This is a genomic window from Pseudarthrobacter defluvii, from assembly GCF_030816725.1.
In the GTDB taxonomy this organism is placed as follows: Bacteria; Actinomycetota; Actinomycetes; order Actinomycetales; family Micrococcaceae; genus Arthrobacter; species Arthrobacter defluvii_A.
The window spans coordinates 1599198-2057177 of the sequence record NZ_JAUSYG010000001.1 but is presented as its reverse complement, the minus strand read 5'-3'; the positions used below and the strand labels follow the sequence as shown (position 1 = coordinate 2057177).

Genomic DNA, 457980 nt, shown 5'->3' with positions numbered 1-457980 from the left:
TGACCTCGGGGGCCAGGGAGGATCCGCCCATGCCGCAAAGCACGATCCTGCTGACGCCCTCGGCGCGCAGGGCGTCGCGGAGTTCCAGGATGTCCTTGACCAGGGGCTGCGAAACGGTGGCGGCTTCCACCCAGCCCAGGCGGACGACCGACTCGGATTCGGCGTCAGGGCCCCACAGGGTGTGGTCCTTGGCGAAAATCCGGGTGGCGATCCGGTCCTCGATGAGGGCGGGAAGGTGCTGCTCAAGGGCCTGCTGGGCAGCGCCGGTGGCGTCGAAGCTGAGTGTGCTCATGGGTGCTAGGAAGCCTTCCGTGCAGAGGCGAGGGCGCCTTCGACGTCGGCCAGCAGGTCCTTCCAGCTGGCCACGAACTTATCAAGGCCTTCGGTTTCAAGGAGTGCGACGACTTCGTTGTAGGACACGCCCAGCTTTTCCAGGGCGTCGAGGGTGGCGTTGGCATCCTCGTAGGTGCCGGTGACAGTGTCACCAGTGACCACGCCGTGGTCGAACGTGGCGTCCAGCGTCTTTTCCGGCATGGTGTTCACGACGCCGGGGGCGACGAGTTCCGTGACGTACAGCGTGTCCGGGTAGGCAGGGTCCTTCACACCGGTGGAGGCCCAGAGGGGGCGCTGGGGGAGCGCGCCGGCGTCTGCCAGCAGGGCCCAGCGTTCGGTGGCGAAGAGTTCCTCGTAGACCTGGTATGCCAGGCGGGCGTTGGCCAGGCCTGCCTTGCCCTTCAGTGCCTTGGCTTCGTCGGTGCCGATCTTGTCGAGGCGCTTGTCGATTTCGGTGTCCACGCGGGAAACGAAGAAGGACGCCACGGAGTGGATCCTGGAGAGGTCGTGGCCGTTTTCCTTGGCCTGTTCCAGGCCGGACTGGAAGGCGTTGATGACTGCACGGTAGCGCTCCAGGGAGAAGATCAGCGTCACGTTGACGCTGATGCCCTCGGCCAGGGTTGCCGTGATGGCTTCGAGGCCCTCGATCGTTGCCGGGATCTTGATGTGGACGTTGTCCTTGTTCACGCGCTGCGAGAGGTGCTTGGCCTCGGCGATGGTTCCTGCGGTGTCCCAGGCAAGACGCGGGTCGACTTCAATGGAAACGCGCCCGTCCACGCCCTTGGTGGCGGCGGCAACAGGGGCGAACAGGTCGCAGGCGTCGGCGACATCGGTGGTGGTGATCTCGAAGATCGTGTCCTCCACGCTGGCGCCTTCGGCTGCCTTGCCGGCAATGATCTGGTCATAGTCGGTGCCGGTGGTGATGGCGGCGTGGAAGATCGACGGGTTGGTGGTCACACCAACCACGTTCTTCTCCTCGATGAGTTTGCGGAGAGTGCCGGTCTTCAGGCGTCCGCGGGAAAGGTCGTCGAGCCAGATGGAAACTCCGGCGTCGGAGAGCTGCTGGGTGGGAGTAGTCATTGCTGTATCTCCTGGAATTTTGAGGGTTTTAGGCCTGGAGGGCGGCGAGGGAGTCCTTGGCGGCAGCGGCCACTGCTTCCGCCGTGATGCCGAACTCCTGGAAGAGCCGCTTGTAGTCGGCAGAAGCGCCGTAGTGCTCGAGGCTGACGGAACGGCCGGCGTCGCCGACGAATTCGCGCCAGCCCAGGGCCAGTCCTGCTTCGACCGAGACGCGTGCCTTGACGGCGGCAGGCAGGACGGATTCGCGGTAGGAGGCGTCCTGCTTCTTGAACCATTCAACACACGGCATGGACACGACACGCGCAGCGATGCCTTCGGATTGCAGTGCTTCGCGGGCCTGGACAGCCAGCTGGACCTCGGAACCGGTGGCGATGAGAATGACGTCGGCCGGAACCGTGGCGCCGTCCTTGGAAGCCTCAGCCAGGACGTAGCCGCCCTTTGCCACACCCGCCGTGGACGCGAAGGTGTCACCGTCGGCGTCGCCCGCGCCGCGTTCCCAGGTGGGAATGTTCTGGCGGGTCAGGACGATGCCTGCCGGGTTGGCGTGGTTTTCCAGCATGGTCTTCCAGGCCGCCGCCACTTCGTTGGCATCGCCGGGGCGGACAACGTCCAGGCCGACGATGGCGCGCAGGGAGGCGAGCTGCTCCACCGGCTGGTGGGTGGGGCCGTCCTCGCCCAGGCCGATGGAGTCGTGCGTCCAGACGTACAGGGACGGCACACCCATCAGGGCACCGAGGCGGATGGCGGGCCGCTGGTAATCGGAGAAGATCAGGAAGGTCCCGGAGAACGCGCGGGTGTTGCCGGCCAGGGTGATGCCGTTCACGATCGAGGCGGCGGCGTGCTCACGGATGCCGAAGTGCAGCACCCGGCCGTACGGGTTGCCGGACCACGCATCGGTCTGCTTGGAGGCGGGGACGAAGGACGGCGAGTCCTCGATGGTGGTGTTGTTGGACTCCGCGAGGTCGGCCGAACCGCCCCACAGTTCGGGCAGGACCGGTCCGAGCGCGTTCAGGACCTTGCCCGATGCGGCGCGGGTGGAGACGTCCTTTCCGGCCGGGAAGACCGGGAGGGCCGCGTCGACGCCGTTGGGCAGTTCCTGGGCCTCGAGGCGCTGCAGGAGTGCGGCGCCTTCGGGATTGGCTTCCTGCCATGCGGTGAAGGACTCTTCCCATTCCTTGCGCTCCGCGGCGCCGCGTTCCACCACCTGGCGGGCGTGGTCCAGGACTTCCTGGTCCACCTCGAAGGACTTGGCCGGGTCGAAGCCGAGGACTTCCTTCAGCGCCGCGACCTCGTCGCCGCCGAGGGCGGAGCCGTGGATCTTGCCCGTGTTCTGCTTCTTGGGGGCCGGGTAGCCGATGATGGTGCGCAGCGAGATGATGGACGGCTTGGAGGTCTCGGCCTTGGCCGCCAGCAGCGCGCCGTAAAGCTCCTGGACGTCTTCCTTGTATTCGCCGGTGCGGGTCCAGTCCACCCGCTGGGTGTGCCAGCCGTAGGCTTCGTAGCGCTTCAGGACATCCTCGGTGAAGGCGATGTCGGTGTTGTCCTCGATGGAAATGTGGTTCTCGTCGTATATGACCACGAGGTTGCCGAGCTCCTGGTGCCCGGCCAGCGACGAGGCTTCGGCCGTGACGCCTTCCTGGAGGTCGCCGTCGGAGGCAATGACCCAGATGGTGTGGTCGAAAGGCGACTCGCCGGCAGGAGCATCGGCGTCGAACAGGCCACGCTGGCGGCGCTGGGAGTACGCAAAGCCAACCGATGATGCCAGGCCCTGGCCGAGCGGCCCGGTAGTGATCTCCACGCCCGCGGTGTGCTTGTACTCGGGGTGGCCGGGGGTCAGCGAGCCCCAGGTGCGCAGCGCTTCGAGGTCCTTAAGTTCCAGCCCGTAGCCGGAGAGGAACAGCTGGATGTAAAGGGTCAGCGACGTGTGGCCGGGGGACAGGACGAAACGGTCACGGCCCAGCCACTGCGGATCACGCGGGTCATGGCGCATCAGCTTCTGGAAGAGAAGGTAAGCGGCCGGGGCCAGGCTCATGGCGGTTCCGGGGTGCCCGTTGCCCACCTTCTCCACGGCGTCTGCGGCGAGGACACGGATGGTATCCACGGCCTTCTGGTCCAAGCTGGTCCATGACAGTTCTTGCTCTTCCAAATGTGGCACGAAACCGGGCCCCTCTCTGTGCTGGCGGCGGTGGTACACGGGATCCGGCTGACGGCGCACAGGTGGCGTCCGCTGCGGTGTGTACCAGCCGTTCACCATCGAAACGTTGATCCTTGCATTCAGTCACGGACAGCAGCGGGAATGCGTTTTCCACCGCTTTCTTGCTGTGTGCTGATCTGGTGACAGCTTAGCTCTTATCCATACTCCGGGCGGGCCAAATCTCACGTTGTGGACGTAATTTCCCCTTTTGTGAATCAGCATCCCGGCGCGCTGACTTAATCTGCTCGAATGGGCCTGCGAGCGATCAAAAGCGCATATGGCGGGGCGGGGACAGGGCTGCCGGCGCGGTATGATATTCGGAGGCCAACGCCGGGTGCGCATCGTTACCGCCGCCCGGGGTTTCCCGGCTGTTGCACGCACCCGATGCATTTCCTTCCCTTGTGCCGTGCCCGGGCCCGGGCCGTACGACCGGAGCTGCACTGCCAGACTCAACTGCCACACAGAACGGGTGACTGCCACCGTGAGCACAACAGATACGCCGCTGAACGCATCCCGGGCCGCCGGCACCGGGTTTGCCCGTAAGGCCAAGGCGTATCTCGCCCTCACCAAGCCGCGGGTGATCGAGCTGCTCCTGGTCAGCACCCTGCCCACCATGATCTACGCCGAGCGGGGCTTCCCGTCCATTGGATTGATCCTGGCGACCCTCGTGGGCGGCGCCTTCGCCGCCGGCAGTGCGGGCGCCTTTAATTGCTACATCGACCGCGACATCGACAAGTTGATGCACCGCACCGAAAACAGGCCGCTGGTCACCGGCGAAGTCACCCCGCGCGAAGCCCTGGTTTTCTCGTGGCTGCTGGGCGCTGCCGCCATCGCCATCCTCTGGTTCGGGGCCAACCCGCTCTCCGCCTGGCTGGGGCTCGGTGCCATTTTCTTCTACGTTGTCATCTACACCATGATCCTCAAGCGCCGCACGGCTCAGAACATCGTGTGGGGCGGTGCCGCCGGCTGTTTCCCGGTGCTGATCGCCTGGGCTGCCGTGACCAACTCCGTCGAGTGGCCCGCCATCATCCTCTTCATGGTGATCTTCCTCTGGACTCCGCCGCACTACTGGCCCCTGTCCATGCGCTACGGCGAGGACTACCGGAACGCCAACGTGCCCATGCTTGGCGCCATCGCCGGCGCCAAAGTGGTGTCAGTCCAGGTGGTCCTGTACGCCTGGGCCATGGTGGCCTGCTCGCTGCTGATGGTCCCGGCGGGCGGCGCCGGATGGGTGTACACCCTTACCGCAGTCCTCGCCGGCGGCTGGTTCCTCTATGAGTCCCACGCCCTTTACGGCCGTGCGCAGCGCGAGGACATCCAGGACAAGCGGGCCATGAAAGTGTTCCACGGCTCCATCAGCTACCTCACGCTGCTGTTCATCGCCCTCGCAGTGGATCCCTTCGTTGGGCAAGCCATCATTCGCTAGCCCCCGAGACCGGGCTTGAGCGGAACCCGACAGCGGCTCCCACCTAGCGTGGGGCCGCTGTTTCCTTTTCCGTCACCTGCCGCTTTCGAGCACGCTACGCGCCATCACTTCCCGCCCTCCAATCGGCAACGCGGCATCATGTCAGAGGCATCAGGACCCGGACGTCGCGTTCGACGGCGGGCGGCAGGACAGGGCCCCGCTGGCCGGCCCGATTAACGGCCAGGCGCCCCGGTCCCAGATGGGGCCGGGGCGCCTGCGGCGTTTTGCGGAGAGCCGCTTACTTCACAGCGGTGCCGGGTTCGACCGCGCTGGAGTGGGCGACGTCCCAGGCGTTGGTCGATGCGGCCATTAGCAGCGCCGCGCCCAGCATGTGGGCGGCGACCAGCAAGGCCGGGATGCCGTTGTAGTACTGCGTGAAACCGATAATGGCCTGGAGGATGGTGACGCCCAGGAGCATCAGGACGGCGGTGCGGAACGGTCCGGTGATGCGGCGCCTGATGACCAGGACCAGGGCCACGACGGTTCCGGCCGTGACCAGGTAGGCAGGCACCGCGTGGATGTGCGAGAACAGGTCCCAGTCAAGGTCGTTGCGGGGAGCGTCGGCGTCACCGGCATGCGGGCCGGCCCCCGTGACCACCACGCCGAGCATTACGGCGACGGCGGAGAAAAGGGCGACGGCGGCAGTCACCGGGCGCAGCACGGCAGGCAGCGCGGCGGGCCGGGTGGCCACGAAGCGGCCGGTGCGGCCGAAGGCGCGGTTCACCAGCAGGGTGGCGAACACCACCAGGGCCATGGACACCAGGAAGTGCAGGCCCACCACCCACGGGTTGAGGTTGGTGAGGACCGTGATGCCGCCGATCACTGCCTGCGCGGGAATGCTGGCGAGCAGCCCGAGGGCCAGCAGGAACAGGTCCTTGCGTTCCTTCCGCAGGTTCCACAGGTACACCAGCATGAGGGCGGCCACGGCCGCCAGCGCGAACGTCAGGAGCCTGTTCCCGAACTCGATGAAGCCGTGGATGCCCATTGCGGGAGTGTTCACCAGCGAGTCCGACGTGCAGCGGGGCCAGGTGGGGCAGCCAAGGCCTGACGCCGTCAGCCGGACTGCACCGCCGGTGACCACCAGGAGCGTCTGCCCGATCAGGGAAGCGACGGCGAGCCGGCGAACGCGGGCGTCCACGGTGCGTGGGAGCCGGGAGGCCAGGCGGCCGGCGAACTGGGGAAGGCGTGAAGCCGTGGTCACGATTATCTCAATTCCACTTGAACCAACGGATGGCTGCGGCCCCGGCGAGAACCGTCCAAAGCAGCAGGATGAGGGCGGCGCCGCCGTTCACGGCCCCGCCCAGGAACGCGGCGCGCATCGATTCGCCCAGGGCACCGGACGGCAGGAAGTGCACCACCGCCTGCGCCGCGGCAGGCAGCCGTTCGGCCGGGATCACGATGCCGCCCATGGCCCCCAGGAGGATCCAGAGCAGGTTGGTGATGGCCAGCGTCGCTTCCGGCCGGACTGTCCCCGCCACCAGCAGCCCCAGGGCGGTGAACGCCGCTGCGCCCAGCGCAAGGAGTGCCAGCCCCGGAAGCCAGCCCGCCGCCGTCGGCTGCCATCCCAGTGCAAGGGCAACCAGGCCCACCACCACTACCTGGATGCACAGGACAGCCAGGACGGAGAGGACTTTGCCGGCGATCAGCCCGCCGCGGCCCAGAGGCGTGGTGGACAGGAACCGGAGCACTCCGTAGCGGCGGTCGAAGCCCGTGGCGATGCCCTGGCCGGTGAAGGCCGTGGACATGGCGCACAGGGCCAGGATTCCCGGGACAGCCACGTTGATGCGGCTGGAGCCCATGTTGTCCAGGAAGGGGGTCACGGTCAGGCCGACGAGAGCCAGCAGCGGCAGCACGATTGCCAGGATCAGCTGTTCGCCGTTCCGCAGCATGGTCACTGCCTCGTATTTGCCCTGCAGCAGGACGCGGCGTGCCAGGGACGCCGGCTGCTGCGTGTCCTGCAATCCTGCCCCGCTCATCGGATGTCCTTTCCTGAAATGTCCAAAAAGACGTCTTCAAGGCTACGCGCCTCGAGGCTCAACGCTGCCGGCATGATGCCCTTCGCTTCCCACCATTGGGCCAGCGCGGAGAGGTGGCGCGGCGTGAGGGCGCCGGTGAGGCTGTAGCTGCCGGCGCGGGCTTCGGAAACCTCGACGTCGTCCGGCAGGACCGCGGCCAGGTCCAGTCCGGCCGGGGCTTCGAAGACAAGCGTCCGGACGTGCTCTCCCGCGTGGTCCGTAACGGGGCTGCGCTGCAGCAGTTCCTGGACGGTTCCTTCGGCAACGTTGCGGCCGCCGTCGATGATGTACACGTAGTCAGCCAGGCGCTGGGCGTCATCCATGAGGTGGGTGGTCAGGATGATTCCCATCCCGCTGTCACGCAGCCCGGCAATCAGATCAAACACCAGTTGGCGGGACTGCGGGTCAAGGCCGGCGCTGGGCTCGTCAAGGAAGAGCACTTCCGGCCTGCCGACCAGGGCGGCGGCAAGGGCCAGCCGCTGCTTCTGGCCGCCGGACAGCCTGCGGACGCTGGTACGGCTGAAGGTATCTACGCCGAGCCGGCGCACCAGGTCTTCCAGCGGCCACGGGTTGGCGTACAGGCCTGCGATGTGCCGCAGCAGCGGCAAGGGCCTGGCCGACGGCGGGAGGCCGCCGTCCTGGAGCATGACACCTACGCGGGAACGCAGCTCAGCCCCGGCCGTCGCGGGGTCCTGCCCGAGGAGCGAAATGGTTCCGCCGGTACGTTTCTGCAGGCCCTGCGCGCATTCGAGGGTTGTTGTCTTCCCGGCACCGTTGGCGCCGAGCAGGGCGGTTACCTGCCCGCGCTCCGCAACCAGGGAAACACCGCTGACAACCCTGAGCATCTTGCCGTCCATACTGGACAACGGGCCTACGTCCTTGATGAGCCCATTGATGGACAGGACGGGGGACTGGGGGGATCGCACCACAGTATTCTACGGGACGTAGTATATGGAGCCGGCTTTCAGGAAACACCCCTAACATTGGAGTTTTCGCCGACTGTCAGGGCCTCCGGCATGGCGCACTCTTACATCCCGATAAGAACTCCGCGGAAGTGGCGGCGCGGTCAGGTCAGCCTGCCCTTACTGGAGCCCGGGACTAAATTACGACATGATTGTGTTGTGTATTCCATGACCAACACCACCGCTGTGCCCATGGCCGGGCCCGGTCGTGCCGCATACAGTCCTGTGGCTGATGCCGACGAGCGCACCCGGGACCGGGTCCTTGCCGCTGTGCTGGAACACGGACCTGTCAGCGCGGCCGAACTCGGAGACCTGCTGGGGTTCACCCCGGCGGCAGTCCGGCGCCACCTTGACCACCTCTCCCGTGCGGGCGTCATCGAGGTCAAGCGGGTTGCCAAGCCCGGTGCAGGCGCGGGCCGCCCGGCCCGCCGCTACGTCCTGAGTTCCCAGGGCCAGTCAAGCCTGGGCAATGACTACCTGGACATCGCCGCCCTCGCACTTCAGGAGCTGCAGAAGGTCGCCGGCCCGGACGCCGTGCGGGCCTTCGCCGAGGAGCGGTTCGCGGACATGGAGCGCCGGTACGCACCTGAGATCGAACAGGCCGGGCCGGAAATCCGTGACCGCGCCACCGCACTTGCCGCCGCACTGAGCCGCGACAACTTCGTCGCCTCCGCCGCGTCCATCGAAGCGAAGGCCCCGCTGCCCGCAGCCCTGTCCAGCGTGCAGCTTTGCCAGGGCCACTGCCCCATCCAGCAGCTCGCGGCCCGATTCCCGGTTTTCTGCGACGTTGAAACCGAAGTCTTCTCAAAACTCCTCGGAGTGGACGTACGCCGGCTCTCCACCCTGGCCCGCGGCGGCCACGTCTGCACCACCCACATTCCTACAGGCAGGCTGTCTGCCAAACCGGCCACCGTGCCGGCGGCAGCCCCCGCCGGCCTGGACAAAGTAATCAACCATCAGCAAGAAAGGCCGTGATGACGGACCAACTATCAGAGAAAGCAGTAGCCGAAAACACTGTGATCTCGGAGATTCTGGAAAAGAATCCCGAGCTCCACGGCATCGGCAACTACGAGTACGGCTGGGCTGACAAGAACGACGTCGGCGCCAATGCACGGCGTGGTCTCGATGAAGAGGTAGTCCGGGACATTTCGGCCAAGAAGAGCGAACCCGAATGGATGCTTGACCTCCGCCTCAAGGGCCTGAAGTACTTCGACCGCAAGCCCATGCCCACCTGGGGTGCAGACCTCTCCGGCATCGACTTCGATAACATCAAGTACTTCGTCCGCTCCACCGAGAAGCAGGCAGCCACCTGGGAAGACCTGCCCGAGGACATCCGCAACACCTACGAAAAGCTGGGCATCCCGGAAGCGGAGCGCAGCCGCCTGGTCTCGGGCGTTGCCGCCCAGTACGAGTCCGAGGTGGTCTACCACCAGATCCGCGAGGACCTCGAAGCCCAGGGCGTCATCTTCCTGGACACCGACACCGCACTGAAGGAACACCCGGAGATCTTCCAGGAGTACTTCGGCACCGTGATCCCGGTGGGCGACAACAAGTTCGCTTCACTGAACACCTCAGTGTGGTCCGGCGGATCGTTTGTATACGTGCCCAAGGGCGTCCACGTGGACATCCCGCTGCAGGCCTACTTCCGCATCAACACGGAAAACATGGGCCAGTTCGAGCGGACCCTGATCATCGCGGACGAGGACTCCTACGTCCACTACATCGAAGGCTGCACCGCGCCGATCTACACCTCGGACTCGCTGCACTCCGCCGTGGTGGAGATCGTGGTGAAGAAGGGCGCCCGCGTCCGGTACACCACCATCCAGAACTGGTCCAACAACGTGTACAACCTGGTGACCAAGCGCGCGGTCTGTGAAGCCGGCGCCACCATGGAATGGGTGGATGGCAACATCGGCTCCAAGGTCACCATGAAGTACCCGGCCGTCTACCTGGTGGGCGAGCACGCCAAGGGCGAGACCCTGTCCATCGCCTTCGCCGGCGAAGGCCAGCACCAGGACACCGGTTCCAAGATGGTGCACATCGCGCCGAACACCAAGAGCTCCATCATCTCCAAGTCCGTGGCCCGCGGCGGCGGCCGTGCTGCCTACCGCGGCCTGGTCCAAGTCCGCGAAGGCGCCAAGCACTCAGCCAACACCGTGCGCTGCGACGCCCTGCTCGTGGACACGATCTCCCGCTCGGACACCTACCCGTACATCGACATCCGCGAGGACGATGTCCAGCTGGGACACGAGGCCACCGTTTCCCGCGTCAGCGAGGAACAGCTTTTCTACCTCATGTCCCGCGGCATGCCCGAGGACGAGGCCATGGCCATGATCGTGCGCGGCTTCATCGAGCCGATCGCCCGCGAGCTGCCCATGGAATACGCCCTTGAGCTGAACCGCCTCATCGAACTCCAGATGGAAGGATCCGTCGGTTAATGACTGCCGAAGCAACTACCGAAAAGGCGCGCATCGGCGCACCGTCGATCGCCGGTTTCACCGAGGAAGGCGAGCATCTGGTCGCCTCCAAGGTGGACCGCCACCACAGCCATGGCACGCAGGTCATGGCCTCCCGCGCCGAGCGCCTCACCAGCCATGACGTGGCCGACTTCGCCCTGCCCAACGGCCGGGAAGAGGAATGGCGCTTCACGCCGGTGCGCGAACTGGCCAACCTCCTGTCCGATGCCCCGTCGGACGCCGGAGCCCTGGCCGTTTCGCTCGAGGCGCCCGCAGCCGTGGTGCAGCGGACGCTTCGCGCAGGCGAAGCCCCCCGCGGTGCCACCCTTGTCCCCGCCGACCGTGCCGCCGTCGTGGCTTCCGCCAATGTGGAGGAAGCCCAGCTCATCTCCATCCCGGCGAACGCCGAACTGGACGCTCCCGTGCGCGTTGTCCTGACCGGCAACGGCCCGGACCTCCGCAGCAACTCGCACGTGGTTATCGAGGCCGGATCCAACAGCCGCGGCGTGGTGATCCTCGAGCATGGCGGCAGCGCCGACCACAACGGCAACGTAGAGGTCCTGGTCCGCGAGGGCGCCCAGCTGACGGTTGTTTCCGTGCAGCTGTGGGAAGACGACGCCAAGCACCTGGCCCAGCATGACGCCGAGGTTGCCAAGGACGCCGTCTACAAACACATCGCCGTGACACTGGGAGGCAAGATCGTCCGCCTCAACTCGAATGTCCGGTTTGCCGGTGAAGGCGCCGAAGCCGAGCTCCTGGGCCTTTACTTCGCCGACGCCGGCCAGCACCTGGAGCACCGTTCCTTCGTGGACCACAACGTGGGCAACTGCAAGTCCAACGTCCTGTACAAGGGCGCGCTGCAGGGCAAGGGCGCACACACGGTCTGGGTTGGTGACGTGTTGATCCAGAAGCAGGCCGAGGGTACCGACTCCTACGAGAAGAACCAGAACCTGGTCCTCACCGACGGTTGCCGTGCGGACTCCGTGCCCAACCTTGAAATCGAAACAGGCCTGATCGAGGGTGCCGGCCACGCCAGTTCCACGGGCCGCTTTGATGACGAGCACCTGTTCTACCTGATGGCCCGCGGTATTCCCGAGGACGTCGCCCGCCGACTGGTGGTCCGTGGCTTCCTCAACGAGATCATTCAGCAGATCAAGGTCCCGGCCCTCGAAGAGCGCCTGACCGAGGCTGTGGAACGCGAACTCGCGGCATCCGAGAACTGAGCAGGCAGGAACGTATGAGCGGCACACCCAAAGGCGAGCTGGTTTGCAGCGCCAATGACATCCAGGTCAAGCAGGCGCTGCGGATCCTGATCGACGGCTACCCCGTGGCCGTAGTGCGGGATTCGATGGGGGAGATCCACGCCATCGGCGACACCTGCTCGCACGCGGACATTTCCCTGTCCGAGGGCGATGTGGAAGGCTGCGCCATCGAGTGCTGGGGCCACGGCTCCCAGTTCGACCTGCGCAGCGGCCAGCCGCTGCAGCTCCCCGCCTACGATCCTGTTCCGGTATTCGCCGTCGAACTCGACGGAGACGACGTCTACGTGGACGTCACCAACGTTTTGAACGGCGCAGCAGTAAACAACTAACTGGGCGCCCGCAGCATCAGACTTACGAGCGAAAAGAAAGAAGAGCATGTCAACTCTTGAGATCAAGGACCTGCACGTCAGCATTGACACCGAGCAGGGCAGCAAGGAGATCCTGAAGGGCGTCAGCCTGACCATCAGGACCGGCGAGACGCACGCCATCATGGGACCCAACGGCTCCGGCAAGTCCACCCTGGCGTCCACCATCGCGGGGCACCCCCGCTACACCGTCACCAGCGGCACCATCACCCTGGACGGCGAAGATGTCCTGGCGATGAGCGTTGACCAGCGCGCCCGGGCAGGCCTCTTCCTCGCCATGCAGTACCCGGTGGAGGTCCCCGGTGTCACCATGACCAACTTCCTGCGCACCGCCAAGACGGCCATCGACGGCGAGGCACCCAAGCTCCGCACCTGGACCAAGGACGTCAAGGCAGCCATGCAGCAGCTGCGCATCGACGCCGACTTCGCCGAGCGCAACGTCAACGAAGGCTTCTCCGGTGGCGAAAAGAAGCGCGTGGAAATCCTGCAGCTGGAGCTCTTCAAGCCCAAGTTCGCCATCCTGGACGAGACCGACTCCGGCCTGGACGTGGACGCACTGAAGATCGTGTCCGAGGGCGTTAACCGCGCACACTCCGAGGGCAACATGGGCACCTTGCTCATCACCCACTACACTCGCATCCTCCGCTACATCAAGCCTGAATTCGTCCACGTGTTCGTGGACGGCCAGGTTGTTGAGGAGGGCGGCCCCGAACTGGCCGACCGCCTTGAGGAAGAAGGCTACGACCGTTACGCCAAGGGCGCCGGCGCAGCCACCGTCGCGCCTCCGGCCGCAGTACAGGCCTAGTTAGGACTTGTCATGACCGAAATAAAGGCGGGCCGCACGGCCCTGGAGGACGTCGAAGAGGCGCTCAAGGACGTCATCGATCCTGAGCTCGGCGTGAACGTTGTGGACCTGGGCCTGCTCTACGGCCTTAAGTACTCCGACGACGACGGCGCGCTCCTGATCGACATGACGCTGACCACCGCCGCCTGCCCGCTCACCGACGTGCTCGAGGAGCAGGTGGGCCAGGCCCTGGACGGCGTCGTGGACGACTGGCGCCTGAACTGGGTATGGATGCCGCCTTGGGGTCCCGAGCGGATCACCGATGACGGCAAGGACCAGATGCGGGCCCTCGGCTTCAACATCTAAGTCCCCACTGCTATAAGTACGACGACGGGCGGTTACCTTCCAAGGGGAAGGTAACCGCCCGTCGTCGTTGGCTCATCGATTGCTGCGTAAATGCCGTTATGACCTCTCAAAACGGCAGTTACTCAGCAACCGATGGAGTTGCACGATGGGGTTAGAGGGTTGCCGCGGAGAACGTGTCGCACTGGTTGATGTCGCCGGTCTGGTAGCCGCGGGAGAACCAGCGCTGGCGTTCTGCACTGGAGCCGTGGGTCCAGCCCTCGGGGGAGACGCGCCCGGTCGCGGCCTTTTGGATCCGGTCGTCACCCACCGATGCGGCGGCGGACAACGCGTCGTTCACGTCCTGCTGGGTCAGGGGTTCCAGATAGGGCTGACCGGTAGCAGGGTCCGGAGTGGTGGAGGCGTACTTGGCCCAGAGGCCGGCGTAGCAGTCAGCCTGCAGTTCGGTGCGGACGGAGCCGGACTCCGGTCCCTGGGGATCCTGCTGCGCCCGCTTCAGGTCGCCGAGCAGGTTCTGGACGTGATGGCCAAACTCGTGGGCTACCACGTACTCCTGGGCCAGGGGACCGCCGGAGGATCCAAAGCGGTCCACGAGTTCCTGGAAGAAGCCGGGATCGAAGTAGGCGGTGGTGTCCGTGGGGCAGTAGAACGGGCCCACCTCGGAGGTGGCGGCCCCGCAGCCGGTGTTGGTGCCGCCGCTGAAGATCACTGCCTCAGGCTGCGGGTACTGCACCTTGTACTGTTTGAGGTAGCCGGGCCAGAACGCGTTGAGGCTGTTGACGGTGCCGGTGATCCGGCAGTCCAGCCGGGCGTCGGCGTCCGCCCCGGTTTTGCAGGCCGGGGCCGTGCCTTGGGACTGCCCCGCTGTGCCGCCGTCGGTCAGGCCGCCAAGCATGTTGGGGTTGATGCCGAGCAGGAGGGCAACGAGCAGCACCAGGCCGCCGCCAATTCCGCCGCCCACCTTCACTCCGGTGCCCATGCCCCGTCGGTCCTGGACCTGGGAGGGGTCAAGCTGCACATTGTCATTGAAACTCATAACGTCACATTACCCGCGGGCCCGGCGCTCAATCTGGCCGGCCGGTAAAGTTGGTCTGTGCCTTTCCTCGACAAGCTCCAGCGCTGGGCCGGGCAGCGGCCGCACGACACCGCCGTCGTAATCGCCGGGAAGCGCCTGGACTGGGCGGAACTGCGGGACGCCGCCGCTGAGCTGGTGGCCGGGACCAAGTCGGTCACCGCGCTGTGTGAGGCCAATTCGGTGGGTTTTGCGGTGAAATTTGCAGCCGCCGTGGCGGGTGGCCGGCAATGCGCAGTCCTGGATCCGGGCTGGCCCGCAGCGTTGCAGGAAGACATCGTCCGGCGGGTGGAAGCACGCGCCGATCCCGCCCCGGTGTCCCCGGATGACCAGCTGGCCGACGGGACTCCGGACTCCAGCTTCCTGATCGGCCTCACCTCCGGAACCACGGCGGTGCCCAAGGCGTTCACCCGCTCCCGGCGGTCCTGGCAGCAGTCCTTCGAGGCTTCCATCGAGTTCTTCGGGCTCCGGCGGGACGACGTCACCCTTGCCCCCGGCCCGCTGGTGGCAAGCCTTAACCTCTACGCCCTGGCCGAGTGCCTCTACGCGGGTTCGGAGTTCCAGACACTGGAGACGTTCGACGTCGGCGACGTCCACGCTGCCATCACGCACGACCGCGTCACCCGGCTGGTCCTGGTACCCACCATGCTGCGGATGCTCAGCGAACGCGGCATGACCGGATGCGTGGACGCTTCCGGGATCCGCAGCATCATCTGCGCCGGCTCCAAGCTCGACGCCCGGACCCTGGAAGCGGCCCGCCGCTGGGCCCCGAACGCCACCATCTACGAGTACTACGGCGCCTCCGAACTGAGCTTCGTGTCCGGCCTGGGCCTGGCCCCTGGACAGCCTGCCACCGCCGGCGGAACCGGAATCGGCAGGCCTTTTCCCGGGGTCGACGTGCGGATCCTGGATGACAACGGCGCCCCGGTCCCCGACGGCGGTTACGGCAACATCTGCGTCCGGAGTGGAATGGTGAGCAACGGTTACCTGTGGGGTGACGACGGCGAAGCGCTGCGGTCCTTTGGCGACTGGTACACCGTGGGGGACCAGGGCTATCTCGCGGACGGTGAGGTGCACATTCTGGGCCGCCGTGGCGACATGATCCTCACCGCGGGCCGGAACGTCTACCCGCACGAGGTGGAGCTGGCATTGGCGGCCGTCCCCGGGGTTGCGGCAGCCGTCGCCGCCGGGATGCCCGATGACTTGCGCGGCCAGCGCGTGGTAGCCGGCGTGCTGCCATCCCATGGCGGAATAACTGCCACACAGCTCCGGGCCGGCCTGGAGGACATCCTGTCCCGGCACAAGCGGCCCTTGCAGTACTACCTCCTCCAGGAGCTTCCCGTCACGGACCGCGGTAAGGTCAGCCGGAACGTGTTCCTGGACTGGATCAACGCCCGGGATCCCAGGGTGCGTGCACTTGGCGCCTGACTTCCTGCCACCCGACCGCCAGCCCGTCATCATTGCCGCCCGCCGGACTCCTGTGTGCCCCGTGAACGGTGCATTGCGGAACCTGCGCGCCCACGAACTCCTGGCGCCGGTCCTGCGGTCGCTCGTCGCTGGGCTTACCCTTGATCCCGCCTCTGTCACAGACGTGGTGATCGGCAACGCCGTGGGTGGCGGAGGCAACGTCGCACGCCTCGCGCTGCTGGAAGCCGGACTTCCGGTTGGCGTGCCCGGGATCACCGTGGACCGGCAGTGCGGCTCGGGCCTGGACGCAATCGTCCTGGCCGCCCGCCTGGTCGCGGCCGGAGGCAGCCCGCTGTACCTGGCAGGGGGAGTGGAGAGCACCAGCACCGCGCCCCTGCGCGCCCACCGGACGGACGACGGCGGCGCGGACTTTTATCGGCGCGCCCAGTTTGTGCCTCACGCTTTCGGCGACCCGGACATGGGCGTGGCCGCGGAAACGGTCGCCAAGGAATACGGTGTAGCCCGGGAGCGGCAGGACGCCTTCGCGCTGGCCAGCCACCGAAAAGCCCTCGCGGCCATCCGGGACGGACGCTTCACGGACGAACTCGTGCCGCTGGATACCCCTGCGGGGACGGTCTCTTCTGATGGTGGCCCGCGTCCTGGCCTTACCCCGGCCATCATGGGCCGGTTCCCGGCCGCCTTCGTGCCCGGGGGAACTGTCACCGCCGGAAACTCGTGCTTTGACGCGGACGCTGCCTCCGCCGTCGTCATCACTTCTCTGGAGCGTGCGCGCGAACTGGGGGCACGCGACGGGCTGCTGGTGCGCAGTACGGCAACCGCCGGCGTCGACCCACAGCTGCTGGGAATGGGTGCAGTCCCGGCGGCCACTGGTGTGCTGGCTGCCGCGCGCGTGAAAGCCGGCGAGCTGGACCTGGTGGAGTTCAACGAGGCGTTCGCTTCGCAAACACTCGCGTGTTTGGACCAGCTGGGCATCGATCCCGGCCGGGCAAACCTCGACGGCGGGGCGCTGGCGCTGGGGCACGCCTACGGTGCGTCGGGTGCCGTGCTGGTCACCCGGCTGCTGGCCCAGTCGCGGCGGGCGGACACCGAGTGTGCCCTGGGACTGGCCATGATCAGCATGGCCGGTGGAATGGGCACGGCGGCGCTCCTGGAGTACCGGCGGCTCTAACGCCGGCCAGCGTCCGGGCCGGTCAGTCTTCCGCTTCGCCCAGGCCGCGGGCGGCGAGCGCCTCGCCCGTTTGGCGCGCATAGGCCACGGAGGTGATGAACACCGGCAGGACCAGCGCGCGGGGGTTCCGTTCGAGGCCGCGGGCCCTGGCGGAATCGCGGACGTCCGCGAAGGTGCCGGCAATGAACGGGATGCTGCGCAGCATGATGCCGATGGTCAGGGCAAAACGCTCGGGGTCGGCGCCGAACCTTCGGAAGGGACGCGCCAGCCGCACCACGCCGTCCAGGAGCCGCTGGATCGGGGTGGTGGCGGTGAGCAGTGATGCTGCCACCACACAGAGCAGGATGTTCAGTACGATCCGCGCCGCCGTGGGACCGCCGAGCTGCCACCATTGGAACAGGCCGACGACCACGAGTACCGGCGCGAGGGGCCGGACGGCGTGCCACAGCCTTTTCACCCCGGCGCCCGTGGCCAGGAACAGGCCGCACAGCAAGGCCAGGACCGCAGCGGAGATGCGCCAGTCCGCGATGGCGAAGGAAGCCAGGCCGCAGGCGATGACCAGGAGGAACTTCAGTGCCAGCGGTGCCCTGTGGAGGATTGAGTTTCCCGGCACATAGTTGGCCAGGAGGAAGCCGTGGCCCCTCACGGCGCATCCCGTTCGGCTTCGAGCCCGCGCAGGCACCATGAGCGGTAGGCTGCCACGGCTTCCGCGGGGGCGCCGTCGAACGCCACCCGGCCTGCTTCGATCACCAGGACCCGGTCCATTTCCAGGGCCAGGTCGAGGTCGTGGGTGGACATGATGATCTGCTGGTCCAGGTCCGCCAGGGTCCTGCGGAGCAGTTCGCGGTTGCGCAAATCCAGGAGGGTGGAGGGCTCGTCCAGCACCAGCACCCTCGGGTTCACTGCCAGCACGGCTGCCAGGGCCATGAGCTGCCGTTCGCCCCCGGACAGCTCATAGATGCTTTGATCGGCCAGGCGCAGGAGGCCCAGGCGTTTGAGGGCTGCCCCGGCCTGGCGGCGCCGCTCCGACCCGTTCTTTACCGACCGGCGCAGGGACAGCTCCACATCTTCCCGGCCGGTCGGCATCACCAGCTGGGACAGGGGATCGGTGAAGACGAACCCGACGTTGCGCCGGACCTTCCGGACGGCACCTACTGTGCTGTCGCCGTCGACCGTTACCGTGCCGCTGGTGGGCTGGACGAGCCCGTTGACCAAGCGCAGCAGCGTGGATTTGCCGGAGCCGTTGGCGCCGATGATGCCGACGCGGGCTTCCTCCAGCCGGAGATTGACCCCGTCAAGGAGGACTTTGGGCTGAGGGGAGACCTCTGTTTCGACGGCGACGGTCACCTGGTGGAAGGCCACTGCGGGCATGGCGCGGTCCTAGGCGCTTGCGGCGGACAGGGCGCGGCGACGTACGCGCCGCACCAGGACGTCCGGGAAAGCCCGGTGGAGGGCGACGGCGATGGCGGCTGCGAGGACGTTCTTGACGATGTCCCCCGGGTAGAAGACCAGGTCGCTCACGAAGGCCTGCTCCAGGGTGGCCTTGGAGTTCACGGCGATGCCCACGACGCCCAGCGTGTGCACGAACACGATGCTCGTGACCGTGGCGGCCAGGAAGAACCACAGTGCGCGGGCCCTGGTGGTGCGGCGGATCACCAGGGTGGCCAGCCAGCCCACTACCGCGGCGGCTATGGGGAAGGCGATGATGTAGCCGGCCGAGGGCCCGGCGAGGATGCCCAGGCCGCTGCGGCCCTGGCTGAAGATGGGCAGGCCGGCGAGGCCCAGGAGGGTGTAAAGTCCGACGGCGGCGAACCCGCGGGCGGGGCCCAGCACCAGGCCGGTGAGCATCACGGCAAGGGTCTGGAAGGTGATGGGGACGCCGAATCCGTTCAGGGCCAGCCCCGGCACCAGGGCTGCGCCGGCCACGAGGGCGGCGAAGACGGCGATCAGTCCCAGGTCGGTGCCGTTCCAGCGGCGGCGCTCCGTCCGTTTGCTGGTTTTTGTGGTGGTGTCGGTGCTGTTCATGGCGGTCCTGTCGGGGTTGTACAAGCGGAATCCAATGTACAGCCGACGCTACCGGGGCGGAACGGGGGCCATTTTGTAGGGGTCCTACTAACCCGGGTGGAGGCTGCCTTGGGGAGGACACAATGATCCCTAACGTAGTTGAGGGGAAGCGGCTTACGGCCATCTCGTGCCGTAGCGCGCGCCAAAACCTGTGGGGCTGGTCCGGGCTAAACTGGGCCCGGTAAGGACGGATTGGGGGATCCAGAGTGGCGCGCCGCTGTTCCGCTGGTCGGTCGCAACCTGCTAACTGAAGGGAACCACCCGATGACCTTCTTTCAGGACTACCCCATCCCGACGCCGCCTCCCCGACCGCGGACGGCTCAGTTCACACCCCCTCCCTGGGTGGCGCCACCCCGTTACGAACTTCCCGCCGTCGTCCCTGGTGGTCAAATCATTCACAAGTCCCCGGCCTTTGTACTGGCCATCGAAGCCGTTAAGGTTCACTCCACCGGATGCATCTTTGATGTGCTCTGGACGTTGCGCCGGACTGACCAAGAGGACCGGGAGTGGGCTGAAATCAACGCTGTCTTTCACCACCCGGCGCCGCAACTCCACAACAGAGGGACACCAGCCGAATCTGTCCTCCTATTCGGAGTCGAGTTCCCGGACGGCACCAAGGCCATCAGCTCATCCCTTGCGATGTACGCCCCGCACAAGTCGATGGACCAGGAACCTGATGGGCCGGTCTTCGAATACCGACCCAGGGGCGGCAGCGCCGGCGAAGATGACATGTCCGCAAACGGGTCGCTGTGGCTTTGGCCACTGCCGCCGGCCGGGAACCTCCGCCTGGTTGCACAGTGGACCGAGATGGGTATGGGCGAATGTTCCATCACCCTGGACGGCACCGAGCTCCGCGATGCCGCTGCCGGAGCCCAGAAGTATTGGCCGGAACAGGGCGCGCAGGAATGAGCCTTTGATGGGGGAATCCCTATCAGGCAGGCACGGTGACAGTTTCAGGCTCACGGGCTGTCTTTCAGGATGACAAGGGCCACACCGTCTTCTTCCAGGCCCGCCCCGGTGCCACAGGCTTCCTCAAAACAGTCTGGTCCGCAGCGCCAGTTTGTCGAGGATGTCCCGCAAGTCTGCAATTTTCGCTGTGGCATCGGAAATGAACAGCGCTTCGGCTGTGTCCCTGTTGCTGAGTCCCTTGGCGGCCAGGAGAAACACAGAGCCTAGACGATAGCGCCGTCACTCAGCCGCCCCGGAGGGGAAACGCGGCGGGGGAGTCGCCAGGCCCAATACGTGATCATCAGTCCTGCGGTTGCGGCCCCGCCTGCGTAGGACCAGGGCGAGGTCCATGACCCTTCAGGTGTCGGGATCACCAAGGCCAGAACGACTGCAGTAATGGCCAGAAGAATCTCCGCGGCCGCCTGCAATGGCCTTGCCCGGTACTCGGGGTAGGCCAGCCGGACCAGAGGAATGATTGGCAGCAGGAACAGCCCGGGGGTGAAGACCACCCAGATGACGTTGAATGTGAACATCGCCAGGCCCAGTACCAGCAGTCCCAGGAACTTCAGCAGCTGGACAGGTTTGAGCGGGTTATCAAGCGTCCAACGGCTCAGCAGCAGTCCCCATGCCGGGAGCCCAAGCAGCCAGCCACCGGCCCAAAAGCCCAGGTTCAGCAGCGCCAGGAAAACGAGCAGCGCGCCGGGCAGCAGGAACGCCACGGCCTGCCGAGGCGACGGCCACTTCCCAACCGGCCCAAAGATGCACACCCCGATCAGCAGGTACGCCAAAACATAGCCCGGCAGCAGCTGAATCAGTGATTCCGGATGCGAGCCGAAGATGAGGAGGGTCAGCGCGGCTACCATTACGCACACCCCGGCGAATGTCCATGGTCCGCGGGCGGGTCGCAGTGTCATGCGGGCAGAGACGTCAGGATGTCCTGGCCCGCGCATGGGCGCCTCCTGCCAAGAACCATGTATCCCCCCAACGGATCTCTTTCCCGCCGAGTCTACGTGGCCAACTGCGCCGGCCCTGTGCTGTTCTGCATGATCCCCAGCTTGGTAACCTGTGCCACATGCCCATCAAACTCGAGAACGTAGGCATCGCCGTCCGCGACCTGGAAGCGGCAATCGCTTTCTTCACCGACCTGGGGCTCACCGTCCTGGGCCGCCAGACCGTCAGCGGCGAGTGGGCCGACACCGCCGTCGGCCTTGACGCCAACCACGCCAAAATAGCCATGCTCCAGACGCCGGATGGACGCGGCCGCCTCGAACTCTTCGAATACATCCACCCCGATGCGATCGAGACCGAGCCCACGCTGCCCAATGAGATCGGCATGCACCGTGTTGCCTTCTCAGTGGACAACATCGAGGAGGCGCTTGAGATCGCCGCACGGCACGGCTGCCACCCGCTGCGGGGAGTGGCAACATACGAAGACGTCTACAAGCTCACCTACGTACGGGGCCCCAGCGGCATCATAGTTATGCTCGCCGAGGAACTGAAGAAGGGCTGAGCCTGCAGGCGCCCTGCAATATACTCCGAACATGCCCATCACGCACCCAGCCCTCAATGCTCAGCGCTCTCATCACAAGACCCGCGGGGGCCAGCGGTGAGCGGCGGCCTCGTAGCCCTGCTGGATGACGTCGCAGCCCTGGCCCGCATCGCGGCCGCATCCGTGGACGACGTCGCAGCCGGTGCCGCCAAGGCGGGAACCAAGGCGGCAGGTGTCGTGATCGACGACGCCGCCGTCACCCCGCAATACGTGTCCGGCGCGGACCCATCACGCGAACTGCCGATGATCAAGAAGATCTTCTGGGGCTCCATCCGGAACAAGCTCCTGATTATACTTCCGGCCCTGCTGCTCATCAGCGCCTTCATCCCGTGGATCATCCCGTTCATCCTCATGCTGGGCGGCACCTACCTCTGCTACGAGGGCGCCGAGAAGGTCTGGCACAAGCTCCGCGGCGGCCACCACGAGGAGGAAGAAGCGCCGGCGGTGGAACGCGGGCACGAGGCAGAGGCCAAAGTAGTCAAAGGCGCCATCACCACCGACTTCATCCTTTCCTGCGAGATCATGGTCATCTCCATGAACGAGGTAGCCACAGAGTCCATCTGGGTCCGCGCGTTCATCCTGGTGATGGTGGCGTTCGCCATTACAGTGCTCGTCTACGGTGCGGTGGCACTCATCGTCAAAATGGACGACATCGGTGTGCACCTGGCCGCCAAGGACTCGCCCCGGGCCAAGCGCTTTGGGAGGCTGTTGGTATCGGCGATGCCGGCCGTACTGTCCACCATCACCTTTGTCGGCACCATCGCAATGCTTTGGGTGGGCGGGCACATCATGGTGCAGGGGACCCACGACCTGGGCTGGCACGCGCCCTATGACTTGATCCACGCCATCGAGCATCCGGTGGCAGGCGTTGCGGTTGTCGGCGGCTTCCTGGCCTGGCTCGTTGACACCCTGCTCTCAGCAGTTGTCGGCCTCGCCTGGGGCCTTGTCGTTATGGCCGTTGTGGGTCCGCTGCTGAAGGTGCTCCCATTCGGCAAGGCCAAAGGCGGACACAAAGAAGGTGCCGCTGCGGCGGGCAACGCCGGACACGGGCCGGAAGAGTCCCACAGCTGACAGCACCGGGCCGCATCCGCTGCCTCTTTCAGAAGGCGTAGCGGATGCGGCAGTACGGCGCTATGTCCTCAATGAGCCGGGTCAGCTGGCGCACGTAACCGGCCTTGGCCCGTGACCGGTAGCGGACGTTGTTGAAGCCGTTGGACGAGGTTTTCGATTCCTGAAGGTCGGGACGCCACAGGACATTCTCCGCCTGCGGATGCCAGCCCAGGTTGACCTCGTGCAGCTGCTCGTTGTGGGTTAGGAAGATGACCTCCGCCGCGAGTTGGGCCTTGGCTGTCGGCGTCAGTGTTGCGTCGAGCTGGCGGAGCAGTCCCTCCCAGTCGGCGAGCCACGTGTCGGTGATGATGACGGGGGAGAAGTTCACGTGAACCTCGTAGCCGGCATCAACGAAATCGTTGATGGCCGCCATCCTCTCCGCCACAGGCGACGTCCTGACGTCGATGGACTTGGCCAGGTCCGCCGGCATCAGGGAGAAGCGGATCCGGGTGTGGCCGCCGTGGTCCCACGCCAGCATCGCCGGATTGACGAACTTGGTGGCAAAGGAGAGCTTGGCATTTGGCAGCTCGCGGAAGAGCGCAACGAGCTCCTCGACGTTGTCACTGATCATGGCGTCGACGGAGCAGTCGCTGTTCTCGCCGATGTCATAAACCCACAGCTCGGGATCGCACTGGTTGGGCTCCAGCTTCAGCCCCTGGCGCGTTGCGTGCCGCTCGAGCGTCGCCGCGATCTGGTCGATATTGGCGAACACCGTAACAGGATTGCTGTAGCCCTTGTGCCGCGGCACGTAGCAGTAGGCGCACGCCATGGCGCAGCCGTTGGCCGTTGAGGGCGCAATGAAGTCCGCCGAACGACCGTTCGGCTTGACGGCCAGTGACTTTTTGACCCCGAGGACCAGAGCCTCCGTTTTGATCCGCGACCAGCGCGGCACATTGGTTTCGTCACCGTGCACGTCCGGGATGTTCCAGTGGTTGTCCACAGGCACGACGTCGGCATCCGGCCAGCGCGCAACGATCTCCTGGCCACGGGGCAGCTCCAAGGCGGCTGGCTGTGCGTAAATACGCCTGATCTGGAGCAGCCGATCAAATTCCATGACCCCATTGTGCTTGAACCCCCGGGCCGGTGCCCGCGGTTAAGCCCACGGCGCCATCACCGGATTGCCGGAAGTTTCTGCTGCTGAAACTGGCTTGGTCCGCCGGACGGTAGACTGGATTGTGCCGTTCTCCGGCCACTCTGCCCCGGCGTCCCTTCGCACACAGTGCGCGGACCGTGGCGTTCCCTGTTGTGAAAGGCCTTACCTGCTGTGATTACTGTCCAGGATCTTGAACTGCGCGCCGGTGCCCGGCTCCTCATGGACCAGGTGAGCTTCCGCATCGACAAAGGGGACAAGATCGGCCTGGTGGGCCGGAACGGCGCGGGCAAGACCACGCTGACCCGTGTCCTCGCGGGCGAAGGCCTGCCCGCCGCTGGGAAGGTGACCCGCAGCGGCGAAATCGGCTACCTGCCCCAGGACCCGCGGACCCCCGACATGGAGCAGTTGGCGCGGGACCGTATCCTTTCCGCCCGCGGCCTGGACGTCGTCGTCGGAAAGCTTCGCAAGGCGCACGACGAAATGGCCAGCGAGGACGCGGACGTTCAGCGCAAGGCCATGAACCGGTACGACCGGCTTGAATCCGAGTTCCTCGCCGCGGGCGGTTACGCGGCCGAAGCCGAAGCGGCGTCGATCTGTTCCAACCTTGCCCTTCCGGACCGGCTGCTGAACCAGCCGCTGAAGACGCTCTCCGGCGGACAGCGGCGCCGTGTGGAGCTTGCGCGCATCCTCTATTCGGATGCCGAGACCATGCTCCTGGACGAACCCACCAACCACCTCGACGCCGACTCCATCGCGTGGCTGCGTGACTTCCTGAAGAACCACCAGGGTGGCCTCATCGTCATCAGCCACGACACCGATCTGCTCGAAGCCACCGTCAACAAAGTGTTCCTGCTGGACGCCAACCGCGCCCAGATCGATTTCTACAACATGGACTGGAAGCGTTACCTCCTGCAGCGGGAGACTGACGAGCGCGCCCGGAAGCGCGAACGCGCCAACGCCGAAAAGAAGGCGCAGGTCCTCATGGACCAGGCCAACAAGATGCGGGCTAAGGCCACCAAGGCCGTCGCCGCTCAGAACATGGCCAAGCGCGCAGAACGGCTGCTCAGCGGACTGGAAGCCGTCCGCGAGCAGGACCGTGTGGCAGCCCTGCGGTTCCCGGACCCGTCACCCTGCGGCAAGACCCCGCTCACCGCGGACGGGCTCAGCAAGTCCTACGGCTCGCTGGAAATCTTCACAGACGTGGACCTGGCCATCGACCGTGGCTCCAAGGTGGTCATCCTGGGGCTCAACGGCGCCGGCAAGACCACGCTGCTCCGGATGCTCGCCGGGGTGGACGCTCCCGACACCGGTGAGGTCATCCCCGGCCACGGGCTGAAGGTTGGCTATTACGCCCAGGAGCACGAAACCCTTGACCACGACCGCACCGTGCTCGAGAACATGCGCTCCTCCGCCCCGGACATGAAGGACGCCGAGGTCCGCGGCATCCTCGGATCCTTCCTGTTCTCCGGCGACGACGTCGACAAGCCCGCCGGCGTGCTCTCCGGCGGTGAGAAGACCCGCCTGGCCCTGGCCACCATCGTGGCCTCCAGCGCCAACGTCCTGCTCCTCGACGAACCCACCAACAACCTGGACCCAGCCAGCCGCGCCGAAATCCTGGGCGCGCTGCGCAACTACACCGGCGCCGTCGTCCTGGTCAGCCACGACGAAGGTGCGGTGGAAGCACTGAACCCTGAACGCGTCGTCATGCTTCCCGACGGCGTGGAGGACCTTTGGAACGAGGACTACCTGGACCTGATTACGCTGGCTTAGCGTCCCCCCACCTCCGCTACGCGACGCAGGTGATTTCCCGCGTGCTGGCTCCTTCGTCGCCTTTGACGCACGCTACATAAATCACCTGCATCCCTTCGCTGGTGCCTTTATCGCCTGGCCGCCTAGCGCACCTTCAGTTCCAGTGCCCCCGTGATTTCCTGGAGTTGGGCGTAGGTGATGCTGAACATCGAATTGTGGTCTCCCGCTCCGGCCCAAAGGAGTTGATGCTCCCGGAGGCTGGAGTCCAGCAGGGTCCTGATCTTTTTCGGGTGGCCTACCGGGGCTACGCCGCCTACCTCCTGGCCGGTGTGTTCCAGAACGAAGGCGGGGGACGCGCGGCGGATCTTCCCCGCGCCGAGCTGCGCCGCGACCAGGGCTGTATCAACCCTGGCGGCTCCGCTGGCCAGGATCAGCAGGGGCTGGCCGCTGAGGTCGAAGACCAAACTGTTGGTGATCGCCGCAAGATCGCACGCCAGCGCCTCCGCCGCCGCGGCGGCTGTCGGAACACCGGCCCCGAAGGTCCGCACGGTGTCGCCGACCCCGGCGCCAAGCAATGCTGCGCGCACCCGGGCGACCGGGCCGCCGTCGTACTCCATGGCTCAGTACCCCTGCGCGTCCAAAAGGGCGTCTTCCTCTTCCTCGGCGGTCGCCTTCTTGCGTTTGCGCGGGACAGGCCGACGGCGGGCGGCCGGGACGGCGGCATGGATGGTGCCGTCCTCGAGCGTCTCTTCCTCGTCCTCGGCGTCGATCGCTGCGTTCCGTGCCTGCTGCCGCGCCGCGTAGCCGAACCCCACGAACATCAGCACACCGAAGGCAAACCACTGCAGCGAGTAGGACAGGTGGGTCCCCTCATCAGTGGACGGCTTGGGGAACGCAACGGGCATGGCGGCTGACGGAGGGGTCTCCGATGCAAGCTGGCCGTAGGCCCCGGTAAGCAGCGGGTAGCCCAGCTGCGCGGCGTACGTGGGGAGGTCGATGGAGGCCAGTTGCCCCTCAGGCGCCCCGCGCTGCAGCTCCGGCTCACCATGCTTCAGGCGTACGACGGCGGTCACCTCACCGGAGGGAGGCGGCGGCACGGAATCGGGGCTGCCCGGATTCTTGTTCCCGATGGGCAGCCAGCCGCGGTCGATGACGACCGTTTCGCCCGTGCTGAGGCGGAAAGGGACTACTACCTCGTACCCTGGCTGCCCGTTGAGCGGCCGGTTGCGCACAATCCGCTGCCCTGCGGCATCGTAGGTTCCCTTGAGCTCAACCTGGGTCCACTCCTTGGCCGGATCCAGCTGGTTGAACTGGTCCCGTGCCTGGGAGAAGGGGATGGGTGTGGCGGAGTAGTTGCTGACCACCCGGTTGATCTCGGCCAGGGTCTCGGCACGGCGGTCCATCTGCCAGCGGCCCAGGAAGACACATGCCGCGGCAAAGATGGCGGCCAGCAGGAGATAGCCCAGCCACTTGCTGGAAAAGAGGAAGCGGTACATTCAGAAGTCCCGCTCCAGCGAGCCGCTGTCCCCAGCCGCAAGGGGAAGGGTTTCCTTCCAGAGCCCGCGGGTCTGCAGGTAGTCCTCCAGCCATTCCCGGTGGTCCGCGCACGCCAGCCAGGTCTTGCGCCGCTCGGGGGTGTGGATCTTGGGGTTGTTCCAGAGGAGTTGCCAGGACGCCTGGGTCCTGCACGCCTTCCGCGAGCACATTGCGGTCTCCGAGGCGACGTCGGATCCTGCCGCGAAATCAAAAATGCTCATTTGGTTTCCCCTCCTCTCCGGGCCCTGCCTCGTCGTCGTCCACCAGCTCACCCTGCAGCAAGGCGTTTCCTGCCTCCTCGTCTGTGCCCGGAGGCAGCGGGCTTTCAATCTCGGCCAGCGGGGCCGAGTCGAGGAGCAGATCGCTGGGAGTCTCCGCCATGTCGCTGCCATTGGCAATGATCACGGCAAACCACGGCAGGAAGACCGCGCCAACCACCGGAATAATCTTGAACCAGCCGTCCACCACGAAAATCAGGATCAGGCACACCATGCGGATGCCCATGGCCAGGGCGTACTTGATCATCCGCTGGCGCATATCCTCCGAATGCGCGCCCGCGGCGTCAGTAATGCTGTGGACCTCCGTGTCGCCGGAGAACCGGCCCGGATCTCCGGGCGCGGAACGTCCCGCATGGTTTTCAAGGGTCACGGTGAATGATCACGCTCCAAAGGCTTCCCTTAATTCTCGCACCATCGGCAGTGCTGCCCAAACCCGCCGTGGGCCTGCCGCTAAGATCGGAGGCAGCCAAACCACACCCCGCTACCGCGGCGCAGCCTGCCGCAGAATTCCGGAGCACCTCCATGACTGAAACAGCGTCCGCACCCCGCAGCGTCCTGGTGACCGGCGGCAACCGGGGCATCGGCCTGGCCATTGCGCAGGCGTTCCTCGCCAACGGGGACAAGGTGGCCGTGACCTACCGCAGCGAGACGCAACTGCCGGAGGGAATCCTCGGCGTTAAGGCGGACGTCACCGATGAGGCTTCGGTGGACGCTGCCTTCAAGGAAGTGGAGGCGGCCCACGGCCCCGTGGAAATACTGGTTGCCAACGCCGGCATCACCAAGGACACCCTGCTCCTGCGGATGAGCGAGGACGACTTCACCTCCGTCATCGACACCAACCTCACCGGAGCCTTCCGGGTCATCAAGCGGGCGTCCAAGGGAATGATCCGGCTGCGCAAGGGCCGCGTGGTCCTCATCTCCTCGGTCTCCGGCCTCTACGGCGCCCCCGGCCAGATCAACTACTCCGCCTCCAAGGCCGGCCTGGTGGGCATCGCCCGGTCCCTCACCCGCGAACTCGGTTCCCGCGGCATCACGGCCAATGTGGTGGCGCCCGGCTTCATCAACACCGACATGACCGCCGAACTCCCCGAAGCCACCCAGAAGGACTACCTGGCCAGCATCCCCGCCGGACGCTTTGCCGAAGCCTCCGAGGTGGCCAACGTGGTCCGCTGGATCGCCAGCGACGAGGCCGCCTACATCTCCGGCGCCGTGATTCCGGTGGACGGCGGCCTGGGCATGGGCCACTGACCCTCCCGGTTCCGCCGCTGCAGGAAACTAGCCCCGCGCTCCTTCTTTGTCGAAGTCGGACAAGGGATACCCGCAACGTCCGCTGGCATGATTGACTGCAGGCCACAACGATTTAGATGTTTCGAACAAAGGAAGCTCGTATGGGACTGCTGGACAACAAGACGGCGATCGTCACCGGATCATCGCGGGGCATTGGCGCTGACGTAGCCAAGATACTCGCCTCGGAGGGCGCCGCCGTCGTGGTCAACTACCGCCAGAAGGCGCCCCGCGCCAACAAGGTGGTGCAGGGGATCGAAGCCGCCGGCGGCCGCGCCGTCGCCGTGGGTGCCGACCTCACCACCCAGGAAGGCGTGCAGGCCCTCGCCAGCGCGGCGATGGAAAACTTCGGGTCCCTGGACATCCTGGTCCTGAACGCCTCCGGCGGCATGGAGACCGGCATGGGCGAGGACTACGCGCTCAAGCTCAACCGCGACGCCCAGGTAAACATGCTCAACGCCGCCGTGCCCCTGATGAGGGAAGGCTCACGGGTGGTTTTCGTCACCAGCCACCAGGCCCACTTCATCAACACCGTGCCCACCATGGAGGCCTACGAGCCGGTGGCCCGCAGCAAGCGGGCCGGGGAAGACGCCCTGCGGGAACTGATCCCCAACCTCGCCGAAAAGGGCATCTCCCTGGTGGTGGTATCCGGCGACATGATCGAAGGCACCGTCACCGCCACGCTCCTGGACCGCTCCACCCCGGGCGCCATCGAGGCCCGCCGTGCGGAAGCTGGGAAGCTTTACTCCGTGGAGGAGTTCGCCCAGGTTGTCGCTGGGATGGCAACGGCCGACGTCGAGTCCGGCCACACCGAGTACGCCGGCGGAGCGGATTACTTCGGCAAGGGCGCTGAGGCTTCCAACTAAGCCTGGCCGCCACCGCGAATTGGCAGTTCGCGGCAATGTTCATTACGAACACTGCCGCGAACTGCCATCTCGCGTTAAGGGAGGGTCAGACGCCGGCCACGTGGCGGACGGCGTCCAGGTACGGCATGTTCAGGGCGGCGTCGGCCACGGCGCGGACGGCCGGCTTGGCGTTGAAGGCCACCCCGATGCCGGCCGCGCCCAGCATGTCCAGGTCGTTGGCGCCGTCGCCCACAGCGATAGTGTGTTCCAGTGCGATGCCTTCGGCAGCAGCCCACTCCCGCAGGTACTTTTCCTTGGCCGCCCTGTCCACCACACCGCCGAGCACCTTGCCGGTCAGCGCGCCGTCCACGATTTCCAGTTCGTTGGCCTGCCAGTAGTCCAGGCCCAGGTCCGCGGCGATCGGCGCAAGGATCTGGTTGAAGCCGCCGGAGACCACTGCCACGGCGTGGCCGGCGGCCTTGAAGGCGGCCACCAGCTGATCGGCGCCTTCGCTGAGCTTCACTTCCCTGCGGACGGAATGGACGACGTCGGCAGGCAGCCCCGCGAGCACCGCCACCCGGGCGTGGAGGGACTGGGCGAAGTCCAGTTCACCGCGCATGGCGGCTTCCGTTACGGCGGCCACTTCCTCCCGCTTACCGGCGTAGGCGGCCAGGAGTTCAATGACTTCCTGCTGGATCAGGGTGGAGTCCACGTCCATGATCAGCAGCTTGCGGGCCGCGGAGCGAAGTCCGGCGGGCACAATGGCAGTGTCGAAACCCTCGATTGCTGCATCCGCAACAGACCTCCGCAGGGCGGCAAGACCCGCCGCAGTCGCGTCGGAAAGGGCCAGTTCAAGGACCTGCACCCGGTACCGGTCGTCTCCCGAATCCGACCCGGAAAGCACCTCGGCGCCGTGGGATGCCAGGACGGAACGCAACTGCTCCAGCCCGGCGGGGGTTACATTCAGGCCATAGCTGACCGCAGTCACGTTCGAAGTCATGCCTGCAATCTTAGCCAGCGGCCATCCCGTGGCTTGAATTGGTTGCGGGACCCCCGCTGCAGGACCTTTAGGCAGCCTTACCACCGGTTATCAGTCATCTTCCGTTTTGTCCTAGTGTCTACTCCTATGAGTGATGTTCTGGAACTGGACTCCGTCAGCGTTGTCCGAGGTAAAAAGACCCTGCTGGACAAAATTGACTGGCAGGTCAACGAGGGCGAACGATGGGTCATCCTCGGGCCCAACGGCGCAGGCAAGACCACGCTTCTCCAGATCGCAGCCGCCCGGCTCCACCCCAGCAGCGGCACTGCCGGCATCCTCGACGAAGTCCTCGGCCGCGTTGACGTCTTCGAACTCCGGCCGCGCATCGGACTTTCCTCCGCAGCCCTGGCTACCCAGATCCCCGAACACGAAAACGTCCTGAACGTCGTGGTCACCGCGGCCTACGGCGTGACCGGCCGCTGGCGCGAAGGCTACGAACGCGACGACGAACGGCGCGCCTTCCGGCTCCTGAACGACTGGGGCATGGGGCCGCTGCTGAACAGGACCTTCGCCACGCTCTCCGAGGGCGAACGCAAGCGCGTCCAGATTGCCCGCGCGCTCATGACCGATCCCGAACTGCTCCTCCTGGATGAACCCGGCGCCGGACTGGACCTCGGCGGCCGCGAAGAGCTGGTGCACAAGCTTGCCGAGCTCGCCCGCGACGAGGCAGCACCGGCCATGGTCCTGGTCACCCACCACCTTGAGGAAGTTCCGCCCGGCTTCACCCATGCCATGCTGCTGCGTGACGGCGGAGTGGTGGCCGCCGGACCCATCACCGAGGTGCTGACCGAAGAGCACCTCAGCACCACCTTCGGGCTGCCGCTCGCGGTGACCGAGAACGCGGGACGCTACACCGCCACAGCACGCCGCTAGAAGAGGCCTCCACTACTACCTTGGAACTCTTCAGCAGCATCATTGTGTTCATCGCCGGGCTGTGGGCCGGCACCATCAACGCGGTGGTGGGCTCCGGCACCCTGGTCACCTTCCCGGTGCTGATCGCCCTGGGCGTGGCACCCGTGACCGCATCCATGAGCAATGCCATGGGGCTGGTCTTCGGTACGGGCGCCGGGGCCTTCGGGTACCGCCGTGAGCTGGCCGGCCGGGGGCGGCAGGTCCTGCGCCTGCTGCCGGCGTCCGTCCTGGGCGGTATCACGGGTGCCTGGCTGCTGCTGCACCTGCCCGAAAAGGTCTTCCACTATGTAGCCCCGGTCCTGCTGGTCCTGGCCTTGATGATGGTCGTGTTCCAGCCGCGGCTGCAGGACTGGGTGCGCAACCGCGAGGCCAATCCGGAGCATGCCGTCCGGGATAAACGCCACGGGGTCCTCCTGGTGGTGCTGGTCTACCTGGCCGGCGTATACGGCGGTTACTTCGTCGCGGCGCAGGGGATCCTGTTGGTGGGCATCCTGGGCGTGTTCCTCACCGGCACCATCCAGAACGCCAACGCCATGAAGAACATCCTGGTCCTCGGCGTCAACATGGTGGCCGCCATCTCCTACCTTTTGTTCGCCTTCGACCGGGTCAACTGGCTGGTGGTGCTGCTGATCGCTGTCAGTTCCACCATCGGCGGCCTGATGGGCTCCAGGGTGGGCCGCAAACTGTCGCCGCGCGTGCTCCGCGCTGTGATCTTCAGCCTGGGCATTGTGGCCCTCGGCGTCATGATCGCCAACCTGCTGCAATAATCTCCCGGTGAGCTTCCACTACCTCGAATCCGCCGATGACCCGCGCGTCAGCGACTACACCACCCTGACCGACGTGCACCTGCGTAAGCTCCGCGAACCGGCCGAGGGCATGTACATCGCCGAATCATCCCGGGTCCTGCGGCGGGCCCTCGCGGCGGGACACCAGCCGCGCTCGTTTTTCCTCGCCGAGAAGTGGATGGCAGACCTCGATGACGTCTTCCGGGCGTACCCCGACGTGCCGGCCTTCATCGGCTCGGCTGCCCTGCTGGAGAAAATCACCGGTTTCCACCTGCACCGCGGCGCCATGGCGGCCATGCAGCGGCCCGCCCCGGTGCCGCTGCCGGACCTCCTTGCCGGGGCCCGGCGCGTGGCCGTGCTCGAAGACATCGTGGACCACACCAATGTCGGTGCCATCTTCCGCTCCGCCGCAGCCCTGGACATCGACGCCGTCCTGGTGTCGCCCCGGTGCGGTGATCCGCTCTACCGCCGCAGCGTCAGGGTCAGCATGGGGACGGTGTTTCAGGTTCCCTGGGCACGCCTGCATGACTGGCCCGGCGATCTTCAGGTTCTCAAGGACCACGGCTTCACCGTCGCGGCTCTGGAGCTGACGCCTGAGGCGGAGGACGTCGACGCCGTCGCGTCCCGCAACCTGGACAAGCTCGCCCTGGTGCTTGGCACGGAAGGTGCGGGCATGAGTCCGGAGACGCTCGCCGCCGTCGACCTCGCGGTGAAAATCCCCATGCGCAACGGCGTGGACTCCCTCAACGTGGCCGCGGCCTCGGCCGTGGCCTTCTGGGAACTTCGCGCCCGGGACTGACCTGCGCGTCACCTGTGCCGCCAGGGGAGCCGGTTCGTCAGTCCCACCGGCATCGGCTATGATTGATAGCTGGTTGTCCTGCTTTTTCAGCTCCAGCTGATGCGACAGTTCCCAGCCATCCCATTCATACCTGGCAGCTGGCAAAATCCAGCTGCGCGAACAAAGGTCCCATTATGAAGTCTGATACCCACCCGAAGTACGAAGCTGTTGTCTTCAACGACCTGGCCTCCGGCACCAAGTTCCTGACCCGCTCCACCGTGTCTTCCAAGAAGACCATCGAGTGGGAAGACGGGAACACCTACCCGGTCATCGACGTCGAAATCTCTTCCGAGTCCCACCCGTTCTACACGGGCAAGCAGCGCATCATGGACTCTGCAGGCCGCGTCGAGCGCTTCAACGCTCGCTTCAAGGGCTTCGGCGGCAAGAAGTAATTCCTTCGCCCAAGCTCGCATCGGAAAGCCCGCACCGGAAACGGTGCGGGCTTTCCGCGTTAACCGCGCACTTGCTTTCTGGGGCAGGATGGGAAGCATGACCGAGTCACCTTTCCGTGCCCCTGACGCCGCCAGCAACCAGCGCCTCCACGGCGAGTACAAGGTGCCGGGCGGCAAGCTGGTGGTGGTGGACCTGGCCGTGGTGGCCGGCGCCCTTGCAGACGTTTCCGTCAGTGGCGACTTCTTCCTGGAACCTGACGAAGCACTGGAGGACATCAACCGGGCGCTGACCGGCCTTCCGGACACGACGCCGGCCAAAGACCTCGCCGGCGCCGTCACCGCAGCCCTGCCCGCCGGCGCTGTGCTGTTCGGCTTCTCTGCGGACGCCGTGGCCGTGACCGTCCGCCGCGCCCTGGCCAAGGCCACTTCCTGGGCAGACCATGAGTGGAACATCATCGCCCCCACTGTGCTTCCCACCGAAATCAACGTCGCCCTGGACGAGGTGCTGACAGAGGCTGTTGGCGCGGGGGAGCGCACCCCCACCCTGCGGTTCTGGGACTGGCGCGAACCGTCAGTGGTGATTGGCAGCTTCCAGTCCGTGCAGAACGAGGTGGATCCCGAGGGCGTTGCCAAGCACGGTATCAACGTGGTCCGCCGGATCAGCGGTGGGGGCGCGATGTTCATGGAGGCCGGCAACTGCATCACCTACTCGCTCTACCTGCCCCAGACACTGGTGGACGGGCTGAGCTTCGCCGACTCCTACCCCTTCCTTGACGCGTGGGTCATGGCGGCACTGGAAAAGCTGGGCATCAACGCGTTCTACATTCCGCTGAATGACATCGCCACTGACCAGGGGAAGATCGGCGGCGCGGCGCAGAAACGCCTTGCCAATGGCGGCATGCTGCACCACGTCACCATGAGCTACGACATCGACGCCGACAAGATGGTGGAGGTCCTCCGGATCGGCAAGGAGAAACTCTCCGACAAGGGCACCCGGAGTGCCAAGAAGCGCGTGGACCCCCTGCGCCGGCAGACGGGCATGGCCCGGATGGCCATCATCGACGCCATGATCGGGGTGTTCAGCGAGCGCTACGGGGCCACGCCGTCACAGCTGGCCGGACATGAGCTGGCCGCAGCCGAGGAGCGGGTGGCCGCCAAGTTCGGGACCGAGGAGTGGCTCCACCGCGTCCCATAGCCCATCCGTACAGCCCCATCGACTGCTGGGTACCTGCCGTTTTGCGGCCGGCGGATTCATATGGTCATTGCAACAGGGCCATTTGAAGGGGTGTTGCGGTGCCAGCGGGATATGTTTTTGGGAATGAGATCCGGGACGGTTTCTTTGCTTTGCTGCGGCAAGGAGCCTCAATCCAAGAGGCGTGCCGCGTGTCGGGGTTGTGGTCCTCAACGGTGCGGCATTGGGTCCGGAAGATGGGCCCTGTGGAGATGTCCAAGGGCAATCGTGGAGGGCCGGCAGGGGCGCCGTTTCCGGATGGCGCCCCTGGCTCGGGCAGGTTAAGTCTGTCGGAACGGGCGGTGATCATGGTGCGCCTGCGAGATGGCTGGTCCTACGCGGCGATCGGCAGGGAACTGGGCCGGGACCGGTCAGTGATCTGGCGCGAGGCCAGGCGGAACTGCTGCGATGACGGAACCTACCAGTCCGACGTCGCACAGCTAAAGGCAGGTCAGAACGCCCGCCGGCCCAGGGAACACAAACTCGCCCATAAACCGCTGGCCCGCTTCGTGGAGTCCGCCATGGACGAGGGCTGGTCCCCGCAGCTGTGCTCGCTGGTCCTGGCCGGTGCTTTCCCGGACGATAAGAGGATGCAGATCAGCCACGAGACGATCTATCAGGCCATCTACGTCCAGGGCCGCGGTCATGTCCGCCAGGACCTGTACCGGCAGCTGAGCACCGGCCGGGCCAAACGGGTCACTGACGGAAAGGGCCGGGGCCGGAACAACAGCCCGTTCAAGGACGCCCTGAAGATCTCCGAACGCCCTGCTGAAACCGCGGACCGGGCCGTTCCCGGACACTGGGAATGCGACCTGATCCTCGGCTCAGTGGCCAGCAACTCAGCGATCGGGACCTGCGTTGAACGCTCCACCCGGTACACCATGCTGCTGCACCTGCCCAACGGCCACAGCGCAGACGAGGTCGCCAAGGCCATGATCACCGCGTTCGCCGCACTGCCTGCGGACCTGCGCAAAACCCTTACCTATGACCGCGGCGTTGAGATGGCCCGCTACGCCCAAATCCAGATCGCGATCGACACGGACATCTACTTCTGCGACCCGCACTCACCCTGGCAACGCGGAACCAACGAGAACACCAACCGGCTCCTGCGGCACTGGTTCGCCAAAAGCACCGACCTGTCCATCCACACCGCCCAGGACATCAAACGAGTTCAGGACAGCCTCAACAACCGGCCACGCCCCACCCTCGGCCTCGCAACACCCAAGCAGAAATTCAACGAACTCCTCCTCGCCGCAGCAGCCTAACCGTTGCAACGACCACTTGACTTTCCAGCCTGAAAACGGCAGCTACTCAGCAACCGATGAGTGGTGGGGAACGACGGCGGCCTGTGCGGTGAGTGCGCGCAGCAGGTGGCTGCGCTGCTCGGTGATGATCCGGCGCAGGGCGTGCGGCGCGTCCGGGTTGGCGGCCAGCCAGTCATCGGTCCGCCGGACAACGGGGTGCTCTTCGGGCCGGGTGCCTGCTGCCATGTCCTGCGCACCAGGGTAGAAGCCGCGGACGATCCGGCTGGCGATTTCAATGCTGCGCGATTCCCAGACCGTCCGGAGGCACTCAAAGTAGGGTTCCACGTAGGGTTCCAGAAGCGCCGGCGGAGCGGTGGTGAAGCCGCTGATGGTGGCCGTGAGGAGCTGGTTGGAGAGCTCGGTCCCGTCGACGGCGGCCTTCCACGCTGCTGCCTTGAGGTCCGGGTCCGGCCGGGACGCCATGGCAGTGGCGTGCCCCGCACGGCCGGAGGCGGTAGTGTCGCGGGCCAATTCGGCGTCCAGCTCGGACGCGGAAGCCTGTCCGTTTGCCGCCAGGGCATGCCACAGGTGCCAACGGAGTTCGGCGTCCACCACCAGGCCCTTAACGGGCGAGCTGCCGTCCAGCAGGCCGCGCAACCGGGGGAGCAGGGCACCGTCATGCCTGCTCAGTGTCGCGACGGTGCGGGCCCAGGCAAGCTGCTGGTCCGAGCCGCCCGTGGCGTGCTCCAGTTGGGCCGCGGCAGCAGCCAGGAAGGCTGAACGCAGACCGTCCCTCCCGGCCGCCGGGGTGTAGCGCTCGACGGCGGTGGTTGCGTTGTCCAGGATGTTCAGCAGGACGCCGATGCCCGTCTCAGCCGGGGCGAAGGCGGTCACGGCGTCAACGTACAGCGACGCGGGCGTTTCGCCGTCCCGGGCGGAGTTCCACAGCGCAGTCCAGCACAGGGCCCGGGCCATGGGGTCTGCAATCCTGTCCAGGGAGGAACGGACAGTCGCCTCGGAGGCCGGGTCCAGCCGCACCTTGGCGTACGTCAGGTCGTCATCGTTGACCAGCAGGAGCGCCGGCCGCGGCTGCCCGGCGAGCTGGGGGAGTTCCGTCCGGGCACCTGCCACGTCGGTTTCGAAGGTTCCGGTCCGCACCAGGGCACCAGCTGCGTCGAAGTTGTAGGAACCGACCCGGAGGCGGTGCGGGCGCAGCTCCTCCCGTCCCGTCACCGGGTCCGTGGCCTCCTGGACGATCACCACGCCGCCGAGCACGCCGTCGTCGTCCGCTGCCGCGCCCTCCTGGGCAGCGTCCGGGGCGTTGAATTCCAAAGACAGCGTGGAAATTCCCGAGGTCTGCAGCCACTGCCGCGCCCAGCCGGACAGCTCGCGCCCCGAGGCCGCATCCAGGGCCGCCAGGAGATCGGCCAGCGAGGTGTTCCCGTAGGCGTGCTTCCGGAAGTACTCCCGGGAGCCGGCGATGAAGGCGTCAAAGCCCACATAGGCCACCAGCTGCTTGAGGACCGAGGCGCCCTTGGCGTAGGTGATGCCGTCGAAGTTCTGCTTGGCCGCCTCAAGGTCCGGAACATCCGCAACGATGGGGTGGGTGGTGGGAAGCTGGTCCTGGACGTAGGCCCAGGCCTTGCGCTTGTTGGCGAAGTTCACCCAGGCGGTGTCCCAGTCCGTGGCGCTGTCAACGCCAAGCGTTCCCATGTAGTCGGCGAACGATTCCTTGAGCCACAGGTCGTCCCACCACTGCATGGTCACCAGGTCGCCGAACCACATGTGCGCCATCTCGTGCAGCAGGGTATTGGCCCGGCCCTGGTACTGGGCGTCCGTGGCGCGGGAGGTGAAGACGTAGCTCTCGGTGAAGGTGACCAGCCCCGGGTTCTCCATGGCGCCCAGGTTGTACTCGGGGACGAAGGCCTGATCGTACTTGCCCCAGGGGTAGGGGAAGTCGAAGAGCCGGTTGAAGAAGTCCAGGCCCTTCTTGGTCAGGCCGAAGAGATGGTCCGTGTCAAAGGATTCCGCCATGGAAGCACGGCAGTAGAGGGCCAGCGGGACGTCAAGGCCGGTGCCGTCCTCCAGTGTTGCCTGCCAGCGGTCCTCGGCTTTGAAGTAGGGCCCTGCCAGGACGGTGGTGATGTAGGTGGACATGGGCAGGGTGGTGGCGAAGTCCCAGCATGCGGTGGCCGGATCGCTGGTGAGCAGGGTGCGGTTCACCTCGGCGCCGTTGGAGGCCACCTGCCAGTCCGCCGGAGCCGTGACATGGAAGGTGTAGGTTGCCTTGAGGTCGGGCTGTTCAAAGTTGGCGAAAACCCGGCGCGCATCGGCGGGTTCGTACTGGGTGTACAGGTAGCACTGGCCGTCGGCCGGGTCCACGAACCGGTGCATGCCCTCACCCGAGCGGCTGTACAGAGCTGTGCCAATGACGGTCACCTGGTTCTCGGCGCGCAGGTTGTCCAGCCTGATCCGTGGGCCGTCCACCACGTCCTCCACCCGCAGGCCCTTGCCGTTGAGGATGACGCTGTGCACACTGCTGCCGATGAAGTCCAGGAACGTCCCGGCGCCGGGTTCGGCCGTGAAGGTGATGATGCTGCGGCTCGTGTAGCCCCGGACCGCCGGGTCCGCTGCCTGCCGCACGTCCAGGGAGACGTCGTAGCTGGTGGTGCTGATCAGGGCTGAACGTTCGGCAGCTTCGCGGCGCTGCAGATTCTCATGTGACACCCCGCTATCTAATCACGGCCTTCCCGGGCCGGCTCAGCCCGGTGGCTCAGCCGGCAATGAGGAACGCAGCGCCCAGGCCCAGCGCGGCGATCAGGAACCAGGACACCAGGGCTGCCAGGAGCGCCCGGCCGCCTGTGTGGAGGAGGCTGCGGATCCGCACCGCCGAGCCCAGCCCGAACAGTGCGGCGCCCAGCAGGATGTCCTGCAGGACAGCGCCCGCCTCAAGCAAGCCTTCAGCGAGCCATCCTGTAGAGCGCAGCGCCACCATGGCCACGAAGCCCACCACGAACAGCGGCACCACCGGCGGCATTTTCGATGTGGTGCCGTTGGCAGCACCAATGGACCGCGCAACCTTTCGGTGGTGTGCGCCCGCCACTGCCGCCACAGGCGCCAGGAGCAGCACACGGGTGAGCTTGACGACGACGGCGATCGCCAGGGCGGCGGTCCCGGCGGTCTGCGCCGTGGCCACCACCTGCCCCACGTCGTGCACGGACGCGCCGGTCCAGGCGCCGAACACGGCGGCCGTCAGCCCCAGGGAATGGGCGAGGAGGGGCAGGACGCCGATGGCGAGCGTTCCGCAGAGGGTCACCAAGGCCACCGGCAGGACGGTTTCAGCGTGCCGGATGCGGCGGACGGCGGCCATGGCGCCGATGGCGGAGGCACCGCAGATGGAGAACCCGGTGGCCACCAGGAGCGACGTAACCGGCGGGAGGCGGAAGAGTCGCGATATGGCGTAGGTCCCGGCGAAACTGGCCGCCACCACCGCCAGGATCAGCAGCAATGCCCGCCAGCCCAGGCCCAGGACGTCCATGACGCTTACCTTCAGGCCCAGGAGGACGATCCCGCCGCGCATCAGGTGCTTGCCGGCAAAGTCCAGCCCGGGGCGGGCCCGGCCTTCACTCCACCCGGCAGCGCCGGGAAGATTGGCGGCGAGCACGCCCAGCACCACAGCCAGGGTCATCGCGGGCAGTGCGGGCAACAGTCCATGCACCAGGAACGCCGCGGCGACGGCGGCTGCGGCGGTCAGCAGGCCCGGAACCAGCCGCGCCAGGAGGGGCTTGAAATTGCCTTGGCCCGGCGTCGGGAAGCTTCTGCTGACTGGCACTCACCTACTGTGCCCGAAGAGGCCAGTAAAGTACGAACCGGGCCGAGCGCGCCAACACGCCACAATGGATGGCAGTAAATGAATTCGAAACAAAAAGATGGTTGGCTATTGGACATGTCAGACCTATTCCAGGATTACTCCGAGGCCGCGGGCCGCACCGGAGCGTACGACGAGATGTTCGCCCCCGGGCAACAGGCCAGGGACTCGTACGGGCAGGTGGCGGAGGCACTCCGGAAGCTCTCCCTGGCGGACGTCAGCGCACGCGCGGACTCCATGGCCCGCACCTTCCTGGACCGCGGCGTCACGTTCGACTACGCGGGCGAGGAACGCCCCTTTCCGCTCGACATCGTGCCCCGGGTCATCCCCGCGGCCGAATGGGATGTCCTTGAACGCGGCGTCGCCCAGCGCGTGCGGGCCCTGGAAGCCTTCCTGAACGACGTCTACGACAAGATGACCGTGGTCTCCGACGGCGTCATCCCCCGCCAGCTGGTGACCACAAGCGCGCACTTCCACCGGCAGGTCCACGGGTTCGAGCCGGCGGGCGGTGTCCGGGTGCACATCTCCGGCATCGACGTGGTGCGCGACGCCGCCGGCACGTTCCGCGTCCTGGAGGACAACGTCCGGGTGCCCTCCGGCGTCAGCTACGTGCTGGAAAACAGGCGTGCCATGGCCAAGGGCCTGCCCGAAGCCTTCGGCCAGCAACTCATCCGGCCCGTGGAGGAATACCCGCGGCGGCTGCTCTCTGCACTGCGCAAAACCGCACCGGCCGGCGTCGACGATCCGACCGTCGTCGTCCTCACCCCGGGCGTGTTCAACAGTGCCTACTTTGAGCACACCCTCCTGGCCGGCCTGATGGGCGTGGAACTCGTGGAGGGCCGCGACCTGATTTGCCGTGGCAACCGCGTGTACATGCGCACCACGGCCGGCGAGCAGCGGGTGGACGTCATCTACAAGCGCATTGACGACGACTTCCTGGACCCGCTGCAGTTCCGCTCCGACTCCATGCTCGGCTGCCCGGGCCTGGTCAACGCGGCCCGCGCCGGCGGCGTAACGATCGCCAACGCAGTGGGCAATGGCGTAGCCGACGACAAACTGGTTTACAGTTACGTCCCTGACCTGATCCGCTACTACCTCAGCGAGGAGCCCATCATCGCCAACGTGGACACCTACCGTCTCGAGGAGAAGGAAGCCCGGGAGTACACCCTGGACAACCTCGCGGAACTGGTGGTCAAACCCGTGGACGGCTCCGGCGGCAAGGGCCTGGTCATCGGCCCCGACGCCTCCAGGGACGAACTGGACGCCCTCCGCCAACGGATCATCGCCGACCCCCGCGGCTGGATCGCCCAGCCGGTCCTGCAGCTCTCCACCGTTCCCACCCTGGGCGGCGACAAGTTCGGCCCCCGGCACGTGGACCTGCGTCCCTTCGCGGTGAACGACGGCGACAACGTCTGGGTGCTCCCGGGCGGCCTGACCCGCGTGGCCCTCAAGGAGGGGTCCCTGATCGTCAACTCCAGCCAGGGCGGTGGATCCAAGGACACCTGGGTCCTTGCCGACTCACCCCAGATGCCCGTGGAAACCATTCCACGCCAGTCCGTCACGGTCCGTGAACGCGTCTCGGTGTGGCCCGTGGAAAGCAACTGGCGCGACCGCCAGTCGGAGCAGCAGCAGTGAGCCGGGCACTCGGACACGTGGCCGCCGTCGGGCGTTTCTTTTTGACCATTCCGGGCGTGCAGGAGGTAGCCGCGAATGCTTAGCCGTATTGCCGAGTCTCTTTTTTGGATCGGCCGCTACGTGGAGCGGGCGGACGGAACCGCCCGCATCCTGGACGTCCACCTGGAGCGCCTGAACCACCTCCCCATGGAGGAGCGGAAGAGCGTGGCCCAGGAGCTCCTGGCTGTCATGGGCGCCAAGCCGCAAAGCGAGGATTTCGGCCTGCCGGAACTGCTCCATGCGCTGGCGTATGACAAGACCAGTGCCACGTCCATTGCCGGTTCGTTGGGTGCTGCCCGCGAGAACGCCCGCCGCGCACGCGAGACCGTGTCCTCGGGGCTGTGGGAGAGCCTGAACACCACCTACTACGGGCTGAGCCAGCACCGCAAGGACGTGGTGGGCACCTACCGGTTCTGCAACTGGACCCTCGAGCGCACGGCCATGGTCAGCGGCCTGGCCGACACCACGGTGAGCCACGACGAAAGCTGGCTGTTCCTGGTCCTGGGCCGTTCGCTGGAACGCGCAGACATGACGGCCCGGATGCTCTCCACCCGCGACGTGCTGTCCGCCGGCATGTCCTGGGTCAACATGCTGCGCTGCGCCGGCGCGTACGAATCCTTCCTCCGTACCCGCCGCGCGGCATTCGGTGACCAGCATGCCGCCGAGTTCCTGCTCCTGGACCGCCTCTTCCCGCGGTCCATCGTGTATGCGCTCCGCGACGCCGACGAGTGCCTGGCCAAGCTGGACCCGTCGGCGCAGCGGGTGGGCTTCATCAACGACGCCCGCCGCATCGTGGGGCAGGCCCGGACCTTCCTGGAGTTCCACCGGACGGATGACCTCATGTCCGAACTGCCCGAGCATATGGAGCGGGTGCAGAAGGCAGTGTCCCAAGCCTCGGACGCCATTTCCCGTAAGTACTTCAATCAGGCGGACGAACTTGCCTGGGTGGGAGAAGTGTCATGACCCGGTTGAGCATCGTCCACAGGACGGCCTACAAGTACAACAAGCGGGTGACCCTGTCCTACAACGAGGCCCGGATGACCCCGCTGACGGACTCGCAGCAGGTTGTCCTGGAGTCCGTGGTGAAGGTGGCGCCGTCGCAGGCGGCGGTGAGCACGTACCGCGACTACTGGGGGACCCGGGTCACGGCCTTCGACATGCAGATGCCGCATGAGAGCCTGGAGGTGGTCTCCAATATCACGGTGGAGGTACACCGGGCGGAAAAGATCCCCGCTGAAGCGGACATTGCCGGCTGGGAGGACCTAAGGGCCCCGGAAACGCTCGACGCCTTCAGCGACTGGCTGCCGCAGTCCCGGCTGAGCGGCCCGGGTGACGAAGTGCTGGGCATCATCCCGGACGTCGTGGCCGGGAAGAACCCGCACGAGGCAGCGATGGCGGTCTTTGCCTGGATGCGCGGGGAGATGACCTACATGTCCGGCTCAACCGCCGTCACCACCAACGCGGAAGAGGCCTGGGGCCAGCGCCAGGGGGTGTGCCAGGACCTGGCCCACCTGGCCATCGGCGCCCTGCGGAGCTGTGGTATCCCGGCGCGCTACGTCTCCGGCTACCTGCACCCGCGCTCCAGCGCCGGCATCGGCGAGACCGTCGCCGGGCAGTCGCACGCCTGGCTGGAATGGTGGGATGGCGACTGGCGCAGCTGGGACCCCACCAACCACAAGCCTGCAGGCGACTTCCACGTCACCGTGGCCAGGGGCCGCGATTACCGGGACGTGCCGCCGCTGAAGGGCATCCTGTCCGGCGGCGGCGGGTCCGCGCTCAAGGTGAGCGTGGAAATCACCCAGCTCGCCTGAAACAGCCCGTTCCCCGGCCTCCGTGGCCGGGGAACGCGCCGTCGGCCTGTTCTTTGATGCCGGCGGCCTATTCCGGCGCTGTCCTGGCCGAACTGCTGATCTGGGTCCACCACGTCATCGGGTCGGTGACCTTGAAGCGGCGGCCCGTGATCGAGTCCGGGGTGATGCGGACAAACGCGTCTTTCCGCCCTGCCTGCCACGGGAAGAGGTACAGGCGGGAGGTTTCCAGCACGTCCTCCGTGCTCTTGACCAGGGCGGCGGTGCCCTTGATCACCACGCTCCACGCCAAGCCCGTGTCGGGGTCGACTCCGTCAGCCTCCACAGCCACCGCGGCCTCGCCGCCGGTGGCTGCGGACAGCTTGGTTCCCTGGGCTGTCCGGAAGACCAGCGTGCCGCCGTCCACCGTGTAGTTGACCGGGAAGATATCCGGACGCCCATCCGCCAGCACCGCCAGCCTGCCCACGGAGACTGTCCGCAGCAGTGCCCAGCATTCGTGGTGTTCGAGTTTCTGCACTTGGGGGGATGGCTCGTTGCTCATGCCGTGAGCATACAACTTTCACCAGGGGCTGGGCTTGTAATCCTTCAGGAAGACGCCGTACTGGTCCTCGCCCTTCTCGCCCATGACGATCGGATCGTAGACCCGGGCCGCGCCGTCCACCAGGTCCAGGGGCGCGTGGAAGCCTTCCTCCATCAGCCGGACCTTGGTGAAGTGCGGACGTTCGTCGGTGATCCAGCCCGTGTCCACGGCCGTCATCAGGATGCCGTCCGTGTCCAGCATCTCCTGGGCGCTGGTGCGCGTCATCATGTTCAGCGCGGCCTTGGCCATGTTGGTGTGCGGGTGCCCAGGGCCCTTGTAGGCGCGGGAGAACTGCCCCTCCATGGCGGAGACGTTCACAATGTACTTCCGCCGTGCCGTGGAGCGCCTCATGGCGTCCCGGAGGCGGCTGACCAGCAGGAACGGCGCCGTGACGTTGCAGAGCTGCACCTCGAGCATTTCGAGGGGGTCCACCTCGTCCACCACCTGCGTCCAGCTGTTGATGCCGGCCAGGTCGGGAACCAGCCCGCCGGCGTCGATCGCTGTTCCGGAGGCGATCCGTTCCAGCGAAGCGGAACCGGTGGACAGCGCCAGGGAGGTGATGGCATCCCCGGCGAGGACCGGATGCTCCGTGACGCTGCCGGCCAGCGCCAGCGGGTGCTTGTCATGGGCATGGCCGAAGGTCAGCAGCTCCGGACCGCCGTTGGCCGGCTCCAGCGCCGCCGGAAGCGGCTCGTCCTCGGCGTCCACCAGCGGCTTGTAGGCGTTGCCTGATCGGCGCACGGTCTGGGCGGCGTTGTTGATGATGATGTCCAGCGGGCCGGCCTGGTCGAGTGAATCGGTCAGGGCCATCACTTGGGCAGGATCGCGCAGGTCGATGCCCACGATGCGCAGCCGGTGCAGCCACTCGCCGCTGTCTTCCATGGCCGCGAAACGGCGGGCCGCATCCTTGGGGAACCGGGTGGTGATGGTGGTGTGCGCCCCATCCCGCAGCAACCGCAGGGCGATGTACATCCCGATCTTCGCCCGGCCGCCGGTCAGCAGCGCCCGACGCCCGGTCAGGTCGGTCCGGGCGTCGCGCTTGCCGTGGCTGAACGCAGCGCATTCCGGGCACAGCTGGTGGTAGAAAGCGTCCACCTGCGTGTAGTGCTGCTTACAGATGTAGCAGGGGCGGGACCGGAGAAGGTGGCCCGCGACCTTGCCGGTGACGGAAGGTGCCAGCTTGTTCCCGCGGGTCTCGTCATCGATCCGGTCCGGCGCAGCGGTGGCGGTCTGGGCGATGACGGCGCGGTCGGCTTCGGCGATCGAGTCGCGCTTGGTGACCCTGCGGTGGCGCTTGACGGCCTTGAACATCTTTCCGGTGGCGCGGCGCACCGAGATGTAGTCCGGATGCTCCTCGTCGTACGCGTGGATGGTGTTCAGGACCTTGAGGCAGGCCTGGATGTCCTCAGGGGTCAGATCGGGGGAGCTCATTGGGACAATTTTACCGCGTACGCCGCAGGCCGGGGCACCACCAGTGGTGCCCCGGCCTGCGGGTACTTGATCTGCTGTTGACCTTGGTCAGGAGACCCTGGCGCTGGGAGCGGCCTCCGCTGCTGCGGCGGCGTGCGTGCCCGCCACCTTGTCCACGGTCTCGCGGACATCGGGGTACTGCTCCGCGGCCGCCTTCACGGCACTGGGCAGCTCTCCCAGGTGCCGTGCGGCGAGCTGGCGTTCTTCGTCCGTGGGCTCCGGGACTTCCTGGCCTTTGGAGAGGACAGTGATGCCGGATTCGGTGACTTTGAAGCCGCGTGCACGGTCAAGGTCGGGGTCCAGCCCGATGGCGGCACCGGCGGGGACCTTGACGTTCTTGTCAAGGATGGCGCGTTTGATCACGGCCCCTTCGCCCACCTGCACCTTGTCCATCAGGACCGAGTCGATGACCCGGCTGCTGGTGGCCACGTAGACGTCGTTGGACAGCACCGAGCCTTCCACCACGCCGCCGGAGATCACTACTCCGTTGGCAACGATGGAGTCGAGGGCCGTTCCCACGGTGTTGTTCTTGCCCCGGACGAACTTGGCCGGCGGCGAGATGCTCTGCCGCGTGTAGATGGGCCACTCGGAGTTGTAGAGGTTGAAGACCGGCAGCGGGGAGATGAGGTCCATGTGGGCGTCATAGAAAGAGTCGATGGTGCCTACGTCGCGCCAGTAGGTGCGGTCGCGCTCCGTGGAGCCGGGGATGTCGTTGAGCGTGAAGTCGTAGACGCCCGCCTCCCCGCGGTTGACGAAGTAGGGAATAATGTCCCCGCCCATGTCGTGCTTGGTGTCCAGGCGCTCGGCGTCCACGTGCAGCGCTGCCACCAGGGCGTCGGCGTTGAAGACGTAGTTGCCCATGGAGGCAAGGAACTGTGAGGGGTCGGCTGCAAGCCCGGGGGTGCTCGAGGGCTTCTCCACGAAGGCTGCGATCTTCTGCGGATCGTTCTGGTCGACTTCGATGACACCGAACTGGTCGGCCATGTGCAGCGGCTGGCGGACGGCCGCCACGGTGGCTTTGGCCCCGCTGAGCACGTGCTGTTCCACCATCTGGGCGAAGTCCATCCGGTACACGTGGTCCGCGCCAACAACGACGACGATGTCGGGGTTGGCGTCGTGGATCAGGTTCAGGGACTGGTAAATGGCATTGGCGCTGCCCAGGAACCAGCTCTTGCCCACGCGCTGCTGTGCGGGAACAGAGGCGACATAGTTCCCCAGTTGGGTGGACATCCGCCACGCTTCGGATATATGCCGGTCGAGGCTGTGGGACTTGTATTGCGTGAGGACCACGATTTGCAGGTAGCGCGAATTCACCAGGTTGGAAATGGCGAAATCGATGAGGCGGTAACTGCCGGCAAACGGCACGGCGGGCTTGGCCCGGTCTGCCGTCAATGGCATCAATCTGTTTCCCTCGCCGCCTGCGAGGACAATGGCCAGGACTTTTTTGGTCAACGGCATAATGGTCGCTCCTGTACGCCTTCGTAACTCCCCAAGACAGTCCGGTAGGCCCGGACTCCTTCACACTAGAACAGTTATCCGTGAACGACTACCTTGGGTCTTGTGCGAATAGACATTGTGACTAAAGAGTTCCCGCCGGAGATCTACGGTGGCGCCGGGGTGCATGTAGCCGAATTGAGCAGGGTGCTTAGTAAGCACGTTGACCTGCAGGTTCGTGCGTTCGGGGCTCCCCGTGATGCCGACTACCACGGCGCCACGGTAACGTCCTACCAGGTCCCCGAGGACCTCGGCGGGGCCAACGCGGCAGTCCAGACCCTCGGCGTGGACCTGCGCATTGTGCCAGATGTGCAAGGCGCGGACGTGGTCCACTCGCATACCTGGTACGCCAACATGGCCGGACACCTGGCCTCCCTGCTGCACGGAATCCCGCACGTACTCAGCGCCCACAGCCTTGAACCGCTGCGGCCCTGGAAGGCCGAGCAGCTGGGCGGTGGCTACGCCCTTTCCTCCTGGGTGGAGAAGACGGCTTACGAAGCCGCTGCCGCGATCATCGCCGTGTCCGAGGGCATGCGCCAGGACATCCTGCGCAGCTACCCCGACGTGGACCCTGCAAAGGTCCGGGTGGTGCACAACGGCATCGACGTGGAGCTTTGGCAGCGTGACGAGAACGACGACGCCGTCCGCGCCCTGGGCATCGACCCCGCCAAGCCGAGCGTGGTCTTTGTGGGAAGAAACACACGCCAGAAGGGCGTCCCCTACCTTCTGCGGGCGGCAGCGAAACTGCCTGCCGACGTCCAGCTGGTCCTGTGCCTGGGCGCGGCGGACACACCGGAACTCGCGGCGGAAACCGCCGCACTGATTGAGGACCTCCAGAAGCAGCGCACGGGGGTGGTGCTCATCGAGCGGATGCTGCCGCGCCACGAGCTCATCCAGGTGCTCAGCCATGCCACCGCCTTCGCGTGCCCCTCCATTTACGAGCCGCTGGGCATCGTCAACCTTGAAGCCATGGCCTGCGGGGCGGCGGTGGTGGCGAGCGCCACCGGCGGTATCCCCGAGGTGGTTGAGCACGGCCGCACCGGCCTGCTGGTGGACCTGGAGCAGGTCACGGACGGCACCGGCACCCCCCTGGACCCGGAAAAGTTCGTCAAGGAGTTCGCGGCGGCCCTCACCGAAGTGGTCTCCGATCCGGACCGTGCCCGCACGATGGGCCGGGCCGGCCGGGAGCGGGCTGAACAGCATTTCTCCTGGGAGTCCATCACGGAGACAACCCTCGAGGTGTACCGCTCGGTGCTGCCCGCCAGCTGAGCGCACCGCCGGTACCTCCAGCGACAGTACAACCAACGACGGCGCCGCTTCCCTTGGCAGGGGAGCGGCGCCGTCGTTATTCCCGGGCTGTGTGACTCCCAGGCGTGGTGGTCGGGACGTGGCAGTCCTGCTGGTCAGCCCTTTTGGGCCGCCGCCGTCCTGGCGATCAGGACTTTTTCATCCACCGGCGCCTGCCCGCTGGCCCGTTGACTCCGGAAATGGGCACGGGCCTCGTCCTGCCTCTCCTTTTCCGCGCCGGTGGCGATCGCGGCCCGGACGTGGTCCTCGCCGTATCCGAAGGCTTCCACCAGGTCCAGGGCGTGCGGGCGGATCTTCTCCAGCAGCCGGTTGATGTACCCGCCCACGGTGCGTGCCCGCTGCATGGAGAGACGCCCGTTCATGAGGTACCAGGACAGGTTCTTCTCGATCAGCGAGAGGCCGAACAGGTCGCGCAGCCAGGTCAGCACCGTCCGGGTGCCCGGGTCCGCTACCTGCCGCAGGGCGTCGGTGAAGGCCTCCCACTGCAGCAGCTCGGCATGGGCCTGGGCGGCGTCGATGAGCTCGTTCTGGTGCCGGTTGAACAGGGCGGCGCCCTTGTCCTGCGGAAGGCGCTTGCTGCCCTTCAGTGCGGCGCCTGCCTCGGCCACCATGGTCTGCACCCGGTCCGTGAGGAGGGCACGCTGGCCTTCCTCGTCCCGCAGCGCCAACGCGGCCTTCTGGACCGATCCGGTGTCCGCCACGAACTGGGCCATCTGGCGCAGGCCCGTGCGGTGGACGGCAGCACCCGCTGCCTGGTTCACCACGTAGCGGGCCAGGACCCCGAAATCAACGTTTCGGAACTCCCTGGCGTAATCAGCCAGCAGCCGCTTGGCCACCAGCTGGAGCAGCACGGTGTTGTCGCCCTCGAACGTGGCATACACATCCAGGTCGGCGCGAAGTGAGGCGAACCGGTTTTCGATCAGGAAGCCGGCGCCGCCGCAGGCTTCCCGGCATTCCTGGAGCGTGTCCAGTGCGTGCCAGGTGCTCAGCGGCTTCAGAGCCGCAGCCAGGGTTTCCAGGTCCTGGCGGTCTGCGTCGGTGTCGTGGGCGCCGGAGAAGACGTCGTCGAACTTCTCCAGGAGCTGCTCATGCGCAAACGCGGCGGCGTAGGTGGTGGCCAGCCGGGTGAAGAGCCGCCGCTGGTGGCGCTGGTAGTCGAGCAGGACTTCCTCGTCGGTGTGGGAGGAGGCATTGAACTGGCGGCGCTCGGTGGCGTACTGGATGGCTGCCTTCAGGGCAACCTTCGAGGCGGCAACGGCGGCGCCGTCCAGGGACACCCGGCCCTGGACGAGGGTTCCCAGCATGGTGAAGAAGCGCCGCCCGGGGCTGGCGATGGGGGAGGTGTACGTTCCGTCGGCGTCAACGTTGCCGTAGCGGTTCAGGAGGTTGGTCCTGGGAATGCGGACGTTGCTGAAGTGCAGGCGGCCGTTGTCGATGCCGTTCAGGCCGCCCTTGATGCCGTCGTCCTCGCCGCCGATGCCGCGCAGGAACTCCTTGGTCTGAGGGTCCCGCAGGTCCACGTAGAAGGCATGGACTCCATGGTTGACGCCGCGGGTGACCAGCTGTGCAAACACGACGGCGCCCAGGCCGTCATTGGCGGCGTTGCCGATGTAGTCCTTCCAGGCAGCCCGGAAGGGGGTGTGGATGACGAACTCTTCGGTGTCGGGATCGTACGTGGCGGTGGTGGCGATGCTGGCCACGTCCGAGCCGTGGCCGGTTTCAGTCATGGCGAAGCAGCCGGGGATGTCAAGGTTCATGATTCCCGGCAGCCACTTGGCGTGGTGCTCAGCCGTTCCCAGGTGCATCACCGCGGAACCGAAGAGCCCCCACTGGACTCCGGCCTTGATCTGGAGCGACGGGTCGGCCACGACCAGTTCCTCGAATCCGGCAATGTTTCCGCCGTGGTCATCCGAGCCGCCTACGTCCGACGGGAAGGCGCGGTGCACGGCTTCGTTGTCCACCAGGTATTTGAGCTGGCCGAACACCCGCTCACGGTGGTCCGTGTGGGTCAGGCCCTCCACCTTGTGCAGTTCCGGCCTGGCAGCGAGTTCCCTCGCCTGGAGCCGGACATCGGCCCACTTGCCCAGGAGTTGCCGGCCCAGCGCCTCGACGTCGACGGCGGGTGCGGGGCTTTTGCCCGGGGTGGCAGGGGAGGAAGCGGCTGCAGGGCGAAGGCCCTTGCCGGCGGGGCGGTCCACTACATCAGTCATGTCACAGTCCTTCTTTGGCGGATAACTTGGTGGTCGGTGAAGCGGGGATGAGCTCAGGGGCTATGCCCACGCACAGCCACGCTGTGATGTGGCGGGCCATGGCCTCCTGGGTCGGCTTGGTGGGGGAGTCGGGAGTGCTGAGCCATTGTTCGCCGGCATTCCGGACAAGGCCGATGGCGGCTTTGGGCCAGTACCCGATGACGGCTTCCCCAACGCCGCCGAGGTGCGAGCGCATCGGTTTGGCGATCATGTCCGCGATGGCGTCGAAGAAGTGCCCCAGCGGTCCGCCGGAGGCCGCAGGATGGGCAGGGCCGGCCTGGTCGGCGGGGGCGTAACTGGTGACGAACGCGTAGACGTTGGGGCTGGTGTCCGCCATTTGCAGATAGGCCGACACCATCGCAAGCAACCCTTCACGGGGTGTGACAGCGCTTTGTGCAGCTTCCTGGATCCGGTGCTGCATCTGGCTCAGGACCACTTCGCCCACAGCCTGCTGCAGCCCGGCCTTGTCCCCGAAGTAACGGTAAAAGACCGACTTGGAGGTCCCGGCCGCACTGGCGATGTCCTCCATGGATGCGTCGCTGCCAAGCGCATGCACTGCCCGGCGGGCCTGCTTAATGAGCTCCCTGCGCCGTTCCTCACGGTGGGTCTGCCAGCGCGAGGAACGCCCATCGGAGCTTGCGCTTTGCTGAAGCTCAATGGAAGGAGGGAGGGTTGTGTCCTGAAAGTTCACGATACCCAGCGTATCAGGTACGCTGGGTATCGGTAACCGCATGTGACCCGAGGAGCCTTCAATGTCCATAGACGGACAGTCCACCCCCGCGCCTGATGGATCAGTTTCAGCCACCGTCCCGGCAACCCGCAGGGCGGTGATCGTCGGCGGCAACAGGATTCCCTTCGCCCGTGCCGGCGGCGCCTATGCAAAGTCGTCCAACCAGGACATGCTGACCGCTGCCCTGGACGGCCTGATTGCACGCTTCGGACTTCAGGACGAGCGGATCGGCCAGGTGGCCGCTGGCGCGGTGCTCAAGCATTCCAAAGACTTCAACCTCACCAGGGAAGCCGTACTGGGTTCGGCACTCTCTGCCGAGACCCCCGTGTACGACCTCCAGCAGGCCTGTGCCACAGGCCTTGAAACGGTGGTGGGACTGGCGAACAAGATCAAGCTGGGGCAGATCGATTCCGGCATCGCCGGCGGCGTTGATTCGGCCTCCGATGCCCCCGTGGTTGTGAGCGAAGGGCTTCGCGAGGTGATCCTGGACCTCCACCGGGCCAAGACACTTCCCCAGCGGCTGCAGATCCTGAGCCGGCTGCGGCCGAAGGACCTGGCGCCGCTGGCCCCAGGCACGGCAGAGCCGCGCACGGGCCTGACCATGGGGGAGCACCAGGCCCTTACCACTGCACAGTGGAAGATCTCCCGGGAGGCCCAGGACGAACTGGCACTGAACAGCCACCACAACCTTGCCGCCGCCTACGAGGCGGGGTTTTTCGATGACCTGATGACCCCCTACCGCGGCCTGACGCGCGACGCGAACCTTCGCGCGGACACCTCCAAGGAGAAGCTGGCTGCCCTGAAGCCGGTCTTTGGGCGCAACCTCGGTGCAGATGCCACCATGACCGCCGGCAACTCAACCCCGCTGACGGACGGTGCCTCCACGGTGCTGCTGGCGTCCGACGCATGGGCAGATGCACGCGACCTGCCCAAGCTGGCGGCCGTGGTTGACGCGGAGGCCGCTGCCGTGGACTTCGTGCACGGCAAGGACGGCCTGCTGATGGCCCCCGTGTTCGCTGTGCCGCGGCTCCTGGCCCGGCAAAACCTGACGCTGGCAGACTTTGACTACTTCGAAATCCACGAGGCCTTTGCCGCCACCGTCCTCAGCACGCTGGCTGCCTGGGAAGACGAGGAGTTCGGCCGCAGCCGGCTGGGCCTGGACGGTGCGTTCGGCAGCATTGACCGGTCCCGACTCAACGTCAACGGCTCGTCGCTGGCGGCAGGCCACCCCTTCGCCGCAACCGGCGGCCGCATCGTTGGCGCGCTCGCCAAGATGCTCCACGCCAAGGCGGCGTCCACGGGTCGTCCCGCCCGGGGCCTGGTGTCCGTTTGCGCAGCCGGCGGCCAGGGCGTCGTCGCTATTCTGGAATCCCTGTAGGAGGCGGCATGGCAGATACATACACGCAACTGGTCAACAGCGGCCTGGGCCGCAACCTTGCAAAGAAGCTCGGCCTGCCGCAGCCCGCTGTCCTGCGCCGCTATCAGCCCGGCCAGCCGCTGGTGGCGGGTCCCGTCGTCGTGGTGGGGGATACTGCGGGGGCGGACAAACTTGCCGCCGAACTGCTGTCCTGGGACCTTGACGTCAGGCGGCACGCCGTCCCGGCCGAGAAGCTGGGCGCCATCATCCTGGTCCTTGACGAGCTGGAGCACCCGGCGGACCTGGAAAAGCCCGTACTGGCGGCGGCAGGTTCACTCCGCGACCTTCGGGCCGGCGGCCGGATCATCACGCTGTCACGTCCTGCCGCGGAAGCGACATCACCCGAAGCCGCAGCAGCACGGCAGGGTGTGGATGGCTTCCTGCGGTCCCTTGCGAAGGAGCTGCGGGCCGGGGCAACGGGAAACGGGGTACTCCTTGCAGATGGAACCACGCCCACCAGCGCCAGCGCCCTCGGTGCCATCACGTTCTTCCTCTCCGCGCGCTCGGCATTCGTGGACGGCCAATTCCTGGCGGTCTCAACTGAGGACGGCAGCCTGCCCGCCGATCCGGAACGGCCTTTGGCAGGCAAGGTGGCCGTCGTCACCGGCGCTGCCCGCGGCATCGGAGCCGAAATCGCCCGTACCATGCACCGCGACGGAGCCTCCCTGGTCCTGGTTGACATTCCTGCCGCAGGGGACCAGCTGGCCTCGGTGGCCAACGAGGTTCGGGGCACCGCCCTGCAGCTGGACATCACCGGCGCCGACGCGGGGCGGCGGATCCTGGACCACGCGGTGCAGCGGCACGGACGGCTGGACATCGTGGTGCACAACGCCGGCGTCACGCGGGACAAGCTGCTGGCCAACATGGACCAGGCGCGGTGGAACTCCGTCATCAACATCAACATCGCTGCGCAACTCCGGATCAACGAGGCACTGCTGGAGTCCGGGCACCTGGGGCCAACACCGCGCATCGTTTCAGTTGCCTCCACCAGCGGAATCGCCGGAAACAGGGGGCAGACCAACTACGCCGCGTCCAAGGCCGGGGTGATGGGGATGGTCCGGGCTTCCGCTCCGCTGTTCGCCTCCCGCGGCGGCACCATCAACGCCGTGGCCCCCGGGTTCATCGAAACCGAGATGACGGCCCGGATTCCCCTTGCCGTGCGCGAAGTGGCACGGCGGCTGAACTCGCTCCAGCAGGGCGGCCTTCCCTCCGACGTTGCTGAGACCATCGCGTTCCTGGCCAGCGACGCCGCGGGCGGCATCAATGGGGAGGTGCTGCGGGTGTGTGGGCAGAACCTGGTGGGGGCATGACTCTGCAACAAGCGGTGGTCCTGGCTGAGATGCCGTCCCTGTCCAAGCTCTATGTCAATGCCGCCGCGCAAGCAGCGCGGCGCAGGCTCCTTGGTGCCCACGACTCCGCAGTCCTTCCGGCTGAAACCCACGAAGTCAAGGGCGTCACCGTGGAGGTGGAGAACCTCACTGCCTACCAGCACCTGATCGGTGAAACGGCCAGTGACGTCCTGCCTGCCGGTTTCATCCACGCCATCGCGTTCCCGCTGGCCATGAGCGTCATGAACCGCGATGACTTCCCGCTTCCCCTGCTGGGCATGATCCATTTGCGCAACAGCGTGGAGCAAAGGGCGCCGTTGGTCTTCACCGACGTCCTGGACATGAGTGCCAGGGTGGAAAACCTCCGCGGCCACCGTGCAGGAACCCAAGTGGACGTTGTAGCGGAGGTGCGGTGCGCCGGCTCGGCCGATGTGCACTGGCGCGGGGTGTCCACGTACCTGGCCAAGGGCGTGTTCCTACCGGGCATCGACAAGCCCACTGCCGTCCCGCCAAAAGCGGATTTCACGGCTCCCGACCCGACCGCCCTGTGGCACCTGGGCGTGGATACGGGGCGTGCGTATGCAGCGGTCTCGGGGGACTTCAACCCCATCCACCTCAGCGTGCTCTCGGCCAAGGCCCTGGGGATGCGGCGATCGATAGCGCATGGCATGTACCTCGCGTCCCGTGCGCTCGCAGATGTGGGCCCGGCCCGGGGCGAGTCCTTTACCTGGGACGTGGACTTCGAGGCACCCGTCTTCCTGCCGTCCCGGGTCGCCTTGGAGATCGGGACCGAACAGAGCGGTTCCGGGGCGTGGAAGCACTCCAGTTTTGTCGCATGGAGTCCGCGCTCGGGGCGGCGCCATTTCACCGGGAGTGTCTCAGCGCTTTAGCTCCTGCCACGGTCTCCGGCCCTAGTCTTTTGGCCGGACCGCGCGCAGGATCCGGTGGAGGCTGAGCAGGACCGATTCCGAGGCAGGGACTGTCCCCTGTTCTGCCGGCGTCTGGGCGGTGGCGGCCATGCAGGCTTCCACCGCCGCCCGGGCAGCATCGTAGCGGTCCTTCCACTCCTGGGCGTCACCGTCGGTGTCCGTGGACACCAGTTCTCCTGTGGCGGTAACGGCGTCTGCCAGCGGTTCACTGTCGTGCAGGGGAATCTCGTAGGGCACGTCGTCCTCCCAGATCACATCGGACAGCACATCCGTCATGTCCTGGATATGGAAGGTGACCCGTTCCAGGTCCCGCAGGTCCCGGTAGTCCCGGTCCATGTCGCGCGGGTGCAGCTTCCGCCGGGGGTTGGCGCGCCGGCTGGCGTCCGCTTCCTTGACCAAATGACGCACTGAACGGGCCGCTTCCGCCAGTTCGTCCGATCTGCGCGACCAGTCCTCGTGCTCGGGGGGCCATTTTTCCTTCAGCGCGGCTCCCATGTCCGTCAGCTGCCGGCCAAGGGCGAGCCGCAGGTCAGCAAGGCTGGATGCGGCGGCGTTGAGGTGCAGCGGAGGAAAGATCAGGAAATTCACCGCGATCCCGACCGCCACGCCCGCCGCCATCTGCACCAGGTAGCCATAGGAGAAATCTTCGGCGTTGCTGCCGCCCACCAGCAGTACCAGGAGCGCCGCGGTGGGGATCCAGTCACTGCCTGAGCCGATGCCCGGCAAGCCGCCCAGCAGGACGCCCACCCCCATGAACAGGGCGACCGTCAGTGGCGAGGGTTCGCTGATGCTTACCAGGACGAAGGCAAGGCCGATCCCCATCGCCAGCCCCGCCAGCGCCTGCGCCCCCTGCTTCACGGACCCGGCAACATTGTGATACATGGCCACCAGGGCGCCCAGCGGAGCGTAGTACGCGTAGTGCGAGGCGGCGCCAGGCATGAGGGGTGCGATGGCGAACGCCAGCCCCGCGGCTATCGCCGCTTTCCCTGCCAGTTGCAGCCGCTGTGCCGCGAAGGCAGCAGAAAGCCCCGCCACTGATTGTCTAAGAAGTTGGGTCCCCCGAGCCCACCGTGCATCCGGCCGTGCCTGAGTATTGCCCATCCGGACAACAGTAGGGCCGGGGGTGCGTCAGGACAAACCTGCTGCTGAGAGCCTTACCTCAGCGGCCAGCCTGTGGGCGCGGCCCGCGGTGCGGCCCTCTTCCGCACGCCGGGGGATGTAGCCGAAGCCCAGGCCGTACGAGGGATCGGCGAAACCCAGGGCGGCGTTGGCTCCCTCGTGGCCGAAGGCCCGGTGGCTCCCGAAGTTCCGCGACAGGTGGGGTTTCATGAAAACGACGGCGAAGGCATTGTCCAGGCCGGAGGACCGGTCCAGGCCCCACACCTGCTCGCGCGCCATGGCCGCGATGGTCCCGCCGGAGAGGAACGGCTCATTGCCGTCTACCCCGGTGGTCGCTGCCGCGTACAGCCGGGCCAGGCCGTCGGCAGATCCCACGCCGCCCGCGGCAGACATGCCGGCAGCACGCACGGACCGGATGTTCGGAAGTTCCATGATGGTGCTGACGGGGGCGTTGCTGTTCAGGCCCTCAAGGCTGAGCGGGTCTACCCACGGCTGGTCCGGGTCTTGCTCGTAGAGGACGTCCCGGTACCGCGGTTCCAGGTCCTCCGGAAGGCCCAGGAAAAAATCCACTTCCTGCGGTTTACGGATCCTCCGGTCATAAATATGCTGAAGTGCTTCGCCCGTGGTCCGGCGGCACAACTCCTCCATTAGGATTCCGATGGTGAGGGCGTGGTAGCCGAACTGCCGGCCGGGTTCCCATGCGGGGGCGGCAGCGGCCAGCCGGGCGGCGGCCCGGGCTGTTGTGAACTCGTCCAGCCCGAAACCGCCTTCAACTCCGAGCAGCCCCGCCTGGTGCGACAGCGCCTCCCTGACCAACAGCCGGTCTTTTCCATGCGCTGCGAATTCGGGCCAGTAGTGGGCCACTGTCCTTTCCAGGTCCAGGACGCCGTCCTGGACCAGGAGGGCGATGACCATCGCGGCAACGCCTTTGGAACAGGAATAGGCGCCGGTCAGCGTTTCGGCCGCCATGTCCGGCCCGCCCGACAGTTGCACCACCGGCACCCCCTGCCGATATACAGCGAGCTGCGCACTATAGCTGGGGTCCGCGGCGAGAAGGGAATCGAACAGGGCCAGGACGTTGTCGTACCCGGGCGCCACAAAACCGAGAGAAGTCTGCATGTCTCCACTGTAGAAGGAAAGCGATTTCCTTCGGTGGTTAAGCCGTACTTCGGGCGCCGTGTCCGGGCGCCACTTCCTCGCCCGGCCGGACCGGCCCCGGCGGAGTGCCGTCACCGAACGGCCGCCCGCCGAGGGACTCGCGGCCGTGCTCTTCCAGCCATCCGCCCAGGTCCGGACCCGCCGGGACGATGCCGGTGGGATTGATGTCCTCATGCACGATGTAGTAGTGCCGCTTGATCTGTACGAAGTCGATGGTGTCGCCGAATCCCGGTGTCTGGAACAGGTCCCGGGCGTAGCCCCACAGGTTGGGCATCTCGCTGAGTTTCTGCCGGTTGCACTTGAAGTGTCCGTGGTACACGGGGTCGAACCTGGCCAGTGTTGTGAACAGCCGGACGTCTGCTTCGGTAATGGTGTCACCCACCAGGTAGCGCTGCCGCGAGAGACGCTCCTCCAGCCAGTCCATCGCAGTCCACAGTCGCTCGTACGCCGCGTCATACGCCTCCTGCGAGCCTGCGAAGCCGCAGCGGTACACGCCGTTGTTGACCTCGGTGAAAACCCGCTTGTTCACCTGGTCGATCTCCTCGCGGAGGTGCTCCGGGTAGAGTTGCGGTGCGCCAGGCCGGTGGAACTCGGTCCACTCCGTTGAAAAGTCCAGGGTCATCTGGGGGAAGTTATTGGTCACCACTTCTCCGGTGCGCACGTCCACGAGGGCAGGCACGGTGATGCCGCGGGGATAGCCCGGAAAACGCTTGAAATAGGCCACCTGCAGGCGCTCGATGCCGAGGACCGGATCCACGCCGCCGGGATCGAGGTCGAAAGTCCAGGAGCGCGCATCGTGGGTGGGGCCGGGCTGGCCCAGCGAGATTGCCTCTTCCAGCCCCAGCAGCCTGCGGACAATGACCGTGCGGTTGGCCCATGGGCAGGCCCTGGCGGCAATGAGGCGGTAACGCCCTGCCTCCACCGGCCAGCCGGGTTCGCCGTTGCTGCCGGGAGAAGCGTTCCTGGTGATGCGGTCCTCGATGTAGTTGGTATCGCGGGTGAATTCCGCACCGCCTGTCACATATGCTCCGCGGGTACTGTTCCCGTTCGTGCTGTCGGCTGCTGTGCGGGTGCTTTCCGTTTCCTGGCTCATGCCACCAGCCTATGCGTGGGCCCTTGGGATGCAGACGCCTTACAGCAGGATTACCGAGATTGCCTGCCACGCCGCCAACCAGGCCCCGGCCACGAGGAGTGTGAACAGGGCGATCCAGATGCCGGACGGGACCGAGGTGGCGCGGTACAGGAGGTAGGCGTCGGAGCTGGTAAGGCGGTCCCGACGGCGGAGGTGCACATTGGTGAGTTTGAGCAGGTCCCGGACGCCGGCCACCAGCAGTGCCAGGCCGAGGATGACGGACACGTGGCCCACCACGGAACCGGGAGCAAGGAAGGCCAATGCGGCCGCGCCGGCGATGGCGGCGGTGGTGATGGCGAACCCGGCCAGGTTGCGAAGGAAAATCAGGGATGCTGCCAGGACCAGCGCACTGGCGGCCATGGCGGCGGGACCCCAGCCGCTGAGCCCGCACCAGACGAAGGCGGCACCAACCATTGCAGGCACCGGGTAGCCCCAAAAACACGACCATGCTGCAGCCAGCCTGCTCCGGCTGTAGGTGGTGGTGGTTCCGGAATGGTCAAGCCGGAGCCGGATACCTGACAGCCGCTGTCCTGAGGTGACGGCGGCAAACGCGTGGCCCAGTTCGTGCGTTGCGGTGGCGAGGAGCCCGAAGTAACGCCAGCTGCCGCGCGGGATGGAGAGGACGACGGCGGCCGCCAGGGACAGGAGCATCTCAACCCACGTGACGGGAGGTACGTTCGTTTGGGTGAAGGCGGCGTTGAACGCGCTCCAAAAGCTGGCGGGGCTGTCCACCGTTGCCTCCTGGCTGCCGGCCGCCGGGGTGACTGCCCGGCGTCGTACGTTATCTGCCCAACGCTACGGACGTGGGCCGGACGGATGGTTAAAGCCGAAAGGCACGCCTGGTGCGGCGTGCCTTTCGGGTAAGGGCGCTGGTGCTGCCACTCCGGAAGCTTGTCGGCTAGCCTTCGCACTCGGTGCAGTAGCTGTGGCCGTCTTTTTGCCGGGCAATCTGGGACCGGTGGCGGACCAGGAAGCAGGAGTAGCAGGTGAACTCGTCCTCAGCCTGCGGGATGACCTGGACTACGAGCTCCTCAGCGACGAATTCGCCGCCAGGGACGCCGGCGCCGTCCAGCCCGTCAGCCTCGTCCAACTCCTGCACAACACTGCGGGCGTCGGGAGCATTGGCTGACTGGAGCTGCTCGAGTGAGTTGTCCTGCGATTCCTTGACGTCGGAACGCAGTTCATCGTAATCGGTTGCCACTTTGGGTGCTTCTCTTTTCTTTGATTGGCTGTCGGGTATGAAACGTACAGCATCGGGCCGGTATTCCCCAACAGGGAGCGTAGATCCGCTGCCGGTTGGGTAAAGGTTCAAGGGAACGGCCGCAGGCCTGCAAAGCGCAGTGCGGCTGCAAGGGCATGGAGGGACGGGCGGTTGCCGGTCCCCCTGCACGACGGAAGGGGCAGATTTTGGAACAACTCACCGCAGAGTTCGGCGGTGCCGGACAGGTGGGCGTGGGTGTCGGTCCCGTGCTGGAGAAGTTCGAGGCCGTCTCCAGGATCGTCGTCCTGCGCGGCGGCGGACTGGGGGACCTGATCTTCGCCATCCCGGCAATGGCTGCGCTGAAGGCGGCCTACCCTGCGGCCACCATCACCCTGCTCGGCACGCCGATCCACAAGGCGCTGATGGAGGCCCTGAAGAGCCCCGTCGACGAAGTGGTGGTCCTGCCCTTCGCAGAGGGAGTCCGGCCCGGGGAAGAGGATCCGGAGGAACTGGAACGGTTCTTTGCGCAGATGCGCAGCCGGAAATTCGACCTCGCCGTCCAGGTTCACGGCGGCGGGCGGTATTCGAATCCCTTCCTGCTCCGGCTGGGGGCCCGTCACACGGTGGGCACCAGGACACCGGACGCTGCCAGCCTGGAACGCACTGTTCCCTACCTCTACTACCAGCACGAACCGTTAAGGGCGCTGGAGGTGGCGGGGTTCGCCGGCGCCTTCCCCGTCGACCTCGAGGCGCGGCTGGCACCTGCCGGAGGCGGATCCGCCCCGGAAGCTGCCGACGGCGACGCCGGCCAGCCCCTGGTGGTGATCCACCCCGGCGCCACCGATCCCCGCCGTCGTTGGCCCGTCGACAAGTTCGCCGAACTCGCTGCCGCGTGCGCTGCCGACGGGTCCCGGGTGGTCATCGTTGGGGACAGCAGCGAGCAGGACCTGGCGGAGGGAATAGCCCGGCAGGCGGGTTCAGCGGCCGTCCAATCCGTGGCCGGCGCCCTTGACATGGCAGGGCTGGTGGCCTTGTTGGCGAAAGCTGATGTTGTTGTGGCCAATGACAGCGGCCCCCGCCACCTTGCGCAGGCGCTCGGCGTGCCCACGGTCGGGATCTTCTGGGCGGGCAACGTGATCAACGCCGGCGCGCTGGGCAGAAGCCTTCACCGCGTGCACGCCTCCTGGGTGACAAGCTGCCCCACATGCGGCATCGATGTGACCCAGGTGGGCTGGACGGCACCGCGCTGCTCCCATGACGACTCGGTGGTGGCAGGGATTGGGGTTGCCGAGGTGTACGAGGACGTCCGCAGCCTCACCGCCACGCAATTCGAGAGGCAGGACGCATGACCGGCGCCGAAACTGCGCAGCAGCTTGCCGATACGATCCCTGCCGACGGGAAGCCGGAGCTCCTGGTCCTGCGCGCCCTGAAGCTGGGTGATCTGCTGGTGGCCGTGCCGGCCCTGAAAGGCATCCGGCGGGCCTTTCCCGAGCACCGGCTGCGCTACGCGGCACAAGGCTGGCTGTCCGAAGCCTTGGGGCTCGTCGGCGGCTACGAACTGCTGCCCACGCACGGCCTGGACGAGCCGCTGGCGCTGGAACCGGGCGTGGTGGACGTGGCCATCAACCTGCACGGCAGCGGTCCCGAAAGCCAGGGGCGGATTGACGCACTCAAGGCCCGGCACACCGTGGGCCACCGAGGCGCCCACCGGAATGGCCCGCCGTGGCGCCCCGAACTGCACGAGCGTGAACGCTGGGTAAGGCTTGTGGAATGGCACGGCATCGAGGCGGACCCGCTGGACGTGCAGCTGAACACGCCGCATGTGCCAAGCCCTGTCCCCGGCGCCACGGTCCTTCATGTGGGGGCGGCATACGGCAGCAGGCTGTGGCCGGCGGAGCGCTTTGCTGCGGTGGCAGCAGCGCTCGCAGACGCCGGACACCAGGTGGTCTTCACCGGGGGCACCTCCGAACGGGAACGGGCTGAGGAAGTGTGCCGCCTCGCAGGGCTTCCGGGCACCGCCGTCCTTGCCGGCGTACTGGGCCTTGGCGAGTTCGCTGCCACTATCGCCGCCGCACGCCTGGTGGTCTCGGCCGATACGGGGGCGGCGCATTTGGCGTCCGCGTACGGCACCCCCTCCGTGGTGCTTTTCGGCCCGGCCCCGCCGGAGATCTGGGGTCCGCCGCCGGGGCCACACGTGGTCCTTACCCGCGCGGAACTCCGGCGTGGGGACACGTTCGCGGCGCAGCCCGATCCTGCCCTGCTCGCCGTCCAGGTGTCCGACGTCATGGCTGCCGTCAGGGGGCTGGGGCTCTTCTAGATGCTGCGGATTTGCGCGTCGATATGTGGGTCCGCAGGGGTTGGAGTGCGGCCCCTGCGGCCTAAAATTGGTGCATGGGCACTGAGCTGGAAATCGCCTTGGTGTTGGGGACGGCGTTCTTGTGGATTACCGTGACGCTGACCATTCTGTCCGCCATTGACCGTCCCGAAAGGAAGGCTCGGCGGCAGGAACGGCGCGACATCCGAACGGAGAAGCGGCGAATCGAGTTCCGTCCGGTCGCTGCCGGTTCGCACCCCCAGGGGCGGAACCGGCATTCCCGGAGCCGCAGGCTGCACCCGCACTGACGACGGCGGCACTGCCGCGGGTGCATCGGCGTGGACCGCCCGCGGCAGCCGCGCGCGTTCGTACCGGTCCTGGTTGAACACGCGGCCAGGGACCGCCTCTCGCGCTGAGATCCGGCGCCGGGATCAGGATGCCGGCGCGACGTCGATGAGTACCTTTCCGATCGTTCCCTGCTCCACGGCGTCGTGTGCTGCGGACGTCTCTTCAAGCGGGAAGCGCGCCAGCGGCAGCCCTTGGTCTTCGCCGACCCGCAGCGCGCCGGCGGCAAGGGCGTCGGCGACGGCAGCGACAGCTTGGTGTTTCTGCTCGTCCGTCACCGTGTAGGTAAGGATGAACTGATAGCGGACGTTCTTGGTCATGCTTTCGCGGATGGGAACGTTTAGCGCTTCCCCTGGGTTCGCTGCGTAAATGGAGATGGTGCCGCCTGGTTTAAGGACCTGCAGGTCTGCCTCGATGTTCGCAGGCGCGTTGACGTCGACGATGATGTCCACTCCGTCCGGGGCAGCTTCCTGGACGGCGTGAACTACGTCCTCAGCCCGGTAGTTGATGACCACGCCGGCTCCGGCGCGTCGCGCAAGTTCAGCCTTCCGCTCTCCGCTGACGGTAGTGATAACAGCAGCCCCGGCCCACCGCGCGAGTTGGATGCCCGCGTGGCCTACCGCACCTGCACCGCCGGTGACCAGCACGGTACGGCCCGCCAGGGCACCGGGGGAGAGCCTGGCGGGTCCGTCTTCGCTCGCTGTCAGGGCCCGGTGCGCCGTCAGTGCAGGAATCCCCAGCGAGGCGCCGGTGTCGAAAGACTCGGCGTCAGGTAAGGCGACGACCTTGTGGGCAGGCACCACGACGTACTCCTGGGCCGTTCCCTCGTCACTGCCCCAGGCGACATCCCAGAGCCACACACGGTCGCCCACCTTGAAGCCGGCCACTCCCGACCCCAGCTGGTCCACGACCCCGGCTCCATCCTGGTTGGGAACCTTGGGGGCGGGCAGTTTGTTGCTTCCACTGCCGGACCGTGACTTCCAGTCGGTGGGGTTCACGCCGGACACGATGACGCGCACACGGACCTCGCCTGCCCCCGGGGCCGGCAGCGGTTTGTCCTGAAGCTCCAGCACAGATGAAGGACCCGTTGCTCCGTACACGATTGCTTTCACGTCTTCTCCTACGTCCGGTTGCATAAATTCCTTCCGGCTTCCAACCTACCGAAAGCGTTGCTGCTCCCGGCCGATGCTGCTGTGTTTACCCGGGCATCGGCTTCTGGTGGCCCTGATCAGCGGTTCCGGGCGGCATCCGGGTCCGATGGCGCCTCCGTGCGCCGCTTGTCGATTAGTTCCTTTGTCCGCAGCAGGCGCAACAGGGTTACCAGGACGATGCCGCCAAACACGTTGAACAGCAGGGTGTAGCCGAACCAGCCCAGCCACTGCGCGTAGCTGATATCCGCGCCCGAATGGATTGCGGCGAAGATCAGCAGGGAGTCCAGGATCGAGTGGAAGAGCGGCAGCGCGGCCAGCAGGAACCCGCCGATAACCGTGGCCACGATGCGCGCCACATCGTTGTCGGTACCCTGCTGCATCCTGCTCATCAGGGTGATGGTGCTTCCGCCCAGCACCGCCAAGGCGATGGACTGCAGCGAGAACGGGGCATCGGTGAAATGGTGGGCGCTCTCGCTGACCACTGGTGACCACTCAGGGAACGCCACCATGACGATCCAGACGAAGACCCACCCGCCCAGCAGGTTGGCAAGGAGGGTTCCTCCCCAAAGTTTTGCCAGCTGCGTATAGCTTGCTTCCTTCGCAGCGACGGCGGCCACCGGTAACAGGAAGTTCTCCGTGAACAACTCGCTGTGTGCCAGCAGCAGGGCGATCAGCCCTACGCTGAACGCCAAACCCGCGAGCAGATGGTCGCCCGTTGCGTGAAGCACCGCCAGGTAAGCCATGATGCCGAGACCCACCTCAAAACCACCGAACACACCGGTCACCAGGATGTTCCTCATCGTCCGGTGCAGCCGCTCAGCTCCTTGGCCCACCGTCCTATCGAACGACTCCTTGAGGTCATGTTCCACTGGGGCGTCGGACTCCCCGAGTTCCCGCCGTCGTTCTTCGCTCATGTGTCTCTCCACTGCTGGCTCGCCCGGAATGTTGTCTGGTACGTACCCGCAGGAGCGGTGCCCACCCAGTGGGGAGCACCGAATCACCAGGCGGCGCCGGAAGCGGTCAAGATGCAGGCAAGCGGACACCCAGGCGCTGCAGCCCCGCGCGCCGGTCCTAGCGTCCCAAAATCCAGGAGCCGTCCGTGTCCGGTTCAGGCTTCGAGCGTCGTAGTTTGCGGACCAGGATGGCGACCGGCAGCAGCAGCAATTGAAGGAAACCGGCCGCGACCAAGAGGGCCACGACGAGCGCAAGGACCGGGAGGTAGAGGAGAAATACGCCTGCGAGGGTGGCAACGTACCCTGCGATGAACCCGAGTACCGTCCCGGCATCCATGTCTGCTCCCTGGCGAACCGTCCCGAACCGGGGGACGCAATAGGTGGAGGAAGCCCGCTGCACGACTTAGTGATGATCAAAGATCCCTGGAGGTCCGGTGTCAAGAGCGGGGAAACCACTGTGGGCGAACATGGGGGAATCCACCCGCGGCATCGGGAAACACCATGTCCGTTGGGGGAGACGGCCGGCTTGCATGGGTAGCGCCCGGGTAGGGGAAGGCATCGCCAGTGGCGTTACCAGCCGCTCCTACGCCAGGCTAGAACCGGTCAGTGCCGCGGAGCCCCCGGGGGCGGCCGTCGGGGTCAACGATGTACTTGTAGACCGGATCGGCCCAAAGACGGTGGAGGGGCGGGACGGGGTCGGGGACGTGGGGGCGAACCTGCCCTGCGGGCCGCGGTGTACGGCGGCCTGTCAGGTGCCACCGGTCCAGGGCACCGGACATGCTGTTCCACAGCTTAAGTCCTGGCCCGTCAGCCTGGAGCCGGGGGTCGTCTTCGTCCAAACCAAGGTGTTCCGCCCAGAGCTGGAGCCGCAGTTCTGTGGCAAGCGAACGGTGCCCCGACGCGCGTGGCTCCCCGCCCTGGGCACCTGAGGTGGAGGTGTCGACGACAGCGCACGTGAGTTCGCTGTCAGTGGTCCAGGACCGTCGGTTGAAGTTGTCGGAGCCGCAGGTGAACCAGGTGTCGTCGATGATGCAGATCTTGGCATGGACATAGACCGGAGTCCCCTCGCTGTTCTCCAGGTTGAACACCCCAACCCTGTCCGGTGCGGCCTTGCGGATCATGCTGAGGGCGCGCAGTTGCCCCAAGCGCCGGGGCGGTCCGCCCAGGAAGCCGTCGGAGTCCGGGTACCTGGGCACCACTATGATCACGTTCAACTCCTGGTTTCGCTCCAGCGCGGCTGCTATTCCCTGGGCCACCTCCGTGGACCACAGATACTGGTCCTCGATGTAGATGAGCGAACGGGCCTGGGCGAATGCTTTTGCGTAGCCCCGCGGGATGCTGCGCTCGCCGTCCGGCGCGAAGGGGAAAGGCGGGTGCTTCAGGCCGTAGGTGCGCAGCAGTTGTACGGCGTGCGGGCCGGCCGGCGGTGGCGGGGGAGCAGTCTCCGGCAGCGGTTTGGGATGCCGCGGCATGCGGGCCAGGCGCTGCAGCAGCATCCGGTACGGGGTGTGCCGGTCAAGCGGGTGGGGGTCGTTCCACCGCTCAGCGAACACGGCCAGCACATCCGCGACGACCGGCCCGCGCAGTTCGAGGGCGGCATCATGCCAAGGGGGCCTTGGCCCGTAGCGCGAATCCATCGTCACCGCCTGCGGGTCCCCTTCATGGCGGGCGTCGTCCCGGCGGCTGTGCGAAAGGTCAATTCCGCCCACGAAAGCGACGTCCCGGGAGGGGTCGTCACGACGGCGGATGACCACCAGTTTCTGGTGGTGGGAACCGAACAGACGGACCCGCTGATCCAGCAGCGCCTCCCCGCCGGCGTCGTTGATTTGGCGGCTGAGAAGCTCATTGGAGCGGCCGCTGATGGGCGCTGAGATGCGCTCGCCGTGGGATCTCCAGACGAGCCCCCGCACTTCCACTCCGGACTTTGCCAACCGCGCAAGCGTCCCGCCGATGGTGGGCCCGTCTGCTGCAATTTGCTCGTCGCCGTCGCCGCGCCAGTCGGTGAACCAAACCCTGTCCCCCGACTGCAGGCCCCGCAGCTCTGCCTGCAGCCTGGAAAAGTATGGCGCGCCGTGGACCAGGGGGCGCACCAGGTTGCCCTCTGACCATGCCGGAGTTCCTGCACCACCCGTTTGGATATCAGTTGCGGGGTTGCCGCGCTCAACCCAATTCAGAAACCACTTGCCAACCGTGCTGTCCACTCGATGCTCCTTTCGGGGCCCGGAGGACCGGGCAACTGGGTACCCAAACCAGCCTACGGGCCCGTGCGCCGGGTCACTGCGGCAAATCCGGGAGCAACCACGCGCTGAAGCTGCGGCGGGAATAGGCTTGTCCATGGCCGTTTCCCCGCCGAACGAAAGAATGAGGCATAACAGCATGTCACTGAAGGAAAAGCTGAAGGACGACGTCGTCGTCCATATGAAGGCCGGCAACAAGGTGGCCCTGACCACCGTGCGCAACGTCCTGGGCGAGATCGAAGCGCGGGAGAAGTCCGGCAAGACCCCCGTTGAGCTCGACGACCTCCAAGTCACCGCGCTGCTGCAAAAGGAGGCTGCCAAGCGACGGGACACGGCCGCCACCTATTCCGCGGCGGGCCACGAAGACCGTGCGGCGGCTGAGATCTCCGAGGCCGAGGTTATTGAGGCGTATCTGCCCAAGGGCCTGACCAGGGAGGAAGCCGAAGCCATCGTGGACGAGGTCGTTGCCGGCCTGCAGGCGGACGGCACCGAGCTGACGATGCGCTCCATGGGGGCCGTCATGAAATCCGTAACCCCGAAGATCGCCGGGCGTTTCGACGGCAAGGCCGTCAGTGAGATCGTCAGGGCGCGGCTGGCCTGAGCGATACCCCCGGCTGCTTTGGGGGATGACGAGGCCTCCCGCAGGCGTCATGATCTTAGTAGGCTCGCTGGTGGAACCGGGAGGCCCAGAGGAGTGGATATGCGCACTAAGACTGGTATGACAAAAGCCGGCATCGGTAACAGGGCCATCGGCCTGATGGTGGCCACCGTCGTTTTTGCTTCCGCAACGGCAGGAACTGTCAACGCCGACAACAAACCAGCGCTGCCTCCTGGTCCTTCAGGCCCGGCAAGCTCCGCAGGCGCGTCCCTGCCCACGGATCAGTTCATCGTGACGTTCAAGCCCGCCGCGGGTGGCAGCTCCGCTGAGCGGGGCAAGACCTACGCGAGGGCTGCCGCCGACACTTCCATCGCCGTCAGGGAGATCAAGTCCACGGCCGGTGACGCCAAGGTGGTGAAGGCAAACCGCAGGCTTAGTGCTGCAGAGTCCCAGCGTGTGCTGGAGAGCATAGCCGCGGGCGCGAACGTCGCTTCGGTGGAGCCCGACATCCGCATGTACCCGTCGGCCACACCCGACGACACCTACTATTCCCAGCAGTGGGCTTTGTCTGACCCCAACGCCGGCATCCGGGTCCCCTCAGTCTGGGACAAGACCACGGGTACGGGACAAATCGTCGCCGTAATCGACACCGGCATCACGGCACACAGCGACCTCAATTCCAACATCATCGCTGGCTACGACATGATCGCCGATCCGGCCTCTTCAGGTGACGGCAACGGAAGGGACGCCGATCCCTCCGACCCGGGCGATTACCAGACCGCTGGTGCGTGTGGGTCGGGCTCATCTGTCAATTCTTCCTGGCACGGAACCCATGTGGCCGGGATTATCGCAGCCGTCGCCAATAACGCCGAGGGAGTCAGCGGCGCGGCTCCCAGCGTGAAGATCGAACCCGTCCGCGCACTCGGTGGCTGCGGCGGTTATCTGTCCGACGTCTCCGACAGCATCATCTGGGCCTCCGGGGGAAACGTCAGTGGCGTACCCTCCAACGCCAAGCCGGCGAAGACCATCAATCTCAGCGTAGGCGGAACTGCGCCCTGCCCTTCCACCATGCAGGCGGCCATTGATGGCGCCGTGAACCGCGGTGCCACCGTTTTTGTGGCTGCGGGCAATGAGAACCAGCCTGCGTCAAACAACGCGCCGGCAAATTGCAACAACGTGGTCACCGTTGGGGCCACCAACCGGTCCGGGGCCAAGGCGTCGTACTCAAATTTCGGTCCCGCAGTCGACGTTATGGCCCCGGGAGGCGACTTAGATGCGGGGATCCTCTCGACGTTGAATGCCGGAACAACCAGCCCGGGCGCGGAAACGTATGGATCGCTGATGGGAACGTCGATGGCTACGCCCATGGCGGCGTCTGTTGGCGCCCTGATGAAGGCTGCCAATTCCTCCCTGACACCGTCCCAGATCGAAGCCAAGCTCAAGGCAAGCGCCCGTCCGCTTCCAGGTACCTGCTCCGGAGGATGCGGCGCCGGCCTGGTCGACGCCTCGGCCGCCGTCGTATTTCCGGCCGCGCAGACGCCGATAGCCGCCAAGGCAGCGTCCCTGAACGGCGCTCTGGGAGCCGCGACTACGGGGGAGGTTTACGGGCTCAAGGACAACGGGGGATACCAGTGTTTTGAGCACGGCTGCATCGTTTACTCGCCTGCAACCGGAGCGCATGTCTCCACCGGCGCGATCCGCGGGCTGTGGGCGGCGACCGGCTTCGAGAACGGCCGCTTGGGGTATCCGGTCACGGATGAGGTGTCTGGGCTGCGCGACGGCGGCGTGTACCAGAACTACCAGGGCGGCGCGATCGTATGGTCCCCGGCAACCGGAGCACACATATCCGTGGGCGCGATCCGCGGGCTGTGGGCGGCGACCGGCTTCGAGAACGGCCGCTTGGGGTATCCGGTCACGGATGAGGTGGCTGGACTGCGCGACGGCGGCGTGTACCAGAACTACCAGGGCGGCGCCATCGTATGGTCCCCGGCAACCGGAGCGCACATATCCGTGGGAGCGATCCGCGGGGAGTGGGCGGCGACCGGCTTTGAAAACGGCGTGCTGGGGTATCCGGTGACAGATGAAGTAACCGGCCTCCGCGATGGCGGTACCTACCAGAACTACCAGCGTGGGGCCATCGTGTGGTCCCCGGCCACCGGAGCGCACTCGTCGTTGGGCGCCACCCGTTCCATCTGGGCCTCATTAGGGTATGAGTCGGGGCGCCTCGGCTACCCGACAAGCGATGAGTATCCGACCGGCAATGATGGCAGTGTCGCCCAGAACTACCAAGGCGGTGTGATCCATTGGACTCCGCGCGGCTCCTACATCTCCTGGCAGTAAATCCAGCGATTCGCCGCATGCGCAGGTGAACAGTTGGCGGCGGTGCGACGTGAACGAGCAGCACCCTCCCTGTGCGGCAGGGAGGGTGCTGAAGGCTTGTTCTCCTAGTAGGTAATGCCCGTCCCGGCGGGTCCCCAATGGATGGTGCCGTGCTGGAAGTTCTGCGCGACGTTGCCCCCGGGACCTGTCGTATACTCACCGCTGGTCGGGAATCCGAGCCGCCCCGTCGGGCCGCCGGCGCTGCGGTAGAGGCCGCCGATGCCGCCGAAGGTAAACTGGCCGCCGGAGTCGGGAAGCCAGGTGATGAAGCCACCCTGGTAATTCTGGTAGACGCCGCCGTTGGCAGGCATTTCCCCTGACGCCGGGTAGCCCAGGACACCGTTCTCGAAGCCGGTCGCGGCCCAGACGCTGCGGAGGCCGCCAATGGACAGCTGCGTTCCGGTGGCCGGAGAGTACAGCAGGGCTCCGAGCTGGAAGTTCTGATAGAAGCCGCCGTCCCTGATGGCGGTTTTAGCGCTGGTTGCAACGCCCAGGAGGGCCCTGTTTTCCCGGTATCTTGCCAGCATCTCACCGGAGATGATCCGGGTGCCGGAGGCGCTGCTGGTGATGACGCCGTTCTGGTAGTCCTGGGCGGTGCCGCCTTCAACCTGGTAGATCTCCGAGGTCGGATAGCCGAGCGGGCCGGATTCGAATCCTGTCGCGGCCCAGGCGTTCCGGATGGCGCCGGTAGAAATGTGGGCGCCGGAGGCAGGCGACCACAGGAGGGCTCCGCCCTGATAGTTCTGGTAGACGCCGCCGTCCTTGAGGCCGGAGACCTCGTCGGTGACCGGATAACCCAGCATGCCGTTTTCGAACCCGTAGCCGGCCCAGAGGTTGCGGATCGCGCCCGTGGAGACGTGGGCGCCGGTGGCGGGGGAGTAGATCAGGGCCCCGTACTGGTAGTTGCGGTATGAGCCGCCGTTTTTTAGTCCATAGATCTCGGGGGACACCGGGAGGCCCAGGGCGCCGTTGATGGCAGCGGCCTTCTGTGCCAGTGGCGTCTGGGACGTCGGCCCTGGTGAGGGCGCCGGGGCCGGCGTGGTTGAGTACGCCGCCATGTTGGAGACCATCAGGTGCCAGCCGGCGTACGGTCCGCTGGTTGGTACGACGTAACCGATGCCCGCGTCGGTGCCCCGGGGGTCGAGCATCGCCGCCTTGTGGCCCGGGGAGTTCATCCACCAGTCAACCAGCTGTGCGGGACTGAAGTTGAATCCGATGTTTTCGCGGTACCAGGTAGCGCCGGCAGGGATTTCGTTGCCGCCTGCGTCGGCCCGGTGGATCGTGGCGAAGTCAAAGGCGGAATCCATCGTTGCGACGCCGAGCTGTTTCGCCCAGTCCTGGGAGACGTCAGCGATCTTCTGGTTCCAGACGAACGGCCTTGATCCGGCCTTGACGCGCTCAGCGTTCATCAGGTCGAAGGTCTGCTTGGTAAAGGTGTCGCCGATGGTCGTTGCGGGGACGATGGCCGGGGCTGGTGAAGTGACGGCAGCGGTGGCGGCGGTGAGGCCGCAGGGCAAAGTGAGCAGCAGGCCGAGGGTTACCGCGGACATGCGTGAAGAACGTATTTTCATAGATCCCTAGAGTGAGTGCCGGTGGGAACGCCGGGAGACGGTACAAGTCTGCCCGCGCTCAATCACGCAAACCGGGGATTTGTGGCGATGCTGGGGAAAGCCTTGGCAGATGCTGAGGATGCCTACTTCGACAGAATCACGTCAAGCAGCGCCGGCAGCCTTGTGACGCCGTCTTCTGCCATGAAGTGTTTTGCACCTGGGTGGACTTGCAGCCGCGCGTCCAGGCGCCTGGCAAGGTCATCAGATGCCTCCGGCGGCACGAAAGGATCCGTGTCGGAGCGGAGCACTGTCCGTTTCCGAATGCTTGTTGCTACGCGTTCAACGTCCACGTCAGCTGCCAAAAAGCCGTCGAGTTCCGGCAGTGCCGCGAGTGGTTCGGTGAACCCGGCCACCAAAACGAGACCGCCCAGCTCCCAAGGCACCGCCAGCGCCGCAAGCACCCGCAGGGCTGTGACCACGCCGAGGGAGTGGGCCACAATCACCGTCGCAGCATCGGGCATTCCGAGTGCTGCTCTGACTGCAATCTCCCACGCCGCCTTGTCAGGATCATCAGGGTCGGGGAGCGGTACCGCTGTGACCGCTATGCCTTTAGCTTCGAGGGCGCCTTGAAGCCAGGGAAACCAGTTTGCGTCCGGCGACGATTCATACCCGTGGACAATGACGACGCGCTGGACGGATCGACCCGGGACGCTGCCGGCTGTTGTGTTCATAGGTAAAGACTCTAAAGTCTCAGCTGGTCCCCGACCCCTCTTGGACGGTCATTGGCCCGCATTGACGGGACCCAGGTGGATCGACATGCCTGCTGCCTCGCAGGCATCGAAGAGGCCATCCCGGGAGTTGTCGGCCATGGTGCGGACAGCCTCGGAGGTGTACGGCGAGTTCTGCGATGAGACGGCGGAGGAGTACATCTCCCCTTCGTCCACGAGGTCTTGAAGGTTCTTCTTAACCTCCCCGGAGGCCTTCGCAATGCCGACCCTGGCGGCGTCGGCAAGCTTTTTCAGCGCCTTGCCGTAGTCCGTGGCACCGCCACTGCCCGCAGTGCCTTGGTTGTACCGCAGGCCGGAGGCGTTGTAGGCGGATTCGAAGTCCTTGCAGGCGCCTTCATTCCCCTGCGCGGAGCAGGCGCAGAGGGCCAAGGCCAACGCGCTGGCGCTAAGGAGGACGACTTCTCTCATCCGCTCATCCTAGGACCCGGAGCATGCAGACCTTGCCCCAGGACGGCCAGAAGGCAATCAGGGATCTCACGCGGGCGCTGTGGCCATCGGGGGCCTGCTGGCGGTCATATCGACCTTCACCAAGATGGAGTTCTACGCGGTCACGATAGGGTCCGGGAAGTTCAAGCCACACATCAAGTGGCTATATGATCTCGGACCGCTTGGTGACTTCACCTTTAAGAGGGCGCAGTCTTCAGGGCAGCGTGAAAACGCTTCTCGCGCGCCCTGAGACAAAAAGAAGCCCCGGAAAATCGATGATTTTCCGGGGCTTCCGATGTGCGCGGAGGGGGACTTGAACCCCCACCCCCTTTCGAGGACTAGCACCTCAAGCTAGCGCGTCTGCCATTCCGCCACCCGCGCAGGTGGTATTTCGGGAAGTCGTCCCGCCTTTCAGCGTTTCGCGCCTCTCCGAAGCAGCGAGAAAAACTCTAACATGACTTTCCGGGAACAACGAATCGGACCAAGTGGGTAGGCTGAGGGCAGCGTTTCAAGCCCGTTCCACCCACTCATCCCCTACCAAGGAGACACCAATGCCTGACGTCCTGCCCGAGGATGAAGTTGTCCGGATCTGCCAGGAACTCATCCGGATCGACACCTCCAACTATGGGGACGGATCAGGGCCGGGGGAACGCGTGGCGGCGGAGTACGCTGCGGGGTTGATTGAGGAAGTCGGCATGAGCGCGGAGATCTTCGAATCCGCACCGGGCCGTGCCAACGTGGTAACCAGGCTGGCCGGGGAGGACCCGTCCGCCAGCGCCCTGGTGGTCCACGGCCACCTGGATGTCGTCCCCGCACTCCGAGACCAGTGGTCGGTGGACCCGTTTGGCGCCGAACTGAAGGACGGCCTGATCTGGGGCCGCGGCGCCGTCGACATGAAGGACATGGACGCCATGATCCTTTCAGTCCTGCGCGGCTTCGCCAGGGAAGGCCGGAAACCCAAGCGGGAGATCATCTTCGCCTTCTTCGCAGACGAGGAAGCCGGCGGGACGTACGGCGCCCGCTATGCGGTGGACAACCGTCCGGAACTGTTCGAGGGGGCCACCGAGGCGATCTCCGAAGTAGGCGGCTTTTCCGCCACGATCGGCGGCCAACGGACGTACCTGCTGCAGACGGCGGAGAAGGGCATCTCGTGGCTCCGCCTCGTGGCGCACGGAAGGGCAGGCCACGGCTCCCAGATCAACACGGACAATGCGGTCACCAGGCTGGCCGCTGCGGTAACGCGCATCGGCGAGTACAAGTGGCCCATCGAACTCACCCCCACCACCAGGCAGTTCCTTGACGGGGTGACCGAACTCACCGCAGTGGAGTTCGACGCCGACAATCCGGATCTCCTGCTCAACCAGCTTGGCACCGTGGCCCGGTTCGTCGGCGCCACCCTGCAGAACACCACCAACCCCACCCTCCTCAAGGGCGGCTACAAGCACAACGTCATCCCCGAGTCCGCCGAAGCCCTGGTCGACTGCCGCACCCTTCCAGGCCAGGAACAGCAGGTCCTCGAAATTGTCCGCGAACTCGCCGGGAACGGCGTGGACGTCAGTTACGTGCACAATGACGTCTCACTCGAGGTTCCGTTCGCCGGCAACCTGGTGGACTCCATGATCGACGCCCTCCACAAGGAGGACCCCGGCGCCAAGGTACTGCCGTACACGCTCTCCGGCGGCACGGACAACAAGTCGCTGAGCCGCCTCGGGATCACCGGGTACGGGTTTGCGCCCCTCATGCTCCCGGACGAGCTGGACTTCACCGGCATGTTCCACGGCGTTGATGAGAGGGTCCCGGCGGACTCCCTCAAATTCGGCGCCCGGGTGCTCAACACCCTGCTCACCAACTACTGAGAGGAGCGGGCAATGACGCCAGAGGAACTGTTGCCCGATGAGCTCCTGGAGCGCATCCGCAGCCGGGCAGCCGGATATGACCGTGACAACGCGTTCTTCCACGAGGACCTGCAGGAGTTGGCAGCGGCCGGGTACCTGAAGCTTTTCGTGCCAACGTCCGACGGCGGTGCGGGGCTTGGGCTCGAAGCGGCGGCGCAGTGCCAGCGCAGGCTGGCAACGGCTGCCCCCGCCACCGCACTGGCCGTCAACATGCACCTGGTCTGGACCGGCGTCGCACACGTCCTGGCTGCCCGGGGCGACCACTCGCTGGCCTTCGTCCTCAAGGAAGCCGCCCAGGGAGAGGTCTTCGCGTTCGGCAACTCGGAAGCCGGCAACGACTCCGTCCTCTTCGACTCCCGGACCACCGCCACGCCGGAACAGGACGGGGGATACACGTTCACCGGAACCAAAATCTTCACCAGCCTCTCGCCGGCCTGGACCCGTTTGGGCATCTTCGGGAAGGACCCGGACGCCCGGAACGGCGACGGTGAGCTCATCCACGGGTTCATCAGCCGCGAAACGCCCGGCTACCGGATCCTGGACGACTGGGACACGCTGGGAATGCGGGCAAGCCAGTCAGCCACCACAGTCCTTGACGGTGTGGCCGTTCCAGCGGACCGGATCTTCCGGAAACTCCCCGTAGGCCCTAATGCAGATCCCCTGATCTTCGCCATCTTCGCGTGCTTTGAGAGCCTCCTGGCGGCTGTTTACACAGGGCTGGGCGAACGGGCCCTGGCCGTGGGCGTGCAGACAGTGAAGCGGCGGACGTCCTTCAAGAACGGCGGACGCAGCTACGCCCAGGACCCCGATATCCGATGGAAGGTGGCGGACGCCGCCATGGCCATGGACAACCTATATCCCCAGCTCAAGTCCGTTACGGCCGATGTTGATGCACTTGCCGACCATGGCACCCAGTGGTTTCCCAAGCTGGTGGGCCTGAAGGTGAATGCGACCGAAACGGCGCGGCGGGTGGTGGACCTGGCCATCCGTGTCAGCGGGGGATCAAGCTATTTCCGGGGTTCGGAGCTGGAACGGCTTTACCGGGATGTGCTGGCCGGGATGTTCCACCCCTCCGACGACGAGTCGGCCCACAACACGGTGGCGAACGCCTGGCTGGGCCCGCTGGAAGATTAGACGGTCCGCTGGACCGTCATCCCTACACGGTCCGCTGGACCTGCATCACCCGGCGCCGCAGCCAAAAGCGCCTGCCGCCGCCCACGTAAAGCTTGCTGCGTTCCAGTTCCCACTTGCCGTATTCGGAGTGTTCAACAAGGCGGCGCCGCGCCTCGGGCAAGGAATCCTCAGGGCTGACGGTCAGTACCAGGTACTCGTACTGGCGCAAATAATCCCGTTCCCGCTGGACCGAGCTGGTGAGAAATTGTTCCTTCATTTGCTCTCCATTTTCGTCCTTTTCCGGCTAACGTGAAGTCATGAGCATCGATCCGCGTGTCGCGCTTTCCTCCCTGACCACCGCTTTGGAAGAACACCTTATAGCAGCATCCAACCGCCGCGGAGACGGTGACCCCTCTGTTGAGGCAGCTTTTTTCGCCGTTGCCGATGCCTTCGAAGTTTACGAGGACGCCCTTTACGAGGCCTACAGCGAAGTGACCCCGCTTCAGGTCTTTGACGACGAGGATGACGAGGACGAAGAAGCCGACGTGGACGACGACGAAGACCTGGAGATCGTCGAGGAATAGCGCCCGGAAGGCCCGCGGGAAGCGGCAGACCTAGGAGCCGGCGGAGACATCCTCCAAAGCCCTGGCAATCTGTGGGGGCAGCGGCGAAAGCTGGGCATCGAGAATTTCTTTCAATTGCACCGGTGTACGGGCCCCAACGATGGCCGTGGCAACTCCCTGCTGCGACAGCAGCCAGGACAACGCCACGTCCTGGGGCGTCCGGCCCAGCCCGTTGGCGGCCATGCACACCGCATCCACGATGCGTGATGGCTTCTCCTCCAGGTACGGCTCCACGTAGGCGGCCTCGCTGACCGAGGCGCCACGGGAACCAGTGGGGATGCTGCCCCGGTACTTCCCGGTGAGGACTCCACGGCCCAGCGGCCCCCACGCCATCAAGCCAAGCCCAGCATCCTCAACGGCCGGTATCAGCTCCGCCTCAGCCTGCCGGGCAAGGAACGAGTACTCGGCCTGGACAGCCACCAGCGGGACGCCGCTGGTGGCTGCGGCCTTGGCGGCCTGCCAGCCCTTGAAGTTCGAGATCCCGGCGTACCGCGCCCGCCCGGAACGCACCGCGAATTCAAGCGCCCCCAGCGTTTCGTCCAGGGGTACGTTGCCGTCCCATGCCTCGGCAAACCACAGGTCCACATAGTCGCTGCCCAGCCTGGCCAGGCTGGCGTCAAGTCCGGTGAGCATCGCATTGCGGGACGTGTCCACGGCGCGGCGCCCATCCGGCGTCGTCATTCCTGCTTTGGTGGAGATGGAAATCTCGGTGCGGGACACGACGTCGCCCAGCAGGGAACCAAGGACGGCCTCCGAGGCGCCGCCGGCGTACGAAGCTGAGGTATCCACGTGCCGGCCGCCGGATTCAAGGAAGGTGCGCAGCAACTCTGATGCGTCCTGTTCGTCAGTTTCCCCGCCCCATGACCGGGTGCCCAGGGAGAGGGCTGAAACTCGCAATCCACTGTTGCCGACGTAACGCTGCTGCATAGCAGCAAGCTTACGGGCAGAAGCACCGGTGCCATGCCGTAGGGTCTTAGCGTGAACTGGTTTGAGGCGGCCCTGCTGGGCCTTGTGCAGGGACTGACCGAATTTCTACCGATTTCCTCGAGCGCGCACCTGCGGATCGTGGGGGAGTTCCTCCCAAACGCGGAGGACCCGGGAGCCGCCTTCACGGCCATTACCCAGCTCGGTACCGAGACCGCCGTGCTGATCTTTTTCTGGCGCGACATTGTCCGCATCGTCAAGGCGTGGGCGGGGTCGCTCACCGGCAAGGTGCCGCGGCAGGATCCGGATGCCCGGATGGGGTGGCTGGTGATTCTCGGCAGCCTGCCCATCATCGTGCTGGGGCTGCTCTTCCAGGACCAGATCGAGTCTGTGCTCCGCAGCATGTGGATCGTTGCCACCATGCTGATCGTCTTCGGACTGATCCTTGCTGTGGCCGATGCCACCGGCGCCCAGAAACGGGACCTCACCCACCTGACCTACAAGCACGGCATTTTTTACGGCCTGGCGCAGGCCCTCGCGCTGATTCCCGGTGTATCCCGCTCTGGCGGCACCATCACCGTGGGCCTGCTCATGGGCTACACGCGTGAAGCGGCGGCACGCTATTCCTTCCTGCTGGCCATTCCCGCAGTGTTCGGCAGCGGGCTTTACCAGCTTTACAAAGTGGTCTCCAAGGACGGCATCTCCGGGCCGTTCGGCCTTCCGGAGACCGCACTTGCCACGGTTATCGCCCTGGTGGTGGGTTATGTCATCATCGGCTGGTTCCTGAAATTCGTCTCGACACGCAGCTACCGCCTTTTCGTCTGGTACCGGATCTTCCTGGGCCTGGCCCTGTACCTCCTCCTCGGTTTCGGCGTCATCAGCGCCTAGGACTAGGCTTGGGCTTGTGAAATCCTGGACTTCCCGCCCCGTTCCTGCCCTGCCCGGAAACATGCCCGCCATCCGGCTGTTCGACACCGCGGCAGGCCGCGAAGTTGCGCTGGAGCAGGAGGCCAGGCCCTCCATGTACGTCTGCGGCATCACCCCTTACGACGCGACCCACATGGGCCATGCGGCCAGCTACGTCGCCTTCGACCTGTTGAACCGCGCCTGGCGCGATGCAGGCAGTGAGGTCTCCTATGTGCAGAACGTCACGGACGTGGATGATCCCTTGCTGGAGCGCGCCACCGCCACCGGCGTCGACTGGCGCGACCTCGCGGCGGAGCAGGTGGAGCTCTTCCAAACCGACATGGAGGCGCTGAACGTCCTGGCGCCCGACCACTACGTCGGCGCGGTGGAATCCATCGGCCTGATCGTTCCCGAGGTGGAGCGTCTGGTCAGCATGGGGCTGGCATACCAGGTGGCCGGCACCAATGGCGAACCTGACGGGGATGTCTATTACGACGTCGAAGCTGCCGGCAAGCAGTCAACGGCACCTGGCGCCTGGGCACTGGGATGTATTTCCCATTTGGGCGAAAGCGCCATGCTGGAGCTTTTCGCCGAGCGCGGCGGCGACCCCGGCCGGGCCGGGAAGAGGCAGGCACTGGACCCGCTGCTCTGGCGGGTGGAACGGACGGGCGAGCCCAGCTGGCCGGGTGGAAGCCTGGGTGCAGGCAGGCCCGGCTGGCATATCGAGTGCACCGTCATCGCCCAGAAGTACCTGCCCTCACCCTTTACTGTGCAGGGCGGTGGTTCAGATTTGATCTTCCCGCACCACGAGATGGGCGCCGGGCACGCATACTCCTTGGCCGGCGTCCCCCTAGCCAAGCACTACGCCCACGCAGGCATGGTGGGGCTCGACGGCGAGAAGATGAGCAAGTCAAAGGGCAACCTGGTGCTCGTCTCCAAACTCCGCGCTGCGGGCGAGGACCCGGCTGCAATCCGCCTGGCCATCCTGGCGCACCATTACCGCTCCGACTGGTCCTGGACGGATGAGGGCTTCGCAGCTGCCAAGGCTGACTTGGCGGCGTGGCGGACGGCCCTGGACCACGCTCCAGCAGGATCAGCCCAGCCGCTCCTGACCGAGATGCGGGAAGCGCTGGCAGCAGACCTCAACGCCCCGGCAGCGGTCGCCGCAATCTCGCGCTGGGCACGGGCCGCTAACGACGGCGGTGCTTCCGCCAGCCCTGCTGACCGTGCCCTGGTGGAAGACGCCGTGGACGCCCTTCTGGGCATCCGGCTCTAAGGCGTCCACACCTTTACCGCAGACAGGAAGGGCCTGGCCAGGATTCCTCCCGGCCAGGCCCTTCAATTTAAGGACAGGTCACTACGTCAACGTCAGGGCCGGTCCTGGCCCCGACGCTTCAGGTAGCGCTCAAATTCCCGGGCAATCGATTCGCCGCTGGCCTCGGGAAGGTCTGCGGTGTCCTTTGCCTCCTCCAACTGCCGCACGTAGGCAGCGATCTCAGGGTCCTCGGTAGCCAGCTCGTCCACGCCGCGCTCCCAGGCGTCAGCCTCCTCGGCCAGCTCATGGGTGTCGAGGGGCACCTGCAGCAACTCCTCGATACGGTGCAGGAGGGCGAGCTGCGCTTTGGGGGAGGGAGCCTGGGCCACATAGTGCGGCACGGCAGCCCACAGGGACACGGCAGGAATCCCCGCCAGGAGCGCCACCTCGGAGAGGACACCGACAATGCCCACTGGGCCTTCGTACTGCGAGGCCTCCAGGTTCATCCGCTCCCTGAGCGGGGCGTCGTCGGAAGACGTGCTTACCGGGATCGGTCGGCTGTGCGGGACGTCTGCCAGCAGGGCGCCCACCAGCACCACGTAGTCCACATTCAGCGCCTCCGCATGGGCCAGCAGTTCTGCAGTGTAGGCGCGCCATTTATAGGACGGTTCTGTCCCCTGCACAAAGATGACGTCCACGTTGGAGTTGGGCGCGGTGGCTTTGTAGATCCGGGTCGAAGGCCACTTGATCTTGCGTTCGCCAGCCGAGTTCCGGCGGACGGTGGGACGGGTGAACTGGAAGTCGTAGTACTCATCGGCATCGATGGACGCTACCTTCTTGCCACCCCACAACTTGTTCAGGTAGCGCAGCGAATCGCTGGCCGCTTCTCCGGCGTCGTTCCACCCTTCAAAGGCGGCAAGCATCACCGTTACGCGCTGTCCGTCAGCCACTGGCTGCAGGAACCGTTCCCGCTCGGGTCCGGCACCCTGTTCGGCGGTGTCTCCCTCGAAGCTATTCATTTCTTCACCCTACGTCCAAGGGGCAGGGTCGCGCATGGAATGAAGCGCCGCCAATCCCCGGGAAGCGGTACAAACAGCACCCGCGGGAGGTCATATTCGCCAAGGGCGTAGCCACAGCCGCCGTCCAGCCATGCCCCGTAGACTGGCTTCATGCGATTTCCTGCCGCCAGTTCACAGCTCAAAGCCGTCCTCTGGGACATGGACGGCACCATCGTGGACACCGAGCCGTACTGGATCGCCGCGGAGCACGCGCTGGTGGAGGCCCACGGCGGCAGCTGGAGCCACGACCAGGCGATGCAGTTGGTTGGCCAGTCGCTGACGTTTTCCGCGGGCCTGCTCCAGGAAGCCGGCGTTGAACTCGAGATCCGCGAAATCATTGACACCCTCACCGCCCAGGTGGTCAGGAGCGTCCAGCAGCAGGTGCCATGGCGGCCCGGCGCCCGTGAACTGCTGGAGGAACTGCACCAGGCCGGTGTCCGCTGCGCCCTGGTCACCATGTCCGAGGGCCCGCTGGCCCGCGAGGTGGTCGCCAGCCTTCCGCGGCCCTACTTCGAGGTGCTGGTAACGGGCGATACCGTCAGCCGGGGCAAGCCGCATCCGGAGGCCTACCTGACCGCCGTGGAACTGCTGCAGGACAACGACCCCCATCTGGAAATCCATCACTGCGTGGCCCTCGAGGACTCAGTGCCGGGCGTGGCCGCGGCCGTGGCCTCCGGCGTCGCCACCGTGGCCGTTCCCCACATCGTGCCGCTGCCGGATAACGGTGACTACGCCCTGTGGGACACGCTCTCCGGCCGCAGCTTGGCTGAGCTCGAAGCCGTCCTTCTGCGGCTTGACACAACCGGAACCGCCGCTTCCGCAGGTGATCCACATGGCTGATCCCGGCGACGCCCAGCGCGCAAAACCGGACAACCCGGCGCGCCGTGAAGGGATCCCGCTGGGGCGCATCGCGGGCGTCCCGGTCGTCCTCGCCTATTCGTGGTTCGTCATTGCGGCTTTCACCGTGATTGTCTACGGTCCTGTGCTGGCACGGAACAACCCGATGCTGGGCATGAGCGCCTACCTCGTGGCCTTCGCGTACGCCGTCCTGCTCCTGATCTCAGTCCTTGTCCACGAACTCGCGCATGCCCTGACGGCGAAAATCTACGGGTGGCCTACGCAAAAGATCGTCCTTAACCTTTGGGGCGGGCATACCCAGTTTGAAAGCTTCACGTCGTCCCCGGGCCGGTCCGTGCTGGTGGCGTTGGCCGGGCCGGCCGCCAACTTCGTCCTGGCGGGCGGAGCCTGGCTGCTGCTTGGCACCGACAGCCTGGGAAGCGTTGCGGAAATCCTGACGAACATCTTCATGTGGGCGAACTTCCTGATCGGCGTCTTCAACGTCCTGCCGGGTCTGCCCCTGGACGGCGGCCGGCTGGTCGAATCCATTGTCTGGAAGGCCACCGGAAGCCAGGCGAAGGGAACCGTGGCGGCCGGCTGGGGCGGCCGGATCATCGTCCTGGCCATCGCCTACTGGTTCCTCCTTCGCCCGTTCCTTGCCGGTGACCAGCCCGACTTCAGCCTCCTCATGATCACCATCCTGGTGGGCGGGTTCCTCTGGATGGGGGCTTCGGCATCCATCCAGCAAGGCACGCTGCGCGGCCGGCTCCCGCTGGTCAGCGCCGCGGCGTTGTCGACGCCGGCCGCGGGGATCCCTGCCACGGGCACGGTCCGGGACGCCCTCCGCCTGGGGGCAGCAGGAACAAAATCCGTGGTGGTCTGCGGAACGGATGGCCGGCCGCAGGCCGTGGTGGACCCGGACGCGCTGGCCTCAGTGCCGGCTGTGGCGGCCGATACCACCCCCATCACCGCCGTATCATTCCCCCTGGCGGCGGGTGCCTACGTACCCGAGTGGTCCAAAGGACAGGAGCTGATCCAGTTCCTGTCGCAGCTTGAGGGACGCCATTATGCAGTGGTGGACCACAACGGCGCAGTCACCGGACTGCTGACCCAGGACGCCGTCCTCGCTGCCATCACCGGAAAGCGCCAGCGCAACGATAGGCACCCCCAAGGCCAGACCCGGTAGAGTTACCTGCCGGTCGTGCATTGCCGCCGAAAAGCCACACTGTCCCAGGGGATTGTCCGGCCGCGGCACAACAGGTTTACAGGAGCGAGGGAAAAATCATGAGCAGCGAAACTGCCGTCAACGACGCCAACGGAGCAGCGCAAGCCGGTGCTGCCGCCGGCGGCTCGCAGCCGGTGGGAGCTGCCCGTCGACGCGGGCCCTTCCGCGAAGGCGAACGCGTCCAGCTCACTGACGAGCGTGGCCGCATGAACACCATCACGCTTGAACGCGGCGGCGCATTCCACACCCACCGCGGCTTCCTGAACCACGACGAGATCATCGGCAAGGTCGACGGCTCCGTTGTGGTGAACAACGTGGGCCAGCAGTACCAGACCCTCCGTCCCCTGCTCTCCGACTTCGTGCTCTCCATGCCGCGCGGCGCCGCCGTCGTCTATCCCAAGGATGCAGGCCAGATCGTCACCATGGCCGACATCTTCCCCGGCGCACGCGTGGTGGAGGCCGGCGTCGGCTCCGGCGCCCTCTCCATCTCCCTGCTCCGCGCCGTGGGGGACAGCGGCTACCTGCACTCCTTCGAGCGGCGGGAGGAATTCGCGGACATTGCCCGCGGAAACGTGGAGACCATCTTCGGCGGCCCGCACCCCGCCTGGCAGATCTCCCTCGGTGACTTCCAGGAGGAAGTGGTCAAAGCCGAAGAACCCGGTTCCGTGGACCGAGTTGTCCTGGACATGCTGGCGCCGTGGGAATGCCTCGACGCCGTCGCCACTGTCCTGGCCCCCGGCGGTGTCTGGATCAACTACGTTGCCACGGTCACCCAGCTTTCCCGCACGGCGGAAGCCATCCGTGCGGACGGGCGCTTCACCGAACCTGACGCCTGGGAGTCGATGGTCCGCGGCTGGCACCTTGAAGGCCTCGCCGTTCGCCCCGACCACCGCATGGTGGCCCACACCGGGTTCCTGCTGGTCACCCGGCGGCTCGCCGATGGCGTTACCGGCATTTCGGTCAAGCGCCGCCCGTCCAAGACGGAGTTTAACGAAGAGGATGTCAACGCCTGGACCCCCGGTGCGGTAGGGGAGCGGGCCGTGTCAGACAAGAAACTCCGGCGGGCCGCCCGAGACGCCATCGCGGGCACCAACGTAGTGGACACGCCCGAGGTTACGAACTAGTCCACATTTCGGGAGTCTCCATCCCTACCCGCCATCTTGGGGCTAATGTCTTAAGAGAAGCGCAGGAAGGGGCTGATACATCATGGAGACACCAAACCAGGACTCCGGACGTACACCGGCAGAGCAGTCTGCCGCCAACGACCTCTCGGTTGCTGACCGCCAGGTCAACATACTTCGGGACAAGCTCAGGCATATCGACCGCCAGCTGGCAGCGGCAACGCAAAACAACGCCAAGCTGGTCAGCATGCTTGAGACTGCGAAGGCAGAGATCCTCCGGCTGAAAAACGCCCTGGACCAGGAAGGGCAGCCGCCCTACAGCTTCGGCACCATCCTCCAGATCAATCCCAGGCGGCAGCCCGCTCCGGGCAGCAGCGGCCAGGCCGCCACCGAGGAATCGGTGGACATCTTCAACGCCGGGCGGAAGATGCGCGTTGGCATCAGCCCCCTGGTGAACATCAACCAGCTCGCGGTGGGGCAGGAGGTCCTGCTGAACGAAGCACTCCTGATCGTGGCCGGACTCGGCTACGAACGCGCGGGCGAGCTTGCCACCCTGAAGGAAATGCTGGGCCGCGACCGCGCCCTTGTAGTGGGCCGCGCCGACGAGGAACGGGTTGTCCGGCTGTCGGGTGCCCTCCTGTCCGAGAAACTCCGGGTTGGCGACGCCCTCTCCGTGGATTCACGGACCGGATATGCACTGGAGAAGGTGCCCCGCTCGGAGGTGGAAAACCTCGTCCTCGAGGAAGTACCGGACATCACCTACGAGGACATTGGCGGCCTTGGCCCGCAAATCGAGCAGATCCGGGACGCCGTCGAACTGCCCTTCCTGCACCCGGACCTCTACCGGGAGCATGGCCTCAAAGCGCCCAAAGGTATCCTCCTGTACGGTCCTCCGGGCTGCGGCAAGACCTTGATCGCCAAGGCCGTTGCCAACTCCCTCGCCGCCCGTGCAGCGGAGCGCTCGGGGAACATCGACTTGAAGAGCTACTTCCTCAACATCAAAGGTCCGGAGCTCCTTGACAAGTACGTGGGTGAAACGGAGCGTCACATCCGACTGATTTTCTCCCGCGCCCGGGAAAAGGCTTCGGACGGCAGCCCCGTGGTGGTGTTCTTTGACGAGATGGACTCGCTGTTCCGCACCCGCGGCACCGGCATCTCGTCCGACGTCGAGACCACCATCGTGCCGCAGCTCCTCAGCGAGATTGACGGCGTAGAGCGCCTCGACAACGTCATCGTCATCGGGGCGTCCAACCGCGAGGACATGATCGACCCCGCGATCCTCCGGCCCGGCCGGCTTGACGTCAAGGTCAAGATCCAGAGGCCCGACGCGGAAGCTGCGGCGGACATCTTCAACAAATACATCACGCCGGATCTCCCGTTCCACGAATCGGACCTGGCCGAGCACAGCGGGGACGTCCAGGCCACAGTGGACGCCATGGTCCAGCGCACAGTGGAAGCCATGTACTCCACCGATAAGTCCAACGAGTTCCTGGAGGTCACCTATGCCAACGGTGACACCGAAATGCTGTACTTCAAGGACTTCAACTCCGGGGCTGTGGTCCAGAACGTGGTGGACCGGGCCAAGAAGTACGCCATCAAGGACCTGCTGACCACACACCAAAAGGGCCTCCGGATTGAGCACCTGCTGCGCGCGGTGGTGGACGAGTTCCGCGAACACGAGGATATGCCCAACACCACCAACCCGGATGACTGGGCACGGATCTCCGGAAAGAAGGGCGAACGGATCACCTACATCCGTACCATCGTCCAGGGCAAGGCCGGCCAGGAGCCGGGCAAGTCCATCGAGACCATGCCAACCACAGGACAGTATCTGTGACGGGTGCACAGGGAGCCGCCGGCGGGGAAGCGCTTCCCGTCGGCGGGGCCATGCGGGTCATGGGAGCGGAAACGGAATACGGCATCCACGCTCCTTCCGCACCTTCCGCCAACGCCACGATGATGAGTGCCCGGGTGGTGCAGGCCTACGCGCAGGTCACCCGGCAGCGCGCGGCAGGGGGAGCCGAAACCCGCTGGGACTACACCGATGAAGAGCCGCTGCATGACGCCCGCGGCTGGACAGTTGACAGGGGCGCGGCACACCCCAGCCAGCTGACCGACCAGCCGCCGGTGCTCGACGCGGAAGCAGTGGCCCTGGCCTACGGCCGTGAGGAACTCGAGCTCGACGGCCAGGACGAATCCGGGACGCTGCTGATGAACATGGTCCTGGGCAACGGGGCCAGGCTGTACGTTGACCACGCCCACCCTGAGTACTCCAGCCCCGAGGTCACCAACCCGCGGGACGCCGTCGCGTGGGACGCCGCCGGTGACCTGGTGGGGCTCGCCGCGGTGCGGCGCCTGGCGTTGGACCCGGCCCTGCCACCGGTCAACCTGTACAAGAACAACACGGACAACAAATCAGTCTCCTACGGTTCGCACGAGAACTACCTCATGCCCAGGTCGGTGCCGTTCGGGGACATCGTGCGCGGGCTGACCCCGTTTTTCGTGAGCCGCCAGGTGGTCTGCGGGGCCGGCCGCCTGGGACTCGGACAGGACAGCTCAATCCCCGGCTTCCAAATCAGCCAGCGGGCAGACTTCTTCGAGGCTGAAGTTGGCCTTGAAACCACCATCCGCAGGCCCATCATCAACACCAGGGACGAACCGCACTCCACCGCCGACAAATACCGGCGCCTGCACGTGATCATCGGTGACGCGAACCTCAGCCAGGTGTCCAATTACCTCAAGTTCGGCACCGCGGCGATGGTCCTCAGCCTCATCGAAGCGGGGCTTGCTCCCAGAATCGAAGTCTATGAACCCGTCGCGGCCCTCAAAACGGTCAGCCACGACACCTCCCTGACCGCAACGGTGCGCCTGCTCGACGGGAGGCGCGTCACCGCCCTGGACCTTCAGTGGATGTACCACGAGGCTGCGGCGAAACTTGCCCAGGACACCGGCGTGGGTGACGCGGTGGACGGTGACGGCCATACCCACGAGGTCCTGGAACGGTGGGCCTCCGTCCTCACCCAACTCGACGGTGACAGGGCCGCTGCTGCCACGTCCGTCGAGTGGGTGGCCAAACTTTCCCTCCTGGAGGGCTACCGCCAGCGTGACGGACTGGAATGGGACGATGCGCGGCTGGGACTGGTGGATCTGCAATGGGCCGATATCAGGCCGGAAAAGGGCCTCTACTACCGCCTGCTCTCCAGGAACCGGATGCAGCGTGTCGTGGACGATGCCGCCGTCGCCGCTGCCGTGGCAGAGCCCCCGGCCGACACCCGGGCCTTCTTCCGGGGAAAGTGCATCAGCAGCTTTGGCAAGGACGTGGTGGGGGCAAGCTGGGACTCTGTCATCTTTGATGTTCCTGGCTACGGCCGGCTTCAGCGCGTGCCCACCCGGGAGCCCCTGAGGGGAACCAAAGCCCTGACCGGAGCGTTGTTTGAACGCTATCGGGAAGCGGGGCCGTTCCTCGGGGAACTGCTGGGACACAACAGCACTCCGCCTGCGGCGTAAACCGCGCCGGAACGCCCGTCCCGTGGCAGGATGGGCATATCGGAGGATCCGCCGGATCCACCGAAGGAAGAAGGAGGGAAACCAATGGCAGGCCAGGAGCAGCAACAGCCCCAGTCACGCGACAGCCAGGTCGACGAAGACATCCCCGAGGCACCCCCGGCACCTCCCGAGGCGCAGGCTTCGGCATCGACCGAAGGCGTGGATGACCTGCTCGACGAGATCGACGGCGTCCTGGAATCCAACGCCGAGGAATTCGTCCGGGCATTCGTCCAAAAGGGCGGCCAGTAACCCGGACCCGGAAGGTGGCGGAAGCCGCGGGAGGCCGGGATCTGTACCGACGTTGAAGTACCACGTTCAAGGAGTGATGAGTGCAGGAATCAACCGCCAACCAGGTAGCCGCCAATGCCACCTCGTCCTTTACCGAGCACCTTCTACGGGACCGGCCGGAGCTGCTGCCCTTCAACCGGTCCCTTCAAGGTGGCGCGTCTGCGGCTGCGCCGGTGCAGGTCCCACATGCCACCACCATCGTTGCCATGAGCTACGGCGGCGGTGTCCTGATGGCGGGGGACCGGCGGGCCACCATGGGAAACGTCATCGCCAGCAGGCACATCGAGAAAGTCTTTCCTGCAGACCACTTCTCGGTCCTCGGCATCGCGGGAACAGCAGGCATCGCGATTGACCTGACCCGGCTCTTCCAGGTTGAACTCGAACACTACGAGAAGATCGAAGGCACCCAGCTGAGCCTTGAGGGCAAGGCCAACCGGCTCGGAGCCATGATCAGGGGCAACCTTCCACTGGCCCTGCAGGGTTTGGCGGTTGTTCCTCTCTTCGCCGGTTTCGACACCACAGCCGGTGTTGGCCGGCTGTTTTCCTATGACGTCACCGGGGGCCGGTACGAGGAACACGAACACCACACGGTGGGTTCCGGTTCCGTCTTCGCCCGCGGCGCCCTGAAGAAGCTGTGGCGGCCCAACCTCACTGCGGCAGAGGCACTGTCCGTTGCGGTGGAGTCCCTGTATGACGCCGCGGACGACGATTCCGCCACGGGCGGCCCGGACACGGTCCGGCAGCTGTGGCCTGTCGTTTACACAGTGGACAGGACGGGAGCCCGCCGGGTTCCGGAGCCTGAACTTGCGGCTGCGTCCCGCAGCGTGATCGAAGCACGCACCATCGCCGGACGGGAGGCCTGAGATGACCCAGCAGTTCTATGTGTCGCCCGAACAACTGATGAAGGACCGCGCGGACTTTGCCCGGAAAGGCATCGCCCGGGGCCGGTCCGTGGTTGTTATCAGCTGCGCCGACGGCATTGCACTCGTCGCCGAGAACCCTTCGCCGTCCCTCCACAAGATCGGCGAAATCTATGACAAGATCGCGTTCGCCGCTGTGGGCAAGTACAACGAATTCGAGAGCCTTCGCCAGGCCGGCGTCCGCTACGCCGATGTCCGCGGTTACTCCTACGACCGGGAAGATGTGACCGCCCGCGGCCTGGCCAGCGTGTACGCGCAGAGCCTGGGCGCCGTCTTCACCGCCGAGCAGAAGCCGTTCGAGGTGGAACTTGCCGTCGCCGAGGTAGGCCCCAGCCAGGCCGAAGACCACCTGTACCGGCTGACGTTTGATGGGTCCATCGCCGACGAGCACAGCTTCGTGGTGATGGGCGGACAGGCAGAAAAGGTGTCATCGGCCATCGGGGCCGGCTGGGAGGCCACCCTTGGCTTCGCCGACGCCGTGCGGCTGGCATTGAAGGGCCTGACGCCTGCCCAGGAGGGGGACCAGCCGGTGGCGCCGCTGCCGCCGAGTGCACTCGAGGTGGCCATGCTGGACAGGCTTTCGGAAAGCGCACGCGGCACCCGGCGCGCCTTCCGCAGGTTGAACGACGCGGACATCTCAGCACTGCTGGCCTAGGAGGACCACATGGACAAGAGAATCTTCGGTATCGAAACCGAGTTCGGGATCTCTTACTCGAGCCCGGACTCCAGGCCTCTTGCTCCCGAGGAGGTGGCCCGTTACCTCTTCCGCAAGGTGGTCAGCTGGGGCCGCTCGTCCAACGTGTTCCTTACCAACGGCTCACGGCTGTACCTCGATGTGGGGTCCCACCCCGAGTACGCGACGGCGGAATGCGACGACCTTGCCCAGCTGATCGCCCACGACCGTGCCGGTGAGCTCATCCTTGACGACCTGGTGGACGAGGCACAGGCGCGGCTGGCCGCTGAAGGTTTCAACGGCACCGTCTACCTGTTCAAGAACAACACGGACTCCGCCGGCAATTCGTATGGCAGCCACGAGAACTACCTGATTCCCCGGCGCGGCGAGTTTTCCCGGCTTGCCGAGATCCTGATTCCGTTCCTCGTCACCCGCCAGCTCATCGCCGGAGCCGGAAAGATCCTGAAGACTCCGCACGGGGCGACGTACGCATTTTCCCAGCGCGCAGACCACATTTGGGAGGGCGTCTCCTCCGCCACCACCCGGTCGCGGCCCATCATCAACACCAGGGACGAGCCGCACGCCGATGCTGAGTTCTACCGGCGCCTGCACGTCATCGTCGGCGACTCCAACATGTCCGAGGCAACGGCACTCATGAAGGTTGGCACGGTGGACCTGGTCCTTCGGATGATCGAGGCGGGCGTGATTATGCGCGACATGAGGATGGAGAACCCCATCCGCAGCATCCGGGAAATCTCACACGACCTCAGCGGCCGCGCCCTGGTCCGCCTTGCCAATGGCCGCCAACTCACCGCCCTCGAAATCCAGCAGGAGTACCTGACCAAGGTCACGGCCTTCGTCAAAGAGCACGGCGCCCACAACCAGCACGTTCCGGCCATCCTTGATCTCTGGGAACGCACGCTCCACGCCATCGAATCGGGTGACACCCGGGGCATCGATACCGAAATCGACTGGGCCATCAAGAAGAAGCTGATGGACAATTACCGCGAACGGCACGGCCTGGGCATGGAGGCCCCCCGGATCGCCCAGCTCGACCTTACGTACCACGACATCTCCCGCAGCCGCGGACTCTTCTACCTGCTGCAGTCCCGCGGGGCGGTGCGACGGATAGTCGACGACACCGTCATCAAGGGAGCCGTGGACGCGCCGCCGCAAACCACGCGCGCCAAGCTCCGGGGGGACTTTGTCCGCCGGGCGCAGGAACTGGGGCGTGACTACACGGTGGACTGGGTGCACCTGAAGTTAAACGACCGCGCCCACCAGACAATTCTGTGCAAGGATCCGTTCCGCAGCGCTGATGAGCGGGTGGATGCGCTGCTGGACTCTATGGGCTGACGTCCAGCTTCAGGGTCTATTCTGGATAAGGTCCTTTTAACGGGACTCCTCCACGGCCATGTCCGCCCACGCGGACCACCGTATCCACCCTGCCCCGACGAAAGTTTTCCTACGTGCGCCGACTACTAGCAATCCTCCTTCCCGGCCTGCTGCTCCTGACCGCCTGCGGAGGCACACCCTCCCAGCCCGAACCCAGCAGCCAGTCCGCCGGGGAGACTGCAAAGTTCGACTCCCTCAAGCTGACCGACAATGGGGACAAGAAGGCCCCGGGTGTGGACTTCGACAAGCCGTTGGCCGTTACCCAGCCCACCATCAAGGTGGTTTCCGAAGGAAGCGGTGACACCGTCAAGGCCAACCAGGTGGCCAAGATCTCCATCCTGGCCCTGAACGGAACGGATGGATCGCAGCTGGAGGATACGTTCCCCAACGAGCCTGAAAGCCTGGAGCTGAACGATGAGCTCAAGACCAGCAGCGCCGTGATCTACAACGCCTTCGTCGGCGCCAAGGTTGGATCCAGCCTCGCCCTTGCCGTCCCCGGCCAGCAGAGTGCACCGCCGGCAAGCCCCAGCCCATCTGACGGCGCCAGCCCCAGCCCGAGTGCTGCTGCCGATCCCACCCAGCTGCTCATCATCAAGGTGCTCTCCGCTTCCGACCCCACCCCCGTTCTGGACAAGCCGCAAGGCGAAACCGTGACGCCGCCGGCCGGACTGCCCACGGTTACGGAAAAGGACGGCATTCCGGAAATCAGCGTTGCGGGCGCAACCCCGCCCACGTCGCTCGTATCGCAGGACCTGATCAAGGGCGCCGGCGCCACCGTCAAGGAAACCGACACGCTGACTGTAAATTATGTCGGCGTCAACCTCAGCGACGGCACGAAGTTCGACTCCAGCTTCGACCGCGGCCAGCCCGCCACCTTCCCGCTGTCGGGCGTTATCAAGGGCTGGACCCAGGGCCTCACCGGCAAGACGGTCGGTTCCCGTGTGCTGCTGGTCATCCCCAAGGATCTTGCCTATGGTGATGCCGGCCAGGGGCAGGCCAAGGGTGACCTGGTGTTCGTAGTGGACATCCTCGGGGTCAAGTAGCAAGACTTACAGGGATGCCGCGTCCTTCGCGGCAACCATCAGCATTCACGGATAGGAGTAAGCATGTCGTTTGGACAGCGGGAATTCGACCGCCAGAAGCCTGAGATTGATTTCCCGGAAGGCGACGTTCCCACGGAACTTGTCATCACTGACCTCATCGAAGGTGACGGCAGGGAAGCCAAGGCAGGGGACACCGTCTCCACCCACTACGTCGGCGTTGCCTGGTCCACCGGGGAAGAGTTCGACGCCTCCTGGGGCCGCGGTGCACCGCTGGACTTCCGCGTGGGCGTCGGCCAGGTCATCCAGGGCTGGGACCAGGGTCTACTGGGCATGAAGGTGGGCGGCCGCCGCCGGCTGGAGATCCCGTCAGAGCTGGCCTACGGCTCACGTGGCGCAGGCGGAGCCATTGCGCCGAACGAAGCCCTGATCTTCGTCGTCGACCTCGTCGGGGTCCGCTGACCCCATCGGGGCCCTGGGCGCGGCTGGACGGAGGACATCCCTCCGTCCAGCCGCGCTTTCTGCTTTACGGGGGCTAGTTTAGTAACGTAACCAAGGTGTCCGTATCCCGTACTGAACGACTCCTCAACCTGCTGATCGCGCTGCTCAACACCCGCTACGGGCTGCACCGCAGCGAACTGCGCGACAAGGTCTACCACGACACCTCCGGCAATGACGTCGCGTTCGGGCGCATGTTTGAGCGGGACAAGAATGACCTGAGGGCAATGGGCTTCGAGGTCGAAACACTGACGGACCTGGGCTGGAGCGAGGATGATCCGGCCACAACACGGTACCGGATCGGCAAGGAGTCCAACCGGCTCCCTGACGTCCAACTGGCCCCCGAAGAGTGGACCGTCCTCCTGCTGGCCTCGCAGCTGTGGGAACGTGCAGCACTGGGAACAGCAGCCCAAAGCGCGCTGCGGAAGCTGCAGGCATCCGGGCAGCTGGCAGAGGTGGAACTGCCCGCCGGGGTCCAGCCGCGGATCAAACCGGCGGGCCAGGCCTTCGACGACATCGTCGCAGCCATGCATGCGCGGCATCCCGTGACCTTCACCTACCGGGCAGGCAGCACAGGCCAAGAGGAAGAACGGATTGTTGAACCCTGGGGCCTGGGCAGCCGTTTCGGCCAGTGGTACCTCATGGGCCACGACCGCAACCGAAAGGCAATGCGGCAATTCCGGCTCTCCCGCCTCACCAGTGCGGTGACCACCCTCTCGAAAGAGCAGTACGCGCCGCCGGCGGGCTTCAACATCCGGGCGGAGCTGGACCGGTTGCCTGAATTGCCGCTGCGCACCGCCGTCGTGGACGTCCGGCAGGGGCACCTGCTGGCCCTCCGCCGCCGGGCGGTCCAGGATAACCGGCAGCAGCCCTCCAGCGGGCCAGGGAGCGGCTACGACAGACTTGTCCTGGAGTACCGCGACCCCGAGGTCCTTGCGGAAGAACTGGCGTCTTACGGGCCGGACGCCCTCGCAGTGGAACCGGCCGAGCTCGCCGGGGCCGTTCGGCGAAGACTGCAGGCCGCGGCCGACTTCAGCGCTGCAGCCGTCCCCGCCTACTCATTCACCGACACCCGGACGCGGACGGGCCGGAAAGGTACCTCCGAGGACCAGCTCAAGCGCATGCTGCAGCTGGTGCCCTTCCTGGTCCACAACCAGGGCCTCCACATCCAGGATGTCGCACGCCACTTCGGCGTCACACGCGAAGAGCTCGAGGCCGACCTCCGGATCCTTATCTGTTCGGGACTGCCGGAGGGCTATCCGGATGACCTGCTGGACATCCAGTGGGAAGACGACCACGTCTTCATTACCCAGGACCTCGACCTGAAAAAACCGGTCCGGTTCACCGTCGAGGAGGCCTGTGCGCTGCTGACCGGGCTCGAGACACTCAACGGCCTGCCGGACCTGCCCGGTGGTGGGGCGCTGGAATCAGTCACCCTGAAGCTCCTGGCCGCAGCCGGGGAAGAAGGGCTCAGGGCTGCCAGTATTGCCGGCCCACAGGTGGCTCCCGCAGATACAGCAACGCATGCCACCGTCCGCCAGGCCATCGAGTCGCGTTCCCAGCTCCACTTGACCTATTTGTCACCGCAGCGGGACGCGGTCACCGAACGCGACGTTGACCCGCTGCGGCTGTACTCCCTGGACAACACCTGGTACTTCGAAGCCTGGTGCCATCTGGTGGACGGGCTGCGGAACTTCCGCCTGGACCGGGTCCAGGACGTGCACCCCAACGGGATGCCCGCCAGCAAGGCCGGGCAAGGGGAGAGTGGCGTCCCGGCCAAGCTGTTCACCCCGAACGACGACGACACTACCGTCACGGTGCAGCTGACCCGGCAGGGGAGGGGGCTGGCGGAGGACTATTACGCCGAGCGAACAGCCGGGCTGCCCGACGGCGGCCTGGTGGCGGAGATCCGCTTCGGCAGCACCGCCTGGCTGCCGATGTTCGTGGCCCAACACGGCGGTTCCGCCCGCATCCTGGCACCCACCGAGCTGGCCGACGCCGCGCGGGACTGGCTGGCGGCCGCCCTGCACAGCTACGCCGGATAGACTTCTCAGCATGCCTTGGTGGTCCTGGATTCTGATATGGGTGGCGCTGGTCGCCGTAGCCCTGCTGTTCTATGTCCTGCTGGGCATCCGACTGTTCCGCCAGTTCATGGCAACCATGAAGGACCTCAGCGCCGCGGGCGAAAAACTGGGGCACCTGGGTCCCGTGGAACTCCCGGAGGAATCCGCGGATCCGTCACGCACCCTTCCAGGCTCCGCCGTTTTTGCCTCACCAGCCGCCATGCGACATGATTACGAGGCATCCAAACTGGCACGGCGGGAAGAACGCCGCCGCCGGCGAGTGCAGCGCAAAATGGACCGGGGCCAGCCGCAGGCACTCGGAGATCTCGACTTCACATAGAAGTAGGATGTACTTAGAGGAAAGGATTTCCCGTGGGAAGACTCTTTGATGGCCCCTGGCCAATCGTAATCATCATCGTTGTTGCTTTGCTTCTCTTCGCCGCCCCCAAGCTTCCGGCCATGGCCCGCAGCCTGGGCCAGTCCATGCGGATCATCAAGTCCGAGGTCAAGGAAATGAAAAACGACGGCAAAGCCGATTCCACCACTGACGCCTCGGGCCCGGTGGAAGGCACCATCGTGAACCACCCCAAGGCGAAGCCCGGTGAGCCGACAGACGGCACTGACGTTCCGCCGTCGACCCGCGCCTGACCTCCCGTGGCACTGTCGCGGGGCCGTAAAGCCAATCCCGAGGGGCGGATGTCGCTTTGGGAGCACCTCAAGGAGCTGAAGAACCGGCTGATCAAGTCGGCAATCGGCGTCGTCATCGGCGGCATTGGGGGCTGGATACTTTACGATCCGCTGCTGAAGGCCCTGGCCGAACCCGTCAACCGGATCTCGAATGAGACCGGCGGCCTTGCAGCCATCAACTTCGGGACCATCGCGTCACCCTTTGACTTCAAGCTGCAGATGTCCCTCCTCATCGGGGCGGTCATCTCGAGCCCCATCTGGATCTACCAGCTCTGGGCTTTCATCACCCCGGGGCTGACCTCCAAGGAACGGCGTTACACGCTTGGCTACATGGCCGCGGCCATCCCGCTGTTCCTTGCCGGAATCTGGGTGGGCTGGCTCGTGGTTCCCCAAGTGGTCCACGCGCTGACCCAGTTCACGCCCGCTGGTTCCTCCAGCGTCATCGACGCCAGGACCTACATCGAATTCGTCACCCGCATGGTGCTGATGCTTGGCCTTGCCTTCCTGGTTCCGGTGGTGCTGGTGGGCGTCAATATGGCGGGCATTGTTTCCGGCCGGACCATCCTCAAAGCCTGGCGCATCACGGTCTTCCTCGTTTTCGTCCTGGCCGCCGTCGCCGCGCCCGGTGCGGACGCGATTTCGATGTTCATGCTCGCCGTTCCGCTGCTCGCACTGTTCTTCGCAGCAATCGGCGTCTGCATCATGAATGACAAGCGCCGCGACCGCCGCCAGGCCCGGCAGGTGCAGGAGACCGAGGCCAGCGCGGACATCGCCACCCCAAGCAGCGAACTCAAGAAGCTCTAGGCTGCCATTAGGCTTGGGGTATGTCCTCCACCACCGGACCCTTCTCCACTGGCCCTATCGAACCTGAAGAGCTCTCACCCGCTGAACGGTACCGGGCCAGCGCTGAACGCAGGGCCGAGGCCGCCACACCCCTGGGAGGGTTCATCCGGACCCTGGACTTCGAGCTGGATGACTTCCAGCAGCAGGCCTGCCGTTCCCTGCAAGAGGGCAAGGGTGTCCTGGTGGCGGCCCCTACCGGTGCCGGCAAGACCATCGTGGGGGAGTTTGCCATCTATCTCGCGCTGCAGCGCGGCCTCAAAGCTTTCTACACCACGCCCATCAAGGCGCTCAGCAACCAGAAGTTCACTGAACTCACCGAGAAGTACGGTGCGGAAAACGTGGGCCTCCTGACCGGTGACACCAGCATCAACGGCGATGCCCGGGTGGTGGTGATGACCACGGAAGTCCTGCGGAACATGCTTTACGCGGATTCGGCCACGCTGGGCGACCTTGGCTACGTCGTGATGGATGAGGTCCATTACCTCGCTGACAGGTTCCGGGGGGCAGTCTGGGAAGAAGTGATCATCCACCTGCCCAGTGAGGTCCAGGTTGCCTCGCTCAGTGCCACGGTCTCCAACGCCGAAGAGTTCGGGGCCTGGCTGGACACCGTCCGCGGTGACACTGACATCATCGTTTCCGAGCACCGCCCGGTGCCGCTGTGGCAGCACGTCATGGTGGGCCGGCAGATTATGGATCTGTTCGCCGGGGAAACCACCTTCGACGAAATCGCTCCGCCCGTTGAGGACAAGGACCAGCAACAGGCCAAAGCGGGTAAATCTCCCGTCGCTGCAAAGGGCCCCGGCTTCGACGTCAACCCGGACCTGCTGGCAGTGGCGCAGAGCGAAACCCAGCAGAGCTTCCGCAGCGGTCCGCGGCCGGTAGGGCGGGGCCAGCGTGGTCGTCGGGGCAACGACCGCCTGGGCCGCGGCGGAGAGCCCAGGGGAGTGCGCCCCGCCGGGCGCCCGCAGGTCATCGCGAGCCTGGACCGAATGGATCTGCTCCCGGCCATAACGTTCATCTTTTCCCGCGCCGGCTGCGAGGCAGCTGTCGCCCAGTGCGTTGGATCCGGCCTCTGGCTCACTACCGAGAAGGAACAGCGGATCATCGCCCAGCGCGTCGACGAGGCCGGGCAGGACATCCCGCCGGACGATCTCGATGTCCTGGGCTTTTGGACCTGGCGGGACGGGCTGCTCCGCGGCTTCGCCGCCCACCACGCGGGCATGCTGCCTACCTTCAAGGAGGTGGTGGAGAAACTCTTCGCCGACGGGCTGGTGAAGGCTGTCTTCGCCACGGAGACCCTTGCCCTGGGCGTCAACATGCCGGCGCGTTCCGTGGTGCTGGAAAAGCTGGACAAGTTCAACGGCGAAGCCCACGTGGACATTACCGCCGGCGAATACACGCAGCTCACCGGCCGGGCAGGGCGGCGCGGTATCGATATCGAGGGCCACGCCGTGGTGCTCTGGCAGCCCGGTACGGACCCGACGGCGGTGGCAGGCCTGGCATCGCGGCGAACTTACCCGCTGAACTCAAGTTTCCGGCCCACCTACAACATGAGCATTAACCTCCTGGCGCAGTTCGGCCGGAGCCGGGCCCGCGAAATCCTGGAATCCTCCTTTGCGCAGTTCCAGGCCGACCGGTCCGTGGTGGGGCTTGCAAGGCAGGTGCGGAGCCGCGAGGAGTCCCTTGCCGGCTACGCCAAGTCCATGACGTGCCACCTGGGCGACTTCACTGAATATGCCCGCCTGCGTCGGGAACTCTCGGACGCCGAGAATGCCACCTCCCGCACCAAGTCCCGGGTCCAGAAGTCGCTCAGCGGTGACTCGCTGGCCCGGCTGCTGCCGGGGGACGTGGTAAATGTTCCCGGCGGACGTGCCCCGGGGCCCGCCGTCGTCCTTAGCTCCGACCACGGCAGCCGTGATCCCCGGCCTGCGGTACTTACGCTGGACAGCCAGTTGCGCCGGATCGGCACTGATGACCTGGAAGGCCCCATCGCGCCGGTGACCAGGATCCGCATCCCGAAGTCCTTCAATGCCAAGGTGCCAAAGTCACGGCGCGATCTTGCCTCGTCCGCCCGGAATGCCTTGCGGGAGAACCGCCCGCCCGCTCCCGGGCAGAACCGCAACCATGATTTTGGCCGCGGCGCCGCCCTGCCCAACCAGGAGAGGCGCATCGCCGATCTGCGCCGGGCCTTGAAAGCGCACCCCTGCAACGGCTGCAGTGAACGTGAAGACCACGCCCGCTGGTCTGAGCGCTGGTGGAAGCTGCGGCGCGAAACAGACGGACTGGTCCGCCAGATCCAGGGCCGCACCAACACCATCGCCAAAACCTTCGACCGGGTGTGCGATGTGCTCTCGGCGTACGGGTACCTTGAGGACGCAGGGGATGGCCGGCTGAACATCAGCCCGGACGGCCAGCGGCTGCGCAGGATCTATGGGGAGAAGGACCTGCTGATTTCCCAGTCGCTGCGGCTGGGCGCCTTCGCTGACCTGGACGCGGCGGAAGTGGCCGCCCTGGCGAGCGTGCTCGTGTTCCAGGCCAAACGCGAGGACCGCGGACTTCGGCCCCGGATGCCCAGCGTGTCCCTGGAGACCTCCGTGGACATCGTGGTCAGGGAGTGGTCCGTCCTTGAGGATGTGGAAGAGGAGCACAAGCTTCCGTTGACCGGTGAGCCTGAACTGGGCCTGGTCTGGCCCCTCTACAAGTGGGCCCGCGGCAGGCACCTGCAGGATGTCCTGAGCGGCACCGACCTGGCCGCGGGGGACTTTGTCCGCTGGGTCAAGCAGGTGGTGGACCTCCTGGACCAGCTGGCCAAGATCCCCGGCCTCGATCCACGGCTGTCACGGCTGTGTGCCGAAGCCATCAGCCTCATCCGCCGCGGTGTCGTGGCGTATTCCTCCGTTCTGTAGCCCCGTTTTCGCCCCTTCCGGCTGCCGCCGGCCAAGCCATACTCCAGGAGTCCTGCCCCCATGCCCCGTTCCGATGCCACCTCCCGTCCAACCCCCGTGCTGTATCGGAACGGATCCGTTTACACGGCCGCGGATCCATTCGCAACGGCGATGCTGGTGGACGGCGACACCGTGGCCTGGGTGGGGTCGGAGCAGGCCGCATCGTCCATCGCCGACGACTCGATGGAAATCATCGACGTTCGCGGCGCCCTGGTTGCCCCGGGGTTCGTGGACTCCCACATTCACCTGACAGAGACCGGGATTGCCCTGGAATCGCTGCAGTTGGGGGCCGTGACCTCTGCCCGCGGCCTGCTGGACGCCGTCGCCGCGGCCCCCGGCGACGGGCCCGTGCTCGGTCACGGCTGGGATGAGACCGGCTGGGCGGACCCCACCCTTCCCAGCGCCCAGGAACTGGAGCAAGCAGCGGGGGGACGGCCGGTCTACCTCTCGCGGGTTGACGTACATTCGGCGCTGGTTTCGGCGTCGCTGGCGCAGTCCGCAGGCCTGCAGACCAAGGACGGGTACGACGGCGGCGCCCGGGTAACGCGGGCGGCGCATGCGGCTGCCCGGCTGGCAACACGGCACATGCCGCAGGCGGAGCTGAAGCGGCACCAGGCGCGTGCCCTGGCGGAGGCTGCGGCCAACGGGTACGTAGCGGTGGCCGAAATGGGCGCGCCCCATATCGGCAGCGCCGACGATCTCAGGCTGGCTGCAGGATGGAACGTCCGCGGCGAGGGTGCGCACTTCCCCGAGGTACTGCCGTACTGGGGTGAACTGGTGTCAACCGAGGAGCAGGCCCGGGCCCTGGTTGGGCAGTTCGAAGGAGGCATCCGCGGGCTTGCCGGCGACCTCAACATCGATGGCTCGCTGGGTTCCCGTACTGCTGCGCTGCGCACCGGCTACAGCGATGCAGCACAGGAGCGCGGCGCGCTGTACCTCAGCGTGGAGCAGGCCGCGGCCCACCTCGCCGCCTGTTCCCTTGCCGGGATCCAGGGCGGCTTCCACGTAATCGGCGATGCCGGGCTTGACGCTGCGCTCGAAGCGCTGGATCTGGCCGCCCAAGAAGTGGGGGAGCAGCGCGTACGGGCCGCCGGCCACCGGTTTGAGCACGTGGAGATGGCTGATGCAGCAGCCGTGGCGAAGCTGGCGCATTACTCCGTGACCGTCAGCGCCCAGCCCGCCTTCGATGCCGCCTGGGGCGGACCAGGGGGACTTTACGAGCGGAGGCTGGGGGAGCGCAGCGCGTCCATGAACCCGTTCGCCGCCTTCTATTCGGCCGGGGTTCCTGTCTGCTTTGGCAGTGACAGCCCCGTTACACCCCTCCGTCCCTGGGCCGGCGTGCGCGCCTGCGTGGAACATAACAACCCCGGGCAACGCATCTCCGCGCGGGCAGCGTTCCTGGGCCACACCCGCGCCGGCTGGAGGGCAGCCCGGCACGCGAACCCCATGGCCGGGCAACTCGTGCCTGGGGCGCCCGCAAGTTTTGCGGTGTGGGAAGTGGAGGAACTGATGGTCCAGGTGGCCGATGGACGGGTGCAGTCCTGGAGCACCGATCCGCGGGCCCGCACCCCGCTGCTGCCGGCCCTGGACACGGGCTCGGACCCCGTATGCCTGCAGACCGTTAAAAATGGCGCCGAACTGTTCGCCAGCCCGGCCCTGCGTTCCTGACCCGGGATCCGTCCGCCCTATAATTGGTAGTTGCGCCCGGCGCCGGTAAAGCCCGGCAGAAGGTGTACCGACCACTTCCACCAGGAAAGGCCCTTTGTGCGCGTCCTTACGATCATTCCCACCTACAACGAACTGGAATCACTGCCCAAGACGCTGCAGCGCCTTCGGAAGGCCGTTCCGGCGTCGGACGTGCTGGTGGTCGATGACAACAGCCCCGACGGCACCGGCCAGCTTGCCGACGGCTTCGCCGCTGAGGACTCCCAGGTGCACGTCCTGCACCGCAAGGGCAAGGAAGGCCTGGGCGCGGCCTACATCGCCGGTTTCAAATGGGGCCTGGACGCCGGCTACGACGTCCTGGTCGAGATGGACGCAGACGGTTCCCACCAGCCCGAACAGCTTCCCCAGCTCCTTGAAGCGGTGGACCAGGGCGCAGACCTGGCCATGGGCTCACGCTGGGTTCCCGGCGGCAGCGTGGTCAACTGGCCCCTCTACCGCCAGGCCATCTCACGCGTGGGCAGCACCTACGCCCGGCTGATGCTGGCCCTGCCCATCAAGGACGTCACCGGCGGCTACCGCGCGTTCCGCAGGACCACCCTGGAGAAACTCAACCTGGACCAGGTCGACTCGGTGGGCTACGGCTTCCAGGTGGACCTTGCCTGGCGCGTGGCCAAACTGGGCCTCCGCATTGAAGAACGCCCCATCACCTTCGTCGAGCGCGAGCTCGGGGCGTCCAAGATGAGCGGCAACATCGTGATCGAAGCCATGATCAACGTCACCAAATGGGGTCTGGCCGCCCGCTGGAACACGCTGGCCGGGAAACTGAAGAAAAAGCAGGCCTAGTTCGGCCCAGCCCGTGAATCCCGGCATTCGGGAGGCATGAAGAAGGGGGCGGTCCCGCACCAACGTGCGGGGCCGCCCCCTTTTGCTTCAGACCTATGCGGAGCGGCGCTCTCCGCGGCGTTCACGCAGGATGGTCAGTCGGTCCTCGAGGATCTGCTCGAGTTCCGGCAGGGAGCGGCGTTCCAGCAGCATGTCCCAGTGGGTGCGGACTGCCTTGTCGTTGCTGGTGTCCGGCTTTTCGCCGTCAACCAGGAGCGCTTCCTTGCCGGTCTTGGAGACCCACACCGGAGGAATTTCCGCCTCGGAGGAGAACGTGACGAAGACCTGCTCGCCATCCGCGCAACGGTATTCGACGCGTTGGCGCGGTGCCGGCTCAACTCCGGACTCGGTCTCCATGCTCTGCGCACCAAGGCGCATGCCCCGTAGGCTGCGATCGCTCATGTTTTCTCCCTCTGGTCGGTTCGCGGATCAAATCTCCGCGCCAGCCGGTGGCGCCGTGGCACCGCCGGACTACTGTGTGCACTGTGCTGCATCATACGATTCAACGCATTGCGAAGCTTGGTTGTTCCAGCCGGTAATCTCCTGCCGGACAAATACCCAATTATACGGGGATTACGCCGGGAGAATCAAAACAGGGAGGGTTTCCGCGCTTTCGCGCAAAACCCTCCCTGGTTCCTTGACTGTTACGGCTGGGTGGGCTCAGCCGGGGCTTTTTCGAACAGGCCGGCGGCCGGGGATTCCCCAGCGGTGCCGCCGATGGCGCTGCCGATGCCTTTCAGTGCTTCCCCTACCTCGCTTGGGATGATCCAGAGCTTGTTGGCGGATCCCTCGGCCAGCTTGGGCAGGGTCTGGAGGTACTGGTAAGCCAGCAGCTTCTGGTCCGGGTTGCCCTTGTGGATGGCGTCAAAGACCTTCTGGATGGCCTGGGATTCGCCGTCGGCGCGGAGGATGGCGGCCTTGGCCTCGCCTTCTGCCTTAAGGATCGCAGCCTGGCGCTGGCCCTCTGCCGTCAGGATGGCGGACTGCTTGGTGCCCTCCGCGGTCAGGATGGCTGCCCGGCGGTCGCGTTCCGCGCGCATCTGCTTCTCCATGGAATCCTGGATGGAGTGCGGCGGGTCGATGGCTTTCAGTTCCACCCGGGAGACGCGGATGCCCCAGCGGCCGGTTGCCTCGTCCAGGACGCCGCGCAGCTGCCCGTTAATCTGGTCGCGGGACGTGAGGGCTTCCTCCAGGTTGAGTCCGCCCACAACGTTGCGCAGGGTGGTGGTGGTGAGCTGCTCAACGGCCTGGATGTAGTTGGCGATCTCGTAGGTGGCTGCCCGGGGGTCGGTGACCTGGAAGTACACCACCGTGTCGATGGAGACTACGAGGTTGTCTTCGGTGATGACGGGCTGCGGCGGGAAGGACACCACCTGTTCACGCAGGTCCAGGAGCGGCAGGAGCCGGTCCACGAACGGAATCAGGATCGTCAGGCCCGGGTTGAGGGTCCGCTGGTACTTGCCGAGCCGTTCAACAACCCCGGCGCGTGCTTGCGGAACAATCCGGACCGCCCGGACCAAAACGATGATGACAAAGACGATCAGGACCACCAGCACAATGGCCAGGGCGGTTCCACCTGCGTTTTCCATACAACTCCTTGTTCCCCAATTGTCAGGCTGTATCTGGACCGGTGGCCGCCGGAGGCGGTACCGAGACCACTGCTGTTGCGCCGTCGATGGCCGCTACGACCACCTTTTGGCCCGCGGGAAGCACTCCCGCTGCGGAGCGGGCGCTCCAAATATCGCCGCCGATCTTTACCAGGCCGCCGTCGGAGGTGACAGCCTCCATCACCACGGCCGCTTCGCCGATGAGCCGGTCCACGTTGGTCCGCTGTTCGGAGGGACCCTTCTTCAGGTGTGAAAGCGCTACCGGGCGGACGAAGGCCACCATGAGCAGGGACACGATGCAGAAGATGACCACCTGCAGCCATGGATCAGCGCCGGCGAAGTCGGCCACGAGTGCGGCGAGTGATCCGCTGCCGAGCATGATGAAGAACAGGTCAAGCGTGATCATTTCGACCACGGCAAACGCCAGGAAGGCCGTGAGCCACACGGCCCACCAGTTTTCCCCGAGCCATTCAAACATTCCTGTTTCCCCCTTCGTCACAGGGGAGCCGCCTCCGCGGACCCACCGGTAACTGTTTACTCATCCTAGTCCGCGGGGTTGCAGTGTGGGCCGGATCGTGAAGGCTGCCGGGGAAAGTGGCCAAGTCGTTACGGGGCGGGGACGGCGGGCCGGAAGACGAAGAGCCTGAACTTTGCCTGTGCTGTTACAGGTTCGGGGGACTCGTCAAGCCGGGCCGCGATCCGGTCCCGGTCCAGGTGGTGGCCAGCGGGTCCCATGAACGCCAGGTCCGCTGCGGCGGCGCGGGTCAACTCCAGCGCGATGTCGACGTCGACCGTGCTTTCCGCCTCAAAGTGTCCGGCCATCGCCGCAGCCAGGCGTTCATCCTTGCCCTCTTCGATCCCCAGCATTCCGGTCACCGCGGCAAGCTCCGCGAGGTGTCCACTGCGCGGCGCCACCACCACCAGGACTCCCGTGGCGCGCAGGACGCGGGCAAACTCGGCGGGGTTCCGCGGAGCGAAGACCACTGTGACCGCGTCCACCGAGCTGCTCGCCACGGGAAAGGGCTGCCAGATGTCCCACACCAGGTTCACCGCTTCGGGGTTGAGCCGTGCGGCGCGCCGGAGGGCGAATTTGGAGATGTCCAGACCGATGGCGGACGGCCGCCGCCCGGCGGCCGCTGCCGCGTCGAGGGCCTCACGCAGGTAGTACCCGGTCCCGGTTCCGGAGTCCAGCACCACCGCACCTTCCGCCGGGAGGTTTGGCACGACGGCGGCAGCGAGGGCCTGCGCCAACGGCCGGTAGTGGCCGTTCCCCAGGAAGGTGAAACGTGACGCAACCATGGCTGCACTGTCCGGCTCGAAGGGTGAGCCCTTGCCGACCAGAAGGTTGAAGTAGCCCTGGCGGGCGGCGTCGAAGCTGTGGCCGTTGGGGCAGGCCAGACGCGGCTGGTGTGCAGCTTTCGCTGCCAGGTGCTCCAGCGGATGTGAGCAGACAGGGCAAAGGAGGGCGGCATCCGCGGAAGGCATAGGAACAATCTTAGGACGGCGGGGCACCAATCCTCTCTGCCGCTCCTGCGTCGGCTGCAGGTTAGTCGAGGGAAATGCCCGCCGGGCCGGCGTCGAAACCCAACCCTTCCCGGGCCTTGCTGATGCCCGCCTCTGCCCAGTGCGCCGCATATTCGGCATTGCTGCTCAGCGACCGGAGCTGCGCCCGGTCAATGTACAGGACGCCGTTAAGGTGGTCCGTCTCGTGCTGCACGATGCGCGCCTGCCACCCGACGAACTCACGCTGCTCCGCCGCGCCGTCGGGCGTCAGGTACTCCAGCAGCACGGACTCCGGGCGGGCCACCACAGCCTGGAGGCCGTTAAGGGAGAGGCACCCCTCGTAAAAGGACGCCCGTCCTGTCCCCAGGGGCGCGTACCGGGGGTTGAGGATGGCCAGGAACTCCAGCGGGCTCCGGTTCCTCAGCGCCGCAGCCTCCGGGTCGACATCGAACTGGTCCTCCAGGACCGCGAGCTGCAGGGGGATGCCCAGCTGCGGGGCGGCAAGACCCACGCCGGGCGCCTCATGCATGACCTGGCGCATGATCCCGATCAGCCGGTCCAACTGGTCCCGGGACAACTGGCCGTCGAATTCGGCGGCACGTTGGCGTAATGCTGGATGGCCCGCCTGGACGATAGGCGGCAGGGCAGCGGCGGACAGGATCCGCTCGACAATTTCCTGGATGTCGTCCGCACCGGCGGTTGTCTGGGGAACAGTCTGGGTCATGGGGACAGCCTACTGGCCGTTGTTGTGCCGGCACCTTCGGCTAGGGTCAACGTCATGGCCCACGATACTTTCCCGCCCACATCCCCGCTGGAGCACGTCCTGGCATTTATCCGGGTCCTTGAAAGGGGCGGCGGGGGAGCAGAGATCCGGCCGTTCCTGGCGGACTCGTTTGTGCTGACGGAGGCCCCGCACCTGCTGGCCCCGGAAGGCTCCACCCGAATGCTGGCGGCGGTTCTTGCCGGCGCGGACCAAAGCCGCGAGGTGGTGGAAGACCAGCAGTTCAGGGTCCAGCGCACCACCTGTGAAGGCGGCAGGGTGGTAGTGGAGGCCGACTGGTCGGCCACCGTATTGATGGACCTGCGGTACTGGGACCGCGGCGAAACCATCCGCGCCAGGACGTCATCGGTGTTCGAGGTGAGCGACGGCGTCATCGTGAGCCAGGACAGCTACGACTGCTATTTCCGGTGACACCCTGCCAACTTCTCCGCGGCCGGGCCCGTCCCGCCGGTCCTAATGCATGGTGAAGCGCCTGGCAACCCACCGGTTCACGGCCGGAACTGCGGCTGCCGCGCCAATGAGGGCGGTCCGCATCCCCAGGACCCGAGGCGTCAGCGGCCTGCCCAGCATCATGTTGATTTCCGCCTGCCGGCGGGCCATAACTGCAGCCCGTTTACGTCCCTTTTCGAACTCCCTGAGCAGGCTGCCGGTTGGCTTACCCGCCAGCGCCGCGCAGACCACCGGCACCAGTTCCGCGGCATCCAGCCAGCCCAGGTTCATGCCCTGTCCTCCGATGGGGCTGATCTCGTGCGCTGCGTCTCCGAGCAGCACCGTCCGTCCGGTGACGGTGCGGCGGGCAATGGTGGAACGTACGCTGAAGGCGCTCAGCATGGAATTCGACGCCGGATCAGGATTGATTCCGGTCCGGCGGCGCACCAGCTCCGCAAGTTCAGCCGGCCCCGCCCCGGGCCCGGCTGGTTGTCCCAGCCGGACCACCCAGCGGCGCGTGCCGCCGGGAAGCGGGAACGACTCAACAATTCCGTCCGGCTCCAGAAACAGAACGGCTTTGTGCCCGTACTGCGTGCCGTCGTCGAAATCCCCCATGAGGTAGTGGTCCGGATATGCCGTGCCGGCCACCGGAACCTGCAGTGCTCCACGCAGCCGGGATCTGGCACCGTCAGCTGCCACGAGCAACGCCGCGGTGGCGCTGCGGTGCGGGGCACCTGTGCCGGGCTCGATGTCCACGGTGACCTTGCCGCCGTCGTCCGTGACACCCGTGACGTTCGCACCCCTGATCACCGCGCCGGGATCCAGTGCGCTGACGCGCTCTTCCAGGAGCTGCTCCGTCCGGAACTGCGGGAGCGCCAGCACGAAAGGGAAGTCCTTCGATACGGCGTCGAAGTCCATGGTCCCCACGGTCTTCCCGCCGCTGACCGCCATGCCGGTCCGGATGCAAACGCCTTCCTGCACCATGGAGGCTGCCACGCCGACGCCGGCGAGTGCCTGCAGGGCAGGAGGGTGGACGCCGATGGCGCGGGTGTGCCGGTTCCGCGTTTGGCGCTGCTCAAGAACCTTGACTTCGATGCCTTCCTGGAGCAGCGCCGCAGCCAGGTACAGGCCCACGGGACCTCCGCCGGCGATGATCACCTCGGCGTCCACGTCAGCCCCGGCGGAAGGTCAGGACCTGGTGGAAGGCCGATGAGCGCTCCACCGACCAGCCCGGGGGAGCGGCGGCGGCCAACTCGGCGGGCCGGTAGCTGCGGCGGATGGAGGTGAGGCCGTCCTCACGGATGAAGGAATGCCGGAACGGCAGCGCGGCCACGCTGAAGAGGGCAAACGCGGCAGGGCTGCGGATGAGGTCGTTGTGCAGCACCTTGCCGGCCGCCAGGATTTCCGAGTCCGCCAGCAGTTGCCGGAACTCGCCGGGGCCAAGGTGGTGCAGCACATGGTTGGAAATCACGACGTCGAACCTGGCACCTTCCCGCACCAGGTCGCCACTGTGGGCCTGGCGGAACTCCACACCAGGGGTGGACGGCCTCTGGCTGGCAAAGTTGGCGGCGCGGGGGTCCGGATCGATGCCCGTGATGCGCAGCGGCCTGCCGTCCCGGGCTGCCCAGCGGGCCAGCATGACGGCGAGATCCCCGCCACCGGATCCGATGTCCAGGACAGACACCGGGGCCTGGTCCGGCCGCCTGATGCTGCGCATTTCCCTGGCGTACAACGTGCGCCAGCCGGACAGTACCCGGTTGATAACGCCGAACTGCCGGTAGGTGTTGTCCAGGAGCCGGGCGTCACAGTCGGGGTGGTCCATTTGTTCGGCGTCCCCGGCGGCCCGCTGCCGCAGCGAGATGTCCATTGCAGTGGAGCTCCGGTCAGGCAAGCGTTGCCGCCGCTGCCGGGTTTTCCTCGAGCAGGGCTTCTACTTCAGCTGCCCCCTCCTGGGCGCGGCCTGGGGTGCCGGCGACGGCCTGCCTGAGCTTCGTGAAGAGGCCCGTTTCCACGGTCAGGCCCGGGCCGAAGGCCATGGAACAGATGCGTTCGTTTCCTTCCTGCAGGGGTTGTCCCAGGATGTGCTTGAGCACGAACAGCACGGTGGCGCTGCTCATGTTGCCGAAATTGCGCAGGGTCTCCCGTGCGGGAACCAGTTGGGTGTCAGTGAGGCCGAGCCTCGACTGCACCTTGTCCAAAATGCTGCGGCCACCCGGGTGGATGGCCCAGTGGGGGATGTCCGTGTAGGGGAGTGCGGCCAACTCGGGTTCCCTGGCCAGGAGCGGTTCCAGCGCGTCCACTATGTGGTCATCAATGATGTGCGGGACGTAATTGCCAAGAACCATCTCGAAGCCGTTGTCGCCGATGTTCCAAGCCATCGAATCCTCACCGACGGGCGTGAGGACGGTTTCGAAATGGTCCAGTTTCAGCAGTGCCGTTTCCGCCGCGCCGGGCCGGGCCGTCACGACGGCGGCGGCCGCACCGTCAGCGAACAGCGCGGAGCCCATGATGGTGTCGGGGTTGTTGGACGTGCGGACGTGGAGGGAGCACAGTTCGGCGCAGACAACCAGGACGACGGCGTTGGGGTCCGCCTCGCAGAAAAGCTTCGCGGCGCGGAGCGCGGGAAAAGCCGCGTAGCAGCCCATGAAGCCCAGGTGGTACCGCTGGACCGCTGGGCTGAGGCCGAGCTCGCGGACAACCTTATAGTCGGGACCGGGATTGAAGAAACCGGTGCAGGAAACGGTCACAAGATGCGTTATGTCAAGTAAATCAAGTTCAGGGGCGGCTTCCAGGGCAGCGCGGGAGGCCTCCACGAAAAGTTTGGTGGCTTCCCGGGCGAAGATATCGTTGCGGACCTTGGTGCTGGGGTTCAGCAGCAGGCCGGATTCCTGGTCGTAGAACTGGGGATTCTCAAAGCGGCCCGCGTTGGTCAGTTCCTGGACGGCGGTGAATCTCGTGTCGATGGCTGCACCATCAAAGCAGGTGTTGACCAGCCGCGAACCCAGGCGGGATAAACCTGGCTGCGCGGCGAACACGTCGCGGGCTTCGGACTGGATCAGCTTTGTCGTCGGAACTGCAGTTTCAAGTGAACGCACGTAGACCGTCATTGATTCATTCTTGACGGGTGCCCGGATAAAGACAATGGCCGGGCGTCCTGAAGCGCGTCCTGACCAGCGGTTCCATGGGTGGCGCGCGCCTGGCAGGACGCCGCGGGACAACGCCGTCCGGTGCCTTTCCGCGGGTTAGAACGCCCCGTTCGGGCGCTGGATATGACGACACCAAAGCCGGTCAGCCGCTGGTGGATGGGTAGCGGTGGCTGTCTCCGCCTTTAGCGGGTACCGGCCGGAGGCGAGGGTGGCGGGATACGGCTGCGACAACCACTCCCAGCAGGACGATCAGGGCGGCTATTTGCTGCCACTCGCCGTCGAACACATCCAGCTTCGTTGACGCGGAGGCGTTGAAGGAGGCGTGCAGCACCCCGACTATCAGCAGGCTGTACCCCGTTTGCAGGTAGACGATCCCCATGAGTAAGCGGAAAAACGGGGCAAAAAGGAACAGGACCGCCCAGGACACCGCCACGTCGGTCCATGACGTTCCAGCGAAGCCCCGCTCAGCGAAGGCGAAAGGCAGATGAATAAGGGCGAATGGGATAGCGGTCAGCAAGGCAGCGACGGCAGGCCCGCGCCGGTCCATAAGCCGGTGCTGCACAACGCCCGTCCAGGCAAGCTCCTCCCAGATGTTGCCTAGGAGGGCGCCGATGATCAAAGTGTTCAACAGGTAGTTGCCTACCAGGGGCCACCAGCCGCCAGTAGGCGGTTGGAACGTTCCGGTGGCCGCAGCAATAAGAGCTGTCAGGACGGGAAGGCCCAGCAGCGCCGCCACGTACCAGCCGGAACCCACCCTCCAGCGGAACGCCCGCTTGAAGAGTTCGCGCACGGCGGGCCGACCATCCGCGGCCGCCGTGACCAGGACAGCCGTTCCCAACAGGATCAGCAACTCGGCCAAAATGCCTGACAAGATGTTGCCCAGCAGCAGCAGCGAAAGGATTTGCCCGGTCCAGGACAGCAGGATGGCGATGACGATAAAGGCTGCCACCGGGTGCCGAGCGATAACTGACAGGACAGGACCCGGGGTCTGACGCGGCTTCATCAGCAGTACCGCCGTTCAAAGTCCGATTAAGGAAGGCGCCGCCGGCTTGCCGTCACGTGCCGAAGAAGCGCTGAGCCGCTGACGTGGAAAACAGCACTATTCTCTGCCCATGAATGATCGAATACAAGCGAAACGCATGACGTGCCGTGGCGGCCCCGTCGGTTCCAGGTAGTGGCAGCGTGGCGCTGTTCCTGGTCTCGCCCAATTCGTAGTGGAACGGGACTTCTCGCAGCTACTTCTACTCCCATTGTTCAAGCGCCGATAATCTACATTATGTCAAGTAGAATAGTGATTATTGCATCCGATGCACGATCACCCCTCCTCCGCCCATTGCCAAGCGGCATCCCGCGACTTGAACCAGAAAAGTGCCTGTGACTTGCGGAAACACCGTGCAGTCGGCCGGTCGGGCCCCTGGTAAGTCCACCAAGCGGCCTTCGTAAGCTGGAGTGCATCAAGTTGGAAATGGCCCTCGGATCCGCAAATTTGCGCCGGTTCTGCATTAATTGCATGATTCTTGCATCCAATGCAATGTATCGGGAGGTTTTCGTGGCGGTCGATTCAGCGGGACGGGTGCTCGACTTCGGCGCTGTGCGTTACCTTCACCCCGAGGACCACGTGTTCACCCAGATGCTTACCGGCTGGCGCAACCAGCAGTTGAGCCGGAACCTGTCGTTTGGCACCATCGAGGGCCGGGAACGGCTGGTGACGCGGTTCCAGGAGTTCACGAATGAGTATCCATGGCAGTGGACGCCGGCCCACGTGGACGAGTTCTTCGGGGATCTGCGCAGCGTGAAGCACGTCGCGCAGTCCACCATCCGGAGCTACCAGGCAGCGCTGAGGGCGTTCTGCGCCTACGCAGCGTCGCCTGAGTATGGCTGGGACCGGGTCTGCGAACAGTACTTCGGTACGCACCCTGCTCAGGTCTGTTTCGACTGGAACACCGCGGTCCATGCCCAGGCGACCGAATCGGCTCCTAAGCGGCGGCCCTTCACCCGGCAGGAACTGCAGGCGTTCTTTGACCGGGCCGATGACGAGGTGGACCGCATCGCTGGCCTGGGCCGCAAGGGCTGGCTGCCGGCCTACCGCGACGCGGTCCTCTTCAAGGTGGCCTACTGCTGGGGGCTGCGCCGTAACGAGGTCAGGCACCTGCAGACAGTGGATTTCTCCAGAAACCCGCACGCCCGGGAGTTCGGCAAGTACGGGGCGTTGCAGGTCCGATATGGGAAGGCAATGCGGGGTTCTCCCCCGAAACGCCGCAGTGTCCTGACAGTTTTCGACTGGTCGGCGGAGATCATCGATGACTGGCTGGAACGAGGACACCTACACATGACTGATGGTCTGGACCTGTTCCCCTCTGAACGCGGCACCCTTGTCTCCGAAACCGCCCTGAACCGCCGCTTCAACCGGTACTGCGAAGACCTCGGCCTCTCCCCCGGATTGGACATCCACTCGCTGCGCCGCTCCTACGTCACCCACCTGATCGAATCAGGAATGGACCCCTTGTTCGTTCAGCACCAGGCCGGGCACGAACACGCGTCAACAACAGCCCTCTACACCTCCGTCTCCAGCGACTACCGCGTCAAGACACTGCGCCGTGCCCTGGACTCCACCGTCCGGGACGCCCTTGCCGGAATGGAAGACTGAAGCTCATGAAACGAGAGATCGACTACCGGTGGCGGCTTGCAGAACTCATGGCAGCCCGGGGAATGCACAACAGCACCGACCTGAGCCCCCTGCTGAAAGAACGCGGCATCGAACTCTCCGCCTCCCAGGTCTATCGGCTCGTCACCCAGCGTCCGGAACGGGTTTCACTCATGATGGTCGCCGCCCTTTGTGACATCTTCGCCTGCGGACCACAAGATCTGGTCACCGTCACGGCCGCAGACGCCAATGTCCGCAAGGTCGCCTCGGATGCCAACGTCGTCGATCTGAACAAGACCGTCAGGCCCAAACGGGCCCGCGTGATCCGCGATGACGGCTGACATAACCTTGCGCCCCACAGTCCGCGGCCGCCCTCGCGCGACCGGCGCGTTCATCTGCGCCAGATGCTTCAGGGCAGCCGGTAAGCACCGCGCCAGCTGGCCTGAAGGCAGGATCTGCGGGACCTGCTTCGCAGTCGCCATGCGCACGCACGGACCTTGTCCCGGCTGTAGAACAGAGCGCATGCTTCCCGGGCGGTCTGCTGCCCACGGCGATCAACCGGTCTGTGTCGATTGCGCACATATCACCCAGGACTACCACTGCTCACGCTGCGGCACGGAAACCGAGCACTACCGCCAGGACACGTGCGCCCGCTGCTCGCTTCGGGACGACCTCAGCGTCCTGTTGCGCGTCGACGATGTCCGGGGATCGGAAGCGACGGCGACGAAACTGCTCGCCGCCCTCTGCGGAGCCCAGCGCCCCGAAAGCATCCTCACCTGGCTCCGCAAAACCGGCGTCCGCGACCTGCTCCAACGACTTGCCACCGGCGAGATCCAGCTCAGCCACGAGGCACTGGATCAGGAACCAAACAGCCTGCGGGTGGAACACATGCGCAGCCTGCTCATCCATCACAAGCTACTCCCGAGCAGGGACCACTACCTCGCTCTCTTTCAACGATGGCTCACCATCAAGCTCGAGGACGTTGACGACACCGACATCCGACGGCCCGTCGAGTCATTCGCCCGGTGGCACCACCTGCGACGCATCCGGAGCCTCTCCACAGACGGGAAACCCACCCGCGGCCCCGTCCATAGCGCGAAGCAGGAACTCACCGAAACCATCAAGTTCCTGACTTGGCTCAAGCTCACCCACGGGCGGACCGTCGCCTCCTGCCTCCAGGGCGACGTCGACTCATGGCTGGCCGACGGCCCCACCACCAGGCACCTCATCCGGACCTTCTTCGTCTGGGCGGTCAAGAACCGGACCTGCACCAACATCACCATCGGATTCCGACAAGCCAAGACAGTTCCCCTACTCACCCAGGGCCAACGACTCGCCATGCTCAAAGCCTGCCTCACCGACGAAGTGGACACCCTGTCCTATCGGGTCGCCGCCACACTCCTGCTGCTCTACGCCCAGCCAGTCGTGAAGATCGCCGCGATGAAAAGCACGGATGTGATCCTCACGCCGAATGGCCTGCGTCTGTCACTAGGGGAAGGAGATCCAGCGCCTGTGCCTGAGCCTTTCGCCTCACTGCTCACAGAACACGTTGCCTCACGCCCGAACATGCGCACTGGAAGCAGCTCGGGCAGCGAATGGCTGTTCCCCGGCTACCGGCCCGGGCAACACATCCACCCCAACACGCTCATGCTGCGTCTGAGGGAGGTCGGCATCGACCTCCGAGGCGCGCGCAACGCATCCCTCCGCGCCCTCGTCACCGAGGTGCCCGCCCCGCTCGTGGCCGAAATGCTCGGCTACAGCTACCAAGTCACCCAGAAACACGCCGCAGCGGCCGCCGAACCCTGGTCCCGCTATCCAAGAATCAACCCCACGCGGATAATGACCAACACCATAGGAATGGATCGATAGCCGCTCCTACACTTCCTCTGGAGCGGAGCCGGCCTCAGGACAATGGCCCGACAAACGGAGGCAAAGGTGGCAACAAAGGAAGAACTGCAGCGGAGACTTCAACGCATCCTCCGCTGGTTCCTTCCAGTAACGATCATCATGGTGATCTCCACCGTCCTAAGTCTCGTTGGTGTCGATTCGGAGCCATGGTTCTGGACTCGGACCATTCTCTTCGGCATCGCCGCCGTCGTATTCTGCGTCCAAGTCACCAGATTCTCGCTATGGCAGCGGGACGAGTACTGGCGGGAAAAAGGACGGGATCCTAAGCACCCGGACCGCTTCCCCTCGCGTGGCACTGCTGAATAGTTCCAAATCGAATAATGCTGGTTACCAGTAGTGTTCTGAGAGCCCGTGTATGAGCCGTTCCGGCCCGATCCCCCGCTGCCAATACGATGGATGCAGCAAAGGACACACATGCCTGTGAAGCCGGGCCTGCCCTGAAGTGGGACCACAGGGAAAGAGCTGACCGAAAACGATGTCACATCCGTCGCGTCGGAAGTCGGATTCGAGATGATGCGGCCGGGACAGCTGGAGCCGCCCTGCCTTGGCAGGACATCTTAATGGTGCTCAGCGACGCCGTTGCACCGAGGCGCCCACCACGGCTCCGAGCCCAAGTCCCACTGCACATCCCCAAAAGGGCGACTGGAAAAGGGCCAGCCCAAGGCTTATTCCCAGTGCAGCACCAACAAGGCTGCATATCCACAAGGCTTTATTCACTGCGTCTCCCCTATGGCCCGCGCTGGCCTCGATACCTGCTGCGACCTTACTGCATCCCTATCCTCCAGGTGGATGAAGACGGGGAGGGCGGAATGGAAGTTGGGTAGTTCCAACCCATGCGGGCTGCAGGCAGGAGTCCTAATCTTTTCGACATAGCGGCAGTCCGGACCGGACCGCCGCGGGCGCGACTGGAGTGGTCCCCACTCTCTTGGTCATGAAGACGGCGGCGGCGCCCGGCATTCCTTTTAGTCCAAAGGACGCCTCATGCGCGAACTCTTCCGCCAGCACACGTGTACTCACTCCGCCAGCATCTGTCCCGGTTGCCGCTCCCGGATGCGCGAAGAAGCGCTGCGCCAGGCACCCGGCAGGCCCATCGTCCTGCTTCGCCCCACCCCCGTGAGGGTCCGGTCCCTGCCAGCCACCGCCGTCGCCTACACGGTGACAGACGTACTCGTGGAGTGGGACGCAGACGGCGGATATCAGCTCCGGTGGGAGGCAAGCTGGCTTGTCCGCCGGTGCGCGCCACAGCAAGCAGCGGCGGACTAGGCGACGCTTCCGGCTCTTGCCGGGCTTTTCCTGGCGGAACCCGGAGCCGAAGCCTGCCTTAGGTAGGTAACACCTAATAGCTCATTCAGGTACCCCTTACGCGTGTGTGCGCCAAACCCCCAAACCTATCGTCATTGCCAGGACCGCCGCCATTGCGGCTGTCATCGCTGGTCAAACGGGTTCGGCCTGCCCTTGGGGCCTGAACCGCCCGGATCCTTGCAGCAGCTCGAGGAACAAGCGACCTGCCCCTTTCAGGGGTGATTCGACGACTCGTTGCAGGTTTCCAGGCAGGGGCTCCAATGACAAACCTTTCCCCCCATTTACCGACCGTCCAGCCACCTGTGTTCTTCGACGCCAGCGGAACCCGCTGGCCCCGGCTTCTAAACGTCCTGCTGGCAGCGGTGCTGTCCATCATCCTGGTGCTCGGCGCGGTGCTGCCCGCCGCTACCGCGCCCCTTCAGCAAGGCCAGTTGAACCAGTCCCCCGACTATCCCCGCCAATTGCTTGCCCAACAGGACATAACGGATATTCCGCGGGTCGGCTACGAGCAGGGCAACGAAATCTTCCACCGAATTGTCCTTGTGGAAAGGCAGGATGGCCTCGATTTGCTGAAGGACCCCTTCAGTAATCAAATCTGGCGGGAGGCAACAGCGGACGAAGCCGCTGCCATCGGAGACAGGCCATACGCCGTGGAGGCGTACGGCCTCCCGCCGGACCACACATTGATGCTTACATTCGACGACGGCCCGGACCCGCGCTTCACCCCGGAACTCCTGGACCTGCTGTCCCGCGAAGGAGTCCCCGCCACCTTTTTTGCGGTGGGTGAAAACGTCGTCGAGAACCCGGACATCTTCCGCCGCATAGTCCGGGAAGGCCACATGGTGGGAAACCACACTATGAGCCACATCAATTTTTGGGCACACGACGACGCCTACAACAGACAGGAAATCATCGGCGAGGACCGGGTGCTCCGGGCCGCGGATAATTACGCTTCACGGTGTTCAGGATCCCAACGGGTAATCCGGAAAACAACACCCTTGCCCTGCTGCAGGCACAGCAGTTGGGCTACCTTCACGTAAACATGGACCTGGACACCCGTGACTGGGAGTACAAGCCCGGGACCCCGATCCCTCCCCCGGACCTCGATGGACTCGGTCATGTCATGCTGGTGCACGACGGCGGTGGTGACAGGACGGCAACCATCGAGATGCTGAAGGAGTTCATTCCCAGAGCGAAGGCGCAAGGCTACCGATTCACCACTCTGGAGCCCATGCTGCCGGCCGGATTCGTCCCCGAGCGCAGCGTCACTGCAGGCCTCCAGGACAACCTGACGTTCGGAGCCCTCACTGCATATCTGGTTACCCCCAACGTGGTGATGAACTGGTTGTTTTGGTTCGGCGTTGGTTCGCTGACCATCCTGACCTTCCTCTTTGTGGTGCTTGCCCTCGTCAACAACTCCAAGCAAAGAAAAAGGAAATGGGTCCCGTCCGAGACCGGTGACTGGCCCTTTGTCAGCGTCGTCCTCCCGGTGTTCAACGAGGAACCGGTTGTCCTCAAGACCCTGGAGGCCCTTAAAGCCAGCGATTATCCGCACTTCGAAGTAGTGGCGGTCAATGACGGATCCACAGATCGTACCCTTGAGGTCCTCAAGGGCTACGCGGAGACCTGGCCGCAGCTACGCGTCTACACCCAACCCAACTCGGGCAAACCCGCGGCAAGCAACGACGGCATAGCGCAGTCAACGGGAGAAGTCATCGTGACTTTGGACGGCGACACGTTGTTCGAGCCGCGCACTATCAGGATGCTGGCCCGCCACTTTGTGGCAGCGTCCGGGACCAAGGAGATAGGCGCCGTGGCAGGGCACGTGAAGGTAGGCAACCGGCGTAACCTCGTCGCCTGCTGGCAAAGCCTGGAATATCTGTCGGGTATCTGCGTTACCCGGATGGCGGAGGGACTGATGGGTGCCATTTCAATCGTCCCGGGCGCGTGCGCAGCGTGGCGCAAGGAGGCGTTGGTCAAAGCCGGCGGGTATTCAGATGCCACCCTCGCCGAAGATGCTGACTTAACGCTGTCCCTGCATCAGCTGGGCTACAGCATCGTCCAGGAGAACAACGCCGTGGCATGGACCGAGGCGCCCCTCACGTTTCGAGGGCTGTTCAAGCAGCGGTCGAGATGGACCTACGGCAACATCCAGACGCTCTACAAACACCGATCCATGCTCTTCAACCCGAAGTTCGGCGCGCTGGGCAGCCTGACCATGCCCTACGCACTGATCTCGGTGCTGGTCCCGCTCATCTTCATGCCGCTGGCCGTGTGCGTCGCGGTGCTGAGCCTTGCGCGCGGCGAATGGCAGGCCATCGCCGTGTTTTCGATCTTCGTCATGGCAACGCACATGGTGATCTCCGTAGTGGCGGTCCTGATGGTCCATGAGAGTCCTTTTCATCTGCTGATAGTGCCGATCTATCGGCTCATCTACGAACCCTTGCGCGCCTACGTCGTATTCGGGTCAGCCCTCCGGGCACTGCGTGGAGCCGCCGTCGGCTGGTACAAACCCCAGCGGACCAACAGCGCGGTGCTGCCTTCCGCCTCTGCAGAGCACCGCCAGCTCTCCCCCACCGCCTGACATGGCAGCACTGCGAAAACCCCGCGTCTACCGGCAGGGAGCAGCCCTTCTCGCGGCGGCCCTCGTTCTGACCGGCTGCGGCTGCACTCCGACCGGCGGCCAAAGCCCTGGAACTGAAGCCACTCCGAACCGGTCCCCCGGCTGGTTCGGAGGATACCTTGACGTGACACTGCCCCCGGGCCCGGCACTCGAGAATGCGGCTGCCGGACGGGCCACCACGCTGCTCGCTTTCATCACCGCTAACCCGGCGCAGCAGTGTGTTCCATCCTGGGGCGGAACCATCAGCCTCGATGAAGCAGGCAGGACCCTGCAACTTGATGACAAGATCCGGCAGTTCCGCGCCGCGGGCAATGACGTCGGGGTCTCGTTCGGTGGTCATCGGGGGCCGGAATTGGCAACGGCATGCCAAGATGTCGCTGCCCTTGCGGAAGCCTATATAACTGTCATCAATCGCTATTCACTGGACATAGTGGATCTGGACGTGGAAGGGCAGGCAGCCGACCCCGTCGCGGCGAAAACACGGGCACAGGCTCTGGCCCGGATCCAGGCTGCAAGGCCGAAGGGCAGTCCCCTGCGGGTCTGGTTGACACTGCCCGTGGCAAGGGATGGCCTCGACAGCAGAGGGAAGGACAACGTGAAGGCGATGCTCTCCGCGGGCGTGGATCTTGCTGGCGTGAACATCATGACGATGAACTTCGGCCCCCTCCGCAACAGAAAGACCATGCTCTCGGCCTCACAACTTGCGGCTGAGGCTGCACACCAGGACCTGGAGGAACTGTATTCCGGGGCCGGCAAACCCGCAGACGCCGGGAAGATCTGGCAGGGAATGGGCGTCACGCCGATGGTTGGAGAGAACGATGTGGCGGACAACACCTTCTCCCTGCAGGACGCGTCAGGGCTGAACAGCTTTGCACGCGAGCGGGGAGTGGGCCGCATGTCCCTCTGGTCCATCAACCGGGACACCGGGTGCAGTAAAGGACCAGAGGAAGAGCAGCAGCCGTCCAGTTCCTGCAGCGGCATTGAGCAGGACACTGGCGACTTCACCCGGGTGCTCAGCAACGCCTTCACGGGCAGCAGTTGATTTCGGTACCTCAAACGATGAACAACTCTGCTGCTACGGTCTCCGGAGCGAACGGGAAGCGACGGCCGGGCAGGCATGCCCTGGCGGCAGCGATTTCCTGCTGCGTTGCGCTGGCCGCCAACGCGTGCACCGGCACCCCGTCCCATGACGATGGTGAGTCCACCAGGACGGATGTCTTCGTTACGGCCTATACCTGGTTCGACAACACCCCTCCCGGCTCGGCGGTCATCAGCCATCCCGTTGTGCACAAGTCAGCCGGGGGAACGGGGACATACGCTGATCCGGTGACCATCGCCGTCGGCCATTCACGCAAAACCGGCCAGGACGTTCTTGATATTCCTGCCGGCACCCGGATCTACCTGCCGGACGTCCGCCGCTACTTCATCGTGGAGGATACGTGCGGCGACGGACCAAAGCCGGAGGACGGGCCGTGTCACACAGGGGCGGAAAAATACGGAGATGCGACGCTTTGGATCGACATGTGGATTGGCGGCAAAGGTGAGTCCCAGTCCTTTGTCCGCAACTGTGCGCGCAAGGCGACTGGAGTTACCACGGCCATCTTCAACCCGAAGGACCACTACAAGGTGGCTTCCGGCCACGGCGTCATCCATGACGGCACCTGCGATACCGGCTATGGAAAGAAAGCCGCCGCCAAGTGAGCGGGGCTGGGGCTGGGGATGAAGCTCCGCGACAGTACGCGCCCCGGACAGGCGGCTAAGCTCGAAGCCATGAATTCGTTGAAAACGAAGCCGGCAAAGACAGCTTCCCCAAAAGTGGTCCTGCTGGCGGCAGCAGCGGACATCGTGCTGATTCTGGCTTTCGCTGCAATAGGCCGGGATGCGCACCACCGCGAGGAACCCGTCCTGGGCGTGCTCCTGACCGCGTGGCCCTTCCTCGCCGGCGCAGCCGCGGGCTGGATCGCCGCCAGGGCCTGGCGGCGTCCCTTATCCGTCCTCCGCGCCGGTGTTCCAGTCTGGCTGGGCAGCCTGGTCGGGGGCATGCTCCTGAGGGCCCTGACCGCCCAGACGGTGGTGCTGCCTTTCGTCATTGTGGCCACCCTGGCACTCGCCGCCTTCCTGGTGGGTTACCGGCTCCTGATTGCCGGCGGGGCAAAGCTCCGCAACAAATGAGCGCATGTGGCCGCGCAGGAATGTGCCAGCCGGGGAAACGCCCGCCATGCAATAGGCTGGAAGCAGGAAAATCCTGCCCGGACCCGCTGCGGCGGAACTGATTGAAGGGGTACAAACGTGGTTACCGCATTTGTTCTGATCAAGACTGACGCCGCCCGCATTCCTGAGACGGCCGAGGAAATTTCGGCCATCGAAGGCATCAGCGAGGTCTACTCGGTCACCGGGGAATGGGACCTGATTGCGGTTGCACGCGTACACCGGCACGAGGACCTTGCGGACGTCATCGCCGACAGGCTTTCCAAGGTTCCCGCCGTGGTCCATACGACCACCCACATCGCATTCCGGGCGTACTCACAGCACGACCTGGACGCTGCCTTTTCCCTGGGCTTCGAGCAGTAGGCCCGGCCCCGTCCTAAGCTCGGGACAGGGACACCCAGCGGTCCAGAACGGCGGCGGCGGCACCGGAATCAATTGAGTGTTCCGCACGGGCGAAAGCCTTCTGCATCCGGTCCAGGAATGGGCCCTCCGCTTCCAGGTCAAAGGAAACCAGGCCGGCCGCGGCATTCACCAGCACTGCATCCCTGGCAGGGCCTTCCTTGCCGGCAAGTACGTCGCGGACAACTCCGGCATTGGCCGCCGCGTCACCGCCGCGAAGCTGTTCAACGGTGGCCAGGCTGATGCCGAGGTCCTGCGGCGAGAAATGCAATTCATTGACGGCCCCGTTCCGGATCTCCCAGACAGTGGAAGGGCCCGTGGTGGTGAGCTCATCCAGCCCGTCGTTGCCGCGGAAGACCAGGCCCCTGCTCCCCCGCCGGGCCAGGACGCCGGCCACGAGCGGCGCCATTCGCTGGTTGGCCACGCCCACCGCCGAGGCCTGCACATTTGCAGGGTTGGTCAGCGGTCCCAGGAAGTTGAAGGCCGTGGGTATCGCCAGTTCCCGGCGGGGCACGGCTGTATGCCGGAAGGACGGGTGGAACACCTGCGCGAAGCAAAACGTGATGCCTGCCTCTTCCGCGTTCCGCGCAACCTGCGCAATCGACAGGTCAAGACGGACACCCAGCGCTTCAAGCACGTCAGCGGACCCCGACGACGACGAAGCGGCCCGGTTGCCATGCTTCACCACCTTCGCCCCGGCGCCGGCAGCGACGAGGGCAGCCATGGTGGAGATGTTTACGGTGTTAAGTTGGTCACCACCGGTCCCGACGATGTCCAGCTTTTCACCTGATATTGCCACCGGATTGGCGTGCGAAAGCATCGCCTCGACCAGGCCGGAAAGCTCGTCCACCGTCTCGCCCTTGGCGCTCAGGGCCACCAGGAATCCGGCGATCTGTGCGGGCGTGGCTTCGCCGGACATGATGGTGTCCATGGCCCAGGAGGTGTTCTCCGAGGTGAGATCGGTCCCCTTGATCAGTGCGGAGATCAGGCGGGGCCAGGTGTTGCCGGACGCTGTGGATGCCAGTGAAGTCACCTGTTGATGCTATCGAGCGAGGGCGGGGACTGACCAATGTGAACGGTCGTGGGAAGTTTTCCGGGCAATTTCGCGTCTTTGTAGAAAAAGTCCCCTCAAAAGGCGGTTTGCGTTGGGCAGCGCGGACTTTTACAGACATAATGTCTATGTGACATCTGCGACCCATGCCCCCAGTACCCCGGCGCACCCCACGCTGAACCGCCCCAATATGGTTTCTGTCGGAACCGTTGTGTGGCTGTCCAGCGAGTTGATGTTCTTCGCCGGTCTCTTCGCCATGTACTTCACGCTGCGCTCCACGAGCGGGCAGATGTGGGCGGAAGAGACAGCCAAGCTCAACTTCCCCTTTGCGCTCGTTAACACGATCGTCCTCGTGGCCAGTTCCTTTACTTGCCAGATGGGCGTCTTCGCCGCAGAGCGGCTGCAGCCCCGGCGCACCGGAGGTGCGCTGCAGTTCGCCCGCTGGGGAATGAACGAATGGTTCACCCTGACGTTCCTCATGGGCGCATTCTTCGTTGCCGGCCAGACCACCGAGTACGCGATGCTGGTTTCCGAGCACGTCTCGCTCTCCTCCAACGCCTACGGCTCGGCGTTCTACATGACCACCGGCTTCCACGGCCTCCACGTCATCGGCGGGCTGATCGCCTTCCTGCTCATCATGGGCCGGTCCTTTGCTGCGAAGAAGTTCGGACACTTCGAAGCGACGTCGGCGATCGTCACCTCTTACTACTGGCACTTCGTTGACGTCGTGTGGATCGGCCTCTTCCTGGTCATCTACGTACTCAAGTAGCCAGCTTTGATTCTTTTTCTACAAGAGGCAGAATTTCAGGTAGCGGCTCCCGGAGCCGGCGCAGGATCGAATAAAGGAACCACCACGTGAAGGCACTCTCACAAAAGCGGCGTCACCCACTTGCAGCAATAGCGCTGCTGCTAATGGGGCTCCTCATTACCGGTGGGCTGTACGCCGTGGCAACCTCAATGAATGAGGCCAAGGCGAGCACCACTACCGCAAGCGCAAGCGACGTCGAAGAGGGCGGCAAGCTGTTTGCCGCCAACTGCGCCACGTGCCACGGCATGGGAGCCAGTGGTTCCAAGGATGGCCCTTCGCTGGTTGGGGTTGGCGCTGCCGCTGTCGACTTCCAGGTGGGCACCGGCCGCATGCCGATGCAGATGAACGGCCCGCAGGCCATGAAGAAGCCCGTGCAGTTCAATGAGGAGCAGACCTCACAGCTTGCAGCCTACGTTGCTTCCCTGGGTGCCGGCCCTGCAATTCCTTCAGAAGAGCTGACAAGTGGCGGCGGCGATGCCGCAGCTGGTGGCGAGCTCTTCCGTACCAACTGCGCCATGTGCCACAACGCCGCAGCTGCTGGTGGCGCACTGACCCGGGGCAAGTTCGCTCCCGCCCTTGCCGATGTCACCGGCAAGCACATCTACGAGGCCATGGCCACGGGCCCGCAGAACATGCCGGTGTTCAACGACGCCAACATCACCCCCGAGGGCAAGAAGGACGTCATCACCTTCCTGAAGCAGATCGAGAGCACGGGTTCTCCGGGCGGCGCCAACCTGGGCTCGCTTGGTCCGGTCGCTGAAGGCCTGTTTGTCTGGGTCGCCGGCCTCGGCGTCATCATCGCCTTCACCATCTGGCTCACTTCCAGGACGTCCTGACATTCCGCGGGAAGCACACAACTTCTGCTGCCCAGTCAGCAGCTTGATATTAGAAACTAACCCGGCGACTGCCGGGACGAGAGAAGGATGAGGCGAATTATGGGCAACCATAGTGACGGCAGTCCGAACCACTCGGGCACCGTAGCTACGGCTGGTCAGAATGAGGTGGAGAAGTTCCAGGATCCTGGAATTCCCCCGCATCGTTTGCGCCTGGCTGACACGGACCCGAAGGCCGCAAAGCGGGCAGAACGGCAGGTCGCCTTACTATTTGGCATTTCTGTTGTTGGCACCCTGATCTTCCTGGTGGCGTACTTCGCCATCGATCTGGGGCACGATTCCAGCATTGCCACCATCCGGCTTCAGAACGCCCTGCTCGGTGTGGGCACTGCCTTCGCCATGCTGGGCATCGGTACCGGCATCGTGCACTGGGCCAAGGCCCTGATGCCCGACCATGAAGTTTCCGAAGAGCGCCACGCAATCAGGTACGAAGAGGACCGCCAGGCTGCTGTCCGCATCGTTGACGACATCGTGGAAGAGACCGGCATCAAGCGCCGCCCGCTGATCCGCAACACCCTCCTGGGTGCCGTTGCGCTGGCCCCGCTTCCCGCCGTCGCCATTTTCGGTGACCTCGGCCCCCGCCCCGACGACAAGCTTGCACACACCATGTGGGCCCCTCAGGACGGAAAGCTCAAGCGCCTCACCCGCGACCCCGATGGCACTCCCATCAAGGCCTCGGACGTCACCATCGGTTCGGCTTTCCACGTCATCCCGGAAGGCCTGAACGAACTCGAGGAGGGCAAGCTCAACGAGAAGGCCAAGGCCGTCGTGCTGCTTATGCGCCTCGACCCTGCATCGCTGAACCCGTCCAAGGGCCGCGAAGAGTGGGGCTACAACGGCATCGTTGCCTACTCGAAGATCTGCACCCACGTCGGCTGCCCTGTTGCTCTGTATGAGCAGCAGACGCACCACCTGCTGTGCCCGTGCCACCAGTCCACCTTCGACCTCACACAAGAGTGCAAGGTGATTTTCGGCCCCGCCAGCCGTCCTCTCCCCCAGCTGCCCATCGCAGTTGATGACGAGGGCTACCTCGTCGCTACAAGCGACTTCCATGAACCCGTTGGACCTAGCTACTGGGAGCGTGCTGAGCATGAGCGCAACATCAACAGCTGAGCCGGCTTTCGTCGCCAAAACCAAGACAGGCCGGATCACCGACTTTGTCGATGCACGTGTTGGCGGCTCCGGGATCCTCCGCGAGTTCGGCCGCAAAGTCTTCCCCGACCACTGGTCATTCATGTTCGGTGAAGTTGCGCTCTACTCGTTCGTTATTCTGCTGCTGTCGGGTACCTTCCTGACATTCTTCTTCGATCCGTCCATGGCTGAGACGCACTATGACGGCGGCTACGTTCCCCTCAAGGGCGTGGAGATGTCGGTGGCGTACAGCTCGTCGCTGAACATCTCGTTCGACATCCGCGGCGGGCTCTTCATGCGCCAGGTGCACCACTGGGCGGCCCTGCTGTTCGTGGCATCGATCGCTGTGCACATGCTGAGGGTGTTCTTCACCGGTGCGTTCCGCCGGCCTCGTGAAATGAACTGGGTTGTGGGCGGCGTCCTGCTCATCCTGGCGATGGCTGCCGGCTTCACCGGCTACTCACTCCCCGATGACCTGCTGTCCGGCAACGGCCTGCGCATCATCGACGGCGTCATCAAGTCGATCCCGGTCATCGGAACGTACATCTCGTTCTTCCTGTTCGGCGGCGAATTCCCCGGCACGGCCATCATCAGCCGCCTGTACATGCTGCACATCCTGCTGGTACCGGCGCTGATCCTGCTGATGATCGTCCTGCACCTGTTCATGGTCGTGGTCCACAAGCACACGCAGTACCCCGGCCCCGGCCGTAACGACAACAACGTTGTCGGTTACCCGCTGGGTCCCGTATACGCTGCAAAAGCCGGCGGATTCTTCTTCATCGTGTTCGGTGTTCTGGCACTGATGGCTGCGTTCTTCACCATCAACCCGATCTGGAACTACGGTCCCTACGACCCCTCCCCCGTTTCGGCCGGCACCCAGCCTGACTGGTACATCGGTTTCGTTGACGGCGCGCTGCGCCTCATGCCCGGCACGTTTGGCAACTGGCACGTGGAGCAGGTTTTCTTCGGCCACGTCTTCACGTTCAACGTGCTTCTGCCGGCCCTGGTGCCTGCAGGCATCCTGTTCACCGTGATGTTCACGTACCCGTGGATCGAACGCTGGGTGACCAAGGACGACCGCGAGCACCACGTGCTGGACCGTCCCAGGAACGCCCCCACCCGTACCGCCATCGGTATGGCAGGGTTCGTTTGGTACTGCGTCATGTGGGCCGCTGCAGGTTCCGACCTCATCGCCACCCACTTCGGAGTGTCCCTCAACGACGTCACCTACTGGCTGCGCGCACTATTCTTCATCGGACCGGTGATCGCGTTCATCGTGACGAAGCGTGTTGCCCTTGCGCTTCAGCGCAAGGACCGGGAGATCGCCCTGCACGGCCGCGAAACCGGCCGCATCGTCCGTCTCCCGCACGGTGAGTTCATCGAGGTTCACGCCCCGCTGGATGAGTACAAGCGCTACAAGCTGGTTGGTTTCGAATCACCCCAGGTCATTCCGGCCATTCCCAACGAGCACGGCGTCGTCACCGGCAAGGAAAAGCGCCGCGCGTTCCTCTCGCGCTGGTTCTTCGAGGACCGCGTCGCACCGGCAACCCCTGCTGAGCTGGAGGCAGCCCACGGCCATGGCCACGAGGCCGTTGAAGCGGCAGAGGGAAGCAAGAGCCTGACGCACTAGGCTTTGGCTCCTCACAGGGAAGGCCCGATCCATCACGGATCGGGCCTTTCCTGTCTATCGGGGGTGTTTAGCAGGGCATGGCCGGCGGCTTCTCGGTGTATCCCTGGGTCACGTACAGTCCTAATGGTTGCGTGCCCTCCGTGCTCCCGGCCGCTGCAGCGGTACCCAGAGCTTGTACCGGTCGGCCCGGTAGTAGGAGACCGAGTAGTCCACCATGGCCCGTGCCACGAAGGCATGGCGCTGGATCTTCAACAACGGCGCCCCCACTTCCACATTGAGCAGCCTGGCGGTTGAAGGCGATGCGGCCGTCGCCTCGATCATGTCCTCTCCCCACTCCATGACCAGACCGAATTGCTCGCTGAGGACGTTGTACAGCGAGGTGGGAGGCTCGCCGTCGAGAAGGCCCGGGACTCGATGGGCCGGAATGAAGTTTTCGTCCACGCTCATTGGTTCGCCGTCCGCCAGGAGCAGGCGCCGGAACCGGACAAGCGGGGTGCCCTCGTCCAACTGGAGCTCGCGGGCCAGGAAGGCACTGGCGCCGATCTGCTCAAAACTGAGCACCTTGGCTGCGGGCACCATGCCGCGCCGCTGCATCTCCTCACTGTAGGACGTGAGCTTCACCTGCAGGTCCAGTTTCGGCCGCCGGACGAACGTCCCCAGGCCGACCACGCGCTCAATGACCTCCTCCCCCACCAGGGCATCGATGGCCTGCCGCACGGTCATCCGCGCCAGCCCAAAGCGCTCGGCGAGGTCGCGTTCAGACGGGAGTGCCGAACCAGGTGGGCACGACTGGGCGATGTAGGTCCGGAGGATCTCCCGAAGTTGAACGTAGATGGCGGTTCCGCTGGTGCGGTCTATGTCCCCCTGGATTGCCGTGGCGCCAGCTGCCATGATGTGTCTCCTGCCGTTGGGTATGCACTCAATTTTAGGACGGCCTAGACCACCTGCTGTACCACCGTGCTCGTTGTCGCGAAGTGCCCCGCGCGCCCGATATATTTGGTCAGGAAATTGTTGCCAGAGACGTCGGGGGCCGTCTTTCGACATAGGAGTCCCTTTTTGCCAACCCAGAAAGCCGTGGTGGCTGCGCCCGTGGGCCTGCATGCACGTTCTGCCGCGGTATTCGTCCGCGCCGTCACCGATACCGGGCTTCCGGTAACCATCAGTAAGGCGGGCGCCGGGCAGGTTGATGCCCGCTCACTGCTGCAGGTGATGACTGCTGACTTTCCGCAGGGCTGCGAAGTGGAGCTGGCCGTCAGCGACAGCGAGCTGGAAGGAGCCCTGGGGCGCCGGGAAGCCGAGGAAGCGCTCCAGGGGCTCAGGGTGCTGCTGGAGTCACAGGGAGCCGCCTGAAAGCCCTTCAGGGCACATGCAACGACGTCGGGCCCCACCTTTTGGTGGGGCCCGACGTCGTTATTCTTTTGCTTGCTTAGTGCGCGTGGTCTCCGCGGCTGTATTCGTAAACCCAGCCAACGAGGGCCACCACGGCAATGCCGCCTGCGATGAAGGTGATCCAAATGCCTATGGCCAGACCGAGGAAGCCTGTGGCGCAGGCGATGCCCAGGACCAGGGGCCACCAGCTCCAAGGGCTGAAGTGCCCCTGTTCGCCGGCGCCCTCGTGGATCTCTGCATCGCTGCGGTCCTCAGGCCGCATGCCGACGCGGCGGCCAGTGAACCCGAGGTAGGCACCGATCATGCCGGCCAGCCCTGCAAGCAGCAGGATGCCCAGGATGCCGACCCATTCTCCCCAGCCGGTCAGGAAACCGTAAATGATGGAGATGGGAAGGAAGAAGAAAACTCCGGAACCAAAGATCCAGGATTCAATTTTCACTGTGCGGTGTCCTTCTGGTCGGCGTTGCCGAGGGCCGCTGCTGCGGGTGCCGGCGACTCAACGGTGTGGACCTGGCGGAGTTCCGGGTGGTGCAGGTCCAGGGCGGGACGCTCCGAACGGATCCGGGGCAGGGACGTGAAGTTGTGGCGCGGCGGCGGGCAGGACGTGGCCCACTCCAGCGAAGCACCAAAGCCCCACGGATCATCAACCTGGACTTTTTCAGCCTTGCGCCAGGTGATGTAGACGTTCCAGAAGAACGGGATCAGGGATGCACCGAGGACAAACGATGCCACGGTGGAGAACTGGTTCATCCACGTGAAGTTGTCCTCCACGAGGTAGTCAGCGTAGCGGCGCGGCATGCCCTCGACACCCAGCCAGTGCTGGATCAGGAACGTGCCGTGGAAGCCCAGGAACAGGAGCCAGAAGTGGATCTTGCCCAGGCGCTCGTTGAGCATGGTGCCGGTGAACTTGGGCCACCAGAAGTAGAATCCGGCGAACATCGCGAACACCACGGTGCCGAACACCACGTAGTGGAAGTGCGCCACCACGAAGTAGGAGTCCGAGACGTGGAAGTCCAGCGGCGGGGAGGCGAGGATGATGCCGGTCAGGCCGCCGAAGAGGAAGGTGACCATGAAGCCGAGGCTCCACAGCATGGGCGTCTCGAAGGTCAGGGAGCCGCGCCACATGGTGCCGATCCAGTTGAAGAACTTAACCCCGGTAGGCACCGCGATGAGCATGGTCATGAACGAGAAGAACGGCAGCAGGACGGCGCCCGTGACGTACATGTGGTGGGCCCACACCGTCACCGACAGGGCCGCGATGGCGATCGTCGCGTACACGAGGCCCTTGTAGCCGAAGATCGGCTTGCGGCTGAAGACCGGGAAGATCTCCGAAACGATGCCGAAGAACGGCAGCGCGATGATGTACACCTCCGGGTGGCCGAAGAACCAGAACAGGTGCTGCCAGAGGACAGCGCCACCGTTTTCGGGATCGAAGATGTGGGCACCGAACTTGCGGTCCGCGCCGAGGGCGAACAGGGCGGCGGCCAGCGGCGGGAACGCCATCAGCACCAGAATGGCGGTGATCAGGGTGTTCCAGGTGAAGATGGGCATCCGCCACATGGTCATGCCAGGGGCGCGCATGCAGATGATGGTGGTGATGAAGTTGACCGCACCGAGGATGGTGCCGAAGCCGGACAGCGCCAGCCCGAAGACCCACAGGTCACCGCCGATGCCCGGCGTGAACGTGGTGTTGGACAGCGGCGCGTACGCGAACCAGCCAAAGGACGCCGCGCCCTGCGGGGTGATGAAGCCGGACACCGCGATGGTGGAGCCGAACAGGAAGAACCAGAACGCCAGGGCGTTCAGGCGGGGGAACGCAACGTCAGGGGCACCGATCTGCAGCGGCATGATCACGTTGGCGAAGCCGGCGAACAGCGGGGTGGCGAACATCAGCAGCATGACGGTGCCGTGCATGGTGAACAGCTGGTTGTACTGCTCCTTGGTCTGCAGGATCTGCATGCCGGGCTCGAACAGCTCGGCACGGATCAGCAGGGCCATCACGCCGCCCAGGCAGAAGAACACAAACGACGCAATCAGGTACATGTAGCCGATGGTCTTGTGGTCAGTGGAGGTGATCCAGTTGACGACGATGCGCCCCTTGGATTTAGGTACCACGGGAGCCGGCAGGACTCCCGCGGGTGCGGATTGGGTGTACGTAGCCACGTCGCTCCCCTTACTTGGTTTCGTTCAGGTTCGGGTTGCGGTCGTACTCCACGCCGAGCAGGCCGGTGTTCCCGGCAGCCTTGAGCTGGTCCATGTGGGCCTGGAATTCGGATTCCGACACCACCTTGACGCGGAACAGCATTTCGGAGTGGTACTCGCCGCAAAGTTCGGCACACTTGCCGTCGTAAGTGCCCTCTTTAGTGGGGGTGAACCGGATGTAGTTGACCTTGCCCGGGATCATGTCGCGCTTCTGCAGGAAGGCGGGAACCCAGAAAGAGTGGATGACGTCGCGGGCGTTGAGCTCGAGGTCTACGGACTTGTTGACCGGCAAGTACAGCGTGGGCAGCTGTTCCTTGTCGATGGTGTTGCCCGTGAGGTGCGCCTGGACGCCGGCCTCGTGGAGGTCTTCCTTGATGACGTCGCCGGACTTGTAGTTGAAGTCCCATGCCCACTGCTTGCCGCGGACGTCCACTACGACGTCGGCCGGCTGGGAACGGTCATCGATGGCCTGCTGGTCACGGTCGGTGAAGTAGAAGAACACCAGGACCATGAAGATCGGGATGGTCAGGTAGAAGACCTCGAGGGGCAGGTTGAAGCTGGTCTGCCGCGGGAACCCAACAGTTCCCTTGCGGCGGCGGTAGGCAACCAGGCACCAGATGATCAGGCCCCACGTAATGGTGCCCACCACGAGCGCAGCAATCCATGAGTTGACCCAGAGGTCCATGATGCGGTCGGTGTTGCTGGTGGTGCCACGTTCAGTGGGCATCCACCCTTTCTCTACCTCTGGCGAACATCCGGTCAAAACCAACGCGCCGGCAATAGCCAAGCTTGAGATCGTGGTGATCGTTTTGCGTCGGCTGCCGGTTCGGTTCTGCGAACTCACAGACGGCCCTTCCTACTTGTTGCTGTTGCCCGGGCAGCCAAAGGCGCTCCGGGCACAAAAAAGTTTTACTACTTGGTGTAGAGCTTACCGCTCCGCCGGGCGTTTCGCCCACATGTCCGCGCCGAGCCCCCGTGCCGTTTTGGACGGCAGGAAACCCGGCGCGGACATCAGGCGAAACAACCGGCTTAGTGGAATGAATCACCGCAGGCGCAGGAGCCTCCGGCGTTCGGGTTGTCGATGGTGAAACCCTGCTTCGAGATGGTGTCTTCGAAGTCGATGCTGGCGCCGCTCAGGTAGGGCACGCTCATTTTGTCGACGACGACCTCGACTCCGTCGAAGTCGCGCACGGCGTCTCCGTCTAGGAGCCGTTCGTCGAAGTAGAGCTGGTAAATCAGGCCCGAGCAACCACCGGGCTGCACGGCTACGCGCAGACGCAGGTCCGTTCGGCCTTCCTGCTCGAGGAGGCTGCGTACCTTGCCTGCAGCGACGTCGGTCATGTTGACCTCGTGAACGGGCAGTTCGTCGCTGGCCACTGTGGTGGCGGCGGTGCTGTTTTCGTTGGTTGCGGTGCTCATTGGCCTACCTTCTTAGGACGGTCTGGCGGCGTCGCCTCAACGGCGCCTGCCCCTACAAATACGGTATGGGCTATAGCTACATGCTACGCGCGGCAGTCCTGTAGCTCTAACTCCTGGCGTAACCGTAAAAGCGCTGCGGTTGTTCCCTGGGAGCGGGCGCGGTCTGCCGCATGAAGAAGCGGCCTCATTCGCCGGCCGGGAGGCCCTCGCTGTTGAGCCGCGCAAGCATGAGCGCCTCGGCAAGGATGGCGTTTCGGAAGTCGCCGATATGCAGGGATTCGTTGGCGCTATGGGCCCTCGAATCGGGGTCCTCCACTCCGGTCACCAGGATCTGCGCCGAAGGGTACAGGTCCGTCAGGTCGGCGATGAAGGGGATTGAACCGCCAATCCCCGTTTCCACCGCAGGAACGCCCCACGCCTCCCCCAGGGCCCACATGGCCACGGACGCAGCAGCGGAGGAGGTGTCTGTCCGGAAAGGGTTGCCGGCCTCCCCCGGCGTGAAGACAACCTTGGCTCCGAACGGCGCATTGGCCTCCACATGCCGTCGAACTGCTTCCATGGCTTCCGCGGGGACTTGTCCGGGTGCCAGGCGCAGGCTGAACTTCGCCCGTGCGCGCGGAAGGAGGGTGTTGGAGGCGACATCCACTGCGGGGGCGTCGAAGCCGATGATCGACAACGCCGGCTTGGTCCACAGCCGCGACGCAATGCTCCCAGTCCCTGCCAGGCGGACCCCGTCAAGCACGGACGCGTCGGCGCGGTAATCCGCTTCCGGCATGTCCACTGCAGCGGTGTCCGTTGCCACCAGGCCCTCGATGGCCACGTTCCCGTCGGCATCGTGAAGCGTAGCGATCAGGCGGGACAGCAACGTGGGCGCATCCAGCACCGGCCCGCCGTACATGCCCGAATGCACTGCGTGGTCCAGGACCTGCACCTCAATGGTGCCGTCCACTAGGCCCCGCAGGCTGGTGGTCAGGGCAGGCACCCCCACTTTCCAGTTGCTGGAGTCAGCCACCACAATGACGTCGGCCCGCAGCAGCTCGCGGTTGGCCTCCAGGAACGGACGGAACGTGGGCGACCCCGCTTCTTCCTCCCCCTCGATGAAGAAGGTCACGCCCAGCCCCAAGGTGCCAGCCAGGACCTCGGAAAGGGCCGCGTAGGCGGCAACGTGCGCCATGATGCCTGCCTTGTCATCAGCGGCGCCGCGGCCATAGAGCCGGCCGTCCTTTTCGACGGCGGTGAACGGCTCCGTCTCCCACAGGGACTCGTCACCCACGGGCTGGACGTCATGGTGTGCGTACAGCAGGACGGTTGGCTTTCCTTGCGCTGCGGGACGGCGGGCGACGACGGCCGGGCCGCCCGGAGTGCCGTCAGCTTTATCCACGCACAGGACCCGGACGTCATCAAGGCCTGCACCCCGGAGGAGTTCCGCGACAGCCTCGGCGCTTCGTTCGAGCGGGGTACGTTCGAAGCTCGGCCATGCGATCCCGGGGATGGCGACAAGGTCCTTGAGCCGCGCCAGTGTCTGGTCAAAGGCGCGGTCTACGGCAGAACGAAGATCTTCCGTCCTTGCCTTGCCTGCCGGGCCGGATCCTGGGATGTCTGTGGTGCTGTGCGGGGTGGCCGCGGGTGATGAGGTCATGGCCAAAACATTACCCTCGTCACATTCCGCTCACGGTCAGGGCGGACTCGGCGGCAGGCGTCGGGCGTGCTGCTGCAAGGTATTCTGGTCAGGTGTTCGGACGTAGAAAAGAAGCGCCATCGGCGCAGCAAACAATAGACCAGCAGGCAGCGGAAGCGGCGGCGCGGCAGAACAGCGTGGCGGGCAAGGGCGCCCCTACCCCTACCCGGAAGGCCCAGGAGGCTGCCCGCAAGCGGCCGCTGGTCCCCGAGGACCGCAAGGCGTCCAAGGCCGCCGAACGCCAGGCTGTCCAGGACCAGCGGCTGAAGATGCGCCGGGCGCTGGACACCGGTGACGAGAAGTTCCTGCCGCTGCGCGACAAGGGCCCGCAGAAGCGGTTTGCCCGCGACTTCGTGGACGCCCGTTTCAACCTTGGCGAGTACCTGATGTTCGGCGCGCTGCTCTTTGTGCTGGTGTCCCTGGTGGTGCCGGCTTCCAGCGACATGATGATCTACGTCCTCGGCGCATTCTGGGTGATGTTCCTGGCTGTCTTCGTGGACGTCTTCATCCTGTCCCGCAAGCTCCGCAAGCGCCTGACGGAGAAGTTCGGCGAGGTGGAACGCGGTACCGTCTGGTACGGCTCCATGCGGTCCCTGCAGTTCCGGAAACTGCGCCTGCCCAAGCCCCAGGTCCAGCGCGGACAGTACCCCGCCTGACCAGGCACCGACGTCAAGCACAGGAACCCCGGCGGGATGACCGCCGGGGTTCCTGCTTTCTACGGGCACCTCGTCCGGCCTATGCCGTCCGGGGGAAGTCTTAGGAGCGCCGGTTTTTTGCCAGCTGCCTGTTGATCCGTGCCGCCCAGAACGGTCCTTCGTAAAGGAATGCGGTGTAGCCCTGCACCAGGGTTGCGCCGGCGTCGAGCCTTTCCTGGACGTCCTGGGCCGATTCCACACCGCCCACCGCGACCAATGCCAGGGTGTCGCCGGTGGCCTTCTTGAGCCGCTTTAGCACCTCGAGGGAGCGCGCTTTCAAGGGAGCGCCGGACAGGCCGCCGGCACCGCACTTGTCGATCTGGTCGGCCGGCGAGGTGAGGCCGGTCCGGGCGATCGTGGTGTTGGTGGCGATGATCCCGTCCAGTTTCAGGTCCAGGGCAAGGCGCGCGACGTCGTCAATATCCTCATCGCTGAGGTCCGGGGCAATCTTGACCAGCAGGGGCACGTGCCGTCCGGCGGCCCGGTCGGCTTCCTTGCCCACTGCAATGAGGAGCGGGCGCAGGGTTTCAACGTCCTGCAGCAGCCGGAGGCCCGGAGTGTTGGGTGAACTGACGTTCACCACCAGGTAGTCAGCGGCAGGTGCAAGGCTGCGGGCGCTTACCAGGTAGTCGTCCACGGCGTCAGCCAACTCCACCGCTTTGGTCTTGCCGATATTGACGCCGATGACCGGACGGACCGCCGGGAACCGGCGCTGGAGAGCGGCGCGCGCTGCCTTCAGCCGGGGCGCAACGGCTGCGGCGCCGTCATTATTGAATCCCATCCTGTTGATGACGGCGCGGTCCTCGATCAGGCGGAACAGCCGTGGTTTCTCATTGCCCGGCTGGGCCTGGCCGGTAATGGTGCCCACTTCCACGTGCCCGAACCCAAGCTCGGTAAGGGCCTCGATGCCGTGCCCTTCCTTGTCGAAGCCTGCGGCCAGCCCAAAGGGTGAGGGAAAGGTGACGCCGAAGGCAGTGGTCTGGAGGGACGGTGCCGGCGCCGTGAGCTTTTGCAGCAGCCTCCCGGCACCCGACGCGTGCGCGAACCGGATGCCTTTGAATCCGATCTTGTGGGCGCGCTCGGCGTCCATCCATGAAAAGGCCAGCCTGAAAAAAGTGGGGTAAACGCGCATGCCTCCAGTTTCCCGTTTCCTGGGCCAGCACACCAAAACGAAGAAGCATGTGTACGTAGGGGGCGCGTCCGGCGTGCCGGTTTAGCATGAGGTCATGCAGTGGCAGCAGGACATCCTGGGCGGGGACTTCGAGTCGCACTCCTTTGCGGCCACCGGATCTGACGGTGTGGAGCGGACGGCAACGCTGGTACGGCTCCGGCCTGACCCGGACCGCGGCGCCGGGGGCGACCGCCGCGGCGCTGTGTTGTTCCTGCACGGTTGGAGTGACTACTTCTTCAACGTGGAACTGGCCCGTTTTTGGGCTGGGGCGGGATATGACTTCTACGCCCTGGACATGCACAACCACGGACGCAGCCTCCGTCCGGAATCACCGGGCGGGTATGTGGCGGACCTCACCGCCTACGACGCGGAGATCGAAGAAGCATGGCGCATCATCGGCGGGGAAAGCGGCCCCGGGCCACTGGCCTTGATGGGCCATTCCACCGGCGGACTGGTGGCAGCGCTTTGGACCAGCCGCCACCCCGAGGCCGTTTCGCTGCTCGTTCTCAACAGTCCCTGGCTTGAGATGCACGGCAGTTCACTCGTGCGGCGGGCGGCGTCCAGCATGGTGCGCCCCGTGGCCCGGATCCGGCCGCAGACCGTCCTGCGCCTGCCGGAGCGCGGCCATTACTGGCGCACCATCAGCAGCGCTGCGGACGGCGAGTGGCCGCTTGACGAGCGCTACCGCCCCCGGATGGCTTTCCCGGTACGTGCCGGCTGGCTGCGGGCGGTACTCGCCGGGCATTCCCGGGTGGCGCGCGGCCTTGGCATCGAGGCACCGGTCTTGGTCCTGCTGTCCAAGGGCAGCGCCAACGGGCTCCTTTGGTCCGAGGAGATGCGCCGTACCGACGCCGTCCTGGACGTCAATACCATCAGCGCCCGGGCGTTGACCCTGGGCCGGACTGTGACCCTCGAGCGGATTGACGGGGCGCTGCACGACGTATTCCTCTCCCCCGAGCCAATCCGGTCCGATGCCTACTCGCGGCTGGCCCGTTGGCTGCGGGCTTATGGGTGAGGCTACTCCGCCCGGGAGTCTGTCCGGACGTCTGCCGGAGCAGCGGCCGCGTCCACTGCCCCACCGTAGCGGCGGTCCCGCCGGGCATACTCCTCGACGGCGGCCCAAAGGGTCCGCCTGTCCACGTCCGGCCAGAGCGTGTCCATGAAGACGAACTCGGCGTAGGCGGACTGCCACAGCAGGAAGTTGGACAGCCTCTGCTCGCCCGAGCTGCGCAGGAAGAGGTCCACGTCAGGCAGGTCCGGTTCATCGAGGTACTTCTGGATGGTCCGCTCGGTGATGGCACCGGGCTTCAGCTTTCCAGCCGCCACGTCTGCTGCGATCGCGGAAACTGCATCCGTGATCTCTGCCCGGCCGCCGTAATTAACACACATGGTCAAATTACAGGTGGTGTTGGCCGCGGTGAACTGTTCGGCTTCCTCCAGTTCCCGGATAACCGAACCCCAGAGCCGGGGCCTGCGCCCCGCCCACCGGACCCGGACTCCCCAGTCATCCAGCTGGTTCCGCTGCCTTCGCAGCACGTCCTTGTTAAATCCCATCAGGAAGCGGACTTCCTCAGGTGACCTGCGCCAGTTCTCCGTGGAAAAGGCGTAGACGCTGACGTACTCGATGCCCAGCTCAATGGCCCCTGCCATGACGTCCAGCAGTGCAGGCTCCCCTGCCTTGTGTCCCTCAATCCGGGGCAGGCCCCGCTGGTTGGCCCACCGGCCGTTGCCGTCCATGACAATGGCCACATGCCGCGGAATGAATTCCGCCGGAATGGAGGGAGCCACGGCCCCGGACGGGTGCGGGTAGGGCGGCAGCACGGGATGGGTGCGCCGGCGGACCGTATTGTTTCTCTTTCCGAGGGCCACTGTCAGCTACGCTCCACATGTTTGAGGGATTTCAGTACTCGTTCCAGGTGCCATTGCAGGTACGCGGCCACCAGGCCGGCGGCCTCCTTGCGGTGCTGCGCCAGCGAAGCGTCCGCCGTCGTCCAGTCCCCCGTCAGCAGGGCCGCCAACAGGACCACGGTCTCCCGTGCCGGGGCCGGCGACCCGGGCGGCCTGCACTGGGCACAGACCATTCCGCCGAGGGGCGCGGAGAACGCCGTGTGCGGGCCCGGCATGCCGCAGCGGGCGCAGTCGGTGAAGCTGGGCGCCCAGCCGCCGGTGGCCAGCGCGCGCAGCAGGTAGGAGTCAAGGATGAGGCCCGCGGCATGCTCGTCCCGGCTCAACGCGGCGAGGGCCCCCACCAGCAGGTTGTACTGTGCGGTGCCGGCTTCGCCGTCCACATCCGTGAGTTTCTCCGCTGTCTCGGTCATCGCTGCTGCAACCGTGTATCTGCCGTAGTCCGCGGCGATGCTTCCGCCGTAGGCCCCTTTGGCGACTGCCTGCGTCACGATGTCCAGGGTGCGGCCGGACACCAGCTGGAGGTCCGCCACCATGAACGGTTCAAGCCGGGCACCGAAACGGCTGCTGGTGCGGCGCACCCCTTTCGCGACGGCGCGGACCTGTCCGTGGTGCTTCGTGAGGAGGGTGATGATCCTGTCGGCCTCGCCCAGCTTGTGGGTACGCAGCACCACGGCGTCGTCCCGGTAAGCCCGGGAGGCAAAAGACTGTTGGGGCACGCTCTATCTTCCCATCCTGGGCAGCTTCATGCTGCCAAGACCGGTGATGCCGCGGGGTCGAACAGCGGCACCACCAGCGGGCATCAGGCCTGGGCGTCCCGGATGGCGCGGTTGACCGCCGAGATCACAGCCTTGAGGGAGGACATGCTGGTGTTGGCATCGATCCCGACGCCCCACAGCACCCGCCCCCCCACGGCGCACTCAACGTAGGCGGCAGCCATGGCGTTGCCGCCCTCGGACAGCGCGTGCTCACTGTAGTCCAGCACCCGGACGTCGACGCCGTCCTCGTGCAGGATATTCAGCAGGGCGGCAATGGGACCGTTTCCGGTGCCGGTGCGGTTCACCTGGGCACCATCAATGGTCAGGGAGGCGTGAAGCGTCATGCCGCCGTCGGCATCCGTTTCTGTCTTGACCCCGCCCAGGGAGTACCGGCCCCACTGCCCGTCAGCCTGCCCGGACGGCAGGTACTCGTCCTGGAATGCCTGCCAGAGCTGCGCGCCGCTGACCTCCCCGCCGATGGTGTCGGTACGGCGCTGGATGACGCCGGAGAACTCGATCTGGGCGCGGCGCGGCAGGTCCAGGCTGTGTTCGTTCTTCAGCAGGTAGGCCACGCCGCCCTTGCCGGATTGCGAGTTCACGCGGATGACTGCTTCGTAGCTGCGGCCCAGGTCCTTGGGATCCACCGGCAGGTACGGCACCTGCCAGGTGAAGTCGTCCACGGCCTTGCCGGCGGCGGCGGCATCGCGCTCCAGGGCTTCGAAGCCCTTTTTGATGGCGTCCTGGTGCGAGCCGGAGAAGGCGGTGAACACCAGGTCTCCGCCGTACGGCGACCGCTCCGGGACCGGCAGCTGGTTGCAGTACTCCACGGTGCGGCGGACGTCGTCAATGTTGGAGAAGTCAATCATGGGATCGATGCCCTGGACGAACATGTTCAGGCCCAGGGTCACCAGGTCCACATTTCCGGTTCGTTCGCCGTTCCCGAAGAGGCAGCCCTCAATGCGGTCGGCGCCGGCCATGTAGCCCAGTTCGGCCGCAGCAACGCCGGTGCCGCGGTCGTTGTGCGGGTGCAGTGACAGGATGATGCCTTCGCGCGGGTGCAGGTGCCGGCTCATCCACTCGATGGAATCGGCGTAAATGTTGGGGGTGGCCATTTCGACGGTGGCCGGGAGGTTGATGATCACCTGGCGGTCCGCTGACGCTTCAAAAACGTCGGCGACGGCGTTGCACACCCGGACCGCGTACTCCAGCTCGGTGCCGGTGAAGGACTCCGGGGAGTATTCGTAGGTCACATGCGTGTCGGCAAGGGTCTCCTCGTACTTCTTGCACAGACGGGCACCCTGGAGGGCGATGTCCAGGATGCCGTCCTCGTCCTGGTTGAAGACCACGCGCCGCTGCAGCACGGAGGTGGAGTTGTAGAGGTGGACGATGGCCTGCTTGGCGCCCACCAGGGACTCGTAGGTCCGTTCAATCAGGTGTTCGCGCGCTTGAGTCAGGACCTGGATGGTGACGTCGTCCGGGATGTGGTTGCCCTCAATGAGCTGGCGGACGAACTCGAAGTCCGTCTGGGACGCGGACGGGAACCCGACCTCAATCTCCTTGTAGCCCATGCGGACCAGCAGATCGAACATCTTCATTTTGCGGGCCGGGCTCATGGGGTCGATCAGCGCCTGGTTGCCGTCCCGCAGGTCAACCGCGCACCAGCGAGGTGCCTTGGTGATCACCTTGTCCGGCCACGTGCGGTCCGGGAGTTCAACCTTGATCTGGTTCTGGAACGGCGTGTACCGGTGGGCGGGCATTCCGGAGGGCTTCTGTGCGTTTCGCATGACGTTCGTGGCCTTTTCTATCGATCTTCAGTGAAAGGGTGGCCGGGCAACACAAACTCCGCAGCGAGGGTGGGCCGTGCGCTAGATAGCGTCTGTGGCCTCGCCGCGGCAGCTAAGGAGAAGGAGCTCTGCACGCACACTTTGAGGGTAACACGGGTGCGTAAGATGAAAGGGCACTACCGTCCGTAAAGTCCAGCATGCAGACGCCTCCGGTAATCCACCGGGCAGCGGCGTCCCGCTAAAAGGAGTTGCAGTGCCCATTTCGGGGATCGATCTGTCCACCATTGATCACACAGTTCGGCCGCAGGATGACCTGTACCAGCACGTCAACGGTGCCTGGCTGAAAGCGACCGAGATTCCCGACGACCGGCCGCTGGAGGGGACCTTCACCGCACTCCGTGACGGATCGGAGCTCGCTGTCCGGGACATCATCGAGGAAGCTGCGGCCAAGGGAGCGGACGCCACCGGTATCGAGCGGAAGATCGGCGACCTTTACAACAGCTTCATGGACGAGTCCACTGTTGAAGGCAAGGGCATGGAGCCCATCCGCGGGCGGCTCGCCGAGGTGTTCGCCGCCGGCTCGGTGCCCGAGCTCATTTCACTGGCAGGCAGGTTGTTCCGCGCGGACGTGGGCGGGTTGTTCTACATTTACCCTGCCCCCGACGCCGGCAACCCGGACCGCGTCCTGCTGTACACCGGACAGGGAGGCCTGGGACTGCCTGACGAGTCGTATTACCGGGAAGAAAAGTTTGCCCCCATCGTTTCCGCCTACACGGACCACGTGGCGAGGATGTTCGAACTGGCAGGGGTGGCCGATCCCCAGGGCGCGGCCGGCCGGGTGGTCCAGCTGGAGACAAAGCTTGCGTCCCACCATTGGGACAACGTCACCCTCCGGGATCCGCAGAAGACGTACAACTTGAAGACTGCGGATGAAGCCGCGGCGCTCTTCCCCCTCCTGGCCACCTGGTTTGATGCTGCGGGAATTGATGCCGCCAAGCGCGAGGAAATCGTGGTGAGCACCCCCGACTTCTTTACCGGCGCGGCCGGCCTCCTGGATGAGGTGCCGGTTGCCACGTGGCAGGAGTGGCTGGCCATGCGGGTCATCAGCGGTGCCGCACCGTACCTGTCCTCCACCTTCGTGGACGCCAACTTCGCTTTCTACGGCACTACCATCAGCGGCACACCCCGGAACAAGGACCGCTGGAAGCGGGGCGTCGCCGTCGTCGAAGCCGCCCTCGGTGAGGCCGTGGGACAGATTTACGTGGCGAGGCACTTCCCCGAAACCCACAAGGCGAGGATGCAGACCCTGGTGGCGAACCTCATTGAGGCCTACCGCCGCAGCATCACCGGGGTGGGCTGGATGGGCGAGGATACCAAGGCCGAGGCGCTGCGCAAGCTGGAGGCGTTCCGGGCCAAAATCGGCTACCCGGACAAGTGGATCGACTACTCGGCAGTGGAAATCGACCCCAACGACCTCCTTGGGAATGTGGAACGGGCGCACAACGCCGACGTCGACAGGCACCTGGATGAGGTGGGCAAGCCCGTGGACCGGATCAAGTGGCTGATGACGCCGCAGACGGTCAACGCCTACTACCACCCGATGATGAATGAAATTGTGTTCCCCGCCGCCATCCTGCAGCCTCCGTTCTTTACCGCAGACGCCGACGACGCCGTCAACTACGGCGGCATCGGCGCAGTCATCGGGCACGAGATCGGCCACGGCTTTGACGACCAGGGCTCGCAGTTCGACGGCGGCGGAGCCCTCCGCAACTGGTGGACCGACCAGGACCGCCAGGCGTTTGAGGCCCTGACCGCACGGCTCGTTGCGCAGTATGACGCGCTGTCCCCCACGGCGGCGCCGGGACACCACGTCAACGGCCGGCTCACTCTGGGCGAGAACATCGGGGACCTGGCAGGCCTGACCATCGCGTACAAGGCCTACCTGATCAGCCTCGACGGCAAGGAGCCGGAGGTCCTGGATGGGCTGACAGGGCAGCAGCGCTTCTTCGCCTCCTGGGCGGCGGGCTGGCGCCAGGTCATCCGGCAGGAAGAGGCCATCCGGCGGCTTGCCACCGATCCCCACTCCCCCAATGAGTTCCGTACCAATGCGATCGCGAAGAACCTGGACTCCTTCCACGAGGCGTTCGATGTCAGCGAGGAGGACGGCATGTGGATGCCGGCCGGAGACCGCGTCAGCATCTGGTAGCCAAAGAAGATGGGCCCCGCCGGAAGGCGGGGCCCATCTCTGTCCCGGCGGGTTGGCACCCGCGCCAATAGGTTCTTACTTTCGGACGATCAGCTCAGGGTTGGCCTGCTGGCAAACCTTGTCTCCTGCGGTCTGGTTGACAATATCCTTCGGCAAAGCCGGCGCAGTCCCGCCGCCGGCCCCTGCTCCGTAAGCAGTGCCGGTGGTGAAATCGCTGCCGACATAGACCTGGACACCCGATACACCGGGGGCAGGGATCATGAGGGTGGCCGGAATCCCCAGCAGGGCAGCCACATCGGCAGCAACGTCGGCAAAGCCGTTGCCGTAGTACACGGCTGTCTTGGTCACGGGCTGGGCGAGGAACTGGCCGGTCTGGGTGAAGCCCCCGGCCACCAATGCCTGGACGATCTCCTGGGCACGCCCGTTGACCCCGGATCCGTTGGCGACGGTAACCGGCTGGATGGCTTTGTTGTAGGGCGGTGCCGGCGTGGCCGTCTCGGTGGGCGCCGGTGACGGGGATGCCGTGTCACTGGGCGACGGCGTGGTGGGCGCGTTGGGATCGGTCAGGTCCACGTTCTTCCGCAAGGCCGAGAAAAGCTGGGCGCCGGCGGGCTCGGCGATGACCAGGCGGTTGGGGTCGACGGGGGCCGGCGTAGTGGGCACCGCAACAAAGGCCACCTTGCTGATGTCGATGTCCTTGAGCCGGTTGCCGATGGTCAGCAACGTGGGAACGGAGGCCAGCCCCTCGTCGACGGTCAGGTTCTGGGTTACGACATCGGCAATCTTCAGCATCCTGGCGGGGTCTGACAGGGTTCCCTCGTCCTTGATCTTGCGGGTCAGCGACGACAGGAAGCCCTGCTGTGCCTTGATGCGGCCCAGGTCGCCGCCGTCGGCAAAAGCGTGGCGGGTGCGAAGGAAGGCAAGCGCCATGTCGCCTTGCACGGAGGATGTTCCTGCGGGCAGCCGCAGCCGGGAGTCTGGATCGTAGACAGCGTCACTGATGCAGACTTCCACACCGCCCACGGCGTTGGACAACTCCTTCACCGCATTGAAGTCGGCCATCATGAAGTGGTCCACCTGCATGCCGGTGAGCTTATTGACTGTATCCACCGCGCAGCCGATGCCGGCCTCGCTCATGGCCTCATTGATCATCACGCCGGTGCGGGCCGGGTAGTCCCTGCCGGTCTTCTTGTCCTTGCAGTCGGGGATATCCACCAGGAGGTCGCGCGGAAAGCTGATCACGTTGACGCGCTTGTTGTCCTCGGAGATGTCCATCAGCATCATCACGTCCGACTTGCCGTAGCCTGTGGAATCGTCAGCGGTTCCATACTCCGCGTTCTTGCCGTCGCGGGTGTCCGAGCCGAGGATCAGGATCTGCAGCCGGCCCGTGGCATCATTCCCCGCGGCCTCGGTGTTTTCCCCTCCGGCATTCAGCGGCGACTTGGAGATGTTGTTCTGCAGGCGGAAGAACCAGAATCCGCCGAAGACAATCGCGGCCACGAGGACCAGGGCCACCACGCCCGTGACGGCTTTGAGCCATAGGGGCATTCCATGCAGCGGGCCGAGGTGGCGGGCGGCGCCGACGGCACCGCCGCTTGCATGGCGGGATACCGGTCCCGGTCGGGCTGACTGGTCAGCCTCGTTGTCGCGTGCATCGCCGCCTGGACCCACGTGGTGAACCTTCCTCTAAATACGAAATCCGGTCCATTTTAGTGGTCCAGGGTGGAGAACTTGGCCGGCACGCTCCAGGGAACGCCTTTTTCGAGGGTCAGAAACCCAGCTTGACCAGCTGTTTCGGGTCCCGCTGCCAGTCTTTGGCCACCTTAACGTGAAGGTCAAGGTAGATCCGTGTGCCCAGCAGCGCTTCGATTCCTTTGCGGGCATTGGTGCCTACTTCGCGCAGCCGGCTGCCACCCTTGCCGATGATGATGGCCTTCTGCGACGGACGCTCCACGTAGAGGTTGACGCGCACGTCCAGCAGGGGGTTGTCTTCCGGCCTGTCCTCCCGGGGAACGATCTCTTCGACCACTACGGCCAGGGAGTGTGGAAGCTCGTCACGCACCCCCTCCAGGGCGGCTTCGCGGATGAGCTCCGCCACCATGACTGCTTCGGGCTCGTCTGTCAGTTCACCGTCGGGGTACAGGGGCGGCGACGGCGGCATGTGGCTGATCAGGACGTCGGCCACGGTTTCCACCTGGAAGCCGTCGGCAGCGGACACCGGGACGATGTCCTTCCAACCGTCCTCCCCCATCACCTCGCGGCCCAGCGCCGCAACAGCCAGGAGTTGTTCAGTCAGGGCCTGCTTGTCCACGAGGTCGGCCTTGGTGACGATGGCAACCACCGGTTTCCGGCCGACGGCGGCAAGCTGGGCGGCGATGAATTTGTCACCGGGGCCGATTTTCTCGTTGGCCGGCAGGCAGAAACCGATGGCATCCACCTCGGAGAGAGTATCCGCCACGAGATCGTTTAGGCGCTTGCCGAGGAGGGTGCGGGGACGGTGCAGCCCCGGTGTGTCCACGAGGATCAGCTGGGCGTCCTCACGGTGCACGATGCCCCGGATGGTGTGCCGGGTGGTCTGCGGCTTGGCGGAGGTGATGGCCACCTTCTTGCCTACCAGCGCATTGGTCAGGGTGGACTTGCCCGCGTTGGGCCGGCCGACCAGAACCGAGAACCCGGCGCGGAAGCCGCCGAAGTCGTCCGAGGCCTCAGCCTTATTTTTCTTGCTCACGTGGAACTCCCTGCTGGGTTGCTTCGGCCTCTTCCAGGAGGCCTTCAAAGTCAGTCTCTACTCTTGGTACGGCCGCCGCAATGATGTGGCTGACCCGGTTCCGCCGGCCCTCCAGCCGGTCCGCCCGCAGGGATACGCCCTGCACCTCCACGCTGCTGCCCACGATCGGGACGCGCCCAAGCGCTTTGGCAAGGAGCCCGCCCACGGTGTCCACTTCGTCGTCGTCGATCTCCAGGTCGAAAAGCTCGCCGAGGTCATCGATGCCCATGCGGGCGCTTACGCGGTAGGAGCCGTCACCCAGGGCCACGGCTTCGGCGCTCTCGGTGTCGTATTCATCCACAATCTCGCCCACGATTTCCTCAATCAGGTCCTCGAGGGTAACAAGCCCGGCGGTGCCGCCGTATTCGTCGATGACGATGGCCACATGGGTGGATTCCTTCTGCAGTTCGCGCAGGAGGTCGCTGACCGGCTTCGATTCCGGCACGTAACGGACCTCGCGGGCCAGTGACTCCACCAGCGGCGGTTCCTGGTCCGGCCCCAGCTGGTGGATTACCGCGGCAACGTCCTTGAGGTAGACAATGCCAAGGATATGGTCCGTGTTCTCGCTGATGACCGGGATCCGCGAGTAACCCGACCGCAGGAAGAGGGACATGGCCTCGTGAAGGCTGGAGCCCGCATCGATGCTGACGATGTCAGTCCTGGGCACCATGACGGCCCGGACCAGGGTGTCGCCGAAGTCGAAAACCGATTGGATCATCTCCGCCTCGGTGTCCTCGATCATGTCGGACTCACTTGCCCGGTCCACTAACTCGCGGAACTCCTGCTCGCTGAAGAAAGCGTCGTCTCCGCCGGGCGCTCCGGGAGCCGCGGAGCTTCCGACCGCAACCAGCCAGCCCGGTACGGGCCCCAGCACGCTGGTGAGGAACCGGACCATCGGAGCGGTGAAGCGGACCACAGCAGTGGAGTGCAGCCTGCCGAGCTGCCGGGGCGAAACGCCCACTATCACGAAGCCAAGCACGGCCATGATGCCGGTGGCCACCAGGCCGGCAAGCCAGACGTTGTCCAGCAGGCTGGCGATCAGCACCGCGACGGCCACGGCGGAGGCCATCTCAAACCAGACACGCCAGAACCGCAGTGCCCGGGTGTGCGCCACAGGTTCGGCAAGGATGCGGCGCATTGCGGTGCCGCGGCTCCTGTGCAGTGCCTCTTCGGCGTCGTGGCGGGGAAGGAAACTGAAGGCGGCCTCGGCCGCGGTCAGCAGGGCCGCGACAGCAAGGAAAACCAGTGCCACCGCGACCAGGAGCAGTTGCGTCACTGGGTTGTCTCGGCGGGGGCTTCTTTGCCGGTGAAGCCGGACAGGAGTTCACGCTGGAGCCCGAACATCTCCGCTTTCTCTTCCGGCTCGGCGTGGTCGTAACCCAGAAGGTGCAGGATGCCGTGCGTGGTCAGCAGCAGCATCTCGTCCTGAAGCGTATGGCCGGCATTCCGGGCCTGGACCTTCGCCACCTGCGGACAGATAGCGATGTCACCCAGCATTCCCTGGGGCGTGGGCCGGTCGGGGGTTCCGGGGGTCAGCTCGTCCATCGGAACCGAGAGCACGTCAGTGGCCCCTGGCTCGTCCATGAGCTCGATGTGCAGCTTCTCCATGGCAGGTTCATCTACCAGGAGGATGGAAAGTTCCGCCTGCGGATGGATGTAGAGCTGCTCGAAAATGTACCGCGAAAGGGAAACGAGCTCCGCTTCCTCCACCTGGATGCCGGATTCGTTGTTCACCTCGATGCTCACGCGTGTTCCCCCCGTTTTTCCCGGCTGGCTGAATGCTTGACCCGGTTCCGCTGGGTTTCGTCCCAGATGCTGTAGGCGTTGACGATGTCCCCTACGAGCCGGTGCCGCACGACGTCGGCGGCATCCAGGACGGAGAAGTTTACGTCCTCGATGCCCTGCAGGATTTCCTCGACGATCCGCAGGCCTGACCGCGTCCCGAACGGCAGGTCCACCTGGGTGACGTCTCCGGTGACCACCATCTTGGATCCGAATCCCAGGCGCGTAAGGAACATCTTCATCTGTTCCGGCGTGGTGTTCTGGGCCTCGTCGAGGATGATGAACGCATCGTTGAGGGTCCGCCCGCGCATGTATGCCAACGGTGCCACTTCGATGGTGCCCGCTGCCATGAGCCGGGGTATGGACTCGGGGTCCATCATGTCGTGCAGGGCGTCGTAGAGCGGCCTGAGGTAGGGGTCGATCTTGTCACTCAATGTGCCGGGCAGGAAGCCCAGCCGCTCGCCCGCCTCCACTGCCGGCCGGGTGAGGATGATCCTGCTGACCTCTTTTTGCTGCAGCGCCTGCACTGCTTTGGCCATGGCCAGGTAGGTCTTGCCGGTTCCGGCGGGCCCGATGCCAAAGATCACCGTGTTGGCGTCAATGGCATCAACGTAGTTCTTCTGGTTGAGGGTCTTGGGCCGGATGGTCCTGCCGCGGCTGGAGAGGATGTCATGGGTGAGCACGTCCACGGGATTCTGCAGCGACTGGGTGCGCAGGAGTGCCACCAGCTGTTGCAGCACTGCGGGCGTGATGACAGTGCCGCGGGCCACCAGGCCGCGGACTTCCTGGAGGAGCCGCATGATCCGGGGGACGTCACTTATGGGGCCGCTGATGGACAGTTCGTTGCCACGGGCGTGGAAATTGACGCCCGGGAACTGCTCTTCGATGAAGCGCAGCGCTTCATCGTGGCTGCCAAGTGATTGAACCATCTGGTCGGTGTTCTCGAAGAGGACAACTTCGGTCCGCGTGCCGGGCATGGAGTGCGGAAATTCCCCGGGACTGCCTTCGCCCGTGTTGAGCCGGCGCTTACCGTTCGCTGATTCAGTCATGGTGTTGGCCCGCAGGCCCGTGGTCCCCTCGAAGATCGACATCATTAGTGCTCTTGCTGATGCCGGTGCCTGTTCTCCAGCGCTCCCTGCACAGCGATCCTTTTATCTTACGCCAGCACCCGCCCTGACCAGATACCCGCCTGATGGAAGCGGCACGACAGCGTTCCTTGAGTGGATTTGGTATCAACTTCATATCGGCCTCATATCGTTCCCGTTGCAGTTGGCGGGAACGTGGCACATAGCGGCTGACGGTGCACCCCTCTGTGTAATGCTGGAAATCCAGCATTGCTGGGTCATCAGGCCGTCAGGGGGATCGGCCCGCCACGCCAGGAAAGGACAAGGGCAGTACAGTGCCGGAAACCTCTGTGCCCGAAAGGGCAGGACGACCCATGGGCCGCGTGCGCCCCGCCGTCCTGGCAGGAATCCTGGTGCTTGTTCCGGTCCTGGCAGGCTGCACGGCCGAGGGCGGGCCGTCACCCGCAGGCACCACTGCCTCAGTCCCCGCTTCAGGTGGCACAATGCCTGACGCGCCCTCCACCAGCGCGCCGCTGGAAACCACCCAGTCCTCCAACAAGGCCCCGGTGTACTGGATCGGCCGCAGCGGCGGGAACATCTTCCTTTACCGCGAATTCCGCGATGTTCCGGAGCAGGAAAACCCGGTCACCCGGGCCCTGCGCGCCATGATGTCCGAGAAGCCTTTGGACCCCGATTTCTTCACCCCCTGGCAGAACCCCGAAAAGCTCGCCACCTCCATTTCCGGCAAGGATGTCATCACCGTGGACGTCTCAGCCGATGCTTTCAACAGCAATCTCGACGCAGACATGGCGGCCCGGGCCATCCAGCAGCTGATCTATACGGCAACCGCCGCTGCCGCCAGTTCGGGCCTGGTCGATACCGGCCAGCAGGTCCGGGTGCGGATCCTGGTGGACGGCCACACGGATTACGTCGCGTTCGGCAAGGTCCAGCTGGGCGCATTGATGACCCGCGCAGCGGGCCTCGTGGCGCCGGTGTGGATTATTGACCCCCAGGAAAACGCCGAGGTACCAGCCGGCAGCGTGAAGATCACCGGGCGCAGCACGTCACCTGGCGCAAAGCTCCGCTGGCAGGTCCTGCGCGCCGCAGATGGCGGCAGCAAAGCGCCCTTCCTGACCGGGGAAACCACGGCCGACGCCGCGCAAGGGCCGGCGGGCGCCTTCGCGCTGGCACTGAATCTGCCGTCCGGCGACTACGAGCTCCACGTAGCGCAGGCAGGCATTGGCGGCGAGCCGGACAAGAACGAGGACACGAGGTCCATTAAGGTCCGGTAACCGTCCACCGGCCAAGGATGTCGCTGGCAAGCACGACGGCGGCCGGACCGGCTGTCGACGACCGCAGGACATGGTGCCCCAGCAGGGCGGTCGCAGCGCCTTTATCGCAGAGTTTTGTTACTTCGCGAGGACTGATGCCGCCCTCCGGGCCCACGATCAGCAGGATTTCACGGGGACCGGTACCCGCACTCCCCTGCCACGCCTCCAGGACAGTGCGCAGCGGCCGTACAGCGTCTTCATGCAGGATGACCGCCAGATCCGAGGCTTCCACGGCCGCGGAAAGCCCGGCCGTGTCGACGGCGGCACGTACCTCCGGGATCCAAGCCCGCCGCGCCTGTTTGGCGGCCGCGGCCACGGATGATTCCCACTTGGCGTGTGCACGCGCCGCCCGGTCGCCTTTCCAGCGGACGATGGACCGCTCGGACTGCCAGGGCACGACGGCGTCGATGCCCAGTTCGGTGGCGGTCTCAATGGCCAGCTCGTCGCGGTCACCCTTGGCAAGCGCCTGTACCAGCACCAGCCGGACCTCGGGCCTTTCTTCAAGGGTGAGGCTTGCGCACTCCACTTCGAGCCCGGACGACGTGGCGGAGACGACTTTTCCGGTCATGCGGGTGCCGGCGCCGTCGACGATATCGACTGACTCACCCGGAGCCAGTCGTTTGACGGTGACAGCGTGACGCGCCTCCGCCCCTTCGAGGACAAAGGGTTGGCCCGGCGCCATGGCGTCCAGGGAACCGGCGGAAGTGAAGAAGACGGGGTTGCTCACCGCTAAAGGTTACCGAGCCGGTCCCGGAGCTTGGCGAACATGCCGCCGCTGGCGGCGAGCTTGCCCTCGGTGATCTGTTCACCGCGGAGTTTGGCAAGCTGGCGGAGGAGTTCCTCCTGCGCGGAGTCGAGCTTCGCAGGGGTGTCCACCTGGAGGTGGACCTTCAGGTCGCCTCGGCCGTAACCCCTCAGGTGGGTGACGCCCAAGCCGCGCAGTGTGATGATTTCGCCGGACTGGGTGCCGGGCTTGACGTCGATCTCCTGCGTGCCGTCGAAGGTTTCCAGGCTGACGTCCGTGCCCAGGGCGGCCGCAGTCATGGGGATGTGCAGTGTGGCGTGCAGGTCGTCGCTTTCCCGGACGTAGGTGGGGTCGTTGTTGACGCGGATCTCCACGTACAGGTCGCCGGCAGGGCCCCCTGCCGGGCCGGCCTCGCCCTGGCCGGAGAGCTGGATCCGGGTGCCGGTGGCGACGCCGGCGGGGACCTTGATGGTCAGTGACCGGCGGCTGCGGATACGGCCCTGCCCGCTGCATTCGTTGCAGGGGTCCTTGATGACGGTGCCGAATCCTTCGCAGGTGCCGCAGGGAGCAGCTGTCATGACCTGGCCCAGAATGGAGCGGACGGCCCGCTGCACCTGGCCGCTGCCGCCGCAGATGTCGCAGCGCTCCGGATGGGTGCCGGGGCGGCAGCAGGATCCGTCGCAGGTGGGGCAGACCACGGCAGTGTCCACCTCGAGTTTTTTGTTCACTCCGAACACGGCGTCGCGGAGGTCGATCCGGACGCTGATCAGCGCGTCCTGGCCGCGGCGGACACGCGATGCCGGTCCGGAGGTGCCGCCGGCGCCGAAGAAGGTGTCGAAGATGTCCTGGAACGCGAAGCCCTGGCCAGCGTAGCCTGCGCCGCCGAAGCCGTTGTCTGTGCCGTTTTCATTGCCGGTGGTGTCGTAGATCCTGCGCTTCTGGGGGTCGGAAAGGACCTCGTAGGCGTGGGTTACGGCCTTGAACCGCTCGGCAGCGTCGGCACCTGGGTTAACATCCGGATGAAGGGTGCGGGCCAGCTTGCGGTAGGCCTTTTTGATTTCTTCCCCCGTCGCTTCGGGTGAAACGCCAAGGACGTCATAGTGGCTGCTCAAAGTTCGTGTCTCTTCCTTGTTGTACTGCGTTCAGTTGGGCGGCCAGGACTCTTGTTGCACAGCCGGAGCAAACCCCGGCGGCAAGGAGTCAGGGCCCCAGGATCCTGGAAAGGTAGCGGGCCACGGCCCTGACGGCGGCCATGGTGGTGGGATAGTCCATGCGGGTAGGGCCGAGAATTCCCACCTTTGCCGCGCTGTCCGGGCCGTAGCCCGTTGCCACCACGGAGGCCTCGGCAAGGCCGTCGTAAGGGTTCTCCCTTCCGATGCTCACAGCCACGCCGCGGTGGTCCTGGGCCATCTCGCTCAACAGCCGCAGCATGACCACCTGTTCCTCAAGTGCCTCAAGCACCGGACCGATGCTGAGCGGAAAATCCACGTTGGACCTGGCGAGGTTCGCGGTGCCGGCCATGACCATGCGGTCCTCCCGGCTGTTCTGGGCCAGCCCCTCCAAGCCAAGGGCCAGTGCGTGCGCTGCCTGCCGCTGCGGTTGGGGTGTCGCAGCAACGACGGCGGGAAGGGCCTGCGCGAGAAGGCTCAGCCGCGTTCCCCCCAGGGCGCCGAGGAAACGGGTGCGCAGCTCAGCCAGCGCCTCATCCCCAAGGTCCTGCCCGACGTCGATGACGCGCTGCTCCACCTTGCCGCTGTTGGCGATCAGGACCACGAGGACCTTCCGCGGCGCCAGAAGCACGAATTCGATGTGTCGGACGAGTGCCCGGCTCAGGTGCGGATACTGGACCACGGCCACCTGGTTGGTCAGCTGCGACAGCAGCCGGACGGTGCGGTCAAGTACGTCATCGAGGTCGTCGGCGCCTTCCAGGAGCGTCTGGATAGCACGGCGTTCTGCAGCCGAAAGGGGCTTGACGGCCGAGATCTGGTCGACGAAAAGGCGGTATCCCTTGTCCGTGGGAATCCGGCCGGCACTGGTGTGCGGAGCAGTAATCAGCCCCTCATCCTCCAGGGCGGCCATGTCATTACGGATGGTGGCGCTGGAAACGCCGAGATGATGCCGCTCCACCAAGGCCTTCGACCCAACCGGCTCACGGGAGTGGACGTAGTCCTCCACAATGGCCCGCAATACTTCCAGTTTCCGTGGCTCGCTCACACTCCACCTCCATCCATGGTCCGGGGCGCAGGCCCCGCCCGTTGCCGCCCAGGGGTTAGCACTCGACATGCCTAAGTGCTAACAGTCTATTATGCCTTGGCCCGTTGTTAGCATTGGTACCGCTCCGGGCGAAATTCCCGGGCTGAGGAGCTAGCGCTAGGCGGATCGATTCCATGGATTACCAGAACTGGGGCCCCAGGGGCATTGCCGCTCCCGCACGAAGGGAACTGCCGGAAGTCCCCGTGGAGCGGGGCATGGTGCTTGAGGAAGTCCAGTCCGGCTGGGTGGGTGCCGTCACCCGCGTGGAGAAATCCGGCGGAATGCACGTCGTGGCGTTGGAGGACCGGCGCGGAAAGTCGCGGTCCTTCCGGCTTGGGTTTGGTTTCCTGCTTGAAGGCGAGCCCATCCGGCTGATGCCCCCCGCTCCCAAACCTGCCACTGCCGGCCCGGCCGCCGGCAGGACCGCCTCCGGCTCCGTGCGCGTCGCAGGGCAGCGCGCACAGGTTGCCAAGGCCAGCAGGATCTGGGTGGAAGGCAAGCACGACGCCGAACTGGTGGAAAAGGTGTGGGGAGACGACCTGCGCGTGGAGGGCATCGTCGTCGAGCCCCTCCATGGCATCGACGACCTCGCCGCCGCCGTCGCGGACTTCAGGCCCGGCCCGGGCCGCCGTCTCGGCGTGCTGGTGGACCACCTGGTTCCCGACTCCAAGGAGTCACGGATCGCGGACGCTGTCATGGCCTCCCCGGGCGCCGCCGGCAACGTCCTGATCGTGGGACACCCGTACGTGGACGTCTGGCAGGCAATCCGTCCCGCGGTCCTGGGCATCGAAAAATGGCCTGCCGTGCCCCGTGGGCAGGACTGGAAGACCGGCATCCTCAAAGCCTTCGGCTGGCCGCACGCCACCAAGGAGGATATCGGCCTGGGATGGCAGAAACTGCTGGGCGCCGTGCGCACGTACGCTGACCTCGAAGCATCCCTGCTGGGCCGGGTTGAGGAAGTCATCGATTTCCTCACGGTGCCCTAACGGCCGGGCACCGGGCCTAGAGCCAGTATTCTTGGTAGTAGTCAGCACAACTTGCACCTCGAAGGACACAGACTGTGGCAGAAAACGCACGTGATCACAGGGACGGCCAGGGCCGCTCCGAGTACCATGGCGTACCCGCCAACGCCCTGCCGCTTACGGCCAGTGAAGACCGCCAATGGGCCACGCTGGCACACTTCGGCGGGATCCTTGGGTGCGTCCCCTCACTGCTGATCTACCTGATCTTCCGTGACCGCGGGCCATTCACTGCCCAGGAATCCAAGGAAGCACTGAACTTCAGCCTGCCGCCCACCATCGCCGCGGTGTTAGCCAACATCCTGGTGTTCATTCCCTATGTGGGGAACATCTTCGCGGTCATCGCCACACTGATCTGGGTGGCGCTCACGTGCTTCTCCGTTGCCGCAGGGATCCACGTAAACCGTGGCCAGCCGCACCGCTACCAGTACAACCTCCGCTGGATTAAGTAGTCCCCGCCCGTCCCCTAGCCTCGCAAGCTCGGGCAGGGGCCCTTACGGGCGTGGGCCCAGTCAGTCCGGCAGGATGCGGCGGACCACTGCGTCGGCCAGGAGCCTGCCTTTCAGGGTGAGAACCAGGCGACCGTGGAAAGCGGCCACGGGCTCCACCAGGCCGTCGGCGATAAGCCCGGCAATCTCATAGCGTCCCGCGGTGCTCAGCGTCGAGACGTCAAGCCCGGACTGCAGGCGCGCCTCAAGCATCACCCGCTCCAGGTTCCTGGTTTCGGGATCCAGGGTTTCCCTTCCCGCGGCTGGCGACAGCCCCTGTGACAGCCGGTTGGCGTAGGCGGACGGGTGCTTGACGTTCCACCACCGCACCCCGCCCATGTGCGAGTGCGCGCCAGGTCCAATCCCCCACCAGTCATCGCCCCGCCAGTACGCCAGGTTGTGGCGGCACGCCTGCTCCGGTGTCCGTGCCCAGTTGCTGACCTCGTACCAGCCGAGGCCGGCCTGGGTGATCAGCTGGTCGGCGAGCTCGTACTTGTCGGCGTGGTCGTCGTCGTCAATTCCCGGGACCTCGCCGCGGCGCATCTGCGCGGCCAGCTTGGTACCCTCCTCGACAATCAGCGCATACGCGCTGATGTGGTCCGGCTGGTAAGAAAGGGCGGTCTCCAGGGAGTGCCGCCAGTCAGCCAGCGACTCCCCCGGGGTTCCGTAGATCAGGTCCAGGCTCACGGCCAGTCCGGCCTCCCGGGCCCACTGCACTACCTGCGGAACCCGGCTCGGTGTATGGGTCCGGTCCAGGACTTTGAGCACGTGCGGAACAGCGGACTGCATGCCGAAGGACACCCTGGTGAATCCGGCCTCCTTCAGCACGGCCAGGGACTCAGGAGTGACAGAGTCGGGGTTGGCTTCAGTGGTGACTTCGGCGCCGTCTTCGATGCCCCACTGGTCAATGGCGGCCCGCAGGATCAAGGCGAGGTCGTCAGCGGGCAGCAGCGTGGGGGTGCCACCGCCGAAAAAGACCGTGCTGAGCTTCCGCTCCGGCAGTCCGGAACGGGCAAGCACCTTGGCCGCCAGCGACACTTCCGAGACCGCGGTTTGGGCGTAGGCGTCCTGCGACGCGCCGCCGCCGAGTTCCGTGGCGGTGTAGGTGTTGAAGTCGCAGTAGCCGCACCGGACGGCGCAGAACGGAATATGGACGTAGAGGCCGTACGCCCGGCGCCCGGCACCGTCCGCCGCCTGTGCAGGCAGCAGACCGTCCGACGGCGCCGGGTCGCCGAGGGGAAGTACGCTGGGCATCAGCGGGTCCTCCACTGCGCGGTGGTCACTTCTTCTTGGCCTTGTCCTTTGATTCGTCGGTGGTGAGGGCGGCGATGAACGCTTCCTGCGGCACTTCCACCGTGCCCACCATCTTCATGCGCTTCTTGCCTTCTTTTTGCTTTTCCAGCAGCTTGCGCTTTCGCGAGATGTCACCGCCGTAGCATTTGGCCAGCACGTCCTTGCGGATGGCCCGGATGCTTTCGCGGGCGATGATCCTGGAACCGATGGCCGCCTGGATGGGCACCTCGAACTGCTGCCGCGGGATGAGTTCGCGGAGCTTGCCGGTCATCATCACGCCGTAGGCGTACGCCTTCTCCCGGTGCGTGATGGCACTGAAGGCATCCACCTGTTCGCCCTGGAGCATGATGTCGACCTTCACCAGGTCGGCAACCTGCTCGCCGTCGGCTTTCCAGTCCAGCGAGCCGTACCCGCGGGTCTTCGACTTCAGGATGTCGAAGAAGTCGAAGACGATTTCGGCCAGCGGCAGGCGGTAGCGGATTTCCACGCGGTCCTCGGAAAGATAGTCCATGCCGTTCATGACGCCGCGGCGTGACTGGCACAGTTCCATGATGGCGCCCACGAATTCGTTGGGGGCCAGGATGGTGGCGGAGACCATGGGTTCGCGTACCTCCGCGATCTTGCCTGTGGGGTACTCGCTGGGGTTGGTCACGCGGACCACCTTCTTGTCCTCCAGGGTCACCTCGTATTCCACGTTGGGTGCCGTGGAGATGAGGTCGAGGTTGTACTCACGCTCCAGGCGTTCGCGGGTGATCTCAAGGTGCAGGAGGCCCAGGAAGCCCACCCGGAACCCGAAGCCCAGCGCCGCCGAGGTCTCCGGTTCGTACACCAGCGCAGCATCATTGAGCATGAGCTTTTCGAGGGCGTCCCGGAGTACCGGGTAATCGGCGCCGTCCAGCGGGTAAAGGCCGGAGAACACCATGGGCTTGGCATCGGCGTAGCCGGGGAGCGATTGTGCGGCCGGCTTGGCCAGGTTGGTGACGGTATCGCCAACCTTGGACTGCCGGACGTCCTTCACGCCGGTGATCAGGTAGCCCACTTCGCCGACGCCCAGGCCCTTTGAGGGGGTGGGTTCCGGCGAGCTGACGCCGATTTCCAGGAGCTCGTGCGAGGCCCTGGTGGACATCATCTGGATGCGTTCGCGCGGGTGGAGCATGCCGTCCACCACGCGCACATACGTCACCACACCGCGGTAGGTGTCGTAGACAGAGTCGAAGATCATGGCGCGGGCCGGAGCGGCGGGATCGCCCTCGGGTGCCGGCAGGTCCCGGACAATCTTGTCCAGGAGGGCTTCCACGCCCACCCCGGTCTTGCCGGAGACGCGCAGGACATCCTCCGGATCGCCGCCGATCAGGTTGGCCAGCTCCGCCGCGTACTTTTCGGGCTGCGCCGCCGGCAGGTCAATCTTGTTCAGCACCGGGATGATGGTGAGGTTGTTCTCCATGGCCAGGTACAGGTTGGCCAGCGTCTGGGCCTCAATGCCCTGGGCAGCGTCCACCAGCAGGATTGCGCCCTCGCACGCCGCAAGGGACCTTGACACCTCATACGTGAAGTCCACGTGGCCGGGGGTGTCGATCATATTCAGCGCGTAACTGACGCCGTCCACCTCCCACGGCATGCGGACCGCCTGGGACTTGATGGTGATGCCGCGTTCGCGCTCGATGTCCATCCGGTCCAGGTACTGGGCCTTCATGTCGCGCGCCTGGACCACCCCTGTGGACTGCAGCATCCGGTCCGCCAGGGTGGACTTGCCGTGGTCGATATGCGCGATGATGCAAAAGTTCCGAATGATTGCCGGATCTGTCGCGGCGGGCACCGGTGCGGTGCGGGCCATGGGAGACACGCAGGGTCCTTACTGTTGGGTTGTTTGCAGCGATCCGGCAGGCACGTGAAAGGCGCCTGCGGCCCGGCCGCACGTCTTCAACCTCCAGTGTCCCACGTCCGGGAGCCCGCCACCGCATCCTCACCGGCCCACGCACAGGTGTTTCGACGGCACACCCATACACCCGCGCCGCTAGGCTGTTGGGATGGCCATCGATCTCCGCTCCCTGGGAAACGCCGTCCGCCGCGGCCTGCGCATGCTGCAGGAACGGCGCGCGGTCCCGCCAGTGCCGGTCCGGGACAATCGCAACGGCCGCAAGCGCCCCGGCTCCGGTGGGGGCGCTCCTACCGAAGCCGCTGGCTATCCCGGTGATTACCGCGGCCGCGCCACTGTCCGCTACAGCCCCCAGCCGGACGGGGATCCGGATCCGGGCGAAGTGGTGTGGACCTGGGTCCCCTACGAGGAGGACCATGGCCGAGGGAAGGACCGGCCGGTGCTGCTGGTGGGACACAACGGGCCCTACCTCCTGGGGCTGATGCTGACCAGCAGGGACCGGATTCCTGCCGGCACCGCTTCCACAGGATACGTGGACCTCGGCGCGGGCGGCTGGGACAGGCAGGGCAGGGCCAGCGAGGTACGGCTGGACCGTGTCCTCCAGATCCGGCCGGACAGCATCCGGCGTGAAGGCGCGGTATTGGACAAGGCGCGTTTCGAAAAAGTGGCGGCCGGACTGCGCAGGCAACACGGCTGGACCTGAGCGCCTGGAATGGCCAGAGCCGCCGCTGACCTGCTAGTCTTTATTGCTGTGTGTCCGTGCAGGTCGACGGTCACTGATGGTTGGCCGCCATAGGTATCCCCACGCCGCTCAGTCAAGGCCAGCCTGAAAGCCCTCTAGACCATTTCCGCATTACAAAGAGAGTTCACACGTGGCGAATATCAAGTCCCAGAAGAAGCGCATCCTGACCAACGAGAAGGCCCGCCTGCGCAACAACGCAGTCAAGTCCGAGCTGAAGACGGCCATCCGCGCCGTCAACACCGCTGTTGAGTCCGCTGACAAGGAAGCTGCTACTACTGCGCTCGTTTCTGCCAGCCGTAAGCTGGACAAGGCTGTCAGCAAGGGTGTTCTGCACAAGAACAACGCAGCGAACCGCAAGTCGGCGATCTCCAAGAAGGTCAACGCACTCTAAGGTTTCCAGTTCCCACGAACTGATGGTGTGGCCGGTACCCTCGGGTACCGGCCACACGCCTTTAACCCTGCTACCGGTTTTAACCGTGCTACCGGTCCAGTCGTGCCACCGTGCCCTGAATCGTCCAATTCAGCGGGGGCGGCAGGCCGCTGTCCTTCCTTACTAGAACGCGGCACCGTTCAGGGCCGGGACGCCGGAGGGGACAGGAACTGACGGCAGCTTGAGGGGCTATCGGCCCTGGACGGACATCGCTATGACGGTCACAGCATGTTCCACCGCGTAGACCGGGTCCCGGGACAGGCCCTTGACCTGTGCGTCAGCCTCCGCCGTGGCCTGGATTGACCGCACCAGGCCTTCCGGGGTCCAGCGCCGGACGTCCCGCTGCGCCTGCTCCACCAGCCAAGGCTGCATGCCCAGCTCCGCTGCAATCTGCGCGGACGATCCGGAGGCCCCTGCAACCCGGGCCACTGTTCGCAGCTTCGATGCGAGGGCTGCCACCAGGGGCACCGGGTCTGCGCCGGTTGCGAGGGCGTGACGCAGCGTGGACAGTGCCACCGGCGCGTTTCCTGCCATTGCGGCGTCGGCCACCTTGAACGCCGTGGCTTCGACTCGGCCGCCGTAGTACTTGTCCACCGTTTCGGTAGTGACGGTGCTGCCCGCATCGGCTATCAGTTGTGCGCAGGCGGCGGCGAGTTCCGACAGGTCTGCACCCACAGCATTGACCAGGGCCTGTACGGCGTCCTGGTTAATCCGCCGCCCGGCTGCCCTGAACTCTGCAGTGACGAATTGGACCTTGTCCGCATCCTTCTTCAGCGGCTGGCAATCCACCACGGGCCAACCGCCCTTCCTGACGGCATCCAGGAGTTTTTTGCCGCGTACTCCCCCGGCGTGGCGCAGTACGACGACGGCGTCCTGTTCCGGGTGCTGGAGGTAGGCGAGGGCATCCGCGAGGAAGGCGTCGTTCATGCCCTCCACAGCTTCCACCTCAATGAGCTTGCTCTCGCCGAACAGTGACGGACTCACCTGCATGGTGAGGGCGCCAGGTTCATAGCAGGCAGCGTTCATGCGGCTCAGTTCAACGTCCGGCGAAGCCTCCCTGACCTGCGAACGGATCCTGTCCATGGCCCTGATGCCCAGGTACTCTTCCGGCCCGCTCACCAGCACGATCCGGTCCGGAGCTACATCCCGCCAGGAGGCGGTATTCGATGCCGTGGTGCGGGTTGCTCGCTTTTGCGCAGCGGCCATCGAAGGTCCCTTCCGGAGGTGTTATTGCAGTATCCCAGCCTGCCATGTCTGCGTCCCCGGTCCAAGCCGCAGGCGCGCCGGAGCCGCTGCAACCGCAGTTCCACCAGCTCGATCAACCGGACAGCTGCGGTGTGTGCCTCCCTTACCCTGCGGACGACCTGCAGGGGCCGGGCCGCCGCCCATACGGTGGCAAGCGTCACGGCGGACAACATCACCATGGAGAGCAAGCCCGGTATCCCCTCCGGCCACGGAAGTGCGGCCCCTGGCAGTTGTGCGGCAAAGCGGGAAACTGCTGCCACCCCTGCACTGAACATCCCGGCCACAGCTATCAGCGCCGCTGCCGCCCAGGGCAGCACGATCACCAGGGGCACCGCAACGGTGCCCAGGAGGGTGACGGGGGCAACCAGGGGCGAGACGGCTACGTTAGCCAGCAAGGAATAGGTCGCGAACTGTGGCTGCAGGAGAATGATGACGGGGCCACACAGCAATTGCGCCGACAACGGGACCGCGACCGCTGCAACAAGCCACCGCGGCACTGCCTCGGGAACCCAGCCCATGATCCGCCGTCCCAGGAGGATGATCCCCAGTGTGGCCAGCACGGACAGCAGGAATCCAAAACTGGAGCCCAGGGCAGGGTCAGCCAACAGAAGCCCGGTGACGGCGAGGCAGAGGAAGCTGAGGCCACGTCCTGAGCGACCGCCGGCCAGGGAGGCGACACCGATGGCGCCCATCAGCGCCGCGCGCAGGACGCTGGCATCAGGTCCCACCAGGACAACAAACAGGCCCAGGCCGGCAAGGGCTGCTGCAGCAGCAGGCGCGCGGGGCAGCCGCAAGCGACGGCACAACACCAACAGCGCCCCCAGCACGAGGCTGCAATTTGCCCCGCTGACCGCCGTCAGGTGCGTCATGCCCACGGCTTTCATCGCATTGCCCAGACCGTCATCCAAGGCGCTGGTATCACCGGTGACCATTCCCGGAAGCAGCCCGCGGGCATCAGGTGGCAGGAACGCGGCGGCGGAAACAAAACGCCCGCGCAGTTCCCTTGCTCCGGCGTCCAGCGCGGAGCCGCCGGCGGCGTTGCCGGGAGCCGTCGAAGCGGCCAGGGTTCCCGCGTCCTGCTCTCCGGGATCCGCGGGCCGCAGCTTGCCCGCTGCGCGCAGCGTCTGCCCGGGCACCGCGCCTGCCCACTCCTGCCCGCCCATCACCACGAGCCGGGCGCGGGTCCGCACCAGGACACCGCCGGCGGTCACCTCCCGCGTCCACACCGGCACCGCCCAGCGTCCCGACGTCTCCCCGAAGCCGCCCACGGTCCGGGGGTTTCCTGCAACCTCCACGACCGCGACGGCCGACCTGCCCGCCGCGATCGCCTCGGCGAGGGGCCCATCGAACCGCTGGCTGGACGCTGTTGCAGAATGGGCTGCGGCGGCAGCGCCCAGCAGCAGGGAAACGCCCAGCGCGGCCCGGAAACTCCGCCCCCTGCCCCCGAAGGTCCCCGGCGTATACGTGCGGCCGACGGCGGCACTTCCCTTGCGAGTCCGCCGGCCGTTCGCGGCGCGGGCCAGGATGAGCCCGCCGAGTGCCACTAGGAGGCAGCACAGGGCGGCCAGCCCCGCAGGCGGCAGCCAAAGCCCTGCCACTGAGGCGCCCCAAACCAGTGCTGCGGGGAGGACAAGCCGGAGGTCCGTACGCCGCCGTGGTCCTGCACAATTCGGGTCAGCTGCTTCCTTGGCCGTATGGCTTCCGGCAATCCGTTGGCGCAGGCGGTCCAGGCCCTTGGTCCAGTATCCCTTCAGCCAGTATCCCTGCAGGACCGTGTGGCGGCGTATGGGCAGTACTGGCGTGTGCAGCCGTGCCCGGGTTGTTGCGGGTGACGGTCCGGAAGGGGACGTTGTTCCAGGTGAAGTTGTTTCAGGGGGCTGCACTGTTCCTGAGCCGGCCGCCTCCGTGGGCTCTGTGCCGATGCCCTGGACCGCAGATTCGACGAACCGGTTCCAGGGACTGCGCGTTCGATTTCCGCAGGATTCCGCCACCCGCCTCCCCTGCCCTCTGTCCCCGCCCGTTCCCACTGCCACCCCGGCTCCTTATACCGTTACCAGGGGCAGCAAGGCTTCAAGCATCTTGGGCCCAACGCCATCCACCGCGTCCAGTTCTTCAACGCTTTTGAAGGGACCGTGTTCCTTCCGCCAGTCCACGATCCGTTGGGCCAGCACCGGCCCGACTTTGGGCAGGGTGTCCAGCACTGCAGCGTCCGCGGTATTGAGGTTGATCTTTCCGGCGGCCGAACCGGATTCCGACCCCTGCTGGCCCATGCCGGTGGGCCCGCCTGCACCGCCTGCATCGGGAACGGAGGACGCCGGCTCTCCCCGCTGCGGTACGTAAATTTTCTGTCCGTCCTCCACCACGAGTGCAAGGTTCAGCCGGTTCACGTCGGCGTCCGCTGCCGCGCCACCCGCTGCCGCAATCGCGTCATCAACGCGGCTGCCGCTCTGCAACCGGATAACACCGGGCTTGGCCACGGCACCGGCCACGTGCACCACCACCAGCGCCCCGGTGGTGGGCTCGCCCTGCCCGCGATCAGTATCCGGGAGTGATTCAGCAGTCCCGGCCGGGGCTGGCCGATCGCCCGCTGCCCCGGTGCCTTCCCCGGAACTGGCACCGTTGAGGGGCAGGATCTCCGGAACCGCCGAACCCGCCTGCCACCAAAACCAGGCTCCAGCCGCCACCGCCAGGGCGGCCAGCAGAAGGGCAACACGAAGCCCCACGCGCCACCGGAGGGACGGCGCACCGCCGGAACCATCCCCGCGGCCGCTGCCTGTTTCAGTTCCGCCGGATTCCCCGGTTCCCCGGTACTCGAAACCGTCAGCCCCGGATCCAACCTCCAGGAGCCCGGCGCGTGCCTCCCCCAGGGCGGCCTGAAGCCTGGCGCCAGAATGCCGCGCCCGCTGATCAGCTCCTCCAGCATTCCGGCGTGACATGGCTCCACCCTAGGGACCCGCCATGCTGCCCGTCAGGAGCCACGGACGCTATGTGGAAAGTTGCGTCCCTCCGCTGGGACCGCTGGCTTTCACGCCACCATTCCGACTGGCCGGCGCTGCAGGGGCGCTTATTGGCTCTTCGCCTCTTCGACAAACCCCTGCGCAACTTGAGACATCAGGCTGAGGCCCTCCTCCTCGGTCATGTCCGAGCCCTGATTGAAGCCCATATCAAGAGAAATCGTTCCGTCCAGGACCCGAAGCCCGACAAAGGCGCTGTTCCCATCGAAGGAGCCCTTGGTCACGTAGGCCTTCTCGCCGATGTCCGGTCCCGGGAGGAGGTGGATGGTGAACTTTTGGGGCCCGGTAGCTCCGGACACCGTCTGGTCGAACGTGGCGCAGCGAACCATCAGCTCCTGCCTGTAATCAAAGTCAGCTTTGGCGAGGGCTTCCCGGGGAGCGCTCCTGACGTCGAAGAGGATCGTGCCGGCTCCGTGGCTACCGAGGTTGAACACTTCACCGAGGGCAAAGCCCATGGAGAGGTCCAATTGCGCCTCGTGCTGCCATGACCTATGGAAAACGTTGCACTCAGCTGGATCCGTGGGACCGAGTATGGACGAGACAGACGCAGACGCCGGCGGCTGCTGCATCTTCGCGTACGACTTGCGTGCCATGGCCGTGTCCTCGGCTCTTCCGCCGTGTGGCTCAAGGACTTGGCTGGTGATGGCCATGAGTTCCTGGTCTGTGAAGACTTTGGGAGACGATGTGGTTGGCTCTGCCACGGGCGTCGCGCTGGATGACTTTGTCGAGGTGGTAGTGCTGACGCTGGGTGACGGTGAAATAGCTGGTTGCCCGGACCCGCATGCGGTGAGGATCAACAGCCCAGCACCAAGAATCCCGGCTCTTCTAAACCAATCGGCGCACTTGGGCTGTTGGACGGAGCTCCCTGCTTCTCCATGCATCCGATCCACTCCTATCCGTAAGTTCCCTGGCGTTTGTACTTGCACCGGGCGCGGGCTGGTTCAGAAGTCGATGCCCTTGACCAACGTGACGAATTGGTCCTTGACCTGCTCACTTGTAGGCCCATCCGGTGAAATCAGGATCCGTGCGGTGAAGATAGCCATGTTCTGGCCCCTGGCTACCTGAAGCGACATATAGGTGATTGGCACCTCCCCGGAGGGGAACTTCTTCGGCTGCGACGCATCCTCCCGGAGGACGAACACGGCCGCATCCCCGATGCCGTTGAGCTCCTGGCCGTCCGGCGGCAAAGGCCCCGACAGAAGGGTCGCTCCCCCCTGATGGAACTCGATGGCGAACACCAGTGAGTCCGGACCCGGTGTGCCCCCGGCGCCGAAGGTGTACCGGCAGCTGCCCTCTCCTGGGGTGACCTGTGCCGTCGTCGTTGCGCCGAATGCGTTCTTGACCGCCTCCGGGCTCACCAGGGCACACACGGGGTTGTTGGTCGTCGGCTGCTGTCCGACGGGCGGTGCCGTCGGAACGTTGAGCGCACCTCCGTTGCCCCACCCTGCCTCGACGGTTGCCTGGGCCAGCGCACGGGCGATGCCGTTGCCGTCGGGAATGGTGTTGGCACCCGTGGGTCCCGGGACCGTAGGTGGCGGGAGCAGGAAACGCAGATCGAGGGACTCCTTGCCCCGCACGGCCTTAAGCACAGTGTTGGCGGACGCCCCGTTGCCTTCGCCGCGGAACCAGCCGCTCCACTGCATGCAGGCGAAGTCCCCGATACCGGCCACCGGCGAACAGTCAGGGGTCTTTTCCGCCTCAGCGATCTGCGCTGCTGATGCGGGTGATGTCAGCGACACTGAGAGGACCTGCCCCTTGTCTGACTTGTTCATGTAGCCGCACACGTAGGCCGGGCTCCCCGCCGGCTTGCCGCCTTGCCCCACTTGCACCAAACCGGGGTCGATCCTGGCGGCGATCCCGGGAGTTATCAGGTCGCAGGCCGGGCTGCCTGATCCGGACGGGGGCGAATGGGTTGGTGACGTGGGCGTGCCACCTTGAGCGCAAGCCGCCAGGAGAAAAACCAGTGCCACGGGAAGCCCCATCGCTTTCCGGACAAAATCTACCCGGGGCGCACGCATGAGTTTCCTCCCTTCCGGGAGCCGTCCCGGGACGGGGCGGCGTAATGCGACGAGGTTACGAGTCGGCAGGAGATGCCACCAGAGGCAAAGGACCTTCAGGGCCTCTATGGGGACTGGTCGGCGCCGCCGTCGGGCCCGCCGTCCACCCTGCCCACAATGACGGCGAGGACGCCAAGCCCTGCGTGGGCGGCCAGGACCGCGGGAAGGGAACTGATCTGGGCGGGAGGACAGTCAGGAAGAGCCGCCTCAAGCCTGGCCGCCAGGCTCTCCGCCTCCTCCGGGTTGCCGAAGTGGTGGACGGCAAGGCAGACGGACTCGCCCGGATGGAGCACCGCCTCCGCCACCACGATGTCTTCAAGGCGCGCCACCGCCTTCGCGGCAGAACGCACCTTTTCGAGCGGGATGATCCTGCCGCCGTCAACTGCCAGGATGGGCTTGATGGCAAGCACGGTGCCCAGGAGTGATGCCGCCGCTCCAATGCGCCCGCCACGGCGCAACTGTTCCAGGCTGGGCACGTAGAAAAAGACCTTGGTGCGTTCCGCTTGGGCTGCCGCCGCAGCGGCCACCGCCGCCCGGTCGGCACCGGCTGCCGCCGCCTCCACAGCGGCCTGGACCGCCAACCCTTGCGCCATGCCAACCGTGCGGGTGTCGATTACGTCCACCGGGATTCCTACCCTGGCGGCAGCCAGCCGCGCGGAATCCGCAGTACCCGAAAGCTCACCCGAAATGTGGACCGAAACGATACCTTCGAACCCGCGGAGCTGGGCAGCGCGGTAAGCCTGCTCGAACTGCCCGGGCGACGGCCGGGACGTCTTGACCGGCGTCCCCGCGGCCAGGGCAACGGCGATGGTCTCCAGGATGTCGTCTTCGCCCTCTCCGTAGATCTCAGCGCCCACCATGACCGGCATGGGAGTCACCGTCAGGATTCCGTCGCCCGGAAGTCCGCGTGAATAGTCCGCCGGCAGGGCAGCAGCCGAGTCCGTGACGACGGCGGTGCGCACCACAGCGCTTCCGCCGCGTCTCGTGCCGGGCCGGGCCGAGGTTCGGAGGCCGGAAAGCCGTGCACGGACCCATGGCCACGCGGCGGCGTTGGTATCAGGCAAAGGCCCTCCTGGGGACGGTTACCGGCTTATCCACGACCGGCCGCCGGAGAACTCCGACGGCCGGTCGACGCTGCGGATGCGGCTATGCCGGAACGATGTTGACCAGCTTAGGGGCACGGACGATCACTGTCCGGATGCCCCGGCCGTCAAGGGCACGCTGGACGTTTTCCGACGCCAGGGCCAGCTCGCGGAGCTGGTCCTCGGATACGTCAGGGGACACTTCCAGACGGTCGCGGACCTTGCCCTGCACCTGGACAACGGCGGTGACCGTCTCCTGGACCAGGAGCGCGGGGTCGTGCACGGGCCAGCCTGCGTTGGCCACGGAGGCGGGGTGGCCCAGCAGGTTCCACATGTCCTCGGCCGTGTAGGGCGCGAACAGGCTGAGGATTACGGCAACCGCTTCGGCGGCTTCGCGTACTGCAGGATCCGCTGCGCCCGCACCGGAGTCAATCGCCTTGCGGGTGGCGTTGACCAGCTCCATGAGCTTTGCCACCACCACGTTGAACTTGTTGGCGTCCAGCAGTTCGGCGGCGTCGGCGATGGTGCGGTGCGTGACCGAACGCAGCCCGCGGTCTCCGGTGGCGGCGTCCACACCGGGTTCACTGGTGACGTCCTGGGCCAGACGCCAGGCCCGGGCCAGGAACTTGGCGGAACCGGACGGCGACACGTCGGCCCAGTCCACGTCGTCCTCGGGCGGGGACGCGAACACCATGGTCAGGCGGACAGCGTCAACGCCGTACTTGTCCAGCTGCTCGCCGAGGTCAACGCCGTTGCCCAGGGACTTGCTCATGGCCTTGCCGCCGTTGAGCACCTGGCCCTGGTTCAGCAGCGCACTGAACGGTTCGTCGGCATCGATCATGCCCAGGTCGTGGATGACCTTGGTGAAGAAGCGCGCGTACAGAAGGTGGAGGATGGCGTGCTCCACACCGCCCACGTACTGGCCCACCGGCATCCAGTCATTGATCTTCTGCGGGTCGAAGGGCCCCCCGGTGTAGTGCGGCGAGACGAAGCGCAGGAAGTACCAGGACGAGTCCACGAACGTGTCCATGGTGTCGGTGTCCCGCTTGGCCGGCCCGTGGCAGGTGGGGCACTCCACGTTGACCCAGGACTCCGCCGCAGCCAGGGGCGAGGTGCCCTTGGGTGCCAGGTCCTCACCGCGGAGGTCCGCGGGCAGGGTGACCGGGAGCTGCTCGTCAGGGACGGGAACTTCGCCACAGGACGGGCAGTGGATGATGGGGATTGGCGTGCCCCAGAAGCGCTGGCGGCTGAGCAGCCAGTCGCGGAGGCGGAAGTTGACGAACTTCTCGCCGGTCCCCTGCTTCTCCAGCATGGCAATGGCGGCCGGGATGGCCTCACCCTTGGGCAGGCCGTCCAGCTCACCTGAGTTGATGAGGGTGCCCTCCCCCGCGGTGGCGGTGCCGGACACGGCAGGATCCTCTTCACCGGTGTCCAGGACGGCGCGGACGGGCAGGTCGAACGCACGGGCGAAATCGAGGTCACGCTGGTCGTGCGCGGGGACGGCCATGATGGCGCCCGTGCCGTAGTCGGCCAGGACGTAGTCGGCGGCCCACACGGGCAGCTTCTCACCGTTCAGCGGGTTGATGGCGTAACGGCCGGTGAAGACACCGGTCTTCTCGCGCTCGGTGGACTGGCGTTCGATCTCAGAGAGCGCCTTGACCCGTTCGCGGTATTCGTCCAGGGCGGCGGCGTGCCCGTCGGTGACGAGCTCGACGGCGAGCGGCGCGTCGGCTGCCACCACGAAGAATGTTGCCCCGTACAGGGTGTCAGGGCGGGTGGTGAAGACCGTGACGTCCTTGGCGGGCTTGCCGCCGTCGGCCTCAATCACGAACTTCACGTGCGCACCCTCGGACCGGCCGATCCAGTTCTTCTGCATGGCCAGGACGCGTTCGGGCCAGTGGCCGCGGAGCTCGTCCATGTCATCCAGCAGGCGGTCCGCGTAGTCGGTGATCTTGAAGTACCACTGGTTCAGGGACTTCTTGGTCACGGTGGTGCCGCAGCGCTCGCAGGCGCCGTTGACAACCTGCTCGTTGGCCAGGACGGTCTGGTCCTTGGGGCACCAGTTGACCGGGGAATTCTTGCGGTAGGCAAGGCCGCGCTCGTAAAAGCGCTTGAACAGCCACTGCGTCCAGCGGTAGTACTCGGGATCAGAGGTGTGCAGCCGGCGCGACCAGTCGGCGGAGATCGCGTACCGCTTGAAGGAGGCTGCCTGGGTGTCGATGTTGGCGTACGTCCACTCGCTGGGGTGGGCGTTGCGCTTGATGGCCGCGTTCTCCGCGGGCAGGCCGAAGGAGTCCCAGCCGATGGGGTGCAGGACGTCGTAGCCCTTTTGCCGCAGGTAGCGCGCCACCACGTCGCCCATGGCGAACGCCTCGGCGTGGCCCATGTGGAGGTCGCCGGACGGGTACGGGAACATGTCAAGCACGTAGCGGCGCTCCCGCGACCCATCGTCCACCGGGGTGAAGACCTTGAGGTCTTCCCACACCTGGGGCCATTTGGCCTCCATGGCGGTGAAACTGTAGGTGCCCTCTTCAGGCTCCGCCGATACTGTTGTTGCTGTTCCGGTCTCTGTCTCCGGCTGAACGCCCACTGCTGCCCTCTTCTGTTCTGTTACGGCATCTGTGCTGCCATAACGGCCTGATCCTCCTGCTGCCGGCCCGGCGCCATGCCCCGGACACACAAAAGCCCCTCTCCATGGAGGGGCTGCCGCTCAGCTGTCCGATAATCGGAGCCGGCGGCTAACTAAGCAGAAGGATCGCACGCATGGATCTACTTTAGCGCACCGGCACGTTGCCTGCCTCAGCCGGGCCTTACGGCCCGTTGCATTACCCGGGGCAAGCGCGCATGATCATCCCAAAACGTTGGGAGGCGGCACACGATGTCAGAGGCAACCGCTGCCGGCCCTCCTGAAGGGCGGCCCCTCTCCCTGTGGCTGGCAACCGCCGGCACCACCGACTACCCGGAACTGCGCGGCACCGTGGAAGTGGACGTGGCAATCATCGGCGGAGGGGTGGCCGGGTTGACAGCAGCGCTGGCCCTGAAACGTTCGGGCCGCTCGGTGGCGGTCCTTGAAGCCGGCCGGATCGGCACCGGCGTGACCGGGCACACCACGGGCAAGGTAACGTCCCTGCACCGCCTTGCGTACACAGAACTGCTGCGCAGTCATGGCCTGCCCGCTGCCCGCATCTACGGACTGGCGAACCAAGCCGCAGTGGAATACATCGGTGCGGTGGTGGCAGCGGAGAACATTTCCTGCGGCTTCCGCCGGGTAGCGAACTACACCTTTGCCACGGACCGTGACTCGCTGCCGCAGCTTCAGGCAGAAGCAGGGCTTGCTGCCAGTCTCGGCCTTCCGTCAACCTTCACCGCCGATGTGCCCCTGCCGTTTGCCGTGGCCGGCGCCGTCAGGTTCGATGGCCAGGCGCAGGTTCATGCCGTCCAGTACGTCCAGGGACTGGCTGGAAAGGTGGACGGAGACGGGAGCTTCGTCCTGGAACGGACGCGCGCCCTGGAACTGCGCGAGGGCACGCCCGTCATCGTGGCCACCGAAAACGGGACCCTGCGGGCCCAGGACGTGGTGGTGGCGACGAATGTTCCTTTCGGAGACAATGGCCGGTTCGAAGCATTGTGCCGGCCGCACCGCTCCTACATCGTCGCCGCGCCCGTTGACGCCCCGCCCTTAGACGCCACGTTCATCAGCGCCGACGAACCCATGCGTTCACTGCTGACGGTCCGCCTGAACGGGGTGACCTTCCTGCTGGTGGGCGGCGAGGGCCATCCCGCCGGCGAGCAGGCGGACCCTGCACCGCGCCATGCCAGCCTGGCCCGTTACGCGCGGGGCCGTTTCGGAGCCGGGACGGTGGCCTACCGCTGGTCCACCCAGGACGGCTTGCCGCTGGACGGACTGCCCTACGTCGGGCCGCTGACCCCGGAGAGCCGGCATGCTTTCGTCATCACGGGTCTGCGCAAATGGGGCCTGACAAACGGCACGGCAGCGGCCCTGATGCTGGCAGATCTCCTCAACGGCACACGCAACGAATGGGCGGCTCTGTTTGACAGCAACCGCGCCCCGTCGCCGGCCACAGCGGCAGCGGGGGCGCCGGCAGTCCCGGCAGCGCAGGGGCCTGGCGCGAATGGGACTGAGGAAGCCGCCAAGGCAGATTCCCCGCGGCGGGTCGCGGAGCTGGGCCTTGGTGACGGCGCCGTCATTGAAACAGACGGGACCAGCACGGCCTGCTACCGGGATCCCGCCGGAGATATGCACGCCGTGTCCGCGACCTGCACCCACCTGGGGTGCACGGTCGGCTTCAACCGGGGAGACCGCACATGGGACTGCCCCTGCCACGGCTCCCGGTTCGATGTGGACGGCAGGGTCATCCAGGGGCCGGCCACGGGGAATCTGCCGCCGCGCCCCATACCCTGACACCCTCCTTCCCCGGCGCCCGGCCGGACATGGCAAGGGCCGCCCTGCCTGAAAAAGCAGGGCGGCCCTTGGGGGTTGAAGGACTCTACCTGACGTCCTCGTCGACCCAGTCCATGGACTTGGTGACAGCCTTCTTCCAGAGCCGCATCTGGCGTTCCTGTTCGGACTTGTCCATCTGCGGTTCCCAGCGCTTGTCCTCCGACCAGTTGGCGGAGCATTCGCCCAGATCCTTCCAGAACCCGACAGCAAGGCCCGCCGCATAGGCAGCTCCCAGCGCAGTGGTCTCGATGACCTTGGGGCGGATGACCGGGACGCCAAGGATGTCCGCCTGGAACTGCATCAAGGCATCGTTGGCCACCATGCCGCCGTCGACCTTCAACTCACTCAGCGGCACGCCAGAGTCCGCGTTGACGGCGTCGAGCACCTCGCGGGTCTGGAACGCGGTGGCTTCCAGCGCTGCGCGGGCAATGTGGTTCTTGTTGACGAACCGGGTCAGGCCCACGATCGCACCGCGGGCATCCGAGCGCCAGTACGGAGCGAACAGGCCGGAGAAGGCCGGGACGATGTAGACTCCGCCGTTGTCCTTGACCGACGCAGCGAGGGTTTCCACCTCCGGGGCACTGCTGATCATGCCCAGGTTGTCGCGGAGCCACTGCACGAGGGAGCCCGTGACCGCGATGGACCCTTCGAGGGCGTAGTGCGGTTTGGCGTCGCCCAGCTTGTACCCCACGGTGGTGAGCAGCCCGTTCTTCGAGTGGACGATTTCCTCGCCCGTGTTGAAGATCAGGAAGCAGCCCGTGCCGTAGGTGTTCTTAGCTTCGCCGGTGTCGAAGGCGGCCTGGCCGAACGTTGCGGCCTGCTGGTCGCCAAGGATGCCCGCCACCGGAGTCTCGCGGAGCAGCTGCGAGCTGTGCACGGTGCCATACACCTCGGAGGAGGACTTGATCTCCGGCATCATGCTGCGCGGCACGCCGAAGATGCCGAGGATCTCGTCGTCCCACTGCAGGGTTTCGAGGTCCATGAACAGGGTCCGGGAGGCATTGGTGACGTCGGTGACGTGGACGCCGCCGTCAACGCCGCCAGTCAGGTTCCACAGGACCCAGGCGTCGGTGTTGCCGAAGACCAGGTCCCCGGCCTCTGCCTTTTCCCGGGCTCCGTCAACGTTGTCCAGGATCCATTTGATCTTTGTGCCGGAGAAGTAGGTGGCCAGCGGCAGGCCCACTTTCTGTTTGAAGCGTTCCGCGCCGCCGTCCCTGGCCAGCTCGTCCACGATGTCCTGGGTGCGGGTGTCCTGCCACACGATGGCGTTGTAGACGGGCTTGCCCGTGGTCTTGTCCCACACCACGGCGGTTTCGCGCTGGTTGGTGATGCCGACGGCGGCAATATCGTGCCGCGTCAGGTTCGCCTTGGACAGGGCCGAGCCAATGACCTCGCGGGTGTTGTTCCAGATTTCCGTGGCGTCGTGTTCCACCCAGCCGGCCTGCGGGAAAATCTGTTCGTGTTCCATTTGGCCGCTGGAGACAATGGCTCCGCTGTGGTCGAAAATGATGGCGCGGGTGCTGGTGGTGCCCTGGTCAATGGCGATTACGTACTGGTTCATGGTGACGTCCTTGTCTTGTTGTGTGAACTGGTTGCCGGGAGATTAGGAGGCGGCGGTGACGATGATGGGAGCGATCCTTGCAACAACTCCGGCCAAGGCGCCGCCCACAAGCGGACCAACCACCGGGATCCAGGAGTAGCTCCAGTCGCTGGAGCCCTTGCCCTTGATGGGGAGCACTGCGTGGGCGATGCGGGGTCCCAGGTCGCGGGCAGGGTTGATGGCGTAGCCGGTGGGTCCGCCAAGGGAAACACCGATGCCGACCACGAGCAGCGCCACTGCGAGCGGGCCAAGCCCCGAGGGGGTGCCACCGAGGGTGAGGATGACGAAGACCAGGACAAAGGTTCCGATGATCTCGGTGATCAGGTTCCACGGGGTGGAACGGATGGCAGGGCCGGTGGAAAAGGTCCCGAGCTTACCTGCAGGCTCGGGCTCGTCATCAAAATGCTGTTTGTAGGCCAGCCAGCAGACTACGGCGCCGAGGAATGCGCCCAGTATCTCGCCGCCGAAGTAGGTCAGGGTGGAGGCGGTGTCGACGGCGACTCCCGGGGCGTATTCGGGCTTTCCATTGAGCAGCAGGCCGAGCGTGACGGCGGGGTTCAGGTGCGCGCCCGACTTGGCGGCGACGAAGACACCCGCGAAGACGGCGATTCCCCACCCCCATGTGACCATGAGGAACCCGCCGTTGTTGCCCTTTGTCCCCCGCAAAGCCACGTTGGCAACGACGCCGCAACCCAACAGGGTCAGCATGCCCGTGCCAAAGACTTCGGAGAGGAAGACTATTCCTAGAGACATCTTTGACTCCTTCTTTGTTTAGTTGTCGGTCCTCCGCGGGTGAAGGACCGTTGGGCCGGGACGCTGGCGCGCCCCGACCGGCTGCCCGGCCTTAGGCGACCAGGCTGTGCGTTTCCACGCGGTGGAAACGCTGCAGCACGTCCTGGGCGTGCTTGATCTCAGCGGCGCGGGTTGCTGCGTCCCACTTGAGCGGAACAGACAGCACCTCCGCCATTTCGTTGAGAAGTTCTCCGGTGACCAGCCCCCGGAAGGCGAGGGAGGTCCGCCGGATGAGGACATCCACCAGGTGCCCCACCTGCTCGTTGGCCGCCATGAACTCCAGTTCACGGACGCTCAATTCACGGGTGGACCGCAGCGCGTGGTCGGGTTCCGCATCGAGATATGCGATCACCGCTTCGGCCCGGGTGCCGTAACGGGTCAGGAGGCCGGCCGTGCGGTCTGCGTCCCGGCCGGGGACCATGTGGCCCTTGATCCACGCCTGCACGCCCGCGTCGTCGGACGGGAAGCCGGCGCCGCCGCCAATGGGGAGCTGCGCAGTGGAAACCTTGCGCTGCACGCCGAGTTCGGAGAGGACCTCATTGGTCAGGTGCTCGGCGAGGGCGCGGAAAGTGGTCCATTTGCCGCCTACCAGGCTCAGGACGACGGCGCCGCTCCCGTTGTCCCCGGAAGCGCGGCGTTCGATGCGGTAGTCGCGGGAGACGAAACCCGGCTGGGTTGCGTCATGGCTTGGAAGGGGGCGCACGCCGGAGAAGGTGTAGACGATGTCATCGGGAGTGACGTCGATCGAGGGGAAAACGTGGCCGATCAGGTCGAAGAAGTACTCGATCTCTTCGTCGGTGCAGACGGCGTCCTCGGTCATGTCCGCGTCCACGTCGGTGGTGCCCACCAGCACGCGGTCGCCCATGGGGTAGATGAGGACAATCCGGCCGTCGGTGTGCTCGAAGAAGATTTCGCGTCCGCGGCAGGCGGCGAGGAGGCCGGGATGGTCAAGCACGATGTGCGAGCCCTTGGTGCCTCCCATGAAGGACGAGGCGGCCCCCATTGCCTCGTTGGTGAGGTCCACCCAGGCACCGGTGGTGTTGACGATGATGTCGGCCGTGAAGTCGAATTCCTCCCCGGTGAGTTCGTCGCGAAGCCGGACGGTGCCGCCACGGCCGGTCCCCGGGTTCGGTGCCGACGACATGGTCTGCAATGAGAGGTAGTTGCTGGCGCGGGCTGTGTTTCCCTGCGCCGCGGCCTGGGAATTTCCCGCCCGGCCGGCCTTTTCGCCGTCCTGCAGGACGTCGAGCGTCAGCCGCTCAGGGTTGTGGACGGAGGCGTCGAAGTACGTGGCGGTGTATTTGACGTCGGGCCGGAGGGCCGGCAACTCCTCGAGGGCTGCCTTGTGCGTGCGGAACTGGTGCCGGGGCACGGTCCCGCCGTCCCGGGAGAACGAGTCGTAGAGGCTGAGGCCGGCCTTGATGAGGAACGCGCCGCGCTCCTTGGGCTTGCCCTGCTGCTTGTGCGTCAGGAAGCGCAGCGGTGCGGACAGGATCCCGGAGAAGGTGCTGAAGATCGGGATGGTTGTCTGCAGGGGCTTGACGTAGTGCGGGGCAATCTTCAGCAGGCGGTTGCGTTCCACCACGGACTCGCGGACCAGGCGGAACTCGCCGTTCTCCAGGTACCGGATGCCGCCGTGGATCATGTGCGAGGATGCGCCACTGGCGCCCTGGCAGTAGTCGCCGCGCTCCACGAGGGCGACGTCGACGCCCTGCAGGGCCAGATCACGGAACGTGCCTACTCCGTTGATGCCACCTCCCACCACCAGTACCTTGGCGTGGGGACGGCGCCGCAGGCTGTGGACCGACGGACGTTCGGCGCCGGGAAGGGGCGCAGCAGCAGAGGGTTGAACAGATGAATCCTTGGGTCCCAAAACGACTCCCTTGGGGCTTTGTGTGATGCGGATACCGCTGGGTGGCACCGCCGTTCTGCTCTATTGTTTGGAGAAATGGAAAATGGAGTCAAGGACTATGCACAAACGTGCAGAACGGAACTGAGGTGGCACTTTCCCGGGACCAAGACGCCCTCCGAGCTGCACAAATGTACTATCTGCAGGATCTGACGATGGATGCGATCGCGCGTGAACTCCGCACCTCCCGGTCCACCGTTTCCCGCCTCCTCTCTTCCGCGAGGGAGTCGGGCCTGGTACAGATCCAGATCCGCAACCCCCTGGACACCGGACCTGAACTGGAGGGGATGATCAGGCGCCGGTACAACCTGGATGTGCATGTGGTTCCGATCCTGGGGACGCTCAACGAAGCTGAGACCCTGGACCGGGTAGCCATGCAGGCCGCCCGGACCATCGGGCCTCTGGTCGACTCGAATGCCATCATCGGGGTGGCCTGGGGATCGACGCTCAGTGCGGTGAGCCGGCACCTCACCAGGAAGATCACGCATGACAGCGTCATCGTCCAGCTCAACGGCGCCGGGAACATGCACACCACCGGCATCACCTACGCAAGCGACATCATGCGCAGGTTCGGCAGCGCATACGGGGCCCGGGTGGAGCAGTTTCCCGTCCCGGCCTTCTTCGATCACGCCGCCACCAAGACCGCCATGTGGAATGAACGGAGCGTGCAGCGCATCCTCGAGCTGCAGGCCAAGATGAGCATCGCCATTTTCGGTGTCGGCTCCGTGCACGCCGACTATCCCAGCCACGTTTACGCCGGCGGCTACCTGGACGAGGACGACCTGAACGCCCTTGCCAACTCGGACGTGGTGGGCGACGTCGCCACCGTTTTCTTCCGGGGGGACGGCTCCTCAGACGGGATCGTCCTCAACGAAAGGTCCACCGGCCCTGCACTGGCCCAGCTGCGTCAGGTCCGCCGCAGGATCTGCGTGGTGTCCGGGGTGTCCAAGATCAACGGCCTCCGCGGGGCCTTGGCCGCGAGGCTCGCCACCGACCTCATCCTTGATGAAGCCACCGCACGCCGCCTGGTCGATTACGAGGGGCTCACGAGCTGAAGTGGGTAGAGTCGTTGCCATGAGAACCTCACCCCGGCTCAGCCTGAACAACGGCGTGCTGATAGACCAGCTCGGCTTTGGGCTGTACAAGGTGCCGGCGGCAGACGCGGAAGGACTGGTGGCCACCGCGCTCGCCGCCGGCTACCGCCACTTCGACACGGCCGCCATGTACGGCAACGAAACCGGCGTGGCCCGGGGCATCAGCTCCCAGCTGGGCGCGGGCTCCGGCAGCGGCGGTTCCGGCGAACTGTCCCCGTCCCTGAGCCGGGAGGACGTGTTCGTCACCACGAAGGTGTGGAATGACCACCACGGCTACGACGCCACGCTGCGTGCCTTCGACGACTCCATGGTCAACCTGGGCCTGGACTACGTGGACATGTACCTGATCCACTGGCCCTGCCCCCGCAAGGGCCTCTTCCCTGAGACCTACCGCGCACTGGAAACGCTTTACCGCGAAGGCAGAGTCCGAGCCATTGGCGTCAGCAACTTCCAGCCGGCACACCTCGACCGCCTGCTGCAAAGCGCCGAAGTGGTTCCCGCGGTCAACCAGATTGAACTTCACCCCTGGCTGCAGCAGGAAGAACTGCGCCAGAAGCACGCAGAACTGGGAATCCGTACCGAAGCTTGGAGCCCGCTGGGCCGCGGCCAGGTGCTGGCCGACCCCATCATCCAGGCCTGCGCTGCCGAGCACCGGAGGACCCCCGCCCAAGTGATTCTGCGCTGGCACATGCAGCTGGGGAACATCGCCATCCCCAAGGCCAGTTCCGAAGCACGCATCCGGGAAAACCTCGATGTCTTCGGTTTCGAGCTCTCAGAACGCGATCTGGCTGCTATCAACGCACTGGACCGCGGGCAGCGGACCGGATCGCATCCGGACAACGTCAACTAGGCCCGGCACATGGATACCGTGAACCCGGGGCCTTCCCCCGGGCCTGCATACCTCAGCGCCGGCCTTGCCGCCCGCGCTTCCGCCTCCACCGTGGCCCTCGACGGCGGCTCGGTGGCTTTTTGGACGTATGAGCCAGTCGTGGAAACCCCGGAGACCCGCACCATTTTGGTGGTGCATGGATTCCGGGGCGACCACCACGGACTCCTTCGCGTCGCAGACCAGCTCCCGGACATGCGCATCATCATGCCGGACCTGCCAGGCTTCGGCAGCTCGGACGCTTTCGCCCGGGACCCGCACTCGGTGGAGCGTTACGGGCAGTTCATCACCGACTTCATGGCCGCCCAGGCCCTGGGGCCGGATACGGTTCTGGTGGGACATTCGTTCGGGTCCATCGTGGCGGCCCATTTCGTAGCCAGGAACCCTGACGCCGTGCGCCCCCTGATCCTGATCAATCCCATCGCCGCCCCGGCACTGGAAGGGCCCAAGGGCGTCATGACACGGCTGGCAGTGCTGTACTACAAGCTCGCCGCACGGCTCCCCCGAACGCCTGGCCTGGCCCTGTTGCGTAATCCGTTGATCGTGCGGATCATGAGCGAAACCATGGCCAAGACGCGGGACCGGGAGCTGCGCGCTTTCATTCACGGCCAGCACCACGCCTACTTCAGTTCCTTCGCCGACCGCGACAGCCTCCTGGAGTCCTTCACTGCCTCCGTCAGCAGCCATGTCGCAGAGGTGGCGGAACAACTGGAACTTCCTGTGCTGCTGATCGCCGGCGAAAAGGACGAAATTGCAACTCTTCCCAACCAGCACCAGCTCCTGGCCCTGCTGCCGGACGGGGAACTGAAGGTGATCCCCGCCGTCGGGCACCTCATCCACTATGAAACACCGGAACCGGCCGCCCGCTACATCCGCAGCTTCCTGAAGGACCACCCCGCGTGAAGATTGTCATCGATGCTCGTTTTACCCGCACTGACCACCACGATGGCATCAGCCGCTATGGGGCAAGCCTGATCGCTGCCACGGCGAAGATCGCCGATGTGTCCATGCTGGTGTCCGATGTGCGGCAACTGGCCCTCCTGCCTGATGTTCCTTACACGCTGATCAGCAGCCCGCTCTCCCCCCGGGAACTGTTCATCGCGCGGACGGTGAACGGCATCGGGGCGGACGTGGTGGTGTGCCCCATGCAGACCATGGGCACCTGGGGCCGCAAGTACGGGCTGATCCTGACCCTGCATGACCTGATCTACTACGAGCACCCCACTCCCCCTGGTTTCCTGCCGGCGCCCGTTCGCCTGCTCTGGCGGCTGTACCACAAGGCCTTCTGGCCGCAGCGTCTCCTCCTCAACCGGGCCGACATTGTGGCCACCATCAGCCGGACCACCGAAGCGCTGATGGCCAAGTACCGGCTGACAAGCCGGCCGGTGCGCATCATCGCCAACGCCCCGCAACCCGCCCAGGAGTCCCGCAACCCGGACGACGGAGCGGACAGGACGATCATCTACATGGGATCGTTCATGCCGTACAAGAACGTGGAAACAATGGTGGCCGGCATGGCCGGGCTGCCTGGCTACACCCTGCACTTACTCAGCCGGATTACCTCCCAGCGGCGTGCAGAACTGGAACGGATCGTCCCGCCGGGCGCGTCCGTGGTGTTCCACAACGGCGTGACGGATGAGGAGTATGACGCGCTGCTGCGGCGGGCCACTGCACTGGTGAGCCTGTCCAGGGCCGAGGGGTACGGGCTTCCCCTGGTGGAGGCCATGGCCGTTGGCACCCCGGTGATTGCCAGCGATATTCCGATCTTCCGGGAAGTAGGCGCCGATGCGGCGATCTATGTGGACCCGGAGTCCCCCGGGCAGTTCGCCGATGCGGTGGGCCAGCTGAAGGACGACCGCCACTGGCAGGAAATGTCGGGCCGTGCCCTTGCCCAGGCGGCAGAGTTCAGCTGGGACGAATCGGCACGCCAGCTGGTGGACGCCGCGCACGAGGTCGTGGCGAAGCGGAACCGGGCGTAAAGCACGCCAGCCCTGGGAGCACGTCTGCAGCTACAGCACGTCAACGCCGTCCAGGCGCAGCTGCACCGGGTCAACCGTCCGTTTGGCTGCCACAGCTGCGCGGGTGATGCGCAGGACGCGGACGACGGCGGCCGCCTGGCCGTAAGGGAAGAACAGCAGGGTCCGTACGTCCTCGGCTGAGCGCCTGCCGGAGGGCGGTGCGGTAAGCAGCAGCGGTGCCGGGCCAGCGGTGCGCAGGGTGATTCCCGCGCCTCCAAGGTCGGCTTCCACGGCTCCCGTGTAGTGTTCGACAGCGGCCCGGGGCCCCGTGACGGACGCGATCCTTACCGCCGGAGGCAGCTGAAGCTCCATCCGCAGGGACAACTCACGCTGGGCGTAACCTGCCGGATCCCACCGCAGCAGGGCCCCGGTGGCGACTGTGTCCGTGGCCGTAACCACCACCAGCCCCTTGTCCGGGGCCGGACGCACCAGGGCGGCCGCGTTGAACCAGCGGCGCACTGTGTCTTCGCCGGCCCGGAGGGTCTCGCGGCGCAGCAGGGAATCCCCGTCCAGAAGGAGGGCGGCGGAATATCCGCCGTCCGCAACAGGTTCGGCCCCCACGGTGGCCACCACCAGAGCCTTGCCCGCGCCTACCTTGGCTTTCACCTGGTCGCCGGAGGACGTGATCACCGCTGTGCCGGGGAACGCGCGGCCAAGTTCCTCGGCAGTACGCAGGACTCCCGTGGCGCCCTTCCGAAGCCGCCGCCCCCCGCAGTGCGAACACTTCCAGTCCGGAGCCGGGGTGGAACACCAGCGGCACTGTGGCAGCGCCGATGTCCCCGCCAGTGCCAGCGGTCCCTGGCAGTGGCTGCAGCGGGCCGGTTCCCTGCACGTTTCGCACACCAGTGAGGGTGCGTAGCCTGCCCTTGCGACCTGCACCAGCACGGGGCCGCGCTCCAGTCCTTCCTTGGCGGCCTGCCACGCGGCATGCGGGAGGCGGGCAAGGGTGGCCAGGGGGTCCCGCGCCTGCTCGAAACTGTCCGCAGTGCTGACGACGCGGGGAACGGTCCTGCGGAGGATCCCCCGCTCAGCCTCCACGGGGACGGCCCACCCGGCTTCCACCAGCCGCTGGACCTCGGTGCTGCGGGCATGCCCCGCGAGCAGGCATGCGGTGCCTTCCTGCTCGGCCCGCAGGAGCAGGACTTCACGGGTATGGGCATAGGGCGCCCGCTGCTCGATGTGGAGGTCGTCGCCGTCGTCCCAGCAGGCCACCAGTCCCAGGTCCTGCACGGGTGCGAAGGCGGCCGAGCGCGTCCCGATGGCGATCTTCGCGCTGCCGGCCAGCAGCCGGAGGAAGTTCCGGTACCGTGGCGTGGGACCGTCGTCGGCGGTGAGCCTGGCCACCGCCTCCGCCGGAACCAGCCCCTTGAGCGCTTCCTCCAGCCGGTCCAGGTCCCGGTAGTCGGGAACCACCAGCACAGCACCCCTGCCGGAGGCGTAGGCCGCAGCGGCGGCCTCGGCAAGCAGGCCGGGCCAGCCCGCGGGCCCGTAGCCCTGCAGTGGATTGACGACGGCGCGGGGTGATCCCCCGCCGGCCAGGTGCCGCAGGAACGCCGAACCCGTGCGGTACGCACCCCATGCTGAAATGGCGGGGGTACCTGAAGGCTGCGGCGCGGGCACCGGTTCCGCCGCACCCAGTGAATCGGGATAGTCCTTTTCCAGCTTCGCTACCCGGGGCGGGACCGCCAGGCGGAGGACGTCGCTGACCGTGCCCGCGTAACGGGCTGCGACGGCGGCGGCAAGCTCCCTGACGGCGGGGGTGAGGACCTGGACCGGGGACACGACCTTTGCCAGAGGCACCAAAGCGTGTCCGGCGTCGGACTCCCCCACGCGTTCAAAGAGGAAACCGCTGAGGTCCTGGCCATTGAACTTGACCTTCACCCTGGTGCCCGGTTGTGCCGCCTGGTCCAGTGCGTCCGGCACGGCATAGTCGAAGGGACGGTCCAAATGCGGCAGGGAGGACTCGACCAGGACCCGCGCCACCGGAAGCTCCCCTGCCAGCGTGACGCCGCTGGGCATCCTGGGTGCGGGAAAACCCTGCAGCAGGGTGGGTTGGACGGAGCTCTCAGCAACCATGGCAGTTACCTCCGTTCAGCGCCGGTTGGACATGGACAGCCAAGCACCAGCCACTGACATTGGGCGTCCGGGCTGGGTTGGTCTTCCCTGTCGCGTGCCTGCAAACAGAGCCTCCGGCGGGAGCGCGGCTAGGCGTTGAAGAACGCTTTCAAATCATCCACCCGGTCCAGGCGTTCCCACGTAAAATCAGGGTCTTCCCGACCGAAGTGGCCGTGCGCGGCGGTCTTGGCATAAATGGGCCGCTTCAGGTCCAGGGCATCGATGATGGCACGGGGACGGAGGTCGAAGATTTCCGCGATGGCTTCGCTGATCCGGGCGGGATCCACCGTCTCGGTGCCAAAGGTCTCCACGTACGTTCCCACCGGCCGCGCCTGGCCGATCGCGTACGCGATCTGGATCTCGGCACGCTTGGCAAGGCCTGCGGCCACCACATTCTTGGCAACCCAGCGCATGGCATAGGCGGCGGAGCGGTCAACCTTGGACGGGTCCTTGCCGGAGAAGGCACCTCCGCCGTGGCGGGCCATGCCGCCGTAGGTGTCCACAATGATCTTGCGGCCGGTAAGCCCGGCGTCACCCACCGGGCCCCCAATGACAAACTCGCCGGCAGGGTTGAGGATGTTCGCGGCGCGGGAGATGTCGAGGTCCGCGGCGGCGAGGACAGGTTCGATGACGACGGCAGCGAGATCGGCGCGCAGCTGCTCCAGGCTTGCGCCCTCGGCGTGCTGGCTGGAAATGACCACCGTTTCAACGGAAACCGGGACGTCTTTGTCGTAGCCCACGGTGACCTGGGTCTTGCCGTCCGGGCGAAGATAGGCCAGCTGGCCCGTCTTGCGGACGTCGGTGAGGCGTTCGGAGAGCCTGTGGGCCAGCCAAATGGGCGTCGGCATGTAGGACGGCGTCTCATCGCTGGCGTAACCGAACATCAGGCCCTGGTCGCCCGCGCCCTGGAGGTCGTAATCATCCTCCTGGCGGCCTTCGCGGGCCTCAAGGGAGTTGAAGACGCCGCCGGCAATGTCGTTGGACTGCTGGCCGATGGATACGGACACGCCGCAGCGGGCACCGTCGAACCCGTTGGCTGAGGAGTCGTACCCGATGCCCAGGATCGTTTCACGGACGATCTGCGGAATCTCGACGTAAGCGTCGGTGGTGACTTCGCCTGCCACATGCACCAGGCCGGTGGTGGCCATGGTCTCCACGGCCACGCGGGACTCGGGGTCCGCGGACAGCAGGGCGTCGAGGATGGCGTCGCTGATCTGGTCGCAGATTTTGTCCGGATGGCCTTCGGTGACCGACTCGGACGTGAAGAGCCGGAGCGCGGAGGGCGTGGCCCCGTGGGTATGGGGAAGGTGCAGCGGTAAAGTCACTCAATTACCTTACTGGTTGGTGTCGGTGCTCCCGTCAGGGAGGAGTCGGTAGATGTCCCCGTGCTAAGCAAAGGTGGCCGGAAACACGTCAGGCAGCGGGCGAAACGGGTTCAGCTCGAGGCAACACGGTTCAGTTCACGGCTGATGCGGCTGATGATGGCTTCCGAAACCTCGGCCTTGGTACCGGACGCTTCCTGCGGTTCGGAGCCGGAGCGCGAAAGGATGACAACTGCGTTGGAGTCCTGCCCGAAGACCTTGTCCGTCCCCACATGGTTCACGACCAGCAGGTCGCAGCCCTTGCGCTGCAGCTTCGCCTCCGCATACGCCAGCACATCCCCCTGGCCGTCCCCGGTCTCTGCGGCAAAGCCCACGATGAGCTGCCCCGCTTCAGCCGGGTCCGCAGTGCGTTGCTCCACAAGCTCCTGCAGGATGTCCGGATTGCGGACCAGGGTGATGACAGGATCCGCAGTGTCGTCCCGCTTCTTGATCTTGGTGTCCGAAACGTCAGCCGGGCGGAAGTCAGCCACCGCCGCGGACATGATGATTACGTCGGACCCTGGAGCAGCGGCCAGCGCAGCCTCGCGGAGTTCCAGGGCAGTTTCCACCCGGACGACTTCCACGCCGGCTGGCGGCGTAACGTCCATGTGAGCAGCCAGCAGCCGGACCGTTGCGCCGGCGTTCCGTGCCGCAACGGCCAGTGCCACCCCTTGTTTACCTGAGGACCGGTTGCCGAGGAACCGAACGGGGTCCAGCGGCTCGCGGGTTCCGCCGGCGCTGATGGTAACGGTGCGCCCGGCGAGGGGCAGCTGGTAATCGGACTGCCCCTGGACCAAGGCCATGGCGGCCTCGAAGATTACCTGCGGTTCCGGGAGCCTTCCCGGGCCCGAGTCTGCTCCCGTCAACCGGCCGGAGGCGGGCTCCAGGACGGCAGCGCCGCGTGAGCGGAGCGTTTCGACGTTGGCCCGCGTGGCGGCGTGCTGCCACATTTCGGTGTGCATGGCGGGGGCGAACAGCACCGGTCCGTGGGCCATCAGCAGGGTGTTGGTGAGCAGGTCCCCGGCCTGGCCGGTGGCTGCCTTGGCCAGGAGGTCTGCGGTGGCGGGCGCCACCACCACGAGATCCGCTTCGTGGCCAAGCCGGACGTGGTTGACCAGGTGCACGTCGTCGAAAACGCTGTTGCTCACGGGGTTCCCGGACAGCGCCTCCCACGTGGCCGTTCCGATGAAGCGGGTGGATGCCTCCGTGGGAATCACCGTGACGTCATGTCCGGCTTCAGTAAAAAGCCGGAGGAGCGATGCCACCTTGTAGGCGGCAATCCCTCCCCCGACTCCGAGGACTATGCGCACGTGACCTCCGTCAACAGCAAGTCAGTTAAGCAGCAGGTCTACTCTGCGGCTTCGATCGGCGTGGAAACCAGCTTGCCTTCGTTGATCTCGCGCAGGGCAATCGAGAGCGACTTTTCGTTCAGCTTGGTGTCAACCAGAGGTCCGACGTATTCAAAGAGGCCCTCGTGAAGCTGGGCGTAGTAGGCGTTGATCTGACGAGCGCGCTTGGCACCGAAGATCACCAGGCCGTACTTGGAGTCGGCTGCTTCGAGCAGCGAGTCGATCGGCGGGTTGATGATGCCTTCAAGGTTCGTGGACACGAATTCTCCAAATTCCTAGCGGGCTGACGGTTCCGGCAGGTGTGGATGCGGTGTCAGCCCCATGAGTGAAACAAGCTCGTCCGCTGCCCGGCGGACGTCGTCATTGATGACGGTGTGGTCGAACTCCGGTTCAGCAGCAAGTTCCAGTTTAGCGGTTTCCAGGCGCCGCTGCTGTTCTTCGGGTGTTTCGGTGCCCCGGCCCACCAGCCGGCGGACCATCTCGTCCCAGGTGGGCGGGGCCAGGAAAACGAACTGGGCGTCGGGAACGGCTGCCTTGACCTGGCGCGCACCCTGCAGGTCGATCTCCAACAGCACGGACCGGCCTTCGGCGATGGCCCCGTTCACGGTGCTTTTCAAGGTGCCGTAGGTGTTCTGGCCGTGGACGACGGCCCACTCCAGGAGTTCGCCGTCGGCAATGAGCTGCTCGAACTCGTCCTTGCTCTTGAAGAAGTAGTGGACGCCGTCCACCTCCCCCGGCCGGGGTGCCCGGGTGGTGGCTGAGACGGAAAGCCACACCTCGGGGTAGTTGTCACGGATGTAGGTGGACACGGTGCCTTTGCCAACAGCCGTCGGACCTGCGAGGACTGTCAGTCCAGGTTTCTTGCTCACGTATTCCTTTTGCCGCAGTTGGGGGAAAGACAGGCGCCGCCTGCCTCAATGCTCGTCTATAAAATCTACCAGCGCCCGCCGCTGGTGGACGCCCAGTCCCCGGACCCTGCGGGAAGCAGCGATGCCCAGTTGCTGCATGATCGCCGCGGCGCGTACCTTTCCGATGCCGGGAAGGGCTTCGAGCAGCTCCGAGACTTTCATGCGTGCCAGTGCGTCGTCCTCCAGCGCAGAGCTGATGATGTCCGCCGCGGACCTGTCGCCGTTCCGCAGGCTCTCCTTGGCGGCGGCCCGGGTGGCCCTGGCTGCTGCCGCCTTGCCCAGGGCGTCGGCCCGTTCAGACGCAGATAAGGGTCGCAGAACCATCTCGGACACCCCCGGAGTCGGCGGATTTCATCCAAGGGCGGCCGCCCTTGGACCTGTCCTGAAACTACCCTCTGGTGCAGCCCGAATCAATGCATCCGGGCAACTGCCGTCCTATTGGCCCCGCAGTCCGTCCAGCGTTCCCAGGGCCGCCTCCCGAAGGCCGCGGATATCCGGTCCCGCCGCCAGGATGTCGCGGCTCGACGTTCCCAAGACGAACGGGTAGGCGCGGCCGAAGGTGGCGCGAAGGTCGGCCGGCGTTGCGCCCTGCGCCCCGAGGCCGGGCGCCAGGATGGGGCCGCGGAGGGCGGCAAGATCCAGGCCCAGGTCCATTAGGGCGCTGCCAACGGTGGCCCCGACCACCAGGCCCACGGACCCCAGGCTTCCTGCGTACCGGGAGTTTTCCGCTGCTGCGGCAGCCGCGATCCTGCGGGCCACGGAATCGTTTCCGCCCACGTGCTGGACCGAGGCGCCCTCCGGGTTGGAGGTCAGTGCCAGCACGAACACGCCGCGGCCCGTTTCCGCTGCAAGGTCCAGCGCCGGGCGCAGCGATTCGAAGCCCAGGTACGGGCTGAGCGTGACAGAGTCCGCCGCCAGCGGGGACTCGTCCCCCAGCCAGGCGTCGGCGTAGGCGGCCATGGTGGAACCAATGTCGCCGCGCTTGGCATCGGCGATCGTCAAAACGGATTCGTCCCGGGCGGTGGCCAGCACCTCCTCCAGCACCGCCATGCCGGCCGATCCATGGCGCTCGTAAAGCGCCACCTGCGGCTTGACCGCGGCAGCGAGCGAAGCCACTGCCTCCAGGGCGGTGAGGGAGAAGCGCCTTAGCCCGTCGACGTCGTCTTCCAGTCCCCAGCCCTTGAGCAGTGCCGGATGCGGGTCGATGCCCACGCACAGCGGGCCGCGGGCGGCCATGGCCGCACCGAGCCGGGAGCCGAAGGACTCCCGGCCGGCGCCTGGTACGTGTCCCGTGGCGGGTGCCTGCTCAGGCATGCTGCAGTGCCGCTTTCTGCGACTCAGCCAGCGCTGCCGCGTGCTCCTGCAGGCTGGTGACGGACCACTCGTAGGTGCGCATTGCTTCGATGGCCTGGACGGCGGCGTTGAATTCGGCCACGGTGGTGATGCACGGAATGCCGATGGAGGTTGCCGCGGCGCGGATCTCGTAGCCGTCGCTGCGTGCCTCGCCGCCGGAGGGGGTGTTGAAGACCATGTCGATCTCCCCCGCCACAATGAGGTCGGCGATGGTGCCCTCACCTTCGGCGCTGCTGCCCTCGGCGACCTTGCGGACGGGAGTGGCCTGGATGCCGTTGCGGCGGAGCACGTCGGCGGTGCCGCCGGTGGAGACGATCTCGAATCCGAGGTCCGAGAGCCGCTTGACCGCCATGATCACCGAGCGCTTGTCCCGGTTGGCCACGGAGACGAACACCTTGCCCTCGGTGGGCAGGGCGTTGTTGGCGCCGGCCTGGCTCTTGGCGAAGGCGGTGTCGAAGTGCTTGTCGATGCCCATGACCTCGCCGGTGGAGCGCATCTCGGGTCCGAGCAGGGAGTCCACTACCTTGCCCTCGAGGGTGCGGAACCGGCTGAACGGCAGCACTGCTTCCTTGACGGCCACGGGGGCGTCCAGCGGCAGCGTGGAGCCGTCGCCGGACTCCGGCAGCATCTTGTAGGCGCTGCGCAGCTGGTTGATGGTCACGCCGGTGCCGATGAGGGCCGCGGCCTTGGCCATCTGGACACCGGTGGCCTTGGAAACAAACGGGACGGTCCGGGACGCGCGAGGGTTGGCTTCCAGGACGTACAGGACGTCGGAGGCCAGCGCGAACTGGATGTTGATCAGGCCGCGGACGCCCACGCCCTCGGCGATGGCGCGGGTGGCGACGCGGACGCGCTCGACGACGTTGCTACCCAGGGTGATCGGCGGCAGGACGCACGCGGAGTCGCCGGAGTGGATGCCGGCTTCCTCGATGTGCTCCATGATGCCGCCCAGGTACATGTCCGTACCGTCATAAAGGGCGTCGACGTCGATTTCGACGGCGTCCTCCAGGAAGCGGTCGATCAGTACCGGGTGGTCCGGGGTGATCTCGGTGGCGTTGGCGATGTAACGGGAGAGGTTGGGCTCGTCGTAGACGATTTCCATACCGCGGCCGCCCAGGACGTAGGACGGGCGGACCAGCACGGGGTAGCCAATCTCGTCGGCGATCTTCTTGGCATCCTCGAAGGACACGGCCGTGCCGTTCTTCGGGGACACCAGGCCGGCCTTGTCCAGCACCCGGGAGAACGCCCCGCGGTGCTCGGCAAGGTCGATGGCTTCCGGGGAAGTGCCGAGGATGGGGACGCCTGCGTCGGCCAACTGCTGGGCCAGCTTCAGCGGGGTCTGGCCACCGAGCTGGACGAACACGCCCATGACGCCGCCGGTGCGTTCCTCGGCCGCGATAACCTCCAGCACGTCCTCGAGCGTCAGCGGCTCGAAGTACAGGCGGGTGGAGACGTCGTAGTCGGTGGAGACGGTTTCCGGGTTGCAGTTGACCATGACGGTCTCGTAGCCGGCCTTGCGCAGCGCCATGGAGGCGTGCACGCAGGAGTAGTCGAATTCGATGCCCTGGCCGATGCGGTTGGGGCCGGAACCGAGGATCAGGATGGACGGCTTGGAGTGCAGCGCAACCTCATCTTCCTCGTCATAGGCCGAGTAGTGGTACGGGGTGTACGCGGCGAACTCGGCGGCGCAGGTGTCCACGGTCTTGTAGACGGGACGGATGCCCAGGGCCTGCCGGACCCCGCGGACCACGGCCTCAGAGTTGTGAGTCAGGGTGCCGATCTGCTCGTCGGAGAAGCCGTGGCGCTTGGCGCGCTGCAGCATCTCCTTGGTGAGGACGCCGGCCTGCCGGATTTCGTGGGAGATCTCATTGAGCAGCTGGAGCTGGTCCAGGAACCAGGGGTCGATCTTGGTGGCTTCGAAGAGCTGTTCCACGGTGGCGCCGCCCAGAAGGGCGCGCTGGACCTGGTGGAGGCGTTCGGTGGTGGGGCGCTTGGCCTTCTCGATCAGTTCCTCGACCTGGTACTCCGGCACGGGGCTGAAGTCCAGCTGCGACCCCTTCTGCTCAAGGGAGCGCAGGGCCTTCTGCAGGGCCTCGGTGAAGTTGCGGCCCATCGCCATGGCTTCGCCTACGGACTTCATGGTGGTGGTGAGGGTGTTGTCTGCCGCCGGGAACTTCTCGAAGGCGAACCGCGGGACCTTGACCACCACGTAGTCGAGCGTGGGTTCGAAGGACGCCGGGGTCTTCTGCGTGATGTCATTGGGAATCTCGTCCAGGGTGTAGCCCAGGGAGAGCTTGGTGGCGATCTTGGCGATGGCGAAGCCGGTGGCCTTGGAGGCCAGCGCGGAGGACCGGGAGACGCGCGGGTTCATCTCGATGACCACCACGCGGCCGGTGGCGGGGTCGATAGCGAACTGGATGTTGCAGCCGCCGGTGTCAACGCCCACTTCGCGGATGACGGCGATGGCCACGTCGCGCAGCTTCTGGTACTCGCGGTCGGTGAGGGTCAGCGCCGGAGCCACGGTGATGGAGTCACCGGTGTGCACGCCTACGGGGTCGAAGTTTTCGATGGAGCAGACGACAACCACGTTGTCGTTCTTGTCCCGCATCATCTCGAGCTCGTATTCCTTCCAGCCCAGGATGCTCTCTTCGAGCAGGACCTCGCTGGTGGGGCTGTACTGCAGGCCCTGGCCGACAATGCGGCGCAGGTCCTCCTCGTTGTAGGCCAGGCCGGAACCCAGGCCGCCCATGGTGAAGGACGGGCGGACCACCATCGGGTAGCCCAGGTCCTCTGCTGCAGCGAAGGCCTCGTCCATGGTGTGGATGATGTGGCTGCGGGCGGACTCGGCACCGCAGCGCTCCACGACGCCCTTGAACTTCTCGCGGTCCTCGCCGAGCTCGATCGCCGCGATGTTGGCGCCGATCAGCTCCACGTTGTACTTCTCCAGCACACCATTCTTGTCCAGCGCGATGGCGGTGTTCAGTGCGGTCTGGCCACCCAGGGTGGGCAGCACGGCGTCCGGGCGTTCCTTGGCGATGATCTTCTCCACCACCTCGGGGGTGATGGGCTCAACGTAGGTGGCGTCGGCGAACTCGGGGTCGGTCATGATGGTGGCCGGATTGGAGTTCACGAGGATGACGCGCAGGCCTTCCTCCTTGAGGACCCGCAGCGCCTGGGTGCCGGAGTAGTCGAACTCGGCGGCCTGGCCGATGACGATCGGGCCGGAACCAATGACGAGGACGCTCTTGAGATCTGTACGTTTCGGCATTACTTCTTGTCCTCAGTCTTGTTGTCGGAATTCTTCGGCGTTGCCGAGTCGGCGCTGTTGTTGTCCGCTTGCGCGGGGTGGGCGGAGTCCACCGGTTCCTTGGACAGGTTGGCGGTCCGGCCGTCCCGGGTGCCCTCCATCAGTTCGATGAAGCGGTCAAACAGGTAGGCGGCATCGTGCGGCCCGGCTGCCGCTTCCGGGTGGTACTGGACGGAGAACGCCGGGATGTCCAGGCAGGCGAGGCCTTCCACGACGTCGTCGTTCAGGCTGACATGGCTGACTTCCACCCGGCCGTAGCGCTCCTCGGGTGCCCGGGTGGCACCGTCGAGCGGGGCGTCCACGGCAAAGCCGTGGTTCTGCGAGGTGATCTCCACCTTGCCGGTGCGGCGGTCCATCACGGGCTGGTTGATGCCGCGGTGCCCGTAGCGGAGCTTGTAGGTGCCGAAGCCCAGCGCGCGGCCCAGGATCTGGTTGCCGAAGCAGATGCCGAAGTAGGGCAGCTTCTCGTCCAGGACGGAGCGGAGCAGTTTCACCTGGGCGTCGGCGGTGGCGGGGTCGCCCGGGCCGTTGGACATGAAGAATCCGTCCGGGTTGACGGCCTTGACGTCCTCAAGGGTGGCGGTGGCGGGGAGCACGTGGACGCGGACGCCGCGCTCTGCGAAGCGGACCGGGGTCATGGCCTTGATGCCGAGATCGATCGCCGCAATGGTGAAGCGGGGCTCGCCCTCCCAGCCATGGTCCCTCGGTTCCACCACGTAGGCTTCGTCGACGCTGACTTCCTCGGCCAGGCGCGAACCCTCCATGGGGGCACTGGCCAGGACGGCGTCGAGCAGTTCCTTGTCGGTCCCCTGCGCAGGCTCGCCGGAGAAGATGCCGGCGCGCATGGTTTTGTGCTCGCGCAGGTGGCGGGTGATGGCGCGGGTGTCCACACCCTGGATGCCGACGATGCCCTGGGCCACCAGCTCCTCATCCAGCGACCGCTCGGAACGCCAGTTGGAGGGCCGGCGCGCGGCGTCGCGGACAATGTAGCCGGCCACCCAGATGCGCCGGGACTCGGCGTCGTCATCGTTCACGCCGGTGTTGCCGATGTGCGGGGCCGTCTGCACCACCAGCTGGCGGGCGTATGACGGATCGGTGATGGTCTCCTGGTAGCCGGTCATGCCGGTGGCGAAGACGGCCTCACCCAGGGCGGTGCCGGTGGCGCCGTAGCTTGTGCCGCGGAAAATACGTCCGTCTTCGAGAACCAGCGCAGCCGGGGCCGACACAGGAGCGGAGGTGGTTGCTGTCAATGTATTCGCTTTCACTGTCTTACTTTCCACTGGTGGCACCAGCCGCTGGGGCTGACGAAATCAAATCCTGAAGGGCCTGGTACAGCACGTCCTTGTCCGCGGCGCGGCGGGTACGGAAGCCCGTGTCCAGCTCGTGCGCGCCAAGCGTCCATGCGAGTACCAGGAGTCCGTCCTTTTCCACGAACTTCCCGGCCATGCCGCTGTCCTGCCGGACTCCCGTGAGGGAGCCTGCGGGGATGTACAGGGCGGGGGCACCGGATCGCTCGTAAAGGACTCCGTGCGGGTACACCTCGAGGGTGGAGTTGGTGCGGATGCCCAGCCCGTGCACGGCGATCCGGTCAAGCCAGTCACCTGCCGTGGTGGTGGCCACGTACTGCCCGTCGGCAGCGGTGGTGGGCTCACCGGGTGCGGCGGGCACCTGGGGCAATTCTTCGACGTCGGACTGGCGCTTCAGGCGGTTGCGCCAGCCGACGGCGAGGAGGACAAAGACGACGGCGACCACCGCCAGCATGGCAAGTCCGGGAAGGATCTTATCCATCAGGCAGCCCCTGCCGGAGTTGCGGCGCCTTCCGGGTGCGGGGTGTTGAGCGCGCCGTCAAGGACAGTGGGGTGCCCTTTGAAGAAGGTGGCCACCACCTTGCCGGGAAGCTCCCTGCCCTTGAAGGGCGAGTTCCGGCCCATGGTGGCCATCTGGAACGGGTCCACCATCCAGCGCGCCACCGGATCCACCAGGATGAGGTTGGCGGGCTCTCCTGCCTCGATGGGCCGGCCCTGGTCGTCCAGCCGGCCAATCTTTGCGGCCGCGGTGGACGTGACCCGGGCAAAATCGGCCCAGGTCATGAGGCCGGTGTCGATCATGGCGTGCTGGACCACGGACAAGGCCGTTTCCAGTCCGGTCATGCCCATGGCAGCCTGGGCCCACTCGCATTCCTTGTGCTCGCTGGGGTGCGGAGCGTGGTCCGTTCCCACAACGTCGATCGTGCCGTCCGCCAGGCCTGCGCGCAATGCCTGGACGTCGGCGTCGGTGCGCAGCGGCGGGTTGACCTTGAAGACGGGGTCGTAGCTGCGCACCAGGTCATCGGTCAGGAGCAGGTGGTGGGGGGTGACCTCGGCCGTGACGTCGATGCCGCGTTCCTTGGCCCAGCGGATGATTTCCACTGAGCCTGCCGTGGACACGTGGCACACGTGCAGGCGCGATCCGACGTGCTGGGCCAACAGGACGTCGCGCGCGATGATGCTTTCCTCGGCGACCGCGGGCCAGCCGGTGAGTCCCAGGACGGCGGAGACGTCGCCCTCGTTCATCTGTGCCCCGGCGGTAAGGCGCGGTTCCTGCGCATGCTGGGCCACGACGCCGTCGAACGCCTTGACGTACTCGAGGGCCCGGCGCATGAGCACGGGGTCGTGGACGCAGATGCCGTCATCGGAGAATATCCGGACGCGGGCGCGGGAATCAGCCATGGCGCCGAGCTCGGCCAGCTGCTCCCCCGCGAGGCCGACGGTGACGGCACCCACCGGGCGCACGTCCACCCAGCCTGCTGCCCGGCCAAGCGTGTAGACCTGCTCCACCACGCCAGCCGTGTCCGCGACCGGCGTGCTGTTGGCCATGGCGTGCACGGCGGTGTAACCGCCCAGCGCCGCAGCCCGGGTGCCGGTCTCCACTGTTTCGGCGTCTTCGCGCCCCGGTTCGCGCAGGTGCGTGTGGACATCCACCATGCCGGGCAGCGCCACGAGGCCGGTGGCGTCGATGACGGTGGCGCCGTCAGCGGACAGGCCATGGCCGATCTCGGCGATGATGCCGTCCCGGATCAGCAGGTCCGCGGGCTCCCCGCCCAGGATGGCGGCGCCTTGGATGAGGTAGGTTCCAATGTTGGCTGCCATCAGTTGCTCTCCTTGGTGGAAGAGGCAGCGGCGTAGGCCGGTGCCCGGTGTGCGGCTGGTTCCCGGGTGTCCCCGGAGAGCAGCAGGTACAAGGCTGCCATCCGCACAGAAACGCCGTTGCGGACCTGCGCCAGGACGGTGGAACGGGGCGAATCGGCCGCGGCGGCGCTGATCTCCAGGCCCCGGTTCATGGGCCCGGGGTGCATGATGATGGTGTCCGTCATGCCGAGGTCGTCGAGGGCCCGGAGCCGGTTGTCGTCAAAGCCCCAGCGGCGTGAGTATTCCCGGGTGCTGGGGAAGAACGACGCGTTCATCCGCTCGCCCTGGACACGCAGCATCATGACCGCGTCCACGCCGTTTTGCAGGGTCTGATCGAGGTCGTAGCTGACGCTGCAGGGCCATTTTTCGACGCCGACCGGCAGCAGGGTGGGCGGGGCCACGAGCGTGACTTCGGCGCCGAGGGTCCGGAGCAGCCACACGTTCGACCGCGCCACGCGTGAATGCAGGACGTCACCTGCGATGGCCACCCGCATGCCTTTGAGGTCGGTCCCTTCGGAGCCGGTGCCGGAGAGGCGGGCCCAGTGCCGGCGCATGGTGAAGGCGTCGAGCAGGGCCTGGGTGGGGTGCTCATGGGTGCCGTCGCCGGCGTTGATGACTGCTGCGTCGATCCAGTCAGTGGCGGCCAGTCGGTGGGGTGCGCCTGAGGCCCAGTGCCGGATGACGACGGCGTCCGCACCCATGGCGGACAGCGTCTGGGCCGTGTCCTTGAGGGACTCACCCTTGGAGACGGAGGACCCCTTGGCGGCGAAGTTGATGACGTCCGCCGAGAGCCGCTTGGCCGCGGCTTCGAAGGAGATGCGGGTGCGGGTGGAGTCCTCGAAGAAGAGGTTGACCACGGTGCGTCCGCGCAGTGCCGGAAGCTTCTTCACTTCCCGCTCCCCCACTGCCGACATTTCCTCGGCAGTATCCAGGATGCGGATGGCGTTCGTGAAGCTAAGGTCCTCGGTGGACAGGAGATGCTTCACGCGCCCGCCTCGATTACCACTTCGTTGACCGGGGTTCCGCCGTCGGCCGTGTCTGTCTCTTCGAGCCGGACCCGGACTTTCTCGGCCGAGGAGGTAGGCAGGTTCTTGCCCACGTGGTCTGCCCGGATGGGAAGTTCGCGGTGGCCGCGGTCAATGAGGACTGCCAGCCGGACGATGCGGGGCCGGCCGAGGTCGACCAGGGCGTCCAGGGCGGCGCGGATGGTGCGTCCGGAGTACAGGACGTCGTCGATCAGCACCACTACTTTGTTGTCGATGCCGGTCCGGGGCAGCCTGGTGGGGTACGGCGGCCGGGTCCCCTGGTGGGAGAGGTCGTCACGGAACATGGTGACGTCCAGCTGGCCCACAATGGCAGCGGCGTCAACGGTGTTGTCCGCGGCAGCGATCTTATCAGCCAGCCGGACAGCCAGCGGGTAACCGCGGCGGGGAATGCCCAACAGGACCAGGTCCCGGGATCCCTTGTTGGCTTCGAGGATCTCGTGGGCGATACGAGTGAGGGCCCGGTCGATGTCCGCCTGGCTGAGGACAACCCTGGCTGGAACCGGTGCGCTGGTGACAGATGTCAACGCTCGTCTCCCCTTTCCCCGCCTCACAGGACGGAATTAAAAAAGGAATGTTTGCTGTTCAAAATTACCACACGGTCCCTGCCGGGCCCGTGCCCGGACAACGCGGCGCTGATCACATTCCGGCGGCCCTGAGGCCGGGTCCTTTGTGGTGCGGCAGCACCCGCTTAGGCTTTCGGGTATGCCGACGTACCCGCAGCAGCCTCCCTCCGGCCTCCCCGACGACCATTACCGCGGCGGCTACCGTCCCCTGCCCCAGCAGGCCAACCCCAGCTGGATGGGCCATGTGCAGCCGGAACACTACCGGGCCGCCCCGGGCCACCAGGGCCAGCCGCTGGCCGTGATGGTGCCGGCCCAGACCCAGGGAACGGTGCTGCATGCAACGCGGGCCCGCGGCGGGCTGGTGGGGTTGTCGATTGCCGGCGGCGTGCTCGCTTTCCTGAGCCTGTTCCTGGTGGTGCCGTTCCTGCTGTCCAACACCGGGGCCGCCGGGTTCCTGATTGGCTTCCTGGCGTCCCTGGTCCCGCTGGCGGTGGTCCTGACAGCGGTCCACATCATCGACAGGTGGGAGCCGGAACCCAAACGGCTGCTGTTCTTTGCGTTCACGTGGGGTGCGGCGGTGTCCGTGGCAGTCACCCTGCTGATCCAGCCGTTCTTCGTCATCGCATTCCAGTTCACCGACCAGCCTGACCTGCAGACCTACATGGCAACAGTGCAGGCGCCCATCGTGGAGGAATTCGCCAAGTCCCTTGGCCTGCTGATCCTTCTGCTCGCGGCGCGGCGACAGTTCGACGGGCCCGTGGACGGCGTGGTGTTTGCCTTCACCATAGCCGGCGGGTTCGCCTTCACGGAGAACATCCTCTATTTCGGCAGGGCCGTGGCCGAGTCGGCGTCGCCGGCCAGCGACTTCGCCCAGGTCTTCTTCCTGCGCGGCGTCATGTCCCCCTTCGCCCACGCGATCTTCACCGGCACTACCGGCCTCGTCATGGGCTTCGCTGCCAGGCGCTGGCACACCGGCGCTTCGATCGCCGCGTTCTTCGTGGGACTGCTGCCGGCCATGTTCCTGCACAACCGGTGGAACAGCATGGGCCAGGGCTTCCTGCCGGACTACATCGTGGTCCAGGTGCCGATCTTCGTCCTGGCCGTGGGCGGCATCATCTTCCTGCGGGTGGCCGAGAAGCGGCTGACGCGGCAGCGGCTGATGGAGTATTCCGCCGCCGGCTGGTTCACTCCGGCCGAGGTGCAGCTGCTGGCCACTTTGGGCGGCCGGCGCACCGCCTTGGCCTGGGCTGCGAACTCCGGCCGGAAGCGGCAGATGAAGCAGTTCATGAAAGCCGCCACCCAGCTTGCCAACACCCGGCAGCGCATCCTCAGCGGACGGGACGTGCCGCTCCACCAGGCCGAGGAAAGGCAGCAACTGCAGCGCATTCTCTCACTGCGGGCGGCCGTGGCCGGCTGAACCTGCACCCATGGGAACGCGAAAGGGCCCCGCCTGCGGCGGGGCCCTTTCGCGTTGTCCTGCGGGGAGGCTAGGCGAGCAGCGAAGGCTTCAGCTGCTGCAACCGGCCCAAAAGGCCATTGATGAACTGCGGGGACTCATCCGTTGACAGCGTCTTGGCCAGCGCAACTGCCTCGCTGACCGCCACGCCATCGGGGACGTCGTCGTTGTACAGAAGCTCCCAGGTGCCGATGCGCAGGATGATGCGGTCCACGGACGGCATGCGCTCCAGGGTCCAGCCCTGCGAGTAAGTCTCCAGGAACTCATCGATGGCGGCCTGCTGGGACACTACGCCTTCGACAATCTCCAAGGTGTAGGGGTTGACCACCTGGTCGGTCTTTTCCCGGCGTGCGCGAAGCACGTCGAACGCCGAAACGGAGCGCTGCTCCGCTTCGAAAAGAACATCCAGTGCCCTGCTGCGGGCTTTACCGCGGGCGCTCACTACTCAGAAACCCGGCCCAGGTAGCTGCCGTCGCGGGTGTCCACCTTGACCTTGGTGTTGTTCTCGATGAACAGCGGGACCTGGATTTCGTAGCCGGTCTCCAGGGTGGCGGGCTTGGTGCCTGCGGAGGAGCGGTCGCCCTGCAGGCCCGGCTCCGTGTAGGTGATTTCCAGGACGACGCTCGGCGGCAGTTCGATGTAGAGGGGGTTGCCGTCATGGATGGCGATGTTAACCATCTGGTTCTCGAGCATGAAGTTGGTGGCGTCACCAACCGTGGCGCCGGATACGGTGATCTGGTCGTAGTCGGAGGTGTCCATGAAGACGAAGTCCGCACCGTCCTGGTACAGGTACTGGTAGTCGCGGCGGTCCACCGTGGCGGTCTCGATCTTGAGCCCGGCGTTGAACGTCTTGTCAACAACCTTTCCGGACATCACGTTGCGCATCTTGGTCCGCACAAAGGCGCCGCCCTTGCCGGGCTTGACGTGCTGGAATTCGATGACGTTCCAGAGCTGGCCCTCAAGCTTCAGGACCGTTCCATTCTTAATGTCGTTAGTGGTTGCCACTGGTTTCCTCTGGTTTCTTTGTCCGGCCGCTGGGGCCAGATGCTGTATGCCGGGCGGCACGCCACAACGGCCCGCCTGCACGTGTTTGTCAAAAATCGCGTGGATGCAAAAATTCCACAACCATTCTACCGGTAAATACCGGGCAGCCTTTCCGCGGCCCGCGGCTGCGGCCACAACAGGCAGGTCAGCAGGCCAGGTCCAGGACGTCCCGGGCGCGCTGGAGGGCTACCGTCGACGAGTAGATCTGGGCGGCATCTGCCGCCTGCGCCACCCGCAGGTCCAGCGCCTTGGAAAAGGATTCAACTGCAGCGGAGGTCTGACCGGCTGCGTACTGGGTCCTGCCCAGGTACTGCAGGGCCAAGGCTTCCCCGGGGGTGCCGTGCGACTCGGCAAGGAGTTGCCGGAACAGCCCGACAGCGCGGTCCATCCGGTGGCTGACGCTCAGCACTTCGGCCTCGAAAATCCGCAAAAGGAACGATTCAGGGTCCTTGAAGCGGGCTTCGGCGAGCAGTTCGGCGGCGTCGGAAGCGTGACCCTCGACCAGCAGCACGAAGATTCGGTCCGCCGGATCCGTCGAGACGGCCAGGGCCTCCCGGACGACGTCTTCGTTAACGATCTGGGGCTGCAGGGTTTCCGGGTTGATCCGGACGCCCGGAAACCCGGCTTCGGGCCAGTCGGCGGTGCCGCTCAGGTCGCCCTGCATCAGGAAGCAATTTCCTGGTAGGCCGCGAACAGCAGTGAGGTGTCCGGAACGTCGAGGATTCCAGGTTTGGCAATGCCGTCCAGCACCACGAAGCGGAGCAGGTCGCCGCGGGATTTCTTGTCGCGGCGCATCCCGTCCAGCAGGCCCTGCCAACGGTCCCGCCGGTAGGTGACCGGAAGTCCGAGGCCGTCCAGGATGCTCCGGTGCCGGTCGGCCTCGGCATCGCTGAGCCGCCCGACGCTGCGTGCCAGCTCCGCCGCAAACATCATGCCCACGGAAACCGCGGCGCCGTGCCGCCAGGAGTAGCGCTCCACCAGTTCAATGGCGTGGCCCAGCGTGTGTCCGTAGTTCAGCATTTCGCGCAGCCCGGACTCCTTGAGGTCCTCGGAGACCACTTTCGCCTTCACGGCGATGGCCCGCTCGATCAGCTCGCGGAGTTCATCCGAGCGGGGATCCACCACGGCGGCCGGATCCTTTTCCACCAGGTCCAGGATGGCGGGGTCGGCAATGAAGCCGCACTTGATGACCTCGGCCAGGCCGGAAATAATCTCGTTTTTGGGCAGCGTATCCAGGGTGTCCAGGTCCGCCAGGACAGCCGCCGGCGGGTGGAAGGAACCCACCAGGTTCTTACCCTCAGCCGTGTTGATGCCGGTCTTGCCGCCCACGGAGGCGTCCACCATGCCCAGGAGGCTGGTGGGCATGTGGATCACCTTCACCCCGCGCAGCCACGTCGCGGCGACGAAGCCGGCCAGGTCGGTCACTGCTCCGCCGCCGACGGCAACAATGGCGTCCGAGCGGGTGAAGTCGTTCTGGCCCAGGACCTGCCAACAGAAGGCGGCGACCTGGATGTGCTTGCCTTCCTCGGCGTCCGGGATCTCCGCGGTGAGGGAGGTGAAACCCGCCTCCGCGAGTTCGTCCCGCACCGTGTCACCGGTGAGGCGCAGCGCGCGGGGGTGGATCACCAGGACCCGGCGGACACGCTCTCCGAGCAGGGCGGGAAGGTCACCCAGGAGGCCGCGCCCGACGACGACGCCGTAGTTGTTGCCGGCCCCTTCGCCGGTGACGTTGATGACTGTTGATTGCGTGTTCACTTTTCAACTTCCTGTTTGGCAGCTGCATGGTTGCGCAGCGCTGCTTCCAGCCGGCCGCCCAGCTCGGTTATCGAGCCGTGGCGGACGTCCAGGGTGATGTCGGCCAGCCTCTCGTAGACCGGCCTGCGGGTGGCGAACATTGCCGTCCAGCGGCCCATGGCATCCCCGGCAAGGAGGGGCCGGCCGGAATTCCGGGCAATCCGGTCCGCCACGGTGTCGGCGTCGCACTCCAGGTACACAACGGTGCAGCGGCTGATGAGCTGCTGCGTGCCCGAATCGAGCACCGCTCCCCCGCCGAGCGAGATCACCGTGGACGTGCCCTCGGCTTCCTCCACGGTATCGGCAACAGTCCGGGCCTCGATCTCCCTGAACGCGTGCTCACCGCGCCCCGCGAAGATCCCGGCAATTGATCCGTGACCGGCGACGATCACAGCGTCCGTGTCAACGAACCGGACCCCCAACTGCTGGGCGAGCTGCTGGCCGATGGCTGATTTACCCACGGCCATGGGGCCGATGAGCACAATTGGCCGATCGCCGGCTGCTCCTGGACTGCTGCGGTGGGGCACTACTGGCCGATCGAGTCCAGGGACGCCGGAATGTTGTCCAGGTAGCCCTTGATGTTGCGAGCGGTCTCGGCCACTGAATCACCGCCAAACTTCTCGATGACGGCCTCGGCGAGGACCAGGGCAACCATGGCCTCGGCCACCACCCCGGCGGCCGGTACGGCACACACGTCAGAGCGCTGGTGGTGGGCCTTGGCCGCTTCGCCTGTGCTGACGTCGATGGTCCGCAGGGCGCGGGGCACCGTGGCAATGGGCTTCATGGCGGCCCGGACACGGAGGACATCGCCGATGCTCATGCCGCCTTCAATGCCGCCGGCTCGGTTGCTGGCGCGGACAATCCTGCCTTCGCCATCACGGACGATCTCATCGTGGGCAGCAGAACCACGGCGGGCTGCGGTGAGGAAGCCGTCGCCAACCTCCACGCCCTTGATGGCCTGGATGCCCATGAGGGCAGCAGCCAGCCTGGCGTCCAGGCGTCGGTCCCAGTGCACGTAGCTGCCCAGTCCCGGCGGAAGGCCGTAGGCCAGGACCTCCACCACTCCCCCCAGGGTCTCGCCTTCCTTGTGGGCGGCGTCGACCTCGGCAACCATTGCGTCCGACGTTTCGCGGTCAAAGCAGCGCAAGGGATCCGTGTCCAGGGCGATAACGTCGCTGGGTATCGGCAGCGGGCGGCCTTCAGGGACCGTGACGCTGGCGATGGAGACCGTGTGGCTGACAAGCTCAATGCCGAGGTGCCTGAGGAACTGAGCGGCCACGGTCCCGAGAGCCACGCGGGTGGCCGTTTCCCGCGCACTTGCGCGTTCCAGCACCGGGCGGGCCTCATCAAAGCCGTACTTCTGCATGCCGGTGAAGTCCGCATGGCCCGGCCGGGGCCGCGTCAGGGGTGCGTTGCGTGCCTGGTCGGCGAGGAGTTCCGCGTCCACAGGATCTGCGGACATGATCTGCTCCCACTTGGGCCACTCGGTGTTACCCACCTGGATGGCAACGGGACCTCCCTGGGTGCGGCCGTGCCGGACGCCGCCAAGAATCGTGACAACATCCTGCTCGAACTTCATCCGGGCGCCGCGTCCGTAGCCAAGGCGGCGGCGGGCCAGGGAGTCTGCGATGTTGCCGCTGGTGATTTCCACACCGGCGGGGACGCCCTCAATAATTCCCATCAGAGCCGGGCCATGGGATTCACCGGCAGTCAACCAACGCATAATTTCCATCCTGCCACGTAGGGCGGTCACAACGCCCGCCGGGCAAGGCCGACTGCGTCACACATCACATCTATGACACCTGCATTAACGTCTTCCCCGCGCCGGGTGAAGAGCCGCACCTGCTCCACGGCCTGGTACAGCAGCATTTCAAGGCCGGGAACCACGCGGCCGCCGCCGGCCTGCCACACCGAGGCAATAAGGCTGGGCCAGGGATCGTAGGCCACGTCCAGCAGCACACCCGGCGTGGTGGTCTTGAGCGCGGCGATTTCCGCGGCGAGTCCATCTGCCGCGCGCGGCGGGAGGGTGGAAATGACGACGTCGGCTTCCGCCGTTGGGCGGGCGGCCCCGGCAAGGGTACGGACCTCCAGGCCCATCCCGAGGCGGTCCGCGGCATCGCGGACTTCTGCGGTGCGGGACGTGTCCCGGACGAAGACCTGCACCGTTGCGGTGCCCAATTCCTTCAGTGCGGCCACGGCGGAAGCCGCCGTCCCGCCGCCACCGAGGATGACGGCGGAAGGTGCAGCTGCGGTACCGGCGTGGCACAAGGCGTTGACGATGCCGGTGACGTCCGTATTGGAACCCACCGTCTTCAGGCCACCGGCCGAGTCCTCGAACGTCACGGTATTCACGACGCCCAGGGTCTGCGCCACCCCGCGTACCTCGTCCACCTCGTCCAGAATGGCGGTCTTCAGCGGCATGGTCACGGACAGCCCGCGCCAACCCGGCTGGTTCCGGATCTGCCGCATGAAGGACGGCAGCAACTCCTCCGTGACGTCGATCGCCGTGTAACTGATGCCTGCAGCAAGCCGTCCGTAGGCCGCGAGGTGCAGTGCCGGGGATTTTGAATGGCTGATCGGGTGGCCAAGGACGGCAGCCCGCAGGCTCATGTGCAGCGGCCCGCGTTCGCCTGGCACCACGCGTTGTACTGCTCCACGTAGGCGTTGTGCTCGGCAAGCGTCCTGGCGAACTTGGTTTCCTTGGTGTCCAGGTTGATGGTCACCCAGAACAGGTAATCATTGGTCTTTGGGCGGGCGGCAGCATCGATGGCAGTCTTGCCCGGCGACCCGATGGGGCCGGGAGGCAGCCCAGGATTCGCGTAGGTGTTGTACGGGTTGGACTTGTCCTTGCGCTGCTCATCGGTGAAGTTGAAGCTCCGGGTGCCCAGCCCATACGTGACCGCCGAGTCCACCTGCAGGAAGCCGCCGGTCTGGTCATTCGGCTTCAGCCGGTTGTAGATGGCGCCGGCCACGTCACCGTAGTCCGCCTGGCCGCCCTCGGCCTGGACGATGCTCGCCACGATGACGGCCTGGTACTGCTTGGCCGGGTCCGTAATACCCTGCGACACGAGCTCATCGGTGGTGGCCTTCACGAGTGCCTGCAGGATGTCCTTGGACGGAGTTCCCAGCGGGAAGCGGTACTCGCCCGGCGCCAGGTAGCCTTCAAGGTTCTTGGCGTTAGCGGGCAGGCCGAACTGGGCCGGCTGGTTACTGAGCGCCTGCAGCTGCTGTACAGAGACGCCGGACCCCTCGGAGATCGCCTGGAGGGATTCGCTGATGCGAAGCCCCGCGCTCAGGGCGAAGTAGATGACCTTGGTCTTGTCCTTGCCAACCAGGACGTTGACCGCATCCGCGTTCTTCATCTCGGTCTTGAAGACATAGTCACCCGGAGCCAGTGTCGCGCCCGAGGCATGGAAAGCCTGCATGAACGTATCCGCGTTGGCCACGACGCGCTGGTTCTCCAGCTCCGTCGCCACCGACCTGGTGCCTTCACCGCTGGCGACGGTTACATGGACCTCGCCTGTGCCCGGCCCAGGGAAGTCTGACGGCTTCCCGTCGCCGAGGAGGGGCTTGAGGAACTGGGCCCCTACGGCCACCGCCGTCACGAAAACGGCCAGCGTCAGGAAAAGGGCCACCAGCCTGCGGCGGCGGCGGACCTTCTTCGAGGGACGCTTCACTACCTCGGTGGATGCGGCAGGCAGTATCCCGGCAACCGGATCTGCATGCCCGGATTCGTCGTGGTCGTAGCCGGGTGTCTCATACGCAGGGTGGCCGTGCTCGGCGTCCTGGTAGTCGTGGACGTCGGTTTCATCGTGGATGTGGGCCTCATGGTGCGCATAGTGGACGTCGTCCGGATGGTGGGGGGCGTCGTCGAGGTGGGAGCCGTGGTGCGGTACGTCCTCGTGGTGCCAGCCGCCGTCGTGATGGGGCGGCAGCGGGGATTCGTTGCGGGCATCGCTGCCGGAGGAGGCACCTGCCTTCTGTTCGTCCTGGATGGACGGCGGTGTCTGCGGTGCGGCGGGAACGCCCCCGGCGCCGGGAAGCGGAGCAAAGGTGGCTTCGGCAGCCGGAGAACCGTTTGCCGGCGGCGCCGCGGGAGGCTCCGGGATGTCCGAGGTTTCGTAGGCCTGTTCGGGCACCGCGTCCTGGCCACCGGTATTGAGGGTCTTCTCCCGTGCGCGCAGCTCCTTGCGGGTCAGCGGCCGCGGGCCCCCGGCGCCGAACGGGCCGGAGGTGTCATCAATGTTGGCAGGGCTCACTGTTGCCTTCCATTATCTGAAGATCGGGCCGTGTCTGAGGGAGTGGCGCGGACTGGTTCGTCCACCCCACCGGCCCCCAGGTCCACGGACGGGGATGGCGCTGTCACGCGTGAGCCGACATCCGCTCCCCTGGCTTTCTGCATGTCGATGGCGTGCTGAAGAATACCGGCCGCCGCGACCTGATCAACTACTTTACGGTGATCCCTGCTGCTCATGCCAGCTTCGTGCAGGTTCCGGTGGGCCGCGACGCTGCTGAGGCGCTCGTCCACCAGGTTGACCGGGACCGCCAGGCCGCGGCTGGATAACTCTGCAGCCAGCAGCAGCGCATAGTCCGTGGCCATCCTGGCTGAGGCATGTTCCTCACCCTTCATGGTCCTGGGCAGGCCGACGATCACCTGCACGGCGCCAAGGTCCTCCGCCAGTTTGGCGATGACACGGACGTCCGAGTTCTTCCTGGCGTTCCGGTCGAGGGTCTTGTACGGCGTGGCAAGGATCGAGTCACGGTCGCAGATGGCGACCCCTACCCGGACGGTGCCCACGTCTACCCCCAGTTTGACGCCCTGGGGGTAGCCGCCGGCAACAACAGGATTGGTCATGGTGGGGTTAGCGCCTTGAGATGGCGTCGACGACGGCGGCCAGGGCAGCGCCGACCTTTCCGGCGTCGGTGCCGCCGCCCTGGGCAACATCGTCCTTGCCGCCGCCGCCGCCGCCGAGCACGCCGGCGGCGACCCGGACCAGGGCTCCGGCTTTCACGCCGGCTTCCCTGGCTGCTTCGTTGGTGGCCACCAGGATCAGGGGCCGGTCATTGGCGACGCCGGCGACGGCCACGGCCGCGCCTGCGGAACCGAGGCGGTTGCGCAGGTCCAGGGCCAGGCCGCGCAGGTCGTCCGCGCCGCTGACGGTGCCGGCGTCGTGGGCCACCACCCGGATACCGCCGGCATCCTGGGCGGTGTCCACCAACTGGCCGGCAGCGGCGGCCAGCTGTTCCTTGCGGAGCCGGTCCAGTTCCTTTTCGGTTGCCTTGAGCTTGGCCAGGGTGGCGGAAATCCGGTCGGCGAGCTGGCCGGACGGGACCTTCAGCAGGTCGGTCAGCTCGGTCACCAGGGCGCGCTCGGCGGCGAGGTGGCGGAACGCCTCCATGCCCACAAAAGCCTCCACACGGCGGTTGCCTGAACCCACGGACTGTTCGCCCAGGAGGGACAGGCTGCCAATCAGCGAGGTGTTGGCAACGTGGGTGCCGCCGCACAGCTCGCGTGACCACGCGCCGTCGATCTCCACGACGCGCACTTCGCTGCCGTAGTTCTCGCCGAAGAGGGCCATGGCGCCCATGGCCTTGGCTTCAGCCAGCCCCATGATCTTCGTTTCGACGGCGTAGTTGTTGCGGATGGCCAGGTTGGAGACCTCCTCGATCTCCGACCGGGTGGCGGTGCTGAGCCCTTCACCCCAGGCAAAGTCGAAGCGCAGGTAGCCGGCCTTGTTGAAGGATCCGCGCTGCGTGGCTTCCGGGCCGAGGATCTGGTGCAGAGCGGCGTGCACGATGTGCGTGCCCGTGTGCGCCTGCTCGGCGGCATGGCGGCGTTCGCGGTCGACGGCGGCGCGCACCAGCGAATCAGCGCCGATCTCGCCTTCGCGGACAATTGCCTTGTGCACGCTCAGGCCCTTGACGGGGCGCTGGACGTCCAGGACCTCGACGACGAAGCCGTCGCCGGTGATCAGGCCGGTGTCCGCGGCCTGGCCGCCGGCTTCGGCATAGAAGGGGGTCTCGGCCAGCACCAGTTCAATCTCGTCCCCGGTGAGCGCCTGCTGGACCTGACGCCCGGCGCTGAGCAGGCCGCGGACCCGCGACTCGCCTTCGAGTTCGGTGTAGCCCGTGAAGACCGTCTCGCCCTGGCCCAGGAGCTCCTGGAAGACGCTGACGTCCGCGTGGCCGCCCTTCTTGCCCTTCGCATCAGCCTGCGCGCGCTGGCGCTGTTCCTGCATCAGGCTGCGGAATGCGGCCTCGTCCACCTTGAGCCCGGCCTCCTCGGCCATTTCGAGCGTGAGGTCGATGGGGAAACCGTAGGTGTCGTGCAGGCTGAAGGCATCCTCGCCGGACAGCGGCTTGTTGGCGGCCTTGGATTCCTTGACCGCGTCCTCAAGCCGGGCCGTGCCGGAGGCGATGGTGCGCAGGAAGGCCTTCTCTTCGGCGTAGGCAATGCGGCTGATCCGGTCGAAGTCGGTCTCCACTACCGGGTACACACCTTTCATGGCGTCCCGGGAAACCGGCAGCAACTGGGGCAGGCAGGCTTGTTCCACGCCCAGGAGGCGCATTGAACGGACGGCACGGCGGATGAGGCGGCGCAGGACGTAGCCGCGGCCCTCATTGGACGGGGTCACGCCGTCGGAGATCAGCATGAGTGCCGAGCGAATGTGGTCGGCCACCACGCGCATGCGCACGTCGTCGGTGTGGTGGGGGTCGTCCGGGGTCTCGGCGGAGGTGTATTCCCTGCCGGAGAGCTCCGCGGCCTTGTCGATCACGGGACGGACCTGGTCGGTCTCGTACATGTTCTCGACGCCCTGCAGGATCATGGCAAGGCGTTCCATGCCCAGGCCGGTGTCGATGTTCTTCTTGGGCAGTTCACCGACAATGTCGAAGTCTTCCTTCGAGCGGACGTTCTCGATCTGGTACTGCATGAACACCAGGTTCCAGATCTCGATGTAGCGGGTTTCGTCCGCGATGGGACCGCCTTCAGCGCCGTAGGCGGGACCACGGTCGTAGTAGATTTCCGAGCAGGGGCCGGCCGGGCCGGGCTGGCCGGTGTTCCAGTAGTTGTCGGCCTTGCCCATCCGCTGGATCCGCTCGGCCGGCACGCCGGTGTTCTTCAGCCACAGTTCCTCGGCCTCGTCGTCCTCTTCGTAGACCGTCACCCAGAGACGCTCGGGCGCAAGGCCGTAACCGCCGTCGTCAACGCTCTTGGTGAGCAGTTCCCAGGCGAACTTGATGGCGTCTTCCTTGAAGTAATCACCGAAGGAGAAGTTGCCGCACATCTGGAAGAAGGTGCCGTGGCGGGCGGTCTTGCCCACTTCCTCGATGTCGCCGGTGCGGATGCACTTCTGCACGCTGGTGGCGCGGGAGTAGGGCGGTTCCTCGCGGGCGGTGAGGTAAGGGATGAACGGGACCATGCCGGCCACCGTGAACAGCAGCGAGGGGTCGCTGGAGACCAGCGATGCGGAGGGAACCGCGGTGTGGCCCTTGCTGACAAAAAAGTCCACCCAGCGCTTTGTGATCTCCTGCGACTTCATGAGCTGTTTTCTTACCCTTCTTGGTCCACGCCGCGGGGCATGGATATTTCGTTCAGGTGGCGGGAGACCCGGACCGGGTTCCTGCCGGTGTTGACTGGCTGCCGCTGCAGCACCCTTCCGGGTCTAGCGCGGGACCACTTCAGCGGACTCGATGCCCAGGGCGGACCTCAGGTCGGTTTCCCGTTCGCGCATCCCTGCCCGCACGGCGTCGGCGAAGTCGTAGACGCCGTCGGCCAGCCGGCCCACCGCACGGTTGAGGCCCTCCGGTCCGAGGCTGGACTGGGCCTGGCTGACTTTACGGAAGGCGATGACCCCAATGGCCACGCCGATTCCCATCCACACAATTCTTTTCATGGTCTTCTTTTCGAATCTAGCGGCTGCGGCGGCCGGCAGCGGGCTTCCGGCGGTTGGCGAACGCGCTGCGGACGCCGTAGCTGAAGGCGGCGACCTTGATCAGCGGCGAACCCACCGTGGCGGCAACCAGCGAGGACAGGGCGGAAATGTTGGCGGATGCATCCGAGACGTTGGACGAGATGCCGTCCACCTTCTTCAGCTGCTGGTTGGTGGTGGAAACGGTGGCGGTGACCTCATCCATCAGGGGCGTGGCGCCGTCGCTGAGGGACCTGATGGTGGTGCGCATCTCATCGAAGACCTTCCCCAGCTTCAGGATGGGGACCGCAAGCAGCAGGACCAGGAGCGCGAACACCCCGGCAGCGATCAGGCCGGCAATATCGCCACCAGTCATAGACATTCATCTCCTCGAAATTCGTGATTGGGCCCCATCCGCAGCATGCACGGAAGGCCCGTTGCGCAGATGTCCCCCAAGTACCTTACATACAAAGAAGCCCGCGGCGCTTGCCACGGGCTTCTTTGGGTACGCTGCTGGGATTTAGCGTGCGTAGAATTCGACGACGAGCTGCTCTTCGCAGGTCACCGGGATTTCGGAGCGCTTGGGACGGCGGACCAAGCGTGCCTGCAGGGCCTCCAGCTTGACGTCCAGGTAGGCCGGAACGGCAGGCAGGACGTCGCGGTGGGCGCCGGCTGCGGCAACCTGGAGCGGAACCATGGTCTCGCTGCGGCTGTGGACGTGGACCAGCTGGCCCTCGCCGACGCGGAACGACGGACGGTCAACGCGGACGCCGTCAACCATGATGTGGCGGTGCACAACCAGCTGGCGGGCCTGGGCGATGGTGCGGGCGAAGCCGGCGCGCAGGACCAGGGCGTCGAGGCGCATCTCGAGCAGTTCGATGAGGTTCTCACCGGTCAGGCCCTTGGTGCGGCGGGCCTCTTCGAAGGCGCGGGTCATCTGTGCTTCGCGGATGCCGTACTGGGCGCGCAGACGCTGCTTTTCGCGCAGACGCACGGCGTAGTCGGAGTCCTGCTTCTTGCGGGCACGGCCATGCTCACCGGGGCCGTACGGGCGGCGCTCCATGTACTTGGCGGCCTTGGGGGTCAGAGCGATGCCGAGGGACCGCGAGAGGCGGGCCTGACGGCGAGCACGAGTGTTGTTAGCCACTTGTGTCCTTCCAATATCTGCGGTGTGTCAGTGTTACTGGCCTCCACGATGGAGAGCATCGGCCAACCGCTGCCTTTTGCTACTGGGCGCAGGGCATAACCAGACCAACGTTCATTGGGGAGATTGTGCGTCCGCGCCTTGCCAGACAAAGATTCAGCTTACCATGGCGTCACTTGCCGCGAACAATCCTTCGCAGCCGCTCAAGCCGTTGGGCGATGTCCCGCTCCGCGCCGTTGCCGGTGGGCTGGTAGTAGTCCCGGCCTACCAGGTCATCGGGCGGGTACTGCTGGGTCGCTACTGCGTGCGGTGCGTCATGGGCGTACTTGTACCCCACGCCGTGGCCCAGCTGCTTGGACCCCGGATAGTGCGCGTCGCGCAGGTGGGCGGGAATCCCGACGCCGAGCCCCGCCCGCACATCCGCGATCGCTTTATTGATGCCCATGTAGGCGGCATTGGACTTCGGCGCGGTGGCCAGGTGGACCACAGCTTCGGCCAGGATGATCCGCCCCTCGGGCATGCCGATGAGCTGCACCGCCTGCGCCGCGGCAACGGCGGTCTGGAGCGCGGTTGGGTCCGCCATGCCCACATCCTCCGCTGCGGAGATGACAATCCGGCGGGCAACAAACCGGGGGTCCTCCCCGGCCTCGAGCATCCGGGCGAGATAGTGCAGGGCCGCGTCCACGTCCGAGCCCCTGATGGACTTGATGAAGGCGCTGGCCACGTCGTAGTGCTGGTCGCCGGCGCGGTCATAGCGGACGGCAGCCGCGTCCAGGGCGCGCTCCGTATGGCGGAGCTCAACGGTGACCGGCTCCACGGCGACCGGCGCGGAAGCTGCACCCTCCTCCCCCACGGAACGTACGACGTCGTCCGCGTCACCGAAAGCGACCCCGGCCGCGGCTTCCAGCGCCGTCAGCGCCCGGCGGGCGTCCCCGCCCGAGAGCCGGACCAGGTGCTCCAACGCCTCATCGCTGAGCCGGACCTTGCCGCCCAGCCCCCGCGGGTCCTCCACGGCCCGCACCAGCAGGCCCTCGATATCCGCATCGGTCAGGGGTTTGAGGGTGAGCAGCAGCGAGCGGGAGAGCAGCGGCGAGACCACGGAGAAGGAGGGGTTCTCGGTGGTGGCGGCCACCAGGACCACCCAGCGGTTTTCGACGCCGGGCAGCAGGGCGTCCTGCTGGGCCTTGTTGAAGCGGTGGATCTCGTCCAGGAACAGCACTGTGGTGGTCTTGTACAGGTCACGGGCCGTCAGCGCGTCGTCCATGACGCGGCGGACGTCCTTGACACCGGCGGTGATGGCGGACAGCTCCACGAACTTACGGCCGGGACCGCGGGCAATGACGTGCGCCAATGTGGTCTTGCCGGTACCCGGCGGACCCCACAGGATCAGCGAACTGGGACCGGCAGGGCCGGCCGCGTCAGCGCCTGCTCCGGCCGCCAGCTGGCGCAGCGGCGATCCCTGGCCCAGCAGGTGCTGCTGGCCCACCACCTCATCGAGGGTGCGCGGGCGCATGCGTACGGCAAGGGGGCTCCGGGGCGAACCCGGCCCCCTTGAACCTGCGCTTTCCCTCGCGACGGGACTCTCGTCGTCGTCATTTTCTGGCCCGTTGCCGAAGAGATCATCCACATAGATAGGCTACTTCCAGTCCACCACCTGCATTTCCCCGGCCTTCCGCCGGTCCCTGATACCGAAGGAACTGCCATGCCCGCCCCAGGTTCAGCCGGCGCCCCGTCGTCCGTCCGGACGGCATTCGTGTCCGGTACCCGGCTGGCCGGCTGGGCGGATCGGTTCGGCGCCTCGCACGGGGGCTACGGGCCGCAGGATGACGACGACGGCCTCCGCCTTGTGGCAGCGGACGGCACCGTCGCGCTGCTGCAGGCCCCCTGGCCGGCGGATGGCCGCCCCGGACGCGGTGCCGGACCCTTGGAGCGGCTGGCCGCCCTTGCGTCCCAGCCGCGCCGGCTGGGACTGCTGCTCGTCCGGCGGGGCGGTTACGCCGTCGGGGTGGCAAGCGAGGGCACGCTGCTGGCGTCCAAGGCGGGCACCCGGTATGTCCAGTCACGCACGGCCGCCGGCGGACAGTCCCAGCAGCGGTTTGCCCGCCGGCGTTCCAACCAGGCGGATGCCCTGATCGCTGCTGTGGCGGAGCAGGCGGGGCAGGTCTTTGCGGGGCAAGCCTTCGAATACCTGGTGCCCGGCGGCGACAGGACCCTGGCCGACCTGGTACTTGGGGAGCCCTTGCTGCGCGACTACGCACGCCTTCCGCGCCTGGCCTACCTGGACGTCACCGAGCCGCGCGCCGCAGTGTTGAAGAAGGCGGCGGCGGATGCCTGCTCGGTGCGGATCACCGTGACGGACGCGGGGTAAAAAAGCGCGCCGGAACAGGGCAAGCATCTGAATGACAAGCACCCTTGACACTCCTCAGTGCGCGCCGCACACTTGGAGCATGACAAGCAAACTTGACAGAGATGACCGTAGCGCCGGAGACCGTTCAATAGCCCGCGCCTACCAACGCGAATTCTGGCCCGGCATCGGCGCCTACGCTGTGGTGCTCACGGCCGTGCTTCTTTCGGGCGGCCTGGACGGCGACAGTCCCTGGCGCTTCGCTTGGGCCGTCCTCCCGGTGATACCCGGCCTGTGGATCGTTCGGGCCGTCCTCCGGCACGCACGCCGCATCGACGAGTATCAGCGGCTTCTGCTGCTGCAGGCGCTTGGCGGCGGATTTGCCGTAGCCATGGTCGCCTCTGTGACAGTCGCGTTCCTGGAAATAGCCGGCCTCAGCTTTGTCGGCATCGGCTGGATCATTTACGCCGCAGGCATGCTGGGCTGGATCATTACCGGCGCCGTGGTGGGCCGGCGGTGAAGAACCACCTCAAGGCGCTCCGGGAGTCGCGGAGCTGGACGCAAGCAAAACTGGCGGATCAACTGGGCGTATCGCGGCAAACCGTAAACGCCCTTGAAACTGGCCGGTATGACCCGGCGCTGCCGCTTGCCTTCCGCATTGCGAAGCTGTTTGGCCAGCCCATCGAGGCAATCTTCATCCCCGAGGACGAGGACATCACCGCGAAGGGCTAACATCAGCAGCCACCCGGCGCCCGCCGGAGGCGTTCCTGCCGGTACAGGTAACGGCCGGTTTCGCGGAACCCGGCACTGGCATAGAGGTCCTGCGCACCCTGGTTGGCTGCGGTCACCAGCAGCCAGAAGCCCGCTACACCCCGGTCGCTGCCGGCCTGCAGCAGCGATTCGAGGATTGCCGCCGCATAACCCCGGCGGCGCGCTTCCGGCAGGGTGGCCATGCAGTACAGGCCGCCTTGATTAGCGCCGGTGGGGAGGGCGAGGCGTCCGACGGCGGCGGCCCGGCCATCGCCGTTCCGCACCAGGGCGTAGACGGACGGACAGCCCAGGAGGATCCCGCGGGCGGTGGCCAGCCCCTCGCTGCCACCGCGGCCGTCCACCCGCCACCAGACCTGCAGCCACTCCTCCGACGGCTCCGGTGAGAGCTCCACAGCCGGCGTGCCCGGCCTGGCGTCAGCAGAAGGAATCTGCGTGGCGCCGCGGGTCATGACAAGGGTCTCGGACTGGCGGGTGAACCCCTCCGCATCGAGAAGGTGGTGCAGTGCCGCCGCGGGGGCGTCGTCAAACAGTTGGAAGATGACCGGAAGCCGGCGGCTGCGGTACCACGACCGTGCTTCGCGGAGCAGCGCGGAAAGGTCTTCAACCGAGTGGTGAGCGGACTCCCTCGGCCAGATGGAGTTGGCACGCTGGGTGACCCCTGCGGCCGCCCGCAAGATCCAGCCTCCAACGGCACGGCGTTCGAGTGCAGGCCACGCGGCGTCCATGGCGGACCCAAGGTCAAGGGCTGCGGGTTGCGGCAATTGCGTATCCACCGGACTCCTCCTTCATTAACGGCCGGAGGCTCCCCGGATTAACCGGGGAGCCTCCCTTACCGCTTGGTATTACTGCTTGTCTTCGGGCTTCTTCTTCTCTTCCGGCTTCCTGGCTTCCGGCTTGAAGTCCACGCCTGCTTCCTTGCGCTGCTGCGGGGTGATGGGGGCCGGCGCCTCAGTTAGGGGGTCGTGTCCGCCGCCGGACTTCGGGAAGGCGATGACGTCGCGGATGGACTCGACTCCTGCCAGCAGCGACACCACGCGGTCCCAGCCAAAGGCGATGCCGCCGTGCGGGGGCGCACCGTACTTGAAGCCCTCGAGCAGGAAGCCGAACTTGGTCTGCGCGTCGTCCTTGTCCAGGCCCATCAGTTCGAACACGCGCTCCTGCACGTCGCGCTGGTGGATACGGATGGAGCCGCCGCCGATTTCGTTGCCGTTGCAGACGATGTCATAGGCGTAGGACAGCGCGGACTCGGGGTCCTTGTCGAAGGTGTCCAGGAACTCCGGCTTGGGCGAGGTGAAGGCGTGGTGCACGGCCGTCCACTGCCCTCCGCCAACCGCGACATCGCCCGACGCGACGGCTGCGGCGGCGGGCTCGAACATGGGCGCGTCCACCACCCAGCAGAAAGCCCAGTCGTTGGGGTCGATCAGGCCGGTGCGGTGGCCGATCTCCACGCGTGCAGCGCCGAGCAGGGCACGCGACGGGGTCTTCTCGCCCGCTGCGAAGAAGATGCAGTCACCCGGCTTGGCGCCGACCGCGTCTGCCAGGCCTGCGCGCTCGATCTCGGTGAGGTTCTTCGCCACCGGGCCGGCAAGTTCGCCGTCCTCCTTGTACAGGACGTAGGCAAGGCCCTTCGCCCCGCGCTGCTTGGCCCATTCCTGCCAGGCGTCCAGTGCACGGCGTGCCTGTGAGGCGCCGCCGGGCATCACTACGGCGCCCACGTAGGGAGCCTTGAACACGCCGAAGTTGGTGTCCTTGAAGAATTCGGTGAGCTCGGTCAGTTCCTGCCCGAAACGCAGGTCCGGCTTATCCGAGCCGTAGCGCGCCATGGCGTCCGCGTAGGTGATGCGCTGGATGGGCGTAGGAATGTCGACGCCGATCAGCTGCCAGATGGCCTTGACGATGTTTTCACCCAGCCGGATGATGTCGTCCTGGTCCACGAAGCTGGCTTCGATGTCCAGCTGCGTGAACTCCGGCTGCCGGTCCGCGCGGAAGTCCTCGTCCCGGTAGCAGCGGGCGATCTGGTAGTACTTCTCGAAGCCGCCCACCTGCAGCAGCTGCTTGAAGAGCTGCGGGGACTGCGGGAGGGCATACCAGGAACCCGGCGCAAGGCGTGCCGGAACCAGGAAGTCACGGGCGCCTTCCGGCGTCGAGCGCGTCAGCGTGGGGGTCTCGATCTCCACGAAGCCCTCGTGGTGGAGCAGGTCCCGCGCCACACGGTTCGCCTCGGACCGGAGGCGCAGGTTGCGGCTGGGGCCGGGACGGCGCAGGTCCAGGTAGCGGTGCTTGAGGCGCGCTTCCTCGCCGACTTCCACATGCTCGTCGATCTGGAACGGCAGGGGGTCGGAGGTGTTGAGGATGGTGACGTCCTCGGCAATGACCTCGATTTCGCCGGTGGCCAACGCAGGGTTCTCGTTGCCTTCCGGACGCCTGGACACGGTACCCGTGACCTGCAGGACGTACTCGTTGCGCAGCCCGTGGAACACTTCTTCCTCACGGACAACCACCTGGGCCACGCCGGAAGCGTCGCGCAGGTCCACGAATGCCACACCACCGTGATCACGACGGCGGGCCACCCAGCCGGCCAGGGTTACGGTCTGTCCAATGTGCTCGGAGCGAAGGGATCCGAGGTCATGTGTGCGCAGCACAGCACGCCTTTCTGCGGGAAAACAGTGGGAAGTTCAATATGATCGTTGCGGGAACGATCCCGTCCGAGTTTACCCGCTGGAAAGGGACTGCCGCCGCATGAATGAACCACAGCAGCTGCAGCGCCGGCTCGGGACCTTTGATGCCACCGCCATTGGACTGGGATCCATGCTGGGCGCGGGTGTGTTCGTGGTGTTCGCCCCGGCCGCTGCTCTTGCCGGAAACCTGCTGGTCCTGGCCGTGGTGGTTGCCGGCGTCGTGGCGTATTGCAACGCCGTCGCTTCCGCGGCCCTCGCCGCAAAGTACCCCACCAGCGGTGGAACCTACGTGTATGGCCGCAAACAGCTGGGCGAATGGCCGGGCTTCCTGGCCGGATGGGGGTTCGTCACGGGCAAGACGGCCTCCTGCGCGGCCATGGCTTTGACGTTCGGCAACTATGTTGCCCGCGACTATGCCGTTCCCGTGGCCGTCGCCGCCGTCGTGGTCCTGACGGGGGTCAACCTGCTGGGCATCACCCGGACCGCCCTGCTGACCCGGGTCCTGCTGTGCCTGGTCCTGGCGACGCTGGTGTTTGTTGCCGTCGCAGCCGTGCTGGGACCGCACCCGGCGGCAGCCACGGCTGGTGCGCCGCCCGCAGGTGTGGCTGGTGTCCTGCCGGCCGCCGGGCTCATGTTTTTTGCGTTTGCCGGTTATGCCCGGATCGCCACGCTGGGCGAAGAGGTCAGGAATCCGGCGCGGGCTATTCCGAGGGCAATCCTCGCAGCCCTGGCAGCTGCGTTCGCCATCTACCTGGTCCTGGCGCTGCTGCTGCTTGCCCATCTCGGGGACCGGCTGGCCGCCACCAGGACTCCCCTGCTGGACGCGGTGCTGGACTCCCGGCTGGGCGCCGCTGCGCCGCTGGTGCAGGCGGGAGCCGCCGCCGCATGCCTGGGCGCGCTCCTGGCGCTGATCACGGGCGTGGGGCGGACAACGCTTGCCATGGCGAGGGAGCGTGACCTCCCCGGACCGTTGGCAAAGGTGGGCGGCACCCATACTGTTCCGTTCGTCGCGGAAATCGCCGTGGCCGCCGTCGTCATTGTGCTCCTGCTGACCACCGACGTGATGACCGTGGTGGGCTTTTCAAGCTTCGGCGTGCTGGTGTACTACGCAATTGCCAACGCGTCCGCCTACACGCTCGCCGGGCATCCCGGCTACGCTCCGCGCTGGCTCAACGCGGTGGGATTCCTGGGATGCGTAGTGCTGGCCTTCACCTTGCCGGGGGCGTCTGTCCTGACCATGGCGGCGGTCCTCGCGGCGGGGGTCGCCGGGCGCTGGGTGGTGCTGCGCTTCCGGCAGCACCAGCCCCGGCCGTAGGATTCCGGGCTACACCGAGGCCGGTGCGGGCGCAGTCGTTTCCACCTGGACGGTCAAATCCTCCAGCGGCGGCATCCATGTTTCGGGGGCTGCCAGGACCTGCTCGCCGGTGCGGATGTCCTTGACCTGGTAGGTGCCGTCCTCGTCGGTGAACCAGACAAACGGTATGCCCCGGCGGTCCGCGAACTTGATCTGCTTGCCGAACTTCTCCGCCTTCGCAGCGACCTCGGTGGGGATGCCCCGGCTGCGCAGCAGGGCAGCGACGTCCTGGGCAGCGCCCCAGCTGTCGTCATGGTTGAGGGCCACCAGGACCGCAGTGGGAACCGCGCGGGAAGCCTTGGCCAGGTCCTGGCTCAGGATCCGGGATACCAAGCGGGTGACCCCGATGGAGAGGCCAACGCCAGGGAACTTGCGGTTCCCCTTCGATGCCAGGGCGTCGTAGCGGCCACCGGAGCAAATGGAGCCAAGCTGTTCGTGGCCCACCAGTACCGTTTCCACCACCGTTCCGGTGTAGTAGTCCAGGCCGCGGGCAATGCTGAGGTCCGCCAGGACCTTGCCGGGGGCCCGCTGGACGGCGGCATCGATGACCTGTTCCAGTTCGTCCAGGCCTTCATCGAGCAGTTCATCGCTTACGCCCAAGGCCCGGACCTGCGCCACAAAGGACGTGTCTTCGGTGCGGATGGCGGCCAGTTGGAGGGCTTTGGCTGCCTGCTCGTCCGAAGCGCCGAGTTCACTCTTCAGCAGTTCGGCCACCTTGGCGGGTCCGATCTTTTCGAGCTTGTCGATGCTGCGCAGCACGCCCGCTGTGTCCTCAAGCCCAATGCCCCGGTAAAAGCCTTCGGCGAGCTTCCGGTTGTTGATCCGGAGCCGGAAGTCGGGGATGGGCAGGGCGCTGAGTGCCTCGGCGATGACCAGCGCGATCTCGACGTCATAACGGAACGGGAGCTCGCCGTCGCCCACCACGTCGATGTCCGCCTGGGTGAACTCGCGGGCCCGCCCTTCCTGCGGCCGCTCGCCGCGCCACACCTTCTGGATCTGGTAGCGGCGGAACGGGAAGGACAAATAGCCGGCGTTTTCCACCACGTACCGGGCAAACGGCACGGTCAGGTCAAAATGCAGGGCAAGCGCGTGGGGGTCGGCCTTGCCGCCTTTAACGGGGTTGTCGCTCTCATCCTCCTGGAGCCGGCTCAGGCCGTACACTTCCTTGTCGATCTCCCCCTTGCGGAGCAGTTGGCCCACCGTCTCAACCGCCCGGGTCTCGATCGAACCAAATCCGTGCAGTTCAAAAACCCTGCGCAGGGTATCCAGCACATGCAGCTCCACCAGCCGCTCCTCGGGAAGCCACTCGGGGAATCCGGACAGGGAGGCGGTGCGTGCCATGGGGAAGGTTCTCCTTAGGAATGGAAGGTGCGCCGGAACTGCCGGCCTGCGCCGCTCGGCGGCGGCATACGGCGGCAGCACAGCCAGCCATGCATAAACTATGTGCGGCAGCCAGTTTATGCGTCATCCCTGTGCATCTCTAATGCAGCAGGCCCGCAAACCCTGGCCCTGACACCTGCGCCCGGCGGCCAACCACCGGGCACCAGCAGCCCGACGATGAGGAGGACCCTTGGCGGCCAGTCCACGCAGTGCACGCGAAACAAAACGGCGCATCCAGCAAATGGAAGCCAAGCGTGAGCTCCGGCGCGGCCAGGAAAAGCGGCGGAAGCGCGACAACCTTGTTGCCGCCGGCGCGGGGACCGCCGCCGTGGTGCTCGCCGTCGTGCTCCAACTCACCGCGTTCGCCGGCAACCCCACCGAGGACGAATACGCCGCCGCCCAGGCAGGGCTGACGGAACCATCCGCCTCCGCAAGCCCTTCCGCCACCCCTTCCGCACCGGCGACCAACGGGCCGAACATCCCGGCTGCGGGCACGGCGGCCGGAAAGACGTTCACCGGCCAGCTGGTGCTGAACGGCAGCCCGCTCGGTGTGGAAGTGGACGGGACCAAAGCACCGCAGGCAGCCGCCGTCTTCAAATCCCTCAGCGACCAAGGCTACTTCAACGGCAAGACCTGCCACCGGCTGACCACCGCAGAGAAGTTCGGCGTCCTGCAGTGCGGATCCCCCAACGGAGACGGGCAGGGCGACCCGAACTACACTTGGGGCCCGCTCGAGAACACCCCGGCTGACAACACATACCCTGCCGGCACCATTGCCGTTGCCCGCACCGGCAACAATGCCTACGGCAACGGAACCCAGTTCTTTATCGTGTACAAGGACACCGTCATCCCGGCGGACGCCGCAGGAGGCTACACGGTGGTGGGAAAGGTGACGTCGGGCCTTGACGCCGTCTCCACCATTGCGGCCGCCGGAGTCACGCCGGAAGCCAGCGACACGGACGGCGCACCAAAACAACCAGTCACGATAGACTCGTTTTCTCTGAAGTAGGAAGCCGGGCCGGACTGGCAACGGTGAGTACGTGAGTATTTCCCTCCAAGCGAAAGACTTTTAGCGGTGACAGACAGTCAGAAATCCGACGAAACAGCAACAGACCTGACCGAAACGACGGCTCCGGCCGCCGGTGAAAGCACGGGTCCTGATGCGAATGCCGAGCAGTCACCTGCCGCCCCGGAGGTTCCCGCGGAGGCCGCTGCGCCTGCGCCGGCTCCCGGACCGCGGCCGTCCGCGCCCTCTCCGGCCGCCTTCGCCTCCCGGCCCAAGCCTGCTGCCGCCGCTCCAGCCGCCGCGCCGGCTCCGGCCGCACCCAGTACGTCTGTCGCCGAGGCTTCCAAGTGGGGCCGGGTGGAGGGCGACGGCCACGTTTATGTGACGATCGACGGCGGCGAACACCCTGTGGGGCAGTACCCGGGCGTCAGCGACGACGAAGCGCTGCTCTACTTTGCGCGGAAGTACGACGACGTCGTGGCACAGATCGTGCTGCTGGAACAGCGGGTCAGCTCCAAGGCGCCCAGCACCGACATGCAGAAGACGGTGACCCACCTGCGTGAGCAGCTTGCCGAGCGGAACATGCTGGGCGACCTCCGGGCTGCGGAGGCGCGCCTGGATATGCTGGCCAGCCAGATCAGCGAATTGGAAAAAGCGGAAAAGGCCGAGCACGATGCTGTGCGGGCCTCCGAGCTGGCAGCGCGCGAAGCCATTGTTGCCGAGGCTGAGCAGATTTCCGGCCAAGATCCCGCGCAGACGCAGTGGAAGACCTCCAGCGCCCGGATGAATGAGCTCTTTGAGAACTGGAAGGCAGCCCAGAAGAGCGGCGTGCGCCTGGGCCGCAGCAACGAGGACGCTCTCTGGAAGCGCTTCCGGGCCGCCCGCACCGTCTTCGACCGCCACCGCAGGGCCTACTTCTCCCAGCTGGACAGCAACAACTCCGCGGCCAAGACTGCCAAGGAGAAGCTGATCGCCGAGGCTGAAGCCCTGTCCACCTCCACCGACTGGGGCTACGCCGCCGGCGAATACCGCCGGCTCATGGACCAGTGGAAAGCATCACCCCGGGCCAGCCGCAAGGACGACGACGCGCTGTGGGCGCGCTTCCGCGCCGCCCAGGACGTCTTCTTCACGTCCCGCCAGGCCGCCAACGACGAGATCGACCAGGAATACTCCGCCAACCTCACGGTGAAGGAGGCACTGCTGGCCGAGGCCAACACCATCCTGCCGGTCAAGGACCTGGCAGCGGCCAAGAAGGCCCTGCAGTCCATCCGCGACCGCTGGGAAGAGGCCGGCAAGGTGCCGCGCGCGGACATGGGCCGGATCGAAGCTGGGCTGCGGAAGGTGGAAGACGCCGTCCGCAACGCGGAGGAAGAGCAGTGGCAGCGGTCGAACCCGGAGCGCAAGGCACGCACCAACAGCGCCTTGTCCCAGCTGGAATCCGCCATCGCCGGGCTCCAGGAAGACCTTGCTGAGGCCGAGAAGAGCGGCGACCAGCGCAAGATCAAGGCTGCCCAGGAAGCCCTCGAAGCGCGCCAGGCCTGGTTGGACCAGCTGCAGCGTTCCGCCAGCGAACTGTCCTGACCTTCCCGTCCTAAGCTGACGGCACAGGCCCCGTCCCCGTTATCCACATAACGGGGACGGGGCCTGTGCCGGTTAAGAGGGTTCCGGGCAGGATGGGCTTATGGCCTCTCCCCCAGTTCCATCCGCCGCCGGCACAGGCAGGGAACCCCGTACCCATGCCGCCCGGGCGGGCCGCCAGGACAATGCTGCAGATGCCGCCGCAGCACCCCGCTTTCCGGAACTTTACGCCCCCGGCGGCCCCTTCGCCGGCCCGGAGCTGCAGTCCCTTGCGGCGGACGGCCTGCTGGCCCGGTTCCATCAGCAGGGCTACACGCTCCCCGGAATCCCCGCGTCGCCACAGTTGCGGGCGCGGGCGGCGGCAGGGGCTGTCCCGGCGGCAATCCGGCAGCGCGTTGTTGCAGGGCGCATGACGGCGGCCTGGATCTACGGCTGCGCGGCAGAACCTGACAGGCTGGCATTGTTGGTGGACTCGAAGCGGAGGGTGTCCAGCCTGCGGAGTACGCGCGGCTGCACGCTGCACGAGGTGAAACTGGGCCCGTTCGATGTCATCAGCCTGGGCGGCCTGATGGTGTCCAGCCCCTTGCGGACAGCCCTTGATATTGCCCTGCATGTGGATGCTGAGCGCGCCGTACCCGCCCTGGCCGGGCTGCTGGCCCGGCCGCAACAGGACGTGAAACTGCGCCTCCTGGTCCGGGCCATCGAGGCGACGCCCCGGGTCCCGCACAAGCGCGCGGCTTTGGAAAAACTTGCCCTGCTAGCTCCGGCGTTTGTTCCCGGTGGTGCGGTAGACGTCGAAAACCCCGTCGATCCGTCGGACGGCGCTCAGGACGTGGCTGAGGTACTTCGGGTCGCCCATCTCGAAAGCGAACTTTGAGATCGCTACGCGGTCAGTGGAGGTGTGGACGCTGGCCGCGAGAATGTTGACATGGTTGTCCGACAGCACCCGGGTTACGTCCGAAAGCAGGGATTTGCGGTCCAGGGCCTCAACCTGGATTTCCACCAGGAAGACGCTCGACTGGGTGGGCGCCCAGTCCACGTCCACGATCCGGTCCGGCTGGTCCTTCAGGTCCGAGATGTTCGTACAGTCGGTCCGGTGGACGGAGACACCGGACCCGCGCGTCACGAAGCCGAGGATGGGATCCGGCGGAACCGGAGTGCAGCAGCGGGCCAGCTTGACCCAGACATCGCCCACACCGCGGACCACCACGCCGGAGTCGGAGAAGCGGGCCTTGCTGACCTGGGTGGGGATGCTGACCTCTTCGACGTCATCATCGGCGCTCTCGTTGCCGCCCAGGCTTTCGATCAGCTTTTCCATGACGGACTGCGCGGACGTGTGCCCGTCGCCAACACCGGCATACAGCCCGGAAATGTCCGCGTACTTGAACTCCTCCGCAACGGCAGCCAGCGCCTCGTGCGTCATCAGCCGCTGCAGCGGAAGATTCTGCTTCCGCATGGCGCGGGTCAGCAGCTCCTTGCCGCGGTCAATCGCTTCTTCGCGGCGTTCCTTGCTGAACCACTGGCGGATCTTGTTCCGTGCCCGGGCACTCTTAACGAAGTGCTGCCAGTCCTGGCTCGGCCCGGCCCCCTCCGCCTTGGAGGTGAAGATCTCCACCCAGTCGCCGTGGTTCAGTTCACTGTTGAGCGGGACCAGCTTGCCGTTGACCCTGGCGCCGATGGTGCGGTGGCCCACCTCGGTGTGTACGGCGTAGGCGAAGTCCACCGGCGTCGATCCTGCCGGCAGTGCCATGACCTCGCCCTTGGGCGTGAAGACGAACACCTCGCGGGCGTTGATTTCAAAGCGGAGCGAGTCCAGGAACTCCCCCGGGTCGGACGTCTCCTGCTGCCAGTCCACCAGGGAGCGCAGCCACCCCATGTCGCCGTCGCGGGGGCTTCCGGGGCCCACGGCGGTGCGGTTGGGCTGGTCCTTGTACTTCCAGTGGGCCGCCACGCCGTACTCGGCCCGGCGGTGCATCTCATGCGTGCGGATCTGGATTTCCACCGGTTTGCCGCCTGGCCCGATCACGGTGGTGTGCAGGGACTGGTACATGTTGAATTTGGGCATCGCGATGTAGTCCTTGAACCTGCCGGGCAGGGGGTTCCAGCGCGAATGCATGGTGCCCAGGGCCGCGTAGCAGTCCCGGACGGAGTCCACCAGGACGCGGACACCCATGAGGTCGTTGATGTCGTCGAAGTCCTTGTCGCGGACGATCATCTTTTGGTAGATGGAGTAGTAGTGCTTGGGCCGGCCGGTGATGGTGGCTTTGATCTTGGCCGCGCGCAGGTCCTCGGTGATCTGGTCGCGGATGACGCCGAGGCTCTTTTCCCGCTCCGGGGTGCGGTCCCCCACCATCCTGACTATTTCTTCGTAGACCTTGGGGTACAGCGCCGCGAAGGACAGGTCCTCGAGCTCCCACTTGATGGTGTTCATGCCCAGGCGGTGCGCCAGCGGAGCAAAGATTTCCAGGGTTTCGCGCGCCTTGCGGGCAGATGATTCGGCCGACACAAAACGCCAGGTGCGGGCGTTGTGCAGCCGGTCGGCCAGCTTGATCATCAGGACGCGGATGTCCTTGGCCATGGCCACGACCATTTTGCGGACGGTCTCCGACTGGGCGGCCTCGCCGAAGCTGACCTTGTCCAGTTTGGTTACGCCGTCCACCAGCATGGCCACTTCCGGCCCGAAATCCCGCTTCAGGTCAGCAAGGGTGTAGGGGGTGTCTTCCACGGTGTCGTGCAGCAGGGCTGCCGCCAGCGTGGTGCCGCTGAGGCCCAGCTCAGCAAGGATGGTGGCCACGGCCACGGGGTGGGTAATGTACGGGTCCCCGCTCTTGCGCTTCTGGCCGCGGTGGCTGCGCTCGGCTACGTCGAAGGCGCGCTGGATGAGGTCGAAGTCCTCTTTGGGATTGTTGGCGCGGACCGTGCGGAGCAGGGGTTCCAGGATGGGAGAGTAAGTGGCGGTACCGCGGCCCGTCAGGCGGGCGAGGCGGGAGCGGGTACGTTCCCGACGGCCGGGGAACGTGGCGCGGGAACCCGAATTGTCGACAGGAACCAGGGAACCAGGGCGCGCGGGGGTTGCCGCACCGGGTTGCAGACCGGCTGAATTCTTTTCTTCCTGTGCCGTTGGCGCCGACGCCGAACGCTCTTCCAATGAAGTACCCCTCACCACCGATTTAATTACCCCAGTCTATTCCTCCGGGCGGCCACATTTATAACCGGGACAGAAGCCGCAAGGGCCGGGCCGCGCATTGTCTGCGCCGCCCGGCCCTTCTTGGCCTTGAAGCTGCCTGCGGTCGCCCGCCGGCTCTGGGGCTTCCGGTCAGGCCCTGGCCGGGGATGCCGGAGCTGACCGTTCTGCCCCCGCCCGGCGCTGCTCGACGCGCCGTGCCTGCTTGACCAGTTCCGGCTCGCCCTGGCGGAGCCACGCGTACATCGGGGCGGCCACGAAAATGGTCGCCGCGGTGCCGATCAGGATCCCCACGAACAAGGCCAGGGACAGGTCGCGCAACGTTCCTGCCCCCAGGAGCCCGGCACCGATGAACAGGATGGCTCCGACGGGGAGGATGGCCACCATCATGGTGTTGATGGACCGCACCAGCGTCTGGTTCACCGCCAGGTTCACTTCCTCCCCGAAGGTGCGCCGCGTGGACGAGTCGATGCCGGAGGTGTTCTCGCGGATCTTATCGAAGACCACCACGGTGTCGTATAGCGAGTAGCTGAGGACCGTCAGGAACCCGATGATGGCAGACGGCGTCACCTCAAAATCACTCAAGGCGTAAACCCCGGCCGTGATGAACATGGTCACGGCCATGCCGGCAAGCGCCGAGAGGGACATCTTCCAGGTGCGGAAGTAGAGCGCCATGAGGAGCGCCGCCAGCAGCACGAACACCACCAGGCCGATCAGCGCCTGCTTGGTCACGTCCGCACCCCAGGTTGGTCCAACGAATGTGGAGGTCACCTCATTGTCGGTGACGCCGTAGGCGCTGGTGAGGCCCTGCTTGATCTTCAGCGTCTCGTCGTCGGTCAGCTTGTCCGTCTGGATGCGCATGGTGTTGCCGGCCACATTGGCCACACGCGGGACACTTCCTGGTACTACGTCCGTGACAGCTTTCTCGCCGATGGTGGCATCGGTGGTCTTCACATTGGAGACCGTGAATTCGGAACCGCCGCGGAACTCGATACCGAGGTTGAAGCCACCCTTCGCCACCGGGATGATGATCGACAGGGCCACCCCCACCGCGGCAATGATGAACCAGATCTTCTTGGCGCCGACAAAGTCGTACGAGCGCTTGCCCGTATAAAGCTCGTTGCCGAATGTGGCGAAGCCTGACATTACTTGTTCTCCTTCGCGGAGGTTTTGGACGAGCCGGCCAGCTGTTCCTGCTTCTCTGCCAGGCGCCGTTCAGCGATGGTCATGCGGCGTTCAGCTTCGGCCGCCGCACCCGTGTTCTTGCTGCGGACCACCACAGGGCGGTCCTCCGGGGTGCGGACGCGTCCGGCGCCACGGTACAGCGGCACCGCACCCAGCCGTTCCGGGTCGAGGCCGGAGAATTTGTGGCCTTCACCGAAGAAGCGGGTGCGGGCCAGGAGCTGCAGCGTGGGGTGGGTGAACATGAACACGACAATGAGGTCGGCGATGGCGGTCAGGCCCAGCGTGAACGCAAAGCCACGGACGTTGCCCACAGCCACGAAGTACAGGACCAGGGCGGCCAGGAGGTTGACTGCCTTGGAGGCAAGAACCGTGCGCTTGGCGCGCTTCCAGCCGTTTTCGACGGCGGACACCAGGCCGCGTCCTTCACGCAGTTCGTCGCGGATGCGCTCGAAGTAGACGATGAAGGAGTCGGCCGTCTGGCCGATGGCCACGATGATGCCGGCGACGCCCGCAAGGGACAGGCGATAGTTTTCCGTCCAGCCGAGGATGGCGATGGCGAGGTAGGTCAGGGCACCGGCCACCACCAGCGAAGCGATGGTGACAAAGCCCAGGGCACGGTACTGGAACAGCGAGTAGACCACCACCAGCAGGAGCCCGATCAGGCCTGCCAGCAGGCCCATGCGCAGCTGCTCTCCACCGAGCGTCGCGGAAATTTGCTGCTCGCTCTGGATGTCGAAGCTGATGGGAAGGGCACCGAACTTCAGCTGGTCGGACAGGGCCTTGGCGGTCTGCTCGGTGAAGCCGCCGGTGATCTGCGGGCGTCCGTCGGTGATGACGGCCAGCGCACGCGGCGCGGAAATGACCTGGTCGTCCAGCACGATGGCGAACTGTGCCTTCGGGTCGGTTCCCGACTCACCGCCGGCGGCCACGTAGAACTGGTTCAGGCGCTCGGTGACCTCTTTGAACTTGGCGGTGCCTTCGGCGTCGAACTGGATGTTGACGGCCCAGTCATTGGTGACGGCACCCTGCGCGCCCTGCTGCAGCTGGAAGGACGACGTGACGATGTTGCTGCCCTTCACCTCCACGGGGCCCAGGATGTATTTGATCGCCGGGGATTTGTCGGTGGCGGGCTCGCACGTGACCAACGGTTTGGTGGGATCTGACCGCTCGGACTTTTCCGCGGCGGGGCTGTTGCAGTCGAGTGCCTCGAACTGCTTGTAGATCTCCGGGGTGATCCAGTTGGTGTCGCTGCTGTTGGCCGGTGCAGCGGTCGGCTTCGGCAGCTGGTCCTCGGGAGTCCGCTTTTCCGGGGGCACCGGGGCGCCGTCACCGTTGAGGAGGACGGGGCGGAAGTTCATGTCCGCGGAGGCCTGGATCAGGTTCCGGGTTTCAGCGGAGGGGGTGCCGGGGAGGCTGACCACCACATTGCGCCCGGACTGGGTGCTGATTTCGGCCTCGGAGACGCCGGAGCCGTCAACGCGCTGGCGGATGATCGCCACAGCCTGGTTAAGCTGCTGCTCGTTGATGTCAGCACCGCCCTCCACCTTCGGGGCGAGGATCATCTGCGTGCCGCCCTCAAGGTCCAGGGCAAGTTTGGGCGCCCAGCTCGCCTGCCCGGCGATGGTGCCGCCGGCCAGGACGGCGGTCAGCGCCGCCAGGATTACGCCAAGCCAGACCAGGACGCGGAGCCCCGGCTTCTTGCGGCCAGTTCGTGCCATTGTCGATCTTTCTCTTATTCGCGGAGGAACCGCCGGCGCGGGCTGTGGCCTGCGCCGGCGGTGGTCCGCAGCGGTAGAGGGAGGAAAGGGGCCAGCGGGCCTAGCTGTCCTTCTTGCCCTCGTCGTTGAGGCGCTTCAGAGTTTCTTCCGGAGTCTCCGCGTCGGTGGCGGTGCTCCCGGTTTCCCGAGTGGTGAGGGAGGAGGCATCGTCCGGCACCACCGGCGAAGCAGCTGCGGGCTCGGCAGTGGCTTCCGCAGCAGGCTCGACGACCTTGGTGACGGCCTGGCGGTGGACGGTGGCCAGGTTGCCGGGGGAAAGCTCAAGGGTGACCTTGTTGTCGGCCTCGTCGATGTCCACGATCCGGCCGAAAAGGCCAAAGCTGGTCATGACTTCCACGCCCGGGCCAAACTTCGACTGGAGCTCTGCCTGCTGCTGCTGCGTCTTCTTGTTGCGGCGGAACATCATGAAGATGAACACGCCGAGCATGACGAACAGGAGAATTGACATTGGATCCAAGGGGAATTCCGTTCTTTTACTGGTGTAGCTGGTTTTCCAGCGACGTTGGCTTCGCTTCGGCCGGGGCGGGCTGCTGGTGCAGGCAGAGCGCCTGACGTGTTCCTTCCCCAAGCGACGGGGGCATCATGGCCACCCGCGAAACAAAGACCCGAACGTGCCGGGCGTCATACCAGTCTAAAGGGAAAAGCTGAAGGGAGTCTGCTATTGGCCCTCCGGCGCCCATTCCCCCGTTGCGGGAGCCTCCACGCCAGGTTCAAAGAGGTCCAGCTGCTCCTGGGCGAAAACATTGGACGGGATGGCGTAGCCCATGTGCGTCCACGCCGGCGCCAGTGCGATCCTGCCGCGGGGCGTCCGGCCCAGCAGTCCTTCCCGGACCAGGAATGGTTCCGCGACGGTCTCCACTGTTTCGGTTTCCTCGCCGACGGCGATGGCGAGGGTGGAAAGGCCCACGGGACCGCCGCCGAACTTGGTGATGAGGGCATCGAGGACGGCCCGGTCCAGCCGGTCCAGACCCTTCTTGTCCACCTCGTACATGTCCAGGGCGGCGGAGGCGGCCCTGGCGTCAATCTGTTCGATGCCGTGCACCAGCGCCCAGTCCCGGACGCGCCGCAGCAGGCGGTTGGCGATACGCGGCGTACCGCGGGAACGGCCGGCGATCTCAGCGAAACCGGCGGAATTGACCTTCAGGTCCAGCAGCCCGGCAGAACGGCGCAAAACCAGCTCCAGCTCCGGAACGGAGTAGAACTCGAGATGTCCGGTGAAGCCGAAGCGGTCGCGCAGCGGTCCCGGAAGCAGCCCGGCGCGGGTGGTGGCGCCCACCAGGGTGAACGGCGGCAGCTCCAACGGGATGGCGGTGGCACCGGCACCCTTCCCGACCACGATGTCGACGCGGAAGTCCTCCATGGCCATGTACAGCATTTCCTCGGCCGGCCGGGACATGCGGTGGATCTCGTCGAGGAACAGGACTTCGCCTTCGGACAGCGAGGACAGGATCGCTGCGAGGTCGCCTGCGTGCTGGATGGCGGGGCCGCTGCTGAGGCGCAGCGGGGCGTTCATCTCCGCGGCGACGATCATGGCAAGGGTGGTCTTGCCCAGGCCGGGCGGGCCTGAGAACAGCACGTGGTCGGCGGTGCGTCCACGCATCCGGGAGGCCTGCAGCACCAGCGACAGCTGCTTGCGCACCCGGTGCTGGCCAACGAAGTCGTCCAGGTTCTTGGGCCGCAGCGCCGCCTCGATGGCACGCTCTTCCGGCTCCTCCCCCGCGGCAACCAGTGAGGGTTCAGCCACGGGTGCCTACGCGGTTGCCGGCCCGGGCGCCGTCCTGGCCCAGCCACCGGAGGGTGGTGCGGAGGATCTCGGGCACGTTGCCGCGGAAGGACACTTCGGGTTCGTCGGAAAGCGCTTTGTCGATGCTGGCGGACGCGTCCTTCTCCGACCATCCCAGGCTGGTCATGGCTGCCACAACCTGGGGCTTCCAGGCGGCTTCGGCAGGCGTGGCAGCTCCGGGCGTTGCGGCGGTGCCGTGGGGTACGAGCTTTCCGGCAAGCTCGAGCACGATCCTGCCGGCCACCTTGGGCCCGATTCCCGGGACCTTGGTGAAGGTCTTGCTGTCCTCCGTATGCGCCGCCACCCTGATCGCTTCGGGATCGTGCACGGCCAGGACAGCGAGGGCAAGGCGCGGGCCAACGCCGCTGACGCTCAGCAGGATGTCAAAGACCTCACGTTCGTCGTCGGAGGCGAAGCCGAAAAGAGTGAGCGAGTCCTCCCGGACGATCAGGGAGGTGAACAGCTGGCCCTCCTCACCCACGCGCAGCCGGCTAAGCGTCTGTGGGGTGGCGTTGACGCTAATCCCGGCACCGTTAAGGTCAATCACGGCGGTGGACAGGCCAACGTGCGCTACCGTTCCGCGGAGGAAACTGATCAAGGCCGGGCTCCCGTGGTACTGGCCGGCCTCGTAGGGTGAGGGCACGGCTATCCGAACATATCTACGAATACCCTAGCAAGCAGCAGGGACAATCAGCGTGCGCGGCGCGCCTTTGACTCGGCTTCCGCCCATGCCCGCTGGGCGGGGGTCAGGGATGAGCTGCCGGGACCGGTCGTGGCCACGGCGGCGCCGCTTCCGGCCCGCCAGGCATGCGTGATGGCCAGCGCCAGCGCGTCGGCCGCATCGGCAGGGCGCGGAGGGGCGTCCAGCCGGAGGATTTTGGTGACCAGTTTGGTCACGGCCTCCTTATTGGAGGACCCGCTTCCGGTCACGGCCGCCTTGACCTCCGACGGCGTGTGCAGGGCCACCGGGATTCCCCGCCGGGCTGCCGCCGCGATCACCACGCCGGACGCCTGGGCCACGCCCATCACGGTGCTCACATTGAGTTGCGAAAAAACGCGTTCGACGGCGAGCACCTCGGGCTCGTAGCGGTCCAGCCACTCGTCGATGGCCGTGGCAATCACCAGCAGGCGGCGGTCGAGGGTCTCGTCCGGGGATGTGCCCACGACGCCGACTGCCACCATGCTGGCGCGTCGGTTCCGCTCGACATCCACCACGCCGATGCCGCAGCGGGTGAGGCCGGGATCAACCCCGAGGACGCGGAGGCTCACTGCTGCTCCGCTCCGGACGGGGAACCCGGCCGCAACGCCGGCGGAGGGCTAGTTGGCAAGGCGGGACGTCACTCGGATTCCAGGGCGGCCTGGACTTCGTCGCTGAGGTCGGCGTTGCTGTACACGTTCTGGACGTCGTCGAGGTCCTCGAGGGCATCTGCCAGCTTCAGGAACTTCCGTGCGCCGTCGACATCGAGCTCCACCTGCATGGAGGGCACGAATTCCACCTCGTCGGTGTCGTATTCGATGCCTGCTTCGGTCAGTGCTTCGCGGATGGCCTGCAGGTCGCCGGGTTCCGAGTGGATCTCAAAGGTCTCGCCGTTGTCCTTGACTTCCTCCGCACCTGCATCAAGGACGGCCATCAGGACGTCGTCCTCGCTCAGGCCGTTCTTGGGCAGGTTGACCACGCCCTTGCGGGTGAAGAGGTAGCTGACGGAACCGGGGTCGGCGATGGTGCCGCCGTTGCGGGAGATGGCCAGCCGGACCTCGGATGCTGCCCGGTTCTTGTTGTCGGTAAGGCACTCGATGAGCAGGGCCGAACCCTGGGGGCCCCGGGCCTCGTACATGATCTCGGTGTAGTCCACCACTTCGCCGGTGAGGCCGGCGCCGCGCTTGATGGCGCGGTCGATGTTGTCATTGGGAACCGAGGTCTTTTTGGCCTTGGTCACGGCGAGTTCCAGGCCGGGGTTGCCGGCGAGGTCCGGTCCGCCCATCCGGGCGGCAACTTCGATGTTCTTGATCAGCTTGGCAAACGACTTTGCGCGGCGGCTGTCAATGATCGCCTTTTTGTGCTTGGTCGTTGCCCATTTGGAGTGGCCTGACATGCTTTACGCTTCTCCTCTGATCATTCGGATAAAAAGTTCGTGTACGCGTTTCTCGCCGGTCACTTCCGGATGGAAAGAGGTGGCCAGCAGTTGGCCGGAACGCACTGCCACAATTCTAGCCGTCCCCGGGAGCGATGCCGCGTGCGACGCCTGGCCGGGGTCCGCCGGTTCCACCTGCGCCAGGACCTCCACGTCCGCACCCACCCGCTCCACCCACGGACCGCGGATGAAGACTGCATGCACCGGTTCCACACCCGAGTCGGTGGCGCTGAAGTCCAGCCCCTTGAAGTCAAGGTCGGTCTCGAAGGATTCACGCTGACGTCCGAAGGCGTTGCGGCGGACGGTGATGTCAAGGCCGCCGAACGTCTGCTGGGCGGCACCGGAGAGATCGGTTGCCGGGTCGGCGATGTCCGAGGCAAGCAGGATCATGCCCGCGCACGAACCGTAAACGGGCAGACCCTCGGCGATGTATTTCCGGATTGGGTCGGCCAGGTCGAAGGCCCGGGCCAGCTTGTCGATGGTGGTGGACTCGCCGCCGGGAATTATGAGGCCGTCCAGACCGTCCAACTCCTCCGGACGGCGCACGGGCACGGCATGTGCACCGGTAGCTTCCGCGGCGCGCAGGTGCTCCCGGAAGTCTCCCTGGAGGGCCAGGACACCAATCCGCAGGCCTGAGCCCACGCGCGCAGGATCAGCAGAAAGGGGATTTGTCATCCCTCCAGCATACGGCCCGGCGCCTATGGCAGCTGCCGCATGCATCGGGCCGGCAGCGGTTGCATGCCGCTGCTGGGATATATTCAAAACATGGTCTTCTACAGTGTTCCGCTCGGCAAGCTGGTCCGCAGGGTGTCCCGGCTGCGGGGCGGCGGGTCCGCCCTGCCGGGCCTGGTGGTCGAGAAAATCGACCCCGGCTTCATGCGGCGGACGCTCACCACCCTGCCGCACGGCGTGGCGGTGGTCAGCGGCACCAACGGCAAAACCACCACCACCAAAATGGTGGTGGAACTGCTGGAAAGCCAGGGCCTGAAGGTCTTCACCAACCGCACCGGCAGCAACTTCACGCGGGGCGTGGCGGCAGCACTCCTGGGTGAGGTGGACTGGCGTGGCAGGCTGGACGCGGACATTGCCGTCCTGGAACTCGACGAAGCCCACGCAGTCCATTTCGTGAACAGTGTCCCGCCCCGGTACTGCCTCCTCCTTAACGTGCTGCGCGACCAGCTGGACCGTTTTGGCGAGATCGACAAGACCGCCCAGCTCCTGCAGCACATCGCCGCCAAGACCACCGGAACCGTGGTCCTCAACCGTGAGGACCCGCGGGTGGCACGCATCGCGGACACCCTGACGGGCCAGGAGGTCAAGTACTTTGGCCTTGACGACTCCCTGCTGGGGACCTTTCCCAACGACGACGACATGCGGGCTGCTCCCGGAAGCCCCGCCCCGGCGGGCCTGCCGGAAAAGCCGGTTGCCGACGTCGTGCTCCGGAAGGTGGGCGCGGACAGCGCCGAGTTTGAGTACGACGGCGGTACGGTCACCACGGCGATGAAGCTGCGCGGCGTATACAACATCTTCAATGCGGCTGCGGCCCTGACCCTTGCCCGCAGCATCTGCGGCGCAGGCGCCGCCACGGCGGACCACGCCACCTTGCTCGAGGCGTTGTCCAAGGTGGCCCCCGCCTTTGGCCGCGGTGAAAGCCTTACCGTGGACGGCCAGCCGCTGGACCTGGTGCTGGTGAAGAACCCCAGCGGTTTCCGGCTGGGCCTGAAGTCATTCCCTGCCGGCGGCTACGCCACCATGATCGCGATCAATGACAACTACGCCGACGGCCGCGACATGTCCTGGCTCTGGGACGTGGAATTCGATTCCCTCCGGGAGGGCGGCGTGGACATGGTCACCGGGTCGCGGGCCTACGACATGGCGTTGCGGCTGCAGTACGACCAGGTTCCCGTCGGAGCCGTGGAAACGGAGATCCCCGCCGCCCTGACGGCCTTCGTCAGGGAAGGCCGGGGCAAGCCCAAGCGGATCTTCTGCACCTACACCGCCATGCTTGCCATCCGTCGCGAGCTGTCCAAAATCACCACCGTGGAGGTTGTCTCGTGAATCCGGCAGAGGCAGTGACGGCTGCTGACCAGTCCAAGGGCACCATCCGCGTGGTCCAGCTGTACCCCCGCGACATGAACATCTATGGGGACTGGGGCAACGCCCTGGTCCTGCAGCGGCGGATTGCGTGGCACGGGTACACCCCCGAGCTGCTCGAGTACAACGTGGGCGATCCCTTTCCTGACGGTGTGGATATCATTGTGGGCGGCGGCGGGCAGGACAGCGGGCAACTGGTCATCCAGGACGACCTGCAGGCCCGGGCCGGCCAACTGAAGGAATTGGCCGAGGACGGCGCGCCCATGCTGGTCATCTGCGGCCTGTACCAGCTCTTCGGCCGTTTCTTCAAAACCCGCACGGGCGCTGTCATCCCGGGCATCGGCGTCCTGGACGTGGAAACGCACGGGACAGATGAGCGCCTGATCGGTAACGTCAAGGTTTCGACCACGGAGTTCGGCGAAGTCCTGGGCTATGAAAACCACAGCGGCCAAACGACGCTGGGCAACGGAGTCCGGCCGCTCGGAACCGTGGCCAAGGGAACGGGCAACAACAGCAACGACGGCCACGAAGGCGCCCGCTACCGCAACATCGTTGCCAGCTACCTGCACGGCTCGCTGCTGCCCAAGAACCCGGCCATCGCGGACTTCCTCATCCGTACCGCTGCGGAGCGCAAATTCGGCAGCTTCTCCCCCGGCAACCCGGACGACACTTACGCCGTCCTGGCCCGGGAGCACGCCGCCCGCCGGCCCCGCTGAGGCGCAACCGTACGGGACCGCGGCATTGAACTGGGGCCCGTGAGCCTTTAGCAGGGGCTCAGCGCCACTGGAAATACTCCCGGTGGATGTTGGCCCTGCGGACACCTGCCGCCCGGAAGGCTTTCCGGAACTGCCGGAGCATGGTGTCCGGGCCACCCATGAAGACCGACAGCCGCCGGGGCTCAGTCCCCACCGAGGCCAGGACTGCTTCGGGGGTCAGCCGGCCATCCGCAACGGTGTCCACCAGATGCACCTTAAGCCGGGGATGCTTCCCGGCGACGGCGGTAATCTCATCGGCAAACGGGGAGCGCCCTGCCGACGTGACGAAGAGGTGGACATCTTCCTGCAACTCACCGTCGAGGGAGCGCAGCCAGCTGAGGAACGGCGTGATGCCAACCCCTCCCGCAATCCAGACCTGGTGGGCAGTGCCGCGGTGGCGGTCGAAACGGCCATAGGGACCACCAACAACCGCAGGCATGCCGGGTTGTACCACGTCGGGAAGCCTGGCCGTATGGTCGCCCAGGGCCTTCACCGTGATGCTGATCCCGCCCTCCGGGGCAGGTCCGGAGATGGAGAAAGGGTGCCGCTGCCAGCCGTCCGCCGTCTCGAGATAGACCATGGCGAACTGGCCGGGTTTGAAAGCCAGCGGGCGGCCCAGGGGACGGAGCGCCACCTCCACCAGGTCGGCAGCCACCGGCCGGACTCCGGCCACCTGGTAGTCGTGGTGCGGCAGGAAGCGGCGCGCCAGCAGTTCCCGGTATGCGTAGAAGGCCAGGCCCGTCCCGCCGATCGCCACGTAGCTCCACCGCAGTCCGGGTACGGCCTCGAACGCGCTGGCATCCAGCAGGCCGTGCAGGAACCCGGCAGCCAAAAACAGGCCGGTCAGGCGGTGAAAGCCCCGCCACCGTTCGTAGCCGCCCAGCAGGCGGGCTGCCACCCGGAACGGCTTGGAGTGCAGCGCGGTAACGGCCAGGCTGCGGACAGGTGCCGGGAGCATGGTCCGCCAGCGTGGCAGGATTGCCCACACCACCAGGGCGGCTAGGCCGCAGATGGCCACCACGGCCAGGGTTTTTCCGAGGCTTGTGGCGTCCGGGTTGGACGCAAGCTCGATGTGCGGCAACAGGAAGATAGTTGCCGTGATGGCAGCCCTGCGGTGCCAGATTGCAGCATGGTCGATGCCACCGAAAACCGGCTCCACAAGGGGAAGGGTGCTGACAAGGACCAGCGCGATCGAATACAGCAGCACGGATTCACCGCCGAAGAGCTGCCCTACATGCCCGGTAATGGGCTCACTTGCCGGACGCGCAAGGTACCAGAAGATGCCGTACGCCAGCACCAGCAGCATGATGACGCCCGGCCCCACCCATCGGAACGGTACGCCCGCAAAACCGGCCCCTGCCCTGCCACGTTCAGTCATAGCGGCAATTGTAGGGATGCAGGCTGGGAGCGCGTCGCCATTGGTTGGTAATTGAGAAGCGTGCCCCGCTGTGAAAGGTTTACCCCATGACGAACCCCCTGCTGACTGCCAGTCCCCTGCCCTATGGCCTTCCACCTTTCGCCGAACTCACCCCGGAGCAGTACGGCGAAGCCATCGAAGCAGGTCTGGCTGCACATCTGGACGAACTCCAGGCCATCGCCAACAACGCCGAGCCAGCCACGTTCGACAACACTGCACTTGCCATGGAACGCGCCGGGCAGCTCCTGGACAGGGCGGCCGCGGCATTCTTCACCCTGGTGTCTGCGGATGCGTCGGCGCCGATCCGGGAACTCGAAACGGTGCTGTCGCCACGGTTCTCAGCCCACCAGGACGAGGTGTTCCTGAACCGGAGGCTGTACGAGCGTTTTGCCGCCATCGATACGGCCGGCCTCGATCCCGAATCCGCCCGTTTAGTCGAGGAGTACCTTAAGGAGTTCCGCCAGTCAGGCATCCAGCTGGACGGGTCTGGCCAGGAGCGGCTGCGGGCCATCAACGCCGACCTCGCCCGGCTCGGCACGGAATTCGGCCAGCGGGTCAAAGAGGGCATGAAATCCGCTGCCCTGCTGTTGGAGGACGCATATGAGTTGGCGGGCCTGCCGGCCGACGACGTCGCCAGCGCCGCGGAGGCTGCCCGTGCCGCCGGGCATGACGGCAAATACCTGCTGACCCTGATCCAGCCCGGCAACCAGCCTGCCCTGGCCTCGCTCGAGAACCGGGACGTCCGCCGTCGCCTGTTCGAAGCATCCGTGGCCAGGGGCAGTGGCGGCGGCAGCCTGGACGTCCTGGACCTGGCAAGGGAAGCGGCCGGGCTTCGTGCGGAAAAGGCCCAGCTGCTGGGTTTCGCCAACTATGCCGAGCTGGTGGCGGACCGCCAGACGGCCCCGGACTTCGAGTCAGTCCGGACGATGCTGAACCGGATGGCGCCGGCGGCCGTCCGCAACGCAGACGCCGAGGCGGCAGCCCTGGCGGAGGTGGCCGGGCACCCGCTGGAAGCCTGGGACTGGGCCTACTATTCCGCGAAGGTCCGGCGGGAGAAATACGACGTCGACGAACAAGCCCTCCGCCCGTACTTTGAACTCAACCGGGCGATTAGCGACGGGGTGTTCTTTGCCGCCACGTCGCTGTACGGGATCACCTTCCATGAGCGGGCGGATCTCCAGGGCTACCATCCGGACGTGCGCATCTGGGAGGTCCGCAATGAGGACGGTTCCAGCCTGGGCTTGTTCCTCGGCGACTACTACGCGCGTGAATCGAAGCGCGGTGGGGCATGGATGAACTCTCTCGTGGACCAGTCGGCCCTGCTGGACACCAAGCCCGTTGTGATCAACACGCTCAACATTTCCAAGCCACCGGCGGGTGAGCCCACCCTCCTGACCCTGGACGAGCTCCGAACCCTCTTCCACGAGTTCGGCCACGCCCTGCACGGCCTGTTCTCAGATGTCACGTATCCGCGCTTCTCCGGCACTTCCGTGCCACGGGACTTCGTGGAGTATCCGTCGCAGGTGAACGAGATGTGGATCATGTGGCCCGAGGTGCTCTCCAACTACGCACGCCACCACGTCACTGGCGAGCCGCTTCCGCAGGACATTGTGGACCGGCTCAACGAATCCCGGCTCTGGGGCGAGGGCTTCGCCACCACCGAATACCTTGGCGCGGCCCTGCTCGACCTGGCCTGGCACACACTGGAGCCGGGCGATGTACCTGACGACGCGCTGGAGTTTGAGGCGAAGGCCCTCGCCGCAGCAGGAATCGCCCATCCACTGATCCCGCCGCGGTACCGGACGGGCTACTTCCAGCACATTTTCGCCGGGGCCGGATACGCCGCGGGCTACTATTCCTACATCTGGAGCGAAGTACTGGACGCCGAGACCGTGGACTGGTTCAGGGAAAACGGCGGCCTCACCAGAACCAACGGCGACCGCTTCCGCCAGGAACTCCTCAGCCGCGGCAACAGCCGCGACCCCCTGGAGTCCTTCCGGATCCTGCGCGGCCGGGACGCAAAGCTCGAACCCCTGCTAAAGCGCCGCGGCCTCGACTAACCCTCATCGATTGCTCCGTAAACGCCGTTTTGAGGCCCGAAAACGACAGTTACGGAGCAATCGATTTAAAAAGAACGACGCCGGTCCCCCACCAAGAAAAGGTGAGGAGCCGGCGTCGTGGTCAAGTCAGTGAAACCCGGACCGAAGCGACAGGCGGTGGTGATCCGGCAGCACGCGTAAAAGGGGCCCCGTGCCCCCGCTCGCCGCGAAGCGGCCTCAGCGGGGGCACGGGGAATAGCGTGCATAGGATCAGCGCCGCCAGGCGCAAACCCAAGGAGAGAGACTTACCAGCCGCGCTCAGCGAGGCGGTGCGGCTGGGGGATCTCGTCAACGTTAATGCCTACCATGGCTTCGCCCAGCCCGCGCGAGGCCTTGGCGATGACGTCGGGGTCGTCGAAGAAGGTGGTGGCCTTGACGACGGCGGCGGCGCGCTGGGCGGGGTTGCCGGACTTGAAGATGCCGGAACCGACGAAGACGCCGTCGGCGCCGAGCTGCATCATCATCGCAGCGTCAGAGGGGGTGGCGATGCCGCCGGCGGTGAACAGGACCACGGGGAGCTTACCGGCTGCGGCGACTTCCTTGACCAGTTCATACGGGGCCTGAAGTTCCTTGGCGGCGACGTACAGCTCGTCTTCCGGGAGGGAGGACAGCTTGGCGATCTCGGAGCGGATCTTGCGCATGTGGCCGGTGGCGTTGGAGACGTCGCCGGTGCCGGCCTCTCCCTTGGAGCGGATCATGGCTGCGCCCTCGTTGATGCGGCGCAGGGCCTCGCCGAGGTTGGTGGCACCGCAGACGAAGGGAACCTTGAAGTTCCACTTGTCGATGTGGTTGACGTAGTCGGCCGGGGTGAGGACCTCGGACTCGTCGATGTAGTCAACGCCGAGGGACTGCAGGACCTGGGCCTCGACGAAATGGCCGATGCGGGCCTTCGCCATGACCGGGATGGACACGGCATCGATGATCTGGTCAATCATGTCCGGATCGGACATGCGTGAGACGCCGCCCTGGGCGCGGATGTCGGCCGGGACGCGTTCCAGCGCCATGACTGCCACGGCACCGGCGTCTTCGGCGATGCGGGCCTGCTCGACGTTGACGACGTCCATGATGACGCCGCCCTTGAGCATCTCGGCCATGCCACGCTTCACGCGGCTGCTGCCGGTGACGCTGTTCGCGGACGAACCGGCCTCGTTGCTTACATCAGGTGTAGACACAAAAACCCCTATGGGTAGACAGATGATCTTCGCCGGGCATGCGGCGGCAACTGCCGGAGGTGCACGCACGGGTTGCCGGGTCCCTTGACCGGGCACTTACATACTAGTCCCCCGCCGCGCGGGCGGCTTAATCGTACTTAATCCGCAGGCGTGGGTTCAGCCAGGGCCTGCCGGCGGACGGAAACCACGCGCTGCACCACGGTGATGAGGCTGGCCACCGCCAGGAGCACCAGCGTCAGCAGGAGTACCACAGCAGGCAGACCAAGGCCGGTCAGGCCGGTGACCACGAGGACGGACACCAGGCGTTCGGCCCGCTCTGCGATTCCCACGTTCGCGGTGAACCCCAGGGACTCGGCCTTGGCCCTGGCATACGAAACCACCATGCCCAGGACGAGGCACAGCAGGGCGGAGACGGCGATGGCGGGGTCATGGCCGCCGGTGAAGAACCACACTGACAGACCGGCAAAGAGTGCGCCGTCTGCGATCCGGTCCAGAGTGGAGTCGAGGAAGTTGCCCCACCGGCTCTTTACATCCTGCATCCGGGCCATAATCCCGTCCAGGACATCGGAGAAGATGAACGCCGTGATGAAGACGGTGCCCCAGAAGAGCTGGCCCAGGGGGTAGAACACGAGGGCCCCGGCCGCCACACCGGCAGTGCCAAGGATGGTCACCGCGTCCGGGGAGACACCGATCTTCAGGAGCCAGCGGGCCAGCGGGGTGAACAGCGCGGTGAAGAAGCCGCGCGCATGCCTATTCAGCATCCGACTCCCCGGGCCAGGCGTCAGCCACCTGCTGCCGGACCTCATCAAGGGTCTGGGTGATGGCCTTGGTTTGGGCGATGATGGGAAAAAAGTTGCCGTCCCCGCCCCACCGCGGAACGATGTGCTGGTGCAGGTGGGCCGAGATTCCGGCGCCCCCCACAACGCCCTGGTTCATGCCCAGGTTGAAGCCTCCGGCATTGGAGACCTTGCGCAGGACCCGCATGGCCGTCTGGGTCAGGTCCGCGAACTCTGCCGTTTCTTCGAGCGTTAGGTCCGTATAGTCCGGAATGTGCCGGTACGGGCACACCAACAAGTGGCCGGGGTTATAGGGGAAGAGGTTCAGCACTACATAGCAGGTCCGGCCACGATGCACGATGAGCGCCTCTTCGTCGCTGCGGCCGGGTCCTACGCAGAACGGGCAGTCATTTTCGTTCTTGAACTGGTGCTGCCCGCCCTTGATGTAGGCCATGCGGTGCGGAGTCCACAGGCGCTGGAACGCGTCCGGGACACCGGCGAGGGCAAAATCGTCGGTAACGCCGGCATCGCCCGGATAGCCTGCGCCTGTGTTCTCCTGCACTTGCTGCTTCCGTTCGGTTAGCTGGTCCGGTTGCGGACGGCGTCGGTGATCCGTTTGATGGCTTCCTCCACCGGCACGCCGTTGTCCTGGCTTCCGTCCCGGAAACGGAATGACACCGCGCCAGCCTCCGCGTCGTCGCCGCCGGCGATCAGGACGAACGGGATCTTGTCCTTGCTGGCGGTGCGGATCTTCTTGGGGAACCGGTCGGAGGATGTGTCCACCTCGGCCCGGATACCCGCGGCCTTAAGCTGATCGACGACGTCGAACATGTACTCGTTGAACGCTTCGGCAACAGGGATGCCCACCACCTGGACCGGAGCCAGCCAGGCGGGGAACGCGCCGGCGTAGTGCTCGGTGAGGACGCCCATGAAGCGCTCCACGGAGCCGAAGAGCGCACGGTGGATCATCACGGGGCGCTGGCGGGTGCCGTCGGCGGCCTGGAACTCCAGTTCGAAGCGCTCGGGCAGGTTGAAGTCCAGCTGGATGGTGGACATCTGCCAGGTGCGGCCCAGCGCGTCCTTGGCCTGGACCGAGATCTTGGGACCGTAGAAGGCCGCTCCGCCCGGGTCCGGCACAAGCTCCAGCCCGGACTCCTGCGCCACCTCGGCAAGGGTCCTGGTGGCTTCCTCCCAGGTGGCGTCGTCGCCCACGTACTTTTCCGGGTCCTTGGTGGACAGTTCCAGGTAGAAGTCGTTCAGCCCGTAGTCCTTTAGCAGGTCAAGGACGAAGGTGAGCGTCTTGGTGAGCTCATCCTTCATCTGCTCGCGGGTGCAATAGATGTGGGCGTCGTCTTGTGTCATGCCGCGGACACGGGTGAGGCCGTGCACCACACCGGACTTCTCGTACCGGTAGACCGAACCGAATTCGAACAGCCGCAGGGGCAGCTCGCGGTAGGACCGGCCGCGTGAACGGAAAATGAGGTTGTGCATGGGGCAGTTCATCGGCTTCAGGTAGTAGTCCTGGCCGGGCTTGCGTACCGTGCCGTCCTCGTTGAGTTCGGCGTCCACGTGCATGGCGGGGAACATGCCGTCCTTGTACCAGTCCAGGTGGCCCGAGACTTCGTACAGGTGGCCCTTGGTGATGTGCGGGGTGTAGACAAACTCGTAGCCGGCCTCAACGTGGCGCTGGCGGGAGTAGTCCTCCATCTCCTTGCGGATGATGCCGCCCTTGGGGTGGAAGACGGGCAGGCCGGAGCCCAGTTCGTCCGGGAAGGAGAACAGGTCCAGTTCGGAGCCGAGTTTGCGGTGGTCGCGGCGCTCGGCCTCGGCGATGCGTTCCTGGTAGGCCTTGAGGGCGTCCTTGGTGGGCCAGGCGGTGCCGTAGATGCGCTGCAGCTGCTGGTTTTTCTGGTTGCCCAGCCAGTAGGCCGACGACGAACGGGTCAAGGCGAAGGCGTTGGAGATGAGCTTGGTGTTGGGCAGGTGCGGGCCGCGGCAGAGGTCGCACCAGACGGTGCTGCCTTCCTTGCGCTCCACGTTGTCGTAGATGGTGATGTCGCCGGCGCCGACCTCGACGTTCACGCCTTCCCCGGCCTCGGCGGCGTCGTTCTTCTTGCCCAGCAGTTCGAGCTTGTAGGGCTCGTTCTTCATCGCTTCGCGGGCTTCGTCCTCGGTGACGACGCGGCGGACGAACTTCTGGTTCTGGTTGACGATCTTCTGCATCATCTTTTCGAGGGTTTTGAGGTCCTCGGGAGTGAACGGCTCGGCGACGTCGAAGTCGAAGTAGAAGCCGTCGGTGATGTAGGGTCCGATGCCGAGTTTGGCGTCGGGACGCAGCTGCTGCACGGCCTGGGCCATGACGTGTGCTGTGGAGTGGCGCAGGACGTTCAGGCCGTCCGGCGAATCGATGGTGACGCCTTCCACCTCGGCGCCTTCGGGAAGTTCCTGGTCCAGGTCCTTCAGTTCGCCGTTGACGCGGGCAACCACAACGTCACGGCGCTCAAAGAAGAGTTCCGCACCGGTTGTCCCGGTAGTCACCTTGGTCTCTTCGCCATCGACGAGAAGGGTGATCTGCTGGGCATCTGACACGGGTGTCTCCTATTCAAAGTTAAGGCTTCATAGCTTGTGGCATACGGGGACCACAGCCAGCCACCGTCAATGCTATCGGTTCAGGTAAGGGCCGACCAACGCGGCGCACTGCAGGCTCACCCGTTAAAACCGGTGATCGCCAGCGTCCGGCTGATGCCATCCAGGGGATGTGGCACGTCCTCGCCGGCCGCCGTCGTTGACTTCGGGAAGGGCAAAAGTCTCCGTCCGGCTCAGGTCCCACGCCATGCTCGCGCTGAGGCTGATGCCCCGTGGACCTGTCCTTCTGGTGGTGCCCCGGATCAGCAGCAGCCGGGTGCCGAACAGGAGCGGCCCGGCGCTTTCCTGGGCCTCATGGAAGAAAACCGAATCCACACAGCCTGTGCCGTCGTCGATGCTGATGAACACCACCCTCCTGCCGCCGCGCATGGGAGGCGTTTGGGTAGCCACGCGCACTCCTGCCACCAGCACTTCTGTCCCGTTGCGCAGGCTAAGGAGCTTATCCGCAGTGGTCACGCCCAGCCTTTCCAGTAGGGGACGGTGGCTGTCCATCAGGTGGGTGCTGACATCGACAGCCATGAGGTCGAGTTCGGCGCGGACATTTTCAACCAAAGTTGGGGCGGGAAGCCCTGGCTTGATGTTCCGCAGTTCGATGTCGCCCAGGGGAAGGGCCAGTTGCCCCTCTACCACCTCAACGCCTTTGCGCACGCCGTTGGCGGTTTGGAGCTGCTGCAGGTGGTGCACCAGGTCTGCCCGGTTGGCCGGGCCTCCTGCTTCCCGGTGCAGTGAATCAAAGGCACCCAGCTGGGCAAGGCGCCGGATGCTTGGCTTGCTCAGCCGCGAGCGCGCCCGAAGGTCCGCCAGCGAGTCATAGGGCTGCCCGGCCACGGTCCGCTTCAATTCAGCAGCGGACAGCCCGTAGATTCCGTTCAGGCTGAGCCGGATTCCCAGCCTGCCTGCGTCCTTGCCCGATTCGACCCGCTCCACCCGGTATTGGGCTTTGCTCCTGTTGATGTCCAGGGGAAGGATGGGGATGCCCAGCCGGCGGGCTTCAGCCACCAGCAGCCGTTTGGGATACATGCCGGGATCGTGCTCCCACAAGCCGGCGAGGAAGGCTTCGGGATGGTGCGCCTTGAGCCAGGCTGACTGGTAGGTGGGGACGGCGAAGGCGGCGCCGTGGGCTTTGCAGAAGCCGAAACTGGCAAAGGACTTCAGCGTCCCCCATACCTTGTCCACCACCTCCGGGGCATACCCCTTTGCTTTGGCGTTACGGCGGAAGTACTCCTCCACCTGGGCTTCGCCGACCTCGTTGCTCAACGCCCGGCGGAACTCGTCCGCCTTGGCCAGCCCGCATCCGGTCATGATGTTGAGGGTTTTCAGGATCTGTTCGTGGAAGACCGTGACCCCGTGGGTTTCCTGCAGAACGGGTTTGAGGTCCGGATGCGGGTACACCTCAGGGGCAAAACCGTGGCGGTGTTCCAGGAAGGGCCGCACCATGTCTGATTTCATGGGCCCGGGGCGGAACAGCGAGATATCGATAATGAGGTCGTTGAATTCGCGCGGCGCCATCTTGCCGATGAGCTCCCGCTGACCCGGCGATTCAATCTGGAAGCAGCCCAGGGTGTGCGTACTCCTGATCAGTTCGTAAGTTGCTTCGTCATCCAGGGGGACGGCGTTGAGGTCTATCAGGCCATCTCCTGCAATGTAGTCCGGCCCCGTGCCGTCAGGACCCGGCGGATGCCCGCCCGCTGCCACCACCTCCTTTTTGGTGGGGTGGATGCGGATGATTTCCCGGACGGCGAAAGCCATGGCGCTTTGCATACGGACCCCCAGGACATCGAGCTTGAGCATGCCCATGGGGTCCATGTCGTGTTTATCGAACTGGCTCATGGGCAGCCCCAAGCCGCTTGGTTGGACCGGGGTGCGGTCCAGGAGGGTGGCATCACCCAGGATCACGCCGCAGGGGTGCATGGAGATGTGGCGGGGAAGCCGGTCCAGGCGTTCGGTCAGGTCCACCAGCAGGTCCAGCTGCTGGTTGCCATCGGCCTCGCGCTGTTCCACCCGGCCGGCAAACTCCCGGAGCTCGGGCTTTTCCTGCAACGCCTCACGGAACTTACGCGCTGAAAACCGCCACAGCTGCTTGGCGATCTCCCCCACCTCGCCGTCGTCCATACCCAGCGCCAGCCCGGCGTCGCGCACTGCCCCCCGTGCCCGGTATCCGTTCTGCATGCTCATCAGGGTGACCCGCTGGGACCCGAACCGTTCGAAGATCCGCCGGTAGACGTTGTGCCGCTCTGCGCTTTCGACGTCGATGTCAATATCCGGAAGGGTGGCGCGGTCATTGGAAAGGAAACGTTCAAAAATGAGGTCGTGCTGGAGGGGATTGACGTGGCTCACCTCGATCAGGTAGTTGACCAGGCTTGAGGCGCCGGACCCCCTGGCGGCTGCCCTGACCCCCATGTCCTGGATCATCCGGGACACCTCTGCCACGGTCAGGAAGTAGGAGGAAAAACCGAGGTTGTTGATGATCCCCAGTTCATGGTCCAAACGCGCCAGCATGTCCCGTTCCGCTGTACCTCCGATGCCCGGGAAACGCCTGCCGATTCCCGCATGGCAGCGCTGGATGAGTTCGGCGTGCGGATCCTTGTCGATGCCAATGACTGACGCCTCTGGGACCACTGGCTGTTTCCACCCCATATCGGTGGTGGGATCGATCCGGCAGAGATCGGCGAGCGCCTCGGTCTGGGCCATCAGCTGCTTGAGGTCCGCGGCACCGTAACCTGCGGCGGAAATGATCTCCTTCCCAAGTGCCAGCATCTGATCCCCGGATTTCAGCCACCCCTGGCCCGTGGGTTGCAGGAGTGGTTCCCCTGCCAGTTCCGGGAGGGACTTCAAGGTCCGTGCGGAGTCAAGGACATCTGCGGTTGGTGCGCCATCGGCAGCGCAATAGCGGACGGCGTTGGTGAGGATGGCAGGTACATGGTGTTCCTCCGCGAGCCGGAGCATGCGCACAGCATGGGCGGTGCTGAAAGGGGTACCTGGTGCGCTGAGCTGCGAGACGATTTCCGCCACCACTGTTCCCGCGGGCATGGCATCCAGCCATTGCTTGAACAGGGTCCGGGGGCGCAGGTAGCGCCGCCCGCCCATGGACCGTCCGACGTCGGAGTCAGGGCCGAGCAGGACTGTCAGCACCGGCTTGAGGGTTTGGGGGTCCAGGGTGCGGGAGGCGAGTTCGGCCCGGGTGACAGCCGCAGGCACCGCTCCCCCTGCCTTCCCTGACGTCCTGGCGTGGGCGTCGGAAACCAGCCTGCACAGTGCACGGTACCCTGCACCGTTGTTGTGGCCCCTGGCCAGCACCACTACCCTGCCGGCTACCTGGGTGCGGTGGTCGCCGTCGTCGTCAAACACTGCTAGGTCCACGCCCACGATGGGGTCGATGCCCGCAGCCATGCAGGCCTTGAGGTGCTTGATGGTGCCGTACAGGCCGTCCCTGTCGGTGCAGGCAAGGGCAGTCGCCCCGTCCGAAGCGGCCGCCAGGGCCAGCTCCTCAGGCCAGGAGACGCCGTAGTGGGCGCTGAATGCTGTGGAAACGTGAAGGTGGGTGAAACTCATGTTGTTCTGTTCAAGCAGTTCTGGGGCGTAGTGCGTCATGGATCCGCAGCAGCCGCCACCGGCCGCTGCGGATATGACGGGACAGGTCCAGGGTCAGGGGTTCTGCACCTGCAGGTTCTCCCGCAGGCCCGGGGCGGGGTGCCAACGGGACGGGCAGCACCTGGATGCGCCAGATTTCGTGGTCCACCACGCCCGGCCCGCTTCCCAAGGGAGCCCGGGAGTCCTCGGCCCACCACTGCCGTCTTTCATACCATCGGACAGGTTCGGCGCAGACAGTGTAGGACCTGCCTGCCCAGACCAGGGATTCAGGTTGCCCTGCAGCGGAGCACACCACGTCAACAGACTCGCTGAACATGCCCATGACGCCTCCCCGACCAGATAAAAGATTCGAATATGTATTCGAATAAATCAAGTCTACGCCGGGCAGGCAGCAAAACATAGGCGGGGGTGGACGGAGCGTGCGGCAGGGAGCAGGATGTTGGCATGAGTACCGATGACGCACTCCTGAAGCAGGCAAGCATCAAGACCCAGGACTCCACCCTCATAGCCACTTTTGATATCGACGGCGCCATACCGGAATCCGGCGCCTACGTGGTGGGATTGATGGGGGCCTCGCCGGATTATTCGTCGCAGCGCCGGCTGTGCATTGAATTCATGAACGGGAAGGCCATCGCCTGCTACTCGTTCAACCGGGACCAGGGCATCGAGGAGGACTTCGACCTGTCCGGGGTGTCCCACTCGGAGAACAGCATTACCGGGAGCTTTCCCCTGTCAGCGCTGAATGGGCTGGGGCAGGGTCACGTCCTGTCCGCCTTCAGCGAGGCGGACGGACGGGAGTTCCAGCACGGCGTGCCGGTGGAGGAGGCCCTTTAGGCCACCTCCACCGGTTCTTTATAGCTCAGCTGTTTTCCTTGTGGATCCGCAGTTCAAGTTCAATGAACGCGGAGATCATTGCCCGGTAGGTTGACTCCACAATGTCCGGGTCGATGTCCTTTTTCTCCGCCGCGGAGCGCACGTGCTCAATGATGCGCTCCACCCGGCCAGGGGCACGCACCTCGGCGTCATCCCCTTTGAGGGTTCCAGCGATCCTGATCAGCCGTTCGCGGCGGGCGATGAGGGTGACAATCTGTTCATCCACCTCGTCTACGGCAATCCGAACGGCAGCGAGCTGTTCCTTGTCGGCCTGGGCATCCCTATCGTTTCCTTGAATTGTCGCCATCCTCTGACAGTATCGAAGCATGGAACCCAGAGTCGACTTTATCTCCCTCGGTGTCCGCAGCGTTAAGGACTCCCGGGCCTTTTACATTGAGGGCCTCGGCTGGCCCGTCCACCGGGAGGTGGCCGGGGAGGTGCTGTTCATCCAGGTGAACCACGGCCTAATGCTCTCCCTCTGGGACGCACGCCAGATGCAGGCCGAAGCCGGGACCAATCCGCCGTCAGGCGTCCCCTGCATCACTCTCAGCCACAACGTGGCAAGTCCGGCGGAGGTGGACAGTGTCATGGAGGATGCAGCGGCTGCGGGCGCTGCCATCATCGCAGAACCGGTCACCCAGCCCTGGGGCGGCTACACGGGCTACTTCGCCGACCCCGACGGCTTCCGATGGGAGGTTGCCTACAACCCCACCTGGGCAGTGGACGACGCCGGCACGGTCACCGTGTGAAGGCCGGGCGCCCTTAGCGGGGCTGCTGGAACAGGGCTTCCACCGGCCGGATCAGTTCCGGACCGTTGTTCCGGACGTTGCCCACTTCCGTGCCGACCGGGTCCACCTGCCAGTCGGCCGCGGCGTCCTTGACCCGGGACCGCACCAGGTCCACAAGCCCGGCTGCGTCATCCGCCTGCGGGTCCAGCCAGGCTGCCATGGTGGCCTTGTCCAGGGGCAGGGGCACCCTGTGGTGCAGTTCCGTCAGCTTCCCAAAGACGGTGGATTCGGTTCCTGGCGGGGGCGTGTCGGCAGTGAGGATGGACGTGGACAGAAGCCAGCGTCCCGGCTCCCCCACGGGCACGGACTGGTCCTTCCACCATTCGTAGAGGCCGGCGAACACCAGGCCGTGGTCCTGTCCCGGGTGCACATAATACGGCTGCTTGGACTTCCCGGGGCCCTGTTTCCATTCGTAGTAGCCGTCGGCTGGAACAGCGCAGCGCCGTGACTGTACGGCCTTCCGGAACGCCGGCTTCTCCAGCAGGGTTTCGCTCCGGGCATTGATCATGCCCGATCCGAATTTCGGGTCCTTGACCCAGGGCGGGACCAGGCCCCAGCGCGCCACGTGCAGCTGGCGTACCTGCCTGGGCCCGGCGTCGCCCTCCTTCAGGCGCTCCAGCACGACGGGTACGGCGTCGGTGGGAGCGACGTTCCACGACGGCGGAAGGCTCACCTCGTCCTCCAGCCCGGCGTCGAACTCGGCCAGAAGGTCCCCCACGGCACGGGCCATCACGTAGCGTCCACACATGCCACCAGCTTGCCACCGCCCGCCACAAACTGTCATCCAGGCGCCGCAGCAGCCACCCGGCACCGGGGAATACCGGCGGCCGCGCTACGGTTGACAGTAAGGAAACCTTTCAAGCGACGTATAGGAGCTCCCTGTGGACTTCACTCCCGAATCCGGCACCATCACCATGTTTTCCACCACCTGGTGCGGCTACTGCAACCGGCTGAAGAAGCAGCTCGATGCGCAGGGCATCGGCTACAACGAAATCAACATCGAAGAGGTGGAAGGCACCGCCGAGCTCGTGGAGCAGCTGAACGGCGGCAACCGCACCGTTCCCACCGTCCTCTTCCCGGACGGCAGCGCAGCGACCAACCCCTCGGTTGCCGAGGTCAAGAACCGCCTGGCCGCCTAAAAAGCACACGTGGCGCTGCGCCACATCATCGATTGCGGGTCATGCCCCAAGGCTGCTGAACGAGGCAGTTTCCAGGGCGGCATGGCCCGCATACGTTTCCAGCAGGGCCTGCTCAACAGCTGCCACGTCCAGGCCGGGCACCAAATCGTTGGCGGCACCGGCGGTGGCGGGGTCCCAGTCCAGGCCCAGCGCCGCATAGCTGTCCGTGAGGACCTTGCGGATCGGGGCTGAATCCTCCACCACGATGACGGAACTGAAGAGCCAGCCGCCGGAGATCACCCTTTGGGCCGTGCCTACCAGTTTCACCCGCCGCGGGCTGCCGGCCGGGTCGGTGCCATGCACGCTGAACTCCCCGGGGCAGTACTCCCCCGGGATTTCCCCCACCGCCGCCTGCACGCCCACGCTTCGCAACGCCGTTGCGAAAAGTTCGCCGAAGTAACCGAACCGCGCCTTGGACCCGGCGACGGCATCGGCGTCCGGCTCGATATGGTCCACCACCAGCGTGCCCTGGTGGTAGGCGGCGGCGCGTCCGCCTGCCCGGCGGACCAGGGGTTCAAAGCCGTTCTCCCGGCAGGCCTGCGCAGCGGCCTCAAAGCCGGGCAGGCGGGTGTCCCGCTGCCCGAATGCCACTGTGGGAGCCGGCCGGTACAGCCGCAGGGTGGGGCCGATCCCGCCGTTCCTGGCCCTGGCCAGCAGTTCGAGGCCAAATTCGAGGTCGCGGCCCGCACCGAGGGACACGTCCTGCCGCACCACGGTGAGGGGACGGAGTCCGGTAGCGGTGTGGTGCATGGCGAGGCTCCCTGGGCTTTTGCGTCGACAGGTTCATTGGCGACAGGTTCATTGGCAGCGGCCTGACAGGCCATCCCTAGGGTACGCCCGACGGCGGCGCGGGCCTTAACGGCCGCGGCGCCCCACCCACAGCGCGTGCAGCAGCGGCACTGCCGACACGGCCATCAGCACATTGCCCAGGACCAGGTCGTCGGCCCTGGCGATGGCGCCGGCGACCAGCAGGGCGCCGAAGACCACGGCGGAGGCCGAGCGTCGCACGGCCCTTTCCAGCCGCGCACCCTGCCGCTCCAGCCGCGGAACAGCCACCTGCAGTGATCCCTCTTCGAGCCGGCTGGCCAGGGCATCCAGCCGCCCGGGCAGGCGGAAGGCGACGGCGGCGGCGTCGATGGCCTGCCGGGCAACATCCTGCACCACGTTGCCACGCTCATTCCGCAGCAACTGCGCCGCGTAGGGTTCCACTGAGTCCCAGAGGTTGAACCGCTCATCCAGCGCGCTGCACACGCCGGAGGTCAGGGACATGGCGCGGATGATCAGCAGGAAGTTCTCCGGCAGCTGGAACGGCAGCGACCGGACTACGTCACCGAACTCCAGTGCAAAATCACGGAACTCCCGCGGGTCCACTTCACGCAGTTCGGCGAAGCCCATGCCGCCGAAACGGGCAAAGAGCTGCGTCATGGCCCGTTCCAAGCCTGCGCTGTCAGCTGACGGCATCAGGACGCCCACATCGTTGATGGCCGCCACAAGTCCCCTGCCGTCACGGGCGGCTGCGGCGATCAACAGCTTTCGCAGGCCGCTGCGGGTGGCGGGCGTTACCTCCCCCATCATGCCGAAGTCGATGAACGTCAACTGCCATTGATGTTCCCCGGCGCCTGCCGGTGCCGGGGTGACAAAGATGTTCCCCGGGTGCGGGTCCGCGTGGAAGAAGCCGTTGGTGAAGAGCTGGTCGAACATGATGGATGCGAACACGGGAGCAACAGCTGCGGGATCGATGCCGGCGGCACGCAGCGCCTTGACGTCGGTGATCTTGATGGCGGTGACGTCCTCAAGGGTCAGTACGCGCCGGGTGGTGCGCTCCCACACCACAGCCGGTACTTCCACCCGGGGGTCCCCGGCGAAGTCAGCGGCGAACCGCTCGGCGTTGACGGCCTCGTGCAGGTAGTCGATTTCGGCAAGGCTCGTCTGTGCGAATTCCTCCACCAGCGCCGGCATGTCGGCACGGCGGGAGACAAGCCGGATATGGCTCAGCCAGCCGGCCACCTTGCGCAGGGCTGCGAGGTCGACGTCGACAATGGCGCCGATGCCCGGCCGCTGCACTTTGACCACCACGGCGTCGAGTCCGGTGTCGCCCGCGTCCAGCGGATTCAGCCGGGCGCGGTGGGCCTGGCCCAGCGACGCGGCTGCGATCGGCTCCGGGTCCACCGAGGCGAAAACGTTCCCCAGCGGCGTCCCGAGCTCCCGTGCCGCCAACGCGGAGATGTCCGGAAAGGCTACCGGGGGGACCTCGTCCTGCAGCCCTTCAAGCTCTTTAGTGATCTCCGGCGGGAGGATATCCAGCCGGGAGGACAGGAACTGGCCCACCTTGATCATCAGTCCCCCAAGTTCCACTGCCAGGTCATGGAACCGCTGCGCGAAGCGGAGCATCCTCCTTGAGCGGGTCCGCGCCGCGATCCGGCTGAGCCCAATCCGTGGCAGGAACAGTTCGAACCACCATGTGGCGGCAAGGTTCCGGGCGGCGAAGCGCAGGATCCGGCGGTAGCGCCCCCGGTGCTCGCGCAGGGGGCGCGGTGGGTCGGCCGCCTTGTCCTGGACAGTCGACACCACCCGCGTCAGTCCTGGGCGAGGATGGCGTACAACCGGCGGCGGGCCTCATCCAGTGCCGCCACCGCCTGCTGCACCTGCTCCGGGGAACCGGTCCGGCCCACGAGGGCCGCCGCCTGGGCCAATTCGATGCCGGCCTTCGGGAGGGATGCGATTCCGCCTCCGGACAGGGAGGCTGCAGGATCCCAGGGGGCAGCACCGTGCTGGGCCGCCACCTCCTCGCGGCCCGCTTCGGTCAAGGAGTAGATTTTGCGGCCGTTGGATTCCTCGGCACTGATCGATCCTTCGTCGGCCAGCAGCTGCAGGGTGGGATAGACGGAGCCTGCGCTTGGCTTCCAGCTGCCGCCGCTGCGCTCCTCGATCTCACGGATGATCTGGTAACCGTGCATGGGCCGTTCTGCGAGCAGGGCCAGGACGGCCGTCCGCACCTCGCCTTTCCCGGCACGGGTTCCCGACCGCTTTTCGAAGCGGGACCGCAATTCCTCCACGGCCTGCCACATCCCGTCGAAATTGCCGGCGCCAAAACCGCCGGCAGGGTATGACGCACGCATGATGAACTCCTTTGTCAATCGCGAACGATATACAACGATACTCAGCGATAGAGGCCGGCACCATAGCCGGTAGGGTCAGGATTTGCGCAGTGTCAGGATCTGTTCCGCCCGGCCGAAGGGGCCCTGCCGGTCGTGCAGCACGGTGGACGTGAGGCCGATCCCGTCGCTGCCAAACGAAACGGCATTGTCCAGACCCAGCCACTCCCCCGCGGGCCTGCGGTACATGTGGACCTGCAGGTCCAGGTTGGGAAACGCATAGCTGTCCGTGCCGGGAGGGACCCGTGCGGCGATGCCGTTGGCGGTGTCCACCAGACCCATGAGGCGCGCAAAATCGGCACTGTCGGCGCGGTCTGTCAGCGGGTGTTCGGTGCGCAGCCATACCTTTCCTGCCCCTGGCCGGTGTCCTTCAGCGACCCGCATTTCGAGGGACCGGATGTAGCCACCGGGCCAGACGGCGGAGCCGTCATACGGCTTGCATTCGTCCGGGCCGGGGATCGCGGCGTCCTCGACGGCGGCCACCTCACCGGTGTCGCTGGTCAGCATGCGCCACCCGGTGGCACGGATCGCGGCCCGCCCGCCGGCCACCAGTTCGGCCTGCACCAGTTCGATGGTCCTTCCGGGCCGCAGCGTGGTGGTGTCGATCCTGAACTCCCCACCCGGGATCAGGCCAAGGATCTCGTAACTGATCCGCGCCATCCGCATGTCCTCCCGCGGCTGGTGCCGTTCCAGCCGGTCCGCCAGAAGTCCGGATGCCGGCGCCATGTGCTGTTCGTGGACATTCCAGGCTCCCTGGGCGTGGATGGTGGAGCGGAACAGGCCGCCGCCCAGGTCCTGGTAGTAAAAGTTGCCCTCGGCGAGTTCTGGCAGGTCTGCGGTCAAGGCTGGCCCCTTACGAAACGTTCAGTGAATTGCCACTAACTCTATCCTTCACGTGAACGGCGCGCCGGGCCGGCCCGCGAAATGTTGGAGGGTGGCGGGGGCATTCGGACTAGACTCAGGAACTGGTCCTGTCAACAACCCTCAAAAGAGGTGTTTCATGCGCGTCATCAGCTACAACCTCCGCAAGCATGCGGCCAGCGGCGAACTTCTCGCCCTGGCACGGAATCATGACATCGATGCGCTGTGCCTCCAGGAAGTGGACGCCAGCGACCTTCCGGAAACCCTGGGTCCCCTGCACCTCGCGGATGCCACCAAGGGCAACCGGCTCGGTCTGGCCATCTACTACCGCGCCAGCCGTTTCACAGCCCTGGACACGCAGTCTTTCGCGTTGAAGAAGTCAATGCACGACAGGGTGCTGGCCCCGGCCCACGAGCGGCTGATCGGCACACGGGTGATGGACAACGAAACCCAGCACGAGCTGGTGATCGGCTCGTTCCATGCCGCACCGCTCACTGCCTCCAATTCCTTGCGGCGCAAGCAGATCCACGCAGCGCACGCTGAACTGCTGAGCATGGGCAGGGGCTTGATGACCCTGATGGTGGGCGACTTCAACTACCCGTTCTTTACCAAGAACCTTGACATGCACATGAAGAACTCCGGGTACGCCCTCTCCCTGAGCAACCGGCGGACCTACACCCGGTACAAGGTGTTCAAGGGCCATTTCGACTTCGCTACGTCACTTGGCCTGGACATTGCAGCCGTGGAAACGCTGCCCCGCGGCAACTCCGACCACCTGCCCATCCTGGTGACGGCCGAGTACGGCGAAGGCTACTAGACAGGGACGCAGGGCGGGTTCACCAGGGTTCTTCGTTATCCAGCCGCGCCAGGAGATCCGGCCAGGCGGCCGCGAAGCCGGGGTGCAGTTCCAGGGCTTCCACCTCGGCTACGGGGATCCAGAGCAGCGCGATGCTCTCGGGGTCGCTGATGACCGGCTCGAACGATTCCAGCACCCGCACCACCACTGTCGTGTAGGACCAGTAGCCATGGTCCAGCACTGAAGTGAACAGCACTTCCACGCGCTCCGACGGGACGGCGGCCTCCTCGTAAGCTTCGCGGAGGGCGCCGTCCACTGCTTCTTCACCCTCATGCAGTGCCCCGCCGGGGAGTCCCCACGTTCCACCGTTATGGCTCCAGACCGCGCGGTGCTGCAGGAGGACGCCCTTGGCGGGATCGTAGGCCAGGACGCCGGCCGCGCCGAACCTGCCCCAGTGCCGGCCACGGTCCCCTTCCACCCAGGCATCGCCCGGGTCCCGCGGACCGGAGCGGGGCGGTGGGGTGGAAGACGTGCTGGAGTACGGAAAGTGATCCATTCCCCCAGTCTGACAGGTGCAGCGGCAGGACGCAGTGCCGCCGCCGCGGTCAGGGGTTGTGTCCGCGTTCGACGGCGAAATCGCCGCCGGGATACATGACCGTTTCGTGTCCGTCATCAAAGCGGACAACATAGGGCGGGCTTCCGCCCTCGCCGCGGACTTCCAGAATCACCCCGTGCCGGTCAGAGGACCCCACTGTCCTTCCGTGCACCACGATGCGGTCGCCTTGGGCTGCCTCCATGGCAATCACCTCCCAGCCCCCAGATTACGACTGCCGGCCATGCAGGAACAGGGCGTCATGGCAGGATTCGGGTATGCCGTTGCACCTTGTCCTCATTGCAGATACGCATGTGCCAAAACGCGCCAGGGCCCTGCCCGGGCAGGTGTGGGAGGCCATCGGAAATGCCGACGTGGTGTTCCACGCGGGTGACTGGGTGGAGGCGGCACTGCTGGACGAGTTCGAACGCCGAAGCAAGCGGCTGCTGGGCGTGTACGGCAACAATGACGGCCCGGAACTGCGGCGCCGGCTTCCCGGGACCGCCACTGCCGTCCTGGACGGGGTCCGGTTTTCCCTGGTCCACGAGACCGGGCAGGCGAAGGGCCGGGAACTGCGGTGCGAAGCCCAGTACCCGGACGCGGACGTCCTGGTGTTCGGCCACAGCCACATCCCCTGGGACACCGTGTCGCCGAACGGACTGCGGCTGTTGAATCCCGGCTCGCCCACCGACCGCCGCCGGCAGCCTGCCTGCACGTTCATGGAGGCAGTGGTCGACGGCGGCCGGCTGGCGGAGGTCAGGCTCGTCACCGTTCGGCGGGACTGACCTCGTCCCGCCCGGACCGCTTGGCAGGCCGGGGGTCCATTGCCTAGGCTAGGAACCGTAAGCATGCTTAGCTTTTTGGTTCTTCGCGATTCCCTGAACGCAGGCTGCTTCAGCTTCCGGGGCGATGAACCAGCCCGAGTCCGTACGAACAGGAGGACCACCATGACCGACCAGTACACTTTCCGCAATCCAGTGACTGCCTACGAGAAGATCTCCCCGCCCAAGCAGCACCAGCCGGAGCCGGGCCTCGACGCTGAACTGGCGCCCAAGGCCGACCTGGGCGAGGAAACCTACCGCGGGACAGGGCGGCTGGAAGGCCGCCGCGCCATCGTCACGGGCGCGGACTCAGGCATTGGGGCCGCTACGGCGATCGCGTTCGCCAGGGAAGGCGCCGACGTCGTCCTTTCCTACCTGCCGCAGGAGGAGGAAGACGCCTCCCGCATCGCCGGGATCATTGAGGCCGCAGGCCGCAAGGCCGTCAAGGTGCCTGGCGACCTGAAGGATTCGGCAACGTGCCGGGAACTGGTGGATACGGCAGTGGCAGTCTTGGGCGGGGTGGACATTCTGGTCAACAATGCCGGGAAACAGGTGGCCCAGGAGGACCTGCAGGACATCACCGACGAGCAGTTTGACCACACGCTGAAGACAAACGTCTACGCCATGTTCTGGGTGACCAAGGCGGCGGTACCGCACATGCCGGCCGGCTCAACCATCATCAACACCACGTCCATCCAGGCGTACAACCCGTCCCCCACGCTGGTGGACTACGCCACCACCAAGGCCAGCATCAACAACTTCACCAAGGGCCTGGCGCAGCAGCTGGCGCCCAAGGGAATCAGGGTGAATGCGGTGGCACCGGGTCCCATCTGGACTCCGTTGCAGGTCAGCAGCGGCCAGCCCAAGGAGCAACTGCCCGAGTTCGGGCAGTCCACTCCCCTGGGCCGGGCCGGCCAGCCCGCCGAACTGGCCCCCGCCTACGTTTTCCTGGCTTCGCCTGAATCCAGCTACGTAGTGGGCGAAACACTGAACGTCAACGGCGGCAACCCCACGCCGTAGCTGCAGCGCGGGCAGGCTGACCTCCACAACGGAGGGTCAGCCTGCCTCCTGTCCTGCCAGGAGTTCGTCCGTTGCCGGGTCCGGCTCGCCGTCGAAAAACTGGGCCAGGACAGTCTTGAACACTGTTTCTCCGGGCGCGGCCCGGAGAAACAGTGTCATGGACGACCGCAGCTTTTTGGCATCGATGCCGCCGAGAATCTCCTCGGCCGACCGGTCGGCGTGGTTGGCCAAAACCAGAGCGCATTCCAGGAGGCGGGGCCCCAGTACCTCGTGGTCAAGGTAAGCGCGGGCCTCGGCCAGCGAGGAGATGGCGTATTTGCGGGAGGTGGCACTCTGCCCGAGCCCGGAAACCTGCGGGAAGATGAACCACATCCAGTGCCCGGACTTCCGGCCGACCTGCAGCTCACCCAGCGCCTGCTCATAGGTGCCACCGCTGTTTTGCGCGGCAACAAAACGGTCAAGGTTGAATTGCTCATTCATCTGGGTCTCCTGGCTTCGGGGTCAAGGGGCAAGTCTTTATCAAGGGCAGTGGCCGCGGCCTGCAGCCGAGGGTCGGCGTCCTCCCGCCATCTGGCCAGGACAACGCCCGCCCGCTGGCGCTCGCGCTCCCCCAGCCCGGCCAGCAGCGGCGCCAGGACATCGGCGAGGAGGGGGTGGGCGAGGTCGGCTGTCTGGGCAGAACGAAGGAAGCCTTCCAGCCGGGTCAAGTCCGAGTGCCGGAGCAGCCGCACCCTTGACTGCAACAGCACCACGGCTGCCAGGCGGCGCTCGAACACCGCACGGGAGCCGGGTTTTGGCTGTCCCCAGAGGGCCGAGGCAAGCATCACCGTGCTGTCATGGTCCAAGTCTTTGAATTTGCGCAGGGCATCGCGAACCGTTCCGCGGACGGCCCCCACCGAGGATCCGTAAGAGTCCAGCGCCCAGCCCAGCCGGCTCCCCACATCGTCCGCCCGGTACCAGGCGCCCTCGTTCTGGAGGGTCCGGTCAACAAATTCCGCCGCCGCGGACACCAGCTCGTCCGGGTCCGTCATCGTCTCCGCCCGGAGGAGGCGTGCAGGATGCAAAACGGAGTCCACGGCCGCGCTTCCAGCCTGCCTTCCGCGATGGGCTCCCCGCACACGGCGCAGCTTCCATAGGTTCCCGCGGCCAACCGTGCCAACGCCGCATCAATCTGGTCCAAGCCGGCTGAACTCTGCTTCAGCAGGGCCGATGCCTGCGAGAGCTCGAAGGCGATGGTGCTGCCTTCCGGGTCATGCTCGTCGTCGACATTGGAGTCCTGCCGGGCGGAATTTGCCGATTCAATGTCAGCCCGCAGCGCCGGCAGCAACTCCATCCGGCGGGCCCGCTCCTCTTCGAGCAGCACACGGAACCGTTCGAAATCTGGCATGGTGACAGCCTAGCGCCCGGACCGGGAAGCGCCTGAATGGCAACGGCAAACCCGACGAGCGGCGGCCACCTGCCATGACGGCGTGTCCCGATTGTTACGCTTGCCAGCAAAATCAGCAGATGCCGAGGCCACGACGGGAATGAAGATAACGTCCAGACGTTTGCGGAATTCGAGAGCCGCACCTCGTATGTTATCCAAATGTGACAATGCCGGGACCTTTGGGTTATGGTCTTCTGGTGTCCCTCTCAGACGGGACATTCCCGTCAGCATGCCGAGCCCTGCCGCTGATCATGGGATCCAACCGCTCCAGTTGGCAGGGACGGGGGAACCAAGTTTCCACGGCCACATGTGGCCTAGGGGTTAAGTCGATAAGCGGCTCCGTCCATGACGGTGTCACTTCCGGCCGGGTATCTCCAGCCCGAACCCGACAGCTCACCCCGCAGGCATGGGAGAGGCGATCAACCGTGTCAAAAAATTCCACCACTGCCCGTCACCGCGCAACCCCGGCCCGCTCCATTGTGCTCGAGGGCCTCGCCGTGACTGCCAAGTCCCAGGCCCGTTCGCTGGGCCGCCCGGCGCTTGCCGTTGCTGCAGCGTCCGGCATTGCCTTCGGTGTCGGCGCCCCGGCGCACGCTGGTGTCACCGGCCCGGACACCACTGAGAACAGCAGCGTTCAGGCTTACTCCGCACCTGCCGCCCCCGCCGCAGCCCCGGCAGCGGCAGCAGGAAACGTCCACACCGTGGTTTCCGGCGACACCCTTGGCGCAATTGCCGCAGCCTACGGCACCAGCCTGAATGATGTCCTGTCCGCCAACGGCTTGGGGCTTTCCTCGGTCATCTACCCGGGCGACCAGATCCAGATCCCCGGCGCGGGATACGCAGCGGCACCGGCCCCCGCAGCAGCACCGGCGCCGGCACCCGTGCAGACGGCAGCCGCCGCACCGACGAACACCGGCATGAACATGTCCTACGCATCGGCCACCCCGGCGGCAGCGACCACCGGCACGGGCACGGGTGCTGCCATCCTGGCGTCCGCTTACGGCCAGCTGGGCGTCAAGCAGGACTGCACCGCCATGGTTGAGAAGGCACTGCGCTCGGTGGGCAAGTCGGTCGGTGACCTTGCCCCCACCCAGTTCTTCCAGTACGGCTCGGTAGTGGGCGCTCCTGCCCCCGGCGATCTGATCATCACCTCCGGCCACGTGGGCGTTTACGCCGGCAATGGCCAGGTTGTCAGCGGCGGCGTCAACGGCTTCGACACCGAGGTGCACTCCATCAGCTGGCTCGGCGGTTACTCCGCAGTACGCGTAGCCTAGTCTTCGCACTGTCGCACGCCCTTCGCGGCGGCGGGACGAAGCAGGAGGGCGGTAGCCGGTTACCCGGCCGCCGCCCTCCTGTCGTTTTACCCCGCAGCCGCTGCGGTCAGGTCCCGCAGAAGGTCATGTACTTGCCGAAGTCCCCGGGGGCGCCTTCGGCGTAGCGTTCCAGGCCGGGCCGCTCGATGAAGGGGTCCGCGACTGCGTCCAGCAGCTGCTGCAAGGGTGCCAGGTTTCCGGCCGTGGCAGCAGCCAGCGCCTCCTCCACGAGATGGTTCCTGGGGATGTAGGCCGGGTTCACCCCGTCCATCAAACCGGCGTCGGGCTTCAGGGCCTGCCACCGCTTCGCCCAGGCATCAAACGCGGCCAGATCGAGGACCATGCCGCGCACCGGGCGAAGGTCGCCGCGGGCCGCCTTTCCGAGGTTGCGGAAGAACAGGGTGTAGTCCACCGGGCCGTCTTTCAGGATGGCGATGACGTCATCCACCAGCACGGACGCTTCGTCATCACTTCCGGTGCCGCCGTCCAGGCCCAGCTTGGCTTTCATCCCGCTGGTCCAGGCCCTGCTGTACTGTCCCCGGAATCCGCCGAGCACCTCCACCGCCGGTTCAACTGCCTTCTCCTGGTCCTCGTGGATAAGCGGCAGCATCGCCTCAGCGAGACGGGCAAGGTTCCATTCGGCAAGAACCGGCTGGTTGGCGTAGGCGTATCGCCCGCTGACATCGATGGAACTGTAGACGGCGGCGGGGTTGAACGCATCCATGAACGCGCACGGGCCGTAGTCGATGGTTTCCCCCGAGATGGTCATGTTGTCCGTATTCATGACCCCGTGCACGAATCCCACCAGCATCCACCGGGCCACGAGCTCCGCCTGCGCCGAGACCACCGAGGCGAACAGCGCCAGGTAGGGGTTGTCGGCGTCGGCGGCCTGGGGATAGTGCCTGCTGATCGCGTGGTCCGCCAACCGCTTCAGGAGCTCCTTGTTTTCTGTAGCCCGCGCGTACTGGAAGCTCCCCACCCGCAGGTGGCTGCTGGCCACCCGTGCCAAAACAGCGCCCGGCAGCATATCGTCACGCCGGACCTGCCGGCCCGTGGCCACGACGGCCAGGGAACGGGTGGTGGGGATGTGCAGCGCGTGCATTGCCTCACTGACGAGGTACTCGCGCAGCATGGGCCCGACGACGGCACGGCCGTCGCCGGCGCGGGCGAAGGGCGTGCGCCCCGAGCCTTTGAGGTGAAGATCGAGGAGCCGCCCGTTCCGGTCCGTGACCTCGCCCAGCAGGAGAGCGCGTCCGTCACCGAGCAGGGGCGAGTACCCGCCGAACTGGTGCCCGGCATACGCCTGGGCTACAGGCGTGGCGCCCGGGGGAACGTAGTTCCCCACCAGCAGCCGCACCCCTTGGTGACTGCGCAGGTATTCCGGGTCCAGCCCCAGGTCCTCTGCCAGCTTCTCGTTGAGGACAAGGAGTTCGGGGCCGGGTGATTCTTCGGCCTGCCAGGGAACAGCGAGATCCGACAGTTCCCGCGCGAAGCGGCCGTCAAAAGCCACTGTTGATTCAGCTGCTGCCGTCATGGTTTAACCTTATCGCCATAGTCTTGGCCCGTCGCTTCGCGCACCGGTTGCCGCCGCCGGGGAACGGCAATGCGCTCCAGGTCGCTGGCGGCGATGACTGTGGTCCCCGGAGCCCGGGCCCGGGCCTGCTCCGCGAGCAGGGACACGTCATCGCCGTACCGTGCGGAAAAGTGGGTGAGCACGAGCGTGCGCGCCTTTCCCGACGCCGCCAACTCCCCCGCCTGCCCGGCGGTCAGGTGCCGGTACTGCTGTGCCAGCCCGCCGTCGTCGTCGCTGAATGTCGCCTCGGTGACGAGCAGGTCTGTGCCAACGGCCAACTCCTCTGCACCGGTGCAGGGCGCCGTGTCCATGATGAACGCGAATCGCTGGCCGGGCCTGGGGATGCTCACGTCCTCCAGCGCGACGGCGCCGAGGGACCCCTGGCGCTGCAGCCTGCCCACGTCCGGGCCCTCGATACCTGCCGCCCGCAGCCGATCCGGCAGGAAGGTGCGGCCGTCCGCTTCGGTGAGCAGGTAGCCGTAGGTTTCGATGCGGTGCCTCAGGGGCCGGATTTCCAGGCAATCGGCGACGGGCCCGGAGCCGGAGTGCGGGTGCAACCGAAGGTCGATGCCGGGTGAGCTGACCGCCACGAGGGCCTGGACCACCTGGTCGCCGGACACCGGATAGTGCAGGTGCACCGGATGCGCCACACCGTCCAAGGCCATCCGGGACAGGACGCCGGGCAGGCCGTAACAGTGGTCTCCGTGTACGTGGGTAAGGCAAATCCTGGTGATGTGGGTGGCCGCCACCCCTGCATGGATCATTTGGCGCTGGGTGCCCTCGCCGGGGTCGAAAAGAAGGCCTTCGCCGTCCCAGCGCAGGAAGTAGCCATTGTGATTCCGGGTGCGTGTTGGAACCTGGGAGGCCGTGCCCAGCACTACGAGCTCACGCACCGCGGGTGTCTGCCGTCCCGGCGTGCAGCCCCTTGGCGTACGCGGCCTGGCCGACGTGCTGGAGGCAGTCGCCCAGGATGCTGACCAGCCGCACCCCGAGGGTTACGGGCGGATCCCAGTGCCTGTCAACCACGCGGTCCAGGTCCGGGTCGCCAATCCCTGCCAGGACGTTGGCGGTCTGCCGGTGGACCGCCTCGTAGTATTCCTGCAGGAGGTCGCCGGGCGCCTTGACGGCGTCCACCTGCGCGCTGGAGTGGCCGTACCCCGTGTCCTTCCCGGCCAGGGGCAGACCGAAACGGGACACGAAACCCTGCGCCGTCCAGACCTGTTCCAGTCCGGCGGCGGAGGCAACCTGGGCGTCTTCCACCCGGCCCGTATGCCAGATCAGCCAGCCGATGGAATTGCCGTTGCCGGCAGGCCGGTGCTGCAGGTCCGCATCGCCAAGCCCTTGCAGTACCTGCCGGACCAGGCCAGGGAGCCGGTCGAAGGCCTCCAGCAGCAGTTCCTTGGATTGCATCTGTTTCCTCCCTGCCGGTCCGGGCCGAAGCCCGGACCTCCAGGCTGCTAGCGTTCCAGGTCGTCCGGTTCGAATTCGCTGAGCGGGGAGCCGCCGAAGTTTTCCTGGTCATCGCTGGCATCCGCTTCAGGGCCGGTGGGGTTCTCACCAAAGTCGACGTCGGCCGCGGCCTCCCCCAGGGTGGGGGTGTCCGGCGGCACCTGCTCATCGCCGGAGCGGTACCGGGCCTGCGCGCTTTCGTCCCGCAGCGTCTGGTCGCTCAGGAAGTCTTCCTCTTCACCCGAGACTGCTTCGTCCTGCAGCAGGGGGTCCTCCTGCCACCGATCCGGGTTGTTCTCGGCCGCACCGGGGTAATTGTCCGGTTCCCCCATCACGGGATCCAGTTCCAGGGACGACGCCGCACCGGGAGTTTCGTCGAGAAGCACGTCGTCCTCCTCCACAACTTCCAGCTCATCGTCCGGGACGTTCTGCTCAGTCATGATGATGCCTTTCTGGTTGACCGTAAGGCTGACAATAGTAAGCATACTGACGAACTGGGTTGGATGTGAACTGCCATGGGGAAGGATCAGGCAAACGGCTACACCAGGCCCGGAACCCATTGCTCCGGCGGCGCGGGCGGATACCGGGGCCTGAGCAGCGCTTCTGTGACTTTTGGCCCTAGAGCACCGGTGGTGGCGGGGCCAGTCTTGAAAGGCAGGAAGCCCAGTTCAAGACGAGCAGGAAGTGCGGCCATGACATCCTCCAAACCCATTGCTGTGGGCACCAACGACTCAGCCCAAAGCCAGGCCGCGGTGCTGTGGGCCGCCCGCCGCGCGAAGCGCGCAGGCTTGCCGCTGGTGATCCTCCATGTGGTGGACGACCGGTGGGTTGCCGAACCGTATCCGTGGTTTGGAACACTCCAGCAGGCCGGAGAGGAACTGCTTAAAACCGCTGCCGGCCGCCTTGAAGGGGCCGAGGCCGTCACCCCCGAGACGGAGCTGCTCACCGGCAGTGTGGGCGGGTCCCTGGCCAAGTACTCCAAGCGGACCTCGATGATGGTCATCGGTTCCGGCAGTGGCCACCTGGGCGGAACACTTGCCGACCGGGCGCTCCAGGTGGCCACCGCGGCCAAAGTCCCCGTCGCCGTCGTAGGAACCCAGGACCTCGAAGGCAGGTCCGGGGTGGTGGTCGGAGTCGACGGGTCCCCTGAATCAACCCGGGCCGTGGCCTTCGCCGCTGCCGAGGCGGACCGCGAAGGCGACGAACTCACCGTCGTTTACGCCGTCAATGTGCCGGACCCCATCATTGATGCCGGACTGACGCCCGCGGCGCTGGCGGACCTCATGGTGGACGAGGAACGCGTCGTCCTCTCCGAAGCGGTGGCAGGGCTGAAGGAAGACTACCCGGACCTGACCGTGCACCAGCAGCTCGAAACCGAAAGAGGCGCCGTTGACGCCCTCGTCGAGGCTGCCGCGGGGGCAAGGCTCCTGGTGGTGGGCAGCCGCGGAAGGGGAGCCTTCAAGCGCCTCCTGCTCGGGTCGACGGCGCACGGCGTCCTGAAGCACCTTCCATGCCCCACGATTATCACCAGGACTGAAGCGGTCACTGCCGTTTAGCCCAGCCAACAGCTGATTTGCCTCCACGTTCCCCGTATCATCCGCGGAAGGTCCGTCGACATGAAAAAGCCCGCCGCCATCCTCATGCTGATCCTCGGGATCCTGATCACGCTGCCGGGCCTTGCTGCATTGGCGGGCGGGGCCGTGGCGTCGGCGGTGGGGAGCATCCAGGGCGACGGCTACCTGACGTCCGGCACATCACGCTTTTCCGTGAATTCGTTTGCCCTCACCTCGCCGCGGGCCGAAGCGATCGGAGAGGACGTTCCCGGCAGGCTTCCCTTCGACATCGGAACCCTTCGTCTCCGGGTTGAATCGGTGACACCGGACAAGCCGGTGTTCATCGGCATCGGACCCCAGGCCGACGTTGAACAGTACCTGTCCGGCGTGCACCACTCGGAGCTGCTCAACATCCGGCAGCGGCCCTTCCGCGCGGAGTACCGGGACGTGCCTGGCGGCAATCCGGCCTCGCCGCCGGCCGATCAACGTTTCTGGACCGCCTCCGTCTCAGGCCCAGGACAGCAGGAGCTCAGCTGGAACATCACCCCCGGTGCGTGGGCGGTGGTGGTGATGAACGCGGATGCTTCGTCAGGTGTTGATGTCCAGGCCCAGGCCGGCTTCCGCTCGGACCTGATCCGGCCGGCCGCCACCGGCCTGTTGGTGGGTGGAATCATTGCCCTGGTCATCGGGATTCCGCTCATTATATTTGGTGCCGCCGGGCTGGGCCGGCACGCGGGGCAGCCCTCCGCCGGTCCCCCTTCCGGCGGAAGGCCCTACGGGGGCCCACCCTCCGGAGGGCCGCCCTACGGCGAACCGGGCACGGGCGCACCCTACGGTGGGCCGGAACGGGGCGCACCCATCTATCCGCAGCCGGCAACGGGCGTACCCGCGGCACCAGCAGCAGTGCCGCCGCCGCAGCCCTTCGCCCCCGCGGAGGACCGTACCGGCTATCCGGCGAGGCTCTTCGGTGACATTGACCCCGCCCTGTCACGGTGGATGTGGCTGGTGAAGTGGTTCCTGGCCATCCCGCACGTCATCCTGCTCTTCTTCCTGTGGTTCGCGTTCATCATCACCACCATCGTTGCGGGGTTCGCCATCCTGTTTACCGGCCGGTACCCGCGGGCGCTGTTCGACTTCAACGTGGGCGTGATGCGGTGGAACTGGCGGGTCGCTTTTTACGCCTACGCGGCCGTCGGCACCGACCTCTACCCGCCGTTCACCCTCAGGCGCACCAACTATCCTGCCGACTTTGACGTGGACTACCCGGAGCGGTTGTCCCGCGGCCTGGTCCTGGTCAAATGGTGGCTGCTGTCAATCCCGCACCTGCTCCTGGTCGCCGCCTTCACCAACACCACCTGGCGGTTGCGCGCGGACAACAACCTCGGCGGCACCACGTATGTCCAGGATGCGGGCCCGTCCCTGCTGGGGCTGCTGGTCCTGGTCGCAGCGGTCATCCTGCTGTTCACCGGCCGTTACCAGCGGCCGCTCTTCGATTTCATCCTCGGCATAAACCGCTGGATCTACCGCGTCCTGGTGTATACGGCGCTGATGAGGGACGAATATCCGCCGTTCCGGCTGGACCAGGGGGCAGGTGAGCCGGAATGGCACGGAGCGGCATACCTGCCGCGCCCGCCGGCCGGAGCGCCACCCGCCGGCGCGCCATGACCTTCGGCCCTAGCTCCGGCCCACGCGTGCGGGCATGATAGGCGTGACCGCGCGGGTCCGACCAAGGGAGCAGACATGAGCATTGCGGGGGCACCAATAGCCAGGATCGTGGTGGGCGTCGACGGTTCGGAGACGTCCGTGGAGGCGCTCCGCCAGGCGCAGCGGCTTGCCACCCCACTGGGCGCCAAGGTCCAGGCGGTGGCTTGCTGGGAGTACCCGCAGATGTACAGCGGCTACGTCATGATGGGCATCGAGGGCTTCGAAGAGGGAGCGCGGAAGATCCTGGAGGAGGCCGTGGCGCAGGCCTTCGGAGCCGAGACGCCGGCCAACGTGACCTCCACCCTGGTCCGCAGCCATCCGCGGGAAGCGCTGATCGACGCGAGCCGCGACGCCGACATGATCGTGGTGGGGCGGCGCGGGCACGGCGGATTCGGCGGCCTGCTCCTGGGCTCCGTCAGCTCCGCCATCGTGGCCCACGCCCACTGCCCCGTTCTGGTGGTGCACACACCGGAGGAGCATTCCGAAGGTTCCAGGAACACCTGACCGGGACACGGGCGGAAAAGGCAGCAGCGTCCAGGGCGGGTGATGGCGGTGCCGGCCAGTGAAGCACGACGGCGGACGCTTGCCATAGCCCTCGCAGCGGCCTTGGTGGTCCTCGCCATCGCCCTGGTCCTGCTGCTGCCGGCACCGACGGCCGGACCGCCGTCGGGAGCGCCGCCCCCAGCCCCGCCATCGCCGCAGCCTGCGCAAACCTCCTCCGCCGCCGCGGGGCTCCCGCCGTCCGGGCAGGGACCGCAGGAAACAGAAACGCCGGAAGCCGGCCAGAACCCGGTGGAACCGCCGGTCACCATTCCGCCAATGACCACCCCGCCGGTTCCAGAACCGCAGCCCAATGAACCACAGCCACCCGAGCCGGCAACGCCACCGGCCCAGCCGGAGGAGCCGGGAACTCCACCGCAGCCGGCACCGTTCCCGGCAGCCCTTCGCGGCCAGGACCTGACTGTCGTCCCGGGTGCCGGCCGCGTGGTGGCCCTTACCTTCGATGCCGGCGCCAACGCGGCAGGGTTGCCTAAAATCCTGTCCACGCTCTCGGCCAAGGGAGTCGCCGGAACTTTCTTCCTGACCGGCAACTGGGCAGCAAACAACCCCGGGGCCGTTGCGCAGATTGCGGCCGCGGGACACCGGGTGGCCAACCACTCGATGACCCATCCCGGTTTCACCGGCCTGGATAACGGATTGATCGCCCAACAGGTCCGCGGCGCGGAGCAGACCATCCTCGCCGCCGGAGCCGATCCGCGCCCGCTGTTCCGCTTCCCTTACGGTGAGCGCGATGCCCGGACCATCGCGGCGGTCAACTCGCTGGGCTACGTGGCTGTCAGGTGGACGGTGGACACCCTTGGCTGGAAAGGCACCAGCGGAGGTTCCAGCGTCCAAGCAGTCGCCGACCGGGTCCAGGCAGTACTGCAGCCAGGCGAAATTGTGCTCATGCACCTCGGTTCCAACCCTGACGACGGCACCACCCTCGACGCCGACGCCCTTCCCCAGGTGATTGACCGCATTTCCGCTGCAGGGTACGGCTTCACCACCCTCGACGCCCTGTTGGGGCAGTGACCACAGGCCGGAGGCAGCATGGCAAAGACCAGGACTCATGGGAAGAGGCGGATGAGAAGTGCGCTGCCGGAATCCGCCAGCGGCCCCCGCAGGGAGGGCGGCGGCCAGGATCCGGCCCACCATGGGCTGCCAGTCCACGAGGTGGTACTGCTGCTGGAAACGGATGCCGCCAGGGGCCTGGGCCACGACGAGGTGGAGCGCCGGCGCGCCCAATTCGGAACCAACGAGCTTCCCCGGTCACACAGCGGGAGCATTGCCCGCAAGCTGGGACGCCAGTTCAACAACCCGCTTATCTACGTTCTGTTGGCCGCAGCCGCCGTCACTGTCTTCCTTGGCGAATTCCTGGACGCGGGTGTCATCCTCGCTGTGGTCCTGGTCAACACGCTGATCGGATTCGTCCAGGAGGTACGGGCAGAAGCAGCCCTGGATGCCCTCCACTCACTGGTCCGCACGCACGCCGCAGTGATGCGTGACGGCGAACGGAGGCACGTACCCTCCGAGGACCTGGTTCCCGGCGATCTGGTTCTGCTTGAGGCAGGAGACAAGGTCCCCGCTGACCTGCGCCTGGTGCGCCTGTCAGCCCTGCGCGTGGACGAGTCCGCACTCACCGGGGAATCGGAGCCCGTGTCCAAGGACGAAGTGGTACTCCCCAGGGTCACGCCTGTGGCCGACCGGAGGAACATGCTCTACAGCGGCACCCTGGTGACGGCCGGCACCGGCGCAGGAGTCGTCGTCGCCATCGGAGGCGAAACCGAGCTCGGCGAAATCCACCGCCTCATGGGCGCCGTCCGCCCGGTGGCCACGCCGCTGACCCTGAAACTGGCACGGTTCAGCACCACGCTCACCATCGCCATCCTTGCCCTCGCTGCCGTCGCCTTCGTCGCGGGCCTCGCTCACGGGGAGCGGCCGGGACAAATGTTCACGGCCGCCGTCGCCCTGGCGGTAGGTGCCATCCCCGAGGGACTTCCCGCCGCCGTGACGGTGACGCTTGCCATCGGCGTCCGCCGCATGGCCCGCCGCCGTGCCGTGGTCCGCCGGCTGCCGGTGGTGGAAACGCTGGGCAGCACCACGGTGGTCTGCTCGGACAAGACGGGCACTTTCACCGAGAACCAGATGACTGTCAAGGCGCTCTGGACGCCCTCGGGCATGTACGACGTCACCGGTTCCGGCTACGGCCCGGAGGGGCACATTGCCCCATCGACCAGGCACGGAACCGGCGGGCAGCTGCCGGCCGGTGCACCGCAGCCCGGCGGGGACGCGGCGCTGCACTGGTCCCTGCTGGGCGGAGCAGCCTGCAATGACGCCAGCGTTCGGAGGGAGGGGTCCGGCTGGCAGGTGCGGGGCGACCCAACCGAGGCCGCGATGCTGGTCGCCGCCGGGAAGGGCGGCGTCAAGGTGTCCGACTTCCTGGCCGCCAACCCACGCCAGGCGGAACTGCCGTTCACCTCCGAGCGGCAGTTCATGGCAACACTGCACACTTCGACGCTTCCACCGGGTGGCGGCACGGTGTTCGTCAAAGGCGCAGTGGAACGGGTCCTGGAACTCTGCGGCCACCACATGGACAGCGACGGCGGCACCCGGCCGCTTCACAGGCACGCCGTGCTCAACGCCGCACACGCGCTCGCGGACACCGGGCTCCGGGTACTGGCCACCGCCATGATCCGCCTTCCCGGGGACAGCGGCCCGCTTTCCACCATGGCGTTACGGGGCCGGATGACCTTCACCGGGCTCCAGGCCATGCATGATCCGCCGCGGCCGGCCGCTGCCGCTTCCGTGGCCGCCTGCCGACGCGCGGGCGTGGCGGTCAAGATGATCACGGGAGACCATATACGGACCGCCGTGACCGTGGCCGCAGCGGTAGGGCTTGCCGCGGACAACGACGGCGAGACGGCCCTGACGGGAGCCGAGCTGGACGCCATCCCGGCCGACCAGTTCCCGGATGCCGTGGAGCGGGCCACGGTTTTCGCCCGGGTTTCCCCTGAACAGAAGCTTCGCCTCATCGATGCCCTGCAGTCCCGCGGCCACGTGGCGGCGATGACCGGCGACGGTGTGAACGACGCGCCGGCCCTCCGGCAGGCGAACGTAGGCATTGCGATGGGACGGACCGGAACCGAGGTGGCCAAGGAGGCCTCGGACATCGTCCTTACGGATGACGACTTTGCCACCATCGAGGCAGCGGTCGAAGAAGGCCGCAATGTCTTCGACAACCTCACCAAGTTCATCGTCTGGACCCTTCCCACCAACATGGCCGAGGGCCTGGTGATCCTCGTGGCAATCCTGCTGGGCGCCACGCTGCCCATCCTGCCCACCCAGATCCTCTGGATTAACATGACCACCGCCGTCGCCCTGGGTCTGATGCTCGCCTTTGAGCCGAAGGAACCGGGCCTGATGTCCCGTCCGCCACGGCCGCCTGACCGCCCGCTCCTGACATGGGCGCTCACCGTGCGGATCCTGCTGGTTTCAGCCCTCCTGGTGGCCGGGGCATGGTGGCTCTTCGACCACGAGGTGGCCGTCGGCGCATCCGTGGCGCAGGCCCGCACCTCTGCCGTGAACCTTTTCGTGGCTGTGCAGGTCTTCTACCTGTTCAGCTGCCGGTCCCTGGCCCGGCCTGCCTGGCGGATACGGCTCTTCGGCAACCGCTGGCTCCTGCTCGGCGTTGTGGTCCAGGCCGCCGGGCAACTGGCCCTCACGTACGCACCGGTGATGAACGATCTCTTCCGCACCGCCCCCATCAGTGCCGAAGCGTGGTTGCGTATCTTCGGCCTCGCGCTGCTGGCCTCCCTCGTTGTCGCGGTGGACAAGCGCTTCCGGCGCCGGGGCTTTTAGTTCCCCGGCTTCCAGCACCCGCCGAATCCCCCACGCGGGGACAGGACCAATGGCTCTCCCCGCACCCGCCCGCAGCGCCAATACTGAAAGGGAAGGCAGACGGCCGGCGCCCGCCTTGTTCAACCGGAGGTCGTGGAAGTGTACGGCTGGAATGACGGCATGGGCCTGTGGGGCTATGCCATGATGAGCATCAGCATGGTGTTGGTTTGGGGGGCGATCATTACGGGGATCGTCCTGCTGGCCCGTTCCCTACGGGTGCCCGCCCCGCACCCCATGCAGCAATCCCCGCGGATGGCCGAGGACGTACTTGCCGAGCGTTTCGCCCGCGGGGAGATCGACTCGGTGGAGTACCAGAACAGGCTGGCCGTCCTGCGCGGACAGCCGGGCACATAAGTTCGTGGCAGGCAACGGACAGCGGGGTGCAGCCGTGCCACTCTCTGAATTCGAGAAACGCGAACTCGAACTGATCGGCCATGGCCTGGAAGCGGAGGATCCCCGGCTCGCGGGCCTGCTCAGCCGGGACAGCACCGCATTGTCCCTCCGCACGCGCGTCATGCGCGGCCTGATGCTTTTCGCGGCAGGCGTGGGCGTCCTGCTCCTTGGCCTGGTGATCCGGGCCCCCTCTTTGGGCGTCGCAGGATTTGCGGTCATGAACGGCGGCGGTTACTGGGCCCTCAAGGACCTTCGCTGGTCCTTGCGGAGCATGAAGCGGCACGTCACCCTACTGGAAGGCAACAGCGAATGAACGGGAACGGCAAGGACCTTTCGTCCGAGCGGCAGGCGCTGCAGGCGGTGGAGAGCCACCATGCTGACATGCTGCGGCACCTGAACGGGCTGGTGGGCCTGCTGACGGAGGCCGTGGAGGCGGGTGACCTTGTGGCCGGCCAAACGGCGCAGGCCACACTCCTTGACTGGTGCGACAAGGAACTGGTGCCGCACGCCCTTGCAGAGGAGGGTCCGCTCTACGGCGCGCCGCACGGCATGCCGGAGGCCAGGCTGCTGGTGGACGGCATGCTGGCCGAGCACCAGGTTATCGTGGGCCTGATCGAGGAGCTGAGGACGGCCGAGGGCGTCTTCGCCGCAGTGGCGGCCGGCGCCATCCAGCGGATCTTCGCCCTGCACCTGGACAAGGAGAACCGACTCCTGATGCCCTTCATCCTCGAATCCCCCGGGTTGTCACTCGCGCACGCAGTCGAAGGACTTCACGAACTGGTCGGCGAGGGCGCGGCACACGATGGTGCGGCACACCATCACGGGCACTGAGTCACCGGCACCGGCCGGATCACAGGCACCGCCCGCGGGCGGAAGCACGACGGCGGGACGCCGGCTTGCCGGGTCAGGGCATCAAAGCTGAACGGGACTGGGCACCGCCCGCTTCGGACTCCGCCTCCGACTCCGGTGCGTGGACCACCAGAACCGGGCAGTAGGCGTGGCTCACGCAGGCCGAACTCACCGAACCGGGTACGAAGCTCCCGTGCCCGCGCCGGCCGACCACCAGCAGGGCTGCATTGCGGCTTGCGTCAATCAATAACGGACTGGGCCTGCCCCGGACCAGGCGCGGATGCACGAACGGTGGCAGTTCCTCAAACGCCTCTGCCAGCGCCTGCTGGAGCACTTGTTCCGCCGCATACTTGAACCCCTCGATCCCAACGGCGAGGTACACCCCGTAGCCGGCGGGAACGTCCCAGCAGGCCCAGGCTTCGACTTTCGCCGACATTGGTTCCGCCATGGCCCGTGCCACCTTGAGCGCGGCGATGGAGGATTCAGATCCATCCACCCCGACGATGATCCTCGGGTGCGGTTCAAGGGCGTCCATGCCGGCTCCAATCGCTGAATTGCCACCTGTTCTCCGGTGGCTCGTCCCAGAATGGACCACAAACACTTCCCGGGGAAGGGCCGAAGGTCGTGGACTTTGGTCCCTTCCCGCGCGCGCCTCCCCGGGTAACAATGGGACCGTGCCCTCCCCGGGGCTCCCCCGCCTACCGCGGGGCCTTGATCCTGAAGACATTGGGAGCGTTCGGTGTACAAGCATGAAGCAGGGACTGATGGGGCAACAGGATCTTCGGGGCAGGTCCGCGTCTTCATTCTCGATGACCACGAACTCGTCAGGCAGGGGTTGAAGGACCTGCTCGAAGGCGAGGGTTTCCTTGTAGTAGGCGAAAGCGGATCCGCTGCCGAAGCCACCCGCCGCATCCCGGCACTGCATCCCGATATTGCCATCCTTGACGGGCGGCTTCCCGACGGCACTGGAATCGAAGTCTGCCGGGACGTCCGCTCCCTCGACCCCCGCCTGCGCTGCCTGATCCTCACCAGCTACGACGACGAACAGGCCCTCCGCGGGGCAGTCCTGGCAGGTGCCTCAGGGTACGTGCTGAAACAGATCAGGAGTGATGACCTCCTGGCGGGAATCCGCAGGGCAGCTGCCGGCGAATCGCTTTTTGAGCCGGGAATGGAGCAGCAGATCATCACCGGGCTTTCAACGGCGCCCACCGATCCCCGGCTGGAGGGCTTGAGCGCGCAGGAGAAGAAGGTGCTGGCGCTGATCGGCCAAGGGCTGACCAACCGCCAGATTGGTGACGAGTTGTTCCTGGCGGAAAAGACAGTTAAGAACTACGTTTCGTCCATCCTGGCGAAACTGGGCTTCGAACGCCGGACGCAGGCGGCCGTTTACGTCACCAAGAGTTCACCGGAGACCGCCTGACACAAAGGACCTGCTGGGCGGCAGGCCAGACGGGCGGCGCGGCGGGGAAATCAGGCGAGCGGCGCCGACCACCGCACTGACGTGCCCCCGCCCGGAGCGCTGTCGATGATGCAGCTGCCCTTCAGCAGTTCAGCGCGGTGACGCATGTTCGCCAGGCCGCTTACCTGACCGGACTCCGTGAAGCCGCGGCCATTGTCATGGATCAGCAGTTGGACCTCATTCCTGCCTGCGGTGGCCCGGCCCACGGCAACGGTGACCTGGATGTCGTCCGCGCCGGAATGCCGCAGCGCATTGCTGAGTCCTTCGGACAGCACTGACAACAGATGCACTGCCACGTCCTCGCGGATCGAGTCCACCGGCCCGTCCAGGGATACCTTGGGGGTCAGGGCGTGGCTGCGCGAGTTCTCCCGGACCACGCGCAGGATCCGGCCCGTCAGCGGTTCGCGTTCTTCATCTGCGGTGCGGAGCGAGTAGATGGTGTCCCGCAGCTTACGGATGGTGTCATCGAGCTCCGTGGTAACGGCGGCAATCCGCTCGTGCGCCACCGGGTCCAGGGTGTAGCGGCGCAGGCTCTGGATGCTCAGGCCGGCGGCAAACAAACGCTGGATGACGAGGTCATGCAGGTCCCTGGCAATCCGTTCCCGGTCCGTGAAAAGGAGGTTCTGTTCACGCGTCGCGTTGACGCGGGCCAAGTCAAGCGCCAGTCCGATCCTGCTTCCGAAGATGGCACTTGACTCGGCGTCGGCCTGGGTAAACGCGGCGGCTCCCTCTGCGCGCGCCAGCAACAGAACCCCGTTGTCGCCGGGGCTGTGCCCGAGTGAGCACACCAGTACGGAGCCAAGCTTTTCCGCAATCCCGTCCTCGAAGACCTGCCGTGGATCCTTTGCCACCAAAGACCCGCCGCTCTCAATAACGCTTGAAACCGCTGGTGACACCGCCAGTTCCTGGCCTGCCTGGAGTCCCTGCACGCCAAGGCAGGACCGGCACCGCAGCGCGCCGTCACCTGCCGGCACCGCCACCACTGCAAGCGCCGAGTCAGATATCCTCAAGGCGGTGTCGGCCACAACGTCCAGGTTGTCCGCATCCCCTGGCTGCGATGCCATGATCAACCTGCTGCTGAGCTCCATTCCTGCCTCCAGCCATCTCTGGCGTCGGCTGCTGTCTTCAAACAGGCGGGCGTTCTGGATTGCCACTCCGGCCGCAGCCGCCAGGGCCACGGCAAGGTCTTCATCTTCCACGCTGAAGTCTTCGCCACCCTGTTTTTCCGTCAGGTAGAGGTTCCCAAAGACTTCATCACGGACGCGGACCGGTACACCCAGGAAGGTCCCCATGGGCGGGTGGTTGGAAGGGAACCCGGAAGCGATGGGGTGCTGGCCAAGGTCATGGAGGCGCAGGGGTTTCGGCTCGCGGATCAACAGGCCCAGCACGCCGTGGCCGGTGGGCAGGTCGCCGATGGACCGGATTCCTTCTTCATCAATTCCCACCGTGATGAAGTGGCTCAGCGTGCGGTCTTCGCCGATGACTCCCAAGGCGCCGTACCGTGCGCCCACCAGGGCGCAGGCGGACCGTACCAGGCGGTCGAGCACGGCTTCGAGGCTCAGGTCCTCCGCGAGGGCCACCACCGCTGCCAACAGGCCGTTGATCCGTTCCTGGGTGTCGAGCAATTCGTCGCCGCGGACGGTAAAGTCCCGCACCAGGTCTTCGACTCTGTCCCTCATTGGAGAGCGCCAGGGCTGCTCAGTGCTCACGTGCCACCTCCTGCGGCAGGAACCTGCGGCGCTGCGGGTCCCTGACGCGGTCCAAGTCCTTGAAACGGAAGTGCCGGCCTCCGCCCCCAATTCGCCTTCGACTGAGCATGAAGACGCTTCGCTACCTATTCTAGGAGGGTATGGGAAGAAACGCCCCTAATTGGTCCCGGAATGGGGGGGCTACGGGGGCGGGACCTTCTTCCCTAGCCGGGGGCGGCTGCCGCACTTAGGCTACGGCCATGAATACCGCAGCGGCTGAACCGGAAATCAAGGAACTCGGCGTCCATGACTGCTGGCGATACCTTCGTTCAACGTCCCTTTGCAGGATTGCCTTCACGGACGGGGACAGCGTTGAGAACTATCCCGTGAATTTCGTTCCCACCAACGGCACCCTGCTTATCCGTACGGGCGAAGGAACGAAGCTCGCCTCCCTTACCGATCGGAAAGCAGTTGCCGTCGAGGCGGACGGGATGAACCAGTACGGCACCATCGCCTGGAGCGTCATCCTCAAGGGGCACGCGCTGATCGTGTCCGATGCCGAGGAAACCCAGGATGCCATGGAGGCAGGGCTCTCCCCCTGGCAACCCGGCCAAAAAAACATCCTCATCCGGATCACGCCGGAGGACATCAGTGGGCGGCGGTTCGTGATCGCCGCGCCCACCCATTGGTGGCCGCCGCGGGAGCCGACCGCCGATTAAGCCGGCCCGCGAACGTCTCCCCCCGCTCCTGCATCATTCTCCTCAAAAGAACCCGCAAAAGGATGGTCCCCATGGCACCTGCCAAGCCAATCGCCGTCGGAATCACTGACTCCTCGGCGTCCACCGCCGCCCTGTTGTGGGCAGCAGCCCGGGCCAACACGCTCAAGCTTCCCCTCGCCGTCGTAAATGTCGTTGACGACCGGTGGATGGCAGCCGAAGTCCTTCCGTACCTTGAAGTCCTTCGGGAATCGGGGCTGGGCCTGCTGAAGGAAGCCGGCGAGAAGGCCACTGCCGCCGAGCCCGGCCTGCAGGTTACCCTTCAACTCCTTGAGGGCGGCGTAGGTGCCGCCCTCGGTGACTACTCCAAGAACGCCTCCATGCTGGTCCTCGGCACCAGCGGCCACACGCGCGGCGCCCTCACAGACCGGGCCCTGCAGGCAGCTGCCACAGCCGAATGCCCTGTGGCTGTCATCGGTGATGCCCAGGAGGGCGGCCGCGGCATCGTGGTGGGCGTGGACGGATCGCGGGAATCAACGCAGGCGGTTGCCTTTGCGGCGGCGGAAGCTGACGCGCTCGGGGAAGAACTTACCGTCCTCTACGCCTTCACCGGCCCCAACCGCTGGATCGCCGCCGGACTGCCACAGAGCAGTTTCGCCACCCACGTGGTGGAGGAAGAGCAGATCGTGCTGTCCGAAACAGAGGCCGGCCTCCGGCAGGACTACCCGGACCTCAGCGTGCACACCGTGATGGAAACCGTCCTGGAGCCGGCGGACGCCTTGATCCGTGCAGCCTCCAGTGCCCGGCTGCTGGTCCTGGGCAGCCGTGGCAAGGGCGGCTTCGAAAGACTCGTCCTGGGATCCACGGCCCACGCGGTGCTGAGCCAGCCGCCCTGCCCCACGGTCATTACCCGCATGCACAAGCAGCAGCACCACGACTGAGCGGGCTCAACGCCTGGCAAGGCCATGACAATAGCTGGGGACAACGGGGCAGCCGTCCCGGGACTGGACGTGCACCACGCCCGGGACGGGCTCTCCACCGCCGAGGTGCGGGAACGCACTGCTGCCGGCCGCGTTAACAGTGTCCCAACGGCCAGCAGCAGGAGCGTCGGGGAGATTATCCAGGCCAATGTGTTCACCCTTTTCAACGCAGTTGTGGGTGGATGCTTCATCCTGCTGCTCGTCCTCGGCCAGTGGCGGGATGCGCTGTTCGGCCTGTCTGCCGTCAGCAATTCCCTGATCGGCATCATCCAGGAATACCGGGCCAAACGCTCGCTGGACCAGCTGGCCATCCTGCATGCTGCCGGGAACACGGTGATCAGGAACGGCGCCCGGGAGAGCATTTCCTCTGAAGAGCTGGTGCCGGACGACCTGGTGGTATTGAATGCCGGAGACCAGGTGACTGCTGACCTGGTGCTGCTGGACGGGAACCCCCTTGAGGTGGACGAATCGCTGCTGACCGGCGAATCCGAGCCTGTCGCCAAGCAAGGCGGCGCCGTGCTGCTGTCCGGGTCACTCATCCTCGCCGGCAACGGGCGGGCCACGGTGCTGCGGGTGGGGCCTGAAACGTTCGCTTACGGCCTGGCGGCTGAGGCACGGCGGTTTTCCCTGGTCACGTCCGAGATCCGGCGGGGCCTGGAAAAGGTCTTTGCCGTCATCACCTGGCTGCTTGTCCCCACTGCCCTGCTGCTCACGAATGCGCAGATGCAGGAACAGGGAGGGTGGGCCGGAGCCATGGGATCCGGCCGCTGGGTGCCGGCTGTCGTGGGGTCGGTTGCCGGGATCATGGCCATGATTCCGCTTGGCCTGCTCCTGATGACCAGCGTGGCATTCGCCGTGGGCGGGCTCCGGCTTGCCCGGCAAAAAGTGTTGATCCAGGAACTTGCCGCCGTAGAGGTGCTGGCAAGGGTGGATGTTCTCTGCCTGGATAAGACCGGAACGTTGTCCTCCGGCTCCATCGTCTTCGACGCCCTCCACGACGCAGGGACGGCACCTGCCTCCGGGTGGCGGCAGGCGCTGGAATGGTTCGGTGCCGGCGCGGACGCCAGCAGCACCGCGGCAGCGATCGGGAAAGCCTTCCCTGTGCAGGATCCGCTGCAGGAGCAGAGCTCCGTCCCTTTCTCCTCCGCCCGGAAGTGGAGCTCGGCGACGTTCCCGCCAGGTTCCGCCGCTTCCGGCACCTGGATCCTGGGAGCACCGGATGCGGTGCTGGGCGCCCCAGGCTGCGCGGAGGCGCACGGCAGGGCCGCCGCCCTTGCCTCGACGGGGCTGCGGACCCTGGCCCTGGTGTACCTGCCGGCGCCGCTGCCCCCGGATCCGGCAGTGGCCGGCCTGCCGCCCAAGGTGGCGCCCGTCATGCTGTTGACATTCCGCGAGAGCATCCGCGGGGATGCCGCCTCAACGCTGGACTATTTTCGGCGGCAGGGGGTGACGGTCAAGATCATCTCCGGGGACGATCCCCGGACCGTGGGAGCGCTGGCACGCGGGGTGGGCTTTGGAACGGGTGATGCCTGCGACGCACGCCGGCTTCCCGACGATCCGCTCCGGCTGGAGGAGGCAGTGGAGGCCCACAGCCTCTTCGGCAGCGTGACGCCATCCCAGAAGCGGGACCTGATCCAGGCCCTGAAACGGCGGGGCCACACGGTCGCGATGACCGGGGACGGCGTGAACGATGTCCTGGCGCTCAAGGAGGCGGACCTGGGCATCGCCATGGACTCGGCCTCCCCGGCCACCAAGGCCGTGGCCCGCCTGGTCCTCCTGGACGGCCGCTTCGAACGGCTTCCGGCCGTGGTGGACGAAGGACGCAGGGCCATCAGCAACATCGAGCGTGTATCCCTGGTTTTCCTCAGCAAGACCGTTTACGCCACCATCATCTCCGTGGTGACCGGTGTCCTGTTGCTGGCCTTTCCGTTCCTGCCCCGGCAACTGTCGGCCCTGGACGGATTGACCATCGGCCTGCCGGCGTTCTTCCTGGCCCTGCAGCCCGGCGGGCAGCGTTACGCTCCCGGATTCCTCCGGCGTTCACTCGCTTTCGCTGTGCCGGCGGGGATCTGCGCCGCCCTGTGCGTCCTGGCGGTGACGGGCTATGCCCAAACCTGGGGCGGGCACAGCGAAGAGGCCGCGCAGTCGGCCGCCACTGTGACCCTGGGCCTGGTGGCGGCGTGGATCCTGGTGATGGCGTCACGCCCCCTCAACGGGACCAAGGTCCTGATCCTTGCCGGGATGTACGCGGGACTGGTCCTGTTGTTCACCGTTCCGGTGGCCCGGGACTTCTTCAGGGTGGACTGGCCGCCGCCCGGGCTGCTGATTTTTTCAACCGCGGTTGCCGCGGCAGGATGCCTGGTCATCGAACTGGTGGGGCGGATCACGCGCCGGCCGTCCACGCCCGCCCGCCAGAACGCGCTGGGACCTTTGACTCTGGAACCGCCCACGCGGGAAGGGGATGGTGGAACTGCCGGGCAAAGCGATGGTCCGGCTTCCACATGAGCAGGAGGCAAGAATGACTGACCTGATGAGATGGTTTGATAACCGCCGCTCCCCCATGGATGTGATCGAGAAGCTGTTTGACGGCGAGATGGGTTCCGCTGCCATCCGGGTGGAGGAGCTGATGGACGGCAACACGCTCGTGGTGCGGGCCGAACTTCCCGGCATTGATCCGGAAAAGGACGTGGATGTCACGGTTGCCGACGGAGTGCTGTCGATCAAGGCGGAGCGGCAGGAGAAGAAGGAGCAAAAGGACAAGGGCAGCTACCGGTCCGAATTCCGCTACGGCTCGTTCATGCGCCGTATTCCCCTCCCCGGCGGCGTCCAGCAGACCGATATCACCGCCTCCTACAAGGACGGCCTCCTTGAAGTCCGGGCTCCGATGCCCGACCAGACGCAGGAAGCCGGGGCATCGAAGATCCCCATCAGCAGGGGTTGAGGACAAGTAAAGTACGACGCCGGTGCCTGGCTTCCTGGGGGATCTCCCGTTGGCGGCCAGGCACTTTTGCTGCACTTTTGCTGCACCGGCCGTCAGTGATTGCGTGGGCCTGAGGCACGGCTCCGGCCCGGCGCGCCGGCTCAGGCTTAGCGCACCGGCTCAGCCGGCCGCAGCGTGGAAGCCCGTGCCTCGGCCGCTGCGATCACCGGGACCGTCCGCACGTAGGTATCCGGATTCAGGGACACCGAGTCGATGCCCTGGCTGACCAGGAACTCCGCGAGGTCCGGATGGTTGCTCGGTCCCTGTCCGCAGATTCCGATCTTGATGCCGGCAGCATGCGCCTTGCTGATCGCCTCGGCGATCATGGCCAGCACCGCCGGGTCCCGTTCGTCGAACAGCCCGGCAAGTTCCTCCGAGTCGCGGTCCACCCCCAGCACCAGCTGGGTGAGGTCGTTGGACCCAATGGAGAAGCCGTCAAAGCGCTTGGCGAACTCGGCCGCCATGACCACGTTGGAAGGGACTTCGCACATCATGTAGAGCTGAAGTCCATCCTTTCCGCGGACCAGCCCGTGCTCCGCCATCGCCTGGATCACCTGGTCCGCTTCCCGCACCGTGCGGCAGAAGGGAACCATGACGATGACGTTGCCGAATCCCGCCTGCTCCCGCACCCGCTTGAGGGCCCTGCACTCCAGGGCGAACCCTTCCCGGTAGTGGCTGCTGTAGTAGCGTGAGGCCCCGCGGAACCCCAGCATGGGGTTTTCTTCAGCCCGTTCGAACGCACTGCCGCCGATCAGGTGGCTGTACTCGTTGGTCTTGAAGTCGCTCAACCGGACGATCACGGGCTTGGGATGGAAGGGGGCCGCGATCTTGGCGATCCCGGTGGCCAGCATGTCGACGAAATACTCATGCGGGTCCGGATAGCGGCTGGTCAGCTCCCTGATGAGCGCAGCTTCCTCCGGGTCCGTTACCTTTTCCGGGTGGACCAGGGCCATGGGATGGATGCGGATCAGGTTGTTGATGATGAACTCCATCCGGGCCAGGCCCACGCCGGCGGCGGGCAGCCGCCACCACTTGAAGGCGGCGGCCGGGCTGGCGATGTTGACCATCACGTCAGTGCGGGTGGCCGGCAGGGTCTGCATGTCCACTTCCTCCACCGAGAACTCCAGAAGTCCTTCGTAGACGCGGCCCTCCTCGCCTTCCGCGCAGGACAAGGTGACCTGGCCGCCGTCGGAAAGTGCTTCAGTGGCGTTGCGCGTTCCCACGACGGCCGGCACGCCCAGCTCGCGGCTGACGATGGCCGCATGGCTGGTGGGGCCGCCGTGGTCCGTGATGATCCCCGCTGCCCTTTTCATGACGGGCACCCAGTCCGGATCCGTCATCCGGGTGACCAGCACGGAACCGTCAACGAAGGATTCGATGTCCTTGGCATCCCTCACCACGCAGGCCTGGCCCCGGGCGATGGCGTCGCCGATCGCCGCGCCGGTGGCCAGGACCTTGCCGGGCTGTGCAAGATGGTAGGCCCGGAACGTGGTGGTGCTCCTGCGGGCCTGCACCGTTTCCGGCCTTGCCTGCACCATGAAGAGTTCCCCGGTGATTCCGTCCCTGGCCCACTCCATGTCCATCGGCCGCCCGTAGTGCTGCTCGACGGCCGCCGCCCAGCGGGCCAGCAGGACAACCTCCCGGTCATCGAGCACCAGCGAGCGCTGCTCCCGCTCCGTGGTCTCGACCATTCCGGTCCGTGCATCCCCGCCCTGGCTGTACACCATTTTGCGTTCCTTGGCGCCGAGTTGCCGCTCAATCACCGGGGTGAAGCGCTGGTCTGCCAGGAGCGGCTTGAACACCTGGTATTTGTCCGGGTTGATGGTTCCCTGGACCACCGTCTCCCCCAGTCCCCAGGCCGCACTGATCACCACGACGCCGGGAAAACCGGACTCGGTGTCGATCGAGAACATCACCCCTGACGCGCCAAGGTCTGAGCGGACCATCCGCTGCACCCCCACGGACAGGGCGACGTCCAGGTGGTCGTAGCCCTTCATTTCCCGGTAGCTGATGGCGCGGTCGGTGAACAGGGAGGCATAGCAGCGCCGGCACGCTTCCAGGACCGCGCGCTCGCCTGCCACGTTCAGGAAGGTTTCCTGCTGGCCGGCGAAGCTGGCGTCCGGCAGGTCCTCCGCGGTGGCGCTGCTGCGCACGGCGACGGCCACCTGCGCCTGCCCGGACCGCTCGCACAGACTCCGGTAGTGTTCCTGGATGTCGGCGGTGATGTCCTCCGGAAAGGTCGCCTGCAGGAACAGTTCGCGGACCGCCGCCCCCGCCTGGCGAAGCGTGATGGTTCCGGCCCGCTGGTCCTCCATGTGCTTCCTGATCCGCGGCTCAAGGTTGTTGGCCGCAAGGAATGCCCGGTAGGCGCCCGCCGTGGTGGCGAATCCCTCAGGAACCCGGACCCCTGCGGACTGCAGCGCGCGGCTCAACTCCCCCAGTGACGCGTTCTTCCCTCCCACGGAAGGGATGTCCGCGATTCCGGTGTCCTCGATCCATGTGACGTTGACGTTGGCCCGGGACGTTTCTGCGGCGGCACTCATGGCTTGATTCTGGACTCCGCGGGACGGGGCATGCAGAGTCTTTGGTCCCAGCTCCGGCACCGTCCAGTGCGGTTTCTACAGCCTGTTCCGCCGCAGCCGCCCCCGGGCCGATTTGTGGATCCAGTCCGCCAGCAGGACCGCAGGGGCCGCGAGGAGCGCCAGCAGGAAACCCATCGGGGTCGGCGGTGCCTGGCCCAGCAGTGTGGCGAGGGAGGGCACATAGAGGCATACCGCAAGGACGGCCAGTTCAGCCAGAACGGCCCATACCAGGAGCCTGTTGGTCCCCCAGCCAAGCTTCCAGGGCGGCACGGTGGCACTCCGGCACGCGAAGGCGTTGGCCAGCTGGCCCAGGACGACCGCGGTGAAGGCGGCACCGGAGGCAGCCATCAACAGCCCTGCCTGCGGAACCTCGCCCCGGTTCCATCCGCCGTCCGCCAGGACTGCCGAGAACACGGCCATCTCCATGGCGGCCTCCACGGGGCCCAGGATGCAGAAGACCCGGATCATCAGCTGCCGGTCCATCAGGTGCCGGCGTTCGGGCGGGCGGGCCAGGATGCGCCTGCCGGGCGGCTCGGCACCAAGGGCCAGGGCGGGCAGCAGGTCGGTGCCGATGTCCAGGGCGAGGATTTGCAGGACGCCCAGGGCAAGCGGGAACTGGCCGCCGGAGAGTGCCCAGATGACAAAGGGGGTCAATTCGGCCACGTTGTCGGTGAGGTGGTAGGTAAGGAACCGGTGGATGTTGGCGTAGGTGGCCCTGCCCTGCTCGATGGCGGCCACGATGGTGCCGAAGTGGTCATCAAGGAGGACCAGGTCCGCGGCTTCCCGTGCCACATCGGTTCCGCTGAGGCCCATGGCTACCCCGATGTCGGCTTCGCGGAGGGCAGGACCGTCGTTGACTCCGTCGCCGGTCATGGCCACAACATGCCCGCGGGCCTGCAGCGCCTTGGCCACGCGCAGCTTTTGCTCCGGCGAGACCCGGCTGACCACTACTCCGTCGCGGTCCAGGAGCGCGCCGAGCATTTGGTCATCCGCCGGGAGGTCAGCGCCTTCCAGCACGTATTCGGGGTTCCCGGTCAGGCCAATCTGCCGGGCGATCGCTGCCGCCGTGGCCGGGTGGTCTCCGGTGACCATGGCCACCCTCAGGCCCGCCTGCCGCGCTGTGCGGATCACATCCCCCACATCCGCCCGGGGCGGATCCTGCAGTCCGATCAGGCCCAAAAGTTCCATGCCGGTTTCAAGCTCCAGGGCCGGAGCGGACTGCCAGGCAACAGGAGCTCCCGGAAGCCGGCGCCGGGCCACGGCAAGAACGCGCAGCCCCCGTGAGGCCATGACTTCCACCTGTTCCTTGACCTGCCCCGGGACGGCTTCACAGACCGGAAGCACGGTTTCGGGAGCCCCCTTGCAGAACAGGTCCGCCCCCAGGAGGGCAGATTCCCTGCGCCGCACCGGATCGAACGGCAACCGGCGCCAGGGGGCGGCGCCGGCTTCGGTGTGTGTCAGCCTGCGGGCCAGGACGTCCATGGCGGCTTCCATCGGGTCGCCCTGCGCATGCCACTGCCCGTCACGGAATTCGGCCCGTCCCTGCGATGCGGTACGGGCTGCGAGCGCCGCCTCAGCCGCCTTTTCCAGCCCAGTTCCGTGAATGCCGGCGTCGGGAGCATATCCCTCCCCTGTCACCTGGACGGACCCTTCGGAAGTAAAGACTTCGACGGCGTTCATCCGGTTCTGCGTCAGGGTGCCGGTCTTGTCGGTGCAGATGAAGGTGGTTGAGCCCAAAGTTTCCACGGCTTCGAGGTTGCGGACCAGCCCGTTGCGGGCCGCCATGCGCTGCGCCCCCATGGCCAGCGACAGCGTGACGGTGGGCAGCAGGCCCTCCGGGACCAGCGCCACCGCAACGCCGATGGAAAACAGGAATGAGTCGCGCCATTGAAAGCCCACCAACAGCGATGCCAGGAAGAAGACCGCCGCGATGCCCAGCGCCAGGCCCGCGGTGACGCGGACGATCCGGCGCAGTTCCCGGGACAGCGGCGTGGGGGGAGCAACCGCCCCGCTGGTCAGGGCAGCGATGCCGGCAAGCCTGGTCCCGGCACCTGTTGCCGAGACGGCGGCTTCCCCGTAACCGTTGACCAGGAAAGTGCCGCCCCAGGCCGGTTCACCCGCAGCTTTTGGCACCGGAGCGCTTTCGCCCGTCAGCATCGATTCATCAACGGCACAGGCGGATGCTGACAGCAGCACCATGTCCGCAGGCACCCGGTCGCCCGCTGCGAGCAGCACCACGTCACCGACCACCAGCTCACTGGCGTGGACTTTGCGCACCTTCCCGTCCCGCCGGACCACCACGTCGGCGGGCAGCAGGCTCCGCAGCCGGGCGGCGGCGTGCTGGGCACGTTCCTGCTGGATGTGGGCGAATATCCCGTTGACAAGGACGACGACGATGATCGCCACCGCCAGTTGCGGCATGTCCGCGATGAAGGCCAGCCCGGCGGCGCACCACAGCATGAGGGCGAAGAAGTGCGTCAGCTCGCCCCAGAGCTTCCGCCACTGCGGGACGGATTTTTCCACGGGCAGCTGGTTGGGGCCTGCCTGCTTCAGGAGCTGTGCGGCCCGTTCAGAGCTGAGGCCCTCAGCGGTCCTCACACAGTGTCCGCCTCCTGCCCAACCAGGAGCACGGGGCAGTTGGAGTGGGCCGCGCAGGCCTTGCTCACCGAGCCCATGGACGACTTGAGCAGGCCGCCCTCGCCGTGCCGCCCGACCACCAGCATCTGCGCCCGCCGGCTCTCCTCCACCAGCACCTTTGCCGGCGGCCCGAACTTGATGCTCACGTCGATGTTTTCCGGCCGTTCACCGGAAAACGCCCGGCCCAGGGCATCCTCCACCAGCCGCCCGGCAGCGTCCTCAAGCCGGGCGGTGAATTGCCGGTCCGCCCCTTCCAGGCGCGACATCACAAGGTAGTCCGGCATCCCCACGCATGAGATGACTTCGAGCCGGGCGCCAAGGCGGGCTGCCAGCGTGCCCGCGTAGCGGAGGGCTGCGGAGGAGTATTCGGACCCGTCCACACCCACGATGACGGGCTTGACCCCTGTTTCTGCGTTCATGGACACCACGATCCCGGCTGCACGCGGCGCTGGGAAGGGCCAAAAGTCATGCCGCCGGCAGCCCCCGCGGCGCCGGATTCCGGTCGCCACCGTCTTTCTTATCAGCGCCACGCAGTGCCCGGAGGCCGTTGAGGATGGTGGCCAGGTCAACCAGTTCCTGGAGGAGCGCACCGGCTACCGCGGGAATGTATCCGGTCATTGCTATGGCCATCAGGACCAGGCTGAGACCGATTCCCGTCCAGATACTTACCAGGGCAACGGCCACTGTCCGCTTCCCGATGGCTACGGCCTGGGCCACCTTGGACAGGTCATCGAGCATGATCACCACGTCCGCCGACTCACTCGCGGCCGTGGCACCCTTGGCCCCCATGGCGATGCCAACATCGGCAGCGGCCAGGACGGGAGCGTCATTCACGCCGTCGCCCACCATCAGGACCGGCCGTTCCGCCAGGGCAGCAACGGTGTTGACCTTGTCCTCGGGAAGGCATTCCGCCTGGACGCGGCCAATCCCTGCTTCCTCGGCAATATGCGCGGCTGTTGCGTGGGCGTCCCCCGTCAAGAGCATGGTGTTCCGGACGCCGAGGTTGTGCAGGCGCGCGAGGGTGTCCACCGCATTGCCCCGCAACGGATCCTTCATGATCAGGGCGCCGGCATATTCGCCGTCAACTGCCACGTGGACGGCCAGCTGGCCGCTGCGGACCGCGGCCTCCCGGAATCCGGTCGATGAGCTGCGGACCAGGCCTGCTTTACCCACCACCACCTTGTGGCCGCCGCAGACGGCCTCCACGCCGTGGGTGGCGCTTTCCGTCGCCTGCTGTACAGGCAGGAGATCAAGGCCGCGTTCGTTGGCGGCTTCAATGACCGAGGCTGCCAGCACGTGCGAGGAGTATTGCTCGGCGGAGGCCGCCAGCTGCAGGATTCTTTGGCTGCCCAGCGTCTCCCCGTGGCCCGGCGCCACCCTGATCTCATCAAGGACCGGACGCCCGGACGTAAGGGTGCCGGTTTTGTCGAAGACAGCCGACTGAGCCTTTGCCAGCTGCTCAAGCGTCCTGGTGTTCTTGATGATGATGCCCTTGTGCGCCGCCTGGCTGGTGCCGGCCAGGAATGCCACCGGTGCCGCGATCAGGAGCGGGCAGGGCGTGGCCACCACAAGGACCTGGGCAAACCGCAGTGCCTCGCCCGACAGGAACCAGGCAGTGCCTGCCATGACCAGGGCCAGGATGGTGAACGGCACGGCGTAGCGGTCGGCCAGCCGGACCACCGGAGCGCGGCTGTTGGAGGCCTCTTCCACCAGGGCGATGATGCGGCTGTACTGCGAGTCAGCGGCAGTGGCAGCCGCCCGCATCCGGATGGCCGCCACGCCGTTCACCGCGCCGCTGAGCAGCTGTTCCCCACGGGTGCGTTCCACCGGCAGGCTTTCGCCCGTCAACGATGACTCATCCAGGGTCGCTGCATCGGACAGGAGTTCGCCATCGACCGGCACCAGTTCGGACGGGCGGACCACCAGTACGTCGCCCGGCGCCACCTCGCCGATCGGCGTATCGACGAGCACCGCTCCGGCTTCCTCGCGGTGGGCAAAGCGGGGAGCCCGGTCCAGCAGGGACCGCAGTTCCCGTGCTGCGCGTCCCTGGGCAAAGTTTTCCAACGCTTCCCCGCCGGTGAGCATCAGGATCACCACCAGGGCAGCGAGGTACTCGCCCACCGCCACAGTGCTGGCAATGGCCATCAGTGCCAAAAGGTCGATGCCCCAGCGTCCCTCACGCAACGACCGGACCATGCCGGCAGCCCGTGCCACCACAATGACGGCGGCGTAGGCCGACGCGAGGATGCGGACCTGCACCCCCAAGCCGAACTGCACCAGCACCAACGTGGCCACCAGCACCAGGCAGGTCAGGGCGACGACGGGATACCGCCTGAGGAAGCCCCAGGCCTTTTCCACGGGAGAGCCGGCGGGTTCCCCTTCATCGAGGCCGGGGAGCCCACGGGGTGCCGTAGGCGGGGACGCCTGCTTCCTCATCCAGGAGCCTTCGGGATGGAGCGGTAACGGTCATCGCACATGGAACTGAAACTACCCCGACGCCGTCGGGCGGGCTAGGGCATTTGGCCCCGGCCGTTGCCTCCTCCCCACCACATGACCTTCGGCCCTGCCCGCGGCAGCCGATTCCGCCGGAAGGTTGAGGGGCAAGCCTCCCGCCGGGCAACCTGGAGCGTCGCACGGAAGTCGTTACGATCAGCACCGGCAAGGCCTGGGACGGCAACGGCCGGTGCAAGCAGTTTGAAGGTGCAGCAGTGGAGGATGCAGCAGTTTGACGGTGCAGCAGTTGGCGGTGGACCGGTACTTCGACGGAGCACTTGCGGCGCGTGGTCTCTACGAGGCGGCGGAGCGGATGGCGGCCGGCCTGGGACCCCATGAAATAAGGGTAGGCAGGAGCCAAATCTCCTTTCGCCGGCGCCGCGGGTTCGCGTACCTTTGGCGGCCCGGACTCTATGTGAAATCCTCCATTCCGCTTGTGCTGTCCCTGGCGCTGCCGCGGAACCTGGACTCCCCTCGTTTCAAACAGATCGTCCATCCTTCACCAGGCACGTGGATGCATCACCTGGAACTCACTGACGGCAACCAGCTCGACGCCGAGGTCCAGGACTGGATGCGCGAAGCCTACAATGCCGCAGGTTGACCTGCCTGCCAGGGTCCTACGGCCCTGTCCGTCTGTTGTTGGAATGGCAAGGCTGATGCCATGAGCGAAAACGGCCAGGAGCCGCACAAGATCCATATCACCGAGCAAGCTGTCGCCGTCGTGCGTGAACAGGTCCCCATGGACGCGCTGCCAAGCTTCTTTGGCCGCGCCTTAGGTGCCGTGATGGCCGCGGTCCAGATGCAGGGCGCCAGCCCGGCCGGGCCGCCGTTCGCGCGCTACCACGGGATGCCGGGCGAAACGGTGGACGTCGAAGCCGGGTTCCCTGTTGCCGGGAACTTCCAGGGGACAGGGGAAGTGGCCAGCGGAGTGCTGCCGGATGCGGAGGCTTTCGAAGCCGTCCACACCGGTCCTTATGACACTCTGGGCACCACGTACGACGCCATCAGGGAACGCATGAAAGCTGACGGCTTAACCCCTGCCGACAGCATGTGGGAGTACTACCTGACTGATCCGGAACAGCAGCCGGATCCTTCAACCTGGCAGACCAGGGTGGTTTGGCCGGTCGTGTGAGGGCGGCTACCCAACCCTGCGGCGGCTGAAGGTGAGCTCCCAGGGCTGCGTCCCCTGGCTGTTTTCCGACCAGCCGTCGCGGGCGATCTCCTCGCGCAACCGGCTCAGGCTCGCCTGCAGGCCTGGAGCCCAGGCTTCTGCGGGAGGTGTGGCGTTCAGGGGTGGCCCCGGGAAGGTGTCGCTGACATAGAGCCTGCGGCCGTCCTCCGTCTTGCCGACGAACCGGAGCTGCGTGCGACCGTACTGCGAGCCGAGGGTGTACAAAATCCGGGCCCACCACTTCACCGATGCGGCGTCCTCCAGCTCTATCCGCAACCGCTCCTCTGTGCCACGGCCTGGCCGCGGGTCATTTGCCGACATCGCTTCCTCCCGGGAAATGCAATCGGTGTTCAAAGCGGCAGTCTGCCACGGAGCAGCGTCAAGAACCAGGGCCCTTGGTCACCGATGCAGCGGTGACGGAGCATGGCCGGCCGGGCCTAATGGCACTACCTCTCCCGGCAGCCGGATGGCAGGCTTCCAGCCATGACCAGGCAGTCTTCGCCTCCGGTCCGGGAAGGCTGGGGGCTCCTCTATCTCACCGCGGGAGCGTCGTCGGTCCTGTTTGTCCTCCTGTTGATCGCGGCCCTGGTGCTCGACTTCGTGGCTCCCCCGCCGGTACACGGCGGTGCTGCCACCCTGGAGTTCATTGCCGCTAACAAGGCAGGCTACGTGGCCGAGCAGATCCTGTGGATCCTGCCGAACATCCTCCCGGTCCTGGTTTTCACAGCCCTCTTCGTGGCGCTCCTGCCCTTCCGGAAAAGCCTGCCCCTGATAGCGCTGGTTTTCGGCGCCCTGCCTTGGGCGCTCCTGCTGGCCGTCCCCGTCAGCAGCCGCGGCTCCCTCAACCTGGTCTATCTCAGCGACCGTTACCTGGCCGCCGGAACGGATGATGAACGCCGCGCTTACGCCACCGCCGCTGAGGCCATCATTGCCGAGAACAACACACCTGCCATCGTTGGGGCCCTCTCCGCCCTCGGGATTCTCCTGATGGGACTGGCAATGCTCATGAAGGAGGCGCCCTTCCCGCAATACCTGGCGTGGCTCGGCATTGGCACCGGAGCCCTGGGGGTGATCAGCGAGGTCCTCCGCCACGCGGCCCCCGAATTCTATTGGGGCTACGGAATCCTGCTGTGGGCATGGTTCATCGCCACCGGAATTACGTTGATCCGCCTGTCGCGGGTGGAGGCTAAATCCCCTGTGAAGGCGACCAGGGACCTTGGTCCCTAAAAGTCGGCCGGATGCTTTGAGATGGTGGTTTAGGTCAGATGGTGCACGACGATGGGGTCGCGCGCCCTGGGTCTGCTGTGCCGCATCCCGGCACCGCATGCAGCCTCACCAACCGAGGCAGGACAATTGAGGAGAACAAGGCATATGGCAGGTACGTTCGAACTGTTTGTCGATGATGATTCACAGATTCGGTTCCGGCTCGTGATGCCCGATGGGCATGTCCTGGCAGTTTCCGGACAGTTCACCGACAAACAGGCGGCCGCTGCAGCTATAGCAGAAGTGCGTGAATGCGCGGGCACCGGCCTGATCCGTGACGTGGTGCCGCATCCGCCCGGCGTCCACCTCGCTTCCGCACACCCGCGCTACACCGTCCGACGCGGCGCTCGCAGGCTCGGCTCGGTCGGCGCCGCCTAGCGTCCAGGCGCCGCAAGGGGTGGGGCGACTCCATTGCCCGGAATGCCAGTGGGGCTCATCGCTGACGATGGGCCCCACTCGTTTTGGGCTAGAAACCCGAGGAACTGCCGGAACCGGAGAAGCTGCCGCCGCTGCTGCCGTAGCCGGTGGTGCTGCCGCCGCCCCTGGCCGAATTTACGCTGCTGACCCCGGTGTTGAACCCGGAGCTGAACGTGGCGACGGAGAAGAACTGGTACGACGGGTACACGGTGCCGAGGATGCTCGGTTCATAGGTCCGCTGCCTGCGGTGGTTCAGGCCCTCGTGGGCTGTCTCCATCTGCTCGCGCATCAGGCGCGCCTCCCGCTCATTCTTCGCAAAGCCCTCGATAACCGTCTCCGCATGGTTCTCCAGCAGCTCGGACAGCCGCGTGCGCGCCTGGTAAAGCCGGTCGAGCGCCTTTTCCGGCGTGATCCGTCCGTCGGCAAGTTCTGCCGTCCACCGCTCGACGTCGCGCAGGCTTTCGTCCCGGAATGACCGCAGCGCCGTGGCCGTGGCGGTGTCGCCCTGGCCGTGCCGTTTGGTCAGGAGTTGCTCCAGCCCGGCCAGATCCTTGCGGAACGGCGCAAGCTGCCGGTCCCAGGCGGTGGGCCAGGTGCCGGCGCGGTTCAGCAAGGCATTGCTGTCCGCGATCACATCATCGAGTGCATCCAGTTCGTCCGCGCTGTCCGCGAACTGCCGGGCAAGCTTGAGGTTCTTGCGGCTGCTCAGTGACCGCTTGCCCAGCGTGTGCACCTGGTTGGAAAGCTCCGTGACGGCGGCGTAGCGGCTCAGGAAAGTGCGGTGTTTCTCCAGGACCTGGCCTCCGTAGCGGGACGATTCGGGGATGGTGCCTGCGTTCAGTTCGGTAACGTCCAGGTCCATGCTGACGTTTGAGTATGCGCGGTCCCCGCGTTCGATCTGTTTGCGGCAGGCGCTCCTGGTCACCGCGCGGACGATCAGCCAGGCGGCAGCACCGAGTGCCGCAATGCCGCCGGTCACCCACGCGGTGATCAGGAATGCTGCAGACCTGTACCACGGCTGGTTGATGAGCTCGGCGGCACGGCGGATGCCCGCCACCGTGCCGTCCGTCCATTGGGCGTCGCGGAACAGGTCCTTTGACGCGTCCTGGATGTCGCTGCGCTGTTCCAGCGACACCTTCCGGTCCTCGCCCATGTAGGTGCCCACGTGCCGGCCCACCGGATCGAGGGCAAAAATGAACAGCCCGTCGGCCCATTTCTGGCCGTCGGCACTGATCCATTCAGGATGCCTGGACCGGGCAAACTTCAGCACTTCTTCATTGAGGTTGTCCTCCGCCTTGCCGTTGTACGTGAAGACGGCAACGCGGGTGGGCTCGTAAAACTGGATGCGTTCGACGGCGGGCAGCAGGGTGTTCTGGTCAAGCACTCCGGCGGTGTCCTCCACAATGACAGCCACGGGTGCCACAGCGGTACCTGGGCCCGCAAGCCCCAGCAGGACGGCGGCCAGGGCAAGCATCGTTGCGGCAATCCGGCTGACCACGCTGCCCATATCCCTCCTAGTTCCCTAAGATCAGAATGGAACCAAGGAGAAGGGCCGCCAAAGGGCCGAAGGTCCCGCCGGAGCAGGCGGGCAGAAGGTCCCGCTGGTAAAAATCGGCCCGGTCAGGAGCGCAGTCAGGTGACGCAGGAACCAGAAGCCGTAGTGGCCGGCTATGACGGATCGGATGAGGCAGCTGCCGCTGTCCGCTGGGCAGCCCGGCACGCCCGCGCCCTGAACTGCGCCCTCCACGTGGTGCATTGTTCCCTGTGGCCGCTGCTCACCAAACACCTTGGTCCGGTTCCCGGCGTGTCAGGCAGCGGCCTGGAACAGTCCGCCCAGGCCATCCTGGAAGAAGGCGTGGCCCATGCAGCAGCGGAAGTACCGGGCCTGAAGATCAAGAGCACCCTGGTCCACGGGCTGCCGGCACAGCTCCTGGCGCAGGTCTCCGCGGGCGGAAGACTGCTGGTCGTCGGCAGCCGCGGCCTGGGAGGTTTCCTGGGCCTGCTGGTGGGGTCGGTCAGCCTGGAACTGGCAGCAACCGCCACTTGCCCCGTCGCCGTGATCCGGCAGGACCTCCATCCGGACGGGCCGGTCGTTGCCGCCGTCGATGCCTCAGGTTCACCCGGAGTGCTGGCTGAAGCATGCGCCCTGGCAGCGGCGTGGCACGCATCCCTAACGGTTGTCCACGTCCGCCACCAGCCCCCGGGCTACCGCCGGCAGGAGAGCCAGGACGCCGAGGCTGACGCCCGGGACATCCTGGCATCCGCTTTGACCGATGCGCGGGCCATGGCCCCCAGTATCAACGTTGACGGCAGGATGCTGACGGACAGCTCGGTTCCACACGCCATCCTGCAGGCCGCGGCAGAAGCCCGGATGGTGGTGGTGGGATCCCAGGGCCGGGGGCTCCTCAGGGAAACCATCGGATCCACCGCCCACGCAGTTCTGCACCACGCCCAAGGTCCGGTCCTCATATCCCGGCGCAGCGTCTAAGGCAGCCCGCCGGGCGGCTGATGGGAAAGACCTGCAGGTGGAGTGTCGGCCTGCCGGCTGGTGGAGCCCGGCACGTAGGCTTGGTGCCGTGACCCCTGTTCCCTCCCCCGGCCCCCTGGATGTCGTGGTCCACTCCGGACCGGCGGACTGGTGGGTCATTCTTGCGGGGCTGGGACCTTTGGCCGTCCTCATCGCTGCCCTGTTGGCCTTTTATATCAACTGGCGCACCCTGAAGCAGCGCACCGCTGCCGACAAGACGGCGCTGGATCAAAAGCGCGAAGCCGATGCTGACGCCCTTCGGCAAAAGACCGAGGCGGACAGCCGGGCGGAATGGTGGCGCCGCACCCAGTGGGCCCTGGACCGGGCATTGGACCCGGACGAAGGGACCAAGGCGCTGGGGCTGGCAACGCTGGAAGTCCTGGCCAGGAGCGAGTTGGCCCGCACCGAGGAACTCGAGTTGTTCGACATTGCGTGGAAGAGCGTGTCCGGCGACGAGAGCGGGGGCGAGGCCGATGCGGATGCCTTGCCGTGGCAGGAGCCGGCCCTCGTGGACGACGGCGGCAACATAGGCGAGAATGGAACAACGGATCGTGACAGTACCAAGGAGGTTGGACCGTGAGCGCAGCATCGCCTGAACACCGTCTTGTCCACACTTCCCGGAACCCTGCGGCCAAGCCTGCCAGGAAAACGGGCACGGCCGCCGAGCATCGTGTCCAGGTTGCCGCGGCCCGGCTGCGCGTCACGCTCGATCAGCGCCTGGGCCGCGAAACGCCCGCCAAGACCAAGGCATTGGCCAAGGAACCGATCTAAGTCCCGCTCCATGTTTGACGTTCGACGGCGTGTGGCTGGCTTGGGTGGGCAGTGGCTGCCGTAATCATTGGCTGCGGCACAAACGGACTGGTCAGCTGGGACTACCGTGCCGCCGTCGAGCGCGTCACGGAGTCCGGCAGGGTGGTGGAGCGCTGGCGCCTGGACCACCGCCCTGATGTCAGCCCGGGCACCGAAGCGTGGCTCCTGCTGCACGGCAGCAATGAAGCGGGCAGCGGCCTGATCGGTCACGGCGTGGTGACCTCCGAGCCTTATCAGCTCACCGCAGGCACTGATCCCGGGGCTGGAGGATGGTTCATCGCGGTCGCCTTCGACGCACTGCTTCCATTGGGCGAACAGATACTCCCCCGCATCCTTGGCGATGCCCTCCCCGGTGAGCACTGGCCCAGGGCGGACCGCCCATCCTTGGTGGCCTTGCCGCCGTCGTACGAGCCCGCCCTGCGCCGGGTGTGGCGTGACTACGGGCCCACGACGGCGGATCCAGCGGAGGTGGCCGCCGGCACGTTGCCGCCGGGCGCCGTCAGCACCGTTCAGGTGAGCCGCTACGAACGGGACCCGGACGCGCGGCGGATCTGCCTGGCCTTCCACGGCACATCCTGCGCGGCCTGCGGGTTTTCCTTCGAGTCCGCATACGGCACCCCCGCGGCAGAAGCCTTAGCGGTGCACCACGTGGTGCCGCCGGAGATGCTTGGCAGCGGATATCAACTCGACCCCATAACCGACCTCGTTCCGTTGTGCCAAAACTGCCACGCGGTGTCGCACACCGTGAACCCGCCGCGCACCGTGTCCGAACTCCGGGGCATCATCTCCGCCTCCGGGCATGCGGTGCGGGGCGAGGTGGTGAGCGCTTTGGCGCTGCAGGCCCAGGACGATGCGCGTCGGATTATGGAAGGCGGCCACGCGTAGCGACTTCCCCCGCCGTTAAAATGGGGACATGGCGGTGGCTGCCCGTTCCGATGGCGCATACCCTTTGGCCCGCCGGGCCCGGGGTGCGTTGCGCCGCGTGCCCGTGTGGACGTGGCGACTGCTGATGCGTTCCGTCAGTCCACGGGAGCGGGTACGGTTCAACACGGATCCCGTCAGCGAGGTGGCGTACGTCCACGACCTCGACTATGTGGGAGATGGGCTGCGCGCCCACCGCCTGGATGTGGTGGCGCCCCTGCCCCCTGCACACGCTTCGGCTGAGGGGGTAATCCCCAGCGGCGGACTCCTCCCGGTCTACGTCTACTTCCACGGCGGAGGATGGACCTCGGGAGACAAGTCGGCCCTGACCAAGTACTGCGCCAACCAGGCACTCGGCGGAATGGTGGTGGTCAACGTCAACTACCGGCACGCTCCCCGCTTCAACATGGGGCACGTGCTCGAGGACGCGAACGCTGCGCTCGCGTGGGTTGCGGCCAACATCGGGGAGTACGGCGGCGACCCTGCCCGCCTGGTCCTGGGCGGGGACTCAGCGGGCGGGCAGATCTCGGCCCTGCTCACCGCCATCAGCCTGCGGGCTGAGCTCGCAGCGCACTACTCGCTTCTGCCGGCCGTTCCATCGGGGCATGTGAAAGGGCTTGTCCAGCACTGCAGTGCCGTTGACTTCTCCGTGTTTTTCGACCGGGGCTTTGTCCTCAGCCTGAACTTCGTCCGCATGTTGCTGCCAGCCAGGGCTGCCCTGACGCCTCTGCGCCTGCGGTCCGCGGCAGCCTTCCTGTCCCCGATCGAATGGCTGGACGGGAGCCATCCGCCGGTGTTTGTCACCACTTCCGAGCGGGACTTCTTCTACCGTTCCAACCTCAATTTCATCGAGCGGCTGCAGGAACACGGTGTTCCCGTGGATGTCCTCATCTACCCCTGGGCCAGCGTGAATACCGAACATACCTGGCAACAGGATTACCGCTATCCCGAATCGCAGGAGGTGTACCGGCGCCTCCATGCGTTCGTGGGTAACGTGGCGCGGCTGCCCGCTGCCGCTGACTAGGCCCGGCCGGCTGGGCTATCTTGGGACCATGGCGGAGCCGGGCCAAAGAGAGTACGGGGTTGACCCTGACGAGTTCGGTTCTGCCCGGGTGGATGCCGCTGCCCTGCTGGACGCAGAGCTGGGCGACGTCGACTGGTCAGTTCCGCCGCCCGGCGCAGTGCACCTCACACTCAACGTTCCCAGCGGCAGGCTCGCTGCCATGGCGTTGGGGAACCCGGATGATCCCTGCGTGGTCCTGGTGCCCGGCGCCACGGGATCCAAAGAGGATTTTTCGCTCACGATGCCTGACCTGGCGGCCGCCGGATATTACGTACTGACGTACGATCTGGCCGGCCAGTACCAGTCGGCGTCGGCAGGGCCCGAAAATCTGGTGCCCCCCAGGAAGCATTACGACTACCGGTTGTTCGTGGACGACTTCGTGGCGGTCCTGGAAAGCACGGCCACCCCTGTGCATGTGGTGGCCTATTCCTTCGCAGGCATCATCGCCCAGCTCGCCTACGTTGAACGGCCGGATCTCTTCCGGTCCGTTACCTTTCTGGGGTGCCCGCCGGAGCCCGGCCAGAGCTTCCGGGGGGTGAACCGCATCGGCAGGTTCAGCACGTGGGTGAACGGCAGGGCCGGTGCCGCACTGCTGATTTGGGGGATCCGCAGCGGCCGGGTGGCGCATGTGCCGCCGGGGCGGCAGCGGTTTGTCAATTACCGCTTCCGCTTCACCCGCCGCGCCTCCATCCGCGATATCTACACCCTGATGCAGAACGTGCCGGATCTTCGGCACGAGCTGTCGGAGGCTTCGATCCCCAAGTTCGTGGCCGTGGGCGAGCACGACCTGTGGCCGCTGCAGCTGCACCGGCTGTTCGCGCAGGCAATCCGTGCCCGGATAGGCGTCTACAGGGGCGGGCACAGCCCCTGCGAAACTTCCCCGCACGAGTTCAGCCGCGATCTCCTGGCGCTCTATGCAAAGGGCGAGGAGGCATAGCCGGGGCGCTGGGCCTCACAGGGTCGTCGCTTCGGCACGCTCGCGAAGGTTAAGCAGCATCTTCCGCATCATCCAGATGTCACCAAATTCCACGAGCACCGAGAAGGCGATGCTGGGTGAGAACCAGCGGTACCGGGCGCGGACACGGCTGATGACCCGGGTTGAACCATTGCTGATGGGCTCCAGCTGCCACGTCCAGCTGGTGCCCCCAGGCGTGCCCCAGACCATGGACATTGGTGGGTCCATCCTCTGGACCGGGATGCCGTGCTTGCCGTCAGGGCTCATGGGGACAATGTCGCCTACGGCAAGGTTCTGCAGCTCCGGGACGATTCGCCGTGCAGTTGGGCGCCCCAGGTTGTCGAGGATGTCGTAGCTGTACCAACCGCCGCGGGTAGCCCCACCTGGACCAGCCATGGCCATATCTTCTCCGGCGCTGCGCCAATGGTGATGGCCCTCGTGGCGTTGAAGGTCGGTCTGGGCACCAGTTCGTCACCGGGCATCGCGCGGGACACCTCTTCCGGCGTCGCTCCCCAGCTGAGCTGCCAGGGACGAAACCAGCGCATATAGCCGGCCACCGCGGCCGCGGTCCCGAGCCCGGGAAGCAAATGCCTTCGGAATCGCATCTCCCCAGTTTGAAGCGCTGCCTGGACCCGGAACAGTGCCGAATGTCCCACTGGGACTAAGTCAGCGCCCGCCCAACCCCTGCAGGATGGCTGCCGCGTTCGTCAACGTCAGGAAGACCACTGCCGGAGCGCTCAGCGCCCACGCCGCGCGCCGCCGTCGTGCCTGGACCACAAGGTGCCGGAGCGCGGCGAACCCTTGCTGCAACGCCAGCGGGTCGCTTTGAGCGGACGGGCGCTTGTGCCACGTCCCCGGCTGGACGGCGGCCGCCGAGATGCGGGCGAGTTCATCCCAGGTGAGCACCGGGCTGAATCCGCGCAGCCACCGGGGCAGCTGGGTGTCGGTGACTACGGCCGCCTGCTCGGGACGCGCCTTGACGGTCAAGGTCTTCGGCTCAAGAATGACGACGACGGCAGTCACCTTCACGGGAAAGCCCGCCGCTGCAGTCAGCAGCTTTGAAGCGCGTGCTGCCTCGTGCGCAGCGTTGTAGAGGTGCCGGGTCTTCCTTCCCGCGACCATGAGGGTCCTGCCTGCCACCCAGACGGACTGGCCGGAGTGGTTCTTTGTGTTGATGGTGAAGACGCCGGCCGGACCGATCAGCACGTGGTCGATGTCGGATGATCCTGCGCCTACCGGGACTGCGTGGAGAACCCGCCACTCGGGGCCCAGATTTTCCAGGGTCCTTCCCACGGCCATCTCGCCGATGGCACGTACCAAGGCACGCTTTCCGGACTAAGGGGGCTGACGCCGAATACGCGCTGAAACGTGGAGCGCGGCCGCACCTGGCTTTGCAGCGTCAGCAATTCTTCGATGACGGCCTGTCCGGGCACACGTGTACCCAGATGCGGTGGTGCTGGATCAGCGCTCATATTTTCTTCCCCAATATGTGGCTGTGCATCACGAGCGTATGGTCTGCGTCGATTGTCCGCGCCGCTTTTCAGGCTTCCTGGCCGTATCTTTCCCGAATACTTGGGCAACGCTGCGGATTGTCTTACCGCCCGCGGCGCGCTTCCGGTAACCGGGGCATCAGAGCTACGATCTCCCAGCGCACCTCAAGGCAGCGGTGCGGGTCAGCGGCAGAGGGGGAAACCGACGTGGCGGGAAGCAAGAGGATGGGCGGCCCGCACTGGCGGCGCGTGCTGGCAACGTTGGGCAACGGTGACGCCAGAACCGCCTATGCCCAGATAGTGCTGGGAGCGGCGCCCGGAGATGTCCTGCCCGATGTGAAGGAGCAGCGGCGTGAGCGGGCCATTACTGGCCTGCTTGAGTCCGGGCTGGTTGAGCGGCTCGTTTCTGGTGACCTGGTGACCTGGTGGCGGCCGAGGCCATCTTCCGTGTCCTGCTGGCCCAGCACCGCGCCGGCAGCCGCGGACCGGCCTGGACAGGTTTATGCGGCTGGGCCGGATTGAAAGATACCCGGCTAACCGGGATGAGCGACGTGCCCTGTTGGCGAGGATTGCCCGCGAAATCATGGCGCCCGGCGAGCAGCTCACCGAGAGGCAGGTCAACGAGCGGCTGCTCAGCTATACCGATGACGTGGTGCTGCTGCGCCGCTACATGGTCGACTTCGGCATCGTGGAGCGCACACCCACCGGCTCTTCCTACTCACTCGTGGAGTAACCCGCCCTCTGCCCTTCCTCGAAGTGAAGTAGCTTTGACGGCATGAGCGACTCCTCACGCGTGACCCCGACTGGCAATGTAAAGGGAGCCGTGGCGTTCGGCGCGGTGGCGCTGTTATGTGTTGTGGCGGGCGGACTGGTCGCCGCCGTCACGGGCCCGCTGCATCTTGGGCATGGGTCCTGGGCCGCCGCGTATCTGGTGCTCGTGGGAGGCGTGGCACAGGGTGCCCTGGGTATAAGCCAATACTTCCTGGCCCCGCATCGTCTTACGGGCTGGAAAGTCGTTGCGGAACTGGTGGCGTGGAACGGCGCCTCCGCAGCCGTCATGGGCGGGACTTTGGCCGGCAACCCCTGGGTTGTCGATGCCGGCGGCGTGCTGCTGGTTGCAGCCCTGGCACTGATGTTCCAGGGTGTTCGCGGCCCCGGTTCGATGCCGGGTTGGGCGCTCTGGGGTTACCGGATTTTGGTGGCGGCAGTGGCCGTCAGCATACCGGTCGGACTATTTCTGGCCCACTTGCGTGCCCAGTGAATTGAGCAGTGTTGCGCGGCAGCGGGCGGCCGGGAATCTCCCGTCGCCTAAAATACTGACATGCCTACACTTGTCCACGAATTTGCTTGGCCTGATCGCGTCGTCATTGGCACCGTCGGTGTTCCGGGGGCCCGCACCTTCTACCTGCAGGTACGGGCGGGCTCGCAAATCGTGAGCGTCGCCCTGGAGAAGCAGCAATCCGCTCTCCTCGCCGAGAAGATCGACGAAATTCTCGACCAGCTCATCACCCTCGAAGGCAACCCTTTCAGCGTTCCCACGGGTACCCCCATCGAGCTGGTTGACAACGAACCGCTCGAGTCTGTCGAGGAGCAATTCCGGACGGGTGCCATGAGCCTAGGGTGGGACCCTACGACGGCGCAGGTGGTCGTCGAGGCGTACCCCATTACCGATGTCGATGCTGATCCTGACGACGATTCGCTTGATCAGGACGGCGTTGAGGTACCTGAAATGCTGTTGGTGCGGATGCCGGTGGGCACTGCCCGCGCCTTCACCAAACGAACACGCGAAGTGGTGGGCGCCGGACGTCCCCTCTGCCCGCTCTGCGGGAACCCCATGGACGCCGACGGGCATATCTGCACTCCTCCGATGATTTGATCCGATGACCAGCCTGCTGCCCGGGCCGGCGTTGACCGCGCGGCTCACTCCGAAGGCTACGAGGACGTCGACCCGACGTCCTGTTGGATTTTCCGGAGGGTGGCAGGGCTGGCTGCGATCTCAATGACGCCGCCGTCTGACTCCATGACGACGACCAGGAAGTCCAAAGGTACGTCCTGCTGATGGTCGTGATGGTTGGCCTTACGCGGTGGGGAATCCGTGGCCCTGAGTCCGGTGAGAGCCTTGCTGCGGCCGCTGGGTACCAGCTGCTCGTAGAGAGCCGGCTGGAAGTCGATCCGCCCTGGCCCTGGGCTGGCGATCCCCCTTTGCCAGCTGCTGCTCAGCGAGCCCGGCGGCGAGTGGGGGAACCTCAGGAACATGACTGACTTGTCCTGATCATCCAGCGTTGCCGTGCTCGTCGGGAACCGTTTGGTCAGGAAGAACAGGCCGCCGCCGATCATCAGCGCGTAGAAGACGGCGTTGGCGATGGCGTCTTCGAGACTGGCCCCGACGATGAGACCGATCGCCAGAATGACGGCCCAGGCGACGACGCCCACCAAAACGGCACGGAGTGCGGGATGCAGTTCGCCCCACTTCCTCATGGCGCCATCCTAGGGGCGTACCTTTCCCTTCGCTACGTCTCATCCCTGGTGGGCAGGTTTTCCAGGGAGGCGTGCTGTGCATCAGTGAGGAGGCCTGAGGGCGACGTTAATCTGAAGGGCATCTCCCAAGAAACCAGTAGCGATGCCGGAACACTCTTGAGCCAACCTTGCGCCCATCGTGGGCTGCCGTTAAGGAACCGATCCTATCGTTGACCCCACATCCCGCCGCTGGGGCAGGATTTTACATATAGGGACAGGGCCGGCGGCAAGAGCATCCTGAGACCGGATGCGGCCCCCAAACCGCCGCCGGCCCATACCCCGGTGGCGGGCCGCTGCCATCCCAGCACCTTACAGCTGGCAGCGGGGAGCCGAATGAGCAGCAGGGTGGTTTGGGGGTACCGTCCGTGTCGTATCTCCTGTGATTCGGCCGGACTTACAGCGGCAGCGGGTGCCGCAGCACGCCTTGCGGCCTTCCCCGACCGGAGAGGATCCTGCAGCACTCGATGGCATCGATCTCTAGGTCATCACTGTTGTCGGCCCGCCGGCGGAACCGGCCACCGGCGGGTCCGGTAAGAATAAGAGAGAACGGGTCGTGATGCCGGGTCGCCCAATGCTGTGAGCTATTTTGGCTAAGGAGTTTCCGGCCCTGCCATGCCTGGCGCAGGAACTCGCGGGGCGATGCCTGAGCCTCGGCCGAGGCTATGACGTGAACAGTAACGTCACGGACGGACCAACGGGTGCAGTCGGTTGGCATGCCCCAATGCTCCGGGCCAAGCTGCTCGAGCAGCAGTAGGAAACGGCGGTTTTCCTCTGCTGCGAGCTCCATCGCCTCGCTGTGGCCAATGCGCGCAATGGTCGTGACATCACCATCACGCCGCTGTGTAGTCATAGTGATCCCTGCTTTCGCCCTGGGCCAGTCCAATTCCGCCGGTCCAGATGTTCAAAAACATGTCCAGTACAGTGTCCAGCAGGGAAACCCAGCGCTTCCCGCCTGGCTCGTTTGAGAGCTGTTGAATAACCAGTCCTGCGGTGATGGCCGTAAATATGTCCACATCCGGGCCATCGGTGATGCCCGCTTCCCAGAGTGCAGGGGCTGGGAAACTCCGAACTCCAGTAATGTCCTGGCAACCAGCCGGGCGGCGTCCCGTGGCGAGTCGTCCGGATAGGGCGCATCCTCGACCAACGCGAGAAGTTCCGCTGCAGCTACTGCAAACATCGCATTTATGAGGGCCCTCTTCGAAGGAAAATGGGAGTACAACGACGGTTGTCTTAGACCCACTGCTGCTGCAATGCGTGTTAGCGACACGCCGGCCGGCCCATGCACGCCTGCCTCGACCCAAGCCGCCTGGATAATCTCATTCCGCCTCCCAGGCCGCCTGGCACTGCCGGACCTGCCAGGCGATCTTCAACGCCATCTACCCGGCGCCCGGCGCCCGGAGCCCGGCCCCGGCCTGGTCCTGCTGCCAGTCAACCAAACACTGAACGGCCGTTGAGCAAAGGTTGCCCTTGCGTCCGCGGTCCGCCGAGCGGACACTCTATGTACCAGGTTATGCAGCCAGCCGAACATGTCGCCACCAAGAGCCAGGGCACCATGTCCGCAGACGCCGATCACCACCCCGCACTCATGATTCCGCCGGCACAACCGGCGCCTTTTCCGCCGTTCCCGTCATGACTACAACCCAGTCGGTGGCGCTCATCTTCGTTGGCGCCTTCGTGTGGATCGGCCTGACACTGCTGGTCCTCCTGACGCTGCGGCGCCGCAGGAAGGGGTCCTCGGTGGTTGCGTCCGCTCCCCCGCCGCCTGGATCGATCAGCTACCGGCCGCACCGGTCCTGGCGTCGGCCACGTTCGGTGAGCGGCCAGAGCCCAGCGCCGCGGCGCAGGCTGAGGCTCCGCAGCCTCCGTCACTGAACAATCAGCACCGGGAGGCAATCATGGATACCGGGACAACTGTCGCGTAGATGGCAGCCACGGGCGCAGTGTTCCTCCTCTAGCTCCCTGTGACGTTTTGCTCGTCGCACTGTTGATCGCCGGCGAGGGAATGTCGGCCTGAGACTGCGGGTGTTCCGCCAGCCGCCGTCCACCACCCTTACGCCTCGTCGAGTTGGAATTCGACCCGGTACTTCATGAACCGGATATTCTGTGTCATGGACAGGGCCCGCTGGATCCGCAGGTCGTCCTCCTGGGCGATGATCACTCCCCTCGACACTCTGTCCAGGTTCAAGCAGCTCCGCCCAAAGATTCCCCGTGGCCAAGCCGACCGACACGCGGGTCTTCTCCGGGTACATCTCCTGGTAGATGTCGTTCATGGCACCACGGGAGCCCTTCGCTCCCTCGCCCAGGTAGGGCTGGATGTCATAATCGCCGATGAAGTCGACGCCGATGTACCCGCTGCGGATCATCTCTTCGGCGAACTGGCGCCGCGGCCCTGCCGGACCATTCACGCTGCTGTCATTTACACTCGCAATCTCATGTCCCAATCGTGTGGGTTGCGGTTCAAGGTATCAGGGAGCATGTCGGCGGCTGCTTAGCCGATGGCACCGGCAGATAAGTGTATGGCGTCCCAGTCGAGATAAAGCGCGGACTGGCGGAAAACCGCTTGGTAATCGCTCCACCAAGTCCACCGAGGAGAGGCCCTCCAAAGTATCCGAGCGTGATCATGGTTCACCCACCAGAAGCCCACGCCCCTAGAAGAGAAGGCCGTCGAGTTGGAAGATTTCCAACTCGACGGCCCGAGACTCCCAATCAGGAACCGGTTCTTCTACTCAGGTCTACGTCCCATAGGTGACTAGAAGTCCCAGTCCTCATCTTCCGTGTTGACGGCCTTGCCGATCACGTAGGAGGAGCCCGAGCCGGAGAAGAAGTCGTGGTTCTCGTCAGCGTTCGGGGACAGGGCCGACAGGATCGCCGGGTTCACGTCGGTGACGGACGCCGGGAACATCGCCTCGTAGCCCAGGTTCATCAGGGCCTTGTTGGCGTTGTAGTGCAGGAACTTCTTGACGTCCTCGGCCAGGCCCACTCCGTCATACAGATCGTGCGTGTACTGGACTTCGTTCTCGTACAGCTCAAACAGCAGCTCGAATGTGTAGTCCTTGATTTCCTGGCGGCGCTCCGGGGATACGGCCTCCAAGCCGCGCTGGAACTTGTAGCCGATGTAGTAGCCGTGCACGGCCTCGTCGCGGATGATCAGGCGGATCAGGTCGGCCGTGTTCGTCAGCTTGGCGCGTGAGGACCAGTACATGGGCAGGTAGAAGCCCGAATAGAAAAGGAAGCTCTCCAGCAGCGTGGAAGCGACCTTGCGCTTCAGGGGGTCGTCGCCCTGGTAGTAGTCCATGACGATCTGGGCCTTCTTCTGAAGGTTCTCGTTCTCCGTGGACCAGCGGAACGCCTCGTCGATCTCCTTGGTGGAGGCCAGCGTGGAGAAGATGGAGGAGTAGCTCTTGGCGTGCACCGACTCCATGAAGGCGATGTTCGTGTAGACAGCCTCTTCGTGCGGGGTGAGCGCATCCGGAATCAGGGAGACAGCACCGACCGTGCCCTGGATGGTGTCCAGCAGGGTCAGTCCAGTGAAGACGCGCATGGTGAGCTGCTGCTCGGCCGGCGTCAGGGTATTCCAGGACTGGACGTCGTTGGACAGCGGCACCTTCTCCGGCAGCCAGAAGTTGTTGACCAGGCGGTTCCAGACATCCACGTCCTTGTCGTCCTGGATACGGTTCCAGTTGATCGCCTCGACGTGGCTCAGCAGCTTGACCTTCTCGGTCATGTCATCCCCTATGCGTTGGGTGGGTTCTCTAAGTAAAAGCGTACGACGGCGGGCGGTCACCCGCCGTCGTACTTCAGGAATTAGTTGAAGCTACAACATACATGAAACGCAACCCTCCACCTCCGTCCCTTCCAGCGCAAGCTGGCGGAGACGGATGTAGTAGATGGTCTTGATGCCCTTCTTCCAGGCGTAGATCTGGGCCTTGTTGATGTCGCGCGTGGTGGCGGTGTCCTTGAAGAACAGGGTAAGGGAGAGGCCCTGGTCCACGTGCTGGGTGGCGGCGGCGTAGGTGTCGATGACCTTCTCGTAGCCGATCTCGTACGCGTCCTGGTAGTACTCCAGGTTGTCGTTCGTCAGGTACGGCGCCGGGTAGTACACGCGGCCCAGCTTGCCTTCCTTGCGGATCTCGATCTTGGACGCCACCGGGTGGATCGAGGAGGTGGAGTTGTTGATGTAGGAGATCGAGCCGGTGGGCGGAACAGCCTGCAGGTTCTGGTTGTAGATGCCGTGCTCCATGACCGAGGCCTTCAGCGCCAGCCAGTCAGCCTGCGTGGGAATGTGCACGTTCTTGAACAGCTCGCGGACCTTCTCGGTCTGCGGCACCCACTCCTGCTCCGTGTACTTATCGAAGAACTCGCCGGAAGCGTACTTGGACTTCTCGAAGCCGCCGAACGTCTGGCCGGTCTCAATGGCCAGCAGGTTCGAGGCCCGGACCGCGTGGTACACCACCGAGTAGAAGTAGATGTTGGTGAAGTCCAGGCCCTCTTCGGAACCGTAGTGGACCCGCTCGCGCGCCAGGTAGCCGTGCAGGTTCATCTGGCCCAGGCCGATGGCGTGGCTCTGGTCGTTGCCCTTGGCGATGGACGGCACCGAGGTGATGTTGGACATGTCGGACACTGCAGAGAGGGACCGGATGGCCGTCTCGATGGTGAGCCCGAAGTCCGGGGAATCCATGGTCTTCGCGATGTTCAGCGAGCCCAGGTTGCAGGAGATGTCCTTGCCGGTCTCGTCGTAGGACAGGTCATCGTTGTACGTGGTGGGCTGGGACACCTGGAGGATTTCCGAGCACAGGTTGGACATGATGATCTTGCCGTCGATCGGGTTGGCCCGGTTCACGGTGTCCTCGAACATGATGTACGGGTAGCCGGACTCGAACTGGATCTCGGCGAGGGTCTGGAAGAACTCGCGGGCCTTGATCTTGGTCTTCTTGATCCGGGAATCGTCCACCATCTCGTAGTACTTCTCGGTGACCGAGACGTCGGAGAAGGGCATGCCGTAAACGCGCTCCACGTCGTAGGGCGAGAACAGGTACATGTCCTCGTCCTTCTTGGCCAGCTCGAACGTGATGTCCGGGATGACAACGCCCAGCGAGAGGGTCTTGATGCGGATCTTCTCATCCGCGTTCTCGCGCTTGGTGTCCAGGAACCGGTAGATGTCCGGGTGGTGCGCGTGCAGGTAGACGGCACCCGCACCCTGGCGGGCACCGAGCTGGTTGGCGTAGGAGAAGCTGTCCTCGAGGAGCTTCATCACGGGGATGACGCCGGAGGACTGGTTCTCGATCTGCTTGATGGGCGCACCCACCTCGCGGATGTTGGTCAGCGCGAACGCCACGCCGCCGCCGCGCTTGGACAGCTGCAGGGCGGAGTTGATGGAGCGGCCGATCGACTCCATGTTGTCTTCGATGCGGAGCAGGAAGCAGGAGACCAGCTCGCCGCGCTGCTTCTTGCCGGCGTTCAGGAACGTGGGGGTGGCCGGCTGGAAGCGGCCTTCAATGATTTCGTCCACCATCTGCAGGGCGAGCTGTTCGTTGCCGCGGGCAAGGTGCAGGGCCACCATGCAGACGCGGTCCTCATAGCGCTCCAGGAAACGCTTGCCGTCAAACGTCTTCAGCGTGTACGAGGTGTAGAACTTGAAGGCGCCCAGGAAGGTCTCGAACCGGAACTTCTTCTTGTAGGCACGGTTGAACAGCTCACGGATGAAGTTCATCGTGTACTGGTCCAGCGTCTCGCGCTCGTAGTACTGGTTCTTTACCAGGTAGTCGAGCTTCTCCTCCAGGTCATGGAAGAACACGGTGTTGTTGTTCACGTGCTGCAGGAAGTACTGGTGCGCAGCCTCGCGGTCGGCGCCGAACTGAATTTCGCCATTGGGGCCATAGAGGTTCAGCATGGCGTTCAGCTCGTGATAGCCAAGACCCTTATAGGCAGCGGGCATTTCAGGCTCCTGGGCCCTGGTTACTTCTGTGTCTGCGACAGTCGTGTCCAAAACGTGTCCAATCCTTGGTTGACCCGGGTGACGTCTTCCGGCGTTCCCATAAGTTCGAATCGATAAAGGCGGGGTACGTGGCATTTGGCGGCAATGATATCCGCGGCCATGCAGTAGTTGTCCCCGAAGTTTGTGTTGCCGGCGCCGATAACACCGCGGAGCAGTTTTCTGTTCTGCGGGTTGTTCAGGAACCGGATGACCTGCTTGGGAACGGACCCCTCTCCCCCGGTGCCGCCATAGGTAGGCACTACCAGCACGAACGGCCGGGCGGCAAGGAGGGGTGCGTCCTTTGCATAAAGCGGGATCCGGGCCACCTCGCGGCCAAGCTTCGCAATGAAGCGGCTGGTGTTCTCGGATGTGGAGGAAAAGTAGATGAGCTGGCTCCCGGTGAGAGCCTGCCCGGGAGCGCTCTGATCTGCGGCCGGCGGGGACACCTCCACACGCTGAGCCGTGTGGACAGGTAGTGCGTGGTCGCGCTGTGCTGTTGGTGCCATGGGAGTCACCTCAGCTGGTTGATGGGTGCCGGCAGGAAAAGCTGTGGCTCCTAGGCCACTGAGGAATCGGCAGAGAGGGCCAGCTCCTCGATCTTGTCCGGACGGAAGCCGGACCAGTGGTCCTGGTCGGTGACCACAACGGGAGCCTGCATGTAGCCCAGTGCCTTCAGGCGCTCGAGTGCCTCGGCGTCCTGGGAGATGTCAACGCTCTGGTAGGTGATGCCCTTTTTATCGAGCGCACGGTAGGTGGCGTTGCACTGAACACAAGCAGGCTTCGTGTAAACCGTTACGGTCATTGTCCCTGTCCCCTTAGTTGAAAGCTTGGCTGGCCCGGTGTCCCCGTCCAGCTGTATGTAGATACTACATGTAGTGCAGACGCCTCTTTGGAACCCCAAGATGATGTATTACAAGTATGTCATTTAATGCACCTTTAATCCACAGGCAGGAGCCGGAATAATGCCCGGGATCCCGGGATTTTTGTCGGTACGGTCCACAGCCTGTGGATGGAGTTGAACACATATGCACAGGTCCGCGTGTCGTGTTCCTCGGCGTGTCGCCTGCCCCACCAGGCACAAGGAAAAGGGTCCCTGACCACTACATGTAGGGGCTAATGACACGCGACTATGAGCGGGCCGGAGCCTACTATTTGATAGTGGCCGGGCTGAGCCTGGCGGGGTACCAGACGATGCGAGCAAAGGATCAGCCATGAAAACGAAGGCCTTGGTTTTCACAGCGGCAGCCACCGCCGCTACCGCTGCCGCAGGCGCGGTGGCGACGGACCCGGACAGCACCTGGTACCTCCGCCTGCGCAAGCCGGAATGGCAGCCGCCCGCGATTGCCTTCCCTGTCGTGTGGACAGCACTTTACGCGGACCTCGCGGTTACCTCCGCCATCGCCCTGGACAGCACTGAGTCGGCTTCGGCTGCCCAGGCCGGGGCCCCGGCAAGGCAGCAGGAAATCCGCGCCTATCGTGGCGCGCTGGCCACAAACTTAATCCTCAATGCTGCGTGGAGCTGGTTGTTCTGGCGCTCCCGCCGGCCCTGGCTGGCCGCGGCAGAGTGCGCCGTCCTTGCCGCCAGCAGCGCCGACCTGGTGCGGCGGACGTACCGGCTGAACCGCGCAGCAGGGATTTCACTCGCGCCCTATGCTGCGTGGTGCGGATTCGCTACCGTCCTGTCCGCGGCAATTGCACGGCTCAACCGCGGAACACGCTCTCGGCAGAAGTAGCCCGCCGATTCAGCCCCGCGCCACGAGGTTGTCCCGGATCTCCCGGCGCAGGACCTTGCCGATGAGCGAACGCGGCAGGGAGTCGAGCACCACTACCCGGCGCGGCACTTTGTAAGCAGTCAGCTGCTCCCGCGCAAAGGCCAGCAACGCATCAGGATCGATAGTGGTGCCCGGGATGGGAACCACGGCGGCCACCACGTCTTCGCCCCCGCCGGGCCGGGGCAAACCCACCACGGAGACTTCCGAGAGGCCCGGGAAAGTGGAGATGACGTCCTCCACTTCACTGGGCGAGACGTTGAAGCCGCCGGTGATAATGAGTTCCTTGATCCGGTCCCGGATGGTGACGAAGTAGTCGTTATCCACCGAGACGATGTCGCCGGTGCGGAACCAGCCGCCGTCGAGCAGGGCATCCTCAGTCTCCTCCGGCCTGTTCCAGTAGCCGCGGAACACCTGCGGGCCCCGAATGAGGAGTTCCCCCTCCTCCCCCGGGGCACGGTCCAGGGCCACGTTCTTCGGGTCCACCACCCGGATGTCCGTCAACGGGAACGGCACGCCTACGGTGCCCGGTTTCCGGCTCGGTCCGAAGGGGTTGCCGATGGCGATGGGGGAGGTTTCGGTCAGCCCGTAGCCTTCGATGAGGTAGCCGCCGGTCGCTTTCTCCCAGGTCTCCACCGTTGCTGTCGGCAGGTTCATGGCGCCGGAAATGGAGAAGCGGACACTTTCCAGCCCGACCCCGCGTTGCGCCGCCGCGTCCGCAATGCGGTCATAGATCGGCGGCACAGCGGGCAGGAAGGTGGCGGGAGACTTTTTCAGCGCCTTCAGGACCAGGTCCACGTCGAACTTCGGGAACAGGACCAGTTTCGCCCCGATACTGAGAGCGAACGTCATGCACAGGGTGAGTCCATAGGCGTGGAACATCGGCAGCACCGCGTAGACGGTCTCGCTGCCCTCCTTCAGCCCGGGCACCCAGGCCCGGCCCTGCGCGGCGTTGGCCTGCAGGTTGGCGTGGGTGAGCATGGCGCCCTTGGGCAAGCCGGTGGTGCCGGACGTGTACTGAAGCACGGCGAGGTCCCGGGCATCGGGGCGGGGATGCTTCTTCCTTAGTGGTCCAGCTTCGAGGAGTTGCCGCCACGGGAGCACCGGCCGCGCAATGGGCGGCTGCCTTCCCGCAAGCTCACCCCTGCGGACGGTGAGGGAAGCCCTTGCTTTGCGGGCGGCGGGCACCGGGAGGCGCAGCGCCAGCCGCTGGGGCAGCGGCATTGCGGGGATGAGTTCCACCGAGACGATCGTTCGGAGCTCGACGTCGGCGGGCAGCTGACGGACCCGCTCCACTGCCTTGTCCCAGATGATCGCGACGGCGGCGCCATGGTCCTCGAACAGGTGGCGCAGTTCACGGTCCGTGTAGAGCGGATTGTGTTCCACCACCACCGCACCGAGGCGCAGCACGGCATGGAAGGCGACCACGTGCTGCGGGCAGTTCGGCATCACGAGAGCCACCCTGTCGCCCGCCTTGACGCCCAGTTTTTTCAGGCCCGCAGCGGCCCGGCTGATCTGCTTTCCGAGCTCACGGTAGCTGGTTCCGGCGCCGAAGAACTCCAGGGCGGTCTTCGACCCGTAGCGGCGGACGGACTGTTCCATGAGGTCCACCAGTGATCCCGTCGGGAGCACCAGGTCCGCCGGAACACCCGGCCCGTAGGAACTCGTCCACGCGCGCTCACCCCGATGCTGCCCCGGCGGCGTTGCGGCAATCTGCCCTGTACCGCCGTCGTGCGTTTTCCGCGTGGTCTTCTTCATCATCAATCCTTGCCACTGGAGTGTGCCGGAGTCTGCGAGCTTACCTGCGCGCGGCAAGAATCATACCGGTGCGCGGAAGGGTGCACGGGCTGCTGGCCGCTCTGGGAGCCCTGGCAGCCTTGTGGTTGAAGGCCGCCGTCGCGGTCAACCCCCTCACGCGGAATTGGTCATGATCGCGGCCTTAACTAGCCTCGCGCCTGAAGCCATGCGGCAGTGGCTGCGGCTGCGCGACGGAAAATGTCCCTTCCCAGGCTGTTGCAACCAATCCCTGGACAACGAGGCCGACCATATCCTCGCCTGGGCCAAAGGCGGCACCACCGGGGTGTCGAACCTGGGGCTTCGCTGGGCGAAGAGGGCCTGGAGAGGATGCTCCACGCCCACGCTTGAGCCGGATCGCTTGAGACGGGCCGATGGGCGGGACTGTTGCTAGAGCTGCGCCTCCCGGCGGTCCAGCACAATCTGCTGAACGTCCAGGTACCCCGACTGGAAACCGGCGCGCGAGTAGCAGAGGTAGAACAGCCACATCCGCTGGAACACCGCATCGAAGCCCAGCTCCCCCACCTCCCTGGACCGCGCAAGGAACCGTTCCTCCCACAGCCGCAGGGTGGCGGCGTAGTGGTCACCCATTCCCATGCGCTCACGCACGCGCAGGAAAGTGTGCTGCTGGGTCACGCCTTCAATGGCGCGGACGGACGGCAGGAAGCCGCCGGGGAAGATGTACTTGTGCACCCACGTGTAGGCGTTGCGGGTGGCGAGCATCCGCCCATGCGGCATGGTGATGGCCTGGATGGCCACCTTTCCGCCCGGGGCCAGGACGCGGTCAATCGTCTGGAAGTAGATGGGCCAGTATTCATACCCCACGGCCTCGATCATCTCCACCGACACCACGGCGTCGTACTCGCCTTCCACCGCGCGGTAGTCCTGCAGGGCAACCGTCACGCGGTCCGCGAACCCTGCATCCGCAATCCGTGACTGGGCCAGCGCCTGCTGCTCACTGGACAGAGTGACGGAATAGACAGTGGCGCCGCGGGCAGCGGCACGCAGAGCCAGTTCGCCCCAGCCGGTGCCGATTTCCAACAGCCGGGTCCCCTCGCCCACGCCAGCCTTGTCCAGCAGCCGGTCGATCTTGGCCCGCTGCGCCTCCGCCAGGAAATCCCAGGTCACGGAGGACAACGGCCCGGCTTTCTCCGGGAACAACGCTGACGAGTAGCTCATGGTGGCGTCCAGGAAGTTGGAAAACAGCTCGTTGGAGAGGTCGTAGTGCCGGGAGATGTTGCTGCGGGTGTTCTGTTCGGCGTTGCGTTCCTGGCGCGGCGTCCGGGGCAGGTACAGCGAGCGCAGCTTCTGCAGCGGCACGGGAATCAGCGTGTCCACGGAGGCAGCGAAGACTTCCAGTACCGCGGCCAGGTCCGATGCCTCCCAGTCGCCGGCCATGAAGGACTCACCCAAGCCGATCAGGCCGTTGTCGCCGATCCGGTTCTCGAAGGCCCCCGGCCGCACCATGGTCATCACCGGGGCCTCCGGTCCGCCGCCTCCAAGGACCGTACCGTCCGGGTATTTCACCCGGATCGGCAGCCGCTTGGCCGCCCCTTTGAACAGCAGGCCGGCGGCCTTCCCTGCCACTTCAGCCTTGAAGCCCGACGGCGGGGTGGCAACACCGGGCCAGCGGTTGGCATCGATGGTGGCGGGCGACGCCGGCACCCGGGTTGCGCCCCACGCTGCGGGAGCGTGCCCGGCCGCTTGGCCCGTGGTCCGGTCCTCGATGCGGGAAGCGGTGCCGTTATCGTCAGTCATTGTCATTGAACTGCCTCCTGTGAGGGGTGGTGTGGTCTGGCGACGACAGGCAGGTGTCTTGCCCAGAGTTTAATGCCCTGTACGCGGATCAGGGCCGATACCAGCAGCGGCGCGACGGGCACCGTCAAGGCCGCCGCCAGGATGTTCCGGACGGTGGCCTGCCTCCGCCGGCCGTCCATGGTGGCCACGAAGGGCCGCTGCCCTTCGCGGTCCAGGACGATGGATACCGCCAGCCGGTCCCCCGGCGCCGGAAGCTTCATCCGGTACTGCCCGCCGACGTCGTTGAAGGGTGAAACGTAGAACGCCTTCGGCACGGAGGCCCGCCCGGCAGCGTCGGTTCGCAGCAGGTAGCAGTGCCGCTCCCCGTAGGTGTTGTGGACCTCGGCCACAACGCACTGAAGTTCTCCGCTGGAGCGGTAGCACCAGAACAGGGTGAGCGGGTTGAAGACGTACCCAAACACCCTGGCGCTGGTCAGCATGTGGATGGGCCCGCCGTCGGGCTCGACGCCCTGGGTCCGCAGGTACCGTTCCACGTTGGAGCGGATGCTGGCGGCCGGGTCACCCAAGTGGTCCCCGGCACGAAAGACTGCCAGCGGCCGGAGCAGGAGCGGCAGCCGCGGAAGGGCGTCCACGTCCACGAACCAGCTGTAGCTCCGGTACGTGAAGGCGTTCTTCAAAGGGCTGCGCCGCACGTGGGAGATGGACGTGCGGTAAATCGAGGCGTCCATGGTCATGCAGGTTCCGCGGCGAGTTCCCGCTCCCCGTCACCAGCGGCTCCGCCGGAGTCGCCGGCCAGGACCACGGGCCACGTGCGTCCCAGCTTCCCGGCGGCCCGCACGCCGGAAAGCGCCCCGTCCTCGTGGAAGCCCCAGCCGAGGTACGCCCCCGCGTATGCGATCCGGCTGTCGCCCAGCGCCGCGATGGCCCGCTGTGCCTTCAGGGATTCCGGGGTGTACTGCGGGTGTTCGTACACCATCCGCTCCAGCACTGCGTCGTCGCCGATCAGCTCCGATTCGCCCAGGCTCACCAGGTAGGGCCGGCCGTCGGCCGGTGTGAGCCGCTGCAGCCGGGTCAGGTCGTAGCTCACCAGGACTTTGTCCGGGCGCGCGTCGCAGGCAGGAAGGCGGTAGTTCCAGGACGCCTTGGCATTGTCCGCCGCCGGCAGCACGGCCGGGTCCTGGTGGAACACGGTGTGGTTCACCGAGTACGGCATGCCGCCCAGCGCCTCCTTTTCCCCGGGGGTGGCGTCCGCAAGGAACCCGAGTGCCTGCGCTGGGTGGGTGGCGATGACGACGGCGTCGTAGTCTTCCAGGCCGCCGGCACTTGCGACTTCCACCCCGTCAGGAGTCCTGCGGATGGCCGTGACCGGCGTGTTCAGCCGGACGTCGGCGAGTGTCGCGGCGAGCTTTTCGACGTACCGGGCGGAGCCGCCGGTCACCGTGCGCCATTGGGGCGAGCCTTTGATGCCCAGCATCCCGTGGTGGCAAAGGAACGTGAAAAGATAGCGCGCGGGATAGGCCAGGGCCGTGGTGGGGTCGCAGGACCAGACGGCACTGACCACGGGGGTCATGAAGTGGGAGATGAAATAGGGGCTGAAGTTCTCCCGCTCCAGGAAGGCACCCAGCGTCAGTTCCGGCACGTCCACGTCGTCGCTGACGGCCGACGGCGGCGCCGTCCTGAGCAGTTCCCTCGCCTTCCGGTAGAAGCGGGTGACCTCCAGCAGCATCAGCAGGTAGCGGCCACGCAGCAGGCTGGAGGGCTTGGCGATGATCCCCCGGGCACCATCGCGGGCTCCTGCGTACTCCAGGCCGCACCCGTCGCAGCGGATGGACATGCTCATCTCCGAGTCCTGCGTCTCCACGCCGAGCTCGGCGAACAGCCGCAGCAGGGTGGGATAGGTGCGCTCGTTATGGACAATGAACCCGGTGTCCACCCCGATGACTCCACCATCAGGCTGCGGCATGTCGTGGGTGTGGGCGTGGCCACCCAGCCGCGAGTCTGCCTCAAACAAGGTGACATCGTCCTGCCTGTTGAGAACGTAAGCAGCCGTCAGTCCTGCAACGCCGCTGCCAATCACGGCGATGCGCCGCCGCCCGCCTGCACTTCCTGCTGGGTTAAGTGACAATTCATGCTCCTCTGCTGAACATTTGTCGCTGGGCCGGGTATACAGACGGCAATTCGACGCAGTACCGGCGGCGGATGGGTGCAGTACTGTGAACTGGTGGTAAATCCCGTGCACCTGAAGACCCTCCTGGAGGTCACGCGGTTGGGCTCATTCGCTGCCGCAGCCGCAACGCTTGGCTACACGGCCTCGGCTGTCTCGCAGCAGATGTCCGCGCTGGAGCGCGAAACGGGCGTAACCCTCTTCCAGCGGTCGGCGCGCGCCGTGGTCCCTACGGAAGCCGCCGTCGTCATGACCCGGCACGCCGCCAAGGTCCTCACGGACATCGAGGCACTCATGGCCGCCGCGTCAAGGACGCAGGACACCGGAAGCCAGGAACTCCGGCTCGGCATCTTTCCCAGCCTGGCCACGTACGTCCTGCCCCGGATCCTCAAGAACCCTGCCTGGAAGAAGCTCGGCATTGACCTGCGGGTGTCCGTCGCGGAGCCCGGCCAGACCATCCAGGGGCTGCGGACAGGCGGCGACCTGGACCTGGCGGTGGTGTTCCAGGTGGGCCAGACCGGGTTTGCCTGGCCCAACACCATCAACCGGCAATGGATCGGCGATGACGACTTCCGGGTGGTTCTGCCGGCAGGCTGGGGCTTCCGGGCCGACGCCAAGGTGGCCGCGGACCATCTGTCGGAGATGCCGTGGATCATGCACCATCCCGGCACCAGCGATGCCATGGTGATCGAACGGCTGTTCGCCGGCTGCAACCTGCATCCCAGGGTGGTGGCGCACAGTGACGACTTCCATGCCAGCCTGGAGATGGCCGCGGCGGGGCTGGGCGCTGCCCTGGTTCCGGAGTTGGCGCTGCGGAACAAACCGTCGGGCGTGGTGGTGCTGGACGTGCCCGAGATCCGGCTCGCCCGGAACGTGTTTGCGCTGCTGATCAACGAACGGAAGACGGCGCGGGTGCAGCTTTTCGTCGACCTGCTGGCCGAAACCCTTGCCGGGATGCGCACCGCGGTGAATTAGGGCTGAACGCTGGAATGGTCTGCCGTACGGGTCTATGTTGAGACTATGAACAAGGTAGCGAGCCAGCACTTTGGGGAGATTGAGCTCAACCACGGGATGGACCATCTCTTCGCCGCGAAGCATGAACTGCGCGGCCACCCGCTGGAACTCGACCTGAACATCAATGCGCACGACCACTTTGACGAAGCCGCGCTCCGCAAAGTGGAGTACCGGCTGCGCTTCCTCCCGGAGCTCGTGGACGAGGTCCGGGCCATGATCGCGGAGGAGCTTGAGCAGGAGGGCACCAGCCCCCAGGAGTACCTGCACTTCCACTGCAACGCGCTCAAGGATGAGCACCTGCACAAGGTGTTCGGCGTCCAGGACCGCAAACAGCTCACCAACGAGGTCTTCCTCAAAGCCCTCAAGCTGGGCCACGTGGCCATCTACCCCGGCCAGCCGGAACGCTACTTCGTTTTGGATTTCACCCTTGGCGAGCATTTCACCGATGAGGTCCTGGTGGCCTGCGCCGACCAGGACGGCGTAGTTGACGACGAAATTGTCTGGGAGTCCTAAAGCAGGCGCCCTGATCAACGCCCGTTGCTAAGGATGGTGGGCGGCCATGGATGGGATCCAGGACAGGCGTAAAACCTGGCGGCTGGCGTCCTCACTCCTCCTTGCCGGCGTGGCGGTCTCGGTTCTCGCCGGCGTGTTCCATGCCGAGTCCCATGACGCCAACGACCACATTGCGTCTTTTACTGCCTATGCCAACAGCGGCATCTGGACCGGCGTGCACCTGGGCCAGTTCGTGGGCATGGCCCTGGTCTGCGCGGGGCTGGTATCCGTGTGGGCTGCCGCCGATGTCCAGCGCCACGCCCTGGCCTGGACCGCACGCTTCGGCGCCCTTTCCGCCGCCGCCGCTTTGGCTCTATACGCAGCCCTCCAGGCGGTGGACGGCGTGGCCCTGAAACAGGCGGCGGACGCGTGGGTCGCTGCACCTGAGCCCGAAAAGGCGGCACGCTTTGCAACGGCTGAGGGCATCCGCTGGCTGGAGTGGGGAATGCGGAGCTACCAAAACTTCCTGCTGGGCACGGCGTTGATGCTTCTGGGTGTTGTTGTGGCCGCAGTCCATCGCGTTGCCAGGCTTATCGGCTACCTCATGGCGCTGTCCGGTCTGGCCTACCTGGCACAGGGATGGATCATTGGAGCGTCGGGATTCTCCGCGGCCAACTCGCTGCCCACGCTGGTGGGCATCGTGGCAATCGCCGTTTGGACCGTTTGGCTGTTTGTCAGCGCCCTGCGGATGAAAGAGAAAACGCCGGCCGGTCACCTGACGTGACCAGCCGGCGTCGCCCGCTTCCCGGTCCAGTGCGCTGGGTGCACCCGGGCCGTGATTCTCTGGGGCTCTCTTAGCCCTGTTTCATTACTGCGCCGCTTGCAGCAGGCCCGCGCGGACCGCCTGGGTGGCCTTGACCAGGTTGCGGAGGGACCCTTCGGTCTCGGCGTAGCCGCGGGTCTTCAGGCCGCAGTCCGGGTTGACCCAGAGCTGGCGGGACGGAACGTGCTTGACGGCGGTGGACAGCAGTTCGGTGACCTCGTCCTCTCCCGGGACCCGCGGAGAGTGGATGTCGTAAACGCCCGGACCAACGCCGCGGCCGAAACCATGGGATTCGAGGTCGTGGACCACTTCCATGCGGGAGCGCGCGGCCTCGATTGAGGTCACGTCGGCGTCCAGGCCGTCGATCGCGTCGATGATCACGCCGAATTCCGAGTAGCAGAGGTGGGTGTGGATCTGGGTGGAATCGGCGGCACCGGCGGTGGCCAGGCGGAAGGAGTCCACCGACCACTTAAGGTAGTCAGCCTGGTCTGCCTTGCGCAGCGGCAGCAGTTCACGCAGTGCGGGCTCGTCCACCTGGATCACCTTGATGCCGGCGGCTTCGAGGTCGGCAATCTCGTCCCGCAGCGCCAGGCCCACCTGGTTGGCCGTTTCGCCCAGCGGCTGGTCATCGCGAACGAAGGACCAGGCCAGGATGGTGACCGGACCGGTGAGCATGCCCTTCATCGGCTTGCTGGTCAGCGACTGCGCGTACTCCGCCCACTTGACGGTGATGGGGGCGCTGCGGGTGACGTCGCCCCAGAGGATCGACGGGCGGGTACAGCGTGAACCGTAGGACTGGACCCAGCCGTGCACCGTGACGTCGAAGCCCTCAAGGTTCTCGGCGAAGTACTGCACCATGTCGTTGCGCTCGGGCTCACCGTGCACCAGGACGTCGAAGCCCAGCTCTTCCTGCAGGTCCACCACGCGCTTGATCTCGTCCTTCATGAGCTGTTCGTACTGCCCATCGCTCAGTTCACCCTTGGTGTTGCGCGCACGGGCAGAGCGGATCTCAGAGGTCTGGGGGAAGGAGCCGATGGTGGTGGTGGGCAGCGGCGGCAGGTGCAGGGCCTCTTCCTGGGCTGCCTCCCGAACGGTGTAGTCGGAGCGGGTAAAGTCTGCACCGGTCAGCGCTGCGGTGCGGGCCCGGACAGCCGCGCGGCGGACACCGTCTGCGGTGGCACGGGAAGCGATCACGGTGGTTGCCTCATCGATGGCTGCCTTCGCGGAGCCGGGATCTGCCAGGTAGGACGCGAGGGTGGTGACCTCCACGGCTTTCTGGTCCGCGAAGGCAAACCAGCTGCGGAGCTGTTGGGGCAGCTGGGTTTCCTCGGCGACGTCGTGCGGAACGTGCTGGGTGGAGGTGGACGTGGAGACGGCGAGCTTCCCGGCCGCGCCCTTCAGTTGGTCCAGTTTGGCGGCGGAGGCAGCGAGGTCGTTGCACCAGATGTTGTGGCCGTCCACGACGCCGGCGACCAGCGTCTTGTTGCCCAAGCCGGCCAGTGCGGCGGCGGCGGGCACGGGGCCTTTGAAGACGTCGATGTGGAGGGCATCGATGTTGGTGGCGGCCAGGGTGCCCAGCTGTCCCTCGAGCGAGCCGTACGGAGTGGAAACAAGGATTTGGGGGCGGTTGTCCGCAGCGGCCAGGACCTCGTAGGCGCGGGCAACGGCTGCTTCGATTTCGGCGGCCGGGGTGTCCTGGTCAACCACCAGGGCGGGTTCGTCGAGCTGGACCCAGGCGGCGCCGGCTTCGGCGAGCTTTCCGAGCAACTGCACGTAGACGGGCAGGATGTCCTCGAGGCGGGACAGCGGCGCGAAACCGGCCGGGGCGTCGTCGGAAGCCTTGGAGAGCAGCAGGTAGGTGACCGGGCCGACGATGTAGGGGCGGGTTTCGATCCCGTTGGCCAGGGCGAAGGCGAACTCGTCCACCTTTGCGGAGGAGGCCAGGGTGAACGCGGTCTCCGGTCCGATTTCCGGCACCAGGTAGTGGTAGTTGGTATCGAACCACTTGGTCATTTCCAACGGCTGCTGTTCCTTTGTGCCGCGGGCAAGCGTGAAGTAGCCGTCGATGTCCAGCTGGCCCTGGTCGTTGAGGAGCTTTCCGAAGCGGCCCGGCACAGCCCCGAGGTGAGCGGTGGTGTCCAGGACCTGGTCGTAGAAGGAGAAGGTGCCGGGGACAGCGGCTGGTTCGGTGAGGCCGAGCTCCTGGAGGCGTTTGGCGGTGGCCAGCTGGATGTCCTTTGCGGCGGCGTCCAGGGCGGCGGCGTCGATCCTGCCTGCCCAGTAGGCTTCGACGGCCTTCTTGAGTTCGCGGCGGCGGCCGATCCTCGGGTAACCGAGGATTGATGCGGAGGGGAAGGGAGTGCTGTTTTCAGGCATGGCAAAGGTCCTCAGGTCGGAGGTAGGTCAAAAGGGCGTGGGTTAGCGCTGTAAAGCGTGGAGGGTGCCGGGCGGAGGCTTAGCTGGCCAGCTGGTGCCGGGCGGCGGCGCTCCGGCGGTGGCCGCTGCGGTGGTGGCGTGGCAGGGCCAGCTTGTCCAGCACCTCCAGCGCGCTTTGGTGCTCGTTGAAGGTGTAGATGTGGATGCCGGGGGCGCCTGCGTCGAGGGCAGCGTTCGCCAGGTCCACGGTGGCGTCAACGCCGATGTGGAGGCGTTCTATGTCATTGTCGGCAGCAGCCAGGCGTTCCATCAGTTTGGGTGCCGGTGCCACTCCCGCCAGTTCCCCGAGCCGGTTGAGGCGCCGGAGGCTGGTGAACGGCATGACGCCAGGGATGATGGGAATCGTCACGCCGGCCCGGCGAGCACGGGTGAGGAGGTCCGCGTACTGTGCCGCCTCGAAGAACACCTGGGTGATGGCGAAGTCGGCGCCGGACCGTTGCTTCGCGAGCAGCACCTCGACGTCGTGCTCCTCGCTGGGTGACTCAGGGTGACGGGTGGGGTACGCTGCCACACCCACCGCGATCTTTCCGGCGCACAGCAATGCCGTCCTGCGTTGCTCGACCCGCCGGATGAGCTCAATCAGGTCCTGGGCGTACCGCAGGGAACCGGCTGCCGGCACGGCGCCGTCGCTGGGGAGGTCGCCGCGCAGGGCAAGGATGCCCCGCACCCCAATGTCCAGCAGTTCGCCGATGATGGCGGCGAGCTCTTGCGGTGTGTTGCCTACGCAGGTCAGGTGGGCCAGCGGCCGGAGCGTGGTCTCGACCAGGAGCCGGTTGATGAGTTCGACGGCGGTATCCCGGTTGGATCCGCTGGCGCCATAGGTTACCGAGACGTAGTCCGGCTCAGTGGTCTCCAGCTCGCGGATGGTGGTCCACAGGGTCTCCGCAGCTGCGGGTGAACGCGGCGGGAACAGCTCGTACGAGAGTGCCACCGGAGCGGTGTCGGAAAGTTTCGGGTGTGCGTCAATAAGGCTTGGTGGTGACATTTGCGTCCTTGGCTTTGGGCCATTGGGGCCGCCTGCCGCAAAAGGCAGGTAACCGGCAATGAATTGAGTTTGGGAACACGGAGGGACTCCACAAGGACGCAGCCGCGACTGTTACGCCTGAAATGAAGTAGTCCGTGAGCAAATGTCAGGCCCACATGGGGGCACCCACACCCTCCGGCACGGAGGATCGCTGACACGTTACCGCGGTAACTTGTCTACGACTCTATGGGGACCGGCGGCCCAGCTTCAAGCCGGGTCCGAATTAAGACGCAGTTTTACAGCTTGTTTCTTCCGGCAACGAAATTTTCTTCGTTGCGCCAGCTGCTACCAGGGACGCTCCGGCGGGGCCGCATCATTACCGTCCAGGTACTCTCCACGTTCGCGTCCGCCGTTCCGCTCCCGTTCGGCCTGCCGGGCACTGTCCTGGAGCTGGTCCAGCTGTCCCCGCAGGGGATCTGCGGAGGGTTCCGGTGACGGCTCCCCTGGCGCAGGGGGTCCGCCTGCCGCCTGCCCGCCGGCGCTGAGTTTGTCCTTAAGCCGTTCCCTGGCCGCTGCCAGCGGGCCGCCCGTGTCAGACCCCTGGGCCAGGCACCCTTCAGGTGCCTGCCCTGCGGCGGCCAGCGCTTCCTGGAAGATCAGGACGGCCGACGACGGGTCCCCCGCCTGCAGCCGCTGGTCACCCAGGCGTTCAGTCGCCAGGACAAGGTTGACCCGGATGATGCACGCGTCGCCGGAACCGCCTGAAACCATTCCCAGGGCCTGGTCGAACCGTGACCTCGCAGTTGCATAGTCCCCCGCCAGCACGGCTGCGTCGCCGGCGGCGAACAGCGCTTTGTGCGGCTCCACCACGTTCGCGAGTCCAAGGCCCGCGGCGGCGGCATCAACGGCGGCAGCGTTCCCGGCGGCAAAGCCGGCCCCGGCCCGGTCAGCCAGGATGCCAAGGCTGAGCAGCTTGGCGGCCACGCACAGCACCAGGAGTACCGGCAACACGGACCACAACAGCAGGCGGCGCCTGCGGGATCGTGAAGCAGTCATCGACTTTGCGGTCATCGCCCGGACTCCTTCAGGGACCGGAGCCCGCGAACCTGCCGCACGAGTGCAACGGCTTCCGGCAGGGCCAGCAGGAAGGCGCCCGCAGCGAAGATCCAGTACAGCTCGGTTCCGGCCGTCAGCGGCCCGCCATCGTCGATACGTTCCGCCCGGCCGGGGTGGGCCTGCTGCATCATGTCCCCCGCTGGAGCGTCGGCGGCGCGGTGGACATAAGGCACGCCAAGCTGGCCGGCGACAGTCCGCAACCGCCCCTCGTCGATCATGGACAGTGCATCCCCGGTGCTGCCGGGCCGGTTGTCCTGCACATAGCGCCCGCCAGGGGTGCCGGATGCGCCTCCGGTGCCGTTCCCGCCGTCGTACGCTGTGTTCCCTTCCGGCCCGGTGTTCTCCTTCATCCGGCCGCCTTCGGCTGTGCCGTACCCCAGCACCGCTCCCCCGGCCACCAGCCCGCCGTCGACCGACATGGCCTGGGGTTCCTTGCCGCTGGTCTGCTCACCGTCGCCCAGGTAGTACACCAGCCGGGGCCTGTCCGGGTGGCTGTCCCTGGCTGCTGCCAGCCGTTCGGAAAGCACCTGCCGTGCGGCGGTGATGCTGCTGCCCTTCGCGTAGGCGGTCACCTGGGGTTCCAGGACTTCCGTAATCGTCTGCAGGGCCAGGGTGTCTGTGCTGAGTGGCATGCGGACGTGCGCCGTGGTGTCGAAGGTGATGACGGAGAAGCGGGCGCCGGGCAGCTGTTCGGCGATGGCCATGATGTCCCTGCGGACGCCCTCCAGCCGCGGGCTTCCGTTGCCGTGGTCCTCGGCCACCATGCTGGTGGTGGTGTCCACCACGAAGAACACGTTGAGATCGGCGCTGGCGGCCTGGACGGACCCGCCGGGCAGGTGGGGCCGGAGGCCTGCCGCCAACACCAGCAGGACAATGGCGGTGCGCCGCAGCCAGGCCTGGCTGCGGAATCGGCTGGGCTGCAGCCGCCACAGAGCGGCGCAGAGGGCAAGCGCCGAAAGCAGCGCCAGTGCCAGTGGCAGGCCGGGTACGTCCGCGAACACGGCCCTTGGCGCCCCCTGGATTGCTGACGTCTCTGTCTGCTCGATGCCTGCAACAATCCCGGCCACGGCGTCCGGGCTGTCCAGGGCGTGATAGCTTCCGCCCGTCGTCTCTGCGGCGGCCCGCAGCTGGGCACCCGGCTGGTCGGGACCGTGGCCGTAGTCCAGGTCGCCCGGGTTCAGTGCGTAGACACGGACGGACCGCTCACGGGCCAGCCGGGACGCCTGGTCCAGGGTCATGATCGGCTTGCCGGACAGGAAGTTGTCCGTTGCCAGCACCACGGACCGCGAGCGCTGGGAGGTGGTTTCCCCGCCCGTTCCCGTACCCGTGGCAGCCGCGGATTCGCCGGCACCAGCGAAACTGTTGAGGCAGGACGCCAGGCCGTCCCCAATCAGCGACGATCCCCTGCCGTTCCACGTGCCGTCCAGGAATCCGGAGCTTCCGGGTTTGCCGTCGAAGGCGTCCTTGGCGCTCTTGAGCTGTTCCTGGGCGTAGGCGTAGTCGTCCGTCAGGGGAAAGACCTGGATGGCGCTGCTGTCGAAGATGGTCAGGCCGATCCGCTCGCCGTCGAATTCCCGCGCCAGTTCGGCGAACACGTCCACGACTGCTGCGTCAGCGGTGCTCATGGAACCGGAGGCGTCCAGGCAGAGCATGATGTCGCGGTTGTGCTGCTCCGGCCTGACGGTGTCCACAGCGACAGGCCGGGCTGCGGCTACCGCGGTGGACGCCAGCAACAGGGCCAGCGCGGTTCCTGCCAGGGCCAGCCACCGCCGGTACCGACGCAGGGCTGACTGGTATTCCGGCAGCGCGGTGAGCCTGTCCGCGTGCGCCACCGGCCGTCGTCGTGCGTTACTCCGCCTGCTGCCGAGCAGCGCGAACCACACCGCCGCACCCGTGGCAACCGCAGCTAGCGGCAGCAGCCACCAGAACATCAGCTCCACGCGCGCACCGCCGCCGAGGCCCTTGCTGCGGATGCAGCCACGGAAGGCAGCGGGCCGGGACTGAATTCGGCCGGGTACAGGGCCTGCACGGCGTCGGCCGCGGCCGGAAGCGGGTGCCGGGCAAGGTCCTGGTGCGTCATCCTGGTGGCGTCCACTCCCGTGGCGTCCCGGACAAACGCGCGCAGCAGGAGGCTGATCTCCTGGTGCGCGTGCCGGGCGTCCAGGCTGCCCGCAGCCGCTGCGTGCTCGGCGTCGTGGATGCGCTGCAGGTAGGCGGCCTTGAGCGCCGGCAGGTCGGTCAGGGCGGCACGGTCCGGGCCGCTGCTGCCCGACGCGGGGCGCGTGGCGGTGCGGGTGGTGGCCAGCACGTAGACGTACCAGCCCGCCACCAGGGCCAGGAGCGCGGCCCCGCACCACACCCACCCGGGGCTGTACTGCAGTGGGCCGAAGAATCCGGGATCAGCCTGCACGCCGGTGCCTTTCAAGAAGCGCGAACAGGCCGGTGATGACGTCGTCGCTGCCCGCCACGTCCCCTTCAGTAATGCCGGCCGTGCGGAACATGGCCTTGCGGTCTGCATCGCGCTCCGCCGTGGCTTCCGCGTACGCGGCCTGGACCGCAGCGGACATGGCCGGCGGGCCGGGCAGGAGGGAGTCATCGGCGACGCTGTAGGCTTCGGCGGCGTTGGAAGCCCCGGGTCCAGCGGCTGGTGCCAGGTCCGCGTCCCGCAGCGTCAGCCACAGGACCTCATGCTGGGCACGGAGCCTGCGCAGGAGCTGTGCCGTGACAGGGTCCGCGGCCAACTCGTCCGCGACGACGAAGATCAAACGGCGGCCCTTGACATTGCGTATTACGTGGTCGAGCTGGGCCTGGATCCTGCTGGGCGCCCCGTCAAGCCGTACGTGCGAGTCCACATGCCCGAGGAGCCGCTCCAGGTGCGCTTCACCACCCTTGGCCGGCAGCGAACGGGTGCCGGAGGAGTCACCGCACACCAGCCCCACCACGTCGCCGTGCCGGTGGGCCAGGTAGCCCATCACTCCCAGCGCAAGCACGGCGATGTCCTTTTTCACTTCCCCGGACCGCGCCTCCGCCGCCATGTTCCGCCCTGTGTCGGTGACCAGGAGGACTGTCTGCCGGCGAACGGCCACGTACCGCCGGATCAGTGGTGAGCCGTGGCGGGCCGAGGCCTTCCAGTCGATGTCGCGGACCTCGTCTCCCGGCACGTAGGCGCGAAGGTCGTCAAAGTCCAGGCTGCGGCCCCTGAACACGGAACCGTATTCGCCGTCGAGCATTCCACGCGCTTTGCGGTGCGCGAAGATGGCCATCTTCGACTTCACCCGCTGCAAGAGGCCGGCCATCCGACGTCAGGGGGTCTGGACAGCCGCGACGACGGCGTCGATCACTGATTCGACCGGAACCTGCTCCGCCACCGCGTCAAAGTTCAGGATCAGCCGGTGCCGCAGTACCCGGTGGGCCAGCGACCTGACGTCCTCAGGGATGACGTGGTCACGGCCGCTCAGCAGTGCCACCGCCCGCGCTGCCTGGCTGAAGGCGATGCTGGCGCGGGGGCTGGCGCCGAATTCGATGAAACCGGCCAGCCGGGCGTCGATGTATTGGGACGCGTTGCGGGTCACGTAGACCAGCCCCACGATGTAGTTGATGACCGCCGGATCGATGTAGACCCGCCGCACCACTTCCTGGATGTCGGTGATCGAGTCCAGGGACGCGGCGGCTGCAGGTTTTTGGCTGGGGGTGTAGACGCCGGTGTCGATCCTGCGGATGATCTCGGCTTCTTCCGCAGGAGTGGGGTAGTCGAGCACATCCTTGAGCATGAAGCGGTCCATCTGGGCTTCGGGCAGCTGGTAGGTACCCTCCTGCTCGATCGGGTTCTGGGTGGCCAGGACCAGGAACGGCGAGGGCAGGGGGTGGTCCTGGCCGCCAATGGACGTCTGGCGTTCCTGCATCGCTTCCAGCATGGCGCTCTGGGTCTTGGCGCTGGAGCGGTTGATCTCGTCCAGCAGCACGATGTTGGCGTGCACCGGGCCCAGCTGGGTACGGAAGTTTCCCCGGGCGGCGTCGTAGATCTGGGTTCCCACGATGTCGCTGGGCAGCAGGTCGGGGGTGCACTGGATCCTGCGGAATTCTGCGCTGACCGCTTCGGCCAGGGTCTGCGCGGCCGTGGTCTTGGCGAGTCCGGGAACGCTTTCGAGCAGGATGTGGCCGCCGGCCAGCAGTCCCACCAGCAGCGACTCCCGCAGCCGGGACTGCCCCACCACTTTCGCGTCGAAACTGCGTGAGATGTTGGCCGCCACCTGCTGTGCCCTGGCCAGCTCTGCGGGCTGGATTCTTGCGGGCACGCTGGTCGAAAGCACTGGATTCCCCCTGATGACGGTGTTCGGCACGGACCGGGCCGGCCATGTCCCGCCCGCCATCCTATCCAAGCCGGGGCCCCGAAGTCCGGCAATGGGGACCCCTCCCCTAAAAGGACGTGCAGGTCTATCCTTTTGCCATGATTGAGCTTCCAGCCAGCTACAAGGAATATCTCGCCGGCAAGAACCAGCACTTCGTCGACACGGTCAGGCCCGTCCTGATGCAATCGGCGGCGGAAAAGCTGCACGGGGTTCGCGTGGTCAACAACCCCACCGGGCACCAGGCGCACCTCGACGACACGCTTCCCTTCGGCGTGGTGCTCGAGGACATTGACTAGCCCCTGACGGCACCCGCAAGGGCCAGCGCGTTGCCGGATCCGCGCGCCACGATGGCGTAAAGGGCCAGGACCGGAACGGAATAGAGAATCGAGAAGGCGGCCAGCTGGCCGTACGCCACTGCCCCGTGCTGGCCAAAGAAGCTGAAGATGGATACGGCTGCCGGCTGGCTGCCCTCGGACAGCAGGAGCACGAACGGGACAAAGAAGTTTCCCCAGGCCTGGATGAACACAAAGATGAACACCACGCCCAGGCCCGGTCCCATGAGTGGAAGCACGATGGAGCGCAGTCCGGACAGCCTGGACGCGCCGTCCACCCAGGCGGCTTCCTCCAGTGCCAGCGGCACGGCATCCATGAAGTTCCTTGTCATCCAGATGGCCATGGGCAGGCTGGTGGCAGCCAGGAACAGGACCGTGGCCGGCATGGAATCCAGCAGCCGAAGCTGCACGAACAGTCCGTAGACCGGCACCATGATGGCGGTGACGGGAAGGCAGGTGCCGAACAGGATGGCCGACATGAAGGGCGTGTTGAACCGGGACCGGTAGCGGGACAGCGGATAGGCCGCCAGCACCGCTGCCGTGAGCGTGACCACCCCGGTGCCGGCGGCCAGCAGCAGGCTGTTCCACAGCGGCCGGAACAGCAGCTCCGGCGTAAAGACGGCGGCGAAATTCTCCAGGCCCGGCCGCTGCGGAATGTTCGTGGCGTGTCCGGCGGCCGGATCCAGGGAACCAAGGACCAGCCACAGCAGCGGCAGCAGGAAGCAGGCTCCGATGAGCAGCAGGGCCACATCCGCCCACGGGCTGCGGGTCCGTAGGCGCCGGGCGGTCACGGTTTCTGCTCCCGGAGCAGGCGGAGGTAGGCGGCCCCGAACAGGCCGCCGATGAGGATGAGGACGGTGGCGACGGCCGTTCCGTATCCTATGTCACCGAATTTGAAGGCCTCCTGGTAGGCCAGGACGGGCAGCGTGGTGCTGCCGTTGGCGGGGCCGCCGGCGGTCATGACCCAGATCAGGGTGAAGACCGCCAGGGTCTGCAGCGTAACCAGCATCAGGTTGGTGGCAATGCTGCCCCTGATCACCGGCAGGGTGATGAACGCCAGCCGCTGCCAGGCGGAGGCGCCGTCCATCTGCGCTGCCTCGGTCAGCTCGGCAGGAACGCCGTTCAATGCAGCCCGGTACACCAGCATGGAAAAGGCGGTGCCCCGCCACACGTTGGCCAGGATCACGGCCACCATGGGAACGGCGTAGAGCCAGTCGCCTTCCGCCAGCCCTGCGGCGCCGAGGAGCTGGTTGAGCGTTCCGTCCCGGCTGAAGAAGGCGTAGGCGGCGAAGGCGGCCACGATTTCCGGCAGGACCCAGGCAGCTACGACGGCGGTTCCAACGGTTGCGGACACAGCGGGACGTGCGCGCCGCATCAGGACCGCCAGGGCCAGTCCCAGCACGTTCTGGCCCAGGATCGCCGAACCCGCTACGAACAGGACGGTCAGCGCCAGCGACAGCGGAAAGGCCGGGTCCTGCAGCAGCCGCTGGTAGTTCTCCAGTCCCACCCACTCTGGGTTCCTGGCGTGCCGGCCGGTGAGTCCTGCGTTGGTGAGCGAGGCATGGAAGGCCCACAGCACGGGGCCGGCCAGGAAGACGGCCAGCAGCACGACGGCGGGCAGGACCGGCAGGTAGCGCAGCGCCTGCCTGCCGGGGTGGTTCGCGGGCACCGCTACTTCCGGATGGTCTTGTCGCCGCCCACGATGCCGGCCACGGCAGCGTCATAGGCCGCCGCCGCCTCCTCCGGGGTCCTGTTCCCGGTGATGACTGCCTCGGTTGCTTCCTGCACGGCAGCGGAAATCCGTGGATAGTCGGAGGTGGCGGGCCGGAAGTGGGTGACGGCCACCAGGCCTGAGACATCCTTCACGAACGGGTTGGCCGACTGGTAGCCGGGATCGGCCGCCACGTCCGTGCGGACAGCGATCTGCGAGCTGGCCACGGTGAACGCCAGAGAGTTTTCCGCGTTGAGCGCGGTGGTGACGAAATTGAAGGCCAGGTCCGGCTGCTTGGTGTCAGCTCCCACGGCAAGGGTCCAGCCGCCGGACATGCTGACCGCGCCGGGTGCCGCGCCCTTCTGTGTAGGGAACGGGGCCACACCCATCTCCTGCCCGTACCCCGGCCAGGCGTAGCTCCCGCCGTCCTGCCAGAACGACGGCGCGTAGGAGCCTTCCACGGTTGCGCCCAGTTTTGCCTTGGGGAACCACTCGCCGAACACCTTCTTCCAGACATTCGGGTCCAGCGCTTCGGCCGGGGGCACTGCCAGTTTCTCCTGGTAAAGCGTGTGCAGGAAGGCCAGCGAGTCTTTGAATCCGGCCGAGCCAACAACCCACTTCTTCGAATCCTGGTCATAGAGGCTGGAACCGGTACCGTACAGAAGCTCGTAGAACCCCTGCATCACGGTTCCTTCGCCGGTGCCCTTCCCGGCGTACATGTTGAAGGGGATCACGTCCGGGCTGGCGGCCTTGATCTTCCGGGCGGTCTCCAGGATGTCCTGCCAGCTCGAAGGCCGCCACGGCAGCTCAACGCCGGCCGCCTCAAAAACCTTCTTGTTGTACCAGATGGCCCGGGTGTCGGTGCCCAACGGCACTGCGTACGTGCCGCCGTCGTCCGCTGTTCCCGCTTCTTTCGCCGCATCGTCGAACTTGGCCCAGTCCCCCCACCCTGCCAGGCGGCTGTCCAGGTTCAGGAGGTACCCGGCGTCAACGTCGGAGCGGACCTTGAACGTGTCTTCGTAGAAGACATCCGGAGCAGTCGAGGGCGAGCGCAGGGCCAGGGCCAGCTTGGTGCCGTAGTCGTCGTCGTTGGCCTGGATGGGCTGCAGCTCAATCGTGACGCCCTGGTTCGCGGCTTCAAACTCCTTTTTCGCGTCCTGGAACATGGTGTCCAGGGCCGTGAACGAGTCGGTTTTTTGGTAGGCCACCTTGATGGTCCGGTTGCCACCGGACGGATCGGCCGGCGTGCAGGCCGAGAGGGCCAGTACCGCGGCGGCCACCAGGGACACTGTCTTGGATACCCGGCGAAGCATGTTCGGTCAGCTTTCCAGCAGCAGCCGCTGCGCGCGGGGCGCGAGCGTATGTTCCAGGACCAGGGATGCTGCACCGATGGCTCCGACGTCCTCCCCCACCCCTGTGCCCACAACCTCGATGGGGTGGATCAGCCGGGCTGCGCTGTTGGCGTCCAGGAGCGGCGGGATCCGTTCCAGGTAGCACCCCGCGAGGCAGGTCCAGAAGGGGCCACCGAACACCACCCGTTCAACATCCAGGGTGTTGGTGACCACCGAGACTGCCCGGGCCACCAGGACAGCGGACCGGTCCAGGATCGCGGCGGCACGTTCATCCCCTGCATAGGCGCGGGCGCACAGGTCGGCGAAGCTCTGCTGGATTTCGGCGGCGCTGCTGGCCGGGGGGCCTTCCAGGATGCCTGCGGCTTCTGCTTCCGCCACCAGCACCTGCGGGATGCACGAAGATTTCACGCAACCGCGCTGCCCGCAGTCGCAGGGTGGGCCGTCGGGGTCCACGATGATGTGGCCGATTTCGCCGGCGTTGCCGGACGTGCCCCGGACCACCTCGTCATTGAGGACGATGCCGCAGCCGATGCCTGTGCCCATGTACATGAAGATGAAGCTCCCGGCGCCGCTGGGGCCGCCCGCCCACGTCTCCGCGACGGCGGCGCTGGTGACATCCTTGTCCACCAGCACGGAGTAGCCGGTGGCCCTGGCCAGCGCATCGCGCAGTTCCACCCTGTCCCAGCCGGGCAGCAGCGGGGGATCCACCACCGTGCCGTTGTCCAGGTCGATGGGACCCGGGGCAGCCACTCCCAGCCCGGCGATGCGGCTGCGGTCCACGCCCGATTCCTCCACCAGCTGCCCTATCTCGGCCGCGATGGTGGCGATGACGGCGGCGGGATCATTTCCACCGGGGGTCTTGATGCGCGAGTGCCGTACCACCGCGCCCACGAGGTCCAGCACCACGAATGTTGTGACGGCGGGGTCCAGGTGGACCCCCAGGGCGTACATACCACCGGGGTTGAGTCGGAGAATGGTGCGCGGCTTGCCGGGGCCGCTGCCCTCCTTGCCCGCCTCGACGATCAGGTTCTGGTCCAGCAGGCGGCGGGAAATGTTGGAGATGGTCTGGGGGGACAGGCCAACGATCTGGGCAAGCTCCACCCGGCTCAGGCCACCGGACGTCCTGCGGATTGCGTCGAGGATGACGGTGAGGTTGAAGTCACCCATCCTGGGCAAGTTGGTTCCGCGCCTCGGAGAGGGTTGGCGGATCTCAGACACGGTGTCCCCTAAACGTCTTCGGCTACCTGGCGGTGGTGATGCTTTGAATCGTACGTTAAGCATGCTTCCCCGCCCACATGTACGGGCAGCGGCGCGGCGCGGGGTGTTATCCGCGGGTCAGCGCGGGCGGCGGATGCTGCGGGTGACCGTGAACTTGCTGTTCCGGCCCTCCGCAACGGTGGGTCCGACATGCCGCTCAAGTGCCGGCACATAAGCCAGGTGCCGGTTGAAGACCGTCCACAGTTCACCGCCGGGAGCCAGGACCCGTCCCGCCGCTTCGATCATCTTCAGCCCTGCGCCGGCGTGGACACCGGCACCGACGTGGAAGGGCGGGTTCAGCAGTATGGCGTCAACTGCGCCGTCAGGAAAGGTGCTGAGCGCGTCGTCCTGCAGGACGGTAATCCGGTCCGCCAGGCCATTCGCCTGCGCCGTGGCGCGGGCGGACTGCACAGCGGCGGCCGACTGGTCCGTTGCCGTCACGGCCGCGTTGGGGAACTGCCTGGCGTACATCGCGGCGAGGATTCCCGTGCCGCAGCCCAGGTCCACGGCGTGCCGTGCCGGTTTCATCCCGGGCAGGAACTCCAGCAGGAAACGTGTGCCGATGTCCAGCCGGGGTCCGGCAAATACCGCACCGTGCGCGGCCACGTCCAGGTCCAGCTCGGCAAGGTGTTCCACCACCGGGAAACGCGGGGGCGCCGCCGCGGTTTTGGGGCCGCTGGCGAGCAGAACCCGCGACTTTTGCCGCGCGAGCTGCGGCTGCACGGACACGAAGTAGCGTTCAAGGACTGCGTTCATGCCCAGTGACATGTGCTTCACCCGGCCCCCTGCCAGCAACCGGACGCCAGGGGCTGCGTACCGCGCCACGGCTGCCGCAATTTCCTCCAGCTCGGCGAGGGTCTTGGGGAGCTGCAGCAGGACGGTCCCTGCTCCCGCCAGCAGTTCCCGGCCCATCGGCAGCTGGACAAACCCGGTGTCGGCACCGGGCATGGCGGCCTCCCCGGCAGCCTCCAGGCCCGTCGGCAATTCGGCCGCGTTGAGCCACAGCGCCCTCTCCCCCGTGATGAGGTCCTGGTGCACGCGGAGCGACGCGGGGGCGAGCACCGCGGAAGCGCCCAGCGTCAGGGCCCCGTAGCGGTCTCCAATCACGGCAATGGTGCTGCCGGCCCGGCCGAGCTGCACTGCCGTTTCCAGCAGCAGCCGGTCCGTGGCGTCCCAGGCCTGCAGGTTGGGCGCCTCGACGTCGGGCCGCCGGCGCAGGACGTGGAATATGTCCTCCAGCGTGTTTGCTGCCACCGGTGTCCTGCCGCCTTCTGTTGCCAATGCCGGCCCCGGCGCCCGGGGCGTCACCCCCACGTTACCGGTTCCGCGGCTTCCGCCATTCCAGGCAGTCCCATGACGGCCGCCACTGCTGCCCGCCCCGCCCGGTTGGCACCGATGGTGGACGACGACGGGCCGTAACCCACCAGATGGACGCGCGGTTCAGCAGCCACCCGGGTCCCCTCCATGGCGATCCCCCCACCGGGTCCCCGCAGGTGAAGCGGCGCAAGGTGATCCAGCTCCGCCCTGAAACCCGTGGCCCACAGAATGACATCAGCCTTCAGCACGCTGCCGTCCGCCCGGCGGACCCCGTCCGGTTCTATCGCTGTGAACATCGGCTGCCGGTTGAGTGCCCCTCGTTCTTTGGCTGCGCGCAAAGCGGGGGTCCAGATCAGCCCGGTCACGGAAACCACGCTCTGCGGCGGAAGCCCACGGCGGACACGTTCCTCCACCAGTGCCACGGCGTCGTGGCCTGCCTTGGAATCGAACGGCGCATCCCGCCACACAGGTTCCCGGCGGGTGAACCAGCTGGTGGTGGTGACGCGGGAAATTTCCTCAAGCAGGCCGACGGCGGAAATGCCCCCGCCCACCACGATCACGTGCCGGCCCCGGAACTCGTCCGCGGACACATAGTCGGCGACGTGCAGCTGGCGGCCGCGGAACGAGGACTGGCCGGGATAGATGGGCCAGAAGGGGCGGGTCCACGTGCCCGTGGCGTTGATGAGTGCCTTGGCGCTCCAGTCGCCGTCCGATGTTTCGATCCGCAGCCGGCCGGCAGGGTTGTCATCTTCCCGCCTGACAGCGCGCACCTTGACCGGCCGGTGGACGGACAGGCCCAGCTGCGCCTCGTAGTCACCGAAATAGCGGCTCAGGAACTCCGAGCTGGGTTCGGCGGGATCCACCTCCGGTTTGGGGATGCCCGGCAGGTCGCTGATCCCGTTGACCGTGGCCATGCGCAGGCTCTTCCAGCGGTGCCGCCATGCGCCGCCCGGACCTTCCTCGGCGTCAAGCACTGTGTGGTCCACTCCCCGGCGCTTGAGGTGGTAGGCGGCCGACAGGCCGGCCTGGCCCGCCCCGATGACCACCACGTCGGTTGGGTCAGGAATCACTCCCCCATGATAGTCGCGGAGGGCAGCGCGGCCGTAGGGTGGGCGCATGGACAGTGGAGCAGCAGTACCAGCGGTAACCCGAACCAGGGGGCATGCAGTCAGGCTGGAAAAGGCCCTGGGGGTGGTGCTGGGCACCGGCCGGATTCCCCTGCGGCTGCGGGCATGGGACGGATCGGAGGCGGGCCCTGCGGACGCGCCGCTCCTGGAGTTCAGGTCCCGGAAGGCCCTGCGACGGATGCTCTGGTCGCCCGGGCAGCTGGGACTGAGCCGCGCTTACGTGGCGGGCGACATCGACAGCCCGGGCGATATCTTCGCGGCGTTCACAGCCTTGAGCTCGGCCGGCAAGTTCGCCGAGCCCGGCCCGTTCCGCCCGCTTTCCGCCGGCGAACTCTGGCTGCTGCTGCGCACCGCAGCCCGGCTTGGCGCCATCGGGCCCAACCCGTCACCGCCGCCCGAGGAGGCACGCGTCGCCAGGAAAGGCAGGATGCACTCCCGGCGCCGCGACTCGGCAGCCATTTCGCACCATTACGACGTCGGCAACGACTTCTACGCCCTGGTGCTGGGTCCGTCCATGGTCTATTCATGCGCCGTGTGGCCCGCCGATGGCGCCGGACGGCAAGCGGGATGCGGGCCGGAGGACGGCCTGGATGCGGCGCAGGAAGCCAAGCTGGACCTGGTGTGCCGGAAGCTGGGCCTGCAGCCGGGGATGAGGGTCCTGGACGTGGGATGCGGCTGGGGCAGTTTTGCCATCCATGCCGCCGCCAGGTACGGCGCCACCGTGGTGGGGGTGACCCTGTCCACGGAGCAGGCGGCCCTGGCGCGTAAACGTGCAGCGGACGCCGGCCTCACGGACCGCGTGGAGATCCGCGTCCAGGATTACCGGGACGTGCAGGACGGCCCTTTCGACGCCATCAGTTCCATCGGCATGTCCGAGCACGTGGGGCGGGCCCAGACCCCCGCATACGCTGCCGCGCTGTTCGGGCTTCTGCGCCCCGGCGGGCGGCTCCTGAACCACGCGATCTCATGGAATGCCGGTCCCACCAGTCCCGACCCGGACTCGTTCATCCCCCGGTACGTCTTCCCGGACGGCGAAATGATCAGCCTCGGCGAGATGGTGTCCGCCCTGGAAACCGCCCGGTTCGAAGTCCTCGACGTGGAGGCCCTGCGGGGCCATTACGCCCTCACACTCCGGGCGTGGGTCAGCCGGCTGGAGCAGAACTGGGATGAGGCGGTGCGGCTGGCCGGCGAAGGGCGGGCGCGGGTGTGGCGGCTGTACATGGCGGCCAGCGCACTGGGATTCGAGAACGGGCTGACCGGTGTCAACCAGGTCCTGGTGCAGCGGCCGGGCGGGGACCAACCGCCGTTGCGCCGGAATGCCTGGCTGTAACGTGGGCCCTCCTGCCGGGACGTAACCCGGCAGGAGGGCGCTCTTTCCCTGCCCGCCCCGCGGCTTGCTGCCGACGGCGGGCGGGCACCTGGGCCATCAGGCCACCGGGGAGGGGCCGCCCGGCTGGGTGAAATGCTGGATCTTCTCGATCTGCACCACCTTGGGGTCCGTTTCGTCGGCCTCGTAGTCGGTGGGCCGGGTGAGGTCCTCCCCGGTCCTGACCTTCAAGGCCCGCAGCACCAGGGTTAGCACCGCAGCGACAACCAGGTTCAGCGCGAAGGCGGACACCGCGATGTAGACGCTGAAGTCCGTGCCTGGGATGGGCGCCACCGAGCCGCCGAAGTGCGCCTTGGTCACCGGGTTGACCACGTTGTAGGCGGAGACGGTTCCGAAGATAATGCCCGCTGCCCAGCCGATCAGCAGGGCCCAGCGGTCGAACCACCGGGTGTAGAGGCCCGCGACCACGGCCGGGAAGGTCTGCAGGATCCAGATGCCGCCCAGCAACTGCATGTTGATGGCTGCGGACTGGTCCATGGCGATCACGAAGACCAGGGCGCCCACCTTGACCACCAGCGAGACGATCTTGGACACTTTGGCCTCGGTCTTGGGGTCGACGTCGGGCCGGATGAAGTCGCGGTAGATGTTGCGGGTGAACATGTTGGCGGCCGCGATGGACATGATTGCTGCCGGCACCAGGGCCCCGATAGCAATGGCGGCGAGTGCGATTCCGGCAAACCAGGCCGGGAAGTGGTCAAGGAACAGCTGTGGAACCACCAACTGTGGATTGACCGACCCGTCCAGGTCTATGGGCTTGGTGCCGGCCTGGATGGCCACGAAACCCAGCAGCGCAAGGAACCCAAGCATCAGCGAATACAGCGGCAGGATGGCCGCGTTGCGCCGGATGGTATTGCGGGCCTTCGACGCGAGTACCGCGGTCACCGAGTGCGGGTACATGAACAGTGCCATGGCCGAGCCCAGGGCCAGCGACCAGTACGCGGAGTAGTTGGCAGCTCCCGGAATGAAGACGCCTGCCGGCTTGCCCGTGGCCTGGTTCACCGTGCCCAGTTTGGACTGCGCCGAGCCAAAGATGGTGTCCCAGCCACCGAATTTGATGGGCAGGTAGATAACGGCAACGATCACGGCGAGGTAGATCAGCAGATCCTTGACCACCGCGATCATGGCCGGCGCCCGCAGGCCTGATGTGTAGGTGTAGGCAGCAAGGACCACGAACGCGAGAATCAGCGGCAGGTCAGTCAGCAGGACGTTGTCGGAACTGCCCAGGCCAAGCACGGTGAGCACGGCCTTGATGCCCACCAGCTGCAGCGCGATGTAGGGCATGGTGGCCACGATGCCCGTGACGGCAATGGCAAGCGAGAGCCAGCGGCTGCCGTAGCGTCCGCCGACGAAGTCTGCGGACGTGACGTAGCCGTGGCGGTGGGACACCGACCACAGCCGGCTCATGATGATGAAGATGATGGGATACAGGACGATGGTGTACGGGACGGCAAAGAAGCCGCTGACCGCACCCGTAGCCCACATCGCCGCCGGCACTGCCACGAACGTATACGCGGTGTATAGGTCCCCGCCCAGCAGGAACCAGGTGATCCAGGTGCCGAAGCCTCGGCCGCCCAGGCCCCACTCGTCCAGGCTGTGCAGTCCCTCCACCTCACTGCTGCGGCGCCATCGTGCGGCGAGGAAGCCCATCACGGCCACGACGACGAAGAGCAGCACGACGATGACCAGCGCCGTCCAGTTGATCTCGCGCCCGTTCATGGCCGGTCCCCTTCCACCCCGGCCCCGGCGGAAGCAGCCCCTTCCTGCGGCGCGCCGCCGGCACGGACCTCTGCCCGCCGTCGTCGGTCTTCCTTGGTGACCAGCCAATACGCGCTGCCGGTCAGGATGGCCGAAATCGGCACCCACAGCAGCTGGTACCAGTAGAAGAACGGCAGCCCGGCAAGCCGCGGCGCGTCAAAGGAGTAAAGCTGCGGCATCAGCGGGAAAAGGATGGCGGCGGCCAGCAGGATGCCGGCGCCGATATAGGGACCGGGCCTGGCCGGGCCGCGGATGGCGGTATCACGCGTCAGGCGCGATCCTTCAGGAAAAGCTTCACCGTTCGGGCTGTAGCCGGAACCATCTGCGTGGGACATCTGTGACCTCCTCGTCAGCCTGTCCCGCGGCCGCCGCTTTGGATGAAAGCTGTCCGGAGGCGGGACGATGTGCCCTCAATCACTGTTGTACCGCGCTTTGACCTGCGCCGGAAGAGCCTCGGCCCAGTATCGGTTGCCGGTGGCAACAAAAAAGGGAACCAACACCTAAGTGATGGTTCCCTTTTCCTGTATCAGTGGAGCTGAGGGGACTCGAACCCCTGACCCCCTGCATGCCATGCAGGTGCGCTACCAGCTGCGCCACAGCCCCGTACTTTTGTATTTCCCGGTCGAATTCCCCGGAGCAACCTGACCAGAGTAATGCACTTTTCCGCTGGATGCCAATCGGCCGGCAACAGCCCGGAACCGGCCTCCTCCCGGCTTGGCGACGGGACGTGGAAAACAAAAAAGTCCGCCGGAACCAAAGGTTCCGGCGGACTTCCCGGTGGAGCTGAGGGGACTCGAACCCCTGACCCCCTGCATGCCATGCAGGTGCGCTACCAGCTGCGCCACAGCCCCGGATTGTTGCTGCTCCAAACAAGCTTGGTTCAGGGTCTCCCCCGAAGCAACTCAAATATCTTAGAACAGCAATTCCGAAAATTCCAAATCGGGAATATTCGCCTGACGGCGCGGCCTACTCGCCCTCGGATGCGGCGCCGGCTTTGGCGGACGCGTCATCACCGAGCTGCAGGTCCACCACCGGGCAGTCCTTCCAGAGACGCTCCAGCGCGTAGAACACGCGGTCTTCCTCGTGCTGGACGTGGATGACGACGTCGGCGTAGTCCAGCAGGACCCATCGCCCGCCGGAACGGCCCTCACGGCGGACCGGACGCAGATCCTGCTTCGCCAGTTCTTCCTCAATGCCGTCCACGATGGCGTTGACCTGCCGTTCGCTGGGCGCGGATGCGATGAGGAAAACGTCAGCCAGGGCCAGTCGTTCGCTGACATCCATGGCGACAATATCTTGCGCAATTTTGTCTGCGGCTGCCTTCGCTGCCGTACGGGCAATGGCAATGGACGATTCTGTTGCAGTCACGGGACTCCTTGATTGTGTTAAGTGTTGGTGCCGGCCGGCGGGTCAGCGGGACATGCCGCTGACGATCAGGATGATGCCGGCAACGAGGGCCAGGATCCCGAACGCGAGGATGCAGAACTGGAGGATGCGGTTCCGCCGGGCCCTGGTCAGACCCGCAGTGGCTGCATCCAGTGGATCGAGGCCGTAGGCGGAGCGCGCAGGGACGCGGGGCAAATCATTGACGAAGTCTTCCGACTGTGGCTCCGGCCGGCTCTCCGGACGCGGGGGGTTCGGGCGGCCGGCGGCGTTCGCGGCAGCTTCCGCACGGGCGATCACTTGGGACCGGCCGGTGGCGGAGTCCGCCGCAGGCGCCTTGGGACGGACCGGTTTGCGCTTTCCGCCGGGCCCGACATTTGAGCCGGGGGAAACCTTGGTGCCGGGCCTGGTGGTCAACGGAACGTGGGAGGTTGCCGGGGGCTTCATCACTGGACGATCGACGCCGGGCACTTGGACGAACTCCAGCGGCGTCACCATTGCCAGGTTGTTGGCAGTGGACGGGCCGGGTTTGTCCGCCGTCGCCGGGTTGTCCGCGGGCGCGGAAGGCCTCGGCTGGACGGCGGGGCTGCCCGCCTGTTCGGCAAGCTTCTGCCGGGCCATGGCCCGGCGGTTCAGGACAGCAGCCCGCTCGGCGAGTGCGATCTGCTCGGCGAGGATCTCCGGATCCACAGCCTCCGGATCCGTGGAGGCGATGTGCTCCATCTTGGCGATCTGGTTCCGGGCCTGCGCGGCGATGAGCGCCCGCGCTTCCAGCGCCTGTTCAACAGTCATGCCGTCCGGAGTACTTCCGGAAGGCTGCTTGGAGGCCTCAGGCTTGGCGACTGCTGCCCCGCTGCCCTTCCCGGCATCCGAGGGAGCCCCAGGGGCCGGAACAGCGGCGGGAGGAACAACCGGGTTCACGGCCGTCAACGTCTGCTCTTTGAGCTGCTGCAAACGCAGCTGGCGCCTGGTGGGCGGCCCCCCGGCGGAGAGCTGTCCTTCCTTTTCCTCGAGCTCCTTGATGGTGCGCAGTGCGGCCCGGTCACGGGCCCGGATCTGGGAAGAGCGCTGGGTGGAGGGCTGGTCCGGCGCCGGCTGGGCGCGGATTGCCGGTGCGGGCGCGCGGTCAGCAGGCCGGCCGGCGGCAGGCGGGCGTTGCTCCGTCGAAGGCGGGGTGGCCTGTTCGGCTTCCCTGGCCTTCCGGAGTTCCCGGCGGCTGCGGATAGGTTGCTGTTCCTGACTCATTGAGAACTCATTCAGTACTGGCTGGTTCGCGTGCTTCGGAAGTTGGTTCCTCGGCGCCTGCGGGCACGTCGGAATACAGGCCGTACTTGGCGATGTACTGCACCACCCCGTCCGGAACCAGGTACCAGACCGGGTTGTTTGCGGCCACGCGGGCACGGCAGTCGGTTGAGGAGATGGCCATCGCCGGAACCTCCAGGAGGCTGACGTCCTCACGGCCCATGCCATCAAGGACGTGTCCGGGCCGCGTTACGCCAACGAAGTGGGCCAGCGACCACAGTTCGTCAATGTCTTTCCAAGACAGGATCTGCGCCAAGGCGTCAGCGCCGGTAATGAAGAAGAGATCGGCATCCGGCCGCTGCGCCCGAAGGTCGCGCAGGGTGTCAATGGTGTAGGTGGGACCCGGGCGGTCCACGTCGACCCGGCTGACAGTGAACCGCGGGTTGGAAGCCGTGGCGATCACGGTCATCAGGTAGCGGTGTTCAGGCTCGCTGACCTGTTCATGGGACTTTTGCCATGGCTGCCCGGTAGGAACGAAGACCACCTCGTCAAGGTCGAACTCCGCCGCGACTTCGCTGGCCGCCACAAGGTGGCCGTGGTGGATGGGATCGAATGTCCCGCCCATCACGCCCAGCCGCAGCCTCCCCCGGGCACCATTGCGGTGCAGGTTGTGGGAAATCTTAGTGGCCCTGCCCGCGATCGTGCTTGTTGGGGTGCTGCCGGTGCGGATCCGCGTGCTCGTCGGTGGCCGCGTGCCGTTTGCCGAGGTTGTTGTAGGACCAAGCGATGCACATCAGGACCACCAGGATGCCGAACATGGATACGCCGAAGACCCACGGCTCCGCCCACAGCGGCGCAAGCTCCTCATGGCCTTCTTCACCTGCGGCGGCGACGGACGTGGCAATCTGCTGGAGCAGCATTTTCTCCCCTATGTTCAAGGATTTTCAGGCAGCGGAACCTTCCGCTGCTTTCCGGGTTCTGGTCTATGTTACCGCGTTGCTACCCGCGGACCTGGCCTTCGCCCTGGACGATCCACTTGGTGGTGGTGAGCTCGGTCAGGCCCATGGGGCCGCGGGCGTGCAGTTTCTGGGTGGAGATGCCCACCTCGGCACCCAGGCCCAGCTCGCCGCCGTCGGTAAAGCGGGTGGAAGCGTTGACGATCACCGCTGCCGAATCCACCTCCGCGATGAACCGTTCGGCGTTGGCGAGGTGGTTGGTGAGGATCGCCTCGGTGTGTCCCGTGGACCAGGTCCGGATGTGCTGGATGGCTTCATCCATGCTGTCCACCATGGCCACTGCCAAGTCCAGATCCATGTACTCGGTGGCCCAGTCCGCGTCCGTCGCCGCTTCGGTCTCGACGCCGGGCAGCGCCGCCTTGATGCGTTCGTCCACGTGGAGGCGGACGCCGGCGTCGCGTAGCGCGGCGGCGACGGCGGGCAGCACGGTTGCGCCGGAGTGGACCAGCAGTGTCTCCACCGTGTTGCAGACGCTGGGCCGCTGGGTCTTGGCGTTGAGCAGGATCTCGACGGCCATGTTTTCCTCGGCGGACTCGTCGATGAAGATGTGGACGTTTCCCTCCCCCGTCTCGATGACCGGCACGGCGGCATTGGTCACCACGGTCTGGATCAGGTCCCGGCCGCCGCGCGGAATCAGCACGTCCACCCGGCCCCGGGCCTTCATCAGCACGTTCGCGCCGGCGCGGCCGAACTGGTCCACGGTCTGCACAGCGTCGGCGGGCAGGCCGACGGATTCGAGGGCTTCGCGAAGCACCCGCACCAGGACCTGGTTGGTAGCTTCCGCTGCACTGCCGCCGCGCAGGATGACGGCGTTGCCGCTCTTGAGGGCCAGTCCCGCGATGTCCACGGTGACATTGGGCCTTGCTTCGTAGATGGCAGCCACCACGCCCATGGGCACGTTTACCTGGCGGAGGCGCAGGCCGTTGGGGAGGGTCTGGCCGCGGACCACATTGCCCACGGGATCAGGAAGGTTGGCCAGGTTTTCGAGGGCCGCCACCAGCCCGGCAACCCGGGTTTCGGTGAGCGTGAGCCGGTCCAGGAGAGCCTTGGAGGTTCCGTTGTCCCTGCCCCGCTGCACATCCATGGCGTTGGCGGCGAGGATGGCCTGGACGTTTTCCTGCAGGGCGGCTCCGACGGCGCGAAGGCCCCGGTCTTTCCAGGCCCGGTTGGCGGTGGAGAGCCGGCGGGCGGCGTGGCGGGAGCGGTCAGCAATGGCGTGGACGGCAGTTTCCACGTCCGCAGGGGAAAGCGTGCCCGCCGCTGATGCCGGTTCTGCCGACGGAGCCGGCTGCGCCTGCGCAGCGGTGGTTCCGGAATTTTCAGCAGTATGGATCAGGGCTTCAGTCATGCTCCAAGTTTAGGCGAGCCGGAAGCCTAGACCAGCACCAGGTCGTCAACATGAACAACTTCGCGGTCATAGCCGGTGCCCAGTTCCGCACCCAACTCCCGGGTGGACCGGCCCAGCATGTGGGGCAGCTCCTGGGATGAGTAGTTGACCAGGCCGCGGGCAACAATGGTGCCGTCGGCACCTGCCAGCTCCACGGCGTCGCCGGCTTCAAAATCCCCGTGCACGGCGGAAATGCCTGCCGGCAGCAGGGAGGTGTGATGGTGCCGCACGGCGCGCACGGCGCCTTCGTCCAGGACCAGGCGGCCCTGCACCGGGGCGACGTGGGCGAGCCACAGGAGGCGGACGGGTTTGCGGGAGCCGTTGACGGAGAACCAGGTCCCCACATCCTCGCCGTTCAGGGCGGCGGCGGCGTTGGGCGTGGAGGTCACCAGCGCGTGGATGCCGGAGCCTGCGGCCATGCTGGCAGCTTCGACCTTGGTCATCATTCCCCCGGTGCCCACCCCGGCTTTGCCTGCTTTGCCGATGGAGACGCCTTCGAGGTCGTGCGCCCCGGTGACCAGGGGAATCCGCTTGGCACCCTGGGCCGGCGGCCCGTCGTAGAGGGAGTCGACGTCGGAGAGCAGCACAAGCGCGTCGGCGCGTACCAGGTGCGCCACCAGGGCGGCGAGCCGGTCGTTGTCGCCGAAGCGGATTTCGTGGGTGGCTACGGTGTCGTTTTCGTTGACCACGGGGACCACCCCCAGGTTCAGCAGCCGGTCCATGGCTCGCAGCGCGTTGGTGTGCTGGCTGCGCCGCATCAGGTCCTCGGCCGTGAGCAGGACCTGGCTGACCGTGACACCATGGGCGCCGAAGGCCTGGGTGTAGCGCGCCATCAGGAGGCCCTGGCCCACGCTGGCGGCGGCCTGCTGGGTGGCGAGGTCACGGGGCCGCTTGGCCAGTCCCAGCGGGGCCAGCCCGGCTGCAATGGCGCCGGAGGACACCAGGATGATCTCGGCGCCGGCGTTGCGCTTGGCCGCCAACGCGTCGGCGAGGGCAGTGAGCGACTCTTCCGAGATGCCGCCCTTGATGCTGGTCAGCGAGGACGAGCCCACCTTCACCACGATGCGCCGTGCACCCGAAAGCGCGGTCCGGTCCCCAATCCGGGCCGACTCCGTGGTCATGCCCTTAGAGGTCATCGTCCGCTTCCAGTGCGCTTTCCTTATGTGGCTGGACAGCACGGCGGCCACTGACGGATTCGGTCCAGATACCTGCACGCCGCTCAGCCTCGAGTTCGGCACGCGCAGCAGCCTTGGCATCCCGGCGCTCCTGCTGCTCGTCCCGCTTCTGGCTGCGGGTGGGGCGGTCGCCGATATCGGCGAACCGGGGATCAGTGCCGCGCGGCGAGGCCAGGAGTTCGGCCCCTGCCATCATGGTGGGCTCCCAGTCGAAGACAACGCCGTCGTCCCCGCCGATGACCACGGTGTCCCCCGGCTTGGCGCCCTGTTTGAAGAGCTCGGTCTCCACCCCCAGCTTGGCGAGCCGGTCCGCCAGATAGCCGATGGCTTCCTCGTTGGTGAAGTCGGTCTGCTTGACCCAGCGCTCCGGCTTTTCGCCCAGGACGCGGAACAGCGGCTCCAGGTTCTTTTCCTCGCGCCGGATCTTGAACCCGGTCTCGTTGACCGCACGCGGCCGCAGCACGGCTGGCTGCACCTTGGGCGGGGCGGCGGCTATCGCATCGCGGGCGGCTTTGACGATTTCCGCCATGGCGAAGCCGAGCTGGCGGAGGCCCTCGTGGCTGGTGGCCGATACCTCGAAGACCCGGTAGCCGCGTGATTCGAGTTCCGGGCGCACGAACTCTGCCATGTCCTTGCCGTCCGGAAGGTCCACCTTGTTCAGTGCGACCAGCCGGGGGCGGTGGTTCAGGGGAACCACTTCGCCGTCCTGGCCTGCGTAGCTCATGTCCACGGCGTACTTCTCCAGCTCGCCCTCGATGATGGCAAGGTCGGAGAGCGGATCGCGGTCCGATTCCAGGGTGCCGCAGTCAAGGACATGGACCAGGGCCGCGCAGCGCTCAACGTGGCGCAGGAAGTTGTGGCCCAGGCCGCGTCCCTCGCTGGCGCCCTCGATGAGCCCGGGAACGTCGGCGATGGTGAAACGGACGTCCCCGGCCTGCACCACGCCCAGGTTGGGGACCAGCGTGGTGAACGGGTAGTCCGCGATCTTGGGACGGGCCGCAGACATCGCGGCGATGAGGCTGGACTTGCCGGCCGACGGGAAGCCCACCAGCGCGATATCCGCGATGGACTTCAGTTCCAGCACGACGTCGCGTGAGTCGCCCTCGAGGCCCAGCAGCGCGAACCCGGGTGCGCGGCGTTTCTGCGAAGAGAGGGCGGCGTTGCCCAGTCCACCGATGCCACCCGCGGCCGCCACGTACTCGGTGCCTTCGCCAACGAGATCGGCGAGAACGGTGCCGTCCTTGGTCTTGACGACGGTACCGTCCGGCACGGGCAGGATGAGGGTCTCGCCGTTCTTGCCGCCGCGCCAGTCGCCCATTCCGGGTCCGCCGTTGCTGGCGTGGCGGTGCGGTGCGTGGTGGTAATCAAGGAGCGTGGTGGTCTGGTGATCAACGCGCAGGATCACGTCGCCGCCGTTGCCGCCGTTGCCGCCGTCGGGCCCGCCCAGCGGCTTGAACTTCTCGCGGTGGACGGATACGCATCCGTGGCCGCCCGATCCGCCGGATACGTGCAGGACTACCCGGTCTACAAAGCTGGCCACGTGGATCTCCTCAAATGCTGTTTACCTGGCGTCCGGGACGCCACATCGATTGTAGTGCGGTTAAAAGAACAGTGGAGCGGACCGTCAGGCCCGCTCCACCGCTTCAGAACTGGTTGTTACTCTGCAGCTGCAGCAGCAACGATGTTGACTACGCGACGACCGCGGCGGGTGCCGAATTCAACGGCGCCCGGGGTCAGTGCGAACAGGGTGTCGTCGCCGCCACGGCCAACGCCGGCGCCCGGGTGGAAGTGGGTGCCACGCTGGCGGACGATGATCTCGCCTGCGGAGACTACCTGGCCGCCGAAGCGCTTGACGCCGAGGTACTGAGCGTTGGAATCGCGGCCGTTGCGAGTGGAGCTCGCGCCCTTTTTATGTGCCATCTGAATTGCCTGCCTTTAAATTCTGGGGAATCTGTTGAAATACCTGAACAGTAACCGGTGGCTACTGGATACCGGTGATCTTGACCTTGGTCAGTTCCTGGCGGTGACCCTGGCGCTTCTTGTAGCCGGTCTTGTTCTTGTACTTCTGGATGACAATCTTAGGACCACGCAGGTCCTGGAGGATTTCAGCCGTAACAGTTACCTTGGCCAGGTCAGCGGCGGCGGAGGTGACCTTGTCACCGTCAACCAGGAGCAGTGCGGGCAGCTCGATGGTGCTGCCGGCTCCACCGGCGACGCGGTTGAGGGTAACGAAGTCTCCGACGGAAACCTTCTCTTGGCGGCCGCCTGCGCGGACAATCGCGTACACCACTTGGGAACTCACTTCTCTCGACGTTTATTACAAAATTTGCGTGCGGAACCTACATGCTAAAAGCCTGGGTTCCCGCTGTGCCTCAACGCCGTGGGGTCATAACCCAAGTGTTGGCGTAAGCACCGAAGATCAAGAATACGCTAAATCCGTCTCCGGCCGCAAATGAGGCTGGTTCCGGCGGCCCGGCTGTGGTAGTAACCACAAACCCGGCGGGCAGCACCGCAACCGTGTCCTTCCATCATAGCCGCGGTGCTGCCGGCAGCAGTCAGGAGTGGTGCCTCGGCGCGTCGAAGAACTCGGCTTCCAGGCGGCAGGACTGCTTGAACGCCGTCACCATCGCCGCCCGTTCATGGTCCGTTGCTTTGCGCCCTGCTGCGTCCACGATGGCGATGGCCTTGCGGGTCGCTTCGGCAAAGCCCTCGTCCGCATAGGTGCGGAGCCAGGCCGCGTACGCGTGCCCGTCCGGCTCACCGGACGCCAGGAACTGGGCATGCAGCTTCTCCCCCACCTCCGCATAGAGCCAGAAGCAGGGCAGGACGGCCGCGGCGAGGACGGCGTAGCTGCCCGACGCCGACGCTGCGGTGAGGTGGTCCACGTAGGCCTTCGTGACGGGGCCCAGTCCGCCCTGGAGGGGACGGGTGCTGAGCCAGGCGCGGTGGAGTTCCGATTCCACTTCAAGGCAGTGCTGGGCCGATCCTGCCCAGAACAGCTGTTCAGCCTCAGATGGGGCCAGGGCGCTGGTACGGGCCAGGACGCGGGAGTACCCGTTGAGGTACAGGGCGTCCTGGGCCAGGTAGTAGGCGAAGTCCTTCTCGGCCAGGTCCCCCGAGGCCAGGCCCCGGACGAAGTCCAGCGCGTAGATGTCCTCGAGGTCCTGTTGGGCTTCCGCCCACAACCGGGCGGCGAATCCGCCTTCCCGCAGTTCCGGCCGCACATGGTGGAAGTGGTGCACCGGTCCGTTGCCCTGGCCCACATCCAGCTGGCCCGAGTTCTCGAGTGCGCCCGCCAGCCAGGGTTTGACCATGCGCAGCGATGCCTCCCAGTCGCCCAGGCGTGCCTGCACCGTCGCCATGGCAGAGGAAAGGGAGCAGCCGGTGCCGTGGCTGTTGCGGGTGGCGATCCGCTTGCCCTGGACTTCCACCACTTCCTCCCCCAGCAGGCCCGAAGTGTCGACCAGGGCGTCCGGGCAGTCCGCACCTGCCAGGTGCCCGCCCTTAACCAGCACAGTGGCTCCGGTGGCGTCTGCCAGGCGCCTCCCCTGGGCCAGCGCCTCGTCCCAGCTCTCTGCCGGGGCCGCGCCTACCAGCATGGCAAGCTCGGGCAGGTTGGGGGTGATGAGGTGGGCAAGGGGAAGCAGTTCCCTGAGTGCGGCTTCAGCCGATTCCTGCAGCAACCGGTCACCACTGGTGGCGACCATTACCGGATCGAGAACCACGACGGCGGGGCGCACCTTGTCGAGCCACGCGCCCACGGTGCGGATCACGGCCTCATCACCCAGCATGCCGATCTTGACGGCGTCGATGCTGATGTCATCGCTGACCGCATCCAGCTGCTGGGCGAGGAACGCGGCCGGCGGGACGTGCACGGCGTGCACACCCAGGGTGTTCTGTGCCGTGAGGGCAGTGATGGCGGCCATGCCGTATCCGCCGTGGGCGGCGATGCTCTTGAGGTCTGCCTGGATGCCCGCCCCGCCGGACGGGTCAGAACCTGCGATGGAGAGCACCCGCGGAACGTCACGGCCCGCGGGAAGCGCGGTGGGTGCATCGGATGCAGCTGGCAGGGGCATGGAAAGGGTGGAAGACAAGAGACATCCCTTCGCCGGTACTAGCCGGACAGGTTCAACGGGTGTGGATCTCAGCCGGCCTTCTGCGCGGCACCCCGTGTCGGATTCCAGCCTAGCTGCTGGGGCGCAACCGGAGGAAAGGTGACAGCCCCTGCCGCAAAGGACATTGGCCCGCACGCAGAAATCCCCGCCGTGTGGACAATTCTCCCTGTAACTCGCGGGGGAATTGTCCACACAACGGGGACTCCTGGATGTTTCGTGCTGCTGCCCGGCCTGGACCTTCGGCTTACAGCTCCGAAGCCGGCACGCCGACGCCGAGGATGATGGGTTCCTCTGCCGTCTTGGCCGGTTCCGCCGCCTGGGCCTTGTCCGCTGCCGGGGCCTTGGCTGCGTGCGAATGGCCTACGGCGGTTGCCTGGACGTTCTCGTGGTGCTGGACAACGGTTTCGTTAGCGGCACCCTGTGCACGGCTGGCACCGCGGTGGCGCCGCGGCCTGCGCTGCCGGGACTGCTCCAGCGTGTGGTCTGAGTAGTCCTTTTCGGCCGGAACTTCCACTGCAGGGCGAACTTCCACTGCGGGGCGGGCTTCCGCTCCCCCGTTGTCAGTCCCCGGTTCAGGCGCGGGCTGTGCCGGCGTTGCCTGTTCCGCGGGCTGTTGGGTAGCCGCTTCTTTGGCCGGGGCGTCCGCCACTGACGCCGCCGGCTGGCCAAGGTGTGCAAACGCTTCAGCAAGCCGGTCCAGGGTGAGCGCGGGCTTGGGCTGCTGCTCCTCAGCGTGCTCCACGAACGGAAGCGGGACTTCCTCGCCGCCGAACGTCAGGACGGCCGCGGGACGCGTGGGGGCGTCGGCGTCGTGCTTCTCCTCTGCCGGAGCCGCCGCGGGCGGGGCGGACGGTACCTGCCGGGTGGCTGCCACCTCGTCGTCGTGCAGGTGGGCGGCGTGCGCAGCAGCGGCGATATTTGCCAGGGCAAGCCGGGTGGCTTCTGCCTTGGCGTGCCGCTCAGCGTCCAACGGGTCCGGCTGGACGGTGTGGACCTGGACGGCAGGCGCCGGAACGGCTTCGGGCTGCTGGCCGCCGCGTCCGCGCCGCCGCTTGCGCTCCGGCCGCGCGCCGGGCTGGGTGTTGTCGGTCCGCTGGCCTTCGGCGCGGTGGGCTTCCCCGCGGGCTTCGGGCCGGTTGTCGCTGCGCTGGACGTGGTGCTCTGCGGCCACGATGTTGGCACGGCGGTGCTCCACGGGATCGTCGTGGGTCACCACGCCGCGGCCGGCGCAGGCCTCGCACTGCTCACCGAAGACTTCCAGCAGCCCGGTGCCCATGCGCTTGCGGGTCATCTGGACCAGGCCCAGGGAGGTCACTTCGGCAACCTGGTGCTTGGTCCGGTCGCGGCCCAGGCACTCGACCATGCGGCGCAGGACGAGGTCGCGGTTCGATTCCAGGACCATGTCGATGAAGTCGATCACGATGATGCCGCCGATGTCGCGCAGCCGCAGCTGGCGCACCACTTCCTCGGCCGCTTCGAGGTTGTTCTTCGTGACGGTTTCTTCGAGGTTGCCGCCGCTGCCGGTGAACTTGCCGGTGTTGACGTCCACCACGGTCATGGCCTCGGTGCGGTCGATCACCAGGGAGCCGCCGGAGGGCAGGAAGACTTTGCGTTCGAGGGCCTTGTGGATCTGCTCATCAATCCGCCAGGCAGCGAAGATGTCCTGGTCCTTGGTCCACTTTTCGAGGCGTCCCACCAGGTCCGGAGCCACGTAGGTGACGTAGGCCTCGATGGTGTCCCAGGCTTCCTCGCCGGAGACGATGAGCTTGGAGAAGTCCTCGTTGAAGACGTCACGGACCACCTTGATGGTCAGGTCCGGTTCGCCGTAGAGCAGTTCGGGAGCCAGGATCTTGGTGGAGGCGGACTGGCTTTCGATGCCTTCCCACTGGGCCCGGAGCCGGTTGATGTCGTGGGTCAGCTCCTCCTCGGACGCTCCTTCGGCCGCCGTGCGCACGATGACGCCTGCCTGCTCCGGCAGGCGGTCCTTGAGGATGCGCTTGAGGCGGTTGCGTTCGACGTCGGGCAGCTTGCGTGAGATGCCGGTCATGGAGCCGCCAGGCACGTACACCAGGTAGCGGCCAGGCAGCGAGATCTGGCTGGTGAGGCGGGCGCCCTTGTGGCCCACGGGATCCTTGGTGACCTGGACCAGGACGGTGTCCCCGGACTTGAGCGCGTTTTCGATGCGGCGCTGCTTGCCCTCGAGGTTCACGGCTTCCCAGTTGACCTCGCCGGCGTACAGGACGGCGTTGCGGCCGCGCCCGATGTCCACGAAGGCCGCTTCCATGGACGGCAGCACGTTCTGGACCTTGCCCAGGTAGACATTGCCGATCAGGGAATCCTGCTGCGTCTTGGAGACAAAGTGTTCAGCCAGCACGCCGTCTTCAAGGACGCCGATCTGGATTCTGTCGTCGCGCTGGCGCACGATCATCTGCCGGTCAACGGACTCGCGGCGCGCCAGGAACTCGGCCTCGGTGATCACGGTGCGGCGGCGGCCGGTGTCACGGGATTCGCGGCGGCGCTGCTTCTTGGCCTCCAGCCGGGTGGAGCCCTTCACGCTGGTCACCCGGTTACTCACGGGTGCTTCACTGACGGCACGCGGCGCACGGACTCTGGTCACAGTGTTGGGCGGATCATCATCCCCGCCGCCCGTGAGCTCGAGGTCCTGGTCTCCGCGGCGGCGGCGCCGGCGGCGGCGGGAAGTGACGCCGTCCTCCAGTTGGCCCGCGCTTTCCTCGTCGCCCTCGTCCTCGGCGTCAGCTTCTGTGCTGCCGTCCTCGTTGTCCTCTTCGGCCTTGTCACCGATCCGGCTACGGCCCCTGCGGCCCCGGCTGCGGCGCCGGCGGCGGCTGGCGGAATCGTCGGTGTCTTCGGTTTCTTCCTCCTCAGGCTCCTCGGCGACAGGGGCGACGGGGCGGACCACAGTGCTGAGGTCCGGGGCCTGGAAGAGCACTGACGTGGGGGACGCAGGCTCCAGGAAGAGGGAACCGAAGGGGCTTGCGGCCGCGGCGGCAGCAGGTTCGCCGTCCTTCCCTGCTGCCGTGGCTTCCTGCGCCGGTACCCCGGCCTGCGCGTTGGCCGGCTCCTGCGCCGGCTTCACGGCAGGTTCCGGGGAGGGTTCCACGGCCGGTGCGGCGAATTCCTGTGCAGTGGGTTCCTGGGCAGCGGGTTCCAGCGCAGCGGGTTCCAGCGCAGGGGCGGGCTCTTGCGCGGCTACCTGCTCTGTGGCCGGCGCCTGCGCCGATGGCTGACCCCCGGCATCCGGCGCTGTTGGCCCCTCACCCATGGCCTCGCTGGCGGCGGCCGGCCCGGTGACGGCGGGGGACGAAGTCTTGCGGGTGGCTACCCGACGGCGGCGCACGGGCTTTGTTTCGGCGTCGGACGCTGCGGCGGCAACAGGAGCCGCGGCGGGGCTGTCCGCCACAGCGGCGGACGCCCCGGCGGAAGTCTCAACAGCGTCATCGACGGCGGCGGTGTTGGCTTCGTCAGCGAAGGCCGGCAGCGGCTCGGCAGCCTCCACCTTCTTCCGCGCCCGGGTGCGGCGGCCCGGAGCCCCGGAAGCAGGCTCGGTGCCATCTGCCCCGGCGGACACTGCCGCCTCCGGAGCAGTGGCTTCCGTCACGTCGCCGGTTGCGGGAGCGGCTTTGCGCCGCGCGCGTGGAGCCCTTTTCGGTGCAGCAGCCTCCGCCACTGCATCTTCGTTAACGGCCAGTTCCTGATCATTGTCCATATGTGGCAACACTCCTGCCCCTGACGTACCGCCACATCCGGCACCCATTGGGGCACATATTGTCAAAACCCGCAGGCATTGACAGAAGTCAAGTGGATACTCCCAGGTTCGCACCGTCGTTGGGGTGCGGCAGCCCTTGGGAGCCGGCGGATGTTCTGAAAACCCGTTGTTCTGCGTGCCACAACCAGGTGCCGCCCAATGGAGTTGCGGGTGTGCTGGAAGAATCCGAAGCCTGCCCTGCTCAGCATTGGCGGTCTTGGGAACAAACCACCGGACCGGAGTCCGAATGTGGATCGGCTTCCAGCCACGTTCATTCTCTCATACCCGGGCTGAATAACCGCGGAGGCAGGGGCTTCTGTTCCCGTACCTGTGTAGTGGCTCCAGCCGCCGGCGTTACAATCAGGCACAGGAGCACCGGACGAAAAGGACGCCAAACCCATGCCCAGCATCTCCCCCGTCAGCGCCCGTAAACAGGAACGGGCCGACGATCCTTCCACCAGTGCGGCCGGCAGCGTTCCGCGGATGGCCCGGAACCGGCCTTTCGGCTGGCTGCTGGTCATCACCGGCATCGTGGGCTGGCTTGCCTCCGGGACCCTGGTGCTCGAAAAACTTGAGGTGCTCAAGGACCCCAGCCACACCACGGTGTGCGACGTGAATCCCTGGATCTCGTGCGGCCAGGTGATGCAGACCTGGCAGAGCTCGGTGTTCGGCTTTCCCAACATGTTCATTGGCATCGTGGCCTTCGCCATCACCATAACGGTGGGCATGGCCCTGCTCTCGGGTGCAACCTTTGCCCGTTGGTACTGGCTGGGACTGCAGGCCGGCGTCACGCTTGGCTTCGCGTTCGTGGTCTGGCTCTGGTCCCAGGCCCTGTACGCCATCCACATCCTGTGCCCCTTCTGCATGATCGTGTGGGCCGCCATGATCCCGCTTTTCGTGTGGACCACCATCAGGAACATCACCACCGGCGTCATCCCCATGCCTGCCGGCGCAGCCCGCGTCCTGGGTGATTCCGGTTGGATCATCACCGCGCTGTTGTACGTGGCCGTCATCGCCACCATCTTCTTCGCGTTCATCCAGGTCTTCGTGGGGACCTCGGGCTTCTAGGAAGCGTTCCCCTCTTAGCGCACCTATCCGCTCCCGGCGCATCCCCCGCCAGATGACAGATAAGGCCAATGTTCGGAAAGAACATTGGCCTTATCTGTCAGTTCGCGGTCTTTACTGGAACCAGATCTTGATCTCGCGCTCGGCGGAATCGACCGAGTCGGAGCCGTGGACCAGGTTCTGCTGCACCTTCAGGCCCCAGTCCCGGCCGAAGTCGCCGCGGATGGTGCCCGGAGCCGCCGTCGTGGGGTCGGTGGTGCCGGCGAGGGACCGGAAGCCCTCAATAACGCGCTGGCCTTCGAAGATGGCCGCCACCACCGGGCCGCTGAGCATGAACTCCACCAGCGGCTCGTAGAACGGCTTGCCCACGTGCTCCTCGTAGTGCTGCTCCAGCAGTTCGCGGGTGGCATCAACCTTCTTCAATTCAACCAGGCTGTAGCCCTTGGCTTCGATGCGGGCCAGGATGGCGCCGGTCAGGTTACGGGCGACGCCGTCGGGCTTGATCAGGACGAGGGTGCGCTCTGTAGTCACAACTGCTCCAATGCGTTGGTGGGGTTTCGGGATAAGTCTACGGGGACTGCGGCTGCGCGGGGCCGGCGGCCTGGTCCGGGTGGGTGGCTTCCCACTCAGCCTGCTCGCGTGCGCGCTGCGCGGCTTCGCGGTCCAGCCGGATGCCGGTACGGATCCCGTACCACCAGGCCACAGCGAAGAGGGCGCCCACCAGGAACATGGCCGGCTCGAAGATGCCCGTGAGGATCAGGACGAGCTGCAGGACCCAGCCGAGGCCAAGGCCCCAGGGCTTGTTGAGGACCGCGCAGGCGGCGATCATCACCACGCTGAGGGCAATGCCCACGCCCAGGATCAGGGCCGGCGGGAACTCCCCGCGGCGCAGGCCGAAGACCACCAGGGTTGCGAAAAACATGACAAAGGCTTCCAGGAGCAACACCGTGGAGGCGAACATGACCTTGGTGGAGCGGCGCTTCTTCGGCATGCCGGGGCGCCACTCGCGCTGGGCTTTGGTCATTCTGGCCATGCTCACGCCTCCGTTTTTCCGAGCAGGATCCGCGCTTCGGCCACCAGGGTGATCGATCCGGTGACCAGCACGCCGCCGGAGAGGTCCTCGTTGGCTTCGGCGCGTTCCACTGCCCATTCCAGTGCGTCGTCCAGCTTCTCGGCGATGTGGACGTTGTCCTCGCCGAAGCCCAGGTCGATCGCGAGTTCCGCCAACTCGGCGGCGGGCACGGCGCGGGGTGAGTTGGACTGGGTGAAGCAGTATTCCTCCGCCACCCCGCCCAGGGACTCCTTGAGTTCGCGAAGGATTTCCTCGGCGTCCTTTTCCTTGAGCACTCCCACTACGGGAACCAGCTTGGTGAAGGTGAACGCTTCCTGGAGCGCGGCCGCGGAGGCTTTGATGCCGTCGGGATTGTGGGCGGCGTCAACGATGATGGTGGGCGCGGTGCGGACCACCTCCAACCGGCCAGGGGACGTCACGGCGGCGAAGCCTTCCTGCAGGACGTCGAAAGGCAGTTCCTTGTCGCCGCCGAAGAATGCCTCCAGGGCGGCCACCGCCACCGCAGCGTTCTGTGCCTGGTGCGCGCCGTGCAGCGGCACCATCAGGTCCGGGTAGCGCCCGGCGATGCCCTGGATGGTCACCACTTGTCCGCCAACAGCCACGGTCCGAGACTCGACACCGAACTCCACGCCCTCAAAGCGGAACGGAACGCCCACTTCCTTGGCCTTCTCGAGCAGCACCTGCGCGGCGTCCAGCGGCTGCGCGGCACTGACAAGGAAGCCGCCCGGCTTGATGATGCCGGCCTTTTCGTAGGCGATGTCCTCGGTGGTGTCACCCAGCAGGTCCGTGTGGTCCAGCGAGATCGGCGTCACCACCGACACCTGGCCGTCACCCACGTTGGTGGCATCGGTGATGCCGCCCAGGCCCACCTCGATGATGGCAACGTTGACGGGTTGGTCGGCGAAGATGGCGAAGCCCAGGATGGTGAGGCACTCAAAGTAGGTCAGGCGGGGCTGCCCTTCGGCTTCGAGCTCGGAGTCGACGATCTGCAGGTAGGGCCGGATTTCGTCCCAGATCCGGACGAACGTTTCGTCGGATACCGGATGGCCGTCGATGCTGATCCGCTCGGTGACCCTGGACAGGTGCGGACTGGTGTAGCGGCCGGTGCTCAGGCCGTGGGCGCGGAGTACGGATTCGATCATCCGCGAGGTAGACGTCTTGCCGTTGGTGCCGGTGACGTGGATGATCGGGAACGCCTTGTTGGGCTCGCCGAGTACGTCCATGGCGCGGAACAGCGGCGCCAGGCGGGGCTCCATCTTGTTTTCCGGCGCCCGTCCCAGGAGTTCGGCGTAGACGCTTTCCACGGAAAATTCGTCGGTCATGTCCTAGGCCTCCACTTTTTCAACCACGACGGCGGGTTCGGCCACGTCGGCCGGTTCAGCGGCCAGGTCCACTGTCAGCGTTTCGCCCTTGACCAGCTCAGCGTTGGCCAGCAGCGCGTCCACCACGTTCTGCGCGGCAGTGACGGTGGTCCGGATCCGGTCGCTCACGTTGAGTCCGGCATCCTTCCGGGCCTGCTGGATGGCGCGGACCATGTCGCGCGCCAGGCCCTCGGCCTCCAGCTCGGGGGTGACTTCGGTGTTCAGGACGACAAACCCGCCGCCGGGCAACACGGCAACGGCTGCCGAACCGCCGTCGGATTCTGCCACCACTGTCTCCAGCGTGTACTCCTGGGGCTCCAGCTGCAGCCCACCCGCGGTGACTACACCGCCGTCGTCCACGGACCAGTCACCCGACTTCGAACCCTTGATGGCTACCTGGACGTTCTTGCCCAGGCGCGGGCCGGCGGCACGGGCGTTCACCACCAGCTTCTGCTCGATGCCGAACTCCTCTGGGGACGCCGTGGCGGCGTCCAGCAGGCGGACGGAACGGAGGTTGAGTTCATCGGCGACGACGGCGGCAAAGCCTTCCAGCGCATCTGCGCCAGGTGCCACCACGGTGAGTTCCTGCAGCGGCAGGCGGACCCGCAGGTTGGCTGCCTTGCGGAGCGAGGAGCCGGTGGAGCAGATCTGCTGCACCCGGTCCATGGCTTCCACCAGGGACGGGTTGGCGGGGAACAGGTCCGCGTCCGGCCAGTCGGCAAGGTGGACGGACCGGCCGCCGGTCAGGCCGCGCCAGATCTCCTCCGAAACCAAGGGCAGCAGCGAGGCCGCTGCACGGGTAACGGTCTCCAGTGCCGTGAAGAGCGCGTCGAAGGCATCCTGGTCCTCGTCGAAGAACCGCTGCCGGCTGCGGCGGACGTACCAGTTGGTCAGCATGTCCAGGTAGCTGCGCAGCGAGTCACAGGCGCCGGAGATGTCGTAGGTGTCCAGCTGGGCGGTCATGTTCCGCACCAGGTCGCCGGTGTTGGCCAGCAGGTACTGGTCCAGGGTGTCCTGATAGCCGTCGTAGCGCAGTTTCGCCTCGTAGCCCTGTCCGGCGGCAGCAGCGTTGGTGTACAGCGTGAAGAAGCTGTACACGTTCCAGAGCGGCAGGATGACCTGGCGGACGCCGTCGCGGATGCCCTGCTCGGTGACGATCAGGTTGCCGCCACGCAGGATCGGGCTGGACATGAGGAACCAGCGCATCGCGTCGGAGCCGTCGCGGTCCAGGACCTCGGACACGTCCGGGTAGTTGCGCAGGCTCTTGGACATCTTCTGGCCGTCGGAGCCCAGCACGATGCCGTGGCTGATGACGTTCCGGAACGCGGGCCCGGTCGAACAGCGCGGTGGACAGGATGTGCAGCATGTAGAACCAGCCGCGGGTCTGCCCGATGTACTCCACGATGAAGTCAGCCGGGTTGTGCGTGTTGAACCAGGCTTCGTTCTCGAACGGGTAGTGCACCTGGCCGTAGGGCATGGAGCCGGAGTCGAACCAGACGTCCAGGACGTCCTCCACGCGGCGCATCACGGACTGTCCTTCTTCAGGCGTCCGGGGGTCGTCCGGGTTCGGCCGGGTGAGCTCGTCGATGAACGGCCGGTGCAGGTCCACCTGGCCGTCCTTGTTCAACGGCAGCCGCCCGAAGTCAGCCTCGATCTCGGCCAGGGAGCCGTAGACATCGGTGCGCGGGTATTCGGGGTCCGTTGACTGCCACACGGGGATGGGGCTGCCCCAGAAGCGGTTGCGGCTGATGGACCAGTCACGGGCGTTCTCCAGCCACTTGCCGAACTGGCCGTCCTTGACGTTGCCCGGGATCCAGTTGATCTCCTGGTTCAGCTCGGACATGCGGTCCTTGAACTTGGTGACCTCCACGTACCAGGAGGACACGGCGCGGTAGATCAGCGGGTTGCGGCAACGCCAGCAGTGCGGGTAGCTGTGCTCGTAGCTTGCCTGGCGGACCAGCCGGCCCTGGGCGCGGAGCACCTGCGTGATGGGCTTGTTGGCCTCGAAGACCTGCAGGCCCACGATGTCATGGAGGTCGCCGTGCTTGAACAGCGGCAGGAACTTTGCGCCCTCGTCCACGGAGAGCACCACGGGGATGCCTGCCTCCTCGCAGACTTTCTGGTCATCTTCACCGTAGGCGGGCGCCTGGTGCACGATGCCGGTGCCGTCCGTGGTGGTGACGTAGTCGGCCACCACGAAGCGCCAGGCGTTCTCCATGCCGTACTTCTCGTTGTCCGCGAAGTCGTCCCAGAGCCGCTGGTATTCCAGCCCCTCCAGCTCGGCGCCGGTGTGGGTGGACACGACGGCGGCCTCAGCAGCTTCGAAGCTGTCGTAGCCGAGGTCCTTGGCGTAGCTGCCCAGCAGGTCGGCTGCGAGCAGGAAGCTGCCGGTCACCGGGGCGTCCGCAGAGGCGGCCTTGATGCCGTTGGGCCCGGCGGGCAGCACGGCGTAGGTGATGGAAGGCCCGACGGCGAGCGCGGCGTTGGTGGGCAGCGTCCAGGGGGTGGTGGTCCAGGCGAGGGCCTGCACGCCGGCAAGCTCCTTCGACAGCTCCGACTCCCCTGCAAGGATGGGGAACGTGACGGTGACGGTCTGGTCCTGGCGGTTCTTGTAGACGTCGTCGTCCATGCGCAGTTCATGGTTGGACAGCGGCGTTTCATCCTTCCAGCAGTACGGGAGGACCCGGTAGCCGTTGTACGTCAGGCCTTTGTCGTGCAGCTGCTTGAATGCCCAGAGGACCGACTCCATGTACTCGACATTGAGCGTCTTGTAGTCGTTGTCGAAGTCCACCCAGCGTGCCTGGCGGGTGACGTAGCTGCGCCATTCGTCGGCGTACTTCATCACCGAGGCGCGGCAGGCGTCATTGAACTTGTCGATGCCCATGGCTTCGATCTGGGTCTTGTCCGTCATCCCCAGCTGCTTCATGGCTTCAAGCTCGGCGGGCAGCCCGTGGGTATCCCAGCCAAAGCGCCGTTCCACCCGCTTGCCGCGCTGGGTCTGGTAGCGGCCCACCAGGTCCTTGGCGTAGCCGGTCAGGAGGTGGCCGTAGTGCGGCAGTCCGTTGGCGAAGGGCGGGCCGTCGTAGAACACGAACTCGTTGCTGCCCGGCTCGCCGCCGGGAACGTCGGCGCTGCGCTGGTCGATGCTGGCCTGGAAGGTGCCATCCTGGTCCCAGTACTTCAGGATGCGCTCTTCGATCTCCGGAAACTTCACGGAGGCGGAAACGCCGGTGCTGCCGTTGGCGGAAGAGCTGGAGGCTGAGGCCTTGGGGTAAAACGTCATGTTCGACATCCTGGGTTGAGCGTGGTGAACCCCCGGCAGGAGCCGGACGTTCCGTTCAGGATGCGAGGACGGCTGCCGTGCCGTCCCGAAGACTGCACGCCCACCGCGGTACCACCTCACTTACCGGCGCGGCAGTTTCCTAAGGAACCCCTGCTGCCCCGGCCTCTCATTACTGCTGTGACGGGCTTACCCGTCCGGTTCTACTGGCACAGCCACCCTGCAAGGGGCGCACCGCGCGTTCTTCCGGAAGCTCACCGGTGATTGCCGGGTCATAGCCATTCCTGAGTCTACTATCGACGCGGCATCCTGTGCTATTCGGGTTGCCATCACGCCGCCGTCCTTTCCAACCGTGGAACACCTGGGTCCCCCACCCCGGGACACGCAAGTGGTGGGGCATGGATTAGGGAGGTATTTGCGGGCCGTGCCCGCTGTGCGGCCGGGACCGGCGCTCCAATAATGGACAGATGCGAGCGGTACAGCCATCCGTGCCGGACCTGCAGGCCAGCCCTTTACGCCGGGCGGGCTCCTGGGCCTGCTGGTCTGCCGCGGTCGTCCTGTGGCTGCCTGGAGCCGGGCTGACCGCCGTGCGCCTTGCCGCCGGAGATTCCGGTACCCCGTGGGTCCAGTTGCTGTCCTTGTTTCCTGCCAGCATGTTCCCATCCATGGCCGCGGTGGCTGCCGCGCTGGCCGCCGTAGCGCTGGAACCCGGGGCTGCGCGCACCGTCCTGGCCGTCCTGGCCACCGGCGCCCTGCTTGCCCAGTTACTGATGGTGGCGCCGCGCGTAATTCCGGCGCCCGGGGCCACGCCTCCAGCGTTTCAAGCACCGGGCAGCGCCCTTGCGGCCGGGAGCCAAGCCGCTGGGCAGCGGCTTACCGTGATGGCGCTGAACGTAGGGTCCACGGGCGTGGATGCGGATGCGCTGCTGGACCAGGCCCGGGCACGGAACGTAGACGTCCTTGCCCTTCCCGAACTGGCGCCTGCCGGACTGGAAGACCTTGAGGTGGCAGGAATTGGCGCGGAGCTTCCATACCGGGTCCTCGATGTTGACGGGACAGGCACCGGCAACGCCATCTTCTCCCGTTATCCCCTCCAGCCGATGGCCCGCGTCCCCGGCACGTCCTTCTACCAAACCCGGGCCGTTGCCGCCGTTCCCGGCACCGGTGGCGGGATACAGCTGACCTCGGTCCACGTCGACTCCCCCCGCCCCGGACACACACCTGCCTGGCGTGCGGAACTCGACCAGCTGGCAGGCCTGCACCGGGAACTGCCCGCGGCCCGGCACTCGGTCCTGCTGGGCGACTTCAATGCGGGCCTTGACCACGCCGGGTTCCGTAAGCTCCTCGCGGCCGGCCTGGCCGATGCCGCACAGATCGCCGGAAAGGGCCTGGCACCCACCTGGCCTGCCAACGCGCCGGTGCCCGCCTTCACTGCCATAGACCACATCCTTGTCAGCCGTGGCATCACCGTACTGGGTTTCAGTACCGTTGGATTCCCGGGAACCGATCATGCCGGCGTTGTCGCCACACTGCGCCCGGCCCTGACGTTTGGCCTACTCCGGGCGGAACAGGGCTGACGCAGCACCTTGTATTCCCTAGACTCGGCTCATGACAGCTTCCGGGCGCCCTGCAGGGCGGAGGCGCGCAGCCGCCGTGTGCAGATGGCTGTTCGTTCCCGTCGCCCTGCCGGTGGCGGCAGTGTCGGTGCTGCGGGCATTGCCGGCGGAGTTGCCCGTGCTGGGGGTCCAGCTGGTGGCGTTTACACCGTGGCTGGCTGTGCCGGCAGCCGCAGCACTGCTTGTGTCCTTCCTGGGCCGGAGGCGGTGGCAGCAGGTGGCGGCTGCGGCTTTGCTGGCCTGCCAGGTCTTCTGGCTCTTCCCCATTGATATCCGGGAACCTGCCGCCGAGGCTGCCGGCGGCCGGGTGTCCCTGGTTGCCATGAGCATCAACGCCGAATTGGGCGGCGCGGACGCTGCGGGCATCGTTGGCCTGGTCCGCGAAGGAAACGTGGACCTGCTGGCAGTTGAGGAGTACACGCCCCAACTGGCGCGAAGGCTCACGGTGGCAGGGCTGGACGGACTGCTTCCCCACCGGGTTGCCCATCCCAGGGATGGAGCCGGGGGCAGCGCCATCTACTCCTCGTACAACCTGAAGGAGACCGGCGTGCTCCCCGGCACCCAGTTCACCATGCCGGTGGCCCGCCTGGACCTTGGCGCCGCCAGCCTGAAAGTGGTGGCCGTGCATACTCTGGCCCCGGCAGGCAGCGGCCTCGATCAATGGCGCAGCGACCTGGCCACCGTGGCCGGGGCGGACAACGGTTCAGGCCCCATGCTGCTGGCGGGGGACTTCAACGCCACCTACGACCACCGGGAGTACCGGGCCGTGCTGGCAGGGCAAGGCGGCCAGCGCAGCCTGGTGGACGTGGCGGCGTCATTGGGCAGCAGGCTGGTCCCTACCTGGCCGATGCGCGGCTACCGCCTGCCCGGTATTGCGCTCGACCATCTGGTAACGAGCCCGGACATCAAGGCCTCCGGATACTCGGTCCACCGGGTTGACGGCACTGACCATGCCGCAGTGGTGGCAACCCTGCATCTCCAGGTGCCGTAGTACTCCTGGCCCCTCGGCTTCCGCTGGCGGCTCAGCCCTTTCGGATGAGCTTGTAGTTGGCGGCCTGCGCCACCGGACGGATGACGATCTGGTCCAGGTTGACGTGGTGCGGGACCGAAACGGCGTACCGGACCACGTCGGCCACGTCCTCCGCCGTCAGCGGCTTCTCCACGCCCTGGTACACCTTGCCCGCGGCCTGCGGGTCCCCCAGGCGGTTCAGGGCGAACTCCTCGGTCTGCACCAGGCCTGGCGCCACCTCGATGACACGGAGGTTGTTTTCGGCCTCCTCCAGGCGGAGGGCGTTGGTCAGGGCGTGCTGGCCGAACTTGGCCGCGTTGTAGCCACCGCCGCCCTCGTATGCATCCAGGCCGGCCGTGGAGGTCAGGTTCAGCACGGTCCCCTCGCCGGTGGCCCTCAGCATCGGCAGGAAGGCCCTGGTGAGCTTCATGGTGCCCAGGACGTTGACGCGGTACATCCATTCCCAGTCCTCGGTGCTCGCGTCCCCTACCTTGTCCGCGCCGCGGGCGCCGCCGGCAACGTTGACCAGCGTGTCGATGCCGCCTGCTTCGGTGACCTGGGCAAGGAGCCGGGACACGTCGTCGTCCTCTGCAATGTCTGCTGGAATCGCGACGGCGCCTGTCTCACTTTCCAGGGCCGCCAGGCGTTCGGCCCGGCGCGCCACGGCGAAGACGGTCCATCCGTCCGCGCGCAGGGCACGCACTGCAGCCTCCCCGATTCCGCTGCTCGCCCCGGTTACCAGTGCCGCCTTTTTCTGCAAGTCCTTCGTCATGGCACCACCCTAGCGGGATCAGCCGGCGCGGCGTTCCCGGAGGTAATGGAGCAGGACCAGCGCGTTGTTGGCCTCCGTGTTGCGCGCGGCGTAGAGGAGGGTGACCCGGGGGTGGGCGCGGGCCAGTTCCAGCAGGGTCTCCACGGCCGGGTTGGAGTCCAGTTCCAGCCGGTAGCGTTCGCCGAAATCGGCGAACCGCTCGGGGCGGTGGTTGAACTCCTTGCGCAGCGTGGCGGAGGGTGCCACCTCCTTGAGCCAGAGGTCGACGGCGGCGCTTTCCTTGGGCATCCCCCGCGGCCAGAGCCGGTCCACCAGCACCCGGCAGCCGTCGTCGTCCGCCTGTGGCTCGTAGATGCGCTTGACGCCGAAGGTTTCCCGGAGCTGTCCCATGAGCCGCATGCTACCCGCGTTCGCGGCCGCCTGCGCGGGACGGGTTGGGTGGGATGGAAGCCGGCATGAAAGAATTGCCCAATGGCTGAAGACACGCAGGGTACAGACACGCCCACCACCGCCCCCATCAACGTTCCGGACAAGCCGGGCCTCGAAGGCCTCGAGGCTGCGCTCACCCAGCGCTGGCTGGCCGAGGGAACCTACAAGTTCAACCCCGACACCACCCGGGAGCAGGTCTATTCGATCGACACTCCCCCGCCCACCGCGTCGGGATCCCTGCATGTGGGGCACATGTTCTCCTTCACCCAGACGGACGTCCAGGCGCGCTATATGCGCATGACCGGCAAAAACGTCTTCTACCCCATGGGCTGGGATGACAACGGGCTGCCCACGGAGCGCCGTGTCCAGAACTACTACGGTGTCCGCTGCGATCCCGCCATCCCGTACAACGCCGACTACCGGCCGCCGGCACAGCCTGCCAAGAACCAGCGCGATTTCGACGTCGTGTCCCGCCAGAACTTCATTGAACTGTGCGAGGAACTGGCTGTCGAGGACGAGAAGGTCTTCGAGAACCTGTTCCAGACCCTGGGCCTGTCCGTGGACTGGGACCTGACCTACCGCACCATTGACGACACTTCCCGTGCGGTGTCCCAGCGCGCCTTTCTGGCGAACCTGGCTGCAGGGGACGCTTACATGGCCGAAGCCCCCACGCTGTGGGACGTCACCTTCCGCACCGCCGTTGCGCAGGCTGAGCTTGAGGACCGCGAGGTTCCCGGCGCCTATTACCGCTACCCCTTCTTCACGGAGGACGGCGACAAGGTCTTCATCGAGACCACCCGCCCGGAGTTGCTGGCCGCCTGTGCCGCCTTGGTGGCAAACCCCGACGACGAGCGGTACCAGCCGCTTTTCGGCAAGACTGTGAAGTCCCCGCTGTTCGACGTCGAACTCGAGGTCAAGGCCCACCCGCTGGCCAAGGCGGACAAGGGTTCAGGCATTGCCATGGTCTGCACCTTTGGCGACCTGACCGACGTCACATGGTGGCGGGAACTGCAGCTGCCCACCCGGCCCATCATGGGCCGCGACGGCCGCATCATCGCCGAAGCCCCCGAGTGGATCACCAGCGAAGCCGGCAAGGAGGTATACGCCGCCATCGCCGGGAAGACCGCCTTCTCCGCGAAGGAAGCCGTGGTGGAACTGCTCAAGGAAGCGGACCTGCTGGACGGCGAACCGAAGAAGATCACCCACCCGGTGAACTTCTTCGAAAAGGGCGACAAGCCCCTGGAAGTGGTGACGTCCCGCCAGTGGTACATCCGCAACGGCGGCCGCGACGAGGACCGCCGCGAACGCCTCATCGGCCGGGGCAAGGAGATCGACTTCCACCCGTCCTTCATGCGCTCCCGCTACGAGAACTGGATCGCCGGCCTGAACGGTGATTGGCTGGTTTCCCGGCAGCGGTTCTTCGGTGTGCCCATCCCCGTCTGGTACCCCCTCGATGCGCAGGGCAACCCGGATTACGACAACCCCATCCTGCCCTCCGACGGGCTGCTCCCCGTGGACCCCGCCGCGGATGCCGCCCCGGGCTTCGACGAGGCGCAGCGCGACCAGCCGAACGGCTTCACCGGCGACGCCGACGTCCTGGACACCTGGGCCACGTCCTCGCTGACCCCGCAGATCGTGGGCGGCTGGAGCCGGGACGAGGACCTGTTCGCCAAGGTCTTCCCCTTCGATCTCCGCCCCCAGGGCCACGACATCATCCGTACCTGGCTGTTCTCCTCTGTGGTCCGCGGCGACGCACTCCAGAATTGCGCGCCCTGGAAGCACGCCGCCATCTCCGGCTGGATCCTGGACCCGGACCGCAAGAAGATGTCCAAGTCCAAGGGCAACGTGGTGGTCCCCACGGATGTCCTGAACGAATACGGCTCGGATGCGGTCCGCTACTGGGCTGCTTCGGCGCGGCTCGGCGCGGACACCGCATACGAGATTGCGCAGATGAAGATCGGGCGGCGCCTGGCCATCAAGTTGCTGAACGCCTCCAAGTTCGTGCTGAACCTCGGCGCCACCGAGAACTCTGTGCTTTCGGGCGACCTTAGCGTTCTGACCAATCCCTTGGACCGGGCGCTGCTGGCCCAGCTGGCCGACGTCGTGGCGCAGTCCACCAAGGCGTTCGACAACTATGACTACGCCCGCGCACTGCAGCTCACCGAGTCATTTTTCTGGCAGTTCACGGACGACTACGTTGAGCTGATCAAGGACCGGGCCTACGGAGCAGCCGGCGAAGCGGAACAGGCCTCCGTGCTTGCTGCGCTGGCCACCACCCTGGACACCCTGCTGCGGCTCTTCGCCCCGTTCCTTCCCTTTGCCACGGAGGAAGTCTGGAGCTGGTGGCGCAACGGGTCCGTGCACCGCGCAGAGTGGCCTGCCGCGCTGGAGATCCCCGGCGGGGACACCACCATGCTGGCAACCGTTGGGGTGGCTCTCAGCGGTGTCCGCAAGGCCAAGTCCGAGGCCAAGGTCAAGCAGCGCACCGAAGTTCTGTCGGCAACCATCACGGCCCCGGAGGCGCTGACCGCGCAGCTGCAGGCAGGGCTGGCCGACCTGAAGGCCGCGTCCAACGCCCGTGACATCACGCTGGTGGTGGGCGACGGCGACCTCGCCGTCACCGACGTTGCCCTCGCGGCAAGCGACGAGCCCGCCAAGGCCTGATCCGGGACCTGCTGTTTCCGGACACAGGGGAAGCCCCATCAGCGTATTGCCGTTGGTGGGGCTTCGACTGTTTCGGCCATCCGGTGACGTGCTCTGATGGTCTGGCAGGATCCGCTGAACTTCAGGTCTTACTACCCCGTCACTGGTAGCTTGCATTCGACTTTGCCGATGGCTGCGTCAACTTACATATCACTGAATCTTTGGTTCCTGCGTCCCCTTCTTTCGAAGTGGTAGGAACAATTGTTCTCCCGTGCCGGTCCACGTGCAAGGGCCCCGGGAAAACTACATATGGGTAGTTTTCCCGGAGCCCTTGGCGTCCCGGTTTTGCGGCCTGGAAGGGTCAGCCCGGGCTGGCCGTCACTGGAATTCGGGGCTCTCCGTGCGGCTGCGCTTCAGCTCGAAGAAGTGCGGGTAGGCGGCGATCGCGGTGGTGGCATCCCAGATCCGGCCGGCTTCCTCGCCCCGCGGGATGCGGGTCAGGACCGGCCCAAAAAAGGCGGTTCCGTTGAAGGCAACGACAGGGGTACCGACATCCTGGCCCACCAACGAGATGCCTTCCTCATGGCTGGCCCGTAGCTGCTGGTCGTAGGCGTCAGTCTCTGCGGCATCGGCCAGGGAGGCGGGAAGTCCGCATTCGGCAAGGGCCTTGGTAATGACCGCCGAGCGGTCCTTTTCACCCTGGTTGTGGATCCGGGTACCCATCGCGTCGTAGAGCGGTTTGATGAACTGCGGGCCGTGTTCCTCCCTGGCGGCGATGATGACGCGCACCATGCCCCAGGCGTTGTCCATGGATTCGCGATAGCCCGGGTCCAGGTCCCGTCCCTCGTTCAGGACGGCAAGGCTCATGACGTGCCACTCGGTCTCGATGTCGCGGACGCTTTCCACCTCGCCGATCCAGCGGGAGGTGACCCAGGCAAACGGGCACAGGGGGTCGAACCAGAAATCGGCTTTGTTCTTTGCAGCTGAAGTCACGAAGGTCCTCTCGGTCATGCAGATTTACGGCGTTTGGCCACGTGGGGAATCATGGTGGGTTCGGCCCCCCGCAGGACCACGTCCTCGGTGATCACCACACTGGCAACGTCCTCACGGCTGGGGAGGTCAAACATGACGGGAAGCAGGACTTCCTCAAGGATGGCGCGGAGGCCGCGGGCGCCGGTGCCGCGTTCCAGGGCCTGGTCTGCGATGGCTTCCAGGGCGGTGTCGTCAAAGACCAGTTCCACGCCGTCGATCTGGAACATCTTCTGGTACTGCTTCACCAGGGCGTTCTTAGGGGTGGAAAGGATCTGGATCAGGGCATCCCGGTCCAGGTTTGACACCGTGGTGATCACGGGGAGCCGGCCGATGAATTCCGGGATGAGTCCGAACTTGAGCAGGTCCTCCGGCATGACCTCGCCGTAAGAGTCGACCTTCTTGCTGGCCTCGTTGAGCGGAGCACCGAAGCCGATTCCCTTGCGGCCGGAACGGGACCCGATGATCTCCTCCAGGCCCGCGAAGGCGCCTGCCACGATGAACAGGACGTTCGTGGTGTCAATCTGGATGAATTCCTGGTGCGGGTGCTTCCGTCCGCCCTGCGGCGGGACCGAAGCCACGGTTCCCTCCAGGATTTTCAGGAGGGCCTGCTGCACGCCTTCACCGGAGACGTCACGGGTGATGGAGGGGTTCTCGCTCTTGCGTGAGATTTTGTCGATCTCATCAATGTAGATGATGCCCTGCTCGGCCTTCTTGACGTCGTAATCAGCGGCCTGGATGAGTTTGAGCAGGATGTTCTCCACGTCCTCACCCACATAGCCGGCCTCAGTCAGGGCGGTGGCGTCGGCCACGGCGAACGGCACGTTCAGCCGGCGGGCGAGGGTTTGCGCCAGGTAGGTCTTGCCGCAGCCGGTGGGGCCGATCAGGAGGATGTTGGACTTGGCAATCTCGACGTCGTCGTGGTGGCCGCCGTCCCCCAGGCTCCCGGACTTGGGGGCATGGCCCGCCTGGATGCGCTTGTAGTGGTTGTAGACCGCGACGGCGAGGGAGCGTTTTGCGGGCTCCTGGCCGATGACGTATTCCTGCAGGAAGTCGAAGATTTCACGCGGCTTGGGCAGTTCGAAGCTGCCAAGATCGGCGACCTCCGCCAGCTCTTCTTCGATGATTTCGTTGCACAACTCGATGCATTCATCGCAGATGTAGACACCGGGCCCGGCAATGAGCTTGCGCACCTGCTTCTGGCTCTTTCCGCAGAAAGAGCACTTCAGCAGATCCGTGCTCTCGCCAATCCGAGCCATATGTGAACCCCTTAGTATCCTGCTGCCAGGCAGCCCTGCACCATTGCTGAAATCGTCCGGGCCAGCGTGGACCGGTTTGTGACACCATCCACTCTAGGTCACATTCGCCCCCAAGGGTGGAAAGAAAAGGCCGGTGCGGCCAAATCACCTGGGCCGCACCGGCTTTCCGTACTGCTACCGCGTGATCGCCTGGGGCTTGATCTTGCGTGAATCGAGCACCTGGTCGATGAGGCCGTATGCCTGGGCCTCCTCGGCGGTGAGGATCTTGTCTCGCTCAATGTCGTTGTTGACCTGCTCGGACGTGCGGCCCGAGTGCTGCGCAAGGGTGTCCTCGAGCCAGGAGCGCATGCGCATGACCTCTGCCGCCTGGATTTCCAGGTCGGAAGCCTGGCCGCCCTGGCCGCCGGAGAGTGCGGGCTGGTGGATCAGGACGCGGGCGTTGGGCAGGGCCAGCCGCTTGCCGGGGGTACCGGCCGCCAGCAGGACCGCAGCCGCGCTGGCGGCCTGGCCCAGGCAAACGGTCTGGATCTCGGGGCGGATGTACTGCATGGTGTCGTAGATCGCCGTCATGGCCGTGAACGAGCCACCCGGGGAGTTGATGTAGAGGGTGATGTCGCGGTCCGGGTCCGTGGACTCGAGGACCAGCAGCTGCGCCATGATGTCGTCGGCGGAAGCGTCGTCCACCTGCACGCCGAGGAAGATGATGCGGTCCTCGAAGAGCTTGGTGTACGGGTCCTGGCGCTTGAAGCCGTAGGGAGTGCGTTCCTCGAACTGCGGCAGAACGTAGCGGCTGGACGGAAGATTGCCGGCTGACCACCCGAAGTTGTAGTTCATTGTGTTTGCTCCTGATCGAAGGGGTTCTTGATGCCGGTTAGTTCTGGGAGGCTGATTCGCCGGAGGAATCGTTGGACGTTCCGCCGCCGCCTGCGACGGAGCCGGCGTGCGCGGCGATCTTGTCGAAGAAGCCGTATTCGAGGGCCTCGGTGGCGGTGAACCACTTGTCGCGGTCGTTGTCCTTGAGGATGGTCTCCACGGTCTGGCCGGTCTGGTCGGCGGTCAGTTCAGCCATGACCTTCTTCATGTGCAGGATGAGTTCGGCCTGGATCTTGATGTCGGACGCGGTGCCGCCGATGCCGCCGGACGGCTGGTGCATCAGCACGCGGGCGTTGGGCGTGGCGTACCGCTTGCCCTTGGTGCCTGAGGAGAGCAGGAACTGGCCCATGGACGCTGCCAGGCCGGTGGCAACGGTGACAACGTCGTTGGGGATGAACTGCATGGTGTCGTAGATGGCCATGCCTGCGGTGACGGAGCCGCCGGGCGAGTTGATGTAGAGGTAGATGTCCTTTTCCGGGTTCTCGGCCGAGAGCAGGAGCAGCTGCGAGCAGATTGCGTTGGCGTTGTCGTCACGCACCTCCGAGCCCAGCCAGATGATCCGCTCCTTGAGAAGGCGGTTGTAAATGTAGTTGTCCTGGGCTGCAGGATCGACGGTCGCCATCCGGGGGGCCTCTGAGTGCTGTGACATGTTTACTTACCTCTCGCTGGTGACGGTGACATCACTGAAAATCACTACTTGGACACTAACCGGTTTCCCTTGGGTTTTGTTCGCGCACCGACGGCTGTTCGCTGACGGCGCACGATCGCCGAACCGGTGGCGTGCTGCTGCAGCTTGAACGCGAACGGCCCCCGGATCGGAGTGATCCAGGGGCCGTGCTGCGGGTCTGTTAGGACTAGGCCTTGGCCTCTGCCGTGGCGTCCTCGGCTTCGACAGCCTCGGCCTCGCCGGCGTCCGTGGAGTCAGCCTCGGCTGCTTCAGCGGCCGGAGCTTCCTCTTCCCCGCCGGGGCGGACGAAGTCGCTCAGGTCAACAGCCTTGCCCTCGGTGTCGGTCACCGTGGCCTGGCCCAGGACGACGGCCAGGGCCTTGCGGCGGCGGACCTCGGAAACCATCATGGGGACCTGGCCGCTCTGGTCGATGATCTGGGCGAACTGGTTCGGGTCCATGCCGTACTGGCTGGCCGTGGTGACGATGTAGTCGATCAGCTCGTTCTGGCTGACGTCGACTTCTTCCTTCTCCGCGATGGCGTCGAGGATGATCTCGTTCTGGAAGGCGCGGGCCGTGTTGGCACGGACCTCTTCGCGGTGCTCCTCGGTGTCGTGCTCGCCGTCACCGTGGCCGTTGCCCTCCTGGAAGTGGGCTTCGAGCTGCTCTTCAACCACTGAGTCCGGGACGGGAACCTCGACGAGTTCCACCAGCTTGTCCAGGACCTTGTCGCGGGCTTCGACGCCCTGCTCCACGATCTTGGAGTCCGCAGCCTGCTTGGCGAGGTCGTCACGCAGTTCGGCGAGGGTGTCGAACTCGGAGGCAAGCTGGGCGAAGTCGTCGTTCGCCTCGGGCAGTTCGCGTTCCTTGGCGGCCTTGACGACAACCTTGACCTGGGCTGCTTCGCCGGCGTGGTCGCCGCCCACCAGGGTGGTGTCGAAGATGGCGTCCTCGTCGGCGCTGAGCCCGGTGACGGCCTCGTCCATGCCCTCGAGCATGGTGCCGGCGCCTACCTGGTAGGACAGGCCGGCAGCGGAGTCGACCTCTTCGCCGTCGATGGTGGCGGTGATGTCGATGGTGAGGAAGTCACCGTCGGCGGCGGGGCGGTCCACGGACTTCAGGGTGCCGAAGCGGCCGCGCAGTTCGTCAAGGGCCTTGTCCACGTCTTCGTCGGAGGACTCGGCTGCAGCAACCTCAACCTTGATGCCGGCGTAGTCCGGCAGTTCGATTTCGGGGCGGACGTCAACCTCGGCGGCGAACTTCAGGCCGCCGTCCGTTGCGGAGGGGTCCGGCACCTCGGTGATTTCCACCTCGGGGCGGCTCAGGGGACGGATTCCGGACTCCTGCACGGCAGCCTGGTACCAGCCGTTGAGGCCCTCGTTGATGGCGGTCTCCAGGACGTAGCCGCGGCCGACGCGCTGGTCGATGAGCTTGGCGGGAACCTTGCCTTTACGGAACCCTGGGACCTGGATCTGCGAGGCAACAGTCTTGTAGGCCGAGTCGATGCTGGGCTTCAGTTCCTCAAAGGGGACCTCAACATTGAGCTTGACCCGCGTGGGGGTGAGGTTCTCGACAGCGCTCTTCACGGTCTAAGTACTCCTGGGATTGTTGGATGGGTTTCTGCAAACGCGTTGGATGTCCAGGCCTGCTGGTCCTGGCCGCAGAGTCGGGGTGACAGGATTTGAACCTGCGACTTCCTGCTCCCAAAGCAGGCGCTCTAGCCAAGCTGAGCTACACCCCGTAAGTGCACAGGCAAGTCTACGGTGATACGCGTCGCGAATGCACATTTGACACGTAGGCCATGGATTAGGTTTAGTTGTATCCGGCCTGAACAGCCAGCCCGGAGTTTCCGCTGAAGAACGGATCTTCCTTCGGGGACGTAGCTTAATGGTAAAGCCTCAGTCTTCCAAACTGATTACGCGGGTTCGATTCCCGTCGTCCCCTCCAGCCAAACAACAAAGGCCCCTCGCCCGAGGGGCCTTTTTCGTGCGTGCTTTGCTACTCCCGCGGCTGCTGGCAGAAGGGGCACCAGTAGAGGTTGCGCCCGGCCAGTTCTGCAATCAGGACCAGGGTGCGGCAGACCCTGCAGGGCAGGCCGTGCCGCTTGTAGACGTAATGGACGTCGTCGCGGTGGGGGAAGTGCGCGCTTTTGGGCGGCACTGGCATCCCCGCGGCTGCCGCCTTGGCGGCGGTGGTGCCGTCGAGCGTCCAGTACTTGGGCGGGGTGGTGATGATCCGCCCATCGGCGACGCCGTCGTTCATGACAGCGACGATGTCGCGCCACAGCCTGCGGGCATCGTTGTCCGGCAGTGCGGTTCCGGGCAGCAACGGATCGAGGCGGCGGCGGAACAGGACTTCGGCGCGGTAGACGTTCCCGACGCCGGCAATCACCTTTTGGTCCATGAGCAGCGCCGCGAGCGGGGTCTTGCGCGCCCTGAGATTCGCCGCGAACCGGCCGGCGTCACCGCGCAGGTTCCGCAGCGGGTCTGGCCCCAGCCGCGCCAGCACGGCGTCCGCCTCCGCCGCGGTGATGGTTTCACAGGTGGTGGCACCGCGAAGGTCCGCCCAGCCGTGGCTTCCGGCCAGCCTGACACGCACGGCCCCGACGGGTGCCGGGGGGCCTGCGTAAGGTACGCCGCCGTCGTCGTCCCCGTCAGCGAACGCCTCCTGCTCCCCCACCCGCCGCGGGGCGCCGATGCTGGAGGCTCCGCTGAACGTGCTGTCTCCGCCAAAGCTCCAGGCGCCATAGAGGCCCAGGTGGACGTGCAGTACCAGCGAGTTGTCGAAATGCAGGAACAGGTGCTTGCCGTGCGCCTCCGCAGCGACCATGGTGCGGCCGTCCAGCAGCGCCGCTCCCCCGCTGAACCTGCCTTGCGGACTGGAAACAGCAAGCGTCTCGCCGGCGAAGACATCGCCGAACTGCCGGGCCAGCCTCCGGACGGAATGGCCTTCAGGCACTACTCGATGACCTCACCGGTTGCCTCATAGGCGGCGATCTTGCCGATCCTGCGGACATGGCGCTCGTCATTGCTGAACGGTTCGGCCAGGAACGCTTCAATCAGTTCAGTGGCTTCTTCCACCGAGTGCTGGCGGCCGCCCACCGCCACGACGTTCGCATCGTTGTGCTCGCGGGCCAGGGTTGCGGTGGAGAGGTTCCAGGCGAGGGCGGCGCGGATGCCCTTGACCTTGTTGGCCGCGATCTGCTCGCCGTTTCCGGATCCGCCCAGCACGATGCCGAGGGCGTGGACGCCGGCCTGCTGGTCCGCCACGACGGCGAGGGCGGCGTTGATGCAGAACGACGGGTAGTCGTCCTGGGCGTCATAGACCTTGGGCCCGTGGTCCACCACCTCGTACCCCTTCCCGGTCAGGTGGGACACCAGGTGGGCGCTGAGCTCCATGCCGGCGTGGTCGGTGGCGATATGGACCCGCGGGAAGGCAGGGGAAGTTGTCACGTGCAATTTCCGTTCGGTTGTGGGAGCTGGGCCAGCCGGTTGGAGGCCGGCACGACACCGATAAGGATACTAGGACTGCTGCCCGTCAGAACTCGGGCTGTCCGCCGGAAGGGGGCGGGCCACCGCCCGGCCGCGTCCTGGCGGCCACCCGGGTGAGGACTTCGGCCAGCCGTGCGGCTGAGGCCGGGCTGCCGCCACTGACGGCCAGCCGCTGGCCGTCAGTCTTGCTGACAACGACGGCGGGGCCGCTGCTGACGAGCATGGCGGCGGTCCCGCCGTGGTGCCGGTAGCCCCACCCGCCATAGTCCGCGGCTTTTACGTCCGCGGCACTGGCGCCCGAAATCGCGTCGGCGGGGACGTCCATGACCGGGACCACTCCGGCAAGCATGACCCTCAGCCCGCGCCGGTCCGCCCTGACACGGGCGAAGAGGAAGGCGGCGCCGATGACGGCCAGGACAACCAGGAGGATCCCCAGCCACGGGACCACCACGGCAATCAGGGCTGCCGGAAACAGGGACGCGATGGCAATCATCACGAACACGGAGCTCCGTGCGTGGACCCAAAGCCTCATGCTGTCCCGGGCAAGGTCGGGATCCAGCTCCCGGGCGATGGCGATCTGCAGCGCCCTGTCGTCATCCGGTGACCATTGCCGGTCAGCCTTGTACACCATGCCCATGGCGACGCCGAGCGATACCGCGGCACCGCTTCCGAGGGCGAGGACGGTCATGTCCACGTGCGACTCCCGGGCGTCGGCAAGCCCGGTTTGGCCAATCAGCCCGGCGGCAAGGGCGGAGGTGATGAAGAGGCTGAGGAACAGCCCCGCACCCATCATGATCCGCCGCATCATCACCGGCCGGCCCAGCGGCACTGCCTGCAGCAGGACCAGCCAGCCGGCCGCGACAACTCCCGCGGCACCAACCCCTACATAGGCGCCAAACGGCGCAAAGGCGGCACCGCCGTCGTCCGTCCATTGGATAGCGACTGGCTCCGGAAGCTCCGGACGCAGCAGGAACGCACAGTAGACGAAGGCAGCGGCCAGCACGACGGGGAACCCGACGGCGAACCGCAGGGCCTTGGTGTCCACCGAATCCAGCAGCTTTCCCATGTATTTAACGCTACCCCTGCAGCCGTCCGGCCAATCGCCCGGCCCGGGGACGCAACCGCTGTGACCTGCGCAACTTGCCAAGGACTGCAGGGATGGAAGAATGCATCACAGTGCCGGAACCGGGACCACCGGCCGGCAGCCGAAACTTCTCTGGAGGACCTCCTTTGCCAGGCATGAACCTGACGCGCGCCGAAGCCCGTGAGCGCGCCGAACTGATCACCGTCGAGTCCTACGATGTCAGCCTTGACCTGACCCGGGGCGGAGAGGTCTTTGGCAGCACCACCACGGTGGCATTCACAGCGGCGCCGGGATCGTCCAGCTTCATCGACGCAGTCACGCGGACAGTGCACAGCGTGACCCTCAACGGCCGCAGCCTTGATCCGGCCACCGTGTCCGACGGCGTGCGGATCCAGTTGCCGGACCTGGCGGAGCACAACGAACTGACCGTGGTGGCCGACATGCCGTACATGAACACCGGCGAAGGCCTGCACCGGTTCGTGGATCCGGTGGACAACGAGGTCTACCTCTATACACAGTTCGAGGTTCCCGATTCCCGGCGGATGTTTACGGTCTTCGAACAGCCCGACTTGAAGGCAACCTTCGCCTTCACGGTCACCGCGCCGTCGCACTGGGACGTGATCTCCAACTCCCCCACACCCGCGCCCGTGGAGGCCGGGCCCGCCGAAGACGGCTCGGCCCGGTCCGTGTGGACGTTCGCGCCGACGCCCCGGCTGTCCTCCTACGTCACGGCCCTGATTGCCGGCCCCTACCAGTCCGTCCGCAGTGAAGTCACCAGCTCTGACGGCCGCGTGGTCCCGCTCGGCGTCTTCGCCCGGAAGTCGCTGATGCAGTACCTGGATGCTGACAACATCTTCGAGCTCACGCGGCAGGGCTTCGGGTTCTTCGAGGCGCAGTTCGGCTGCCCGTACCCGTTCGAAAAGTACGACCAGCTGTTCGTGCCGGAGTTCAATGCCGGCGCCATGGAGAACGCCGGGGCGGTGACCATCCTGGAAGGCTACGTATTCCGCAGCAAGGTCACCGGGGCCCAGATCGAGCGGCGCGCCATCACCGTGCTGCACGAACTGGCGCACATGTGGTTCGGCGACCTGGTGACCATGCGCTGGTGGAACGACCTGTGGCTTAACGAGTCCTTCGCCGAATACATGTCCCACCTGGCCGCCGTGGAGGCCACATCGTTCACCAGCGCCTGGACCACCTTCGCCTCCGTGGAGAAGTCCTGGGCCTACCGCCAGGACCAGCTGCCCACCACGCACCCCATCTTCGCCGAGATCAACGACCTGCAGGATGTTGAGGTCAACTTCGACGGCATCACCTACGCCAAGGGCGCCTCGGTGCTGCGGCAACTGGTGGCCTGGGTGGGGCCGGAACAGTTCATGGCAGGCGTCCGCGAGTACTTCGCCAAGCACTCGTGGCAGAACACCGAACTCCAGGACCTGCTGGTGGAGCTGGAAAAGGCCAGCGGCCGCGACCTGGACGGCTGGGGCCGGCAGTGGCTGGAGACAGCCGGCGCCAACACCCTTGCTCCCGAGCTGGACGTGGACTCCGACGGGAAGCTGCGGTCCTTCGCCATCCTGCAGTCCGCGGTTCCCGAGTGGCCCACCCTCCGCCCGCACCGCCTGGCGGTGGGGTTTTACAACCTGGACGACGGCGGCAAGCTCACGCGGGTGCACCGCGAGGAGCTGGACGTCGACGGCGAACGCACCGAGGTGCCGGCGTTGGCCGGCCTGGCGCAACCGGACCTGGTCCTGATCAACGACGACGACCTCGCCTACGCCAAGGTGCGGCTGGACCCGGCGTCCTTGGCAACGGCCACCGCGCACCTCAAGGATTTCGCCGAGAGCCTGCCCCGGACCCTGGTGTGGAACTCCGCATGGGACGCGGCCCGGGACGGTGAGACACCGGCCCGCAAGTATGTGGAGCTGATCCTGGCCAACGTCGCCGCGGAGACGGACTCCTCGGTGATCCTGGTCCAGCTCCGCCAGCTGGCCACCACCCTCAACTTCTACGTGGCCGAGGAACACCGTGAGGCCACCGCGGTGGCGGCGGCGGACCGGCTGTGGGAACTGGCGTCGGCCGTTCCGGCCGGTTCCGACGGACAGCTGCAGTTCGTTAAAGCCTTCGCCCTCCTGGCGCGCAGCGCGTCCCAGCTGGACCGGGTGGCAGGCCTGCTGGACGGGTCCGCTGCCCTGGAGGGGCTGAGCCTGGACCAGGACCTGCGGTGGGAACTGGTGGCCTCGCTGGTGGCCGGCGGCCGGATGGGACAGGACGGCATCGACGCGGAACTCCAGCGGGACAACACCTCCAGCGGACAGAATGCCGCTGCGCTGGCCAAGGCCGCCATCCCCACCCCGGAGGCAAAGGCCGCGGCCTGGGAATCGATCGTGGTCAAGGGCGAGCTGTCCAACGCGCTGCAGGGATCGGCAGTGACCGGCTTCATGCGGGTCCTGGACCGCTCCCTCCTGGAGCCGTACTCCGAAAAGTACTTCGCGGCTGTCCCGGGCATCGTGGCAACCCGCACGCACGCACTCGCCCAGCAGATCGTCGTCGGCCTCTACCCGGCCCTGCTGACCACGCAGGCCACCATCGACCGTACTGACGGGTTCCTCGCGTCGCTGCCAGCCGAAAGCGCCGCGCTGCGGCGCATGATGCTGGAAAACCGCGACGGCGTTGCCCGCGCCCTGCGTGCGCGTGCCGCCGACGTCGTGGCCGAGGGCAGCCCGGAGTGAGCCTCGGTGAACACCGGTACGCCCTGGCAGTCCAGTGGACCGGCAACCGGGGTGACGGCACCTCGTCCTACCGGGGCTATTCGCGGGACCACGATGTGCTCATCCCGGGCCTTCCGGTCCTGAAGGGCTCGGCGGATCCCACTTTCCACGGGGACCGGGAACGCTACAACCCGGAGCAGCTCCTCCTGGCTGCACTGACGCAGTGCCACATGCTGTCCTACCTGCATGTGGCGGTGAAGCACGGTGTGGTGGTCACGGACTACCGGGACGAGGCCACGGGGCTGATGCGGCTCAACCGGGACGGCAGCGGCCAGTTCGAACGGGTTGTCCTGCATCCGCACGTGACGGTGGCCGACGCCGGCATGGCCGAACTTGCGGCATCGCTGCACCATGAAGCCAACCAGGTCTGCTTCATTGCCCGCAGCGTGAATTTTCCGGTGGAGCACCAGCCGGAGACGGTGGTGGCCTAACTTCCCGCTTCGCTGCGGAGCAGGTCCACAAGCCTTTGCTCCGTGGCGGGTGCCAGGCCGGCCTTCCGGGGCCGGTCAAGTCCTCGGACGCGTTCGTCATCCAGCGTGTCCGCCAGGGTTTCCCGCCACGGCCGCAGCACCATGCCGGCTGCTTTGGCTGCGGCGTTGCTGCGGGCCATGAAGCCCTCGTGGTGCGGCGGCAGCCAGAGCGGAAGGGAATCGGGCCCGGCCCAGTAGTTGACCCCCTGTTCCACGAGCCAGTCTTCCTTGGCAGTGATAGTGGTGGCGTTGGCCGCGGACCCCTCGCGGCAGGCACTGACGAGGTCTGCAAAGGGCACCTGTTCCCCCATGGCGTTCAGGGGGCCGGTGGTTCCCTGTTCGGCTGCGCGCAGGATCCAGGCCGCCAGGTCCCGGACGTCGATCACCTGCGTGGGCTGCGGGCCGATGTCCGGGACGAGCACGGGTCCCGGGTTCCGGGCGAAGCGGCCAGGCCAGTAGCCGTACCGGTCCGTGGGATCGCCGGGGCCGCTGACCAGGCCGGCGCGGCACAGGTGGGCCGCGCCGTTCGTGGCCGCCTGGGTGGCCTCCTCTATGGCTGCCTTTGACTCGCCATAGAGTTCCGGACTGAAAGGCACCTCTGCCGGCAACGGCGGCAGCAGCGGCGCGTCCTCCGCCGCGCCGGGCGTGGAGTGCTCGGCGTAGGCTGAGCTGCTGGAAACAAAGGTCCAGTGCCCGGCGCTGCCGGCCAGGGATGCAAGGGCCTCCCGCGCGGGTTTGGGATCCCGCGCGACCTCGATCACCGCGTCCCATTCGCCGGCAACCTCCGCGTAGGCAGCCTGGCCTGTTGAACGGTCCGCCCTGACCCATGCGGCCCCGCGCGGCGGCTCACCGGATGTTCCCCGCGCGAGGCAGGTGACGTCGTGCCCGGCGGCGACCGCCTGCATAACAATGTCCTTGGAGAGGAAGGCTGTTCCGCCGAGGATGAGGATGCGCATTGGTCCACGGTACGGCGATAGGGTTGAAAGAGAACAGAGCAATATCCCAAGGAGCTACTTCCCCCCATGGTCAGCATGTTGTCCATCCTTCCCGACGCCGCGAGCCAGCCGTCCGGCGTAAGCGTCCCTGGCATCGTGATCAGCCTGGGCGTCGGCGTTGCCGTCTGGCTCGTGGCCACCTTCATCATTTCCCGCATCACCAGGCGGGTGGCCTCGGGAAGCAATTTCTTCAAGAAGCCCACGTTCAAATGGGCGGCTCCGGCCTTCCGCGCCCTGGACCACGAACGCCGCGTGCAGCGTGCCGAGACCATCGGTTCACTGCTCAACAGCGTGGTGGGCGTGCTGGTGGTGATCATCACCGGCATGTACGTGCTGCAGAACCTGGACATCAACATCGCGCCGCTGCTCACCAGCGTGGGAATCCTCGGTGTGGCCATCGGCTTCGGCGCCCAACAGCTGATCCGCGACTTCCTGGCCGGGATCTTCATTACCATTGAGGACCAGTACGGGATCGGTGACGTGATCGAAACCAGCGAAGTGGTGGGCGTGGTGGAGTCCATGGGGCTGCGGATCACCCGCGTCCGCTCGGACGACGGCGCCATCTGGTACCTGCGCAACGGCGAGATTCTGCGCGTGGGCAACCGGTCCCAGGGACGCTACGTTCCGCTGCATGAGTCCGACGACGGGACCACCGACCAGGGCTCGGCACACGTTGAGACCAAGAAAACAGACCAGAAAGCCGGGGACTAGCATGTCGCTTCCCATCGAGCCGCGCCCCGGGCAGCGGCCCCAGTTGATGCAGAATGATCCGTTCAGCAAGCCGGCCTACACCGACAGCTTCTACGACGCGGTGGGCGGCCACGAGACCTTCGTGAAGCTGATCGACGTCTTTTACGACGGCGTGGCTACCGATCCCGTGCTGCGGCCGATGTACCCGGAAGAGGATCTTGCCCCGGCGAAGCGCCGGTTCCTGATGTTCCTCGAGCAGTACTGGGGCGGACCCACGACATACGGGGAGGAGCGAGGCCACCCTCGCCTGCGGATGCGGCACATGCCGTTCAAGGTCACGCCCGAGGCAAAGGACCGGTGGCTGTTCCACATGCGCACCGCCGTGGACGCCCTGCAGTTGCCTTCGCTTTACGAAGGCACGCTGTGGGACTACATGGAGCGGGCCGCCTTGTCGATGGTGAACAGCCCCTCCGGCTCCTGACATTTTAGGGCCGGGGCTGACACTGCCCCGGCCACCTGGGGCTAGAGCAGGCCGCTGCCGGTCCTGGCCAGGACGTGGCCGCGCGGGCCAGTCAGCCGGAACCAGCGGCCGGTCCGGTAGAGCTTCTGGTCACCGTCACCAAGGAACCCCAGCACGAAGGCTGCGAAAGCCGCACCGGCGGGCAGGCCGGCGTCGTCAAGTTCCCGGCCCCAGACCGCTGCCCGGGCGTTGTTGACGATCAGGGCGCCCGGCTTGTCCGGTACGATCCCGGCGACTTCGGCGATGCCTGCCTCTGCCGCAGCCCGAAGACGGGCGTCGCTGACGGACCCCAACAGCTCCCATCCGCCCCGTGGGGCGCCTACTCCTGTCCACGACTCGGTGACGGTGGTGGGCGGAACCGGCAATTCGACGTCGTTCTCCCCCGCATGTGCCAGCCGGTCCAGGACGGATGACAACGCCACGGTGACATCTGTTCCGGAGGGTTCCGCCAGGGCCATGGTGCGCAGGCCCAGGATGGTGGGGGTTGATTCACCCAGGAGCCTGGGCCGCAGGACACAGACGTAGGCGGCGAGGACGGAGCCGGCGGCCTGGAGGCGGATGGCTCCGCCGTCGTCAATGGCCTTGGCCCGGGTGGCAAACGTCTTCAGGTCGGCCAGATCCCGGGGATCGGCGAAACGGAAGGACGAGGTGAGAAGTTCAGACACACCTTAGACACTACCGGCTGCGCCCCGGTTGAGCGGTTCCCGCGGCGCCGTCTAGAGTCGGACCATGACTGAAGCCGAAGCCGGACTGCTGGCGCCGCCAAGCGGAGACCCCACCTCATCACTGATCGAACTGCTGGACCTTGGTGAGCTGGAGGGCGCCCGGACGGACGAGGATATCTTCCTGGGCCCCTCCCAGCAGCAGCCGCATCACAGGGTGTTCGGCGGGCAGGTCCTGGCGCAGTCTCTTGTGGCAGCCACCAGGACCGTGGATCCGGAACGGTTTGTCCACTCCATGCACGGCTACTTCCTGCGGCCCGGTGACGCCAACAAGCCCATCACCTTCGGGGTGCAGCGGCTGCGCGACGGCCGGTCCTTCTCCGCCAGGCGAGTCCACGCCTACCAGGAGGGCGTGCCCATCCTGTCAATGATTGCCTCCTTCCAAGGTGAAGACGAGGGCATTGACCACTCCTCCGCCATGCCCGCCGGGATCCCGGACCCTGAGTCGCTGCCCAGCACGGCTGACCTGCTGGGAAAGTTCGACCACCCGGTGGCCCGGCACTGGGCCTATGAGCGGCCCTTCGACATCCGGCACGTCGACCCGCCGCTGTACGTGTCCGCAAACGGACCGCGGGAGGCCCGCAACGCCGTCTGGATGAAGACCTTCGGCCCCATGCCGGATGACTCCAACCTGCACCGCGCGGCCTTGGCCTACGCCAGCGACTACACGCTGCTCGAGTCGATCCTTCGGCGGCACGGCCTGAACTGGACCAGCCCCGGCATGAACGTCGCCAGCCTGGACCACGCCATGTGGTGGCACCGCCCGGCAAGGGTGGATGAATGGCTGCTCTACGTCCAGGAGTCCCCGAGCGCGCACGGCGCCCGCGGGCTGGCGACCGGCAGGATTTTCAACCGGGAGGGCCAGCACGTCGCTTCTGTGGCGCAGGAGGGGATGGTCCGCGTTCCCGCCCTTCCGGAAGGCGACTGAATCCGGTCCTCCCCGCGGCGGGCATCAGTAAGGCCGGCACCAGGTGGACAAATTCCATCTGGTGCCGGCCTTACTTCTTGTACAACGCGCCTCCCGCCGGGCTGCCGCCAGGCGGCGGGTCGAGGCTAGTCGCGGGTGAGGCGCCGGTGGGTGACGCGGTGCGGCTTGGCAGCATCCGGGCCCAGCCGCTGGACCTTGTTCTCCTCATAGGATTCAAAGTTGCCCTCGAACCAGTACCACTTGGAGGGGTTCTCGTCGTCGCCTTCGTAGGCCAGGATGTGGGTGGCCACCCGGTCCAGGAACCACCGGTCGTGAGAGACCACCACGGCGCAGCCGGGGAACTCCAGCAGCGCGTTTTCCAGGCTGCTGAGGGTTTCGACGTCGAGGTCGTTGGTGGGTTCGTCGAGGAGCAGCAGGTTTCCGCCCTGCTTCAGGGTCAGGGCGAGGTTCAGCCGGTTCCGCTCACCGCCGGAGAGGACACCGGCCTTCTTCTGCTGGTCCGGTCCCTTGAAGCCGAATGCGGCCACGTAGGCGCGGGACGGCATTTCAACGTTGCCCACCTGGATGAAGTCCAGCCCGTCCGAGACAACTTCCCACAGGGTCTTGTTGGGGTCGATGCCGCCACGGCTCTGGTCCGCGTAGGAGATCTTGACGGAGTCGCCGATCTTCAGGTCACCGCCGTCGAGCGGCTCGAGGCCGACGATGGTCTTGAACAGGGTGGTCTTGCCCACGCCGTTGGGGCCGATGACGCCCACGATTCCGTTGCGGGGCAGGGTGAAGGACAGTCCGTCGATCAGGACCCGGTCCTCGAAGCCCTTCTGGAGGTTCTTGGCCTCCAGGACCAGGCCGCCCAGGCGCGGTCCCGGCGGAATCTGGATCTCTTCGAAGTCAAGCTTGCGGGTGCGGTCGGCTTCGGCGGCCATTTCCTCGTAGCGGGCCAGGCGGGCCTTCGACTTGGTTTGGCGGCCCTTGGCGTTGGAGCGTACCCACTCGAGTTCCTCTGAGAGGCGCTTGGCCTGCTTGGCGTCCTTCTTGCCCTGGATTTCCAGGCGGGCGCGCTTCTTCTCCAGGTAGGTGGAGTAGTTGCCTTCGTAGGGGTACAGGTGGCCGCGGTCCACTTCGGCGATCCATTCAGCCACGTGGTCCAGGAAGTACCGGTCGTGGGTGACGGCAAGGACGGCACCGGGGTAGTTCGAAAGGTGCTGTTCGAGCCACAGGACGCTTTCGGCATCCAGGTGGTTGGTGGGCTCGTCGAGGAGCAGCAGGTCCGGCTTCTGCAGGAGGAGCTTGCAGAGCGCTACGCGGCGGCGCTCACCGCCGGAGAGGTTGGTGACGTCGGCATCGGCCGGCGGGCAGCGCAGCGCATCCATGGCCTGCTCCAGCTGGGAGTCGAGGTCCCACGCGTCGGCGGCGTCGATCGCTTCCTGCAGCTTGCCCATCTCCTCCAGGAGGGTGTCGTAGTCAGCATCGGGGCTGGCCATCTCCTCGGAGATCTCGTTGAAGCGCTGGATCTTGCCGTAGATCTCGCCAACGCCTTCCTGGACGTTGCCCAGGACGGTCTTTTCCTCGTTGAGGGGCGGTTCCTGCATCAGGATGCCCACGCTGTATCCGGGGCTGAGCCTGGCCTCACCGTTGGAGGGCGTGTCCAGCCCGGCCATGATCTTGAGGATGGTGGACTTACCGGCACCGTTTGGGCCCACAACACCAATCTTGGCGCCCGGGAAGAAGGACATGCTTACGTCATCAAGAATGAGTTTTTCGCCAACGGCCTTGCGGGCCTTGGTCATTGTGTAGATAAATTCCGCCATGGTCTCAAATCTAGTGGGTCGGCGTGCAGAACTCACATTTTGACCCCGTCAGCCAGCGCGGTCAGGACCCGACGAAGCACTTCCCGCTGGCCAGTACCGGAAGGACAGTCACCGTCACGGCGCCTTCACGCACCTGACCGATCACACAGTCCTTGCCCTGCAGCACCGCCGCCTCGATTGCGTCCGCCTCCAGCCCGGTGGGCGTACGGCTTTGCGAGACCTGGAGAACCGCCGGCGCAATACCGGCGCCGGCCAAGGCTTCGCTGACCTGGCTTGTGGCAGGCTTTGGTGTTCCCGCTGCCAACTTGGTCAGGGTATCCGTGACGGTCCGCTTCACCGTATCGGTGGCCGCTGCAGCCGCGGACGCCTGCGTCCCGCCTGAAGTGCCGGCCAGCGGTTCACCGCCGGGACGGGTGCTTCCCGCCAGCGGACCAGCGCCCTGGGCAGGCTCCTGTTTTGCGCTGGCGGCCGCCGTGGCCTCCAGCTTTGATGCCTGTGCGCCGCTGGCTCCACTTGCGGGCTGAGTCGCGGAAGAACCGGCAGCACACCCTGACAGAACCACGGCCAGGACTGCACATGCCAATGCTGCACCGGCGCGTTTGCTCTGCCGCTGGTATGGGGTGGGAAGCATTGTGTCATTCTGTCACGGGTGCCGGGACATCCTGATCAGCGTGATTAGCGGCGGACTTCCGCGGCGGCCGTGCTGGCTGACTGACGGGCGGACGGAGGGCGGATGGGGGTGCCGCCGTTCCGTCCGCCCGGGACTGAAGGGGAACGCTGATGCCTGATATGTGTCCCTACACTTCGGCGAGTTCCCCCGTTTCCAGGTCCAGCGAAGCGAGCCTGCCGTCATTGTCCTGGACGACGACGGCGGGCTGGACGAGGTCTTCGGGATGCTCGTCCTCACGGTCCTCCGGTTCATCCGGGTCATGGTCCATTCCGGCGGCCTCATCCGGCACCTGCTCCACGAGGGAAAGGGCAGGCCTGGAGGCGGTACGAATGAAGTTGGCAGATCCAAAGGTGAGGTCGTGCCCCACGGCCTCGGCGTCGATGGTGGTGGAGTGGTAGACCCGCCCGTCCTTTTCCCGGGTGCGGAGCTTCAGCTTGCCCACCACGATGACCGGCTGCCCCTTCCTGATGCTGCACCCCAGGGTTCCAGCAAGGTTGCGGTAGCCCTGGACCGTGAACCAGTTGGTGTGCCCGTCACCCCAGGTCTTGGATGCCTGGTCGAAGCGGCGGCTGGTGGAACCAAGCCGGAAGGAGGCTGTCGCCACTCCCCCGGGCGTGGTGGAACTCGTTATCTCCGTGGCCACGAAGCCCCGGATGGTGATGATCGTTTCGCTCATGTCTACGTCCTGTCTGGAAGGTGGCGCCTTTAGCAGGCACGACCAGCATCGCGCCCGGATAAGGCCTGGCAGCAGGCAGGGATCGTCCTATGTGGACAACAAGCGCCAATCCGACACGTGTGGAGGAAGGGTGCCGGCCGGATGCGACCGCCGGTACCCCGGGCAAGGTAAACTTTTGGAGGCGCTGGCCTGATGGCCGGAAGCCGACGCCTCAGTAGCTCAGGGGATAGAGCAGCGGCCTTCTAATCCGCCGGTCGGGGGTTCGATTCCCTCCTGGGGCACCCTGTGCAACGCCCCGGTCTTCAGACCGGGGCGTTGTTCGTTCCAGCTACGCGTGCAGCCGGTGCGGCGCCTCCACAAGGGACCGGATGACGCTGCCGGCGGCGCCCAGCAGGGCTCCGGATTCGCCCACGGCGGACACTGCAACCTGTTCAGCCACGTACTTGCCGGGCGCGTATTTCTGCAGGCTTTCCAGCAATGGTTTGCGCAGCCAGGCCTCCAGGACGGCGAAGTGCCCGCCAAGGACCACCGAGTGGATATTGACCACCCGCGCCGTTGACGCGAGCGCTATGCCAAGGCAGCGGCCGGCCCGTTCGACGGCGGAGACGGCCTTGGGGTCTCCGGCCTTCAGCGCCTGCAGGAGAACGGACATGCTGGCGGAACGGGACGCAGCCTCCTGGGCCACGCCGGCAGCGGCGAAGATGGCGTCCTGGCCGGCGACGGTCTCCAGGCAGCCGGTCCCCCCGCAGGAACAGCGGCCGCCGTCCGGGTCCACCACGACGTGTCCCACTTCGCCGGCATGACCTTCCGGCCCAGTGAACAGCTCGGAGCCGATGACGATCCCGCCACCGACGCCCACCTCGCCCGAGACAAACAGAAAGTCGGAGGCACTGTCGGGACGGTGCCGCAGTTCCGCCAGGGCTGCCGCATTGGCCTCGTTGAAGAGCGCCACGCCCAGGGGAGCCTCGGGCAACAAAGCATCAAGGTCAAGGTCCACATCAACCCAGCCAAGGTTGGGGGCGGTAAGCACCCGCGCCGCAGCAGGATCAACGAGTCCAGGCACGGCCAGCCCTCCGCCAAGGACCTCAACCCCGTCCTCCCCCGCAGTGCTTCGGACGCGGGCGGCCAGGACCGCGAGCGCCGCCAGCACCGGAGCGTCAGCGCTGTTCCGGTTGTCCCGCTCCTTGACTTCACGGATGAGGACGTTCCCGGCCAGGTCAACCACCGCCGCCGAGATGTAGTCGACGTTGATCTCCATTCCCATGACAGCACGACCGGGGTTGAGCTCCAGCCCGACGCCGGGCCGGCCCCGCCCTTGCGGGTTCAGCCCTATTTCACGGATGATCCCGGCGTCCAGGAGGTCCAGAACCAGGCTGGACACCGACGCTTTGGTCAGTCCGGTGGCGCCTGCCAGCTGGGCGCGGCTGGGACACGTGCCGGCCGGGAATTCCGCGATGGCGCCCAGGACCAGTGCAAGGTTGCTGCGCCGGACATCCCCCACGCTTCCGGGGGCTGCGCCTCCGGGTCCCGCCGCTGCAGGCGCCGGCATCACCATCACAAAGCTCCTCGGGTTTAACGCTCCGCCAATTTTTTCCGGCTGTCGCAAGCCGGACTATTGACCCCACCCTACGTCCCCTCATATAGTTCAGGCAATGAACTAATGCTTCGCAATCCCGCGGAGCCCCGATCGCAAGGACGCATCAACATGACCCCCACACCTACCCCCGCCGACAAATTCACTTTTGGCCTCTGGACCGTTGGCTGGACCGGCGCCGACCCGTTCGGCGTCGCCACCCGCTCTGCGCTTGACCCCGTGGAAGCCGTCCACCGGCTGGCCGAGCTCGGCGCCTACGGCATCACCTTCCACGACAATGACCTGGTCCCTTTCGACGCCTCCGCCTCCGAGCGGGACCTCATCCTGAAGAACTTCCGTGCAGCCCTGGCTGAAACCGGCCTGAAGGTTCCGATGGTGACCACCAACCTCTTCAGCCACCCCGTGTTCAAGGATGGCGGCTTCACCTCAAACGACCGCTCGGTCCGCCGGTTCGCGCTGTCCAAGGTGCTTCGCAACATCGACCTCGCCGCCGAACTCGGCGCCGAGACCTTCGTCATGTGGGGCGGCCGCGAAGGCAGCGAGTACGACGGCTCCAAGGACCTCGCCGCCGCCCTGGACCGCATGAAGGAGGGCGTGGACACCGCCGCCGGCTACATCAAGGAGAAGGGCTACAACCTCCGCATCGCCCTCGAGCCCAAGCCGAACGAACCCCGCGGCGACATCTTCCTGCCCACCGTCGGCCACGGCCTGGCCTTCATCGCCCAGCTGGAACACGGCGACATCGTTGGCCTGAACCCCGAGACCGGGCACGAGCAGATGGCAGGGCTGAACTTCACCCACGGCATCGCCCAGGCGCTGTGGGCCGGCAAGCTCTTCCACATCGACCTCAACGGCCAGCGCGGCATCAAGTACGACCAGGACCTGGTCTTCGGCCACGGCGACCTCACCAGTGCCTTCTTCACCGTAGACCTGCTGGAGAACGGCTTCCCGGGCGGCGGCCCGAAGTACGACGGCCCGCGGCACTTCGACTACAAGCCCTCCCGCACCGACGGCTACGACGGCGTGTGGGAGTCCGCCAAGTCCAACATGGCCATGTACCTGCTCCTGAAGGAGCGGGCGCTGGCCTTCCGCGCAGACCCGCAGGTGCAGGAAGCCCTCACCACCTCTGGCGTCTTCGAGCTCGGCGAAACCACCCTCGCCGCCGGTGAGACCACCGCGGACCTGCTGGCGGATGCTGCCGCGTTTGAGGACTTCAACGCCGACAAGGCAGCGGAGCGCTCCTTCGCGTTCGTCCGTCTCAACCAGCTCGCCATCGAACACCTCCTGGGTGCCCACTAGCCATCCACTACCCCGCTGCGGGGCCTGGGAGATGTTCCAGGCCCCGCAGCGTTTCCATTCCTGCACATAGAAGAGAACCCCATGCCGCTCGTAGCCGGAGTCGACAGCTCCACCCAGTCCTGCAAGGTAGTCATCCGCGACGCCGACACCGGAGCGCTGGTCCGCCAGGGACGGGCCGCCCACCCTGAGGGCAGTGAGGTCCACCCGGACCACTGGTGGACGGCGCTGCAGAAAGCCGTGGCGGACGCCGGGGGCCTGGATGACGTCAGCGCCGTCTCCGTGGGTGGCCAGCAGCACGGCATGGTCTGCCTGGACAGCGACGGTGCGGTGATCCGTCCGGCGCTGCTGTGGAACGACACCCGCAGCGCCGGCGCGGCCTTGGAGCTCATCGAGGGTGCCGGCGGCGGCGATCCCGCCGCCGGCGCGCAGTACTGGGCGACAGCCACAGGAACCGTTCCCGTAGCGTCCCTGACGGTGACCAAGCTGCGCTGGCTGACAGCCCACGAGCCGGAAAACGCCGCGAAAGTGGCCGCCGTCTGCCTGCCGCACGACTGGCTCACCTGGCGGCTGGCAGGCTACGGGCCCGGCAGCGGAGAAGAAGGCTTGGCGGCTTTGGCCACTGACCGCTCCGACGCGTCGGGCACCGGCTACTACTCGACGGCGGAGGGCAAGTACCTTCCGGACGTCCTGTCCGCAGCCCTTGGGCACGTGCCGGTCCTTCCCAAGGTCCTTGGGCCGTTGGAAGCGGCGGGCAGGACGCCGGCCGGCAGCCTTCTGGCCGCAGGCGCCGGGGACAATGCGGCCGCCGCGCTGGGCGCCGGGGCCGTGCTGGGCGACGTGGTGATGTCGCTGGGCACGTCCGGCACCGTGTTCGCAGTGTCCAATACGCCGGCGGCAGACGCCTCGGGTCTGGTGGCAGGGTTCGCAGACGCGGCGGGCCACTACCTGCCGCTCGTGTGCACCCTGAACGCCACCCGCATCTTCGATGCCACGGCCGCCCTGCTGGAGGTGGACCTGCCGGAGTTCAACCGGCTGGCACTGTCAGCCGGACCCGGCGCGGGAGGCCTCACCCTGGTCCCCTACTTTGACGGGGAGCGGACGCCCAACCTGCCGGACGCCACCGGTTCCCTGCATGGCATCACCCGGGCCAACTACACGCCGGCCAACCTGGCGCGCGCCGCCGTCGAAGGCGTGGTCTGCTCCCTCGCTGACGGTCTGGCGGCCCTGCAGGCCCAAGGCGTGCAGGCGCAACGGATCATCCTCGTCGGCGGCGGTGCACAGTCTGCCGCCGTCCAGGAAGTTGCTGCGAGCCTGCTGGGATCCGCCGTCACAGTCCCGGCGCCGGGCGAGTATGTTGCGGACGGCGCCGCGCGCCAGGCCGCCGCGGCGCTCACCGGACGGTTTCCGGAATGGGCGGCAGCCGCCGTCGACCTTCCGCGGGGCAAGGACGACGCCGGCGTGCTGGCCCGGTACCGCAGGTTCGCCTCGTTGTACGCCTAGGTCAGCAACGAGCAACGGGGCAGGAAAAAGGACCCGGACCAACAGTGGAAACCACCGATGGTCCGGGTCCTTTCACGTGAAGCGCGGGCTCCTGCCGTGACGTAGCAGGAGCCCGCGGTCTTGCATCAGGTCAGGCGTACGGCAGGACAAGCTCCGCGTACCGCTCCTTGACCGTGGCCAGGACGGTGTTGCCGTCCATGTCCCAAATCTCCTGATTGAAAATCTCCACCTCGATGTCGCCGGTGTACCCGGCGTCGCGCACCCAGGTGCCGATCGTCGCAAAGTCCACCACGCCGTCGCCCATGTACCCGCGGGAGAGCAGCGGATCGGCGGCGATAGGCATGTTGAAGTCGCACACCTGGTAGGACGCGATCCGGTTTTCCCGTCCGGCACGTTCAATCTGGGCCTTCAACTCCGGGTCCCACCAGACATGGAAAGTGTCGACGGCGACCCCCACGATGGAGGCGTCGAAGGGCGCCGCGAGGTCCAGGGCCTGCCCCAGCGTGGAGATCAGGGCACGGTCCGCTGCGTACATCGGATGCAGTGGTTCCAGGACCAGACGGATGCCGTGCTCCTGGGCGAACGGGACCAGGTCTGCCAGCCGGTCAGCCACGCGCTGGCGCGCTGCCACAACATCCTTCTCCCCCGGCGCCAGGCCGCCGACCACCAGGAACAGCTCCCTGGTGTCCAGGGCCACGGCCTCGAGGATGGCGGCACGGTTGTCGGCAAGCGCGGCTGCCTGGCCCTCGGCGTCCGCGGCGGTCAGGAAACCGCCCCGGCACAGGGAGGAGACACGGAGCCCTGCGTCCTTGATCAGGCGTGCGGCCTTGTCCAGGCCTGCTTCCTCCACCCGGTCCCGCCAGGGGCCGATGGCAGGAATTCCGGCATTGACGCACCCCTCAACGACCTGCGCGAGTGTCCACTTCTTGGTGGTGGCGCTGTTGATCGAAAGGCGGGAGTAGTCGCTCATGCCCCCACCCCGTTGATCCGCAGGTAATCGGACATCCGGAACGCTGCGAGGGCAGGGTCCCTGAGGAGGCCGGCCTGGTCCGCCAACTCGAACGTCCTGGACAGGTGGCATACCGAGCGTCCCGAGTGCAGCCCGCCCACCATCTGGAAGCCCGGCTGCTTGCCGTTGAGCCAGGACATGAACGCGATTCCGGTTTTGTAGTAGAACGTGGGGGCACTGAAAATGTGTTTGCCCAGTTCGCGGGTGGAGTCCAGGATTTCGCGGGCTTTGGCGGTGTTTCCGGCCTCGTAGTGCTGCAGTGCCACAGACGCGGCCGGGTAGATGGCCGCGAAGATGCCCAGCAGGGCGTCCGAGTGGTGGGTGCCGTCGCCGTCGATCAGTTCCGGGTAGTTGAAGTCGTCGCCGGTGTAGAGGCGGACACCTTCGGGCAGGGCTGCGCGCAGGGCCACTTCGTGGCTGGCATCCAGGAGGGAGACCTTGACGCCGTCCACCTTGGCCGCGTTGTCCCTGATCAGGCCGAGGAAGGTCTGGGTGGCGGTAGCGACGTCGTCAGAGCCCCAGTAGCCGGCAAGGGCGGGATCGAACATGGTGCCCAGCCAGTGCAGGATGACCGGCTGGTCCACTTCCTGCAGCAGGGTGGAGTAGACCTTCAGGTAGTCCTCCGGCCCGGTGGCGGCCTTGGCCAGGGCGCGGGAGGCCATGATGATGACCTTGGGCCCGGCCTCCGTGATGACCGCGATCTGCTCGCGGTACGCCTCGAGGACGGCCTTCAGTCCGGCTTCGCCGGCGGGCAGGGAATCGATGTCCAGCTGGTCGGTGCCGGCGCCGCAGGACACGAGGTCGCGGACGGACTTGCCCGCGGTGGCAGGGTTGTTGGCTGCCACCACCGAGGCGGCTTCCACGCCGGTGCGCTTGATGAGCTGCTGGGTGGCTGCCCAGTCCAGGCCCATGCCGCGCTGGGCGGTGTCCATGGCATCGGCGACGCCCAGGCCGTATGACCACAGTTCGTGCCGGTATGCCATGGTGGCGTCCCAGTCGAGCCGGGCGGGGGCGCCGGGTGTGTTGTCGGCGAGGACTTCGGGAATGACGTGCGCCGCCGCGTAGGCACGCCGCGCCGTCAAAGGGGCGGTGGGCCTGGCCCAGGCGGTGCCGCCCTGCAGTCGGTACTCCCTGGTGCCGCCGTCTTCGGAGGGAAGGATGAGGGAAGTCATTAGAGGGTGATCTCCGGGATGTCGAGGGTGCGGCGTTCGTCGTTTGAGCGCAGGCCGAGTTCGGCCAGCTGCACACCGCGTGCGGCGGACAACAGCCCGAAGCGGTGTTCGCGGCCGGCCACTACGTCGCGGAGGAACTCTTCCCACTGAAGCTTGAAGCCGTTGTCCAGCTCGGCGTTGGCGGGAACTTCCTGCCACTGGTCGCGGAAGGACTCGGTGACGGGCAGGTCCGGGTTCCATACGGGCTTGGGGGTGTGGGCGCGCTGCTGGGCGACGCACTTGTTCAGCCCGGCGACGGCGGAGCCGTGCGTGCCGTCCACCTGGAATTCCACCAGCTCGTCGCGGTAGACGCGCACGGCCCAGGAGGAGTTGATCTGGCCGATGACTTCGTCGCCGCCCGGGGTCTCGAGCTCGAAGATGCCGTAGGAGGCGTCATCCGCCGTGGCCTTGTATTCCTTGCCTGCTTCGTCCCAGCGTGCCGGGATGTGGGTGGCCGTCTTGGCGTTGACGCTCTTGACCTTCCCGATGATGCCTTCGAGGACATAGTTCCAGTGGCAGAACATATCGGTGGTCATTCCGCCGCCGTCTTCCTTGCGGTAGTTCCAGGACGGGCGCTGGGCCGCCTGGATGTCGCCTTCGAAGACCCAGTAGCCGAATTCACCGCGGATGGAGAGGATGCGGCCGAAGAAGCCTTCGTCCACCAGGCGGCGGAGCTTGACCAGGCCGGGGAGGTAAAGCTTGTCATGGACGACGCCCGCGGTAACGCCGGCCTCCTTGCCGATCCGGGCCAGCTCGATGGCCTCGTCCAGCGTTTCCGCCGTGGGCTTCTCGGTAAAGATGTGCTTGCCGGCCAGCATGGCCTTCTTGAGGGTGGCGGCGCGCAAGCTGGTCATGGAGGCGTCAAAAACGACGTCGACAGTGGGGTCTTCGATGACGGCATCGAGGTCGGTGGTCCATTCAGAGACCTTGTGCTTTTCCGCCAGCTCGCGGATCTTGGCCTCGTTGCGGCCCACCAGGATGGGTTCCACCTGCACACGCGTGCCGTCTTCGAGGGTGAAGCCCCCAGCGTCGCGGATGGGCAGGATGGAACGCAGCAGGTGCTGGCGGTACCCCATCCGGCCGGTGATGCCGTTCATGGCGATGCGGATCGTTTTCGTTTCGAAGCCCATGTGTCCTCCACGGTGAGTGAGCAGTGTACTGAAGCTGTTCGGGAAAGCGCGTTCCCGCTGCTTCAATCATGCACGGCGCGGTTCCAGTTGGCAAGCGCTTTCCGGAAGTAGTTTGGACTGCCATAATGTCCTTAGCTTTTGAGCCCCTACCAATCACCAGGAGATGCAGTGGCTGCAAGTACCCTTACCGAGGTGGCGCGCCTTGCCGGCGTCTCCCCCGCCACAGCCTCACGCGTACTGAACGGCTCGGCCCGCAAGCCCGGCAAGGACATTGCCGAGCGCGTTCGGCAGGCCGCGGACTCACTTGGCTACATCCCGAATGCCCAGGCCCAGGGGTTGGCGAAATCCAGCTCCGGACTGATCGGCCTGATCGTCCATGACATCGCGGACCCTTACTTTGCCGCCATCGCGCGGGGCGTTCAGGAAGCCGCCCGGGAACAGCGCAAGATGGTGCTGCTGGCCACCACGGGAGGCGGGCCGGCGGAGGAAAAGGAAGCGGTGGCGGCCTTCGCCGCGCGCCGGGCAGACTCGATCGTGATTGCCGGATCCCGCTCCTGCCGGACCGAAGACCAGGACGGCAACGCCGAACTGGCCGCGGAACTTGACCGGTACTGCCGGAACGGCGGCAGGGTGGCTGTGGTGGGACATCCCGTGGTCGGCGCCTCGGCCGAGGAGGGCTACCACGTGGTGAAAGTCCCCAACCAGGAGCTCGCCGGCCAGCTGGCCACGGAACTTGCGGCAGAGTGGGACGGCGACTTCGTTATCGTGGGCGGACCGGAGGGACTCCTGACCTCCGATGACCGGGTGCGCGGCTTCCAGGAGGGACTTCAGCGGGCCGGGCGGCCGGAGGCTGACGTCATGCGGACCGGATTCAACCGGTCCGGCGGATTTGAAGCCGGGCTCCAACTGGCCGGACGGATCAAGGCGGCCCAGTCCGGAGGGAGCGCGGCACCGAAACTCTGTATTTTCGCCGTCAATGACGTGATGGCCATCGGGGCAGCAGCAGCCCTCCGGGCGGAGGGGCTTCGCATCCCCCGCGACGCCGCGATCGCCGGCTTCGACGACATCGAAACCCTGCGGGACTTCCGGCCCGCCCTTTCCACCGTCCGCCTGCCGCTGGAAGACATCGGACGCCTGGCCACCCGCGCTACAGGCCCCCAGCAGAACAGCGGGGAGGCGGAAGACGCCCTCCCCGGTGGCATCAGCGGCGAGGTCACGCTGCGGCGCAGCACGGAAGCGGCAGCCTGATGACGCCGCCAGGACTTACCGCAGTTCCCGCCCGCCACGAAGCCGGCGGAGCCGCCGAAGCCCGGCCGGCAATCCTGGTCCTGCCGGGCGGGGGGTATGCCCGCCAGGCCGACCATGAAGCCGAACCCGTGGCCGAATGGCTCGCTTCCCTCGGCATCCATGCCTTCGTCCTCCGCTATCGGGTAGCCCCGGACCGGCACCCGGCACCCCTGGAAGATGCCAAGGGAGCCATGCTCCACATCCGGAGCGGCCGGCACGGGCTCGCCGTGGACCCCGAACGGGTCGGCGTCCTGGGATTCTCGGCCGGCGGGCACCTGGCCGCAACCCTGAGCACCGCAGCGGCCACGGGAAACCCGGAACTGGACCTTCCCGCGGCGGTCCCCGACCTTTCGGTGCTGTGTTACCCCGTGGTGTCACTGACGCACGAAACGCACCAGGGATCCGTGGCGAACCTCCTTGGCGACGCACCGCCGTCGGACCTCCTGGCGGCCCTGTCGGCGGAACGGAACGTCACGCCCGGGACGCCGCCGGCGTTCCTCTGGCACACCGCCGACGACGACGCCGTACCGGTGAGCAACAGCCTGAACTACGCCGGCGCGCTGTTTGCCGCCGGCGTTTCAGCCGAACTCCATGTCTTCCCGCAGGGACGGCACGGACTGGGACTTGCCGCCGGTGAAACCGGTCCGGAGCAGTGGAGCGCATTGTGCGCGGCCTGGCTGGAGCGTGCCGGGTGGACGGAGACCCGCGCCGGAGCCGCCGCGGCCACCTCCAACTAGGCCAGAGCGCGGATGGTCCAGCTCGCAGCGTGCGACTGGCCCGGCTGCAGGTGCACCAGGTCCGTTCCCGAATGCAGGGCATCCGGCGGGCAGGTCATGGGTTCCACAGCCAGGCCCAGCCGGTCAGGGCCAACGGGCTTGTCCCCGGTGTGCACCTGCACCCAGGGCCACTCCGGCCCCCATTCCAGTTCCACTCCCGTGCCGGACGGATCATGCACGCGAACCCGGCCCAGGCCGGCGCTGTCCCGGGAAATGTCGGTAAAGGCGTGGTCGATCTTGACCGGCCCCAGCCGCCGGGGGGAACGGAAGTCGAAGTCGTCCCCGTCCACCTTCCGCATCCCGACGGGCAGCAGCCGGTCCGGCGTCACCTCGAGGTAGGCGGCGGCAGGAAGTTCCAGGGACCAGTCATCCAGCGGGGACGGACCCGCTACGAGGTAGGGATGGGGGCATACCCCGTACGGTGCGGCAACGGAGCCCGTGTTGACCGCGTTCACGGTGCCCTGGAGACCGTCCTCCGACAGGGAGTATGTGACGGCAAGGTCAAGGTCACCGGGGTAGGCGGGGCCCGAGGGTATGCGGCAGCGGAGGACCGCCCGCTCCGGAACCGCCTCCTGGACCTCCCACGTCCCGTGGATTGCAAGGCCGTGGAGGGCGGAGCCGCGTTCCGGTTCATTGATGGCGGCGGCATAGGACTTTCCGCCGTAGGTGTAGGTACCGTCCGCCAGCCGGTTTGGCCAGGGCGCGCAGATGACGCCGCGGTAGTCCGGAACCGCTCCATCCGGGCCGAAGCCCACCACGAGGTTCCGTTCGCCATGGCGCAGTTCGCGCAGCGCTCCCCCGCGGACGGTAACGACGGCGGAGTAGGGTCCGTGGGCGAGGTGGATTTCGGTTCCGGGCATGGGTTCCCTCTGCTTCAGAATGTGTTAGCGCTCACCAGCGTACCCCACGCGCCGCGCTGATACTGGCTAAAGTGGCCGCCATGGAAACCACGGCAGACCCTGACCTCATTGCCGCCGTCCGTGGTTCCCTGCGGGAACTCGCCGACCCGGCGCGGGCTGCCGGCGCCCAGGCCTACATGAAATCCTCGCTCCCCTCGCTGGGTGTGCGGGTTCCGGACGTCCGGCGGATAGCAGCCCGGGCCGCCCGGGAGTTTCCGCCGGTGTCTGCCGGGCGGCTGCGCGCCACGGTGCTGGAGCTGTGGCGCAGTTCCACCTGCCGGGAGGAACGCTATGCGGCCATTGACCTGACGGCCCACCGGACGGTGGCCGCGGACCTGGACATGCTGCCGGTCTACGAGGAAATCATCCGGACCGGTGCCTGGTGGGATTTCGCCGACGGCGTGTCCGGCCGGATCTGCGGTCTGCTGCTGGCGCATCCCGACGAGATGTCCCGGGTCCTCAGGCAGTGGAGCAGCGATCCGGACTTCTGGATCCGCAGGGCCGCCATCACCTCGCAGCTTCGGGCCAAGGAGGCCACCGACACCCAGCTGCTCGCCGCCGTCATCGAGCCGAGCCTTCCAGACCGGGAATTCTTCATCCGGAAGGCGATCGGCTGGGCGCTGCGCGAATACGCCAAGACGGCGCCGGAGTGGGTGGAGGCGTTCGTCGCCAGGCACCGGGAGGACATGAGCCCGCTGTCCAGGAAGGAAGCCCTGCGCCGGCTCACCGCCGGCCGCGACGCTGGCGGCCGCTAGAGCACCGGGCGTTCGACGACGGGCTCGTGGGTCTTGCGGAACAGCCGGCGGGTGCCGGGATCCCAGAAGATCAGGTACAGGGCAAACAGGAGGGCCGTCAGTGCCGCAGCGACCCGGGCCAGGGCCAGCGCGAAGCCCAGGTCCTGGGTCTGGAGGTAGGGGAAGACGTCCAGCTGGTCTGAAATGGCGTAGATCATGAAGAACGACACCACAAAGTACAGCGCCTTGACCTGCCAGTCGTTGCGGATGCCGGTCACGGCGAAAAGCGGAATCAGCCAGACCACGTACCAGGACTGGATGATGGGGGCCAGCAGCACCACTGCGGCCAGGGCGAGCGTAAGCCGGCGCATCAGCCGGTCATAGTCCCCCTTGAGGATCTGCCAGGCGACGATGCCCACGGCTAGCAGCTTCCCGGCGTCGAACACCCAGCCGGCGGGCACCGACCCGTCGAAGCCCAAGGCGTTGGCCAGGGAGCCAACCACCATGCCAAGCAAACCGACGGGGGCGTACCAGATGGAAATGCTGCCCGGCGCTGAAAGGCCGCTGATCCAGCCGAACCCGAAACCGTTGACCATGCTCATCGCGGTCAGGAGCGCCAGGCTCAGGCCGGCCGTGAGCGCCCAGAAGCCCATTTTCCGCAGCCACCCCGCGTGCTGGCCCGCCCACAGCAGGCCGATGAACGGCAGGAAGATGAGGGTGATGGGCTTCACCGCGATGGAGAGAGTCACCAGCACGATCCCGCGGACCTGCCGCCGGGTCGCGGAGTAATACAGCCCCGCCAGCGCCAACCCGATCATCAGGGCATCGTTATGGACGCTGGCGATGAAGTTGGTCAGGAAGAGCGGGTTTGCCACCGTGAGCCAGAGGGCCCGGTGCGGGTTGACGCCGTGCAGGTCGGCGAGCCGGGGGATGTAGATGACACACAGGACCACACCGGACAGCGCCACCAGCCGGAAGAGCATGACGCAGGCTTCGGGCTGGACGTTCGTGGCCCAGACGACGAACTGCTCGATCCACAGGAAGAGCTGCCCGTAGGGAACCGGCGCCTCGGTCCACATCTTGTCGGCGCCGAGCTGGAAATAGTTTGAGAGGGCGGAAATGCCGTTTTCGTAGGGGTTGAATCCCTCCACCATCAGGCGCCCCTGCCCGATGTAGGCGTACACGTCCCGGCTGAACAGCGGCACGCTGAAGACCATGGGCAGTCCCCAGGCCACCAAGGCGGCCAGGGTTGCCCTCCGCGCCTGTTCACCCCACACACGGACTTTCTGGCCGAGCCGCAGCCACGCGCGCACCAGAAGCATGCCACCCACGGCCACCAGGATGATGGACAGCGCCACGCCCGGGGCCTCGGTGCGCATCCAGATAAAGAGGGGCACGCGGCGCAGCTCCGAGACAGGGGCCAGCCAGCCCACGCCGATGGATCCGGCCATCATGAACAGGGAGCCCACGAAACCGGCAAGCAGGGGTGAGCGTGGATTGTCCACCTCGGCACTGCCCATTCCGGCAGTGCCCGCCGCCGCCACCTCCCCCGTTGCGGGCACAGGCGCCGTCATCTCAGGATTGTCCAATCTTCTTGCGTTTCCTCGGTTCCCCCGGCGGGCCTCGCGGGCCTGGCCGGGACACAATTCAGGGCGGAAGGGCGACCCGCCGCGTATCCGAAATCCTAGCATCGGCCGGGTGCCCGGAGGTGTAACGGTAGTCTGGTCCGGTGCCTATATCTAACGAACGAATCGTCTGGATCGACTGTGAAATGACCGGTCTTGACATCAAGAACGACGCCCTCATCGAGGTGGCAGCCCTGGTCACCGATTCGGAGCTGAACATCCTGGGTGACGGTGTGGATGTGGTGATCAAACCGGACGACGCCGCCGTGGCCCAGATGTCCGATTTTGTCCGGGACATGCACACCAAGTCCGGGCTGCTGGCCGAACTTCCGCACGGCCGGACCATGGCAGAAGCAGAGGCCGCGGTGATGGACTACATCTCCGCCTGGGTCCCGGATCCGCGCAAAGCACCGCTGGGGGGCAACTCGGTGGGAACGGACCGGGTGTTCCTGTCACGGGACATGCCAGCCGTGGTGGAGCACCTGCACTACCGCGTCATCGACGTCAGCACCATCAAGGAGTTGTCGCGCCGCTGGTACGCCAGGGCCTACTTTCAGTCGCCGGCGAAAAAGGGTGGCCACCGCGCGCTGGGGGACATCAAGGATTCCATCGACGAGCTGCGCTACTACCGTGAGGCGGTTTTCGTGCCCGCACCCGGACCGGACAGCGCCACAGCCCAGAAAATCGCCCGCGGAATTGCCGATGGCGGTGACCCCGGGCAGCCCGGGGAGTAATCTGCGCCACGTTTGCATGAATTTTTGCTTCAAATCGCGGAAAGTGGACAAAGCACCCCTTCTGAGCAGGTAAGCTATTTGAGTTGCGTTTCCAGGGAGCCGCTACAGCGGACATCCCTTGAGGCACATGGTGGGCGTAGCTCAGTTGGCAGAGCGCCTGGTTGTGGTCCAGGAGGTCGCGGGTTCAACCCCCGTCGCTCACCCTCACGGGGCGGCACATGCAGCCGTCAATAAAGGAGGCCGCACCGGATATCCGGTGCGGCCTCCTTTGTTTTGCCCCACCGGGGGTACATGCATTGCAGCCGGGGACACCGCAAAGCCGAAGGACTGATGATATGACCGTTCTGCCGATCACCGTCTGGGGCGAACCCGTCCTGCACCGGCGGGCCAGCGAGGTGGAAGTCTTCGACGACGAATTGCGCACGCTGATTGCCGACATGTTCGAAACCAACGAAGCCGCGAACGGGGTGGGCCTCGCCGCCCCGCAGATCGGCGTGGGCAAGCGGATCTTCGTGTACAAGTACGCCAACGACGACGGCGCTCCCCCAACCGGCGTCCTGGTGAATCCGGTCCTGACCCTGTCCAAGGTCTCCGGCGCCGCTCCTGACCCCGACGAGGAGGAAGAGGGCTGCCTGTCCTTCCCCGGTGAACAGTATCCGCTGAAACGCGCGGAATGGGCACGGGTGGAAGGCTTTGACGGGGACGGAAAGCCGGTGAAGTTCGAGGCGACGGGCTGGTTCGCCAGGGTCATCCAGCATGAATACGACCACCTGGACGGCAAGCTGTACGTCAACCGGCTGATGGACCGGTATTCCCGGAAGGCCATGAAGCAGGCCAAGAAAAACGGATGGGGCGTACCCGGCCTGACGTGGATGCCCGGCGTCGATCCCGATCCGTTCGGCCACTGACGCTTACAGGCCCCTGCCCCTCAAGTAATGGACTTGTCAGCGGGCAGCGCTGCCCTGCTGGGCCCTGATGGTCTGCTGCTGCGGGCAGGAGGCGAGGACCCGTTTCATGGCATCCTTTTCGGCCGATGTCACCCACAGCCCGTAGGCGGCCTTCACGGAAATCTGGCGCGCCACGTAATGGCACCGGATGGCGGTGTTTTTCGGCAGCCACGTGGCGGCATCACCGGCGCTTTTTTGCTGGTTGGCAGCACCGTCGGCAGCAATGAGGTTCAGTGGATCGTTGGCCAGGCTCTGGCGTTCCTTTGGTTCCAGCCCCTGCGCCCCCTTTTGCCAGGCGTCGCCGAGTGCCACCACATGGTCGATCTGGACCGCGCGGCTGCTCTCGGAGCCGCGGCGGAAGTCCAGGTCCTGGCCGGTGTAAGGTTCGCGGAAGTGGCCCGCCGTTACCTTGCACGTGGATCCTTCGGCGAAGACCACCCCGGCGAGGTCCCTGCGAAGGATGTCGTTGCGGGTGTCGCAGCCGTTCCGGTCAACGTCCAGCCAGGCCTGGCCGAATGCCTCCCGGCTGTAATCGGTGCTGGAGGCCCGGCCCTTCATGGCAAGGCCCTCCAACGCCGCAGCGGCGGTCCCGGCCGGCACCGCGTGCGGCTCCTGTACCGGCTTCATCCAGGCGGCGTCGAAGACCGGCGCTTCCGTTGGTCCCTGCGGCACGGGTCCGGCCGCGGCGAACTGGCCGGCGGTGAAGAACCAGAAGAGCGCGGCCAGGATGGCGGCAGCCGCTGTGACCAGCAGCGCCCAGGCCTGGCGGGAACGGCGGCGTGCGCGGCGGTAGGCAGACCAGCTGATAGTCACGGTGTGGGGGCCGGGAGGGGATAGTCAGGCACCCCATGAGCCTAGGACAAAGGGCACTTCCGGCCGTTGATATCCACACTGTTGGGGACGAGTGATGGGTCACAGGGCCGGGCAGCCAGTGCCGGATCTACTGCCGGTTATTGCTCCCTGGTGACCCTGCGAAGATCTTCCTCGGCGATGGCCAGCAGTCCCTCGAGCTGGCGCACCCGCTCGTCGGAAACATCGCCGGTCTTCTGTCCGGCGCGGGCGCGTTCGAGCAGCCGTACGGCTTCCTTGTGGTTGGCCTTGGCTACGTCCAGGGCGTGTTCGAGGGTGGTCTGGTGCTGAAGTGTCGATTCGTTGTCCATGCCACCAGTGTGGTCCCGATTCCCGGCTGTTTCCAGAGAAACAGCCGGGAATTCGCGGGACGTGCGCGGATCGTTAGACAGCGATCGCGGCCAGCGCGGCGGCGCTTTCCTTGGCAGGGAACGACGGCGGGTTGACGCCTGCCATTTCCTCCATGACGCGCACCACCTGGCAGCTGTAGCCGAACTCGTTGTCGTACCAGACGTAGAGGACAAGGTTCTTATCCGTGGACACGGTGGCCGGGCCGTCCACGATGCCGGCGCGGCGTGAGCCGACGAAGTCGGTGGAAACCACCTCGGGCGAGTCGATGTAATCGATCTGCTTGCGCAGGTCCGAGTGCAGTGACATCTCGCGCAGGTAGTTGTTGACCTCGTCCTTGGTGGTGCCGTTTTCGAGGGTGAGGTTCAGGATCGCCAGGGACACGTCCGGGGTGGGGACGCGGATGGAGCTGCCGGTGAGCTTGCCCAGGAGTTCGGGCAGGGCCTTGGCCACGGCCTTGGCGGCTCCGGTTTCGGTGATCACCATGTTCAGTGCTGCGGAGCGCCCGCGGCGGTCGCCCTTGTGGAAGTTGTCGATCAGGTTCTGGTCGTTGGTGAAGGAGTGGACGGTTTCCACGTGGCCGTGGACCACGCCGAACTTGTCATTGATCGCCTTCAGGACCGGGGTGATGGCGTTGGTGGTGCAGGATGCAGCGGAGACGATCTTGTCTGAATCCGTGATGTCACGGTGGTTGATGCCGTGGACGATGTTCTTCAGTTCGCCCTTGCCCGGCGCTGTCAGCAGGACCCGGGCCACGCCCTTGCTCTGCAGGTGCTGGGACAGCCCTTCAGCCTCGCGCCAGCGGCCGGTGTTGTCCACCACCAGGGCGTCGTTGATCCCATAGGCCGTGTAGTCGATAGTGGCGGGGTCGTTCGAGTAGATGACCTGGATCTGGACACCGTTGGCCGTGATGGTGTTCGCGGCCTCGTCGATCCGGATGGTGCCCTCGAAGGAACCGTGGACGGAGTCGCGGCGCAGCAGGCTGGCGCGCTTGGAGAGGTCGTTGTCGGAGCCGCGGCGGACCACGATGGCGCGCAGGCGCAGCCCGTGGCCGCCGCCGGCCTTTTCGATGAGGAGGCGTGCCAGAAGCCGTCCGATGCGGCCAAAGCCGTAGAGGACGACGTCGGTGCTGGTGCGGTCGTCGCCGCCGCGCTTGCCGACGATCTCGGCGAGCTCTTCGCGGAGGAATTCCTCCAGGGTGGCGCCGTTGCCTTCTTCCTTGAACTTCTGGTTCAGGCGGGCGATGTCGATCGCGGCGGCGCCAAGCTCAAGTCCGGCCAGCGTGTTCAGCAGGGGCGCCGTGTCCTCCAGGAGCAGTTCGTCCTTGCTCATCCGGCGCGCGAAGCGGTGCGCCTTGAGGATGTTCATGGTGGACTTGTTGATCAGGCTCCGGCCGTGGATGCTGGTCACCACGTTGTTTTCGCGGTACAGCCTGCCGATGACCGGGATCATGGCCTCGGCAAGGGCCTCCCGGCCCATCCACGTATCAAGACAAGAATCAGACGTCTGGCTCACAGAAATACCTTCCTCGGTTCAGCCGTGCACGTCCTCGTACACGGATGTCGGCCACCTGATGATGTCCAGGGGCACCGGCACCTGCAGGGATGGTCCCCAGGCACCTGGATCGCGTGCAAAGAAAAACCGCCGGCTGCGGGCGCAACTTTCGGCGGTAGAACTCCTGCGTCCGTTATCCATTCTAAATTGGCCCGGTCCGGGGAACACGCTTGCACTGCGTGAAATCACTCACACGGTCCGGAGCGCCCCGCAGAGCCTCGGCTGCGCGCCTCAGTTGTGGATCGCCGAGTACAGGTTCAGGCTGGCGGAAAACACGAGCCAGGAAAAGTAGGGCAGCACCAGGTAGCCGGGGGCGGCGTCCACCGGCCCGAACCGCAGGATCAGGAACGCCAGGGTTGCGGTGAGGGCGCAGATAACCGCGAAGGCAGCCCAGAGGGCCGCCACTCCCAGCATTAGGTAAAGGGCGAAGAAGGTCACCGGCCACGCCGTATTGAGCAACTGGACCACGTAGCCGGCACGGGTGCCTCCGGTCAGGCCGCCTTTGCGCCAGACCAGCCACGCGGCGGCTGCCACACCCGCGTACAGCACCAGCCAGGTGGTCCGGAACATCCACGACGGCGGCATCCACGGCGCTTTTACCGACGCTGCGTACCAGCCGCTGGCGTTGAGGATGATCGGAACGGAGGCGAGTACCCAGGCCAGGGCGGAGAGGGCCAGGAAACCTGCGAGCGCCATGCCCTGGGAGCGGAGGCCGGGAATGCCCGCTGCGGGTGCGGGTCGGAGTTCAGGAATTACGGGCACGGTTCAGCATCCCCGACGCGTTGCCGGTGGTCAAACGGGTTTGCGGATGGGACAGCCGGTACGCCGGGTTCTGTTCTCCCCTTCCGTTACCGGAAATGGGAGCGACGGCCATCCATCTACGAGTACCGTTGCCGGCACCCTCCAGCGGCCTACCCGGACACTCGGGCGGGCAGCCCTCAAACGTGTCCTGTCTGGCCTTGCTCCGGGTGGGGTTTACCTAGCCTTCCCGGTCACCCGGGAAGCTGGTGGTCTCTTACACCACCGTTTCACCCTTACCTGCCCTTCCTGCGAAAGCCGGAATGCAGGCGGTCTGTTTTCTGTGGCACTGGCCTGCGGGTTACCCCGAGTGGGCGTTACCCACCACCCTGCCCTGTGGAGCCCGGACGTTCCTCGAGCCACTTGCGTGACGCGCGGCCGTCTGGCTGTCCCATCCGAGTCCAGTCTACCGGCGCCGCCGGCCGGTTCGTCGCCGGTAGGATCGGACGGTGCTGATTCTGCTTCCCCCTTCCGAAGGCAAGACGCCCCCGCTTCGGGGTCCCGCCGTCGACTGGTCCGCCCTGGGCTTTCCGGAGCTCAACCCCTACCGGGCAAAGGTCCTCGAGGCTTTGGGAACGGTCAGCGCGCACCAGGACGCCCTCGCCTTACTGGGGGTGGGCGCATCGCTGCGTGGCGACGTCGAACGCAACACGCGCCTGAGCGCCGAGCCCGCAGCCCCTGCCCACAGCATCTACTCCGGCGTCCTGTACGACGCCCTGGGATACCGGACCCTGACGCCGGGCCAGCGCCGCAAGGCCGATGAGTCCGTCCTGGTGATCTCGGCGCTGTGGGGAGCGCTGCGCTTTGGGGACAGCGTCCCCGCCTACCGGCTGTCCATGGGTACGGCGTTGCCCGACGTCGGCCGGCTGGCTCCGTTTTGGAAGGCACAGCTCAGCGACACGTTGGGCGAGGCGGCCAAGGGGCACCTGCTGGTTGACTGCCGCTCCAGCACCTACGCGGCGGCGTGGGCTCCGCCGCCGGAACAGACAGTCTCCGTAAATGTCTTTACCGAGACCGGCGGCGTCCGCAAGGTGGTGAGCCACTTCGCCAAGCACACGCGGGGCGAACTGGCGCGGCATTTGGTGGTGCGCCGCGGGAAAGCCCCGGCCGCACCGTCGGACCTCCTAAAGGCTGCGCGCGAAAAGTGGGACGCGGAACTGGTGCCGGGCACCGCCCGCAAACCGCACGCCTTGAACATCATCCTGCCGGGCTGAGTCCCCCGGCCGCGGCGCTCAGGACCACTCGTCCGAGCGGACCAGGATGGCGCCGGAGTCCGGGCAAAAGACGATCTCGTCGGCAGCGGCAGCTTTGATCTCGGCGAGGTCGCCCGGGCTGAGCTTCATGCCGGAGGCTTCCGAGGTGCCGTGGAAGAGCCGCGCCGCGCCCACTCCGCGTTTCGCCAGGGTCTTCTCGTAGACCGCCAGCATGGCCCCGTCCAACCCGGCGGCGAAATCGGCCCGCTGGGAGCGGAGCCCTTCGGCTTCGGTTTCCACCTCGGCCAGGGCAGCATCGAGCTCGGCGCGGATGGTGCCAAAGGAGCCCTGGATGTCATCGACGATCTGCTGCTGGGCCGCCTGCCGCTCGCGCAGGAATTCCAGCCGCTCCATGACTTCCAGTTCCGCGTCTTCAAGGTCCGAGCGCCGCTTGTTCAAAGATGCGATGTCCTTTTGCAGCGCCACCAAGTCCTTGGAGAGGCCGGTGCCGCTGTTGAGCCGCGCCTCGTCGCGTTCGATGCGCGAGGCGACCTGCTCGACGTCGGCCTCCGCCCTCTTCAGCTCGGCCTCGGCGTCATGCACGGCCACCTTGGCGGCACCGAGTTCGCCGTTCGCTACGGACAGGGCAGCTTCGAGGTCCTTGATGCGGGGATCGTTTTCCAGCGTCCGGCGGCGGTTGGCGAGGCCCTTCAGCCTGGCGTCGAGCCCCTGCAGTTCGAGCAACTTCAACTGTTCCGCCGGTGCTGCCTTCGCCACTGTTACCTCCGCTAAATCCCTTCCGGCCGCAGCCGGGCACCGAACCGGCGCTTCCTAGACTCTAGCGCCTGCCCGTCTCCCCCGCCTTGCTCAGCCTGGGGTCAGGATGAAGTCCCACGGATCGGTGTTGGTGGTGCTGACCCGGATCTCCACGTCATGGCCCTGGTCTGCCAGGACGTTGCCCAAAGCTGCTGCCGCGGCAGGCAGCCACAGCCATTCGCTGGCAAAATGCGAGACATCAACAAGATACGGCCGTCCGTTGAGGGCTGCCTCCCGCGCCTCCGACGCCGGATGGTGGCGAAGGTCCGCGGTGACATAGACGTCGGCGTTGCTGGCACGCACTTCATTGAACAGTGAATCCCCGGCACCACCGCATACCGCGATCCGCCGCACCAGTCCGTCCTTGTCCCCCGAGACGCGCACTCCCCCGGCAACGGACGGAAGTATGCCGTAGACACGCGCCGCAAAATCGCCCAGGCTCATGGCCTCCGCCAGGTCTCCCACCCGCCCTATGCCTTCCTCCGGCAAGCCATTGGCTGCAGTGGTGAGCGGGGCCGCGTCCTGGAGCCCCAGGGCGTCGGCCAAGACATCGGAAACACCTCCGACGGCGGAGTCCCCGTTGGTGTGCACGGTCAGCAGTGCCGTTCCCGACTCGATGAGCCGGTGGACAGCCCGGCCCTTGGCCGACGTGGCGGCCACCGACGTGACGGCCTTCAGCAGCAGGGGGTGGTGGGTGATGAGCAATTCCGCTCCCCACTCAACGGCTTCCTCGATGACTTCCAGGGTGGGGTCCACCGCGAACATCACCTTGGACACGGGCGTGGACGGGTGCCCTGCCACAAGCCCCACCTCGTCCCAGCCTTCCGCAAGGGACTCCGGCCACAACTCCTCCACTGCAAGGAGCAGCTCAGCCAAGGTGGGGGCATCCGCGGAACCGGCCGGAGCCGGAGTGTCGGAGGACGCTTCGCCGTCGTGATCTGCCGGGCCGGTAACGTCGGTGTCCACAGGTTCCATAGTCTTAGTTTTACCCCATCGGCTTCACGCGGCCGCAGTTTGCACCGGGCACTGCGCCAGGACGCGGGGAATGATCCGGCGCCGCCAACCATTGAAGAGGTCATGAAAACTTTTGTTCTTGGCGGAGGCTGCTTTTGGTGCCTCGACGCCGTCTACCAGAAGACCAGGGGCGTCACGTCAGTGGTGTCGGGCTACACCGGGGGCCACGATCCGGAGCCTGACTACTATTCGGTCTGCAGCGGCACCACCGGTCACGCGGAAGTTGTAGCGGTGACCTTCGACGAGGAGGTCATCCCTGCCGAGGTTGTCCTGGACATGTTCTTCGCCCTGCATGACCCCACCACGCTGAACCGCCAGGGATACGACGTAGGCACCCAGTACCGTTCCTCGATGTTCTACGAAACCGACGAGGAGAAGATCCTGTTCGAGGAAGCAATCGACCGCAACCAGGCGCTGTGGTCCCATCCCATCGTCACCGAAGTCAGCCGGCTGCCGCGGTTCCATGTCGCGGAGGAATTCCACCAGAACTACTACGCCAAATACCCGGAGCAGGGGTACTGCCAGGTGATCATCAACCCTAAGCTGGCCAAGGCGCGGAAATATTACTCTGCATGGCTTAACGCTTAGCCACCGTTACACGGCCTCGTTAGGCTGACCTCAGTATTCACCCCTTAGAGATAGGCGTATGTACATGGCACGGATCTATGACGATGTGACGCAACTGGTCGGCGGGACGCCGCTGGTCCGGTTGAACCGGCTCAGCGAGGGGCTGGACGCCACCGTTGCCGTGAAGCTGGAGTTCTACAACCCGGCCAACAGCGTCAAGGACCGCATCGGCGTTGCCATCATCGACGCGGCGGAAAAATCCGGCGCCCTGAAGCCCGGCGGCACCATCGTCGAAGGCACCTCCGGCAACACAGGCATCGCCCTTGCCATGGTGGGTGCCGCCCGCGGCTACAAGGTCATCCTCACCATGCCCGAGACCATGTCCACCGAACGCCGCGTCATGCTGCGCGCCTTCGGTGCCGAGATCGTCCTCACCCCGGGATCCGAGGGTATGCGCGGCGCCGTCGAAAAGGCCCAGGAAATCGTGGCCAACACCGAAAACTCCATCTGGGCGCAGCAGTTCGCCAATGAAGCCAACCCGGAGATCCACCGCAAGACCACCGCTGAGGAGGTCTGGGCCGATACCGATGGCGCCGTGGACATCTTCGTTGCCGGCATCGGCACCGGCGGAACCATCACCGGCGTGGGCCAGGTCCTGAAGGAGCGCAAGCCCGGCGTGCAGATCGTGGCCGTGGAACCGAAGGACTCCGCCATCCTGAACGGCGGCGCCCCCGGCCCGCACAAGATCCAGGGCTTGGGCGCGAACTTCATCCCGGAGCTGCTGGACACCAACGTCTACGACGAGGTCCTGGACGCCACCCTGGAGGACTCGGTCCGCGTGGCACGCGACCTGGGTGTCAAGGAGGGCATCCTGGGTGGCATCTCCTCGGGCGCCATCGTCTGGGGTGCCCTGGAACTGGCAAAGCGCCCGGAGAACGCGGGCAAGCTGATTGTGGCGGTCGTCTGCGACTTCGGGGAGCGTTACATCTCCACCGTGCTCTATGACGACATCCGCGGCTGATCAGTCCGCTGTCCGCCCGTTTCCTGTAGAAAGAACTTTGTGGGCTTTTTCGCAAGACTGAAGGAAGACCTCGACGCCGCCCGGTCCCACGACCCGGCGGCTCGAGGTTCTTTTGAGAACTTTTTCGCCTATTCCGGCCTGCATGCCATCTGGATCCACCGGCTGACCCACCGCATGTGGCAGAACCCTGCGCTCCGCTTCCCGGCGCGCCTCCTGTCCCAGCTGGGACGCTCCTGGACCGGTATTGAAATTCATCCCGGCGCCACGATCGGCAGGCGGTTCTTCATTGACCACGGCATGGGCGTGGTCATCGGCGAGACCGCCGAGATCGGCGAGGACGTGATGATCTACCACGGAGTGACGCTCGGCGGCCGCTCACTGGCCAGGATCAAGCGGCACCCCACCATCGGCGACCGGGTCACCATCGGCGCCGGAGCAAAGGTCCTGGGGCCCATCACCATCGGCCGGGACAGTGCCGTAGGCGCCAACGCAGTGGTGGTCAAGGATGCGCCGCCGGAATCAATTGTCACCGGGGTTCCCGCCAAGTGGCGGCACCGCGATGCGCAGCGGGAAACCAAGCCCGCGGTGGATCCGGCCGAGTATGACATCGAATACCGCATCTGATGCCCTAAGCAATTGATGCCCTGGCAGGCCACGACAAAGGCGGGCAGTTCCACCGGGAAACCGGGGAACTGCCCGCCTTTTGCTTTGCGGCAGCAGGTGCTAGTAGGTGTCCACCGCTTCAACTTCGGACTTGTCCTCGCCCCACAGCGTGTGGAACGTCCCTTCGGTGTCGATGCGTCCGTAGGTGTGAGCGCCGAACAGGTCGCGCTGGCCCTGGATCAGGGCGGCGGCTACGCGCTTGCGGCGCAGGCCATCGTAGTAGGCCAGCGATGAGGAGAACACCGGCACGGGGATGCCGAGCTGGACGGCGGTGGCGACCACGCGGCGCCAGGCGGGGAGGGCGTCGGCGATGGCCTTGGTGAACGCCGGGGCGAACAGCAGGTTGGCCGGCTTCTCGTCCGCAGCGTACGCCTTGGTGATGTCCTTGAGCAGCTCCGCGCGGATGATGCAGCCGGCGCGCCACAGGGAAGCAATTTCGTCCAGCTTCAGGTCCCAGCCGTACTCCTTGGCTGCGGAGGTCAGCATGTCCAGGCCCTGGGCGTAGGAGACCAGCTTGGAGGCGTACAGGGCCTGGCGGACGTCCTCGACAAACGTCTCCGGGATTTCCACGGTGGCCTCGTTGCCCGCCAGCAGTTCCTGGCCCAGCTTCCGCTGCCCGGCCTGGGAGGAGAGGGCGCGGGCGAAAACGGATTCGGCGATGCCGGATACCGGCGAGCCAAGTTCCAGGGCGGAGATGACGGTCCAGCGGCCCGTACCCTTCTGGCCGGCGGCGTCAACGACGACGTCGACGAACGGCTTGCCGGTCTTGGCGTCAACATGGCCCAGGACTTCGGCGGAGATCTCAATCAGGAAGGACGACAGCTCGCTCTTGTTCCACTCGGAGAAGATCTTTGCCTGCTCGGCGGGCTCGATGCCAGCGCCGGAACGCAGCAGGTCGAACGCCTCGCCGATGACCTGCATGTCGGCGTATTCAATGCCGTTGTGGACCATCTTGACGAAGTGCCCCGCTCCGTCGGTGCCGATCCAGGCGCAGCAGGGCTCGCCGTCGACCTTTGCGGAAATCTTCTCGAGCAGCGGACCCAGGGCCTTGTAGGACTCCTTGGAACCGCCCGGCATGATGGACGGGCCGTTCAGGGCGCCTTCCTCGCCGCCGGACACGCCGACGCCCACGAAGTGCAGGTCCTTCTTAGCCAGGGCTGCCTCCCGGCGGCGGGTGTCCTCGTAGTGGGAGTTGCCGGCGTCGATGATGATGTCGCCGGGCTCCAGCAGCGGCTCCAGCTGTTCGATGACAGAGTCCACGGGCTTGCCGGCCTTGACCATGATGAGTACGCGGCGCGGCTTCTCCAGGGAGTCAACCAGTTCCTGCAGGGTCTCAGTCCGGATGAAGTCACCCTCCGAACCGTGCTTTTCCAGCAGCGCGTCCGTCTTCTCAACCGACCTGTTGTGCAGCGCAACGGTAAACCCGTTCCGGGCGAGGTTGCGGGCAAGGTTGGCGCCCATGACGGCGAGGCCGGTGACACCGATGTGTGCAGACATCAATAACTCCAATTCATTTTTCGCCCCGGCTGCCGGCTTTCCGCCGGCGGGAAGTCACCGGGGCAGATCAGGGGGTCCGAATAAAGCATATATATTCTGGCCGTGACGCGAAAGTAATGTCCGCGTCATGGAACTCATTGTGCAGTTGCAGGTCCAGGACTGGCGGTGCGGCACTTGCCCACTCTGGCCCCGCCCGCACGTCCGGGTTGCGGGCTTCCTGCTGCCAGCCGGCCGGCCGCCAACAACTAGGCTTAGCAGCATGACCAGCAGCCTCCACCACCGTGCCATCGAGAACCTGGGCACCCGGATCATCTCGGGGGACCTCCCGGCCGGCCACGTGATGCTGGCGGAGCAGCTGGAGGATGAGCTGAAGGTCTCCCGTTCGGTGATCCGGGAAGCTGTACGGGTCCTGCAGTCGCTTGGACTGGTGGAAACCACCAAGCGCGTTGGAATCCGGGTACTGCCAGCAAGCCGCTGGAATCCCTTCGATCCGCAGGTGATCCGGTGGCGCCTGGCCAGCAACGCCCGCGGCGCCCAGCTGCGCTCCCTTGCCGAACTGCGGGCGGCGGTGGAACCGGCGGCTGCCGAGTTGGCGGCACAGAACGCCCCGGCGCAATTGCGGATGGAACTCGTTGATGTTGCCCGTGCCCTGCGGGAGGCGGGCAACAACGGCGAAGTTGCCCGCTTCCTGGAACTGGATATCCGGTTCCATTCGCTGCTGCTCTCAGGTTCGGGCAATGAGATGTTCGCCAACCTCATGGGCCAGGTGGCCGAAACGCTGACGGGCCGCACGGTGCATGGGCTGATGCCGGACCACCCGCACCAGGCCGCCCTGCAATGGCATGAGGACGTGGCGGAGGCGATCGCGAGGGGTGATGCTGCGTCTGCCCGTGAGGCGTCGGACCGGATCATGCGGCGGACCATGTCCCAGATGGCCGACACCTGGACGGAGCAACCGCGGGTCTTCATCCCCGTCCGGCAGTAAACCGCACCTGCTGGGCTCCAAATCGCGTTTGGCCGTCACGGAAGCACGGAAAACTTTCTGTTTCCGGGAGTTCACGGTATATTCATCCCAGGCCCTCCCCCGCGGCATCCCCCAATAGTCGCGGTGGAGGGTTTTCCAATGCCCGGAACCAGGCCCCACGTCCACCGACGCCCTCAGGCTGCCCCTGCTGCGGATTCCCTGCGCCGCCAGCCACCGCCCAGTCCGTCGCGCTGGAGGTACATGGTGGCCAGGGCTGATTTGGCGCTGTTTCCCAGCCTGACCTGCAGCTGCAGGACCTCGACGTCGACACCCCCGCTGCCCTTTGGCATCCGGCGGCTGGTTTCCCACCAGTTGATGCGCTCAAACCACCTGACCGGCTCGGCACCCACGGCCCATTCCCTGCCCCGGCTCAGCACCGCCGTCGGAATCCCGTTGCTGTCTGTGTGCACTATGACGTGTTCCATTGCTGCAACCTATGGCAGGGGTCCGACAATGGCGCCGTGGGGAGAAAAAGGAAAAACCCCGCCGCCTCCGCCAGGATGCGGGGCAACGGGGTTTTCGTGGTGGGTCCTACCGGGATCGAACCGATGACATCCACGGTGTAAACGTGGCGCTCTACCAGCTGAGCTAAAGACCCAAAAGGGGTTGTTTCCGGCCGTTCCGCCGCAACCAACGAACATAGACTCTACCGGACTCCGGGCAGGAAACGCCAATCCGGGCCGCGCCGGTTCTTACAGCGAAGGAAGTTCCGCGGCAAGGTAGCCCAGCGCCTGGCTGACCCCCGCTTCCAGTTTGATGGTTGCCCTGTCATCACCGCGCGTGGGACCCCTGTTGATGATGACGACTGGCTTGTCCTCCTTTGCCGCGTGCCTGACAAAACGCAGCCCGCTCATGACGGTCAGGGAAGAACCGGCAACCACCAGGGCAGCTGCCTGATCCACCAGAGCATAGGAGCGTTCCACCCGTTCTTTGGGGACGTTTTCCCCGAAGTAGACGAAATCCGGCTTCAGTGTTCCGCCGCAGGCAGGACAAAGGGCCACCACAAAACTGTCGATCAGGGCCTGGTCCTCCACCGTGGCATCAGCATCCGGCGCCATTTCCACCAGTCCGCTGGCTGCAGCGCGCTCCAGGAAACCGGGGTTGAGTTCCTGGAAGACACCAACCAGGAGCTGCCGCGAGTAGGTACGTCCGCAGTCGAGGCAGATCACCTGGTCATACCTGCCGTGGAGATCGACGACATTCGAGCTGCCCGCGTCCTGGTGCAGCCGGTCGACATTCTGCGTGATCAGCCCCGTGAGGTAGCCGCGCCGTTCCAGTTCCGCGGCCGAGTAGTGGCCCTGGTTGGGGTCCGCGTGCCGCATGTGCGACCACCCAATATGGTTCCTGGCCCAGTAACGCTGCCGGTTCCCGGAGTGGCGGACAAACTCCTGGTAGGTCATGGGCGACCGGGGCGGGGAGTCCGGGCCGCGGTAATCGGGGATGCCGGAGTCGGTACTGAGCCCAGCACCCGTCAGCAGGGCGAAAGGGGCACCGGCGAGCAGGTCCCGGATCCGGGCCAGCACCTCCAGCTCCTCCCCTGAAGGCGGCGCAGGGGGGACGGCCTTCATGCTGGCAAAGCCGGTAAGGCCTGTTCCCGCCCGCTGCTCAGGCATGGTGGCTCAGGCCTGCTTCAACTCGGCCAGCGCGGTGCGGTATTCGTTGAAGTCGCGCGCCTGGCCGCGGGGGTTCACCACGCTGTAGCGGACCCTGCCCTCGGAATCGATGATGAAGGTTGCCCGTTTGGCCATGCCGCTGCCGGCGTCGAACACTCCATACGCACTGGCGACGGCGCCGTGCGGCCAGAAGTCGGCGAGGAGGTCGAAGGTGTAGCCTTCCTGCGCGGCATAGGCGCGCAGGCTGAACTTGCTGTCTACGGACACCCCCAGGACCACAGCGTTGGAGTCCTCGAACAGGCCCAGGTTGTCCCGTATTTCGCACAACTCTCCGGTGCAGATACCGGAGAACGCGAAAGGATAAAAAACCAGCGCGACGTTGTGCCCGCGGAAGGAGGACAGCCGCACGGGCTCGCCATACTGGTTGGTGAGTTCGAAGTCCGGCGCTGTTGTGCCCAGCTCCGGGACAGCTGCAGAAGCGGCCTCAACCGCTGCCGTCACTTGTTCTTCCTGCTGACCAGGCGGGCGGCGCTCCAGTCCTTCGATACCCCGGCTGACGTGGTGACATGCAGGCCGGCGGTTGGTGCCGCTTCCTGGATGTCCGCTGGTGACACGTAGCCGTCCCGGCCGGATTTGGGGGTGAGGACCCAGACAATGCCGTTTTCGCTCAGGGTGGTGAGCGAATCCATCAGGCTGTCCACCAGGTCGCCGTCGCCGTCGCGCCACCACAGGATGACGGCGTCCGCCACCTCGTGATCGTCCTCGTCCAGCAATTCGGAACCGGTGAGGTCCTCAATATCGTCACGCAAGTCGAAATCGACATCGTCGTCGTAACCGAACTCCTGAATCAGATCCCCGTTTTTGAAACCTAATTTTTCCGCCACATTTACCGAAGTGGCGGCGTCGGCCTCGCTCACGTGTTCCTCCAATACCTCATATATGCGGTGCGCATAGTGATTTCCATTACTCCCAAGCCAACACCCTTTGTGCCTGCGCTTCAAGCTGCCGCCCCTGGGATGGCGCATATTCTGCGTCACATCCCGCGGCAGCATCCCTGTCGCAGGGGCATTTGGCCACACAACCAGTATGACGAACGAAATACAACCGCAGCACCCGGGCCGCAGCTACGCATCGTGTTCCCGTCAGGGCTAGAGTGGCTGATGACAACTATGCCTGCGGGACGACAACCGTGTGACTCCGTGCAGACATAGGAGCGCTAGGAACCTGCCCGGCACACATGACCGGGCTGTTGTAACCGATACGTCGCACACGGCGTATATACGCCGGGCAGTCACCCTGCCTGGCCTGAGTGCGCCGATTCATGCGCGCAAAGAGAGGTTGGACGTGGCTGCAGGAGAAGAGACCTCCCATATCCTCAGCGGGTTGACTAACCAGCTGCCTGATCGTGATCCGGAAGAAACTGCCGAGTGGGTTGAGTCCCTGGATGCGTTGATCAGGGAACAGGGCACCGAGCGTGCCCAATACATCATGCGGAGCCTGCTGCAGCGCGCGGGCGCGCAGAGCGTGGGGGTCCCGATGGTGACCACCACCGATTACGTGAACACCATCCCGGTGGACCAGGAAGCCGAATTCCCCGGGAACGAGGAATACGAGCGCCGGTACCGGGCGTACATGCGGTGGAACGCCGCGGTCATGGTGCACCGGGCGCAGCGGCCCGATATCGGCGTCGGCGGGCACATCTCCACCTACGCCGGGGCCGCGACCCTGTACGAGGTGGGGTTCAACCACTTCTTCCGCGGCAAGGACCACGCCGGCGGCGGGGACCAGGTCTTCTTCCAGGGCCACGCCTCCCCCGGCATGTACGCCCGCGCGTTCATGGAAGGCCGCCTGTCCGAGGAGGACCTGGACGGGTTCCGGCAGGAAAAGTCCCGCGAAGGCCACGCCCTGTCCTCCTACCCGCACCCGCGCCTGATGCCGCACTTCTGGGAATTCCCCACCGTGTCCATGGGCATCGGGCCGATGAACGCGATCTACCAGGCCCAGAACAACCGCTACCTGCACAACCGGGGCCTGAAAGACACCTCGGACCAGCAGGTCTGGGCGTTCCTTGGCGACGGGGAAATGGACGAACCCGAATCCCGCGGCCTGCTCCAGCTCGCCGCCAACGAGAACCTGGACAACCTGAACTTCGTGATCAACTGCAACCTCCAGCGCCTGGACGGCCCGGTGCGCGGCAACGGCAAGATCATGCAGGAACTCGAAGCGTTCTTCCGCGGCGCGGGCTGGAACGTGATCAAGGTCGTCTGGGGCCGGGAATGGGATGACCTGCTCACCCGCGACACCGACGGGTCCCTGGTAAAGATCATGAACGAAACCGTCGACGGCGACTACCAGACCTACAAGGCAGAATCCGGCGGGTTCGTCCGCGAACACTTCTTCGGCAAAACCCCCCAGACCAAGGACCTCGTCGCGGACCTGACCGATGACCAGATCTGGAACCTCAAACGCGGCGGCCACGACTACCGCAAGGTCTACGCCGCGTACAAAGCCGCCACCGAATTCAAGGGCAAACCCACCGTCATCCTCGCCCACACCGTCAAGGGCTACGGCCTCGGCCCGCACTTCGAGGGCCGCAACGCCACCCACCAAATGAAGAAGCTCACCCTGGATGACCTGAAGAAGTTCCGCGACCACCTGCGGATCCCGGTCACCGACGAGCAGCTGGAGAAGGACTCGTACCGGCCGCCGTACTACCACCCCGGTAACGACGCCCCGGAAATCAAGTACATGATGGAGCGCCGGGCGGCCCTGGGCGGGTCCGTCCCGGAGCGCCGCGACACCCACGCCGAGATCGAATTGCCCGAGGCGAAGTCCTACGAGGTGGCCAAGCGCGGTTCGGGCAAGCAGATGGCCGCCACCACCATGGCGTTCGTCAGGCTCCTGAAGGACCTGATGCGGGATAAGAGCTTCGGCAAGCACATCGCCCCGATCATTCCGGACGAAGCCCGCACCTTCGGCATGGATGCGTTCTTCCCCACCGCCAAGATCTACAACCCCAAGGGCCAGAACTACCTGTCGGTGGACCGTGACCTGGTCCTGGCCTACAAGGAATCCCCCGCAGGCCAGCTGATCCACCCGGGCATCAACGAAGCCGGCGCCGTGGCAGCGTTCACCGCCGCCGGAACCTCCTACGCCACCCACGGCATCCCGCTGGTCCCGGTCTACGTGTTCTACTCCATGTTCGGCTTCCAACGCACCGGCGACGCCTTCTGGGCCGCCGGAGACCAGATGACCCGCGGCTTCATCATCGGCGCCACCGCAGGACGGACCACCCTCACCGGCGAAGGCCTCCAGCACGCCGACGGCCACTCCCCCCTGCTGGCCTCCACCAACCCCGCCGTACTCACCTACGACCCCGCCTACGGCTACGAAATCGGACACATCGTCCGCTCAGGCCTGGAACGGATGTACGGTGCGGAGTCCACGGACAAGAACGTCATGTACTACCTCACCGTGTACAACGAGCCCATCCTCCAGCCCGCAGAACCCGAGAACCTCGACGTCGAAGGCGTCATCAAGGGCATCTACCTGCTCGCCCCGGCAAAGATCGACGGTCCCCGCACCCAGATCCTCGCCTCCGGCGTCTCCGTGCCCTGGGCCCTCGAAGCCCAGCGCGTGCTGGCCGATGACTGGAACGTCTCCGCCGACGTCTGGTCCGTGACCTCCTGGAACGAACTGCGCCGCGACGGCCTCGCCGCCGAAGAAGAAGCCTTCCTCAACCCCGGCCAGCCCACCCGCGTCCCCTTCGTCACCCAGCAACTCGAAGGAGCCACCGGCCCCATCGTCGCCGTCTCGGACTACATGAAAGCCGTCCCGGACCAGATCCGGCAGTTCGTCCCCAACGAATTCGCCACCCTCGGCGCCGACGGCTTCGGCTTCTCCGACACCCGCGCAGCAGCCCGCCGCTACTTCAAGAACGACACCCACTCCATCGTGGTCCGCGCCCTTGAAATGCTGGCGCGCCGCGGCGAGGTGGATGTCGACGCCCCGGTCAAGGCAATTGAGAAGTACAAGCTGCTCAACGTGAACGCCGGCACCACCGGCAACGCGGGCGGCGAGGCCTAGCCTTCGCCTTCGCAGCGGAACCAGCCAGCCACGACGGCGGCCTTCACCCACAAGGTGAGGGCCGCCGTCGTTCGTTGCACAACCTCCGGGGAGACTGTGACGCAGGGCAAGGCGGATTGTAGCCTTCGCACAAATGGAGCTTGCGCGGCGGTGGCCGTATGCTCAAAGAATGCCAGCAGCAGCCAGTACGTCCCCGAAGCGGAAACCGTCCCCGCCGAAGGTCACCCCGGAGAAGTCCGAAACCCTCAAGCAGCTCCGTGCCAGCGTGGGACAACTTTCCACTACAACCATGCGCAAGCTCGAGCAGTCGCTGCCCTGGTACAGCCGGCTTAGCGCCGATGAGCGCTCTGCACTGGGCATGGTGGCGCAGAATGGGATCGCGGCTTTTGTCACCTGGTACGAGCGGCCCAGCTCACCGTCGTGGATCCTTACCGACGTTTTCGGGACCGCCCCCACGGAACTGACCCGTTCAATCAGCCTGCAAAAGGCGCTGCAGCTGATCAGGATCGTGGTGGAAGTGGTGGAGGACCAGGTGCCGGTCATCGCCCCCGAGGCCGACCAGCCAGCCTTGCGGGAGGCCGTCCTGAGGTATTCGCGGGAAGTCGCCTTTGCGGCGGCTGACGTCTATGCCAGGGCCGCGGAGTCCCGCGGCTCCTGGGACACCCGGTTGGAAGCCCTGATCGTGGATGCGATCCTTCGCGGCGAGAACACGGACGCCCTGCGCTCCCGGATTGCAGCGCTGGGCTGGAAGGCCCAGGAGCGGTTCACCGTCATGGTGGGCAATTCGCCGTCAGAACCCAGCGCCAGCTATGTCAGCGAGCTGCGGCGGATGGCCGGACGGTATGCCGAGGACGCGCTGGTGGGAATCCAGGGCGACCGGCTGATCCTCATCCTCGGCGGAGTCCAGGACCGCGAAACTGCATACGTGAAGCTCAGCGATATGTTCGCCCCCGGGCCTGTGGTTTACGGACCCGAGGCCAGCTCACTGCTGGAGGCCAGCGGCTCCGCGCAATCGGCGTTTGCCGGGCTCACGGCTGCACGCGCCTGGCCCTCCGCGCCCCGTCCCGTAGCCGCGGATGACCTGCTGCCGGAGCGGGTCATCTCCGGGGACGACGCCGCCCGCCGCTCCCTGGTGAAGAACATCTACCGGCCCCTCCTGGCGGCTTCCAACGGCCTGGTGGAGACGCTGGGAACCTACCTGGAACTGGGCCACTCGCTGGAGGCCACGGCACGGGAACTCTTCGTCCACGCCAACACCGTCCGGTACCGCCTGAAGCGGGTCTGCGACGTCACGGGCTGGGACCCGCTGCTGCCGCGGGAGGCATTCGTACTCCAGGCGGCACTGGTGGTGGGGCGTCTTTCGGCTCCACCCAAGGCCGCCACGGAGCGGCAGGCTTCCCGGAACCAGGCCTGAGGCATTGTAGACTTCCTACAACCTGACCCCGTGAGCTTGGTGCGGAGAAACACCGCTGGATCACACAGTAATTTGGAAAGCTGGTTACGTGCTTGCAATAGTCTGCCCTGGACAGGGCTCGCAGACCCCGGGTTTTCTGGCCCCTTGGCTGGAACTACCCTCGGTGGCAGGCCAGCTGGCCTCCTTGAGTGACATCGCAGGCATCGACCTGATAGCCCACGGGACCACCTCCGATGAGGAAACCATCAAGGACACTGCCGTGGCGCAGCCCCTGATCGTTGCCGCCGGCCTGGTCACCGCCGCCTCCCTCTTTGATGTGGAGCTCAGCTCCCTCCCCGTGGTCCTGGCCGGCCACTCCGTGGGCGAGATTACCGCAGCTGCCCTCGCGGGGGTGCTGACGGAGCAGGAAGCCATGACGTTCGTCCGCGAACGCGCCAACAGCATGGCCGCCGCGGCCGCCGTCACCCCTACCGGGATGAGCGCCGTGGTTGGCGGGGACCCCGCCGAGGTGCTTGCAGCGATTGAGGCATCCGGCGCCGCACCGGCCAATGTCAACGGCGCCGGCCAAACGGTTGCCGCCGGAACTTTTGAACAGCTCAAGGCACTGGCTGACAACCCGCCCGCCAAGGCGCGGGTCATTCCGCTCAAGGTCGCCGGCGCCTTCCACACCAGCCACATGGCGCCTGCAGCCAGCGCGCTGAAGGCGCTGGAGCCGCAGCTGAACCCGGTGGCGCCCAAGGTGCCCCTGCTGTCGAATTACGACGGCGGCGAAGTCACCGACGGAGGCGCCGCCGTCGAAAGCCTGATAGCCCAGGTGTCCCGACCGGTCCGCTGGGACCTGTGCATGGAAACCATGGTGAAGCGCGGCGTCACCGGGCTGATCGAACTGGCTCCCGCCGGCACTTTGGCCGGGCTGGCGAAGCGCGGCATGCCCGGCGTCAAAACCGTTGCCGTCAAGACCCCCGACGACCTTTCCGCCGCCCTGGCGCTCTTCGCAGAACTGGAGGGCAACGCATGAGCGTTCCCACGCTGAAGCAGGCTCCCATCCAGGAGCACACCCGGATCGTGGGCCTCGGTGCTTACCGGCCGGACGTCATCGTCACCAATGAGGACGTGTGCCAGTGGATTGATTCCTCGGATGAGTGGATCCGCCAGCGCACCGGCATCGTCACCCGCCACCGCGCTGCTGCAGACGTCAGCGTGATCGACATGGCTGAGGGCGCGGCACGCGAAGCCATGGCGAAGGCAGGCATTGAGGGCTCGGATCTCGGTGCAGTGATCGTCTCCACCGTGACCCACCCTTACGCCACGCCGTCCGCTGCAGCCAGCCTGGCTGACCGGATCGGCGCCACTCCGGCTCCTGCATTCGACATCTCCGCCGCCTGTGCCGGCTACTGCTACGGCATCGCCCAGGCCGACGCCCTGGTCCGTTCCGGCGCCGCCAAGTACGTCCTTGTAGTCGGTGCCGAGAAGCTGTCCGACGTCATCGACAACCGCGAACGCACCATTTCCTTCCTCCTGGGCGATGGTGCCGGCGCTGTTGTTATCGGCCCCTCCGACACCCCCGGCATCGCCCCGTCCGTGTGGGGCTCGGACGGCAGCAAGTGGAATGCCATTGGCATGACCCGTTCCCTGCTGGACGTCCGCGACCTGGGCCTCGCCGCCCGCCAGTCCGACTCCACGGGCGACCTTGCGCTCCTCGAAGAGGCGCAGGAGCTGTATCCCACCCTCCGGCAGGACGGCCAGACGGTATTCCGCTGGGCGGTGTGGGAAATGGCCAAGGTGGCCCAGCAGGCACTCGATGCCGCCGGGATCGCCGCTGAGGACCTCGTGGCTTTCATCCCCCACCAGGCCAACATGCGCATCATCGATGAGATGGTGAAGAAGCTGAAGCTGCCCGAGACGGTTACAGTGGCACGGGACATCGCCGAGGCCGGAAACACGTCCGCCGCGTCCATCCCGCTGGCAACGCACCGGCTCCTGCAGGAGAACCCCGGACTGAGCGGCGGGCTGGCCCTGCAGATCGGTTTCGGCGCGGGGCTGGTCTTCGGCGCACAGGTAGTTGTCCTTCCCTAGATACGCCCAAGGGTCGCAACCGCGGCCCGGACCGTTTCCGGCAGTCCCTGCCGGCAATACAAGAAAAGGAGCCACCAATGGCTAGCAACGAAGAGATCCTGGCCGGCTTGGCTGAAATCGTCAACGAGGAAACCGGCCTGGCCCCGGAGGCCGTCGAGCTGGACAAGTCCTTCACCGAGGACCTGGACATCGACTCCATTTCCATGATGACCATCGTGGTGAACGCCGAGGAAAAGTTCGGCGTCCGCATCCCGGACGAAGAGGTCAAGAACCTCAAGACTGTTGGCGACGCCGTCAGCTTCATCGCCGGAGCACAGGCCTAGTCACGGGCTTTTCGCCGTCTCACGGCATGGCAGGGCTGCCGGTCCGGATTGACCGGACCGGCAGCCCGCCGCATTTACCCGGCACAGAACCCGCAACGGGACTGGCCGAACATCAATACGTGCGGGACCCTGCGATCTACGCAGGCGGATTCCCCACCGACGAAAGAGTGATCCCATGACACGCAAAGTAGTCATTACCGGTCTGGGTGCCACCACGCCCATCGGCGGCGATGTACCCACCATGTGGAACAACGCCCTCAAAGGGGTCTCCGGTGCCCGCACCCTGGAGGACGACTGGGTAGCCAAGTACGAACTCCCCGTCCACTTCGCCGCCCGGTGCAGCACGCCTGCCCTTGACGTGCTCAGCCGTGTAGAGGCCAAGCGGATGGACCCCTCCACCCAGTTCGGGGTCATCGCTGCCCGCGAGGCGTGGGCTGATTCCGGTATCACCGAATTCGACCAGGACCGGCTTGCTGTCGCCTTTGCCACCGGCATTGGTGGTGTCTGGACCCTGCTGGACGCCTGGGACACCCTGAAGGAAAAGGGCCCGCGCCGGGTCCTGCCCATGACTGTTCCCATGCTGATGCCCAACGGTGTGGCCGCGGCCGTCAGCCTGGACCTTGGCGCCCGTGCCGGCGCCCACACCCCCGTCTCTGCCTGCGCCTCCGGCACCGAAGCCATGCATCTTGGCCTGGAACTCATCCGCTCCGGCAAGGCAGACGTAGTGATGTGCGGTGGGGCCGAAGCGGCCATCCACCCCATGCCGCTGGCAGCCTTCGCCTCCATGCAGGCATTGTCCCGCCGGAACGACGACCCCCAGGGGGCCTCCCGCCCGTACGACACCGGACGTGATGGCTTTGTCATGGGTGAAGGCGCCGGTGCCCTGGTCCTCGAAGCTGAGGAGCACGCCCTGGCCCGCGGTGCCCGCATCTACGGCGAACTCGCCGGAACCTCGGTCACCGCGGACGCCTACCACATCACCGCCCCGGACCCGCAAGGGCTCGGAGCAACCCGTGCGCTGAAGGCTGCCATGTTTGACGGGCGGATCCACCCTGAAGACGTGGTGCACGTCAACGCGCACGCCACCTCCACTCCGGTCGGGGACAAGCCCGAGTACACCGCACTGCGTGCCGCCCTTGGCACGCACGTGGACAATGTGGCCGTCTCCGCCACCAAGTCGCAGATGGGCCACCTCCTGGGCGCTTCCGGTGCCGTGGAGGCTGTCCTCACGGTCCTGGCCGTCCACGAACGCAAGGCGCCGGTCACCATCAACCTCGAAAACCAGGACCCGGAGATTCCGCTGGACGTTGTCACCTCCGCCCGCGACCTGCCCGCGGGAAACATCGTGGCGCTGAGCAACTCATTCGGTTTCGGCGGCCACAACGCCGTGGTGGCCATTCGCAGCGTCTAGCCGCTGCAGGTACCTGTCCCTGATACAAAAGGAGGCCCCGCCGGCTGGCGGGGCCTCCTTCGTGCTATGGGGGTATTACTGGGTTGCGTTGCAGGAACGTACGACGGCGGTCAGCCCACCTGGTGGAGCCAGCGGACGGGAGCGCCTTCCGCTGCGTGCCGGAACGGCTCGAGTTCTTCGTCCCAGGCTTCGCCCAGGGCAAGGGACAGTTCGTGGTAGACGGCGGAGGGGTCACCGGCACCGGACTCGTAGGCGTACCGAATGCGGTCCTCGGACACCATGATGTTGCCGTGCACGTCGGTGACCGCATGGAAGATCCCCAGCTCGGGGGTATGGGACCAGCGGCCGCCGTCCACGCCCTGGCTGGGCTCCTCAGTCACCTCATACCGAAGATGCGCCCAGCCACGGAGGCAGGACGCCAGTTTGGCTCCCGTGCCGGGGGTACCGGTCCAGGACAACTCGGCCCGGAACATGCCGGGCGCGGCAGGCTGCGGGGTCCACTCAAGGTCCGTCCGCTTGTCCACCACAGCGCCAACCGCCCACTCAACGTGGGGGCACAGCGCCGTAGGGGCCGAGTGAACGAACAGCACACCGCGGGTCATTGCAACAGACATTCCATCCTCCATAGCTATAGGTACGTCTTCCCCAACGACCTCTGCCTGGATGGAACTGCCGTGCCCTGCTCTGCGGCGGTGGTTCCCTGCGCGTATTCAGATGTATCACATAAAGCTGAGTCCGGACTTGCCGCGCCGCACAAAGCTCAGGGAGCTTCAAGCGACACTTGAAAGTTGCCGGACGTGACTCTTATTGTGCCGTACCCCGCAGAATTACGCCAGTGCGATTAGCCACACCGGGTCAGGCCCTTGGATGCGCCTGCTGATAGCTCTTCCGAAGGCGGTCAACCGAGACGTGGGTGTAGATCTGGGTGGTCGCCAGGCTGCTGTGGCCCAGGATCTCCTGCACCGCGCGCAGGTCCGCGCCCCCATCAAGCAGATGCGTGGCGGCAGAGTGCCGGAGCGCGTGGGGTCCCGTCGCAGAGGTGTCGCCCAGTGCTTCAAAGAGCATGCTGACGAGGGCGCGCACCTGGCGCTGGTCAACCCTTCCACCGCGGGCCCCCAGGAAAAGCGCGGGACCGCTGGTGTCCTTGGCCAGGACAGGGCGCCCCCGCCGGAGCCAGTCGTCAAGGGCCAGGGCTGCGGGAACTCCAAACGGGACAGTACGTTCCTTGTTGCCCTTGCCGATGACCCGCAGCGTCCGCCGGTCTGGATCCAGGTCATCGACATCAAGGCCGGCAAGCTCGCCTACCCGGATACCCGTGGCGTAGAGGAGTTCGACCATGGCCCGGTTCCGTACGGCAAGGGGTTCGCCCTCCACGGCGGAGATTTCGAGCCGCTCCAGGATACGCGTCAACTGGGAGGCCTGCAGGACGCCCGGCAGGGATTCCTCGCGTTTGGGAGCCTTCAGCCGCAGCGCAGGATCCGCATCGATGAGTTCTTCCCGCAGCGCCCAGGCAGTGAAGGTCCGGGCCGTGGCAGACCGGCGGGCAAGGGTGGCCCGCGAGGCACCGGAAGAGCTTTGACTGCCCAGCCAGCGGCGGAACGTACCCAGTTCAAGGTCCTTCAGCCCTGCCACGCCTTCCGATGCCGCATGCGAGAGGAGGCTGCGCAGGTCGCCCAGGTAGGCGCGCCTCGTGTGGGTCGAAACCCCACGTTCCCCCGACAAATACCCGGCAAAGCCGTCCAGGGCCTTGCCGAGTTCCACTGGCAGTTCGTCATTGTCCACTCCCCTACTGTCCCAGTTGCACGGCCTGCACTGCAGGCCGACACGGTCATCCCTTGCCGCGTTTCCAGCCGCCCCGCTCGGACAACGCGAGTCCCAGCAGGCCCAGCCTGCCCAGCCCTGCCCGCACCGATTCCTGGCTTAGCCCCGCCACGGCGGAGAGCTTCTCCACGGAGGTCGTGGAACGCAGCGGCAGCGCATCCAGCAGGATCAGGTCCTCCAGGGTCAGTCCGTCCTGTACTGCAGCTTCCGCAGACCGCTGGTCGGGCAGGGCTGTTCCGCTGGGCGACGCCAGTTCGGCCACCTCCGCCGCGTCCGTGACGCAGACTGCTCCCCCGTCCCGGAGGAGACGGTGGCAGCCGGCGGAGTTGGCGCTGTGGACCGATCCGGGAACGGCACCTACTGCCCGGCCGAGGGTCTCGGCATGGTGGGCAGTGTTGAGTGCCCCTGAGCGCCAGCGCGCCTCCACCACTACGGTCACAGCGGAAAGGGCTGCAATGAGGCGGTTCCGTTGCAGGAACCGGTAGCGGGTCGGCGCCGATCCAGGCGGCACCTCGGCCAGTACCGCGCCCTGGTTGGCCACGGAGCGCAGCAGATCATCGTTGCCTGATGGATAGAAGCGGTCCACTCCCCCGGCCATGACGGCGATGGTAGGGACTGCGGAGGTACCGCCGGCAAGGGCTGCGCGGTGCGCGTGGGCATCGATCCCGTAAGCTCCGCCCGAGACAACCGTAAAGCCTCGCTGCGCCAGCGAGTACGCAAGGTCCCCTGTCACCGCTGCTCCGTAGCTTGTGCTGTCCCTGGATCCCACCAAGGCAACGCATTTGTCCACGGGTGGCAGCGGCTGCTCCTCCCCCCGCCACCAAAGGCAGATGGGCTCCTGGATTCCCAGGTCCGCGAGCTGGGCCGGCCACAGTTCATCGCCGGGAATAATGAGGCGGCCTCCAAGGCGGGCCATGGTGGCAAGGTCGCGCTCGGGCGCCAGGTCCGGCACCCGCGGCTGCCAGCGCTTCAGCGCAGCGGCCAGTCCCGCCCAGCTGCTGGACACGCCGTTGTCTGCCAACAGCGCGGTGATCTCGCGCTCCAGGTGGGGCCCGGCCGCCATCTGCCCGGTGGCGACGCCCAGGGCGTCGACTGCCCCCGCAACCTGGACGAGGGCAAGGCCCGCCGCGTCCTGCGGCTCCATCAGCCGTGAAAGGGCTGCCCGGGCCAACCGTTCCGTGTCCTTGTTCGGCGTCTTCTCCACGGCCTGTTTCTCCTTCACGACCAGATCCTTTTCCACAACCACCTGGTTCCGTTCCGTTTGATTTCTCATGCCGCCGCAGCCGCCTGCCGGAGGCCCAGCGCCTGCCCGATGTCGTTTGTGTCCGGCTTGTCCCGGTGCCCCAGATCCGCCAAGGTCCAGGCCAGCCGCAGCACGCGGTCATACCCGCGGGCGGTCAGCACGCCGCGCTCCAGTGACTGGTCCAGGATCCGGGTGGCAGCCGGGGGAAGCCGGAGTTCACCGCGCAGGACCCGCCCCGGCACCTGCGAGTTCGTCTCCAGGCCGAAGCAGTGCAGGCGTTCGGCCTGCCTGGCACGGGCGTCCAGCACCCGGCCTGCTATGGATGCGGTGTCCTCTTCTGCACCGGCTTGTCCGAATTCGGCCAGCGATACCCGTTCCACCTGCAGCTGGATGTCCACCCGGTCCAGCAGGGGTCCGGACATCCTGGCGAGGTACCGGCGGCGCATCATGGGCGTACAGGTGCAGTCCAGACCCTTGCCCGATGCCTTGCCGCAGGGGCAGGGATTGGCGGCGAGCACCAGCTGGAACCGGGCCGGATAGGCTGCCGTCCCGGCAGACCGGTGGATCACCAGCTCGCCGCTCTCCAACGGCTGCCGCAGGGCATCCAGGACGCGCCGTTCGTATTCAGGCGCCTCGTCAAGGAAGAGCACGCCGCGGTGTGCCCTGGAAGCAGCGCCTGGCCTGGGCAGGCCCGAGCCGCCGCCGATGATGGCTGCAGCGGTGGCTGAATGATGGGGGTTCTCGAAGGGCGGCCGGCGCAGGAGCTGCACCGAAGAGGCCGGCAGGCCGCACAGCGAGTGGATGGCCGTGACCTCCATGGACTCATGGTCGCCAAGATCCGGCAGCAGTCCGGGCAGCCGCTCTGCCAGCATGGTCTTGCCCGCGCCCGGGGGCCCCGTGAGGAGCAGATGGTGGGCCCCTGCGGCTGCGACTTCCAATGCCCTGCGGGCGTCGCCCTGGCCTGAGACATCTGCCATGTCCGGACACGGCCCGGGCGATGGCGGCACGTCCGCGTCATCATCGACGTCGTCCGGTTCGAAATCCAGGGCGAGTTCCTGGGGATCAGCCCCGAAGTCCAAGGCCAGCCGGGCGAGCGTGCGGTATCCGCGGACCTCGGCGCCCGGGACAAGGGAAGCCTCTGCAAGGTTGGCCTGTGCCACCACGATCTCCGGGTAGCCGGCCTGGACTGAGGCCATGACTGCAGGCAGGATGCCCCGGACGGGGCGCAGCCTTCCATCGAGTCCCAATTCAGCGATGAAAACGGTGCGTCCGGTGGGCTTGATGTCATTCGCTGCCCGGAGCACAGCCATGGTCACCGCGAGGTCGAAACCGGAGCCTCGCTTGGGCAGCGAGGCCGGAATGAGGTTGGCGGTGATCTTCCGGCGGCTGAGCGGGATGCCGGAGTTCTTAGCCGCTGAGCGGATGCGCTCCCTGGCCTCGTTCAGCGAAGCATCCGGCAGGCCCAGGATGACGAAGGCCGGCAGGGTCTGGCCGATATCCGCCTCAACTTCAACCATGTAGCCATTGAGTCCCACCAGCGCGATGGAGTACGTGCGGCCGAGCGCCATCACCCCACGCCCTTGAGGTGTTCCACCACCGGTTCCCCGCCGCCGTCGTCCACCACGGCGATGACGTCCACGCGGCGCAGCGGCATGCGCAGTTCCCGGTCGCGGCACCATGCGGCGCCCAGGCGGTGCAGCCGTGCCAGCTTTTCCGGGCCCACCGCCTCGAACGGGTGGCCATAGTCCAGGGAGCGGCGGGTTTTGACTTCGGCGATGACCAGTGCGTCACCATCGAGGGCGACGATGTCGATCTCACCCTCAGCGCACCGCCAGTTGCGCTCCACCACCAGCATGCCCAAAGCTTCAAGGAAGCATGCGGCGAGGTCCTCGCCGCGCCTGCCCAACAGGTCTTTCGATTTCATGTCTACCTCCGCAACCAGCCTGGCGGCGGAGGTCCACAGAGGACAGAAGGCCCCTGCCCTATGTGGACAGGAGCCTTCTGTGGAGGGGAAGTCCGGTTCCCCCGGGGATGCTAGTTCCCCAGGTCCACGTCCTTGGGCAGCGCCAGTTCCTCGTTGCGGGGCAGTTCCTCGACGTTGACGTCCTTGAAGGTCAGGACCCTCACGCTTTTGACGAACCGGGCCGAGCGGTAAACGTCCCATACCCAGGCATCCTGGAGGGTCAGGTCGAAGTAGACCTCGCCGTCAGCGCTGCGGGCCTGGAGGTCCACGTGGTTGGCCAGGTAAAAGCGGCGCTCGGTCTCGACAACGTAGCTGAACAGGCCGACGACGTCGCGGTATTCACGATAGAGCTGAAGCTCCATGTCTGTTTCATAGTTCTCAAGATCTTCAGCACTCATGCTTCCATCTTGCACCATGTCCGGCACGGCTGGCGCCGGACGGCGGGCGTCAGTCGTCGTACGGCCCGTCCCCGTCAGGGGCCTGAGCGCCCTGCAGCTCCCCGCCCAGCAGCCGCCAGCTGACCCGGTGGTAGGCCGTGGGGCCGGCAGCGCGGAGCACGTTCCGGTGGGCCGCGGTAGCGTACCCCTTGTTGATGTCCCAGCCGTAATCGGGATATTCGGTGTGCAGTTCCCGCATCAGCCGGTCCCGCTCCACCTTGGCGATGACACTGGCGGCCGCCACGCTGAGGCACTGCATGTCCGCTTTGACCTTTGTGTGGACCGGCGCCTCGCACCCAGCCTCCAGCACGGGCTGGTCAAACAGGGACAGCTGCTCCGCCGGGGAGAGCCAGTTGTGGCTCCCGTCCAGCAGCACGGCCTCGGGGGTGATTCCGGCGCCCACGATGCTTCCCCAGGCCCGGGTTCCTGCCAGCCGCAGGGCGGCGATGATGCCGAGCGAGTCGATTTCGCCCGCGCTGGCGTGTCCCACCGCAGAGGCAACGCACCAGCGCCGCACCAGGGGTTCAAGCCGTTCACGCTCCGCGGGGCTGAGCAGCTTGCTGTCCCGCACGCCTGCCAGCGGTTTCTGGCGTTCCAGGTCAACGACGGCGATTCCCACACTGACAGGGCCGGCGAGGGCACCGCGGCCCACCTCATCGACGCCGGCCAGGAACCGTACGCCCTGGGCCTTGAAGGTCCGTTCATGCCGCAAAGTGGGCGCCTTGGCACCGCGTGCGGGCGGCTTGGAGCCGGCACGCGTCTTCGCTGGCCGGGGAGCCTGCGCTGGCCGGGGAGCCTGCACGTCCGGGGACGCCTGAACTGCCGGGGACATGGTCAGTGCGCCGCCGGGACGTTCTTGAACACGTCCGGGTAGTTGTCCAGGGTCTTGATCCTGTTCAGCGGCCAGGCGATGACGGCGGCTTTGCCTTCGAGGTCCTTGAGGTCGATGAATCCGCCGTCCGTCTCCATGTGCGCACGGGAATCCGCGGAGTGGTTCCGGTTGTCACCCATCACCCACACCTTGCCTTCCGGGACGGTGACGTCAAAGTTGCGGACCTGCGGGACCTCGGCGGGGTTGATGTAGGCCTCGTCGATGGCGGTCCCGTTAATGGTCAGTTTACCGCCGGCGTCACAGCAGACCACGTGATCCCCCGGCAGCCCGATGACCCGTTTGACCAGGTGCTGCTCCGAGTTGTCCGGCAGGAGGCCAACAAACGTCAGGCCGTCCTGGACCCAGGTGAACGGCCCCTCCGTCTTGGCCGGGGCCGGCGGCAGCCAGCCCTTGGTGTCACGGAAGACCACAACGTCCCCGCGGCTGAGCGCAAACGGTTCGGGAACCAGGAGGTTAACGAAGATCCGGTCGTCCACATCGAGGGTGTTCACCATGGATTCGGAGGGGATGAAGAAGGCCCGGAACAGGAAGGTCTTGATGAGGAAGGACAGCACCACCGCAATGACCACTACTGTGGCGATTTCCTTCAGCCAGCCCAGCAAGGGATTGCCGGCCGGCTTGACCGCACCCTTCGACCCTGCCCGGTTCCGCCGGTTGGGGGGTGCTGCCGCTTCCGTGCCGTCACCCGGCGCGGAGGAAGTTGGAACGGCCGGCGTCTGGGAAACGCCGTCATGGCGCGGTTCGGGTTTCCGCGCGTGGTTCTCGGGCATTTACCGTCCGTTCTGTGTTGTGGGCCCCGCTGCGGGCGGCCGGGCTACAGGAGCAAATCTATCAAGGGGCCAAAGGATCTGGACCGGCCGGCCAATCACCCGGTCCACCGGCACCAGCCCGCCGCCAGGGGCACCGAGGAGGCTGCGGGAGTCGGCGGACAGCGAGCGATGGTCCCCCATCAGCCACAGCCTGCCTTCGGGAACCACGGTGCTGAATTTCTGGATGCTGGGCACGTCCCCCGGGAAGACGTAGGGTTCGTCCAGGGCCACCCCGTTCACGGTGACCTTGCCGGCGGCGTCGCAGCACACCACTGTGTCGCCTGGAAGTCCGATGGCGCGTTTGACGTAGGTTGTGTCGCTGCCGGCGAGACCTAGCCATTGCAGGGCGGACGCGGCGGCATCCACCACCGGGCCTTTGCCGCTGTTGAGCGGCGCGAAGCTGCCGCGGCCGTCAAAAACCACCACGTCGCCATGCCGGATTGGTTCGGACTGGAAGTCCGTGCGCGAGACCAGGATGCGGTCCCCGCCTTGGAGGAGCGGCTCCATGGACTCCGAGGGAATGAAGTAAACGTCCAGCCACAGGGACCGGACCACCCCGCTGATGGCAAGCGCCAGGACCAGGGCAACAACAACAAAACGCCAGCCCTTTTTGCGGGGCTGGCGTTTTGTCTGGTGCATAGGTCCGTATCCTGGCGCTGGGGCATTGCTCCGGCGCTTGCCGGCTACGGCCGCGCTGCAGCCTGGCGGTAAGTCCGGGCAGGACTTACTTGGCGGAGCTGAAGTCGCGCTTTTCCTTGATCTTGGCGGCCTTACCGCGCAGTGCACGCATGTAGTACAGCTTGGCGCGGCGGACGTCACCCTTGGTGACAACCTCGATCTTTTCGATGATCGGGGAGTGCACCGGGAAGGTACGCTCCACGCCGACACCGAAGGAGACCTTGCGGACGGTGAAGGTTTCGCGCACGCCGTCGCCCTGGCGGCCCAGGACGAAGCCCTGGAAGACCTGGACACGGGTGTTCTTGCCTTCGATGATGTTCACGTGCACCTTGAGGGTGTCGCCCGCGCGGAATTCGGGAACATCGTTGCGCAGCGAGGATGCATCGACGGAATCGAGAATATGCATGATTGCACTCCTGGTGAACGCCACAGGTCATTCACTTTGGGTCACGGCAGGCAAGTCGGCCCGCTGGAAAGCAGGCCGGGCATCGCCGCCGAAGTAAAAGTGGTCCGGCCGCTTCAAGGGTTGATGGGGCCGGTTGTCAGGCTGTTGGCCGCGCTACCCCCTGTGGCAGGTGCGGACCCAGCAGACACAAGGGTTAATTTTGCCACAGCAGCAGGGTTACGCCAATTCCGCCGCCGTTATGCCTGTGCTGCGCCGGGCTCCGGGCGGCGGACCAGGCGGCCGTCCTCGACGTCGTAGCCCAGGCTGTGCAGCTCGGTGCGGTCGGCACGGGGGAGGCTGCCGGCGTCGAACCCTTCCAGCAGGTCCGGACGGCGCTCCGCGGTCCGGCGGTACTGTTCGTGGCGGCGCCACTGGGCGATCCGGCCGTGGTTGCCGCTGAGGAGCACCGGGGGCACTTCGCGGTCCCGCCAGACGGAGGGCTTGGTGTAGACCGGGTACTCCAGGAGCCCGTCGGAGTGGGATTCCTCCACCAGGGACTCGGGGTTGCCCACCACCCCCGGGAGCAGGCGGCCGATGGCCTCCACCATGGCCAGGACTGCCACCTCCCCGCCGTTGAGCACGTAGTCGCCCAGGCTGACGGGCCGGACGGTGAAGTGTTCCTGTGCCCATTCGATGACGCGTTCATCGATGCCTTCGTACCGTCCGCAGGCAAACGCCAGGTGCTGCTCCTCGGCCAGCTCGTAGGCGAGGGCCTGGGTGAACCGCTCCCCCGCCGGGGACGGAACGATCAGCACGGGTTTGCGTTCCGGGTCCGGGCGCCCGTCCGCAACGGCGGTGAGGGCCTGTGCCCAGGGTTCGGGCTTCATGACCATTCCGGCGCCGCCCCCATACGGGGTGTCGTCCACGGAGCGGTGCTTGTCGGTGGTGAAGCTGCGCAGGTCGTGGACGTGCAGGTCCAGGATCCCGTCCTGGCGTGCCTTGCCGATCAGCGAAAGTTCAAGCGGGGCAAGGTACTCGGGAAAGATGCTGACGACGTCGATCCGCATCTAGTCCCTGCCTTCCGTTTCCGGGGCGGCGGCTTCGTCGGAGTTGAGTTCGAAGAGTCCGTCCGGCGGGGTGAGGAGGATGTAGCCTTCCTCGATGTTGACCTCGGGCACGATCTGTTCCACGAACGGGATGAGGATTTCTTCGCCGCCGGGGGTGGTGATCATGAGCAGGTCCTGGACTGGCATGGTGTTCAGCGCCGTTACCTTGCCCACCACCCGGGAACCGATCCGCGCCTCCAGGCCGACGAGTTCGTGCTCGTACCAGCCCTCATCGTCGTCGTCCTCGTCAAGCTCTTCGGTTTCAATGAACAGCTTGGCTCCGCGGAGGGTCTCAGCCTGGTTGCGGTCCGCTACTTCCTCGAAGCCGAGCAGCAGGATGTCCTTGTTCCAGCGGGCACTGCTCACGGTTAGGGGGCCTGATGCCGCAGGCTCAACCACGAATTGCGTGCCGGGCACGAAACGGTCCTCCGGGGCGTCGGTCAGGACCTGTACCGTGACTTCCCCGCGAATGCCGTGCGGCTTGCCGATCCGCGCCACCTGAAGCTGCATGTGTTCCTCTGTTCCGGGTTGTGGTGTTTCTGGTGAAAGCAGTCCGGCCCCTCCACCTGGTGGTGGAGGGGCCGGAGCAAAAACTGGATGTTGCCGAGCGCTCAGCGGCGGCGGTCGGTATCGACAACGTCGACCCGTACCGGTTCGCCGCCGGCCAGTGCTGCCACCACGGTGCGCAATGCGCGGGCCGTGCGGCCCTGGCGGCCGATCACCCGTCCCAGGTCGTCCTGGTGAACGCGCACCTCGAGGGTGTCCCCGCGGCGGTTGTTCTTCGAACTGACCTTGACGTCATCCGGGGAATCGACGATTCCGCGGACCAGGTGCTCCAGCGCTTCTGCCAGCAATCTACTCAGCCTCGGTGGTCTCAGCTTCGGCGTCGGCCGGGGCCTCGGCAGCGTCAGACTTGGATGCCTTCTTGGTGATGGCTTCCGGGATGATGACCGAGCCCTTCTCGGGGGCAACGAAGGCTTCCTTCTCGACCTTGGTCTTGAGGGTGCCTTCCTGGCCCGGCAGGCCCTTGAACTTCTGCCAGTCACCGGTGATCTTCAGGATCGCAGCAACCTGCTCGGACGGCTGGGCGCCGACGGAGAGCCAGTACTGCGCACGCTCGGAGTTGACCTCGATGTATGAGGGCTCTTCGGTTGGGTGGTACTTGCCGATTTCCTCGATGGCACGGCCGTCACGCTTGGTGCGTGAGTCCGCGACGACGATGCGGTAGTACGGGGCGCGCATCTTGCCGAAGCGCTTAAGGCGAATCTTTACGGCCACTTTTGTGGTCACTCCTGTTTCAGAAAAGGGGTAAACCCGGCTTTCTGCACCCGTGGGGCGGGCCGTACTTGCGGGCTCGAAGGACAGGATCCGGACACGGAGAGAGGGGCCGCGCGAATCGAGTACCTGTTTATTGTGCCAGATGAGCGGCGTTATTTCGACTTGGCGGCTCAAGCGGACCAGACGTACAGCCCGGTCCGTTCGGAATCGTCGATTCCGGCAGCGAGTTCCGCCAGTTGCTGCACGTAGGTCCGCGCCTGTCCCGCGTTGAACGGCATATCCTCCTGGGCAGCCCACTGTTCGGCGACGTCGTCGAGGACGTTGCCCTCGCCTTCTGTTTCGTAGGTGAGCAGGTCTGCCAGGGCGCGGACCATGGCAGGCGGGACGGCAAGGAGGGAGTCGCTGGAGACGTCCACCATGGTCAGCTCATAGTCTGCCCCGCCGGCATGGACGGCGGTCCCGGCCAGGTCACCCAGTTGCTCGACCTCGAAGTCGCTGATCCCCCGGATCCGCACCCCCTGGCCGGCGGCAACGCCATCCGCCGCGGAGCCGGTTCCTTCGTCAAGGATGCCGGCGCGTTTCAGCGCTGCATCATGGGTGGCGACAAAAATCTCGGTGAAGCCCATGGCGGGTGTCCTTCTTCCGTTGGCGGAACTGCGCGCCGGGCGCTTCCTGCAGCCCGGCCGTACGCCATCAGCCTAGTGGCTGCAATGCTGCCGCTGCATGCAGTGGCCCGCTTCGCGCCGCACGCTGCCGGGCAAGCCGCCCGTCAGCGGACGGCCACCCGGATCCGGTTGCGCCACGGGTCCTCGAAGCGGAGCTCGGCACCGGTGTGGTGCGAGGGCACTCCGGCGACCTTGAGGCGGTCAGCCAGCGCGCCGACGTCGTCCCCGGCTGGGACTTCAATCAGCACTTCGCCGAGCCCCAGCGTGTCCTTGCGCGGGCCGGCGCCGCGGCTGTTCCAGACGTTCATGGCCATGTGGTGGTGATAGCGGCCGGCGGAGACGAACAGTGCCTGCCCGTGCCATCCTGCGGTCTTTTCGAAGCCGAGGGTCCCCACGTAGAAGTCCCGGGCGGTCTGGACGTCCCCCACCTGGAGGTGAACGTGCCCCACGCCCGCGGACGTCTGCCGCTGGCCTTCCAGGGATTGCTCCGTGAGGTACTGCTCAAGGTACCGCTGCGGCGGCAGGGCGAGGCTGTCCATGACAACGTCCGTCCCGTTCCAGGACCAGTTGCTGCGCGGCCGGTCCCAGTACAGCTCGATGCCGTTGCCTTCCGGGTCAGTGAAGTAGAAGGCCTCGCTCACCAGGTGGTCGGCGCTGCCGGTGAAGGACCGCGGCTCATACTGCGCCGCCGTGGCAACGGTGGCAGCCAGCGATGCCTGGTCCTCGAACAGCAGGGCAGTGTGGAACAGGCCTGCCTCTCCCCTGCCGGGAAGGTTCAGCCCCGGCGCCGGCGCCAGGTGGACCAGCGGCCTGGCAAGCCTGCCGAGGTACAGCCCGCCGTCCTGCTCAGCCACCACCTCGAGGCCCAGCGCGCGCTGGTAGTAGTCGGTCATGACCTTCATGTCGCCCACCTTGAGCATCACGGTGCCCATGGCGAGGTCGGCAGGAAGAAGATCCTGGCTGCTGGTTGCTGCGGTCATTGAAGGCTCCTTGCGTTGAAAGCCGTCCCGGTGGCGGCCTGTCACACATTAAAATTACTTGAAGCTTCAATTTATTCCAAGTCCCGGTCAGCGCATGATGCGGCCGCCCAGCACCACATGCTCCAGCGCTGTAATCGTTTCCGGCACAGCCCGTGGATCTTCCCTGAGGACAACGACGTCGGCGCGCGCGCCTTCCTCGATGCCCTCCGCTCCCAGCCAGGTGCGGGCAGCCCAGCATGCGGCATCCAGCGCTGCCTCCATGGGCAGGCCTGCAGCGTGCAGGGCGAGGATCTCGTCCGCGATCCTGCCGTGGCCAATCACGCTGCCGGCATCGGTGCCCGCATAGATGCGCACGCCTGCTTCATGGGCCTCCGCCACCCGTTCCAGCCGGCGTTCCCAGAGCGAGCGCATATGGGCGGCGTAGCGCGGGAACTTGGGATCAGCCTGTGCGGCAATGTCCGGAAAAGTCGCGATATTGATGAGGGTTGGCACGATGGGTACCCCCTGCTCGGCGAACCGGGGCAGGTGGCGGGGCAGGAGACCCGTGGCATGTTCGATGCAGTCAATGCCGGCATCGAGCATCTGGTCCAGGGTGTCCTCGGCGAAGCAGTGCGCCGTCACGCGGGCACCTTCGTCATGGGCCGCCTGGACAGCGTCACGTACGACGGCGGCAGGAAAGGAAGGCGCCAGGTCGCCGGTGCTTCGGTCAATCCAGTCCCCCACCAGTTTGACCCAGCCGTCGCCGTCCCGTGCCTGCTTGCGCACGGCCTCCACCAGGGCGTCCGGATCAACTTCCTCAGCGAAACCGCGCAGGTAACGCCGCGTCCGCGCGATGTGGCGACCGGCCCGGATCAACACGGGAAAGTCCGCGCCGCCCTGCATCCAGCGGGTGTCCGCCGGGGACCCGGCGTCGCGGACCAGCAGCGTTCCTGCCTTGAGGTCGGCCCGTGCCTGTTCCCCGGCAACACCGGGCTCCACGGCTCCGCCCGGGCCCAGCCCGATGTGGCAGTGGGCGTCCACGAAGCCCGGCAGCACCCAGCCGTCGAGTACGCGGCTGGGAGGCGTGTGCGGCGGATTGAAGGTCAGCAGGCCGTCCACGGACCACAGCCCATACCGTACCCGGTCCGGTGCAGTCAGGACGGGGCCGCTGAAGTGGATGATTTCTGCCATGGGGCTCCTTTCGATGCCCGGTCAGGCTAGCACCGCAAATATGACAAGGGTGCTCCACGGGCGTGTGGTAGCTTCGTTCCTGACCACACGGGTGCCCCTGCAGGGGCTGAGATCGGGCTGACGCAGCCTGCGACCGTTGAACCTGTCCGGGTAATGCCGGCGAAGGAAGTGAGTATTCCCTTGAGTACGCCAAACACCCAGTTGAACCCTGCCCAAATCCATGCCGACACCAGCTCCGCCGGCGGGGAATCCGGTCCCCAGGTAACCCAGTCCTTGAAGTCGCATTCGCTGGCATTCATTGAAGCTGCCGATTCCCGAATCCGTGTACCGGTGACGGAAATCGCGCTGGAGGACTCACCGAACGGCCAGCCCAACACGCCGTTCCGGACGTACCGGACCGCGGGCCCCGGAAGCGACCCCGTCCGCGGCCTGCAGCCCTTCCGCTCTGGGTGGATCGAGGCGCGAAGTGACACCGAGGCCTACCGCGGCCGGGAGCGCACCCTGCTCGACGACGGCCGCTCCGCTGTCCGCCGCGGGGCCGCCTCCGCCGAATGGAAGGGTGCGCAGCCGGTGCCCCGCCGCGCCGTCGACGGCCGGACGGTGACGCAGATGCACTATGCCCGGCAGGGCATCATCACCCAGGAAATGCGCTTCGTTGCCCTGCGCGAAAACTGCGACGTTGAACTGGTCAGGAGCGAGGTGGCGGCAGGCCGGGCCATCATTCCGAACAACATCAACCACCCCGAATCCGAGCCGATGATCATCGGCAAGGCCTTCCTGGTGAAGATCAACGCGAACATCGGCAACTCCGCCTTGACCAGTTCCATCGCGGACGAGGTGGACAAGCTGCAGTGGGCCACCCAGTGGGGCGCCGACACCGTCATGGATTTGTCCACGGGCGATGACATCCACACCACGCGGGAATGGATCATCCGCAACTCCCCCGTGCCGATCGGGACGGTGCCCATTTACCAGGCGCTGGAAAAGGTCAACGGCGAGGCCAACGCGCTCACCTGGGAGATCTTCCGCGACACCGTGATCGAACAGTGCGAGCAGGGCGTGGACTACATGACCATCCACGCCGGTGTGCTGCTGCGGTATGTCCCGCTCACGGTAAACCGGGTGACGGGCATTGTCTCGCGTGGCGGCTCCATCATGGCGGGCTGGTGCCTGGCCCACCACCAGGAGAACTTCCTGTACACGGACTTCGATGAGCTGTGTGGGATCTTCGCCAAATACGACGTCGCCTTCTCGCTGGGTGACGGCCTGCGCCCCGGTTCCACGGCCGACGCCAACGACGCCGCCCAGTTCGCCGAACTGGACACCCTGGCCGAGCTCACGCAGCGCGCCTGGGAGTACGACGTCCAGGTGATGGTGGAGGGGCCGGGCCACATACCGTTCCATCTGGTCCGCGAGAACGTTGAGCGCCAGCAGGAACTGTGCAAGGGCGCACCGTTCTACACGCTGGGACCGCTGGTGACCGATGTCGCACCCGGATACGACCACATCACCTCGGCCATCGGCGCGACGGAAATCGCCCGGTACGGCACGGCCATGCTCTGCTACGTCACCCCGAAGGAGCACCTGGGCCTGCCGAACAAGGACGACGTGAAGACGGGTGTGATCACCTACAAGATCGCCGCGCACGCCGCCGACCTCGCCAAGGGGCACCCCGGCGCACACGAACGCGATGACGCACTGTCAAAGGCCCGCTTCGAGTTCCGCTGGCGGGACCAGTTCGCGCTGTCCCTGGACCCGGTGACGGCCGAGGCGTTCCACGACGAAACCCTTCCCGCAGAACCGGCCAAGACGGCGCACTTCTGCTCCATGTGCGGGCCGAAGTTCTGCTCCATGCGGATCAGCCAGGACATCCGGGACGAGTACGGGTCGGCCGACACCCAGGCGGCCCTCACGGAGATGGCGTCCGGAATGCGGGAGAAAAGCGAGGAATTCCTGGCAGCGGGCGGCAGGGTGTACCTGCCTGAGCCGCAGGTCCACGCAGGCAGCTAGGAGGCGCGGGCCGGCTCGCTCCGGCTGACCGCTGCAATGAACTGCCGGATGGCACGGTCCCCGTCCGGCGAGTCATGGGGCCGGTGCCCGCCCGCTGCAACGCGGTGCAGGGCGCCGGTCTCCTGAAGGTATCCGGCGATCTCCTCATACAGCGGTTCCCACCCACCGGTCAGGACCAGCGTGGGCACGCCCGGAACAATGTGCAGCGGCGCCTCCCAGGACGGACCTTGCAGACGGAGCCTGCGGGCTGAACGTTTCTCCTCCGTGGTGGCGGGCTGCTGGAGGTCCGTGGCGTAGACTCGCCGGACGAATTCGCGCTGGAAATCTTCGTCGCTGAGCTGGTGGCGGACATCGAAGAGGGGCCGCATCAGATTGATGTGGGCCGCCGTCGCCGGGAGTTCCGCCGTCAGCGACAGGCAGGCCGGCTCCACCAAAGTCAGCGAAAAAACCAGGTCGGGGCGTTCCACCGCGGCCATCATGGCGGCAATTGCCCCCTGGGAATGTGCAACCACGTGCCCGCCGGCGGCGCCCCGGCCGTCGTCGGCCAGCGACCGCAGGATGATTGCCGTATCTTCGGCGAAAGAGGACTCCACCGGCTCCGCGACCGCGTCATAGCCGTGCCGGCGAAGGAACAGGGCGTCGTAGGACAGAGCCATGCCGTGCTGCCGCGGCCAGGCGGCGGCACCAAAGGTTCCGGCGCCGTGCACGAACACTACCCTCTGCTTGAACATGTCCCAACCCTATTCCACGGTGCCTGCATCCCAACGAAGAAGCGCCAGGTGTCGCCCTGGACAATCAAGACGGACACCTGGCGCTGCAGGGTGCAGGAAACTGCTACTTACCCAGGAACTTATCGAAACCCTTGGGCAGGTTCAGCTGGGACGGATCGAAGTCGCCGCCCTGCTGGCCGAACGCAGCCCCGGTGGGCAGCGCCTTGGCAGCGTTGGCGCGCCGGGCTTCGGCGTCCTTGCGCTCCTGCGCAGCCTTGGCCGGGTTGCCGGACTTCGCCTTCTTCTTGGGCGCGTTCTTGGCGTTCTTCCGCGAACCACCGCCGGCCCCGGGCAGGCCGGGCATCCCCGGCATACCGGGCATGCCGCCCTGGGCCATCTTCTTCATCATCTTCTGGGCCTGGGCAAAACGCTCCAGCAGGCCGTTCACCTCGGAGACGTGCACGCCGGAACCGCGGGCGATGCGGGCGCGCCGCGAACCGTTGATGATCTTGGGAGCCAGCCGCTCGTGGGGCGTCATGGACCGGACAATCGCCTCAACGCGGTCGATCTCCCGCTCATCGAACTGCTCCAGCTGCTGCCGGATGTTCTGGGCACCCGGCATCATCATGAGCATCTTCTTCATGGAGCCCATATTGCGGATCTGCTGCATCTGGGCCAGGAAGTCTTCAAGCGTGAAGTCTTCCTGGTCGGCGAACTTCTTCGCCATGCGGGCAGCTTCGTCTTTGTCCCAGGCCTTCTCGGCCTGCTCGATGAGCGTGAGGATGTCACCCATGTCCAGGATGCGAGAAGCCATCCGGTCAGGGTGGAACAGCTCGAAGTCGTCCAGGCCTTCACCGGTGGAGGCGAACATGACCGGCTTGCCGGTGACCGACGCGACGGACAGTGCGGCACCGCCGCGGGCGTCGCCGTCGAGCTTGGAGAGCACAATGCCGGTGAAGTTGACGCCTTCGTCGAACGCGAGGGCGGTGTTCACGGCGTCCTGGCCGATCATGGAGTCGATCACGAACAGGACTTCGTTGGGCACGATGGCGCGGCGGATCTGGCGGGCCTGCTCCATCATGTCCGCATCGACGCCGAGGCGGCCGGCGGTGTCGACGATGACGACGTCGTGCAGCTTCTGGCGCGCTTCCTCGACGCCGGCGCGGGCCACGGCCACCGGGTCACCGGCGGGCTGGTCGAGCTCGGTGGAGGTGGCTCCGGGGTGCGGGGCGAAGACGGGAACGTTGGCCCGCTGGCCCACCACCTGGAGCTGGGTGACGGCATTGGGACGCTGGAGGTCGCAGGCCACCAGGATGGGGCTGTGGCCCTGGGCCTTCAGCCACTTGGACAGCTTGCCCGCCAAGGTGGTCTTGCCCGCGCCCTGGAGGCCGGCGAGCATGATGACGGTGGGGCCGTTCTTGGCCAACCGGATCCGCCGGGTTTCGCCGCCGAGAATCTCCTGGAGTTCCTCGTTGACGATCTTGACGATCTGCTGGCTGGGGTTCAGTGCGGCCGAGACTTCGGCACCCAGGGCCCGTTCGCGGACCCGCCCGGTGAACTCGCGGACCACCGGCACGGCCACGTCGGCGTCCAAAAGGGCACGGCGGATCTCGCGGACGGTGGCATCAACATCGGCCTCCGTGAGGCGGCCCTTGCCGCGGAGATTCTTGAAGGTTGCTGTCAACCGGTCAGAGAGTGAATTGAACACGCGCCGTGAACTTCTTTCAGGAGATGATCGGGACTCAACTATCTAGGGTATCAAGTCAGGCACGGTAGGTGGCATGCTGGCAAAATGACGAGCCAAACAACTGTCAAGACCCTGCTTATCCTCGGCGCCTCGGGCGACCTCACCGGCCGCCTCCTCCTCCCGGGCCTGGCGCGCCTGGTTGCGGCCGGCCGGGCCGGGGGCCTCAGCCTGGTGGGGGCCGGTTCCGACCCCTGGACGCCGGAACAATGGCGGGAGCGGGTACAGGCATCGTTCGCCGCGGCAGCCGGTGAAACGGATGAGCCAGGCAAGGAAGCCCTTGAGCTGCTGCAGAAGGAGACGGTCTACCACCAGGTGGACGTCACGGCGGACGGTGCCCTGGCCGGACTGCTGGGCGGGCTGGAAGGCCCGGTGGCCGTCTACTTCGCACTGCCGCCCCGGATCAGCCAGCTGGCGTGCGAGACGCTTCAACCCGGGGAGGTTCCGGACGGTACCCGCCTGGTGATGGAAAAGCCCTTCGGCTCCAGCGAGGAATCAGCTCGCTCCCTCAACCGGACGCTGGCCCGCCTGGTCCCCGAGGACCACATCCACCGGGTGGACCACTTCCTAGGGAAGGCCACGGTGTTGAACATCCTGGGCCTGCGGTTCGCGAACAACTTCCTGGAGCCGGTGTGGAACCGGCAGCACGTGGAAAAGGTGGAAATCTTCTTCGACGAAGACCTGGCGCTCGAGGGACGTGCCCGCTACTACGACGGCGCCGGCGCCCTGCGGGACATGATCCAGAGCCACCTCCTGCAGGTCATGGCCATCATGGCCATTGAGCCGCCTGCCACCATCGGCGAGCGCGACCTCCGTGATGCCGTATCCACCGTCCTTCGCGCCAGCAGCGTCAGCGCACCCTTTACCGAATCAACGCGCAGGGCCCGCTACACGGCCGGCACGGTGGCGGGCAGGGAGGTCCCTGACTACGCCAGCGAGGAAGGCGTGGACGCCGGCCGGGGAACGGAGACGCTCGCGGAGATCCAGGTGGGCATCGACAACTGGCGCTGGCGCGGGGTTCCGTTCATCCTGCGCTCCGGCAAGGCCCTGGGCGCCAAGCGCAAGGAAGCCGTGGTCACCTTCCTGCCGGTGCCCCACCTCCCCCAGGGCTTCACCGGGGTGGACTCCCCCAACCAGCTGCGGATCGGTTTCGGTCCTGACACGCTGGAGTTCGACGTCGACGTCAACGGGCCCGGAAACATCTTCAGCCTGGGCCGCGTCACCCTGGAAGCGGAACTAAGCGCCTCTGACCTGCTGCCTTACGGCGAAGTGCTGGAAGGCGTGCTGTCCGGCGATCCGCTGCTGTCCGTCCGGAGCGACACGGCAGAAGATTGCTGGCGGATCGTTGAGCCGGTGCTCAAGGCGTGGAAACAGGGTGAGGTCCCGTTGGAGGAGTACGACGCCGGATCTGCCGGCCCCGGGTCCTGGTCCACCAACGGGCGGGAGGACTGAGCAGTGAACGGCGGCGTGCGCCTGGCACCTTAACCGGAAACAGGACGGGCGGGACCTTTTCGGTTCCCGCCCGTCCTGTTTCCGGTTTCAGGTTTCTGCCGGCAGCTGGGGCCGGCGGTGGCACCCGCCCTAGATGGCGGCCACGCCGCGCTCCCCTGTCCGGACCCGCACTGCTTCATGGACGTCCATGGTCCAGACCTTGCCGTCCCCGGCCCTGCCGGTATTGGAGCTGGCAATGATCACGTCCAGGATGTCGTCAGCCTGTTCGTCCGTGGCGAGGACTTCCACCCGGATCTTGGGCAGGAGGTCCACGTTGTATTCCGCCCCCCGGTAGACCTCGGTGTAGCCGCGCTGCCGGCCGTAGCCGCTGGCCGCGCTTACTGTGAGGCCCTGGACGCCGTAGGCTTCCAGCCCTTCCCTGATGGCATCGAGCTTTTCCGGCCTGACGATTGCAGTGATCAGTTTCATGCCCCCACGCTTTCCTTGCCTGTTGCTGACTGTGCCTTCTGCGCTTCCGATGCCTGTCCGGCTTCAGGGGTTGCGCCCTTGCCGGTGATCATGTCGTGCAGCGGCTGGAAGCTTCCGCCGTGCCCGCTCAGGCCGAACTCGTAGGCAGTTTCGGCGTGCAGGCTGAGGTCCACACCCACCGTTTCCTGTTCCTGCGAGACACGGAAGCCCATGGTCTTGTGGATGGCCAGCGCGATGATGGTGGTGAGGATCGCGGAGTAGGCGATGGCGATGCCGGCTGCCGCGAGCTGGGCCCAGAGCTGTGCCGGTCCGCCGCCGTAGAAGAGGCCGCCACCAACACCGTCGGTGGGCAGTGAGATGAAGCCCAGGGCAACGGTGCCGATGATGCCGGAGACCAGGTGCACGCCGACCACGTCCAGCGAGTCATCGAAGCCCCAGCGGAACTTCAGGCCGACCGCCAGGGCGGAGGCGACGCCGGCCACGACGCCCAGGCCCAGGGCACCCACGGGGCTGACGTTGGCGCAGGCGGGAGTGATGGCAACCAGGCCCGCAACAACACCGGATGCGGCGCCGAGCGAGGTGGGGTGTCCGTCGCGGACGCGCTCGGTGACCAGCCAGCCGAGCATGGCAGCTGCCGGGGCTGCGAGGGTGTTGACCCAGATCAGGCCGCCCTGTTCGGCAGTGGTGGCCGCACCACCATTGAAGCCGAACCAGCCGAACCAGAGGATGGCCGCGCCGAGCATGACGAACGGGATGTTGTGCGGGCGGTGGTTGGGGTCCTTGCCGAAGCCCCTGCGGTTGCCGATGATCAGGACCAGGATCAGCGCGGCCACACCGGCGTTGATGTGGACCACGGTGCCGCCGGCGAAGTCGATGGCAGGTCCCAGCGCCTTGCCGATGGCGCCTTCGGGGCCGAAGAGGCCGCCGCCCCACACCATGTAGGCCAGCGGGCAGTACACCAGCGTGACCCACACGGGAACGAAGACGGACCAGGCGCCGAACTTGGCACGGTCGGCGATGGCGCCGCTGATCAGGGCCACCGTGATGATGGCGAAGGTGGCCGCGTAGCCCACCTTTATGAGGCCGTCAGGGGTGGTGATCCCCTCAAGGCCGAAGGTGGCGAACGGGTTGCCCACGATCTCCATGAACCCTTCCCCGGAACTCATGGACGCGCCCCACAGGACCCAGACGACTCCCACCATGCCGATGGAGATGAAGCTCATCATCATCATGTTCAGGGCTGCCTTGGCGCGGGTCATGCCGCCGTAGAAGAATGCCAGACCGGGTGTCATGAACAGCACAAGGGCTGCCGCCACCATGACCCAAACGTGACCTGCGGTAAGTTCCATGGTGCACGTCCTCTCTCATCGAATTTTGCGGAACTGCTCCGCCTGCCAACGCCTTTTGCGTCCTGTAATGAGTTTGGGCGCGGCGTGTTTCGCCCGCTGGGAATTTAGATTGCCGGGCTGTTACAACAACCTCCAGGAAGTAAATGGTGCATATCCGCCTTGTTACGGTTATGTTTCCGCACCCGCGCAGCCACCCGGCTCCCTTTCCAGCAAGGACTCCCGCACCATGACGGCACCACCCCGCGCAAGCGGCGCCACTTCGAGGTTTTTGGCCCGCCTGCGGCCGCAGCGGGAGAAGCTTCCCCGCGACATCAAAGTGATGCTGGCCGCGGCGTTCCTCATCGCACTTGGCTTCGGGCTTGTTGCACCCGTACTGCCGCAGTTCGCCACCACCTTTGGGGTGGGGAACACCGAGGCGGCCGTGATCGTGGCGATCTTCGCGTTCATGCGCCTGGCGTTTGCTCCCGCCGGCGGCGCCCTGATCGGCAGGCGCGGCGAACGCCCTGTCTATGTCGCGGGGCTGTTGATCGTGGCATTGTCGACAGCAGCCTGCGCCTTCGCCCAGGACTACTGGCAACTGTTGCTGTTCCGCGGCCTGGGCGGGGCAGGGTCGGTGATGTTCACGGTGGCGTCAATGGCCCTGGTGGTGCGGCTGGCGCCCCCGCAAAGCAGGGGCAGGGTCTCGGGCGCCTACGCGTCCGCGTTCCTCATCGGGAACGTGTGCGGGCCGATCGTGGGCGGCCTGCTGGCCGGGCTGGGCCTGCGGGTTCCCTTCCTCGCCTACGCAGGCGCACTGCTCGTCGCCGCGTTCGTGGTGCAGACCCAGCTCAGCCACCAGCGCAGGGACGGTGGCGAAACGCAGAAGCGGGCGCCGGACATGGCATTTGGTGAAGCCCTGGCCGCGGGCACGTACCGTTCTGCCCTTGCTTCCAGCTTTGCCAACGGGTGGGCAACTTTTGGCGTGCGGATGGCTACTGTGCCGCTGTTTGCAGCGGCTGCCTTTGGAGCGGGACCGCAGGCGGCCGGCCTGGCCCTGGCCGTGTTCGCCGCCGGCAACGCCGCCGCACTCACCTTCTCCGGGCGCCTGGCGGACTCGCTGGGCCGCAAGCCAATGATGATTTCGGGCCTGCTGGTGGCGTCCCTGGCAACCGCGGCGATCGGCATTACCTCAGACCTGCCCTGGTTCCTTGCGGCGTCCACGCTCGCAGGCGTCGGGTCCGGCCTCTTCGGCCCCGCCCAGCAGGCGGCAGTGGCCGATGTGATTGGCAATGGCCGCTCCGGCGGCAAGGTGCTCGCCGTGTACCAGATGACGTCCGACGTCGGCGCGATCGTTGGGCCCGTAGCGGCAGGGCTGCTGGCGGACCGGCTGGGTTTCGGCTGGGCTTTCGGGGTGACCGGCGGCATCATGCTCCTGGCCGCCGTCGCCTGGCTGCCCACCCGTGAGTCGCTTCGCACGCCCGGGTCGTAGCCCGCCCTGCCGATCCAGCAGGGCCTTGGCTAGTTCAGCAGGGCGTCGACGAAGCCTTCGGTGTCGAACGGCGCCAGGTCATCGGCGCCTTCGCCCAGTCCGATGAGTTTGACCGGCACGCCAAGGGTCCTCTGGATGGCGACGACGATGCCGCCCTTGGCGGTTCCGTCCAGCTTGGTCAGGACGATGCCGGTGATGTTGACCACCTCGGAGAAGACCCGCGCCTGGTTCAGGCCGTTTTGGCCGGTGGTGGCGTCCAGGACCAGCAGGACCTCGTCCACCTCTGCCAGCTTCTCCACGACGCGCTTGACCTTGCCGAGTTCGTCCATGAGGCCCACCTTGTTCTGCAGGCGGCCGGCAGTGTCGATCATGACGACGTCGACTTCCTGTTCGATGCCTGCCTTCACGGCCTCGTAGGCAACCGAGGCGGGGTCGGCCCCGTCAATGTCCGACTTCACGGTGGGCACGCCCACGCGCTGGCCCCATGTGGCCAGCTGTTCGGCGGCGGCGGCGCGGAAAGTGTCTGCTGCGCCGAGCAGGACATCCTTGTCCTCGGCGACCAGCACGCGGGCCAGCTTCCCCACGGTGGTGGTCTTGCCTACTCCGTTCACGCCCACCACCATCATCACGGCGGGCTGGTCGCCATGGCGCTGGACGTTGAGGCTGCGGTCCATGGTGGGGTCAACGAGCTTGATGAGTTCTTCGCGGAGCATGGTCTTGACGTGTTCCGGAGTCCTGGTGCCCAGGACCTTGACGCGCTCCCGGAGGGCATCCACCAGCTGCATGGTGGGTTCGGTTCCCAGGTCTGCGAGCAGGAGGGTCTCCTCCACCTCGTCCCAGACGCTCTCGTCGATCCGGTCGCTGGAGAGCAGCGCCAACAGGCCCTTGCCCATCATGTTGTTGGAGCGGGCCAGGCGTTCACGCAGGCGCATGAGGCGCCCTGCCACGGGGAGCGGGGTTTCGACGGGAATGGTTTCCAGTCCGGCGGCATTGTCCGGAACGGTGCTGGTGTCCAGCCCCTCGAGGTCCACGCCCCCGGGGGCCTCGCGCTCGATCGTTCCCTGACGGTCCGCCACCGCCGTGCTGCCGCCGGAGCGGATTTCGGGGTCATTGGCATCCCGCGTGCCGGGGTACCTGGTGATGTTCCTCCGGGTCTTGAGCAGGACCGGAATCAGCCCGCCGATGACCACCAGCGCAGCAAGAATGGACAGGACAATGGGAAGGATGTCATTCACTCCCCTAGCTTCTCATAAACGGCCTGCCCGGTTTCCGGGGCGTCCATGCAGCTGACCTGCCCCTTTCAGCCGTCCGCCCTCCGGCGGCAAACCCGGCCCGCTGTTACGCCTCCACTCCGAGGCGCTGGCTGATCACGGTGGAAACGCCGTCGCCCCTCATGGTCACGCCGTACAGCGCGTCCGCCACTTCCATGGTCCGCTTCTGGTGCGTGATGACGATGAGCTGGCTGGACTCGCGGAGCTCTTCGAAGATGGTGATGAGCCGGCCGAGGTTGGTGTCGTCCAGGGCCGCTTCGACCTCGTCCATGACATAGAACGGCGAGGGCCGCGCCTTGAAGATGGCCACCAGCAGCGCCACCGCGGTCAGGGACCGCTCACCGCCGGAGAGCAGGGACAGCCGCTTGATCTTCTTGCCGGCGGGGCGGGCCTCCACCTCGATGCCCGTGGTGAGCATGTCCGCAGGATCGGTCAAGACCAGGCGGCCCTCGCCGCCGGGGAAAAGCCGATCGAAAACCCGGACGAATTGGGCCTGGGTGTCCTCGAATGCTTCGGCAAAGACCCGTTGGACCCTGTCATCCACTTCCTTGATGATGTCCAGCAGGTCCCGCCGGCTGGCCTTCAGGTCCTCGAGCTGGGTGCTGAGGAACTGGTGCCGCTCCTCCAGCGCCGCGAATTCCTCCAACGCCAGGGGGTTGACTTTGCCCAGGCTCGCGAGGTCCCGCTCGGCCTTCCGCAGCCGTTTCTCCTGCTCCTGCCGGACGTAGGGCTTTCCTTCCCGAATCTCCTCGCCGCCGGCATCGACGGGGGCGCGGAGGGCCGCCCATTTGTCGCTGGATTCCTCTGCCGGAACCGGGACGGGAACATGCGGGCCGAACTCCTCCACCAGCGCCTCGGGGCTGATGCCCAGTTCGTCCACCGAGCGGGTCTCCACCGCCTCGATCCTGGCCCGCTGCTGGGCCCGGGCCAGCTCGTCACGGTGCACGTTGTCGGTGAGCTGGGCCAGTTCCCGGGCCAGGGCATCATTCGCCTCCCGGACCTCGCGCAGCCCGCGGTCACGCAGCTCGCGGTTTTCCTCGGCCAGGTCCCGTTCGTGCCGGGCCAGGTCCACGGAGATGTCCACATACTTCAACGCCAGTTCCACCCCCGCGGAAACGGCTGCCGCACGCTTGGCCTGGATGCGGCGGCGCCGGGCGCGCTCGGCGGCTTCTTCGCGGGCACGGCGCTCGGTGGCGGCGGCACGTTCCAGCGACGCCACCCGGTTGCGGGTGGCCGCCAACTGCTCTTCGGCACTGCGCAGGGACAGCCGCGCCTCCACCTCGGCCGCGCGGGCGGCCGATGCTGCACGCGCCAGGGCGTCCCGTTGTTCAGTGGAGGGTTCCTCTTCAACGGGCGCTTCCTGGGCCGCTGCCAGACGGGCTGTGACGGCGGCGAGCGCTTCCTGCTCAGCAGCGACGTTTTCCTCCGCCCGCGCCAACGACGCTGCCAGGCGCTCGCTCTCGCCAACGGCGCTGCGCAGGACGGAGTTCAGGTGGCCCAGGCGCTCAGCCACGGCGGCGAGGCGGGCGTCGGATTCGTGCAGCTTGTCCAAGGCGGCATCGGCCTCCGCCTGCGCACCTGCGCGCCGTGCCTCTGCTGCGGCCAGGGCGAACCTGTTCCGCTCCAAATCCGCGGTGACCGTGGAAAGGCTGCGGTCGGCGTCGTCCACTGCCGCCTGCACCTCGAGAAGCGACGGCGCCTTGGCCGACCCGCCGGCCACCGTTGCGGCGGTGAACACGTCCCCTTCGCTGGTGACGGCCGTCATGCCCGGCTGCGAGGCCACGAGGGCTGCCGCGGCGTCGAGGCCGGTGACGACGGCGGTCCCGGCCAGCAGGTGCCGGACCAGGGCAACAGGCCCCGCAGGCCCGTCGACGAGGTCCGCAGCCCATTGCGCACCTTCGGGCAGCGGCATGTTGTGCCCCTTCCCGTTGCGCCCGTCCCCCTGCGGGCCGGACGCAGCCGATGCGAGGAGCAGCGACGCCCGCCCGGCGTCGTCGTCCTTGAGCCGCTGCAGCACCGCAAGGGCAGCGTCCTGGTCCTGGACCAGCACTGCCTCGGACGCCTGCCCCAGGGCGGCGGCGACTGCCGCTTCATAACCGGCCCGGACGGTGATTGCGGCGGCGAGGCTTTCCCGGACCCCGGCCAGGCCTGATTCAAGGGCGTGCCGGGCGCCGTCCTTGCGGTCAAGGCCCAGCTTGAGGGCATCGAGCCGGGCGGCCAAAGCGTCCCGTTTCCGGACTCCTTCGTTGACGGCTGCCTTGAGGTCCGCGATTTCCTGGAGCACGGCGTCCAGGGTTTCGCTTGCGGCCTCGTAATCGGCGTCAAGGGATTCTTCCCCCTCCTCCACACCGGCCACCTGGTTCTCCAGTGCGGTGAACTCGGCCTGCGCCCGGGCGCGGCGTTCCGTGCCGGCGGCGAGGGATTCCCGCAGCCGCCCGAGTTCCGCCTGCGCGGACTCCACGCGGGACCTGGCGGCCGCCACCTGTCCCGCCAGCCGCGCCAGTCCTTCCCGCCGGTCGGCTGCAGCGCGGAGCTGGGCCGTGAGCCGCTGGTCTTCTGCCAGGGCCGCCTGCTCTGCGTCGGCCTTCGCGGCACTGGCCGCATCCAGGGCGCTGCGCCTGGATTCGATGTCCTGTTCAAGCTCGGCCAGCTCCTGCCGCACCCGGGCCGCCTGGCGTTCGAGCTGTTCGGGGTCGCGGCCCGGGGCCGGTGCGGCGTCGTCGGAACCAAGCAGGCGGCTGCGTTCAGTGGCCAGCGATCCGAGCGACCTCAGCCGCTCCCGGGCGGTGGAGAGCCGGTACCAGGTGTCCCGGGCGGCGTTGAGCCGGGGTGTGGCCTCTGCCGCCAACTGCTCCAGCGAAGCCTGTTGCCTGCGGCCGGCTTCGAGCTCCTGCTCGACGGCGGTGCGCCGGGCCTTGAGCGCGGCCTCGTCCGCCACATCCTGTTCCAGCGCCAGCTGCAGCTGGACAAGGTCGTCGGCCAGCAGGCGGGCGCGGGCGTCCCGGACGTCGAACTGGACGCGCTGGGCGCGGCGGGCCACCTCGGCCTGCTTGCCCAGGGGCGTGAGCTGGCGCCGGATTTCTCCGGTGAGATCGGTGAGGCGCTGGAGGTTGGCCTGCATGGCCTCCAGTTTCCGCACCGTCCGTTCCTTACGGCGGCGGTGCTTGAGGATCCCTGCCGCCTCCTCTATGAAGCCGCGGCGGTCCTCGGGGGTGGCGTGCAGCACCCGGTCCAGCTGGCCCTGGCCCACGATGACGTGCATTTCCCGCCCCAGGCCGGAGTCCGAGAGCAGTTCCTGGATGTCCAGCAGCCGGCAGCCGGCACCGTTGATGGCATACTCGGAGCCGCCCGTCCGGAACAGCGTGCGGGAAATGGTGACTTCGCTGTATTCGATAGGCAGGGCACCGTCGGTGTTGTCGATGGTGAGCGACACGTGGGCGCGGCCAAGGGGCGGCCGCCCGGACGTCCCGGCGAAGATGACGTCCTCCATCTTGCCGCCGCGGAGGGTTTTGGCCCCTTGCTCGCCCATGACCCACGCCAGGGCGTCCACTACGTTGGACTTCCCGGACCCGTTGGGGCCCACCACGGCTGTGACGCCGGGTTCGAAGTCAAAGGTGGTGGCGGACGCAAAGGACTTGAACCCCCGGACGGTGAGGCTTTTGAGGTGCAAGGCTTTCCTGGTCTCCTGGAGCGGGTGAGGGCATGATTGCGGGAACCGGCTCACTACAATCTACTGCGCAGGACCGACATTTCCCCGCAGCAGCGCCCGGAAGCGGATGCCTGCGCCAGGGGTGAATATGCATGTTCCGGGCAGGCAAAGGCATAGTTAAGCTCTTGAGCCTGCGTTTTTGTGGGTACAGTCACCGCAGGAATGCGGGACAGAAACGAAGAGGGGCTTGAATTGGCAGGTAATGCAACCTTCCGCCACAGCAACACTGCGCTGCTCTCGGTCAGCAGCGTTGAAGCTCCAAGGATTGTGAGCTCCACGGACTTTGACCGCCGCCTGGCGGCAACCCTGCAGCGGCTGAAGTTTCCGCCGCGGTTGCTCGAACGCGTGGCAGGCATCACCCACCGCCGCTGGTGGGCCCCCGGAACGTCGTTCGATGACGCCGCCACGGAAGCCGGCGCCAAGGCCCTGGCCGAGGCGGGCATCGAGGCATCCGACGTCGGCCTGCTGATCAACACCTCGGTGACCAGGCGCAACCTTGAACCGTCCGTGGCGGTGAAGATCCACCACGGACTCGGCCTGCCGTCGTCGGCCATGAACTTCGACCTTGCCAACGCCTGCCTGGGATTCGTCAACGCCCTGACCCTGGCCGCCAACATGATTGACTCGGGCCAGATCAGATACGCCGTCATCGTGAACGGCGAGGACGCCCAGCTGACCCAGGAGGCCACCCTGGAGCGCCTCCAGCGGCCCGAGACAACGCGGGATGACTTCAACCGGGAGTTCGCCACGCTGACGCTCGGGTCCGGAGCCGCCGCCGCCGTCCTGGGACCGGCGGATGGGCATCCCGGCGCGCACCGCGTGGTGGGCGGCGTAATGCGTGCCGGCACCGAGCACCACGAACTGTGCGTGGGCGGCATCGACGGCATGCACACGGATACCAGGGGCCTGCTCGACGGCGGGCTGGAGCTCGTCGTCGACGCCTGGCATGAGGCCCAGCCCGAGTGGGACTGGGCGGCCATGGACCGCTACGTCACCCACCAGGTCAGCAACGCGTACACGCAGGCCATCATCGAGGCGATCGATCTGGACCCGGACAAGGTGCCCATCACGTTCCCGCACTGGGGCAATGTGGGGCCCGCCTCCCTTCCCATGACACTCGCCGCCGAGGCACAGTCCTTGGGCAGCGGGGACCGGGTCCTGTGCATGGGCGTCGGGTCCGGCCTGAACACCGCCATGCTGGAAATCGTTTGGTGATCGCGGACTGGCCCGGCGTCAACGCCGAGTGGTCACGTCAACTCGATGTCCCGTCCACCTCCGGCGCTGATCGCCCGGGCACGATGCGCCGCTGGCACCTGCTGGACAACGGCGCAGAACTGGCCCGCCGCGGCCTGACACCCCTGGGCACACTGCTGTGCGTGCACGGCAACCCCACCTGGTCCTACCTGTGGCGGACCCTGCTGGCCGCCGGCTCCGACGCGGCGCATCCGTGGCGTGTGGTGGCCGTGGACCAGCTGGACATGGGTTTTTCAGAGCGCACCGGAACTTTCCGGCGGCTGGCCGACAGAATCAACGACCTGGGCGACCTCACCGACGCGCTGGCCCTGGACGGGCCTGTCGTGTCGGTGGGCCACGACTGGGGTGGTGTGATCAGCCTCGGGTGGGCGCTGGCCCACCGCAGCCAACTGGCCGGCCTTGTGCTGACCAACACCGCCGTCCACCAGCCTGCCGGCTCCCCCATTCCGCCGGCACTGCGCCTTGCCCTCCACCCTGCCGTGCACAAATTGGGAACCACCACCTCCGACGCTTTCCTGCGGGTGACGCATTCGCTGGCGCACCCGCCGCTGTCCACGGAGGTCCGTAACGCCTACATGGCCCCCTACCGCGGACCTTCCCGCCGGGTGGGGGTGGGAAACTTCGTGGCGGACATTCCCGTTGACGCCTCCCATCCCAGCTTTGCTGCCCTCACCGGTGTTGCGGAAGGCCTGCACGGTCTCGATGTGCCTGCCCTGATGCTGTGGGGCCCGCGGGACCCCATCTTTTCCGACCGCTACCTGAAAGACCTCCTTGCCCGGCTCCCGCACGCGGATGTGCACCGGTACGAGGGCGCCGGACACCTGGTCGCCGAGGACCGCGACATTGCCGCGCCCATCTTCGACTGGCTCGCAAGCCTCACCGGCGGCGGCAATGTACCCGGCGTCGTTCGCCCTGCCCCAGCCGGCGCCGCCGCGCAGGGCAGTGATGGCTTTGAGCCGCTGTGGGCTCCCCTTGCGCAGCTGGCGGCGGGACCCTCGGCAGACGCGAGGGCCGTCGTCGAAATGGCACCGAACGGCACCGTGGCCCGTGCACTGACGTGGCAGCAGTTGGAGACGGGCGTCGACCACCTTGCCGCGGGCCTGCGGGAGGCTGGGATTGGACCCGGCAGCCGGGTAAGCCTGATGGTTCCGCCCGGCGTGGACCTGACCGTGGCGCTGTACGCCTGCCTGCGCCTTGGCGCGGTGGTCGTAGTGGCGGACGCGGGCCTTGGCACCAGGGGCCTAAGCCGGGCAGTCAAGGGCGCCACTCCCGACGTCCTGATCGGAATCGATAAGGCCCTGGCCGCCGCCCGCGCGCTTAACTGGGCGGCACGGCGGATCAGCGTGCGAGACCTTCCCGCCGGCCGCCGTCGGCTTCTTGGGGTGGAAACCTCCCTTGCCACCCTGGCCAGGGCGGGGTCCACGGCAGCGGCTGGGGCTGCCGGCCCTGTGGCAACGTCCCTGCCGGGCCCGGACTCCCCCGCCGCCGTGCTCTTTACATCCGGTTCGACGGGTCCTGCCAAGGGTGTGCTGTACACCCACCGGCAGCTCGCCGCCATGCGGGACACCGTTGCCGAAACCTTCGGAATCCGTCCCGGCCAGCGCCTGGTGGCCGGCTTCGCACCCTTTGCCCTGCTGGGGCCGGCACTGGGGGCCGTCTCGGTGACGCCGGCGATGGACGTCACGGCGCCCCGCACCCTGACGGCCCGCGCCCTCGCCGATGCCGCGGCCGCCATCGACGCCACCGTGGTTTTCGCCTCCCCCGCCGCCCTGCGGAACGTTGTTGCCACGCGCGAAGGACTGACCGCGGGGGGCAGGGCGGCACTCGAACGCGTTGACCTGCTCCTCTCCGCCGGGGCGCCCGTTCCGGAACCACTCCTCGCGGAGGTGCAGCAGCTGGTGCCCCGCGCCTCGCTGCACACCCCGTACGGGATGACCGAGGCGCTGCCCGTCACCGACATCAGCCTTGAACAGATCCAGGCGGCCGCAGCCGACGCCGCTGGCGGAACAATGACCGGGGCCGGCAACGGCGTCTGCGTGGGCTGGCCCGTGCACGGCGCAAGCGTAGCCGTCGTTCCCCTTGCCCCGGACGGCACCGCCCCCGGGTCGGCACCTGTCACCGGGGCCGGCATAACGGGAGAGATCCTGGTCGGTGCGCCGCATGTCAAGGACGCCTATGACCGCCTCTGGCTGACCCAGGAGCTGAGTACCGGCCCCTCCGGATGGCACCGCACCGGGGACGTGGGCCACTTCGACGCCCAGGGGCGGCTATGGGTGGAAGGCCGCCTTGCCCACGTCATTACGGCGGCCGGGGACGTAGTGACCCCGGTGGGCGCGGAGCAGTCCATCGAAGGCGTGGACGGCGTCCGCATGGCGGCCGTGGTGGGCGTGGGACCGGCCGGGACGCAAGCTGTCGCCGCCGTCGTCGAAACCAACCCGCCCTCCCGCAGCGCAGGCCTTGCCGGGGTGGAACTTGCAGGCAAAGTGCGCGCCGCGGCCCGCAGCGCGGGCGTCTCCGTCGCTGCCGTCCTGGTTGTTCCTGCGCAGCCCACCGACATCCGCCATAACGCAAAGATCGACAGGACCAGGCTGTCCCGGTGGGCCTCGTCCGTGCTGGCCGGCGGCCGGCCGGGGACGCCATGAGGGTCTTGGTCACCGGTGCCAGCGGCCTGCTGGGCCGGGAGGTCGCGGCCCTTTTGGTGCAGAAGGGCCATGCCGTCACCACCTTCCAGCGGCGCCCCTCAGGGGTCGACGGCGCCACGGACTGCTGCGGCTCCCTCACCGATGAGGCAGCGGTCAGGGCCGCGGTCCGGGACGCTGAAGCCGTGGTCCACCTGGCGGCCAAGGTTTCCTTCACCGGCCGCGCCGAAGAGTTTGACGAAGTGAACGTCCAGGGAACCCGCCGCCTGCTCCTGGCCGCCCGCGAAGCCGGGATCCGCGACTTCGTCTTCGTTTCCTCGCCATCGGTCGCCAACTCGGGTGCAGCCATCGCAGGACTGGGAGCAGAGCCGGCCGACCCGGTCCACGCCCACGGCGACTACTCCCGCACCAAGGCCCAGGCGGAGTTGCTGGCCCTTGCCGCGGACGCCCCGCACTTCCGCGTCGCCGCGGTGCGCCCGCACGTGGTGTGGGGCCCCGGAGACACCCAGCTGGTGGAACGTGTCATGGCACGGGCGGCCCGGAACCGGCTGCCGCTGCTCAATGCGGGGGCAGCCTTGATCGACACCACGTACGTGGACAACGCAGCAGCGGCCATTGTTGCTGCGTTGGACCGAATGGAACACATCCATGGCAGGGCCCTGGTGGTAACCAACGGGGAGCCGCGGCCCGTGGGGGAACTCATCGCAGGAATCTGCGCCGCCGGCGGGGTGCCCGTACCGTCGTGGTCCGTCCCGGGCCGGCTGGCCCGGCTCGCAGGATCAGTGGTGGAGAGGGCATGGCTTCGGCTGGGTAAGCAGGATGAGCCGCCCATGACCAGGTTCCTTGCAGAGCAGCTGTCGACGGCGCACTGGTTCGACCAGCGGGAAACCCGCTCGCTCCTCGCCTGGGCCCCCGAAGTGTCCATCGACGAAGGCCTGGTCCGGCTGGCGGACTACTACGGCTCCCGTTGAGCCGGACTGCGGGCTGGGCGGGCCGGATCAGGCCGGCGTTACCAGCGGCCGTTGCGGGGCCGGGGCTGGCATACGGGGCAGGTGTGGGACGACCGGTTCATGAACTGGTCCCTGCGGATAACCGAGTGGATACCGGCTGCGGCGCACCGTTTGCAGGGCTCGCCCTGCCGGCCGTACGCATTGAGGGACCGGTCGAAGTAGCCTGAGGCACCGTTGACGTTGACATAGAGGGAATCGAAGCTCGTTCCGCCTGCTGCCAGGGCATCAAGCATGACCTCACGTGCGCTCTCCAGGACGCGCTGGGCTTCACTCCTGCGAAGGGTGTCGGTGGCGCGGGCAAAATGCAGGCGGGCACGCCACAGGGCTTCGTCGGCATAGATGTTGCCAATTCCCGACACGAGGCCCTGGTCCAGCAGTGCCCGCTTCAGCCCCGTTTTCCGCTTGCGGAGACGCTGGTAGAAGAGGTCGAAGGAGAAGGCAGGGTCCAGGGGGTCCCGGGCGATATGTGCCGCTTCCTCTGCAATGAGGGGAAGGGGGGATTCCGCGAGGCCGCCTGGACCGCCGTCGTCGGTAGGTACCAGTGCGGTGACGAACAGCCCGCCGAAGATCCGCTGGTCCACGAACCGCAGTTGCTCCGGCATCCCGTCCCGCGGACTGAGCCGGAACCGGACCTTGAGGTGCTTCTCATCGGGGACGGCTGAATCCTGCATCAGCAGTTGCCCGCTCATGCCCAAATGTGCCATGAGCGCGACCTCCGGCACGCCGCCGGCCGGGTTGCCGGGGCCGGGAGCGGCGCTGTCAAGCAGCGGCATCCAGAGGAACTTGCCCCGGCGCACGACGTCGGACACCACGGCACCTTCGAGGTTGCCGATGAAGTCCTCCACGCCAAGGGCATGGCGGCGGATGGAGCGCGGATCGAGGACATCGACGGCGTCGATGGTCCTGCCGCGCACCCAGTTCACCAGGCCACGGCGGACAACCTCCACCTCGGGCAGTTCGGGCACGGACGCTACTGGGCGGCCACGGAGCCGGCACCGGCACTGGAGGCCGCCTGGGCCGCAGCGCCGGAAAGCACGCGCCAGGCATCCGCCGCGGCTTCCTGTTCCGCTTCCTTTTTGGAGTGGCCGGAACCCTTGCCGTACGCCGTTCCGCCGATGTTCAGGACGGCGGTGAAGGTGCGGGCATGGTCCGGACCGGTCCCGTCCACCGCATAGTGGATACTGCCCAACTGCCGGCTGGCCGCAAGTTCCTGGATGCTGGTCTTCCAGTCGGTACCGGCGCCCAGGACGGCCGCATCCTTCAGCAGCGGACCGACCAGCCGCATGACCAGCTGGCGCGCTGTCTCGATGTCGTTGGAGACGTAGGTTGCCCCTATCAGGGCCTCCATGGTGTCTGCGAGGATGGACGCCTTGTTCTTGCCGTGGGTGAGCTTCTCGCCCTGGCCGAGGTAGATGTACTCCCCGATGCCGAGGCTGCGGCCGATTCCGGCCAGTGCACGGGTACTCACGACGGCGGAGCGCCGCTTGGCGAGTTCACCTTCAGGCAGGTCCGGGTTGTCCCGGTAGAGGGCATCGGTTACTGAGAATCCGAGGATGGAGTCGCCCAGGAACTCGAGCCGCTCGTTGGTGGGTATGCCGCCATTCTCGTAGGCGTACGAACGGTGGGTGAGCGCAAGACGAAGCGTCCCGGCGTCAATAGAGACACCGAGACGCTTCAGAAGCTCTTCAGTTGAAGACATCAGTCAGCCTATTGGCCGATTAGACGTCAGCGACCTTGCGGCCCTTGTACTCAAGGAACAGCGCGGTGCCAGCAGAGTCGGTAACGACCTTTGCCTGGTGCGGCAGGCTGTAGGTGACCTGGCCGTTCTCAACGGTCTTCACCAGGTGGGGGGCGGTCGCCTTCCACTGCGAGCGGCGGGCGCGGGTATTCGAGCGAGACATTTTCCGCTTGGGAACAGCCACGGCTAACTCATTTCTCTCTAGACAAACACGTACAAATCAATTTTGCCGGTCAGGCTTAGCCATATCAGCTAGGGCAGCCCAGCGAGGATCCAGGACCTCGTGGTGGTGCCCCGGCTCGTCTTCCAGGCGAGCTCCGCATTCGGAACAAAGGCCCTGGCAGTCTTCCCGGCACACCGGCTGGAACGGCAGATTGGTGACAACCGCGTCCCGCAACACCGGTTCAAGATCGATTACATCGTGCTCGACTCGACGTTGCTCTTCATTTTCTTCTCCGTCCGAGAACTCAGCGCCCTCGTAGAAGAAAAGTTCTTGCACATTGACCTCAAGGTCATACGCAAGGGGATCCAGGCATCGGCCGCACTCACCGGTTACTTCGGCGAGAACGGTTCCTGATACCAGAATTCCTTCGTGTACGGCCTCAAGCCTCAGGTCGAGCTCGACATCCGAGCCTTCCTGAACACCAATGAGCGCCACACCAAGATCACCCGGTGCGGGTACATGTTCCTTCAGCGTCCGCATGCTTCCCGGGCTGCGCCCGAGGTCCTTGACGTCGAACGCCAAGGGCGAACCAGCATCTCTGTTAATGAGAACTCCTGTTGAACATATGACCGACGTACCATCTTAGCCTGAAGAGCCTTGGCGACTCAAACCGGCAGGAGGCAGCGCCGAAGTACCGATCCAGCCTACCGCCTTGACTGCTGATCAGGCGAAGGCTCGCCGCCGACCATGCGCCGGTGCACGGACCGCGGCACGTAGTCCGAGACGCTGCCGCCCAGGACCGACACTTCCTTGATCAGGGTGGAGGACAGGTGGAGGTAGCTGGCCTCGGCCGGGAGGAAGACTGTTTCCACGCCGCTCAACTGCCGGTTCATGGTGGCCATGGGGAGCTCGTAGTCAAAGTCCGACGACGACCGGAGCCCCTTGACGATGGCGGAGACGCCCCGCTGGCGGCAGTACTCCGCCAGGAGCCCCTCGCCCACCGGTTCCACCACGATGCCCTTCAGTAACGCGAGGGTTTCGCGTGCCATCTCCAGCCGCTCTTCCAGGCTGAACATGTACTTCTTGGCGTAGTTGGTGGAGATAGCGACGATGACCTCGTCGAAAAGACCGGCAGCCCTTGCAATGACTTCGAGATGGCCGTTGTGGATGGGGTCGAAGGATCCGGGGCACACAGCGCGTCTCATGGTTTGAACCTACCCCATGGAAAGGCCGGGATACCATGACTGGATGCATCCACCACGGGAACTTTCCACGCCCCTGGCACCTGCTCCCTGGCAGCGGACCGCGCTCGGAGCGAACCTGCTTGCTCCGGACGGCGGCCTCGGCGTCACCATCTTCGAGGAGATGACCACCCTGGCCGTCCAGACCGGCGCCATCAACCTGGGACAGGGCTTCCCCGACGAAGACGGGCCGGTGGAGATCAGGGAGGCCGCGCGGGCTGCCATCGCTGCCGGGGCCAACCAGTACGCCCCCGGCAAGGGACTTCCCGAGCTCCGGGAGGCGGTGGCAGCGCACCAGGAACGTTTTTATGGGCTGGCACCGGACCCCGCAACCGAAGTTGTTATCACGACCGGGGCCACCGAAGGCATCGCCGCTTCCCTTCTGGCCTTCGCAGGACCGGGCGACGAGGTGCTGACATTCGAGCCGTTCTACGACTCCTACGGCGCCATCATCGGCCTCTCCGGCGCCACTCACGCCACAGTGCCCTTGGCTGCCCCGGACTTCCTGCCCGACCCTGCGGCACTGGACGCTGCGTTCAGCGAGCGGACACGGGTGGTGCTGCTGAACAATCCGCACAATCCCACGGGGGCAGTTTTTCCACCGGAAATCCTGCAGCGCGTGGTGGACCTTGCAGCGAAGCACGGCAGCATCATCATCTCGGACGAGGTGTACGAGCACCTGACCTTCGGAGTCAGCCACACCCCCGTGGCCACGCTTCCGGGCGCTGCTGCCCGGACCATCACCATTTCCTCCGCCGGAAAGACGTTCTCCCTTACCGGATGGAAGATCGGCTGGCTGAGCGGCCCGGAGGAACTGGTTGCCGCCGTCCGCACCGTTAAGCAGTTCCTGACCTACAGCTCCGGCACTCCGTTCCAGACGGCGATCGCGGCAGGACTCGCCCTGCCGGACGGCTTCTACACAGGTATCGCCGCTGCCCTGGAACAGAAGCGCGATATCCTCAGCGCCGGGCTGCGGGCTGCCGGCTTTGATGTGTTTACCCCAAAGGGAACCTACTTCGTGAATGTGGACACGGCGCCGCTTGGCATCACTGATGCCCTGGACCTCGCCCGGCGGCTGCCGGCACTGGTGGGGGTGGCCGCCATCCCCGTGCCGGTGTTCTGTCATCCGGAAGGAGCGGAACGGATGCGAAGCCTGCTCCGGTTCGCTTTTTGCAAGAAGACAGAGGTCCTGGAGGAGGCTGCCGCGCGGCTGGCAACCCTGCGCAGCAGGCTGTGATGTCCGGCGGCAGCGGCGGGGCCGCCAGCCGGTTCCTCCGGACAACGGGCCAGCACGCCGCCATTGAACCCGACGCGTTTACGCATGGCGGCTATGTGCTCAGCATTGGCGGAGCCGAACAGTCCCATGTGAACCTGGACCGCCCGGAGGAGATTTTTTACGAATACCTCCGCAGGATCGGGCATCTGGTGGATCTTGCAGCTCCGGCAGGACAACCGATCAGGGCCCTGCACCTCGGCGCGGGGGCGCTGACGCTGGCCCGGTACGTCCAGGCAACCCGTCCCGGTTCAGTGCAGTACGCGGTGGAGCTGGAGCGCGAGCTGCTCGACTTTGTCCTCCGGCACCTGCCCCTGCCCGAGGGAACAGACCTGACCACGATCATCGGCGATGCCCGCGAGGCACTGGGAGAGCTGGCTCCGGACCTCACGTTCGACGTCGTGATCCTGGACATTTTCTCCGGCCCTGACGCCCCGGCCCACATCGCCACCAGCGGCTTCTATCGCGAAGCGCGGCAACGCCTGCGCCCGGACGGGCTGCTGGTGGTCAATGTGGGCGACGAATCGGCGCTCACGCTTGTCAGGAGCCAGGTGGCGGCAATGCGCGAAGCCATGGCTGATGTGGCAGCGTTTGCCGAGGCGGGGATGTTCGAGGGCCGGTACCCGGGCAATATCATCCTGGCGGGGACGCAGGGTCCCTGGCCGGAAGCCTGGACAGCCGAACTGACCGCACGCGGTCCGCACCCCGCGCGGGTCCTGGCGGGGGTGGACCTGGACCCCTATTCCGGCTAGGCGCCGGTGGAAGCAGGGCCTTCCACGTCGCTACCTTCAGGCCCGGCACCGCCGGGCACGCCGGTGGTCTCGGGCAGGTCCTCCGCGGCGATGGCGTCGGGCACGAACGGCTCGGCAAACCACAGCCGGGTCTCCCCGTACTTCTTCTCGGCGAACCTCGTCATCGCATCGGGCCATGCCGGTTCCGGCGAACGTGAGGATCGTTCCACCACCACGACGGCTCCAGGGGCCAGGTGCGCTGCAAGTTTCTCCAGCACCGCGGACAGCCCGGCATCCTCCAACGGGTACGGCGGATCCAGGAACACCAAGTCCCAGGCGGCGTCTTCCGAAGCCCGGTCAAGGAAGGGCTCCACCTTGGAGCGGTGCACCGAGACGGCTTTCCGGCCCAACACACCATTGATAAGATCCGCGTTGCGCTGGCAGACGGCACTGGCCTTGGCGTCGGACTCCACCAGTTCCACTGTCTGCGCTCCCCTGCTGCCGCTTTCCACACCCAGGGAACCCGACCCCGCGTAAAGGTCCAGCACGCGGGCGTCCGCGATCACGTCGAAGGCGTCGAGGCGGGAAAACAGTGCTTCCTTGACCCTGTCCGTAGTAGGCCTGGTCAGGGAACCCGGGACTGGCGTCAACGTTGTGCCACCGCCGGCACCGGCAATGATCCGGGTCACCGCCGGCACCACATTCCACGGGTGCCCTGCAGGCTTTGGTTGCTAACCGCGTTCAAGGAACGCCTCCTTCTCGGGGTTGAGGTATTTCTCGATGGCATCGGCAAGCCCGGCGTGTCCGGCCAGCAGCGGATCCCGACCGACGATAGCCTGCGCGTCTTCCCTGGCGCGGGCAATGACGTCTTCATGGTCAAGGACCCGCAGCAGCTTCAGGGTGGACCTTCCCCCGGACTGCGATGCGCCCAGGATGTCGCCCTCACGCCGTAGCTTGAGGTCCTCCTGCGACAGGACAAAACCGTCCGTGGTTGCAGCCACGGCTTCCAGCCGCCGCCGGCTGGGGTGGCCGTGTTCAAGCGCGGTGACCAGCAGGCAGGTCCCGGGCAGGCCGCCGCGGCCCACGCGGCCACGGAGCTGGTGCAGCTGCGAGATGCCGAACCTGTCCGCGTCCAGGATGACCATCAAGGTGGCGTTGTGCACGTCCACACCCACCTCGATCACCGTGGTGGAAACGAGCAGCTTGATGCGGTTGGCAGTAAACCCGGCCATAGTGTCCGTCTTCAACTCCGGGTCCTGGCGGCCGTGGAGCGGAGCCAGCGGAACACCCGCCAGCGAGGGTTCGGCCAGCAGATAATCCACGACGCCGGTGACCGACGCGAGCTCCCGGCCCTCCTCCGCCTCCGCCCCCGGAGGCGCGGCCTCCCCCGGACTGAAGTCGCCGTCGTCGTCCGCTCCAATCTTTGGACACACGACGTACACCTGGTGGCCGGCGTCGATTTCCTCCCGCGCGCGCGCCCAGATCCGTGCCACCCAGGCCGGGTTCTCGGCAAGGCCCACGAGGTGGGTGGTGATGGGGGCCCGGCCCTTGGGCAGTTCGTCGAGGGTGGAGGTTTCAAGGTCGCCGAACACGGTCATGGCCACGGTGCGGGGAATGGGTGTGGCGGTCATGACCAGCAGGTGCGGCGGCTTCCGGGCCTTGGCCCGCAGGGCGTCGCGCTGTTCAACGCCGAAGCGGTGCTGTTCGTCCACCACGATCAGGCCGAGGTCGTAGAAGGATACGTTGTCGCTGAGCAGGGCGTGGGTGCCGATGATGATCCCCGCGGTCCCGGACGCGGCGTCCAGCATGGCTTGTTTCCGTGCCGCGGTGGGCATGGAACCGGTCAGCAGCGTGACCTGGACGGAAGGGCCGTTGGCGCCGGCCAGCCCGCCCAGGAGTCCGTCGCTGGAGAGTTGGCCCAAGGTGCGGCGGATGGAGTCGTAATGCTGGGCCGCAAGCACCTCGGTGGGGGCAAGGAGCGCAGCCTGTCCCCCGGCGTCCACCACCTGGAGCATGGCCCGCAGCGCCACGACGGTTTTACCGGAGCCCACCTCGCCCTGCAGCAGCCGGTTCATGGGCGTGTCCTGCGCCAGTTCCGTGGCGAGGGTTTTGCCGACGGCGGCCTGGCCGGCCGTGAGCGTGAACGGCAGGTTGTGGTCGAACTCGGCCAGGATTCCTTCCTTGACGGGGCGGCGGGCGGTGGCTTCCTCGGCGGCGAGCTGGGCGCGGCGCCGGGCCAATGCGGACTGCAGTACCAGGGCCTCCTGGTAGCGGAACCGGTCCCGTGCTCGTTTCCAGTCAGCCGCCGTTTCGGGCACGTGGATCAGCCGGTACGCGTCCGCCACAGGCAGGAAACCCTCCCGGGCTGACACTTCGGCCGGAAGCGGGTCCGCAAGCGAGCCGAGGTCCACGGTCTCCAGCAGCGTGACGATCACCTTCTGGATCTTCCAGCTGGGAAGCTTGGCCGTGGCTGGATAAACCGGGAGGGGCATGGCCGCGAGTTTTTCGGGGTCGTGACCGGCGTCGCTGAAAGGATCCTCGTCCAGGAGCTGGAAGTCGGGGTTTGTGAGGCCAAGCTTTCCCTTGAAGCTGGTAACCCTGCCGGAAAAGAGGGCGCGGCGTCCCTGCAGGAGTTCGTTTTTCGCTTTGAACCCGTTGAAGAAGCTGATCTTCAGCGTTCCCGGCACCTTGCCGCGGTAATCCTGGCCTCCCACCAGCCGCAGCCCCCGCTGCCCGTCGTCGTCGGAAACAATGACGTCCGTGATGGTTCCGCGGCGCGCCTGCATATGCCGCGTGCTGCTGGACAGCACCCGCGCGATCAGGGTGACTTCCTCGTCGAGCGGAAGCTCGCTGATGGGCGTCAGTTCACCCCGGGCCAGGTAACGGCGGGGAAAGTAGTTAAGGAGGCCTTCGACACTGGTGATGCCGAGGTGTTTTTCGATGACCGCGGCGGACCGCTTTCCAATGCGCCGTTCAAGGGCCAGGTCCAGCTCAGCGTTCATGCCCGCCGGTGTTCACCGCATCCACATCAGGGTCCCGGGAAAGCGCCAGCTCGCTGATGCTGATCTGGGACGGTTCACCGAGGGACTTGATAATGCGCACGGCCGGGTCCGGGTCCGGGACGTGCACGTGGACCCGCCACCTGTAGTTTCCGTCAGGGTCCGGGCCGCTGCCCACCTGGCTCATGATGACGGACTCCCCGATTTCATCGAGCCGCTGCCGCAGCGTGGCGGCGTTCAGGGGCGAAAGGGTGATGGTGCACATGAGTTCCACGCCGTCGTCGTCCGGCATCAACGCGTGGATGTGCGGATCGGAGACGTCGTAGCCGTGCAGGCCGTCGAGGAGCTCGTCCTGCAGTTCCTCGCCCAGCACAGCGGAGCGGAGGCAGTCGAGGATCAGCAGCATGCCCACCCCGCCGGCATCCACCACCCGTGCGGACTGGAGCGCATCGAGCTGTTCCTCGGTGTGGACCACGGCGGCCAGTGCCCCCTCCACGGCGGCGTCGAGGGTGAGGCCCAGGGCGTGGTTGCTGTCATCGCCGTCCTGGCCGGCGTCGACGGCGGCTGCAGCACGGGCAGCCGCTTCCATGACCGAGAGCATGGTTCCGGGTACGGGGTCGCTCAGGGCGGACCAGGCGCGGATCTGGGCACGGTTCAGGGCTGCCGCGAGGAGCGTGGACGTCATGCGGGTGTGCCCGGCCAACGGCTCGGCCGCGGCGCACAGGAACACCGAGAAAAGCGTTCCGGAGTTTCCGCGCGCCTCCTCCATGGCTGCCTGGCCGGCCGTGGCGAGAACTTCCCCGACGTCCACAGGTGCCGGCTGGTCCTCGGCGAGCACCAGGGAACGGGCAGCCGCGCGGACGGTGAGGTACAGGTTGGTGCCGGTATCGCCGTCAGCCACCGGGAAGATGTTGATGGCGTTGAGCCGGTCGCTGTGGTTTCCCAGGGCAGTCTCAGCCTTGCCCAGCCACCTCTTCATCGCAAGCGCGTTGGCGGCAACCTTAGTGTGCAAAGTGATCCCATCCCCCGGTGTCCACGGCCCGGCCCGCTGTCAGGACGCCCGGGCCATCGTCGGTACCGAGTGCATGTATCGAGCCTAGCGCAGTGAATCCGGGTGGCAGCTGAACATCGGCAGGGAATGTGGCCAGCAGTCCGTGGTCCTCGCCGCCACCCAGCACCCACTGTGCGGGATCTGCATCGAGCAAGCAAGCTGCGGGGGCCAGGAGATCCGCCAGGCGGGCAAGGCGGTCCGGATCGAGGGAGACGGCGACGTTGCTGGCGGCAGCCAGCCTGTTGCCGTCGAGCAGGAGCCCGTCGGAAATGTCCAGCATTGCCGTGGCACCTGCGTCCCTGGCGGCCGGTCCTGCAGCCAGCGGCGGACGGGGGCGGCACTGCAGATCCACGAAGGCACGTTCCGCCGGGCCCAGGGTGCCCATCGGGACGTCCGCTTCAAGCAGGGCCAAGCCTGCCGCGGCGTGGCCGACTGTTCCTGCCAGTGCCAGGATGTCCCCTGCCCGGGCGCCTGACCGGAGGACCGGCCGCCCGCCGTCGAGCGTTCCCAGCACGGCCACCGTCACCGAAATTTCGCGGCCGCGGCCCAGGTCCCCGCCCGCGACCGAACAGCGGGCTGCTCCGAGCTCCCGGATGCCGGCTGTGAGCCCGTCCGCCAGGTCCTCCACCCAGCTGACGGGCGTGTCGACGGGAAGGGTGAGGCTGACCACCATGGACGTTGCCTCCGCGCCCATCGCATTGATGTCGCTGAGGTTCTGCGCGGCTGCCTTCCACCCGACGTCGAATCCGGTGGTGCGGTAGCCGTTGGGCCACAGCAGCCGGAAGTCCTGGTCCTGGACCTGGGTATCGATGCTGACAACGGTCTTCCCGTCCGGGGCTGCGACGACGGCGGCATCATCGCCCGGCCCCAGCAAAGTGCTTGTGGTATGCCCGGCCTCCATCCGGAGGCGCGGAAAAATCCGGGCCAGCAGGTCGGCTTCGGAAAGGCCGGCGACAGTAGGCTGGCGGTCAACGCGGTTACGCAGGTCTTCAGGCACGCCACTACGCTACCGCGCCGGGCTGACATCGTGTCCGGGCGGGACGGCGGCGGGTGTCCGGGGTGGACGGCGACGGCGATAGGCTGGAAGCATGCACCAGCTCCACCTGCCCCTGTCCGCCCGCGCCGCCAGGATGGCAATGGCCGGGGCAGTCGCCGCCCTTACCCTGTCTGCCTGCTCTCCAGCAGTGGATGTCACCGCCGCCAAGGACGCCGCCAATCCGGCGTGCGCGCCAATGATGGTGGCCCTCCCGGATGCCATTGGCGATTCAAAGCTGCGGAAGACCAACAGCCAGGCCACCGCGGCATGGGGCGATCCATCACAGGTCATCCTGCGCTGCGGGGTCAACGTGCCCGGGCCGACCACCGACCGCTGCGTCACCGTCAACGGCATCGACTGGGTCATCAAGGAGGGCGACCCGGTATGGACGCTGACCACCTACGGCCGGGAACCTGCCACAGAGATCCTGATGGACCCGGACAAGATCAGCTCCGCAACGGTACTGGCAGACCTGGCCGCAGCAGCCGCCAAGGTCCCCTCCTCGCGGAACTGCGTGGGCCAGGAGGAGCTGCAGAACCTGCCCAAGAGCCAGTAGGCCTAGGCCGGCTCACCGTCCGAGCGCAGCGAGGCTAGGGTGCCGGTGGTGGGCCCACGCCGGCAGGGTTCCCTGGCCGAAGCGCAGCGAGGCTAGGGTGCCGGTGGTGGGCCCACGCCGGCAGGGTTCCCTGGCCGAAGCGAAGCGAGGCTAGGGTGCCGGTGGGGATCAGCGGAGGCCGGTCTTGCGGTTCAGGGCCAGGTAGATGAGTTCGTCGATCAGGTCGGCGTAGCCCAGGCCGGATGCAGCCCACATCTGCGGGTACATGCTCTTGGGTGTGAAGCCGGGCATCGTGTTGATCTCATTGATGATCAGCTCGCCCTCGGGCGTGTAAAAGAAGTCCACGCGGCTCAGGCCCTCGGCGCCGACGGCGTCGAACGCGGCGGCAGCCAGTTCGCGGACCCTGGAAATTGCCTCGGCAGGAATGTCCGCGGGGCAGCTGAGGGCCGCGGCGTCATCCTCGACGTACTTGGCCGTGAAGTCATAAAACTGGTGGGTTCCGCCGGATACGGAGATTTCCCCGGGCATGGAGGTCCGCGGCGCGTCGGTGCCCCTGCCTTCCAGGACCGCGCATTCGATTTCGCGTCCCACAATGCCCGCTTCGATGACGAGCTTGAGATCGTGGCGGCGGGCTTCTTCGATGGCAGCGTCCAGCTCGTCCAGGGAGTCGACCTTGGAGATCCCCATGGACGAGCCGGCGCGGGCCGGCTTGACGAACACGGGGAATCCGAGCCGGTCCACTTGCTTGCGGACGGACTCGGGATCCCTGCGCCACTGCCTGTCAGTCACTGCCACATAGGGGCCCACGCGGAGTCCGGCAGCTTCGAAGACCACCTTCATGTAGTGCTTGTCCATGCCGACAGCCGAGGCGAGGACCCCCGCGCCAACGTACCGGGTGTCCGAAAGCTCCAGGAGCCCCTGGATGGTGCCGTCCTCGCCGAAGGGGCCGTGCAGCAGCGGGAAGACCACGTCAACGGCGCCCAGTTCCTGGGGAACCTGGTTGGGCGATGCCACGATCAGCTGATGTTCCCCGCCGATCTCGGCCAAGGTGACAGTCTGCGACGACGGCACCACCTCGGGGAGGGAGGACGCCGCGAGGGACCACTGCGCCGTTTCAGCGGGGGCAAGGACCCACTGCCCGGTCTTGGCAATCCCGATCGGGATCACCTCGTATTTGTCCTTGTTAATGGCACCCAGGACACCGGCGGCGGTGACGCAGCTTACGGCATGTTCGCTGGAGCGGCCGCCGAAGAGCACGGCAACGCGCGGTTTCCTGGTGTTGGCCGTTTCCCCGGCGGGGGTTGTGTCATGGGACATGGTCAGTAATCGCCTTCAGGTTTCAATTCCCGGGACAGCAGAACCGGCCCCAGTTGGTCAACGGACAGCTTGCCTGCCAGCACCGCGACGACGGCGGCCGTGATGGGCATTTCGACGCCGAGCTTGCCGGCAAGCTCATGGACGGCCTGGCCGGACTTGATGCCTTCGGCGGTCTGGGTCATCTTTTTGCCCACCTCCTCCAGCGTCAGGCCCTCGCCCAGCAGCCTGCCGGCGGTATGGTTCCGGGACAGCGCTGAGGAGCAGGTTGCCACGAGGTCGCCCAGCCCGGCGAGGCCGGCCATGGTCTTCGCCTCGCCGCCCAGCGCCAGTGCCAGGCGGGACGTTTCGGCGAGCCCGCGGGTGATCACCGAGGCCTTGGTGTTGTCCCCCATCTGCTTGCCCTCGCAGATGCCCACGGCTAGTGCGATCACGTTCTTGACGATGCCGCCGATTTCGACACCGACGACGTCCGCCGTGGTGTAGGGCCGAAAGTAGGGGGCGGTGCAGGTCCTGGCGAGCCAGCCGGCTGTGGCGGAATCCGTGCAGGCCACGACGGACGCCGTCGGCTCCTCGCGCGCAATTTCCATGGCGAGGTTGGGTCCGGAGACGACGGCGATGCGTTCCAGCGGCAGGCCCAGTTCCGCACTGATGACCTCGCTCATCCGGGCGTCCGTTCCAAGCTCCAGGCCCTTCATGAGGGAGACGACGACGGCGCCGGGGGCGATCATGTCCTTCCACTCCCGCAGCTGGGGGCGCAGTGACTGGGCCGGTACGGCAACCACCACCAGTTCCGCCCCTGCCAACACCTGGCGGACGTCAGTCGACGCCGTGATGCTCTCCGGCAGGACGATGTCCTTGAGGTAGTCGCTGTTGCGGTGGCTGGTGTTGATCTCCTCCACCACTTCGGCGCGCCTGCCCCACAGCTTGATGGCACGGGGCGTTCCCGTGGCGGTGGCTGCGTCCGCGAGGATCTTCGCGAACGTGGTCCCCCATGACCCCGCACCTAGAACGGCTACTGTTCGTGCCGCTCCCGGCTTTGCGTCAGCGGTCACTGAGCTTCCGTTCCTGCGCCGCCGGGCTGCTGTCCGCGTTCCACGAAGCGTCCGTGCTTGGCCTGCTGCTGTTTGGCCGGGTCCCAGCGTTCCGCGGGGGGCTGCTCGCCGCGCAGGCCGGCCAGCAGCGCGGTGATCGCGTCCATGATCACGTCTGTGGCCTCCGTCAGCGTGGCCTTGTCCAGGGGACGGCCGCTGAAAGCGCTGAGGTCCACCGGATCCCCCACCACGACGCGGGAGCGCTTGCGCGGGAACAGGTGGAACCGCTTGCCGTACCTGGGGAATACCTCGTGGGCACCCCAGTGGGCGATGGGCACCACAGGGATTCCGCCTTCGAGGGCCAGCCGGGCCGCTCCGGTGTGTCCCTTCATCGGCCACAGGTCGGGGTCGCGCGTCAGCGTGCCCTCCGGGTAGATGATGATTGCACCGCCCTCGGCCACGATCTCCTGTGCCACCTGCAGCGAACGGTTCGCTCCCGCCGTCGAACGCTCCACCGGCACCTGCTTGGTCGCCCGCAGCAGCGGACCCAGGCCGGGGACCTTGAACAGAGCCGCCTTGGCCAGGAAGTGCGGCGCCCGCTTCTGGTTGTACAGCATGTGCCCCACCACCAGGGGGTCGATCTCGGTGCAGTGGTTGGGCGCGGCGATGAAGCCGCTGGCGGGAAGTCTCTCGGTTCCTTCCCACGTCTTGGCCATCATGAGGTTCAGCAGCGGCCGGACGATGCCGGCAATGAACACAAATGTGGCCCTGCTCTTGGCAGATTCCTTCACGGTCCCGCTCTACTTCGTGGTGGTGATGTCGAAATCGGCACCGAGGCCGGCAAGCTTCTCGGTGAACCGCTCGTAGCCGCGGTTGATGATGTCGATGCCGGTGACCCGGGAGGTGCCGGTGGCGGCCAGGGCGGCGATGAGGTGGCTGAAACCGCCGCGCAGGTCCGGAACGTCGATGTCGGTTCCCTTGAGCTGCGTGGGGCCGGAAATCACGGCCGAGTGCAGGAAGTTGCGCTGGCCGAACCGGCACGGAACGCTGCCCAGGCACTCCCGGTGGACCTGGATGCTGGCTCCCATG

At 66.1% G+C, this 457980-nt stretch carries 433 protein-coding genes, 8 tRNA genes, 1 other RNA gene, 3 pseudogenes and 3 riboswitches (2 of these 448 running past the window's edge); of the genes and pseudogenes, 179 read left to right on the top strand and 266 right to left on the bottom strand.

The features are described from left to right. The 3 genes in view from QF031_RS09645 to tkt are tightly spaced (at most 28 nt apart) and all read right to left on the bottom strand, a layout consistent with a single transcriptional unit that may run on beyond the window. Positions 1-292: the 5' end (the start) of a glucose-6-phosphate isomerase gene (locus QF031_RS09645; protein WP_307427165.1), read on the bottom strand. The gene continues 1340 nt to the left of window position 1, outside the view; the window shows 292 of its 1632 coding nt (coding positions 1-292); its start codon is at positions 290-292; its stop codon lies off the left edge, out of view. A 5-nt stretch (positions 293-297) separates the two neighbouring features. After that, on the bottom strand, positions 298-1413 hold the full coding sequence (tal, locus tag QF031_RS09640) for a transaldolase (RefSeq protein WP_307427162.1): 1116 nt from the start codon (positions 1411-1413) through the stop codon (positions 298-300). A gap of 28 nt (positions 1414-1441) precedes the next feature. After that, entirely contained in the window at positions 1442-3559 is a 2118-nt protein-coding gene (gene tkt / locus QF031_RS09635) for a transketolase (RefSeq protein ID WP_307433270.1), read from the bottom strand. A gap of 517 nt (positions 3560-4076) precedes the next feature. Here tkt and QF031_RS09630 point away from each other — a divergent pair. Further along, positions 4077-5033 carry a heme o synthase gene (locus tag QF031_RS09630; RefSeq protein ID WP_307427159.1) on the top strand — a complete coding sequence of 319 codons (957 nt, stop codon included), beginning with the start codon at positions 4077-4079 and terminating at the stop codon, positions 5031-5033. Between the two features lie 277 nt (positions 5034-5310). Here QF031_RS09630 and QF031_RS09625 read toward each other — a convergent pair whose 3' ends face one another. The 3 genes from QF031_RS09625 to QF031_RS09615 are packed head-to-tail and all read right to left on the bottom strand — an operon-like array spanning position 5311 to position 8013. After that, a complete protein-coding gene (locus QF031_RS09625; protein ID WP_307427156.1) occupies positions 5311-6273 on the bottom strand; it encodes a COX15/CtaA family protein in 963 nt (320 codons plus the stop codon). 7 nt (positions 6274-6280) lie between these two features. After that, entirely contained in the window at positions 6281-7048 is a 768-nt protein-coding gene (locus tag QF031_RS09620; protein WP_307427154.1) for an ABC transporter permease, read from the bottom strand. Continuing rightward, positions 7045-8013 (bottom strand): ABC transporter ATP-binding protein, encoded by a 969-nt coding sequence (locus tag QF031_RS09615; protein WP_307427151.1) that lies wholly within the window; start codon positions 8011-8013, stop codon positions 7045-7047. Before QF031_RS09615 ends, QF031_RS09620 begins: the two co-directional genes overlap by 4 nt. A gap of 204 nt (positions 8014-8217) precedes the next feature. On the opposite strand from QF031_RS09615, the gene QF031_RS09610 reads away from it, so the two are divergent. Genes QF031_RS09610 through QF031_RS09585 form a run of 6 tightly spaced genes read left to right on the top strand, consistent with a single transcriptional unit; the run spans position 8218 to position 13282 of the window. Then, complete coding sequence (locus QF031_RS09610) at positions 8218-9024, top strand: helix-turn-helix transcriptional regulator (protein WP_307427148.1); 807 nt, start codon at positions 8218-8220, stop codon at positions 9022-9024. Then, positions 9024-10487, top strand: coding sequence for a Fe-S cluster assembly protein SufB (gene sufB, locus QF031_RS09605; protein WP_307427145.1), 1464 nt, complete (start codon positions 9024-9026; stop codon positions 10485-10487). The genes QF031_RS09610 and sufB overlap by 1 nt, the downstream gene beginning before the upstream one ends. Further along, the gene (gene sufD / locus QF031_RS09600) at positions 10487-11728 is read left to right on the top strand and encodes a Fe-S cluster assembly protein SufD (protein WP_307427142.1); all 1242 of its coding nucleotides are present in this window, start codon (positions 10487-10489) and stop codon (positions 11726-11728) included. The genes sufB and sufD overlap by 1 nt, the downstream gene beginning before the upstream one ends. A 14-nt stretch (positions 11729-11742) precedes the next feature. Beyond that, positions 11743-12096 (top strand): non-heme iron oxygenase ferredoxin subunit, encoded by a 354-nt coding sequence (locus tag QF031_RS09595; protein ID WP_307427140.1) that lies wholly within the window; start codon positions 11743-11745, stop codon positions 12094-12096. A 46-nt stretch (positions 12097-12142) separates the two neighbouring features. Continuing rightward, entirely contained in the window at positions 12143-12937 is a 795-nt protein-coding gene (sufC, locus tag QF031_RS09590) for a Fe-S cluster assembly ATPase SufC (protein WP_307427137.1), read from the top strand. Between the two features lie 12 nt (positions 12938-12949). Next, entirely contained in the window at positions 12950-13282 is a 333-nt protein-coding gene (locus QF031_RS09585; RefSeq protein ID WP_307427134.1) for a metal-sulfur cluster assembly factor, read from the top strand. Between the two features lie 151 nt (positions 13283-13433). Here the strand turns inward: QF031_RS09585 and ypfJ are convergent, their stop codons facing one another. Then, positions 13434-14315, bottom strand: a complete 882-nt coding sequence (gene ypfJ / locus QF031_RS09580; protein WP_307427133.1) for a KPN_02809 family neutral zinc metallopeptidase — start codon at positions 14313-14315, stop codon at positions 13434-13436. Positions 14316-14372: 57 nt separating this feature from the next. On the opposite strand from ypfJ, the gene QF031_RS09575 reads away from it, so the two are divergent. Beyond that, complete coding sequence (locus tag QF031_RS09575; RefSeq protein ID WP_307427130.1) at positions 14373-15779, top strand: class I adenylate-forming enzyme family protein; 1407 nt, start codon at positions 14373-14375, stop codon at positions 15777-15779. Then, on the top strand, positions 15769-16947 hold the full coding sequence (locus QF031_RS09570; RefSeq protein WP_307427127.1) for a thiolase family protein: 1179 nt from the start codon (positions 15769-15771) through the stop codon (positions 16945-16947). The genes QF031_RS09575 and QF031_RS09570 overlap by 11 nt, the downstream gene beginning before the upstream one ends. 22 nt (positions 16948-16969) lie before the next feature. On the opposite strand, the gene QF031_RS09565 is transcribed toward QF031_RS09570, so the two are convergent. The 3 genes from QF031_RS09565 to QF031_RS09555 are packed head-to-tail and all read right to left on the bottom strand — an operon-like array spanning position 16970 to position 18972. Further along, positions 16970-17593, bottom strand: a complete 624-nt coding sequence (locus QF031_RS09565; RefSeq protein WP_307427124.1) for an energy-coupling factor transporter transmembrane component T family protein — start codon at positions 17591-17593, stop codon at positions 16970-16972. Beyond that, entirely contained in the window at positions 17590-18318 is a 729-nt protein-coding gene (locus QF031_RS09560; RefSeq protein WP_307427121.1) for an energy-coupling factor ABC transporter ATP-binding protein, read from the bottom strand. Before QF031_RS09560 ends, QF031_RS09565 begins: the two co-directional genes overlap by 4 nt. A 9-nt stretch (positions 18319-18327) precedes the next feature. Then, the gene (locus QF031_RS09555; protein ID WP_307427118.1) at positions 18328-18972 is read right to left on the bottom strand and encodes a biotin transporter BioY; all 645 of its coding nucleotides are present in this window, start codon (positions 18970-18972) and stop codon (positions 18328-18330) included. A 381-nt stretch (positions 18973-19353) separates the two neighbouring features. Between QF031_RS09555 and QF031_RS09550 the strand changes: the two genes are divergently transcribed. Beyond that, positions 19354-19920, top strand: a complete 567-nt coding sequence (locus tag QF031_RS09550; protein WP_307427115.1) for a hypothetical protein — start codon at positions 19354-19356, stop codon at positions 19918-19920. A 263-nt stretch (positions 19921-20183) separates the two neighbouring features. On the opposite strand, the gene QF031_RS09545 is transcribed toward QF031_RS09550, so the two are convergent. Further along, on the bottom strand, positions 20184-20822 hold the full coding sequence (locus QF031_RS09545) for a hypothetical protein (protein ID WP_307427112.1): 639 nt from the start codon (positions 20820-20822) through the stop codon (positions 20184-20186). 209 nt (positions 20823-21031) lie between these two features. On the opposite strand from QF031_RS09545, the gene QF031_RS09540 reads away from it, so the two are divergent. Together QF031_RS09540 and QF031_RS09535 are read left to right on the top strand one after the other, a co-directional pair. Continuing rightward, positions 21032-21469, top strand: a complete 438-nt coding sequence (locus QF031_RS09540; RefSeq protein ID WP_307427109.1) for a VOC family protein — start codon at positions 21032-21034, stop codon at positions 21467-21469. Between the two features lie 96 nt (positions 21470-21565). Then, positions 21566-22579 carry a DUF808 domain-containing protein gene (locus tag QF031_RS09535; protein WP_307427106.1) on the top strand — a complete coding sequence of 338 codons (1014 nt, stop codon included), beginning with the start codon at positions 21566-21568 and terminating at the stop codon, positions 22577-22579. Positions 22580-22607: 28 nt separating this feature from the next. Here QF031_RS09535 and QF031_RS09530 read toward each other — a convergent pair whose 3' ends face one another. Next, the gene (locus QF031_RS09530) at positions 22608-23672 is read right to left on the bottom strand and encodes a spore photoproduct lyase family protein (RefSeq protein ID WP_307427102.1); all 1065 of its coding nucleotides are present in this window, start codon (positions 23670-23672) and stop codon (positions 22608-22610) included. Positions 23673-23882: 210 nt separating this feature from the next. On the opposite strand from QF031_RS09530, the gene QF031_RS09525 reads away from it, so the two are divergent. Further along, on the top strand, positions 23883-25481 hold the full coding sequence (locus tag QF031_RS09525) for an ABC-F family ATP-binding cassette domain-containing protein (RefSeq protein ID WP_307427100.1): 1599 nt from the start codon (positions 23883-23885) through the stop codon (positions 25479-25481). A 122-nt stretch (positions 25482-25603) separates the two neighbouring features. Here QF031_RS09525 and QF031_RS09520 read toward each other — a convergent pair whose 3' ends face one another. Genes QF031_RS09520 through QF031_RS09505 form a run of 4 tightly spaced genes read right to left on the bottom strand, consistent with a single transcriptional unit; the run spans position 25604 to position 27644 of the window. Beyond that, a complete protein-coding gene (locus QF031_RS09520) occupies positions 25604-26077 on the bottom strand; it encodes a YbaK/EbsC family protein (protein WP_307427097.1) in 474 nt (157 codons plus the stop codon). Positions 26078-26080: 3 nt separating this feature from the next. Continuing rightward, complete coding sequence (locus QF031_RS09515; RefSeq protein ID WP_307427095.1) at positions 26081-26956, bottom strand: SURF1 family cytochrome oxidase biogenesis protein; 876 nt, start codon at positions 26954-26956, stop codon at positions 26081-26083. Beyond that, complete coding sequence (locus QF031_RS09510) at positions 26957-27217, bottom strand: hypothetical protein (RefSeq protein ID WP_307427093.1); 261 nt, start codon at positions 27215-27217, stop codon at positions 26957-26959. Next, on the bottom strand, positions 27204-27644 hold the full coding sequence (locus QF031_RS09505) for a DUF3099 domain-containing protein (protein WP_307427091.1): 441 nt from the start codon (positions 27642-27644) through the stop codon (positions 27204-27206). Before QF031_RS09505 ends, QF031_RS09510 begins: the two co-directional genes overlap by 14 nt. Before the next feature lie 152 nt (positions 27645-27796). Between QF031_RS09505 and QF031_RS09500 the strand changes: the two genes are divergently transcribed. Both QF031_RS09500 and QF031_RS09495 read left to right on the top strand, forming a co-directional pair. Beyond that, a complete protein-coding gene (locus tag QF031_RS09500; RefSeq protein ID WP_307427088.1) occupies positions 27797-28522 on the top strand; it encodes a beta-ketoacyl-ACP reductase in 726 nt (241 codons plus the stop codon). Positions 28523-28662: 140 nt separating this feature from the next. Further along, complete coding sequence (locus tag QF031_RS09495; RefSeq protein WP_307427084.1) at positions 28663-29424, top strand: SDR family oxidoreductase; 762 nt, start codon at positions 28663-28665, stop codon at positions 29422-29424. Positions 29425-29509: 85 nt separating this feature from the next. Here the strand turns inward: QF031_RS09495 and serB are convergent, their stop codons facing one another. Next, positions 29510-30403 (bottom strand): phosphoserine phosphatase SerB, encoded by an 894-nt coding sequence (gene serB, locus QF031_RS09490; protein ID WP_307427080.1) that lies wholly within the window; start codon positions 30401-30403, stop codon positions 29510-29512. 126 nt (positions 30404-30529) lie between these two features. On the opposite strand from serB, the gene QF031_RS09485 reads away from it, so the two are divergent. The 6 genes from QF031_RS09485 (at position 30530) to QF031_RS09460 (ending at position 35865) form a co-directional block, all read left to right on the top strand. Continuing rightward, positions 30530-31315 (top strand): ABC transporter ATP-binding protein, encoded by a 786-nt coding sequence (locus QF031_RS09485; protein WP_307427077.1) that lies wholly within the window; start codon positions 30530-30532, stop codon positions 31313-31315. A gap of 20 nt (positions 31316-31335) precedes the next feature. After that, the gene (locus QF031_RS09480; RefSeq protein WP_307427074.1) at positions 31336-32121 is read left to right on the top strand and encodes a sulfite exporter TauE/SafE family protein; all 786 of its coding nucleotides are present in this window, start codon (positions 31336-31338) and stop codon (positions 32119-32121) included. Positions 32122-32128: 7 nt separating this feature from the next. Then, positions 32129-32938 carry a TrmH family RNA methyltransferase gene (locus QF031_RS09475; protein WP_307427071.1) on the top strand — a complete coding sequence of 270 codons (810 nt, stop codon included), beginning with the start codon at positions 32129-32131 and terminating at the stop codon, positions 32936-32938. Positions 32939-33111: 173 nt separating this feature from the next. Continuing rightward, entirely contained in the window at positions 33112-33369 is a 258-nt protein-coding gene (locus QF031_RS09470) for a type B 50S ribosomal protein L31 (protein WP_307427068.1), read from the top strand. Between the two features lie 97 nt (positions 33370-33466). Further along, the gene (locus QF031_RS09465) at positions 33467-34564 is read left to right on the top strand and encodes a lipoate--protein ligase family protein (protein WP_370874500.1); all 1098 of its coding nucleotides are present in this window, start codon (positions 33467-33469) and stop codon (positions 34562-34564) included. Positions 34565-34662: 98 nt separating this feature from the next. After that, positions 34663-35865 carry an IS30 family transposase gene (locus QF031_RS09460; RefSeq protein ID WP_307422911.1) on the top strand — a complete coding sequence of 401 codons (1203 nt, stop codon included), beginning with the start codon at positions 34663-34665 and terminating at the stop codon, positions 35863-35865. 42 nt (positions 35866-35907) lie between these two features. On the opposite strand, the gene pepN (QF031_RS09455) is transcribed toward QF031_RS09460, so the two are convergent. Further along, a complete protein-coding gene (gene pepN / locus QF031_RS09455; protein ID WP_307427064.1) occupies positions 35908-38571 on the bottom strand; it encodes an aminopeptidase N in 2664 nt (887 codons plus the stop codon). 46 nt (positions 38572-38617) lie between these two features. Further along, positions 38618-39676: a YeiH family protein gene (locus QF031_RS09450; RefSeq protein WP_307427062.1), complete on the bottom strand. Its 1059-nt coding sequence runs from the start codon at positions 39674-39676 to the stop codon at positions 38618-38620. A 114-nt stretch (positions 39677-39790) separates the two neighbouring features. Here QF031_RS09450 and QF031_RS09445 point away from each other — a divergent pair, with 114 nt between their 5' ends. The 3 genes from QF031_RS09445 to QF031_RS09435 all read left to right on the top strand — a co-directional run bounded on the left by QF031_RS09445 (position 39791) and on the right by QF031_RS09435 (position 43197). Next, entirely contained in the window at positions 39791-41347 is a 1557-nt protein-coding gene (locus QF031_RS09445) for a circularly permuted type 2 ATP-grasp protein (protein ID WP_307427059.1), read from the top strand. A gap of 75 nt (positions 41348-41422) precedes the next feature. After that, on the top strand, positions 41423-42349 hold the full coding sequence (locus tag QF031_RS09440) for an alpha-E domain-containing protein (protein ID WP_141160461.1): 927 nt from the start codon (positions 41423-41425) through the stop codon (positions 42347-42349). Continuing rightward, positions 42346-43197: a transglutaminase family protein gene (locus QF031_RS09435; protein WP_307427056.1), complete on the top strand. Its 852-nt coding sequence runs from the start codon at positions 42346-42348 to the stop codon at positions 43195-43197. The genes QF031_RS09440 and QF031_RS09435 overlap by 4 nt, the downstream gene beginning before the upstream one ends. A 67-nt stretch (positions 43198-43264) precedes the next feature. On the opposite strand, the gene QF031_RS09430 is transcribed toward QF031_RS09435, so the two are convergent. The 3 genes from QF031_RS09430 to glgC all read right to left on the bottom strand — a co-directional run bounded on the left by QF031_RS09430 (position 43265) and on the right by glgC (position 46702). Beyond that, positions 43265-43735 carry a pyridoxamine 5'-phosphate oxidase family protein gene (locus QF031_RS09430; RefSeq protein ID WP_307427053.1) on the bottom strand — a complete coding sequence of 157 codons (471 nt, stop codon included), beginning with the start codon at positions 43733-43735 and terminating at the stop codon, positions 43265-43267. A gap of 18 nt (positions 43736-43753) precedes the next feature. Continuing rightward, on the bottom strand, positions 43754-45205 hold the full coding sequence (locus QF031_RS09425; protein ID WP_307427051.1) for an SDR family NAD(P)-dependent oxidoreductase: 1452 nt from the start codon (positions 45203-45205) through the stop codon (positions 43754-43756). An 87-nt stretch (positions 45206-45292) separates the two neighbouring features. Beyond that, the gene (glgC, locus tag QF031_RS09420; RefSeq protein ID WP_307427048.1) at positions 45293-46702 is read right to left on the bottom strand and encodes a glucose-1-phosphate adenylyltransferase; all 1410 of its coding nucleotides are present in this window, start codon (positions 46700-46702) and stop codon (positions 45293-45295) included. 102 nt (positions 46703-46804) lie between these two features. Between glgC and glgA the strand changes: the two genes are divergently transcribed. Then, complete coding sequence (gene glgA, locus QF031_RS09415) at positions 46805-48007, top strand: glycogen synthase (RefSeq protein WP_307427046.1); 1203 nt, start codon at positions 46805-46807, stop codon at positions 48005-48007. Between the two features lie 134 nt (positions 48008-48141). On the opposite strand, the gene QF031_RS09410 is transcribed toward glgA, so the two are convergent. Then, positions 48142-50256, bottom strand: a complete 2115-nt coding sequence (locus QF031_RS09410) for an acyl-CoA dehydrogenase family protein (protein WP_307427044.1) — start codon at positions 50254-50256, stop codon at positions 48142-48144. 1 nt (position 50257) lies between these two features. Beyond that, positions 50258-51028 carry a TetR/AcrR family transcriptional regulator gene (locus QF031_RS09405; protein WP_370874499.1) on the bottom strand — a complete coding sequence of 257 codons (771 nt, stop codon included), beginning with the start codon at positions 51026-51028 and terminating at the stop codon, positions 50258-50260. 19 nt (positions 51029-51047) lie between these two features. On the opposite strand from QF031_RS09405, the gene QF031_RS09400 reads away from it, so the two are divergent. Genes QF031_RS09400 through QF031_RS09390 form a run of 3 tightly spaced genes read left to right on the top strand, consistent with a single transcriptional unit; the run spans position 51048 to position 54660 of the window. After that, positions 51048-52403 (top strand): acetyl-CoA C-acetyltransferase, encoded by a 1356-nt coding sequence (locus tag QF031_RS09400; protein ID WP_307427039.1) that lies wholly within the window; start codon positions 51048-51050, stop codon positions 52401-52403. Positions 52404-52411: 8 nt separating this feature from the next. Next, positions 52412-53752: a 3-oxoacyl-ACP reductase gene (locus QF031_RS09395; RefSeq protein WP_307427037.1), complete on the top strand. Its 1341-nt coding sequence runs from the start codon at positions 52412-52414 to the stop codon at positions 53750-53752. Next, the gene (locus QF031_RS09390; RefSeq protein ID WP_307427035.1) at positions 53749-54660 is read left to right on the top strand and encodes a MaoC family dehydratase; all 912 of its coding nucleotides are present in this window, start codon (positions 53749-53751) and stop codon (positions 54658-54660) included. Before QF031_RS09395 ends, QF031_RS09390 begins: the two co-directional genes overlap by 4 nt. 21 nt (positions 54661-54681) lie before the next feature. On the opposite strand, the gene QF031_RS09385 is transcribed toward QF031_RS09390, so the two are convergent. From QF031_RS09385 to QF031_RS09365, 5 genes are all read right to left on the bottom strand, one after another. Next, complete coding sequence (locus tag QF031_RS09385; protein ID WP_307427032.1) at positions 54682-55734, bottom strand: FUSC family protein; 1053 nt, start codon at positions 55732-55734, stop codon at positions 54682-54684. A 93-nt stretch (positions 55735-55827) separates the two neighbouring features. Further along, positions 55828-56937: a serine hydrolase domain-containing protein gene (locus QF031_RS09380; RefSeq protein WP_307427030.1), complete on the bottom strand. Its 1110-nt coding sequence runs from the start codon at positions 56935-56937 to the stop codon at positions 55828-55830. Positions 56938-56974: 37 nt separating this feature from the next. Then, a complete protein-coding gene (locus QF031_RS09375; protein ID WP_307427028.1) occupies positions 56975-58069 on the bottom strand; it encodes a glutathione S-transferase family protein in 1095 nt (364 codons plus the stop codon). A gap of 39 nt (positions 58070-58108) precedes the next feature. After that, a complete protein-coding gene (locus QF031_RS09370; RefSeq protein ID WP_307427026.1) occupies positions 58109-58840 on the bottom strand; it encodes a M50 family metallopeptidase in 732 nt (243 codons plus the stop codon). A gap of 166 nt (positions 58841-59006) precedes the next feature. Then, the gene (locus tag QF031_RS09365) at positions 59007-59309 is read right to left on the bottom strand and encodes a DUF4193 domain-containing protein (protein WP_018761323.1); all 303 of its coding nucleotides are present in this window, start codon (positions 59307-59309) and stop codon (positions 59007-59009) included. A 206-nt stretch (positions 59310-59515) separates the two neighbouring features. Here QF031_RS09365 and QF031_RS09360 point away from each other — a divergent pair, with 206 nt between their 5' ends. From QF031_RS09360 to QF031_RS21460, 4 genes are all read left to right on the top strand, one after another. Then, positions 59516-60658, top strand: coding sequence for a glycosyltransferase family 9 protein (locus QF031_RS09360; protein ID WP_307427023.1), 1143 nt, complete (start codon positions 59516-59518; stop codon positions 60656-60658). Then, positions 60655-61626 carry a glycosyltransferase family 9 protein gene (locus tag QF031_RS09355; RefSeq protein WP_307427019.1) on the top strand — a complete coding sequence of 324 codons (972 nt, stop codon included), beginning with the start codon at positions 60655-60657 and terminating at the stop codon, positions 61624-61626. The genes QF031_RS09360 and QF031_RS09355 overlap by 4 nt, the downstream gene beginning before the upstream one ends. Positions 61627-61700: 74 nt before the next feature. Beyond that, positions 61701-61931, top strand: coding sequence for a hypothetical protein (locus QF031_RS09350; protein ID WP_307427016.1), 231 nt, complete (start codon positions 61701-61703; stop codon positions 61929-61931). Between the two features lie 30 nt (positions 61932-61961). Beyond that, positions 61962-62039 carry a three-helix bundle dimerization domain-containing protein gene (locus tag QF031_RS21460; protein ID WP_370874560.1) on the top strand — a complete coding sequence of 26 codons (78 nt, stop codon included), beginning with the start codon at positions 61962-61964 and terminating at the stop codon, positions 62037-62039. A gap of 15 nt (positions 62040-62054) precedes the next feature. On the opposite strand, the gene QF031_RS09345 is transcribed toward QF031_RS21460, so the two are convergent. The 4 genes from QF031_RS09345 to QF031_RS09330 all read right to left on the bottom strand — a co-directional run bounded on the left by QF031_RS09345 (position 62055) and on the right by QF031_RS09330 (position 66273). Then, positions 62055-63080: an NADPH:quinone reductase gene (locus QF031_RS09345; RefSeq protein ID WP_307427013.1), complete on the bottom strand. Its 1026-nt coding sequence runs from the start codon at positions 63078-63080 to the stop codon at positions 62055-62057. 116 nt (positions 63081-63196) lie between these two features. Beyond that, a complete protein-coding gene (locus QF031_RS09340) occupies positions 63197-64033 on the bottom strand; it encodes a formate/nitrite transporter family protein (protein ID WP_307427009.1) in 837 nt (278 codons plus the stop codon). A 157-nt stretch (positions 64034-64190) separates the two neighbouring features. Continuing rightward, complete coding sequence (locus QF031_RS09335) at positions 64191-64409, bottom strand: hypothetical protein (RefSeq protein WP_307427007.1); 219 nt, start codon at positions 64407-64409, stop codon at positions 64191-64193. A gap of 256 nt (positions 64410-64665) precedes the next feature. Further along, positions 64666-66273: a phospholipase D family protein gene (locus QF031_RS09330; protein ID WP_307427004.1), complete on the bottom strand. Its 1608-nt coding sequence runs from the start codon at positions 66271-66273 to the stop codon at positions 64666-64668. Positions 66274-66448: 175 nt separating this feature from the next. Between QF031_RS09330 and QF031_RS09325 the strand changes: the two genes are divergently transcribed. Both QF031_RS09325 and QF031_RS09320 read left to right on the top strand, forming a co-directional pair. Beyond that, entirely contained in the window at positions 66449-66910 is a 462-nt protein-coding gene (locus tag QF031_RS09325) for a GatB/YqeY domain-containing protein (protein WP_307427002.1), read from the top strand. Between the two features lie 99 nt (positions 66911-67009). Next, positions 67010-69247: a S8 family serine peptidase gene (locus QF031_RS09320; protein WP_307426999.1), complete on the top strand. Its 2238-nt coding sequence runs from the start codon at positions 67010-67012 to the stop codon at positions 69245-69247. Between the two features lie 104 nt (positions 69248-69351). Here QF031_RS09320 and QF031_RS09315 read toward each other — a convergent pair whose 3' ends face one another. The 4 genes from QF031_RS09315 to QF031_RS09300 all read right to left on the bottom strand — a co-directional run bounded on the left by QF031_RS09315 (position 69352) and on the right by QF031_RS09300 (position 72431). After that, the gene (locus tag QF031_RS09315; RefSeq protein ID WP_307426996.1) at positions 69352-70836 is read right to left on the bottom strand and encodes a CAP domain-containing protein; all 1485 of its coding nucleotides are present in this window, start codon (positions 70834-70836) and stop codon (positions 69352-69354) included. Between the two features lie 143 nt (positions 70837-70979). Next, a complete protein-coding gene (locus tag QF031_RS09310) occupies positions 70980-71567 on the bottom strand; it encodes an RBBP9/YdeN family alpha/beta hydrolase (RefSeq protein ID WP_307426993.1) in 588 nt (195 codons plus the stop codon). Between the two features lie 48 nt (positions 71568-71615). Next, entirely contained in the window at positions 71616-72032 is a 417-nt protein-coding gene (locus tag QF031_RS09305; RefSeq protein WP_307426990.1) for a hypothetical protein, read from the bottom strand. Between the two features lie 316 nt (positions 72033-72348). Continuing rightward, positions 72349-72431: transfer RNA gene (locus QF031_RS09300), tRNA-Leu, on the bottom strand. 170 nt (positions 72432-72601) lie between these two features. Between QF031_RS09300 and QF031_RS09295 the strand changes: the two genes are divergently transcribed. Beyond that, positions 72602-73906, top strand: a complete 1305-nt coding sequence (locus QF031_RS09295) for a M20/M25/M40 family metallo-hydrolase (protein WP_307426987.1) — start codon at positions 72602-72604, stop codon at positions 73904-73906. Between the two features lie 12 nt (positions 73907-73918). Then, positions 73919-75079, top strand: a complete 1161-nt coding sequence (locus tag QF031_RS09290; RefSeq protein WP_307426983.1) for an acyl-CoA dehydrogenase family protein — start codon at positions 73919-73921, stop codon at positions 75077-75079. A gap of 22 nt (positions 75080-75101) precedes the next feature. Here the strand turns inward: QF031_RS09290 and QF031_RS09285 are convergent, their stop codons facing one another. Then, positions 75102-75335, bottom strand: a complete 234-nt coding sequence (locus tag QF031_RS09285) for a DUF5703 family protein (RefSeq protein ID WP_102975559.1) — start codon at positions 75333-75335, stop codon at positions 75102-75104. A 40-nt stretch (positions 75336-75375) separates the two neighbouring features. On the opposite strand from QF031_RS09285, the gene QF031_RS09280 reads away from it, so the two are divergent. Beyond that, positions 75376-75642, top strand: a complete 267-nt coding sequence (locus QF031_RS09280; protein WP_307426980.1) for a hypothetical protein — start codon at positions 75376-75378, stop codon at positions 75640-75642. 30 nt (positions 75643-75672) lie between these two features. On the opposite strand, the gene QF031_RS09275 is transcribed toward QF031_RS09280, so the two are convergent. After that, positions 75673-76608 (bottom strand): aldo/keto reductase, encoded by a 936-nt coding sequence (locus tag QF031_RS09275; protein WP_307426976.1) that lies wholly within the window; start codon positions 76606-76608, stop codon positions 75673-75675. A 51-nt stretch (positions 76609-76659) separates the two neighbouring features. Here QF031_RS09275 and QF031_RS09270 point away from each other — a divergent pair, with 51 nt between their 5' ends. Continuing rightward, positions 76660-77493 (top strand): undecaprenyl-diphosphate phosphatase, encoded by an 834-nt coding sequence (locus QF031_RS09270; RefSeq protein ID WP_307426972.1) that lies wholly within the window; start codon positions 76660-76662, stop codon positions 77491-77493. A 16-nt stretch (positions 77494-77509) separates the two neighbouring features. Continuing rightward, complete coding sequence (gene mshC / locus QF031_RS09265; RefSeq protein ID WP_307426969.1) at positions 77510-78787, top strand: cysteine--1-D-myo-inosityl 2-amino-2-deoxy-alpha-D-glucopyranoside ligase; 1278 nt, start codon at positions 77510-77512, stop codon at positions 78785-78787. Between the two features lie 92 nt (positions 78788-78879). On the opposite strand, the gene QF031_RS09260 is transcribed toward mshC, so the two are convergent. Then, positions 78880-79785, bottom strand: coding sequence for a PAC2 family protein (locus QF031_RS09260; protein WP_307426966.1), 906 nt, complete (start codon positions 79783-79785; stop codon positions 78880-78882). Positions 79786-79983: 198 nt separating this feature from the next. Between QF031_RS09260 and QF031_RS09255 the strand changes: the two genes are divergently transcribed. The 18 genes from QF031_RS09255 to QF031_RS09170 all read left to right on the top strand — a co-directional run bounded on the left by QF031_RS09255 (position 79984) and on the right by QF031_RS09170 (position 100413). Beyond that, positions 79984-80664 (top strand): HAD family hydrolase, encoded by a 681-nt coding sequence (locus QF031_RS09255; protein ID WP_370874559.1) that lies wholly within the window; start codon positions 79984-79986, stop codon positions 80662-80664. Further along, on the top strand, positions 80657-81847 hold the full coding sequence (locus QF031_RS09250) for a site-2 protease family protein (protein ID WP_307426960.1): 1191 nt from the start codon (positions 80657-80659) through the stop codon (positions 81845-81847). The genes QF031_RS09255 and QF031_RS09250 overlap by 8 nt, the downstream gene beginning before the upstream one ends. A gap of 98 nt (positions 81848-81945) precedes the next feature. Beyond that, entirely contained in the window at positions 81946-83010 is a 1065-nt protein-coding gene (locus QF031_RS09245) for a tRNA (adenine-N1)-methyltransferase (RefSeq protein WP_307426957.1), read from the top strand. Between the two features lie 82 nt (positions 83011-83092). After that, a complete protein-coding gene (arc, locus tag QF031_RS09240) occupies positions 83093-84844 on the top strand; it encodes a proteasome ATPase (RefSeq protein WP_307426954.1) in 1752 nt (583 codons plus the stop codon). Between the two features lie 50 nt (positions 84845-84894). Further along, positions 84895-86514 (top strand): depupylase/deamidase Dop, encoded by a 1620-nt coding sequence (gene dop / locus QF031_RS09235; protein ID WP_307433267.1) that lies wholly within the window; start codon positions 84895-84897, stop codon positions 86512-86514. 84 nt (positions 86515-86598) lie between these two features. Next, a complete protein-coding gene (locus tag QF031_RS09230) occupies positions 86599-86802 on the top strand; it encodes a ubiquitin-like protein Pup (RefSeq protein ID WP_015937113.1) in 204 nt (67 codons plus the stop codon). Positions 86803-86882: 80 nt separating this feature from the next. After that, complete coding sequence (gene prcB / locus QF031_RS09225) at positions 86883-87704, top strand: proteasome subunit beta (RefSeq protein ID WP_307426950.1); 822 nt, start codon at positions 86883-86885, stop codon at positions 87702-87704. Between the two features lies 1 nt (position 87705). After that, positions 87706-88416 (top strand): proteasome subunit alpha, encoded by a 711-nt coding sequence (prcA, locus tag QF031_RS09220; protein ID WP_307426948.1) that lies wholly within the window; start codon positions 87706-87708, stop codon positions 88414-88416. Between the two features lie 9 nt (positions 88417-88425). Then, complete coding sequence (pafA, locus tag QF031_RS09215) at positions 88426-89790, top strand: Pup--protein ligase (protein WP_307426945.1); 1365 nt, start codon at positions 88426-88428, stop codon at positions 89788-89790. Between the two features lie 113 nt (positions 89791-89903). Further along, a complete protein-coding gene (locus QF031_RS09210) occupies positions 89904-90872 on the top strand; it encodes an FKBP-type peptidyl-prolyl cis-trans isomerase (protein ID WP_307426942.1) in 969 nt (322 codons plus the stop codon). A gap of 63 nt (positions 90873-90935) precedes the next feature. Next, complete coding sequence (locus QF031_RS09205) at positions 90936-91331, top strand: FKBP-type peptidyl-prolyl cis-trans isomerase (protein WP_066275847.1); 396 nt, start codon at positions 90936-90938, stop codon at positions 91329-91331. 95 nt (positions 91332-91426) lie between these two features. After that, positions 91427-93412, top strand: coding sequence for a helix-turn-helix transcriptional regulator (locus QF031_RS09200; protein WP_307426939.1), 1986 nt, complete (start codon positions 91427-91429; stop codon positions 93410-93412). A gap of 10 nt (positions 93413-93422) precedes the next feature. Next, positions 93423-93770, top strand: coding sequence for a hypothetical protein (locus QF031_RS09195; RefSeq protein WP_307426936.1), 348 nt, complete (start codon positions 93423-93425; stop codon positions 93768-93770). 32 nt (positions 93771-93802) lie between these two features. Beyond that, positions 93803-94078 (top strand): Sec-independent protein translocase subunit TatA, encoded by a 276-nt coding sequence (gene tatA / locus QF031_RS09190; RefSeq protein WP_307426934.1) that lies wholly within the window; start codon positions 93803-93805, stop codon positions 94076-94078. Between the two features lie 48 nt (positions 94079-94126). Beyond that, the gene (gene tatC / locus QF031_RS09185; protein WP_307426932.1) at positions 94127-94921 is read left to right on the top strand and encodes a twin-arginine translocase subunit TatC; all 795 of its coding nucleotides are present in this window, start codon (positions 94127-94129) and stop codon (positions 94919-94921) included. 20 nt (positions 94922-94941) lie between these two features. Beyond that, positions 94942-97866 (top strand): DEAD/DEAH box helicase, encoded by a 2925-nt coding sequence (locus tag QF031_RS09180; protein ID WP_307426930.1) that lies wholly within the window; start codon positions 94942-94944, stop codon positions 97864-97866. Between the two features lie 60 nt (positions 97867-97926). Continuing rightward, positions 97927-99573, top strand: coding sequence for an amidohydrolase (locus tag QF031_RS09175; RefSeq protein WP_307426928.1), 1647 nt, complete (start codon positions 97927-97929; stop codon positions 99571-99573). A gap of 96 nt (positions 99574-99669) precedes the next feature. Next, complete coding sequence (locus QF031_RS09170; RefSeq protein WP_307426925.1) at positions 99670-100413, top strand: polyprenol monophosphomannose synthase; 744 nt, start codon at positions 99670-99672, stop codon at positions 100411-100413. 93 nt (positions 100414-100506) lie between these two features. Here QF031_RS09170 and QF031_RS09165 read toward each other — a convergent pair whose 3' ends face one another. The 5 genes from QF031_RS09165 to QF031_RS09145 form a co-directional block, all read right to left on the bottom strand. Further along, a complete protein-coding gene (locus tag QF031_RS09165) occupies positions 100507-100854 on the bottom strand; it encodes an RNA polymerase-binding protein RbpA (RefSeq protein ID WP_026266052.1) in 348 nt (115 codons plus the stop codon). A gap of 242 nt (positions 100855-101096) precedes the next feature. Next, positions 101097-102041: an SPFH domain-containing protein gene (locus QF031_RS09160; RefSeq protein WP_307426922.1), complete on the bottom strand. Its 945-nt coding sequence runs from the start codon at positions 102039-102041 to the stop codon at positions 101097-101099. A 22-nt stretch (positions 102042-102063) separates the two neighbouring features. Further along, the gene (locus QF031_RS09155; RefSeq protein ID WP_307426919.1) at positions 102064-102537 is read right to left on the bottom strand and encodes an NfeD family protein; all 474 of its coding nucleotides are present in this window, start codon (positions 102535-102537) and stop codon (positions 102064-102066) included. A gap of 128 nt (positions 102538-102665) precedes the next feature. Then, positions 102666-103544: a putative RNA methyltransferase gene (locus tag QF031_RS09150; RefSeq protein WP_307426917.1), complete on the bottom strand. Its 879-nt coding sequence runs from the start codon at positions 103542-103544 to the stop codon at positions 102666-102668. Positions 103545-103605: 61 nt separating this feature from the next. After that, positions 103606-104286: a peptide deformylase gene (locus QF031_RS09145; protein WP_307426915.1), complete on the bottom strand. Its 681-nt coding sequence runs from the start codon at positions 104284-104286 to the stop codon at positions 103606-103608. A gap of 54 nt (positions 104287-104340) precedes the next feature. Between QF031_RS09145 and QF031_RS09140 the strand changes: the two genes are divergently transcribed. Then, a complete protein-coding gene (locus tag QF031_RS09140) occupies positions 104341-104754 on the top strand; it encodes a nuclear transport factor 2 family protein (protein WP_307426911.1) in 414 nt (137 codons plus the stop codon). A gap of 42 nt (positions 104755-104796) precedes the next feature. Here the strand turns inward: QF031_RS09140 and QF031_RS09135 are convergent, their stop codons facing one another. The 4 genes from QF031_RS09135 to QF031_RS09120 form a co-directional block, all read right to left on the bottom strand. Then, the gene (locus QF031_RS09135) at positions 104797-105942 is read right to left on the bottom strand and encodes an FAD-dependent oxidoreductase (RefSeq protein ID WP_307426908.1); all 1146 of its coding nucleotides are present in this window, start codon (positions 105940-105942) and stop codon (positions 104797-104799) included. 1 nt (position 105943) lies between these two features. After that, the gene (locus tag QF031_RS09130) at positions 105944-106639 is read right to left on the bottom strand and encodes a class I SAM-dependent methyltransferase (RefSeq protein WP_307426904.1); all 696 of its coding nucleotides are present in this window, start codon (positions 106637-106639) and stop codon (positions 105944-105946) included. Between the two features lie 16 nt (positions 106640-106655). Then, complete coding sequence (locus QF031_RS09125; protein ID WP_307426901.1) at positions 106656-107879, bottom strand: type III polyketide synthase; 1224 nt, start codon at positions 107877-107879, stop codon at positions 106656-106658. A gap of 181 nt (positions 107880-108060) precedes the next feature. Beyond that, a complete protein-coding gene (locus QF031_RS09120; RefSeq protein ID WP_307426899.1) occupies positions 108061-108867 on the bottom strand; it encodes a CPBP family intramembrane glutamic endopeptidase in 807 nt (268 codons plus the stop codon). A gap of 600 nt (positions 108868-109467) precedes the next feature. Between QF031_RS09120 and QF031_RS09115 the strand changes: the two genes are divergently transcribed. From QF031_RS09115 to QF031_RS09065, 11 genes are all read left to right on the top strand, one after another. Next, a complete protein-coding gene (locus QF031_RS09115) occupies positions 109468-110565 on the top strand; it encodes a tyrosine-type recombinase/integrase (protein ID WP_307433263.1) in 1098 nt (365 codons plus the stop codon). 5 nt (positions 110566-110570) lie between these two features. After that, on the top strand, positions 110571-110903 hold the full coding sequence (locus tag QF031_RS09110) for a helix-turn-helix domain-containing protein (protein WP_307422516.1): 333 nt from the start codon (positions 110571-110573) through the stop codon (positions 110901-110903). Positions 110904-111084: 181 nt separating this feature from the next. After that, positions 111085-112431 carry a hypothetical protein gene (locus QF031_RS09105; RefSeq protein WP_307422514.1) on the top strand — a complete coding sequence of 449 codons (1347 nt, stop codon included), beginning with the start codon at positions 111085-111087 and terminating at the stop codon, positions 112429-112431. A gap of 66 nt (positions 112432-112497) precedes the next feature. Further along, positions 112498-112776, top strand: a complete 279-nt coding sequence (locus QF031_RS09100; RefSeq protein WP_307422510.1) for a hypothetical protein — start codon at positions 112498-112500, stop codon at positions 112774-112776. A 675-nt stretch (positions 112777-113451) separates the two neighbouring features. Further along, positions 113452-113733 carry a hypothetical protein gene (locus QF031_RS09095; protein ID WP_307426897.1) on the top strand — a complete coding sequence of 94 codons (282 nt, stop codon included), beginning with the start codon at positions 113452-113454 and terminating at the stop codon, positions 113731-113733. 299 nt (positions 113734-114032) lie between these two features. Further along, complete coding sequence (locus QF031_RS09090; protein ID WP_307426894.1) at positions 114033-114812, top strand: polysaccharide deacetylase family protein; 780 nt, start codon at positions 114033-114035, stop codon at positions 114810-114812. Further along, positions 114731-116356, top strand: a complete 1626-nt coding sequence (locus QF031_RS09085; RefSeq protein ID WP_307426891.1) for a bifunctional polysaccharide deacetylase/glycosyltransferase family 2 protein — start codon at positions 114731-114733, stop codon at positions 116354-116356. Before QF031_RS09090 ends, QF031_RS09085 begins: the two co-directional genes overlap by 82 nt. 163 nt (positions 116357-116519) lie before the next feature. Next, complete coding sequence (locus tag QF031_RS09080) at positions 116520-117437, top strand: chitinase (protein WP_307426888.1); 918 nt, start codon at positions 116520-116522, stop codon at positions 117435-117437. Between the two features lie 17 nt (positions 117438-117454). Then, entirely contained in the window at positions 117455-118096 is a 642-nt protein-coding gene (locus tag QF031_RS09075; RefSeq protein WP_307426885.1) for a hypothetical protein, read from the top strand. A 69-nt stretch (positions 118097-118165) separates the two neighbouring features. Further along, on the top strand, positions 118166-118567 hold the full coding sequence (locus QF031_RS09070; protein ID WP_307426881.1) for a DUF3054 domain-containing protein: 402 nt from the start codon (positions 118166-118168) through the stop codon (positions 118565-118567). A gap of 117 nt (positions 118568-118684) precedes the next feature. After that, a complete protein-coding gene (locus QF031_RS09065) occupies positions 118685-118966 on the top strand; it encodes an Lrp/AsnC family transcriptional regulator (RefSeq protein WP_043456257.1) in 282 nt (93 codons plus the stop codon). Between the two features lie 13 nt (positions 118967-118979). Here QF031_RS09065 and trpD read toward each other — a convergent pair whose 3' ends face one another. Continuing rightward, the gene (gene trpD / locus QF031_RS09060) at positions 118980-120035 is read right to left on the bottom strand and encodes an anthranilate phosphoribosyltransferase (RefSeq protein WP_307426878.1); all 1056 of its coding nucleotides are present in this window, start codon (positions 120033-120035) and stop codon (positions 118980-118982) included. A gap of 148 nt (positions 120036-120183) precedes the next feature. Between trpD and ctaE the strand changes: the two genes are divergently transcribed. The 4 genes from ctaE to qcrB all read left to right on the top strand — a co-directional run bounded on the left by ctaE (position 120184) and on the right by qcrB (position 124515). Next, positions 120184-120822, top strand: coding sequence for an aa3-type cytochrome oxidase subunit III (gene ctaE, locus QF031_RS09055; RefSeq protein ID WP_175318541.1), 639 nt, complete (start codon positions 120184-120186; stop codon positions 120820-120822). 86 nt (positions 120823-120908) lie between these two features. Continuing rightward, positions 120909-121697, top strand: a complete 789-nt coding sequence (gene qcrC, locus QF031_RS09050) for a cytochrome bc1 complex diheme cytochrome c subunit (protein WP_307426873.1) — start codon at positions 120909-120911, stop codon at positions 121695-121697. Between the two features lie 99 nt (positions 121698-121796). Beyond that, entirely contained in the window at positions 121797-122867 is a 1071-nt protein-coding gene (gene qcrA, locus QF031_RS09045; RefSeq protein WP_307426870.1) for a cytochrome bc1 complex Rieske iron-sulfur subunit, read from the top strand. Further along, a complete protein-coding gene (gene qcrB, locus QF031_RS09040; protein WP_307426868.1) occupies positions 122845-124515 on the top strand; it encodes a cytochrome bc1 complex cytochrome b subunit in 1671 nt (556 codons plus the stop codon). The genes qcrA and qcrB overlap by 23 nt, the downstream gene beginning before the upstream one ends. A 120-nt stretch (positions 124516-124635) precedes the next feature. Here qcrB and QF031_RS09035 read toward each other — a convergent pair whose 3' ends face one another. Beyond that, the gene (locus QF031_RS09035; protein WP_307426865.1) at positions 124636-125406 is read right to left on the bottom strand and encodes a GntR family transcriptional regulator; all 771 of its coding nucleotides are present in this window, start codon (positions 125404-125406) and stop codon (positions 124636-124638) included. A gap of 165 nt (positions 125407-125571) precedes the next feature. Here QF031_RS09035 and QF031_RS09030 point away from each other — a divergent pair, with 165 nt between their 5' ends. Continuing rightward, positions 125572-125865: an HPr family phosphocarrier protein gene (locus tag QF031_RS09030; RefSeq protein WP_307426861.1), complete on the top strand. Its 294-nt coding sequence runs from the start codon at positions 125572-125574 to the stop codon at positions 125863-125865. 76 nt (positions 125866-125941) lie between these two features. On the opposite strand, the gene QF031_RS09025 is transcribed toward QF031_RS09030, so the two are convergent. From QF031_RS09025 to QF031_RS09005, 5 genes are all read right to left on the bottom strand, one after another. Continuing rightward, complete coding sequence (locus tag QF031_RS09025) at positions 125942-126343, bottom strand: cytochrome c oxidase subunit 4 (protein ID WP_307426857.1); 402 nt, start codon at positions 126341-126343, stop codon at positions 125942-125944. Beyond that, positions 126340-128067: an aa3-type cytochrome oxidase subunit I gene (gene ctaD / locus QF031_RS09020; protein ID WP_307426854.1), complete on the bottom strand. Its 1728-nt coding sequence runs from the start codon at positions 128065-128067 to the stop codon at positions 126340-126342. The genes QF031_RS09025 and ctaD overlap by 4 nt, the downstream gene beginning before the upstream one ends. A gap of 10 nt (positions 128068-128077) precedes the next feature. Continuing rightward, complete coding sequence (ctaC, locus tag QF031_RS09015) at positions 128078-128950, bottom strand: aa3-type cytochrome oxidase subunit II (protein WP_307426851.1); 873 nt, start codon at positions 128948-128950, stop codon at positions 128078-128080. 185 nt (positions 128951-129135) lie between these two features. Beyond that, positions 129136-129525, bottom strand: coding sequence for a HesB/IscA family protein (locus QF031_RS09010; RefSeq protein WP_307426849.1), 390 nt, complete (start codon positions 129523-129525; stop codon positions 129136-129138). A 184-nt stretch (positions 129526-129709) separates the two neighbouring features. Then, positions 129710-131164 carry a dipeptidase gene (locus QF031_RS09005; protein WP_307426846.1) on the bottom strand — a complete coding sequence of 485 codons (1455 nt, stop codon included), beginning with the start codon at positions 131162-131164 and terminating at the stop codon, positions 129710-129712. Positions 131165-131256: 92 nt separating this feature from the next. Here QF031_RS09005 and QF031_RS09000 point away from each other — a divergent pair, with 92 nt between their 5' ends. Further along, positions 131257-131859 (top strand): DUF3043 domain-containing protein, encoded by a 603-nt coding sequence (locus QF031_RS09000; RefSeq protein WP_307426843.1) that lies wholly within the window; start codon positions 131257-131259, stop codon positions 131857-131859. Between the two features lie 100 nt (positions 131860-131959). Here QF031_RS09000 and QF031_RS08995 read toward each other — a convergent pair whose 3' ends face one another. Then, positions 131960-133030: a quinone-dependent dihydroorotate dehydrogenase gene (locus QF031_RS08995; RefSeq protein ID WP_307426840.1), complete on the bottom strand. Its 1071-nt coding sequence runs from the start codon at positions 133028-133030 to the stop codon at positions 131960-131962. Positions 133031-133124: 94 nt separating this feature from the next. Between QF031_RS08995 and QF031_RS08990 the strand changes: the two genes are divergently transcribed. Further along, positions 133125-134084 carry an alpha/beta hydrolase gene (locus QF031_RS08990; protein ID WP_307426837.1) on the top strand — a complete coding sequence of 320 codons (960 nt, stop codon included), beginning with the start codon at positions 133125-133127 and terminating at the stop codon, positions 134082-134084. A 2-nt stretch (positions 134085-134086) separates the two neighbouring features. Here the strand turns inward: QF031_RS08990 and QF031_RS08985 are convergent, their stop codons facing one another. The 3 genes from QF031_RS08985 to leuA all read right to left on the bottom strand — a co-directional run bounded on the left by QF031_RS08985 (position 134087) and on the right by leuA (position 137516). Further along, entirely contained in the window at positions 134087-134938 is an 852-nt protein-coding gene (locus tag QF031_RS08985; protein WP_307426834.1) for an isoprenyl transferase, read from the bottom strand. Between the two features lie 2 nt (positions 134939-134940). Beyond that, the gene (gene recO / locus QF031_RS08980; protein WP_307426831.1) at positions 134941-135693 is read right to left on the bottom strand and encodes a DNA repair protein RecO; all 753 of its coding nucleotides are present in this window, start codon (positions 135691-135693) and stop codon (positions 134941-134943) included. Between the two features lie 83 nt (positions 135694-135776). Further along, positions 135777-137516: a 2-isopropylmalate synthase gene (gene leuA / locus QF031_RS08975; RefSeq protein WP_307426828.1), complete on the bottom strand. Its 1740-nt coding sequence runs from the start codon at positions 137514-137516 to the stop codon at positions 135777-135779. Between the two features lie 253 nt (positions 137517-137769). On the opposite strand from leuA, the gene QF031_RS08970 reads away from it, so the two are divergent. Beyond that, the gene (locus tag QF031_RS08970) at positions 137770-139722 is read left to right on the top strand and encodes a M13 family metallopeptidase (protein ID WP_307426825.1); all 1953 of its coding nucleotides are present in this window, start codon (positions 137770-137772) and stop codon (positions 139720-139722) included. A gap of 75 nt (positions 139723-139797) precedes the next feature. Here QF031_RS08970 and QF031_RS08965 read toward each other — a convergent pair whose 3' ends face one another. The 5 genes from QF031_RS08965 to QF031_RS08945 all read right to left on the bottom strand — a co-directional run bounded on the left by QF031_RS08965 (position 139798) and on the right by QF031_RS08945 (position 145320). Beyond that, the gene (locus QF031_RS08965; RefSeq protein WP_307426822.1) at positions 139798-141393 is read right to left on the bottom strand and encodes an LCP family protein; all 1596 of its coding nucleotides are present in this window, start codon (positions 141391-141393) and stop codon (positions 139798-139800) included. A gap of 97 nt (positions 141394-141490) precedes the next feature. Next, entirely contained in the window at positions 141491-142450 is a 960-nt protein-coding gene (gene era, locus QF031_RS08960) for a GTPase Era (protein WP_307426820.1), read from the bottom strand. Continuing rightward, a complete protein-coding gene (locus QF031_RS08955) occupies positions 142434-143765 on the bottom strand; it encodes a hemolysin family protein (RefSeq protein WP_307426817.1) in 1332 nt (443 codons plus the stop codon). Before QF031_RS08955 ends, era begins: the two co-directional genes overlap by 17 nt. After that, entirely contained in the window at positions 143762-144235 is a 474-nt protein-coding gene (gene ybeY / locus QF031_RS08950; protein ID WP_307426813.1) for an rRNA maturation RNase YbeY, read from the bottom strand. The genes QF031_RS08955 and ybeY overlap by 4 nt, the downstream gene beginning before the upstream one ends. Further along, positions 144232-145320 (bottom strand): PhoH family protein, encoded by a 1089-nt coding sequence (locus QF031_RS08945; RefSeq protein ID WP_307433260.1) that lies wholly within the window; start codon positions 145318-145320, stop codon positions 144232-144234. The genes ybeY and QF031_RS08945 overlap by 4 nt, the downstream gene beginning before the upstream one ends. Before the next feature lie 389 nt (positions 145321-145709). On the opposite strand from QF031_RS08945, the gene QF031_RS08940 reads away from it, so the two are divergent. Further along, positions 145710-146627, top strand: a complete 918-nt coding sequence (locus QF031_RS08940; protein ID WP_307426811.1) for a GerMN domain-containing protein — start codon at positions 145710-145712, stop codon at positions 146625-146627. Here QF031_RS08940 and QF031_RS08935 read toward each other — a convergent pair. The 3 genes from QF031_RS08935 to hrcA form a co-directional block, all read right to left on the bottom strand. Continuing rightward, positions 146614-147393 carry a 16S rRNA (uracil(1498)-N(3))-methyltransferase gene (locus tag QF031_RS08935; protein WP_307426808.1) on the bottom strand — a complete coding sequence of 260 codons (780 nt, stop codon included), beginning with the start codon at positions 147391-147393 and terminating at the stop codon, positions 146614-146616. The two genes, QF031_RS08940 and QF031_RS08935, sit on opposite strands and share 14 nt — an antisense overlap. 2 nt (positions 147394-147395) lie before the next feature. Further along, entirely contained in the window at positions 147396-148523 is a 1128-nt protein-coding gene (gene dnaJ, locus QF031_RS08930) for a molecular chaperone DnaJ (protein ID WP_307426805.1), read from the bottom strand. Positions 148524-148611: 88 nt separating this feature from the next. Beyond that, entirely contained in the window at positions 148612-149625 is a 1014-nt protein-coding gene (gene hrcA / locus QF031_RS08925) for a heat-inducible transcriptional repressor HrcA (RefSeq protein WP_307426803.1), read from the bottom strand. 173 nt (positions 149626-149798) lie between these two features. Between hrcA and QF031_RS08920 the strand changes: the two genes are divergently transcribed. Beyond that, complete coding sequence (locus QF031_RS08920; protein WP_307426801.1) at positions 149799-150650, top strand: DUF3097 domain-containing protein; 852 nt, start codon at positions 149799-149801, stop codon at positions 150648-150650. A gap of 74 nt (positions 150651-150724) precedes the next feature. Further along, positions 150725-151135, top strand: coding sequence for a DUF4870 domain-containing protein (locus QF031_RS08915; protein ID WP_142031314.1), 411 nt, complete (start codon positions 150725-150727; stop codon positions 151133-151135). Between the two features lie 60 nt (positions 151136-151195). Here the strand turns inward: QF031_RS08915 and hemW are convergent, their stop codons facing one another. Then, positions 151196-152425 carry a radical SAM family heme chaperone HemW gene (gene hemW, locus QF031_RS08910; protein WP_307426797.1) on the bottom strand — a complete coding sequence of 410 codons (1230 nt, stop codon included), beginning with the start codon at positions 152423-152425 and terminating at the stop codon, positions 151196-151198. A 25-nt stretch (positions 152426-152450) separates the two neighbouring features. After that, the gene (gene lepA, locus QF031_RS08905) at positions 152451-154307 is read right to left on the bottom strand and encodes a translation elongation factor 4 (protein WP_307426794.1); all 1857 of its coding nucleotides are present in this window, start codon (positions 154305-154307) and stop codon (positions 152451-152453) included. 184 nt (positions 154308-154491) lie between these two features. Here lepA and QF031_RS08900 point away from each other — a divergent pair, with 184 nt between their 5' ends. Together QF031_RS08900 and rpsT are read left to right on the top strand one after the other, a co-directional pair. Further along, positions 154492-155043 (top strand): type II toxin-antitoxin system PemK/MazF family toxin, encoded by a 552-nt coding sequence (locus tag QF031_RS08900; protein ID WP_307426791.1) that lies wholly within the window; start codon positions 154492-154494, stop codon positions 155041-155043. A 169-nt stretch (positions 155044-155212) separates the two neighbouring features. After that, positions 155213-155473: a 30S ribosomal protein S20 gene (gene rpsT, locus QF031_RS08895; RefSeq protein ID WP_018761400.1), complete on the top strand. Its 261-nt coding sequence runs from the start codon at positions 155213-155215 to the stop codon at positions 155471-155473. 228 nt (positions 155474-155701) lie between these two features. Here the strand turns inward: rpsT and holA are convergent, their stop codons facing one another. From holA to leuS, 7 genes are all read right to left on the bottom strand, one after another. Next, positions 155702-156718 (bottom strand): DNA polymerase III subunit delta, encoded by a 1017-nt coding sequence (gene holA, locus QF031_RS08890; protein ID WP_307426788.1) that lies wholly within the window; start codon positions 156716-156718, stop codon positions 155702-155704. Continuing rightward, positions 156652-158355 carry a ComEC/Rec2 family competence protein gene (locus QF031_RS08885; protein WP_307426786.1) on the bottom strand — a complete coding sequence of 568 codons (1704 nt, stop codon included), beginning with the start codon at positions 158353-158355 and terminating at the stop codon, positions 156652-156654. Before QF031_RS08885 ends, holA begins: the two co-directional genes overlap by 67 nt. A 444-nt stretch (positions 158356-158799) precedes the next feature. Next, positions 158800-159693, bottom strand: coding sequence for a ComEA family DNA-binding protein (locus tag QF031_RS08880; protein WP_307426783.1), 894 nt, complete (start codon positions 159691-159693; stop codon positions 158800-158802). 128 nt (positions 159694-159821) lie between these two features. Then, positions 159822-160421, bottom strand: a complete 600-nt coding sequence (locus tag QF031_RS08875; RefSeq protein ID WP_307426780.1) for a hypothetical protein — start codon at positions 160419-160421, stop codon at positions 159822-159824. Between the two features lie 291 nt (positions 160422-160712). Continuing rightward, a complete protein-coding gene (locus tag QF031_RS08870) occupies positions 160713-161741 on the bottom strand; it encodes a hypothetical protein (protein ID WP_307426778.1) in 1029 nt (342 codons plus the stop codon). Between the two features lie 152 nt (positions 161742-161893). Then, positions 161894-162892: a DegV family protein gene (locus QF031_RS08865; protein WP_307426776.1), complete on the bottom strand. Its 999-nt coding sequence runs from the start codon at positions 162890-162892 to the stop codon at positions 161894-161896. An 82-nt stretch (positions 162893-162974) separates the two neighbouring features. Further along, positions 162975-165500: a leucine--tRNA ligase gene (gene leuS, locus QF031_RS08860; RefSeq protein WP_307426773.1), complete on the bottom strand. Its 2526-nt coding sequence runs from the start codon at positions 165498-165500 to the stop codon at positions 162975-162977. Positions 165501-165788: 288 nt separating this feature from the next. On the opposite strand from leuS, the gene QF031_RS08855 reads away from it, so the two are divergent. After that, positions 165789-167333 (top strand): FAD-dependent oxidoreductase, encoded by a 1545-nt coding sequence (locus QF031_RS08855; protein WP_307426772.1) that lies wholly within the window; start codon positions 165789-165791, stop codon positions 167331-167333. Positions 167334-167418: 85 nt separating this feature from the next. Here QF031_RS08855 and glpK read toward each other — a convergent pair whose 3' ends face one another. From glpK to QF031_RS08840, 3 genes are all read right to left on the bottom strand, one after another. Beyond that, positions 167419-168933 (bottom strand): glycerol kinase GlpK, encoded by a 1515-nt coding sequence (gene glpK, locus QF031_RS08850; protein ID WP_307426769.1) that lies wholly within the window; start codon positions 168931-168933, stop codon positions 167419-167421. Between the two features lie 42 nt (positions 168934-168975). After that, entirely contained in the window at positions 168976-169725 is a 750-nt protein-coding gene (locus tag QF031_RS08845) for an MIP/aquaporin family protein (RefSeq protein ID WP_307426765.1), read from the bottom strand. 91 nt (positions 169726-169816) lie between these two features. Further along, complete coding sequence (locus tag QF031_RS08840) at positions 169817-171637, bottom strand: glycerol-3-phosphate dehydrogenase/oxidase (RefSeq protein WP_307426763.1); 1821 nt, start codon at positions 171635-171637, stop codon at positions 169817-169819. A 125-nt stretch (positions 171638-171762) separates the two neighbouring features. On the opposite strand from QF031_RS08840, the gene QF031_RS08835 reads away from it, so the two are divergent. From QF031_RS08835 to QF031_RS08820, 4 genes are read left to right on the top strand one after another with little or no spacing between them, the layout of a single operon-like run. Then, the gene (locus QF031_RS08835) at positions 171763-172728 is read left to right on the top strand and encodes a sugar-binding transcriptional regulator (RefSeq protein WP_307433257.1); all 966 of its coding nucleotides are present in this window, start codon (positions 171763-171765) and stop codon (positions 172726-172728) included. Positions 172729-172747: 19 nt separating this feature from the next. After that, positions 172748-173617, top strand: coding sequence for an aldo/keto reductase (locus tag QF031_RS08830; protein WP_307426760.1), 870 nt, complete (start codon positions 172748-172750; stop codon positions 173615-173617). 9 nt (positions 173618-173626) lie between these two features. After that, positions 173627-174556: an alpha/beta fold hydrolase gene (locus QF031_RS08825; RefSeq protein ID WP_307426757.1), complete on the top strand. Its 930-nt coding sequence runs from the start codon at positions 173627-173629 to the stop codon at positions 174554-174556. After that, a complete protein-coding gene (locus QF031_RS08820) occupies positions 174553-175632 on the top strand; it encodes a glycosyltransferase family 4 protein (protein ID WP_307426754.1) in 1080 nt (359 codons plus the stop codon). The genes QF031_RS08825 and QF031_RS08820 overlap by 4 nt, the downstream gene beginning before the upstream one ends. 30 nt (positions 175633-175662) lie before the next feature. Here QF031_RS08820 and QF031_RS08815 read toward each other — a convergent pair whose 3' ends face one another. The 13 genes from QF031_RS08815 to pyrR form a co-directional block, all read right to left on the bottom strand. Next, on the bottom strand, positions 175663-177747 hold the full coding sequence (locus tag QF031_RS08815) for a primosomal protein N' (protein ID WP_307426752.1): 2085 nt from the start codon (positions 177745-177747) through the stop codon (positions 175663-175665). A 128-nt stretch (positions 177748-177875) separates the two neighbouring features. Further along, entirely contained in the window at positions 177876-179111 is a 1236-nt protein-coding gene (gene metK, locus QF031_RS08810) for a methionine adenosyltransferase (RefSeq protein ID WP_307426749.1), read from the bottom strand. 110 nt (positions 179112-179221) lie between these two features. Beyond that, entirely contained in the window at positions 179222-180457 is a 1236-nt protein-coding gene (gene coaBC, locus QF031_RS08805) for a bifunctional phosphopantothenoylcysteine decarboxylase/phosphopantothenate--cysteine ligase CoaBC (protein ID WP_307426747.1), read from the bottom strand. Positions 180458-180495: 38 nt separating this feature from the next. After that, positions 180496-180756: a DNA-directed RNA polymerase subunit omega gene (gene rpoZ, locus QF031_RS08800; RefSeq protein ID WP_003800778.1), complete on the bottom strand. Its 261-nt coding sequence runs from the start codon at positions 180754-180756 to the stop codon at positions 180496-180498. 15 nt (positions 180757-180771) lie between these two features. Next, complete coding sequence (gmk, locus tag QF031_RS08795; protein WP_307426743.1) at positions 180772-181365, bottom strand: guanylate kinase; 594 nt, start codon at positions 181363-181365, stop codon at positions 180772-180774. 45 nt (positions 181366-181410) lie between these two features. Next, positions 181411-181728, bottom strand: coding sequence for an integration host factor, actinobacterial type (gene mihF, locus QF031_RS08790; protein ID WP_026265771.1), 318 nt, complete (start codon positions 181726-181728; stop codon positions 181411-181413). 111 nt (positions 181729-181839) lie between these two features. Further along, positions 181840-182718, bottom strand: a complete 879-nt coding sequence (gene pyrF / locus QF031_RS08785) for an orotidine-5'-phosphate decarboxylase (protein WP_307426741.1) — start codon at positions 182716-182718, stop codon at positions 181840-181842. Further along, positions 182711-186025, bottom strand: a complete 3315-nt coding sequence (carB, locus tag QF031_RS08780; RefSeq protein ID WP_307426737.1) for a carbamoyl-phosphate synthase large subunit — start codon at positions 186023-186025, stop codon at positions 182711-182713. Before carB ends, pyrF begins: the two co-directional genes overlap by 8 nt. Further along, positions 186025-187353, bottom strand: coding sequence for a glutamine-hydrolyzing carbamoyl-phosphate synthase small subunit (gene carA / locus QF031_RS08775; protein ID WP_370874498.1), 1329 nt, complete (start codon positions 187351-187353; stop codon positions 186025-186027). Before carA ends, carB begins: the two co-directional genes overlap by 1 nt. Further along, positions 187334-187852 (bottom strand): PH-like domain-containing protein, encoded by a 519-nt coding sequence (locus tag QF031_RS08770; RefSeq protein ID WP_307426732.1) that lies wholly within the window; start codon positions 187850-187852, stop codon positions 187334-187336. Before QF031_RS08770 ends, carA begins: the two co-directional genes overlap by 20 nt. Next, positions 187852-189192, bottom strand: coding sequence for a dihydroorotase (locus QF031_RS08765; RefSeq protein WP_307426729.1), 1341 nt, complete (start codon positions 189190-189192; stop codon positions 187852-187854). Before QF031_RS08765 ends, QF031_RS08770 begins: the two co-directional genes overlap by 1 nt. Beyond that, positions 189192-190217 carry an aspartate carbamoyltransferase catalytic subunit gene (locus QF031_RS08760; protein WP_307426726.1) on the bottom strand — a complete coding sequence of 342 codons (1026 nt, stop codon included), beginning with the start codon at positions 190215-190217 and terminating at the stop codon, positions 189192-189194. Before QF031_RS08760 ends, QF031_RS08765 begins: the two co-directional genes overlap by 1 nt. Continuing rightward, the gene (gene pyrR / locus QF031_RS08755; protein WP_307426722.1) at positions 190214-190801 is read right to left on the bottom strand and encodes a bifunctional pyr operon transcriptional regulator/uracil phosphoribosyltransferase PyrR; all 588 of its coding nucleotides are present in this window, start codon (positions 190799-190801) and stop codon (positions 190214-190216) included. The genes QF031_RS08760 and pyrR overlap by 4 nt, the downstream gene beginning before the upstream one ends. 178 nt (positions 190802-190979) lie before the next feature. On the opposite strand from pyrR, the gene QF031_RS08750 reads away from it, so the two are divergent. Next, a complete protein-coding gene (locus QF031_RS08750) occupies positions 190980-192257 on the top strand; it encodes a PrsW family intramembrane metalloprotease (RefSeq protein ID WP_307426717.1) in 1278 nt (425 codons plus the stop codon). Between the two features lie 70 nt (positions 192258-192327). Here the strand turns inward: QF031_RS08750 and nusB are convergent, their stop codons facing one another. The 14 genes from nusB to QF031_RS08680 all read right to left on the bottom strand — a co-directional run bounded on the left by nusB (position 192328) and on the right by QF031_RS08680 (position 205815). Beyond that, positions 192328-192738: a transcription antitermination factor NusB gene (gene nusB / locus QF031_RS08745; RefSeq protein WP_141160348.1), complete on the bottom strand. Its 411-nt coding sequence runs from the start codon at positions 192736-192738 to the stop codon at positions 192328-192330. Then, positions 192738-193301, bottom strand: coding sequence for an elongation factor P (gene efp / locus QF031_RS08740; RefSeq protein ID WP_141160347.1), 564 nt, complete (start codon positions 193299-193301; stop codon positions 192738-192740). The genes nusB and efp overlap by 1 nt, the downstream gene beginning before the upstream one ends. Positions 193302-193485: 184 nt before the next feature. After that, entirely contained in the window at positions 193486-194004 is a 519-nt protein-coding gene (locus QF031_RS08735; protein ID WP_307426714.1) for a tetratricopeptide repeat protein, read from the bottom strand. Then, positions 194004-195095, bottom strand: coding sequence for a 3-dehydroquinate synthase (aroB, locus tag QF031_RS08730; RefSeq protein WP_307426711.1), 1092 nt, complete (start codon positions 195093-195095; stop codon positions 194004-194006). Before aroB ends, QF031_RS08735 begins: the two co-directional genes overlap by 1 nt. Next, positions 195092-195661 carry a shikimate kinase gene (locus QF031_RS08725; protein ID WP_307426708.1) on the bottom strand — a complete coding sequence of 190 codons (570 nt, stop codon included), beginning with the start codon at positions 195659-195661 and terminating at the stop codon, positions 195092-195094. The genes aroB and QF031_RS08725 overlap by 4 nt, the downstream gene beginning before the upstream one ends. Then, positions 195661-196860, bottom strand: coding sequence for a chorismate synthase (gene aroC, locus QF031_RS08720; RefSeq protein WP_307433253.1), 1200 nt, complete (start codon positions 196858-196860; stop codon positions 195661-195663). The genes QF031_RS08725 and aroC overlap by 1 nt, the downstream gene beginning before the upstream one ends. A gap of 23 nt (positions 196861-196883) precedes the next feature. Then, positions 196884-197744 (bottom strand): shikimate dehydrogenase, encoded by an 861-nt coding sequence (locus QF031_RS08715; RefSeq protein WP_307433251.1) that lies wholly within the window; start codon positions 197742-197744, stop codon positions 196884-196886. Continuing rightward, positions 197741-199393, bottom strand: a complete 1653-nt coding sequence (mltG, locus tag QF031_RS08710) for an endolytic transglycosylase MltG (protein ID WP_307426705.1) — start codon at positions 199391-199393, stop codon at positions 197741-197743. The genes QF031_RS08715 and mltG overlap by 4 nt, the downstream gene beginning before the upstream one ends. Beyond that, positions 199390-199989: a Holliday junction resolvase RuvX gene (gene ruvX, locus QF031_RS08705; RefSeq protein WP_307426701.1), complete on the bottom strand. Its 600-nt coding sequence runs from the start codon at positions 199987-199989 to the stop codon at positions 199390-199392. Before ruvX ends, mltG begins: the two co-directional genes overlap by 4 nt. A gap of 7 nt (positions 199990-199996) precedes the next feature. Beyond that, positions 199997-202675, bottom strand: coding sequence for an alanine--tRNA ligase (gene alaS / locus QF031_RS08700; protein WP_307426699.1), 2679 nt, complete (start codon positions 202673-202675; stop codon positions 199997-199999). Positions 202676-202798: 123 nt separating this feature from the next. Beyond that, positions 202799-203029: a DUF6167 family protein gene (locus QF031_RS08695; RefSeq protein WP_307426696.1), complete on the bottom strand. Its 231-nt coding sequence runs from the start codon at positions 203027-203029 to the stop codon at positions 202799-202801. A gap of 16 nt (positions 203030-203045) precedes the next feature. Then, entirely contained in the window at positions 203046-203420 is a 375-nt protein-coding gene (locus tag QF031_RS08690; RefSeq protein WP_307433248.1) for a DUF948 domain-containing protein, read from the bottom strand. Positions 203421-203564: 144 nt separating this feature from the next. Further along, on the bottom strand, positions 203565-204191 hold the full coding sequence (gene rpsD / locus QF031_RS08685; protein ID WP_009357431.1) for a 30S ribosomal protein S4: 627 nt from the start codon (positions 204189-204191) through the stop codon (positions 203565-203567). Between the two features lie 169 nt (positions 204192-204360). After that, on the bottom strand, positions 204361-205815 hold the full coding sequence (locus QF031_RS08680) for a replication-associated recombination protein A (protein ID WP_307426693.1): 1455 nt from the start codon (positions 205813-205815) through the stop codon (positions 204361-204363). 75 nt (positions 205816-205890) lie between these two features. On the opposite strand from QF031_RS08680, the gene QF031_RS08675 reads away from it, so the two are divergent. The 3 genes from QF031_RS08675 (at position 205891) to QF031_RS08665 (ending at position 207264) form a co-directional block, all read left to right on the top strand. Beyond that, entirely contained in the window at positions 205891-206556 is a 666-nt protein-coding gene (locus QF031_RS08675) for an acVLRF1 family peptidyl-tRNA hydrolase (RefSeq protein ID WP_307426690.1), read from the top strand. Positions 206557-206635: 79 nt separating this feature from the next. After that, positions 206636-207052, top strand: a complete 417-nt coding sequence (locus QF031_RS08670; RefSeq protein WP_307426688.1) for a hypothetical protein — start codon at positions 206636-206638, stop codon at positions 207050-207052. Continuing rightward, positions 207049-207264 carry a helix-turn-helix transcriptional regulator gene (locus QF031_RS08665; RefSeq protein WP_307426685.1) on the top strand — a complete coding sequence of 72 codons (216 nt, stop codon included), beginning with the start codon at positions 207049-207051 and terminating at the stop codon, positions 207262-207264. The genes QF031_RS08670 and QF031_RS08665 overlap by 4 nt, the downstream gene beginning before the upstream one ends. Positions 207265-207266: 2 nt before the next feature. Here the strand turns inward: QF031_RS08665 and QF031_RS08660 are convergent, their stop codons facing one another. Next, entirely contained in the window at positions 207267-208028 is a 762-nt protein-coding gene (locus QF031_RS08660; RefSeq protein WP_307433245.1) for a GNAT family N-acetyltransferase, read from the bottom strand. Between the two features lie 117 nt (positions 208029-208145). Beyond that, on the bottom strand, positions 208146-209945 hold the full coding sequence (gene aspS / locus QF031_RS08655; protein WP_307426681.1) for an aspartate--tRNA ligase: 1800 nt from the start codon (positions 209943-209945) through the stop codon (positions 208146-208148). A 97-nt stretch (positions 209946-210042) separates the two neighbouring features. Between aspS and QF031_RS08650 the strand changes: the two genes are divergently transcribed. Beyond that, positions 210043-211296, top strand: coding sequence for an APC family permease (locus QF031_RS08650; RefSeq protein ID WP_307426679.1), 1254 nt, complete (start codon positions 210043-210045; stop codon positions 211294-211296). 9 nt (positions 211297-211305) lie between these two features. On the opposite strand, the gene hisS is transcribed toward QF031_RS08650, so the two are convergent. Further along, positions 211306-212676 (bottom strand): histidine--tRNA ligase, encoded by a 1371-nt coding sequence (hisS, locus tag QF031_RS08645; protein ID WP_307426676.1) that lies wholly within the window; start codon positions 212674-212676, stop codon positions 211306-211308. Between the two features lie 229 nt (positions 212677-212905). Here hisS and QF031_RS08640 point away from each other — a divergent pair, with 229 nt between their 5' ends. The 3 genes from QF031_RS08640 (at position 212906) to QF031_RS08630 (ending at position 216176) form a co-directional block, all read left to right on the top strand. Beyond that, the gene (locus tag QF031_RS08640) at positions 212906-213724 is read left to right on the top strand and encodes a peptidylprolyl isomerase (RefSeq protein WP_307426673.1); all 819 of its coding nucleotides are present in this window, start codon (positions 212906-212908) and stop codon (positions 213722-213724) included. A gap of 66 nt (positions 213725-213790) precedes the next feature. Then, entirely contained in the window at positions 213791-215302 is a 1512-nt protein-coding gene (locus QF031_RS08635; protein WP_307426670.1) for a DUF349 domain-containing protein, read from the top strand. A gap of 100 nt (positions 215303-215402) precedes the next feature. Next, positions 215403-216176 carry a hypothetical protein gene (locus tag QF031_RS08630; protein WP_307426667.1) on the top strand — a complete coding sequence of 258 codons (774 nt, stop codon included), beginning with the start codon at positions 215403-215405 and terminating at the stop codon, positions 216174-216176. Here the strand turns inward: QF031_RS08630 and QF031_RS08625 are convergent. The 9 genes from QF031_RS08625 to pdxT form a co-directional block, all read right to left on the bottom strand. Next, entirely contained in the window at positions 216057-218447 is a 2391-nt protein-coding gene (locus tag QF031_RS08625) for a RelA/SpoT family protein (protein WP_307426664.1), read from the bottom strand. The two genes, QF031_RS08630 and QF031_RS08625, sit on opposite strands and share 120 nt — an antisense overlap. Positions 218448-218615: 168 nt before the next feature. Beyond that, positions 218616-219629, bottom strand: a complete 1014-nt coding sequence (gene secF, locus QF031_RS08620; RefSeq protein ID WP_307426661.1) for a protein translocase subunit SecF — start codon at positions 219627-219629, stop codon at positions 218616-218618. Next, positions 219629-221386 carry a protein translocase subunit SecD gene (secD, locus tag QF031_RS08615; RefSeq protein WP_307426656.1) on the bottom strand — a complete coding sequence of 586 codons (1758 nt, stop codon included), beginning with the start codon at positions 221384-221386 and terminating at the stop codon, positions 219629-219631. The genes secF and secD overlap by 1 nt, the downstream gene beginning before the upstream one ends. Positions 221387-221486: 100 nt before the next feature. Continuing rightward, the gene (yajC, locus tag QF031_RS08610) at positions 221487-221894 is read right to left on the bottom strand and encodes a preprotein translocase subunit YajC (RefSeq protein WP_307426653.1); all 408 of its coding nucleotides are present in this window, start codon (positions 221892-221894) and stop codon (positions 221487-221489) included. A gap of 210 nt (positions 221895-222104) precedes the next feature. Next, complete coding sequence (ruvB, locus tag QF031_RS08605; protein WP_307426650.1) at positions 222105-223190, bottom strand: Holliday junction branch migration DNA helicase RuvB; 1086 nt, start codon at positions 223188-223190, stop codon at positions 222105-222107. After that, positions 223183-223827, bottom strand: a complete 645-nt coding sequence (gene ruvA / locus QF031_RS08600; protein ID WP_307433242.1) for a Holliday junction branch migration protein RuvA — start codon at positions 223825-223827, stop codon at positions 223183-223185. The genes ruvB and ruvA overlap by 8 nt, the downstream gene beginning before the upstream one ends. Before the next feature lie 92 nt (positions 223828-223919). Next, positions 223920-224498, bottom strand: a complete 579-nt coding sequence (gene ruvC, locus QF031_RS08595; protein WP_307426647.1) for a crossover junction endodeoxyribonuclease RuvC — start codon at positions 224496-224498, stop codon at positions 223920-223922. 68 nt (positions 224499-224566) lie between these two features. Beyond that, positions 224567-225322 (bottom strand): YebC/PmpR family DNA-binding transcriptional regulator, encoded by a 756-nt coding sequence (locus QF031_RS08590; RefSeq protein ID WP_018761454.1) that lies wholly within the window; start codon positions 225320-225322, stop codon positions 224567-224569. A gap of 3 nt (positions 225323-225325) precedes the next feature. Then, positions 225326-226036, bottom strand: a complete 711-nt coding sequence (gene pdxT, locus QF031_RS08585) for a pyridoxal 5'-phosphate synthase glutaminase subunit PdxT (RefSeq protein ID WP_307426643.1) — start codon at positions 226034-226036, stop codon at positions 225326-225328. 90 nt (positions 226037-226126) lie between these two features. Here pdxT and QF031_RS08580 point away from each other — a divergent pair, with 90 nt between their 5' ends. After that, a complete protein-coding gene (locus tag QF031_RS08580; RefSeq protein ID WP_307426640.1) occupies positions 226127-227419 on the top strand; it encodes a Mur ligase family protein in 1293 nt (430 codons plus the stop codon). Beyond that, a complete protein-coding gene (locus QF031_RS08575) occupies positions 227416-228171 on the top strand; it encodes a type 1 glutamine amidotransferase (protein WP_307426637.1) in 756 nt (251 codons plus the stop codon). Before QF031_RS08580 ends, QF031_RS08575 begins: the two co-directional genes overlap by 4 nt. A 58-nt stretch (positions 228172-228229) precedes the next feature. On the opposite strand, the gene QF031_RS08570 is transcribed toward QF031_RS08575, so the two are convergent. Continuing rightward, on the bottom strand, positions 228230-229588 hold the full coding sequence (locus QF031_RS08570; RefSeq protein ID WP_307426634.1) for a ferredoxin reductase family protein: 1359 nt from the start codon (positions 229586-229588) through the stop codon (positions 228230-228232). An 86-nt stretch (positions 229589-229674) separates the two neighbouring features. On the opposite strand from QF031_RS08570, the gene QF031_RS08565 reads away from it, so the two are divergent. After that, positions 229675-231687, top strand: a complete 2013-nt coding sequence (locus QF031_RS08565) for a M3 family metallopeptidase (protein WP_307426631.1) — start codon at positions 229675-229677, stop codon at positions 231685-231687. A 284-nt stretch (positions 231688-231971) separates the two neighbouring features. On the opposite strand, the gene pdxS is transcribed toward QF031_RS08565, so the two are convergent. From pdxS to QF031_RS08535, 6 genes and pseudogenes are all read right to left on the bottom strand, one after another. After that, a complete protein-coding gene (pdxS, locus tag QF031_RS08560; RefSeq protein ID WP_307426628.1) occupies positions 231972-232898 on the bottom strand; it encodes a pyridoxal 5'-phosphate synthase lyase subunit PdxS in 927 nt (308 codons plus the stop codon). A gap of 137 nt (positions 232899-233035) precedes the next feature. Beyond that, positions 233036-233659 carry a phosphatidylinositol phosphate synthase gene (gene pgsA, locus QF031_RS08555; RefSeq protein ID WP_307426626.1) on the bottom strand — a complete coding sequence of 208 codons (624 nt, stop codon included), beginning with the start codon at positions 233657-233659 and terminating at the stop codon, positions 233036-233038. Next, a complete protein-coding gene (locus tag QF031_RS08550; RefSeq protein WP_307426624.1) occupies positions 233649-234236 on the bottom strand; it encodes an HIT family protein in 588 nt (195 codons plus the stop codon). Before QF031_RS08550 ends, pgsA begins: the two co-directional genes overlap by 11 nt. Positions 234237-234253: 17 nt before the next feature. Further along, positions 234254-236263, bottom strand: a complete 2010-nt coding sequence (thrS, locus tag QF031_RS08545; RefSeq protein ID WP_307426621.1) for a threonine--tRNA ligase — start codon at positions 236261-236263, stop codon at positions 234254-234256. A 116-nt stretch (positions 236264-236379) separates the two neighbouring features. Beyond that, positions 236380-239872: pseudogene (locus tag QF031_RS08540) on the bottom strand (DNA polymerase III subunit alpha). Positions 239873-239882: 10 nt separating this feature from the next. Next, the gene (locus QF031_RS08535) at positions 239883-240233 is read right to left on the bottom strand and encodes a DUF6504 family protein (protein ID WP_307426617.1); all 351 of its coding nucleotides are present in this window, start codon (positions 240231-240233) and stop codon (positions 239883-239885) included. Positions 240234-240355: 122 nt separating this feature from the next. Between QF031_RS08535 and QF031_RS08530 the strand changes: the two genes are divergently transcribed. Then, a complete protein-coding gene (locus tag QF031_RS08530) occupies positions 240356-240745 on the top strand; it encodes a hypothetical protein (RefSeq protein WP_307426614.1) in 390 nt (129 codons plus the stop codon). 25 nt (positions 240746-240770) lie between these two features. Here the strand turns inward: QF031_RS08530 and QF031_RS08525 are convergent, their stop codons facing one another. Further along, a complete protein-coding gene (locus tag QF031_RS08525) occupies positions 240771-241091 on the bottom strand; it encodes a chorismate mutase (RefSeq protein WP_307426612.1) in 321 nt (106 codons plus the stop codon). A 19-nt stretch (positions 241092-241110) separates the two neighbouring features. On the opposite strand from QF031_RS08525, the gene QF031_RS08520 reads away from it, so the two are divergent. Then, positions 241111-241533 (top strand): VOC family protein, encoded by a 423-nt coding sequence (locus QF031_RS08520; protein WP_307426609.1) that lies wholly within the window; start codon positions 241111-241113, stop codon positions 241531-241533. 13 nt (positions 241534-241546) lie between these two features. Here QF031_RS08520 and QF031_RS08515 read toward each other — a convergent pair whose 3' ends face one another. Next, positions 241547-242302: an SOS response-associated peptidase gene (locus QF031_RS08515; protein ID WP_370874558.1), complete on the bottom strand. Its 756-nt coding sequence runs from the start codon at positions 242300-242302 to the stop codon at positions 241547-241549. Positions 242303-242453: 151 nt separating this feature from the next. Here QF031_RS08515 and QF031_RS08510 point away from each other — a divergent pair, with 151 nt between their 5' ends. Continuing rightward, positions 242454-242711, top strand: coding sequence for a mycoredoxin (locus tag QF031_RS08510; protein WP_307426603.1), 258 nt, complete (start codon positions 242454-242456; stop codon positions 242709-242711). A 39-nt stretch (positions 242712-242750) separates the two neighbouring features. On the opposite strand, the gene QF031_RS08505 is transcribed toward QF031_RS08510, so the two are convergent. The 4 genes from QF031_RS08505 to QF031_RS08490 form a co-directional block, all read right to left on the bottom strand. Beyond that, positions 242751-243500 (bottom strand): lipoate--protein ligase family protein, encoded by a 750-nt coding sequence (locus QF031_RS08505; protein WP_307426599.1) that lies wholly within the window; start codon positions 243498-243500, stop codon positions 242751-242753. 105 nt (positions 243501-243605) lie between these two features. After that, positions 243606-245321, bottom strand: a complete 1716-nt coding sequence (locus tag QF031_RS08500; protein ID WP_307426595.1) for an ABC1 kinase family protein — start codon at positions 245319-245321, stop codon at positions 243606-243608. 5 nt (positions 245322-245326) lie between these two features. Next, entirely contained in the window at positions 245327-245869 is a 543-nt protein-coding gene (locus QF031_RS08495; protein WP_307426593.1) for a PadR family transcriptional regulator, read from the bottom strand. A 75-nt stretch (positions 245870-245944) separates the two neighbouring features. Next, a complete protein-coding gene (locus QF031_RS08490; protein ID WP_307426591.1) occupies positions 245945-246748 on the bottom strand; it encodes a thioesterase family protein in 804 nt (267 codons plus the stop codon). Between the two features lie 157 nt (positions 246749-246905). Between QF031_RS08490 and QF031_RS08485 the strand changes: the two genes are divergently transcribed. Next, positions 246906-247583 carry an endonuclease/exonuclease/phosphatase family protein gene (locus QF031_RS08485; RefSeq protein ID WP_307426588.1) on the top strand — a complete coding sequence of 226 codons (678 nt, stop codon included), beginning with the start codon at positions 246906-246908 and terminating at the stop codon, positions 247581-247583. Between the two features lie 19 nt (positions 247584-247602). Here the strand turns inward: QF031_RS08485 and QF031_RS08480 are convergent, their stop codons facing one another. Continuing rightward, complete coding sequence (locus QF031_RS08480) at positions 247603-248118, bottom strand: NUDIX domain-containing protein (protein WP_307426585.1); 516 nt, start codon at positions 248116-248118, stop codon at positions 247603-247605. Positions 248119-248167: 49 nt separating this feature from the next. Further along, positions 248168-248359 (bottom strand): DUF1918 domain-containing protein, encoded by a 192-nt coding sequence (locus tag QF031_RS08475; RefSeq protein ID WP_307426581.1) that lies wholly within the window; start codon positions 248357-248359, stop codon positions 248168-248170. A gap of 73 nt (positions 248360-248432) precedes the next feature. Between QF031_RS08475 and QF031_RS08470 the strand changes: the two genes are divergently transcribed. Next, a complete protein-coding gene (locus tag QF031_RS08470) occupies positions 248433-248939 on the top strand; it encodes a metallophosphoesterase family protein (protein ID WP_307426578.1) in 507 nt (168 codons plus the stop codon). A gap of 162 nt (positions 248940-249101) precedes the next feature. After that, entirely contained in the window at positions 249102-249995 is an 894-nt protein-coding gene (locus QF031_RS08465; RefSeq protein WP_307426576.1) for a glucose 1-dehydrogenase, read from the top strand. A 36-nt stretch (positions 249996-250031) separates the two neighbouring features. Here the strand turns inward: QF031_RS08465 and QF031_RS08460 are convergent, their stop codons facing one another. Genes QF031_RS08460 through QF031_RS08450 form a run of 3 tightly spaced genes read right to left on the bottom strand, consistent with a single transcriptional unit; the run spans position 250032 to position 251382 of the window. Further along, the gene (locus QF031_RS08460) at positions 250032-250475 is read right to left on the bottom strand and encodes a DUF1810 domain-containing protein (RefSeq protein WP_307426574.1); all 444 of its coding nucleotides are present in this window, start codon (positions 250473-250475) and stop codon (positions 250032-250034) included. Next, positions 250472-251026, bottom strand: a complete 555-nt coding sequence (locus QF031_RS08455; protein ID WP_307426571.1) for a DNA alkylation repair protein — start codon at positions 251024-251026, stop codon at positions 250472-250474. Before QF031_RS08455 ends, QF031_RS08460 begins: the two co-directional genes overlap by 4 nt. Beyond that, positions 251023-251382 (bottom strand): TraR/DksA family transcriptional regulator, encoded by a 360-nt coding sequence (locus QF031_RS08450; protein ID WP_307426569.1) that lies wholly within the window; start codon positions 251380-251382, stop codon positions 251023-251025. Before QF031_RS08450 ends, QF031_RS08455 begins: the two co-directional genes overlap by 4 nt. Positions 251383-251671: 289 nt before the next feature. After that, positions 251672-251843, top strand: a riboswitch (cyclic di-AMP (ydaO/yuaA leader). 3 nt (positions 251844-251846) lie between these two features. Between QF031_RS08450 and QF031_RS08445 the strand changes: the two genes are divergently transcribed. Beyond that, a complete protein-coding gene (locus QF031_RS08445) occupies positions 251847-252695 on the top strand; it encodes a LysM peptidoglycan-binding domain-containing protein (protein WP_307426566.1) in 849 nt (282 codons plus the stop codon). A 106-nt stretch (positions 252696-252801) separates the two neighbouring features. On the opposite strand, the gene QF031_RS08440 is transcribed toward QF031_RS08445, so the two are convergent. The 4 genes from QF031_RS08440 to QF031_RS08425 are packed head-to-tail and all read right to left on the bottom strand — an operon-like array spanning position 252802 to position 256196. Next, positions 252802-254268: a protein adenylyltransferase SelO gene (locus tag QF031_RS08440; protein ID WP_307426563.1), complete on the bottom strand. Its 1467-nt coding sequence runs from the start codon at positions 254266-254268 to the stop codon at positions 252802-252804. Beyond that, on the bottom strand, positions 254265-255200 hold the full coding sequence (locus tag QF031_RS08435) for a ribonuclease Z (RefSeq protein WP_307426560.1): 936 nt from the start codon (positions 255198-255200) through the stop codon (positions 254265-254267). The genes QF031_RS08440 and QF031_RS08435 overlap by 4 nt, the downstream gene beginning before the upstream one ends. Continuing rightward, complete coding sequence (locus tag QF031_RS08430; RefSeq protein ID WP_307426557.1) at positions 255193-255717, bottom strand: mycothiol transferase; 525 nt, start codon at positions 255715-255717, stop codon at positions 255193-255195. The genes QF031_RS08435 and QF031_RS08430 overlap by 8 nt, the downstream gene beginning before the upstream one ends. 47 nt (positions 255718-255764) lie before the next feature. After that, positions 255765-256196 (bottom strand): hypothetical protein, encoded by a 432-nt coding sequence (locus QF031_RS08425; protein WP_307426555.1) that lies wholly within the window; start codon positions 256194-256196, stop codon positions 255765-255767. Between the two features lie 252 nt (positions 256197-256448). On the opposite strand from QF031_RS08425, the gene QF031_RS08420 reads away from it, so the two are divergent. From QF031_RS08420 to QF031_RS08385, 8 genes are all read left to right on the top strand, one after another. After that, positions 256449-257312 carry a universal stress protein gene (locus tag QF031_RS08420; protein WP_307426552.1) on the top strand — a complete coding sequence of 288 codons (864 nt, stop codon included), beginning with the start codon at positions 256449-256451 and terminating at the stop codon, positions 257310-257312. A gap of 60 nt (positions 257313-257372) precedes the next feature. Continuing rightward, positions 257373-258974, top strand: a complete 1602-nt coding sequence (locus QF031_RS08415) for a DUF4389 domain-containing protein (protein ID WP_307426549.1) — start codon at positions 257373-257375, stop codon at positions 258972-258974. Between the two features lie 75 nt (positions 258975-259049). After that, on the top strand, positions 259050-259517 hold the full coding sequence (locus QF031_RS08410) for a universal stress protein (protein ID WP_307426545.1): 468 nt from the start codon (positions 259050-259052) through the stop codon (positions 259515-259517). Positions 259518-259559: 42 nt separating this feature from the next. After that, positions 259560-260585, top strand: coding sequence for a polysaccharide deacetylase family protein (locus QF031_RS08405; protein WP_307426542.1), 1026 nt, complete (start codon positions 259560-259562; stop codon positions 260583-260585). Between the two features lie 51 nt (positions 260586-260636). Continuing rightward, a complete protein-coding gene (locus QF031_RS08400; RefSeq protein ID WP_307426539.1) occupies positions 260637-263411 on the top strand; it encodes a cation-translocating P-type ATPase in 2775 nt (924 codons plus the stop codon). A 138-nt stretch (positions 263412-263549) separates the two neighbouring features. Then, positions 263550-263804 (top strand): SHOCT domain-containing protein, encoded by a 255-nt coding sequence (locus QF031_RS08395; protein ID WP_307426536.1) that lies wholly within the window; start codon positions 263550-263552, stop codon positions 263802-263804. Between the two features lie 34 nt (positions 263805-263838). Further along, positions 263839-264156 (top strand): DUF3040 domain-containing protein, encoded by a 318-nt coding sequence (locus QF031_RS08390; protein WP_307426533.1) that lies wholly within the window; start codon positions 263839-263841, stop codon positions 264154-264156. After that, on the top strand, positions 264153-264674 hold the full coding sequence (locus tag QF031_RS08385; RefSeq protein WP_307426531.1) for a hemerythrin domain-containing protein: 522 nt from the start codon (positions 264153-264155) through the stop codon (positions 264672-264674). Before QF031_RS08390 ends, QF031_RS08385 begins: the two co-directional genes overlap by 4 nt. Before the next feature lie 73 nt (positions 264675-264747). On the opposite strand, the gene QF031_RS08380 is transcribed toward QF031_RS08385, so the two are convergent. Then, positions 264748-265227 (bottom strand): universal stress protein, encoded by a 480-nt coding sequence (locus QF031_RS08380; RefSeq protein ID WP_307426528.1) that lies wholly within the window; start codon positions 265225-265227, stop codon positions 264748-264750. A gap of 204 nt (positions 265228-265431) precedes the next feature. Here QF031_RS08380 and QF031_RS08375 point away from each other — a divergent pair, with 204 nt between their 5' ends. Continuing rightward, complete coding sequence (locus tag QF031_RS08375; protein WP_307426525.1) at positions 265432-266112, top strand: response regulator; 681 nt, start codon at positions 265432-265434, stop codon at positions 266110-266112. Positions 266113-266162: 50 nt separating this feature from the next. On the opposite strand, the gene QF031_RS08370 is transcribed toward QF031_RS08375, so the two are convergent. Next, on the bottom strand, positions 266163-267830 hold the full coding sequence (locus QF031_RS08370; protein WP_307433240.1) for a GAF domain-containing sensor histidine kinase: 1668 nt from the start codon (positions 267828-267830) through the stop codon (positions 266163-266165). Positions 267831-268099: 269 nt separating this feature from the next. Between QF031_RS08370 and QF031_RS08365 the strand changes: the two genes are divergently transcribed. The 4 genes from QF031_RS08365 (at position 268100) to QF031_RS08350 (ending at position 272476) form a co-directional block, all read left to right on the top strand. Beyond that, positions 268100-268558 carry a pyridoxamine 5'-phosphate oxidase family protein gene (locus tag QF031_RS08365; protein WP_307426521.1) on the top strand — a complete coding sequence of 153 codons (459 nt, stop codon included), beginning with the start codon at positions 268100-268102 and terminating at the stop codon, positions 268556-268558. Between the two features lie 71 nt (positions 268559-268629). Next, entirely contained in the window at positions 268630-269496 is an 867-nt protein-coding gene (locus tag QF031_RS08360; RefSeq protein ID WP_307426518.1) for a universal stress protein, read from the top strand. Positions 269497-269520: 24 nt separating this feature from the next. After that, a complete protein-coding gene (locus tag QF031_RS08355; RefSeq protein ID WP_307426516.1) occupies positions 269521-272040 on the top strand; it encodes an HAD-IC family P-type ATPase in 2520 nt (839 codons plus the stop codon). A gap of 13 nt (positions 272041-272053) precedes the next feature. Continuing rightward, positions 272054-272476 carry an Hsp20/alpha crystallin family protein gene (locus QF031_RS08350; RefSeq protein ID WP_307426513.1) on the top strand — a complete coding sequence of 141 codons (423 nt, stop codon included), beginning with the start codon at positions 272054-272056 and terminating at the stop codon, positions 272474-272476. 146 nt (positions 272477-272622) lie between these two features. Here the strand turns inward: QF031_RS08350 and ppsA are convergent, their stop codons facing one another. The 4 genes from ppsA to QF031_RS08330 all read right to left on the bottom strand — a co-directional run bounded on the left by ppsA (position 272623) and on the right by QF031_RS08330 (position 280170). Beyond that, on the bottom strand, positions 272623-275058 hold the full coding sequence (gene ppsA / locus QF031_RS08345) for a phosphoenolpyruvate synthase (protein WP_307426511.1): 2436 nt from the start codon (positions 275056-275058) through the stop codon (positions 272623-272625). A 75-nt stretch (positions 275059-275133) separates the two neighbouring features. Next, positions 275134-277695 (bottom strand): cation-translocating P-type ATPase, encoded by a 2562-nt coding sequence (locus QF031_RS08340; protein ID WP_307426509.1) that lies wholly within the window; start codon positions 277693-277695, stop codon positions 275134-275136. Then, positions 277692-278153, bottom strand: a complete 462-nt coding sequence (locus tag QF031_RS08335; RefSeq protein WP_307426506.1) for a universal stress protein — start codon at positions 278151-278153, stop codon at positions 277692-277694. Before QF031_RS08335 ends, QF031_RS08340 begins: the two co-directional genes overlap by 4 nt. Positions 278154-278199: 46 nt before the next feature. Continuing rightward, positions 278200-280170, bottom strand: a complete 1971-nt coding sequence (locus QF031_RS08330) for a heavy metal translocating P-type ATPase (protein WP_307426503.1) — start codon at positions 280168-280170, stop codon at positions 278200-278202. Positions 280171-280465: 295 nt separating this feature from the next. On the opposite strand from QF031_RS08330, the gene QF031_RS08325 reads away from it, so the two are divergent. Continuing rightward, the gene (locus QF031_RS08325) at positions 280466-280828 is read left to right on the top strand and encodes a DUF5655 domain-containing protein (protein ID WP_307433237.1); all 363 of its coding nucleotides are present in this window, start codon (positions 280466-280468) and stop codon (positions 280826-280828) included. A gap of 60 nt (positions 280829-280888) precedes the next feature. Next, positions 280889-281359, top strand: a complete 471-nt coding sequence (locus QF031_RS08320; protein ID WP_307426501.1) for a GyrI-like domain-containing protein — start codon at positions 280889-280891, stop codon at positions 281357-281359. A 6-nt stretch (positions 281360-281365) separates the two neighbouring features. Here the strand turns inward: QF031_RS08320 and QF031_RS08315 are convergent, their stop codons facing one another. Then, positions 281366-281719: a hypothetical protein gene (locus QF031_RS08315; RefSeq protein ID WP_307426498.1), complete on the bottom strand. Its 354-nt coding sequence runs from the start codon at positions 281717-281719 to the stop codon at positions 281366-281368. Positions 281720-281881: 162 nt separating this feature from the next. Between QF031_RS08315 and QF031_RS08310 the strand changes: the two genes are divergently transcribed. Together QF031_RS08310 and QF031_RS08305 are read left to right on the top strand one after the other, a co-directional pair. After that, positions 281882-282625, top strand: a complete 744-nt coding sequence (locus QF031_RS08310) for a DUF4386 family protein (protein WP_307426495.1) — start codon at positions 281882-281884, stop codon at positions 282623-282625. A gap of 144 nt (positions 282626-282769) precedes the next feature. Beyond that, positions 282770-283039: a YegP family protein gene (locus QF031_RS08305; RefSeq protein WP_307426492.1), complete on the top strand. Its 270-nt coding sequence runs from the start codon at positions 282770-282772 to the stop codon at positions 283037-283039. An 88-nt stretch (positions 283040-283127) separates the two neighbouring features. On the opposite strand, the gene QF031_RS08300 is transcribed toward QF031_RS08305, so the two are convergent. Next, positions 283128-284585: a DUF5129 domain-containing protein gene (locus QF031_RS08300; RefSeq protein ID WP_307426489.1), complete on the bottom strand. Its 1458-nt coding sequence runs from the start codon at positions 284583-284585 to the stop codon at positions 283128-283130. A 129-nt stretch (positions 284586-284714) separates the two neighbouring features. Here QF031_RS08300 and QF031_RS08295 point away from each other — a divergent pair, with 129 nt between their 5' ends. The 6 genes from QF031_RS08295 (at position 284715) to QF031_RS08270 (ending at position 289336) form a co-directional block, all read left to right on the top strand. Beyond that, on the top strand, positions 284715-285566 hold the full coding sequence (locus QF031_RS08295) for a universal stress protein (protein WP_307426486.1): 852 nt from the start codon (positions 284715-284717) through the stop codon (positions 285564-285566). An 88-nt stretch (positions 285567-285654) separates the two neighbouring features. Further along, positions 285655-286185: a hypothetical protein gene (locus tag QF031_RS08290; RefSeq protein WP_307426483.1), complete on the top strand. Its 531-nt coding sequence runs from the start codon at positions 285655-285657 to the stop codon at positions 286183-286185. Continuing rightward, the gene (locus QF031_RS08285; RefSeq protein ID WP_307426480.1) at positions 286182-286376 is read left to right on the top strand and encodes a hypothetical protein; all 195 of its coding nucleotides are present in this window, start codon (positions 286182-286184) and stop codon (positions 286374-286376) included. The genes QF031_RS08290 and QF031_RS08285 overlap by 4 nt, the downstream gene beginning before the upstream one ends. A 51-nt stretch (positions 286377-286427) precedes the next feature. Then, positions 286428-287300, top strand: coding sequence for an HNH endonuclease (locus QF031_RS08280; protein WP_307426477.1), 873 nt, complete (start codon positions 286428-286430; stop codon positions 287298-287300). A gap of 28 nt (positions 287301-287328) precedes the next feature. After that, entirely contained in the window at positions 287329-288360 is a 1032-nt protein-coding gene (locus QF031_RS08275; protein ID WP_307426473.1) for an alpha/beta hydrolase, read from the top strand. Between the two features lie 28 nt (positions 288361-288388). Continuing rightward, positions 288389-289336, top strand: coding sequence for an alpha/beta fold hydrolase (locus tag QF031_RS08270; RefSeq protein WP_307426470.1), 948 nt, complete (start codon positions 288389-288391; stop codon positions 289334-289336). A gap of 15 nt (positions 289337-289351) precedes the next feature. Here the strand turns inward: QF031_RS08270 and QF031_RS08265 are convergent, their stop codons facing one another. Both QF031_RS08265 and QF031_RS08260 read right to left on the bottom strand, forming a co-directional pair. Further along, entirely contained in the window at positions 289352-289750 is a 399-nt protein-coding gene (locus QF031_RS08265) for a hypothetical protein (RefSeq protein WP_307426468.1), read from the bottom strand. Between the two features lie 270 nt (positions 289751-290020). Further along, positions 290021-290674 carry a nuclease-related domain-containing protein gene (locus QF031_RS08260; RefSeq protein ID WP_307426465.1) on the bottom strand — a complete coding sequence of 218 codons (654 nt, stop codon included), beginning with the start codon at positions 290672-290674 and terminating at the stop codon, positions 290021-290023. Between the two features lie 377 nt (positions 290675-291051). Here QF031_RS08260 and QF031_RS08255 point away from each other — a divergent pair, with 377 nt between their 5' ends. Genes QF031_RS08255 through QF031_RS08240 form a run of 4 tightly spaced genes read left to right on the top strand, consistent with a single transcriptional unit; the run spans position 291052 to position 292720 of the window. Further along, positions 291052-291366 (top strand): hypothetical protein, encoded by a 315-nt coding sequence (locus QF031_RS08255; RefSeq protein ID WP_307426463.1) that lies wholly within the window; start codon positions 291052-291054, stop codon positions 291364-291366. 37 nt (positions 291367-291403) lie between these two features. Next, the gene (locus QF031_RS08250) at positions 291404-291577 is read left to right on the top strand and encodes a DUF2087 domain-containing protein (protein WP_307426460.1); all 174 of its coding nucleotides are present in this window, start codon (positions 291404-291406) and stop codon (positions 291575-291577) included. A gap of 42 nt (positions 291578-291619) precedes the next feature. Continuing rightward, positions 291620-292105: a hypothetical protein gene (locus QF031_RS08245; RefSeq protein ID WP_307426457.1), complete on the top strand. Its 486-nt coding sequence runs from the start codon at positions 291620-291622 to the stop codon at positions 292103-292105. Positions 292106-292165: 60 nt separating this feature from the next. Next, positions 292166-292720 (top strand): DUF3090 domain-containing protein, encoded by a 555-nt coding sequence (locus QF031_RS08240; RefSeq protein WP_307426454.1) that lies wholly within the window; start codon positions 292166-292168, stop codon positions 292718-292720. 56 nt (positions 292721-292776) lie between these two features. On the opposite strand, the gene QF031_RS08235 is transcribed toward QF031_RS08240, so the two are convergent. The 3 genes from QF031_RS08235 to QF031_RS21455 all read right to left on the bottom strand — a co-directional run bounded on the left by QF031_RS08235 (position 292777) and on the right by QF031_RS21455 (position 294673). Beyond that, positions 292777-293322 (bottom strand): hypothetical protein, encoded by a 546-nt coding sequence (locus tag QF031_RS08235; RefSeq protein ID WP_307426451.1) that lies wholly within the window; start codon positions 293320-293322, stop codon positions 292777-292779. 433 nt (positions 293323-293755) lie between these two features. Continuing rightward, complete coding sequence (locus QF031_RS08230) at positions 293756-294211, bottom strand: maleylpyruvate isomerase N-terminal domain-containing protein (protein WP_307426448.1); 456 nt, start codon at positions 294209-294211, stop codon at positions 293756-293758. A 51-nt stretch (positions 294212-294262) separates the two neighbouring features. Further along, positions 294263-294673 (bottom strand): TetR/AcrR family transcriptional regulator, encoded by a 411-nt coding sequence (locus QF031_RS21455; RefSeq protein ID WP_370874557.1) that lies wholly within the window; start codon positions 294671-294673, stop codon positions 294263-294265. Positions 294674-294990: 317 nt separating this feature from the next. Between QF031_RS21455 and QF031_RS08225 the strand changes: the two genes are divergently transcribed. Then, the gene (locus QF031_RS08225; RefSeq protein WP_307426444.1) at positions 294991-295233 is read left to right on the top strand and encodes a hypothetical protein; all 243 of its coding nucleotides are present in this window, start codon (positions 294991-294993) and stop codon (positions 295231-295233) included. Between the two features lie 178 nt (positions 295234-295411). Here the strand turns inward: QF031_RS08225 and QF031_RS08220 are convergent, their stop codons facing one another. The 5 genes from QF031_RS08220 to nrdH all read right to left on the bottom strand — a co-directional run bounded on the left by QF031_RS08220 (position 295412) and on the right by nrdH (position 300137). Then, positions 295412-295546: a hypothetical protein gene (locus QF031_RS08220; RefSeq protein ID WP_307426441.1), complete on the bottom strand. Its 135-nt coding sequence runs from the start codon at positions 295544-295546 to the stop codon at positions 295412-295414. 564 nt (positions 295547-296110) lie between these two features. Then, complete coding sequence (gene nrdF / locus QF031_RS08215; RefSeq protein WP_013601219.1) at positions 296111-297085, bottom strand: class 1b ribonucleoside-diphosphate reductase subunit beta; 975 nt, start codon at positions 297083-297085, stop codon at positions 296111-296113. Positions 297086-297175: 90 nt separating this feature from the next. Beyond that, positions 297176-299296 carry a class 1b ribonucleoside-diphosphate reductase subunit alpha gene (gene nrdE, locus QF031_RS08210; protein WP_307426437.1) on the bottom strand — a complete coding sequence of 707 codons (2121 nt, stop codon included), beginning with the start codon at positions 299294-299296 and terminating at the stop codon, positions 297176-297178. A 20-nt stretch (positions 299297-299316) separates the two neighbouring features. After that, complete coding sequence (gene nrdI, locus QF031_RS08205; protein ID WP_370874556.1) at positions 299317-299787, bottom strand: class Ib ribonucleoside-diphosphate reductase assembly flavoprotein NrdI; 471 nt, start codon at positions 299785-299787, stop codon at positions 299317-299319. 104 nt (positions 299788-299891) lie between these two features. Then, positions 299892-300137 (bottom strand): glutaredoxin-like protein NrdH, encoded by a 246-nt coding sequence (nrdH, locus tag QF031_RS08200; RefSeq protein WP_307426430.1) that lies wholly within the window; start codon positions 300135-300137, stop codon positions 299892-299894. Positions 300138-300546: 409 nt separating this feature from the next. Between nrdH and QF031_RS08195 the strand changes: the two genes are divergently transcribed. Further along, a complete protein-coding gene (locus QF031_RS08195; RefSeq protein WP_307426428.1) occupies positions 300547-301068 on the top strand; it encodes a TspO/MBR family protein in 522 nt (173 codons plus the stop codon). Between the two features lie 9 nt (positions 301069-301077). Here QF031_RS08195 and QF031_RS08190 read toward each other — a convergent pair whose 3' ends face one another. After that, positions 301078-302862 carry a long-chain-fatty-acid--CoA ligase gene (locus tag QF031_RS08190; protein ID WP_307426427.1) on the bottom strand — a complete coding sequence of 595 codons (1785 nt, stop codon included), beginning with the start codon at positions 302860-302862 and terminating at the stop codon, positions 301078-301080. Positions 302863-303061: 199 nt separating this feature from the next. Between QF031_RS08190 and QF031_RS21450 the strand changes: the two are divergent. Beyond that, positions 303062-303199: pseudogene (locus QF031_RS21450) on the top strand (HNH endonuclease signature motif containing protein); the annotation flags it as partial. Between the two features lie 89 nt (positions 303200-303288). On the opposite strand, the gene QF031_RS08185 reads toward QF031_RS21450, so the two are convergent. The 3 genes from QF031_RS08185 to QF031_RS08175 are packed head-to-tail and all read right to left on the bottom strand — an operon-like array spanning position 303289 to position 306781. Further along, complete coding sequence (locus QF031_RS08185; RefSeq protein ID WP_307426424.1) at positions 303289-304662, bottom strand: class I SAM-dependent methyltransferase; 1374 nt, start codon at positions 304660-304662, stop codon at positions 303289-303291. Then, the gene (locus tag QF031_RS08180; protein WP_307426422.1) at positions 304659-305390 is read right to left on the bottom strand and encodes a DUF1365 domain-containing protein; all 732 of its coding nucleotides are present in this window, start codon (positions 305388-305390) and stop codon (positions 304659-304661) included. Before QF031_RS08180 ends, QF031_RS08185 begins: the two co-directional genes overlap by 4 nt. After that, positions 305387-306781 (bottom strand): NAD(P)/FAD-dependent oxidoreductase, encoded by a 1395-nt coding sequence (locus tag QF031_RS08175; RefSeq protein WP_307426419.1) that lies wholly within the window; start codon positions 306779-306781, stop codon positions 305387-305389. The genes QF031_RS08180 and QF031_RS08175 overlap by 4 nt, the downstream gene beginning before the upstream one ends. 96 nt (positions 306782-306877) lie before the next feature. Between QF031_RS08175 and QF031_RS08170 the strand changes: the two genes are divergently transcribed. The 3 genes from QF031_RS08170 to QF031_RS08160 are packed head-to-tail and all read left to right on the top strand — an operon-like array spanning position 306878 to position 309110. Continuing rightward, positions 306878-307795: a LysR family transcriptional regulator gene (locus QF031_RS08170; protein ID WP_307426416.1), complete on the top strand. Its 918-nt coding sequence runs from the start codon at positions 306878-306880 to the stop codon at positions 307793-307795. Positions 307796-307840: 45 nt separating this feature from the next. After that, on the top strand, positions 307841-308347 hold the full coding sequence (locus tag QF031_RS08165) for a DUF2004 domain-containing protein (protein WP_307426413.1): 507 nt from the start codon (positions 307841-307843) through the stop codon (positions 308345-308347). A 46-nt stretch (positions 308348-308393) separates the two neighbouring features. Then, on the top strand, positions 308394-309110 hold the full coding sequence (locus QF031_RS08160; protein WP_307426410.1) for a hypothetical protein: 717 nt from the start codon (positions 308394-308396) through the stop codon (positions 309108-309110). An 84-nt stretch (positions 309111-309194) separates the two neighbouring features. Here QF031_RS08160 and metE read toward each other — a convergent pair whose 3' ends face one another. The 7 genes from metE to QF031_RS08125 all read right to left on the bottom strand — a co-directional run bounded on the left by metE (position 309195) and on the right by QF031_RS08125 (position 317975). Beyond that, the gene (gene metE, locus QF031_RS08155) at positions 309195-311525 is read right to left on the bottom strand and encodes a 5-methyltetrahydropteroyltriglutamate--homocysteine S-methyltransferase (protein ID WP_307426408.1); all 2331 of its coding nucleotides are present in this window, start codon (positions 311523-311525) and stop codon (positions 309195-309197) included. A 79-nt stretch (positions 311526-311604) separates the two neighbouring features. Further along, positions 311605-312570 (bottom strand): methylenetetrahydrofolate reductase, encoded by a 966-nt coding sequence (locus tag QF031_RS08150; RefSeq protein WP_307426404.1) that lies wholly within the window; start codon positions 312568-312570, stop codon positions 311605-311607. A gap of 324 nt (positions 312571-312894) precedes the next feature. Next, positions 312895-313620, bottom strand: a complete 726-nt coding sequence (locus tag QF031_RS08145; RefSeq protein WP_307426401.1) for a hypothetical protein — start codon at positions 313618-313620, stop codon at positions 312895-312897. Then, positions 313617-315596 (bottom strand): vWA domain-containing protein, encoded by a 1980-nt coding sequence (locus tag QF031_RS08140; protein ID WP_307433234.1) that lies wholly within the window; start codon positions 315594-315596, stop codon positions 313617-313619. The genes QF031_RS08145 and QF031_RS08140 overlap by 4 nt, the downstream gene beginning before the upstream one ends. Beyond that, positions 315596-316075: a hypothetical protein gene (locus tag QF031_RS08135; protein WP_307426398.1), complete on the bottom strand. Its 480-nt coding sequence runs from the start codon at positions 316073-316075 to the stop codon at positions 315596-315598. Before QF031_RS08135 ends, QF031_RS08140 begins: the two co-directional genes overlap by 1 nt. Continuing rightward, positions 316065-316961 carry a DUF58 domain-containing protein gene (locus QF031_RS08130; RefSeq protein ID WP_307426395.1) on the bottom strand — a complete coding sequence of 299 codons (897 nt, stop codon included), beginning with the start codon at positions 316959-316961 and terminating at the stop codon, positions 316065-316067. Before QF031_RS08130 ends, QF031_RS08135 begins: the two co-directional genes overlap by 11 nt. A gap of 6 nt (positions 316962-316967) precedes the next feature. Then, positions 316968-317975, bottom strand: a complete 1008-nt coding sequence (locus QF031_RS08125) for an AAA family ATPase (protein WP_307426393.1) — start codon at positions 317973-317975, stop codon at positions 316968-316970. Positions 317976-318112: 137 nt separating this feature from the next. On the opposite strand from QF031_RS08125, the gene QF031_RS08120 reads away from it, so the two are divergent. Continuing rightward, complete coding sequence (locus tag QF031_RS08120; protein ID WP_307426390.1) at positions 318113-318310, top strand: hypothetical protein; 198 nt, start codon at positions 318113-318115, stop codon at positions 318308-318310. Here the strand turns inward: QF031_RS08120 and QF031_RS08115 are convergent. The 6 genes from QF031_RS08115 to QF031_RS08090 form a co-directional block, all read right to left on the bottom strand. Further along, on the bottom strand, positions 318307-319137 hold the full coding sequence (locus tag QF031_RS08115; protein ID WP_307426385.1) for a carbohydrate ABC transporter permease: 831 nt from the start codon (positions 319135-319137) through the stop codon (positions 318307-318309). The genes QF031_RS08120 and QF031_RS08115 overlap by 4 nt on opposite strands. Continuing rightward, on the bottom strand, positions 319134-320015 hold the full coding sequence (locus QF031_RS08110) for a carbohydrate ABC transporter permease (RefSeq protein WP_307426383.1): 882 nt from the start codon (positions 320013-320015) through the stop codon (positions 319134-319136). The genes QF031_RS08115 and QF031_RS08110 overlap by 4 nt, the downstream gene beginning before the upstream one ends. 2 nt (positions 320016-320017) lie before the next feature. Beyond that, the gene (locus QF031_RS08105; RefSeq protein WP_307426381.1) at positions 320018-321370 is read right to left on the bottom strand and encodes an extracellular solute-binding protein; all 1353 of its coding nucleotides are present in this window, start codon (positions 321368-321370) and stop codon (positions 320018-320020) included. Positions 321371-321376: 6 nt separating this feature from the next. After that, entirely contained in the window at positions 321377-322576 is a 1200-nt protein-coding gene (locus QF031_RS08100) for an ROK family transcriptional regulator (protein WP_307426378.1), read from the bottom strand. A gap of 168 nt (positions 322577-322744) precedes the next feature. Then, positions 322745-323920 carry a class I SAM-dependent methyltransferase gene (locus QF031_RS08095; RefSeq protein WP_307426376.1) on the bottom strand — a complete coding sequence of 392 codons (1176 nt, stop codon included), beginning with the start codon at positions 323918-323920 and terminating at the stop codon, positions 322745-322747. A 50-nt stretch (positions 323921-323970) separates the two neighbouring features. Further along, positions 323971-325053, bottom strand: a complete 1083-nt coding sequence (locus tag QF031_RS08090; protein ID WP_307426373.1) for an FAD-dependent oxidoreductase — start codon at positions 325051-325053, stop codon at positions 323971-323973. Between the two features lie 46 nt (positions 325054-325099). Between QF031_RS08090 and QF031_RS08085 the strand changes: the two genes are divergently transcribed. Then, positions 325100-326440: a class I SAM-dependent methyltransferase gene (locus QF031_RS08085; protein WP_307426370.1), complete on the top strand. Its 1341-nt coding sequence runs from the start codon at positions 325100-325102 to the stop codon at positions 326438-326440. Between the two features lie 96 nt (positions 326441-326536). Here the strand turns inward: QF031_RS08085 and mctP are convergent, their stop codons facing one another. The 15 genes from mctP to QF031_RS08010 all read right to left on the bottom strand — a co-directional run bounded on the left by mctP (position 326537) and on the right by QF031_RS08010 (position 342297). Further along, positions 326537-328213: a monocarboxylate uptake permease MctP gene (mctP, locus tag QF031_RS08080; protein WP_307426367.1), complete on the bottom strand. Its 1677-nt coding sequence runs from the start codon at positions 328211-328213 to the stop codon at positions 326537-326539. After that, positions 328210-328587, bottom strand: a complete 378-nt coding sequence (locus tag QF031_RS08075; RefSeq protein WP_307426364.1) for a DUF3311 domain-containing protein — start codon at positions 328585-328587, stop codon at positions 328210-328212. Before QF031_RS08075 ends, mctP begins: the two co-directional genes overlap by 4 nt. Positions 328588-328782: 195 nt before the next feature. Then, positions 328783-328855, bottom strand: a tRNA-Ala gene (locus QF031_RS08070). Positions 328856-329030: 175 nt separating this feature from the next. Next, a tRNA-Ala gene (locus QF031_RS08065) sits at positions 329031-329103 on the bottom strand. Between the two features lie 115 nt (positions 329104-329218). Then, positions 329219-329620, bottom strand: a complete 402-nt coding sequence (rsfS, locus tag QF031_RS08060) for a ribosome silencing factor (RefSeq protein WP_307426360.1) — start codon at positions 329618-329620, stop codon at positions 329219-329221. Between the two features lie 42 nt (positions 329621-329662). Beyond that, positions 329663-330880 carry a hypothetical protein gene (locus tag QF031_RS08055; RefSeq protein WP_307426357.1) on the bottom strand — a complete coding sequence of 406 codons (1218 nt, stop codon included), beginning with the start codon at positions 330878-330880 and terminating at the stop codon, positions 329663-329665. A gap of 7 nt (positions 330881-330887) precedes the next feature. Next, on the bottom strand, positions 330888-331502 hold the full coding sequence (nadD, locus tag QF031_RS08050) for a nicotinate-nucleotide adenylyltransferase (protein ID WP_307426354.1): 615 nt from the start codon (positions 331500-331502) through the stop codon (positions 330888-330890). Between the two features lie 55 nt (positions 331503-331557). Further along, positions 331558-331797 (bottom strand): hypothetical protein, encoded by a 240-nt coding sequence (locus tag QF031_RS08045; RefSeq protein WP_307426351.1) that lies wholly within the window; start codon positions 331795-331797, stop codon positions 331558-331560. A gap of 79 nt (positions 331798-331876) precedes the next feature. Next, a complete protein-coding gene (locus QF031_RS08040) occupies positions 331877-333241 on the bottom strand; it encodes a glutamate-5-semialdehyde dehydrogenase (protein WP_307426348.1) in 1365 nt (454 codons plus the stop codon). Positions 333242-333267: 26 nt separating this feature from the next. Next, positions 333268-334416: a glutamate 5-kinase gene (proB, locus tag QF031_RS08035; RefSeq protein WP_307426345.1), complete on the bottom strand. Its 1149-nt coding sequence runs from the start codon at positions 334414-334416 to the stop codon at positions 333268-333270. Continuing rightward, a complete protein-coding gene (gene obgE / locus QF031_RS08030; protein WP_307426342.1) occupies positions 334406-335995 on the bottom strand; it encodes a GTPase ObgE in 1590 nt (529 codons plus the stop codon). The genes proB and obgE overlap by 11 nt, the downstream gene beginning before the upstream one ends. A gap of 116 nt (positions 335996-336111) precedes the next feature. Then, positions 336112-336375 (bottom strand): 50S ribosomal protein L27, encoded by a 264-nt coding sequence (gene rpmA, locus QF031_RS08025; protein WP_009372867.1) that lies wholly within the window; start codon positions 336373-336375, stop codon positions 336112-336114. A 61-nt stretch (positions 336376-336436) separates the two neighbouring features. Continuing rightward, complete coding sequence (gene rplU / locus QF031_RS08020) at positions 336437-336745, bottom strand: 50S ribosomal protein L21 (RefSeq protein WP_307433231.1); 309 nt, start codon at positions 336743-336745, stop codon at positions 336437-336439. Positions 336746-337010: 265 nt separating this feature from the next. Then, positions 337011-338531 carry a bifunctional hydroxymethylpyrimidine kinase/phosphomethylpyrimidine kinase gene (thiD, locus tag QF031_RS08015; protein ID WP_307433228.1) on the bottom strand — a complete coding sequence of 507 codons (1521 nt, stop codon included), beginning with the start codon at positions 338529-338531 and terminating at the stop codon, positions 337011-337013. A 7-nt stretch (positions 338532-338538) separates the two neighbouring features. Beyond that, positions 338539-338636: riboswitch (TPP riboswitch) on the bottom strand. Positions 338637-338814: 178 nt separating this feature from the next. Then, a complete protein-coding gene (locus QF031_RS08010) occupies positions 338815-342297 on the bottom strand; it encodes an Rne/Rng family ribonuclease (RefSeq protein ID WP_307426339.1) in 3483 nt (1160 codons plus the stop codon). A 438-nt stretch (positions 342298-342735) separates the two neighbouring features. Between QF031_RS08010 and QF031_RS08005 the strand changes: the two genes are divergently transcribed. Continuing rightward, on the top strand, positions 342736-343404 hold the full coding sequence (locus QF031_RS08005; protein WP_307426336.1) for a vitamin K epoxide reductase family protein: 669 nt from the start codon (positions 342736-342738) through the stop codon (positions 343402-343404). A 111-nt stretch (positions 343405-343515) separates the two neighbouring features. Here QF031_RS08005 and ndk read toward each other — a convergent pair whose 3' ends face one another. From ndk to ileS, 4 genes and pseudogenes are all read right to left on the bottom strand, one after another. Further along, complete coding sequence (gene ndk, locus QF031_RS08000; protein ID WP_307426334.1) at positions 343516-343932, bottom strand: nucleoside-diphosphate kinase; 417 nt, start codon at positions 343930-343932, stop codon at positions 343516-343518. Between the two features lie 37 nt (positions 343933-343969). Then, entirely contained in the window at positions 343970-344434 is a 465-nt protein-coding gene (locus tag QF031_RS07995; protein WP_307433226.1) for a DUF4233 domain-containing protein, read from the bottom strand. A gap of 2 nt (positions 344435-344436) precedes the next feature. Then, on the bottom strand, positions 344437-345795 hold the full coding sequence (locus tag QF031_RS07990; protein WP_307426331.1) for a bifunctional folylpolyglutamate synthase/dihydrofolate synthase: 1359 nt from the start codon (positions 345793-345795) through the stop codon (positions 344437-344439). 3 nt (positions 345796-345798) lie between these two features. Beyond that, positions 345799-349117: pseudogene (gene ileS, locus QF031_RS07985) on the bottom strand (isoleucine--tRNA ligase). 464 nt (positions 349118-349581) lie between these two features. Between ileS and QF031_RS07980 the strand changes: the two are divergent. Then, positions 349582-350691 carry an endonuclease/exonuclease/phosphatase family protein gene (locus QF031_RS07980; protein ID WP_307426329.1) on the top strand — a complete coding sequence of 370 codons (1110 nt, stop codon included), beginning with the start codon at positions 349582-349584 and terminating at the stop codon, positions 350689-350691. Between the two features lie 31 nt (positions 350692-350722). Continuing rightward, positions 350723-351721: an endonuclease/exonuclease/phosphatase family protein gene (locus tag QF031_RS07975; protein WP_307426327.1), complete on the top strand. Its 999-nt coding sequence runs from the start codon at positions 350723-350725 to the stop codon at positions 351719-351721. A gap of 31 nt (positions 351722-351752) precedes the next feature. Here the strand turns inward: QF031_RS07975 and QF031_RS07970 are convergent, their stop codons facing one another. Both QF031_RS07970 and QF031_RS07965 read right to left on the bottom strand, forming a co-directional pair. Further along, positions 351753-352511 carry an SDR family oxidoreductase gene (locus QF031_RS07970; protein ID WP_307426324.1) on the bottom strand — a complete coding sequence of 253 codons (759 nt, stop codon included), beginning with the start codon at positions 352509-352511 and terminating at the stop codon, positions 351753-351755. An 18-nt stretch (positions 352512-352529) separates the two neighbouring features. Next, on the bottom strand, positions 352530-352910 hold the full coding sequence (locus tag QF031_RS07965) for a DUF488 domain-containing protein (RefSeq protein WP_307426321.1): 381 nt from the start codon (positions 352908-352910) through the stop codon (positions 352530-352532). Positions 352911-352982: 72 nt separating this feature from the next. Here QF031_RS07965 and valS point away from each other — a divergent pair, with 72 nt between their 5' ends. Then, a complete protein-coding gene (gene valS / locus QF031_RS07960) occupies positions 352983-355604 on the top strand; it encodes a valine--tRNA ligase (protein ID WP_307426319.1) in 2622 nt (873 codons plus the stop codon). 357 nt (positions 355605-355961) lie between these two features. Here valS and QF031_RS07955 read toward each other — a convergent pair whose 3' ends face one another. The 6 genes from QF031_RS07955 to QF031_RS07930 form a co-directional block, all read right to left on the bottom strand. Beyond that, entirely contained in the window at positions 355962-356576 is a 615-nt protein-coding gene (locus QF031_RS07955; RefSeq protein ID WP_307426317.1) for a mycothiol-dependent nitroreductase Rv2466c family protein, read from the bottom strand. 14 nt (positions 356577-356590) lie between these two features. Then, the gene (clpX, locus tag QF031_RS07950; protein WP_043450993.1) at positions 356591-357871 is read right to left on the bottom strand and encodes an ATP-dependent Clp protease ATP-binding subunit ClpX; all 1281 of its coding nucleotides are present in this window, start codon (positions 357869-357871) and stop codon (positions 356591-356593) included. Between the two features lie 174 nt (positions 357872-358045). Next, entirely contained in the window at positions 358046-358705 is a 660-nt protein-coding gene (locus tag QF031_RS07945) for an ATP-dependent Clp protease proteolytic subunit (RefSeq protein ID WP_307426312.1), read from the bottom strand. Between the two features lie 37 nt (positions 358706-358742). Then, complete coding sequence (locus QF031_RS07940) at positions 358743-359366, bottom strand: ATP-dependent Clp protease proteolytic subunit (protein WP_303695379.1); 624 nt, start codon at positions 359364-359366, stop codon at positions 358743-358745. 232 nt (positions 359367-359598) lie between these two features. Continuing rightward, positions 359599-360996 (bottom strand): trigger factor, encoded by a 1398-nt coding sequence (gene tig, locus QF031_RS07935; protein WP_307426309.1) that lies wholly within the window; start codon positions 360994-360996, stop codon positions 359599-359601. 80 nt (positions 360997-361076) lie between these two features. After that, positions 361077-361151, bottom strand: a tRNA-Pro gene (locus QF031_RS07930). 132 nt (positions 361152-361283) lie between these two features. On the opposite strand from QF031_RS07930, the gene QF031_RS07925 reads away from it, so the two are divergent. Further along, positions 361284-361357: transfer RNA gene (locus tag QF031_RS07925), tRNA-Gly, on the top strand. 51 nt (positions 361358-361408) lie between these two features. Here QF031_RS07925 and QF031_RS07920 read toward each other — a convergent pair. The 3 genes from QF031_RS07920 to QF031_RS07910 all read right to left on the bottom strand — a co-directional run bounded on the left by QF031_RS07920 (position 361409) and on the right by QF031_RS07910 (position 363967). Then, positions 361409-362368, bottom strand: coding sequence for an Fpg/Nei family DNA glycosylase (locus tag QF031_RS07920; RefSeq protein ID WP_307426305.1), 960 nt, complete (start codon positions 362366-362368; stop codon positions 361409-361411). Beyond that, the gene (locus tag QF031_RS07915; RefSeq protein WP_307426302.1) at positions 362368-362862 is read right to left on the bottom strand and encodes a ribose-5-phosphate isomerase; all 495 of its coding nucleotides are present in this window, start codon (positions 362860-362862) and stop codon (positions 362368-362370) included. The genes QF031_RS07920 and QF031_RS07915 overlap by 1 nt, the downstream gene beginning before the upstream one ends. Before the next feature lie 85 nt (positions 362863-362947). Continuing rightward, a complete protein-coding gene (locus tag QF031_RS07910; protein WP_307426299.1) occupies positions 362948-363967 on the bottom strand; it encodes a hypothetical protein in 1020 nt (339 codons plus the stop codon). Positions 363968-364140: 173 nt separating this feature from the next. Here QF031_RS07910 and pepN (QF031_RS07905) point away from each other — a divergent pair, with 173 nt between their 5' ends. Together pepN (QF031_RS07905) and QF031_RS07900 are read left to right on the top strand one after the other, a co-directional pair. Then, positions 364141-366714 (top strand): aminopeptidase N, encoded by a 2574-nt coding sequence (gene pepN / locus QF031_RS07905; RefSeq protein ID WP_307426296.1) that lies wholly within the window; start codon positions 364141-364143, stop codon positions 366712-366714. After that, positions 366711-367184, top strand: coding sequence for an OsmC family protein (locus QF031_RS07900; RefSeq protein ID WP_307426291.1), 474 nt, complete (start codon positions 366711-366713; stop codon positions 367182-367184). The genes pepN (QF031_RS07905) and QF031_RS07900 overlap by 4 nt, the downstream gene beginning before the upstream one ends. Here the strand turns inward: QF031_RS07900 and QF031_RS07895 are convergent. Further along, positions 367181-368179: an NAD-dependent epimerase/dehydratase family protein gene (locus QF031_RS07895; protein WP_307426287.1), complete on the bottom strand. Its 999-nt coding sequence runs from the start codon at positions 368177-368179 to the stop codon at positions 367181-367183. The two genes, QF031_RS07900 and QF031_RS07895, sit on opposite strands and share 4 nt — an antisense overlap. Positions 368180-368245: 66 nt before the next feature. On the opposite strand from QF031_RS07895, the gene QF031_RS07890 reads away from it, so the two are divergent. Together QF031_RS07890 and QF031_RS07885 are read left to right on the top strand one after the other, a co-directional pair. Beyond that, on the top strand, positions 368246-368929 hold the full coding sequence (locus QF031_RS07890; protein WP_255172456.1) for a mechanosensitive ion channel family protein: 684 nt from the start codon (positions 368246-368248) through the stop codon (positions 368927-368929). 1 nt (position 368930) lies between these two features. Continuing rightward, a complete protein-coding gene (locus tag QF031_RS07885; RefSeq protein ID WP_307426281.1) occupies positions 368931-369389 on the top strand; it encodes a globin in 459 nt (152 codons plus the stop codon). Positions 369390-369430: 41 nt separating this feature from the next. Here QF031_RS07885 and QF031_RS07880 read toward each other — a convergent pair whose 3' ends face one another. Further along, positions 369431-370093 (bottom strand): hypothetical protein, encoded by a 663-nt coding sequence (locus tag QF031_RS07880; RefSeq protein WP_307426279.1) that lies wholly within the window; start codon positions 370091-370093, stop codon positions 369431-369433. Positions 370094-370157: 64 nt separating this feature from the next. Between QF031_RS07880 and QF031_RS07875 the strand changes: the two genes are divergently transcribed. Continuing rightward, positions 370158-371078 (top strand): acyl-CoA thioesterase, encoded by a 921-nt coding sequence (locus tag QF031_RS07875; protein ID WP_307426276.1) that lies wholly within the window; start codon positions 370158-370160, stop codon positions 371076-371078. 125 nt (positions 371079-371203) lie between these two features. Here the strand turns inward: QF031_RS07875 and ettA are convergent, their stop codons facing one another. From ettA to QF031_RS07860, 3 genes are all read right to left on the bottom strand, one after another. Next, on the bottom strand, positions 371204-372886 hold the full coding sequence (ettA, locus tag QF031_RS07870) for an energy-dependent translational throttle protein EttA (protein WP_307426273.1): 1683 nt from the start codon (positions 372884-372886) through the stop codon (positions 371204-371206). A gap of 61 nt (positions 372887-372947) precedes the next feature. Further along, the gene (locus QF031_RS07865) at positions 372948-373517 is read right to left on the bottom strand and encodes a DUF6993 domain-containing protein (protein ID WP_307426270.1); all 570 of its coding nucleotides are present in this window, start codon (positions 373515-373517) and stop codon (positions 372948-372950) included. A gap of 166 nt (positions 373518-373683) precedes the next feature. Beyond that, positions 373684-374232, bottom strand: a complete 549-nt coding sequence (locus QF031_RS07860) for a single-stranded DNA-binding protein (protein ID WP_307426266.1) — start codon at positions 374230-374232, stop codon at positions 373684-373686. Positions 374233-374440: 208 nt separating this feature from the next. Here QF031_RS07860 and QF031_RS07855 point away from each other — a divergent pair. Further along, positions 374441-374513: transfer RNA gene (locus QF031_RS07855), tRNA-Arg, on the top strand. Positions 374514-374560: 47 nt separating this feature from the next. Here the strand turns inward: QF031_RS07855 and QF031_RS07850 are convergent. Beyond that, positions 374561-375787 carry an ROK family protein gene (locus tag QF031_RS07850; protein ID WP_307426263.1) on the bottom strand — a complete coding sequence of 409 codons (1227 nt, stop codon included), beginning with the start codon at positions 375785-375787 and terminating at the stop codon, positions 374561-374563. 150 nt (positions 375788-375937) lie between these two features. Here QF031_RS07850 and xylA point away from each other — a divergent pair, with 150 nt between their 5' ends. Beyond that, positions 375938-377125 (top strand): xylose isomerase, encoded by a 1188-nt coding sequence (gene xylA / locus QF031_RS07845; RefSeq protein ID WP_307426260.1) that lies wholly within the window; start codon positions 375938-375940, stop codon positions 377123-377125. Positions 377126-377206: 81 nt separating this feature from the next. Then, complete coding sequence (xylB, locus tag QF031_RS07840) at positions 377207-378625, top strand: xylulokinase (protein WP_307426257.1); 1419 nt, start codon at positions 377207-377209, stop codon at positions 378623-378625. A 130-nt stretch (positions 378626-378755) separates the two neighbouring features. On the opposite strand, the gene QF031_RS07835 is transcribed toward xylB, so the two are convergent. The 3 genes from QF031_RS07835 to QF031_RS07825 are packed head-to-tail and all read right to left on the bottom strand — an operon-like array spanning position 378756 to position 381975. Beyond that, complete coding sequence (locus tag QF031_RS07835; RefSeq protein WP_307426254.1) at positions 378756-379595, bottom strand: sugar phosphate isomerase/epimerase family protein; 840 nt, start codon at positions 379593-379595, stop codon at positions 378756-378758. Then, positions 379592-380806 (bottom strand): dihydrodipicolinate synthase family protein, encoded by a 1215-nt coding sequence (locus QF031_RS07830; RefSeq protein WP_307426251.1) that lies wholly within the window; start codon positions 380804-380806, stop codon positions 379592-379594. Before QF031_RS07830 ends, QF031_RS07835 begins: the two co-directional genes overlap by 4 nt. After that, positions 380806-381975: a Gfo/Idh/MocA family protein gene (locus tag QF031_RS07825; protein ID WP_307426247.1), complete on the bottom strand. Its 1170-nt coding sequence runs from the start codon at positions 381973-381975 to the stop codon at positions 380806-380808. Before QF031_RS07825 ends, QF031_RS07830 begins: the two co-directional genes overlap by 1 nt. Positions 381976-382143: 168 nt before the next feature. Here QF031_RS07825 and QF031_RS07820 point away from each other — a divergent pair, with 168 nt between their 5' ends. Further along, positions 382144-383223, top strand: a complete 1080-nt coding sequence (locus tag QF031_RS07820; RefSeq protein ID WP_307426245.1) for a LacI family DNA-binding transcriptional regulator — start codon at positions 382144-382146, stop codon at positions 383221-383223. Continuing rightward, positions 383223-383999, top strand: coding sequence for an alpha/beta hydrolase (locus QF031_RS07815; protein ID WP_307426242.1), 777 nt, complete (start codon positions 383223-383225; stop codon positions 383997-383999). The genes QF031_RS07820 and QF031_RS07815 overlap by 1 nt, the downstream gene beginning before the upstream one ends. Here QF031_RS07815 and QF031_RS07810 read toward each other — a convergent pair. Continuing rightward, complete coding sequence (locus QF031_RS07810; RefSeq protein WP_307426239.1) at positions 383996-384898, bottom strand: aldose 1-epimerase family protein; 903 nt, start codon at positions 384896-384898, stop codon at positions 383996-383998. The two genes, QF031_RS07815 and QF031_RS07810, sit on opposite strands and share 4 nt — an antisense overlap. An 80-nt stretch (positions 384899-384978) precedes the next feature. On the opposite strand from QF031_RS07810, the gene QF031_RS07805 reads away from it, so the two are divergent. Then, on the top strand, positions 384979-385692 hold the full coding sequence (locus tag QF031_RS07805) for a DNA alkylation repair protein (RefSeq protein WP_307426235.1): 714 nt from the start codon (positions 384979-384981) through the stop codon (positions 385690-385692). On the opposite strand, the gene mptB is transcribed toward QF031_RS07805, so the two are convergent. After that, positions 385689-387245 (bottom strand): polyprenol phosphomannose-dependent alpha 1,6 mannosyltransferase MptB, encoded by a 1557-nt coding sequence (gene mptB, locus QF031_RS07800; protein ID WP_307426232.1) that lies wholly within the window; start codon positions 387243-387245, stop codon positions 385689-385691. The two genes, QF031_RS07805 and mptB, sit on opposite strands and share 4 nt — an antisense overlap. A gap of 155 nt (positions 387246-387400) precedes the next feature. On the opposite strand from mptB, the gene orn reads away from it, so the two are divergent. From orn to def, 3 genes are all read left to right on the top strand, one after another. Then, on the top strand, positions 387401-388030 hold the full coding sequence (orn, locus tag QF031_RS07795) for an oligoribonuclease (RefSeq protein WP_307426230.1): 630 nt from the start codon (positions 387401-387403) through the stop codon (positions 388028-388030). Between the two features lie 130 nt (positions 388031-388160). Further along, positions 388161-388233, top strand: a tRNA-His gene (locus QF031_RS07790). A 132-nt stretch (positions 388234-388365) separates the two neighbouring features. Beyond that, a complete protein-coding gene (gene def / locus QF031_RS07785) occupies positions 388366-388938 on the top strand; it encodes a peptide deformylase (RefSeq protein WP_307426228.1) in 573 nt (190 codons plus the stop codon). A 36-nt stretch (positions 388939-388974) separates the two neighbouring features. Here the strand turns inward: def and QF031_RS07780 are convergent, their stop codons facing one another. The 5 genes from QF031_RS07780 to rnpB form a co-directional block, all read right to left on the bottom strand. Further along, a complete protein-coding gene (locus tag QF031_RS07780; protein ID WP_307426226.1) occupies positions 388975-389790 on the bottom strand; it encodes an HNH endonuclease family protein in 816 nt (271 codons plus the stop codon). Between the two features lie 137 nt (positions 389791-389927). Continuing rightward, positions 389928-390137, bottom strand: a complete 210-nt coding sequence (locus tag QF031_RS07775) for a hypothetical protein (RefSeq protein ID WP_307426224.1) — start codon at positions 390135-390137, stop codon at positions 389928-389930. Between the two features lie 73 nt (positions 390138-390210). Continuing rightward, positions 390211-391689 carry a glyceraldehyde-3-phosphate dehydrogenase gene (locus tag QF031_RS07770; RefSeq protein WP_307426222.1) on the bottom strand — a complete coding sequence of 493 codons (1479 nt, stop codon included), beginning with the start codon at positions 391687-391689 and terminating at the stop codon, positions 390211-390213. Positions 391690-391959: 270 nt separating this feature from the next. Beyond that, positions 391960-392490 (bottom strand): TspO/MBR family protein, encoded by a 531-nt coding sequence (locus QF031_RS07765; RefSeq protein ID WP_307426219.1) that lies wholly within the window; start codon positions 392488-392490, stop codon positions 391960-391962. A gap of 43 nt (positions 392491-392533) precedes the next feature. Next, an RNA gene (gene rnpB / locus QF031_RS07760) (RNase P RNA component class A) lies at positions 392534-392920 on the bottom strand. Positions 392921-392975: 55 nt separating this feature from the next. Here rnpB and QF031_RS07755 point away from each other — a divergent pair. Then, complete coding sequence (locus QF031_RS07755) at positions 392976-393740, top strand: YaaA family protein (RefSeq protein WP_307426216.1); 765 nt, start codon at positions 392976-392978, stop codon at positions 393738-393740. 18 nt (positions 393741-393758) lie between these two features. Here the strand turns inward: QF031_RS07755 and QF031_RS07750 are convergent, their stop codons facing one another. Both QF031_RS07750 and QF031_RS07745 read right to left on the bottom strand, forming a co-directional pair. Next, complete coding sequence (locus tag QF031_RS07750; RefSeq protein ID WP_307426213.1) at positions 393759-394496, bottom strand: zinc ribbon domain-containing protein; 738 nt, start codon at positions 394494-394496, stop codon at positions 393759-393761. A 90-nt stretch (positions 394497-394586) separates the two neighbouring features. Further along, positions 394587-395510 (bottom strand): Nif3-like dinuclear metal center hexameric protein, encoded by a 924-nt coding sequence (locus tag QF031_RS07745; protein WP_307426210.1) that lies wholly within the window; start codon positions 395508-395510, stop codon positions 394587-394589. Between the two features lie 102 nt (positions 395511-395612). Between QF031_RS07745 and msrA the strand changes: the two genes are divergently transcribed. The 3 genes from msrA (at position 395613) to epsC (ending at position 397761) form a co-directional block, all read left to right on the top strand. Further along, positions 395613-396137 (top strand): peptide-methionine (S)-S-oxide reductase MsrA, encoded by a 525-nt coding sequence (gene msrA / locus QF031_RS07740; protein ID WP_307426207.1) that lies wholly within the window; start codon positions 395613-395615, stop codon positions 396135-396137. Between the two features lie 64 nt (positions 396138-396201). Continuing rightward, positions 396202-397137: a cysteine synthase A gene (cysK, locus tag QF031_RS07735; protein WP_307426204.1), complete on the top strand. Its 936-nt coding sequence runs from the start codon at positions 396202-396204 to the stop codon at positions 397135-397137. Positions 397138-397176: 39 nt separating this feature from the next. Beyond that, on the top strand, positions 397177-397761 hold the full coding sequence (gene epsC / locus QF031_RS07730) for a serine O-acetyltransferase EpsC (protein WP_188572525.1): 585 nt from the start codon (positions 397177-397179) through the stop codon (positions 397759-397761). 99 nt (positions 397762-397860) lie between these two features. Here the strand turns inward: epsC and gndA are convergent, their stop codons facing one another. Next, positions 397861-399297 (bottom strand): NADP-dependent phosphogluconate dehydrogenase, encoded by a 1437-nt coding sequence (gene gndA / locus QF031_RS07725; protein WP_307426200.1) that lies wholly within the window; start codon positions 399295-399297, stop codon positions 397861-397863. Between the two features lie 259 nt (positions 399298-399556). On the opposite strand from gndA, the gene QF031_RS07720 reads away from it, so the two are divergent. After that, the gene (locus QF031_RS07720) at positions 399557-400282 is read left to right on the top strand and encodes a FadR/GntR family transcriptional regulator (RefSeq protein ID WP_307426198.1); all 726 of its coding nucleotides are present in this window, start codon (positions 399557-399559) and stop codon (positions 400280-400282) included. Positions 400283-400455: 173 nt separating this feature from the next. On the opposite strand, the gene QF031_RS07715 is transcribed toward QF031_RS07720, so the two are convergent. The 5 genes from QF031_RS07715 to QF031_RS07695 form a co-directional block, all read right to left on the bottom strand. Continuing rightward, positions 400456-400746, bottom strand: coding sequence for a hypothetical protein (locus QF031_RS07715; RefSeq protein ID WP_307426196.1), 291 nt, complete (start codon positions 400744-400746; stop codon positions 400456-400458). Between the two features lie 97 nt (positions 400747-400843). Next, a tRNA-Val gene (locus QF031_RS07710) sits at positions 400844-400919 on the bottom strand. A 94-nt stretch (positions 400920-401013) separates the two neighbouring features. Then, positions 401014-401934, bottom strand: coding sequence for an NAD-dependent protein deacetylase (locus tag QF031_RS07705; RefSeq protein WP_307426194.1), 921 nt, complete (start codon positions 401932-401934; stop codon positions 401014-401016). Between the two features lie 6 nt (positions 401935-401940). Further along, entirely contained in the window at positions 401941-402435 is a 495-nt protein-coding gene (locus QF031_RS07700) for a peroxiredoxin (RefSeq protein WP_307426191.1), read from the bottom strand. Beyond that, entirely contained in the window at positions 402432-402851 is a 420-nt protein-coding gene (locus QF031_RS07695) for a DUF3052 domain-containing protein (protein ID WP_307426189.1), read from the bottom strand. Before QF031_RS07695 ends, QF031_RS07700 begins: the two co-directional genes overlap by 4 nt. A 427-nt stretch (positions 402852-403278) precedes the next feature. On the opposite strand from QF031_RS07695, the gene aceE reads away from it, so the two are divergent. The 6 genes from aceE to QF031_RS07665 all read left to right on the top strand — a co-directional run bounded on the left by aceE (position 403279) and on the right by QF031_RS07665 (position 411244). Then, on the top strand, positions 403279-406020 hold the full coding sequence (gene aceE, locus QF031_RS07690) for a pyruvate dehydrogenase (acetyl-transferring), homodimeric type (protein WP_307426185.1): 2742 nt from the start codon (positions 403279-403281) through the stop codon (positions 406018-406020). A 169-nt stretch (positions 406021-406189) separates the two neighbouring features. After that, positions 406190-407434 carry a PucR family transcriptional regulator gene (locus QF031_RS07685; RefSeq protein WP_307426182.1) on the top strand — a complete coding sequence of 415 codons (1245 nt, stop codon included), beginning with the start codon at positions 406190-406192 and terminating at the stop codon, positions 407432-407434. Positions 407435-407522: 88 nt separating this feature from the next. Next, positions 407523-408452, top strand: a complete 930-nt coding sequence (locus tag QF031_RS07680) for an ACP S-malonyltransferase (protein ID WP_307426180.1) — start codon at positions 407523-407525, stop codon at positions 408450-408452. After that, on the top strand, positions 408449-409510 hold the full coding sequence (locus tag QF031_RS07675; RefSeq protein WP_307426178.1) for a beta-ketoacyl-ACP synthase III: 1062 nt from the start codon (positions 408449-408451) through the stop codon (positions 409508-409510). The genes QF031_RS07680 and QF031_RS07675 overlap by 4 nt, the downstream gene beginning before the upstream one ends. A 77-nt stretch (positions 409511-409587) precedes the next feature. Beyond that, a complete protein-coding gene (locus QF031_RS07670) occupies positions 409588-409833 on the top strand; it encodes an acyl carrier protein (protein WP_009359314.1) in 246 nt (81 codons plus the stop codon). Positions 409834-410008: 175 nt separating this feature from the next. Beyond that, positions 410009-411244, top strand: a complete 1236-nt coding sequence (locus QF031_RS07665) for a beta-ketoacyl-[acyl-carrier-protein] synthase family protein (RefSeq protein ID WP_307426176.1) — start codon at positions 410009-410011, stop codon at positions 411242-411244. Between the two features lie 110 nt (positions 411245-411354). Here the strand turns inward: QF031_RS07665 and QF031_RS07660 are convergent, their stop codons facing one another. From QF031_RS07660 to QF031_RS07580, 17 genes are all read right to left on the bottom strand, one after another. Continuing rightward, positions 411355-411858 (bottom strand): DUF3145 domain-containing protein, encoded by a 504-nt coding sequence (locus tag QF031_RS07660; protein ID WP_307426174.1) that lies wholly within the window; start codon positions 411856-411858, stop codon positions 411355-411357. A gap of 241 nt (positions 411859-412099) precedes the next feature. Then, entirely contained in the window at positions 412100-413026 is a 927-nt protein-coding gene (locus QF031_RS07655) for a tyrosine recombinase XerC (RefSeq protein ID WP_307426170.1), read from the bottom strand. 46 nt (positions 413027-413072) lie between these two features. After that, positions 413073-414209, bottom strand: a complete 1137-nt coding sequence (dprA, locus tag QF031_RS07650; protein ID WP_307433219.1) for a DNA-processing protein DprA — start codon at positions 414207-414209, stop codon at positions 413073-413075. A gap of 125 nt (positions 414210-414334) precedes the next feature. Next, positions 414335-415876 (bottom strand): YifB family Mg chelatase-like AAA ATPase, encoded by a 1542-nt coding sequence (locus QF031_RS07645; protein WP_307426167.1) that lies wholly within the window; start codon positions 415874-415876, stop codon positions 414335-414337. Continuing rightward, positions 415876-416232, bottom strand: a complete 357-nt coding sequence (locus QF031_RS07640; RefSeq protein WP_307426165.1) for a YraN family protein — start codon at positions 416230-416232, stop codon at positions 415876-415878. The genes QF031_RS07645 and QF031_RS07640 overlap by 1 nt, the downstream gene beginning before the upstream one ends. A gap of 110 nt (positions 416233-416342) precedes the next feature. Continuing rightward, positions 416343-416669, bottom strand: coding sequence for a DUF2469 domain-containing protein (locus tag QF031_RS07635; protein WP_056335405.1), 327 nt, complete (start codon positions 416667-416669; stop codon positions 416343-416345). Positions 416670-416718: 49 nt separating this feature from the next. Beyond that, entirely contained in the window at positions 416719-417540 is an 822-nt protein-coding gene (locus QF031_RS07630; protein ID WP_307426163.1) for a ribonuclease HII, read from the bottom strand. Between the two features lie 2 nt (positions 417541-417542). Then, entirely contained in the window at positions 417543-418370 is an 828-nt protein-coding gene (gene lepB / locus QF031_RS07625) for a signal peptidase I (protein ID WP_307426161.1), read from the bottom strand. Then, positions 418371-419048, bottom strand: a complete 678-nt coding sequence (gene lepB, locus QF031_RS07620) for a signal peptidase I (RefSeq protein ID WP_307426158.1) — start codon at positions 419046-419048, stop codon at positions 418371-418373. An 85-nt stretch (positions 419049-419133) separates the two neighbouring features. Then, positions 419134-419493: a 50S ribosomal protein L19 gene (gene rplS, locus QF031_RS07615; protein WP_307426156.1), complete on the bottom strand. Its 360-nt coding sequence runs from the start codon at positions 419491-419493 to the stop codon at positions 419134-419136. 236 nt (positions 419494-419729) lie between these two features. Then, a complete protein-coding gene (gene trmD, locus QF031_RS07610) occupies positions 419730-420539 on the bottom strand; it encodes a tRNA (guanosine(37)-N1)-methyltransferase TrmD (protein WP_307426153.1) in 810 nt (269 codons plus the stop codon). Next, positions 420540-421088 (bottom strand): ribosome maturation factor RimM, encoded by a 549-nt coding sequence (gene rimM, locus QF031_RS07605; RefSeq protein ID WP_307426151.1) that lies wholly within the window; start codon positions 421086-421088, stop codon positions 420540-420542. A gap of 101 nt (positions 421089-421189) precedes the next feature. Next, positions 421190-421432 carry an RNA-binding protein gene (locus QF031_RS07600; RefSeq protein WP_018759999.1) on the bottom strand — a complete coding sequence of 81 codons (243 nt, stop codon included), beginning with the start codon at positions 421430-421432 and terminating at the stop codon, positions 421190-421192. Between the two features lies 1 nt (position 421433). Beyond that, positions 421434-421856: a 30S ribosomal protein S16 gene (rpsP, locus tag QF031_RS07595; protein ID WP_056335390.1), complete on the bottom strand. Its 423-nt coding sequence runs from the start codon at positions 421854-421856 to the stop codon at positions 421434-421436. 170 nt (positions 421857-422026) lie between these two features. After that, positions 422027-422482, bottom strand: a complete 456-nt coding sequence (locus tag QF031_RS07590; RefSeq protein ID WP_307426147.1) for a hypothetical protein — start codon at positions 422480-422482, stop codon at positions 422027-422029. Between the two features lie 143 nt (positions 422483-422625). Continuing rightward, positions 422626-423501 (bottom strand): VOC family protein, encoded by an 876-nt coding sequence (locus QF031_RS07585; protein ID WP_307426145.1) that lies wholly within the window; start codon positions 423499-423501, stop codon positions 422626-422628. A gap of 87 nt (positions 423502-423588) precedes the next feature. Next, positions 423589-424671 carry an amidohydrolase family protein gene (locus QF031_RS07580; RefSeq protein WP_307426142.1) on the bottom strand — a complete coding sequence of 361 codons (1083 nt, stop codon included), beginning with the start codon at positions 424669-424671 and terminating at the stop codon, positions 423589-423591. Positions 424672-424748: 77 nt separating this feature from the next. Further along, positions 424749-424856: riboswitch (TPP riboswitch) on the top strand. Here QF031_RS07580 and thiC point away from each other — a divergent pair. Continuing rightward, complete coding sequence (thiC, locus tag QF031_RS07575; protein WP_307426140.1) at positions 424852-426681, top strand: phosphomethylpyrimidine synthase ThiC; 1830 nt, start codon at positions 424852-424854, stop codon at positions 426679-426681. (Overlaps the previous riboswitch by 5 nt.) Here thiC and QF031_RS07570 read toward each other — a convergent pair. Both QF031_RS07570 and ffh read right to left on the bottom strand, forming a co-directional pair. Next, positions 426678-427412 carry an alpha/beta hydrolase gene (locus QF031_RS07570; protein WP_307426138.1) on the bottom strand — a complete coding sequence of 245 codons (735 nt, stop codon included), beginning with the start codon at positions 427410-427412 and terminating at the stop codon, positions 426678-426680. The genes thiC and QF031_RS07570 overlap by 4 nt on opposite strands. Positions 427413-427515: 103 nt before the next feature. After that, a complete protein-coding gene (gene ffh / locus QF031_RS07565; protein ID WP_307426137.1) occupies positions 427516-429099 on the bottom strand; it encodes a signal recognition particle protein in 1584 nt (527 codons plus the stop codon). 84 nt (positions 429100-429183) lie between these two features. On the opposite strand from ffh, the gene QF031_RS07560 reads away from it, so the two are divergent. Further along, the gene (locus QF031_RS07560) at positions 429184-430587 is read left to right on the top strand and encodes a glucose-6-phosphate dehydrogenase (RefSeq protein WP_307426134.1); all 1404 of its coding nucleotides are present in this window, start codon (positions 429184-429186) and stop codon (positions 430585-430587) included. 129 nt (positions 430588-430716) lie between these two features. Here the strand turns inward: QF031_RS07560 and QF031_RS07555 are convergent, their stop codons facing one another. Together QF031_RS07555 and QF031_RS07550 are read right to left on the bottom strand one after the other, a co-directional pair. Continuing rightward, positions 430717-431055, bottom strand: a complete 339-nt coding sequence (locus QF031_RS07555; protein WP_141160148.1) for a P-II family nitrogen regulator — start codon at positions 431053-431055, stop codon at positions 430717-430719. Further along, entirely contained in the window at positions 431052-432404 is a 1353-nt protein-coding gene (locus tag QF031_RS07550; protein ID WP_307426131.1) for an ammonium transporter, read from the bottom strand. The genes QF031_RS07555 and QF031_RS07550 overlap by 4 nt, the downstream gene beginning before the upstream one ends. 226 nt (positions 432405-432630) lie before the next feature. Here QF031_RS07550 and QF031_RS07545 point away from each other — a divergent pair, with 226 nt between their 5' ends. Next, positions 432631-433872 (top strand): MFS transporter, encoded by a 1242-nt coding sequence (locus QF031_RS07545; RefSeq protein WP_307426128.1) that lies wholly within the window; start codon positions 432631-432633, stop codon positions 433870-433872. 29 nt (positions 433873-433901) lie between these two features. Here QF031_RS07545 and ftsY read toward each other — a convergent pair whose 3' ends face one another. Then, on the bottom strand, positions 433902-435107 hold the full coding sequence (ftsY, locus tag QF031_RS07540; protein WP_307426127.1) for a signal recognition particle-docking protein FtsY: 1206 nt from the start codon (positions 435105-435107) through the stop codon (positions 433902-433904). A gap of 103 nt (positions 435108-435210) precedes the next feature. Continuing rightward, the gene (gene smc, locus QF031_RS07535; RefSeq protein WP_307426124.1) at positions 435211-438813 is read right to left on the bottom strand and encodes a chromosome segregation protein SMC; all 3603 of its coding nucleotides are present in this window, start codon (positions 438811-438813) and stop codon (positions 435211-435213) included. Between the two features lie 231 nt (positions 438814-439044). Here smc and QF031_RS07530 point away from each other — a divergent pair, with 231 nt between their 5' ends. Genes QF031_RS07530 through QF031_RS07520 form a run of 3 tightly spaced genes read left to right on the top strand, consistent with a single transcriptional unit; the run spans position 439045 to position 443716 of the window. Continuing rightward, positions 439045-440067, top strand: a complete 1023-nt coding sequence (locus QF031_RS07530) for a 3-oxoacyl-ACP synthase III (protein ID WP_307426122.1) — start codon at positions 439045-439047, stop codon at positions 440065-440067. Next, positions 440061-442748 (top strand): alpha/beta fold hydrolase, encoded by a 2688-nt coding sequence (locus tag QF031_RS07525; protein WP_307426120.1) that lies wholly within the window; start codon positions 440061-440063, stop codon positions 442746-442748. The genes QF031_RS07530 and QF031_RS07525 overlap by 7 nt, the downstream gene beginning before the upstream one ends. Then, positions 442745-443716, top strand: coding sequence for an NAD-dependent epimerase/dehydratase family protein (locus QF031_RS07520; RefSeq protein ID WP_307426118.1), 972 nt, complete (start codon positions 442745-442747; stop codon positions 443714-443716). The genes QF031_RS07525 and QF031_RS07520 overlap by 4 nt, the downstream gene beginning before the upstream one ends. Before the next feature lie 38 nt (positions 443717-443754). Here QF031_RS07520 and mutM read toward each other — a convergent pair whose 3' ends face one another. The 5 genes from mutM to coaD form a co-directional block, all read right to left on the bottom strand. After that, positions 443755-444720, bottom strand: a complete 966-nt coding sequence (gene mutM / locus QF031_RS07515) for a bifunctional DNA-formamidopyrimidine glycosylase/DNA-(apurinic or apyrimidinic site) lyase (protein ID WP_307426115.1) — start codon at positions 444718-444720, stop codon at positions 443755-443757. A gap of 5 nt (positions 444721-444725) precedes the next feature. Then, on the bottom strand, positions 444726-445454 hold the full coding sequence (gene rnc / locus QF031_RS07510) for a ribonuclease III (protein WP_307426113.1): 729 nt from the start codon (positions 445452-445454) through the stop codon (positions 444726-444728). Positions 445455-445473: 19 nt separating this feature from the next. Then, positions 445474-445677: a 50S ribosomal protein L32 gene (gene rpmF, locus QF031_RS07505; RefSeq protein WP_009356569.1), complete on the bottom strand. Its 204-nt coding sequence runs from the start codon at positions 445675-445677 to the stop codon at positions 445474-445476. A 36-nt stretch (positions 445678-445713) separates the two neighbouring features. Next, a complete protein-coding gene (locus tag QF031_RS07500) occupies positions 445714-446238 on the bottom strand; it encodes a YceD family protein (RefSeq protein WP_307426110.1) in 525 nt (174 codons plus the stop codon). A 122-nt stretch (positions 446239-446360) separates the two neighbouring features. Continuing rightward, positions 446361-446861, bottom strand: a complete 501-nt coding sequence (gene coaD / locus QF031_RS07495; RefSeq protein WP_307426106.1) for a pantetheine-phosphate adenylyltransferase — start codon at positions 446859-446861, stop codon at positions 446361-446363. Positions 446862-446904: 43 nt separating this feature from the next. On the opposite strand from coaD, the gene QF031_RS07490 reads away from it, so the two are divergent. Together QF031_RS07490 and QF031_RS07485 are read left to right on the top strand one after the other, a co-directional pair. Next, a complete protein-coding gene (locus QF031_RS07490) occupies positions 446905-448134 on the top strand; it encodes an aminotransferase class I/II-fold pyridoxal phosphate-dependent enzyme (protein WP_307426104.1) in 1230 nt (409 codons plus the stop codon). Then, entirely contained in the window at positions 448134-448922 is a 789-nt protein-coding gene (locus tag QF031_RS07485; protein ID WP_307426099.1) for a spermidine synthase, read from the top strand. The genes QF031_RS07490 and QF031_RS07485 overlap by 1 nt, the downstream gene beginning before the upstream one ends. Here the strand turns inward: QF031_RS07485 and rsmD are convergent. From rsmD to thiL, 4 genes are read right to left on the bottom strand one after another with little or no spacing between them, the layout of a single operon-like run. Beyond that, positions 448919-449590 (bottom strand): 16S rRNA (guanine(966)-N(2))-methyltransferase RsmD, encoded by a 672-nt coding sequence (rsmD, locus tag QF031_RS07480; protein ID WP_307426094.1) that lies wholly within the window; start codon positions 449588-449590, stop codon positions 448919-448921. The two genes, QF031_RS07485 and rsmD, sit on opposite strands and share 4 nt — an antisense overlap. A gap of 42 nt (positions 449591-449632) precedes the next feature. Then, positions 449633-451903 (bottom strand): ATP-dependent DNA helicase RecG, encoded by a 2271-nt coding sequence (locus tag QF031_RS07475; RefSeq protein WP_307426091.1) that lies wholly within the window; start codon positions 451901-451903, stop codon positions 449633-449635. After that, entirely contained in the window at positions 451893-452879 is a 987-nt protein-coding gene (locus tag QF031_RS07470; protein ID WP_307433216.1) for a DAK2 domain-containing protein, read from the bottom strand. Before QF031_RS07470 ends, QF031_RS07475 begins: the two co-directional genes overlap by 11 nt. A gap of 22 nt (positions 452880-452901) precedes the next feature. Further along, a complete protein-coding gene (gene thiL / locus QF031_RS07465) occupies positions 452902-453948 on the bottom strand; it encodes a thiamine-phosphate kinase (protein ID WP_307426088.1) in 1047 nt (348 codons plus the stop codon). A gap of 91 nt (positions 453949-454039) precedes the next feature. On the opposite strand from thiL, the gene QF031_RS07460 reads away from it, so the two are divergent. Continuing rightward, entirely contained in the window at positions 454040-454543 is a 504-nt protein-coding gene (locus tag QF031_RS07460) for a DUF3515 domain-containing protein (protein WP_307426086.1), read from the top strand. A gap of 168 nt (positions 454544-454711) precedes the next feature. Here QF031_RS07460 and QF031_RS07455 read toward each other — a convergent pair whose 3' ends face one another. The 4 genes in view from QF031_RS07455 to murA are tightly spaced (at most 9 nt apart) and all read right to left on the bottom strand, a layout consistent with a single transcriptional unit that may run on beyond the window. Continuing rightward, the gene (locus QF031_RS07455; protein WP_307426083.1) at positions 454712-455860 is read right to left on the bottom strand and encodes a D-alanine--D-alanine ligase family protein; all 1149 of its coding nucleotides are present in this window, start codon (positions 455858-455860) and stop codon (positions 454712-454714) included. 2 nt (positions 455861-455862) lie between these two features. Then, positions 455863-456912 (bottom strand): NAD(P)H-dependent glycerol-3-phosphate dehydrogenase, encoded by a 1050-nt coding sequence (locus QF031_RS07450; RefSeq protein WP_307426080.1) that lies wholly within the window; start codon positions 456910-456912, stop codon positions 455863-455865. Continuing rightward, entirely contained in the window at positions 456909-457682 is a 774-nt protein-coding gene (locus tag QF031_RS07445; protein ID WP_307426076.1) for a lysophospholipid acyltransferase family protein, read from the bottom strand. The genes QF031_RS07450 and QF031_RS07445 overlap by 4 nt, the downstream gene beginning before the upstream one ends. Positions 457683-457691: 9 nt before the next feature. Then, positions 457692-457980 carry the 3' portion of a UDP-N-acetylglucosamine 1-carboxyvinyltransferase gene (gene murA, locus QF031_RS07440; protein WP_307426072.1) on the bottom strand. 1037 nt of this gene lie beyond the right edge of the window, so only the last 289 of its 1326 coding nucleotides appear in the window; its start codon lies beyond the right edge, outside the window; its stop codon occupies positions 457692-457694.

Excerpts from the sequence above, each read along its gene's own strand:
- tal (WP_307427162.1), bottom strand. The coding sequence starts at position 1,413 with ATGACTACTCCCACCCAGCAGCTCTCCGACGCCGGAGTTTCCATCTGG.
- QF031_RS09620 (WP_307427154.1), bottom strand. The coding sequence starts at position 7,048 with ATGAGCGGGGCAGGATTGCAGGACACGCAGCAGCCGGCGTCCCTGGCA.
- QF031_RS09610 (WP_307427148.1), top strand. The coding sequence starts at position 8,218 with ATGACCAACACCACCGCTGTGCCCATGGCCGGGCCCGGTCGTGCCGCA.
- sufB (WP_307427145.1), top strand. The coding sequence starts at position 9,024 with ATGACGGACCAACTATCAGAGAAAGCAGTAGCCGAAAACACTGTGATC.
- sufD (WP_307427142.1), top strand. The coding sequence starts at position 10,487 with ATGACTGCCGAAGCAACTACCGAAAAGGCGCGCATCGGCGCACCGTCG.
- QF031_RS09595 (WP_307427140.1), top strand. The coding sequence starts at position 11,743 with ATGAGCGGCACACCCAAAGGCGAGCTGGTTTGCAGCGCCAATGACATC.
- sufC (WP_307427137.1), top strand. The coding sequence starts at position 12,143 with ATGTCAACTCTTGAGATCAAGGACCTGCACGTCAGCATTGACACCGAG.
- QF031_RS09585 (WP_307427134.1), top strand. The coding sequence starts at position 12,950 with ATGACCGAAATAAAGGCGGGCCGCACGGCCCTGGAGGACGTCGAAGAG.
- ypfJ (WP_307427133.1), bottom strand. The coding sequence starts at position 14,315 with ATGAGTTTCAATGACAATGTGCAGCTTGACCCCTCCCAGGTCCAGGAC.
- QF031_RS09560 (WP_307427121.1), bottom strand. The coding sequence starts at position 18,318 with ATGCCCGCAGTGGCCTTCCACCAGGTGACCGTCGCCGTCGAAACAGAG.
- QF031_RS09555 (WP_307427118.1), bottom strand. The coding sequence starts at position 18,972 with ATGAACAGCACCGACACCACCACAAAAACCAGCAAACGGACGGAGCGC.
- QF031_RS09545 (WP_307427112.1), bottom strand. The coding sequence starts at position 20,822 with ATGGTAGCCGCGCTGACCCTCCTCATCTTCGGCTCGCATCCGGAATCA.
- QF031_RS09540 (WP_307427109.1), top strand. The coding sequence starts at position 21,032 with ATGCCCATCAAACTCGAGAACGTAGGCATCGCCGTCCGCGACCTGGAA.
- QF031_RS09530 (WP_307427102.1), bottom strand. The coding sequence starts at position 23,672 with ATGGAATTTGATCGGCTGCTCCAGATCAGGCGTATTTACGCACAGCCA.
- QF031_RS09520 (WP_307427097.1), bottom strand. The coding sequence starts at position 26,077 with ATGGAGTACGACGGCGGCCCGGTCGCCCGGGTGCGCGCAGCATTGCTT.
- QF031_RS09515 (WP_307427095.1), bottom strand. The coding sequence starts at position 26,956 with ATGTACCGCTTCCTCTTTTCCAGCAAGTGGCTGGGCTATCTCCTGCTG.
- QF031_RS09510 (WP_307427093.1), bottom strand. The coding sequence starts at position 27,217 with ATGAGCATTTTTGATTTCGCGGCAGGATCCGACGTCGCCTCGGAGACC.
- QF031_RS09500 (WP_307427088.1), top strand. The coding sequence starts at position 27,797 with ATGACTGAAACAGCGTCCGCACCCCGCAGCGTCCTGGTGACCGGCGGC.
- QF031_RS09495 (WP_307427084.1), top strand. The coding sequence starts at position 28,663 with ATGGGACTGCTGGACAACAAGACGGCGATCGTCACCGGATCATCGCGG.
- serB (WP_307427080.1), bottom strand. The coding sequence starts at position 30,403 with ATGACTTCGAACGTGACTGCGGTCAGCTATGGCCTGAATGTAACCCCC.
- QF031_RS09485 (WP_307427077.1), top strand. The coding sequence starts at position 30,530 with ATGAGTGATGTTCTGGAACTGGACTCCGTCAGCGTTGTCCGAGGTAAA.
- QF031_RS09470 (WP_307427068.1), top strand. The coding sequence starts at position 33,112 with ATGAAGTCTGATACCCACCCGAAGTACGAAGCTGTTGTCTTCAACGAC.
- QF031_RS09465 (WP_370874500.1), top strand. The coding sequence starts at position 33,467 with ATGACCGAGTCACCTTTCCGTGCCCCTGACGCCGCCAGCAACCAGCGC.
- QF031_RS09445 (WP_307427059.1), top strand. The coding sequence starts at position 39,791 with ATGTCAGACCTATTCCAGGATTACTCCGAGGCCGCGGGCCGCACCGGA.
- QF031_RS09440 (WP_141160461.1), top strand. The coding sequence starts at position 41,423 with ATGCTTAGCCGTATTGCCGAGTCTCTTTTTTGGATCGGCCGCTACGTG.
- QF031_RS09435 (WP_307427056.1), top strand. The coding sequence starts at position 42,346 with ATGACCCGGTTGAGCATCGTCCACAGGACGGCCTACAAGTACAACAAG.
- QF031_RS09430 (WP_307427053.1), bottom strand. The coding sequence starts at position 43,735 with ATGAGCAACGAGCCATCCCCCCAAGTGCAGAAACTCGAACACCACGAA.
- QF031_RS09425 (WP_307427051.1), bottom strand. The coding sequence starts at position 45,205 with ATGAGCTCCCCCGATCTGACCCCTGAGGACATCCAGGCCTGCCTCAAG.
- glgC (WP_307427048.1), bottom strand. The coding sequence starts at position 46,702 with ATGCCGTTGACCAAAAAAGTCCTGGCCATTGTCCTCGCAGGCGGCGAG.
- QF031_RS09410 (WP_307427044.1), bottom strand. The coding sequence starts at position 50,256 with ATGACTGATGTAGTGGACCGCCCCGCCGGCAAGGGCCTTCGCCCTGCA.
- QF031_RS09405 (WP_370874499.1), bottom strand. The coding sequence starts at position 51,028 with ATGCGGTTACCGATACCCAGCGTACCTGATACGCTGGGTATCGTGAAC.
- QF031_RS09400 (WP_307427039.1), top strand. The coding sequence starts at position 51,048 with ATGTCCATAGACGGACAGTCCACCCCCGCGCCTGATGGATCAGTTTCA.
- QF031_RS09395 (WP_307427037.1), top strand. The coding sequence starts at position 52,412 with ATGGCAGATACATACACGCAACTGGTCAACAGCGGCCTGGGCCGCAAC.
- QF031_RS09390 (WP_307427035.1), top strand. The coding sequence starts at position 53,749 with ATGACTCTGCAACAAGCGGTGGTCCTGGCTGAGATGCCGTCCCTGTCC.
- QF031_RS09380 (WP_307427030.1), bottom strand. The coding sequence starts at position 56,937 with ATGCAGACTTCTCTCGGTTTTGTGGCGCCCGGGTACGACAACGTCCTG.
- QF031_RS09375 (WP_307427028.1), bottom strand. The coding sequence starts at position 58,069 with ATGAGCCAGGAAACGGAAAGCACCCGCACAGCAGCCGACAGCACGAAC.
- QF031_RS09355 (WP_307427019.1), top strand. The coding sequence starts at position 60,655 with ATGACCGGCGCCGAAACTGCGCAGCAGCTTGCCGATACGATCCCTGCC.
- QF031_RS09350 (WP_307427016.1), top strand. The coding sequence starts at position 61,701 with ATGGGCACTGAGCTGGAAATCGCCTTGGTGTTGGGGACGGCGTTCTTG.
- QF031_RS09340 (WP_307427009.1), bottom strand. The coding sequence starts at position 64,033 with ATGAGCGAAGAACGACGGCGGGAACTCGGGGAGTCCGACGCCCCAGTG.
- QF031_RS09335 (WP_307427007.1), bottom strand. The coding sequence starts at position 64,409 with ATGGATGCCGGGACGGTACTCGGGTTCATCGCAGGGTACGTTGCCACC.
- QF031_RS09325 (WP_307427002.1), top strand. The coding sequence starts at position 66,449 with ATGTCACTGAAGGAAAAGCTGAAGGACGACGTCGTCGTCCATATGAAG.
- QF031_RS09320 (WP_307426999.1), top strand. The coding sequence starts at position 67,010 with ATGCGCACTAAGACTGGTATGACAAAAGCCGGCATCGGTAACAGGGCC.
- QF031_RS09315 (WP_307426996.1), bottom strand. The coding sequence starts at position 70,836 with ATGTCCGCGGTAACCCTCGGCCTGCTGCTCACTTTGCCCTGCGGCCTC.
- QF031_RS09310 (WP_307426993.1), bottom strand. The coding sequence starts at position 71,567 with ATGAACACAACAGCCGGCAGCGTCCCGGGTCGATCCGTCCAGCGCGTC.
- QF031_RS09305 (WP_307426990.1), bottom strand. The coding sequence starts at position 72,032 with ATGAGAGAAGTCGTCCTCCTTAGCGCCAGCGCGTTGGCCTTGGCCCTC.
- QF031_RS09295 (WP_307426987.1), top strand. The coding sequence starts at position 72,602 with ATGCCTGACGTCCTGCCCGAGGATGAAGTTGTCCGGATCTGCCAGGAA.
- QF031_RS09290 (WP_307426983.1), top strand. The coding sequence starts at position 73,919 with ATGACGCCAGAGGAACTGTTGCCCGATGAGCTCCTGGAGCGCATCCGC.
- QF031_RS09285 (WP_102975559.1), bottom strand. The coding sequence starts at position 75,335 with ATGAAGGAACAATTTCTCACCAGCTCGGTCCAGCGGGAACGGGATTAT.
- QF031_RS09280 (WP_307426980.1), top strand. The coding sequence starts at position 75,376 with ATGAGCATCGATCCGCGTGTCGCGCTTTCCTCCCTGACCACCGCTTTG.
- QF031_RS09275 (WP_307426976.1), bottom strand. The coding sequence starts at position 76,608 with ATGCAGCAGCGTTACGTCGGCAACAGTGGATTGCGAGTTTCAGCCCTC.
- QF031_RS09260 (WP_307426966.1), bottom strand. The coding sequence starts at position 79,785 with ATGAATAGCTTCGAGGGAGACACCGCCGAACAGGGTGCCGGACCCGAG.
- QF031_RS09255 (WP_370874559.1), top strand. The coding sequence starts at position 79,984 with ATGGACGGCACCATCGTGGACACCGAGCCGTACTGGATCGCCGCGGAG.
- QF031_RS09250 (WP_307426960.1), top strand. The coding sequence starts at position 80,657 with ATGGCTGATCCCGGCGACGCCCAGCGCGCAAAACCGGACAACCCGGCG.
- QF031_RS09245 (WP_307426957.1), top strand. The coding sequence starts at position 81,946 with ATGAGCAGCGAAACTGCCGTCAACGACGCCAACGGAGCAGCGCAAGCC.
- arc (WP_307426954.1), top strand. The coding sequence starts at position 83,093 with ATGGAGACACCAAACCAGGACTCCGGACGTACACCGGCAGAGCAGTCT.
- dop (WP_307433267.1), top strand. The coding sequence starts at position 84,895 with ATGCGGGTCATGGGAGCGGAAACGGAATACGGCATCCACGCTCCTTCC.
- QF031_RS09230 (WP_015937113.1), top strand. The coding sequence starts at position 86,599 with ATGGCAGGCCAGGAGCAGCAACAGCCCCAGTCACGCGACAGCCAGGTC.
- prcA (WP_307426948.1), top strand. The coding sequence starts at position 87,706 with ATGACCCAGCAGTTCTATGTGTCGCCCGAACAACTGATGAAGGACCGC.
- pafA (WP_307426945.1), top strand. The coding sequence starts at position 88,426 with ATGGACAAGAGAATCTTCGGTATCGAAACCGAGTTCGGGATCTCTTAC.
- QF031_RS09205 (WP_066275847.1), top strand. The coding sequence starts at position 90,936 with ATGTCGTTTGGACAGCGGGAATTCGACCGCCAGAAGCCTGAGATTGAT.
- QF031_RS09195 (WP_307426936.1), top strand. The coding sequence starts at position 93,423 with ATGCCTTGGTGGTCCTGGATTCTGATATGGGTGGCGCTGGTCGCCGTA.
- tatC (WP_307426932.1), top strand. The coding sequence starts at position 94,127 with ATGTCGCTTTGGGAGCACCTCAAGGAGCTGAAGAACCGGCTGATCAAG.
- QF031_RS09180 (WP_307426930.1), top strand. The coding sequence starts at position 94,942 with ATGTCCTCCACCACCGGACCCTTCTCCACTGGCCCTATCGAACCTGAA.
- QF031_RS09175 (WP_307426928.1), top strand. The coding sequence starts at position 97,927 with ATGCCCCGTTCCGATGCCACCTCCCGTCCAACCCCCGTGCTGTATCGG.
- QF031_RS09165 (WP_026266052.1), bottom strand. The coding sequence starts at position 100,854 with ATGAGCGATCGCAGCCTACGGGGCATGCGCCTTGGTGCGCAGAGCATG.
- QF031_RS09160 (WP_307426922.1), bottom strand. The coding sequence starts at position 102,041 with ATGGAAAACGCAGGTGGAACCGCCCTGGCCATTGTGCTGGTGGTCCTG.
- QF031_RS09155 (WP_307426919.1), bottom strand. The coding sequence starts at position 102,537 with ATGTTTGAATGGCTCGGGGAAAACTGGTGGGCCGTGTGGCTCACGGCC.
- QF031_RS09150 (WP_307426917.1), bottom strand. The coding sequence starts at position 103,544 with ATGCCTTCCGCGGATGCCGCCCTCCTTTGCCCTGTCTGCTCACATCCG.
- QF031_RS09145 (WP_307426915.1), bottom strand. The coding sequence starts at position 104,286 with ATGACCCAGACTGTTCCCCAGACAACCGCCGGTGCGGACGACATCCAG.
- QF031_RS09140 (WP_307426911.1), top strand. The coding sequence starts at position 104,341 with ATGGCCCACGATACTTTCCCGCCCACATCCCCGCTGGAGCACGTCCTG.
- QF031_RS09130 (WP_307426904.1), bottom strand. The coding sequence starts at position 106,639 with ATGGACATCTCGCTGCGGCAGCGGGCCGCCGGGGACGCCGAACAAATG.
- QF031_RS09125 (WP_307426901.1), bottom strand. The coding sequence starts at position 107,879 with ATGACGGTCTACGTGCGTTCACTTGAAACTGCAGTTCCGACGACAAAG.
- QF031_RS09110 (WP_307422516.1), top strand. The coding sequence starts at position 110,571 with ATGAAACGAGAGATCGACTACCGGTGGCGGCTTGCAGAACTCATGGCA.
- QF031_RS09105 (WP_307422514.1), top strand. The coding sequence starts at position 111,085 with ATGCTTCCCGGGCGGTCTGCTGCCCACGGCGATCAACCGGTCTGTGTC.
- QF031_RS09095 (WP_307426897.1), top strand. The coding sequence starts at position 113,452 with ATGCGCGAACTCTTCCGCCAGCACACGTGTACTCACTCCGCCAGCATC.
- QF031_RS09090 (WP_307426894.1), top strand. The coding sequence starts at position 114,033 with ATGACAAACCTTTCCCCCCATTTACCGACCGTCCAGCCACCTGTGTTC.
- QF031_RS09075 (WP_307426885.1), top strand. The coding sequence starts at position 117,455 with ATGAACAACTCTGCTGCTACGGTCTCCGGAGCGAACGGGAAGCGACGG.
- QF031_RS09070 (WP_307426881.1), top strand. The coding sequence starts at position 118,166 with ATGAATTCGTTGAAAACGAAGCCGGCAAAGACAGCTTCCCCAAAAGTG.
- qcrA (WP_307426870.1), top strand. The coding sequence starts at position 121,797 with ATGGGCAACCATAGTGACGGCAGTCCGAACCACTCGGGCACCGTAGCT.
- qcrB (WP_307426868.1), top strand. The coding sequence starts at position 122,845 with ATGAGCGCAACATCAACAGCTGAGCCGGCTTTCGTCGCCAAAACCAAG.
- QF031_RS09035 (WP_307426865.1), bottom strand. The coding sequence starts at position 125,406 with ATGGCAGCTGGCGCCACGGCAATCCAGGGGGACATAGACCGCACCAGC.
- QF031_RS09010 (WP_307426849.1), bottom strand. The coding sequence starts at position 129,525 with ATGAGCACCGCAACCAACGAAAACAGCACCGCCGCCACCACAGTGGCC.
- QF031_RS09005 (WP_307426846.1), bottom strand. The coding sequence starts at position 131,164 with ATGACCTCATCACCCGCGGCCACCCCGCACAGCACCACAGACATCCCA.
- QF031_RS08995 (WP_307426840.1), bottom strand. The coding sequence starts at position 133,030 with ATGCGCGTTTACCCCACTTTTTTCAGGCTGGCCTTTTCATGGATGGAC.
- QF031_RS08990 (WP_307426837.1), top strand. The coding sequence starts at position 133,125 with ATGCAGTGGCAGCAGGACATCCTGGGCGGGGACTTCGAGTCGCACTCC.
- leuA (WP_307426828.1), bottom strand. The coding sequence starts at position 137,516 with ATGCGAAACGCACAGAAGCCCTCCGGAATGCCCGCCCACCGGTACACG.
- QF031_RS08945 (WP_307433260.1), bottom strand. The coding sequence starts at position 145,320 with ATGACTGAATCAGCGAACGGTAAGCGCCGGCTCAACACGGGCGAAGGC.
- QF031_RS08940 (WP_307426811.1), top strand. The coding sequence starts at position 145,710 with ATGGGCCGCGTGCGCCCCGCCGTCCTGGCAGGAATCCTGGTGCTTGTT.
- QF031_RS08920 (WP_307426801.1), top strand. The coding sequence starts at position 149,799 with ATGGATTACCAGAACTGGGGCCCCAGGGGCATTGCCGCTCCCGCACGA.
- hemW (WP_307426797.1), bottom strand. The coding sequence starts at position 152,425 with ATGCCCAGCGTACTTCCCCTCGGCGACCCGGCGCCGTCGGACGGTCTG.
- QF031_RS08900 (WP_307426791.1), top strand. The coding sequence starts at position 154,492 with ATGGCCATCGATCTCCGCTCCCTGGGAAACGCCGTCCGCCGCGGCCTG.
- holA (WP_307426788.1), bottom strand. The coding sequence starts at position 156,718 with ATGGCCGCTGCGCAAAAGCGAGCAACCCGCACCACGGCATCGAATACC.
- QF031_RS08880 (WP_307426783.1), bottom strand. The coding sequence starts at position 159,693 with ATGTCACGCCGGAATGCTGGAGGAGCTGATCAGCGGGCGCGGCATTCT.
- QF031_RS08875 (WP_307426780.1), bottom strand. The coding sequence starts at position 160,421 with ATGGCCATCACCAGCCAAGTCCTTGAGCCACACGGCGGAAGAGCCGAG.
- QF031_RS08855 (WP_307426772.1), top strand. The coding sequence starts at position 165,789 with ATGTCAGAGGCAACCGCTGCCGGCCCTCCTGAAGGGCGGCCCCTCTCC.
- glpK (WP_307426769.1), bottom strand. The coding sequence starts at position 168,933 with ATGAACCAGTACGTAATCGCCATTGACCAGGGCACCACCAGCACCCGC.
- QF031_RS08845 (WP_307426765.1), bottom strand. The coding sequence starts at position 169,725 with ATGTCTCTAGGAATAGTCTTCCTCTCCGAAGTCTTTGGCACGGGCATG.
- QF031_RS08830 (WP_307426760.1), top strand. The coding sequence starts at position 172,748 with ATGAGAACCTCACCCCGGCTCAGCCTGAACAACGGCGTGCTGATAGAC.
- QF031_RS08825 (WP_307426757.1), top strand. The coding sequence starts at position 173,627 with ATGGATACCGTGAACCCGGGGCCTTCCCCCGGGCCTGCATACCTCAGC.
- QF031_RS08815 (WP_307426752.1), bottom strand. The coding sequence starts at position 177,747 with ATGGTTGCTGAGAGCTCCGTCCAACCCACCCTGCTGCAGGGTTTTCCC.
- mihF (WP_026265771.1), bottom strand. The coding sequence starts at position 181,728 with ATGGTTCTGCGACCCTTATCTGCGTCTGAACGGGCCGACGCCCTGGGC.
- pyrF (WP_307426741.1), bottom strand. The coding sequence starts at position 182,718 with ATGCCTGAGCAGGCACCCGCCACGGGACACGTACCAGGCGCCGGCCGG.
- carB (WP_307426737.1), bottom strand. The coding sequence starts at position 186,025 with ATGCCGAAACGTACAGATCTCAAGAGCGTCCTCGTCATTGGTTCCGGC.
- QF031_RS08770 (WP_307426732.1), bottom strand. The coding sequence starts at position 187,852 with ATGGATAAGATCCTTCCCGGACTTGCCATGCTGGCGGTGGTCGCCGTC.
- QF031_RS08765 (WP_307426729.1), bottom strand. The coding sequence starts at position 189,192 with ATGGCAGCCAACATTGGAACCTACCTCATCCAAGGCGCCGCCATCCTG.
- QF031_RS08750 (WP_307426717.1), top strand. The coding sequence starts at position 190,980 with ATGCCGACGTACCCGCAGCAGCCTCCCTCCGGCCTCCCCGACGACCAT.
- QF031_RS08735 (WP_307426714.1), bottom strand. The coding sequence starts at position 194,004 with ATGCAGGGCGACCTGAGCGGCACCGCCGACTGGCCCGAAGCCGGGTTT.
- QF031_RS08715 (WP_307433251.1), bottom strand. The coding sequence starts at position 197,744 with ATGAGCCTGCGGGCTGCCGTCCTTGGCCACCCGATCAGCCATTCAAAA.
- ruvX (WP_307426701.1), bottom strand. The coding sequence starts at position 199,989 with ATGACCAATCCTGTTGTTGCCGGCGGCTACCCCCAGGGCGTCAAACTG.
- alaS (WP_307426699.1), bottom strand. The coding sequence starts at position 202,675 with ATGAAGTCGCAGGAGATCACAAAGCGCTGGGTGGACTTTTTTGTCAGC.
- QF031_RS08695 (WP_307426696.1), bottom strand. The coding sequence starts at position 203,029 with ATGAAAAGAATTGTGTGGATGGGAATCGGCGTGGCCATTGGGGTCATC.
- QF031_RS08690 (WP_307433248.1), bottom strand. The coding sequence starts at position 203,420 with ATGACTGGTGGCGATATTGCCGGCCTGATCGCTGCCGGGGTGTTCGCG.
- QF031_RS08675 (WP_307426690.1), top strand. The coding sequence starts at position 205,891 with ATGCCCGCCCCAGGTTCAGCCGGCGCCCCGTCGTCCGTCCGGACGGCA.
- QF031_RS08670 (WP_307426688.1), top strand. The coding sequence starts at position 206,636 with ATGACAAGCAAACTTGACAGAGATGACCGTAGCGCCGGAGACCGTTCA.
- QF031_RS08660 (WP_307433245.1), bottom strand. The coding sequence starts at position 208,028 with ATGGACGCCGCGTGGCCTGCACTCGAACGCCGTGCCGTTGGAGGCTGG.
- QF031_RS08650 (WP_307426679.1), top strand. The coding sequence starts at position 210,043 with ATGAATGAACCACAGCAGCTGCAGCGCCGGCTCGGGACCTTTGATGCC.
- hisS (WP_307426676.1), bottom strand. The coding sequence starts at position 212,676 with ATGGCACGCACCGCCTCCCTGTCCGGATTCCCCGAGTGGCTTCCCGAG.
- QF031_RS08630 (WP_307426667.1), top strand. The coding sequence starts at position 215,403 with ATGGCCTCTCCCCCAGTTCCATCCGCCGCCGGCACAGGCAGGGAACCC.
- secF (WP_307426661.1), bottom strand. The coding sequence starts at position 219,629 with ATGTCAGGCTTCGCCACATTCGGCAACGAGCTTTATACGGGCAAGCGC.
- secD (WP_307426656.1), bottom strand. The coding sequence starts at position 221,386 with ATGGCACGAACTGGCCGCAAGAAGCCGGGGCTCCGCGTCCTGGTCTGG.
- yajC (WP_307426653.1), bottom strand. The coding sequence starts at position 221,894 with ATGTCAATTCTCCTGTTCGTCATGCTCGGCGTGTTCATCTTCATGATG.
- QF031_RS08590 (WP_018761454.1), bottom strand. The coding sequence starts at position 225,322 with ATGTCAGGCCACTCCAAATGGGCAACGACCAAGCACAAAAAGGCGATC.
- pdxT (WP_307426643.1), bottom strand. The coding sequence starts at position 226,036 with ATGACAAATCCCCTTTCTGCTGATCCTGCGCGCGTGGGCTCAGGCCTG.
- QF031_RS08580 (WP_307426640.1), top strand. The coding sequence starts at position 226,127 with ATGGTCTTCTACAGTGTTCCGCTCGGCAAGCTGGTCCGCAGGGTGTCC.
- QF031_RS08570 (WP_307426634.1), bottom strand. The coding sequence starts at position 229,588 with ATGACTGAACGTGGCAGGGCAGGGGCCGGTTTTGCGGGCGTACCGTTC.
- QF031_RS08565 (WP_307426631.1), top strand. The coding sequence starts at position 229,675 with ATGACGAACCCCCTGCTGACTGCCAGTCCCCTGCCCTATGGCCTTCCA.
- pgsA (WP_307426626.1), bottom strand. The coding sequence starts at position 233,659 with ATGCTGAATAGGCATGCGCGCGGCTTCTTCACCGCGCTGTTCACCCCG.
- QF031_RS08535 (WP_307426617.1), bottom strand. The coding sequence starts at position 240,233 with ATGGGCATGTTCAGCGAGTCTGTTGACGTGGTGTGCTCCGCTGCAGGG.
- QF031_RS08530 (WP_307426614.1), top strand. The coding sequence starts at position 240,356 with ATGAGTACCGATGACGCACTCCTGAAGCAGGCAAGCATCAAGACCCAG.
- QF031_RS08525 (WP_307426612.1), bottom strand. The coding sequence starts at position 241,091 with ATGGCGACAATTCAAGGAAACGATAGGGATGCCCAGGCCGACAAGGAA.
- QF031_RS08520 (WP_307426609.1), top strand. The coding sequence starts at position 241,111 with ATGGAACCCAGAGTCGACTTTATCTCCCTCGGTGTCCGCAGCGTTAAG.
- QF031_RS08515 (WP_370874558.1), bottom strand. The coding sequence starts at position 242,302 with ATGGCCCGTGCCGTGGGGGACCTTCTGGCCGAGTTCGACGCCGGGCTG.
- QF031_RS08505 (WP_307426599.1), bottom strand. The coding sequence starts at position 243,500 with ATGCACCACACCGCTACCGGACTCCGTCCCCTCACCGTGGTGCGGCAG.
- QF031_RS08495 (WP_307426593.1), bottom strand. The coding sequence starts at position 245,869 with ATGCGTGCGTCATACCCTGCCGGCGGTTTTGGCGCCGGCAATTTCGAC.
- QF031_RS08485 (WP_307426588.1), top strand. The coding sequence starts at position 246,906 with ATGCGCGTCATCAGCTACAACCTCCGCAAGCATGCGGCCAGCGGCGAA.
- QF031_RS08480 (WP_307426585.1), bottom strand. The coding sequence starts at position 248,118 with ATGGATCACTTTCCGTACTCCAGCACGTCTTCCACCCCACCGCCCCGC.
- QF031_RS08475 (WP_307426581.1), bottom strand. The coding sequence starts at position 248,359 with ATGGAGGCAGCCCAAGGCGACCGCATCGTGGTGCACGGAAGGACAGTG.
- QF031_RS08470 (WP_307426578.1), top strand. The coding sequence starts at position 248,433 with ATGCCGTTGCACCTTGTCCTCATTGCAGATACGCATGTGCCAAAACGC.
- QF031_RS08465 (WP_307426576.1), top strand. The coding sequence starts at position 249,102 with ATGACCGACCAGTACACTTTCCGCAATCCAGTGACTGCCTACGAGAAG.
- QF031_RS08460 (WP_307426574.1), bottom strand. The coding sequence starts at position 250,475 with ATGAATGAGCAATTCAACCTTGACCGTTTTGTTGCCGCGCAAAACAGC.
- QF031_RS08455 (WP_307426571.1), bottom strand. The coding sequence starts at position 251,026 with ATGACGGACCCGGACGAGCTGGTGTCCGCGGCGGCGGAATTTGTTGAC.
- QF031_RS08450 (WP_307426569.1), bottom strand. The coding sequence starts at position 251,382 with ATGCCAGATTTCGAACGGTTCCGTGTGCTGCTCGAAGAGGAGCGGGCC.
- QF031_RS08440 (WP_307426563.1), bottom strand. The coding sequence starts at position 254,268 with ATGACGGCAGCAGCTGAATCAACAGTGGCTTTTGACGGCCGCTTCGCG.
- QF031_RS08430 (WP_307426557.1), bottom strand. The coding sequence starts at position 255,717 with ATGCAATCCAAGGAACTGCTGCTGGAGGCCTTCGACCGGCTCCCTGGC.
- QF031_RS08425 (WP_307426555.1), bottom strand. The coding sequence starts at position 256,196 with ATGACTGAGCAGAACGTCCCGGACGATGAGCTGGAAGTTGTGGAGGAG.
- QF031_RS08420 (WP_307426552.1), top strand. The coding sequence starts at position 256,449 with ATGACATCCTCCAAACCCATTGCTGTGGGCACCAACGACTCAGCCCAA.
- QF031_RS08415 (WP_307426549.1), top strand. The coding sequence starts at position 257,373 with ATGAAAAAGCCCGCCGCCATCCTCATGCTGATCCTCGGGATCCTGATC.
- QF031_RS08410 (WP_307426545.1), top strand. The coding sequence starts at position 259,050 with ATGAGCATTGCGGGGGCACCAATAGCCAGGATCGTGGTGGGCGTCGAC.
- QF031_RS08405 (WP_307426542.1), top strand. The coding sequence starts at position 259,560 with ATGGCGGTGCCGGCCAGTGAAGCACGACGGCGGACGCTTGCCATAGCC.
- QF031_RS08400 (WP_307426539.1), top strand. The coding sequence starts at position 260,637 with ATGAGAAGTGCGCTGCCGGAATCCGCCAGCGGCCCCCGCAGGGAGGGC.
- QF031_RS08385 (WP_307426531.1), top strand. The coding sequence starts at position 264,153 with ATGAACGGGAACGGCAAGGACCTTTCGTCCGAGCGGCAGGCGCTGCAG.
- QF031_RS08380 (WP_307426528.1), bottom strand. The coding sequence starts at position 265,227 with ATGGACGCCCTTGAACCGCACCCGAGGATCATCGTCGGGGTGGATGGA.
- QF031_RS08370 (WP_307433240.1), bottom strand. The coding sequence starts at position 267,830 with ATGAGGGACAGAGTCGAAGACCTGGTGCGGGACTTTACCGTCCGCGGC.
- QF031_RS08365 (WP_307426521.1), top strand. The coding sequence starts at position 268,100 with ATGAATACCGCAGCGGCTGAACCGGAAATCAAGGAACTCGGCGTCCAT.
- QF031_RS08360 (WP_307426518.1), top strand. The coding sequence starts at position 268,630 with ATGGCACCTGCCAAGCCAATCGCCGTCGGAATCACTGACTCCTCGGCG.
- QF031_RS08355 (WP_307426516.1), top strand. The coding sequence starts at position 269,521 with ATGACAATAGCTGGGGACAACGGGGCAGCCGTCCCGGGACTGGACGTG.
- QF031_RS08350 (WP_307426513.1), top strand. The coding sequence starts at position 272,054 with ATGACTGACCTGATGAGATGGTTTGATAACCGCCGCTCCCCCATGGAT.
- ppsA (WP_307426511.1), bottom strand. The coding sequence starts at position 275,058 with ATGAGTGCCGCCGCAGAAACGTCCCGGGCCAACGTCAACGTCACATGG.
- QF031_RS08335 (WP_307426506.1), bottom strand. The coding sequence starts at position 278,153 with ATGAACGCAGAAACAGGGGTCAAGCCCGTCATCGTGGGTGTGGACGGG.
- QF031_RS08330 (WP_307426503.1), bottom strand. The coding sequence starts at position 280,170 with ATGAGGAAGCAGGCGTCCCCGCCTACGGCACCCCGTGGGCTCCCCGGC.
- QF031_RS08320 (WP_307426501.1), top strand. The coding sequence starts at position 280,889 with ATGAGCGAAAACGGCCAGGAGCCGCACAAGATCCATATCACCGAGCAA.
- QF031_RS08315 (WP_307426498.1), bottom strand. The coding sequence starts at position 281,719 with ATGTCGGCAAATGACCCGCGGCCAGGCCGTGGCACAGAGGAGCGGTTG.
- QF031_RS08310 (WP_307426495.1), top strand. The coding sequence starts at position 281,882 with ATGACCAGGCAGTCTTCGCCTCCGGTCCGGGAAGGCTGGGGGCTCCTC.
- QF031_RS08305 (WP_307426492.1), top strand. The coding sequence starts at position 282,770 with ATGGCAGGTACGTTCGAACTGTTTGTCGATGATGATTCACAGATTCGG.
- QF031_RS08300 (WP_307426489.1), bottom strand. The coding sequence starts at position 284,585 with ATGGGCAGCGTGGTCAGCCGGATTGCCGCAACGATGCTTGCCCTGGCC.
- QF031_RS08275 (WP_307426473.1), top strand. The coding sequence starts at position 287,329 with ATGGCGGTGGCTGCCCGTTCCGATGGCGCATACCCTTTGGCCCGCCGG.
- QF031_RS08270 (WP_307426470.1), top strand. The coding sequence starts at position 288,389 with ATGGCGGAGCCGGGCCAAAGAGAGTACGGGGTTGACCCTGACGAGTTC.
- QF031_RS08265 (WP_307426468.1), bottom strand. The coding sequence starts at position 289,750 with ATGGCTGGTCCAGGTGGGGCTACCCGCGGCGGTTGGTACAGCTACGAC.
- QF031_RS08245 (WP_307426457.1), top strand. The coding sequence starts at position 291,620 with ATGAGCGACTCCTCACGCGTGACCCCGACTGGCAATGTAAAGGGAGCC.
- QF031_RS08240 (WP_307426454.1), top strand. The coding sequence starts at position 292,166 with ATGCCTACACTTGTCCACGAATTTGCTTGGCCTGATCGCGTCGTCATT.
- QF031_RS08235 (WP_307426451.1), bottom strand. The coding sequence starts at position 293,322 with ATGAGGAAGTGGGGCGAACTGCATCCCGCACTCCGTGCCGTTTTGGTG.
- QF031_RS08230 (WP_307426448.1), bottom strand. The coding sequence starts at position 294,211 with ATGACTACACAGCGGCGTGATGGTGATGTCACGACCATTGCGCGCATT.
- QF031_RS08225 (WP_307426444.1), top strand. The coding sequence starts at position 294,991 with ATGACTACAACCCAGTCGGTGGCGCTCATCTTCGTTGGCGCCTTCGTG.
- nrdF (WP_013601219.1), bottom strand. The coding sequence starts at position 297,085 with ATGACCGAGAAGGTCAAGCTGCTGAGCCACGTCGAGGCGATCAACTGG.
- nrdE (WP_307426437.1), bottom strand. The coding sequence starts at position 299,296 with ATGCCCGCTGCCTATAAGGGTCTTGGCTATCACGAGCTGAACGCCATG.
- nrdH (WP_307426430.1), bottom strand. The coding sequence starts at position 300,137 with ATGACCGTAACGGTTTACACGAAGCCTGCTTGTGTTCAGTGCAACGCC.
- QF031_RS08195 (WP_307426428.1), top strand. The coding sequence starts at position 300,547 with ATGAAAACGAAGGCCTTGGTTTTCACAGCGGCAGCCACCGCCGCTACC.
- QF031_RS08190 (WP_307426427.1), bottom strand. The coding sequence starts at position 302,862 with ATGAAGAAGACCACGCGGAAAACGCACGACGGCGGTACAGGGCAGATT.
- QF031_RS08185 (WP_307426424.1), bottom strand. The coding sequence starts at position 304,662 with ATGACAATGACTGACGATAACGGCACCGCTTCCCGCATCGAGGACCGG.
- QF031_RS08180 (WP_307426422.1), bottom strand. The coding sequence starts at position 305,390 with ATGACCATGGACGCCTCGATTTACCGCACGTCCATCTCCCACGTGCGG.
- QF031_RS08165 (WP_307426413.1), top strand. The coding sequence starts at position 307,841 with ATGAACAAGGTAGCGAGCCAGCACTTTGGGGAGATTGAGCTCAACCAC.
- QF031_RS08160 (WP_307426410.1), top strand. The coding sequence starts at position 308,394 with ATGGATGGGATCCAGGACAGGCGTAAAACCTGGCGGCTGGCGTCCTCA.
- metE (WP_307426408.1), bottom strand. The coding sequence starts at position 311,525 with ATGCCTGAAAACAGCACTCCCTTCCCCTCCGCATCAATCCTCGGTTAC.
- QF031_RS08150 (WP_307426404.1), bottom strand. The coding sequence starts at position 312,570 with ATGTCACCACCAAGCCTTATTGACGCACACCCGAAACTTTCCGACACC.
- QF031_RS08145 (WP_307426401.1), bottom strand. The coding sequence starts at position 313,620 with ATGACCGCAAAGTCGATGACTGCTTCACGATCCCGCAGGCGCCGCCTG.
- QF031_RS08140 (WP_307433234.1), bottom strand. The coding sequence starts at position 315,596 with ATGTTCTGGTGGCTGCTGCCGCTAGCTGCGGTTGCCACGGGTGCGGCG.
- QF031_RS08130 (WP_307426395.1), bottom strand. The coding sequence starts at position 316,961 with ATGGCCGGCCTCTTGCAGCGGGTGAAGTCGAAGATGGCCATCTTCGCG.
- QF031_RS08120 (WP_307426390.1), top strand. The coding sequence starts at position 318,113 with ATGATTGAGCTTCCAGCCAGCTACAAGGAATATCTCGCCGGCAAGAAC.
- QF031_RS08105 (WP_307426381.1), bottom strand. The coding sequence starts at position 321,370 with ATGCTTCGCCGGGTATCCAAGACAGTGTCCCTGGTGGCCGCCGCGGTA.
- QF031_RS08100 (WP_307426378.1), bottom strand. The coding sequence starts at position 322,576 with ATGGGTGACTTCAACCTCACCGTCATCCTCGACGCAATCCGCAGGACG.
- QF031_RS08085 (WP_307426370.1), top strand. The coding sequence starts at position 325,100 with ATGGACAGTGGAGCAGCAGTACCAGCGGTAACCCGAACCAGGGGGCAT.
- mctP (WP_307426367.1), bottom strand. The coding sequence starts at position 328,213 with ATGAACGGGCGCGAGATCAACTGGACGGCGCTGGTCATCGTCGTGCTG.
- QF031_RS08075 (WP_307426364.1), bottom strand. The coding sequence starts at position 328,587 with ATGTCCCACGCAGATGGTTCCGGCTACAGCCCGAACGGTGAAGCTTTT.
- QF031_RS08055 (WP_307426357.1), bottom strand. The coding sequence starts at position 330,880 with ATGAGTCAGGAACAGCAACCTATCCGCAGCCGCCGGGAACTCCGGAAG.
- nadD (WP_307426354.1), bottom strand. The coding sequence starts at position 331,502 with ATGGGCGGGACATTCGATCCCATCCACCACGGCCACCTTGTGGCGGCC.
- QF031_RS08045 (WP_307426351.1), bottom strand. The coding sequence starts at position 331,797 with ATGCTGCTCCAGCAGATTGCCACGTCCGTCGCCGCCGCAGGTGAAGAA.
- QF031_RS08040 (WP_307426348.1), bottom strand. The coding sequence starts at position 333,241 with ATGACTGAAGCCCTGATCCATACTGCTGAAAATTCCGGAACCACCGCT.
- proB (WP_307426345.1), bottom strand. The coding sequence starts at position 334,416 with ATGACCTCTAAGGGCATGACCACGGAGTCGGCCCGGATTGGGGACCGG.
- rpmA (WP_009372867.1), bottom strand. The coding sequence starts at position 336,375 with ATGGCACATAAAAAGGGCGCGAGCTCCACTCGCAACGGCCGCGATTCC.
- thiD (WP_307433228.1), bottom strand. The coding sequence starts at position 338,531 with ATGCCCCTGCCAGCTGCATCCGATGCACCCACCGCGCTTCCCGCGGGC.
- QF031_RS08010 (WP_307426339.1), bottom strand. The coding sequence starts at position 342,297 with ATGGACAATGATCAGGAACTGGCCGTTAACGAAGATGCAGTGGCGGAG.
- QF031_RS08005 (WP_307426336.1), top strand. The coding sequence starts at position 342,736 with ATGCCCAGCATCTCCCCCGTCAGCGCCCGTAAACAGGAACGGGCCGAC.
- QF031_RS07995 (WP_307433226.1), bottom strand. The coding sequence starts at position 344,434 with ATGGCCAGAATGACCAAAGCCCAGCGCGAGTGGCGCCCCGGCATGCCG.
- QF031_RS07990 (WP_307426331.1), bottom strand. The coding sequence starts at position 345,795 with ATGACCGACGAATTTTCCGTGGAAAGCGTCTACGCCGAACTCCTGGGA.
- QF031_RS07980 (WP_307426329.1), top strand. The coding sequence starts at position 349,582 with ATGCGAGCGGTACAGCCATCCGTGCCGGACCTGCAGGCCAGCCCTTTA.
- QF031_RS07975 (WP_307426327.1), top strand. The coding sequence starts at position 350,723 with ATGACAGCTTCCGGGCGCCCTGCAGGGCGGAGGCGCGCAGCCGCCGTG.
- QF031_RS07970 (WP_307426324.1), bottom strand. The coding sequence starts at position 352,511 with ATGACGAAGGACTTGCAGAAAAAGGCGGCACTGGTAACCGGGGCGAGC.
- QF031_RS07965 (WP_307426321.1), bottom strand. The coding sequence starts at position 352,910 with ATGCGGCTCATGGGACAGCTCCGGGAAACCTTCGGCGTCAAGCGCATC.
- valS (WP_307426319.1), top strand. The coding sequence starts at position 352,983 with ATGGCTGAAGACACGCAGGGTACAGACACGCCCACCACCGCCCCCATC.
- clpX (WP_043450993.1), bottom strand. The coding sequence starts at position 357,871 with ATGGCTCGGATTGGCGAGAGCACGGATCTGCTGAAGTGCTCTTTCTGC.
- QF031_RS07945 (WP_307426312.1), bottom strand. The coding sequence starts at position 358,705 with ATGAACTACAACTTCGGGTGGTCAGCCGGCAATCTTCCGTCCAGCCGC.
- QF031_RS07940 (WP_303695379.1), bottom strand. The coding sequence starts at position 359,366 with ATGGCGACCGTCGATCCTGCAGCCCAGGACAACTACATTTACAACCGC.
- QF031_RS07910 (WP_307426299.1), bottom strand. The coding sequence starts at position 363,967 with ATGGGAAAGCTGCTGGATTCGGTGGACACCAAGGCCCTGCGGTTCGCC.
- pepN (WP_307426296.1), top strand. The coding sequence starts at position 364,141 with ATGAACCTGACGCGCGCCGAAGCCCGTGAGCGCGCCGAACTGATCACC.
- QF031_RS07895 (WP_307426287.1), bottom strand. The coding sequence starts at position 368,179 with ATGCGCATCCTCATCCTCGGCGGAACAGCCTTCCTCTCCAAGGACATT.
- QF031_RS07890 (WP_255172456.1), top strand. The coding sequence starts at position 368,246 with ATGGTCAGCATGTTGTCCATCCTTCCCGACGCCGCGAGCCAGCCGTCC.
- QF031_RS07885 (WP_307426281.1), top strand. The coding sequence starts at position 368,931 with ATGTCGCTTCCCATCGAGCCGCGCCCCGGGCAGCGGCCCCAGTTGATG.
- QF031_RS07875 (WP_307426276.1), top strand. The coding sequence starts at position 370,158 with ATGACTGAAGCCGAAGCCGGACTGCTGGCGCCGCCAAGCGGAGACCCC.
- ettA (WP_307426273.1), bottom strand. The coding sequence starts at position 372,886 with ATGGCGGAATTTATCTACACAATGACCAAGGCCCGCAAGGCCGTTGGC.
- QF031_RS07865 (WP_307426270.1), bottom strand. The coding sequence starts at position 373,517 with ATGCTTCCCACCCCATACCAGCGGCAGAGCAAACGCGCCGGTGCAGCA.
- QF031_RS07860 (WP_307426266.1), bottom strand. The coding sequence starts at position 374,232 with ATGAGCGAAACGATCATCACCATCCGGGGCTTCGTGGCCACGGAGATA.
- QF031_RS07850 (WP_307426263.1), bottom strand. The coding sequence starts at position 375,787 with ATGGTGATGCCGGCGCCTGCAGCGGCGGGACCCGGAGGCGCAGCCCCC.
- xylA (WP_307426260.1), top strand. The coding sequence starts at position 375,938 with ATGACCCCCACACCTACCCCCGCCGACAAATTCACTTTTGGCCTCTGG.
- xylB (WP_307426257.1), top strand. The coding sequence starts at position 377,207 with ATGCCGCTCGTAGCCGGAGTCGACAGCTCCACCCAGTCCTGCAAGGTA.
- QF031_RS07835 (WP_307426254.1), bottom strand. The coding sequence starts at position 379,595 with ATGAGCGACTACTCCCGCCTTTCGATCAACAGCGCCACCACCAAGAAG.
- QF031_RS07830 (WP_307426251.1), bottom strand. The coding sequence starts at position 380,806 with ATGACTTCCCTCATCCTTCCCTCCGAAGACGGCGGCACCAGGGAGTAC.
- QF031_RS07825 (WP_307426247.1), bottom strand. The coding sequence starts at position 381,975 with ATGGGCTTCGAAACGAAAACGATCCGCATCGCCATGAACGGCATCACC.
- QF031_RS07815 (WP_307426242.1), top strand. The coding sequence starts at position 383,223 with ATGACGCCGCCAGGACTTACCGCAGTTCCCGCCCGCCACGAAGCCGGC.
- QF031_RS07810 (WP_307426239.1), bottom strand. The coding sequence starts at position 384,898 with ATGCCCGGAACCGAAATCCACCTCGCCCACGGACCCTACTCCGCCGTC.
- QF031_RS07805 (WP_307426235.1), top strand. The coding sequence starts at position 384,979 with ATGGAAACCACGGCAGACCCTGACCTCATTGCCGCCGTCCGTGGTTCC.
- mptB (WP_307426232.1), bottom strand. The coding sequence starts at position 387,245 with ATGACGGCGCCTGTGCCCGCAACGGGGGAGGTGGCGGCGGCGGGCACT.
- def (WP_307426228.1), top strand. The coding sequence starts at position 388,366 with ATGACCGTTCTGCCGATCACCGTCTGGGGCGAACCCGTCCTGCACCGG.
- QF031_RS07775 (WP_307426224.1), bottom strand. The coding sequence starts at position 390,137 with ATGGACAACGAATCGACACTTCAGCACCAGACCACCCTCGAACACGCC.
- QF031_RS07745 (WP_307426210.1), bottom strand. The coding sequence starts at position 395,510 with ATGGAACCTGTGGACACCGACGTTACCGGCCCGGCAGATCACGACGGC.
- msrA (WP_307426207.1), top strand. The coding sequence starts at position 395,613 with ATGAAAACTTTTGTTCTTGGCGGAGGCTGCTTTTGGTGCCTCGACGCC.
- cysK (WP_307426204.1), top strand. The coding sequence starts at position 396,202 with ATGGCACGGATCTATGACGATGTGACGCAACTGGTCGGCGGGACGCCG.
- gndA (WP_307426200.1), bottom strand. The coding sequence starts at position 399,297 with ATGTCTGCACACATCGGTGTCACCGGCCTCGCCGTCATGGGCGCCAAC.
- QF031_RS07720 (WP_307426198.1), top strand. The coding sequence starts at position 399,557 with ATGACCAGCAGCCTCCACCACCGTGCCATCGAGAACCTGGGCACCCGG.
- QF031_RS07715 (WP_307426196.1), bottom strand. The coding sequence starts at position 400,746 with ATGGAACACGTCATAGTGCACACAGACAGCAACGGGATTCCGACGGCG.
- QF031_RS07705 (WP_307426194.1), bottom strand. The coding sequence starts at position 401,934 with ATGCCTGAGCAGCGGGCGGGAACAGGCCTTACCGGCTTTGCCAGCATG.
- QF031_RS07685 (WP_307426182.1), top strand. The coding sequence starts at position 406,190 with ATGCCAGCAGCAGCCAGTACGTCCCCGAAGCGGAAACCGTCCCCGCCG.
- QF031_RS07675 (WP_307426178.1), top strand. The coding sequence starts at position 408,449 with ATGAGCGTTCCCACGCTGAAGCAGGCTCCCATCCAGGAGCACACCCGG.
- QF031_RS07670 (WP_009359314.1), top strand. The coding sequence starts at position 409,588 with ATGGCTAGCAACGAAGAGATCCTGGCCGGCTTGGCTGAAATCGTCAAC.
- QF031_RS07665 (WP_307426176.1), top strand. The coding sequence starts at position 410,009 with ATGACACGCAAAGTAGTCATTACCGGTCTGGGTGCCACCACGCCCATC.
- QF031_RS07660 (WP_307426174.1), bottom strand. The coding sequence starts at position 411,858 with ATGTCTGTTGCAATGACCCGCGGTGTGCTGTTCGTTCACTCGGCCCCT.
- dprA (WP_307433219.1), bottom strand. The coding sequence starts at position 414,209 with ATGGAGCCGCAGGACGCGGCGGGCCTTGCCCTCGTCCAGGTTGCGGGG.
- QF031_RS07645 (WP_307426167.1), bottom strand. The coding sequence starts at position 415,876 with ATGGCGCTCGGCCGCACGTACTCCATCGCGCTGGTGGGACTCAATGGC.
- QF031_RS07640 (WP_307426165.1), bottom strand. The coding sequence starts at position 416,232 with ATGAAATCGAAAGACCTGTTGGGCAGGCGCGGCGAGGACCTCGCCGCA.
- QF031_RS07635 (WP_056335405.1), bottom strand. The coding sequence starts at position 416,669 with ATGAGTGCTGAAGATCTTGAGAACTATGAAACAGACATGGAGCTTCAG.
- QF031_RS07630 (WP_307426163.1), bottom strand. The coding sequence starts at position 417,540 with ATGTCCCCGGCAGTTCAGGCGTCCCCGGACGTGCAGGCTCCCCGGCCA.
- lepB (WP_307426161.1), bottom strand. The coding sequence starts at position 418,370 with ATGCCCGAGAACCACGCGCGGAAACCCGAACCGCGCCATGACGGCGTT.
- lepB (WP_307426158.1), bottom strand. The coding sequence starts at position 419,048 with ATGCACCAGACAAAACGCCAGCCCCGCAAAAAGGGCTGGCGTTTTGTT.
- rplS (WP_307426156.1), bottom strand. The coding sequence starts at position 419,493 with ATGCATATTCTCGATTCCGTCGATGCATCCTCGCTGCGCAACGATGTT.
- trmD (WP_307426153.1), bottom strand. The coding sequence starts at position 420,539 with ATGCGGATCGACGTCGTCAGCATCTTTCCCGAGTACCTTGCCCCGCTT.
- rimM (WP_307426151.1), bottom strand. The coding sequence starts at position 421,088 with ATGCAGCTTCAGGTGGCGCGGATCGGCAAGCCGCACGGCATTCGCGGG.
- QF031_RS07590 (WP_307426147.1), bottom strand. The coding sequence starts at position 422,482 with ATGGGCTTCACCGAGATTTTTGTCGCCACCCATGATGCAGCGCTGAAA.
- QF031_RS07585 (WP_307426145.1), bottom strand. The coding sequence starts at position 423,501 with ATGACCGCAGCAACCAGCAGCCAGGATCTTCTTCCTGCCGACCTCGCC.
- QF031_RS07580 (WP_307426142.1), bottom strand. The coding sequence starts at position 424,671 with ATGGCAGAAATCATCCACTTCAGCGGCCCCGTCCTGACTGCACCGGAC.
- QF031_RS07570 (WP_307426138.1), bottom strand. The coding sequence starts at position 427,412 with ATGTTCAAGCAGAGGGTAGTGTTCGTGCACGGCGCCGGAACCTTTGGT.
- QF031_RS07560 (WP_307426134.1), top strand. The coding sequence starts at position 429,184 with ATGACGAGCCAAACAACTGTCAAGACCCTGCTTATCCTCGGCGCCTCG.
- QF031_RS07555 (WP_141160148.1), bottom strand. The coding sequence starts at position 431,055 with ATGAAACTGATCACTGCAATCGTCAGGCCGGAAAAGCTCGATGCCATC.
- QF031_RS07550 (WP_307426131.1), bottom strand. The coding sequence starts at position 432,404 with ATGGAACTTACCGCAGGTCACGTTTGGGTCATGGTGGCGGCAGCCCTT.
- QF031_RS07545 (WP_307426128.1), top strand. The coding sequence starts at position 432,631 with ATGACGGCACCACCCCGCGCAAGCGGCGCCACTTCGAGGTTTTTGGCC.
- QF031_RS07520 (WP_307426118.1), top strand. The coding sequence starts at position 442,745 with ATGAGGGTCTTGGTCACCGGTGCCAGCGGCCTGCTGGGCCGGGAGGTC.
- rnc (WP_307426113.1), bottom strand. The coding sequence starts at position 445,454 with ATGTCTTCAACTGAAGAGCTTCTGAAGCGTCTCGGTGTCTCTATTGAC.
- coaD (WP_307426106.1), bottom strand. The coding sequence starts at position 446,861 with ATGAGACGCGCTGTGTGCCCCGGATCCTTCGACCCCATCCACAACGGC.
- QF031_RS07490 (WP_307426104.1), top strand. The coding sequence starts at position 446,905 with ATGCATCCACCACGGGAACTTTCCACGCCCCTGGCACCTGCTCCCTGG.
- QF031_RS07485 (WP_307426099.1), top strand. The coding sequence starts at position 448,134 with ATGTCCGGCGGCAGCGGCGGGGCCGCCAGCCGGTTCCTCCGGACAACG.
- QF031_RS07475 (WP_307426091.1), bottom strand. The coding sequence starts at position 451,903 with ATGAACGCTGAGCTGGACCTGGCCCTTGAACGGCGCATTGGAAAGCGG.
- QF031_RS07470 (WP_307433216.1), bottom strand. The coding sequence starts at position 452,879 with ATGAAGAGGTGGCTGGGCAAGGCTGAGACTGCCCTGGGAAACCACAGC.
- QF031_RS07460 (WP_307426086.1), top strand. The coding sequence starts at position 454,040 with ATGCACCAGCTCCACCTGCCCCTGTCCGCCCGCGCCGCCAGGATGGCA.
- QF031_RS07455 (WP_307426083.1), bottom strand. The coding sequence starts at position 455,860 with ATGTCCCATGACACAACCCCCGCCGGGGAAACGGCCAACACCAGGAAA.